Raw genomic sequence first — 461,373 nt, 5'->3', positions numbered from 1 at the left:
CGGCGCTGGAGGCGCCTGTAGGTATCAACAGCAGCAGGCCGATCACTGCCAGGGCAATCCAGAGGAAGTCGATTGCCCGGCGCGACGCGTAGATCGCCACGGCCAGGGGGCCGGTGAACTCCAGCGCCACGGCGATTCCCAGGGGAACCGTACGCACCGACATATAAAACAGAAAATTCATGCCGCCCAGTGCCATCCCGTAGACGATCACCGTGCGCAGGGACTGCACGGTGAGCTTGGCGCGCCAGGGGCGCAGCAATATAAGCATGATGATGCTGGCGAAGATGAGGCGCAGTGTCGTGGTTCCTTGTGCACCCACGATCGGGAACATGCTTTTGGCCAGGGAGGCGCCGGACTGGATGGAGGCCATGGCTACTAATAGAAGGGCAACCGGGAACAAGGTGGTTACCAGGCTGCGAGAAGGGGGAGTCATTACTAACGGTCGTCCAGAGATAAAGGCAGGAAGGCAGATTTGAGCAGTATATTGCGCATTCGAAAGCCTTCCGTCTATATACGGACGTGAATTTAGAAGAACGGCTTGCGTGTTGATAGAAAAGTTAAATTAAGTGTTGACGGCAGATTCCAGACGTCTATAATTCGCCCCACTTCCGGCGCAGTCGAAACGAAAAACTCCTTGATTTTCAATGAGCTAAGCGATTTTAGGCAGTGCAGGGCTTCAGTTCATCGAGGTCCGGAAGTCGTGGATAAGGCGCTGTCGTTTGGCTTTATCAACGGTTCGATCCTCTCGATCGAAAGCGGTGAAAAAGAGGTGTTGACAGCAGCGAACAACGCTGTAGAATTCGCCTCCCGCTAACGAGAGATCGAAAGCGCAAGTGGTTGAAGTTGTTAGTGTTTCCCACGGGAAACTTTGAGAAACTTCTTAAATAACCGCTTGACAGCAACACCAGGCGCTGTAGAATGCGCGCCTCGGTTGAGACGAAAGAATCAACCACCGCTCTTTAACAACTGAATCAAGCAATTCGTGTGGGTGCTTGTGGAGTCAGACTGCTAGTCAACAGATTATCAGCATCACAAGTTACTCCGCGAGAAATCAAAGATGTAACCAACGATTGCTGAGCCAAGTTTAGGGTTTTCTCAAAACCCAAAGATGTTTGAACTGAAGAGTTTGATCATGGCTCAGATTGAACGCTGGCGGCAGGCCTAACACATGCAAGTCGAGCGGTAGAGAGGTGCTTGCACCTCTTGAGAGCGGCGGACGGGTGAGTAATGCCTAGGAATCTGCCTGGTAGTGGGGGATAACGTTCGGAAACGAACGCTAATACCGCATACGTCCTACGGGAGAAAGCAGGGGACCTTCGGGCCTTGCGCTATCAGATGAGCCTAGGTCGGATTAGCTAGTTGGTGAGGTAATGGCTCACCAAGGCGACGATCCGTAACTGGTCTGAGAGGATGATCAGTCACACTGGAACTGAGACACGGTCCAGACTCCTACGGGAGGCAGCAGTGGGGAATATTGGACAATGGGCGAAAGCCTGATCCAGCCATGCCGCGTGTGTGAAGAAGGTCTTCGGATTGTAAAGCACTTTAAGTTGGGAGGAAGGGTTGTAGATTAATACTCTGCAATTTTGACGTTACCGACAGAATAAGCACCGGCTAACTCTGTGCCAGCAGCCGCGGTAATACAGAGGGTGCAAGCGTTAATCGGAATTACTGGGCGTAAAGCGCGCGTAGGTGGTTCGTTAAGTTGGATGTGAAATCCCCGGGCTCAACCTGGGAACTGCATCCAAAACTGGCGAGCTAGAGTATGGTAGAGGGTGGTGGAATTTCCTGTGTAGCGGTGAAATGCGTAGATATAGGAAGGAACACCAGTGGCGAAGGCGACCACCTGGACTGATACTGACACTGAGGTGCGAAAGCGTGGGGAGCAAACAGGATTAGATACCCTGGTAGTCCACGCCGTAAACGATGTCAACTAGCCGTTGGGAGCCTTGAGCTCTTAGTGGCGCAGCTAACGCATTAAGTTGACCGCCTGGGGAGTACGGCCGCAAGGTTAAAACTCAAATGAATTGACGGGGGCCCGCACAAGCGGTGGAGCATGTGGTTTAATTCGAAGCAACGCGAAGAACCTTACCAGGCCTTGACATCCAATGAACTTTCCAGAGATGGATTGGTGCCTTCGGGAGCATTGAGACAGGTGCTGCATGGCTGTCGTCAGCTCGTGTCGTGAGATGTTGGGTTAAGTCCCGTAACGAGCGCAACCCTTGTCCTTAGTTACCAGCACGTTATGGTGGGCACTCTAAGGAGACTGCCGGTGACAAACCGGAGGAAGGTGGGGATGACGTCAAGTCATCATGGCCCTTACGGCCTGGGCTACACACGTGCTACAATGGTCGGTACAAAGGGTTGCCAAGCCGCGAGGTGGAGCTAATCCCATAAAACCGATCGTAGTCCGGATCGCAGTCTGCAACTCGACTGCGTGAAGTCGGAATCGCTAGTAATCGCGAATCAGAATGTCGCGGTGAATACGTTCCCGGGCCTTGTACACACCGCCCGTCACACCATGGGAGTGGGTTGCACCAGAAGTAGCTAGTCTAACCTTCGGGAGGACGGTTACCACGGTGTGATTCATGACTGGGGTGAAGTCGTAACAAGGTAGCCGTAGGGGAACCTGCGGCTGGATCACCTCCTTAATCGACGACATCAGCTGCTCCATAAGTTCCCACACGAATTGCTTGATTCATTGAAGAAGACGAAAGAAGCAGCCCGAAATTGGGTCTGTAGCTCAGTTGGTTAGAGCGCACCCCTGATAAGGGTGAGGTCGGCAGTTCGAATCTGCCCAGACCCACCAATTTTGTGTGGGAAACGCCTGTAGAAATACGGGGCCATAGCTCAGCTGGGAGAGCGCCTGCCTTGCACGCAGGAGGTCAGCGGTTCGATCCCGCTTGGCTCCACCACTACTGCTTCTGAAGTAAAAGCTTAGAAATGAGCATTCCATCGTTGATGGTGAATGTTGATTTCTAGTCTTTTGACTGGTTCGTTCTTTAAAAATTTGGGTATGTGATAGAAAGATAGACTGAACGTTACTTTCACTGGTAACGGATCAGGCTAAGGTAAAATTTGTGAGTTCTCTTAATTGAGAAATTCGAATTTTCGGCGAATGTCGTCTTCACAGTATAACCAGATTGCTTGGGGTTATATGGTCAAGTGAAGAAGCGCATACGGTGGATGCCTTGGCAGTCAGAGGCGATGAAAGACGTGGTAGCCTGCGAAAAGCTTCGGGGAGTCGGCAAACAGACTTTGATCCGGAGATGTCTGAATGGGGGAACCCAGCCATCATAAGATGGTTATCTTGTACTGAATACATAGGTGCAAGAGGCGAACCAGGGGAACTGAAACATCTAAGTACCCTGAGGAAAAGAAATCAACCGAGATTCCCTTAGTAGTGGCGAGCGAACGGGGACTAGCCCTTAAGTGGCTTTGAGATTAGCGGAACGCTCTGGAAAGTGCGGCCATAGTGGGTGATAGCCCTGTACGCGAAAGTCTCTTAGTCATGAAATCGAGTAGGACGGAGCACGAGAAACTTTGTCTGAATATGGGGGGACCATCCTCCAAGGCTAAATACTACTGACTGACCGATAGTGAACTAGTACCGTGAGGGAAAGGCGAAAAGAACCCCGGAGAGGGGAGTGAAATAGATCCTGAAACCGTATGCGTACAAGCAGTGGGAGCAGACTTTGTTCTGTGACTGCGTACCTTTTGTATAATGGGTCAGCGACTTATTTTCAGTGGCGAGCTTAACCGAATAGGGGAGGCGTAGCGAAAGCGAGTCTTAATAGGGCGTCTAGTCGCTGGGAATAGACCCGAAACCGGGCGATCTATCCATGGGCAGGTTGAAGGTTAGGTAACACTGACTGGAGGACCGAACCGACTACCGTTGAAAAGTTAGCGGATGACCTGTGGATCGGAGTGAAAGGCTAATCAAGCTCGGAGATAGCTGGTTCTCCTCGAAAGCTATTTAGGTAGCGCCTCATGTATCACTGTAGGGGGTAGAGCACTGTTTCGGCTAGGGGGTCATCCCGACTTACCAAACCGATGCAAACTCCGAATACCTACAAGTGCCGAGCATGGGAGACACACGGCGGGTGCTAACGTCCGTCGTGAAAAGGGAAACAACCCAGACCGTCAGCTAAGGTCCCAAAGTTATGGTTAAGTGGGAAACGATGTGGGAAGGCTTAGACAGCTAGGAGGTTGGCTTAGAAGCAGCCACCCTTTAAAGAAAGCGTAATAGCTCACTAGTCGAGTCGGCCTGCGCGGAAGATGTAACGGGGCTCAAACCATACACCGAAGCTACGGGTATCACGCAAGTGATGCGGTAGAGGAGCGTTCTGTAAGCCTGTGAAGGTGAGTTGAGAAGCTTGCTGGAGGTATCAGAAGTGCGAATGCTGACATGAGTAACGACAATGGGTGTGAAAAACACCCACGCCGAAAGACCAAGGTTTCCTGCGCAACGTTAATCGACGCAGGGTTAGTCGGTCCCTAAGGCGAGGCTGAAAAGCGTAGTCGATGGAAAACAGGTTAATATTCCTGTACTTCTGGTTATTGCGATGGAGGGACGGAGAAGGCTAGGCCAGCTTGGCGTTGGTTGTCCAAGTTTAAGGTGGTAGGCTGAAATCTTAGGTAAATCCGGGGTTTCAAGGCCGAGAGCTGATGACGAGTTGCCTTTAGGCGACGAAGTGGTTGATGCCATGCTTCCAAGAAAAGCTTCTAAGCTTCAGATAACCAGGAACCGTACCCCAAACCGACACAGGTGGTTGGGTAGAGAATACCAAGGCGCTTGAGAGAACTCGGGTGAAGGAACTAGGCAAAATGGCACCGTAACTTCGGGAGAAGGTGCGCCGGTGAGGGTGAAGCACTTGCTGCGTAAGCCCACGCCGGTCGAAGATACCAGGCCGCTGCGACTGTTTATTAAAAACACAGCACTCTGCAAACACGAAAGTGGACGTATAGGGTGTGACGCCTGCCCGGTGCCGGAAGGTTAATTGATGGGGTTAGCTAACGCGAAGCTCTTGATCGAAGCCCCGGTAAACGGCGGCCGTAACTATAACGGTCCTAAGGTAGCGAAATTCCTTGTCGGGTAAGTTCCGACCTGCACGAATGGCGTAACGATGGCGGCGCTGTCTCCACCCGAGACTCAGTGAAATTGAAACGCCTCTCAGCGCTTACACACCCTGCCTATCAACGTCGTAGTCTTCGACGGCCCTTCAGGGAGCTCTAGGCTCCAGTGAGATCTCATCTTGAGGCAAGTTTCCCGCTTAGATGCTTTCAGCGGTTATCTTTTCYGAACATACCACCCTGGCAACTTTGAGGTTCTAACTCAGGTCCGTTATCCGGATCGAGGACAGTGTATGGTGGGTAGTTTGACTGGGGCGGTCTCCTCCTAAAGAGTAACGGAGGAGTACGAAGGTGCGCTCAGACCGGTCGGAAATCGGTCGTAGAGTATAAAGGCAAAAGCGCGCTTGACTGCGAGACAGACACGTCGAGCAGGTACGAAAGTAGGTCTTAGTGATCCGGTGGTTCTGTATGGAAGGGCCATCGCTCAACGGATAAAAGGTACTCCGGGGATAACAGGCTGATACCGCCCAAGAGTTCATATCGACGGCGGTGTTTGGCACCTCGATGTCGGCTCATCACATCCTGGGGCTGAAGCCGGTCCCAAGGGTATGGCTGTTCGCCATTTAAAGTGGTACGCGAGCTGGGTTTAGAACGTCGTGAGACAGTTCGGTCCCTATCTGCCGTGGACGTTTGAGATTTGAGAGGGGCTGCTCCTAGTACGAGAGGACCGGAGTGGACGAACCTCTGGTGTTCCGGTTGTCACGCCAGTGGCATTGCCGGGTAGCTATGTTCGGAAAAGATAACCGCTGAAAGCATCTAAGCGGGAAACTTGCCTCAAGATGAGATCTCACTGGAGCCTTGAGCTCCCTGAAGGGCCGTCGAAGACTACGACGTTGATAGGCAGGGTGTGTAAGCGCTGTGAGGCGTTGAGCTAACCTGTACTAATTGCCCGTGAGGCTTGACCATATAACACCCAAGCAATTTGCGCTTAGAAAGCCAGATTGCGGTGTGGTGAAGACGAAACGAACCGAAAGTTTGCGGCTCACACCCGATCACATACCCGATTTGCTGGAACGCTGAAAAGCGCGCTGGCTCAAGAATTTCTTGACGACCATAGAGCATTGGAACCACCTGATCCCATCCCGAACTCAGCAGTGAAACGATGCATCGCCGATGGTAGTGTGGGGTTTCCCCATGTGAGAGTAGGTCATCGTCAAGATTAAATTCCGAAACCCCAATTGCGAAAGCAGTTGGGGTTTTGTTTTGCCCGTAGGAAAGTCATTTTGTGTTTCTATGCAACCGTCTTGCGCATGGCTATCATGCGGGCCTCATTGTCAGGGCGCAGTCCGCATGCTCACGTTGCTAAAACTTCTCAAGGACGGTCGCTTTCATTCGGGTCAGGCGCTGGGTGCTGCGCTGGGTATCAGTCGTAGTGCTGTCTGGAAGCAACTACAGCACTTGGAGGCAGACTTGGGTCTATCGGTTCATAAGGTCCGAGGTAAGGGGTACCAGTTGGCCAAGCCGCTGTTGCTTCTGGATGTGGCGCAAATCTGTGCAAATGGCCTCTGTGAGTGGCCTGTTCATGTATTCGATTCCATCGACTCCACCAACGCCGAGGCGCTGCGTTCCATCGAGCGTGGTGTCCAGGCGCCGTTCCTGGTTCTGGCTGAGAGGCAGATAGCCGGGCGCGGTCGTCGCGGTCGCAAGTGGGTCAGTCCGTTTGCAGACAATCTCTATCACAGCCTGGTGTTGCGCATTGACGGTGGCATGCGCCAGATAGAAGGGCTGAGCCTCGTTGTAGGGCTTGCTGTCATGCATGCGCTGCGCGACATGGGAATTGCGGAAGCGGCATTGAAATGGCCCAACGACGTCCTGGTGGGTGAGAAGAAGATCGCTGGCATCCTGCTTGAGTTGGTGGGAGATCCGGCGGATGTTTGTCATGTGGTTCTGGGTGTAGGAATTAACGTGAATATGCGCTCGACTGACGAGGTCGATCAGCAGTGGACATCCATGAGTCTTGAGTCGGGTCGAGATTTTGATCGCAATGAGCTTGTGGCTCGCTTGGGTGCGAAGCTTCAGCAATATCTGGCGCTTCATCATGAGGCGGGGTTTGCTGCGATCCAATCGGAGTGGGAGAGGTTTCACTTGTGGCAGGGGCGGGCTGTGTCGCTAATCGCTGGAGTCAATCGAATCGACGGCGTTGTCATGGGGATCGATCACCAAGGTGCGCTGCGTTTGAAGGTGGATGGTGTGGAAAAAACATTTAGCGGCGGTGAGCTCAGCTTGAGGTTGCGTGATGATTCTTGAGCTCGATTGCGGCAATAGTTTTATCAAGTGGCGTGTACTTCGCTCAGATGCAGTAACGCCTATTGAAGGAGGTGTTGTCAGCTCTGATGGCGATCTGTTGGTGAGCTTGAAGGATGCCGAAAAATTCCAGTTGAAGAAGTGTCGGCTGGTGAGTGTTCGGACGCCGGAAGAAACTGATTCGCTGGTTGCCATGTTGGTTAACGCATTTGGTGTGTCCGTGGTTCGTGCCATACCTACTCGCGAGATGGCGGGCGTGCGAAACGGCTATGAAGACTTTGAACGGTTGGGTCTGGATCGATGGCTAGCCCTTCTCGGCGGATACCATCTTGCTGCAGGTGCATGCCTGGTGCTTGATTTCGGTACGGCGATCACCGCCGATTTCGTGGCGGCAGATGGTGAGCACCTCGGAGGGTTTATCTGTCCTGGTATGCCGTTGATGCGTAACCAATTGCGCACCCATACTCGGCGAATTCGCTACGACGATACTGCCGCTGAGCGGGCCCACGAGAGCCTCGCTCCTGGTCGCACGACCGTCGAGGCTGTGGAGCGTGGTTGTTTGCTGATGCTCAGGGGCTTCGTCCTGACTCAGCTTGAGCTCGCGCGGCAATATTGGGGGCAGGACTTCGTGGTGTTCCTCACCGGAGGCGATGCCAATCTTGTTTCCGGCGTTGTCCCTGGTGCCAGAGTGGTGCCTGACTTGGTTTTTGTCGGGCTGGCGATGGCCTGTCCTTTATCTTGAGGTTTCTATGCGCTGGCTGTTTCTGTTATTGCTGGTTTTGAATGTCTTTTATTACGTTTGGCACCAGCAAGAGGCGCCCCTCCGAGCCAAGGATGTCACTCCGCTGAGTTTGTATCGTGGCTCCCAGCAAGATATTCATCTCTTGAGCGAAACAGCAGATGCGCTTGCCCGGCGCGACTCTACAAGCGCTGAGGCGCAAAAAACTTCGTGCGTCTACCTGGGTGGTTTGGCGCGTCCGGAAATGGCCAGGCAATTGGAGCAGCGCCTGGCGGCATCGGGTGTCGTAGCTCGTCCCGTGACATTGGGCGTGCAAAACTCATCTGAGAATGCTGGTTTCTGGGTTCAGGTTTCGCCAGACAGCGGTGCGAAGGTGAATGAAACCCTGGTTCAAAACCTTTCTAAAGAATTCAATGAGTTAAAACATAAAATAATGCCTTGTGAGGGGGTTGCACCTGCTGGGTAGTTTGCATAGAATGGCGCCCGCTTCGCAGTGAAGACCTTTACCGGTTGGCACGTCGAAGCGTAGTCAACGCAGCTAACCTCAGGTTTTTAATGAGAAAATGCTTGACAGAAGGCTGGCATGATATAGAATGCCGGCTCGCTTAGGAGGGGTTCCCGAGCGGCCAAAGGGATCAGACTGTAAATCTGACGTCTACGACTTCGAAGGTTCGAATCCTTCCCCCTCCACCAGTTTCTAGCGTGAGCTGCAGGCTCCGCGGGTATAGTTTAGTGGTAGAACCTCAGCCTTCCAAGCTGATGATGCGGGTTCGATTCCCGCTACCCGCTCCAAACTTGCAGGTCGTGCAAAGTGTTTCGCTCTTGTAGCTCAGTTGGTAGAGCACACCCTTGGTAAGGGTGAGGTCAGCGGTTCAAATCCGCTCAAGAGCTCCATATAACAAGGCAGATATGAAAATATCTGCCTTTGTTTTAATGGCTTGTGTGACTCGCTAAATTTCTTCTCCTAAGGGTGATTTCGATGGCTAAGGAAAAGTTCGAACGTAATAAGCCGCACGTCAACGTGGGTACCATTGGTCACGTCGACCACGGTAAAACCACTCTGACCGCTGCTCTGACCCGTGTCTGCTCCGAAGTTTTCGGTTCGGCCAAGGTTGACTTCGACAAGATCGACAGCGCCCCGGAAGAGAAAGCTCGCGGTATCACCATCAACACCGCTCACGTTGAATACGATTCGTCCGTGCGTCACTACGCACACGTTGACTGCCCAGGTCACGCCGACTACGTAAAAAACATGATCACCGGTGCTGCCCAGATGGACGGCGCGATCCTGGTTTGCTCGGCCGCCGATGGTCCGATGCCACAAACCCGTGAGCACATCCTGCTGTCCCGTCAGGTAGGCGTTCCGTACATCGTTGTCTTCCTGAACAAGGCTGACATGGTTGACGACGCTGAGCTGCTGGAACTGGTTGAGATGGAAGTGCGCGACCTGCTGAGCACTTACGACTTCCCAGGTGATGACACTCCAATCATCATCGGTTCGGCTCTGATGGCCCTGAACGGTCAAGACGACAACGAAATGGGCACCAGCGCTGTGAAGAAGCTGGTTGAAACTCTGGACAGCTACATCCCAGAGCCAGAGCGTGCTATCGACAAGCCGTTCCTGATGCCAATCGAAGACGTCTTCTCGATCTCCGGTCGCGGTACTGTTGTGACTGGTCGTGTTGAGCGTGGCATCGTCCGCATCCAGGAAGAGGTTGAGATCGTCGGTCTGCGCGACACTCAGAAAACTACCTGCACCGGCGTTGAAATGTTCCGCAAGCTGCTCGACGAAGGTCGTGCTGGCGAGAACTGCGGCGTGCTGCTGCGCGGCACCAAGCGTGACGACGTTGAGCGTGGCCAGGTTCTGGTCAAGCCAGGCACCGTCAAGCCGCACACCAAGTTCACCGCAGAAGTTTACGTTCTGAGCAAGGAAGAAGGCGGTCGTCATACTCCGTTCTTCAAAGGCTACCGTCCACAGTTCTACTTCCGTACCACTGACGTGACTGGTAACTGCGAGCTGCCAGAAGGCGTTGAAATGGTAATGCCAGGTGACAACATCCAGATGACTGTCACTCTGATCAAGACCATCGCGATGGAAGACGGTCTGCGTTTCGCTATCCGTGAAGGCGGTCGTACCGTCGGCGCTGGCGTCGTAGCCAAAGTCATCGAATAAGTCTCTTTTATAGAGTCGACTCGATGAGTGAAAAAGCCCCCGCTTAGCGGGGGCTTTTTTATTGGGTTGACACCTATCAGGGGCGTCTATAGAATTGCGCCTCCTTTTAACGGGCGTATTGCGCCCGGTGGGAATAGCAGCCGGAGTCTGAAATCCAATGCAAAATCAGCAAATCCGTATCAGGTTGAAGGCTTTTGACCATCGCCTGATCGACCAATCCACCCAGGAAATCGTGGAAACCGCGAAACGTACTGGTGCTCAAGTGCGTGGTCCAATTCCACTGCCTACCCGTAAAGAGCGGTTCACCGTTCTGGTCTCCCCGCACGTCAACAAAGACGCGCGTGACCAGTACGAGATCCGTACTCATAAGCGCGTACTGGACATCGTCCAGCCAACGGATAAAACCGTTGATGCACTTATGAAGCTTGATCTTGCGGCCGGTGTGGAAGTGCAGATCAGCCTCGGCTAAGACTCGGTCTTGGTCGTGTAACGCTCTGAAATGGGCGGCCATAGCGGGTGAAAGCCCCGTACACTCATGAGGTTTACAACATGACTATTGGTGTAGTCGGTCGTAAATGCGGTATGACCCGTATTTTCACCGAAGAAGGTGTCTCCATTCCGGTCACGGTCATTGAGATCGAGCCGAATCGCGTCACCCAGTTCAAAACTGAAGAGACCGATGGCTATCGTGCAGTGCAAGTCACTGTCGGCGAGCGTCGTGCTTCGCGTGTAACAGCTGCTCAAGCTGGCCACTTCGCCAAGGCGAACGTTGCCGCTGGTCGTACCGTAATGGAATTCCGCCTTGAAGAAGGCGAGTACCAGGCCGGCGATCTGATCAACGCTGAAATCTTCGCTGCTGGTCAACTGGTTGATGTAACCGGTCAGTCCAAAGGTAAAGGCTTCCAGGGTACGATCAAGCGTTGGAACTTCCGCGGGCAAGATAACACCCACGGTAACTCCGTATCCCACCGCGTTCCAGGCTCTATCGGCCAGTGCCAGACTCCTGGTCGTGTATTCAAGGGCAAGAAAATGTCCGGTCATATGGGCGCCGAGCGCGTGACCGTGCAGTCCCTCGAAGTAGTGCGCGTGGACGCTGAACGCAATCTGTTGTTGGTCAAGGGCGCTGTTCCTGGCGCTACTGGCGGCAACTTGGTTGTACGTCCAGCAGCCAAGGCTCGCGGTTAAGGGGAAGCTGACATGCAATTAAATGTAAATGACGCTCAAGCGATCGAAGTTTCCGAACTGACATTTGGCGGCGAATTCAACGAGACGCTGGTTCACCAAGCAGTCGTGGCCTACATGGCTGGCGGCCGTCAAGGTAGCAAGCAGCAAAAGACCCGTTCCGACGTTTCCGGTGGCGGCAAGCGCCCATGGCGTCAGAAAGGCACTGGCCGTGCTCGTGCCGGTACTATCCGTAGCCCAATCTGGCGTGGCGGCGGTACCACTTTCGCAGCTCGTCCTCAGGATCACTCCCAGAAGCTGAACAAGAAGATGTATCGCGCAGCAATGCGTTCCATCCTTGCTGAGCTGGTGCGTACTGATCGTCTGGTCGTGGTTCAGGACTTCGCTGTTGAAGCACCGAAAACCAAAGATCTGCTGAACAAGCTGAACGGCATGGGCCTGACTGACGTCCTGATCGTGTCTGACGCTGTTGATCAGAACCTGTACCTGGCTGCTCGCAACCTGCCGCACGTCGATGTTCGTGACGTCCAAGGTTCCGATCCGGTCAGTCTGATCGCATACGACAAGGTGTTGATCACCGTGTCGGCCGTGAAGAAATTCGAGGAGCTGCTGGGATGAACCAGGAACGCGTATTTAAAGTTCTGCTTGGCCCGCACGTTTCCGAGAAGGCTACGGTTCTGGCAGACAAGAAAGGCCAGTTCGTTTTCAAGGTTGCTACCGACGCAACCAAGCTGGAAATCAAGAAGGCCGTCGAAAGCCTGTTCAGCGTGAAAGTAGAGCGCGTGACTACCCTGAATGTTCTGGGTAAGAGCAAGCGCACTGCTCGCGGTCTGGGCAAGCGTAATGACTGGAAGAAGGCAGTTATCTCCCTTCAGCCAGGCCAAGATCTCGATTTCAGCAGCAGTGCTGAGTAAGGAAGGGGTGCATCATGGCAATCGTTAAATGCAAACCGACTTCCCCTGGCCGCCGTTTTGTGGTCAAGGTGGTCAACCAGGAGCTGCATAAAGGCGCTCCTCACGCACCGCTGCTCGAGAAAAAATCGAAGTCTGGTGGTCGTAACAACAATGGCCGCATCACTACACGTCACGTGGGTGGTGGTCATAAGCAGCATTATCGTCTGGTCGACTTCCGTCGCAACGACAAGGATGGCATCGCTGCCACCGTCGAGCGCATCGAATACGATCCAAACCGTACTGCTCACATCGCTCTGCTGCTGTACGCAGATGGCGAGCGTCGCTACATCATCGCCCCTAAAGGCGTGAGCGCTGGCGACCAGCTGATCGCAGGTGCCCTGGCGCCGATCAAGCCGGGCAACGCTCTGCAACTGCGCAACATTCCAGTTGGTAGCACCGTACACGGCATCGAATTGAAGCCAGGTAAAGGCGCGCAAATCGCTCGTTCCGCTGGTGCTTCGGCTCAGCTGATCGCTCGTGAAGGTGTCTACGTGACCCTGCGTCTGCGTTCTGGTGAGATGCGTAAAGTCCTGGCTGAATGCCGTGCGACCCTGGGCGAAGTCTCGAACTCCGAGCACAGCCTGCGTTCGCTGGGTAAAGCTGGTGCCAAGCGCTGGCGTGGCGTTCGCCCAACCGTTCGTGGTGTTGCCATGAACCCGGTTGACCACCCACATGGTGGTGGTGAAGGTCGTACCTCTGGTGGTCGTCATCCGGTATCGCCATGGGGCTTCCCGACTAAGGGCGCGAAGACTCGTGGTAATAAGCGTACCGACAAAATGATCGTCCGTCGTCGCAAGTAAATAGAGGGATACGACAGTGCCACGTTCTCTGAAAAAAGGTCCTTTTATTGATCTTCACCTACTGAAGAAGATCGAAGTGGCGGCGGAAAAGAACGATCGCAAACCAGTTAAGACCTGGTCGCGTCGCTCGATGATCCTGCCACAAATGGTCGGTCTGACCATCGCTGTACACAACGGTCGCCAGCACGTCCCAGTTCTCGTGAACGAAGACATGGTCGGCCACAAACTGGGCGAGTTTGCCGGTACCCGCACATACCGTGGGCACGTGGCTGACAAGAAAGCCAAGCGTTAAGGGGTAAGGAAATGGAAGTAGCCGCTAAGTTGTCGGGCGCTCGAATCTCCGCCCAGAAAGCCCGCTTGGTCGCCGACCAGATCCGCGGGAAGAAGGTGGGCGAAGCGCTCAACCTGTTGGCTTTCAGCAGTAAGAAAGCCGCCGAGATCATGAAAAAAGTGCTGGAGTCGGCCGTAGCCAACGCCGAGCATAACGAAGGCGCAGACGTTGATGACCTGAAGGTCAGCACCGTTTTCGTCAACGAAGGGCGTTCGCTGAAGCGCATCATGCCACGTGCCAAAGGCCGTGCTGATCGCATCGTCAAGCGGTCTTGCCATATCACTGTCAAGGTTGCTGACAAGTAACGGAGTCGAAGAGATGGGTCAGAAAGTACATCCCATTGGCATTCGCCTGGGAATCGTCAAGGAGCACACCTCCGTCTGGTACGCAGACGGTCGGACTTATGCGGACTACTTGTTCGCTGATCTGAAGGTGCGTGAGTATCTCCAAGACAAACTAAAAAGCGCGTCCGTAAGCCGTATCGATATCCATCGTCCGGCTCAGACTGCACGTATCACCATCCACACCGCTCGCCCAGGTATCGTTATCGGGAAGAAAGGTGAAGATGTTGAGAAACTGCGTCAGGACCTGACCAAGCAAATGGGTGTGCCTGTGCACATCAATATCGAAGAGATCCGCAAGCCGGAGCTCGACGGTATGCTGGTTGCGCAGAGCGTAGCTCAGCAGCTGGAGCGTCGCGTCATGTTCCGTCGCGCTATGAAGCGCGCTGTACAGAACGCCATGCGCATTGGTGCCAAAGGCATCAAAATCCAAGTGAGCGGTCGTCTCGGCGGTGCTGAAATCGCACGTACTGAATGGTATCGCGAAGGTCGTGTGCCACTGCACACCCTGCGTGCCGACATCGACTATGCCAACTACGAAGCTCACACCACCTACGGTGTGATCGGTGTAAAGGTTTGGATCTTCAAAGGCGAAGTAATCGGTGGTCGCCAAGAAGAACTGAAGCCACAAGCACCAGCGCCTCGTAAAAAAGCTGCTAAGTAAGGGGTACGCCAAATGTTGCAACCAAAGCGTACGAAGTTCCGCAAGCAAATGACCGGTCACAACCGTGGCCTGGCATTGCGCGGTAGCAAAGTCAGCTTCGGCGAGTTCGCGCTGAAGTCTGTTGCTCGTGGTCGTCTCACCGCTCGTCAGATCGAGTCAGCGCGTCGTGCTCTGACCCGTCACGTAAAACGTGGCGGCAAGATCTGGATCCGTGTGTTCCCGGACAAGCCTGTCACCAAGAAGCCACTCGAAGTTCGGATGGGTAAAGGTAAGGGTAACGTGGAATACTGGGTTGCCCAGATTCAGCCAGGCAAAGTCCTGTATGAAATCGAGGGTGTTTCTGAAGAGCTGGCGCGTGAGGCTTTCGCCCTGGCTGCTGCAAAGCTGCCGCTCGCCACCTCCTTTGTTAAACGGACGGTGATGTGATGAAAGCGAATGAACTTCGTGAAAAATCCGCACAGCAGCTGAACGAGCAACTGCTCGGCCTGCTGCGCGACCAGTTCAATCTGCGCATGCAGAAGGCAACTGGCCAGTTGGGGCAGTCTCATCTGCTCTCGCAAGTTAAGCGTGACATCGCTCGCGTGAAAACTGTGCTCAACCAGCAGGCAGGTAAGTGATCATGGCTGAAGCCGAAAAAACTGTCCGTACGCTGACTGGCCGTGTTGTCAGCGACAAGATGGACAAAACCATCACCGTTCTGATCGAGCGTCGCGTGAAGCACCCGATCTACGGTAAATACGTTAAGCGTTCGACTAAGCTGCACGCGCACGACGAAACCAATCAGTGCCACATCGGCGACAAGGTCACTATTCGTGAAACTCGTCCGATGGCCAAGACCAAGTCTTGGGCGCTGGTTGATGTTCTCGAACGCGCTGTGGAAGTCTAAGGGCTAGGGGTCGGAGAAATTATATGATTCAGACTCAATCCATGCTCGATGTGGCCGATAACAGCGGCGCTCGCCGTGTTATGTGCATCAAGGTGCTGGGTGGCTCCCATCGTCGTTACGCTGGTATCGGTGACATCATCAAAGTTACCGTCAAGGAAGCAATTCCTCGCGGTAAGGTGAAGAAAGGCCAAGTGATGACTGCTGTCGTAGTCCGCACTCGCCATGGCGTTCGTCGTGCTGACGGCTCCATCATCCGCTTTGATGGCAACGCTGCTGTTCTGTTGAACACCAAGCAAGAGCCGATCGGCACCCGTATCTTTGGGCCAGTGACCCGTGAACTTCGTACCGAGAAGTTCATGAAGATCGTCTCGCTCGCCCCAGAAGTGCTGTAAGGAGATCCGACATGCAAAAGATTCGTCGTGACGACGAGATCATCGTGATCGCCGGCAAAGACAAAGGTAAGCGCGGTAAGGTGCTGAAGGTTCTTGCTGACAACCGTCTGGTTGTAGGTGGTCTGAACCTGGTCAAGCGTCATACCAAGCCTAACCCGATGTCGGGCGTACAGGGCGGTATCGTCGAGAAAGAAGCGCCACTGCACGCTTCCAACGTCGCCATCTTCAACGGCGAAACCAACAAGGCTGACCGCGTTGGTTTCAAAGTAGAAGACGGTAAGAAAATTCGTGTCTTCAAGTCGACCCAAAAAGCGGTTGATGCTTGAACACTGCTAGGTAGAAGACCATGGCACGACTAAAAGAGATTTACCGGAAGGAAATCGCACCGAAACTTAAGGAAGAACTTAAGCTTTCGAACGTGATGGAAGTTCCGCGCGTTACCAAAATCACCCTGAACATGGGTCTGGGCGAAGCGATCGGCGACAAAAAAGTCATCGAGCACGCTGTTGCCGACCTGGAAAAGATCACCGGTCAGAAAGTCGTTGTGACTTACGCTCGGAAATCCATCGCTGGCTTCAAAGTCCGTGAAGGTTGGCCGATCGGCGTCAAAGTGACCCTGCGCCGTGAGCGTATGTACGAGTTCCTGGATCGCCTGCTGTCGATCTCCCTGCCTCGGGTTCGCGACTTCCGCGGCCTGAATGCCAAGTCCTTCGATGGTCGTGGCAATTACAGCATGGGCGTAAAAGAGCAGATCATTTTTCCGGAAATCGATTACGACAAGATCGACGCTCTCCGCGGTCTGGACATTACCCTGACCACCACTGCTCGGACGGATGACGAAGGTCGCGCACTGCTGCGCGCTTTCAAATTCCCGTTCCGCAACTGATTGGAGTAGGAAAATGGCCAAGAAGAGCATGAAGAACCGTGAGCTGAAGCGTCAGCTCACCGTTGCCAAGTACGCCACCAAGCGTGCAGCGCTGAAAGCGATCATCGTTGATCTGAACGCAAGTCCAGAAGCACGTTGGGAAGCTACCGTAGCCCTGCAGAAGCAGCCACGTGACGCCAGCGCCTCGCGCATGCGTAACCGCTGCCGCCTGACTGGTCGTCCGCACGGCGTGTACCGCAAGTTCGGCCTTGGCCGTAACATGCTGCGTCAAGCTGCAATGCGTGGTGACGTTCCAGGTCTGGTTAAAGCCAGCTGGTAAGCACTGTCAAAGTCTCGGTGTTCGGGGTCTCAGGATCCTGACCACCGGTGGCCTTGAATCTGAATCAAGCCCCTTTTGGGGCTTGATTCATTTCTGGGGTGTGTCTAGAATACCCGGCTCGCCTGAGCCCGTGTTTTTCATGCCCGGAGTTTCTCGGCGACAAGTAGTAGCCGCAAGGCTAATTTTTTTGCATTAGGAGCGTCTAGCCCATGAGTATGCAGGACCCGTTAGCGGACATGCTAACTCGAATCCGTAATGCCCAGATGGCTGAAAAGTCCGTCGTCAGCATGCCGTCTTCCACGTTGAAGGTGGCTGTAGCAAAAGTCCTGAAGGACGAAGGTTACATCGCGGGTTATCAGATCAGCAGCGAAATCAAGCCTCTGCTGTCCATCGAGCTGAAATACTTCGAAGGCCGTCCGGTCATCGAGGAAGTGAAGCGCGTTAGCCGTCCAGGCCTGCGTCAGTACAAGTCCGTTGAGGATCTGCCGAAAGTTCGCGGCGGCCTGGGCGTGTCTATCGTCTCCACCAACAAGGGTGTGATGACTGATCGTGCTGCGCGCGCTGCCGGTGTCGGCGGCGAAGTTCTTTGCACTGTGTTCTAAGGGGGGATAAGCATGTCTCGCGTCGCTAAGAACCCCGTTAAGCTGCCAGCCGGTGTCGAAGTCAAATTCGCAGGCCAACAGCTTTCGGTGAAGGGTGCCAAGGGCACTCTTGAACTGAACATCCATTCGTCCGTTGAGATCGTTGAAGAAGCCGGTGAGCTGCGTTTCGCTGCTCGCAATGGCGATCAACAGACTCGCGCAATGGCTGGTACCACTCGTGCGTTGGTAAACAACATGGTCCAAGGCGTAAGCCAAGGCTTCGAGCGCAAGCTCCAGCTGGTCGGTGTTGGTTACAAAGCGCAAGCAAAAGGCTCGGTTCTGAACCTGGCTCTTGGCTTCTCGCACCCAGTGGATTACGAACTGCCGGAAGGCATCACCGCTGAGACTCCTAGCCAGACCGATATCCTGATCAAGGGCATCGACAAGCAGCTGGTAGGTCAAGTGGCCGCCGAGATCCGCGACTTCCGTCCACCAGAGCCGTACAAAGGCAAAGGTGTGCGCTACGCGGACGAAGTCGTCCGTCGTAAAGAAGCCAAGAAGAAGTAGGGCATAGCAAATGACCGACAAAAAAGTTACTCGACTGCGTCGCGCTCGCAAAGCACGCCTGAAAATGCACGAACTCGAAGTCGTGCGTCTCTGCGTGTTCCGCTCTTCGCAGCACATCTACGCCCAGGTCATTTCGGCCGACGGCAACAAGGTCCTGGCAAGTGCCTCGACTTTGGATAAAGAACTGCGTGATGGCGCCACTGGCAACATCGACGCGGCCACTAAGGTTGGCCAGCTGGTCGCTACGCGTGCTAAAGCCGCTGGCGTCTCGCAGGTGGCTTTCGACCGCTCTGGCTTCAAGTACCACGGCCGCGTCAAGGCGCTGGCTGATGCTGCTCGTGAAGCTGGGCTGGAGTTCTAAGTTATGTCAAATAACGACCAAAAGCGCGACGAAGGCTACATCGAGAAGCTGGTTCAAGTTAACCGCGTAGCCAAAACCGTTAAAGGCGGCCGTATCTTCACCTTCACCGCGTTGACCGTGGTAGGTGATGGTAAGGGCCGTGTTGGCTTCGGCCGTGGCAAGTCGCGTGAAGTGCCTGCTGCGATCCAGAAGGCAATGGAAGCTGCTCGCCGCAACATGATCCAGGTTGATCTGAACGGCACCACCCTGCAGTACGCAATGAAGTCTGCCCATGGCGCTTCGAAGGTGTACATGCAGCCTGCTTCTGAAGGTACCGGTATCATCGCTGGCGGCGCTATGCGTGCTGTCCTCGAAGTTGCTGGCGTTCAGAACGTTCTGGCCAAGTGCTACGGCTCGACAAACCCAGTAAACGTGGTTCACGCCACTTTCAAGGGTCTGAAGGCTATGCAGTCTCCTGAATCCATTGCCGCCAAGCGTGGCAAAAGCGTCAAGGAGATCTTCTGATCATGGCTACCGTAAAAGTTACGCTGATCAAAAGCATGACCGGCCGCATCCCTAACCACAAACTGTGCGTTAAGGGTCTGGGTCTGCGTCGCATCGGTCACACTGTAGAAGTCCTGGATACTCCCGAGAATCGCGGGATGATCAACAAGGCCTACTACATGCTGCGTGTCGAGGGTTAATCGATGAAACTCAATGATCTGAGTCCAGCGCCGGGTTCCCGTCGCGAAAAGCATCGTCCGGGCCGTGGTATCGGTAGTGGTTTGGGCAAGACCGGTGGCCGTGGCCACAAAGGTCAGACCTCCCGCTCCGGTGGCACCATTGCTCCAGGCTTTGAAGGCGGTCAACAGCCGCTGCATCGTCGCCTGCCGAAGTTCGGTTTCGTTTCCCTGAAAGCCATGGACCGCGCTGAAGTGCGTCTGTCCGAGCTGGCCAAAGTGGACGGCGACGTCGTCACCGTGCAGTCCCTGAAGGATGCCAACGTGATCAACCAGAACGTTCAGCGTGTGAAAATCATGCTGTCGGGCGAAGTTGCTCGTGCTGTCACCATCGGAAAGGGAATCGGCGCCACCAAAGGTGCGCGTGCGGCTATCGAAGCAGCTGGCGGCAAGTTCGAGGAATAAATGGCTAAGCAAGGTGCTCTCTCTGCGCTCGGCAAAGGCGGTATGTCTGAACTCTGGGCTCGTCTGCGTTTTCTGTTCCTGGCGATTATCGTCTACCGAATAGGCGCACACATCCCGGTTCCAGGTATCAACCCGGACCGACTCGCGGACCTGTTTCGACAGAATGAGGGGACCATTCTTAGCTTGTTCAACATGTTTTCCGGCGGCGCGCTGGAGCGGATGAGCATCTTTGCACTGGGGATCATGCCGTACATTTCGGCATCGATCATCATGCAGTTGATGAGCGCCGTCAGCCCGCAGTTGGAGCAGTTGAAGAAGGAAGGTGAAGCTGGCCGTCGCAAGATCAGCCAGTACACCCGCTACGGCACTGTCGTCCTCGCTCTCGTTCAAGCCATTGGCATGTCCATCGGCCTGGCGGGGCAGGGCGTTTCGTTCACTGCTGACTTCAGCTTTCATTTCGTTGCGGTAACCACTTTCGTGGCTGGCGCGATGTTCATGATGTGGCTGGGTGAGCAGATTACTGAGCGTGGTGTTGGCAACGGTATCTCGATGTTGATCTTCGCAGGTATCGTCGCCGGTCTTCCGAGAGCGATCGGGCAGTCTTTCGAGTCTGCGCGTCAGGGTGATATCAACATTTTTGCCCTGGTTGCCATCGGTCTGCTGGCAGTAGCGATTATCGGTTTCGTGGTGTTCATTGAGCGTGGTCAGCGTCGCATTGCTGTTCACTACGCCAAGCGTCAGCAAGGCCGCAAGGTGTTTGCTGCGCAGACCAGCCACTTGCCGTTGAAGGTGAACATGGCCGGCGTAATTCCGGCTATTTTCGCGAGCAGCATCCTGCTGTTCCCTGCTTCGTTGGGTGCCTGGTTCGGTCAGTCTGAAGGTATGGGCTGGTTGCAGGACATCTCGCAGTCGATCGCTCCTGGTCAGCCGTTGAATATTCTGCTGTTTAGTGCAGGGATTATTTTCTTCTGCTTCTTCTATACGGCGTTGATGTTCAATCCGAAAGACGTAGCGGAAAACCTGAAGAAGTCCGGTGCCTTTATTCCGGGCATCCGTCCAGGTGAGCAGTCTGCGCGCTACATTGATGGCGTTCTGACTCGCTTGACCATGTTCGGTGCTCTTTACATGACGGCCGTCTGCCTCCTGCCCCAGTTCCTGGTGGTGGCGGCAAACGTACCGTTCTACCTTGGCGGGACCTCGTTGCTGATCGTGGTCGTGGTTGTGATGGACTTCATGTCCCAAGTACAATCGCACCTCGTTTCGCACCAGTACGAATCCCTGATGAAGAAAGCCAACCTGAAGGGCTACGGCAGCGGCATGTTGCGCTGAGTAGCGTCCATAAGGTTCGAGGAGTTGGTGATGAAAGTTCGTGCATCGGTGAAAAAGCTGTGCCGTAACTGCAAGATTATTCGCCGCGAAGGTGTTGTTCGGGTAATTTGCAGCGCGGAACCGCGTCACAAACAGCGCCAAGGCTGAGTGTGATTGTGCTTTAAGCCCGGCAGCTAGTGCGCTGCCGGGTTGATTATTTGTTATTACAGCGATATTATCTCGCGCCCTATTTCTTGGCTTCCGGGGCGTAGGTAGCTGTCAATTGGAGTCCCACTGAATGGCCCGTATTGCAGGCGTCAACATTCCAGATAACAAGCATACTGTTATCTCGCTGACCTACATCTATGGTGTTGGTCGCACTACTGCACAGAAAATTTGTGCAGACGCTGGGGTCAACCCAGCTGCAAAGATCAAGGATCTGAGCGACGAGCAAATTGAACAGCTGCGTGGCGAAGTGGCGAAGTTCACCACTGAAGGTGACCTGCGTCGCGAAATCAACATGAAAATCAAGCGCTTGATGGACCTCGGTTGCTATCGCGGTCTGCGTCATCGTCGTGGTCTGCCAGTACGCGGTCAGCGTACCAAGACCAACGCGCGTACCCGTAAAGGTCCGCGTAAGCCGATCCGCAAGTAATCGCCCCAGCGAATCGACAGGAATTTAATCATGGCAAAACCTGCTGCTCGTCCTCGTAAAAAAGTTAAAAAGACAGTGGTTGATGGCATCGCCCACATCCATGCTTCTTTTAACAACACCATCGTGACCATTACCGACCGTCAAGGTAACGCTCTTTCCTGGGCTACCTCCGGTGGTTCGGGTTTCCGCGGTTCCCGCAAGTCCACCCCGTTCGCTGCTCAAGTAGCTGCTGAGCGTGCTGGTCAAGCTGCGCTGGAATACGGCCTGAAAAACCTCGACGTCAACGTCAAGGGTCCAGGTCCAGGTCGTGAATCCGCAGTCCGCGCTTTGAACGGCTGTGGCTACAAGATCGCCAGCATCACCGACGTGACGCCAATCCCGCACAACGGGTGCCGTCCGCCGAAGAAGCGCCGCGTGTAATCCAGGAGATTGTAAAGAATGGCTCGTTACATTGGTCCAAAATGCAAACTCGCTCGTCGCGAAGGCACCGATCTTTTTCTGAAGAGCGGCGTGCGCGCGATCGAATCGAAGTGCAACATTGAAGCAGCACCTGGTATCCACGGCCAACGCCGCGGTCGCCAGTCCGACTACGGCACCCAACTGCGTGAAAAGCAGAAGGTCCGTCGTATCTACGGCGTTCTCGAGCGTCAATTCAGCGGCTACTACAAAGAAGCTGCTGGCAAGAAAGGCGCAACCGGCGAAAACCTGTTGCAACTGCTCGAATGCCGTCTGGACAACGTCGTATACCGTATGGGCTTCGGTTCTACTCGTGCCGAATCCCGTCAGCTGGTATCGCACAAGTCGATCAGCGTTAACGGCAACACCGTAAACGTTCCGTCCTACCAGGTTCGTGCTGGTGACGTGGTTGCTGTTCGCGAGAAAGCAAAGAACCAACTTCGCATTGTCCAAGCTCTCGATCTGTGTGCCCAACGTGGCCGCGTAGAATGGGTAGAAGTAGACACTGAGAAGAAGTCGGGCGTTTTCAAGAACGTTCCTGCTCGCAGTGATCTGTCCGCCGACATCAACGAAAGCCTGATTGTCGAGCTCTACTCCAAGTAAGGGCTAGAAAATAGGTGCATCCATGCAGATTTCGGTAAATGAGTTCCTGACACCCCGCCATATTGATGTGCAGGTTGTCAGTCCAACCCGCGCCAAGATCACGCTCGAGCCTCTCGAGCGTGGTTTCGGCCACACCCTGGGCAACGCGCTGCGCCGCATCCTGTTGTCCTCAATGCCCGGCTGTGCAGTAGTCGAGGCCGAGATTGACGGTGTGCTCCACGAGTACAGCGCCATCGAAGGTGTACAGGAAGACGTAATTGAAATCCTGTTGAACCTTAAAGGTCTGGCTATCAAGCTGCACGGTCGTGACGAAGTTACGCTGACCTTGTCGAAGAAGGGTTCGGGGGTGGTTACCGCTGCCGATATTCAGCTGGATCATGATGTCGAGATCGTTAACCCCGATCACGTAATCGCTAACCTGGCGTCTAACGGCGCCCTGAACATGAAGCTCACTGTAGCTCGTGGTCGTGGTTATGAACCGGCCGACTCGCGTCAGAGCGATGAAGACGAAAGCCGCAGCATTGGTCGCTTGCAGCTTGACTCTTCGTTCAGCCCGGTTCGCCGTATCGCCTACGTGGTGGAAAACGCCCGTGTCGAGCAGCGTACCAACCTGGACAAGCTGGTTATTGATCTGGAAACCAACGGTACCCTGGATCCTGAAGAGGCCATTCGCCGCGCTGCAACCATCCTGCAACAGCAGTTGGCTGCGTTCGTCGACCTCAAAGGTGACAGTGAGCCAGTGGTTGTCGAGCAGGAAGACGAGATCGATCCGATCCTGCTTCGCCCGGTTGACGATCTGGAACTGACTGTACGTTCGGCTAACTGCCTTAAGGCGGAAAACATCTACTACATCGGCGACCTGATTCAGCGTACCGAAGTAGAGCTGTTGAAGACTCCGAACCTGGGCAAGAAATCCTTGACTGAAATCAAGGACGTTCTGGCCTCCCGCGGTCTGTCCCTCGGCATGCGCCTCGACAACTGGCCGCCTGCAAGTCTTAAGAAGGACGACAAGGCGACTGCCTGATCGTCGTAATCACCGAACGTTGTGTTTGGTAAGGAATGAACCATGCGTCATCGTAAAAGTGGTCGTCACCTGAGCCGCACCAGCTCGCACCGCAAGGCCATGTTCCAAAACATGGCGGTGTCGCTGTTCGAGCACGAGCTGATCAAAACTACACTGCCGAAAGCCAAAGAACTGCGCCGCGTTGCTGAGCCGCTGATCACTCTGGCCAAGACAGATAGCCTGGCTAACCGCCGCCTGGCTTTCGACCGTACTCGTTCGAAAGCCATCGTTGGTAAGCTCTTCAACGACCTGGGCAAGCGTTACGCTACCCGTGAGGGTGGCTACCTGCGCATCCTCAAGTGCGGTTTCCGCGCTGGCGACAACGCGCCTATGGCGTACGTCGAGTTGGTTGATCGTGCTACCAGCGGTGAAGCTGTATCCGCTGAGTAAGACGGCAACATACAAAAAACCGGGCCTTGTGCCCGGTTTTTTGTTGCCTGATGAAAAGGTGAAGCACCGCTTCGACTGGCTTCGCTATGGGCAACGTGGTGGCGTTAGATAATAACTATCGATGCCCATGATTTAATGAATTTGGATACTGTCACTAACATGATCAATACTCCTCTCCAGCCGATTAGCCGGCAGTTCGAAGACCGACCTAGGAAGATTGAGCATGAGCCAGATCAAAACGCTTACGACCGCCAGCGGCGCTCCTGTCGCCGATAACCAGAACTCCCGTTCCGCCGGCCCCCGGGGCCCGCTGCTGCTCGACGACTTTCACCTGATCGAGAAGCTCGCTCACTTCAACCGCGAAAACATTCCTGAGCGCCGCGTGCATGCCAAAGGGTCGGGCGCCTACGGCACCTTCACCGTGACCCGCGACATTACTCAGTACACCAGCGCCAAGCTGTTTGAGTCGGTAGGCAAGCAAACCCCCACCTTCCTGCGCTTTTCTACCGTAGGCGGTGAGCGGGGTTCGGCTGACACCGAGCGCGACCCACGCGGCTTCGCCCTGAAGTTCTATACCGAAGAAGGTAACTGGGACATCGTGGGTAACAATACGCCGGTGTTCTTCATTCGTGATCCGCTGAAATTTCCGGATTTCATCCACACCCAGAAACGTCTGCCGCAAAGCAACCTGAAAAGCGCGCAGGCGATGTGGGATTTCTGGTCGCACTCGCCTGAGGCGCTGCACCAGGTCACCATTCTGTTTTCGGACCGTGGCATTCCGGATGGCTATCGGCACATGCACGGCTTCGGTAGTCATACCTACAGCCTGATCAATGCCCAAGGCGAGCGCCACTGGGTCAAGTGGCACTACAAGACTAAACAGGGGATCAAGAACCTCGCGCCGGCCGAAGCGGCACGCCTGGCGGGCACCGACCCGGATTACGCTCAGCGTGACCTGTTCGAGGCTATTGAGCGCGGCGACTTCCCGAAATGGAGTGTCTGCATCCAGATCATGACCGAGGCCCAGGCTGCGGCCCATTACGAGAATCCGTTCGACGTGACCAAGACCTGGTCGCAAAAAGAGTTCCCATTGCTCGAAGTGGGGGAGCTTGAGCTCAATCGCAACCCGCTGAACTACTTTGCTGAAGTCGAGCAAGCGGCGTTCGGGCCAAGCAATATGGTCCCAGGCGTAGGCCTTTCGCCGGATCGCATGCTGCAAGGGCGTGTGTTTGCCTATGCTGATGCGCACCGCTACCGCGTAGGGACCAATCACCAGCAACTGCCGGTGAATGCGCCGCGCAGCCCGGTCAATACTTACCAGCGCGATGGCGCCATGGCGTTTGGCAGCAATGGTGGCGCGGCACCGAACTACGAGCCCAACAGCTACGTGGAAGCGCCGAAGCAGGCTCCGCGTTATGCGGAACCGGCGCTGGCCCTCAGTGGCGCGGCCGATCGTTACGATCATCGCGAAGATACCGATTACTACAGCCACGCCGGGGCGTTGTTCCGCCTGATGAACGATGAGCAGAAAGCCCTGCTGATCAGCAATATCGCCGGTGCCATGGCGGGTGTGTCGGCAGATGTGGTCGATCGCCAGCTGCAGCATTTCTTCAAGGCGGATGCCGCTTATGGAGAAGGTATCGCAAAAGCGTTGGGTGTACAGCTTAACGAAGTCTAAACGAGAAGCAGAACCGCCCGCATTAGGGCGGTTTTTGCGTTATTTAGCCCGGTTTTCTCGGATTTTCTTCACTTTTATTGCGATAGAACCGTGACCTTGGAGTCAGCTTGGTTCAAACTACAGCCTTTAAAAGCTTGTGGAGATGTAGGGCGATGCAAGGTCACCCGGACGTAATCGATTACCTCAACACGCTGCTGACAGGTGAACTGGCAGCCCGTGATCAATATTTCATCCATTCGCGGATGTACGAGGATTGGGGTTTTACCGAGCTCTACGAACGTATCAACCATGAAATGGAAGAAGAAGCCCAGCACGCCGATGCGTTGATGCGTCGGATCCTGATGCTCGAAGGCACGCCGCGCATGCGTCCGGACGATCTGGACGTCGGCACCACGGTGCCCGACATGCTCGCAGCCGACCTGCGGCTCGAATACAAGGTTCGTGCGGCGCTGTGCAAGGGCATTGAGCTGTGCGAGCAGCACAACGACTACGTGACCCGCGAGATCCTGCGTGTCCAGCTCAACGACACCGAGGAAGACCATACCTACTGGCTTGAGAAGCAGTTGGGTTTGATCAAGTTGATCGGTTTGGAGAATTACCTGCAGTCGCAGTTCTGATTGCCGGGTACCGGAGGCAGAGCGTCACTGGATACATTCCCATGCGGAGCATGAAAAAGCCCCTGTCATCGGTGAGATGACAGGGGCTTTTTCATGCCCGGGCCTTGATCACTCCCGATCACGTTCCAGCAGAGGCTTGAGGTAGTAGCCGGTGTGGGACTGCTTCATCTCGGCCACTTGCTCAGGCGTACCCACCGCGATGATCTGGCCGCCCTTGGAGCCGCCCTCCGGCCCGAGGTCCACCAGCCAGTCCGCCGTCTTGATCACGTCCAGGTTGTGCTCGATCACCACCACGGTGTTGCCGTGGTCGCGGAGTCGATGCAGCACGTCGAGCAGTTGCTGGATATCGGCGAAGTGCAGCCCCGTGGTCGGCTCGTCAAGGATGTACAGGGTCTTGCCGGTGTCGCGCTTGGACAGCTCGCGAGACAGCTTGACCCGTTGGGCTTCACCGCCGGACAAGGTCGTCGCCGACTGCCCGAGCTTGATGTATGACAGACCGACGTCCATCAGCGTCTGGAGCTTGCGCGCCAGTGCCGGCACCGCGTCGAAGAACGCCCGGGCTTCCTCGATGGTCATTTCGAGGGTTTCGTGGATGTTCTTGCCCTTGTACTTGATCTCCAGGGTTTCGCGGTTGTAGCGCTTGCTCTTGCACACGTCGCAAGGCACGTAGATGTCCGGCAGGAAGTGCATCTCCACCTTGATCAGGCCATCGCCCTGGCAGGCTTCGCAGCGCCCACCCTTGACGTTGAACGAGAACCGCCCCGGGCCATAACCCCGCGAACGGGATTCCGGCACGCCGGCGAACAGTTCGCGAATGGGTGTGAACAAGCCGGTGTAGGTCGCCGGGTTGGAACGTGGCGTACGACCGATGGGGCTCTGGTCGATGTCGACGACCTTGTCCAGGTGCTCCAGCCCCTTGATGCTGTCGTGGGCCGCGGCTTCGAGGGTGGTGGCCCCGTTCAGCGCCGTGGCACTGAGGGGGAACAGGGTGTTGTTGATCAACGTCGATTTGCCGGAGCCAGACACCCCAGTGACGCAGGTCAGCAGGCCAATCGGGATTTCCAGGTCGACGTTGCGCAAGTTGTTGCCGCGCGCGCCCTTGAGGGTCAGCGACAGCTTCTTGTTACGTGGCGTGCGCTTGGCCGGGACCTTGATCTTCACCCGGCCGGAAAGGTACTTGCCGGTCAGGGAGTCGGGATGCGCCATGACTTCGGCAGCCGTGCCCTGGGCAACGATATGCCCGCCGTGCACGCCCGCGCCGGGGCCAATGTCCACGACGTAGTCGGCCAGGCGAATGGCATCTTCGTCGTGTTCGACCACGATCACCGTGTTACCGATGTCCCGCAGGTGTTTGAGGGTGCCGAGCAGTCGGTCGTTGTCCCGCTGGTGCAGGCCGATGGACGGCTCGTCGAGAATGTACATGACCCCCACCAGACCGGCGCCGATCTGGCTCGCCAGGCGGATACGCTGGGCTTCACCGCCGGACAGGGTGTCCGCGCTGCGATCGAGGGTCAGGTAGTCCAGCCCCACGTTCACCAGGAACTGCAGGCGTTCACTGATTTCCTTGAGGATCTTGTCGGCGATTTCGCCACGGCGGCCGGTGAGCTTCAAGCCTGCGAAGTAATCGGTGGCATCGCCGATCGGCAGGTTGGTGACCGCCGGCAAGGTTTTCTCACCGACCCACACGTGCCGCGCCTCGCGCCGCAAGCGGGTACCACGGCAGTCGGGGCAAGGCTGGGTGCTGAGGAACTTGGCCAGTTCCTCGCGCACGCTGGCCGACTCGGTTTCGCGGTAGCGCCGCTCCAGGTTAGGTACGATGCCTTCGAACGGGTGGGAGCGCTTGACGATATCGCCACGGTCGTTGAGGTACTTGAAGTCCACGCTTTGCGAGCCGCTGCCGTGCAGGATGTACTTCTGCTGGTCGGCGGGCAGTTCGTTGAACGGCTTGTCCAGACTGAACTTGTAGTGGGCCGCCAGCGAGCCGAGCATCTGGAAGTAATAGACGTTGCGCCTGTCCCAGCCGCGAATCGCCCCTTCGGCCAGGGTCAGCTCGCCATTGACCAGCCGCTTGGTGTCGAAGAACTGCTTGACCCCCAGGCCATCGCAGGTCGGGCAAGCGCCGGCCGGGTTGTTGAAGGAGAACAGCTTGGGTTCCAGCTCGCTGATGGCGTGGCCGCAGATCGGGCAGGCGAAGCGCGCGGAGAAGATGATTTCTTCACCGGGCTCGTCGTCCATCGGCGCCACCAGGGCGATCCCGTCGGCCAGCTTCAACGCGGTTTCGAAGGACTCGGCCAGGCGCTGTTGCAGGTCGGCTCGGACCTTGAAGCGGTCGACCACCACGTCGATCGAATGCTTCTTCTGTTTGTCCAGCTTGGGCAACTCGTCCAGTTCGCACAGCTTGCCGTTGACCCGGGCCCGCACGAAACCCTGGGCGCGCAGTTCTTCGAACACCAGCAGGTGTTCGCCCTTGCGCTCGCGCACCACCGGGGCCAGCAGCATCAGCTTGCTGCCTTCGGGCTGGGCCAGCACCAGGTCGACCATCTGGCTGACGGTCTGGGCCTCCAGGGGAATGTCGTGGTCCGGGCACCGGGGGATACCGACCCGCGCATACAGCAGGCGCAGGTAGTCGTAGATCTCGGTGATGGTACCGACCGTGGACCGCGGGTTATGGGAGGTGGATTTCTGCTCGATGGAAATCGCCGGCGACAGCCCTTCGATGGTGTCGACGTCGGGTTTTTCCATCATCGACAGGAACTGCCGGGCGTAGGCCGACAGGGATTCGACATAGCGTCGCTGGCCTTCGGCGTACAGGGTGTCGAAGGCTAGGGATGATTTGCCGGATCCGGACAGGCCGGTGATGACGATCAGCTTGTCCCGTGGCAGGGTCAGGTCGATGTTCTTCAGGTTGTGGGTACGGGCCCCACGAATCAGGATCTTGTCCAAAGTGGCCTCGCTCGGCGGGCGTCGAAAACGTAGGAGTATACGGGCAAATACTGGATGGATGCACACTATCGGAAGTGAGTTTTACGCCATACATGAAGACTGCGCGGCAAACCGTCGCCATATACCCCCTCAATCGATGGGACTGGTAGAATCGCCGCCGGTTCACATGAGGTTTTTCCATGCACGATCCCCACAGCGAACGCATGAGTGGCGGCGAGACCCGCGCAGCAAGCGGCCTTGCCCTGGTGTTCGCCTTTCGCATGCTGGGCATGTTCATGGTGTTGCCGGTGCTGGCGACCTATGGCATGGACCTGGCGGGCGCGACCCCGGCCCTCATCGGGCTGGCGATTGGCGCCTATGGCCTGACCCAGGCGATTTTCCAGATCCCGTTCGGGATCATTTCCGACCGCATTGGCCGGCGTCCGGTGATTTACCTGGGGTTGATCGTCTTCGCCCTCGGCAGTGTGCTGGCGGCCGGCGCCGATTCGATCTGGGGCGTGATCGCCGGACGGATCCTGCAAGGCGCCGGGGCGATTTCGGCGGCCGTCATGGCATTGCTATCGGACCTGACCCGCGAACAGCATCGGACCAAGGCCATGGCCATGATCGGCATGACGATCGGCCTGTCGTTCGCCGTCGCGATGGTCGTGGGGCCGTTGCTGACCCGGGCGTTTGGCCTGTCGGGCCTGTTCCTGGCCACCGGCGGCATGGCGTTGGTGGGCATCCTGATCGTCGCCTTCATGGTGCCGCGAGCCACCGGGCCGTTGCAGCACCGTGAATCCGGGGTGGCGCGCCAGGCGCTGATCCCGACGCTCAAGCACCCGGACCTGCTGCGCCTGGACCTGGGTATTTTCGTGCTCCACGCCATGCTGATGTCCAGCTTCGTGGCCTTGCCGCTGGCGCTGGTCGAGAAGGCCGGCTTGCCCAAGGAACAGCATTGGTGGGTCTATCTCACGGCGCTGCTGATTTCGTTTTTCGCGATGATCCCGTTCATCATCTACGGCGAGAAGCGACGCAAAATGAAACGAGTTTTACTCGGTGCCGTCCTGACGCTGATGCTCACTGAGCTATTCTTCTGGCAGTTCGGCGACAGCCTGCGGGCGCTGGTGATCGGTACGGTGGTGTTCTTCACCGCGTTCAATCTGTTGGAAGCGTCGCTGCCGTCGCTGATCAGCAAGGTTTCACCGGCCGGTGGCAAGGGCACGGCCATGGGGGTCTATTCCACCAGCCAGTTCCTCGGTTCGGCGTTGGGCGGGATTCTCGGCGGTTGGCTGTTCCAGCACGGCGGTTTGTCGGTTGTCTTCCTGGGATGTGCCGCGCTGGCTGCACTTTGGCTGGTCTTTGCTGTTACCATGCGCGAACCTCCGTATGTGACGAGCCTGCGCTTGCCGTTGTCGCCCGAAGCCATCCGCGAAGCAGGCCTGACCGAGCGCCTCAAGGCCGTCGTTGGAGTAACCGATGCAGTGGTGGTCGCCGACGAAGCGGCCGTTTACATCAAACTGGACACCGAATTATTGGATCGTGCGACGCTCGAGCGCCTGGTGAACAACCCGGCCCCGACCACGTGCGAAGCCTAGGAGAACGTTATGGCCCGTGGGGTTAACAAAGTCATATTGGTCGGTACTTGCGGCCAGGATCCCGAAGTTCGCTACCTGCCGAACGGCAACGCCGTGACCAACCTGAGTCTGGCGACCAGCGAACAGTGGACCGACAAGCAGACCGGCCAGAAGGTCGAGAAGACCGAATGGCACCGCGTGTCGATGTTCGGCAAAGTGGCGGAGATCGCCGGCGAATACCTGCGCAAGGGTTCGCAGGTGTATATCGAAGGCAAGCTGCAGACCCGCGAGTGGGAAAAAGACGGCATCAAGCGCTACACCACCGAAATCGTGGTGGACATGCAAGGCACCATGCAACTGCTGGGCGGCCGTCCACAGGGTGACCAGCAAGGTGGCAACAACTACCAGCAGTCGGCCCCGCGTCAGCAGGCACCTCGCCCACAGGCGGCGCCACAGCCACAACGCGAGCGTCCAGCCCCGCAACAGGCCGCGCCGCAACCGGCCCCGGATTTCGACAGCTTCGACGACGATATTCCGTTCTAAGCGGCTGTCCGCTAAAAACAAGACCGCGCTTCGGTTTCCCGAAGCGCGGTTTTTTATGACCGCAGGTTTTCAGGAGTGGCTACCCGTCAGGAATTGCTCCGTGCTCACCACGTTCGCATAGGCAAAGCCCAGCGCTGCCATGAACGCTGCGTGCACCTGGGCGGCGGGCACGACGACGCCGTTGAATTCCAGGTCCAGGGTCGCGCAGGCGTCGTGGATCACCGTAACGCCGTAGCCCAGGTCTGCCGCAGCCCGGGCGGCACCATCGATGCACATATGGCTCATGCTGCCGACGATGACCAGTTGTTCGATGCCGTCGCGTTCGAGGATGGCCTTCAGTTCGGTGTCGCGAAACGCGTTGACGAAATGCTTGAGCACCACCGGTTCATCGTCGCGATTGCGTACCTTGGGGTGCAGTTGAGCACCTTCGGAGCCCGGGGTGAAGAACGGCGCCTCCTCGGAGGTGAACTCGTGGCGGATGTGCACCACGCGGTCCCCGGTCTGGCGAAAGGCTTCGATCAGCCGTGCGGCTTTGTCGGCGGCGCTGTCGGCACCGACCAATGGCCATTTCCCCTGGGGGAAGTAGTCGTTCTGGATATCGACTACGATGAGCGCTTGCTTGGACATGAGGACTTCCTTGGATCAATGAGGGGTGAAGCCAGTATTGGCGTTTGCCGTCGGTTCGAGGATTGGCCGCAACGACAATAAGCGAGGGAAAACTGACAATGACGCAGGAAAGGGTGGTCGCCGAGCTTGGGGTGCTGATTTACCCCGGCGCCCAACTGGCGGCGGTGCACGGTTTGACCGATCTGTTCGGCGTCGCGCAGCGGATTGCGGCCGAGCAGGGCGGCGCGCAGTTGCCACGGTTGCTGGTGAGCCATTGGCGGGCGGAGAGCGGCCAGGCACCGCTGCGGGTATTCGCCAGCGAAAGCGGCACGGCGCATAGGCTGGCCGCATTGCTGATTCCGCCCTCCATTGCCGGTTTCAGCGAAGGGCTCGTGTCCCCGGCGCTGATGGATTGGCTACGAACGCAGCACGCCGGTGGCACGGTGTTGGGCGGTGTGTGTGTCGGCTCGATCCTGCTCGCCGAAAGCGGCTTGCTCGATGGACGCAGCGCCACCACCCATTGGACATCGGCCAAGTCCTTCGCCGAGCGTTACCCGAAGATCAGGCTCGAGGCCGATAAACCGATTGTCGACGACGGCGACCTGATCACCACTGCCGGGCTGATGGCCTGGTCGGAGTTGGGCTTGCGCCTGGTGAACCGCTTGCTGGGCCCGAGTATCGCCACACGTACGGCGCAATTTCTGGTGATCGAACACAGCGACAGCGCCAGCGAGTGCGGCAGTAACTTTGCCCCCATCCTCGGGCATGGCGATGGAGCGATCCTCAAGGTCCAGCACTGGTTACAAGGCAGCGGCGCGGTGGATGTCACCCTGGCGGCGATGGCGGAACAGGCCGGGCTGGAAGAACGCACGTTCCTGCGCCGGTTTCGCAGCGCTACCGGGCTCAAGCCTACGCAATACTGTCAGCACCTGAGGGTTGGCAAGGCCCGGGAGATGCTCGAGTTCACCAATGGCACCATTGAGCACATTGCCTGGACCGTCGGCTACCAGGACCCGGGGGCTTTCCGGGCGACGTTCAAGAAGATCACCGGGTTGGCGCCGAGTGATTATCGGGCGCGGTTCGGAGTGGGGCCGGCCGTTTCGAAGTAACGGCCGTGGCGAGGGAGCTTGCTCCCGCTGGACTGCGCAGCAGACCCGGGTACCTTGCCTGTCATGTCCGGAGTCAGTTTGTCTGGGGGCGCTTCGCACCCCAGCGGGAGCAAGCTCCCTCGCCACAGGGAATGCCTTGTATCGTGCAATTCGCCGGATCGTGGTGCCATGTCGTGCAGAATGAAACAGGCCAGGTGCCACCAGCGTTGCCGTAACCCCCCTGTTTTTCTTGCCGCCAGTCCCGCGCCAAGCGGTTGGCCTGATCTCTGCACCCCTGTTACCCACAGCCATCGAGCGCAGGTAAAAGGGCAACGCATGACGTCGGTCAATCGCAACAAAACGGTAGTGGCCCTGTCGGTCAATCCTCATGCACCGCTTCACGAGGTGCAAACCAATCGCGCGCTGGCCCGCTGGCTGGCGCAGATCCTCGGCGTCGAATACGGTGGCAGCTACGACGAGCAGCAGCCCGGCCAGCGAGGTTTGTACCTGCTGCCCACGCAAACCCTGATCGGCCGCGACGCCGCGCAGCGCCTGGGGGTCAATGGCCCGGATGACCTGTGGGGCGGCTTCGTCGAGCATGATTTCATTTGCACCAAGGCGATCGCCCATGGTCTGTTGAACAAGGAGGCGGTGGCGCCCCAAGGCTGGTCGCCGTTGTTCGCCAAGCTGACCCGAGGCGCCGTGTTGGATGGCGTGAGCGTGTTTTCCCTGCGGGATGCGCGTCCGGCGGCCGAGCAACTGCTGTACACCGGGCCGATCCGCCTCAAGCCGATCCATGCCTGTGCCGGACGTGATCAACGGGTCATCAAGAGCCTGGCGCAGTTCGATGAGGTGGTCGCCAGTCCCGAGGCCCAGGCGTTGTTTCGCGACGGCGTGGTACTGGAGCAGAACCTTAGCCAGGTCAAGACCCAGAGCGTCGGCCAGAGCTTCATCAACGGCAAGGTCATGAGTTATTGCGGTGTGCAACACCTGACCGAGGACAGTCAGGGGTTGGAGGTGTATGGCGGTTCGGACCTGCTGGTGGTGCAGGGCGGCTACATCGAGTTGCTCAAGCTGGAGTTGCCCGACGATGTGCGCGAGGCGGTGCGCCTGGCGCAGGTGTTTGACGATGCGGCCAACCAGGCCTATCCGAACTTCTTCGCTTCGCGCAGAAACTACGACATCGCCCAGGGCCTCGATGCCGCCGGCCAGCCGCGCGGCGGTGTGCTGGAGCAGTCCTGGCGCATGGGCGGGGCCAGCAGCGCCGAGTTGGCGGCGCTGGAGGTGTTCGTCAACGACCCCACGACCACCGTCGTGAACGTGTCTTCGGTGGAAACCTACATCGACCAGCCGCTGCCACAGGGCGCCCGGGAGGTGTACCGCGGCGCGGCACACAATGGCGACTTCCTTCTCAAATACGTGACGGTTCAATCCTATGACGGCTAGAAGCGAAACCATTCAGATCGAAATCGACGATGAGCGGATGAACGGGACGTTCCTGAGCCCCAAATCGAAAGTCCCCGGCGTGCTGTTCGTGCACGGCTGGGGCGGGAACCAGGAGCGCGACCTGGAGCGGGCCAAGGGCATCGCTGGCCTTGGCTGCGTGTGCCTGACCTTCGATTTGCGTGGCCATACCGGCGGGGCGGGAATCCCGCTGTCGCGGGTCACCCGGGAAGATAACCTGCGGGACTTGCTCGCGGCCTATGACCGACTGCTGGCGCACCCGGCCCTTGATACCTCGGCGATTGCCGTGGTGGGCACCAGCTACGGCGGTTACCTGGCTTCGATCCTGACCTCGCTGCGACCGGTGCGCTGGCTGGCCCTGCGGGTGCCGGCGCTGTACCGCGACGAGCAATGGCACACGCCCAAGCGCGACCTGGACAAAAGCGACCTGCTGGATTATCGCAGCACCCTGGTGCACGCCAGCACCAACCGCGCCTTGCATGCGTGCTCGCAGTTCACCGGTGATGTGTTGCTGGTGGAGTCGGAGACCGATGACCACGTCCCCCACGCCACCATCATGAGTTACCGTGCGGCGTGCCAGCAGACCCATTCACTGACGCACCGCATCATCGACGGCGCCGACCATGCCTTGAGCGACCCTGTGTCACAACAGGCCTACACCTCGATCCTGGTGGACTGGATCACGGAAATGGTGGTGGGAGAGCGGTTGAGCATTATCCAGGCGCGGTAGTGGTGTGGTGTCTGTGCGGGCCCCTTCGCGAGCAAGCCCGCTCCCACACGGAGTCTTCACTGGCCCACAAATCAGCACTCACCACGAACCTCATGTGGGAGCGGGCTTGCTCGCGAAGGGGCCAGGCCAGACAACCTCCCAATCAAGGCTTCACTTCACCCCAGGCTTGACCCGCAATGCCTTGGCCTTCGCCTCGATCACCAGGTACATCACCACGGTGATTAACAACGGCAGGATGAAGTAGATCGCCCGGTAGGCGATCAGGCCCGCCAGCAGGCTGCCCCGCGACACTTCATGTTGCAGCAGTGCGATGAACACCGCCTCCAGCACCCCGAGCCCCGCCGGAATGTGGGTGATGACACCGGCGATGCTGCTGATCAACAGCACGCCGAGGACCACCGGGTACTCCAGCTTGCTCGGCAACAGGGTGAAAATCACCGCCGCCATCAACGACCAGTTCAACGCGCCCAGCGCCAGTTGCAGCACGGCCATGCGCAGCGACGGCAGGTTGATCTCCATGCCGCGAATCGTCCAGGCCCGGCGCTTGGAGAACTGGCAGGCCAGCAGGTAACCGGCGCTCACCAGCAGCAACAGCACGCCGACGCCCTGCAAGGCCGTGCTGCTCAGCTTCCAGCCGGGCGGCATGGTCACTAGGCCACTGCTGAACACCACGCCGGCCAGGGTCATGTAGCCAAACCAGTTCGTCGCCAGGCTCAGCCCGAGGATCTTGGCGATGTTGCCCGTGCTGACGCCCAGGCGCGAGTAAAGCCGATAGCGCATGGCGATGCCGCCGACCCAGGCGCTGAGGTTGAGGTTGAAAGCGTAGCTGATCACCCCCACCGGCAGAATCTGCCGCCAGCCGAGCTTCTGGCGGATGTAGGTGCGTCCGATCAGGTCGAAGCAGGCGTAGGTGATGAAACTGGTGATCGTCAACGCGGCAGCGATGACCAGCGTCCGTACCTTGAAATCGGCCAGGGTGTCGAACACTTCGGACCAGTCGATGCGCCGGGCCAGGGCTGTGAACAGCACGATCAACAGCAGGAAGAACGCCAGGGTCAGCGGCCGTTTCCAGCGGCTCCAGCGCGACGCGGGCTTGTGCTCGTCCCGGACCTGGGCATCAGCTGGCGCGGTGTGCGCTTCAGAGTGGTTCATGGGGTTCGCTCCGAACCGCCGTCGGCGGCGAGAAAGGTTTCAGACGCGGTTTATGGGCCGGCAGCCAGCCGGCCCAGGACGGGAAGTGGCGCAGGAAATGGAACACCATGAAACCGATGGTCATGCGCCACAGCAGGCCACGTGGGGCGTGGTCCTTGGGCATGACCGTGCAGTGGTTGCGGATCAGGTAGTCGAGGCGCTCGAACAGCTCGCGGTTGAACGCCCGGTCGCGGATCAACACATTGGCTTCCAGGTTCAGCGACAGGCTCAAGGGGTCGAGGTTGCTCGAGCCCACGGTGCTCCAGTCCTCGTCCACCAGCGCGACCTTGCCGTGCAGCGGTCGCTCGCAATATTCGCAGATCACCACGCCGGCCTTGAGCAGGTAGCTGTAGAGCATCCGCGCCGCGAGCTTGGCGATCATCATGTCCGGCTGGCCCTGCAGGATCAGCCGCACCTCCACCCCGCGCCGCGCCGCGTTGCGGATCTCGCGCAGCAACCGGTAGCCGGGGAAGAAGTAGGCGTTGGCGATCACCACGCGCCGCTTGGCGCTGCGCAGCACTTGCAGGTAGACCTCTTCGATGTCGGTCTGGTGCTCATGGTTATCGCGATAGACCAGTCGCACCTGGCCGTCATGATCGCTGAAGGCCAACTCGTTGCGCCGGCTGCGGCGCCGTTGCCACCAGTATTTGGCCCGGGCCGGACGACCGCTCTGCATCAAGGCGAAGTGATGGATGTCGACCACCGCCGGGCCTTTGATTTCCACCGAATAGTCTTGCTTGGCCTCGGGGCCGAAATCGCCCAGGTGGTCGGCGGAAAAGTTGATCCCGCCGATGAACGCGATCACCCCGTCGATCACCACCACCTTGCGGTGCAGGCGGCGGAACCAGTTGGTGCGGATGCCCAAGTGAAGAGGCGCGGGGTCGAACATTTGCAGGCGCACGCCGGCATCGCTCAACGAGGCGAGGAAGTTGGGCGTCAGCTCGCCGCAGCCGAAGCCGTCCAGGCTGAGGGTGACACGCACACCACGCTGGGCCGCATCCACCAGTAGGTCGCGCAACTCGTTGCCGACCTTGTCCTCGAACAGGATGAAGGTCTCGATGAGCACTTCCTTCTCGGCCCGGCGGATGGCCTCGAACACCCGGGGGAAATACGCCTCGCCGTTCTCCAGCAAGGTGACGCGGTTGTTGCCGTGCCAGCCGTATTCGACGTCCACCAGTGCCGGGTTGCGCTCGGTGGGCGGAGCCTCGACCTGCTCCACCGTCGCCTTGTTCATCGTCGCGCTCATAGTTCGATCTCCACCGACAACGGTGCGTGGTCTGAAAGGTGCGACCAGGGCCTGACATTCAGCACTTGGGCGTGACGGGCCTTGAGGTTGCGCACGTAGATGCGGTCCAGGCGCAACAGCGGCATGCGCGCCGGGAAGCTGCGGGCCGGCTTGCCCCATTGTTCGGTGAACACTTCACGCAGGCCGGCGGGTTCGAGCAAGTCACTGGCCTTGCCACGCCAGTCGTTGAAGTCGCCGGCGACGATCACCGGGGCCTCGGGCGGCAGTTCGCTCAAGCGCTGGCAAAGCAGCTTCAACTGCGCGACCCGATGGCTTTCGCGCAGCCCCAGGTGAACGCAGATGGCATGGATCTGCGGCCCATCGCCGCTGGGCAGGCGCAACATGCTGTGGAGCATGCCGCGGTTTTCATGGCCGCTGATGGACACGTCGAGGTTTTCATGGTGCACGATCTGGAATTTCGACAGCAGCGCGTTGCCGTGGTCGCCCGCCGGGTACACCGCATTGCGCCCATAGGCGAACTGCGGCCAGAGGCTGTCGGCCAGGAATTCGTACTGGGGCATGCTCGGCCAGTTGGCGAAACGCTGGGGATGGTGTTCGTGGGTGCCGTGGACCTCCTGCAGGAACACCACGTCGGCGGAGACGCTGCGCACCGCTTCGCGCAGTTCCGGCAGGATGAAGCGGCGGTTCAGGGCCGTGAAGCCTTTGTGGGTGTTGACCGTCAGCACGGTGAAACGCTGGGTCGGGACCAGGTCCCGGCGGGTGTCCTGGTCGGGCTCGCGGGTCGCTTCGGTGGACTGGGTAATGTTCATGCCAGGACTCCCTCGGCCGGGCGCACGCCGGGTGCGGTGGCGAGGTCCTTGTCCAGGTCGAAGCGCTCCAGCAAGTGGCGCGCGTCATAGGGCGCGCGGACCTTGATGTCGTTGTCGAAGTAGCAGAACACCTCGCGGCTCTTGCGGGCTCGAGGTTGCTTCTGCGGGTCGATCAGGTGCGCGTCGTCCGGCTGCGTGCCGTGGCTCCAGGCTTGGATCCGGTCGCCCCAGCGCTTCAACGCTGCGTCGGTATAGCCGCTGGCGTACAGCTCTTCCGCGCCGTGCAGGCGCAGGTAGACGAAGTCGCTGGTGACGTCCTCGCGATAGGGCCATTTGCCGGCGGTGTCGGCGATCACCAGGGCGATGTCGTAACGCCGGAGCAGGGTGATGAAGTGCGGGTCGATGAAGCTGTCGTGGCGGATCTCGACAGCGTGGCGCAACCGGCGTTTTTTATCCGCCGTCGTGCTGGCGTGGCCGTCCAGGCGCGGTTCGTGCTCGCGGGCGAGGGTCGCGGCGCCTTCGGTGTCGTGGGGCAGCTGCTTGAGGAAGTCCTCGAACAGTTCGGGGTCGAATTTGAAGCTCGGTGGAAACTGCCAGAGGATCGGGCCGAGTTTCTCCTTGAGCTCCAGCACGCCGGAGGCGAGGAAGTTGGCCAGCGGTTTGTGCACCTCGCGCAAGCGCTTGATGTGGGTGATGAAGCGGGGCGCCTTGACGCTGAACACGAAGCCGGGCGGCGTCTCGGCATACCACTGGGCATAGCGTTCGGGGCGTTGCAGGGCGTAGAACGATCCATTGATTTCGATGCTGTTGACCGCTCGCGAGGCGAATTGCAATTCGCGTTTTTGAGTCAGCCCCTTCGGGTAGAAGTCCCCCCGCCAAGGCGTGTAGCGCCAACCGGAAATACCAATGTGGATCGCCGTCATGTGTCCCTCCCGTGCCATTGACCTCGTACCGCTGGTGTCTTGTTGATGACTGTCGGGCGAGGCAGAAAGTTTCGGGCAGGTGCCCGGTGGACGCGGCAAGGCTTTCTGTGGCCACAAGGTTGTGTATTGACCCGTGGAGCGAACTTGCTCGCCCGATAGGGATCAGTTCCTTACCGATTCCCATCAAGGAGCCTCGCGTGTTGTCTCGATTGAGCCGTGTATTGCTGTTGGTATTGCTGGCGCTGACCGGCAGCATCGCCTACGGCGCAGCCGCCATTCCCGGCACTGCCGCGCCCAGTGAAGCCCCAGCAGAGCCCGAACCCCTGGTCCAGGGCGGCCTGCTCGGCGCCATCAGTTCGAGCATCGATGACGTCCAGGACAAGCTCGACCTCAACCAGAGCCTGGTGGATGCCTGGCGCCTGCGGGCGGATCGTGCGGCGGATGAGGTGGACCGGCTGGTGGACCAGACGGCCCGTTCGTCCTGGCGAGTGACGGGGGATTTCCTGTTGCTGTCGGGTGTCTGGATCGGCGCGTTTGCCGTGCTCTGGTCGGGCGCGCGGCTACTGGTGCGGCGCCTTGGCGGGGGTCGCTGGCTGCGCACGCGCCAGCGGGTCCGGGATGTGCTCGGCTACGTGTTGCCCTACACCGTCCCGGCACTGCTTTGCCTGCCGTTGACCCTGTACGTCAGTCACTTCCTGCAGGTCTCGGTCGGCCGGGCCCTGGCCCTGTGCTTTGCCTACGCCACCAGCAGCGGCATTTTCTCCACCTCGGTGTTGCTGTGCGTCATCGTGATGTTCAACGCCGGGCACAAGCGCCGGGCGGTGGCGATCATCCGGCACCTGAGCCCCCGGCCGCTGTTCATGATCGGCTTTCTCGCCGCCCTCAGCGATGCCTTGACCAGCCCGCAGATCGCCCGGCAACTGGGCGGCAACATCACCAGCAGCGTCGCGGTGTTCACCGGCCTGCTGGCGTCGATGATCTTTGGCTGGCTGGTGATTCGCCTGCGGCGCCCGGTGGCCCACCTGATTCGCAACCGATCCCTGGCCCAGCGCTTGAAGCAACCGGCCTTGCAGGAGTCGCTGCGGATTTTTTCCGGGCTCTGGTACTGGCCGATCCTGCTGATGGTGCTGGTGTCGGCGGTGAGCCTGATCGGCGTCGGCGAGGACAACCAGAAAGCCCTGCGTTGTGCCTTGTTCACGACCATCCTGCTGATTGCGACGGTGTTTCTCAGCACGGTGTTCCAGCACGTCTTCAAGTCGCCCAAGGCCGAGGCCATCCAGCGCAGCAGCGCCTACAAGGGGCGGCTGCTGAGCCTGTTGCACGCGTTGCTGCGAATTGTCCTGGCCGTGGTGTTCATTGAAGTCCTCGGGCGGATCTGGGGGATCTCGCTGTTCGAGTTCGCCTCGCGCAACGCCGTGGGGCGGGCGATCAGCGATTCCCTGAGCCGCATCGGCCTGATCTTCCTGGTGACCTGGCTGATGTGGGTGGTGCTCGATACGGCGATCCAGGAAGCCTTGAAGCCGCCGCTGAACAAGCGTGGCGCCCGCCAGCCCAGCACGCGGATCAAGACCATCCTGCCGCTGTTGCGCAACGCGGCGAAAATCATCCTGGTGGTGATCTGCGCGATCACCACCATGGCCAACCTGGGGATCAACGTCGCGCCGTTGCTGGCCGGTGCCGGGGTCGTGGGGCTGGCGATCGGCTTCGGTTCACAGCAATTGGTACAGGACGTCATCACCGGGTTGTTCATCATCATCGAGGACACGCTGTCCATCGGCGACTGGGTGGTGCTCGACTCCGGTCACGCCGGCACCGTCGAGGGCCTGACCATTCGCACCCTGCGCCTGCGCGACGGCAAGGGCTTCGTGCATTCGGTGCCGTTCGGCCAGATCAAGGCCGTGACCAATCAATCGCGGCAATTCGCCTTTGCATTTTTCTCCGTGCAGTTCACCTACGACACCGATGTCGAGGAGGCCATCGAGCTGATTCGCGAAGCCGGGCGTTCGATCTCCGAGGACCCGTTCCTCAAGTTCAACCTGCAAGGGCCGCTGGATGTGTTCGGCGTCGACCGGATGGACCTCAACGGCGTGGTCCTCACCGCCCAGTTCCGTACGGTGTCCGGTGGGCAGTACGCGGTGAGCCGGGCGTTCAACCAACGCTTGAAGAAGCTTGTGGATAACCATCCGGCGGTGCACTTCGCGCAGACTTATCCACAGCAGGTGATGTTGCCGAAGCGCTTGGTGCAAGAGCCCGGGGAAGAGGAAGCGTTGCCCGAGCGACCTCGATAGTGGCATCGGCGTGGGGTGATGCTGATGGCCCCTTCGCGGGCAAGCCCGCTCCCACAGGGAAATGCATCTTCACAGGGAAATGCATTCTGACAGGGGAATACATTTCAACTGTGGGAGCGGGCTTGCCCGCGAAGAGGCCCGCCCAGACACCCTCAACCTTTCTGATCGTTCCCACGCTGCGCGTTCGATCCTCAACCTTTGTGAATGAGTTTGCTCCGGATATCAGCCATCGCCTGCGCCTCCAGTTCAACCCAGAACAGCACCTTCCCGGCCACCTGCGCCGCGACCGGCACGCCATCGCGATACACCAGCCGATTGCTCGCCAGCGCCGGCACCTTCGCCCCCGGCAGTAGGGTGCCGGCGAGGTTCAGCGGGTCCACGCCACACACGGCAACCACGCTGCTGTCGGCCGGGCGGCGGCGCACTTCGCGTAGCAGGGGGATCGCCTCGGGCAGGGCGAATTGTTCGCCGGCCAGGCCACTGACAAAACGTCCTCCGCGGATTTCCCCCCGCGCCTCCAGGCGATGGAAGGTGCGCAGCAACTCACGCCAGCTCGGCAGCCAGTCGGCCTCGCGCTCCAGCAACCGCCAGAACACCACGCCGTAGCGGCGCAGCAGGGTCATGGCGATGTGTTCCAGGGTTTCGGGCGGCGTGGGCGCGGGGCGGTTGCCTTCTGCGGGCGCCGGCGGTGTGCGGCGCAGCAGGGCCCAGCGCCCGGCGTCGTCCATGCCGCCGACAAACGCCCCGCGCCCGCGCCGGCTGCTGCGGGCCTGACGCTTGCTGGCGGGGGTGATCAACGCGCGCAAGCCGGCGAAGCTGTCGGCATTCACCAATCCGGCGCCCACCAGTTCCTGCAAGGCCATTTCCAGTTCGGTGCGCAACAGGTGGGCTTCGTGCAGCAGCTCGTCGAAAAACAAAGCACCGTGGTCGCTGAGGGCCTGATGGACTTTTTGCGTCTTGGGCGACAGCTCGCTGACGGGCGTCTGTTCGGCCAGGCTGCTCCACAGCGCCACCTGGTTGCGCGGCAACAGCACCACCGGCGTGCTACGCAGGGCGCTGGCGGCGAGCTTCTGCCGCGCGCTCAAGCGTGTCCAGACCACCTTGCCGCTGCGGCACAGCTCATCGAGCCAGTTGGCTGAGTAGTCCTTGATGCGCGCGGGCAGCAGGTCGCTGTCCCAGGCCACAGCGGCCGCCGGATAACCTTCGAACTGGCTGACGATGGACGGCAGTACGGCGCTGCCACGGCCTTGGGTCGAGGGCGACAGGTGCTGCCAGTCGAACAGAAAACGCATGAAGTCCTGCAAGCTCACCGGTTCGATTTCCCGGCGCAGGCGTTTGACGGTGTAGCGGTGGATACGCGCCAGCAAATGCCGTTCGCACCATTCTTCCTGACCGGTCCCCGGCGTGAACCGCCCACGCAGCACATAGCCTTGCTGTTCCAGGTGCGCCAGGGCCAGGGTGACCTGTGGCGTCGACAGCCCCAGCGGGTAGGCGATGGCCGTCAGCGGCAGCGGGCCGAAGGCGCTGAGCCGGGCGCGGAGCATCTCCACCACGGCATCGTCGTGTTCCCAAGGCTCATCGAAACCGGTCAGGGGCGCCAGCGGTGGTTGCCAGCGGGCCTGTGGATAAACCGCCTGCGCGCACGTCAGCCGCTCCAGGGCCACCCAAAGGCCGCGTTCGGCGCTGATCTGCACGTGGCTGGCGCGTCCCTGTTCAGCCAGCGTCTGCAACCAGCCATGCCAGGCCGGGTGGGCGCTGGCTTCGCTGTCGGTAATGCCGGCCAGGCTCATCAGCGCTTCGTGCATTTCATCGAGATTGGCCGGGGTCGGCCAGGCTTCTTCGCGCACCGACTCGATGGCTTCGGCGTCCAGGGCACCGAGGTCATCGGTGGCGTGCGGATCGCTCCAGCGCCGGTTGATCACCGCCTGGGTGCGCCGTTCTTCCAGCGGCGCGTCGTCGAGAAAGGTGTAGGGCCGGGCGCTGAGGATTTCTGCCGCCAGGGGCGAAGGCGCGGGCAGGTCACGACTGATCAGCCGCACTTCACCGGCCTCCATGCGCCGCAGCAGCGCCAGCCAGCCTTCGCTGTCCATGGCTTCGTGCAGGCAGTCGTCGAGGGTCTGTTCCACCAGCGGGTGATGGGGGATTTCCCGCTCACCGGCCAGGTTTTCCAGGCACGCGATCTGGTCGGGGAAGACGCTGGCGATCAGGTCTTCGCTTTTCATTCGCTGGATCTGCGGCGCGACTTTGCGCCCGCCGGTGTAGCGCGGCAAGGCCAGGGCCACGCCGGCGTTCCAGCGCCAGCGCACGCCGAACAACGGCGCGTCGAGGACCGCCTGGACAAGGATCTGCTCGGCGCTGTGGCTGTTGAGGTAGCGCCAGACCTCGTCCAGCTCGAAGCTGTGGCTGGTGGACAGCGACAGCACGATGGCGTCTTCGCTGGCGGCGGCCTGCAGCTCGAAATTGAAGGTGCGGCAGAAGCGCTTGCGCAGGGCCAGCCCCCAGGCGCGGTTGATGCGGCTGCCGAACGGCGTGTGGATGATCAACTGCGTGCCGCCGGACTCGTCGAAGAAACGCTCCATCAACAGAGTGTCCTGGGACGGCAGCGCGCCGAAGGCCAGGCGCGCCGGAGCCAGGTAGTCCAGCAGTTGTTCGGCGCTGGCCAGGTTCAGGCCCAAGGTGTCGGTGAGCCAGTCGAGGGCCGGTTGCAGGTTGCCCGGCGTGGCGCTGAGCCGTTGATCCAGCTGTGCTTGCAGGCGAGCCACGGCCAGGGACAGTTCAGCGCTGCGCCCCGGCGCTTCGCCGAGCCAGAACGGGATGGTCGGCGGCTGGCCCTGGGCGTCCTCGACGCGCACGCGGCCGGCCTCGACACGAATGATGCGGTACGAGGTATTGCCCAACTGGAACACGTCGCCGGCGATGCTCTCCACCGCGAAGTCTTCGTTGACGCTGCCGATGTTCAGCCCCTGGGGTTCGAGCAGCACGCTGTAGTCGGCGTTGTCCGGGATGGTGCCGCCGCTGGTCACGGCGGTCAGCTTGCTGCCCCGGCGCCCGCGCAGGGTCCGGGTCACGGCGTCGCGGTGCAGGTAGGCGCTGCGCACGCCTTGGCGGCCATTGAGGCCTTCGGCGAGCATGTGCAGCAGCGCCTGGTAGTGTTCGTCGTCCAGCTGGGCGTAGGGCGAGGCGCGGCGGAATGTGTCAAGGAGCGCCTGTTCCGGCCATTCCTGGCAGCTGACCTCGGCGACGATCTGTTGGGCCAGCACGTCCAGCGGCGCCTCGGGAATGTGCAGGATGTCCAGTTCACCCCGGCGCACGCAGTCGAGCAGGGCGACGCATTCGATGAGGTCGTCGCGGGTGGTGGCAAACAGGCGGCCCTTGGGCGTGCCGCCGACGTGGTGCCCGGAGCGGCCGACCCGTTGCAGGAACGCCGAGATCGAGCGGGGCGAGGCGATCTGGCACACCAGGTCGACGTCGCCAATGTCGATGCCCAGTTCCAGGGACGCGGTGGCGATCAGCACCTGCAATTCGCCACGCTTGAGGCGTTGTTCGGCGTCGAGGCGAAACTCCTTCGCCAGGCTGCCGTGATGGGCGGCCACGGCGTCCTTGCCCAGGCGCTCGCTCAAGTGCCGGCTCAGGCGCTCGGCCAGGCGGCGGGTATTGACGAACACCAGGGTGGTGCGGTGCGCCCGCGCCAGTTCGGCGAGGCGGTTATAGACCAGTTCCCAGACGTCGTTGGCCATCACCGCCGACAGCGGCACGGGCGGTACTTCGATGTCCAGGTCCCGAGGGCGGGCGTGGCCGATGTCGACGATTTCACACGAACGGCCTTCACCCACCAGAAAGCGCGACACCGCTTCGATGGGTTTTTGCGTGGCGGACAGGCCGATGCGCACCAGCGGTTCGGCGCACAGGGCTTGCAGGCGTTCCAGGCTCAAGGCCAGGTGGCTGCCGCGTTTGCTGGCGGCGATGGCGTGGATTTCATCGACGATGACCGTGCGCGTGCTGCCGAGCATCTGCCGGCCGGAGTCGGAGCCGAGCAGGACGTAGAGCGATTCCGGGGTGGTCACCAGGATATGCGGCGCAGTCTTGCGCATCGCCGTGCGATCTTTCTGCGGCGTGTCGCCGGTGCGCACGGCGGTGGTGATGGGCAGGGGCGGCAAGCCCATCTGGCGCAGTTGTTCGGTGATGCCGGCCAGGGGATTTTGCAGGTTGATCTGGATGTCGTTGCTCAAGGCCTTGAGCGGCGAGACGTAGACCACCAGGGTCTGGTCCGGCAAGCCACCCTGTTCGAGGCCGCGGTGCACCAGGTCGTCGAGCACCGCGAGAAACGCCGTCAGGGTCTTGCCCGAACCGGTGGGCGCGGCCACCAGGGTCGAGCGACGCTGGCTGATCAACGGCCACGCCTGGGCCTGGGCGGCCGTGACCGCCGGGAATGTCTGGCTGAACCAGGCGCGGACGGCGGGGTGAAAGCCCGCCATGGCGTGGTCGGCTGCAAGGGGCAGATTCATAGGAGCAGTTATGCGGGTGGGGTGGGGAAGATGCAAGTACCGGCTGAGATCTCTGTCGACAGAGAGGGCCCTTTCGCGGGCAAGCCCGCTCCCACAATTAATCGGGTTTCGTCAGACCAAATGCGGTCGACTGTAGGAGCGGGCTTGCCCAGGCGGCGATCCGACGAAGAGGGCCTGAAGGACAGCCCACCTCCAGGATCTGCACATTACGGATGACGGTTGCGCACTAAACCCGCAAAATGCAACGATTCCGGCAACGCCTGCGGGCGTTGTCGACCAAATTCTTGTGCCAACAGACTGGGCCTGCTGACTTTATGCGAATGCGCCTTATGTTACTGGGCGGCGGAAATGCCCTTGGGCAGGCGCTGATTCGCCTCGGTGCAGAAGAAGACATCGGTTTTCTTGCCCCCCGCCCACCTGAAGACGGTTGGGATGCCGCGAGCCTGACGCAGTTGCTCGACGACACCCGGCCGGACGCCTTGATCAACCTGGCGTACTACTTCGACTGGTTCCAGGCCGAGGCTGTCAGCGAGCAGCGCCTGACCAGCCAGGAGCGCGCCGTCGAGCGCCTGGCCGAACTGTGCCAGCACCACAACATCATCTTGCTGCAACCGTCGAGCTATCGGGTGTTCGACGGTTCCCGCGCAACGGCCTACAGCGAAAAGGACGAGCCGGTGCCCCTGGGCCTGCGCGGTCAGGCGTTGTGGCGGATCGAACAAAGCGTGCGCGCCACCTGCCCGCAACACGTGCTGCTGCGATTCGGCTGGTTGCTGGACGACAGCGCCGACGGCATCCTCGGACGCTTTCTGGCCCGGGCCGAACAGCCGGAAGAACTGTTGCTGGCCGACGACCGTCGGGGCAATCCGACGCCGGTGGACGATGCGGCGCGGGTGATCATTTCGGTGCTCAAGCAACTCGATTGCGCAGCGCCGCTGTGGGGCACCTATCATTACGCCGGGCATGAGGCGACCACGCCGCTGGCGCTGGGCCAGGCGATCCTGACCGAAGCCCGGGCCCTGCATCCGCTGGCGATCGAGTCGCCCACGGCCCAGGCCCACGCTGCACGCCCGGACGCCGCGCAAGAACCGCAACACGCGGTGCTGGCCTGCAAGAAAATTCTGCACACCTTCGGGATCAAGCCCCGCGCCTGGCGCGCGGCGCTCCCAGGCTTACTGGATAGGTTCTATCGCCATGGCTGACGGCCCTGTTTTAATCACCGGCGGTGCGGGTTTCATTGGTTCGCACCTGACCGACGCCTTGCTCGCCAAGGGACATTCGGTGCGCATCCTCGATGACCTGTCCACTGGCAAGCGCAGCAACCTGCCGCTGGATAACCCGGCCGTCGAGCTGATCGAAGGCGACGTCGCCGATGCCGCCCTGGTCGCGCGGGCCATGGTCGGTTGCAGCGCCGTGGCGCACCTGGCCGCGGTGGCCTCGGTGCAAGCCTCGGTGGACGACCCGGTGCGTACGCACCAGAGCAATTTCATCGGCACGCTCAATGTCTGTGAGGCCATGCGCCAGGCCGGCGTGAAGCGGGTGCTGTTCGCCTCCAGCGCGGCGGTCTATGGCAACAACGGCGAAGGCCAGTCCATCGACGAGGACACGCCCAAGGCGCCGCTGACGCCGTATGCCTCGGACAAACTGGCCAGCGAGTTCTACTTCGATTTCTATCGCCGCCAGCACGCGCTGGAGCCGGTGGTGTTCCGCTTCTTCAACATCTATGGCCCGCGCCAGGATCCGTCCTCGCCGTATTCCGGGGTCATCAGCATCTTCAGCGAACGGGCGCAGAAAGGCCTGCCGATCACCGTGTTCGGCGACGGCGAGCAGACCCGGGATTTTGTCTACGTCGAAGACCTGGTGGACTTGCTGGTGCAAGCCATCGAGAAACCGGACGTGGAAGTGGGCGCGGTGAACGTCGGCTGGAACCAGGCGACGACCCTCAAGCAGTTGCTCGAGGCGCTGGCGGCGGTGATCGGCAACTTGCCGCCGGTCAGCTACGGCCCGGTGCGTTCCGGTGACATTCGCCACTCGCGGGCCGACAACCAGCGGTTGTTGCAGCGCTTCAGCTTCCCACCGCAGACGCCGATGAGCGTAGGCCTGGCGCGGCTGTTGGGCCGCTGAGATCACCGCCCCAAACAACTGTGGGAGCGAGCTTGCTCGCGATGACGGTGGATCAGCCAGCAATCATATTGACTGGCCCACCGATATCGCGAGCAAGCTCGCTCCCACAGGGATTTTTGTATCTTCAGGTCCGGCTTAGAACTTGTAGCCCAACCCCACCATGTAGATCCATGGATCCACGTCGACATTCACCTTGGCCCGGGTGCCTCCGGCCACGGCGTTGTTGTCGACATACGCCGTGGTGTCGATGTCGATGTAGCGCACCTGGCCGTTGATCATGATGTTGTCGGTCAGCATGTAGTCGGCGCCCACTTGCCACGCCATGCCCCAGCTGTTGCTCGCGCGAAAGTTGCTGAAGCCGTTGGCGCTGGCTTCGCTGCCGACGTGTTCGTCATAGATCCAGGTGTAGTTGATGCCGGCGCCGACATAAGGTTGGAAAGCCGACTTGGCGTCAAGCGGGTAGTAGACCAGGCTCAAGGTCGGCGGCAGGTGCTTGAGCGTGCCGAGCTTGTTGTTGGCAGCGCCCAGGGCGGTGCCCTTGATCTTCACGTCGTGCTCGAACGGCGAGGCCGCCAGCAATTCGATACCCAGGTTGTCGGTGATCATGTAGGCGAAGTTCAGGCCCAGTTGCGTGTCGCTGCTCATGGTCGCCTTGCCGCCCAGGTCGGCACCGGCCAGCGGACCGCGGTCGACCTTGACGCTGCCGCTGTCGGCCTCTGGATTGACGGTAATGGCACCGGCGCGAACGATGATATCGCCGGCGGTATGGGCCTGGGCGAGTGGGGCTGCGAGCGCGAGGGCAAAGAGGGAAGCGCTGAGCAAGGACTTGTGCATGGGGGCTCCAGAGGACATTTCAAAAGGGATGTCCCATGGTACGGAGCCGCCTGGCCCGGTCTTTTGACACAGCTCAATGAGTCTTGGTCGATTAATTGACTCAGCTCAATGAAATGATGATGAGCAAGCCTTGACGGCCCCATCGCGAGCAAGCTCGCTCCCACACAGGTCGCATAGGCACTGAGCTCTCCTGTGGGAGCGAGCTTGCTCGCGATAGCTATCTGACGGACTGCCCATCAACACCCGATTCACTCTGGCAGTTCATACACATAGATCTTTTCGGCCTCCATCTGATACCCGGCATCGGCCAGTTCGCTGGTAGACGGCTTGACCTGCATCGGCCCTTCAACCCAGTAGGGCTGGTACAACTCGTCGAGTTTGACCCCGACTTCGCTCTTCACATGCACGATCTGGTTGGAGGGCGGTGGCGGTACATGGATGCAGGCGCCGAAGTACGGCACCAGCAGGAAGTCCGTGGTGCGACCTTCCTCGCTGACTTCCAGCGGCACGATGTAGCCCGGCAAGCGAATCCGCTGGCCGTCGAGTTCCTTGACCACCGGTGCGTTGGGCAAGTCCTGCCTGGCCGCGGGGGCGGACTCGGCGGCCAGGGCGTTGCCCATCTGCGACAGGTCGTGCAGCGGGGTCATGTTCGGCACTTCCGGCGGTGCGCCCGCCGGGATCATTTCGGTCCAGGCCAGGTCCCTCGGCTCGGCCGCCCACAGGGGCAGGGCGACCATCATCAACAGCGCAAACAGGGCGCGGGGCATCTTCACGGTCCTCATAAACGGATCGACAAACCATCGGCCAGCGATTGGCGATAGGCGCGCCAGGCCGGCACGCTGCCCATCAGCAGGGCGGCGATCAGGATGCCAGCCATGAGCGTCCATTCATATTCGCTCGGCCAACCCAGCGGCAGATACAGGCCATAGGCCGACTGTACATAACCCTGGGCGGCACCGATGCCGATGTACAGCAGGGCCAGCCCGGCGACCACCCCGGCCAGCGCCAGGACGAAGGCTTCGAGCACCAGCAGGCTAGCGATGTGCCAGGGCCGCGCGCCCACCGAACGCAGGATGGCCATTTCCCGACGCCGCTCGTTGAGGCTGGTGAGAATCGCCGTGAGCATGCCGATCAAACCGGTCAGGACCACGAACAGCGAGATCACGAACAAGGCTTTTTCCGCCGTGCCCATCAGGCTCCACAATTCCTGAAGGGCCACGCCGGGCAGGATCGCCAAGAGCGGTTCGCCACGGAACTCATTGATCTCGCGCTGCAAGGCAAAGGTGGAAATCTTGCTGTTGAGGCCGAGCATGAACGCGGTGATGGCTTGCGGCGTGAGGTCCATGTTGCGCGCCTGGTCGGCGCTGATGCGACCATTGCCCTGGGCCGGCACGCCGTTTTTCCAATCGATGTGGATCGCTTCCATGCCGCCGAGGCTGATGTGCAGCGTGCGGTCCACCGGGGTGCCGGTGCGCTTGAGAATGCCCACCACGGTGAAGGGCTTGTCGTCGTGTTTGACCAGGCTGATCGCCGCGACCCCATGGGCCAGCACCAGTTTGTCACCGAGCTTGTAGTGCAGCGCCTCGGCCACTTCGGCGCCGAGCACCACTTCGAAAGGGTCGGTGGCGAAGGCCCGGCCATCGGCCAGTTCCAGGTGTTGCTGGCGGCCGTACTGGTAATGCTCGAAGTAGGCCTCGGTGGTGCCCATCACCCGGTAGCCGCGGTGGGAGTCGCCGAGGGACATAGGGATGGCCCACTTCACTTTCGGGTTGCTGGCGAAGTGTTCGAAGCTGTCCCAGCGGATATTGTTGGTGGCGTTGCCGATGCGAAACACCGAATACAGCAACAGGTTCACCGAGCCGGAACGGGCGCCGACAATCAGGTCGGTGCCGCTGATGGTGCTGGCAAAACTGGCCCGCGCCTCGGTGCGCACCCGCTCCACCGCCAGCAGCAGGCAGACGGACAGGGCGATGGCGAACGCGGTGAGGATCGCGGTGAAACGGCGGTTCGCCAGGCTGGCCATGGCAAGACGGAACAAATACATCTCAGACCTCGACAGGCGTGGCGGCGCGATTGAGATCGGCCAGCGAGAGGTTGCGGTCGAACAGCGGCGCCAGGCTCTGGTCGTGGCTGACGAACAAGAGGCTGGCGCCGGCCTCGCGGCATTCGGCGAACAGCAGCCGCAGGAAGTTTTCCCGGGCGTCATAATCCAGGGCCGAGGTTGGCTCGTCGGCGATCACCAGCTCCGGCTGGCCGATCAACGCCCGGGCGGCGGCGACCCGTTGCTGCTGGCCGATGGACAGCGAATCGGCCCGGCGTTCCAACAAACTGGGGTCGGTCAGCCCCAGGTGGGCCAGCAGCGTGACCGCGGCCTGGTCGACACTGCCGTGACGGTGCCTGGCCCGTTGCGCCCGCAGCCTGGAAAAGTGGCAGGGCAGCTCGACGTTCTCGCGTACCGAGAGAAACGGCAGCAGGTTGAATTGCTGGAAGATGTAGCCGGTGTGGTCCACGCGAAACCGGTCCCGGCTGCCCGCGCCCAGTTTACTGAGGTTCTGGCCAAGCAGGCGGATGCTGCCCCGGTCCGGTGTCTGCACGCCGCCGAGCAATCCCAGCAGGGTGGTCTTGCCGCTGCCGCTCGGGCCTTTGAGAAACACCGTCTCGCCGCTTTCCAGGCGAAACGCCGGGATGTCCAGCAGCAGCGGATGCCCGGGCCAACTGAAGCCCAGGTCGGACAGTTCGATGAGTGCTTGGGTCATGGTGGCCAACGTCAGGATTGTGGAGTAGCCCCTGTGGGAGCGGGCTTGCTCGCGAAAGCGGTGTGTCAGGCTGCATCTGTATTGGATGTGCCGGCCTCTTCGCGGGCAAGCCCGCTCCCACAGGGGGGATGCGCAATTCTTAAAATTTAAGGGCCGGTGCTTCGGGCGTCAGTTCCGCGCCTTGCTGGCCGTTCGGGCCGATCATCTGCACGAGGATCTTCCGGGTGGCCGGGAAGACCTTAAACAGCGACGCCAGGTCCAGGTGCGTCAAGGCGCTGGGTGCGACGCAACGGAACTGGTAGCGGGCGTGGATTTCGCTGTGCTCGTGGTGATGCTCGTCGCCATCGGCCTCTTCGTCATGGTCCTCGTGGTCCGGCTCATCGCCGAACAGCGGGCTTTCCAGTTCCTGCTGCTCCAGGGTGCATTTGGCATCGGCCAGGTTGACCAGCGTTGCCGGTTTCTCCAGCTTCGCCCGCACAGCGGCAACCTTGGCTTTGTCGGCGTCGCTGGTGGCGGGGTGTTCGAAACCCACCAGGTTCATCGCCGGGCTGTCCAGCTCCAGTTCCAGGGTCTGGCCGTCGAGCGAGGCGTTGAGCCGGCCGACGCCGTGTTCGTGGGCACCCAGGCTGCCGTGTTCATGCTCGTGGTCATGGTCGTGCTCGACCGCCGCGTGAGCGACGGCCAGGGGCAGCAGGGCGAACGGCAGGGCGAGAAGCAAACGGCGCATGACGGGTCTCCGAGAGGTCGATGATCTGTTATGTAATCTTATAACGTGAACAGAGTTTGACCGCCTGCTTGGCGTCGCGCAAGGCCCATGGGAGCATGCGTACATGAAATATTCAGGAGCACGGTGATGTTGCGGATACGCGGAACGGTCGGCGATTGGCCGGTGGACCTGTCGATCGACATGGACGAGGGCGACTGGGCGCAGTTGGGCGCGCAGTTGCAGGCGATCAAGCCCGCCGAGGCGGTGGCACCTGCGGCCAGGCCGGCCAGCCAGGATGACGCGCCGTGGCAGCTTGCCAGGGAATTGTTGCGCAAGGCTGGCCAACTGAGCGGCCCGGACCTGCTGGAGCAACTCGAAGGACTGACGGGCAGCGCCTCGGCGGGCAAACGCTTGCTGGTGCGGTTGCGACACAGTGCCGAGGTCAAGGTCGTGAGCGGCGGAGATACGCCGCTCTATCGCTGGGACGGCCCCGAAGCTTAGTACAACGCGGCGAACAGCTTGCGGCGGTAGGTCGTCACCAGTGGATGGTCGTTGCCCAGCAGCTCGAACACTTGCAGCAGCGTCTTGTGCGGCAGGCCTTCGCTGTAGCTGCGGTTGCGCATGAACAACTTGAGCAGGGCTTCGAGGGCCGGTTCGTACTGCTGGCGCGCCAGTTGCTGGATCGCCAGCTGGTACACCGCTTCGTCATCCTGCGGGTCTTTGGCCAGGCGGGCCTTGAGGTCGGCGGCGTCCGGCAGGTTTTTCGCCAGGCCAAGGAACTGGATCTGCGCCTTGGCACCGGCCAGGGCGGCCTTGTGTTCGTCGCTTTTCACCGCGTCGAGCACCGTCTGGGCTTCACTCAGTTCACCCCGTTCAGTCAGGCAACGGGCATACAGGATCAGCGCCTTGGCGTTGGTGTTGTCTTCGCCCAGCAACACCGTGAGCAGGGCTTCGGCGTCGGCGAAACGACCATCGTCGAACAGCGCCTGGGCCTGCTCGAACGGGTCGGCGGCGGCTGGCGGCGGCATCTGCACGTGCGGATCGAGCATTGCCCGCACGGCCGATTCCGGCTGGGCCCCGGCGAAGCCATCGACGGGCTGGCCGTCCTTGAACAGCACCACGGTTGGCAGGCTGCGAATCCCGAAGCGGGCGACGATGTCCTGTTCGATGTCGCAGTTGACCTTGGCCAGCAGCAGTTCACCCTGATAACTCTCGGCGATGCTTTGCAGCATCGGCATCAGGGCCTTGCACGGCGCGCACCACTCGGCCCAGAAATCCACCAGCACCGGTTTGTGGAAGGAGTTCGCGATCACCGACTGGTCGAAGTCGGCGGTGGTGGCGTCGAAGATGTAAGGCGTGTCCTGGCTCATGGGAATCTCGTAGAACGCTTGAATGGGGCAACTATACGGCTTGGTGGGGGTGGCTGAAAGCGGGGAGGTCTTTCGTCCCGTGGTATCGGGTAGGCCGCCTTCGCGAGCGAGCCCGCTCCCACAGGGCGCGCGCGAACACTTGAGATCCCTTGCGGGCGCGGGCTTGCTCGCGAAGCTTTTAACTCTCGCGCCGCGCGTGATACAGGCTCACGTGCCGAAACTCCTCAGGCTCAGCCAGGTCCGGCAAGGTCATCGCTTGCAGCCTTTCGATGCGCCGGTACAGCGGATGCTGGAAATCCCGCACCCTTGAATCGGCCACCAAGGCCTCGCGGCCACGGCTGAGGAATTGATCGAGCAACGGCAGGTTGGTCCGGTCGTAGAGCACGTCGGCCACCAGGACCAGGTCGAAGCGGTCGGCCTCTGCGAAAAAATCCGCCGAAAAACCCAGCTCCACGCCGTTGAGCGCGGCATTGGCGCGGCACGCGGCGATCGCCAGCGGATCGAGGTCGCAGGCCACCACTTCCAGCGCCCCGGCCTTGAGCGCGGCGATACCGGCCACGCCGGAGCCGGCGCCGAAGTCCAGCACGCGCTTGCCCTCGACCCACTGCGGTTGTTCGACCAGGTAGCGGGCCATGGCCAGGCCGCTGGCCCAGCAGAAACTCCAGTAGGGCGGTTCGTGAAGGATGCGCCGGGTTTCTTCCGGGCTGAAAGCGCGGTCCATGTTGTCGCCGTCGATCAGCCACAGCTTCAGGTCGGTGTCGGGCAGCGGGCAGGCCACCAGGCGCGCGTCTCCCAGCAATTGGCCCAAGGCCTCTTGCAGGCCGTGCGGTGCGCTCATGGGGCCTTGACGAATTGCAGGGCGCCCAGGGCCTGGGTGGTCGGTTGGGTGATGCGCTGTTCCGGCAGGTGCAGGATCAACTGGCCCGACTGGCTGGCCCGTCCACGCAGTTCCACGCGGGCGCCGACCGGAAACGCTTCCGGGTTGAACCGCAGGTGGAAGGGCAGGGCCTGGTTGGTGCCGATCAGGCTGGAACTGGCAAGCAGTTGTTGTGGACGGTCCTTGTCATCGATCACCAGCAGCGCCAGTTCGACTTCGGCCCCGGCCGGTACGCCTTGCAAGGTGCCGCTCAATTCGCGCTGGTAGGCGGGCAGCGGGCCCAGCTCGGCGGCCTGGCGGGCTTTTTCCTGGGCCTGTTTCGGTGCGGGTGCCGGTGCGGGTGCAGCGGGCTTGGGCGCATCGCTGCTGCACGCCATCAGCAGGCTGAAAAGACTGAGCAAAACGAGCGATCGTAGCGGCATGTGTGGCTCCAGCAAGGTAATTTCCATGAATCAGACGGTAAGCCCGTCTGTATACCGTAAACCCTATGGCTTGTCTTGCCAGTGGGATGCGCTACCATGGCCCTCCCTTTTTTTGTTGCCTGCCACCATGCACTGTCCCTTCTGCGGTGCCAACGACACCAAGGTCATCGACTCGCGACTGGTCGCCGAGGGCGAACAGGTCCGCCGCCGGCGTGAATGCCTGGCCTGCGGCGAACGCTTCACCACGTTCGAGACCGCTGAACTGGTGTTGCCGCGCCTGATCAAAACCGACGGCAGCCGCCAGCCGTTCGACGAAGAAAAACTGCGCGCCGGTATGCAGCGCGCCCTGGAAAAGCGTCCGGTGAGCGTCGAGCGCCTGGAAGCGGCGCTGGTGCACATCAAGCACAAGCTGCGGGCTACCGGCGAGCGCGAGGTCAAGTCCCTGGTGGTCGGTGAGCTGGTGATGGCCGAGCTGCAGAAGCTCGACGAAGTCGCCTACATCCGTTTCGCCTCGGTGTACCGACGCTTCCAGGACCTGAACGAGTTCCGCGAGGAAATCGACCGCCTGGCCCGCGAACCGGTGAAAGAATGACCGGCGCGGCGCAGCAGGCAGTCCTTGACGCCCACTACATGGCCCGTGCGCTGGAGCTGGCGCGGCGCGGTCACTACACCACCCATCCCAATCCCCGGGTCGGTTGCGTGATCGTGCGTGACGGGCAGGTGGTCGGCGAGGGCTGGCACGTGCGCGCCGGCGAACCCCATGCCGAAGTCCATGCCTTGCGCGCCGCCGGTGAGCTGGCCCGGGGCGCCACCGCCTATGTGACCCTCGAACCGTGCAGCCACCACGGGCGCACGCCCCCGTGCGCCGATGCGTTGGTGAACGCCGGCGTGGCCCGGGTGGTCGCGGCGATGCAGGATCCGAACCCGGAAGTCGCCGGTCGCGGCCTGCAACGGCTGGCCCAGGCCGGCATCGCTTGCGAGAGCGGTGTGCTCGAAGGCGAGGCGCGGGCCCTCAACCCGGGCTTCCTCAAGCGCATGGAGCACGGTTTGCCGTTCGTGCGGGTCAAGTTGGCGATGAGCCTCGATGGCCGCACGGCCATGGAAAGCGGCGAGAGCCAGTGGATCACCGGCCCGGCCGCACGTTCGGCGGTGCAACGCCTGCGGGCCCAGGCCAGCGTGGTGCTGACCGGCGCCGATACGGTGCTGGCGGACAATGCCCGGCTGACCGTGCGCGCCGATGAACTCGGGCTCGACGCGCAGCAGACCGCCCTGGCCATGAGCCGTCCGCCACTGCGGGTACTGGTGGACGGTCGCCTGCGGGTCCCGCTGGACGCGGCGTTCTTCAAGGCCGGCCCGGCGCTGGTCGCGACCTGCATGGCGGTGGAGGAACAATACGCCAATGGCCCCGAATGCCTGCGGGTGCCGGGGGATGACGGGCAGGTCGATCTGCATCAATTGCTGGTGGCGCTGGCCGCCCGCGGCGTCAACGAGGTGCTGGTGGAAGCCGGTCCGCGCCTGGCGGGGGCGTTCGCCCGGCAAGGGTTGGTGGACGAATTCCAGTTGTTCATCGCCGGCAAGTTCCTCGGCTCCTCGGCGCGTCCGTTGCTGGACTGGCCGCTGGCGCGGATGAAAGACGCCCCGGAACTGAAAATCACCGAAATCCGCGCCGTGGGCGATGACTGGCGAGTCATCGCCGTTCCCGTGTCCCCGGCCAGCGTATAATTCCCGGCTTTCGCGCAAGCGGCGGCCTGTTCTCGAGGAGGACTCCATGTTTACCGGCATCATCGAATCCATCGGCAGCATCCGTGCACTCACTCCCAAGGGCGGGGACGTGCGGGTCTACGTCGAAACCGGCAAGCTCGACCTGAGCGACGTCAAGCTGGGCGACAGCATTGCGGTCAATGGCGTGTGCCTGACGGCCGTCGAGCTGCCGGGCAATGGCTTTTTGGCAGACGTCAGCCGCGAAACCCTCGACTGCACCGCGATGAACGACCTCAAGAGCGGCAGCCCGGTCAACCTGGAAAAAGCCCTGACTCCCACTACCCGCCTGGGCGGCCACCTGGTCAGCGGCCACGTGGACGGCGTCGGCGAGGTGGTTTCGCGTACCGATAATGCACGGGCCGTGGAGTTTCGTATCCGCGCGCCGAAGGAGCTGGCCAAGTACATCGCCCATAAAGGCTCGATCACCGTCGATGGCACCAGCCTGACGGTCAATGCCGTGGACGGTGCCGAGTTCCTGCTGACGATCATTCCGCACACCTTGAGCGAAACCATCATGGCCTCGTATCGGCCGGGTCGCCGGGTCAACCTGGAGGTCGACCTGCTGGCCCGTTACCTGGAGCGCCTGCTGCTCGGTGACAAGGCCGCGGAGCCTGCATCCGGCGGCAATATCACCGAAAGTTTCCTGGCCGCCAACGGCTACCTCAAATCCTGACCCAAGGGGGTGCCGCGTGGCGCTCAATAGCATCGAAGAACTGGTCGAAGACATCCGCCAAGGCAAGATGGTCATCCTCATGGATGACGAAGACCGCGAGAACGAAGGCGACCTGATCATGGCCGCCGAGTGCTGCAAGGCCGAGCACATCAACTTCATGGCCAAGCACGCCCGCGGCCTGATCTGCATGCCGATGACCCGCGAGCGCTGCGAACTGCTGAAGCTGCCGCTGATGGCGCCGCGCAACGGTTCCGGCTTCGGCACCAAGTTCACCGTGTCCATCGAGGCCGCCGAGGGCGTGACCACCGGTATCTCCGCCGCGGACCGGGCGCGCACCGTGCAGGCGGCCGCCGCGAGAGACGCCAAGGCCGAAGACATCGTCAGCCCTGGCCACATCTTCCCGCTGATGGCCCAGGCTGGTGGCACCCTGGCCCGCGCCGGTCACACCGAGGCGGCTTGCGACCTGGCGCGCATGGCCGGTTTCGAGCCCAGCGGTGTGATCTGCGAAGTGATGAACGATGACGGCACCATGTCCCGTCGCGCGGAGCTGGAAGCGTTCGCCGCCGAGCACGGCATCAAGATCGGCACCATCGCCGACCTGATCCACTACCGGATGATCCACGAACGTACCGTTCAGCGGATTGCCGAGCAGCCCCTGGACAGCGAGTTGGGCCAGTTCAACCTGGTGACCTACCGTGATTCGGTGGAAGGCGACGTGCACATGGCGCTGACCCTGGGCACCGTGTGCGCCGACGAACCGACCCTGGTGCGGGTGCATAACATGGACCCGCTGCGCGACCTGCTGATGGTCAAGCAGCCCGGCCGCTGGAGCCTGCGGGCCGCCATGGCGGCGGTGGCCGAGGCCGGCAGTGGCGTGGTCCTGCTGCTCGGGCATCCGCTCGATGGCGATGTGCTGCTGGCGCACATCCGCGAGACCGGCGACCAGGCGGCGGTGAAAAAGCCGACCACCTACAGCATCGTCGGCGCCGGTTCGCAGATCCTTCGCGACCTGGGCGTGCGTAAAATGCGCCTGATGAGCGCACCGATGAAATTTAATGCGATATCCGGTTTCGATCTGGAAGTTGTAGAATACGTGCCCTCCGAATAATGGCCCTTGTTCAGTGAAGGGGGCCCTTGTGGGAGCGGGCTTGCCCGCGAAGGCGATGTGTCAGTCGACATCAATGTTGAAGGTTCCATCGCTTTCGCGGGCAAGCCCGCTCCCACAAAGGTTTACACTTCGCTGCGTTGAGGCTTTGTATTCGTGGCTAATATCACTGAAAGAGCGCGTAAAGAACGCGCTCTGGCTCTTTAAGAGATCTGACGAATGACCCTGAAGACCATCGAAGGTACCTTCATCGCCCCTAAAGGCCGCTATGCTCTGGTAGTCGGCCGTTTCAACAGTTTCGTGGTCGAGAGCCTGGTTGGCGGTGCGGTCGATGCCCTGGTTCGCCATGGCGTGAGCGAAAGCGACATCACCATCATCCGTGCGCCTGGCGCCTTCGAAATTCCGCTGGTTGCGCAGAAAGTCGCGCAAAAAGGCGAATACGCGGCGATCATCGCCCTGGGCGCGGTCATTCGTGGCGGTACCCCGCACTTCGAATACGTGGCCGGCGAGTGCACCAAGGGCCTGGCCCAGGTGTCCATGGAGTTCGGCGTACCCGTCGCCTTCGGCGTGCTGACCGTTGATTCCATCGAGCAAGCCATCGAGCGTTCCGGCACCAAGGCCGGTAACAAAGGTGCCGAAGCGGCCCTGTCCGCCCTGGAAATGGTCAGCCTGCTGGCGCAGTTGGAGGCCAAGTGATTAGCGACGAAAGCGATCGTTTCAACCCGCGCGATCCCAAGCCCGCCGATGCCGGCAAACCGTCGAAAAGCGCCAAGCGCCGCGAAGCCCGTCAGCTCGCGACCCAGGCACTTTATCAATGGCACATGGCCAAGCAATCGTTGAACGAGATCGAAGCGCAGTTCCGGGTCGATAACGATTTCAGTGATGTCGACGGCGCCTACTTCCGCGAAATCCTTCACGGGGTTCCGCAGTTCAAGACCGAAATCGACACCGCGCTTGCGCCGTGCCTGGACCTGACCATCGAAGAGCTGGACCCGGTTGAACTGGCGGTCTTGCGCCTGTCCACCTGGGAACTGCTCAAGCGCGTCGACGTTCCGTACCGCGTGGTGATCAACGAGGGTATCGAGCTGGCGAAGGTCTTCGGTTCCACCGACGGCCACAAGTTCGTCAACGGTGTCCTCGACAAGCTGGCCCCTCGCCTGCGTGAAGCTGAAGTGAAGGCGTTCAAGCGCTGAACGGCGCTTGCGGCGGCTATGGGCGAATTTGAGCTGATCCGTAATTACTTCGCCGCCGCGCCTTGTGCGCAGGGCGGCGAGGGCGTTGCGCTGGGGATCGGCGACGACTGCGCCTTGCTGGCTGTGCCTGTTGGGGAGCAACTGGCGGTGTCCACCGACACCCTCGTGGCCGGTGTGCACTTCCCTGATCCCTGCGATCCGTTCCTGCTCGGCCAGCGCTCGCTGGCCGTTGCGGTCAGCGACCTGGCCGCCATGGGCGCCACTCCGGTTGCCTTTACCCTTGCCCTGACCCTGCCGACGGTGACCGCCGATTGGCTGCTGGCCTATGCCCGCGGCTTGAACCAGATGGCCCAGGCTTGTGGCGTGACGCTGGTGGGCGGTGACACCACGCGAGGGCCGTTGAGCCTGACCCTGACGGTGTTTGGCCGAGTGCCTGCCGGCCAGGCCCTGACCCGTGGCGGCGCGCAACCTGGCGATCTGCTCTGCGTCGGCGGCGAGTTGGGCAATGCTGCTGGCGCCTTGCCGCTGGTGCTTGGCCAGCGCATCGCCGAAACCGCTGTCGCCGACTCCCTGCTGGCACACTACTGGTCGCCCCGGCCGCAGATCGACCTGGGCCTGGCGCTGCGGGGCAAGGCCCGCGCGGCAATGGATATTTCCGATGGCCTGCTGGCCGATTGCGGGCATATTGCCCAGGCATCCGCCGTGGCCATTGAGGTTGAACGGGACCGCCTGCCGTTGTCCAAGGCTTTAGTGGCGTTCCTTGGCATGCCGGGCGCGACGGATGCGGCCCTGAGTGGTGGCGACGATTACGTGTTGCTGTTTACCTTGCCGCCGGCCGGGTTGCCGGCGCTGCAAGCCGAAGGCAGGCCGATCCATGTGATCGGTCGCGTAGCGGCAGGCGAGGGCGTGACGCTGGTCGATCGCCATGGACAGGACATCACCCCGCACATCCGGGGCTACCAACATTTTCGGGAGACACCGTGACAGATCATCCCAACCAGGTCCCGGCGGAGTTCGTTCCGCCCTCGGTCTGGCGCAATCCCTGGCATTTCATGGCCTTCGGCTTCGGTTCGGGAACCTTGCCTAAAGCGCCGGGCACCTGGGGCTCGCTGGTTGCGCTACCCTTCATACCGTTGTGGCAGATGTTGCCGGACTGGGGCTACTGGCTGATGCTGGGCCTCACCATGCTGTTTGGCTTCTGGCTCTGTGGCAAAGTGGCGGATGACCTGCGGGTGCACGATCATGAAGGCATCGTCTGGGACGAAATGGTCGGCATGTGGATCACCCTCTGGCTGGTGCCGGAAGGCTGGTACTGGCTGGTAATGGGTTTCCTGGTGTTTCGCTTCTTCGATATCCTCAAGCCATGGCCGATCCGCTGGATCGACCGGCATGTTCACGGAGGCGTCGGTATCATGCTCGACGATGTCCTGGCCGGGGTCTTTGCCTGGCTGGCAATGCAAGGATTGGTGTGGTGTTTCACCTGAGGGAGCCAGGAATGGGCGTCAGCCGCGCACTACTGCTGTTGCTGTGTCTGGGGGCCTGCCTCGGCGTGCGGGCGGCCGACCCGGCGCCGCTGCCGGGCAAGATCCGCGCGGCCAGCGAGGAGTGGGCCAATTACACCCAGGCCGATGGCCAGGGCATGGCCTGGGACATCCTGCGCGAGGTGTTCGAGCCTGAAGGCGTCAAGCTGGAGATCCGCAGCGTGCCGTACACCCGCTCCATCGGGTTGGTGCAGCGCGGCGAAGTCGACGCACAGGTGGGCGCCTACCGCGATGAAACCGAAGGCCTGCTCTACCCTCACTGGCACTACGACGTCGATCACATCTATGCCCTGGGGCTGGCTTCCAAGCCGTCCCCGACGCTGACCACCGTCGGTAACTACCGGCTGGTGTGGATGCGTGGCTACGAATACAACAGCTACCTGCCCAACATCCGGCGTTACAACGAAATTCACCGGGCGGTGGGGATCTTGCCGATGCTTGCCCATGATCGTGCCGATTTCTATATCGATGCGCTGATGGAGATCCAGCAGGTGCTCGCCAAGGCCGACAATCCCCAGCAGTACAAGCTCTCGCCGTTGATCAACCTGCCGCTCTACCTGGGGTTTGCCAACAACGAGAACGGCCGGGCCTTGCGCGCGCTGTTCGACCGGCGCATGGAGGTATTGGTCAAGAGCGGCAAGTTGAAACCGATCTTCGAGCGTTGGAAACAACCCTATCCGTTCGACGAGAATGGCAATCCACCGAAGCCGTAATCAAACTTTTCGATGGTTATGGCCGACAATTCAGCCTAAGCGTCTGTCTTGACGTGCTGTTACAATGCCCGCCTCTGCGAAACTCCAGTACTAGATCAGGAGCACACCGGTGCCTGTCGTTTTTGTTGCCGCCTCCAAGCTGCCAACGCCCTTTGCGCAATTCACCATGCATGGTTTTCTCGATGAAGCCACCGGCCGCGAGCACGTCGTGCTGAGCCTGGGTGATTTCGCCGACGGCGCACCGGTGCTTGGCCGTCTGCATTCCGAATGCCTGACGGGCGATGCCTTGTTCAGCCAGCGCTGCGATTGCGGTTCGCAACTCGAAGCGGCCTTGCAGGCGATTGCCCGCGAAGGCCGGGGCGTATTGCTGTACCTGCGCCAGGAAGGCCGGGGCATTGGCCTGCTGAACAAGATTCGCGCCTATGAGTTGCAAGATGGCGGCGCGGACACCGTCGAGGCCAACGAGCGCCTCGGCTTTGCCGCCGACATGCGCGACTACAGCATCTGCCAGCCGATGCTCGAGCACCTGGGGGTCACGTCCTTGCGGTTGATGACCAACAACCCGCGCAAGGTCAAGGCGTTGACCGACATGGGCATCGTAGTGGCCGAGCGCGTGCCGCTGCACACCGGTCATAATCCCCACAACAAGCTCTACCTGGCGACCAAGGCCAGCAAGCTCGACCACATGATGGGCAACGAGCACCAGGGCGAGGTCGACCGGGCGTGACGCGTGGTCAGGTCCGGCGGCGGCTGTCCGTCACGTGGTGGCAGTACCTGGCGCTGGCCTTGCTGCCGCTGTTCGTGATCAACGCGGTGTTCGGCCAGGGCGAGGCGATCCTGCCGGTGCTGGCGATGCCGTTGTTCATCGCGGGCGTGGCGTCGATGTTTGTCAGCCTGCGTTTCTTCGGGCCCTACAAGAACGCCTTGATCGCCACCCAGAAAGCCCTCGACACGGCGGATGAGCCCCAAGCCTGGATTACCCTGGCCGCCCGTCGGCGTGCGGCGCTCCTGGTCGCCGCGCTGCCGGCCTGGGTCGGTGCGCTGGCGGTGTTCGTCGGCCTCGAAGCGGTGCCGTTGATGCTGCTGGCGTTGTCCACGGCCGTGTTGTTCTACCTGTACCGCATCCCGCGTCAACTCGGCTGATGCACCGCTGGCTGGCGGTTGTGCTGCTGGCCGTCAGTGCCTCGGCGGTTGCGGCCCCACGGGTGGTCAGCCTGGCGCCTTCGTTATCGGAAATCGTTGTCGAGCTCGATTGCGCCGACCTGCTGGTGGGCGTGCTGGACGGCGGTGAGCGTCCCGCCGTGCTGGAAAACCTGCCTTCGGTAGGGCGTTACGGGCAACTGGACATGGAGCGCTTGCTCAGCCTCAAGCCCGACCTGCTCCTGCTCTGGCCGGGCAGCGTCGGACCGGCCCAGCGCGAGCAGCTCAAGGGCCTGGGCATCGCCATCCATGTGGTCGACCCCCACGACCTCGACCAGTTGATCACGCAAATCGAAGCCATCGCCGCGCAGCTTGGCCGGCCGGAACGGGGCATGCAACGCGCGGCGCAGTTGCGCGAGCGCCTGGAGGGCCTGCGCCAACGCTACCGGCGCGAGCCACCGCTGCCGGTGTTCTATCAGGTGTGGGACCGGCCGCTCTATACCGTGGGCGGTGGCCAGATCATCAGCGATGCCCTGGCGGTGTGCGGCGCGCGCAATGTGTTCGCCGACCTGAGCCTGCCGGCGCCGCAAGTGAGCGTGGAGTCGGTGTTGCAGCGCAAGCCGCAGGCGATCCTGGCCACGGAACAGGCCCAGCTCGATGCCTGGAAAGCCTGGCCGGTGGCGCAAGGGCGATTGCTGCGGGTGACCGACAAGGGGCTGGAGCGGCCCAGTGGGCAGATGATCGAGGCGACGGCCCGGCTGTGTGAATTGATTGCGCCGGACAAATAGACCGCGGCGCTTGCAATCGCGAGCCAGCTCGCTCCACAGCTGACCGCGTCTTGAGCGACAACATCGATCAACTGTGGGAGCGGGCTTGCCCGCGAAGAGGCCAGTCCAGGCACCACAAGCTCTGGATCAGAGTGACGGTGTCCAGGTCACCCCAAACAACCACGTCCGACCTTCCTCCCGATACCCATACTGGGCCCCATCATGGCTATACAGCGCCCGGCTGTAACCCTTGTCCAGCAGGTTATCCACCTTCATCTCCAGTTTCACTTCCCGGCTCAGCGCCCAACCGCTGCGCAAGCCCAGGAGGGCATAACCACCCAGCGCATGGCGGTTGTTCTCATCGTCATAGCTGCTGCTCACCGCTTGCCAGGTCGCGCCGAGGCTCAGTCGGTCGAATGAACGGTCCAGATCCAGGCTCAGGGTCCGGCGGGCGCGGCGGGCCAGGGTGTGGCCGCTGTCCCTGTCCCGTGGATCGATCACGGCCACGGCCAGGTTGCCCTGCCAGCCGAACAGATCCTGCATCAAAGCCATTTCGACGCCGTTGATCCGCGCCGAGGCGACGTTCTGCGGGCGTGACTGGCTGCCGAAAATGATCGCGTCCTTGAGGTCAGTGCGATACAGCGAGGTCTCCAGGCGGGTGTCCTCGCCCAATTGGCTGCGCCATTGCAGTTCGTAGCTCTTGGCGGTCTCGGGGGTGAGGTTCGGGTTGCTGTAGTCCGGGTAGTACAGGTCGTTGAAGGTCGGCGCGCGAAAACTTTCGCTGTAGGTCAGCAACAGGTCGTTGCCCGGCGAAACCGGCAGGGTGAGGGTGCCGCTCCAACTGTTCTGGCCGCCGAATTGCTGGTTCTGGTCGCGTCGCAGGCCCAATTCGGTGGAAAACGCCTCGGCCTGATAGCGGTGCTGGATAAACGCGGCGCGGTTCCAGCGACTGTCCTCGTCGAACGATGTACTGCTGTTGACCCGATCCTCGTACCAATCGCCGCCCACGATCAGGCTGTTGTGCTCATCCAGCGTCACGTCGTTCTGCCAGGTCACGGAGTCGCGGTAGGTGTTGAACACTTCGCGGACATCGCTGAGCTTGTCGAAGGTCTTCTCTCGATTTTCGCTGTGGCCCACTTCGAGGCGGGATTTCCAGGTGTCGTTGATGCGTCCATCCACGTAGCTGCTGAAGCTGCTCACGGCAAACTCGCTGTACGGCTGCTGGGGCAGTGATTCGAACGTCGCCGGGTCAAAGCGGCCGAACGGGTTGTCGTATTCGCTCTTGCCGCGGTTATCCAGCAGATTCAGCCCGACTTCCAGGTTGTCTGCCAGCGCATGGCTCAGGCTCAGGCTCAGCGACTGGTTGCGGTTGGCGTCGTCGTCGCGGTCGCTGGCGTAGGAGGTGTGGGTCCGATTGGTGCCGGCGGATTCGTCCAGGCTGGCGCCGAGGTTGAAGCGCGTCTGTTCATCGCCGCCGGACAGCCCCAGGCTGCGCTCCCAGGTCTGGTGACTGCCGACGCCCAGGTGCAGGCGCGGTTGCAGGCCCTGTTCATGGCCTCGACGGGTAAAGATCTGGATGACCCCGCCCACTGCATCGGCGCCATAGAGGACCGAGCGCGAGCCCCGCAGTACTTCCACTCGCTCGATCTGGTTGATATTCAGCCGTTGCAGGTTGCTGTCACCGGAGGTGGCGTTGCCGATGCGCTGGCCGTCCACCAATACCAGGCTCTGGGCCGACTTGGTGCCGCGAATGTAGATCCCCGGCAGGCTGCCGCGTCCACCCAGCGGCGCGACCTGCACCCCCGGCACGTGACTGAGCAGGTCGCTGACGCTGGCCGGCTGCAAGTGTTCGATGTCGTCGCGGGTGAAGACCGTGTTGGCGGCACTGCTGTCATTTCGCGCCTCGACCTGGCGGTTGGCGCTGATCACGATGTCGGGCAGCTTCAGTGCCTGCTCGCGCTCGAACGTGTCGGCCAGCAGGTCGGGGGTTGGCAGTAGGGACAGGGTGAGGGCCAGGCGCAGTTTCATGGGTGTTCCGATCATGTGTGCTTCACGCAACCAATGTGGGAGCGGGCTTGCTCGCGAAGGCGGTGTGTCAGTCGAATTCGATATTGACTGATACACCGCCTTCGCGAGCAAGCCCGCTCCCACAGGGTTCGGTGGTGGTCTGAGTTACAACCCCAGCAACTGCAATCGCTGGCGCACCGAGGCTTCGATGCCGGCCTCGTCCAGGCCACACTCGGCCAGCATCTGGGCAGGCTTGGCGTGTTCGACGTAGATGTCCGGCAGGCCCAGGTGCAACACCGGCTTGAGCAGGTTTTCCCGGGCCAGGAACTCGCTGACCGCTGCCCCGGCGCCGCCCATGATGGCGTTTTCCTCGACGGTCACCAGCAGTTCATGGCCCGCAGCGATCTCGCGGACCAGTGCTTCGTCCAGGGGTTTGACGAAGCGCATGTCCACCACCGTGGCGTCCAGGGTCTGCGCGACCTTGAGGGCTTCGGCCAGTTGCACGCCGAACACCAGCAGCGCGGTTTGCCGGCCCTGGCGACGGATCACGCCCTTGCCGATCTCGATGGGGTCGAGGTTGGCTTCGATGGGCGCATTCGGGCCGGTTCCACGGGGGTAGCGCACCGCCGCCGGGCCATTGAACAGGTGGCCGGTGGTGAGCATTTTGCGCAGCTCGTTTTCATCACTCGGGGTCATCACCAGCATGCCGGGGATGCAGCGCAGGAATGACAGGTCGAAACTGCCGGCGTGGGTCGGACCGTCTTCGCCCACCAGGCCGGCACGGTCGATGGCGAACAACACGTCGAGGTTCTGCACCGCCACGTCATGCACCAATTGGTCATAGCCGCGTTGCAGGAAGGTCGAATAGATCGCCACCACCGGTTTCGCGCCTTCGCAGGCCATGCCGGCGGCGAGGGTCACGGCGTGCTGCTCGGCAATCGCCACGTCGAAGTAGCGCTGCGGGTAGCGTTCGCTGAACGCCACCAGGTCCGAGCCTTCCTTCATGGCCGGAGTGATGCCCACCAGGCGCGGATCGGCGGCGGCCATGTCGCACAACCACTGGCCGAACACGCCGGAATACTTCGGTCCGCCGGCTTTTTTCGGGGCGGCGGCCGGTGCGTCCAGGGGTTCGAGCTTGGTGATGGCGTGATAGCCGATCGGGTCGACTTCCGCCGGGGCGAAGCCTTTGCCCTTCTTGGTGACCACGTGCAGGAACTGCGGGCCCTTGAGGTCGCGCATGTTGCGTAGGGTGGCGATCAATGTGGGCAGGTCGTGGCCGTCGATGGGGCCGATGTAGTTCCAGCCCAGTTCTTCGAACAGCGTGCCGGGAACCAGCATGCCCTTGGCGTATTCCTCGGTGCGCCGGGCGATTTCCCAGGCACCGGGCAGGCGCGACAGGACCTTCTTGCTGCCTTCGCGCATGCTGGCATAGGTACGGCTGGAGAGAATCTTCGCCAGGTAGTTGGACAAACCACCGACGTTGCGCGAGATCGACATGTCGTTGTCGTTGAGGATCACCAGCATGTTGGCGTTGACTTCCGGCGCGTGGTTCAGCGCCTCGAACGCCATGCCGGCGGTCAGTGCGCCGTCGCCGATCACGGCAATGGCCTTGCGGTCGCTGTTCTGCAGGCGGGCGGCAATCGCCATGCCCAGGGCGGCGCTGATGGACGTGCTGGAGTGGCCGACGCCAAAGGTGTCGTATTCGCTCTCGGAGCGGCGCGGGAATGCCGCCACGCCGTCCTTCTGGCGCAACGTGCCCATGCGCTCGCGACGGCCGGTAAGGATCTTGTGCGGGTAGGCCTGGTGCCCCACGTCCCACACCAGCCGGTCGTCCGGGGTGTCGAACACGTAGTGCAAGGCGATCGTCAGCTCGATGACGCCCAGGCCGGCCCCGAAGTGCCCACCGGTCTGGCCGACCGTGTAGAGCAGTTCCAGGCGCAACTCATCGGCCAGGGTTTCCAGCTCGGCTTCACCCAACCGGCGCAGGCCGTCCGGCGTGTTGGCACGGTCCAGCAGGGGCGTGGTCGGGCGCTTGCGGGGAATCTCTTGAAACGTCGTGGGCATCAGGCGAATCGTTATAGGTATAGAAAGAGGCGGCAGTTTACCTTATGCATCGCAAGCTGCCCACGCGTTGGCCGGAACTTGGCCGATACGCAGTCTGAAGGGTTGACCCCGTATCAGCTGCGTCGTTCGACGATATAGCGGGCCAGCTCACGCAACGGCTCGGCCGCCGCGTCAAAGGGTCGCAGCGCGGCCAGGGCCTGGTCGCGCAGCTCCAGGGCGTAGGCCTTGGCGGCATCGAGGCCGAGCAGGGCCGGGTAAGTCGGCTTGTCGCGGGCGATGTCGGCACCCTGGCGTTTGCCGAGGGTCTGGGTATCGCTTTCGACGTCGAGGATGTCGTCCTGCACCTGGAACGCCAGGCCGATGGCTCGGGCGTAGGCTTGCAAGGCGTGCAACTGCTCCGGCGTGGCCCGACCGCTGGCGAGGGCGCCCAGCTTGACGCTGGCCTCGATCAGCGCACCGGTCTTGTGCCGATGCATGTATTCCAGCGCGTCCTGGTCCAGTTTCAGGCCCACCGAACCGAGGTCGATGGCCTGGCCGCCGACCATGCCGGCAGGGCCCGCCGCCAGCGCCAGGGCACTGACCATGTCCAGGCGGATCTGCGCCGGGCAATCGCTCAGGGCGGGGTCGAGCAGGGCGCTGAAGGCCAGGCTCTGCAACCCGTCGCCGGCGAGAATCGCGCAGGCTTCGTCGAATTGCTTGTGCGTGGTGGGCTGGCCGCGACGCAGGTCGTCGTCGTCCATGGCCGGCAGATCATCGTGGACCAGCGAGTAGGCGTGGATCAGCTCCACCGCGCACGCCGCGCCGTTGGCCTGCCGAGCCTCGCCGCCCAGCGCTTCGCAGGCGGCATAGGCCAGCAGCGGGCGGACACGCTTGCCGCCGTTCATCACGCTGTAGCGCATGGCTTCGTACAACCGCGCCAGCTCCGGGCTCGGAGCGCTGAACAAGGTGTCCAATGCAGCATTGACCCGGGCCTGGCTGCTGGCCTGATAGGCGGCGATCATTCAGGTTGTTCCGCGTCGAAAGGCTCTTCGGTCAACTCGCCGTCGCGTTCGAGCAGCAATTGCACTTTCTGCTCGGCCTGGGCCAGCGCCGCCTGGCAGTCGCGAGTCAAGCCGATACCCTGCTCGAAGGCGGTCAGCGAGTCTTCCAGCGACAATTCGCCGTTCTCCAGCCGCTCGACCAGCGTTTGCAGGTCGGCCAGAGATTGTTCGAAATCCAGTGCTGCTTTTTTACGGGCCATGGCGGCGCTTCCGGTTGACTGTTAAACCGGCGCGACACTAGCAGACATGGGGGGTTGGGGCAAATCAGGGGGGTGCGTGCTTCGCGCTCCGGCGGGGATGGATTCCCTTGCCGCGAAGGCGATCTCACGGCTCTGGGTAATTGATGTTGTATCGAGTGCTGCGCCCACCTCCTGGCAGGCGCTGCAGGCAACCTTTCTCCAGTAACTCCGCCAGGTGTCGGGTTGCCGTCGCCTTCGATACCTTGGCCACGGCCTGGTACTGAGCGGCGCTGATTCCCTGCTCGAAACCCCTTTCGCCCCCATCGAGTAATCGGTTCAGTACCTTGGTCTGTTCTGGGGTGATTGCTGACGAGCGATGAGCTTGCCAGAACCGTGCCTTGCCCAGCACTCGCTCGATCTGCGACATGGCTTTTTGCAGGCTGCGCAACAGGGTCTGCAGGAACCAGATGAGCCAATCGGTAATGTCCAACGTGGCTTTCTGGCAGTGTTCGAGGACACGGTAATAGCCCGCGCGGTTGTCCAGGATGCTCACGGACATGGCGTGGAAACGAATCGCCTGGGGTTCGCCTTGGGCCAGTGCAAGGTCAGTCAGGGCACGGGTAAGGCGACCATTGCCATCATCGAACGGGTGCAGGGTGACAAACCAGAAGTGGGCGATTCCGGCACGCAGCAGAGGGTCGAGCCCAGCCTGGTGACGACTGGCCTCGAACCAGTTGATGAACGTTTGCAGTTGCTGTTCCAGGCCTTGTCGAGGCGGCGCTTCGAAATGAACGGTGGGACGGTCCAGCCTGCCCGAAACCACTTGCATCGGTTCCTCGCCGCGCAACGCGCCGACGCGGATCTGCCGGTGAGTAAAAGCGGCCTGCTCAGGAAACAACCACTCATGCCACTCCAGTAATCGCTCGACCGTCAGGGGGTGATTGAAATGTCGGGTTGCGTCCAGCAGCAGTTGTGCCAGGCCTTCGCTGCGCGGGCTGACCGGATTGTCGTCAGCCCATTCGAGCCCCAGGCGCCGGGCCAGGGACGAGCGTACCGACCCTACGTTCAGTTGTTCGCCTTCGATGGCCGACGAGGTCACGATGTTTTGCAGCAGCGCATCCAGCTCGTTCTGCGCGTTGAGCGAGGTCGTGACGGCACCGGTCATGCCCAGCAGTTGGCCTTGGGCTTGCACGCATTCACGTAGCAAGGGCGCCAATGCTTCGGGCTGCCAGCGAAAGTCGGGCCAATCGGGCTGTTGCCAGATCCAGTGAGGTGTCATGAGTCTGTCCAGACAGTGATGAGCCGAATAGTAACGCTATTCGGCTCATTTTGTGAGCCGAATAGGACGGCTAATCGGCTCACGCATTGCTCAGTCCGTGATTTCCCACACAGAATCGCGCGTTCCCCGATTGTGAATCATTGGCCGAATCGCTAACCTTCGCGCCATCTACAGCCCCCGTATGGCGGGCTTTCGGACGAAACCTGATAAATGATAAAAAATGCGCCGGGGAAGGGCGCCAGGTTGCGTTGTGCATGGCAGGAGGCATACATGCGTTTTCCTACACTGTTGATCGCGTTGGTGGTCGCACCCTTGGCGTGGGCGCAGCCTTCGGCGCAGATGTCCGAGCCGGTGGGCGGCTGGCGCTACAGTGGCCTGCTCGATCGCACGGAAAATCCCCAGGTTGCCTACCCCACGCCCCCCATCGACCGGGGCGTGCAGCGCAATCGCACGATGATCGAAGGCCAGATCAAGGCCATGGGCACGATGCGCCAACCCCACAGCCTGGCGGTCAACGGCAATCCACTGAACCTCTATACCGACGACGAAGGGCGTTTCGCCCGGCCGTATGCGTTTGGCGCCGGTTCCAACAGCGTCGAAGTGCGCAGTTCCGAGGGCCGGTCGCTCAAGCGGGTGCAGTTCTATGAAGCCAACAACCTGCGCACCCCGGCACAGATCCGGGTGGTGCTGGGTTGGGACGATCCCAAGGCCGAGCTGGATCTGCATATCGTCACACCGGACGGCCAACATGCATTCTTCGGCCAGCCTGCGCTGAGCAACGGCGGCGGCCTGGACCCGGATGGCGTCGATGGCCCCGGCCCGGAAATGTTCACCATGACCGCGCCGATGCACGGCACCTACCTGGTCTACGTGAACTATTGGGGCAACTACGGCAGCGGTGGCTACAACTTCGATGAAGGCAGCAACCAGAACGAGGTAATCACCTCGCAGATCAACCTGGTGCTCAACGAAAACACCGTCGACGAAAAACGCGAGACCTTTGTCGTGCCCCTGCGCGCCATTGGCGATCTGCTGCTGGTCAAGACTTTCAACTACTAATTCCGCTCCACGGATGAACAGGCCCTTGTGAATATGAGCGACAACACTGCTTCCCCGACCACTGCGACAGCTGTCGCTAAACCTGCGCGTCGCTGGCCGGCGTTGCTGATCGGGCTGTGCCTGGTGGCCGGTGTAGCCGCCGGGTTGGGCTGGTTCATGCACAAGCCCAAGGCACCGCCCACGGCGCTGGCCCTGGAGAAACTCGGCCTGAGCCGCCCCGACGGCTTGCTCGAGGCCCATTCCCTGAGCCAGTTGCCCAAGGACCTGCTGGCGGTGCCGTTCCTCAAGGCCACGCTCACCGAAGACTTCGTCTTCTACTACGAAGCCCACGCCGACCGCCTCGGCCTGATCGGCAGCCTGCGCCGGATCATCTACGAGCATGACCTGAAGTTGCAGGACAGCCTGATCGAGGAACTGTTCGACCAGCCGGCCGATGTCGCGCTGTGGCGTGGGGCCGATGGTCGCCTCAAGGATTTCCTGCTGGTGATGGACCGCGGTGGCTTGGCCAAGGTGCTGGAGCCGCTGGCCAAGGTTGCCCTGGACGATACGCAACTGAGCAAACTCAGCGACCTGCGGGTCGGCGGCGACGATGTCGCGCTCTATCAACTGACCTACAACGCCAGCAAATCCCTGGTCTTCGCCTCCCATGGCGACAAGCTGGTGGTGCTGTCCAACCCGACCAAGCTCTACGACCCGGCCAACGGCCCATTGGAGGAGCGCGGCAGTGTGTCGACCACCGCCCTGGCGGCGCTGCTCAACGGCGACAAACTCTTCCCCGAAGCCTTCGGTCTGCCGGCCAAGGCACCGGAGGTCAAGCAACGCATTTCGGTCAACGCCAGCGTACTCGCCATGGGTTACCAGCGGTTCATCCCGAATTTCGCCGGGCTGCGTTTCGACATGGACGACAAGGGCTGGCACAGCTTCCTGGCCATGGACGAACTGGAAAACCAGCCAGACTTCGACTTCAAGCCGATCTGGCAAGCCATGCCCATGGGCGCCAGCGCCTGCGTGACCTTGCCCCTGGCGGCTGCGCCCCAGAAGCCGCTGCTGGTAAAACTTGGCGCCGATGAAAAGGCCGCCCAGGCCATGATCGACCACGTGACCGGCGCGGCCGGCCTGTGCTGGTACGCCGATTCGCGTCTTTACACGCCGTTGCTGGTGGCGAGCCTGAACGAAGACGACGGCAAGCTCGACGCCGATCTGGGCCAGTTGTTCGGTTCGATGGTGGGCGCCTACGAAAACAATGTCGCTGAGCACGCCTTCCCTGTGGTCGAGAAGCAGGAAGGCGCGATGCACCAGTGGCAACGGCAGGTGAGTTCCAACTTCGGTCCTTACCTGGCCAAGGATTCGCTGCAACCGGACGCCATCACCGGCAAGGCGTTCATGCGGGTCAGCCTGGCGCGCCACGGGTCGACGCTGTTGTTTTCCCTGGACGACAAGCTGGTGGACAAGGCCCTCGGCACCCTCGACAAGCGCTTCCCGCCGATGGCTGACGTAGTGCCCAAGGACCTGCTGATGCCGATCTATTTCGGCCCGGACTCCATCGCGCAGTTGATGCAGCACGAAACCCTCGACAGCCTGCCCCAGGACATGGAGCCGGTGTTCTACAACGCCGCGCAAACCTATCTGATTCCGAAGCTGCGCACCCTCGGTGGCTACGGCAAGTACGCCCTGACGTTGCCGGCCGGCAGTGAGCCGGACGGTCACTGGCAATGGCTGCCGCTGGAATGGAAAGCGCTGTGACCGCACGGATGCGCAATCCCCGGTCGTGGGTGTTGCTGCTGGCGCTGTTGCTGGCGGGGCAGGCGTTCGCGCTCGAGACGCCGGCGCTGGATGTGGAGCAGTCCAAGGTCTTTCGGGCCTGGTTCGTGCGCATCGCCCAGGAGCAACTGACCCGGGGCCCGAGCCCGCGCTGGTACCAGCAGGATTGTGCCGGGCTGGTGCGTTTTGCCGCCAACGAGGCGCTGAAGGTCCACGACGACAAATGGCTGCGCAGCAATGGCCTGTCCAACCGCTACCTGCCACCTGAGCTGCCGTTGAGCGATGCGCAGCGCCGCCTCGCCCAGCAATGGCAGCAGGGCGGCGGCAAGGTCGGCCCTTACGTCAACGCCATCAAGCTGATCCAGTTCAACAGTCGCCTGGTGGGGCGCGATGTCGCCCAGGCCCGCCCCGGCGACCTGATGTTCTTCGACCAGGGCGACGACCAGCACCTGATGATCTGGATGGGCCGCTACATCGCCTATCACACCGGCACCACCACCCCTACCGACAACGGCATGCGCTCCGCAAGCCTGCAACAACTCATGAACTGGAAGGACACCCGATGGATACCCGACGCAGCCAACCCCAACTTCATCGGCGTCTATCGACTCAACTTTCTCTCCCAATGACCGGTGCCCGCATGCTGCGCTTGTGTTCGAAACTACCCCTGTTGTTTGCCTTGTTGCTGGCACCTGTCGTCAACGCCGAAGACACGGTGGAGCCCAGCGGCTACACGCCCGTGTCCGGCGAGAGCTTCTTCCTGCTGGCCGACAGCAGTTTCGCCAGCGACGAACAGGCCATGGTTCGCCTCGAAGCGCCGGGCCGCGACTACCGCCGGTTCCGCATGGAGCCCTATGGCGGTGCCGACATCCGCGTCTATCGCATCGACAAGCCGCTGGATTTCCTCAAGCGCCAGAAAAACCTGCACCGCGTGGTCAGTGATGGTCAGTTCAAGGGCGAAGGCTTGTCGAACACCCTCGCGTACCTGTGGGACAACTGGTATCGCAAGTCTCGCCGGGTGATGCAGCGGGCGTTCTCCTACGAGTCTCGCCAGCAAGTGACCGAAGAAGTGCCGGAGCTGAAGATCGGCGACGCCCTGGTCGCGCCGACGCCGTACGACGCACCGGCCCAGTTTGCCTTGATCCCGGGACTGCCGGTGGTCAGCCAGTTCCGTTACCCGCTGTGGCAAGCCAAGCCGATCCAGCCGCCTGCCGGGGTCAACCTGGCAGGCTCGTCCAGTGAGTTCGTCAGCGTCGCCCCGGGCAACGTCTACGTGCCGCTGGGCCAATTGAAACCAGGCCTGTACCTGGTGGAAGCGCTGATCGGCAAGTACCGGGCCACCACCATGGTCTTCGTTTCCAACACCGTGGCGGTGAGCAAGATCGCCGGCGACGAACTGCTGGTCTGGGCCGCGCGCAAGCATGAAGGGCGCTCGGTGCCCAAGGTCAACGTGCTGTGGACCGACGGCCTGGGCGTGATGAGCAGCGGTGCCACCGACGAGGATGGCTTGCTGCGCCTCAAGCACGTGAGCCCGGAGCGTTCGTTCGTCATTGGCGAGGACGAGGAGGGCGGGGTCTTCGTTTCGGAAAACTTCTACTACGACAGCGAAATCTACGACACCAAGCTCTACGCCTTCACGGACCGGCCGCTGTACCGCCCGGGGGATTGGGTGTCGCTGAAGATCGTCGGTCGTGAGTTCAAGAACGCCCGTGATTCGGTGCAGCCGACGGCCGCCGACGTCAACGTCAGCGTGCTGGATGCCACCGGCACCGCCTTGCAGACCCTGGCCCTGAAGCTCGATTCCAAGGCCGGGACCCAAGGCCGCTTCCAACTGCCGGAAAACGCCGTCGCCGGTGGTTATGAGCTGCGCTTCAGCTACAAGGACCAGCTCTACAGCAGCGCCTTCCGTGTGGCCGAATACATCAAGCCGCACTTCGAGATCGCCCTGAACCTGGCCAAGCAGGACTACCGCACGGGCGAACCGGTCAAGGGCAACCTCGTGTTGCTGTACCCGGATGGCAAGCCGGTGGTCAATGCCAAGGTCAGTCTGAGCCTGCGCGCCCAGCAACTGTCGATGGTGGACAACGAGCTGCAATACCTGGGGCAATTCCCGGTAGAACTGACCAGCAGCGAAGTGACCACCGATGACAAGGGCAACGCGACCCTCGACCTGCCGGCCGCCGACAAGCCGAGCCGCTACACCCTCACCGTATTCGCCAGCGATGGCGCGGCGTATCGGGTCAAGACCACCAAGGAAATCCTGATCGACCGCGGCGCGGCGAACTTCAGCCTGGGCGCCCGCCAGCGTTTCAGTGCGGTCGGCGAGAAGGTCGCGTTCAGCTACGCCAACGTAGGTGGCAGCGAGCAAAGCAAAGCCGTGACACCGGGCAGCTACGCCTGGGTGCGCCTGGAAGACCAGAGCACCGGCGACGGCAAGCTGACGGCCAAGGACAAAGGCTTCAGCCTGACCTTCGACCGGCCCGGTACCTACAACCTGACCCTCAAGGACGAACACGGCCGGGTCATCGGCGCCACCGCCCATGCGGTGACGGGCGACGGCATCAAGGCCGTGCCGGGCACTGTCGAGATCGTCCTCGATAAAGCCGAGTACAAGACCGGCGACGAAGCCCTGGCATTGATCACGTTCCCTGAGCCGGTCAGCGATGCGCTGCTGTCCCTGGAACGTGACAAGGTCGAGGCCACGGCGCTGCTGTCCAAGGGCGGCGACTGGCTGAAGATGGAAAAGCTCAGCGAGACCCAGTATCGCGCGCGCATCCCGGTCAAGGACGCCTTTGCGCCGAACATGACGTTCTCGGTGCTCTACACCAAGGGTGGCCAGTACAGCTTCCAGAACGCCGGTCTGAAGGTGGTCACGCCGCAGATCGACGTCGCCGTCGTCACCGACAAGGCCAGCTACCGGCCGGGCGATACGGTCACCGTTGACCTGAGCACCCAGTTCGCCGGCAAGGCGATCCCGGCGCACCTGACGGTCAGCGTGGTGGACGAAATGGTCTACGCCCTGCAGCCGGAAGTGGCGCCGACCATCGACCAGTTCTTCTACCACCCGCGGCGCAACAACGTGCGCACCAGCGCCAGCCTGTCGTTCATCAGCTACGACGTGGCATTGCCGGGCAGCCCAGGCGCACCGGGCAAGGCCAACCGCAGCGAGCGTGGCGTCAAGGTGCTGGAGCGCCCGCGTCGTGAAGACGTCGACACCGCTGCCTGGCAGCCGGAGCTGGTCACCGATGCCAGCGGCAAGGCCCGTTTCACCTTCAAGATGCCGGACTCCCTGACCCGCTGGCGCATCACTGCCCGGGCCATCGCCGACGATGGCCAGGTGGGCCAGAAGAAACAATTCATCGCTTCGGAAAAACCTCTGTACCTGAAGTGGAGCGGCCCGACCCGCTTCCGCGCGGGCGACAAGCCGCAATTGGGCCTGTTCGCCTTCAGTCAGTCGGAGAAACCGTTGAAGGCCGAGTTGTTGATCCGTTACGCCGGCGCTGAACAACGGCTGGTGGCGGAACTGAAGAAAGGCATCAACTACGTGGCGCTGCCGGCCATGGAACTGAGCAACGGCGACCTGAGTGTCCAATTGCAATTGAACGGCGAGACGCAGGACGCCCTGGCCGTGAACCTGAACGCCAGTGGCAGCGGTTGGCAAGTGACCCAGGGCCAGCGCGTCGATGTGGCGGGCGGCGATACCCCGCTGAACCTGCCGGCCGACGCCAGCGATATCCGCCTGCGCCTGGACGACAGTCCGCAAGCGCTGTTCCGGTCGGCCCTGGACGATCTGCTGGGCTACCCCTATGGCGGCGTCGAACAGACGGCCAGCCAATTGCTGCCGTTGAGCATCGCGTACCCGAGCCTGGCGTCGAGCCCCCAGACCCGTGACCGCTTGCGCCTGATCATGCAAAACAGTCGCCTGCGCCTGGTGCAGATGGCCGGGCCGTCGGCGAGCTTCACCTGGTGGGGCCAGGACGGTGAGCCGGATGCATTCCTGACCGCTTATGCCTATTACGCCGACTGGTACGCCAGCAAGGCCCTGGACATCAGCCTGCCGCCGGAACACTGGCAGCGCGTGCTGGAGGTCTACGCCAAGCAGGCCGGTGATACGCCGCTGTTGCAGCGGGCGCTGATCCTGTCGTTCGCCAAGCAGATGCAACTGCCGGTGAACACCTTGCTCAGCGGCCTGATGGACGACCTGGCCAAGGCCCGTGGCGCGGGTGCCGACAGCGTGATGGACGGCGGTGAAGACAGCCTGGTCATGAACGCGCCGGATTCGGCCCTGGGCCTGGCGAGCGCCCGCGTCTTGGCCGCGTCCCTGGCCAGGCAGCTGAAAATGCCGTTGCCAGAGGCGTTCAATCGCCAGGTGGACGCTGCGCAGCAGCAACTGGCGGTCAGTTCCGCACCGTTTGCCGAGGCACTGGTGCTGTCGCTGCAAGCCTTTGACCCTGCTCGCGCCAAGGCTTTGCTGGAGCGAGTGCTGCCACAACAGTCGACCCTGGAGCGGGCCCTGGTTTTGAGCTGGCTGCAACGCAGCATCGAACAAGCTGCGCCGGCGGTCACGCTGACGCCGGGTGACGGTTGGAAAGCCCGACAAGGCGCCACCGGTGAAACCTACTGGCAATGGCAGGGCGCGCAGGTTCCGACCTCGCTGGCCCTCAACGGTGCCCAGGAACGTCCGCTGCAAGCAGCCCTGAGCTTCCAGAGCCAGCAACCGCCCGTGGCATCGATGGCCGTCTCGATCACCCGTCGCCTGTCACGCCTGGTGCCGGGCGACGAAGCGTTCACCTTCAAGCTCGAACCGGTGGGCAACAAACCGTTGTCCAGCGACAGCCTGTACCTGGACGAAGTGATCATCAACAGCAAGGCGCCGACGCCGCTGCGCTACGGCATGCTCGAAGTGCCGCTGCCGCCGGGCGCCGATGTGGAGCGCACCACGTGGGGCATCCAATTGGTGGGCAAGGCCGACAGCGAACCGACGGCCCTGGAAAAGGCGCGCTTCGAGCCGGGCCAGATGGCCTACGCGGTGCCGGTGGATGCCCTCAGTGGCGAGTTGCGCTTGCGTCATCTGGTGCGCTTCTCCCAGAAGGGCCAGTTCAACCTGCCGCCGGTGCGCTTCACCCAGGTCTACGCGCCGCAGAATCAGGCGCGGGAACAGAAACCGGCGCTCGGTCAGGTCACGGTCAACTGACATGCGCAGGCGGCTGGCCTGGTGTCTGTTGTGCCTGATTCCTGCGCTGGCAACGGCGCAGGACGAGCCGCTGCGCCTGGCCTTCGACGGCCAACTGCTGCGGGTGAGCCCGGCGCAGGTGCTGGATCGCCAGCCGCTGCCCGACACCTTGCAGGCACCGTTGGGCAGCCTGTGGAAACTATTCGTCTACGCCTGGCTGGTGGACACCGATGCTCGCGAGCCGGCCTATGCCTGTCGCGGTGAATCGAAGGAAGAAGTCTATTGCTGCAATGCCGGGCAGAGCATCGGCCGCGACCAGGCCCTGGTGAAGTCTTGCGGCTTGTACTTCGAGCCGCAGCGGCTCGGGCTCTCGGCGGCCAGCTGGCGTGACTACTGGCAAACCCGCCAGGCACCGGCCTGGCTGCTGGACCTGCCGACCCTGCAACCCCAGACCCAAGTGCCGGTCGCCGAGCTGCTCAAGGCCCTGGCTTCCTTGCCGGCCCAGGATCAGGCGCGCCGGGTGCTGCTGGACGTGGTGCTCAATGCGGCGGACGGCCGGTTGGTGGGCGAGTTGGGCAGTCGCTTGCGGGTCAAGACCTGGAGCTGGCTGGGCGACCAAGGCCCTGCATCGCGCCAGGGCGGTTTCGCCGGTTGGCTGGTGGACGGCACGCCCGTCTGGGCCGGTGGGCGTGGCACCAGCCAGCAGGTCCTGAAGGTCTATGGCGGGGGTTTGGCGGCGGCGCTGCCGTCCCGCTGGCCGGCGGAAACCGGGCGCTGCGTGGAGGTGGGCTTGTTTGCCCGCTATCCATTGCAGCGGGTGCTGTCCGGCGACCGTCCGGCCACACCGGGGCAACTGCGAGGTGATTACCGGGTCGAGTTCGTCAACGGCAACCAACTGGATATCCACAGCGATGGCGAACTGTTCCTGACGCCCGGCAAGCTGGTCGCGCGACTGGATCGGGAGGAGTACGTCGCCCGGGTCCTGCAACGCGAAGCCAAGGCCGAACCCGCCGAGGCCGCCAAGGCGCTGGCCGTGGCGATCCGCACCTACCTGCTGCAGAACGCCCAGCGCCATGGCGACTGCCTGAGCATTGACGACAGCAGCCACCGCCAGCGTGTCGCGCCTCGCCCGGCCGCCCCCGAAACCCGGGCCATCGCAGCCTGGACTAGCGACCTGGTGCTGGCCGGCACCGACGTGACCTATCACTCCGACCAGGCCGGCCCGGACAAATTGTCCTGGCTGCAAGCGGTGGAGCAAGCCAACGCCGGCCAGCGCTACGACGCCATCCTGTTGCACGCCTACCCCCGCGCCAGCCTCAGCCGCTGGGACAATCCGGTGGCGTCCTGCGAGGCGCTGCCCGCGGCCCAGGACTGGCTGCTGAAGCAGCGGCGGGGCTGGCGTTCGCGCCTGGAAAGCGAAGTCGGCTACAACGAGATCAGCACCTTCGCCGTCTGCCGCGTTGCCTTCGGCCGGCCTTATGTCGACCGCGAGCGCCAGCGCATCTACGTGCGCGGCGTGCTGTCGCTGCAAGACCGCCTCGACCTGACACATGAATACCTGCACCTGGCCTTTGAAGCACATCCCAACGGCCAGGACGAAGACTATATCGAAGGGCTCGCCCGTCACCTCTTGCTGGAATAGACCATGACACTCCGTTATCCACAGGTCTTGCTGTTGCTCTGCGCCCTGACCGCGTTGCCATCGACCTACGCCGCCGACCCCGTCAAGCTCGATACCCCGATCGGCGGCTGGCGCAGCGGCGCGCCGGGCGGTGATGGCGAAAACTACAGCCAGGTCGTCAACTACCCGGCCTCGTCGGTCAATACGCCCCAGGGGCAGGCCGCCACCGCGCGCATCACCGGCCAGATCGCCGCAGCGCCCAAGGGCGAGCGCGAGCCGGGCAAGCTCATCGTCAACGGCGTGAGCATGCCGCTCAAGCTCGACCCTGAAGGCCGTTTCGACCGGCCGTTCTCCTTCCCCAATGGCAGCAACAGCGTCGAAGTGCGCAGCCCCGATGGCCAACATCGCCATCGCACGCAGTTTCTCCACACCAGCGGCGGCGCCAGCCCGGCCAAGTTGCGGGTGCTGTTGACCTGGGACAGCGACGGCACCGACCTGGACCTGCACCTCGTCACGCCCGACGGAGCGCACATCTGGTACGGCGACCGCGTGGCCCCCAATGGCGCGGCCCTCGACGTCGACGTCACCACCGGCTATGGCCCGGAAATCTTCTCGATGCCTGCACCGATCAAGGGCCAGTACCTGGTGTACGTGAACTACTACGGCGGCGGTTACCGTGATATCGCCGACGAGAACGAAGGTGAAGAGGGCGGGGAAAGCGGCGGCACCGAAGCGGTGCAAGCCCTGACCACCGCGCAGGTGACGGTGATCACCGAGGAAGGCACGCCGAGCGAAAAAATCGAGACCTTCGTGGTGCCGATGAGGGCGGTGGGCGAGCTGACGTTGGTCAAGAGTTTCAGTTATCCGTAGGGCCTCCTTGTGGGAGCGGGCTTGCTCGCGAAAGCGGTGCAACAGCTGCCAAGGCGTTGGTTGGCCTGACGCCTTCGCGAGCAAACTCGCTCCCACAGGGTGTTTCAATGGCTGTGCGCAGGTGTGAAAAATCTCACGCGTGAGCTATTGAGGGTTGTGAACGTTACCTGTAGTGTTTCTCACGCGTGAGTTTTTCACAGTGGGGTCAGCACCATGCCAAACAGCTCTCCAGCAGATTCGGCGAGCCGCGACGCAGAGCGCTCCAAGCCTGCCGCGAAAAAACCGTCGAGCTTCTACATGAAGCAGATGCGCGCGGGCCTGAGTGCCGCCGGGTATGTGAAACATGAAACTTGGGTGCTTCCGGAAAACCGGAGCCTGCTCAAGCAGATGGAGAAACAGCTACGCCAGCCGATTCTGGCGGGCTCAATCATGACGGAGGATTACATGAGCGCAGGTAACAACTGGAACATCGATCGCCTCTACAGCGCCTTGCAGGCACTGGATGAAGTGGTTGCCAATGAAATCACCCTCTCCCTCGTCCAAGGCTCCGAGTCCAGCATCAAGCTGGAGATGAACGACTTCGGGGGCCTGCCCATCTACATTGCGGTGGTGGGCGACCAGATCATCGTCGATACCGTCCTGGTGGACATCGAGTCGATCAACGACGTAACGGCCTTCAACGACGCCGTCCTGCGCAGTCGGGAAATGTTCCCGCTGTCCTCGATCGGCATCGAGACCATGCCCAACGGGCAAGTCGTCTACAACATGTTTGGTGCGCTGAGCGCAGGGTCCAACCTGACCAACGTCGTCACCGAGGTCAAGACCCTGGTCGACAACGTCCAGCGTGCCAGCGAAGCCTTCGAACGCTTCTTCATCTAATTCGCCGACAGGAACCTATCCAATGACTCAGTCCATCTGGAGCAAATTGTTCACCGCGCTGCGTGGCGGTGCCAGCGAAGTCGGCGAAGCGATCGTCGATCAACAGGCCCTGCGCATCCTCGATCAGGAAATCCGCGACGCCGACACCGCGCTGGCCAACGCCCGGCGCGAGCTGGTCACCATCATGGCCAAGCACAAGCTGGCGACCGACCGTGTCGGCGAATACAACGCCAAGATCAAGGACCTGGAGTCCAAGGCCCTGGCCGCGATCCAGGCCAACCGTGAAGACCTGGCGCTGGAAGTGGCCGAGGCCATTTCGACCCTGACCAACGAACTGGACGTCGAGCAGAAGCAGGCGGCCGAATTCGGTGGCTATGCCGAGAACATGCGCAAGGACATCACAAAGGCCGAAAGCCGGATCAAGAGCCTGCGCCAGCAAGTGGACATGGCCAAGGCCCGGGAAAGCGTGCAGAAGGCCCAGGTCAGCGCCTCCATCGCCAGCGGCGGTGCCAACGGCAAGCTGGAAACCGCCGTCGGCACGTTGAATCGCCTGCAAGCCAAGCAGCAGCAGCGTGCGGCTGAGCTGCAAGCCCAGGACGAACTGGCCGATGCCTCCACTGGCACCGACCTGGAGCGCAAGCTGCGCGAGGCCGGCATCACGCCGAACGAAGGCAGCGCCAATGCGATCCTGGAACGCCTGAAGAAAAAATCGGCGGAGTAATCTGTTCGGGCTGAACAACCAAGGCAGGCCGAGCACAAAACCTGTGGCGAGGGAGCTTGCTCCCGCTGGACTGCGCAGCAGTCCCATTCTTTGGGGCCGCTTCGCGCCCCAGCGGGAGCCAGCTCCCTCGCCACAATCTTGTCCGGCGCTCCTGGATGTAATTGTGACGCAGGTACTTTTATCCACGCTTCGCAACAGGTTTAATGCTGTCCGGTCACTACGCTCAGGCATTCACCCGCCAGCGCGATGACGTCGCCAGGAATCAGCCCCACGGAGTCAGGGACACGATGTCGATTTTCCTTTTATTGCGTGCCTACGCATCGTCGTTCTTCCAGCGCTTCGGCTGGGCCGGCCTGGTCATGGCCGTGGGCGTGCACCTGGCCACGGCCTGGATCGGCCTGGTGTTGCTGGGCGAGCAGCACCTGATCGCCGCCGCCACGTTTATCTATTTCTATCTCACCACCACGCTCACCGTCGGCTACGGCGACCTGTCGCCACAGACCGCGGCGGGGCGGATTTTCGTTGCGACCTGGGTCATGCTCGGCGGCATCGCGCTGCTGACGGCGGCCATCGGCAAGACCACCAGCAGCGTCATCGATGTATGGAGAAAAGGCATGAAGGGCAAGGGCGATTTCACCGGTACCGTCGGACACACCGTTCTCATCGGCTGGGAAGGGGCCTCCAGCGAGCGGGTCATTGAGTTGCTGCTGCAGGACGAAACGTCCAACGACAACCTGATCGTCATTTGCGACTGCGACCTCGAAGAAAACCCCATGCCCGGCCAGGCGTCCTTCATCAAGGGCGATAGCCTGTCCTCCGTCGCACTGTTGCGGCGCGCCGGCGTGCCCGGTGCCGAGCGCGTCCTGGTCCGCACCCACTCCGACGACCTGACCCTCGCCACGGTGCTGGCGGTCAACCAGCTCGGCCCGGCCGGGCATGTGGTCGCCCACTTCAACGACAGCGAAATCGCCGCCCTCGCCAGCGCCTACGCGCCCAGCCTGGAATGCACGTCGAGCATGGCGATTGAAATGCTGGTGCGCGCCTCCCAGGACCCGGGCTCGTCCGTGATCATCAACGAGTTGCTGTGCGTGGGCCAGGGCGCCACCCAGTACCTGATGAAACTGCCCGAACGTTTCGAAACCACGTTCGGCGAGCTGTACACGCGGATGAAAGAGCAACATAACGCTACGCTGATCGGTTACCGCGCCATCGGTGCCCAGCACCCGTCGATCAACCCGCCCGGCGCCACGCGCGTCGAGGGTGGCGAACTCTTCTACATTGCTTCCACACGTCTCAAGGACATCTCCAATGGGATGGTTTAAACAGTTGATGGGGCTCGAAGCCCCGAACGCGAACAGCAACACCACAAGCGCGGCCCTGCCTGCCAACGGGCCGCTGGGGTTGGCCTGCGGCAAGGGCGTGATGTTCGACAGCACGCTGAAGTTGCTGCTCGACGGCAACAGCGCCGTGATCATCCCAGGCGCCCAGGAAATCTGGAGCATGAGCGTCGTCGACCTGGGTCAGTCGAACTGGCTGGCGCGTTTCTATATGAACGACGAAGACTACTGGCTGCAAGTGCACACCAGTGGCGCGGTGGATGGGCAGGTCGAATCGGTGATCCTGTTCAACTACGTAAGCTACGTCACGGTTAACAGCGAAGCCGAGCTGCGTCGGTTGGCCGGCCCCCAGAGTTTGATCGGCCTGCCGACTTACACCCATGACGGCGTCGAATACACCCGCGAATGGGGCACCGAGGACGGCCAGACCGAGCTGGTGGCGTTGAGCGAACGCGTGAGCAACCCGGATGAGTCCTACACCGTCGAGCACCGTTCGATGCTGTACGCCCGCGACACCGGTCTGACGGATCGTCGCGAGTTCCTGTTGTTCTCCGTCGAGGAAGACGCCGAAGGGACGATCAGCCTGAGTACTTCGCTGGGCATTTCGCTGTACACCACAGACCTGCACACCATTTGAATAAGGAAGACGTCCATGTTTGAAGCACTCTCCATTTCCCTGAACAAAGCCGCCGTGTTCGGCTTCGTTCTGTACATCCTCGGCGCCGCCGTGTTGTTCGCGCTGTTCCAGTTCATCTACATCCACGTCACGCCGCACAAGGAATTCGAACTGATCCGCTCGGGTAACGTGGCCGCCGCCATTGCCCTGGGTGGCGCGCTCATCGGCTTCGCCATCCCGGCCAGCAACGTGATTGCCTACTCGGTCAGCTTGCTCGATTTCATCGTCTGGGCAGTGATAGCCGCGTTCGTCCAGTTGCTGGCCTTCCTGGTGACCAGCCTGGTGCTCAAGGGCGCTTCAGCGCGCATCAAGCAGGGCGAAATCGCCGCTGGTATTTACATCGCCGCGGTGGCCATCAGCGTCGGCCTGTTGAACGCCGCGTGCATGACGCCTTCCACGAACTGATTGCGCCAGGAGCCTGCGATGAAACGAAGCAAGTACGTTCAGCTTTCGCTGGCCGCATCGGTCGCCATGGCGATATCCGGTTGCGGGCCGACGGAAAAAACCTACCAGTTGCAGAAAAAATACAACTTCCAGTCCGTGCAACAGTGTGTCGATGAAAAGCTGCCGGTGGATGTCTGTTCCGACGCCTTCATGAACGCCATGGCCGAGCATCGCCGCATTGCGCCGGTGTACGACAACCGCGCCGATTGCGATGCCGACTTCGTCGCCGACTGGTGCCAGCTGGACTCGAACGGCAAGTTCATCCCCAAGCTGGGCGGTTTCGAGCTGAGCGCCGATGGCGAGGTCACCCAATCCCAGGTGGACGCGGCCAGGGCCCAACTGCCGGCCTCGGAAGCGAACACGGGCGGCTCGGGCTTCAGCAACCTGCTGACCGGGCTGTTGATCGGCAACATGCTGAGCAGCAACCGCAACAGCTATTACTCCGAGCCGGTTTACCGCTATCGCGATGATCGCGGTGACTACGGGTCCTCGACCCTGTCCCAGCGGGTTTCCAGGGGCTCGACCTTCACCAAGTCCAACCAGGCGCGCTACGGCGGCTACACCGATTCGATTCGCACCAGCAAGCCGATTTCCGTGGCGTCCTCCACCTCCCGTGGCGGCTTCGGCAGCAAGGCCAGCGCCCGCAGCGGGTGGGGCGGTTCGAGCTCCGGCGGCTGAGGAGCGAAGGCCATGAAGAAGATCCATTGCGCCGAGCGGCATGACTGGAAGCAGACGGCCGAGCGTCTCGGCTTTCTGTTCCACACCATCGACGGCGAACCCTACTGGGACGAAAGCGCGTACTACCAGTTCACGCTCAAACAGATCGAGGACGACCTCGAAGACCCCACCACCGAGCTCCATGACATGTGCATGGACCTTGTCGCCCGCGTGGTGCAGAGCGAGCAAATGCTGGAGCGCCTGAGCATTCCTCCGGCGTTTTTCGACATGGTCCGCACGTCATGGCTCGAAGGCCATCCGCACCTGTATGGGCGCATGGATTTCTCCTACAACGGCAATGGCCCCGCCAAGCTGCTGGAGCTCAACTACGACACGCCGACCAGCCTCTACGAGGCGGCGGCGTTCCAGTGGGGCTGGCTGGAGCAATGCATCGAGCGCGGCCTGCTGCCCCAGCATGTCGACCAGTTCAACAGCATCGACACCAAGCTGCACCAGGCGTTTGCCCAATTGCAGCTCACCCAGCCGTTCTACTTTGCCTCGATGAAGGATTCGGTCGAGGACAAGGGCACCACCGATTACTTGCGCCTCATTGCGGAGGCCGTCGGCATCGAGTCGCGGCAGATCGACATCGAAGACATCGGCCTGAACAGTGAAGGCCGTTTCGTCGACTTGCAGGAGCGTTGGATTCCCCATCTGTTCAAGCTGCACGCCTGGGAATTCATCTTCCACGAGCCTTTTGGCGCGGCGATCGCCCAGAGTGACACGCAGTTTTTCGAACCGGCCTGGAAATCGATCATTTCCAACAAGGGCATCCTGCCGCTGTTGTGGGAGTTCAACAAAGGTCACCCGAACCTGCTCGAGTCCCACCTGGACCCCAACCCCGGCACCCCTGTGCCCAAGGGCTGGGTGCGCAAGCCATTCTTTTCCCGGGAAGGCGCCAACATTGAACTGCAGACGGCCGATGGCCTGGTGGTCAAGGAAGACGGCCCCTACACCGACGCACCGTTCATCCTCCAGCAGCTCGCGCCCCTGCCGCGCTTCGGCGACAGCTACACGCTGATTGGCTCCTGGGTCATCGGCGACCAGGCGGCCGGCATTGGCGTGCGCGAAGACAACAGCCTGATCACCAAGGATTCCAGCCGGTTCTTGCCGCACCTGATTCTGGATTGATTGCCGCAGCGTGAAGTGCAACGGAGCTTTTGTGGGAGCGGGCTCGCTCGCGAAGACGATGTGACAAGCAACATCAATGTTGACTGTACCGCCGCCTTCGCGAGCAAGCCCGCTCTCACAGATTGCTCAAGTCCACCAGTACCGCACCAGGTGAAAGAAGATCGGCGCGGCAAAACACACCGAGTCCAACCGGTCGAGCATGCCGCCGTGGCCTTCGATCATGTGGCCCCAGTCCTTGACGCCGCGGTCGCGCTTGATCGCCGACATGACGATGCCGCCGGCAAAACCCAGCAGGTTGATCAGCAACGCGATCAGGAACGACTGCCAGGGATTGAACGGGGTGATCCACCACAGCGCGCCACCGATCAGCGAAGCCAGGAAGATCCCGCCGGCAAAGCCCTCGACGGTTTTCGACGGGGACAGGTTGGGGGCGATCTTGTGCTTGCCGAACAGCTTGCCGCACACGTACTGCAGCACGTCCGACAGTTGCACCACGATCACCAGGTACGCGATCAGTAACAGGTTGCGGCCTTCGAAACCGGCGATGTCCAGGGTCAGCAGCGCCGGCACGAACGAGATGCAGAACACCGCGATCATCAACCCCCACTGCACCTTGGAAGCGCGCTCCAGAAAGTGCGTGCTGTCGCCACCCAGGGACGCCAGGATCGGCAGTAGCAGGAACACGTAGACCGGGATGAAGATCGAAAACAGCCCGTACCAGTCGTAGTAGATCAACAGGTATTGCAGCGGCAGCGCCAGGTAGAACGCGGCCACCAGCGCTGGGTAGTCACTGCGCCGGGTCGGCGTCAGGGTGAGGAATTCGCGCAGGGCGTAGAACGACACGGCATAGAACAACAGGATCACCGCCGCATTGCCGAGCCAGAACGCGACGCCGATCACCAGCACCATGATCCACCAGGCGTTGATCCGCGCGTTGAGGTTGTCGATGACCGAGTTCGGCGTGCCGCGGGTCTTGAGCTTGAGAATGAAACCGATCAGCGAAGCCAGCACCAGGATGGCGCCAATCCCGCTGAACAACATCACGGTATATCGATCCATGTCAGACGTGCTCCGGGGCCAGTGCCAGCAGGGCGGCACGGCTGCGTTCAAGAAATTGCTCTTTGCTTTCACCCTCTTCGATGCTCAGTGGCGCACCGAAACTGGTGGTGCACAACAGCGGCAGCGGCAGCATTCGGCCCTTGGGCATGACGCGGTTGAGGTTGGCGATCCACACCGGGATCACCTCGACCTCGGGGTGGCTTTTCATCAGGTGGTAGATCCCGCTCTTGAAGGGCAGCAAGCCTTCTTCCGGGTTGCGCGTGCCCTCGGGGAAGATGATCAGCGAGTCGCCGTTTTCCAAGGCTTCGAGCATCGGTTGCAAGGGGTTGTAGGAAGGGTCCTTGCGTTCGCGGTCCACCAGCACACCGTTGAACACCCGGTTGATGATGTAGCGACGCAAGGGGCTCTTCTGCCAGTAGTCGGAGCCCGCCACGGGCCGGGTCAGCTTGCGCAGCGCCGGCGGCAGCGAGGCCCAGAGCAGCACGAAGTCGCCGTGGCTGCTGTGGTTGGCGAAGTAGATCCGCTGTACCGGTCGCGGCGAACTGCCGAGCCACAGGCTGCGGGCGCCGGTGACCATGCGGGCGGCGGAGGTGATGAGATTGGCAACCACGGGTTCGAACATGAGGATTCCTTATCCTGAAAAAGCTAACCAAGGGCTGGCCAGGATGAAGCCCAGCGTCCAGACAACTTGTGCCGCCAGCAGCAGCGACTGCCTGCGCAGCAGCCGCAGGGCGCCGAGGCTGCGTTCGGTCCAGGGGCGGCCGGCGCGTTCGGCCGGTTGCAGGCCGAGCGTATTGAGGGCCTGGTCCAGCGCCTGGGTGCGTTCGGCCAACGGTTGCTGATCGTCGGCCATGCGCTGGAACAGATCGGCATCGAACGCCACCCGCAGCGCCCAGTATTTTTGCAGCACGCCGAGGCTGAACAGCACGCCGCTGAACAGCAGCAGCCACGGATTGACGTTGCCCAGCAGCCATTGCCCCAGCCCCAGCAGCGCGGCCAACAGGGTCAGGCCGGTGGAGAACTGATCCAGGCAATGGCCCCGGCGCAGCAGGCTCGCCACGGTGTGCAGCTGCAGGTCACTCATGGGGCGCGCCTTGGCGTAGCGGTTCCAGTGCCTGGCGGTGAGCCTGATGCAGGACGATGCGTGGGCGAACGCGCTGGATCTGCACGATCGCGGCGTCCACGTTCGCCGCCCGGCCGCTGTGCAGCAACCAGGCGATCACGGCCGTGGCGCTGCGCGAATAGCCCAAGGCGCAGCAGACCAGCACCGGCCCGTGTTGACGCAGACTGTCGATGGCCTGCGCGGCTTCCAGGCATTGTTCGGTGGTGGGCGCCGTGAGGTCGAGCACCGGCAGCGAGCGATAGGCGATGGCGTGGCTGTCCATGGACAATTCGGCGCTGAGATCGAGCACCCCGGCAAACGCGCTGTCCTGCAGTTCCAGTGGCGTCGGGACGCGCCCCAGCCAAACGTTATCGGTCACGTGGTCCGGTTGCGGATGCTGGCGTGTCCACCAACGGGAATTGACCCAGGCCGCCGCCAGGTAGGGCGCCAGCAACCAGCGCACCGCCGGGCTCAACCGGCCATCGGCGCGCTTCTGAAAACCATCGGCGCCCAACAACAGATAATTCAGCGCCACCAGCAGCACCGCCACCGCCGGCCAGATCAACCACAGCCACGCGCCGCCCCAGGCGAACGCCGGGACGCACAACGCCGCCGCGCCCACGCCGTAACGCAGGGCCAGTTGCAAGCGGCTGCGGTCGGTGGTCAGGCGAGCGCTTTGCAGCGGGCTCGGCCGGTCCAGTGGCCACAGCCAGACACACAGCCAACCGGCCAGCGCGCCTGTCGGCACATCGACGAAGTGATGTTGGTAAGTGGTCAGCACCGACACCCCGATCAGCGCGAACCAGCCGTGCATCAGCCAGCGCCAGGCACCCTGCAAGTGCCGCTGGTAGCAGACCCAGAGAATCACCAGCAAGGCGATGTGCAGCGACGGCGCCTGGTTGAACGGCTTGTCGAAGCCGGCCAGCACGTCGAACAGCCAGCCGAATACGCCGTCCATTTCCGGCCGAGGGAAGGTGAAGCGCAACGGCCAGATCAGGAAGCAACTGACGGCGATTGCCTGCGCCGTGAGCAGGCGCAACGCGTGGCGCTTGAGTTCCGCGCGGCTGGTGGGCAGCAACAGCGACAGGCCGTAAAGCAGGTCGATCGACCAGTAAGGCACGATGGTCCAGGCCCAAAATGGCATGTGGCTTTCCCAGCCGAACACTAGGCTGCCGACGTCGTCACGCTGGGAGGTGACCCAGGTGGCGAAGCCGTAGGTGCTGAAGAACAGCGGGGCGAGCAGCAGTAGCCAGCACACCGCCGGTTTCAGCAGGCCGGGCTCGCGAGGCGGGGCGATGACAGCGCTCATCACTGCACGCGCTGCGCCAGCGAAACGCTGAAGATGCCCCACTCATCGACCCGCAGGGTGATCTTGCGGAAACCCGCCGCTTCCACCAGTTGGTCCATCTCGGCCTGGCTGCGTCGACGCATCACCCAGGCCTGGCCAGCGCGGTGGCTGGTGAGGGCGCGGGCGATCAGCTCCAGTTGCGGGTGCCACGGCTGGCCGGTGTAGACCAGGAAACCGCCGGGCTCCACGGCTTCGGCCAGGCCGGCGAGAGAACCGCCGACCATCTGGTTGTCGGCAAACAACTCGTACAGGCCGGACACCACGGCGAGGGTCGGCTTGGGGTCCAGGGCCGCGAGGTCCTGGCGGTCGAAGGCGTCGCCCTTGACGAAGCGCGCGATCTCGCCCAGGCCTTTTTCGACGATCAGCGCGCTGCCGTCGCGCACGTTGATGTCGCTGTAGTCACGCAGCAGGATCGACTCCGGCAGCGGGCTGACGCCTTGCAATGCCTCGAGAATGTAGCGGCCATGACCGGCCGCGATGTCGACGATGCGCACCTCGCGATTCGCTTCGCGCAACTTGCCCATCGCCAGGCGCAGCAACTCCTCGACGTTCAGCTTGCGCTGGCGAATGCCGCGCCAGCCGATGGAGTTCAGGTAGTTCTGGTCGATCATCCTGCCGATCGGCGAGGTGCCGGTGGGGCGGTTGCGGTAGACGTAGTCCAGCGTGCTGCCGGAATCGAACCCGGTGTCGAACCCCAGCTTCACCCCGGCCGACAGTTTGCTGCCAAAGCGCATGCTGGCGCGGGTCATGCGCCAGTACAGGTCGCGCGGCGAATTGTGGGGCAGGGGTGTTGCCAGGGCTTCGGACTCGGCGCAGGTCGCGCCGATGCGGTCCGCATCCAGCAAGGAGGGGCGGTCCAGCGGGCGGGCAAAATTCTGCAGGATGAAGCGGCGGGCGCTGGCGACGGCCGGCGCGCGGTGCTTCTCGCCCAGGGTGTCGTGGAAGAACCCCGGCAGGATGTGTTTTTCCTTGTGCACGCTGCCCAGCCGTTCGAAGAACTGCTCCTGGGGTTTGCGATGCACGACGAAGTCGGAGCCGGAGATCAGCAACTGCGTCGGCACCTGGATCGCCTGGGCGTCGGCCACCACGCGATCGGCGGCTTCGTACAGGCCCAGCAGCACGTTCACCGAAATCGCCTTGGTGATCAGTGGGTCGTTGTCGTAGGACGCCACCCGCTCTGGATCATGGCTGAGGAACTTGGCCTTGACGTAACTGTTGACGAAGAAATTGCCGCGAAACTTGCGCATCAGCGCCAGCCCCGGACGGGCGAACGGCACGTAGAGCTTGACCTTGAATGCCGGCGAGGCCAGCACCAGCGAGCGAATGCGCGGCGCGTAGTCGTGAACCCAGGTGGAGGCGATCACCGCACCGACGCTTTGCGCCACCACGGCGATGTTCTGTTCGTCGATCTGGTGCGTTGCGCCGATGTGGTCGCAGAAGGTCTGAACATCCCGCGCGCTGGTGGCAAAACTCGGGCTATCGCCTCGTGCGCCGGGCGACTGGCCGTGGCCCCGTGCGTCCCAGGCGAAAAACTCGAAGCCGGGCAGATCCAGTTCATCCACCAGGTGCGCGATGCGCCCGGAGTGCTCATGGCCCCGGTGAAACAACAGCACGGCCTTGCGGGGTTCACCCGGGTCCGCGGCCACGGCCGGCCAGTGCCGGTAGAACAACTCCACGCCGTCATGGGTGGTGAATGTCCGGTCTTGAGCTTCGCGCATTGCAAGTTCCTTTATGCTGAGGGAGCGTTTTCCTTCACTTGGCCCAGGCCACGACGGACCCGGTTGACCAAGGTATAAACCAGCAGGGCGGCAACCACCGCCATCACACCGTTGACCCACGCGGCGCCGAGCCAGCCCAACGCTATGCCGGTCGCCAGCACGCCAAGCACAAAGGCCCGGTCACTTTTGCCCATGGGCCCGTCATAGCGCCGCGAAGCCCCGACCATCGCCCCCAGCACACCGGCGTATTCACTGAACAACGCCAGCAGCGTGACCCCCAACACCAACAGCAGGCTGGCATCGGGAAGCAGGGCGAAAGGCAGGATCAGGGCAGCGTCGGCGATGATATCGCATAGCTCATTGAGGTAGGCGCCCAGATGTGATTGCTGGCCAAACTCCCGCGCCAGCATGCCGTCCACGGCGTTCAGGGCCATGCGCAGGAACATCCACGCGGGGACCAGCGCAAACACCCACGGATGGCTGGCAAACCAGGCGACCACCACCCCCACCAGCACGGAAACCACACCGGCCAGCAACGTGACCTGATTCGCCGTGACGCCCTTGTCGTAGAGCCGTTGGACGGCAGGGCGCAGCAGGTTCTGGAAGGCGGGCTTGAGCTGGTAAATGGAAGGCATCGGGGCGGGATCTCGGGCCGGTGGCGGGCGTGAAGGATTCAGGTGCGAGATTACGATAGGTTGAGGGGTTGCTGGTGGGTATTTCTCGAGAATGCGTGCGGGTAGGCATCTAGGACGCAATGAGTCGCCAGATTTTAGTGGTGCATGAGAAGTCATCCAGTCGAGGTGGTTTGTTTGAATGCGTTGGCTCACCTAAGCTGAATTTTCCTGGACATGCGCCAAGTGCCTTAACGCACCATGCGGCCATCCGGCTTGCGGCACCGCTCAGCAGCCAGGGGGGAGGAAAGGATGCCAAACGTGCTAGTGGTGATCTGGGACTTCGATACGCGCAGATTACGAATCCCGGTCAGGGATAGCCTTGTCCACATACACAACAGGATTAGAGCCCTGGAGCACATGGCGACAACAATATTCGCCGCTAATGTCGTTCAGCATCAATTGGATTACTGTCTGGCTGTCGCCCCCGAATACTTCTTTTCCAAGGAAAAACCTGTTTCGTTTCTTTCGGAAGAAGAAAAGGAAATCATCCGGGCTGCATGGGTTGATGTCTCAAATAGAAACCCGACGCTGATACTGGTCCCAGGTACGACACTGTGGTCCAAATCAATGGTGCGACCCGATTCCAGGATGTTGAAAAGGGAGACGGGGGAGTTGAAATCCTTGGGGCAGGCCAGGGACATCAACAAGGCTAAATATGGTGCGGAAATGGACGCGGTGGTGGACGAAATACCGCAGAGGGATCGCCTGAACAAGGGGGTTTATGGCGATTACGCAAGGTCTACGAAAGCAGTCATCACCGATATGGGATCAAAAGGCGCGAGAACCGCACATGGAATCGTCAGGAATACCGGTTTCATCATCTGGCAAGGAAACGTTTTTTATCAGCATAAACGCTACCCCAACATAGGAAATGAAGGACTGGAAGAGTTGTATGGGGCGGAGTTATGGTTCGACAAGATATTCATGCCAGGCGGTTATCGAGAAACCCCTGCTGTTCATGGGCTGCAAATCGCTTTGGAAATATGTGCAGAACACTTTGTGGGCGCAACGATCCTGCATAAGAACAACGTACTGGATTTTCATGTCCTGGTCTCGGCCAGCATCGCGCTCGACAAAAAGCGCGTGGGTGTAAAACCCGGAGGGTATGTCGTTCACGCTGATTCAGAGGGCAGCTCAGTGTACCGACGTGAAGGCATGGAATTGGTTCGACTCCAAGCCATCGATCAACGACCGGTAAACTTGATGGGCGTTGCAGCCGGGGGTGCCAGGAGTTTTGTTTGCGCGATTGCATAGACACAGCCTGGCTTCATCCGGCGAAAGCGCTGCGATGGTTTTGACATCCAGAGCCCAGTTGACCTGTTGCCGCGAAGCTTGCTTACCTTTCGCGTCGCTGAATCCAATTCGATGACGCGTTGTTCTCTTGCGTGGGTGTTCTCTAACTTTCCTCTCGGGTCATTGATAACAGAGAGTCTCCAGAGCTTGGCGGATGGCGCGCCATCCTGGCTTTCAATCGGACATTAAAAAGCCGGCTTATGGCCGGCTTCTCGTTGACTGATTCAGCTCGTTTTTGACAAACCTTACCAGCCTTCAAAACGTACATCCGGCTCTTGCGGCCGGCTGTGGGACTTGGTCAGAAAGTGATCTGCCTTGTCGGTGCGAGGCGTGGGCTCGCAAAGGTGGGGCGGAGGATACGCGGGTTTTGGTTGGAAGCCTAGGGGTAAGTGGTGTGGAATCATTGGGTTAGGGTGATTCAGAGGGAAAGCAGGGGCTGCTTTGCAGCCCAGCGGGAGCAAGCTCCCTCGCCACAAAAGCGCCTGTCACAGCCTTATGTCCACGGGCTCATTCGTACACCTGCGGTCGCTGCTTATTGAGGGTCGACCACCAGAATACCCAGCCCAGTACCCTGATGTTTTGCGCTTCGATCTGTTCGGCGCTGAAGACTTCGTCGGGGTAGGCGGCGCTGTTGTGGCTGCGTAGGCGCAGGCGGTTGCCGGGGACTCGGTGCAGGTATTTGATGCGCAGCATGCCGTCGTGCTCGAGGGCGTAGATCTGGCCGTCGACGACCTGGGTGAGGCCGCGGTCAATGGCGAGGGTGGAGCCGTCTTCGATGCGTTCGGCCATGCTGTCGCCGACCATGGTCGTGCAGATGGCGTCGCCGGGGTTTATTTCCAGGGATTCGAGGTGGCTGCGGGGCAGGCGGATGGTTTGGTCGGGGACTTCGATGATGTGGGTCTTGCTGCTGCCCGGGCTGACCGGGGCTTCGGTGTAGAAGGGCAGGTCGATGTCCTGGGTTTCCAGCACGCTGTAGACGCCTTGGATTTCGGCGGCTTCATAGGTGGTGCCGGGGCCCAGGCCCAGTGGGGTTTGCGGGCCTTCTCCGGTGGCGAGCCATTGCGGGCTGACGGTCAGCAGGCCCGCGATGGCGTGGATGCGACCGGGCGGAATGCCACGATTGAACCAGTTGTTCACGTGCTGGGATTTCACACCGTACAACTTCGCGAAGTCGGCGGAACGGATGTTGGCTTCTTTGAGAAGGGCTCTGAAGCGGTCGCCACTGGAGATAATTTTCATAAACGGAAAGTTTAGAGGCGACCGTGTTTTGAGCAATAAACATGTCGTGCAGATTTATAAGACAATCTTTCCGTTTGCAGGATTTGAAATAGATGGGCTAAACGCAGTTAAACGTTGTTAATACGTAGTTGTATTTTATTTAAATTCAAGCATAAAAAAACCCCGGTGCAAACCGGGGTTCTTCCACACATTCAGTATCAGCCCTTGTAGGCGGCAACCGACTTGGTGATGGCTTCGCGGGCGGCGTCTGCGCCGGCCCAGCCTTCGATCTTGACCCACTTGCCTTTTTCGAGATCTTTGTAGTTCGCGAAGAAGTGTTCGATCTGCTGGATCAGCAGCGGTGGCAGATCGGTGTATTCCTTCACGTCGACGTACAGTTGCGACAGTTTGTCGTGTGGCACTGCGATGACTTTGGCATCGCCGCCGCCGTCGTCGGTCATGTTCAGGATGCCGACTGGACGGGCGCGGATGACCGAGCCTGGAGCAACCGGGTAGGGGGTCACGACCAGCACGTCGAGGGGGTCACCGTCGTCGGCCAGGGTGTTGGGGATATAACCGTAGTTGGCCGGGTAGAACATGGGGGTGGCCATGAAACGGTCAACGAACAGGCAATCGCTGTCTTTGTCGATTTCGTATTTGATCGGGGCGTGGTTGGCCGGGATTTCGATCGCGACGTAGATGTCGTTCGGCAGGTCTTTGCCAGCCGGAATCTTGCTGTAGCTCATTGGGCGGTGCCCCCGTTAGTTGACCAAATGACTGGTCGGATTGACCAAAAAGTGGCGGCGATTATAGGCATATTCAGCCGCTGTTGCCACGTTACCGGGGTCGTAGAGACCTTAGTATGACGCCTGATAGACCGGATCTTCGGCCTGAAGTTGCCGCAACCGGGCCAACGGGTCCTGGCGGTAGAACGCCTTGAGCTGTTCGTAGACACGTGGATAGGCCTGGTGCAGCAGGTCCGGGGCGCTGAAGAAGTATTCGCTGGTGACGGCGAAGAACTCCGCCGGGTTTTCGGCGGCATAGGGGTCGATGACGGTTTCGGCGTCGGGGTTGTGGTCCAGTTGGCGGTCGAGGTCATCGTAGGCCTGTTGCATGGCCTCGGCCCAGTCGCTGACCCGCATGTCGGCGTGCAGGGGCGGCAGGCCGTTGGCGTCGCCGTTGAGCATGTCGAGTTTGTGCGCCAGCTCGTGGATCACCAGGTTGTAGCCCTCCCAGCCGCCGCTGGCGAGCACGCCGTCCCAGGCGAGGATGATCGGCCCTTGTGGCCAGGCTTCGCCGCTGTGTTCGCCGTCCCATTCATGTTCGATGCCGCTGGCGTCGCGGTAGCGCTGGGGGCTGAGGAAATCGTCGGGGTAGAGCACGATTTCGTGGAAACCCTGGTACCAGTTCAGCTCGCCCAGGTGCATCAACGGCAACTGGGCCTGGGCGGCGAGCAGCAGGCGCTGTTCCTGGTGCAGTTCGACGCCGGGCAGGGCGGTCAGGTGTTTGTCATGCAGGAACAACACGCAGGCTTCACGCAGCCACTGGTCCTCGGCGGCGCTGATACCGTCGAGGAAACTCAACTGATGGCGCACGCGTTGCCAGGTGTCTTCGGCCACGGGATGCTTGGCCAGGGTGCGTTGGCGGCGCCAGTTGCTGAGGGACCACATGGGCGATCAGGCTTTCGAAGCGCGCTGGCCCATTTTGCTGCGGACCAGGCTGATGACCATCGGCAACAGCGACACCAGGATGATGCCCACCACCAGCAACGACAGGTTCTGCTTGATGAAGGGCACGTTGCCGAAGAAGAAACCGAGGGTGACCAGGCCGCCGACCCACAGGACGGTGCCCAGGACGCTGAAGCCGAAGAAACGTGCATACGGCATTTTCCCCACGCCGGCGACGAAGGGGGCGAAGGTGCGGATGATCGGCAGGAAGCGCGCCAGGGTCACGGTTTTGCCGCCGTGCTTGTCGTAGAAGTCATGGGTTTGTTGCAGGTAGTCGCGGCGGAAGATTTTCGAGTTCGGGTTGCTGAACAGTTTTTCGCCCGCGGTGCGTCCGATGAGGTAGTTGGTGCTGTCGCCGAGGATCGCCGCCAGCATCAGCAGGCCACCCAGCAGGAGCGGGTCCATGGCCCCCCCGGCGGCCACCGCGCCGGCGATGAACAGCAGCGAATCCCCCGGCAGGAAGGGCATCACCACCAGGCCGGTTTCACAGAAGATCACCAGGAACAGGATGGCGTAGACCCAAGTGCCGTAGTTGGTCACCAGCATGTCGAGGTACACGTCGAGATGCAGAATGAGGTCGAGGGGATTGAAATCCATGCAATACACCTGTGGTGACGGCCTGAGGGGCAGGCGTTTGGGTCTGGCTTTGAGTACGGCTACAGAGTATGTAGCTTTTGCTTACAAGCCGGGAAGACCGGGATTATACGGGCTGGAGGTCGGGGAGCGTGGTGAGTTTGTAGCTAGGGATTTCGGTGGTGTGCAATTGAGTGAAGGCTCTTGTGGCGAGGGAGCTTGCTCCCGCTGGGGCACGAAGCGGCCCTGAAGCAGGCGACTCGGTCAGTCTGATACACAGCATGCACAGGTTTTGGGGCTGCTTCGCAGTCCAGCGGGGATAAATCCCCTCGCCACAGAAGGTTTGGTGTTGTGGCAGGGGGACTCAGCTACAGGGGTCAGATGTCGTCGCTGATCGGCAACACGTAGTTCTTGAACTCGGTGTCTTCCTTGAAACCGATGGATTCGTAGGTCTTCTGCGCCACTTCGTTGTTGCTGCTGGTGGAGACGCGCATGCGCACGGCATGGGTTTCCTTGGCCATTTTTTTCGCCGTGCGGATCAGGTGGTCGGCCACCAGTTGGCGGCGGGCGTCTTCGGCGACGTAGATGTCGTTGAGGATCCACACGCGCTTGAGGGACAGCGACGAGTAGCTCGGGTAGAGCTGGCAGAAGCCCAGCAGCTTGCTGTCATCGTCATCGGGCAGGGCCAGGTAGATCACCGACTCCTTGCGACGCAGGCGCTTTTCGAGAAAGGCCCGGGACGAGTCCGGGTATGGCAGCGAGCCATAGAATTCCCGGTATTTGACGAACAATGGGGTCAGCAGGTCCAGGTGTTCCAGGGTCGCTTGAATAATCCGCATGGCAGGTCTCGTTTACAAAGGTCGACATGGAGTCTGACAACAACGGCGTTCTGCCGTGCTTTTGATGCTGCCTGAAATTGGATCAAAAACGCAATTGGCAGTACGGATCAGCTTCGGGGCGGCATCAGTAGGAAATTACCTTTCATATCGGCACCATTTTCCGATTCAAGCGTTTGGAGCTGGGCTTCGTCCTTCAGATTGACCCCTGAAAGCTGCCTGCGACAGGCCTCGCGCATCAGGTAGATCAGGCGATGGGCCGCCATGCCGTAGCTCAGGCCTTCGAGCCTGACGTTGGAAATGCAGTTGCGGTACGCGTCGGTCAGCCCCACCTTGGGGGCGTAGGTGAAATACAGCCCCAGGCTGTCCGGCGAGCTGAGGCCGGGGCGTTCGCCGATGAGAATCACCGACATTTTGGCGCCGAGCCGTTCGGCCACTTCATCGGCCACTGCGACCCGGCCCTGTTCCACCAGGACGATCGGCGACACCGACCAGCCGTCGTCGGCGAGCTGTTCCTCCAGGCGCGCCAGGAAGGGCAGGGTATGGCGATGCACCGCCAGCGCCGACAGGCCGTCGGCCACGACAATGGCCAGGTCCACGCCACCGGGATGGGCGGCCGCGTAGTCGTCCAGTGTCTGCGCCGAGGCCTCGTCCAGGCGGCGGCCCAGGTCCGGCCGTTGCAGGTAGCTGTTGCGGTCGCTGGCGGCGCTGTGGAGCAACAGGCTCTCGCGGCCGCGCTCGGCCAGTTGTGCGCGAAGGCCCTGGTGATCGAAGGCCAGGTGCACCGCGTCCCGTGCCTGGGCATGGGCGTACTGGAAGTCCAATTGTGCCTGGGTCGGCAGGCTGGTACCGGTGCGGCCCAGGGCGATGCGCGCCGGGGTCAGGCGGCGCAGTTCCAGCCAGGGGTTTTGCGAATCGACTGGTTTTTTGTCCATCGGCAGGTCACTCATCCCAGGTGAGCCAGGGCGTGACGAAACGCCGGTGGCAGGTTGTCGCCAAACCGCACCCGGCCGTCGGCCTGGGTGAAGATGCCCATGTTCGCCAACCATTGCTCGAACTCCGGCGCCGGCTTCAGGCCCAGGGTCTGGCGGGCGTAGAGGGCGTCGTGGAACGAGGTGGTCTGGTAGTTGAGCATGATGTCGTCGGAGCCGGGGATGCCCATGATGAAGTTGATCCCGGCCACGCCCAGCAGGGTCAGCAGGGTGTCCATGTCATCCTGGTCGGCTTCGGCGTGGTTGGTGTAGCAGATGTCGCAGCCCATCGGCACGCCCAGCAACTTGCCGCAGAAGTGGTCTTCGAGGCCGGCGCGGATGATCTGCTTGCCGTTGTACAGGTACTCGGGACCGATGAAGCCTACAACGGTATTGACCAGGAACGGGTTGAAATGCCGTGCCACGGCGTAGGCCCGTGTTTCGCAGGTCTGTTGATCCACGCCGTGGTGGGCGTTGGCCGACAGCGCGCTGCCCTGGCCGGTTTCGAAATACATCAGGTTGTTGCCGAGGGTGCCGCGGTTCAGGCTGAGGCCAGCGTCGTAGCCTTCTTTCAGCACGTTCAGGTTGATGCCGAAACTGGCGTTGGCCGCTTCGGTGCCGGCGATGGACTGGAACACCAGGTCCAGGGGCACGCCCCGGTTGGCCGCCTCGATGGAGGTGGTGACGTGGGTCAGCACACAGCCTTGGGTTGGGATGTCGTAGCGCTGGATGATGGCGTCGAGCATTTCCAGCATGGCGCAGATCGAGGCCGTGCTGTCGGTGGCCGGGTTGATGCCGATCATGGCGTCGCCGTTGCCGTAGAGCAGGCCGTCGAGGATGCTTGCGGCGATGCCGGCCGGTTCGTCGGTGGGGTGGTTGGGTTGCAGGCGTGTGGACAGGCGCCCGCGCAGGCCGAGGGTGCCGCGGAATTTCGTCACCACGCGGATTTTCTGCGCCACCAGCACCAGGTCTTGCACGCGCATGATTTTCGACACGGCGGCGACCATTTCCGGCGTCAGGCCGGGGGCCAGGGCGCGCAGGCTGTGCTCGTCGGCGGCGTCGCTGAGCAGCCAGTCGCGAAAACCGCCGACCGTGAGGTGGCTGACGGTGGCGAAGGCGTGTTTGTCGTGGGTGTCGACGATCAGCCGGGTGACTTCGTCGCTCTCGTAAGGAATCAGCATTTCTTGCAGGAAATGGCTGAGGGGCAGGTCAGCCAGGGCCATTTGCGCGGCCACCCGCTCGCCATCGTTGAGCGCCGCGACGCCAGCGAGCAAATCCCCGGAACGCGCCGGGCTGGCCTTGGCCATCAGGTCCTTGAGGCTGTCGAAGCGATAGGTCTGGGCGCCGACGGAATGGGCGAATCCGGCCATGGGCGGTGTCCTCCTGGTTCTCTAAATAACTCAAATACAACCCGTAACCCTGTGGGAGCGAGCTTGCTCGCGATAGCAGGGTGTCAGCAAAATACTTGTCGACTGATACACAGCTATCGCGAGCAAGCTCGCTCCCACAGGGGCAGTGTCCACTTTCAGATAGCAGGCACCTGGCCCTCGGCCCGGCGCCGATGCAACCTCATATACCTGTGAGCATAGCGTCCGCCGGGGCGCTGGAGCGTTGTTTGGCGGTCAGTTGGAAGTACAGGTAGCCGACCACCATGAAAGCCAGGAACACCAGGCCGATCACGGTGTTGAACCAGGCCATCGCCACCAGGCAGACCACGGCCAGGAACAGCGCAATGCCCGGCACGATCGGGTAGCCCGGTGCGCGGAAGGTGCGTTCCAGGTCCGGTTCGACCTTACGCAGCCGGAACAGGCTAAGCATGCTGATGATGTACATCACGATGGCGCCGAACACCGACATGGTGATCATCGCGGCCGTCAGGCTCATGCCCTGCAGGTTCACCAGGCCGTCGCTGTAGATCGCCGCGATGCCGATCACGCCGCCGGCCAGGATTGCCCGGTGCGGGGTCTGGAAGCGCGACAGTTTCGCCAGGCCCCGCGGCAGGTAGCCGGCCCGGGCCAGGGCGAAGAACTGCCGCGAGTAACCCAGGATGATCCCGTGGAAACTCGCCACCAGGCCGAACAGGCCGATCCACACCAGCATGTGCATCCAGGTCGAATTGTTGCCGACCACGGCTTTCATTGCCTGGGGCAGCGGGTCGTTGATGTTCGACAGTTGCCGCCAGTCGCCCACGCCGCCGGCCATGATCATCACGCCGATCGCCAGGAAGACCAGGGTCAGGATGCCGCTGACATAGGCGCGAGGAATCGTGCGTTTCGGGTCCTTGGCTTCTTCGGCGGCCATGGCCGCGCCTTCGATGGCGAGGAAGAACCAGATCGCGAACGGAATCGCCGCAAAAATGCCCGGTATTGAGGCAAGGCTGAACTCATTTGCACCGGACCAGCCGTTGAGCACGAAATTGCTGAAGCTGAAGCCAGGCGCAACCACGCCCATGAACACCAGCAATTCGGCCACCGCCAGCACGGTGACCACCAGCTCGAACGCCGCGGCGATGCTGACGCCGAGGATGTTCAGGGTCATGAACACCGCGTACGCGCCGACCGCCGCGACCTTGGGGTCCAGTTCCGGAAACTGCACATTGAGGTAGGCGCCAATGGCCATGGCAATGGCCGGTGGCGCAAAGACGAATTCGATCAACGTGGCGATCCCGGCGATCAGTCCGCCTTTTTCGCCAAACGCCCGCCGGCTGTAGGCGAACGGCCCGCCCGCATGGGGGATGGCGGTGGTCAGTTCGGTGAAGCTGAAGATGAAGCAGGTGTACATCAGCGCGACCATCAGCGCGGTGACGAGGAACCCCAGGGTCCCGGCGGTGCCCCAGCCATAGCTCCAGCCGAAGTACTCGCCGGAAATCACCAGGCCGACGGCAATGCCCCATAAATGCAGGGTGCCGAGTGTGGGTTTGAGTTGGGTGGTAGAAGTCATAAGTCCTCTCTGTCTTTTTTATTGTTTGATCTGTTGGACTTTCGGGATTGCTGTGGAGCGGGCACGCAAGGCTCGTGCCAGAGCGTTGGGGCGGTAAATTGATGTTGTCAGTGAGGGCGCCATCGCGAGCAAGCTCGCTCCCACAGTGGAACTGTTGCCAACCCTGGAAAAAGAGTTATCCACAGATCCCTGTGGGAGCGAGCTTGCTCGCGATAGCTGTCGAAGGGGCAAAGCAGGAGAACCTGCCTTGCCCCAAGGGCTTAGAAGAACCCCAGCGGATTGATGTCGTAGCTCACCAGCAGGTTCTTGGTCTGCTGGTAGTGGTCGAGCATCATCTTGTGGGTTTCACGCCCGACGCCCGACTTCTTGTAGCCACCGAACGCGGCATGCGCCGGGTACAGGTGGTAGCAGTTGGTCCAGACGCGACCGGCCTTGATGGCCCGGCCCATGCGGTAGGCGCGGTTGATGTCGCGGGTCCACAGGCCGGCGCCGAGGCCGAACTCGGTGTCGTTGGCGATCGCCAGGGCTTCGGCTTCGTCCTTGAAGGTGGTGATACTTACCACCGGGCCGAAGATTTCTTCCTGGAACACGCGCATCTTGTTGGTGCCCTTGAGCAGGGTCGGCTGGATGTAGTAGCCGCTGGCGAGGTTGCCTTCGAGTTTTTCCACCTGGCCACCGGTCAGCAGTTGGGCGCCTTCGCCCTTGGCGATTTCCAGGTACGAGAGGATTTTGTCGAACTGCTGCTCGGACGCCTGGGCGCCGACCATGGTGTCGGTGTCCAGCGGGTCGCCACGCTTGATCTGTTCGATCTTCTTCATCACCACTTGCATGAATTCGTCGTAGATCGACTCCTGCACCAGGGCGCGGGACGGGCAGGTGCAGACTTCACCCTGGTTGAAGAACGCCAGCACCAGGCCTTCGGCGGCTTTTTCGATGAAGCTCGGCTCGGCCTGCATGATGTCTTCGAAGAAGATGTTCGGCGACTTGCCGCCCAGTTCCACGGTGGACGGAATGATGTTCTCGGCGGCGCATTTCATGATGTGCGAGCCCACCGGGGTGGAACCGGTGAAGGCGATCTTGGCGATGCGCTTGCTGGTGGCCAGGGCCTCGCCGGCCTCCTTGCCGAAGCCTTGCACCACGTTCAGCACGCCCGGCGGCAGCAGGTCGCCGATCAGTTCCATCAGCACGCAGATGCCCAGCGGGGTCTGCTCGGCGGGCTTGAGCACCACGCAGTTGCCGGCCGCCAGGGCCGGGGCGAGTTTCCAGGCGGCCATCAGCAGTGGGAAGTTCCACGGGATGATCTGCCCGACCACGCCCAGCGGCTCATGGATGTGGTAGGCCACGGTGTTGCCGTCGATCTCGGCGGCGGCGCCTTCCTGGGCCCGCAGGCAACCGGCGAAGTAACGGAAGTGGTCGGCGGCCAGGGGGATGTCGGCGTTGAGGGTTTCGCGCACAGCCTTGCCGTTGTCCCAGGATTCGGTGATCGCCAGGGTTTCGAGGTTCTGTTCGATGCGGTCGGCGATTTTCAGCAGGATCAGCGAACGGGCCTGGACCGAGGTGGCGCCCCAGGCATCCGCGGCGGCGTGGGCGGCGTCCAGGGCTTTTTCGATGTCTTCGGCCGTGGAGCGCGGGAATTCGGCAATGGGCTGGCCATTGACCGGGGAAGTATTGGTGAAGTACTGACCTTTGGCAGGCGCGACGAACTCGCCGCCGATGTAGTTACCGTATTTGCTCTTGAACGAAACGATAGCGCCTTCAGTACCGGGGTGAGCGTAACGCATGATGAGTTCTCCTTGGCTTTTGTGCTTATACGGGAGGCCGCGCAAAATTGAGCGCCGGTAATCAAGCGTAGAGCAAAGGGCGGGCCATTGCCTTGCAGGGCCCGGAAATCAAGACTTTAGGAGGAGTTGCTCGGATAAACGGATGGGTTGTGTGACGATAGCGGTACGCAGGGTGTGACACTTTGTGCCGTATCTGGCACAACCTGTGACCGATGGGTCGCGCCAGCATTGCAAAGGCGGTTGGGCTGGAGGATGCTGGGCTTCGATCGGAATCTCTGGCAAATGTATTTGGGTGATAAGACAGCTTTTGTGGCGAGGGAGCTTGCTCCCGCTGGGCTGCGCAGCAGACCCAAGCTTTTTTGTCGCATCAACACCGATTGCGCCTGCTGCGCAGTCGAGCGGGAGCAAGCTCCCTCGCCACGGGGTTCGGTGTTCACGGTTGGATATTCGCCAGTTGCTCCAGTGAGGCAGGTCCTTCGGGGAGAATAATAAGAAATGCACAGCAACCATCTGAGTCGCCATGCCCAGCAGGTCCTGACGGTCACCCAGGGCAAGGCCCATTTGCAGGGGCCTGGCAGCGATCCGTCGATTGCCCGTTCCTGGCTGCGCTGCCTTGAGGATTATCACCTCGACCCGGCCCAGAACCTTGCGCCGACGGTGCTTGAGCATGGCCGGGTGCTGGAAAGCCGCGAGCGCCTGCAACAGGTGCTGCACATCGCCGGCAACGAAATGACCAGCCTGCATCAGCAGCTCTCCGGCGCCGGCCATGCGGTGTTGCTGACCGACGCCCGCGGGGTGATCCTCAACTGCGTCACCGCCCCCAGCGAGCGCAAGATCTTCGAACGGGCCGGCCTCTGGCTCGGTGCCGACTGGAGCGAGGCTTGCGAGGGCACCAACGGCATCGGCACCTGCCTGGTGGAGCGCCAGGCCCTGACCATCCACCAGGAAGAACATTTTCGCGGTCGCCACACCGGCCTGACCTGCTCAGCCAGCCCCGTCTTCGACCCGCATGGCGAACTGCTGGCTGTGCTCGACGTGTCCTCGGCCCGGCCGGACGTGTCGCGCCAGAGCCAGTTCCACACCATGGCGCTGGTCAACCTCTCGGCCAAGATGATCGAGAGTTGCTATTTCCTGCGCTGCTTCGACAACCAATGGCTGCTGCGCTTTCATTTGCAGGCCGAGTCCGTGGGGCTGTTCAGCGAAGGGTTGCTGGCCTTCGACGGTGAAGGGCGGATTTGCGCCGTGAACCAGAGTGCGCTGAATTTGCTCGGGCACATTCGTGGCGGCTTGCTGGGCCAGCCGGTGGAAGCCTTTTTCGATTGTTCGCTGGATGAGTTGCTTGGACGGGCCAGCGCCCACGCCAGTGCCAGCTGGCCGTTGCGCACCCGTGACGGTCGGCACCTGTTTGCCGTGTTGCGAGGCCAGCCGCGTAGCGTGCCGGTTCCGCTGGCCCCGGCGCTCAAGCCCAGCGAGCCGGCGCGCCTGCCAGGGATCTGCCTGGGGGATGCGTCGTTGCAGGCGCATTTTCGCAAGGCGCTGCGGGTCTTCGAACGGGACGTTCCCTTGCTGATCAACGGTGAAACCGGGTCCGGCAAGGAAGCCTTCGCCAAGGCCGTGCACCACGCCAGCCAGCGTGCCGGGAAACACTTCGTCGCGCTCAACTGCGCGGCCATCCCGGAAAGCCTGATCGAGAGCGAGCTGTTCGGCTATCGCGGCGGCAGCTTTACCGGCGCCCGCAAGGAAGGCATGCGCGGCAAGCTGCAACAGGCGGACGGCGGCACTTTGTTCCTGGACGAGATCGGCGACATGCCCCTGGCCTTGCAGACCCGGTTGCTACGGGTGCTGGAGGATCGGCAGGTGGTGCCGATCGGTGGTGAGCCGGAGGCGGTGAACGTGCGCATCATCAGCGCCACTCACCGGCAGTTGTTCGAACGGGTGCAGGATGGCAGTTTCCGCGAAGACCTGTATTACCGGCTCAACGGCTTGGAAATCCCCCTGCCGGCGCTGCGTGAGCGCGGTGACAAAGCGCAGTTGCTGGATTTTCTGCTGGCCGAAGAGCGCGGCGCCGAGACGGTCACCCTCGACGAGCCGGCGCGCCAGGCGCTGCTGGCGTTCGACTGGCCGGGCAATGTGCGCCAGTTGCGCAACGTGCTGCGCACCCTCGTCGCGCTGTGCGAGGACGGGCGGATTGGCGTGGAGGACTTGCCGGCGATGATCCGTCAGGCGCGGCCGCCAGTCGAGCCGGCACCTGCCACTGAACACCCGCTGGAAGATGCCGAACGGTTGGCGTTGCTCAATGCGCTGGAGCAGACGCGCTGGCACATGACCAACACGGCGGAGCAGTTGGGCATCAGCCGTAACACCCTTTACCGCAAGCTGCGCAAACACGCCATCGCCCGCTGACCCCCGATCCCACGGCCACTGAAAATCCTTTTGTGGGAGCGGGCTTGCTCGCGAAAGCAGCGTGTCAGCCGATGCATCTATTGAATGACCCACCGCATTCGCGAGCAAGCCCGCTCCCACAGGGTTCAGTGGTGTTCATCGGCCTGAGCATCAGGCAATTCCAAAGACAAGGTGCGATTTCCCCCTCCCTAGGCTAACCTGCGGCCATGTTTTACGAGGTCGACTATGCACATCCATATTCTCGGTATTTGCGGCACTTTCATGGGTTCGATGGCGGTCCTGGCCAAGGAGCTGGGCCATCACGTGACCGGTTCCGACGCCAACGTCTACCCGCCGATGAGCACCCAACTGCAAGCCCAGGGCATTGAATTGACCCAAGGCTACGACCCGGCACAACTGGAGCCGGCGCCGGACCTGGTGGTGATCGGCAACGCCATGTCCCGGGGCAATCCCGCGGTGGAGTACGTGCTCAATAAAGGCCTGCCGTACGTGTCCGGGCCGCAGTGGCTGGCCGATCACGTGTTGCAGGGCCGCTGGGTACTGGCCGTGGCCGGCACCCATGGCAAGACCACCACCAGCAGCATGCTCGCCTGGGTGCTGGAGCACGCGGGCATGAGCCCGGGCTTCCTGATCGGCGGCGTGCCGCAGAATTTCTCGGTGTCGGCGCGCCTGGGCGGTACGCCGTTCTTCGTGATCGAGGCCGACGAGTACGACAGCGCGTTCTTCGATAAACGCTCGAAGTTCGTCCACTACCGTCCACGCACTGCGATCCTCAATAACCTTGAGTTCGATCATGCGGACATCTTCCCCGATCTTCCAGCCATCGAACGGCAGTTCCATCACCTGGTACGGACCATTCCAAGCGAAGGCCTGGTCATTCACCCGACCACCGAGCCGGCCTTGCAGCGGGTGATCGAAATGGGCTGCTGGACCCCGGTGCAAACCACCGGTGCGGGTGGGCAGTGGCAAGTGAAGTTGCTCAAGGACGACGGTTCGCAGTTCGAGGTGATGTTCGAAGGCCAGTCCCAAGGCGTCGTGGAGTGGGACCTGACTGGCCAGCACAACGTTGCCAACGCCCTGGCGACCCTGGCCGCGGCCCGGCATGTCGGCGTGGTGCCGGCCATGGGCGTGGCCGCGCTGAGCGCATTCAAGAGCGTCAAGCGGCGCATGGAGAAGGTCGCCGAGGTGCGTGGCATTACGATCTATGACGACTTCGCCCACCACCCGACCGCCATTGCCACGACCCTCGACGGCTTGCGCAAGCGCATTGGCGACGCGCCTTTGATTGCGATCATCGAACCGCGCTCCAACTCCATGAAACTGGGCGCGCACCGCGATGGCCTGCCGGAAAGCGTGGTCGATGCCGACCAGGTGATCTGGTATGCGCCGGCCAACCTCGGCTGGGACTTGGGCGCCACCGCCGCACTGTGCAGCGTGCCTTCGATTGTCAGCGATTCGTTGGAAGGCATCATCGAACGTGTGAAAAGCCAGGCCCAACCCGGTACCCACGTGGTGATCATGAGCAATGGTGGCTTCGGCGGCCTGCACGGCAAGCTGGCCGAGGCGCTGCGATGAACAACGGTCCGGAGCGCATCACCCTGGCGATGACCGGTGCTTCCGGTGCCCAGTACGGCTTGCGCCTGCTCGATTGCCTGGTGCGGGAAGACCGCGAGGTGCACTTTCTCATCTCGAAGGCGGCGCAACTGGTGATGGCCACCGAGACCGACGTGACCTTGCCGCCCAAGCCCCAGATGATGCAGGCCTTCCTCACCGAATACACCGGTGCGGCGGACGGACAGATTCGCGTGTACGGCAAGGAAGACTGGATGTCGCCGGTGGCGTCCGGTTCCGGTGCGCCGGCCGCCATGGTGGTGGTGCCGTGTTCCACCGGGACGTTGTCGGCGATTGCCACCGGGGCGTGCAACAACCTGATCGAACGGGCCGCGGACGTGACCCTCAAGGAGCGCCGCCAACTGATCCTGGTGCCGCGGGAAGCGCCGTATTCGAGCATTCACCTGGAGCACATGCTCAAGTTGTCGAACATGGGCGTGACCATCCTGCCGGCCTCGCCAGGCTTCTATCACCAGCCCCAGACCATCGACGACCTGATCGATTTCGTGGTGGCGCGGATCCTCAACCTGCTGAACATCCCTCAGGACATGCTGCCGCGCTGGGGCGAGCATCATTTGAGCAGCGATGAATAAGATCCTGATGGTACTGCTGGCGCTGCAACTGACCGGTTGCGCCACCGCTCGCACGCTGGACGCGGCCAAGCCCGGGGCGCCGGTGGTGTATGCGGGCACACGGCTGGACCTCTACGCCCTCAATGGCGGCTGCTGCGCCAAGGACCGTTTCGGCGCCGAGGCCCCGAGCTATCCCGGCGTCGATCTGCCGGCCAGTGCGTTGCTCGATACCGTGTTGTTGCCGTTGTCGCTGTTCACGGCGATGGGGGTGGGGTTCCGGGCGACTGGCGGGATGTGAGGCCGCTGGACCCTGGGGCGATGGGGTTTATCTGGGGTGATGGGCTCTGTGTGGCGAGGGGATTTATCCCCGCCGGGGCGCGAAGCGGCCCCAAACCTGAGCATGCAGTGTGTCAGTCAGGTTGAGGGGGCCGCTTCGCAGCCCAGCGGGGATAAATCCCCTCGCCACAAAAAGCATCGGCGATTCAGGTTCACTTACCCAACTTACGCAACTCATCCGACTCTACCACCCGCACTCCGTCCTGTTCCTCCAGCGCCAGGCGCCACATGGCGCGGGCCAGTTGGCAGGCTTCGATGCCGTGGTATTTGCCTGGGATCAGCTTCGACAACGGCCCGGCCAGTTGCTCGGCCAGGCGAGGTTCGACGCGGTCGCCCAGCAGCAGGGAAGGCCGGCAGAGTGTGAGTTGCGGCCAGTCCTGGGCCCTGAGGGCCGCTTCCATTTCGCCCTTGACCCGGTTGTAGAAAATCGATGACTTGGGGTCGGCCCCCAGCGCGCTGATCGCAACCAGGTGCCGGGCGCCCAGCTCCCGGGCGCGCTTGGCGAAGGCCACGACCAGCTCCAGGTCCACCGCGCGAAAGGCCTGTTCCGAACCGGCTTTCTTGATGGTGGTGCCAAGGCAGCAAAAGGCGATGTCGACCCGGCCGCTGAGACGGGGCAGCACCTCGGCCGGCTCCCCAACCGGGTTTTCCAGGTGCGGATGCCCGGCCAGTGGTCGGCGGGAAGGTGCCAGGACCCGGCTGATGGTCGGCTCGTTGAGCAGCCGGTCCAGCAGGTGTTCCCCGGTCAACCCGGTGGCACCGGCGAGCAAAACATGCTGAGGCGTCAAGTACATAGTGTTTCCCCCTTGATACGGTTCAGCTTAGTTGCTCTTTGTGGCCTCGTCGTTCAATGCAGCACTTTGCAATGCTTTTCGCGCCTGTTGCTTGCGCAGCAGTTGCCAGTGGGAGAGGACCGTCCTGGGTGCCCAGATCTGCGGCTCGGAAGCTTCGAAATTGTCCGCCTGCTCGCGCTCGGCAACGGTGGCCTTGGCTTTCTTGAAGGCCTGCTCCAGGTCGTCGGTCTGGTTCAGCGCCTGGGCAAACAGTGCATCGCCGAAATAGGTGAAGTTGGCCTCCTCGGAGCAGCCGAAGGACACCCGGTCGGCCCGCGAGGCGGTCATGATCAGGGTACGTTCATCCTTGAGCGCCGGGATGAAACCGCCGGAGTAGCAGGCTGAGATCACCACGATCTTGTCGCGGTTCTTCAGCGGCGCCAGGACCGCGGCCAGCTCGTCGGCGGGTAGGTCGGCCAGCTCCATGCGGGGCTGGTCGAGCACCAGCTCATGCTCGCTGGTGCCGTGGCTGGTCAGGTAGATGAAAATCAGGTCTTCCGGGCCGCTGCGTTCGGCCAGGGTGGCGGCGGCGCGGCGCAGGCTTTCGCGGCTGGCCATGGGCCGGTCGCCGAGGTGATCGCGGTGGTTCACCAGGCGGATCTGCCCAAAGGCGCCGAAACGGCTGGCGAGCATGTTGGCGACGTAGTCGGATTCGCGCAGGAACACGCTTTGCTTGCCATCGCCACCCAGGGTCAGGCTGTACAGCTCCACCGCCGGGGTGGAGGCGGGGATATTGGCGAGGGCGTCGTCCAGCAGGCGGCCCTGGGCCAGCAGGCCAAGTTCCAGCACGTCCGGCAGTAGCCGGCCATCGGCGTCGCGTACCCGTTGGCCCTTGGCCCAAGTGCCGCTTTGCACGGTGCCGTCAGTCAATGCCAGGGTGCCGCGCCCGTGGTAGCTGTCGTTCTCGAACTGGCCGACGTAGAAGTTGCCGTCGGGCAGGTTCAGGCGCCCCTGGCCGGTGAATCGCCACTCGTTGAATTGCCCGAGGTAATGGCTGCCATCGGCCCCGATCAATTCACCCTTGCCGGTCAGCGCGCCGTCCTTGAACTGGCCGATCCAGACGTCGCCGTCAGCGTTTTCGTAACGGCCGCGACCGTTGAGTTGGTTGTTCCTGAAACCGCCGACATAGACGTCGCCGTCGGCGCTGTTGAAGGTCCCCTTGCCTTGCAGTTGGCCGTCGACGAAGTGCCCGGTGAACTGGTTGCCGCTGGCATCGAAGCGCTGGCCTTCGCCGTTGGGCTTGCCATTGACGAAGGGGCCCTGGTACTGGCTGCCGTCGTCGAGCTCCAGGCGCCCGAGGCCTGAGTACCGGTCGGCCTTGAACTCGCCGCGGTAGGTCATGCCGTTTTCCTTGAGCGTGCCTTCGCCGTCGCGCCGACCCTGCTTGAAGCCACCGGTGTAGCTGCTGGTGGGCGTGGTCAGGCTGCCCTGGCCGTGGAACAGGCCGTGCTGGAACTGGCCGCGGTAGACCTCGCCGTTGCTGCCATGCCATTCCCCGGTGCCGTGCCACTGGCCCTTGTCGAACTGCCCGGCGTACCAGCTGCCGTTGGGGTAGTCGATACGCCCCTGGCCTTGCAGCAGGCCGTCCACCAGGTCGCCGCGATAGCGTCCGCCGTCGGGCAGGCGCGCGTCGGGAGGCAGCAGCGATTCGCCGTCGCCGCAGGCGGTGAGCAATAGGGTCAGGGTCAGCGGAACGAGTAAGCGCATAACGGGATCCAGGTCATCAGGCCACGAGTATGCCGCAGCTGCACCCTCTGGATACAGAGAAGCGATGCGAAACAGCCCTGGGCGGTTTCGCAACCGCGAAGGTCTACACGAAGCAGAGCGACAGTGGCTCGGCGATGTAGGCGGGTTTTTCCGAACCTTCGATTTCCAGCGTGGCGGTGGCCTTGAGCAGCCATTGACCGGGCTTCTTCTCGGTGACGTCCACCAGTTCGACCTTGAGCCGGACCTTGGAATCGACTTTCACCGGCTGGATGAAACGCACGCTGTCGAGCCCATAGTTAACGACCATCTTCACGCCCTCGGGCAGGATCAGGATGTCTTCCATCAGCTTGGGCATCAGCGACAACGACAGGAAACCGTGGGCGATGGTGCTGCCAAACGGGGTTTGCGCGGCCTTGACCGGGTCGACATGGATGAACTGAAAGTCGCCAGTGGCTTCGGCGAACAGGTTGATGCGGTCCTGGTCGATGGTAAGCCAATCGGAACGTCCAAGTTCCTTGCCGACATAATCTTTGAGCGCTGCAACGGGGACGTAGGGCATTGAGACTCTCCTTGGGTTCATCGGTATTGTCTTTTTCTGGAGCGGGGACTTGCGCCCCCGGAGAACCACTGTAGATCAACATGGCACGCACGTAAGGTCACCGACCATGCTTTTTACGAATGCCGACCCATAGCGCGGGCATGCTTATAATGCGGGCGCATTCTTTGCGATTCCGTTCACTTGACGTGCGCGTTCGATTCCGTGGCGAGGGGGGCTTGCTCCCGCTTGAGTGCGCAGCGCTCATAAAATGGGGCCGCTGCGCCGCCCAGCGGGAGCAAGCTCCCTCGCCACACCGTCACGTCGTGAACCGAGTTGGCGCGTTCATTGGATCTGTTGCAGGGGAGAGAGCGGATGTTGCTACGGGGCCTGACCTGGCTGGTGCTGTTCCAATTGCTGGGCACTGCGATCAATCATTTGTTCCTGCCGGTGTTGCCCGGGCCCATCGTGGGCCTGTTGCTGTTGCTGGGCTACCTGATCATGCGCGGCGAAGTCAGTGAGCCGCTGAGCCTGGCCGCCGGCAGCCTGTTGCGCTACTTGCCGTTGTTGCTGGTCCCGCCGGCGGTGGGGGTGATGGTCTATGCGCGGGCCATCGCGGCCGATTTCTGGGCCATCGTCGGTGCATTGACCTTGTCGTTGATCCTGTCCGTGGCCCTGACCGGGGTGCTGATGCAGCGCCTGGCACGGCGTCACGTCGCCGCGGCGGAGGAGAGCGAATGATCCTCGACTGGCAAGGCGCCTGGACCTCGGTGATCCATCATCCGCTGTTCGGCATCGGCATCACCCTGGGCGCCTATCAACTGGTATTGGCGGCGTTTGAAAAGACCCGCTGGGTGTTCCTGCAGCCGGTGCTGATGTCGATGGTGCTGCTGATCGGCGTGCTGGTCGGTTGCGGCATTGGTTACGCCGAATACCGCAAGAGCACTGAAATCCTCAGCATCCTGCTGGGGCCGGCCACGGTCGCCCTGGCGGTGCCGTTGTATTTGAACCTGCGGCGGATCCGCCAATTGTTCTGGCCGATTTTTACTACGCTGGTGATAGCCGGGGTGGTCGCCACCGGCTCTGCGGTGCTGCTGGGCTGGGTGTTCGGCGCCGAGCACATGATTCTGATGACCATGGCGCCCAAGTCCGTGACCTCGCCGATCGCCATGCTGGTGGCCGAGCAGATTGGCGGCGTGGCGGCCATGGCGGCGGTGTTCGTCTTGATCACGGGCGTGCTTGGGGCGATTCTGGGCCCGAGCATCCTCAACGGGTTGAAGGTGCACAGCCCCGAGGCCCGCGGTATGGCCCTGGGATTGGCGGCCCATGCGGTGGGCACGTCCGTGGCCTTGCAGGAAAGCGAAGAGTCCGGCGCTTTTGCGGCGCTGGCGATGAGTCTGATGGGCGTAGCCACGGCGGTGTTGCTGCCGTTGGTGGTGTCGATGACAGTCTAAGGAACTGGTTATGAGCTTGCCGCTTTTCCCGTTGAACACTGTGTTGTTCCCCGGTTGCATCCTCGATTTGCAGATTTTCGAGGCGCGCTACCTCGACATGATCGGCCGCTGCATGAAAAAAGGCGAAGGGTTCGGAGTGGTGTGCATCCTCGATGGCGAGGAAGTGGGCATTGCCCCGGAAGGTTATGCGCGGGTGGGCTGCGAGGCGCTGATCACCGACTTTTCCCAGCAGGACAACGGCCTGTTGGGCATCCGCGTGAAGGGCGGGCGGCGTTTTATCGTGCATGGCAGCAGCGTCCAGCCGGATCAGTTGACGGTCGCCGATGTCGAGTGGCTGGAGGACGAGCCGGAGCAACCGCTGCAGGACGAGGACGCTGACCTGGTGGCGTTGCTCAAGGCGCTGGCCGAGCACCCGATGGTCGAAGCCTTGAACATGGGCACCGAAGCGACCGGCCAGCAATCGCTGGCCAACCAGCTGGCCTATCTGTTGCCGTTCAACGAACTGGACAAGATCGACCTGCTGCAACTCGATGACCCACAGCAGCGCCTGGATGCGATCCAGGCCTTGCTCGATGAGTTGCAGGGCGAACTCTTCGCCTGACCCCACACGGATCTCCAGTGCTCATTGGTCCGCCGCTCAGTAGGCATACCGTAGCAGGCCATGGGGCAGGTGCCGGAAGCTGAAGAAGCTGAACGCGGCCACCATCGCCGGCAGGATCAGCCACCAGATTTTCGGCGGCATGGCCGGTAGCGGTGCCTGGCGCTGGCTCAGCCACAGGACGGCGGCGCAGACACAGGCGGCGAGCATGGCGCCGGCGATGATGTCGCTCGGCCAATGAGCACCGAGATAAACCCGCGACAAGGCAATCGCCAGCGCCGGCAGGCAGCCCAGCAGCAGCCAGGTCAGGCGCAGGCGGGGCGGTTGGCCGCGACCGGCCAGGACGGCCAGCGCTAGGAACAGCGCGAACGCACCGGAGGCATGGCCGCTGGGCATGCTGTAGCTGGTCAGTGGGTCGGTGAGAATTTCTGGGCGCACACGGGCGAAGAAGTGCTTGCTGCCGGTATTGGCCAGGGAGGTGAGCAGCATCGTGCCGCCGGCGAAGATTGCCTGCCGCCATTGGCGCGCCAATAACAGCAGGCCGGTCAGCAGGGAGCTGAAGATCAGCATGAAGTGGAATTCGCCGATCAGCGTGAAGGTCACGGCGATTTCGTCCAGCGTCGGGCTGCGGTGCTCCTGGACCAGCGTCATCAACCCCTGGTCGAAGGCTGTGAGGTAGCGAAAGCCGATGAACAGGCCGATCAGGATCACCAGGCCCAGGCCGGCAATCAGCGCGGTGGCATGCCGGTGACGGCGCATGCTGCTGTTGACGCTCAGGCCGATCATCACCGCGATGCTGCCGACCACCACCCCGGCCTGTGGCCAGAAACCTTCGGGCAGTGGCAGGCGGAACGCCGCGCCGGTGGCCCAGCCGGGCAGCAGGTACGCCACGGTCCAGCCGGAGGCGGCCAGCAGGCTGACGGCGGCGAAGCGCGGGAACGGCATGTCACACATCCCGGCCACCATCGGCAGCATCGGCCTGAGTGGGCCGATGAAGCGCCCCACCAGCAGGCTGGCGATGCCGTAGCGCTGGAAGTAGCTCTCGGCCGCGTTCATCCATTCCGGGTGGTGCCGCAGCCCTGGCAGACGCCGGATGTTCTGGTGGAAGTGGCGGCCGAGGAAATACGACACCAGGTCCCCCAGCAAGCCGCCGAGCAACCCCAGCAGCAGCGTCTCGCCCAGCGACAGCGCACCGCTGCCGGCCAGCACCGCGATCGCGAACAACAACACCGTGCCCGGCACGATCAACCCGGCAATCGCCAGGCATTCCACGCAGGCGACGATGAACACCGCCACCGCCAGCCATTGCGGATTGACACTCAGCCAGCCGGTGATGCTATCGAGCCATTGGCTCATAAGAACAACTCCATCGAAGATTGATCGGCATGCACCGAACCCCCTGTGGGATTCTGTTGTGAACACAAAACCTGCGGTCACTGAAGATCAACTGTGGGAGCGAGCTTGCTCGCGATTACGGTGTGTCAGTCAACATCCATTCAGTTGACTCGACGCTATCGCGAGCAAGCTCGCTCCCACAGGGTTGTGCGGTGTGTTTATGAAAGCAAAAAATAATCGCGACCTTCGACCTGTCCGCGTCGCAGCGGGTTCCGGGTGCACCAGGGGGCATAGGCCGCATCGACGAAACGGTAGGGCAGGTGCTCGTCGCGCCCTTGCGGGATTCCCAGGCGGGTGGTCTGGATGACATTGACCGTCGGCACATCGACATCTTCCACCAGCAGGCGCTCGGGGTCGAAACGTTTGGCGTCCCATTCCGGCACTTTCAGCCCGAGAGCCTTGCACAGCAGGGTCTGGCCGGCGCAGAGCTTCTGCGGCGTGCGCGGCTGGCCCTGGGCGTCGGGGTTGTTCAGCAGCATCTGCGCCAGGCTCGCCGGGCCGGAGACGGCATCGACCCACGGATAGGCCGACTTGATCAGCACGGCATTGCCTGGGCCCTGGGCGCTGAAGTTCAGCGAATCACCGCCCCGGGCGTAATACATATAGATGTGGCCGCCATCCAGAAACAAAGCCTTACGTTTTTCCGTGTAGCCGAGCGAGGCGTGGCTGCCTTTTTCGGCGAAGTAATACGCTTCGGTCTCGATGATCCGCGCGCTGAGCCACAGGTCCCCGACCTTGTGGCGGATGACCTTGCCCAGCAGGTCCCGGGCAAGCACTTGGGCGTCGCGATCGAAAAAGCCGTGGGGCAGGGCCTTGGGCTGGGGCGAAGGGGTTGGATCGGTCATGGCGATAGACGCAGTGAGGCCAAAGGAAGGGCGATGATAGCAATGCGAAGCTTAATCACCACTGAACACGCACGTGAACCGTGGCTGTCGGCGTCTTTTTGTTCCTCCGCCGGTCACCGCTGTGAGTCCATGCTGTTAGTCGAGGGTTACGACAGCTATAATCTGCCGCTTTCCTCACCGCCAAGACCACACAGACCATGACTGAGTCCGTTCTTGACTACATGACCCGCCTGGGTCGCGCCGCCCGCGCGGCGTCGCGCATCATCGGCCGTGCCAGCACCGCGCAGAAAAACCGCGCCCTGCAAGCCGCCGCCAATGCGCTGGACGCCGCTCGCGCCGAGTTGTCCGCCGCCAACGAACTGGACCTGGCCGCCGGCCGGGCCAATGGCCTGGAGCCGGCGATGCTCGAACGCCTGGCGCTGACCCCGGCCCGCATCGACGGCATGATCGTCGGCTTGCGTCAGGTCGCGGCATTGCCGGACCCGGTCGGCGCGATCCGCGACATGAGCTACCGGCCGTCGGGCATCCAGGTGGGCAAGATGCGCGTGCCGCTGGGTGTGGTCGGGATCATCTACGAGTCGCGGCCGAACGTGACCATCGATGCCGCGAGCCTGTGCCTGAAGTCGGGTAACGCGACCATCCTGCGCGGCGGTTCCGAGGCGATTCATTCCAACCGTGCCATCGCCGCCTGCATCCAGCGCGGTCTGGCCGAGGCCGATCTGCCGGCCGCCGTGGTGCAAGTGGTGGAGACCACCGACCGCGCCGCCGTCGGCGCGTTGATCAGCATGCCCGAGTTCGTCGACGTCATTGTCCCGCGCGGTGGCAAGGGCCTGATCGAGCGGATCAGCCGTGACGCCCGCGTGCCGGTGATCAAGCATCTGGACGGCATCTGCCACGTCTACGTCAGTGCCCACGCCGAGTTGCCGAAGGCCCAGCGCATTGCCTTCAATGCCAAGACCTACCGTTATGGCATCTGTGGCGCGATGGAAACCCTGCTGGTGGACCAGGCCGTGGCCCAGGCCTTCCTGCCGGCGATGGCGGCCCAGTTCCGCGAAAAAGGCGTCGAACTGCGTGGGTGCGAGCGCACCCGGGCGATCATCGAGGCGGTGGCCGCCACCGAGCAGGACTGGGACACCGAATACCTGGCGCCGATCCTGTCGATCCGCGTGGTCGACGGGCTGGACCAGGCCATCGAGCACATCAATCGCCACGGCTCCCATCACACCGACGCCATCGTCAGCGAGCACCAGGGCGAAGCCCGGCGCTTCGTCGCCGAGGTGGACTCGGCCTCGGTGATGATCAACACCCCGACCTGCTTCGCCGACGGTTTCGAATACGGATTGGGTGCCGAGATCGGCATTTCTACTGATAAGCTGCACGCCCGCGGCCCGGTGGGCCTCGAAGGCCTGACCTGCGAGAAGTACATCGTGGTGGGCGACGGCCAGTTGCGCGGGCAGGAGCCGGCCTGACTTGGGCGACCTTGACGCACTGGCCCCTATGACTAAGACCGCTGTGACGGCGACCACCGCGCCAAAGCGCATCGGCATCCTGGGCGGCACGTTCGACCCGGTGCACATCGGCCATTTGCGCGGTGCGCTGGAAGTGGCCGATGCCCTGGGCCTCGATGAGCTACGCCTGACGCCCAGCGCCAGGCCGCCTCATCGGGAGATGCCGAGGGTTTCGGCGCAAGACCGTTTGGCGATGGTCGAGTGCGCGGTGGCCGGTGTGGCGCCGTTGGTCGTGGACGCCCGTGAATTGCTGCGGGACAAGCCGTCCTACTCCATTGACACCCTGGAGCTGATGCGCGCCGAACTGGCCGCCGATGCCCAGGTTTTTCTGCTTCTGGGCTGGGACGCATTTTGCGGCCTGCCCACTTGGCACCGCTGGGAAGAGTTGCTCCAGCATTGCCACATCCTGGTGCTGCAACGCCCGGATGCCGACAGCGAGCCGCCGGATGCCTTGCGCAACCTGCTGGCGGCACGCTCGGTGAGCGACCCGCTGGCCCTGAAAGGGCCGAGCGGACAGATTGCATTCGTCTGGCAGACGCCGCTCGCGGTATCCGCCACCCAGATCCGTCAACTGCTGGCCAGCGGTAAGTCGGTACGTTTCCTGGTGCCCGACGCGGTCCTGGCCTACATCGATGCGCACGGGCTGTACCGTGCGTCGAACTGAAAGAGGCGCGCTTCAAGGCACGTGAATGCGTGTAGCGAAGCGCCCGAACACATGAGCAAAACGAGTTTTATATGACTGACAAAGACGTAAGCAAAGTTAAGCGCAAGGGCACGTTCAAGAGCGCCCCGCTGCCGGTAGAGGCCCACGTGGGCGCCGCATTGGCCGGCGAAGAGCTGGTCAAGGTGTCCGTTGCCGCCCTGGAAGACGTCAAGGCCCAGGACATCCAGGTGATCGACGTTCGCGACAAGCAGAGCATCACCGACTTCATGATCATCGCCACCGGTACCTCCAACCGCCAGATCGGCGCGATGCTGGACAAGGTCCGCGAAGCGGTCAAGGCCCAGGGCGTCAAGCCGCTGGGTGAAGAAGGCAAGGGCGACAGCGACTGGGTCCTGCTGGACATGGATGACGTCATCGTGCACATGATGACCGCCTCGGCCCGCCAGTTCTATGACCTGGAGCGCCTGTGGGCCGGTGCCGAGCAGAGCCGTGCGGCGGATGCCCGTCACCACAGCCCGGAAAACACCCATGAGCATTTCACCAAGCTCAACAAAGACCAGCAGTAAGGGTTCGCTGTGCGACTGCGCCTGATCGCCGTCGGTTCCCGCATGCCCAAGTGGGTGGAAGAAGGCTGGCATGAGTATGCCAAGCGTCTTCCGTCCGAACTGGCGCTGGAACTGGTGGAAATTCCGCTCAATACCCGTGGCAAGAACGCCGACGTGGCGCGCTTCATCCGCCAGGAAGGCGAAGCCATGCTGGCCAAGGTCGGGCCGAACGAGCGGATCGTCACCCTCGAAGTCCATGGCAAGCCCTGGAGCACCGAGCAACTGGCGGTGGAGCTCGATCGCTGGCGGCTGGATTCGCGCACGGTCAATTTCATGGTCGGCGGCCCCGAAGGGCTGGCGCCGGAAGTCTGTGCCCGGGCCGACCAACGCTGGTCGTTGTCGCCGTTGACGTTGCCGCATCCGCTGGTGCGGATCCTGATCGGCGAACAGTTGTACCGTGTCTGGACAGTCCTGTCCGGACACCCTTACCACAAGTAATCCTGCCCCATGCCTCAGCCGATCCGCATCAAGGACCACGAAAAAGACGCCCGCCTGGTACGGGGCCGCGTCGTGTTCGGCGCCATCACGGTGGTGACGCTGATCGGGGTGCTGATCGCGCGGTTGTACTTCCTCCAGGTGATCCAGTACGAGTACCACTCGACCCTGTCGGAAAACAACCGGGTGCACGTGCAGCCGATTCCGCCGACCCGTGGGCTGATCTTCGACCGCAATGGCGTGGTGGTGGCGGACAACCGTCCCAGCTTCAGCCTGAGCATGACCCGCGAGCGCTCCGGCGACTGGCAGCAGGTGCTCGACGTGATCGTCGAAGTGCTGCAACTGACCCCCGAGGACCGGGCGATCTTCGAGAAGCGCATGCGCCAGGGGCGGCGGCCGTTCGAGCCGGTGCCGATCCTGTTCGAGCTGACCGAGGAGCAGATCGCCCTGATCGCCGTGAACCAGTTCCGCCTGCCCGGCGTCGAGGTGGTGGCGCAACTGGTGCGGCATTATCCCCAGGGGCCGCACTTTGCCCACTCGGTCGGCTACATGGGGCGGATCAACGAGAAAGAGCTCAAGACCCTCGACCCGGTCAACTACAGCGGCACCCACCACATCGGCAAGACCGGTATCGAGCGTTTCTACGAGCCCGAGCTGCACGGCCAGGTGGGTTACGAAGAAGTCGAGACCAATGCCCGTGGCCGGGTATTGCGGGTGCTCAAGCGCACCGACCCGATCCCCGGCAAGGACATCGTCCTGAGCCTGGACATCAAGCTGCAGGAGGCCGCCGAAGCGGCGCTGGGCGGGCGCCGGGGCGCCGTGGTGGCGCTGGATCCGAATACCGGCGAGGTCCTGGCGATGGTCAGCCAGCCGAGTTTCGACCCGAACCTGTTCGTGACCGGCATCAGCTTCAAGGCCTACGCCGAGCTGCGCGACTCCATCGACCGGCCGCTGTTCAACCGGGTGCTGCGCGGCCTCTATCCGCCAGGCTCGACCATCAAGCCGGCCGTGGCGATTGCCGGGCTGGATTCCGGTGTGGTGACGGCGTCGAGCCGCGTCTACGACCCGGGCTACTACATGCTGCCCAACTACGACCACAAGTACCGCAACTGGAACCGTACCGGCGACGGTTACGTGGACCTGGAAACGGCGATCATGCGGTCCAACGACACCTATTTCTATGACCTGGCCCACAAGCTGGGGATCGATCGGCTGTCGTCCTACATGAACAAGTTCGGCATCGGCCAGAAAGTCTCCCTGGATATGTTCGAAGAATCCCCCGGCCTGATGCCGTCCCGGGAATGGAAGCGCGCCACCCGGCGCCAGGCCTGGTTCCCCGGCGAAACCCTGATCCTGGGGATCGGCCAGGGCTACATGCAGGCTACGCCTTTGCAACTGGCCCAGGCCACCGCGCTGGTGGCGAGCAAGGGCAAGTGGTATCGCCCGCACCTGGCCAAGACCATCGAAGGCCAGAAGCCGGTGGACCCGAACCCGATGCCGGACATCATCCTGCACAATCCGTCGGACTGGCAGAAGGTCAACAACGGCATGCAGCAGGTGATGCACGGGGCTCGCGGCACGGCGCGCAAGGCGGCCATCGGTTCGCCGTACCGCATCGCCGGCAAGAGTGGTACGGCCCAGGTGGTCGCGATCAAGCAGGGTGAGAAGTACGACCGCTCCAAGGTCCAGGAGCGCCACCGCGACCACGCCCTGTTCGTCGGCTTCGCCCCGGCCGACAACCCGAAAATCGTCGTGGCGGTGATGGTCGAGAACGGTGAGTCGGGCTCCGGTGTCGCCGCGCCCGTGGTGCGCCAGGTGATGGACGCCTGGTTGCTGGACGAGCACGGCCAGCTCAAGCCCGAGTACGCAAGCCCCATCACCGCGGAGGCTACGGCCCGTGAAGAATAATTTCGACCGCATCCTCTCCAGCGAAGATGTGATGCGCCGTCGTGCCACCCTGTTGCAGCGCATGCACATCGATGGCCCCCTGCTGATCCTGCTGCTGACCCTGGCCGCCGGCAGCCTGTTCGTGCTGTATTCGGCCAGCGGCAAAAGCTGGGACTTGCTGGCCAAGCAGGCCACCTCGTTCGGCATCGGCCTGGTGTCGATGATCGTCATTGCCCAGTTGGAGCCGCGTTTCATGGCGCGCTGGGTGCCGTTGGCCTACGTGATCGGCGTCAGCCTGCTGGTGGTGGTGGACGTGATGGGCCACAACGCCATGGGCGCGACCCGCTGGATCAACATCCCCGGGGTGATTCGCTTCCAGCCCTCGGAATTCCTGAAGATCATCATGCCGGCGACCATCGCCTGGTACCTGTCCAAGCGCACCTTGCCGCCCCAGCTCAAGCACGTGTGCATCAGCCTGTTGCTGATCGGGATCCCGTTCATCCTGATCGTGCGCCAGCCAGACCTCGGCACCTCGCTGCTGATCCTGGCCGGCGGCGCCTTCGTGCTGTTCATGGGCGGCCTGCGCTGGCGCTGGATCCTCAGCGTGGTCGCTGCGGCGGTGCCGGTGTCGGTGGCGATGTGGTACTTCGTCATGCACGACTACCAGAAGCAACGCGTCTTGACGTTCCTCGACCCCGAGAGCGATCCGCTGGGCACTGGCTGGAACATCATCCAGTCCAAGGCCGCCATCGGCTCCGGCGGGGTATTCGGCAAAGGCTGGCTGATGGGCACCCAGTCGCACCTGGACTTTTTGCCGGAAAGCCACACCGACTTCATCATCGCGGTGATGGGCGAGGAGTTCGGCCTGGTGGGCATTTGCGTGCTGCTGCTGATCTACCTGCTGCTGATCGGCCGAGGGCTGGTGATCACCGCCCAGGCCCAGACGCTGTTCGGCAAGTTGCTGGCGGGCAGCCTGACCATGACGTTTTTTGTGTATGTTTTCGTCAACATCGGTATGGTCAGTGGCCTGTTGCCGGTGGTAGGGGTGCCGTTGCCCTTCATTAGCTACGGAGGAACTTCGCTGGTGACACTACTGTCAGCGTTTGGGGTTTTGATGTCGATCCATACCCATCGCAAGTGGATCGCACAGGTTTGAATAAGGTGAAGAGTTCAATGCAAGCAATGCGTGGCTGGTCGACGCGATATGCGCCGTGGATCGGCCTGGTGGGCTTTCTCGGTGGCACGCCGCCGGTCCTGGCGGGCGAGTACGAAGGCTCGCCCCAGGTGGCCGAGTTCGTCGGCGAGATGACCCGCGACTACGGTTTCGCCGGGGAACAGCTGATGGGCGTGTTCCGCGAGGCCGAGCGCAAGCAGTCGATCCTGGATGCCATTTCCCGGCCTGCCGAACGGGTCAAGCAATGGAGCGAATACCGGCCGATGTTCATCACCGAGGCCCGTATCGCCCGGGGCGTGGACTTCTGGCGCCAGCACGAAGCCGCGCTGGCCCGTGCCGAGCAGGAGTACGGCGTGCCGGCCCAGATCATCGTCTCCATCATTGGTGTCGAGACCTTTTTTGGCCGCAATACCGGCAATTTCCGGGTGATCGACGCGCTGTCGACCCTGGGCTTCGATTACCCGCCACGCGCCGAGTTCTTCCGCAAGGAGCTGCGTGAGTTCCTGCTGCTGGCCCGCGAGGAACAGGTCGACCCGTTGACCCTCAAGGGCTCCTACGCCGGGGCGATGGGCCTGCCGCAATTCATGCCCAGCAGTTTCCGCGCCTACGCGGTGGACTTCGACGGCGACGGCCACATCAATATCTGGACCAACCCCACCGATGCCATCGGCAGTGTTGCCAGCTATTTCAAGCGTCACGGCTGGGAAGCCGGCCAGCCGGTGGTCAGTCGCGCCGACGTGCGTGGCGACCAGGTGGACGAAGGCCTGACCGAAGGCATCGAGCCGACGAAAACCGTCGGGGAGTTGCGGGCGTTGGGCTGGTCGAGTCATGATGCGCTGCGTGACGACATGCCGGTCACCGCGATGCGCCTGGAAGGCGAGCAGGGCCCCGAATACTGGATGGGCCTGAAGAATTTCTACGCGATTACGCGTTATAACCGCAGCGTGATGTACGCCATGGCCGTATATCAGCTGTCTGAAGAGCTGGTCAAAGCACGGGGCGTCAAATAATGCGGGCATTGCCTACCTATCAACCCCTGAAAGCCAAGCCCCTCAAGCTCGTGGCGTTGGCTGCGCTGTCGCTGCTGGTCGTCAGTTGTTCGACCAGCCGCGCGCCGGCCCAGAAAAACTCCACCGCCGTGCGCTCGGCGCCGGGGCTGGACATCAACCGTGCCCACAAGGACGGTGCGCCATGGTGGGACGTCGATGTCTCGCGCATCCCCGACGCCACCCCGACCCTGCACACCGGCCCCTACAAGGCCAACCCCTACACCGTGCTGGGCAAGACCTATTTCCCGATGGCCGACTCCAAGCGCTACGTCGCCTCGGGCACGGCATCCTGGTATGGCACCAAGTTCCACGGCCAGAACACTGCCAATGGCGAGGTGTATGACCTGTACGGTATGAGCGCGGCCCACAAGACGCTGCCGCTGCCCAGCTACGTGCGGGTGACCAACCTGGACAACAACAAGAGCGTGATCCTGCGGGTCAATGACCGCGGGCCGTTCTATTCCGACCGCATCATCGACCTGTCGTATGCGGCGGCGAAAAAGCTCGGTTACGCTGAAATCGGCACCGCACGGGTCAAGGTCGAGGGCATCGACCCGCAGGAATGGTGGGCCCAACGTGGCCGTCCGGCGCCTTTGATGCTCAACGAGCCAAAAGTGGCGCAAAATGCCGCGCCGACCGTAACCGCTTCCACCGGTACGGTCGAACAATGGACGCCACCGCCGCAGCAGCACGCGGCGGCCGTAGTGCCGGTGCAGTTGGAAGCAAAAAAAAACGCTTCTGCAACAGCGTCTGGCCAGTATCTGCAGGTGGGCGCGTTCGCCAACCCGGACGCTGCCGAACTGCTCCGGTCCAAGCTCAGCTCGATGGTGAGCGCCCCGGTGTTCATCAGCTCGATCGTGCGCAACCAGCAGACCCTGCATCGGGTGCGCCTGGGGCCGATCGGTTCTCCGGGTGAGGTCCAGCAGGTGCAGAACAGTGTGCGCCTGGCCAATCTCGGTTCGCCGAGCCTGGTCACCGCCGAGTGATTGATTGACGGCCCGCTTGCGGTTCGAGCGGGTCGGGTTGTTGGCTCCATGAATAACAAAAGCCCGGCAAGGGCTGTGAGTGAGCAACTTAAATACGCGGCAGCCCGTCAAGAAGGCTGCTTGTAAGTATTGCCTCCGGGCAGTTTCCATTAGCGATTTCGAGAGACGGATGAACATCACCACCTTTGCCAAACGCCTTTGCCTGCTAGTCCCGCTGCTGCTTTCACCTGCCGCGTTCGCGGTCGAGATGATGCCATCGCCGCCACAATTGGCCGCCAAGTCCTATGTGCTCATGGATGCCAGCAGCGGCAACGTGCTGGTGGAGAACAATGGTGACCAGCGCCTGCCACCGGCCAGCCTGACCAAGCTGATGACCGCCTACATCGCCACCCTGGAAATCCGTCGCGGCCAGATCGGTGAAAACGATCCGGTGACCGTCAGCGAGAACGCCTGGCGTACCGGCGGTTCGCGGATGTTCATCAAGGTGGGCTCGCAAGTGACCGTCAGCGACCTGCTGCACGGCATCATCATTCAGTCCGGCAACGACGCCAGCGTCGCCCTGGCCGAGCACATCGCCGGCAGCGAAGACGCGTTCGCCGACATGATGAACAAGACCGTGGCCGACCTGGGCATGACCAACAGCCACTTCATGAACCCGACCGGCCTGCCGAACCCCGAGCACTACTCGTCGGCTCACGACATGGCCATCCTGGCACGGGCGATCATCCACGAAGACCCGGCGCACTACGCCATCTACTCCCAGAAGGAGTTCTTCTGGAACGGTATCAAGCAGCCTAACCGCAACCTGCTGCTGTGGCGCGACAAGACCGTCGATGGCCTGAAGACCGGTCACACCGACGAAGCCGGCTACTGCATGGTGTCCTCGGCCGTGCGTGACGGCATGCGCCTGATCGCGGTGGTCTTCGGCACCAGCAGCGAAGTGGCCCGTGCCGCCGAAACCCAGAAGCTTCTGACCTACGGTTTCCGCTTCTTCGAAACCCAGACCTTCTACCAGAAGGGCACCGAGCTGGCCCAGGCCCAGGTCTGGAAAGGCACCAGCAGCCAGGTGAAGGCCGGTCTGGCCCAGGACCTGACCATGACTCTGCCTAAAGGCCAGCTCAAGAAGCTCGCTGCCAGCATGACCATGAACCCGCAACTGACCGCACCTATCGCCAAGGGCGACGTGATCGGTAAAGTCGAAGTCAAACTGGACGACAAGGTGGTGCACAGCGCCGACCTGATCGCGCTGGACGCGGTCGAGGAAGGTGGTATCTTCCGCCGCATGTGGGATAGCATCCGTCTATTCTTCTACGGCTTGTTCAACTGATTCCAGCTGTTGACCTGCATGGCCCCGTTCCGATCCGGTGCGGGGCCATGTTCGTTACCCGGGCTTACGAGGCCGTTACGCCATGACAGACCCAGAAGTAAAGGCTCCAAAAATCGAATTCCCCTGCGCGGATTACCCGATCAAGGTGATCGGCGACACCGGCGTGGGCTTCAAGGACAAGATCATCGCGATCCTTGAGAAACATGCGACCGTTGACCTCAAGACCCTGGCCGAGCGCCAGAGCACCAACGGCAAGTACACGACGATCCAGTTGCACATCCTGGCCACCGGCCAGGAACAGCTCTACGACATCAACAGCGAACTGCGGGCGACCGGTTTCGTACACATGGTGTTGTGATGCCGGGCACGCTGGGTTTTCGCGAGCTGGGCCAGATGGCCTATGAGCCGGTCTGGCACGCGATGCAACGCTTTACCAACGAACGGGGCAACACCGCCGACGATGAAGTCTGGCTGGTGGAGCATCCGCCGGTGTTCACCCAGGGCCAGGCCGGCAAGGCCGAGCACCTGTTGCTGCCGGGCGATATCCCGGTGGTGAAGGTCGACCGCGGCGGCCAGGTGACCTACCATGGTCCCGGCCAACTGGTCGCCTACCTGTTGCTGGATGTGCGCAAGCTGGGGTTCGGCGTGCGCGAGCTGGTCACCCGCATGGAAACCTGCCTCATCGAGCTGCTGGCCAGCTACGGCGTGATGGCCGCGGCCAAGCCGGATGCGCCGGGGGTCTACGTCGACGGGGCCAAGATCGCCTCCCTGGGGCTGCGGATCCGCCACGGTTGCTCGTTTCATGGCCTGGCCTTGAACGTGGACATGGACCTTGAACCGTTTCGACGGATTAATCCCTGTGGCTATGCGGGGCTGGCGATGACCCAGTTGCGCGATCACGCAGGATCGATTGAATTTGCCGAGGTAAGTGCCCGGCTGCGCGCGCAGCTCGTCAAACACCTCGACTACGCTGAGCAGACGACCCTCACGGGCGGAATCGACTGATATGACTACTGATGCAGTGCAAACCATAATCCCGACGCAGGATGTTACCGAGCGTCCGGCCCCGCGTGCCAAGGTCGAGGCCGGCGTCAAGCTGCGCGGCGCCGAGAAGGTTGCACGCATCCCGGTCAAGATTATCCCCACCACCGAACTGCCGAAGAAACCCGACTGGATTCGCGTGCGCATCCCGGTTTCCCCGGAGGTCGACCGTATCAAGGCGCTGCTGCGCAAGCACAAGCTGCACAGTGTCTGTGAAGAGGCGTCCTGCCCGAACCTGGGCGAGTGCTTCTCCGGTGGCACCGCCACGTTCATGATCATGGGTGACATCTGCACCCGTCGCTGCCCCTTCTGCGACGTCGGCCATGGCCGGCCGAAGCCACTGGACGCGAGCGAGCCGGAAAACCTGGCCGTGGCCATTGCCGATCTGAAACTCAAGTACGTGGTCATCACTTCGGTGGACCGCGACGACCTGCGTGACGGCGGCGCCCAGCACTTCGCCGACTGCATCCGTGAGATCCGCAAGCTGTCGCCGAACGTGCAGCTCGAAACCCTGGTGCCCGACTACCGTGGCCGCATGGACATCGCCCTGGAGATCACCGCCGCCGAGCCGCCGGATGTGTTCAACCACAACCTGGAAACCGTACCGCGCCTGTACAAGGCTGCGCGTCCGGGCTCGGACTACCAGTGGTCGCTGACCTTGCTGCAACGCTTCAAGCAGATGATGCCGCACATTCCGACCAAGTCCGGGCTGATGCTGGGCCTGGGGGAGACCGACGATGAGGTCATTGAGGTCATGAAGCGCATGCGTGAGCATGACATCGACATGCTGACCCTGGGGCAGTACCTGCAGCCTTCGCGTAGTCACCTGCCGGTGCAGCGTTTTGTGCATCCGGATACCTTTGCCTGGTTTGCCGAGGAGGGGTACAAGATGGGGTTCAAGAATGTGGCTTCGGGGCCGTTGGTGCGGTCTTCGTATCATGCGGATGAGCAGGCGAAGTTGGTCAAGGCGGAGCTGTTGGGGAGCTGATTTAGCCGGTTTTGGTGGGGCTGTGTGTATATCCGTTTTTTGTGTAACGGCTACTTAGGGTTCCGCCCTTACGGCGGGTTACTTTTGGCAAACGCCCCAAAAGTAACCAAAAGGTCTTCGCCCCACCACTCGGTGCCTCGCCTAGGCTCGGCATGCCTGAACGAAGGCATTGCTCCGCGGGCCCGCCGCGAAGGGCCATCCATGGCCCAGCGCGGCTACCTCGGCATCCATGCCGAGGTGCCCACTGCGCAATACCTTCGTTCAGCCATCGTGGTTAATGGGGCGCAAGAGCAAAATCAAAAGCGAAGCAGTCTGGTGGCTGGTCTGTTTTGGGCGGTTCTGCATCCTTACAACGTTGTAGGTCTGGGCCGTGGAGCAAAGCTTGCTCGCGATGGCGGTGGATCAGCTACACACATGTTGAGCGTGCCCTCGCTTTGCTCTGCTTTTGACTTTGATCTAAACGCCCCATTAACCACGCTGGCCGAACGCAGGCATTGCGTAGTGGGCATCCCGGCATGGATGCCGGGATAGCCGCGCTGGGCCATGGATGGCCCTTCGCGGCGGGCCCACGGAGCAATGCCGGAGTGAGGGAACACCTCGCCTAGGCGAGGTGCCGAGTGGTGGGGCACAGCGTTTTTGGTTACTTTTTTGGCGTTTGAAAAAAGTGACCCGCCGTAAGGGCGGAACCATAAGTGGCCGTTACAAAAAAAACGGATATACACACTAAGCAAGCCGACAAACCGGAAGCCCATGGACACCCTAACCCCTCATCACCCCGTCCCAGCCCTCCCCCCCAAAGGCCTGATCGCCCTGATCGCCCCCGCCGGCCCCGCCCCCCTGGACACGGAAAAAGCCATCCAATGGATGCGCGCAAGGGGGCACGAACTGCGAATATTCCCAGGCGTCTACGAAAAGCAAAACTACCTGGCCGGCAGTGACGAGGTACGGCTCAACGATCTGCATGCGGCCTTCGCCGACCCTGAAGTCAGCGCCATCATCTGCCTGCGCGGCGGCTACGGCACCCCACGCTTGCTCGATCGCATCGATTACGACCTGTTGCGGCGCAACCCCAAGCCTTTCGTTGGCTACAGCGACATCACCGCGCTGCACCTGGCCATCAACCGTTATGCCGGATTCGTGACCTTTCACGGACCGTTGCTCAATGCCGATCTGTTGGGCGACAAACAACCCCCGACCGTCACCTCGTTTTTCAGCCTGTTGCATGGGCAGTTGAAGGCGGGCAGTGTGCTGAGTCATCCCGAGGCCTATCCATTGACCACCGTCCAGCCCGGCATCGCCCATGGGCGTTTGCTGGGGGGCAACCTTTCGATCATTGCCGCGACCATGGGCACGCCTTACCAGATCGACGCAGACGGTGTGATCCTGCTCATTGAGGACGTCAACGAGCCGCTGTATCGCATTGATCGGTTGCTGACCCAGTTGCGCCTGGCTGGCACGTTGGCCAAGTTGCGCGGCGTGCTGGTGGGGGATGTGGCCGGGGTGGAGGTCGAAGCGTTGAATCGCCTGCTCAAGCAGACCTTCGAGCCGTTGCGCATTCCGGTGCTGTCCGGTTGGCGCAGTGGGCATTGCGATCCGAACCTGACCTTGCCGATGGGCGCATTGGTGAGGCTGGATGCGGGGGAGAAGCGGTTGGTGCTGGAGCAGGATGTGGTGGTTACACGCTAATCCTGCGTCGTCTGCGACTCAGTCTTCGCGAGCAAGCCCGCTCCCACAGGTTGATCGTGTGTCCATGAAAGAACGCGGTCCCTGTGGGAGCGGGCTTGCTCGCGAAAGCGGCAGTGGCCATCAAGACAGTCTTCAGCGGTTACGCAACGCGTCCAGCAATTGATGCGTCGGATACCCATCCGCCGGCCAGCCGAGTGACTGCTGGGCGCTGCGGATTGCCTTGCGGGTGTTGGCGCCGATGATGCCGTCGGGGGTGCCGGCGTCGTATTGATGCGTGCTCAGCAAGGTCTGCAGTTCGATGCGTTCGCTGCGACTCAGCGGCAGGTCATCCTTGGGCCACTGGCCGTACACCAGCCCCGCACCGGTGAAACGCCCTGACAACAAGCCCACCGCCAGCGCGTACGACGAGGAGTTGTTGTACTTGAGGATGGCGCGGAAGTTGTCGAACACCAGGAACGCCGGGCCGCGATGGCCGGCGGGCAGCAGCAGGGCCGCCGGCAATTGCCGTTCACCCGGGGGAATCGGCATGCCGTCGTAGGTGGAAACCCCCAGGCGTACCCATTCGGAGAAGGGTTTGCGGGTCGTGCCGTCGGCCAGGGCGTAGTCGAACCCCTTTTCCAACTCTACCTCGTACCCCCACGGCTGGCCGCGTTGCCAACCGGAGCTTTGCAGGTAGTGGGCGGTGGAGGCCAGGGCGTCGGTGGAACTGCCCCAGATGTCCCGGCGTCCGTCGCCGTCGAAATCCACCGCGTGGGTGTTGTACGTGGTGGGAATGAACTGGGTCTGGCCCATGGCGCCGGCCCAGGAGCCGAGCATTTTTTCCGGTGCGATATCGCCCTGTTGCAGGATTTGCAGGGCGGCGATCAGTTGCGCATGGGCAAAGCCCGGGCGTCGGCCTTCGTAGGCCAGGGTCGCCAGGGAGTTGATCACGGACTTGGTGCCCTGGAACTGGCCGAAGTTGCTTTCCATGCCCCACACCGCCACCAGCGCCTCGCGATCGACGCCGTAGCGTTGCTCGATACTTTGCAGCACTTGGGCGTTCTGCTGGATCAGTGCCTTGCCTTTGTTGACCCGCAGCGGCGACAGGGCGCCATCGAGGTATTCCCACACGGGGCGGGTGAATTCCGGCTGGCTGCGATCGGCCTTGATCACGCTCATGTCGGGGCTGACGCCAATGAACGCGCGATCGAACAGGTCGGGACGGATCCCGGCGGCCAAGGCGTCCTTGCGAAACCCGGCCTGCCATTCAGCGAAGGTCTGGGTGGGGACGATGTCCAGGTTTTCACCAGTGGGCACGACAGGCGGCACCACGGCCGGGGCGGTCACGGCGGGGATGGTCTGGAGCGGTTGGGCGTCGGCGGCGGTGGGTTTTTCAGCGCAGGCGACCAGCAGGGCGATGCTGGTGGCGGCAATCAGCTGGCGCAGGGGCAAGCGACGGGAAAGACAAAAGGGCATGCACGGGTCCAGAAATACAAATCAGGTGCTGACCTTAACATGCGAAAGGGCTGTAGGGCTTGTCCAGGTGTTCAAGCGGCCAGAAAGCAAGAAGCCTCCCAGTTGTCAGACTGGAAGGCTTCGCGGCGGTAGCTGCCCTTGCCCTTGGCGGGTCGTTCCTGGCGGCTGCGAAACAGCGGCTGGGCGACGATGGACTTGGCCTTGTTGGGGCCATGCCTGGATGGCTTTTTGCTCATGGTGGGATCTCTCATGGGGGAGGGTTGTGCGGGGCGAATCATGGGCCAGAGTTGGAGGGCTGTCCAGTCCCGGCAGGCCGGCGGAATGTGTGCAGCGTTTGCGACCAGCGCGCTTGTGTGGCGAGGGAGCTTGCTCCCGCTTGAGTGCGTAGCGCTCATCGCTTTTTTGGGATCGCTTCGCGATCCAGCGGGAGCAAGCTACCTCGCCACAAAAGCATCTGGCAAGGCGGTGTTTATTCAGCTGGAAGCGTCAGTCGCTGCCCGGCCATCAACAGCGACAACCGACTCAGGCTCATCCACGGCGAGCCAGCGGCCTGGCCCTTGATCTGCGCGTCGATGCGCTGCGCTTCGAGCAGCAGTTGTGCCCAGCGCGGCGCCGAGTAACGTTGCAGGGCCTTGCTCATCAGCGGCTTGCGTTTGTCCCATACGGGCGGGCGGGCCTGGCTGAAGGCCTTGTCCAGCGGTACACCCTGGCTGTACTGCAACGACAGGTTGGCCAGCAGGCGCAATTCCCGGGACAGCGCCCAGAGGATCACCGGTGGCTCGACGCCTTCGCCTCGCAAGCCTTCAAGCATGCGCAGGGCGTGGGCAGCCTCGCCGTTGAGGATCGCATCGGTCAGCCCGAAGACATCGAAGCGAGCGCTGTCGGCCACGGCGGCCTGCACCGTTTCCACGGTGATTTGTCCGCCTTCGGCCATCAGCTTGAGCTTTTCGATTTCCTGGGCCGCGGCCAGCAGGTTGCCTTCGACGCGGGCGGCAATCAGCTCCACCGCGTCCTGGCTGGCCGAGAGGCCGGCCTGGGACAGGCGTTGGCGGATCCAGCTCGGCAGTTGGCTGACATCCACCGGCCAGATCTGCACGAACTGGGTTTGCTGACCCTCCACCAGGGCCTTGCCCCATTTGGTCTTCTGCGCACTGCCATCGAGTTTCGGCAGGTTGATGAGCAGGACCGTGTCCTCGGCAGGCCGCGAGCAATACTCGATCAGCGCGGCGGCGCCTTTGTCGCCAGGTTTACCGGACGGCAGGCGCAGCTCCAGCAGGCGCTTTTCTGCGAACAGGGACATGCTCGCCCCGGCCAGCAGCAGGCTGCCCCAATCGAAATTGGCGTCGGCGGCGAACACCTGGCGTTCGTCGAACCCTTGCTGGCGAGCGGCACTGCGGATGGCGTCGGCAGCTTCCTGGCACAGCAATGGGTCATCGCCACTGATGATGTAGACCGGCGCGAGGGCGCCTTGCAGGTGCTTGCCGAGTTGGGCGGGGGCCAGTTTCATGGAATGCAGCTCATGAGCGCAGATGGGCGGGGCGCCGGAGCACCCCGCACGGCTTATTCAGCCGGGACTTCCAGAGGCGACTGCTGCGGTGTTTCCGCCTCCGCCTTGCGTGCCGCTTCCAGCGCGTCGGCTTCGGCCTTGGCGCGGGCGTCGGCGGTCTGTTGCAATTGCTCCAACTGGGCCGGGCTCAGGCGTTGCAGGCGCAGCATCATGCGCTGTACCAGCTCGCGACGCATTTCGCCACGCACCTGGGTCGATTCCTGGTCGGAGCCGGTGATGTTGTTGCCGTCGTGCAGGTAGACCTTCTGCACCTGGAGCTTGTCGTCCAGCAGCGACAGGTTGTTCTGGCCACGGATTTCATAGCTCAGCACGTTGGTCAGCTCGTATTCGGCCGAACGCCCGGCGCCGGCGTAGCTCAGGCTGCGCTGACTTTGCTGTTCATTGGTCAGCACCAGCTTGTAGGGCGCGCCGTTGTAGACCTTCACGCCACTGTTCTGGAGCGTGTCGCGCAGCATTTTCACGGTTTCGCCGTAGGCGTCCCGCGCACTGAGGTCCAGCTCCTTGATAGCCAGCTCGGTGGTGCCGGTGCCACGCAGCTGGAAGCCGCAGGCGCTCAACAGGACCGCCAGGCCCACGACCAGCAGATTACGTTTGATCATCTTGTTGCTCCCCTTGAAACCCTATGGGCCGACAACGCGGCCTCCCAGGTCATATTCGGCGCCCGGCCCGCGGCCAGGCGCCCGATCCAATTAGCTTGCGACGATGTTGACCAGTTTGCCGGGCACGACGATCACTTTGCGAATCGTCAGGCCATCGACGAAGCGCAGCACGTTCTCGTTGGCCCGTGCGGCGGCTTCGACTTCTTCGCGCGTTGCGCTGGCCGGCATGTCGATCTGGCCGCGCAGCTTGCCGTTGACCTGGATGACCAGGGTCAGGCTGTCCTGCACCAGCGCGGTTTCGTCCACCACCGGCCAGCGGGCGTCGATCACCGGGTCGGCGTGACCCAGTCGATTCCACAGCTCGTGGCTGATGTGCGGGGTGATCGGCGCCAGCAGCAGCGTCACCGCTTCCAGGCCTTCGTGGAGCAAGGCGCGATCCTGTTCGGTGGCTTGCGCGGCTTTTTCCAGGACATTCATCAACGTCATCACCTGGGCGATGGCGGTGTTGAATTTGTGGTTCTGGCCGACGTCATGGCTGGCCTGCTTGATGGCCAGGTGGATCGAGCGGCGAACGGCTTTCTGTTCGTCGTTCAGGCCGTTGACGTCCAGCTTGCCCGGCAGGCCCTGGGCCACGTGGGCCTGGGCCAGGCGCCAGACGCGCTTGAGGAAACGGTGCGAGCCCTCGACGCCGGAGTCGGACCATTCGGCGCTCATGTCGGGCGGCGAGGCGAACATCATGAACAGGCGGCAGGTGTCCGCGCCGAACTGGTCGATCATCGACTGTGGGTCGACGCCGTTGTTCTTCGACTTGGCCATCTTCTCGGTGCCGCCGATTTCCACGGGCAGGCCGTCTGCGATCAGCTTGGCGCTGATGACCTTGGCCTTGCTGTCGCGTTCGAGCTCGACATCGGCGGGGTTGAACCAGGTGTAGGCGCCGTTGGCTTCGCGACGATAATACGTCTCGGCGACCACCATGCCCTGGGTCAGCAGGTTCTTGAAGGGCTCGTTGGAGCTCACCAGGCCTTCGTCGCGCATCAGCTTGTGGAAGAAGCGCGCATACAGCAGGTGGAGAATGGCGTGTTCGATACCGCCGATGTACTGATCCACCGGCAGCCAGTGGTCGGCGGCGGATTTTTCCACCAGGCCGCCTTCATGGTGCGGCGAGGCGTAGCGGGCGTAGTACCACGAGGACTCGACGAAGGTGTCCATGGTGTCGGTTTCGCGCTTGGCCGGTGCGCCGCATTTCGGGCAGCTGCATTCGTAGAACTCGGGCATGCGGGCCAGTGGTGAGCCGGCGCCGTCGGGTACGACGTCTTCCGGCAGAACCACGGGCAGTTGGTCTTCCGGCACCGGTACGTCGCCGCAGGTGCCGCAATGCACGATCGGGATCGGGCAGCCCCAGTAGCGCTGACGGCTGATGCCCCAGTCGCGCAGGCGGAACTGGGTGCGGGAGGCACCGAGGTTCTTCTTGATCAGGGCCACTTCGATGGCGTCGAACGCACCTGCGAAATCCAGGCCGTTGAACTCACCGGAGTTGATCAGCTCGCCGTGTTCGCCGTAGGCGTCCTGCCACGGGGCCGGGGTCTGGTTACCGGCGCTGGTGCGGACCACGGGCTTGACCGGCAGGTTGTACTTGTGGGCGAACTCGAAATCGCGTTCGTCGTGGGCCGGCACCGCCATGACGGCGCCATCGCCGTAATGCATCAGCACGTAGTTGGCGACCCACACCGGGAGTTTCTCGCCGGTCAGCGGGTGCTCGACGAACAGCGAGGTCGGCAGGCCTTTCTTCTCCTGGGTGGCGACGTCGGCTTCGGCGACGCTGCCGCCCTTGCATTCGGCAATGAACGCCTGCAGTGCGGGATCGTTCTGGGCCGCCAGGGTCGCCAGCGGGTGCTCGGCGGCCACGGCCACGTAGGTGGCGCCCATCAGGGTGTCCGGACGGGTGGTGAAGACCTTCAGGGTGCCGGCTTCGCCAATCGAGGCGACGTCGTAGGGGAACTGCACTTCCATGCCCCGGGACTTGCCGATCCAGTTGCGCTGCATGGTCTTGACCTGTTCGGGCCAGCCGGTCAGCTCGTCGAGACTCTCCAGCAGTTCATCCGCGTAGGCGGTGATCTTGAAGTAGTACATCGGGATCTCGCGCTTTTCGATCAGCGCGCCGGAGCGCCAGCCGCGACCGTCGATCACTTGCTCGTTGGCCAGTACGGTCTGGTCCACCGGGTCCCAGTTCACGGTGCCATTCTTGCGATAGATCACGCCTTTTTCGAACAGGCGGGTGAACAGCCACTGCTCCCAACGGTAGTAGTCGGGCTTGCAGGTGGTGACTTCGCGGGACCAGTCCACCGCCAGGCCCAGGCTGCGCAGTTGGGACTTCATGTAGGCGATGTTTTCGTAGGTCCACTTGGCGGGGGCCACGTTGTTCTTCATCGCGGCGTTTTCCGCCGGCATGCCGAAGGCGTCCCAACCCATGGGTTGCAGGACGTTCTTGCCTTGCATGCGCTGGTAGCGGGAGATCACGTCGCCAATGGTGTAGTTGCGCACGTGCCCCATGTGCAGCTTGCCGCTGGGGTAAGGGAACATCGACAGGCAGTAGTAGGTCTCCTTGCCTGGCTGTTCACTGACTTCAAAGGACTTTTGCTCGTCCCAGAACGACTGGGCGGCGGCTTCGATTTCACGGGGCTGGTAGTGTTCGTGCATGGCTACTTTTGTACTGAATGGGGTGGCCCAATCCTCTTCGTTGCCATGCTGGACGCAGACGACGCCGTATGCGGCGTTCTCGATGCCCAGCCAAGCTGGAAGTGGAGTTACAGGAAGCGCCGTAGCATACATGACCGCGCTCTGCCGAGGGAAACCCTGATTGCATGCCGGCCATTGCCGACCACCGCCTGTGTCGGGCGTTCAGGGCCGTTGGTCGCGGCGTCCTGCCGGTTTGCCAAGCGAAGCTAAGCTTCTCAATGGGGAGTGAGTCTTATCTTCAATGAGGTGAGGGATGGTTGAATCACAGCGAAAAGTAACGACACCTGAGTTGTACGAAAAACTGATCGATCGTCTCGGGGTGGCCCTGGACGCTGCAAGAACCGCCGGTCGTTTGCGCGACGAGCGTCCGACAGAGCTGGAACTGCGCGGCCTCAGCCCCGCAGAGTTCGAACTGGTCAAGGCTTACCTCGAACAGGTCGGACACCCGACCCGCCCGAGCGCAGCCCAGGTACCCCAGCGTCACGAGGCGCCCCGTTCGGCCAAGGTGGTATGGCTCAAGGACCGGACGCCGGACAAGGAAGCCGTCAGGCTCCGGTCAATGTAGTTGAACTAGAACCGGACCCACCCAGGTCGCTCTTTTGATTCAAGGTCCTTTCGAATCTGTTGTCGCTTTGCGTCAACCCACTTAGGCTTCGGGCATCTATGGAGATGCCCGATGCCGTTTCGCTATTTCATCAAACAACTTCTCTTGCCGCCGGGCATTCTCTTGCTGCTGCTGGCGCTTGCCTGGTGGTGGCGCAACTCCCGGCCGCGCCTGGCTCGCCTGTGCTTTATCGTGGGCCTGGGCGGCTTTTGGCTGATGAGCCTGCCCGTGGTGGTGCAGTGGAGCGCCAAGGCCCTGGAGCAGGAGCCGCCGCTGGCGCGCAGTGAATGGGCGAGCCTGGCCCAGCGCGCCGACGCCATCGTCGTGCTCGGCTCCGGCCGTGAGCGCGGCGACCTGGCCTGGGGCGCCGACCAGCCCACCGGTGTGGGGCTTGAGCGTCAGCGTTATGCCGCCCGACTGGCCAAGGCGTCAGGGCTGCCGGTGCTGACGACCGGCGGCCTGCACTACGGTACTCCACCCAGCGAGGCGAAGCTGATGGCCGATTCGCTGCTGGATGATTTCGGGGTCACCGTACGCTGGCAGGAAGGGCGCAGCCGCACCACCTGGGAAAATGCCCGGATGAGCGCCGAGATCCTCCTGCCCGAGGGTGTCCGTCGCGTCGTGGTGGTGACCCAGTCCTGGCACATGCCGCGGGCGGTCATGAGTTTCGAACGCTCGGGTTTTGAAGTGGTGCCCGCGCCGGTGGGGTTCCTGGGGGCGGACAACGCCCGGCCGTTGGGCGGCTGGATGCCGGAGTTCAAGTCGATCTGGCAGTCCGGGCAGTTGATGAATGAGGCGGTGGGGTTGGTGGGGTACTGGTTGTTCTATCCCTGAATCGTCAAGGTGAACGCTTATTGTGGCGAGGGGGCTTGCTCCCGCTGGGGCGCGAAGCGGCCCCTAAAAACAGGGGCCTGCTGCCGCAGTCCAGCGGGAGCAAGCTCCCTCGCCACGGGGTTTTTCATTCAGATGGGGAACGGGTTATACCGTCCTGGCCATCCGGCCCGTCATCAGGGCCCAGCCCAGCAGTAGCACGCACAGGCTGATCAACGGCCACGAGCGCCATTGCAGGTAGGGCGTCAGGTCGTGCATCGGCACCACTTCGCCATACAGGATGCCGCGCTCGAACTGCGGGATCTGCGCGGTGATCTGGCCGAAGGGGTTGATCAGGCCGGTGACGCCGTTGTTGGTGGCGCGGATCATCCAGCGTCCGGCTTCGAGGGCGCGCATCTGGGCCATTTGCAGGTGCTGCAACGGGCCGATCGAGGTGCCGAACCAGGTGTCGTTGCTGATGGTCAGCAGCAGGTCGCTGCGCGCCGAGAGGCCGGCGGCGAACTCCGGGTAGACCACTTCATAGCAGATGAACGGCGCGATCTGGTAACCCTTGGCCTGCAGCAACGGCTGGTCGGCCGGGCCCCGGGCGAAGTCCGACATGGGCAGGTCGAAGAACGCGATCAGACCGCGCAGGAGGTCCTGCAGGGGCACGTATTCGCCGAACGGCACGAGTTTTTGCTTGAGGTAGGTGCCGTCGCCTTCGCCGGTCACGGTGATGCCGTTGAAGTAGCGCTTTTCGTGGCGCACCAGTTGGCGAATCGGCACGCCGGTGATCAGCGCCGAATGCCGCTCGGCGGCGAAGCTGCCCATCATGTCCAGGTAGCCCTGGGCCGACTCCTTGAGCACCGGGACCGCCGTCTCCGGCCAGACCAGCAGGTCAACGCGCTTGGAGGTAAAGCTCATGTCGCGGTACAGCGCCAATTGGGCGTTGAGCTGTTCCGGGTCCCATTTCAGGCTTTGTTCGATGTTGCCCTGGATCGCCGCGACGCTCAGCGGGTCGCCCGAAGGGCTGGTCCATGCATGCCCCTTGAGCGCCATGCCGGCCACCCACGGACCGACCAGCAACACCACGCCGGCGGCGATGAAGCCCTTGCGCCCGGTGCCGATCAACCGGCGCGCGTTGTACAGCAGCGCCGCCGTCAGTGCCAGGGTGAAGGAGATCAGCCACATCCCACCCACTGGCGCGAGGCCGGCCAGGGGACCATCGAGCTGGCTGTAGCCGGAATAGAGCCACGGGAACCCGGTGAGGAACCAGCCACGGAAGGCTTCCTGGCCCAACCACAGCGCGGCGAACGCCAGGGCATCGGCCAGCGGCGCTTCGTTGCGCCGCAGCCAGCGCGCCCACAGCCAGGCAGGCAGGGCAAAGAACCAGGCAATGGCGGCGATGAACAGCAGCATCAGCAACCCGGCCAGCAGCACCGAGGCACCACCGAAGTTGTGGATGCTGACGTAGATCCAGCTGGTGCCGGCGCCGAACAGACCAAAACCGAAGCACCAGCCTCGGCCGAGGGCCTGGCGTGGCGATAGCTCGCGCAAGCCGGCATAGAACAGCCCGACCGCCAGCAGTGCCAGCGGCCAGATGTCGAACGGTGCCAGGGCCAGGGTGGTGATCGCGCCGGCCGCCACGGCCAGCAGGTTACCGGGCCAGCCGGGGCGGTTTATCCAGCGCATGTGTGTCCTTAGCGGGTCTCGCAGGGTTTATCGGGCAATGGGCGACAGGCGCAGCAGGTGAATCCGACGGCTGTCGGCGTTCAGGATGCGGAAGCGCCAGGAGCCGATTTCCGTGGTTTCGTTGCGCTTGGGCAGGTGCCCGAAAGCGCTCATCACCAGGCCGCCGACCGTGTCGAACTCATCGTCGGAGAATTGGCTGTCGAAGAATTCGTTGAAGTTCTCGATCGGCGTCAGGGCCTTGATCAGGAAGTCGCCGCTGGGCAGGGGCTTGATGTAGCTGTCTTCCTCGACATCGTGCTCGTCCTCGATGTCGCCGACGATCTGCTCGAGCACGTCCTCGATGGTGACCAGCCCGGCCACGCCGCCGTATTCGTCGATGACGATGGCCATGTGGTTGTGGTTGGCGCGGAATTCACGCAGCAGCACGTTCAGGCGCTTGGACTCGGGCACGAAGGTGGCCGGGCGCAGCAGGTCCTTGATGTTGAAGCTGTCGCCGTTTTCCTGAAGGATCAGCGGTAGCAGGTCCTTGGCCAGCAGCACACCCATGACGTCGTCATGGCTTTCGCCGACGACCGGGTAGCGCGAGTGAGCGGAGTCGACCACGGCGGGCAGGAACTCGCGGGGTGTCTGGGTCGCCTTGATGCTGACCATCTGCGAGCGCGGGACCATGATGTCGCGTACTTGCAGGTCAGCGACCTGGATGGCGCCTTCGACGATGGCCAGCGCTTCGCTGTCCAGCAGTTTGTTCTGGTGTGCATCGCGCAGCAGCTCCAGCAGCTCCTGGCGGTTTTTCGGCTCATGGGCAAAAGCCTGGGTGAGCTTGCCCAGCCAAGACTTCTGCCCGTTGCTCGATCGATCTTCGCTCATAGCGATTACTCTGAATCCTTTGTCGTTACAGGTTGATGTATCAGTGTTCGTCGCCGGCATAAGGGTCGGGATGACCCAGCTCTGCAAGCAACGTTCGTTCCAGTGCTTCCATTTCCTCGGCTTCGTCATCTTCTATATGGTCGTAACCGAGCAGATGCAAGCAGCCGTGAATCACCAGATGGGCCCAGTGGGCCTCGCCAGTCTTGCCTTGTTCGCGCGCTTCGCGCTCCACCACCGGGACGCAGATCACCAGGTCGCCCAGCAGCGGGATGTCGAGCAGTTCGTCGGGCACGTCGGCGGGAAATGACAACACGTTGGTGGCGTAGTCTTTCTGCCGCCAGGTGTGGTTCAGTTCGCGGCCTTCGGGCTCATCCACCAGGCGGATCGTCAGCTCCGAATCGGCGCTGCGCTGGCGCAAGGCCAGTTCACACCATTGGCGGAACTGGGTTTCGCTGGGGGCCGGGCATTCGCTGGCCAGTTGCAGGTCGAGTTCAAGCATTGTGGCGGCTGCCCTTGCCTTCGGCCGTGTCTTCGTCGGCGCGGCTCTCGAAGCGCTCGTAGGCTTCGACGATGCGCTGCACCAGCGGATGACGGACCACGTCCTTGGGCAAAAAGTGCGTGAAGCTGATGCCTGGCACGTCCTTGAGCACCTGGATGACATGGTTCAGCCCGGACTTGGTCCCGCGAGGCAGGTCGACCTGGGTGATGTCGCCGGTGATGACCGCGGTGGAGCCGAAGCCGATCCGGGTCAGGAACATTTTCATCTGCTCGACCGTGGTGTTCTGGCTTTCGTCGAGGATGATGAAGCTGTTGTTCAGGGTGCGACCACGCATGTAGGCCAGCGGGGCGACCTCGATGACCTGGCGCTCGATCAGCTTGGCGACGTATTCGAAGCCCAGCATTTCATACAGCGCGTCGTAGAGCGGGCGCAGGTAGGGGTCGATCTTCTGGGTCAGGTCGCCGGGCAGGAAGCCGAGTTTTTCCCCGGCTTCGACCGCCGGGCGCACCAGCAGGATGCGCCGTACCTGTTCGCGCTCCAGCGCGTCGACGGCGCAGGCCACGGCCAGGTAGGTCTTGCCGGTACCGGCCGGGCCGATGCCGAAATTGATGTCGTTACCCAGGATTTCCTTCACGTAGCGCTGCTGGTTCAGGCCGCGCGGGCGGATCATGCCCTTCTTCGTGCGCAGGGCGACGGCCGGTTCCGAAGGCGCGGGGTTGTCCAGCTCTTCGACCGCCGACTCCTGGAGGAACAGGTGCACGGTGTCTGGCGACAACTCGCTCCCCTTGGTTTCCCGGTAGAGGCGGCGCAGCAGGTTTTCCGCGGAGGTGGTGTGCTTGGGTTCGCCGATCAGCTCGAATTGGTTTCCGCGGTTGCGGATCTCGATGGCCAGGCGCTGTTCGATCAAGCGCAGGTGCTCGTCGAATTGCCCGCACAGATTGGCGAAGCGGCGAGCCTCAAATGGCTCGAGAATGAAACGATGAGGTTCGATGGGTGCGTTCAAGGTCGTTTTTAGCCGCCCAGGGGCAATTGAGATGAAACCAAGGATAGCGCCAGTAGGCTGGGTGCGAAAGCTCTTAAACAGGGCAATTCCATTCCTGCGACCGACGTGAACCTGTGGGGAGCAATCTGTGGGAGCGGGCTTGCTCGCGAAGGCGGTGGTTCAGGCCACTCAGTGTTGAGCGCGAAACCGCTTTCGCGAGCAAGCCCGCTCCCACAAGGCAATGATGTAGTTATTGGACCAGCGAGCCGCGCAGGGAATGCGGTTGCGCGGCGTCGATGTGCACGTCGGCGAACTGGCCGATCAGGGCTGGGGTGTCGCAACGGAAGTTGACGATGCGGTTGTTTTCCGTGCGTCCCTGCAATTCGCCGGGGTCTTTCTTCGAGTAATCGGTCACCAGGATCCGCTGGATGGAGCCGACCATTTGTCGGCTGATCTCGAAACCTTGCTGGTTCAGGCGGTGTTGCAGGGCGTTGAGCCGTTCTTTTTTCAACTCTTCGGGGGTGTCGTCCGCCAGGTCGGCCGCCGGCGTGCCGGGGCGCTGGCTGTAGACGAAGGAATAGGAGAAGTCGAAGCCGACGTCTTCGATCAGCTTCATGGTCTGCTGGAAGTCCTTCTCGGTTTCGCCAGGGAAGCCGACGATGAAGTCCGAGCTGATGCAGATGCCCGGCACGGCGGCCCGCAACTTGCGTAGCTTGGATTTGTACTCCAGGGCCGTGTGGTTGCGTTTCATGGCGGCGAGGATCCGGTCGGAACCCGATTGCACCGGCAGGTGTAGGTGCTTGACCAGCTCCGGGACCTCGGCGTGGGCCTGGATCAGGCTGTCCGAGAACTCCAGCGGGTGCGAGGTGGTGTAGCGGATGCGGTCGATGCCGTCCACCGCGGCCACGACGCGGATCAGCTCGGCGAGATCCGCCAGGCGGCCATCGTGGGTCAGGCCGCGATAGCCGTTGACGTTCTGGCCCAGCAGCGTCACTTCGCGCACGCCGTTTTCCGCCAGGTGGATGATCTCGGCGATCACGTCGTCGAACGGCCGGCTGACCTCTTCGCCGCGGGTGTAGGGCACGACGCAGAAGGTGCAGTATTTGCTGCAACCTTCCATCACCGAGACATAGGCGCTCGGGCCGTCGATGCGTGGTTCGGGCAGGTGGTCGAACTTTTCGATCTCCGGGAACGAAATGTCCACCTGGGGCAGCCTGGTCACACGCGCGGCGTCGATCATCTCGGGCAGGCGGTGCAAGGTCTGCGGGCCGAAGACCACGTCCACGTACGGCGCGCGGTCGCGGATGGCGGCGCCTTCCTGGCTGGCCACGCAGCCGCCCACGGCGATGACCATGTCCGGGTTGGCCAGCTTCAGCTCGCGCCAGCGGCCGAGCTGGGAGTACACCCGGTCTTGGGCACGTTCGCGGATCGAGCAGGTGTTGAGCAGGATCACGTCCGCGTCTTCGGCGCGGGCAGTGACTTCCAAGGCCTGGTGGTCGCCCAGCAGATCGACCATGCGCGAGCTGTCGTACTCGTTCATCTGGCAACCGTGGGTTTCGATGTAAAGCTTCTTGGCCATGGACGGGTCATCACGTGATTCAAAGAACCGCGCATTATAGGGAACAAGTCAGCGGGTTCCTACCGCTGCCGGAGCAGTGGCTATGCTATAGTTTGCGCCCTCATTTTTACCCGCCGATGTGTTTCGCCAGCCATGACCAAACGTGAAGCTCCAATCTACAAGGTGATTTTCCTCAACCAGGGCCAGGTGTTCGAAATGTACGCCAAGCAGATCTACCAGAGCGATCTGTGGGGCTTCCTGGAAGTGGAAGAATTCGTCTTTGGGGAGCGCACGCAAGTGGTCGTCGACCCGAGCGAGGAAAAGCTCAAGGCTCAGTTCGAGGGCGTGGTACGCAGTTTCGTGCCCATGCACTCGATCGTGCGCATCGACGAAGTCGAACGCCTGGGCACGCCGAAAATCAGCGAAGCCCGCGCTGGGGTGGGCAATGTGATGCCGTTTCCGATGCCGATGCCTGAGAAGTAAGGCGTAAAGCCTCTTGGTTGCTGCAAGCGGACTTTGTGGCGAGGGAGCTTGCTCCCGTTGGAGTGCGAAGCGCTCCCAGGATCTTTGGGGTTGCTTCGCAACCCAGCGGGAGCAAGCTCCCTCGCCACAATAAGATACTCCCAGCCACTGGGGGGCTGCGGTTTCAGGGCAGCGGCGAAAAAGGCGTACGCCCATCGGCGTTCTGCAATTCCATCAGGTACTTGCGAAAGATCTGCCCGAGCACCTGGGTGGCCACTTCCAGCTCGTCGCGGGGCATTTGCTCGGCGACTTCGTCGGCGGTGTCCAGGGCGTCTTCGGCGCCGTTGACCGCCGCCATCTTCAGGACGATGTAGGCCTGGACATTGTTGGCGGGTACGCCTTCACCATGAAAGAACATGCCGCCCAGCTTGAATTGCGCCTGGGCATGGCCTTGCAGCGAGGCTTTTTCGAAATAGTCGAGGGCTTGCTTGAGGTCGCGCGGCGCAGCCTTGCCTTCGTAGTAGAACTCGCCCAACTCGTACTGTGCCTGCGCATCGCCTGCATCCGCCGCTTTTTGACAGGCGTCGAGGGCCGGTGCGAGATCTTGTGGCTGGGTGTTGAGCGTGCAACGGCCCAGCGCCGGGATCAACAACGAGTTGCCGCCTGCCTGTGCATTCGCCAGCAGGGGCTGAAGGAGCAACAGGCAGCCCAAGGCAAGGGTGCGGCCGGTGCGGTTCATGGGAATCGACTTACCTCTGAGGGGCGCGCGGACCCTCCGGGGGATCCAATAAGCGCGCATTATGAAATAAGCGGGGCCATCCTTACAAAGTCTTTACTCGTTTTTCTGCTGCGAGGGAATGCCAACGGCTGCTTCGCGGCGAAATCCGTAGGAAAAGGATAGGAGGTTGTCGGCAATCACTGACGCCGGCATCAGCCAGCGTCAGTTATCCACAGGCTTATTTCAAGGCTGCGAACGCTCGCTCGGCTGCGTCGAGGGTGATTTTCAGCTCCGCCTCGCCATGGGCGATGGAGGTGAAGCCGGCTTCGAACGCGCTCGGCGCCAGGTATACGCCGCCTTCAAGCATCAGGTGGAAGAAACGCTTGAAGCGATCGGCGTCGCTGGCCATGACGTCTTCGAAGGTGACGATGTCATCGGCACCGCTGAAGTACAGGCCGAACATGCCGCCGGCCTGGGTGGTGACGAACGGGATGCCGGCCGCGTCGGCGCGAACCTGCAAGCCGTCGAGCAGGCGCGTGGTGTAGTCGGTCAGTTCGGCATGGAAACCCGGGCGACTGATCAGGCGCAAGGTGGTCAGGCCAGCGGCCATGGCCAGTGGGTTGCCCGACAGCGTACCGGCCTGGTAGACCGGGCCCAGTGGGGCGATGCATTCCATGATGGCGCGCTTGCCGCCGAAGCAGCCCACCGGCATGCCGCCGCCGATGATCTTGCCGAAGGTGCTCAGGTCCGGCGTCACGCCATAGTGGGCCTGGGCGCCGCCGAGGGCCACGCGAAAACCGGTCATCACTTCGTCGAAGATCAGCACCACGCCATGCTGGTCGCAGAGGCGACGCAGGCCTTCGAGGAAGCCCGGTGCCGGTGGTACGCAGTTCATGTTGCCGGCCACCGGCTCGACGATGATGCAGGCCACTTCCTGGCCGACGTCGGCGAGCATCTTCTCGACTTCTTCGAGGTCGTTGAACGGCAGGGTCAGGGTGTGCTTGGCAAACGCCGCTGGCACGCCGGCCGAGCTCGGGACGCCTTGGGTCAGGGCACCGGAACCGGCCTTGACCAGCAAACTGTCGGAGTGGCCGTGGTAGCAGCCTTCGAACTTGATGATGCTGTCGCGACCGGTGAACCCGCGTGCCAGGCGGATCGCGCTCATGGTCGCCTCGGTGCCGGAACTGACCATGCGCACCATCTCCATCGACGGCACGATCGAGCAGACCAAGTCGGCCATTTCGGTTTCCATCGCGGTGGGTGCGCCATAGGACAGGCCGTGGACCAGTTGCTGGCGTACGGCGTCGAGCACCTCTGGATGGCTGTGGCCCAGGATCATCGGTCCCCACGAGCCGACGTAGTCGACATAGCGCTTGTCGTCTTCGTCGGTCACGTACGCGCCTTCGGCGTGCTTGAAGAACAGCGGGGTGCCGCCGACGCTCTTGAACGCCCGGACGGGAGAGTTCACGCCACCGGGAATGTGTTTCTGGGCATTGGCAAACAGGGTTTCGGAACGGGACATGGTTGGGCTCTCGAAATCGAAAAAAAAGATTATTGGGGCTGCAGCAGGGCGTTGAAGGCGCGGGCGTGGCGCGTCACCTCTGCGCTGCTGTCAGCGCCGAACAGGCCATGGACCACGGCCAGCAGGTCGACACCGTGGGCCACCAGCGGGGCGGCGTTGTCCAGGGTGATGCCGCCGATGGCGCAGACCGGAACGTGCAGCCTGGCATGGGCTTGTGCGAGTAACTCAAGCGGTGCGCCGGGGGCGCCGGGCTTGGTGGTGGAGCTGAAGAAGCGCCCGAATGCCACATAGCTGGCGCCTTCGGCGGCGGCCTGCTCGGCCAGCTCCAGGCTGGCGTGGCAGGTGGAGCCGATGATCGCCTTGCTTCCCAGCAGCGCCCGCACCGGGGCCAGCGGGCCGTCGGTCTGCCCCAGGTGCACGCCGACGCCCAGGCGTGCGGCCAGTTCGGCGTCGTCGTTGATGATCAACTGGGTGTTGTAGCGCTCGCACAGGTTGCGCAGGGCTTCGGCTTCGCGCAGGCGACGGGCCTCGTCGCTGCTCTTGTCGCGGTATTGCAGCAGGGCGACGCCACCTTCCAGCGCGGCCTCGACATACGCGAGGAATTTGCCGGCCAGCAGTTGGCCGTCGGTGATGGCGTAAAGGCCACGTAATTTCATTCCACAGGCCTCCGGAGCTAGGAGCAGAAATCCAGCGGCAGGCGACGCGGCACGAACTGGCCTTGGCCCAGCCGTTCGGCATCGCGCAGGGTGCGCCAGGTGTAATCCAGTGCGGTCTTGACGGCGCTGGCGAGCTGTTCGCCCTGGGCCAGGCGGCCGGCCAGGGCGCTGGCGAGGGTGCAGCCGGAACCGTGATAGCTGCCGGGCAGGCGCTGGCAGGTAAAGGTTTCGCGGTGGCCATCGCGGCTGTACAGGCGATTATGGACTTCATGTTCATCGCCGTGGCCACCGGTGATCAACAGGTGCTTGACGAAAGGCAGCAGTTTTTCGGCGCATTCATCGGCGCTGCCCTCGGGCAGTTCGGCGAGGATGCGTGCTTCCGGCAGGTTGGGCGTGGCGATGATTGCCAAGGGCAAGAGGCGTTCGCGCATGGCGTAGCCGACCTCGTCCTTGCCCAGCCGCCCGCCACCGCCGGCGCGCAGCACCGGGTCGCAGACCATGGGCAGGTGCGGGTGCGCCTGGAGCAGTTCGACCACGGTGTCGACCATTTCCAGTGAACCAAGCATGCCCAACTTGACCGCCGCCACCGTCGAATCGTTGAGCACGGCATTGGCTTGCGCCAACACCCAGGCCCGATCGAGCACGCGGAAATCACTGACGTTGACCGTGTCTTGCACGGTCAACGCGGTCACCGCCGGAGCGGCATGACAGCCCTGGGCGAGCAGGGCTTCGATATCTGCCTGCAAGCCGGCGCCACCACTGGGGTCGTGGCCGGAGAGACAGAGGACAACGGGGCGAGAGCTGTAGATATTCATGGTGCGCGAGCTTACCACCAAACCCTTCGATCGGCGCGCACCTGTGACGAGGCCCCGAGGCTTATCCGGTAATCTGACCGAAGCAACAGCTCTATCTCAATGCTTTCCCCTGGAACGCCCGTTCTAGAGCCTTCTGTGGGAAAAATTTCAATGGTGCAAATTGGCCATCAACGGCTATGCTAGTGATGGATCCAACTCATAACAGGTAATGCCGGTTTTACGTCTACTCAGGGAATGGGGGACTTCCTGACTCAACCGGACAGGCCATGCTGGGGCTTAAATGCGCTATTTGTTGATGTTGTTACTGTGCTTGTCCCCCTTGGCAAGTGCCCTCGAATTCGATGAGTTCACCCAAAACCTGCCCCTGGGCCAAGCCCTGCAAGTGTTCGAGGACGCGAGCGGCAATGCCAGCCTCGATGACGTCCTGGCCCAGGCCGCGGCCGGCGGCTTCAAGCCCCATGACAAAGCTACGCTAAACGCCGGTTATTCGCGTTCGGCGTTCTGGTTGAAAGTCGACCTGCAGTACCGCCCCGCGAACCCGGACGCCCAGCGCACCTGGCTGCTGGAGTTGGCGTATCCGCCGCTGGACCATCTCGACCTGTACCTGCCCGATGCTGCCGGGGTGTATCAGTTGGTGCGCCGCACCGGCGACGCGCTGCCTTTCGCGAGTCGTGAAATCCGCCAGAACAACTACCTGTTCAGCATCGATTTCAAGCCCGAACAGCAGCGCACCGTCTACCTGCGCCTGCAAAGCCAGGGGTCGATCCAAGCACCGCTGACGTTGTGGTCGAGCACCGCCTACCTGGAGCAGCAGCCGGTGCGCCTGTACGTGCTGGGGATCATTTATGGCGTGCTGTTGGGGATGCTGGTCTACAACCTGTTCATCTACTTGAGCGTGCGGGACACCAGCTACCTCTATTACATCGTTTACATCGCTTCGTTCGGCCTCTACCAGTTGTCGGTCAACGGCGCGGCCGTGGAGTATTTCTGGCCGGACAACCCCTGGTGGGCCAACGCTGCGACGCCCTTCTTCATCGGCTGCGCAGGCCTGTTTGGCAGCCAGTTCGCCCGCAGCTTCCTGCAAACCGCCCAACATAGCCGCTGGCTCGATCGGCTGCTGTTGGCCCTGATCGCCTACAGCGCCGTGGTGGTCGGCCTGTCGTTGATGACCAGCTATGCCCTGGCGTTGCGCCTGGCAACGGCACTGGCGCTGGTCTTCACCGTGGTGATCTTCGCCGCCGGGCTGTTTGCCTGGTGGCGTGGCTTGCGGGTGGCGCGGTATTTCATCATTGCCTGGTCGGCGTTTCTGCTGGGCGGCGTCGTCAATACGCTGATGGTGCTCGGCTACCTGCCAAACGTGTTCCTGACCATGTACGCCAGCCAGATCGGTTCGGCCATCGAAGTGGCGCTGCTGTCCCTGGCCCTGGCCGACCGTATCAATGCCATGCGCGAGCAGCAGGCTCAGATCCTGCTCGACGCCGGGCAAAAACTGGAAGTGCTCAACCAGCAACTGGCCCAGGGCAACAAGCTCAAGGATGAATTCCTCGCGACCCTGACCCATGAACTGCGCACGCCAATGAATGGGGTGATCGGTTCGTTGGAGTTGATGGAAACCGTCGAGATGGACGAGGAGATGACCCAGTATCAGCAGACCGCCGCCGGTTCGGCGCGGGACATGATGCGCATGGTCAACGGCATCCTCACACTCACCGAGCTGCAGGCTGGCAAGCTCAAGGCCTGTCCGGTTCCGTTCAGCCTGCGTGAGGTAATCGCGGCATTGGAGGTGCAGTTCGGGGCCAATGCGGCCGCCAAGGGCCTGGATTTCAAGGTGGACGTGGCCCCGAGCCTGCCGGATCGGCTGCTGGGTGACCGTTGCAAGCTGGCCCAGTGCCTGGAGTGTCTTCTGGACAACGCCATCAAGTTCACCCGGGTCGGTGGCCTGGCGTTGCGCGTCAGCGGCCGGTCGACGCAGCTCGATGGGCTGGTGTTGTCGTTCGCGGTGATCGACACCGGTATCGGCTTTACCGACCTGGGTGAAGCGACCCTGTACCAGCGGTTCTTCCAACTGGACGGCTCGATGACCCGCGAATACGGCGGCCTCGGCGTGGGCTTGGCCATCTGCCGGCAACTGGTGGAGTTGCTCGGCGGGCGCCTGACCCACACCTCGGAGCCGGGTCGCGGCAGTCGTTTCCAGCTGGACGTCGAGTTTGATGTCGCCTTGCCCGCGCCTGATCCGTCATCGCTCGCGTTCGGCGAACGCCAGGACGCGCGCTTGCCCCAGGACTGCACGGTGCTGCTGGCGGACGACAACAGCATCGATCAGTTGGTGATGCGCGGCATGCTGCTCAAGCTGGGTTACCGAGTGCGTACGGCCGACAGCGGCCGCGCGGCGCTGGAACTGTTGCAGGGCGAGAGTTTTGATGCCGTGTTGCTTGATTGCCAGTCGCCACCTTTCGACGGCGTGTCGGTCTGCTGCCAGATTCGCACGCTGCCCGGTTGCGAGGAGCTGCCGGTGCTGGTGGTCAGCCCGACCCTGGGGCATGAGCGCTGCCCGTCGGGCGCCCTGGTGGATTACCTGGGCAAACCGGTGAAATTCGAGGCGTTGCAGGCCATGCTCCAGCGGCGGGTGCTGTGTCCGAAGCAGGGTGAACGTGCCGACATTTAGGCGCATATGACACTTTGTTCGGCCGGGAGGCGGTGCTTAACTGAACCTCTGCTGGCTGACCAAGGAGCCCTGTCATGAACCTGCACCAGTTCGCCGAAACCCACGACGTCACCAACCAGCCACCGTCCCTGGATGGTGCCAACCTGTATCGCATCGACCTGCCGCTGCAGCAGTGGGCCCTGCGTTTTGGGGCGGGCTGGGCGCAGGCGCGGATCGATGCGTACGGGGCGCTGGCCGGCGGGCCGCTGATGGAGGCAGGGTTCCTGGCCAACCAGAATAAACCGGTCTTTGCCAGCCATGACCGCTACGGCCACCGGATCGACCTGGTGGAGTTTCATCCGGCCTATCACCAGTTAATGCGCACCGCCGTCGAGCATGGCCTGCCCAGTTTGCCTTGGGCCCATCCGCAGCCTGGCGCCCACGTGGCCCGTGCGGCGATGACCTATTTGCACAGCCAGGCCGAGGCCGGTACCGGCTGCCCCCTGACCATGACGTTCGCCAGTGTCCCGGCGCTGCGCTTGCAGCCTGACCTGGCCGAGCGCTGGCTGCCGAAGGTGCTCGCCACCGAGTACGACCCGCGCAACGTCGGCATGGCCCACAAGGCTGGGGTCACCCTCGGCATGGCAATGACCGAGAAACAGGGCGGCACCGACGTTCGGGCCAACACCACCAAGGCTTTCCCGGTGGGCCCCAGCGGTCCCGGCCAGGCCTATGAGCTGGTGGGTCATAAGTGGTTCTGTTCGGCGCCGATGTGCGACGCCTTCCTGACCCTGGCCCAGACCGACAAGGGCCTGACCTGTTTTTTGCTGCCACGCCATCGCCCGGACGACACCCGTAACCAGTTCTACATCCAGCGCCTGAAGAACAAACTGGGCAACTGCTCCAATGCTTCCAGCGAAGTGGAGTTCCGCGGGGCGTTGGCCTGGATGATCGGGGAGGAAGGGCGCGGTGTGCCGACGATCATCGAGATGGTCGCCATGACCCGTTTCGATTGCATGGTTGGCTCCAGCGCCCTGATGCGCCAGGCGCTGACCCAGGCCAGCCATCACTGCGCGCATCGCAAGGTCGGCGGCAAGCTGTTGAGCGAGCAGCCACTGATGCAGAACGTACTGGCCGACCTGGCGCTGGAAAGCGAGGCCGCGCTGGCCTTGAGCCTGCGCATGGGCCGGGCGCTGGACCACTTGAGCGACGACCACGAGGCCCGGTTCGCCCGGCTGGTGACGGCGGTGGGCAAGTACTGGATCTGCAAGCGCGCTCCGGCGATGATCAACGAGGCCGCCGAGTGCATGGGCGGCGCCGGTTACGTCGAGGACAGCATCCTGCCGCGCCTGTACCGGGAGGCGCCGGTCAACTCGACGTGGGAAGGTTCCGGCAATGTGCAGTGCCTCGACGTGCTGCGAGCGTTGTCGAAGGAGCCAGGCGTGTTGGAGGTGCTGTTCAACGAACTGGGTGACGGACACGGCGATCGGCGCCTGGCGGACCATATCGGTCGGTTGCAGGCGGCGTTTAAGGACACCGACGACATTCAGTACCGCGCCCGGCAATTGACCGAAGACATCGCCGTTGGCCTGCAAGCCAGGCTGTTGCTCGAAGCGGGCAACAGCGACGTCAGCGATGCCTTCATCGCCAGCCGCCTGGGTGCCGCGGGCCGTGCCTACGGCACCTTGCCTCGGGGCTTGAATGTCGAAGCGATCGTGACGCGCTCCACCCCGCATGGCTTTTAGACACAACACATAACCCTGTGGGAGCGGGCTTGCTCGCGAAGGCGTCGGTCCATCCAGCATCTGCGGTGGCTGATATACCGCAATCGCGAGCAAGCTCGCTCCCACAGGGAATCGATCGAGTCCACTACGCCACTGTTCCCGTCGGGCGGCGATGCAGGCAAGATGAGGGCCTGCAAGTCAGAACACAGGAAGCTGATCGTGACCGAAGCGTTTATTGTCGTTCAAACCGCCGAACAAGCCGTGGATCGTCTGGCGGCCCTGCACGAGCGTGCGACCACCGCGCTGAACCAGGCGCTCATGCGTTATCTCAAGGACCGTATCGAGCCGGATGCCGAGCAACGTGCGCTGTTTCGCTACCCCGCCCTGCGCCTGACCTACCACTGCCACGGTGAAGTCCCGCAAACCACTCGCGCCTACGCCAAGGTCCAATTGCCGGGCACCTACTGCGTGACCGTCACCCATCCGGCCGCGTTCCGTAAATACCTGCTGGAGCAGTTGGTCCCGCTGATGCACGACTTCACCGTCACTGTCGAAGTGGGCGTCAGCGAGCAGAACATTCCCTATCCCTACGTGGTGGAACAGGGCGATGAGCTGGCCGGTTCCGGCGTGACCGCCGCGGTGCTGGCGCGGGTGTTCCCCAGCACCGACCTGTCGGCCGCCACCGATGGCATTGCCGACGGCCTCTACGACTGGGAAAACACCGATCCGCTGCCCCTGGCGCTGTTCGACGCCGCCCGGGTGGACTTTTCCCTGCGTCGGCTGGTGCATTACACCGGCAGCGACTGGCGCCATGTACAGCCCTGGATCCTGCTGACCAACTATCACCGCTATGTCGACCAGTTCATCGTCCATGGTCTTGAACAACTGCGCAGCGACCCGCGTTTCGTGCGCATGGTGTTGCCGGGCAACGTGATCATCGACAAGCACATGGACCACAGCGAAGCCTCGGCCATCGCCGCCGGGGTGGTCTGGCACCGCTACCAGATGCCCGCCTATCACCTGCAGGCCAGCGATGGCCACGGCGTCACGCTGGTGAACATCGGCGTCGGCCCGTCCAATGCCAAGAACATCACCGACCACCTGGCGGTGCTGCGCCCGCATTGCTGGCTGATGATCGGCCACTGTGGCGGGTTGCGGCAGTCCCAGACTATCGGCGACTACGTGCTGGCCCACGCCTACATGCGCCGTGATGGCATCCTCGACCGAGTGGTGCCGCCGAATATCCCGATCCCGGCCCTGGCGGAGGTGCAACTGGCGCTCCAGCAGGCCGCGGCGAACATCACCGGGGAAAAGGGCGACGAGCTGAAGAAGCGCCTGCGCACCGGCACCGTGCTGACCTACGACGACCGCAACTGGGAACTGCGCTGGGCCCAGGAACGGCCCTTGATCAACCTGTCTCGCGCCGTGGCGGTGGACATGGAAAGCGGCACCATCGCCGCCCAGGGCTATCGTCTGCGGGTGCCGTACGGCACCTTGCTGTGCGTTTCGGACAAGCCGCTGCACAGTGAGATCAAGCTGCCGGGGTCGGCCAACGCGTTCTACGAGCGAGCGGTCAACCAGCACTTGAAGATCGGCATCGCGGCGCTGGACCTGCTGCGCACCGAACTCAATTCGCTGCATTCGCGCAAGCTGCGCAGCTTCGACGAGCCGCCGTTCCGCTGATTCGACGGTGGTCATTTGACGGTCGGGCCACTAGCATGGGTGGCCCCGACCGTTAGATGTTGTATTCGCCATGCCCCGTCCGCCCCGTCCCGCTTCCCGTCGCCCTGGCGCGAAGCCTCAAGCCAATGCCCCGCGTCGTGTCGCCAAGGCACCGCCGGCCGAGCCGAAGCTGATCCTGTTCAACAAACCCTTCGACGTGCTGACGCAATTCAGCGACGGTGAAGGGCGGGCGACGCTCAAGGACTTTATCGACGTGCCTGGCATCTACCCGGCCGGGCGGCTGGATCGCGACAGCGAAGGGTTGCTGTTGTTGACCAACGATGGGCAACTGCAGGCGCGCATCGCCGACCCCCGGCATAAGCTGGCCAAGACCTATTGGGTGCAAGTAGAGGGTGAGCCGAGCGCCGAGCAATTGCAGCGTTTGCGCGAGGGGGTGGAACTGAACGACGGCATGACCTTGCCGGCCGAGGCTCGCCAGTTGGATGAGCCGGCGTTGTGGCCGCGCAACCCGCCGGTGCGTTTTCGCCTCAGCGTGCCCACGAGCTGGCTGGAGCTGGTGATCCGTGAAGGGCGCAATCGCCAGGTGCGCCGCATGACGGCGGCGGTCGGCTTGCCGACCCTGCGGCTGGTGCGGGTCAGGATCGGTGACTGGACCCTCGAAGGGCTCGACCAGGGCCAGTGGAAGCAAGTGCCGGCGCGCTTATAACGCCCCGGTTTCGATCAGGCCGATCACCACGCTCTTGATGACGAACGCCGCGACGCCCAGGCCCAGCACGAAAAACAGGATGAACGAGCCGAAACGCCCGGCCTTGGATTTTTTCGCCAGGTCCCAGACGATGAAACCCATGAAAATGATCAGGATGCTGACCAGGCCGGTCATCATCCACTCTTCGAAAACAGCAGGATCCATCAGGACACTCCGGCGTAAGCGGGCTTGAAAAGTCGCGGCGAGTATAAGGCATGAGGCGCGGGCGCGGGATTGGCCTGCGGCGGTGTGTCGCAGCTATCCATCGGCTGACGCGTTGTGGCGAGGGAGCAAGCTCCCCCGCCACAAAAGCGGTCAGCTGCGCAGGTGAGTCAACGGCAGCTCGGTGCTGTTGAGTACCTGGTTCAGCACGAAACTTGACCGCACGCTGGTGACGCCATCGATCCGGGTCAGGTGCCCCAGCAGCAGTTTCTGGTAGTGGTCCATGTCCGGCACCACCACCTTGAGCTGGTAGTCCGCGTCCATGCCCGTGACGAGGCTGCATTCGAGCACCTGGGGCAGGTTACGGATCGCCGCCTCGAAGTTTTCGAAACGCTCGGGGGTGTGCCGGTCCATGCCGATCAGCACGTAGGCTGTCAGGCTCAGGCCGAGCATCTTGCGGTCGAGCAGGGCGACCTGGCGGGTGATGTAGCCGTCGTCTTCCAATTGCTTGACCCGCCGCGAGCAGGGCGAGGGCGACAGGCCGATGCGCTCGGCCAGTTCCTGATTGGAGATGCGTGCATCGCGCTGCAATTCCGCCAGAATACTCAGGTCGTATCGGTCGAGTTTGCTCATCGGTCGGGCCTTTATCTGGATAATTGCGGAATATTATCTATCCAGGGCTAAAAATTGCGCAAGCCATGTTTATTTGAGCAATATTCGCAATCATCTGTCGGCGCCCCAGGCCTATCCTTATCACCAAGATCACTGCTCGGACAAACAGTCCAGTGCAGCCCGCCCAATCCGGCCGGCTGCGGTCGCAGCACCCACCGGTGACTGGCAGACCCCCGAGCTGCACACTGTCCAGAAGACGGCGTGAGGTGAGCCGACGTCAAAAGCGTCGAGCACGGACTAGATTCTCAAGGGGAGGCCGACGGGCCTCCCTTTTTTATTGAGCGCAGATTCTGTTTTGGCTAGGGGGCGTCATAGCCGCAGGAGCGCAGGCGCTGGCGGGTCAGGCGTTTGTCCGGGTAATCGGCACCCCAATTGAGGTGCTGGTCATAGCGGGATTTGACGTGGGCGCAGGCGGCTTTGATTTTTTCCTCAGCCTCGGCCAGGGCGGCATCGGACAGGCGATTGATTTTCAGGCTCTGGAAGAATGGCAGGATAAAGGCCTGATCCAGGTCATAGCCCTTGGTGCCTTCGGGCAAGCGTTGGCCGGCGCTGACCGAGAACGGCTGTTTCAGGCCGCTCTGGTTTTCCCAGCACCAGTAGGTGACGTCCTCTTCCCAGGTATCCGTCGGGCTGTGCCATATGTCGTAGAAGCGCAGGCATCGCATGCCTTGCCGGGTGACCCACTCGATCTCTTCGGGGCGTGCCTTGCTTGGGGTGAGGTCCATCAGGGCGAGTTTGTTTTGCAGGAACTGTTCAGGAGCATAGAGCGCTCCTTCGTCCTTGCCATCGAGCAGGCCTTCAACGGTGATCCAGCGCGATGAGGCCAGCACGACGAGGTCGTTGGAGCGATAGCTGCCGCTGGCACTCGCCGACTGAATGTCGCGGACTTTGTCATAATTGAAGCCGCTTTTGACCGTGCCGCACGGCGTGTGCCGCAATGGCCCTGGCAAGTCGTAGGAGAAGCGTGGGCTCAAGGTGACCCTTTGCTCCCCGACTTCACACAGCATCCGGCTTAGCCGCCGATCATCTTCATGCACCAGCGGTGTGCGCCCGCAGCCCCACAAGGCCGTGAGTAACAGCGCCAAAGCAACAAACCTAATCTCCAACACGAAGGCCTGTATGACGGGGGCTCGTTCTCGTGCGGATGAAACTGACATACCTTCACTCCCTTGATAGTTCGCTGCGGCGGACGCCGGCTGGCGCTTTCGGCGAATAGAACCGTTCCTGTCGTCGACGAAATCGGCGGGTATCTTAAACCCCGGGGGCAGAGCGGCAAATGCCTGCTAAATAAAGCCTGTGGCTGATAACCTGTCGCAGAACCGGCCTGGGGTTTCCCAGTCTTATCATCAGGCCCTGAACCGTCGTGAGGAATAACATGAAGTCGCGCATCTGGCGTTTGGCAGGTGTTGGTCTGTTGTGGGCAAGTGTCAGTGCGCAGGGAATGGCCGATGATCAGCAAAACCGCGGAGGCCCGGACGGCGGCCGCGGCTACGATCCGCGCGGCGGCAACGACCAGGGCCACATCGAGCAACCCCGGCCCCGGAACAACGAGATCATCCGAGGCGACAACAGCCGGCAGTTCGAGCCGGGTGCCCAGCGCCAGGGCGGCCCCTCCTATGATCGAGGTCCCCGTGACCCCAATGGCTACGGCCGGCCGCCGTCGCCGCCGCCGGGCAATAACTTGCCGATCCAGGGGCGACCCGACAGCGTGAACCAGACCCGTGAACCGCAACCGGGGTATTACCGCGATATCCCGCGTCGCGGCGATGGCTATCCCAACGGCGGGCCACGTCCAAGCCATGACAACCGCCCTGAACAGCATTGGCCCGGTCGCCCGGACGGGCACGGCAATGGCTGGGGCCCAGGCCCGCAATATCGCCCGGGGTACGTGATCGACCGTTTCCCGGATCGCAACTACCGCGTGCCCTATCGCGGCCAGGATTACTTCTATTCGGGCGGCTATTGGTACCGTCCCCAGGGGCCACGCTACATCGTGGTCGAGCCGCCACGGGGCATCCGTACCCGTTACCTGCCTGACTACGCCAGGGAAGTGTGGATCGGCAGTTCGCTGTTCTTTCTCGCCGCTGGCGCCTATTACGTCTATGAGGCCAACACCCGGGATTACGTCGTGGTCGAGCCGCCGGTGGCCAACCCGCAGCCTCAACCCCAGGGCAACAGCTACGACGTGGTGGCGTATCCGGCCAACGGCCAGTCACCCGAGCAGGTCAACCAGGACGGCTACGACTGTTATCGCTGGGCGGTGCAGCAGAGTGGTTTCGACCCGCGCAACTACACTTATCCACCGGCTCCGGAGGTGGTGCAGACCTACCGACAGGCCCAGGGCAGTTGCCTGAGCAGCCGTGGTTACCAAGTGAATTACTGAAGCGTCAGCGCCCTTTGTGGCGAGGGAGTGTGCTCCCTCGCCACAGGCGGCGCATCAGGCCCTCGCGCCCTTGACCACTTCCGACGGGTCCGCGTGCACCAGCACTTCGGCCTTGGGGTAGGCGCGATGGATGGCGTCGGCGGCCTGGTCGCTGATTTCGTGGGCGATGGACAGGGTCAACTCGCCCGGCAGTTCCAGGTGCAACTGCACGAACCAGTGGTTGCCCGAGATCCGCGTGCGCAGGTCATGGGCGCCCAGCACGCCGGGTACGGCGCAGGCCAGTTCCAGCATGTGCTGGCTGACGTCCGGCGGCAGTTCTTCATCCATCAGCACCGCGAAGCTTTCCCGGCCGATCTGGATGGCGCTCCACAAAATGTAGGCGGCAATGCCCAAACCGAACCAGGCATCGAGTTGATACCAGCCGAACCCGGCGAGCACCAGGGCGATCAGGATGCTGCCATTGAGCAACAGGTCGGAGCGATAGTGCAGCGAGTCGGCGCGCACGGCGTTGGAGCCGGTGGCGCGGATGACTCGATGTTGCAGCACCAGCAGCGCCACGGTCAGGGCCAGGGAAAACACGATCACGCCAACGCTTAGCCAGGGCGCGTCCACCGGGACAGGCTGCTTCAGGCGCTCGATGGCCTGCAATGCGATCAATACGGCACTGCCGCCGATGAACAGCGCCTGGGCCATGCCGGCCAGGGACTCGGCCTTGCCGTGTCCGTAGCGATGGTCATCGTCGGCGGGGCGCAGGGCGTAATGCACCGCCAGCAGATTGAGCAGCGAGGTGACGCCGTCCAGTGCCGAGTCGGTCAGGCCGGCGAGCATGCTCACCGAACCGCTCAGCCACCAGGCCAGCGCCTTGGCGATCACCAGGATCAGCGCCACGGCCACCGAGGCACGGGTGGCCAGGCGCAGCAGGCGCGCGTGTTCAGTCGCCGTGGTCATGGCGCGATCGCTCCTTCAACGGCGCCCTTCATGCGGCGGGCTTGAGACCGAGCGCGGCCAGTTGCTGTGCGCTGCCCTTGTGCTGGATCAGTCGCGGGTCGTCCAGTGGGAAGCTGCGGCCCAGTTCGCGTTCCAGGATCGCCTGCAACACATGGTTATTGACTGTGCCGTCGGGGTTGATGGCCGGCTTGAGTTTTTCTGGCTCGATCTGGACGCTTTTGCCCGGCTCGAAGTAAATGGCGCCGGTGGCGAAGTCCACCGCGAACGCGATCAGGCCGGGAATGATGTAGAACAGCAGGCCGACGGCATCGAGCGCGGCAATCGCCGGGTCGATCTTGCCGTCAATCTGGCCACGGCGGTCGGGGTAGAAGATCGAGCCGCAGGCGCTTAGCTGGGTCAGCAGGGTGGCGACCAGGACGCCGCCGATCACGCGAAAGGGAATACGCATCACAATCTCCTGAGCAGATAAAGGCGTTGCTGGTTGGAGTCCAGACCACGCTAAACAGTTCGCCGTTATACTCGGCCCTCTGTTTTGGAGCCAGCATGATTTCTTTGCCGATCGATGAAGTTTTACCTGCCCTGCGCCAAGCCTTGGCGTCCCGCCATGAAGCCGTGCTCGAAGCGCCGCCCGGTGCCGGTAAAACCACCCGTGTTCCCTTGGCCTTGCTGGACGAGCCCTGGCTGGCCGGGCAGACCATCCTCATGCTCGAGCCGCGGCGCCTGGCCGCCCGGGCAGCGGCCGAGCGCCTGGCCAGCGAGCTGGGGGAAAAGGTCGGCGAAACGGTCGGCTACCGGATCCGCCTGGACAGCAAGGTGGGCCCCAGGACCCGCATCGAAGTGGTCACCGAAGGCATCCTCACCCGGCGCTTGCAGGACGACCCGGCGTTGGAAGGCGTGGGGCTGCTGATTTTCGATGAGTTCCACGAACGCAGCCTCGACGCCGACCTGGCCCTGGCCTTGAGCCTCAATGGCCGGGAGCTGTTTCGCGACGACCAGCCGCTGAAGATCCTGCTGATGTCCGCCACCCTCGAAGGCGAGCGCCTGGCCGGGCTGCTGGGCGATGCGCCGATCCTGCGCAGCGAAGGGCGCATGTTCCCGGTCACGGTGCGTTGGGGGCGTCCGTTCCAGCCGGGCGAGTACATCGAGCCACGCCTGGTGCAGACCGTGCTGGAAGCGCTGCACGATGAAACCGGCAGCGTGCTGGTGTTCCTGCCCGGGCAAGCGGAGATCCGCCGGGTTCACCAGCAGTTGGCCGACGCCCTGGGCGAGGGCGGCAATGTCTTGCTGTGTCCCTTGCACGGTGAACTGGATCTTGCGGCCCAACGCGCTGCCATCGACCCCGCGCCGCCGGGCCAGCGCAAAGTGGTGCTGGCGACCAACATTGCCGAGACCAGCCTGACCATCAATGGCGTGCGGGTGGTGGTCGATGCCGGCCTGGCTCGCGTCCCGCGTTTCGATCCGGGCAGCGGCATGACCCGGCTCGACACCCAGCGCATCTCCCGCGCCAGCGCCACCCAGCGGGCCGGCCGGGCGGGGCGCCTGGAGCCGGGGGCGTGCTATCGGTTGTGGTCCGAAGACCAGCACGAACAATTGGCCGCCTACGCCAGCGCGGAGATTCTCTCGGCTGACCTGGCCGGGTTGGCCCTGCAACTGGGCCGCTGGGGCATGGCGCCGCAGCAACTGGTGTGGCTCGACAGCCCGCCGGCCGCGGCTTATGCCCAGGCCCAGGACCTGCTGCAACGACTGGGCGCGCTGGAGGGCGAACAATTGACCCGCCACGGCCAAGCCATGGCCGAACTGCCTGCCCACCCGCGTATCGCCCATTTGCTGCTGCGCGGCCAGGCGCTGGGGCTGGCGGACATGGCCTGCAACGTCGCGGCGCTGTTGGGCGAGCGCGATATTCTCCGCGGCGCCGGCGCGGACTTGCACAGTCGCCTGGTGTTGCTCTCCGGCGAAGAACGAGCGACTCGCAGTGCCCAGGGCGGCGTGCAGCGGGCGCGGCAACTGGCCCGGCAATATCGCGGTTATTTACGGGGCAAGGCCGAACAAGCCGTCGCCGATCCCGATCACCCACGCTGGCTCGGCGCCTTACTGGCGCTGGCCTATCCGGACCGCGTCGCGCAACAGCGGCGGCCCGGCGGCGCGGAGTATCGCTTGGCCAATGGCCGCGCGGCACAGTTCGCCGAGGCCGACAGCCTGATGAAACACGCGTGGCTGGTGGTCGCCGACCTGGGCAGCCGCCAGGGCCAGCGCGAAGAACGGATCTACCTGGCGACGGATATTGACCCGGCGCTGTTTGACTCGGTGCTGGCCGAGCAGGTGCGCACCGTGGATCAACTGGACTGGGACGAGCGCGAAGGCGTGCTGCGTGCCGAGCGCCAGCGCAAGGTCGGCGAACTGGTGCTCAGTCGCGAGCCGCTGACCGGCCTGGACGAGGCTGCGCGCAGTCAGGCGTTGGTGAACCTGGTGCGGCGCAAGGGCCTGGAACTGTTGCCCTGGACCCCGGAACTGCGCCAGTGGCAGGCGCGGGTGGCGCTGTTGCGCCGGCTCGACCTGGAGGCCAAGGGCGAGAGCGAATGGCCGGACGTCAGCGACGGGGCATTGCTGGACAGCCTCGAAGACTGGCTGATGCCGTACCTGGGACGGGTGTCGCGCCTCAGTCATTTTGCCAACCTGGACCTCTCGAGTATCGTCCACAACCGGTTGCCCTGGCCGCTGCCGCAACGCTTGGATGAACTGGCACCGCACCATCTGAGCGTGCCTTCGGGGTCGTCGATCCGCCTGGACTACAGCGAGCACCCGCCGATCCTGGCGGTGCGCCTGCAGGAGCTGTTCGGCCTGGCGGACACCCCACGCATCGCCGGTGGCCGCCAGGTCGTCAAGCTGCACCTGTTGTCACCGGCGCGCCGGCCGGTGCAAGTCACCCAGGACCTGGCGAACTTCTGGCGCAGCACCTACGCCGAGGTGAAGAAAGACCTCAAGGGCCGTTATCCCAAGCATTACTGGCCTGACGATCCGCTGGTGGCGGAGGCGACGGCGCGGGCCAAGCCGCGCAAGGCCTGACGATGCGGCGGCGCTGGACTCAAGCAGGTTTCGCGGCAGGCGGCTGGCTCAGGTGCCTCGCCACGATGTCTGCAATCAAAAAGCCTATTTTCTCGGAGAAGGTCACCAAGAGTTGGCCGTTGGTGTACTGGAGCCTGGCCGGGGCGAGCGATTCGTCGCTTTCGGTCACCCCTTTTGCCACCGCATAGCCGTTGATCGAGACCGTCAGGCGCACTCTCTTGACGGACAAGCCATCGCCAAAATCCTTTTGCAGGACGTCCGCCGGGACGGCTCCTGAAATCCTGGGGTCCGACAGCGGTGAACCGGCCTGCCTGTCGTAATGGTTGAAGAAGCGCTCGATGAGCACCCCGTCCGCCCGCTCGAAAGTGAATGTCAGGTTTTCGAACAGCCTCTGCGGGTCGAAGGCCTGGGTGCGCAGGCAGAACGTCAGGACCTTCAAGATGATCTGCGAGCCTTTGAAGAGAGGATCGCCGGCGGGCGGGTGAACGGTTTCGCAAAAATGCAGCCGGGTCAGGTACAGGCAATCGTCCTTGACGAGGATGTTCAGGTCGATTCTGGGCGGCATGGTTTTTATCCCGGCCGCTGCGATGCCATACCATTCGTAGAAGCCACCGAACCTGTCATGGATAGGGGTGTTGGGCCTGCGCCCGTTGTTGATGTCGGATTCGTAGTAGAGCATGTCGGAACACACGGACTCCGCCAGTTCTTCAGTCGGCGAAATGTGTGCCCAGTCCCAATGCTGGATGGACGTGAAGCGTTGGTCTTCGGTTTGAATCTTGCTTTTGAGGTGGTGCGTCCCGGAGCCGGCCAGGTAGCAGGTGCCAAAGTGCTCGGTGGTCACCGTGGCTTCGGGGCGGTGGACATAGGCGCGCCGGCCGCCTTGTCCATCCAGCAGCACGCCCAGCATGTGGAAGGCGCTCGCGGTCGCGCCCATGCTCATCAGGACCTGATCGATCATGGCCGCCTCAATCAGCGCGTCGGGTTGATAGCCGAGCTTGATCTCGATGGATTGTGATAACGCCACCCAGAATTCATAGGCCGACCGGCAATCCCCGGCAAAGGCGAGCATGCCGCTGTGGTTCGGCAGGAGGTAGGTTTTACGCCCCATGCGGGCGATATGGAACGGCCCGTCCTGGTCATGCCAGTCAGTCGGTATCAGCCCCAGCGAAGGCACCCAGGCAGACATTGATTGGCGCTTGTCCGGCCCGTCGGCGCTGATCAGGCAATCGGCGATCAAGTGGGGGTCGTGCTCAGGGTTGATCAGCGCGATGACGGTCATGGTGAGTTCTCCAGGTGAGCCCAATCAGTGGGGCGTGCATTCCATGGGCGGCTGTCAGGGCTGGCGGAGTGGCTAGGGGGCAGCCGGCAACAGAAACCGTGCAATCACCGGCAGATGGTCCGAGATCCGCAACGTGTCGTCCTGGCGTACCTGGGCTTGCACCCGCTTGATCCGCGGGCTGTAGAACAGGTAGTCGACGGTGCGGTCGGGGCCGTTGAGGCCCGGGTCGTTCGGGTAGTGGGTCAACCAGTGCTCGCGGTCGATGCCGCTGGCTTCGTTGTTGGTGGGGATCATCGGGTACTTGTCCCACAGCAGGTGCAGGGCGCTGTCGGCGGAGTAGGGCGTGCGCTGTTCTACCGGCAGGCGTCGGTACTGGCCGAGGGGCAGCAGGTTGAAATCGCCGCCGATCAGCCACGGCGTGCCGGATGATTCGAGTTTGTCCAAGGCCCTGGCCACGGCGGCCACTTGCCGGGGCAAGGTCTCGTCCGGTTCGGTGGCCCGTTCCAGATGGGTGTTGAGCACTGCCAGGCGACCACCGTCCTTGAGCGCCAGGTAGCTCACCAGCAGGGCGTTCTTGGGTTGGAACTGGCGACTGATGAAGTTGGCATCGGCCACCGGCAGTTGCACCCGTTCGGCGTGGTCGATGCGATAGCGGCTCAGCGTCGCCAGTTGTCGACCGACACTGCCGAAGATATGCGGGTCGGGGATGAATTCGGCCTTCCAGTCGAAGGCGCTGGTGGCGCAGGGGTAGAGATCGGCCAGGCGTTCCTGCAACAGCTTGAGCTGATCCTGGTAGTCGCTGGCCTTGGCGCCATGGTCCAGTTCCTGGAGCAGGACGATGTCCGGTTGCTCGTCGCGAATGACCCGTGCCACTTCATCGAGGCTGAAGGCCATGTCTTCCAGGGTCGGGCTTTCGTCGTCGCCCTGGGCCAGGTCGTGCCAGAACACGTAGCGCTTGCCGGCCAGGAACTGCACGTTCCAGGTCATCACCTTCAAGGCCTGGCCGGGCATCAGTGGCGCTGCGTTGGCGGCGCAACTGACCGGCAGGGTTTCCCGGGGGTGTGGGCGCCAGGTCGAACCGTAGATCGCCAGGGCGGCCAGGCACAGGATCGACAGCAGGCCCAGCAGGGTATAGCGCAGTAGACGGGTCATGGCTCAGCTTATGGGCGAACGCAAAAGTGAGCCCGAGCATAACCGAGAGCGGTTCCCAAGCCCAAGCCCGGGACTTGCGCCGCGTGGCTCAGCGGTTCTCGGGCCTTGCTTCGAGCAGCATGAAGATGCGGAACAACACCACGCTGGTGAACAGTTGCAGGAAGCTGTGGACGCTGTCGATCAACAGGCTGATAACCGGGTTCAGGGGGCCCGGATACGCCGAGACACTGGCGCCCTTGAGCAACCACAGCGGCGCCATCACACAGAGAATGCAGGTCAGGATCCGCCAGAAATTGCCGCGGCTCATGGCCAGGCTTTCCTTCATGGCGGCCAGCGGCGTCAGGCCCCTGAGTACCAGCAGGTATTCGCTGAAGGCCAGGGTCACCATCAGCCACAGGCCCGGCAGGAAGTACAAGGTAATGCCCACCAGGATCAGCAGCGTGTTGAGGGCGGTCAACAAGGCAAAGCGTGGCCAGAGGGTCAGTGCCGTGGCGAGCAGGTCGCGCGGGCGTGGCGCCTCGCCGCGGCTGCGGGCGTCGAGAAACAGAATCAGCGCGGCGGTGTAGAGCGGGTACACCAGCAGCCCGACGATCACGCTGTAGCCGGGAAAGCCTTCCGGGCCGACGGCGCTGTCCACGCCTTGCTGCAGCAGGGCCTCGAGTATGACCAAGGGCAGGCAAAGCTGGGCGATCCGGCCCAGATGGCGCTTGAAGAAATACAGAGAGTCGCGCAGCACGTCAAACGGATTCATGGGTCGGTATCGCAGGTCTAAAAGCGGTCCGACACTTTAACCGATCAGGTGCCCGCACAAGCAAACGTAAACATCTGGTAAAGACCGTTGAAACCGTCCAGGCCAGCCCCATTACTGATGGGCACCGGTCGTGTGATCGGAATGGTTTTCTACCCGGCAATCTGATGAGGTCGCCATGAACAGCGAAGAACAAACCCTGATCGATGGACTGTTTTCACGGCTGCAACAGGCCGAAAAGGATTCAGCCCCGCGCGACGCCCAGGCCGAGGCGCGGATCAAGGAACACCTGGCGAGCCAGCCCGCCGCGGGCTATTTCATGGCCCAGGCGATTCTGGTGCAGGAGGCCGCGATCAAGCGTCTGGATGAGCAGAACCGGCAGCTCGCCCAGCAAGTCGAGCAATTGCAGGCCGAGCTGCAGCAGGCCCGGAGCCAGGCGTCGGCGCCGGCCGGCGGCGGGGGCTTTCTGTCGAGTATTTTCGGTGGCAGCAACCGCGACGCCCGTCCGGCGAGCCCACCGCCCTCCAGCGGTGGCGGCTGGCGCGAACCGCCCCGGTCGTCTTTCAATGCCCCGGCCCAACAAGGCTTCAGCGCGCCGCCGGGCAATTATGGCGCAGCGCCACAGCAGGCCCCGGCGGCGAGCAGCTTTCTGGGCGGTGCGCTGAAAACCGCTGCGGGCGTAGCCGGTGGCGTCATGCTGGCCCAAGGCATCAGCAGCTTGTTTCACAGCGGCCAACAACCCCAGGAGATCGTCGAGGTCATCAAGGAAGAACCCGCTCAACCGGTCAATGACACCGGTGACAACGGCTGGGGCGATGACCAGCGCGTGGCCGATAACCAGGCCTATGGCAACGATTCGGATGGTTTCAGCGACGCCGACTACAGCGACGACGGATCCTTCTTCGGCGACGACGACTCCTTCGTCTGACCTGCCATTCGTCCGGGGCGCCCTGGCGCCTCGGGCCGATTATTCGCGGAACATTCCCCTTGGCTGGCATACTGGCGACTTTTCGGGCCAGATGGCCTGCGCTTGTGCAGCCAAGAGGAAACGCGGTGAAGAAAATTGCAGTGTTCGCCGATGTCCAGAACCTCTACTACACGGTGCGCCAGGCCTACGGTTGCCACTTCAACTACGCCGCGCTGTGGGCCGATGTCAGCAAACAGGGGCAGATCGTCGAGGCCTATGCCTATGCGATCGACCGTGGCGACAGCAAGCAGCAGCAGTTCCAGCAGATCCTGCGCAATCTGGGCTTCACCGTGAAGCTCAAGCCCTACATCCAGCGCAGCGACGGCTCGGCCAAGGGCGATTGGGACGTGGGCATCACGCTGGACATCATGGACGCCGCCGACCATGTCGATGAAGTGGTGCTGGCCTCCGGCGATGGCGATTTCGACATGCTGCTCGAACGCATCATCAGCAAGCATGGCGTGCAGGCGGTGGCCTATGGCGTGCCGGGGCTGACCGCCAACTCGTTGATCCGCGCCGCCAGCCGCTACGTGCCCATCGAAGGCGCGTTGTTGCTCAAGAATTGATTTTTACGGAGTTCAGCAGGTTTGGAACGCATCGCAGTCATCGACTTTGAAACCACCGGCATCACCCCCAGCAGCAGTTGCCGGGCCACCGAGATTGCCGTGGTGATCCTCGAGCAGGGCCGGATTGTCGACCGTTACCAGAGCCTGATGAATGCCGGTGTGCGCGTTCCGGCCTTCATCGAGCAACTGACCGGCATCAGCAACGCCATGCTGCGCAGCGCCCCGCCGGCCGAGAAGGTGATGAACGAGGTCAATGAGTTTGTCGGCATCACGCCGCTGCTGGCTCATAACGCCGCCTTCGACCAGAAGTTCTGGGACTTCGAACTGGGACGAATCAAGCGCACCCGCCTGCAGAACTTCGCCTGCTCACTGCTGCTGGCCCGGCGCCTGATGCCGGCCGCGCCGAACCACAAGCTCGGTACGCTCAACACCTTCGCCGGCCTACCCCACACCGGCCAGGCTCACCGAGCCATGGCCGATGCCGAAATGGCCGCCAACCTCACCGCGCACCTGGCCTCGGAGCTGCGGCAAAAGCATGGGTTGCAGACGTTGTCCCATGATCTGTTGTGCCGCTTGCAGAAAGTGCCGGCGGCCAAGATCAATGAGCATCTCAAGCGCCATCGCGGATTCTGAACACACCACAGAACCGTTGTGGGAGCGGGCTTGATCCTTATTTCCCGTTGCCTTCCAACTGCCCCAGTGGCACACGCTTTTCAATGGCGCTGGACAGCACGATCGAGGTCTTGCTGAAGCCGAACTTGGCGATGCGGTTGATCAGTGCTTCCAGCTCCGGCATCGAGCCCACTGCTGCCTGCATGATCACGCAGGGGTCGCCGGTTACCCGGTGGCATTCGGTCAGTTGGGGGATCTTGCACAAGTCGTCGTATGCCTTCTGGTTGCCGTGCTGGTTCATCCGCAGTTCGATCACGCACTGCACCGGCAGGCCGATCTTCGCCATGTCGACCTTGGCCTGATAGCCGGTGATCACCCCGCTGGCCTCCAGCTTGCTGACGCGCTCGGCCACGGCCGGCGCCGACAGGTTCACTTTGCGGGCCAGGTCGGCGTAGGAAGCCCGGCCGTTTTCCAACAGGGCGGCGAGCAACATGCGGTCGTATTTATCCACGGGGAGGGCGTCCAACTGAGATGACTTTCGAAAGCACGGTTTATAGCGTCGATCTCCTTGTTTTGAAAAGTGTATGGCTGCGATAAACAGGTTTTGTAGCTTATTTTCCGCTCGTCGCCTTTCTAGAATAGCGGCTCTCCTTGTCCTGACTTCGAGCTGACCATGCCGGGCCTACGCCGTTTTCCTCTGCCACTGATCGCTGCCTTTTTCGCCTTGTATGTCATCTGGGGGTCGACCTACCTGGTGATCCGCCTCGGCGTCGAGCATTGGCCGCCGCTACTCCTGGCAGGTATTCGCTTTGTGTTGGCCGGGTCGTTGATGTACGGCTTTTTGCGCTGGCGCGGGGCACCGGCGCCGACCTGGGCGCAGTGGAAGGCCGGGGCCCTCATCGGCGTGTTGCTGCTCAGCTTTGGCAACGGCGCGGTCAGCGTGGCCGAGCACTCGGGCGTGGCGTCCGGGGTGGCGGCCCTGGCCGTGGCCACGGTGCCGTTGTTCACCTTGCTCTGCGGATATTTCTGGGGCGCGCGTAATACTCGTCTGGAATGGGCCGGCATCGTGCTCGGCTTGATTGGCATCGCCATGCTCAACCTGGGTTCCAACCTGCAATCGAGTCCGTTGGGGGCGACCTTGCTGTTGTTCGCGGCCGCGTCCTGGGCCTTTGGCTCGGTGCTGAGCAAACACGTGCCGCTGCCGGCGGGAGCAATGGCCAGCGCCGTTGAAATGCTGGTGGGCGGCGTGGTGCTGTTGATCGGCAGCTTCGTCAGTGGTGAGCACCTGGAGCGCGTACCGCCGTTCGAAGGCTGGTTCGCGCTGGCCTACCTGACCTTCTTCGGTTCGATCATCGCCTTCAACGCCTACATGTACCTGCTCAAGCATGTCCGTCCGGCGGCGGCCACCAGCTACGCCTACGTCAACCCGGCGGTGGCGGTGTTGCTGGGCATCGTGTTTGCCGGCGAGACCATCGGCATTGAAGAGGCCTTGGCGATGTTGGTGATCATCAGCGCCGTGGTGCTGATCGGGCTGCCCCAGTGGCGCAAGCCCAAGCCTGCGCCGGTCGAATCCTGAATTGAGGTAAACTGCCGCGCATTGCACACCATGCGCTGACTTTTCCTACGGTATTTCCATGACTTTCGCCTCCCTTGGCCTGATCGAACCCTTGCTGCGCGCCCTCGACGCGCTCGGCTACCAGACCCCGACCCCGGTGCAGGCCCAGGCCATGCCGGCGGTGCTGGCCGGTCGTGACCTGATGGCCGCGGCCCAGACCGGCACCGGCAAGACCGCCGGTTTCGCCGTGCCGCTGTTGCAGTTGCTGACCACCGAAGGACCGAAAGTGGCGGCCAACTCGGTGCGGGCGCTGATCCTGGTGCCGACCCGCGAACTGGCCGAGCAGGTCCATGAAAGCGTGCGTGAGTACGCGCAGAACCTGCCGTTGAGCACCTACGCGGTGTACGGCGGCGTCAGCATCAACCCGCAGATGATGAAGCTGCGCAAAGGCGTCGACCTGCTGGTCGCCACGCCGGGGCGCCTGCTCGACCTGTTCCGCCAGAACGCGCTGAAGTTCAACCAGCTGCAAACCCTGGTGCTGGACGAAGCCGACCGCATGCTCGACCTGGGCTTCTCCGAGGAATTGGCGAATATCTACCGGGCGCTGCCGAAGAAGCGCCAGACGTTGCTGTTCTCGGCGACCTTTTCCGACGCGATCCGCTTGCTGGCCGGGCAGATGCTCAACGACCCGCTGAGCATCGAAGTGAGCCCGCGCAACGTGGCTGCCAACACCGTCAAGCAATGGGTGGTGACGGTGGACAAGAAGCGCAAGCCGGAACTGTTCGTGCACCTGATGCGCAAGGACAAGTGGAAGCAGGTGCTGGTGTTCGCCAAGACCCGTAACGGGGTCGATGCATTGGTGGAAAAACTCCAGGGCCTGGGCGTCAACGCCGATGGCATCCACGGCGACAAGCCCCAGGCCACGCGCCAGCGTGCGCTGGACCGTTTCAAAGTGGGTGAGGTGCAGATCCTGGTCGCCACCGACGTCGCCGCCCGTGGCCTGGATATCGAGGATTTGCCGTTGGTAGTGAATTTCGACCTGCCGATCGTGGCCGAGGACTACATCCATCGCATTGGCCGTACCGGTCGGGCGGGCTCGACCGGGCAAGCGATTTCCCTGGTCTGCGCCGACGAAGTGAATCTGCTGTCAGCCATCGAAACCCTGACTCGTCAGACGCTGCCCCGGCAAACGGAGCATGATTTCGAGCCGGAACACCGGGTCCCGGAAACTGACGCCAGCGGCCAGGTCATCAAGAAACCGAAAAAGCCGAAGAAACCGAAAACCGCCGGCGGTGGCGGCAAGCGTAACCTGGGCAAATGGGTGGACAGCGGTGATGCGGCGCCGGTGGAGCCTTCGGTCAAGCCTGTGCGTAAAGTGCCGGTGTTCAACACCGGGCCGCGCAAGAAAAAATAGCTGTGCGGGCGATTTGCGCCCCTCCGTGCAAAAAACGGCCACTCTTTATTGCCGTTCGTCGCCCCGAGAACCTTTGATCCGCCGCCGTTCACCCGCGCATTGAGGGGCGAACCGCGGCGCTGATCGTGTGCGACCAGATCGTAGGAATTTTCCTGACTTTTGCAAAGATCGGGATTTGTCCTATGAGCAGGCGGCCACGCCTTGGTAACATGTCGTACATATGGAGTTCTTCATTTTGTTGGGAGTGGTTGGGTAGATGGGTGTGGTCGAAGCAAGTATTGCTAAATTCAAGAGTAAGGATGCGGTAATCGGGATCGTAGGCCTGGGTTACGTCGGATTGCCGTTGATGCTTCGCTACAACGCTATCGGTTTCCGCGTCCTGGGAATCGATATCGATACCGATAAAGTGGCCAAACTCAATGCGGGCCAGAGCTACATTGAGCACATTGCCAGCAGCCATATCGCCCAAGCACGGGCGACGGGCTTCATGGCGACGAGCGATTTCAGCAAGGTCAGCGAATGTGATGCGCTCATTCTGTGCGTGCCGACGCCGCTGAACAAATATCGCGAGCCGGACATGAGCTTCGTGATCAACACCACCGACGCCATCAAGCCTTATCTGCGCGCCGGTCAGGTGGTTTCGCTGGAAAGCACCACTTACCCGGGCACCACCGAGGAAGAGCTCCTGCCTCGCGTCGAGGAAGGCAACCTGGTCACTGGCGAAGACATCTTCCTGGTCTACTCCCCCGAACGAGAAGACCCGGGCAATCCCGATTTTGAAACCCGTACCATTCCCAAGGTCATCGGTGGCCACACACCTAACTGCCTCCAGGTCGGTATCGCCCTTTACGAGCAGGCCATCGACCAGGTCGTGACGGTCAGTTCCACCAAAGCCGCCGAGATGACCAAGCTGCTGGAGAATATCCATCGCGCGGTGAACATCGGTCTGGTGAACGAGATGAAGGTCGTGGCCGATCGCATGGGCATCGACATCTTCGAAGTGGTTGACGCCGCGGCCACCAAGCCCTTCGGTTTTACCGCGTATTATCCTGGGCCCGGGTTGGGCGGCCATTGCATCCCGATCGACCCGTTCTACCTGACGTGGAAGGCTCGCGAGTATGGCCTGCATACGCGCTTCATCGAGCTTTCCGGCGAAGTCAACCAGGCCATGCCGGAGTATGTGGTCGGCAAGTTGATGGACGGATTGAACAACGAAGGCAAGGCCCTCAAAGGCAGCCGAGTGCTGGTCCTGGGGATTGCCTACAAGAAGAACGTCGATGATATGCGCGAGTCGCCATCGGTCGAAATCATGGAGCTGCTCGAAGCCAAGGGCGCCGTCGTTGCCTACAGCGACCCGCACGTCCCGGTATTCCCCAAGATGCGTGAGCACCATTTCACGCTGTCGAGTGAGCCGCTCACGGCGGATAACCTGGCGTCGTTCGACGCAGTGATTCTCGCCACAGACCATGAGAAGTTCGACTACGAGCTGATCAAGGACGCCGCTCGCCTGATCGTTGACAGCCGTGGCAAGTACCGTACGCCCGCGGCACATATCATCAAGGCCTGACAGCCGGTCTACAGGGTCGGACCAGCAGAAAGCGGGCTTGCGCTTGCCCCGCCTGCCGGTCCCGCTTCGAGGCAATACCCCTTTTTTGAGGTCTTTCCATGAAACGTTTTGCTCTTATCGGTGCTGCCGGCTATATCGCCCCGCGCCATATGCGCGCTATCAAAGACACCGGTCACGAGTTGGTCTGCGCCTACGACATCAATGATTCGGTCGGGATCATCGATAGCCTGTCGCCACAAAGCGAGTTCTTCACAGAATTCGAGCGCTTTTATGACTACGCCTGGCGGCTCAAGCGCGATCCTGCCACGGCGCTGGATTTCGTTTCGATCTGCTCCCCCAACTACCTGCATCATCCGCATATCACCGCGGGGCTGCGCCTGGGCTGCGACGTGATCTGCGAAAAGCCGCTGGTGCCGACCACCGCCATGCTCGACGACCTGAGCCTGACCGAGCGGGAGACGGGCAAGCGCCTGTGGAACATCCTGCAACTGCGTCATCACCAGGCCATCATCGACCTGAAAAATCGGGTCCAGGTCGAAAAGCGCGCCCACAAGCATGAGGTCGACCTGACCTACATCACCAGCCGGGGCCGGTGGTACATGGAAAGCTGGAAAGGCGACCCTCGCAAGTCGTTCGGCGTTGCCACCAACATTGGCGTGCACTTCTACGACATGCTGCATTTCATCTTCGGCAAATTGCAGCGTAACGTCGTTCACTACGCCAACGATTTCAAGGCGGCTGGCTATCTGGAATACGAAAATGCCCGCGTGCGTTGGTTCCTTTCCATCGACGCCGATGACCTGCCGGCGTCCGTGAAGGGCAAGAAACCGACGTACCGCTCCATTACGTGTGATGGCGAGGAAATCGAGTTCTCCGAAGGCTTCACCGACCTGCACACGGTCAGCTACCAGGCGGTCCTGGATGGCAAAGGCTACGGCATCGAAGATGCGCGGCACTGTGTTGAAACGGTGGAGACCATTCGCACCTTGACCCCGACTCGCGCCCAAGAAGGCGAAGGTCACCCGTTCGTAGCAGGGCTGAAGTAAGCCCAGGGAACATGGTGGCAACATGAAACAGCAGGTTGCCAGCATTGCGGTAACCCGCTGTTTTTGTATATGCGTACCATGACGTACATCAGGACTCAAACGTGAACTACTACCAGCATCCCAGTGCGATCATCGATGATGGCGCCCAGATCGGCGAGCAATCCCGTATCTGGCACTTTGTCCACGTCTGCGGTGGCGCGCGCATCGGTCGCGGCGTTTCGCTTGGCCAGAATGTGTTTGTCGGAAACAAGGTGGTGATCGGCGACCACTGCAAGATCCAGAACAATGTTTCCGTCTACGATAACGTCACCCTTGAAGAGGGCGTTTTTTGTGGACCGAGCATGGTGTTCACCAACGTCTACAACCCCCGTTCGCTCATTGAGCGAAAAAACGAATACCGCGACACCCTGATCAAGAAGGGCGCGACGCTGGGAGCCAACTGCACGATTGTCTGCGGTGTGACCATCGGCGATTACGCTTTCGTGGGAGCCGGTGCGGTGATCAATCGTGATGTACCCGCCTATGCCCTGATGGTCGGTGTCCCTGCCCGGCAGATCGGTTGGATGAGCGAGTTCGGCGAGCAGCTGGACTTGCCGTTGAGCGGAGAAGGCTCTGCGCCGTGCGCCCATTCCGGGGCCACGTATGTGCTCAGTGGGAATGTGCTTAAAAAGGAGAACAAGCAGTGATCGAGTTCATTGACCTCAAGGCTCAGCAGGCGCTGATCAAGGTGCAAATCGACGCGGCTGTCCAGCGTGTCATGGCCCATGGGCAATACATCCTTGGCCCTGAAGTGAATGAGCTTGAAGAGCGCCTGGCAGCCTTTACCGGCGCCAAATACTGCATCAGCGTCGCCAATGGGACCGATGCCCTGCAGATCGCGCAGATGGCGCTCGGCATTGGCCCGGGCGATGAGGTCATCACTCCGGGATTTTCCTATATCGCCACGGCCGAGACCGTTGCCTTGCTCGGAGCGAAGCCGGTCTACGTCGATGTCGACGCCAAGACCTACAACCTGGATCCCGCGCTGCTGGAAGCGGCCATTACGCCGAAAACGAAAGCGATTATCCCGGTCTCGCTGTACGGCCAGTGCGCCGACTTCGACGCGATCAATGCCATCGCAGCCCGGCATGGCATCCCGGTGATCGAGGATGGCGCGCAAAGCTTCGGCGGGCTTTATAAAGGCAAGCGCTCCTGCAACCTGAGCACCATTGGCTGCACCAGTTTTTTCCCGAGCAAGCCCTTGGGCTGCTACGGCGATGGCGGTGCGATGTTCACCAACGATGAGAACCTGGCCAAGGTGCTGCGGCAGATTGCCCGGCATGGCCAGGACCGTCGCTACCACCATGTTCGCGTCGGCGTGAACAGCCGGTTGGACACGCTGCAGGCGGCGATCATGCTGCCCAAGCTGGACGTGTTCGAGACCGAGCTGCGTCAGCGCGAGGACGTCGCGCAACGTTATGCCCGATTGCTGGAGCAGGCCGACATCGCCGCTCCGTTCGTGGCGGCGACCAGCCAGAGTGCTTGGGCCCAGTACACGGTGCAAGTGGCTTCGCGCGATGCTGTCCAGAAACACCTGGCGAGTGCCGGCATCCCTACGGCCGTGCATTATCCCATCCCCCTGAATCGCCAACCCGCGGTCCGGGACGAGCAGGCACACCTGCCGGTCGGCGATGCGATCGCCGCCCGCGTCATGAGCCTGCCCATGCACCCCTACCTCGATGAGCCTTCCCAGCGCCTTATTGTCGACACCTTGAAAGAGAGCCTTCGCGTATGACCTGCAAGATCGTAACCATCGTTGGCGCTCGTCCACAATTCATCAAGGCCGCGGCGGTTTCCCGGGAAATCCTCAAGCATCCGGAACGCCTGGTGGAAGTCATGGTGCACACCGGGCAGCATTACGACCCGAACATGTCCCAGGTTTTCTTCGACGAACTGGAGATCCCGGCACCCAAGTACAACCTTGAAGTGTCCGGTGGGACCCATGGCGTGATGACGGGGCGGATGCTTGAAGGGATCGAGCAGATCCTCCTTGAGGAAAAACCGGATTGGGTGTTGATCTACGGTGATACCAACTCGACATTGGCGGGCGCGCTGGCGGCAGCGAAGCTGCACATTCCCGTCGCCCATGTCGAGGCAGGGTTGCGCTCGTTCAATATGCGCATGCCGGAAGAGGTCAACCGTATCCTGTCCGACCGGGTGTCGACGCTGCTGCTGTGCCCCACGGCCCTGGCCGTCGATAACCTGGCCAAGGAAGGGCTCCGCGAAGGGGTGCACAACGTCGGCGACGTCATGTACGACGTGGCGCTGTTCTACCGCGAGCGCGCCAAGGCGCAAAGCCAGGTCATGGCGCAGCTGGGCTTGAAGGAGGGGGCTTTTGCGCTGGCGACATGCCATCGTGCTGAAAACACCGACGATCCTCAGCGCCTGGGTGAAATCATGGCCGCTCTGGCCGACATTGCCGCGCAGATGCCGGTCGTTCTGCCGCTGCACCCACGTACGCGCAACCTGCTCAAGACCCATGCATTGGAACATCACCTGAGCACCATCAAGGTGGTGGACCCGTTGCCGTTCCTGGACATGGTTGCCCTTGAGCAGGCGGCCAACGTGATCCTGACCGACTCGGGCGGCGTGCAGAAAGAGGCCTATTTCTACCGGGTGCCGTGCATCACCCTGCGCGATGAAACGGAATGGGTCGAAACTGTCGAGCTGGGCTTCAACCAGTTGGTCGGTGCCAATCGCAATGCGATTAAAACGGCAATGGCCAACCGGTCTATCCCTGAAGGCCAGGCAGATGTCTACGGCGACGGTACCGCCGCCGCACGCATCGTCGCTATCCTGGAAAGCACCCGGCCATGAATCCGATTTCAATCATCTGGCGTCACATCCACGTGTTGTGGGCGACGACCTTGACCGATATACGCAGCCGCTTCATCGGCACGATCTTTGGTGTCGCGTGGATCTTCCTCTACCCGTTGCTGTTCCTCGGCCTGTATGCCGTGGTCTACACGATGATCTATCGTGTACGGGTCGCGGAGTTCGGCACCTTCGACTACGTGCTGCTGATATTTTGTGGCCTGGTGCCCTTTCTCGGTTTTTCCGAGGCACTGGGCAGCGGGGTGGGATCGGTACTTGGCAACAAGGGGCTGATCAAGAACACGCTGTTCCCGATCGACCTGATTCCCGTCAAGACCGTCCTGGCCAGCAGCGTGACGATGCTGGTGGGGCTGGTGATGTTGCTGATGGTGTTGTGGAGTCGTGGCATCGTCCATTCCACGCAGTTGGCGATCCCCTTGATATTGGTGCTGCAGATCATCTTCACGGTGGGCCTGATCTGGATACTCTCGGCGATCAATGTGTTCGTACCCGACCTGAGTCAGATGGTCGCGGTGCTTATCCTGTTCCTGATGCTGGTATCGCCTATCGCCTATACGCAGGAAATGATCCCCAAGGAACTCATTCCCTTCATGTACCCCAACCCGTTGTACTACCTGATCATGCTGTATCGGGATGCGGCGTTCATCGGGGTCATCAAGCCTGGGCTGCTGGCCATTTTCACCGTCATTTCGTTCTCCACTTTCTTCTTGGGTGGATTTGTCTTTTCGCGATTGAAGCCGTTATTTGCCGATTATGTCTGAGCCGATCATTGAACTAGCCTCCATCGCCAAGATGTACCGGATTTTCCGTTCGCCACGCCATCGTATGGTTGAGGCGCTGGGTTTTCCCGTGGCCCGGTCGACCTACGACGAGTTCTGGGCGGTGCGCAACCTGTCGTTGACGATCAAGCCCGGGGAACGCGTGGGGCTGGTGGGGCGCAACGGTGCCGGCAAGAGTACGATGCTCAAGCTGATCGCCGGGCTCATCCAGCCGACCGAAGGCACGGTCAAGGTACGTGGCAAAGTCCAGGCGTTGATGGAGCTGGGGACGGGGTTCCACCCCGAGTTCACCGGTCGCACCAACGTCATGTCGTCTTTCGCCTACCAGGGTGTGACGGGGGCTCGTGCCAGGAAACTGCTTGACGATGTGCTGGAGTTCGCTGAGCTTGAGGAATTCATCGATAAGCCGGTAAAGACTTATTCATCCGGCATGTACTCGCGACTGGCCTTTGCGGCAGCCACGGCCATACGCCCGGAAATCCTCATCATCGATGAGATTCTTGGCGCCGGTGACTCGTATTTTGCCGGCAAGTCCGCCAAGCGGATGCGTACCTTGACGGCGGAAGGTTCTACCGTCTTGTTCGTTTCCCACGATATGTCCGCCGTGCAGATGATCTGTGATCGCGCCATTTGGGTCGAACGCGGCAGGATTGTCGCCGATGGCGACCCGATCGAGATCGGCCGCTCCTATGCGGCGTCCATCCGCAAGCAGGAAGAGCTGCGCCTGAGGGCGATCAACCTGAAGCTCAGTCGTGGGGATGTCAGTGAATTGCTGACCGACACCGAAGTCGACCGCGTGTCGGTGCTGCGTTTCATCTCCGCTGCCGACGATGCGCCGACAACTCCCCTGGCGGTGTTCGAGATGACGCTCGAGCACAAGGGTGAAGTCATCGACAACGTGCTGGTTGGAGAAGCCCTGGACGATGACCGTAACCAACGGCTGCACCTGTTGACCGCCCATGGCTACATGAACTGGGGGGCGCCAAGCAAGACCTCCGAAGGGATCAGCTACCGGGAGTTCAAGGACTGTGGCGGGCAATACAAGCATGCCCCCGTCAGCATCAAGGTCCCGTTGGGGCTGGGCGAGTTGGGTGAGTTTGCCGTGACCATCCGGCACACCGGCACGGGGGCGGGCGAAACGGTCTACTGCCAGATATTCGATGGCTTGGAATACATCACCATCGGCACGTTGGAGCCGGCTGCCGAGAATGGGCAGATGATCAGCCAGCGTTTTGCTCTCAGCTCCTTCGTGCCTTCGGCGACCGACAATGCTCCGGCCGTGGCCGAGCGGTCCGATTTTGAATACGGCGAAGGCAGTGCCTGGATCGACGGCGTCGACTTTCTGGATCGGCATCAAGAGTCACGGCGCGTGTTCTCTTTCGGCGAGCCACTTTACGTCCACGTGAAATGGGGTGCCAAGGTCGATATCCCCTGTATGTCGTTCATCATTTGCATCTATGGCATGGACGGGCGCTGCGTGGCGCAGGTTGTGTCGCCGTTCATTTCGTCCACGCGGGACCGACGCACGGGGCTGGTCAAGGCGCAGTTCGACCCGCTGATGGTCGGCGTGGGGGACTACGTGATCTCCGTGGGTATTTTCGATGGCATGACCGAGAGCCAGGCGAGCGGCGAACACCCGCTGGACGTCCATGATCGTCAATACCGCATTCGTGTGACGGCGCCTTTGGATGTGCGCATGGAGCGCGGTTTGGTCGTGCACCCGGTGGAATGGGTCAATCTGGAATCCGTTGAATGAGTAAGCGTTCCGAGATCAGTTATTTTGCCCAGGCCGACCTGTGGAGCCGCAACGCGGTTTCCGAGCAGGTCGCCGTTGCCGAGGATCTGATCGAACTGATCCCCGATTCGGTAAACACCATTCTCGACGCCGGTTGTGGCAACGGTACCGTGACCAATCGACTGGTGCCACGCTGGGACGTAGTGGGCTGCGATATCAGTGAGGCTGCGGTCAAGCGCGTGCAAGCGCCCGCCTTGGTGGCCGACTTGTGTGCGATCCCGTTTGGCGACCGCAGTTTTGACCTGACGCTTTCCAGCGATGTGATCGAGCATTTGCCCGACTCCATCTATGCTCAGGCCCTGGCCGAGATTGCCCGGGTATCGGCACGCTATATCCTGGTGGCGGTTCCTTACCGCGAGCTGCTCGAGGCGGCCGAAATCACCTGCCCGGCGTGTGGCACGCGTTATCACGCCCATCTGCATCAGCGCAGCTATACGCTGGAGGACGCGATATCGCTGTTCGCCCCGGTATTCTCGGCGGTGGACGTACGGTTTTCCGGTGAGTCGTGGACGTTTGAAGACCCCAAGATAGTCGAGGCGTCGCGTGCCTTGTCGGGCCTGGATTACCCGTTCGAGGACGGTATCTGCCCTCATTGCTCCACCCGCCGCGGGCCCGTGGAGCGGTCGAGCTCCGCCCTGATGGTGCAGCGCCGTTTCGAGGCGTTGCAGGCGATGCAGTCGGCGCAAGGGCTGCGCAGGATGCCCGACACCAGTGAAATTCTGGTGTTGTTCGAGCGCGGCGCGGCGGCGACAAGCCACTGGGCCACGCCCGATAGTGACGCATCCTTCGATGAATCGGGTTTCGCATTGTCCAGTCTGGCCCTGCGGGACAATCCGTTCAATTATCCGCGCAGCGTCTACCGTATCCAGAGCGACGCCGATTACGGCATAGTCACGGTTCCCCGGCGTCCCGAATCGGTGCAGGTGGAAGTGGGCGAACTGGAATCCCTTGAGGTTTACGATCACGTTCGCGGGCGCTACGTCAGCTGCCCTCGGGACAATGAGACCGGGACCTATCAGCTGGCCCCGGTTCCGTTCGGTCCCCATGGCTGCATCCTGCGCATGCTTCACCCCAGCGCCGACTTGCAATTGCAGATGACGTTCGAGGAGGCCGATCAGCGCAAGATCATTGCCTGTTGCCTGGGCGATGATCCCAGCGTCGCTCAAATGCGTGAAGAGGCAAGCAAGTTCTCGGCCCTGACCGAGCAGTTGGAGATTACGCGCTCGGCCCTTGAGGACAAGCTTCAGGAAAAAGAACGAGCGCTGCTCGAGCAGACCCAGGCGATGGCCAGGGTCAACACACTGGCCAATGAACTCGAGGACAAGCGCGCCGAGTTGGAAGACCGTTACACCCAACTCAGCGAAAGGGCCTCGGCCCAGGAAGTACTGATCAGCAACGGCGAAGTTCGTGTCGAGGCGCTGGCGAGCGAGAACGAACGGCTTTGCTCGCAGATAGCGAACCTGCAGGCCGAGCTCGACGGGACTCGGCACCACGGTGAAGCCTATCGGTTCGAGATTCAGCAACTCACGCTCAAGGTTGAACAACTGAGCCACCTTGCCAATGAACTCGAAGCTCGGCGAGATGCCCTCGAGCGTGAGCTCCAGTCGCGTGATCAGCAGTTGAAGAGCCTGCAGGGCCTGTATGACTCGGCGCTGCTGCAAAAAGAACACTGGATCGAGAAAAACAGCGAACTCGAACTCAGGCAGCACGACCTGACCATGACGATCGAAGCGCTTGAGTCGCAAGTCAATCAGGCACAGATCATCGCGCTTGAATACCAGAACGCCGTTGAGCGGATCGAAGTTCTGGCGCTGGAAAAAACCACGTTGAGCCTGGAGTTGGAAAGTCTGAACATGGAAGTTTCGGCGCGTTCTCACGAATTGGCAGAAAAACACCGTGTTACGCAGCACTTGAATGACTTGTCCGAGCGCCTGGAAAGCCAGCGTGAAATGCTGGAGGCCAAGGTCAAGAGCCTGGGCATGACCATCAACGGCCTGGTGGAGGAGAAAACCGAATACCAGATGTTGGTCGATGCGTTGCATATCCGCCTGGGGGAAGGCCTGCACAGGGAGGTGAACCAGCCACGCAAGGTCCTGGTGCTGTCGCATATGTATCCTCGCGAATACAACATGGTTGGCGGGATTTTTGTCCATGAGCAGGTCAAGGCCCTCAGGGCCCAGGGCATCGACGCCCGCGTGGTCAGCGGCGAGCCGTTCTGGATCAACACCGTCAACCCCAAGGCGATCAGGCGTGCGCTGAATATCTACCGGGCCCAGAAAATCAGTGGCTGGGAGGAGCATGAAGGCGTGCCGCTGATCCGCTTCCCCTATATCGTCAGTTCACTGCTGCCTTTCCAGGCCCATGCCACGACTTACTCCCATGGGTTGCTACGCCAGGCCGAGTGGTTGCGGGCAGACTTCGATTTCGAACTGATCCATGCCCACACCGCCTACACCGACGGCACCGCTGGTCGCCGCCTGGCCAGCAAGCTGAACGTACCGTTGGTCATTACCGAACACACCGGACCTTTCACGACCTTGACCCGTACGCGCTACTTGCGCCGCATGACGCAAAAGGCCCTGAACGCGGCTGACAAGGTGATCGCGGTCAGTTCGGCGTTGCTCTCGGACATGCGTCGGGAGGTCAAGCTCAAGGCGGGTGTCCATACGCAAGTGATCGCCAACCTGGTCGATACCGAGCTGTTTGGCGAACAAGCGGTCACGCGCGACGAATTGATCCATTTGTTGTGGGTCGGTCACTTCGTGCCCGTCAAGCGAGTCCCGGTACTGCTGGAAGCCTTCGCCGTAGCGCTCCAGTCGGAACCGCGCCTGCGCCTGCGCCTGGCGGGCAGCGGGGAAGGACTCGAGGACGCCCAAGCCCTGGTGGACAGCTTTGGCATCGGGCACGCCGTGGAGTTCTCCGGACGCGCCAGCCGCACGCAATTGGTCGATTACTACCGTGAATGCGATTTCCTGGTGATCTCCAGTGAAAGCGAGACGTTTGGCGTGGTGGCGATCGAAGCCATGAGTTGCGGCAGGCCGGTGCTCACCACTCGCTGCGGCGGCCCTGCCGAGATCGTTTCGCATTCACAGCTGGGGCATGTCGTGGGGATGAGCGTTGATGAGTTGACCCAGGGGATGCTGACGATGGCTCGCCAACGGGAAACCTTCAACAGTCGGGTCATCCGGAAAGTGACGGAGCTGAAGTTCTCCAGCGCCAGCATTGCCCAGGAAATCGCGAACGTGTACTCGGCCTCGATGGAAAACCGCAAGCGCTAGGTGCCTATCAGCGTGCTGACTTACAAATAATTCAACAGGGATGCTTTCGTTCAATGAATCAAGTCATAACAGGTTCGCCCGTGCGGGCGCATGATTCGAACCTGGATTTTGTGCGGGTGGTCGCTTGCCTGGCCGTAGTGCTGCTGCACGTTTCCGCGCGGCCGATCTACATGCAGGGCGAATTGAGCATGTGGGCCTGGTTTCTCGGTGACGCCGTCAGCTCGTTAACTCACTGGTGCGTGCCGGTGTTCGTGATGCTGAGCGCTGTGCTGATCCTCGGCAATGCCAAGACAACCTATCGCCATATCCTGACCTCCCGCGTGCCGCGCATGCTGGCTGTGCTGTTCATCTCTTCGGTGATCTATGCCCTGTGGATGAAGTATTTCCAGCAGGCCTTTGTCTGGACCGCGTTCTTGAGAGCCATTGTCCTGGGGCAGCCGTATTACCACTTGCACTTCTTCTACCTGATCATCGGGCTTTACCTGATCGCGCCACCGCTGTCCCAGGCCGTGGTCAACATGCAAGAGAAAGACCTGCGCAACGCGGTCATCGCCACGTGCACCCTGACCATGGTGACCTTTGCCTGGAGCACGTTTTCCCGCACGTACACGCCCAATGGCGGTAGTTTCTCCTGGTCGTATATCAGTTACTTCCTGCTGGGGTATTACCTGTACAAGTTTCGACCCAACCTGCCTTACGCGATGATCGCCTGGTTGGGTTACCTGGTCACGGTGGTCGGGACCTTCGCGCTGGCCTACGGTTTTGGCAGTGCCTACACGTGGAAGCTGTACTTCTTCAGCTATTTCAGCCCGACGGTTTTCGCCATGTCCATCGGTGTCTGGGGGTTGAGCCTGCAAGTCGCGCAAAAAGTCAGGATTCCCGGGCTCAAGCGGCTGGCTCCGCTGACGCTGCTGGTCTACATCCTCCATCCGATTTTCATGGAATTGTTGCGCTCGCAATACGCCAAGGTCTCTCCCTCGTTGATGAGGCCATTGATAGAAGTGCCATTGACCTTCGTGCTGACGACCCTCTGTGCTTTTGCCACAGCCTGGTTGCTGTACAGGATTTCCTTTATTCGTCGTTTATTTTAAGGGTGTGCAAGTGAGTAACTCTAAGAGCCGTGCCGTGATACTTGCTTCGGCTGCCGTCGTGGCAGTAGCCGGTTTGGGGTATGCATGGAAAAACAACTTGCTGTTCGGTGGTGTCTTTAACTGGAGCAGCGAGCCGGTCGTGCGTGTCCAGCCGGGGTCGGAAGACTCCCTGCATGTCGAATACCCTTCGGTCTTCAAGGTCGGCGATGCCAACGCAATGCTGTACTCCGGGTATGGCGACGATCATCGCTGGAGGATCAAGCTGGCCACCGCGCAGAACGACACCGACTACGTCAAGCAGGGCAACATCTTCGATGAAAAGCTGCTTCCATTCAAAGGCGCCTACGCCTTTCCGTTTGTCAGGAAGAACCTGGTAAACGGTGCAACCCGCTATGAGCTGTTCTTTTCCGTGACCGAAGATGGTTCGGCCTCCTACTCGGCGATCTATCGTTCCACCAGCACCAATGGCCTGCGTTGGGAGACCCCCAAGAAACTGTTGGGCGACAGTGCCCTTGACCCGGTTGTGTTCAAGCACAATGGGCGCGACACGATCGTCTACACCTCCACGGTCAACGGGAACAATACGATCAAGGCGGCCGAACTGAAGGCCGATGGCGGCGTGGGACCGAGCACTGTGGTGTTGAACCCGGACAGTGGGATCTACACATTGGGTGTTGTCCACGTCAATGACAAGCCTGTGCTCTTCGTGGAAACCCCGAACAGTTGGGATGCCTATTGCTTCAATGCATCGGACAAGCTCGTTGCGGCAAGCCAGGAGCCGGTGTTCACGTTCAAGGACAATACCGGGAAAGCGTGGGATGGCTTGAAGTACGGCATGTACTTCTTTGAAGAGGCCGACTCGCCAACCATCTATTACAACGGTATTGAAGCGCATGGCGTCGAGCAGGGCGGGCAAATTGGCGTTGCCAGTTACGATGCCGGCAACTTGACCAGCAAGTTGAACTTGACCCAGTGTCAATGAATCGGGATTGCAACGGCGCATGAATATTTTGATGACAACAGCCGATCATTTGATGATCGATCGGCGGATTCTGCAGGAAGCCCAGACATTAGTTGAGCAGGGCCACCAAGTGACGTTGTTGGCGGGTTTCGAATGTCCGCAGCGCGAGTCTTACTCGCACAATGGCATAAAGATCGAGCGGTTCATGTTCGATTGGGGCGATTCGCGGTTTTCAGCCCTGGCACGTCGCTATAACCTGCAACCAGGCTCGAGCACTTATAACCGGGCCTGGCGCTTGTTCCGGGCCTGGGCCAACCGTGTGGCGAGCTTGAACAGCTTCGAGCAGTTCATTCTCGATCGAATGACGGAATACCAGGTCGATGTGCTGCACGTGCATGACTTTCCCATGCTGGCGCCGGCCGTCGAATTGGCGAAGATGCGCAAGGTTCCGCTGATCTACGATGCCCACGAACTGTACTACGCCCAGGTGCAACTGCCCGAGGCCACCCAGAGAAAGTACAAGAAAAAGGAATCGCGGCTGATCAAACAGGTCGATGCAGCGATTACCGTCAACCCGTACATTGCCAAGCTGATGGCCGAGCGCTACGCCGTCACGGCCCCGCACGTCATCATGAACGCGGCGCCCAAGGTGCCGGTGGCGTCGACGTCCTTGCTGCGCGAGCGCTTCGGTCTTGCGCCCGATGACAACATTCTGCTGTACCAGGGCTGGATCTCCGACAATCGGGGCATTGAGCGCATCGTCGAGGCGGCGGCCAACTTTGCCGCCAACACTTATCTCGTGCTTGTGGGATACGGTGCATTCGAGGACACCTTGAAAAAACTGGTCATGGAGCGAAACCTCGGAGATCGGGTGTTCTTTTATGGCGGGGTGCCGTCGGATGATCTGCACGAACTGACCTGCGACGCCGACCTGGGCATCATTCCCTACCATGGCGTCGACGAGAATAATTACTTCTGCAGCCCCAACAAGTTGTTCGAGTTTGCGGTCGCCGAGTTGCCTTTCATCAGTAACGACTTGCCATTCCTTCACGATATCGTCGCTACTTATGGCAACGGTTTGCTGGCGGACTTGAATTCTGCCGAGGCCATTGCAAGTGCGGTCAACCAATTGTTCGGCGACTCAGCGAAAATGGCGGCGCTGAAAGACGGGGCGAAGAAAGCCCGGGAAGCGATCAATTGGGACGTGGAAGGTGAAAAGTTGCTGAATATCTATCAACGGGTTACGGGCTGACTTCTTAGAAAGTTTGAACGACGCGTCAGTTATTGTTTGTTTAGGGCAGGATGGTTTTTTATGTGTGGGATTGCAGGGATCGTAGCGGTTTCAGGAACGCCAGAGTCGATGCGTGGCTCCGTCATGAAGATGATGGACGCCATTCGTCACCGTGGCCCCGATGGCGAGGGCACCTGGCTTGATCCTGCTCGGCCTGTGGCGCTGGGACATCGGCGCCTGGCAATTATCGACCCGGAACACGGCAAGCAGCCGATGACCACCGAGGACGGTCGTTACACGATCGTTTTCAACGGCGCCATCTACAACTACCTGGAGTTGCGCCGCGAGCTCATCGGTCGAGGTCACCCGTTGCACAACTACTCGGACACGGAAGTGTTGCTGTACGCCTTCCGCGAGTGGGGCGAGCGTTGTGTCGATCGCCTGATCGGCATGTTTGCCTTTGCCATCTGGGACCGCCTCGAACAACGTCTTTTCTGCGCTCGGGATCGGATTGGCATCAAGCCGTTCTACTACCATTTCGATGGCCAGAAACTCGGGTTCGCCTCCGAGATCAAGGCACTCTTTGCCGATGGCTCCCTGAAGGCGGAGTCCAATTCGGACGGTTTGCAGGATTACCTGACGTTCCAGTTTTGCCTGAACGAGAAGACGCTGTTCAAAGGTGTCCAGAAGCTTGAGCCGGGTTATCACCTCAGCGCCTGGTATGAGGGCAGCCAGCTCAAGATCAAGACTTCCCAGTACTGGGATCTGCAATACAACATCGACGAGCGCCATGACGAGCGTTACTTCGTCGATAACCTCGCGGCCCTGATCGAAGACTCGGTGCGCATGCACTTGCGCTCCGATGTGCCGTTGGGCGCGCACTTGTCCGGCGGCCTGGATTCCAGCGCAGTCGTGTGCCTGGCGTCGAGGATGTTGGGTGGCGAGCAGCTCAAGACATTCACCGGGGCTTTCCATGAAGGCCCGCAGTTCGATGAGACGGGGCACGCCAAGGCTGTATCCGCGTTCGCCGGTACCGACTACAACGAGGTGTACATCCCGGGCAGCGAGCTGGCCGACCTGCTTCCCAAGCTGATGCACTTCATGGATGAGCCGCTTGCCGGCCCAGGCCTGATTCCACAGTATTACGTTTCGCGCCTGGCTGGCGAACAGGTCAAGGTCGTACTGGGCGGGCAGGGCGGTGACGAGCTGTTCGTAGGGTATGCCCGCTACATGGCGGCCTACCTGGAGAAGTGCTTGTCCGGTGCGATCAATGAAACGGCGAACCAGCATCGCTATGCCGTTTCGCTGGAATCGATCATCCCCAACCTGTCGTTGCTCAAGACGTACCAGCCAATGTTGCAGGGGCTATGGCGCGAAGGGCTGTTCGCCTCGACCGACCAGCGCTACTTCCGCCTGATCGATCGCAGTGAAGGCATGTCGCACCTGTTCAACCCGGATGCCTTCGACAAGGGCTACTCGCCGTTCGAGTCCTATCAGAAGATCTTCAATCGCGAAGGCCTGCATTCCCTGGTCAACCAGATGACCTACTTCGACCTCAAGGGCTCCCTGCCGGCGTTGCTTCACGTTGAGGATCGCACCAGCATGGCCGCCTCCATCGAGTCGCGCGTGCCGCTGCTGGATCACCGCATTGTGGAGTTCATGGCGACCATTCCACCGAACATCAAGTTCGCTGGCGGGCGGATGAAGCATCTGTTCAAGGAATCCGTACGCAACGCGGTGCCGCAGAGCATTTTCGAGCGCAAGGACAAGATGGGCTTCCCGACGCCATTGACGCAATGGACCAAGGGCGTAGCCCGCGATTTCGTTCGCGACACGCTGCTGTCCGAGCGAGCCCGCTCGCGCGGGTTGTACAACGCGCAATCCGTCGAGAAGGCATTGAACAGCGAAAGCGAGTTCGGACGGGTCGTCTGGGGGTTGCTGTGCATGGAGCTCTGGCATCGCAACTTTATCGATGGAGACCTGCAACCGGGTGGTATCTGAAATCATGCCGAATGCCCCGCGGGTCTTGATGCTCTGTAACGACAGGCAGATTGACCGAAGAATCCTTCTCCAGGCCGACAGCCTGGAAGAGGACGGTTGGGACGTCACGATCCTGGCCATGCCGGCGGATGAACTCATGGGGACGGATGACCGCCGCGTACGGCGCATCGGTGCGCAGACCGAGTCGACTGCACGCAAGGAAAATCGGGTGCTTGAGGCCTATGGCCTGATGCGCCGGCATCTACCGATGAACGGTCGCCTGATGCGTGCCATGAAATCCCTTGCCTGGCGCTTCCTGGTCGATCATGAGCGTTTCTACCTGAACCTGTTCCTGGCCGATGGGCTTCAACACAAGGCTCAGGTGGTGGTGGCTCACGATCTGCCGATGCTGGCGGTGGGGCGCACGTTGTCCGAAGCGTTCGAGGCGCGCCTGGTCTACGACAGCCATGAGCTCTACAGCGAGCAGGAGTTCTCTCGGGGACAGCGCGCCAGTTGGGCCCAGGTCGAGCGTCGGCATATACAGGCCTGTGATCGCGTGATTACCGTCAACCCCTCCATCGCCCGCGAGCTGGAGGCGCGTTATGGGGTGGCTGAAGTGGCCGTTATCCACAATGCCGAGCGTATCCAGCCGCAAACCGAGCGTTCCTGGTACTTGCACGAGCGCTTTGGCATTCCCCGCGAGCATCGCGTGTTGTTGTTCCAGGGCGGTTTTTCCGCCGGGCGCAATCTGCCTGAACTGGTCGAGGCCATGGCATTGTTGCCCCGCGACGCAATCCATCTGGTCCTGCTGGGAGACGGTCAGCTTGCCACGGGCCTGCAGCGCCTGGTCGAGCGCAAAGGACTGGCGGCACGGGTGCACCTGCATCCGGCGGTGGCCCAAGCGGATCTGCTTGCAATAACGGCCTCGGCCGATGCGGGTGTCATCCCCTACCAGCCGATCTGCTTGAACAACTATTACTGCACGCCGAACAAACTGTTCGAATTCATGGCGGCGGGGCTGCCGATCCTGGCCAGCGACCTGCCCGAACTTCGCCGCCTGGTGGAGGGAAACCGGATCGGCTGCGTGGGCGATCTTTCGACGCCCCGGGCGATCGCCGGCATGATCGAGACTTTTTTTGCCAATGGACAAAGGCTGCAGCACTGGCGTGAGCAACTCTCCGTGGTTCGCCAGGCGCTGAGCTGGCAGCAGGAAGGCGAGCGGCTCAAGCAACTGTACAAGGCGTTCAAATGAAAGTCGCAGTGGTTTATCAGTACTATCAGGGACACTCGTCTCCTGGACATTCGCTGGTGTACGAACTGACCCAGCATCTGGCGGCTGAGGGCCATAGCGTGACGGTGGTGTCCGGGCAAACCGGTTACATGCAGCGCGACACACCCGTACTCCCTTGGTACCGGCGGCTGATCCTCAAGGAAAAAGAAGGCCTGGTTAAGATCATCCGTACCTACACCTACAGTGAATTGCATCGCAGTTATCTGGGGCGGTTGATCAGTTTCCTTTCATTCTCCGTGACAGCGCCCTTTGGTCTTCTGAGGGCCGAAAGACCGGATGTCGTGCTGGCCTCCTCACCCCCTATCTTCCCCATGCTTCCCGTGTGGGTGGTGTGCAAGCTGCGAGGTATACCGCTGGTATTCGAGGTCCGGGACCTGTGGCCGGAGTCTGCCGTGCAGATGGGGATCCTGCGCAATCGGTTGCTGATTTCCATCATGTCCTGGATGGAGCGGTTGCTCTATGACAAGGCGCAACGCATCGTCACCCTGACCCAGGGGATTCGCAATGACATCCATGCGCGCGGCTGGCCTGCGAGCAAGCTGGAAGTCATTACCTGTGGTGTAGATACCCAGATGCTCTATCCGGACGCCGAAGCTGGAAGCGTGGTGCGTCGCAACTTCGGTTGGGAGGGGCGCAATATCGTCCTGTACTTCGGCGCCATGGGCGAAGCCAATAACCTGGATGTGGTCATTGATGCCGCCGTGCAGTGCCAGGATGAAAACACGCTGTTCCTGTTGATCGGTGACGGCATGAAGCGGCCCTACCTTGAGCAGCGGATTGCCGAGCTGAACATCGACAACGTATTGATCCTGCCTCCGGTGTCCAAGCACGAAGGGCGGGGTTTCATCAACGCCGCCGATGTATGCCTCGTCACCTTGAAGGACATTCCGTTGTTCAGGGGCGCCATCCCTACGAAGCTGCTCGATTACATGGCCTGCGGTCGCCCCGTGTTGTGCGGTGTCGAAGGAGAGGCTGCCGAGATCGTCAAGGATGCGAAAGCCGGGATGGTGTTTGAGCCGAACAATGGCCATCAACTTTCAGTCATCATTGCCGACCTGATGCGCAATGAGCCTCTGCGCAACAAGATGGGGCAGAGTGGGGCGCAGTATGTAAAGAGCAACTTCGATGCGGTGCAAAGCCGAACGGCAATGACCGCGCTGCTCAAGGCTGTTTCAGTCGGCTAGGCTGCCAGGCCTGGCCTGCCTGGCGTGAACGAGTGGCTCAGGATGCCGTGCCCTTCCTGAGCCAATCCAGCACGCCCAGCCCCGCACGGTAGCCTGTCGCAAAGCATGCCGTGAGCAGGTAGCCGCCGGTCGGCGCTTCCCAATCGAGCATTTCCCCTGCAACGAAGACCCCTGGAACGGACCTCAGCATCAGGTTCTCGTCCAGACCGCTGAACACCACGCCGCCGGCACTGCTGATGGCTTCATCCAGCGGACGAGGCTTGACCAGGGTGATGGGCAGGGCCTTGATTGCCTGGGCGAGCCGTGCTGGGTCGGCGAAGGCGTCGGCGGGGGTGAGTTCGCGCAGCAGCGCGGCCTTGACCCCATCCAGGCCCAACTGGCTGTGCAGATGCTTGGCCATCGAGCGTGAGCCGCGTGGCTTGCCGAGGGCCTGGAGGACTTTGTCCACAGGCCGGCCGGGCAGCAGGTCCAGATGGAGCGTAGCGCTGCCGTGTTGGTTGATGGCCTCGCGAATCGATGCCGACAAGGCATAGACCAGGCTGCCCTCGATGCCGGTGGCGGTGATCACGCATTCGCCGAGGCGCGGCACCTCGTCGTCCAGGCCCAAGGCGACGTTCTTCAGCGGCGCACCGGCGAACTTGCTGACCAGCAGTTCGCTCCAGGCCTGGACGTCGAAGCCGCAGTTGCTCGGTTGCAGCGGCGCCAGGGTGACGCCCCGTTGTTCCAGGGGCAGCATCCACGCGCCGTCGGAGCCCAGGCGCGACCAACTGCCGCCACCCAGCGCCAGCAGCGTCGCGGCGTGGCGCACGGCGTGTTCGCCTGCCGGCGAGGCGATCTTCAGGCTGCCGTCGGCGTTCCAGCCGAGCCAGCGATGGCGTGTGTGGATCGCCACGCCGCCGTCGCGCAGGCGCTTGAGCCAGGCCCGCAGCAGCGGGGCGGCTTTCATGTCGGTGGGAAAGACCCGGCCGGAGCTGCCGACAAAGGTGTCGATGCCCAGCTCATGGATCCAGCGGCACAACTCATCGGCACCGAAGCTGCGCAGCAACGGTGCGAGGTTCGCCGCGCGCTCGCCGTAGCGGGCCAGGAACGCCGGAAAGGCTTCGGAGTGGGTGATGTTCATGCCGCCGACACCGGCCAGCAGAAATTTGCGACCCACGGAGGGCATGGCGTCGTACACATCGACCTGGATCCCGGCCTGGCTCAATACCTCGGCGGCCATCAGGCCGGCGGGGCCGCCGCCGATGATGGTGACGTTTGGAGGGGTGGATGGGCCGGTCGAGGTCATGATGGGCGCTGACAGAGAAGTGAGTAAGCGCGGCATTCTATCAGCACGCAAATCCTGTGGGAGCGGGAGATGCCGGTGCAGGTGCTCAAAAAACAGTCAGGGCTCTGCAGGCCATGTCCGGCATGGCCTGCAAGTCGTTTCGCTCAGGTTATCCACAGGCCGCTCCACAGGCATTGTGGGTAACGCGCCCTGGTTTCAATGACAACCTGATGACGTCCAGACCTTTTGTGCGCTGTGGTGCAGGATCCCGTGGCGGCGGGCCAGGGCCTGGCGATCCTTGCTGTAGCCGCCGCCGATCACGCCGACCACCGGGATGTCGCGCCCCAGGCAATGGCGCATGACCCGTTCGTCGCGGTCGGCGAGGCCTTCGTCTGTCAGCTTCAGGTAACCGAGGGCGTCGTCCTTGTGCACATCGACGCCAGCGTCGTACAGCACCAGGTCCGGCTGGTACAGCGGCAACAGGTAGTTGAGGGCGTCGTCCACCACCTCCAGGTAGGCGGCGTCGCCCATGCCCATGGGCAGTGGAATGTCCCAGTCGCTTTGTGCCTTGCGTGCCGGAAAATTCTTTTCGCAGTGCAGGGAAACTGTCACTGCGTCGGGAGTGTCATGAAGTATTCGCGCGGTGCCGTCGCCCTGGTGCACATCGCAGTCGAAGATCAGCACCCGCGAGACCCGACCGCTGGCCAGGAAATAGCGGCTGATCACGGCCAGGTCGTTGAAAATGCAGAAGCCGGCCGGGTGGTCGTAGTGGGCATGGTGGGTGCCGCCGGCCAGGTGACAGGCCAGGCCGTGCTCAAGGGCCTGTTCGGCGGCCAGCAGCGAGCCGCCCACGGCGCGAACCGTTCGGCGGGCCAGGGCGTCACTCCAGGGCAGGCCAAGGCGCCGTTGGTCCTCGCGGGACAACTCGCCCCCCATGTAGCGTTCGATATAGGCACGGTCATGGGCCAGGGCGAGGATGTCCGGCGGACACAGTGAAGGGCGCAGCAGGTCGGCGTCGCGGGTCAGCCCGCTGTCGACGAGGTGATCGCGCAACAGGCGAAACTTGTCCATGGGGAAACGGTGTTCCGCCGGGAATTCGGGGCTGTAGTCTTCGTGGTAGATCAGCGGCAACGGCATGGTGTTTTTCAAAGGTGATTTAAGTGACGGATCCTACCAGCGATGTAGACTCAGGGCATGGAGAGGGAGTGAAGATGGAGCCGATACTCGAATTGGAAAGCGCGCGGCTGGTCTTGCGCCAGTGGCGTGACGACGACTTGCCGGAATTTGCCGCCATGTGTGCGGACCCGCAGGTGATGCGTTATTTCCCCGCGCCGCTGAGCCGCCTGGAAAGCGCCGCGCTGATCGGGCGCGTGCGCGGGCATTTTGCCGAGCACGGTTTCGGTTTGTGGGCGTTGGAGCGCAAGGACACCGGCGCCTTCGTCGGCTTCACCGGCCTTGGCGTGGTCGGCTTCGACGCACCGTTCACCCCGGCGATCGAGATCGGCTGGCGCCTGGCCCGCGAGCACTGGGGCCTGGGGTATGCCAGCGAAGCCGCGTGGACCGCGCTGCGGTGTGCCTTCGATGCCTTGGGGCTGGAGGAAGTGGTGGCGTTCACCGCCGTCGACAACCTGCCGTCGCAGAAGGTCATGCAGGCCATCGGCATGCAGCATGACCCGGCGGACGACTTCGAACACCCAACACTCGCAGTCGGCCATCCGTTGCGTCACCATGTGCTCTATCGCATCAATCGTGAGCAGTGGTTGCAGACCCTTCACGGTTAGCCAACACGGACGTTTACAATGCCCGCCCAATGGCCCGGGCCAACAATCGATCCACCGCCGCAGCACAGACTGCGCGGTATTGCGCTGTGTGAGGAAAGTCTGAATGAGCCACGTGTTGGAAGATCTGGTCGACCTGCTGACCCTGGAACCGATCGAAGAAAACCTGTTTCGCGGTCGCAGCCAGGACCTGGGGTTTCGCCAGTTGTTCGGCGGCCAGGTGCTGGGCCAATCATTGTCGGCGGCCAGCCAGACCGTGGAAGAGGCCCGTCACGTCCATTCGATGCACGGCTATTTCCTGCGCCCCGGTGATGCGGCTTTGCCGGTGGTCTACCAGGTGGACCGGGTGCGTGACGGCGGCAGCTTCAGCACCCGTCGGGTCACGGCGATCCAGAAGGGCCATCCGATCTTCACCTGCAGCGCCTCGTTCCAGTACGACGAGCTGGGCTTCGAGCACCAGAGCAGCATGCCGCAGGTGGTCGGGCCGGAAAACCTGCCGTCCGAGCTGGAACTGACCCAGCAGCGCGCGCACCTGTTGCCTGAGCACATGCGCGAAAAGCTGTTGTGCCCCAAGCCGATCGAAGTGCGACCGGTCACGGAAAAGGATCCTTACAACCCGCAGCCGGCCGACCCGATCAAGTACGTGTGGTTTCGCGCCGATGGCGCCCTGGCGGATTCGCCAGCCTTGCACAAGTACCTGCTGGCCTATGCCTCGGACTTCGGCCTGTTGACTACCTCGATGCTGCCCCATGGCAAGTCGGTCTGGCAGAAGGACATGCAGGTCGCCAGCCTCGACCATGCCTTGTGGTTCCACGCCGACCTGCGGGCCGACGATTGGTTGCTCTACGCCATGGACAGCCCGTGGGCCGGCAACTCCCGCGGGTTTTCCCGGGGCAGCGTGTTCAACCGCGCCGGGCAACTGGTGGCGTCGGTCACCCAGGAAGGGCTGATTCGCCATCGCAAGGACTGGGCATGAGCCTGGCCGATGTCCGTCACTGGGTCTTCGACATGGACGGCACGCTGACCATCGCCGTGCATGATTTCGCGGCGATCCGGGTGGCCCTGGCGATCCCGCCCGAAGACGACATCCTCACCCACCTGGCGGCCCTGCCGGCCGATGAGGCAGCGGCCAAGCACGCCTGGCTGCTGGAGCACGAGCGCGACCTGGCGCTGGGCTCCAGGCCGGCGCCGGGGGCGGTCGAGCTGGTGCGCGAGTTGGCAGGACGCGGTGACCGCCTGGGAATCCTGACCCGCAACGCCCGCGAGCTGGCCCATGTCACTTTGGAGGCCATCGGCCTGGCCGACTGTTTCGACGTGGCCGATGTACTGGGCCGCGACGAGGCGCCGCCCAAGCCGCATCCCGGTGGTCTGTTGAAGCTGGCGCAGGCCTGGGACGTGGCCCCCGAGACAATGGTGATGGTCGGTGATTACCGCTTCGACCTGGACTGTGGTCGTGCGGCAGGGGCGCGGACGGTGCTGGTGAACCTACCGGACAACCCGTGGCCGGAACTGACCGACTGGCATGCGCGCGATTGTGACGAGCTGCGGCGGATGCTGTTGGCTTGAAGTGTTGATCGAGTGTTCGCGATGAGGCCAAGTCAGGCAGGACGAGGCTTACTGCCCGAACAAGGCCTTCAGCCCCTCGGGCGAATTGAACATCCCACTGCCATCGTGCCCGATCCCGGGCACTTCGATCAGCCGTTGGGGCATCTCCCCTGGGTGCCTTCTGGTCAGGTAGTCGAAAAAGAAATGACCGCGCAATAACCGATACGGTCCCTGGGTTTGCGCTTCGCAGCTTTTGTCCAGGGCTGGATGCTCCGGGTCGACATCCTGTTGGCCGAGCAGGTAGACGATGTCGCGCTTGATGTAGTTGTCTTCCAGTTGAGCCGGTGTTTGCCCGGCGGCGTAGGCCGGCAAGTTTTTCAGCCCGTACTTCCAGTGATTGAAACCCGGACAACTGGCGGCATCGAAGGCCATCGGCCGTTGTTCATCGAAATAGGCGTAGGACGACGGGTTGGCGACGACGAAGCGCGGGTTGATCCTGAAGGGGCCGTGGGCGAGCAGGGCGTAGCGCTGCACGACCTGGGCACCACCGGAATGGCCGGCGATGACGATCTGTTGCACTTCGGGGAACTGTTGCCGGTCACTGACCCGCGCGACGATGTCGTCCAGAACCTGGAACGAGCTGACCGGATGCGGCCCCGTGGACAGGCCTCCGGCCATCCAGTCGTTGCCCTGCCAGCGGAGCAGGTCATTGGGCAACAGGTGGCGAGCAACGTCCTGCTCGTTGAGAAACTGCGGGGCGATGATCAGGGTGGTGCCCAGTTGCCCGGCCTGCCCGGCCGCTTTCTCGGCGCTGTGCAGGTAGGTGTCGGCATTGCGCAGCCGACCGTGGAGGATGATCAGCACGCGCTGGATGGACGCCGGGGCCGGGCTGACGTCCACGGCCATGGCGCCACCCTTGAGTTGCAGGCGCCCTTGCGCGACCACGTTGACGCCATGCTCATTGGCCTGGGCCAAGGTGCTGCCCAGCACCAGCGCGAACCATGCGGCCCACTTCATCATCTACAGGGTTTTCGCCGCAAAAGTGTCGCACTGGCTGACCTGGCCCTGGGCGAACCCGGTCTTGAACCAGCGTACCCGCTGCGCCGAGGTGCCGTGGGTGAAGGAGTCGGGTACCACGCGGCCCTGGCCCTGCTGTTGCAAGCGGTCATCGCCGATGGCATTGGCGGCGTTCAGGGCTTCTTCGATGTCGCCCGGTTCCAGCCAGTTCAGGCGTTTCTGGGCATGGTTGGCCCAGACGCCGGCGAGGCAGTCGGCCTGCAACTCCTGACGCACCAACAGGCCGCCGTCGCCTTCCATCTGCCGGCCTTGCTGGCGGGCCTCCTGGATTTTCGCCGACACGCCTAGCAGCGTCTGCACGTGGTGCCCAACCTCGTGGGCAATGACGTAGGCCTGGGCGAAGTCCCCGGCCGCGGAGAAACGTTGGGCCATTTCCTTGAAGAAACTCATGTCGAGGTAGACCTGCCGGTCTGCCGGGCAATAGAACGGCCCGGTGGCCGATGACGCGAGGCCGCAGGCCGAGTTGACCCGACCGCTGAACAGCACCAGCTTCGGTTGCTGGTACTGGCGCCCGGCCTGCTGGAACACCTGGCCCCAGGTGTCTTCGGTATCGCCAAGGATCGAGCGCACGAACTCGGCCTGCTCATCGTTGGCCGGCGGCGCCTGGCGGGTTTGCGACGAGGCGGGGGCGGACGTGTCCATCTGCCCGGCCAACTGCCCAAGGATCTGCATCGGGTCCTGGCCGGTGATCCAGCCGATGCCGACGATCAGGAGAATGGCCGTCAGGCTCAAGCCCTTGCCGCCGCCGAAGCGCAATCCGCCACCCCCGCCGCCATCGCCTCGGGCGTCCACCACGTTGTCACTGCGGCGACCTTTTTTCCATAGCATGTGGGCAGTCCTCTGATTGACCGGTGTGAACAGTGTTGCCGCTGAGTGGGATTGCCGCCAGTTCACTAACAGATTTTTGACTGTGGGAACGGATCGGCGCGCGAGTGCGTTGTATCCGTTGACCTTCTGCGTGGCGCGAAGTGCCGCTTCTCGCGCCGGCTCGCTGACACCGATATGGATTAAAATCCCATGTCGTTCCAGAATTTGCATTACACTTCGCTTATTCTGGAATCAGCGTATTCATCTGGATCGTCCATGGCCGGCAGTCAAATCGAACGTGTCTTCAATGTGTTGGAAAATCTCGCCAGCGATCCCCGAGGCTGGCCGCTGCTAGGGCTGGCCGAGCAGTTGCAGATCCCCAAGAGCGCCACCCATCGCTTGCTCGCCGAGCTGATGCGCCTGGGCTATGTGCGCCAGAACCCCGATAACCTGCGGTATCACCTGTCCACCCGGTTGGTGGCCATGGGTTTTCGCTACCTGTCACGAAGCGGCGCTGACATCGTGCAGCCCGTGCTGGATCGCCTGGCCCGGGAAACCGGCGAGCTGGTGCGCCTGGGCGTCATCGAAGGCGATTGCCAGACCTGGATCGCCAAATCCCAGGGCGCGCGGTCCGGGCTGCGCTACGACCCGGACATGGGCCGAGAGGCGCCGCTGTTCTATACCGCTTCGGGCCATGCCTGGCTGGCGTGCATGAGCGACGCCGAGGCGCTGTCGCGGGTGGAACGCCAGGCTGCCCAACTGCCGGCAGAGGCGGGGCCCAACGCGCCGCGCAACTCGGCCGAACTGCTGGAGTACCTGCGCCAGGCGCGCGAGCAAGGCTACGCCTGTGTCGAGGAAAGTTCGGCGATCGGTACGTCGGCCATTGCCGCCGTGGTGCGTCATCCGGTGGATGGGCGGGTCGTCGGTGTGCTCAGCGTGGCCGGTCCCAGCGCGCGGATGACACGGCCGCGCCTGCATGAGCTGGCACCGACCTTGCTGGCGTTTGCCGAAGAGCTGTCCCAGGCCAGCCAGGCTTCGGAGTTGTTCAACTGAACCGGTCGTCGCAGCGATTGAATGGGCGTGGGCGCGGTCTTATCCGTCACACGCCAGCCCTGGCCTCTTACTTCATGCATCGCGGGATTCCTACATGACCGTCAGCACTCCGCTTTCCGGCGTCAATCAGGCCTTCAAGGGCATCCTGCTGATTCTTTGCGCAACATTCCTGTTCTCCAGCCATGACGCCTTGTCGAAATACCTTTCGGGGTTCTACCCGATCATCATGGTGGTGTGGGCGCGCTACGTGGTGCACACCCTGTTGATGGCGGGCATCTTCCTGCCCCGTTCGGGATTGCGGGTGCTACGCACCAAGCGTCCCTTGTGGCAAGTGGCCCGGGCGTTGTGCCTGCTGGGCACCAGCTTGTTCTTCACCACGGCCTTGTTGTACATCCCGTTGGCGGAGGCGACGGCGGTCAACTTCCTGGCCCCCGTGCTGGTCACGGCGTTGTCGGTGCCGTTGCTGGGTGAGCGGGTGACGCGTGGCCAGTGGATCGCGGTGATCTTCGGTTTCATCGGGGTGTTGATCATCGTCCATCCCGGCGGGGATCTGTTTACGCCGGCGGTGTTGCTGCCGTTTTGTTCGGCGCTGTTCTTCTGTTTCTACCAACTGCTGACCCGCAAGCTCAGCGAGATCGACAGCCCGACCACCAGCAACTTCTTCGCCGGCCTGTGCAATACGTTGGGGATGAGTGCGTTGGTGCCGTTCTTCTGGCAGGTGCCGAGCCTGGTGCATGGCTTGATGATGCTGGCGCTGGGGGCCTGCGGGATGACGGCGCACCTGATGCTGACCCAGGCGTTCCGCTTTGCCGCCCCGGCGCTGCTCGCGCCGTTCGGGTATTGTCAGATCGTGTTCGCCGGCCTGCTGGGGTGGTTGTTGTTCAACCATACGCCGACGTTGACCACGGTGTTCGGTATCGTGCTGATCTGCCTGAGTGGCCTGGCGGCGGCGTGGCAGCAGCGACGCAAGTGACTGGCTGCCGCAACCCCTGTGGTGAGGGAAGAAGGTCTCTCGCCACAGGGGCTGCGGTCGTATCAGCTCTCCAGATTTGGAATCTTGCGCGGCGCCATGAAGTACAGCCAGGTCAGGGCGATGAAGTACATCGCCGGGATCAAGGTGAACAACACGGTGTAGTTGTTGTTTGTGACGGTCAGGATGTGGCCCACCAACTGGGTCATGAACATCCCGCCGATGGCCGCGCACATGCCGCCGAAGCCGAACACCGTGCTCATCATGTATTTGGGCGTGTAGTCCATGACCAGGCTCCAGATGTTGGCGGTCCAGGCCTGGTGCGCGCCGATGGCCAGGGAAATGGCGAACACCGCCATCCATAGGTTGCTTGCGCCGGCGGCCATGATCACACCGATGATGCAGCAGGCGAACAGCAGCATGGAAAGCAGGCGCGCCTTGATCGGGTTGAGGCCGCGGCCAATCAGGAACGAAGACAGGATACCGCCGCCCACGCTGCCGAAGTCGGCGGTCAGGTAGATGATGATCAGCGGGATGCCCATCTGGGTGACGTTGATGCCCAGGTTGTATTGCTGGTTCAGGAACGGCGGCAGCCAGTAAAGGTAGAACCAGAACACCGGCGCGGTGATCGAGTAGGCGAGGGCGAACGCCCAGGTGCCGCGCATGCGCAGGATACGGGAGAAGGGCACGCGGGCCTGCTCCGGTTCGTCCTGGGCCTGGATGTAGGCCAGTTCCGACGCCTTGACGTTGGGGTGGTCTTCCGGGTTGAAGTATTTCAGGCCCCAGAACAGCAACCAGACCCCGCCCAGCGCGGCCATGCACAGGAACGCCGCCTGCCAGCCCCACACGTGCAGGATCAATGGCAGCAGCATCGGCGTGAACATTGCGCCGACGTTGGTCCCGGCGTTGAAGATACCGGTGGCCACCGCCCGTTCGCCGGCCGGAAACCACAGCCGCGTGGTCTTCACGCAGGCCGGGTAGTTGGCCGCTTCGGTCAGGCCCAGGATGAAGCGGCAGACCATGAAGCCGACCGCCGAAGTGGCCAGGCCATGGGCACCGGTCGCCAGGCTCCAGAGCAGCACGGCGCAGAAGAACACGCGCTTGACGCCGATCCGGTCGATCAGCCGGCCCTGCAGGACAAAGCCCACGGCATAACCGACCTGGAACCAGAAGTTGATGTTGGCGTAATCCATCGCCGTCCAGCTCATTTCCTTGGCCAGGATGGGCTGCATCACGCCGAGAGCGGCGCGGTCGATGTAGTTCAGGGTGGTGGCGAAAAACACCAGCGCGAGCATGCCCCAACGGGTCTTGCCCACGGCCAGGGCGCCGCGGATTTTGTCGCCGATGCCGCCGGTCGTGACGCCCATGCCTGGGCTCAGGGGAGAACTTTGGGAAGGATTCATAGCGTGTACCCGTTTTTGAAATTCTTATGGGGTGATCGGGGTATTCCACGACGCCGGCCAATCCGGCTGCGTCAATGTGGGGCTGATGGTGCGCAGTGGACGAAAAATCGTCAATTCGCCCCAAGGCATTTTGTTCGATAATCGCCCAAAAAACTAACTGGGTGGTACATATTAAATTGCTGAAAGCCATCAGCGCCTCAATAATCGGTCCATTCCTTCAAAAGCGCTGCCAACAGCGCCGCAACTCTGTAGCCGATGCCTCCCGGGAGCCGAAGTCATGCAGCGTTCCATTGCCACCGTTTCCTTGAGCGGTACCCTGCCGGAAAAACTCGAAGCCATTGCCGCCGCCGGTTTCGACGGTGTGGAAATCTTCGAGAACGACCTTCTCTATTACGATGGCAGCCCGCGGGAAATCAGGCAGATGTGCGCCGACCTAGGCATCGCCATCACCTTGTTCCAGCCGTTTCGTGACTTCGAAGGCTGCCGTCGTGATCGCCTGGCGCGTAACCTGGAGCGGGCCGAGCGCAAATTCGACCTGATGCAGGAGCTGGGCACCGATCTGGTGCTGGTGTGCAGCAATGCCTCGGCCGACAGCCTGGGCGATGAGCAATTGTTGGTCGATGACCTGCGGCTGCTGGCCGAACGGGCTGGCGCGCGCGGCCTGCGCATCGGCTATGAAGCGTTGGCCTGGGGCCGGCACGTCAATACTTATCAACAGGTCTGGAACATCGTGCGCCAGGCCGATCATCCAAGCCTTGGCGTGCTGCTCGACAGCTTCCACACCTTGTCCCTCAAGGGCGATCCGAGGGCGATTGCCGAGATCCCCGGCGAGAAGATTTTTTTCGTGCAGATGGCCGACGCGCCGATCCTGGCAATGGATGTTTTGGAGTGGAGCCGCCATTTTCGCTGCTTCCCCGGCCAGGGCGAGTTCGACTTGCCGGGTTTCCTGGCGCCGATCATCAAGAGTGGCTACCGCGGTCCGCTGTCGCTGGAGATCTTCAACGACGGCTTCCGCGCCGCGCCACCAAGGGCCAACGCCGCCGATGGCTTGCGCTCGCTGCTGTACCTGGAAGAGAAGACCCGCCAACGCCTGGCCGAAGAGGCCATGCCGGTCAGTAACGCCGATTGCCTGTTCGCGACGCCGTCGGCCAGCGAATACAACGGTATCGAGTTCCTCGAGTTTGCCGTGGACGACAACCTCGGCGCCAAGCTCTCCCACTGGCTGGAGCGGCTGGGCTTCGTCAAGGCTGGCCAGCATCGTTCCAAGAACGTCAGCCTGCTGCGCCAGGGCGATATCAACCTGATCCTCAACAGTGAACCGTACTCCTTCGCCCACAGCTTTTTCGAAGCTCACGGGCCGTCGTTGTGCGCCACCGCATTGCGGGTCAAGGACAGTGCCAGCGCTCTGGCGCGGGCGGTGGCCTACAAGGGCCAGCCCTACCGCGGCTTGGTCGGGCCCAATGAGCTGGAGCTGGCGGCGGTGCGCGCACCGGACGGCAGCTTGATCTACCTGGTCGACCAGGACGCCGACGTCTATGGCACCGATTTCAATTTGCAACCGGGCGCGGTCATCGGGGCTGGGCTCAAGCGCATCGACCACATGGCCATGGCGTTGCCGGCCGACAGCCTCGACAGCTGGGTGTTGTTCTACAAGAGCCTGCTGGATTTCGAGGCCGACGACGAAGTGGTGCTGCCCGACCCCTATGGCCTGGTGAAAAGCCGCGCGCTGCGCAGCCGCTGCAGTTCGATCCGGTTGCCCCTGAACATTTCCGAAAACCGCAACACGGCAATCTCACACGCGCTGTCGAGTTATCGTGGCTCTGGCGTGCACCACATCGCCTTCGATTGCGATGACATCTTCGCCCAGGTCAGCCGCGCCAAGGAGGCCGGGGTGCCGTTGCTGGACATTCCGCTCAATTACTATGACGACCTGGCCGCGCGTTTCGATTTCGACGATGAGTTTCTCAGCGAGCTGGCCTATTTCAACGTGCTGTATGACCGCGACGCCCAGGGCGGCGAGTTGTTTCATGTCTACACCGAACCGTTCGAGGGGCGGTTTTTCTTCGAGATCATCCAGCGCAAGAACGGTTACGCCGGCTACGGCGCGGCCAACGTGGCGGTGCGGCTGGCGGCCATGGCGAAATCCCGCAGCGGTGGCTTGCGGCATGCCAAGTTGTAGGGAAATCGTAAAAGTGGCGGCAAAGGGCGGCCCCGTGACTTCCTTCACTGCACGGTGCGGCCCATAATCGCAAGCCTTGCAGTGATGGCCGTGAGCCCACAATGACTATGAATCCAGAGCTTCCCGCAGACCTCGACGAGCCCCTCGTCGCGCCACGCAAGAGTCGCAAGAACAACCCGGAGAAAACCCGGGAAAACATTCTTCAGGAAGCCATCGTCGAATTCGTCCAGCAGGGCCTGGCCGGCGCCCGGGTCGATGCCATCGCCGAACGCATCCATACCTCCAAGCGCATGATCTATTACTACTTCGGCAGCAAGGAGCAGCTGTACATCGAGGTGCTGGAGAAGCTCTACGGCGATATCCGCAGCACCGAGGGCCGGCTGCACCTGGCCGAGCTGGCGCCGGTCCACGCGATACGGCGCCTGGTGGAGTTCACGTTCGACCACCATGATCGCAATGTGGATTTCGTGCGGATCGTCGCCATCGAGAACATCCATAACGCCGAGTACGTCAAGCAGTCGCGGGTGATCAAGGCGATGAACAGCACCATCCTCGACTCCCTCGACCTGATCCTGCGGCGGGGCGCTGAAGAAGGCGTGTTCCGGGCGGGCCTGGCACCGCTGGATGTGCACTTGCTGATCAGTTCGTTCTGTTTTCACCGGGTGTCGAACCGCCACACCTTCGGCGAGATTTTTCAGATCGACCTATCGGACGAAGCGATCAAGCAGCGTCATCGCCAGATGATCTGCGAGTCGGTGCTGCGCTATTTGCAGGCCTGAACGCAACCCCTGTGGGAGCGGGCTTGCTTGCGAAAGGGCCCGCACAGTCGCCATGGAGGTTGACTGTCGGATCGCATTCGCGAGCTAGCCCGCTCCCACGGGTCCTCAGTGATTCATGCGCTGGAAATGTTCCAGCATCCGCTGCGCATCCGGCACCACGCCGCTGAACAATTCAAAGGCCTTCACCGCCTGGAACACGGCCATGGTGCCGCCATCGAGTGTGCGGCAGCCCAAGGCGCGGGCGTTGCGCAGCAGTTCGGTTTCCAGGGGGAAGTAGACGATTTCCGCCACCCACAACGCGCCCCGCAACAGCTCGACCGGCACCGGCATGCCCGGCAACTTCGTCATGCCCATCGGGGTGGTGTTGACCAGGCCGTCGGCCTCGGCCATGGCGGCGGGCAAGTCATGCCCGGCCCGGGCGCGACCGGCGCCGAAGTGTTGGTTCAGGTTGTGGGCCAAGGCCTCGGCGCGGCTGACTTCCACATCGAAAATACTCAGCGTCTGTACGCCTTCAGCCAATAGCGCGTGGGCAACGGCCGCACCGGCGCCGCCGGCGCCCATCTGGACCACGTGCCCGCGGGAAACATCCCCCAGGCCACGGCGAAACCCTTCGGCGAACCCCAGGCAATCGGTGTTGTGGCCGACGCGTTTGCCGTCCTTGAGCACCACGGTATTCACCGCGCCGATGCCGCGGGCTTCGGGCGACAGTTCGTCCAGCAGCGGGATGATCGCCTGCTTGCACGGAAAGGTGATGTTCAGGCCGGTAAAGCTCATGCGTTCGGCGGCGGCCAGCAGGTCGGGCAGGGCGCTGCTGTCGAGTGTCAGCGCATCGAGGTCGATCAACCGGTAGAGGTAGCGCATGCCTTGGGCGTCGCCTTCGTGCTCGTGCAGGGCAGGGGTGCGCGAGGCCTGGATACCGGCGCCGATCAGCCCGGCGAGCACAGTGATGTTCGACATGTGGATCAACCCTTCAACCGCTGACTGAAATGCTCCAGGGCCAGGCGATAGCCGTGGCTGCCAAACCCGCACATCACGCCGATGGCGATGGAGGAGACGAAGGAGTGGTGGCGGAAGGTTTCCCGCGCATGGACGTTGGACAAATGCACTTCGATCACCGGGATTTCGCTGGCCACCAGGGCGTCACGGATCGCCACGGAGGTGTGGGTCCAGGCGGCCGGGTTGATGACGATACCGGCACAGCGGCCACGGGCGCCGTGAATCCAGTCGAGCAGTTCACCTTCCTGGTTGGTCTGGCGAAACTCCACCGCCAGGCCGAACTCTTCAGCGGCGCGTGCGCACAACGCGGAAATGTCCGCCAGGGTTTCATGGCCATAGGTGGCCGGCTCGCGAGTGCCGAGCAGGTTCAGGTTCGGGCCGTTCAGCACCAGGACGATCGGAGGCATCGCAATTCTCTCCACACTTTTTATTGTTGGTGTTGGCCGGGTTCCAGCCGTTGGAGATAAATTGTACTAGATGGTTAGTTTGGTCAAACGAAGCCGCTGTCGGCGCTCAATAAGTGTTCGATGATCGAACAGCGGCTATGCCCGATATCAAATCTGTGGCGAGGGAGCTCGCTCCCGCTGGGCTGCGAAGCAGACCCGAGTTATGCACCGGTTATCTGGGGTGTATGAAGTAGGGTTTGGGACTGCTGCGCAGTCCAGCGGGAGCAAGCTCCCTCGCCACTGTGGGGTAGGTGGCGAGGGAATCGCCTCAACGCCGGGTCAGCAACACCCCGGATTCCATGTGATGGGTCCAGGGGAATTGGTCGAACAACGCGCAGCGCGTGATGCGGTGGGTGTCGTTCAGTTGCGCGATGTTGGCGGCGAGGGTTTCCGGGTTGCAGGAGATGTACAGGATGTTGTCGAAGCGCCGGGTCAGTTCGCAGGTGTCCGGGTCCATGCCTGCGCGCGGCGGATCGACGAAGACGCTGCCGAACGCGTAGCTTTTCAGGTCGATGCCCTGCAAGCGGCGGAACGGCCGGACTTCGTTCAACGCTTCGGTCAATTCTTCCGCCGACAAGCGCACCAGCTTCACGTTAGCCACGGCGTTTTCGTCCAGGTTGCTCAGCGCCGCGTTCACCGAAGTCTTGCTGATTTCGGTGGCCAGCACGTTGCGTACGCGGGTTGCCAGGGGCAGGGTAAAGTTGCCGTTGCCGCAGTACAGTTCCAACAAGTCGTCGTTGCGATCGCCCAAGGCGTCGTAGGCCCAATTGAGCATCTTCTGGTTCACCGTGCCGTTGGGCTGGGTGAAGGCGCCTTCGGGCTGGCGATAGCTGAAGGTGCGGCCGCCCACTTCAAGGCGCTCCACCACGTAGTCGTGGCCGATCACTTCTCGCTTGCCCTTGGAGCGGCCAATGATGCTGACGCCCAAGTCGTTGGCCAGTTGCGTGGCGGCGGCATGCCAATGCTCGTCCAGCGGACGGTGATAACACAGGGTGATCATCGCGTCGCCGGCCAGGGTGGTCAGGAACTCCACCTGGAACAGCTTGTGGCTCAGGGGCGCGCTGGCCTGCCAGGCGGCTTTGAGTTGCGGCATCAACTGGTTGATGCGCAGGCTGGCGATAGGGAACGTCTCGATGAGGATCGGCGTGCGTTTGTCTTCCTGGGAGAACATCGCGTAGTGCCGCTCGCCGGCCTCGCGCCACAGGCGGAATTCGGCCCGCAGGCGGAAGTTCTGCAGTGGCGAGTCGAACACCTCGGGTTGCGGCGCATCGAAGGGGGCCAGCAGCTCACGCAAGCGGGTGACCTTGTCCTGGAGCTGCGTGGCGTACGCCTGGGAATCGAAAGTCATGCGTTGAACCAACCCAACTTGATCACGAACAGGATGGACAGGATGACCAGCGCCGGGTTCAGCTCACGGCCACGGCCCGACACCAGCTTGATGGCGGTCCAGGCGATGAAACCGAAGGCGATGCCGTTGGCGATGGAGTAGGTGAACGGCATGGCCAGCGCGGTCACCACCACCGGGGCGGCGACGGTGATGTCGTCCCAGTCGATTTCCGCCAGGCCCGAAGTCATCAGTACGGCGACGAACAGCAAGGCCGGCGCGGTGGCGAACGCCGGGACGCTGCCTGCCAGTGGCGAGAAGAACAACGCCAGCAGGAACAGGACCGCCACCACGATGGCGGTCAGGCCGGTGCGGCCGCCGGCACTGACGCCCGCCGCCGACTCGATGTAGCTGGTGGTGGTGGAGGTGCCCAGCAGCGAACCGGCCATGGCGGCGGTGCTGTCGGCGATCAGCGCACGGCCCATCTTCGGCATGTGGCCGTCCTTGCCCATCAGCCCGGCGCGCTTGGCGACGCCGATCAGGGTGCCGGAGTTGTCGAACAGGTCGACGAACAGGAAAGCGAAGATCACGCTGACCAGGCCGATGTCCAGGGCGCCCTTGATGTCCAGTTGCAGGAAGGTCGGGGCCAGGGAGGGCGGCATCGATATCACGCCGCCGAACGGGGTGAAGCCCATCAGGATCGAGACGATGGTCACCGCGAGGATGCCGATCAGCACGGCCCCGCGCACTTTCAGTGCTTCGAGCGCGACGATCAGGACAAAACCGAGCGTGGCGAGGATTGGCGCCGGTTGCTTCAGGTCGCCGAGGCCGACCATGGTCGCCGGGTTTTTCACCACGATGCCGGCGTTGTTCAGGGCGATCAGCGCCAGGAACAGGCCGATGCCGGCGGCGATGGCCGAGCGCAATGGCAGCGGGATGCTGTTGATGATCCACTCGCGGATGCGAAAGATCGACAGCAGGAAGAACAGCACCGCAGAGACGAACACCGCGCCCAGCGCCACTTGCCAGGTATGGCCCATGTGCAGGACCACGGTGTAGGTGAAGAAGGCGTTCAAGCCCATGCCCGGGGCCAGGGCGATCGGGTAGTTGGCGATCAGCCCCATGACCGTGGAGCCGATGGCTGCCGCCAGGCACGTGGCGACGAATACGGCGCCCTTGTCCATGCCGGTTTCGCCGAGGATGCTCGGGTTGACGAACAGGATGTAGGCCATGGCCAGGAAGGTCGTGACGCCCGCCAGGATCTCGGTCCGCACGTTGGTGTTGTGTGCCTTGAGTTGAAACAGCCTTTCCAGCATGTCTGCTCCCCGTGGCGCGCAGGGCGCCGTGAATGTATCGACCTCAACAGCAAAGCACAGACCGCCAGGGGCGCCTGAATTTTCTGCGGGTCGGAAAAAGCCGCGCATCATACCAGCAGCGTGGCCATGTGGCTGCGATCGTCGTCGATGTTTTACCGAAGCAAAAAGAGCGCCATACTGCGCGCGGTTCAGAAGCTCGATAGGTCTCACATGAACAGAAATCTGCTGGCCTTGGCTTGCGCGTTGGGCCTGTGGTTGCCCGGCCTGCCCGTCAATGCCGCCTCGGCACCGCCGTTGAGCGAGGTCAAGGTGCTCAAGGTCGAGTCGCCGGCCTGTGGCTTCGAGGACATCACCCCCGGGCAGGCACAGACCCGTTGTGACCACAGTGGTGCGAACATCAAGGTCTATGTGCTGGAAGTCGGCTATGGCCGCCAGCCCCATGTCACGCTGGACGGCTTCGAAGTCGACGGCACCCGCTCGCCGGTGTGCGCGTTCAGCAATGGCAATCTCAACGATTGTTCGAGCCGCACCAAGGTCGTCGGCTATCTGTACATCTTCGACCTGAAGGGCAAGCAGGAGGGCACCTTCAGCTACAGCAACGTCTCGATCAATGCGCCGGGCAATCGGATGTCGACCCAGTTGTATATCAAGTGACGGGCAGTTGGCAGGACGCAGTCCGGCAAACCTGACTAGGCTATGTACGAAATAGCTTGAAACTTGGTTATGCGGCGTTAAAAACCGGCTCGGAATGCTCATTGACAACCAGTCAAGTCGAGCGCGACCCCGGTCGTTCCTCGCCGGTTTTTGCCTTGCCTAACCTGCGTTTCAAACTATTTCGTACACAGCCTAGTCTTCAGGAACACCCCTGCGGAGAACACCCATGATTGCTGGAACCGCGATTCCCCGAGCCCTGATCGCCGTTGCCGAAGGTGTCGACGACTTGCAGACCGTCACCCTGATCGACGTCCTGCGCCGGGCGCAGCTCGAAGTGGTGCTGGCGAGCATCGAAGGCCGGCGGATGCTGACCTGCGCCCGTGGCACCCGCCTGACCGCCGACGGCATGTTGGTGGACGTGCTGGTGCAGGACTTCGACCTGATCGTCCTGCCCGGCGGCCTCATCGGCGCCCAGCACCTGGCCGCCCATCAACCCCTGCAACAACTGCTCAAGGGCCAGGCCGCCGCCGGCCGCTTCTTCGCCGCCATCGCCGAAGCGCCCGCCCTGGCATTGCAACCTTGCGGCGTGCTGCGCCAACGGCGCATGACCTGCCTGCCCGCCGTCAGCCAGCAATTGTCCGGATGTACCTTTGTCGACCAACCCGTGGTCGTGGATGGCAACTGCATCACCGCCCAGGGCTCGGCCGCCGCCCTGGCGTTTGCCCTGGCGTTGGTGGAACAACTCAGCGGCAAGGGCGTGCGCAATGTGGTGGCGGCGGAACTGCTGGCCTGACTGGCGTCAGGCGTGTTGTGGGAAAGCTGGAAGGCTTTAATCATGGCGCCGAGTGTAAGGCGATGTATTGCACAGGGTGCGGTATATAGAGACCGCACTTGAGCGACATAAAGGTGCGCTTTGCCGCGCCTGTTCGCCTTCACGAACGCCTTTGAACGCTCACCGCCCCCCGAAGTCGTACCCCTTATGACGGCGGTTTCCCAAAACGCCGCGAGTGTACGACCAACCGTGAGGTGTTTATGAGCGCGACCCTGTCCGAAGCGACGCAGGCGTCCTTCGTCCGTCATCCGATCCGCCTGACACTCAATGGCCAGGTGCGCGAGCTGCAGGTATTGCCCTGGACCACGCTGCTGGACCTGCTGCGTGAGCAACTGGACCTGGTAGGCAGCAAGAAAGGCTGTGACCACGGCCAGTGCGGCGCGTGCACGGTGTTGCGCGATGGCAAACGCATCAATGCCTGCCTGACCCTGGCGGTGATGTGCGACGGCGTCGAATTGACCACCATCGAAGGCTTGGCCGGCGATGACGCGTTGCACCCCATGCAGCAAGCTTTCATCACTCATGATGCCTTCCAGTGCGGCTACTGCACGCCGGGGCAGATCTGTTCGGCCGTCGGCCTGGCCAACGAGGGCCGGGCGCAGACCGGCGCGCAGATCAGTGAACTGATGAGCGGTAACCTCTGCCGCTGCGGTGCCTATAACAACATCCGCGACGCCATCGAAGAAGCCTTGCCGCTTTGCCCACAACCCCAGGCACCGGAGGGCGAGCAATGAACCCCTTTCAATACAGCAAGCCTGAGACCGTGCAGGCTGCCATCGACCTGTCGAGCCCGGTGTCGCGCTTCATCGCCGGTGGCACCAACCTGCTGGACCTGATGAAGGAGAACCTCACCCGCCCGGCGCACCTGATCGACATCACCGGGCTGCCCCTGGCGGACCTCAGCGAAACCCCATCGGGTGGGGTGATGATCGGCGCCTTGGTGAGCAATGCCGACCTGGCCTGGCATCCGTGGATCGAGCGCCGCTACCCGCTGCTGTCCCAGGCGATCCTGGCGGGCGCCTCGCCGCAACTGCGCAACATGGCCAGCACCGGTGGCAACCTGTTGCAACGCACCCGCTGCTACTACTTCTACGACGCCAACGTGCCGTGCAACAAACGCCAGCCTGGCAGCGGCTGCCCGGCGCGCAGCGGGCTGAACCGGATCCACGCGATTTTCGGTGCCAGCGACCAGTGCGTCGCGACGCATCCGTCCGACATGTGCGTGGCCTTGGCGGCCCTGGAAGCGGTGGTCCATGTGCTGGGCCGGGGCGGGGCGCGGACCATCGAGTTCGCCGACTTCCACCGCCTGCCCGGCGATGCCCCGGAGCGGGATAACCAACTGGCCGACGATGAACTGATCACCGCCATCGAACTGCCGGCCGCTGGTTTTGCCGAGCACAGTCACTACCTGAAGGTCCGTGACCGAGCCTCCTACGCCTTTGCGCTGGTGTCGGTGGCGGCGGCGCTGGAACTCGACGGACCGGTGATCCGCCAGGCGCGCCTGGCCCTGGGAGGCGTAGCGCACAAGCCCTGGCGTGACCGGGCGGTGGAAAGCTGGCTGAGCGGCCAGACCGTCAGCCGCGAAACCTTCACCGCCGCTGCCGACGCGCTGCTGCAAAACGCTGAACCGCTGGAACACAACGGCTTCAAGGTCAGGTTGGCGCGCCGGGCGATCGTGCGCGCCTTGAGCGATGCCGCACTGGGAGGGCAAGCCAAATGAATGCTCCGAGCAAATCCATAGGGCAGCCACTGGACCGGGTCGATGGCCTGCTCAAGGTGACGGGTCAGGCCCGCTATGCCGGCGAATACCCCGAAGACGGCTTGCTGTACGGCAGTGTCGTGTCGGGCACCATCGCCCGCGGCCGGGTGCTGCGCATCGACGCCTCCAAAGCCTTGGCGCTGCCTGGGGTCGTCGCCGTCATCGACCATACCAACCGGCCCCGGGTCGCCAGCTACGATGAGCCCTACCAGGACGCCGACGCGGCGGATGGCTCGCCGTTCCGGCCGCTGTACAACGATGAGGTGCTCTACAGCGGCCAGCCGCTGGCCCTGGTGGTTGCGCAGAACCTCGAACTGGCCCGTTATGCCGGCTCGCTGGTCGAGATCGAATACGAGGTCCAGGACCATCAGACCGACCTGGCCCTCCTGCAAGGCGAGGCCTATCCGGCACCGGCCGAACTGCCCAAGCCCCGTGGAAATTTCCAGGGCGAGTACGCCAGTGCGGCGCTGAGTGTGGATGTGTCCTACAGCACACCGATCGAACACCACAACCCGATGGAGCCTCATGCCTGCACCGTGCTGTATCAGCCTGACGGCAGCCTGCACATCCATGACAAGACCCAAGGCACGCAGAACTGCCAGGCCTATGTGCAGAAGGTATTCGGCCTGGAGAAAGACCAGGTCCGCGTGTTTGCCGCGTTCGTCGGCGGCGCCTTTGGCTCAGGGCTGCGGCCGCAGTATCAATTGGCGTTGGGGGTGATGGCGGCGCTAGCCCTCAAGCGTTCGGTGCGGGTCAGCCTGACCCGCCAGCAGATGTTCACCTTCGGCTACCGGCCGCGCACGTTCCAGCGTCTGCAATTGGGAGCCGCGGCCAATGGGCGGTTGCTGGCGGTGGCGCACAGTGCTGTCGGCCAGACCTCGCGTTTCGAGGATTTCACCGAACACGTGGTGGAGTGGAGCGGCATGCTCTATCACTGCGACAACGTCGAGCTGAGCTACAAACTGGTGCCGCTGGACGTCTACACGCCGCTGGACATGCGCGCCCCCGGTGCCGCGCTCGGGTTGATCGGCCTTGAGTGCGCCATGGATGAACTGGCCTGCGCCCTGGCGATCGATCCCGTCCAGTTGCGCTTGAACAACTACGCCGAGCGCAACGAAAACGAAGACAAGCCGTACTCCAGCAAGGAGCTGCGCGAGTGCTACGCCCAGGGGGCTCGTCGCTTTGGTTGGGACAAGCGCAACCCCGAGCCGCGCAGCATGCGCGAAGGCCGGCAACTGGTGGGCTGGGGGATGGCCGGCGGCGTATGGGAAGCCATGCAGCAGAAGGCCAGCGCCCGGGCGTCCCTGGACGCGGACGGTAAACTCACGGTCAGCAGCGCCACCACGGACATCGGCACCGGCACCTACACGGTCATGACCCAGATCGCCGCCGAGGCGTCAGGCGTGCCCGTGGCAGACATCACCTTTGTCCTCGGTGACTCATCACTGCCGACCGCGCCGCTGCAAGGCGGCTCGTTCACCGTGTCATCGGTCGGCACGGCCGTGCAGCAGGCCTGCGAAGCACTGAAGGAGAAACTGCTGGCCGTGGCCTGGCAGACCTGTCCGGACTTCAGCGGTGCGACCCTTGAGCAAGTCACCTTCGCCGATGGGCAACTGCGCTTTGGCGAGGCTCAGGTCGCCCTGGCGGCGCTGGCAAGAAAAAGCGCCGAGATACCCGTGCAAGCCCAAGTCACCGCCGAGCCGGATGAAAAGCGCAAGGCCTACGCCACCGCGACGCACTCGGCGGTGTTTGTCGAAGTCCGGGTGGATGAAGACCTGGGCACGGTGAAGGTCAGCCGGGTGGTCAGCGCCATCGCCGCCGGGCGGGTGGTCAACCCGAAAACCGCGCGCAGCCAGATCCTCGGTGGCGTGGTCTGGGGCATCGGCATGGCGCTGCACGAGGAAACCCTCACCGACCACGCCCTGGGCCGGCACATGAACCACAGCCTGGCCGAGTACCACTTGCCGGTAAACGCGGACATCGGCGACATCGAAGTGATCTTTGTCGACGAGCAGGACGAGATCGTCAACGCGCTCGGTTCCAAGGGCGTGGGAGAAATCGGCATCGTCGGCGTGGCGGCGGCCGTGGCGAATGCGATCTACCACGCCACCGGCAAGCGGGTGCGGGATTTCCCCATCACCCTCGACACGTTGCTCTAGGGTCTGTTTGAAAAGTCTTGAGACGAAGGTCAGGCAAGGCGAAAACCGGCGAGGAACGGCCGGGGTCGCGCTCGACTTTACTGGAGTAAATGAGCATTCCGAGCCGGTTTTCAACGCAGCATGAACGAGTATTAAGGCTTTTCAGACAGAGCCTAGGGTGTCGCCTCGGCGACCGGCTCGTGCATCCGGTCGCGCTGGGCCAGGGTCGGGAACAGCTTGATCCAGACTCCGGTCACCAGCAGCGTGCCGACACCGCCCATGACCACCGCCGGCACCGTGCCGAACCAGTGGGCGGTGAGGCCGGACTCGAACTCGCCCAACTGGTTCGAGGCGCCGATGAACAACCCGTTCACCGCGCTGACGCGGCCGCGCATTTCGTCCGGGGTTTCCAGTTGTACGAAGGAGGCGCGGATCACCATGCTGATCATGTCCGCCGCGCCGAGCACCACCAGCACCGCCAGGGAAAACCAGAACGACGTCGAAAGGCCGAAGGCAATGGTGGCGACGCCGAACACGCCCACGGCGGTGAACATCACCCGGCCGACCTTGCGCTCCACGGCGAACCGCGCCAACCACAACGACATCAGCAACGCCCCGACCGCGGGCGCCGAACGCAACAGGCCAAGGCCCCAGGGACCGGTGAGCAGGATGTCCTTGGCGAATACCGGCAGCAGCGCCGTCGCACCGCCGAGCAACACCGCGAACAGGTCCAGGGAGATCGCCCCGAGGATATCCGGGCGGCTGCGGATGAAGCGAATCCCGGCCAGCAACGAGTCCATCGTCGCCTTGCCTTTGTTCAACGGGGTTTGCCGGGCCGGGAGATTGAGCATCAGGCAGCAGGCGATGACGTAGAGCAGCACGGTCGGCCCATAGACCCAGACACTGCCAAAGGCATAAAGCAGGCCGCCGAGGGCCGGGGCGACGATGGTGGCTGACTGCTGGGCCGATTGGGCGGCGGCCACGGCCCGTGGAAACAGCGCGGCCGGCACGATGCTCGGCAGCAGTGCCTGGGTGGTCGGCATTTCGAACGAGCGGGCAGCGCCGAGCAGGAAGGCGAGGATGAAAATCATCTCCCGCGTGACGTTGTCGGTGGCGCTGCCGATCACCAGCGCCAGGGCGATCATCGCCTGCAACGACTGGCAGAGGGCCGCGACCTTGCGCCGGTCATAACGGTCGGCCACGTGCCCGGTGTGGAGCATGAACAGCACGCGCGGCGCGAATTCCACCAGGCCCACAAGCCCCAGGTCCAGGACATTGCCGGTCAGTTGATAGAGGTTCCAGCCGATGGCCACGGTCAGCATCTGGAAGCCGCTGGCGGTGAAGATCCGGGCCAGCCAGAAGGCAATGAAGGGACGATGGTGACGGAGCAGCAGCGGCGCTTGGCTGGGCATCTGGAAGAGGTCCGGTGATGAAGGCAATGAGATTATCACCGAGCTGTAACCGGAAGTTGCGGTGGTGGGAAAAATAGTTAGCCAAACATCGATTTTGACCAGAGCACCTCCCTCGCCACGGTTGGCTGATGGTGCCCCGGCCGGATGCTATCAATTGTCGCTGAGTCAACCTGTCACGCGACAAAAGACCACGCCGTCCATCGGCCATAATGCGACTACTCTTTGATCATTGCTTGATCCAGATCAATACCCTGCCGGGTGCTGGGCTGGCGGCCATCCGGCCAGAATCCTGCGTTGTGACGGTTTAAAAAGAACGATTTGAAAAGCATCGCACTCCATATCCCTGGAGGCGGTGATGCAAGCCTCGCCCGCAGCCGGTTTTACCTGACAGAGGAAGACTTATGTTCGGTTTGGAGGCGCTCGATCTCGCCCGAATCCAGTTCGCGTTCACCATCTCGTTCCATATCCTGTTTCCGGCGATCACCATCGGCCTGGCGAGTTACCTCGCGGTGCTCGAAGGCCTGTGGCTCAAGACCCGAGACGACACCTACCGTGACCTGTACCACTTCTGGTCGAAGATCTTTGCCGTCAACTTCGGCATGGGCGTGGTGTCCGGGTTGGTCATGGCCTATCAGTTCGGCACCAACTGGAGCCGGTTCTCCGACTTCGCCGGGGCGGTGACCGGGCCGCTGCTGACCTACGAGGTGCTCACGGCGTTCTTCCTCGAAGCCGGCTTCCTCGGTGTGATGCTGTTCGGCTGGAACCGCGTCGGCCGTGGCCTGCACTTCTTTTCCACGGTCATGGTGGCGATCGGCACGCTGATCTCGACGTTCTGGATCCTGTCCTCCAACAGCTGGATGCAGACCCCGCAGGGCTACGAGATCGTCGACGGGCGAGTGATCCCGGTGGACTGGCTGGCGGTGGTGTTCAACCCTTCATTCCCTTATCGCCTGTTGCACATGTCGACCGCGGCGTTCGTCGCTACCGCGTTCTTCGTTGGCTCTTCGGCGGCCTGGCACCTGCTGCGCGGCCGTGACACCCCGGCGATCCGCCGGATGCTGTCGATGGCGATGTGGATGGCCTTGCTGGTGGCGCCGATACAGGCAGTGATCGGCGACTTCCACGGCCTCAACACCCTCAAGCACCAACCGGCGAAGATCGCGGCCATCGAAGGCCACTGGGAAAACGTCGGCAACGAGCCGACTCCGCTGATCCTGTTCGGCCTGCCCGACATGCAGGCGGAGAAAACCCGCTTTGCCGTGGAAATTCCCTACCTGGGCAGCCTGATCCTGACCCACAGCCTGGACAAGCAGGTGCCGGCCCTCAAGGAGTTTCCACCCGAGGATCGTCCGAATTCGACCATCGTGTTCTGGTCGTTCCGGGTCATGGTGGGCCTGGGCCTGCTGATGATCTTCACCGGCCTGTGCAGCTTGTGGCTGCGCCGCAATGACCGGATCTACCAATCCCGGCCTTTCCTGCACATGGTGCTGTGGATGGGGCCGTCCGGGTTGATCGCGATCCTGGCGGGCTGGTTCACCACCGAAATCGGCCGCCAGCCGTGGGTCGTCTACGGCCTGATGCGCACGGCCGATGCTTCGTCCGGCCACAGCGTCGCGCAGATGAGCATCACCCTGGTGCTGTTTGTCGTGGTGTATTTCGCGCTGTTCGGCGCTGGGCTGAGCTACATGATGCGCCTGGTGCGCAAGGGGCCGGAGGCCCACGAAGCCGAGCCGAGCGACGGTGGCCCAGGCCAGAAACGCACCCCGGCCCGACCCTTGTCGGCCGCCGACGAAGGCGACGACGACATGGACCACAACGACCGCGCGAACAAGGAGAATTGAACCATGGGTATTGATCTTCCGCTGATCTGGGCCGTGGTCATCATCTTCGGCATCATGATGTACGTGATCATGGACGGTTTCGACCTGGGGATCGGCATTCTCTTCCCCTTCATCAAGGGCGAGCGCGACCGTGACGTCATGATGAACACCGTCGCGCCGGTCTGGGACGGCAACGAGACCTGGCTGGTGCTGGGCGGCGCAGGGCTGTTCGGGGCGTTTCCGCTGGCTTATTCGGTGGTGTTATCGGCCCTGTACCTGCCATTGATCCTGATGCTCATCGGCCTGATCTTCCGGGGCGTGGCCTTCGAATTCCGCTTCAAGGCCAAGGCGCATAAGCGGCACCTGTGGGACAAGGCCTTCATCGGCGGTTCGCTGACGGCGACCTTCTTCCAGGGCGTGGCGCTGGGGGCGTTCATCGACGGCTTCGAAGTGGTCAATCGCCAGTTCGCCGGCGGGTCCCTGGACTGGTTCACGCCGTTCACGGTGTTCTGCGGCCTGGCCTTGATCGCCGCCTACGCCTTGCTCGGTTGTACCTGGCTGATCATGAAGACCGAAGGCAAGTTGCAGGAGCAGATGCATGATCTGGCCAGGCCGCTGGCGTTCGTGGTGCTGGCGGTGATTGGCATTGTCAGCCTCTGGACACCGCTGGCCCATGCCGACATTGCCGCGCGCTGGTTCACCCTGCCGAACCTGTTCTGGTTCCTGCCGGTGCCGATCCTGGTGCTGGTGACCATGTACGGGCTGTTCCGCGCGGTGGCCCGCAACGCCCACTACACGCCGTTCATCCTGACGCTGGTGCTGATTTTCCTCGGCTACAGCGGGTTGGGCATCAGCTTGTGGCCGAACATCGTGCCACCGTCCATCTCGATCTGGGACGCCGCGTCACCGCCCCAGAGCCAGGGCTTCATGCTGGTCGGCACGTTGTTCATCATTCCGTTGATCCTGGTGTACACCTTCTGGAGCTACTACGTGTTCCGCGGCAAGGTGACCCATGACGACGGCTACCATTGACCGACCTGCGAGGCATGCACATGGCCAAACCTGACTTGAAGGACATCGAGGCGGCCGAGCGAAAGCCCTTGTGGCAGCGGCTGGGTTGGCTGGCGATGATCTGGGCCGGCAGCGTGCTGGCGCTGTTCATCGTGGCCAGCCTGATGCGGATGTTCATGAACGCCGCCGGCCTGACCACCCACTGAGTTCCCGTGGTGGCTACTTGCGGGCCTTGAGGATGACGAACTTCGGCGTCGCGGCCACTTGCTCGACGCCGCGGAACAGCCGGGCCAGCTTGCTGTGATAACCCAAATGTCGGTTGCCGACGATGTACAGGGCACCGCCGACGACCAAGGCTTCGCGCGCCTGCTGGAACATGCGCCAGGCGAGGAAATCCCCCACGACCTGCTGCTGGTGGAACGGCGGATTGCACAGCACCACGTCCAGCGACTGCGCCGGTTGCCCGGCAAGCCCGTCGCCGGCGCGCAGCGTCACCTCGCGCTCGCCCAGGGCGGCGGCCCAGTTTTCGGCCGCCGACTGCACGGCCATGTACGACTCATCCACCAGCGTGTAGCGGGCCTCAGGGTTTTGCAGGGCGCTGGCGATGGCCAGCACGCCGTTGCCGCAGCCCAGGTCCGCGACCTCGGCCGTGCCGAGATTTTTCGGCAGGTGCGGCAGGAAGGCGCGGGTGCCGATGTCCAGGCCTTCGCGGCAGAACACATTGGCGTGGTTGCGCAGCTCGATGTGGGGTTCGTCGAGCCAGTAGCGGGTGGGGTAGGGGGACACGACCGGCGCCTTGGCTTCTGGCGTGGCGATCAACAGGCGGGCCTTTTTCACCGCCAGGGACGCTTGCACCGGGCCGATGTAGCGCTCCAGCAAGTCGCCGGCGGCGCGGGGCAGGTGCTTGATCATGGCCCCGGCAATCACCTGGGCGCCGGGCGCCAGTTGCCCTTGCAGACGGATCAATTGTTCTTCCAGCAGCGCCAGGGTTTTCGGCACCTTGATCAGCACACGGTCGAAGGGGCCGGTCAACGCTTCGCTGGCGGGCACTGTCGGCACCGCATCGAAGGGCCGGCCATTACGCACCAGGTTTTTCTCCAGCGCCTGCAGGGCCAGGAATGAGTCGCCGCTGCTGGTCACGGCCACCTTGCCGGCCAGGCTGGCGGCCAGTGCGCCGAAGCCGTCATTGAGCACCAGGACCCGGGTCTGCGCCGTGGGCTGTTGTTCGGCCAGGTGGGCGAGCAGGTATTCGTCGGCCGCGTCAAAAGCTTGCAGCGGTTCGTTCTGCTGTTCGGGCTGGCGGATCAGGTCGAGCTGGGCGAAGGGGCTGTCGAGCAGGGGCATGGCTGGGACTCTGGAGATCGGTGGATGTCCCGCTGCCTGGGGTAGGAGTCTGGGCGGGACCGCCTGAATGAACTACGTCGCGCAGATGGAGCGGCATCATTCAAGTGGAACCGTAAATGGTACGTTTTTTTGCCTCGTATTGCCCGCGGGTTTTTCCTGGCCGGTCAGGTCACACGGCATGTCAGATCACGTGAATGTGGGCGGCCTTGGCGACGGCGGAAATCTTGTTGCTGACATTCAGTTTGCGCATGCAACTGCACACGTGGAAATTCACGGTGCGTTCGGAAAGGCAAAGGATCCTGCCCACTTCCGATGCTGTCTTGCCTTCGGCGGACCACTTCAACACTTCGATCTCCCTGGGTGACAGGTGAACGCTCGGCTTGCTGGTGACAGTGTCGGATAACTTCTTGCTGGCCAGGGCGTGCAGCCGTTGGCTGGCGAAAATCGCATAACCGAGGTTGCCGTAATGCTCGTCGATATCGATGGGGTAATGAGACCTGGCCAGGCTGAACAGGCTGCAATGGGTGCCCTGTTCATCATGGACGGCCTGGGTCCAGCCGTACTTGAGTCCCTGTCGATTAAGTTCGCGCCATAACTTCGGCGCTTTGGCAAAGACTGTTTCACTCCAGAGAATGGGGATCATTGATTGATTGCAATGTGCTACTAACGGATCCTGCGAGGCATAGCCGTTTTGCTCATAGAACCGGTCCCAGCCATAAGGGTAGTTATTAAGGTTGACCTTGTTGGTGTGCTTATCGGGGCTGCCGTGATAGCTGGCGAACGCACAATATTCAAACCCCTGATTGTTAAAGAAATTCAGGACCAGACGATAGGCCGCCTGCAGGTCTTTTTCACAGGACAGTTTTCTCAGCTGCGAGTCCTTCCAATTGTCCATCGCTTTCTCCTGGGTTGATTCGTCCATGCGGATCCAATCCATGATGCGAAATTTCAGTGTAGGACTATTCCTGATTTGCAGTGGAATTTTTTTAGTTTACTGACAGTGTGAGGTGTTTAAAAAGTAAACTTCCTAGTCGGTTGTTTTTACAGCGTTTGTAACTTTGTACAAGTTTACGAAGTGTTCGCGGCTGGTGCGGCTACATAGCTATTAAATTGCCATTGCGTCGCGACGGTGGTGGCGATTGTCCATTTGCGGGACACTGTGCACTGGTTCCATTGGAGTGACGCATGAGCGACAGTGCAGAGAAGTTCACCCGCCAGACCCTGCTCGATGTCCAGACATTGACCCCTCATTTGTTTACCTTGCGTACGACGCGAGATCGCGGCTTTCGCTTCCGCGCCGGTCAGTTCGCCCGGTTGGGCGTGACCAAGGCGGACGGCAGTACCGTCTGGCGGGCCTACTCCATGGTGTCTTCGCCGTTCGATGAGTTCCTCGAATTCTTTTCCATTGTGGTGCCCAATGGCGAGTTCACCAGCGAGCTCAGCCGGTTGCAGCCGGGCGACACGTTGCTGGTGGATCGCCAGGCGTTTGGCTACCTGACCCTGGACCGATTCGCCGATGGCCGGGACTTGTGGCTGCTGTCCACGGGGACGGGCGTGGCCCCGTTCATTTCGATCCTCCAGGACTTCGAAGCCTGGGAGAAATTCGAACGCATCATCCTGGTGTACAGCGTGCGTGAAGCGCGGGAGCTGGCGTATCAGGACCTGATCGAAGCGTTGCCCCGGCGTGAATACCTGGCCGAGTACGCGCACAAGTTTCGTTTCATCGCCACCGTCACCCGCGAGCAGCATCCGGGCGCGCTCAATGGGCGTATTACCACGTTGATCGAGAATGGCGAGCTGGAGCGGGCGGCGGAGGTGGCACTGACGCCGGAGCATTCGCGCGTGATGCTCTGCGGCAACCCACAGATGATCGACGACACGCGCCAGTTGCTCAAGGCCAGGGGCCTACAGTTGAGCCTGACCCGCCGACCCGGCCAGGTGGCGGTGGAGAATTACTGGTAGAGGCCCGACATGAAACCCGTGGGAGCGGGCTTGCGCGACGACGTCGACACAGTCGACATCACCGCAAACTGACCCACGCTTTCACGCGCAAGCCCGCTCCCATGGGAAAAAGACCGCTCAAGGCCTCTCGTTCTGCGCCTTGAGCAGGTCGCGAATCTCGCTCAGCAGCAGCTCTTCCTTGCTCGGGACAGGAGGCGCGCTCGGGGCCACGGCTTCTTCGCGCTTGAGGCGGTTGATGGCCTTGACGCCCATGAAGATGGCGAACGCGACAATGATGAAGTCGATGACACTCTGGATGAATTTGCCGTAGGCCAATACCACCGCCGGCGCGTCACCTTGGGCGGCCTTGAGGGTAATGGCCAGGTCGCTGAAATCCACCCCGCCGATCAGCATGCCGATGGGCGGCATGATCACATCGCCAACGAATGACGACACGATTTTGCCGAAGGCGGCACCGATGATGATCCCGACGGCCATGTCGACGACATTGCCTTTGACCGCGAAGGCCTTGAACTCGCTTAGCACGCCCATGTGTTATTCCTTGTGGCAGGTGAGGGGTGAGTGGCAGTGTAAATCAGCCTGGCGTGTCTTGCGCAAACGCCTGCTTAGAAGCTTAGTTATCGACCCGGCCTCAGGTCAAAAGTTTACAAAGTGCCACCAATCGCGCGTGATACGTGGTTTGAAACCGATTCCCCACAACGTTTTTTCTATCGAAGCGGTACGGGATTTCTATTTAGGTTTTGGTTTTTCGGGCACTAGCCTCTGACAGGCGCACCTGGATGCGCTCTACAACATCAGAGGAACACGCCTATGAATATCTCACTTGGCCGCGGGGCTTTTTCCCACCGTCGCGCGTTTTTTGCGCTGACCGCCAGCCTGCTGTCCTTGTCCGTCAATGCCGCCACCCTGACCCGTGATAATGGCGCGGCGGTCGGTGACAACCAGAACTCGCAAACCGCTGGCCCCAACGGACCGACCCTGTTGCAAGACGTGCAGTTGATCCAGAAGCTCCAGCGCTTCGACCGCGAACGCATCCCGGAACGCGTGGTGCATGCCCGGGGCACCGGGGCCCATGGCACCTTCACGGTTTCCGATGACCTAAGCGACCTGACCAAGGCCAAGGTCTTTGCCGGCGGCCAGGTCACGCCGGTGTTCGTGCGTTTCTCGGCGGTGGTCCATGGCAATCATTCTCCGGAAACCCTGCGCGACCCCCGTGGTTTCGCCACCAAGTTCTACACGGCGGACGGTAACTGGGACCTGGTGGGCAACAACTTCCCGACCTTTTTCATTCGCGATGCCATCAAGTTTCCCGACATGGTCCACGCGTTCAAGCCCGACCCACGGACCAACCTGGACGATGATTCACGTCGCTTCGATTTCTTCTCCCATGTTCCAGAATCCACCCGCACCCTGACCGAGTTGTATTCCAACTCCGGGACACCGGCCAGTTATCGTGAAATGGACGGTAATGGCGTGCACGCCTACAAACTGATCAATGCCAAAGGCGAAGTTCATTACGTCAAGTTTCATTGGAAAAGTTTGCAGGGGTTGAAAAATCTCGATCCGAAAGAAGTCGTGAAAGTTCAAGGTCAGGATTACAGCCATATGACCAATGACTTGGTCACTCACATCAATAAAGGCGATTTTCCAAAGTGGGACTTGTATGTCCAAGTGCTGAAGCCGGAAGACTTGGCCAAGTTTGACTTCGACCCACTGGACGCCACCAAGATCTGGCCCGGTGTGCCTGAGCGCAAGGTCGGGCAGATGGTCTTGAACCGCAACCCGGCGAACGTCTTCCAGGAAACCGAACAAGTGGCGATGGCGCCGGCCAACCTCGTCCCGGGCATCGAGCCTTCGGAAGACCGCCTGCTCCAGGGGCGGGTGTTCTCCTACGCCGATACACAGATGTACCGCATAGGCGCCAACGCCCTGCAATTGCCGATCAACGCACCCAAGGTGGCGGTGAACAACGGCAACCAGGACGGTGCCATGAACCCTGGCAGCACCAGCACCGGCGTGAACTACCAGCCGAGCCGCCTGACGCCTCGGGACGAACAACCCGCGGCGCGCTACAGCCAGACGGTGCTGACGGGCAGCACCCAGCAGGCGAAGATCCAGCGCGAGCAGAACTTCAAGCAGGCCGGTGACCTGTACCGCTCGTTCAACCAGAAGGAACGCAACGACCTGATCGAGAATTTCGGTGGATCCCTGGCCACCACCGACGACGAGAGCAAGCACATCATCCTGTCGTTCCTCTACAAGGCAGACCCTGAGTACGGCACCGGCGTGGCCCGTGTCGCCAAAGGCGACCTGGCCCGGGTCAAGGCGCTGGCGGAAAAGCTGGCTGACTGATCAGGCACATGACGAGTGGGAGCAAAGCCGCGATGCAGCCACTGGCTCGCGAGCGGGCTTTGTTCCCACGCTCTTGTGTCAGAAGGAGACATGACGATGCGCTATTTCCTGTGTTCACTGCTCGCCACCTGCTCACTCGCCGCACTGGCCGATGAGCCCCTGCCCACCGACCCGGCGGCCGTGCAGGCCGAGTTGCAAACCTATTACTTCGACGCCGCCCGCCGGGGCGACGTGCCCATGCTCGATGCCTTCATCGACGCCGGCTACGCGCTCGATACCCAGGACGAAAAGGGCTACACCGCGCTGATCCTCGCGGCCTACCACGGCCAAGGGCCGGCGGTGGAGCGGCTGCTGGCCGCCGGGGCCGATGCCTGCGCCCAGGACAAGCGCGGCAACACCGCGCTGATGGGCGCCATCTTCAAGGGCGAAGTGCAGATCGCCCGGCGCCTGCTGTCCACCGATTGCAGCCCCGACCAACGCAATGGGGCGGGGCAGACCGCAGCGATGTACGCCGGCCTGTTCAAGCGTGATGAACTGCTGGAGGCCTTGAAGGCCAAGGGCGCCGACCTGCAAGCCCGGGACCCGCTGGGCAATAGCGCGACGGACCTGGCCCGCGGTGAAATCAGAATGCCGGCCCCGCGCTGATGCTCGCCTGAGCTATCATCGCGATTTTTACCCCGGAGTTCAGATGGCCAAGGCAAAGCGCATGTACGGCTGCACCGAGTGCGGTTCGACCTTTCCCAAATGGGCCGGCCAGTGCGGTGAGTGCGGAGCCTGGAACACCCTGACTGAAACCATGGTGGAGAGCGGCGGTGCGGCGGCGCCTGCCGGGCGTACGGGGTGGGCCGGCCAGCAGGCCCAGATCAAGACCCTGGCCGAAGTCAGTGTCGAAGAAATCCCGCGTTTCTCCACGGCCTCCGGGGAATTGGATCGGGTGCTGGGAGGCGGCCTGGTGGACGGCTCGGTGGTGCTGATCGGGGGCGACCCGGGCATCGGCAAGTCCACCATCCTGCTGCAGACCCTGTGCAACATCGCCACGCGCATGCCGGCGCTGTACGTCACCGGCGAAGAATCCCAACAGCAGGTCGCCATGCGTGCCCGGCGCCTGGGCTTGCCCCAGGATCAGTTGCGGGTCATGACCGAGACCTGCATCGAAACCATCATCGCCACGGCGCGCCTGGAAAAACCCAAGGTGATGGTGATCGACTCGATCCAGACGATCTTCACCGAACAACTGCAATCGGCGCCGGGCGGCGTGTCCCAGGTGCGCGAAAGCGCGGCGCTGTTGGTGCGCTACGCGAAACAGAGCGGCACGGCGATTTTCCTGGTGGGCCACGTCACCAAGGAAGGCGCGCTGGCGGGACCGCGAGTGCTGGAGCACATGGTCGATACCGTGCTGTATTTCGAAGGCGAGTCCGATGGCCGCCTGCGTTTGCTGCGGGCGGTGAAGAACCGTTTTGGCGCGGTCAATGAGCTGGGAGTGTTCGGCATGACCGACCGGGGCCTGAAGGAGGTCTCCAACCCGTCGGCCATCTTCCTGACCCGTGCCCAGGAAGAAGTGCCGGGCAGCGTGGTCATGGCGACCTGGGAGGGGACGCGCCCGATGTTGGTCGAAGTGCAGGCGCTGGTGGACGACAGCCACCTGGCCAATCCGCGCCGCGTGACTCTGGGCCTGGATCAGAACCGACTGGCCATGCTGCTGGCCGTGCTGCACCGGCACGGGGGGATCCCGACCCATGACCAGGATGTTTTCCTCAACGTGGTGGGCGGGGTAAAGGTGCTGGAAACCGCCTCCGACCTGGCCTTGATGGCGGCGGTCATGTCGAGCCTGCGCAATCGACCGCTGCCCCACGACCTGCTGGTATTCGGTGAAGTGGGGTTGTCGGGTGAAGTCCGGCCGGTGCCCAGCGGGCAGGAGCGACTCAAGGAGGCGGCCAAGCACGGCTTCAAGCGCGCCATCGTGCCCAAGGGCAATGCCCCGAAGGAAGCCCCGGCAGGGTTGCAGATTATTGCCGTGACACGCCTGGAGCAGGCGTTGGATTCGTTGTTCGAATAAGCCCAGGCTTTTGCAGTGCCCATTTGAGCAAATGAATCTGTGGCGTGGGGTTCAGACCTGGATCAATGCCGCCAACTCCCGCTCCAGTTCGTCATGGTCGGCCAGGTTCAGCTCCACCAGGCGCCGCAGGTGGGCGATCGAATCCAGGTCGATGTGTTCGCAGACAAAACCCAGGTGGCCATGGTCGTCGTGGGCCAATCGAACTTCCATGCGCACCTCCACCTCATTGCTCAGGTGGACATCGGCCACGAAGGGTTCTTCCGGGTTGCCGAGCCAGGGCTCGGGTTTTTTGATCAGCAGGCCCTTGAGGGACAGGTCCAGCAACTCCACTGGCCAGATAAAGGGGCCCTGGCTCAGTTCCGTCCTGGCGTGAAACTCGATTCGTACGAAGCGGCGGCGTTCGCTCATGACCCATCCTCTTTGAAGATTCACTGACTATAGACCCAACCTGCGCGTCTTCATCACCGTTCGGCCGGCGGCAGACGAATGTCGGGTATGGCCTTTGTTCGGGTTAGCGCTAAACTCCGGTAGCTGTCTTCTTGTCCACCCCTGGCTGGAATATAAAAATGACAAACAATAATAGCCTGCTGCGCCATATCCCCTGGCTCCTGCTGGCCGTCGTCGGCGCGTGCGCGCTGGGCGTCGTCGCGTTACGCCGCGGCGAAGCCATCAACGCCCTCTGGATCGTCGTCGCAGCCGTGGCCATCTACCTGGTCGCCTACCGCTACTACAGCCTCTTCATCGCCAACAACGTGATGCAACTCGATGCGCGCCGGGCCACGCCTGCCGTGCTCAACAACGATGGCCTGGACTTCGTCCCGACCAACAAGCACATCCTCTTCGGTCACCACTTCGCCGCCATTGCCGGCGCGGGACCGCTGGTCGGGCCGGTGCTGGCCGCGCAGATGGGCTACCTGCCCGGCACGCTCTGGCTGATCGCCGGCGTGGTGCTGGCCGGGGCCGTGCAGGACTTCATGGTCCTGTTCCTGTCCACCCGCCGCAACGGTCGTTCCCTGGGGGACATGGTCCGCGAGGAAATGGGCCGCATTCCCGGCACCATCGCGCTGTTCGGCTGCTTCCTGATCATGATCATCATCCTCGCGGTGCTGGCGCTGATCGTGGTCAAGGCCCTGGCCGAGAGCCCGTGGGGGATCTTCACGGTGATGGCGACCATCCCGATCGCGATGTTCATGGGCCTGTACATGCGCTACATTCGCCCGGGCCGCATCGGCGAAATCTCGCTGATCGGCGTGCTGTTGCTGCTGGGGTCGATCTGGCTGGGTGGGCAGATCGCCGCCGACCCGGTCTGGGCCAAGGCCTTCACCTTCACCGGGATCCAGATCACCTGGATGCTGATCGGCTACGGCTTTGTCGCCGCCGTGCTGCCGGTGTGGCTGATCCTGGCACCGCGGGACTACCTGTCGACCTTCCTCAAGATCGGCACCATCGTCGCCCTGGCGATCGGCATCCTGGTCACCATGCCCGAGCTGAAAATGCCGGCGCTGACCCAGTTCACCAATGGCCTGGGCCCGGTGTGGAAGGGCGGYCTGTTCCCGTTCCTGTTCATCACCATCGCCTGTGGCGCGGTCTCGGGTTTCCACGCGCTGATTTCCTCGGGCACCACGCCCAAGCTGCTGGATAACGAAACCAACGCCCGATACATCGGCTACGGCGGTATGTTGATGGAGTCCTTCGTGGCCATCATGGCCATGGTCGCCGCCTCGGTGATCGAACCGGGTGTGTACTTCGCCATGAACAGCCCGGCTGCCGTGGTTGGCAGTGATGTGGTGACCGTGGCGCAGACCGTCAGCAGTTGGGGTTTTGCGATTACCCCGGAAGCGCTGCAGGCGGTGGCCAACGATATCGGTGAAACCACTATCCTGGCCCGTGCTGGCGGTGCGCCGACCCTGGCGGTTGGTATCGCGCAGATCCTGCACAGTGTCCTGCCGGGTGAAAACACCATGGCATTCTGGTACCACTTTGCGATCCTGTTCGAGGCGCTGTTCATCCTGACCGCCGTTGACGCCGGTACCCGTGCCGGTCGCTTCATGCTCCAGGATCTGCTCGGCTCCTTCGTCCCGGCGCTCAAGCGTACCGAGTCCTGGACCGCCAACCTGATTGCCACGGCGGGCTGCGTGGCGATGTGGGGCTACTTGCTGTACCAGGGCGTCATCGATCCGCTGGGTGGCATCAATACCTTGTGGCCGCTGTTCGGCATCTCCAACCAGATGCTGGCCGGTATCGCGCTGATGCTCGCCACCGTTGTCCTGATCAAAATGAAGCGCCAGCGCTACATCTGGGTCACCCTGTTGCCGGCTGCGGCACTGTTCCTGTTCGTGGTCTTCAGCATCCTGTTCTACGCGCTCAAGGTCGGCATCGCCGCCTGGGGCACGAAGGAACGCACGGACAAGGAAGCGCCTTTCCAAGCGCTGCCGGACGCCTGAAACGAGGATTGCAACGATGTTCAATGACTTGAGTCGCCTGGGTAAATACCTCGGTCAGGCCGCCCGCCTGATGGTCGGCATGCCCGACTACGACAACTACGTCGAGCACATGCAGACCCAGCACCCGGACAAGCCGCTGATGGACTACGAGACGTTCTTCCGCGAACGCCAGGAAGCCCGTTACGGCGGCAAGGCCGGGCCCAAGTGCTGCTGACCCGGCAGCCCTGAGGTACCCCCTGTGGGAGCGGGCTTGCTCGCGAAGAGGGTGGGTCAGTCGATGAAGAGGTCGGCTGACCCACCGCTTTCGCGGGCAAGCCCGCTCCCACAGAGTTATTTGGTGGGGCACAAGATGTGTGTCCGTCACAGATTCCCTGTGTGGGAGCGGGCTTGCTCGCGAATGCAGTGGGTCAGTCGATGAAGAGGTTGACTGACCCTCTGCTGTCGTAAGCAGGCTCGCTCCCACAAAAATCCGCATCAAGGAGATTCTGTTTGTCCTCTCCCATCCCGGTCACCATCCTCAGTGGCTTCCTCGGCGCTGGCAAGACTACGCTGCTGCGTCATCTGCTCAAGGCCGAGCACGGCCTGAAAATTGCCGTGATCGAGAACGAATTCAGCGATGCCGGCATCGACACCCAACTGCTGGGCGACGAGCCGGTGCAGGTCATGACCCTGGCCAACGGCTGTGTGTGCTGCACCATTCACACCGACCTGACCAAGGCCCTGTACCTGCTGCTCGAACGGCTGGACAGCGGCGCGATCGCCTTCGATCGCCTGGTGATCGAGTGCACCGGCCTGGCCGATCCGGCGCCAGTGGCCCAGGCGTTTTTCATCGACGAAGACCTGCGCGAGCGCTACATCCTCGACGGCATCCTGACCCTGGTAGACGCCGCCCACGCCGACCTGCACCTGACCCAGGCCATCGCCCAGGCCCAGGTCGGGTTCGCCGATCGCTTGCTCCTGAGCAAGACCGACCTGGTGGACGCGGCCCAGGTCGAAGCCCTCGGCGAGCGTCTGGCGCGGATCAATCGGCGAGCGCCCATCCGGGTGGTGGAGCACGGCAAGATCGACCTGGCCGAGCTGCTCGACATCCGCGGCTTCAACCTCAATGCGGACCTGGGCGCCGGGTTCAGCCTGCGCCCGGTCGGCAAGGCGACCCCGGGCGATCGCATCAGCAGCCTGGTGCTGCGTACCGACAAGCCGCTGGATATCGACAAGCTCAGCGCGTTCATGAACCAGTTGCTGGAGGAGCACGGCAAGCAACTGCTGCGCTACAAGGGCGTGCTGAACATCGCCGGTGAACCTCGTCGGCTGGTGTTCCAGGGCGTGCTCAAGCTCTACGGTTTCGATTGGGACACCGAATGGGCCCCCGATGAGCCTCGCGAGAGCGTGATCGTGTTCATCGCCGATGAGCTGCCCGAAGAGAAGATCCGCGCAGGCTTCGACGCCGCGCTAAGTTGACGATCCGGCGCCGGCGGCCATCAGCAACTTCTGTTCGAGATGGTCCAGGTGCTCGTCCATCAGCCGCATGGCTTCATCGACGTCGCCGTTTTCCACGGCGTCCACGATGGCCAGGTGTTCTTGCCAGGCGCAGTGCCGGCGTGACTTGACCTCATGCCGGGCCAGGGCCAACGAGGTCAATGGCACCAGGCTGCCGAGGAACTGCGCCAAGGGTGCGTTGCCAGCCATGGCCGCCAGTTGCAGGTGAAACTCGCCGGACAGGCGTATCGCCGGGCCGCGTTCGCCGCGGTCCAGGCACTGGCGTTCGCGGTCCACCAGTTCGCGCAGGCCTTGCAGGTCCCTGGGGTGTGGCGCCTTGCAGGCCAGGCGCACCAGGGTATGTTCGGCCAGGCGGCGGGCATGGAGGATTTGCCGGGTCTGTTCGAGGTCCGGTGCCGCGACCTGGGGCCGGTGGTTGGGGCGCAGGATCACCACCTGCTGATGGGACAGGCGCGCCAGGACGCGACGAATGATGCTGCGGCTGACGCCGAACACATCCCCCAGGCTTTCCTCGGTGAAACGGCTGGCGGGGGCAATGCGCTGGTCGAGAATGGCGTCGAAGATCCGCGGGTAGATATCGTCCACCGACGGCTTGCCGACCCGGCCGGGCAAGGGCAGGGAGGCAAGTACGCTGCGCTGGTGCTGATGGGAAGCGAGGTTGTTCATGGCGATCTCCGCAGGCCGTGGCTCAAGTGCCGAGGTTGTCGTCCGGGATATTCAGTTCGATGCCCATGCGTTGGCCTTCCCGCAGGATGTGCCGCCGCATCTCGGCGCTGGCCTGGGCACTGTTCTTGGCGCGAATGGCGCGCACCACCGCTTCGTTCTCTTCCAGGCGCTCGGCCAGGTGTTCGGGCGAGTTGCGCAACACATCGGCGCTCTGCTTGAGGGCGTTGCTGGTCTGCTGCACCACGTTCTGGAAAATCGGGTTGGAGGTCAGGGCGAACAGTTCCTCGTGGAAGGCGATGTAGGCGTTGGCGCAGGCGTCGCTGTCATTGGCTTCCAGGGCTTCGCGCATGTCCATCAGGGTCAGGCGCAACTGGCCGACTTCCTTGCTGCTGATGGACTGGGCCACCAGGCCAACGATGAAGGGTTCAAGGGTGTAGCGCAGTTGCAGCAGGTCTTCGAGACTGGCGCCGGCCATGGCGCTGCTGTCACCGCCGGCATCGCTGAAATTGGCCTCCAGCACCACGACGCCCTTGCCGGGCATCGAGCGAACCAGGCCCAGGGTTTCCAGCACAATCACCGCTTCGCGCAGGCTGGGCCGGCTGATGCCCAGTTGCTCGGCCAGTTCGCGCTGGCCCGGGAGCATGTCGCCGGAGCGCCATTGGCCTCGGGCGAGGGCGGCGCGGAGTTTCTCCACGACCGAGTTGACGACGGTTGATGAACTGATCACATGGGGCTCCTTGGAAATCATCAGGCGGTGCCGGTTCGCGGGCCGGCGCCGCAGTCTTTCAGAATTGCTGGTGATGAGCACTGCCCACCGGTTTTCGGGCCTGGAAGGTATAGCCTTGCTGGCCGGACAACACCTTGCGGGCCCTCGGTACGTCGATGTCTTTTTCCCAGCGGGCGATGGCCACGGTGGCCACGCAGTTGCCGATCAGGTTAGTCAGGGCGCGCCCGATGCCCATGAACCAGTCCACCGCCAGCACCAGGACCAGGCCAACCACCGGGATGGCCGGGATCGCCGTCAACGTGGCCGCCAGGATAACCAGCGCCGAACCTGGAATTCCGTGGGCGCCCTTGGAGGTGATCAACGACACCAGCAGGATGGTCAGCAGGTCGCTCATGGCCAGCGGCGTGCCGGTCGCATTGGCGATGAAGACGATGGCCAGGGTCAGGTAGATCGAAAAGCCGTCCAGGTTGAACGAGTAGCCGGTTGGGATGACCAGGCCCACGGTCGAGCTGCCGATGCCGAGGTGTTCGAGCTTGCGCATGATTTGCGGCAGCACGGCGTCGGACGAAGCGGTGCCGAGCACGATCAGCAGTTCTTCACGCAGGTATTTGAGGAACGGCAGCATGGGCAGCCCCGACGCGCGCATCACCAGCCCGAGGATGACCGCGACGAAGGCGATGCAGGTCAGGTAGAACAAGCCGACGAGGCTGCCCAGGTGCTGCAGCGAATCCAGGCCGTATTTGCTGGTGGTGAAGGCGATGGCGCCAAAGACACCGATTGGCGCCAGGCGCACGATCATGCCCATGATGCGAAAAATCACGTGGCTGAGCTCGTTGATCAGGCGCGAAATACCCGAGGCGGCGTCCCCCACCAGGTTCAACGCACTGCCGAACAGCACCGCGAACAGCAGCACTTGCAGGATGTTGTTTTCCGCGAAGGCGCCGATCACCGACGTTGGGATCAGGTTCATCAGAAATTGGGTGGTGGTGACCATGTGCTGGCCGCGCTGGGCGATGTCACCCATGTCAGCGCTGGAGAGCTGCTCCAGGTGGATATTGGCGCCGCTGCCGATGCCGGTGGTGAAAGCGAACACCAGCCCGATCACCAGGGCGATGGTGGTGAGAACTTCGAAATAGATGACCGACTTGAGGCCGATGCGTCCGACCTTCTTGAGGTCGCCGGCACCGGAGATGCCGCTGACCACCACGCAGAACACGATCAGACCGATGAGCATCTTGATCAGCTTGATAAACCCGTCACCGAGGGGCTTGAGCTGTGCAGAGTATTCGGGAAGGGTAAGCCCGCAGACGATGCCAAGCACCAGTCCGAGGACAACTTGAAGGAAGATCGACCGCGAGCACCATTTGAGCATGGGAGGGATTCCTGGTTCGGTGTCCGTGTCCGCTGGGCTTTAGGGCCGTTGGCGTCAGGACTTCATTATTGTGGTCTTACCGGTTTGTCCAGTGCAGGCGCAGTCTAGGCGCGGTTTTGCCACGGCCGCAAGGCGATTTTTTAGGTTTTGGCTTTACCGGTCTTACCAGTTGCAAGGAAACCCTCGTGCTTGAGCCTTTTCCCTCCCATGAAAAAAATGACCGGCGGCCCAGGCCTGGGGCAAAACCAGAAACGTGTGGGAGCGAGCCGGCTTGCGAAAGGAGCAGGTCAGTCAAGGCCGATTGAACGGGCCCTTATCGCGAGCAGGCTTGCGCCCACACAGTCTATTCAAGTCAGGCTGAGTATGAACGTCAGCTTCGAGCGTACATCGGTTTCTGCCAGATAAAGATAAGGCGAACCGTGCATTCTTAATCCGCCCACATATTTGTTGTGCTTCGTCATGAGCGAGAGGGGCGAGTGTTGGGCCGTTATATCGTCCAAGGTGATTACGCGGTTCTTTGGATTAACAAGTCTAAAGGTACTTGCTTGGCCCGAGTCTTTTACGCCAAGGGCGTCGAACCAACTTTTTCCGATGAACTTGTCGTGGTGTTCGCCGGGCGTTTTTATCCACAGGGTGTAGCCATCGGCGCTGTGGCGAAAGTGCAGCATCAGCGGCGCGACGGCGCCGCCGCTGGCTTTGGCGTGCATGCCCAGCAGGCTTGAATGATCGACGGTTTGCGGTTTGCCGCTGAAAAATCCACCGCTGAATGAAGTAATGGTCGCCATGGCCGGTTTTCCGTGCAGCGTTTCAAGCAAGTGGATATGCATGTCTGGCGAGCGAAGTGTTGCGGAAAAAGAGCGTTTACTGTCCATGTAGAGATCGCATCCTTTATTGATGGCCTGGGTGGCCGTGAATAATGAGATTCGATGTTAGGAGGTTCTTGGTAAGTTGTGTCGAAGGCTATGTTTCAAGGCGTGAGGTGTATAAAGGGATGTTGAAGTTATTACTGGCTTTACAGGGAAGAGCAGCCAATAAAAAAGCCCGCCTATTTCGAGGCGGGCTTTTTCAATGACAGCCTAGTGCCGCATCAAGCGCCGTACACCGGCAGCTTCTTGCAGATGGCCTTGACCTTTTCACGCACGGCGTCGATCACCGCTTCGTTGTTCAGGTCCGCCAGGATGTCGCAGATCCAGCCGGCCAGTTCCTTGCACTCGGCTTCCTTGAAGCCACGGGTGGTCACGGCTGGCGTGCCGAAGCGCAGGCCGGAAGTGACGAACGGGGAGCGAGGGTCGTTTGGCACCGAGTTCTTGTTCACAGTGATGAACGCCTTGCCCAGCGCTGCGTCGGCGTCTTTGCCGGAGATGTCCTGTTTGATCAGCGACAGCAGGAACAGGTGGTTCTGGGTGCCGCCGGACACGACGTCAAAGCCGCGCTCGATGAATACGCTGGCCATGGCCTGGGCGTTCTTCACCACTTGTTGCTGGTAGGCCTTGAACTCAGGTTGCAGCGCTTCCTTGAAGCAGATCGCCTTGGCCGCGATCACGTGCTCCAACGGGCCGCCCTGGGCGCCTGGGAACACGGCGGAGTTGAGCTTCTTCTCGATGTCGGCGTTGGCGCGTGCCAGGATCAGACCGCCACGTGGACCGCGCAGGGTCTTGTGGGTGGTGGTGGTCACGACGTCGGCGAACGGCACCGGGTTCGGGTACACACCGGCGGCAACCAGGCCGGCGACGTGAGCCATGTCGACGAACAGGTAGGCACCGACCTTGTCGGCGATTTCACGGAAACGCGGGAAGTCGAGCACTTGCGAGTAGGCGGAGAAACCGGCCACGATCATTTTCGGCTTGTGCTCGAGTGCCAGGCGCTCGACTTCGTCGTAGTCGATCAGGCCGTTGCCGTCGATGCCGTACTGGATGGCGTTGTACAACTTGCCGGAGGACGACACGCTGGCACCGTGGGTCAGGTGGCCGCCGTGGGCCAGGCTCATGCCCAGGATGGTGTCACCGGCCGACAGCAGCGCCAGGTACACGGCGGCGTTGGCCTGGGAGCCGGCGTGCGGCTGGACGTTGGCGTAGTCGGCGCCGAACAGTTGCTTGGCGCGGTCGATGGCCAGTTGCTCGACCACGTCGACGTACTCGCAGCCACCGTAGTAACGCTTGCCCGGGTAGCCTTCGGCGTACTTGTTGGTCAGTACCGAGCCTTGAGCTTCCATCACCGCGGGGCTGGTGTAGTTTTCCGAAGCGATCAGCTCAATGTGCTCTTCCTGGCGCTGGGCTTCTTGCTCCATGGCGGCAAAGAGATCGGCGTCGTACTTGGCAATAGTCAAATCACGGCTGAACATGGCGGTCCTCAAGGATCGGGGCAGAAAAGGGGGGCATTCTAACCCAACCGGTTTTGGAAGGGGTATGAAAGGACGTCATGTCGTGGACGAATGGGATTCACGCACCATTCTGCGTTGCCTTGGCGGGCCCCATCGCGAGCAAGCTCGCTCCCACATTTGGACCCGCGTGCCCATAACCCTGTGGGAGCGAGCTTGCTCGCGATGAGGTCACTACAGGCACCGAAGAGCCTCAGTCGAGCATGAACAACGCATCATTGCTGAACTGCGCTTCGAAGCGATTGGCCGGCATCGGGCGGCCGAACAGGTAGCCCTGGACTTCGTCGCAGCCGTGTTCGCGCAGGAAGTCCAGTTGTTCGTGGGTCTCGACCCCCTCGGCGATCACCGCGAGGTTGAGGCTGTGGGCCATGGCGATGATCGCACGGGCGATCTGCGCGTCCTGTTCGCCGGAGGGCAGGCCATCGACGAAGGTGCGGTCGATCTTCAACACGTCAATGGGGAACTGCTTGAGGTAGTTGAGCGACGAGTAGCCCGTGCCGAAGTCATCCACGGCGATACTCAGGCCGAGGTTTTTCAACCCGGCCAGGATCTGCATCGCTTCGCTGACTTCGCGCATCAGGATGCTCTCGGTCAACTCCAGCTCCAGGCACGCCGGTGGCAGGCCGGTGCTGCGCAGGATATTGGCGATGCGCGTCCCCAGTTGGCCATCGGAGAATTGCCGGGCCGAGATATTGACCGAAACCTTCGGCACCCGGACCTTGGCCTGGTGCCAGGTCCTGAGCTGCCGACAGGCCTCGGCGATGACCCAGTCGCCCACGTCCACCACCAGCCCGAGTTCTTCCAGGACCGGGATGAAATCCCCCGGCGGCACCAGCCCGCGGCGTGGATGGCGCCAGCGCAGCAGGGCCTCGGCGCCGGTCAGGCGCTTGCCGTCGCCGCTGAACTGCGGCTGGTAATACAGCACGAACTCGTTCTGCTCCAGGGCGTGGCGCAGGTCGCTTTCCAGCTCCAGGCGTTCCAGGGCGCTGGCGTTCATGTCGGCCTGGTAGAACTGGAAGTTGTTCTTGCCGCGTTCCTTGGCGTGGTACATGGCCGTGTCGGCGTTTTTCATCAACTGGCTCAGTTCGTTGCCGTCCTGGGGGCTCAGGGCAATACCGATACTGGCGGTGACGAAGAACTCCCGGCCTTCGAGCACGAAGGGCCTGACCAGGCTGGCGAGGATCTGTTCGGCCACGGTAATGGCTCGGTTCAGCGCCATCTCGCGACTGGCGCGCGGTTGCAGCAGCAGGGTGAACTCGTCGCCGCCCATGCGCGCCACGGTGTCGTCGTCGGCGACGCAGCCGAGCAGTCGCGTGGCCATTTCCTTGAGCATCCGGTCGCCGGCGGCATGGCCCAGGGAGTCGTTGATCGGTTTGAAACGGTCGAGGTCGAGGAACATCAGCACGACCCAGCTCTTCTGCCGCTCGGCCGCTTGCAGCGCGGTGTGCAGGCGGTCCTGGAACAACGTGCGGTTCGGCAGGTGGGTCAGGGCGTCGTAGTAGGCCAGGCGATGGATGCGCTGTTCGCTGGCCTTGCGTTCGCTGATGTCGCTGAAGAAGCACACGTAGCTGGCCAGGTCGCCTTCGTCATCCAGCACCGCGGTGATGCCGACCCAGGCCGGGTAGTGCTCGCCATTGCGCCGCTTGAGCCACACTTCGCCTTCCCAGGTGCTGTGCTGTTGCAGCTGCTTGAGCACATAGCGCAGGTGCGCTTCCTGCTGTTCGTCCACGGTCAGCATGTTGGGCAACTGGTCCAGCACCTGCGACACCGCGTAGCCACTGACGCGGCTGAACGCTTCGTTGGCCTGGACGATGTAGCCCGCCGGGTCGGTGATCAGGATGGCCGAGGTCGAATGCTCGAATACCGTGGCGGCCATGCGCAGGTCTTTTTCGGCGCGGCGCTGCTGGCTGATGTCGCGGCCCACGCCCAGCACGCCTTCGAACGCGCCGTGATCGTCCCACACCAGCACCAGCCGCAACTCGATGGGGATCTTGCGCCCATCGGCCCGCAGGCAGTCGAACAGGAACAGCTGGGTCTGCATCTGGTTGCGCAGCTCGGCCAGTTGCTCGGGCTTGTCGAGGGCCTTGCTGACCCGCTCCATCAGGCTGTAGATGCCGGTCAGTTGCTGCGGGTTGGCGATGGTCGATTGCCAGCCGTTCTGGAAAATCCAGTCGACGTTGTAGCCCAGCACCGCCTGAACCGACGGGCTGACATAGTTGAGCGAAAGCTTGCTGTCGGTGGAGAAGATCACGTCGCTGATGCTTTCGGCGAGCATCCGGTAGCGTTGTTCGCTGTCGCGCAGCGATTCGCTGGCTTCGATCTGCTCGGTGATGTCCTTGGCCACGCCGATGATCCGCGTCACCTGGTCATGCCGGTCCCGGGCCAGGGCCTGTTCGCGGATATCGAAGCGCCGCCACTTGCCGTTGCGGTGACGAAAGCGCAGTTGGCATTGCAGCAGTTGCGTGTACCCGCCCCGACGCTGTTCCTGGCGCAGGCCGTGGTAATGGTCGGCATCTTCGCTGTGCAGCAGGATTTCCCAGAAGTACTCGCCCATCTGGTGCAGTTCGGTGCGGTCGTAGCCCAGGGTCTGGCCGAGGTGATGGTTGCTGAAGATCATCCGCTGGCTGATGACGTCCTGCACGTAGAGGTGATCCGGCACGGTGCGCACCACGTCGGACCAGAAGCCTTCGCGTTCGAGCAGCGAGAGTTCCACCAGCTTGCGGCTGGTGATGTCGCTGATGCTCAGGATGACAGCGTTATAGTCGTCCTGTTTTTCCGGCAGGCGCAGCACCAGCCACAGGTGCTGGTCGCGGCCATGGGCGTCCTGCAGGCGGATTTCCAGTTCCAGTTGCTTGTGCTGGTCGAGCAGGGCCTGGAGCAGTTTCGAGCCCACGGGGTTGTGGTCTTGCGGGCCGTTGCCCACCAGCAGTTGCCAGGCCTGTTCGCACGAGTCGACGTTAAGCAGCTTCAACGCCATCTGGTTGACCTCGGTCACCACCACTTCCCGTTGCAGTTGCTCGCGCTGATGGGGTGTTTCCAGCCAGGTGCGCAATTGATCGCCGGTGTGCAGGCCGACCTTCTGGAAGAAGGCCTTGAGCCCCGACAAATCGAGCACGCACAGGGCCACGCCGGTGCCTTCGAAAATATCCTGGTAACGCCGGCGACCTTCATGCAGTTGCCGTTGGCGTCGGCGCATGTTCAACAGCGCGATCACCGGCAGCAGCGAGATCGCCAGGCCCAGCAGGCATTTGCCGATGAAGGCCGGCAACAGTTGCTCGATCACCTGGCGCCGGTCGAACAACCCACGCAACTGCCAATCGCTGCTGCTCAGGGGCACGGTCAGCACGGTGTTTTCCAGATCGTCCGGGGAGAGCCGGGCGGCGCTTTCCGAAGGCAGGCCCTCGTCGCGGCTGATGATCTGCTGGTCGAGACGGTTTTCCACCAGCCACAACGGGCGCAGGCCCACATCGGCCTGCTTGGTCAGCGTGGCGAAGAAGTTCGGGGTCAGGCGCAAGGCCCAGTAGCCGCGGGTGCTGCCGCTGGCCTGGTGCAACAGCAGGTGCACCACGGAGCCGTCCGTGGAGTTGCTGAAATAGTGGGCCTGGGCCCGGCTGCGTCGCACCAGGTCGGCCAGATAGTCGGCGTCTTCGCTGGCGGCGTCGCTGTCGCTGAGGACCTTGCCCGAAGGGCTCAGCAACGCCAGGCTGCGCAGTTCGGGCAACGATTGCTGCAGCTTGCGCAACAGCGCCTGCTGTTCGTCGGCCGTTTGCGGTTGTTCGACGATCGGTAGCAGGTTGAGGGCGATTTGCGCGTTCAGCGCCATGTTCAGGCTGATTTGCGAGGCCAGGTCGGCGGTGTAGTCGATGGTGTACTGGCGCTGTTGCTGCTGGGTTTCACGCAGTTGGTCGAGCAACTGCCAGAAGAGCAGGCCGAGCAACAGCAGCACCAGTGTGGCCAGCGCGCCCTTCAATGTCCCGCGCAGGGGCGAGCCGGGCACCGTAGCGGGCGCGCGTGGGGACGAGGGCGGCGTGACTTTGGACAAGCTGTAATCCTGCGGTTTGCTGGACTGGCGCGACGTGCACTATAAGCCGGACGCCCGAAGGGCGGCTAGCATGCCTTGCCTTGTGGCAAAGTGCCAGTCCCTGGCGGCTGGACCTTGACCGACGGTTGAGGTAGCTTTGCCGGTCAAACAAGAGCGTTCCAGCTCCACATTCCCAGGCGCCATCGGCCCCCTGGCCTTGATCCCCTTCAAGCGCCGGCGCCGTGCATGGCCTGGCTCGTTCTTTTCACCTGTCACTGACGCTAGGTTCACCATGGCTCAATACGTCTTCACCATGCATCGGCTGAGCAAAGTTGTTCCGCCGAAGCGGGAAATCCTTAAAAACATTTCGCTGTCGTTCTTCCCCGGCGCCAAGATCGGTGTGCTGGGCCTCAACGGCTCGGGCAAGTCCACGCTGCTGAAAATCATGGCCGGTGTCGACAATGAATTCGACGGCGAAGCCCGTCCGATGCCGGACCTGAACATCGGCTACCTGCCGCAGGAACCGCAGCTCGATCCGACCAAGACCGTTCGCGAAGTGGTCGAGGAAGCGGTCAGCGTGATCAAGGATGCCCAGGCACGCCTGGACGAGGTCTATGCCGCCTACGCGGATCCCGATGCCGATTTCGACAAGCTGGCCGCCGAACAGGCTAAGCTCGAAGCCATCCTGCAAGCCAGCGACGGCCACAACCTGGAGCGTCAGCTGGAAGTGGCCGCCGATGCGCTGCGCCTGCCAGCCTGGGACGCGAAGGTCGAGCACCTGTCTGGTGGTGAAAAACGCCGCGTGGCCCTGTGCCGCCTGCTGCTGTCCGCCCCGGACATGCTGCTGCTCGACGAACCGACCAACCACCTGGACGCCGATTCCGTCGCCTGGCTCGAACACTTCCTGCACGATTTCCCGGGCACCGTGGTAGCGATCACGCACGACCGTTACTTCCTCGACAACGTCGCCGGCTGGATCCTGGAACTCGACCGTGGCGCCGGCATCCCGTACGAAGGCAACTATTCGGGCTGGCTGGAAGCCAAGTCTGAGCGTCTTGCCCAGGAATCCAAGCAGCAGTCGGCCCATGAAAAGGCCATGAAGGAAGAACTGGAGTGGGTGCGCAAAGGCGCCAAGGCCCGCCAGTCCAAATCCAAGGCTCGCCTGCAACGCTTCGAGGAAATGCAGTCGCAGGAATTCCAGAAGCGCAGCGAAACCAACGAGATCTACATCCCGGCCGGTCCACGCCTGGGCGACAAGGTCATCGAGTTCAAGAACGTCACCAAAGGCTACGGCGACCGTGTGCTGATCGACAACCTGTCGTTCTCCATGCCCAAGGGCGCCATCGTCGGTGTCATCGGTGGTAACGGCGCGGGTAAATCCACGCTGTTCCGCATGCTGATGGGCAAGGAAACACCGGACTCGGGCAGCATCGAGATCGGCGAAACCGTGCAACTGGCCTGCGTCGACCAGAGCCGCGAAGACCTGGACGGCAGCAAGACCGTGTTCCAGCAGATTTCCGACGGCTCCGACCAGATCCGCATCGGCAACTACGAAATCCCGTCGCGCACCTACGTGGGGCGTTTCAACTTCAAGGGCGGCGACCAGCAGAAGTTCGTCAAGGACCTGTCCGGCGGTGAGCGCGGCCGCTTGCACCTGGCGCTGACGCTGAAGGAGGGTGGCAACGTCCTGCTGCTCGACGAACCGTCCAACGACCTCGACGTCGAAACCCTGCGTTCCCTGGAAGAAGCCCTGCTGGACTTCCCGGGCGCCGCCATTGTGATCTCCCACGATCGGTGGTTCCTTGACCGCGTGGCAACTCACATCCTGGCGTACGAAGACGACTCCCAGGCGGTGTTCTTCGAAGGCAACTACACCGAGTACGAAGCCGATCGCAAGAAACGCCTCGGCGAGGCCGCTGCCCAGCCGCACCGTGTGCGGCACAAGAAGCTGGCTTGAGGGGCGTGCGACCGCAAGGTCGCTGAACCCATGGCGAGGGAGCGTGCTCCCTCGCCATGCAGGTCAGGCGCTAGGCCTGTGGCGCAAAATCGAGCGTGAGAATGTTGGGGATCGTCGGGTCCATCTCGTACAGCAAGGCATAGCCCACACCGGTGATGCCCGTCAGCAGGCTGACGTCGGGCACCCTGTCGTTGTCCAGCCAAGGTCCTGCAAAAAATTGCCGGGCGGCCTCGTCTAGGGCTGTCCTGACCCTGTTCATGCCATCGGCGTTGCCTGAATGCCGATACAGGTCATGCAGGCACAACAGATTGCCGAAATCGCCGTGACACAGGTTGTAACCCTCACCCAACCCGTGCTCCCAGAGATTGCGCTCGCATCGCTGTATGTCGTCGAGCACGGTCTGTCGGGTCGCCGCGTCCAGCACATCCCCCATCGATTGCAGCAGCTGTCGCCTGGCAATGAGCACACCGCCGTCGCCATGGCACCACTTGGACGTATGGTCCACTGGTCCGAGGTTCCTCAGGTCCAGCCAGAAACCGTCCCGGCTCAAGCGGTTCTCACCTTCGAGCACCTGGATGGCCAAAGGCACCAGCGTCGCATCCCCGGTCACGTCATAGGCCTTGCACAGGGCATGGATGACGCCCGAGAGACCGTGGGACAAGCCCGTCAGGATGACGGAGCGATCATCGCGCCGTAGAAGCCGACCCTCTTCGATCAGGACCTGCTCCCGTATGTAGTCGACCATCCGCCGGAGGGCCGGCAGTACCTCGTTCTGTGCCGACGACTCGTGGAGATTGGCCAGGAGCGTCACCGCGCCACAACAGCCTGCGAGGAAGTCGAAATCGTAGCGCTCAGGGGGGATTTCGATCAGTTGGGTAAGCAAGCCGGCAATCTTTTCATCATGGCGGGCATCCGCGGTGATCCGGCGGCGATTGATAAGCAAGTAAAGGTAGGCCCCAAGACCGTGATAAGCGCTGACAGTCAGGTCGGTTCGGAAAAAGCCGAAGTGCTGGTCCAGGGCGTCCAGGATCCGATCCAGGCGCGACAGCCAGTGCGACTGGCCACCGACTTTGAACGCGGCCAGGTAAAACAGGCCGATCCCGGCGATACCCGAATACAACCCATGGTCCATCGGCGCCGGGTATTTGCGCAGGCTCGTGGGGTGAGTATGAAAAGACAGCCAGCGGACGTCGGTTGCCGTGCCCCTCACGGCAAGTTCATCGAGGCGGGCGCTGATGGCCAGGACCGCGTCGAGTCGCTCTGCTGGCGGTTCTTTTCCAGGGAGTAGGGGTGTTCGCGTTTCCGGTGAGGATGGCTCTGGGAACAGGCAGATGTCCAGGAGTGTGCGTTGCAGGGCCCAGTCCTCACGGGACAGGTGACTGATTTTTTGCAGGCAACTTTTTAATGGAGGTTCCAGGGTTGCCATCTCGACGGTTTCACCTTGTGCGTTCGTAAAGCAGCGTGCGTTCAGCGCCATGGTGAAACACGGAATACTGGACCTTTGCAGGTCGGCTATTTCATAGCGGGCAATACCTCTTTCCCGATAGGGTTCTTTTAGATCTTTCCACAGGGTTGCAAGCAGCAGTTCTCGGTCGAGCATGTTCTGCATGAAGCGTGGGTGGCGGATCAGTCCGATAAAGTCGGCGTAGCGCTGCGAATTCTTGAGCAATACGCGGGTGGTCAGTTCGCCGGCGGATTGTTCGAGCATCTCCATGATCGCGTGCCGATGAACCATCAGTGCGCCGTAAGCGTATTCGAAGCCTTTGAACAGCGCGGTCTTATAGGCCTGCGGCCCTATTCGCTCGCCTTGCAGCAGGGGCAGGTGTTTTTGCGCCAACTGATGCTCGAATTCGATTTTGCGCAGGTGGTAGAACCCACCCTCGAAAACCAGGGCGCGACGGGTGGAAATGAACAGGGCCTGGCGAGTCAGCCCGCTCTGGTCGTTATTGGTCTTTTGCGAAAAGGGCACGAAGCCGCTGGAACAGATGGATTGCTGGATCGCCTTGAAACTGCTGGACAGTGCGCAGCCCGCGGGCAACTCCGTCAGCAAGTCGCTGGTGGACGCCGTGAACAGGCATTCGAGGTCGATCATGACCGGGCTGCTGCCGCAGGCAATGATGTTCTCGTAATGAAAGTCGATGCCGTTCAAGGCATGAATGACGGCGATCTGGGCGCCCATTCTCTTGTAGAACAACTCGACATCCGTTGCCTGTTCGCAGGGCAGGTTGTCGATTTTTTCTATCCAGCTATGCCGCGGGCGGCTGAGAATCCTTGGCCCGCGCACAGAGAAGCAGTCCGCGCCTGTCCACTCGTGCAGGTGTTCAAGCAAGCGGTTGTAGAAAAGCGCTTCCCGGCTTGCCCGAGGTTTGTAGACCAGTGAAACGCTGCCAACGGTGACCAGACAGACCGTTTCGCCGCGACCGTGGGGGTCACCGAGGCCCAGTTCAATTGCACTGATTTGCCGAGCCGCGTTTGAAAACGCGGCCTCCAATAATGCGAGGTCGGCTGCGAAATGGAGAATGAGCGCATAAAGATAGTTGAGGGTATCTTCCAATTGATCGAACAGCAGCGTTGCCAGTACCGGGTAGCACTCGAAGAGTGGCCGCAGTGGCAACGTGCGCAGTTGTTCATTGAAGGTGCCCAGGTCAATGTTTTCGCCTTGCGCAATTCGCGTGTTCAAATGATGCACAAGACTTTGTTCCGAGGTGCGACTCACCCGGGCCAGAACATACTGTTCGAGGCTTGCGAGCAAGGCCGACTCGTCAATGTGCGGTGAAACTTGGGAGTAACGCTTGTCGGCCTTGAACGTGTCGATGAAATAAAGAAGAAACCGCTGGCCGAAGCCATGAAAGTTATCTTTTTTAGTTGCACTTGTTTTTGTTTCGACAGGAAGGCTGTCGAGGTGGGCCAGCTTTTGTTCCAAACTTTGCAGGCATGATTCGCTGCTGGGGGGCAGGCGGTGTTGGTGGTTGGGGGCGCTGACGTGTTTCAGCAGTTGTTCCCGGCCCAGACCAAAGTGATCCAGCAAAGCCTGGTCATCGGCGTGCAGGCGAGTCAGGTTGTTTTCGAACAGGGCGATGTCGAGTGTGGAAGCGCCTGTGTACTGCCCTCGCTGATCCCACTTCAAAGCGTTAACAAGCATGCCTAGGCTCCTGGCATGGATGGAGCAGGCGGTGCCTGCTCCATGTTTATCGGTGTTGCCTGTTGCGACGGTCAGTGGGCTGGATCAGCACCCGAGTGTCGAGCACTCGAGGTTGGTGCAGGTGCCGAACGTGTTGCATTCCATCGTCGTCGCCAGGATTGCGGCGATGTTGCTGGCCGGCGCTTGATAGGCGTCGAACTCGAGATAGAAGTCGCCGGACATGTTCAGGATCTGTTCGCTCATGATGTGTTCCTCATCAGGTTGATCAATTCAATACAATGACCCACGGGCGATCGGGTGCCAGACAGCGCATCCGAACGGTGGGATGTCATGAAGTTATTAAGGGATAGGGTTAGGGAGTGTCGAAGTGCCCGCGGTGCGGATTGACTTCAAAGAGCAGGATTCAGCACAAGATAGCGGTGCAATGCACAGTGCCGCACTCGACAATGGTCCGCGCCGCCGATTCGATGCCGAGGTGGTTTACCTGTTGGTAGGCATTGAAGTCGCCGTCGAAGTCACCGGACATTGCCAAAATGTGTTCGCCCATCATGCATCTCCTTGTTTTTGTTTGCGCCGGTTTCGACGCGGGAAAAACAGTAGCATGGACTTCGATAAGCGCAAACTTGCGGTTATAACCTCATGTTGCAGTTACCTGTCGCTACAGGTAACTAAGCGAATGGCTGTTAGTTGTGAGTTAATCCAATAGCAAGATGCCGGCGCGCGCCGCTTCAGGGCAGTTCGATTGCAATCACTTCAATGCAAAGATCGCCCACCGGTCGCTGCCAGACCACCTCATCCCCCAACTTCGCTCCCAGCAACGCCCGGCCCAGGGGTGATCCCCAGTTGATCAGGCCGCTGGCCGCGTCGGCCTGGTCCTCGCCCACCAGTTGCACCCGTTGCTGCTGGTCCAGTTCGTCGGCGAAGGTCACCCAGTGTCCAATCCGGACCTGATCGGATGACGTCGGCGCCACGACCTGGGCGCTTTGCAGGCGCAGGTTGAAATAGCGCAGGTCACGTTCGATGTCCGCGATCCGCTGCTTATCGGCCTGATCGCCGCGGGCTGTCTGCTGGCTGTGCAACGCCTGCAACTGTGCGACCCGCGCCTGCAACTCGGCGAGCCCGCTGGGCGTGACGTAGTTCGGTTGTGCGCTGACCTGGCGTTCGACTGGCTGGTCGGCCTGGGCGGCGGCGTTGTCTTCGTTGACGAAAGCGCGACTCATGGTGTTCTCCTCTGTTGGAGTTTGGGCCATGGTCGCAGGCTTTTGGTTTCGACGAATGTCTATGCGCGACTCACTGCGAGCGATAAGCCCGGCCGGCGTCCCGATCCTTTTCCTGTTGCCAGGCGCGTTCGCGCTCGTCCCAATGGCGTTCGCGATAGGCATCGCGCTCTTCGCTTTCGCGCATGGCCTGGCACTGCCGGAACCCGTCGCTCCAGCCTTCGGCGTAGCGGGGATCCTTCAGATAGCGCGGCACATCTTTGCGGAACTGACCGGTAATCACGCCGGCGGCTTGCCGGCCGCTGCTGCAACCGTCGTCGTAGCCGTCGGCGAAGGCCGGTGGGAAACCTCGGGCAATGAGGTCCTCGTGAGTGGTCTCGCAACCGCCAAGCAACATCAGTACCGCCAATACCACCACCGCCCGCCTCATTTTCTGCCTTCCTGCCGGATTCACCTGAAGTCTAGAAGCGGATTCGTCAGGCCGATGTGAAAGCGTTGTGAGCAATCCGTTGGGCAGGTGACGAACGCCCTGGCGGGGGCGCTCGATTGACGGCCGTCGGCGTCAGTAGTGGTACCACTTCACCTCGAGCATCACTTCGTTCTCCGGCGAGGCGAGGTGGCTGAATTCACGTTGGGCACTCAGGCGCAGGCCGAGGTTGCGGGACAATTCCCATTGCTGGTTCAGGCTCAGGCTGCGGCGCACTTCGCCGTTGACGAAGTAGTCGCCCTTGGCTTCCAGGCTCAGGTTGCCCAGCGGGTTTTTCCACAGCACGCCGCTGTTGAAGCCGCCGGCCGGGGCGATGAACTCGGCGAAGTCGTTGTTGTGCTCGACCCGCACCGTGCCCAGGGCGAACCCCAGCACATCTTCGCCCAATGCCCAGGTCCCGCCGGCACCGCCGTTGACGTGGCTGACCAGGGTTTCATCGTCGTGCTTGCCCGGCACTCGCTCCAGGCCGCCGGTAACCTGCCAGGACCATGGCTGCAACAACTCGTTGCGCGGCGTCAGCGAGCGAATCGTCGCCAGGTCGAGTTGTTGCACCTGCCAGTCATTGCCTTCGTGCTGGCGCAGTTTGAGTTGCAGGATTTCAATCTGGGCCCCCAGCGGGAAGCTCTCGGCGTTGTCGTTGAGGTCGTGATAGGCCATGCGCAAGCCATACTCGCCGAACGCCCGGTCGCCCCGGGTGCCGAGGCCGGCCTGCCAGGTGCGGGATTCATGGCCGTCCTCGGGCAGGCCCGGCTGCGGGATATCGAGTTCCGGCGCGGGATTCTGGTTGATCGCCCGCAACAATTCGAAGCTGCGCTGGGAGCGCTGTGGGTCGCGCTCCTGGCCGTTGGCGCGGTAGCGCTCCAGGCGGTAGGCCGCATCGACGATCAGCGCCTGGCGGTCCCGTGGCAGCGCCTTGAAGGCGTCGGCTTGCAGTTGTTGCTGGTCGGCGCTGACCTTCAGCACCCATTGTTGTTCGTCATCGCTGAGCGGTTCGGCACGGCTGAGCAGTTCCCGCTCCCGGGACGGTCGGTACTGGATGCTTTCCACCAGGCCGGCTTCCTTCACCGCCTTGACGGTGTCGGTGGGGATGGCGGTCAGCGGGAACTGTTCGGTCAGGCGCAGGCTGGGGCGCGCCACCTGCAACAGTTCAAGCAGGCGATAGGAGCAGTTTTCGTCGAAGAAAAAGTAGTCGAACTGGATCTGCTTGAGTTCCCAGACGTGTTCGACCATGCGCTCGGTTTCGACCTGGCTCAGGTTGAGGCGATACTCCCACAGGTCGCGGTTCTCCAGGCTTCGGTACTCGGAAAGTTTTTCCTGGTAGGGCACCAGGGCGAACAGGCCGGGATAGCCCCCCATCAAGCCCTTCCAGGCGTAAAGGATGCTGTTGTCCGAGCCTTCGATGTAGGCGCCGAAATTGATCGCGTAGCTGAGCAGGGCGGTCTTGTCGCTTTGCACGTCGGCCTGGTCGATGCGCAGCAGGGTATGGCCGAACATCGAAGATGGGCTGTTGAGGTACGCCGCCGGAAAAATCATCACCGCGCTGTGGGGCGAGACGTCCTTGAACCATTGGTTGAATTCGCTGCAGTCGACGGCGGGCAGGTCCGTCAGCTTGAGCTGCGCCTTGAGCCAGCGCGTGCGTGCCGGGTACACGCATTGGGCGTGCTGCTGGCCGGCACTGGCCGGGCCATACAAGGCTTGCAGCGTGGCGGTCAGTTCACGGTCGGGGTGCTGATTGCCGTCGGGCGCGAGGAAGAATTTCTTGTCGCTGATGTAGCTGCGCCAGCCGCCCAGCTTGGCGGTTTCATAGTGGCCCAGGGAAATCCAGAAGCGGTCATTGGCCAGTTGCTGCAAACGTTGAGGGTCGACATGAGGCGCTGCGGACAGCGGGGCGCACACACAGAGCGCCAGCCAGGCAAGGCGTTTGAGCATAGTCGGCTACTTGGAAAGTCGAAAAAAAAGAGCGCAAGGGGCCCCAGAAAGAAAACCCGCTCCCCGAGAGGAGCGAGTGGTGTCGAGCTTAAGCTTGAGTGGCGTATTTGGCCAGGCGTGGATCGTTCTTCAGGACGGCCAGGGTATTGGTATGCACGTCTTCGGCGGTCACGTCAGCCTTGCTGAAGATTTGCTGGAAGTGCTCGTGGGTGACGGCCGAGAAGTGTGCGCGATCTTCCGGCGCCACGCCCAGCACCACGGCATAGGTGGTCAGCGCTTCGCCCTGACCCTTGGCCATGTCTTCGGACAGCTCGTTCATCATGCCATTCATGGCCAGCCAGGACTTGCCACCATAGGTCAGTGCCGCGTTGGTCGAGCAACCGTTGGTGCCGGAGGTCATGCCGAAGGTGGCGTTACCGGAGGTGCCGTTGGTGGTGGATGCCAGGAAGTGAGCCGGAGTGCCACGCTGACCTTCGAACAGCATGTTGCCCCAACCGCAATCCGGGCCGCCTGGCGCCTGAGCCATGGCGTTGATGGATACAGCGGTGAAGAGAGTACCGAGAAGAATCCGTTTCATAGCTATGTTCTCTTTATGTGCATACCAATGGACAGGGTCTGGCGCCTTTGTGGCTTCAACCACGCGTGCCAGTGGGCCGGTTATTGTTCCAGCCGCGCAATTTGGAGTTTAGGCACGATCCTGGGGTTCCGTGACATTTTGCAAAAACAATCCGTGGGGTCGTGAATGGACCGAGCCCGGGCCGGGGCGCTCGCTCGACTATGCTTTGGCCTGAGGCGCTCCTTGCCAGTCAGGCATGGGCAGCGCCAGAATGCCGCTATCTGCCCCGCCTGATGTAAGGAAGCCCGATGCCTGATCCTGTTGCTGCCAGCTTGCGTCTAGCGCCTGAAGCGCTGACCCGTCCGTTTTCCGCTGAACAGTTCAGCTTCTCTACCACCAATGATCTGGAGCCCTTTCGCGGTGTGCTCGGCCAGGAGCGTGCGGTCGAAGCCTTGCAGTTCGGCGTGGCCATGCCGCGCCCCGGTTACAACGTATTCGTCATGGGCGAGCCCGGTACCGGTCGGTTCTCGTTCGTCAAGCGCTACCTCAAGGCCGAGGGCAAGCGCATGCAGACCCCGGCAGACTGGGTCTACGTCAACAATTTCGATGAGCCTCGCGAACCCCGTGCACTGGAGCTGCCATCGGGCACTGCCGGCGCCTTCATCGCCGACATCAACGGCCTGATCGACAACCTGCTGGCGACCTTTCCCGCGGTGTTCGAGCACCCGTCCTACCAACAGAAGAAGAGCGCCATCGATCGCGCCTTCAACCAGCGCTACGACCGCGCCCTCGATGTGATCGAGCGCCTGGCGCTGGAAAAGGACGTCGCGCTGTACCGCGACAGCAGCAACATCGCCTTCACGCCGATGAGCGAGGGCAAGGCCCTGGACGAGGCGGAATTCGCCCAGTTGCCGGAAGCCGAGCGCGAGCGTTTCCACGAGGATATCTCCAGCCTGGAAGAGCGCCTGAACGAAGAACTCGCCAGCCTGCCGCAGTGGAAGCGCGAGTCCAACAACCAGTTGCGTCAGCTCAACGAAGAAACCATCACCCTGGCCCTGCAACCGCTGTTGGCGCCGTTGTCGGAAAAGTACGCCGAGAACGCCGCCGTCTGCGGTTATCTGCAAGCCATGCAGGTCAACCTGCTGCGCACGGTGGTCGAGCAACTGGTGGACGACAGCAAGACCGACGCCGTTGCCCGCAAGCTGCTGGAGGAACAATATGCCCCGAGCCTGGTGGTGGGGCATCCGTCCAGCGGCGGTGCGCCGGTGGTGTTCGAGCCGCACCCGACCTACGACAACCTCTTCGGCCGTATTGAATACAGCACCGACCAGGGCGCGCTCTACACCACGTACCGGCAGTTGCGTCCAGGGGCCTTGCACCGGGCCAACGGTGGGTTCCTGATCCTCGAAGCGGAAAAAATGCTTGGCGAACCATTCGTGTGGGATGCGCTCAAGCGCGCTCTGCAGTCGCGCAAGCTGAAAATGGAATCGCCGTTGGGTGAGCTGGGGCGACTGGCCACGGTGACCCTGACGCCGCAGCACATCCCGTTGCAGGTCAAGGTCGTGATCATTGGCGCCCGCCAGCTCTACTACGCCTTGCAGGACCTGGACTCGGACTTCCAGGAAATGTTTCGCGTGCTGGTGGACTTCGACGAAGACATCCCGATGGGCGATGAAAGCCTGGAGCAGTTCGCCCAGTTGCTCAAGACCCGCACCTCGGAGGAGGGCATGGCGCCGTTGACCGCTGATGCGGTGGCTCGCCTGGCGACCTACAGCGCTCGCCTGGCCGAGCACCAGGGGCGTCTGTCGGCGCGTATCGGCGACCTGTTCCAACTGGTCAGCGAAGCGGATTTCATTCGCCAGCTGGCCGGTGACGAAATGACCGATGCCGGCCATATCGAACGCGCACTGAAAGCCAAGGCCACCCGCACCGGACGCGTCTCGGCGCGGATCCTCGACGACATGCTGGCGGGGATCATCCTGATCGACACCGACGGCGCCGCCGTGGGCAAGTGCAACGGTCTGACGGTGCTGGAGGTCGGTGATTCGGCGTTTGGCGTGCCAGCGCGGATTTCCGCCACGGTGTACCCGGGTGGCAGCGGCATCGTCGACATCGAGCGCGAGGTCAACCTCGGCCAACCGATCCACTCCAAGGGCGTGATGATCCTCACCGGTTACCTGGGCAGCCGTTATGCCCAGGAATTCCCGCTGGCGATCTCGGCCAGTATCGCCCTGGAGCAGTCCTACGGTTACGTGGACGGCGACAGCGCCTCGCTGGGTGAGGCGTGCACGCTGATTTCGGCCCTGTCGAAGACGCCGTTGAAGCAATGTTTCGCCATCACCGGTTCGATCAACCAGTTTGGCGAAGTGCAGGCGGTGGGCGGGGTCAACGAGAAGATCGAAGGCTTCTTCCGCCTCTGCGAAGCCCGCGGGCTGACGGGCGAGCAGGGGGCGATCATCCCCCAGGCCAACGTCGCGACGCTGATGCTCGATGAGCGGGTGCTGGCCGCCGTGCGCGCCGGGCAATTCCACGTCTATGCGGTCCGCCAGGCCGACGAGGCGTTGAGCCTGCTGGTGGGTGAGCCGGCCGGTGAGCCCGATGAGAACGGCGAGTTTCCGGAGGGCAGCGTCAACGCCCGGGTGGTGGAGCGCCTGCGGGTCATCGCCGAAATGATCAGCGAAGACGACATCAAGGAAGCGGAAAAGGAACTGGCCCAGCAGGCTCTGGCGGAGGCCAAGCCGGTTTGATCTGAGCGGCAATTGCCCTGTGGGAGCGGGCTTGCTCGCGAAACCAGTGTGTCAGCTGACGACTATGCCAACTGACAAACCGCTTTCGCGAGCAAGCCCGCTCCCACAATAGGTTTTGCAGTGATTTCCTGTTAGTAATGCCACCACTTTGGCGTCAATATTCACACTGTGACCGCTCGGCGTATTCTGGTCTCGAAATCCTTTGCGCCCGGAACTTTTCTTCTATCCTCAGCTCAAGGATAACGAGAGCCATCATTGGATCGAAACAGCCCCCTCCTGGGACTGAATACCGGATCTACCGAGGGGCGCCGCCATGTCGCGCAACCTTTGTCTCACTCGTCAATGCCTGGGCCTTGTGACCCGTATCGAATGCGCCATCCGCCCGCTGGCGGGAGATACCGGTATGTGGACCTTGCTCTTTGCCGCCGGAATGGCCGGTGAACAACCTTCCGCCATCAAGGCCCAGGGCCCATTTGCCGGCCCGAACGCCGCCGAAACCATCCTCGATACCATCGTCCAGAGCCTGACGTTGCACGGCTATGAGCTGGCCAACGACCCACAGATCTGGTGCCTGCACATGCAGGCCCAACTGCGTGAGATCAATGGCGGGCGGTGTCGCAACGTGGGCGGCTTCGAGTATCGCCCGCTGCATTGAGCGTTTCCACCACGCAGCTCTTGGCTGTTGCGCCGGGTCCAGGGATGTGGCCTGGCGTTTGTAGGGCCGCTCGTGGCTGATATACTCGCCGCGATTTTTCAGCCCTGGTGTGAGACTCAATGGAACGCTTTATCGAAAATGCAATGTACGCCTCCCGTTGGTTGCTGGCGCCGATCTACTTCGGGCTGTCCCTGGGCTTGCTGGCACTGGCACTGAAATTCTTCCAGGAAGTCTTCCACGTTATCCCCAACGTGTTTTCCATGGCCGAGTCCGACCTGATCCTGGTGTTGCTGTCGCTGATCGACATGGCGCTGGTGGGCGGGCTGCTGGTGATGGTGATGATTTCCGGCTACGAAAACTTCGTCTCGCAACTGGACATCGACTCCGACAAGGAAAAGCTCAACTGGCTCGGCACCATGGACTCTTCCTCGCTGAAGATGAAAGTGGCTGCCTCGATCGTGGCGATTTCCTCCATCCACCTGCTGCGCATCTTCATGGACGCCAAGAACGTCGATCCCGAGCACCTGATGTGGTACGTGATCATCCACATGACCTTCGTGGTCTCGGCGTTTGCCATGGGTTACCTGGATAAACTGACCAAGCACTGAGGCGCGTCCCGCGTGCTGGTGCAACGCCCACCTGTTGAGAAGCCGGTGGGCGTTGTCGTTTCTGGCGGCGTGCTTTGGCGCGGGTGTTGGTCATCCGCCCCGGCATCTGTGCTAGTCTGCTCGCCCTTTTGGTTCCGGGCGCTCCGGGAAGCGCCGTGTCATCCATGGCCATTCCCGGGCCGTCCGCACAGCGGAGCAGCACCATGTCCGAAGTTAACCTGTCCACCGACGAAACCCGCGTCAGCTACGGCATTGGCCGTCAGTTGGGCGACCAACTGCGCGACAACCCGCCACCGGGCGTCAGCCTGGACGCGATCCTGGCTGGCCTGACCGACGCCTTCGCCGGCAAGCCAAGCCGCGTGGGCCAGGAAGAGATGTCCGCCAGCTTCAAGGTCATCCGCGAAATCATGCAAGCCGAAGCGGCTGCCAAGGCTGAAGCCGCGGCGGGCGAAGGACGTGCATTCCTGGCCGAAAATGCCAAGCGCGAAGGCATCACCACCCTGGCTTCGGGCCTGCAGTTTGAAGTGTTGACCCAGGGCGAAGGCGCCAAGCCGACCCGTGAAGACCAGGTGCGTACCCACTACCACGGCACCCTGATCGATGGCACGGTGTTCGACAGCTCCTACGATCGTGGCCAGCCTGCCGAATTCCCGGTCGGCGGCGTGATCCCAGGCTGGACCGAAGCGTTGCAACTGATGAACGCCGGCAGCAAATGGCGCCTGTACGTGCCGAGCGAACTGGCTTACGGCGCTCAAGGCGTTGGCAGCATTCCGCCGCACAGCGTACTGGTGTTCGACGTCGAGTTGCTGGACGTCCTGTAAGACCCTGCCCGGTTTAACAGTGGGCAAAATGTGGGAGCGAGCTTGCTCGCGAAAGCGGACTTTCAGTCGACCTATCAGCTAACTGATGTACCGCCTTCGCGAGCAAGCCCGCTCCCACATTGTCTTCATGCTCATCCGTGAAACCTGCCATTGAAATCGCCAGTCGGGCGCAATGCCCTGGCGTAGCAGAACAGGAACAGGTTGCGCACCAGCTCCTTGAGCACCAGCGGCTCGCTGGAATTGAGGCTGTTGAGGTCCAGATCACCCTGGTCCTGCAGCTCGCTCAAGGCTTCTTCCTCAAGCACTGCGCAGACTTCCCCGGTTTCCCGATGCAGGATCCTGAGGTAGGGGTGCGGGCGATCCAGCCAGGCGTCGATCAAATAAGTCATGGTTCTCACCTCCGTGATGGGTTTCGATGAGAATAATTCTTATTCGCTAAATAGCAAGTCTCTATTGGTATTCCGATTTGTTTTCTGACGACGGGCGGTCGACGTTCAGGACCGCTGGCAATGGGCTGGTACGTGCAAGGCGGGGTGGGATCGGGGGAGGTGGGGGCACCATCCCACGGCAGGCGCGGGATGGCGTACGGCAGATTCAGACTTTTCTGACGAACTCGGATTTGAGTTTCATTGGGCCGATGCCGTCGATCTTGCAGTCGATGTCATGGTCGCCTTCACACAGGCGGATGTTCTTGACCTTGGTGCCGACCTTGACCACCAGCGAGGTGCCCTTGACCTTGAGGTCTTTGATCACGGTGATGGTGTCGCCGTCCTGCAGGACGTTACCGACCGAATCCTTCTTCACCGTGGTGTCGGAGGCCGTCTCGACCTCGCCGCTGGCGGACCATTCGTGGGCACACTCAGGGCAGACCAGTTGAGTACCGTCTTCGTAGGTGTATTCGGAATTGCATTTCGGGCAGGGAGGCAACGTGCTCACTAGGGTTCCTTGGTATCAGGAGGACAAAAGGGCGCACATTGTATAGGGTTTTGCGGCTAGGAGGGCGATGTGAGGGTTTTTGTGGCGAGGGAGCTTGCTCCCGCTGGGCTGCGGAGCAGCCCCATATGGCGCTTGCGGTCGCTGCGCCCGAGGCGTCGGACCGACCGAGCGGGAGCAAGCTCCCTCGCCACAAAAGCTCATTGCGATCTATGTGATCAGTGAGTACGCGCCACCGCAAACTCGCTCAGTTCCACCAGCGCATCGCGGTATTCGCTGGAGGGCAGGGCGTCGAGGCACTTGATCGCGCGGGCGACGTAGTCACGGGCCAGTTTCGCGGTGTAGTCCAGCGAGCCGGAGGCTTCAACCGCTGCCCGAATGCTTTCCAGGTCTTCGATCCCGCCTTTCTGGATCGCCTGGCGCACCAGCGCCGCCTGTTCGGGCGTGCCTTCGCGCATGGTGTAGATCAGTGGCAGGGTCGGCTTGCCCTCGGCGAGATCGTCACCGACGTTCTTGCCCAGGGTTTCGGCGTCGCCCTTGTAGTCCAGCAGGTCGTCCACCAACTGGAATGCCACGCCCAGGTGGTCGCCAAAGGTGCGTAGCGCTTCGCTCTGTTCGGCGCTGGCGCCGGCCAGGGCGGCGGCACTGTGGGTCGAGGCCTCGAAGAGCATCGCGGTCTTGCCGCGGATGACCTCCATGTAGGTTTCTTCCGTGGTGCTGGCGTCGCGTACCTTGGACAGTTGCAGCACTTCGCCTTCGGCGATGATGCGCGTGGCCTGGGACAGGATCTTCATCACCGGCATCGAGCCCAGTTCGACCATCATTTCGAACGAGCGCGAGTACAGGAAGTCGCCTACCAGCACGCTGGGGGCGTTGCCCCACATGGCGTTGGCAGTCGAGCGGCCGCGGCGCATGCCGGACATGTCGACCACGTCGTCATGCAGCAGGGTGGCGGTGTGCAGGAATTCGATGGTGGCGGCCAGCAGGCGCATATCGTCGCCTTCGCGGCCCAGGGCCTTGCCACACAAAAGCACCAATAAAGGACGCAGGCGCTTGCCACCGGCTGAAGTGATGTAATCGCCGATTTTCGATACCAGAGGCACTCGGGAAGTCAGCTGCTTCTTGATGATGCCGTCGACGGCGCTAAAATCGTCCGCCACCGCGCGGTAGAAAGCTTGGGGTTGCATCAGCGACAGGTGCTCCAGAAGGGTTGCGCGGCATGCTAGGACCCACATCCGCAGGTGTCAAGGCGCGATGGACGGCTACTTGCAAGCCTGGAACAGCTTGCGTACAATCGCGCACCCTGAACTTCCTGGGCAGCACCTGCCTTACGCAATTGCATCCGGGCCTTCCAGCCCATGCAGCCATGCCAGCCAATACCTCTTCTTATAAAGCGCTGGGTGAGCAGGATTATCGGAGAAATACCATGTCGTATGCAGTAATCGTTACTGGTGGCAAGCAATACAAGGTCGCCCCAGGTGAATACCTGAAGATCGAAAAACTGGAAATCGCTACCGGCGAATCCGTGACTTTTGATCGCGTTCTGTTGGTCGCCAATGGCGATGACGTGAATATCGGTGCTCCAGTTGTTGCTGGCGCGACCGTTGTGGCTGAAGTGATCTCCCAAGGTCGTCACGATAAAGTCCGCATCATCAAGTTCCGTCGTCGTAAGCACCACATGAAGCGTATGGGCCACCGCCAGTGGTACACCGAGATCAAAATCACCGGTATTCAGGCTTAATTTCAGCCTAATTCCTCACTAGGAGAATTGAACTCATGGCACACAAAAAAGCTGGTGGTAGTACCCGTAACGGTCGCGACTCAGAAGCCAAACGCCTTGGCGTGAAGATGTATGGCGGCCAGGCTATCAAAGCAGGCAACATCATCGTGCGTCAGCGCGGCACCCAATTCCACGCTGGCTACGGCGTGGGCATGGGTAAAGATCACACCCTCTTCGCTAAAGTCGAAGGCGTGATCAAGTTTGAAGTAAAAGGCGCCTTCGGTCGTCGTTACGTAAGCGTTATCGCAGCTTAATTGCGAGACCGCTGGAGAAGCCCTGTCTTGCGACGGGGCTTTTTCGTTTGTGGGGTGAGTCTCTTGCAAAGCTGTTTGTGTGGGCTGGTGGCGCCGCAACCGGGCGCTTGATCGGGTCGCAGCGTGCATTTTTGCAAGAGTCTTATGTCTTGTTTTTTTCGGCTCGTCCGTATGGCGAGAGGCGTGTGTCATGAAGTTTGTTGATGAAGTATCGATTCGAGTAAAGGCCGGCGACGGCGGCAATGGCTGCATGAGTTTCCGTCGGGAAAAATTCATTGAAAACGGCGGCCCGAACGGTGGTGACGGCGGCGACGGCGGCTCGATCTTCATGCTCGCCGACGAAAACCTCAACACCCTGGTGGACTACCGTTACACCCGGCACTTCGATGCCGAGCGTGGCTCCAACGGCGGCAGCACCGACTGCACCGGCAAAAAGGGCGAAGACCTGATCCTGCGCGTGCCGGTCGGCACCACGGTGATCGACTCCGCGACCCAGGAAGTGATCGGCGACCTGACCAAGCCGGGCCAGCGTTTGCTGGTGGCTCATGGCGGCTGGCACGGCCTTGGGAACACGCGTTTCAAATCCAGTACCAACCGCGCGCCGCGCCAGACCACGCCAGGCAAGCCGGGCGAGCAGCGTGACCTGAAGCTGGAAATGAAGGTGTTGGCCGATGTGGGCCTGCTGGGCCTGCCGAACGCTGGCAAAAGTACCTTCATTCGTTCCGTGTCGGCAGCCAAGCCGAAAGTCGCCGACTACCCGTTCACCACCCTGGTGCCGAACCTGGGCGTGGTCAGCGTCGATCGCTGGAAAAGCTTCGTGGTCGCGGACATTCCGGGCCTGATCGAAGGGGCTTCCGATGGCGCTGGCCTGGGCATTCGCTTCCTCAAGCACTTGTCTCGTACCCGTCTGCTGCTGCACCTCGTGGACATGGCGCCGCTGGATGAAACCAGTGCCGCCGATGCGGCCGAAGTCATTGTCAGCGAGCTGACCAAGTTCAGCCCGGCCCTGGCTGAGCGTGATCGTTGGCTGGTGCTGAACAAGTGCGACCAGATCCTCGAAGAAGAGCATGAAGAGCGGGTCAAGGAAATCGTCGAGCGCCTGGAGTGGGAAGGTCCGGTCTACGTGATCTCGGCCATTGCCAAAGAAGGCACCGAGCGCCTGTGCCACGACATCATGCGTTACCTGGAAGATCGCGCCGATCGCCTGGCCAACGACCCAGCCTACAAGGAAGAGCTGGCCGAGCTCGACCAGCGTATCGAAGACGAAGCTCGTGCCCAGTTGCAGGCCCTGGATGACCAGCGTGCCCTGCGTCGCAGTGGTGTCAAGTCGGTCCATGACATCGGTGACGACGATTGGGATGAGGAAGATGTGGATGACGAAGACGGTCCGGAAATCATCTACGTTCGCGACTGATCTTGTGCTGATATCACTCAACTGAAACCAGGGCCTGCAGGAGTCCTGTGGGAGCGAACTTGCTCGCTCCCACAGGTTCAAGTGTTTCAGTGCGGTGTTATCATCGCCGGCAAGCCGGTTTCCTAGGCGCCGCTCATTCGAGCGGCGTTTTGGTATCTGTAGAACGCAAATACGAATAATCCCATGGGCGGCGCTGGGTCGCGCCGTCCGCTGGCAAAGGTTGAAGATGATGCGGAGCAAGGTGACGGGTGCGCAGCGCTGGGTCGTGAAGATCGGCAGCGCACTGCTGACGGCGGATGGCAAGGGGCTGGATCGCCAGGCCATGGCGGTGTGGGTCGAGCAGATGGTGGCCCTGCATGAGGCTGGCGTCGAACTGGTGTTGGTTTCTTCCGGTGCCGTGGCGGCCGGCATGAGCCGTTTGGGCTGGACGTCGCGACCCAGTGCGATGCACGAATTGCAAGCCGCTGCCGCCATCGGCCAGATGGGCCTGGTGCAGGCTTGGGAGTCGAGCTTTGCCGAGCACGGTCGCCACACGGCGCAGATCCTGCTGACCCATGACGACCTGTCGGACCGCAAGCGCTACCTCAATGCCCGCAGCACCTTGCGCGCGCTGGTGGAGTTGAAGGTCATCCCGGTGATCAACGAGAATGACACAGTGGTCACCGACGAGATCCGTTTCGGCGACAACGACACCCTGGCCGCGCTGGTGGCGAACCTGGTGGAGGCGGACCTGCTGGTGATCCTCACCGACCGTGACGGCATGTTCGATGCCGACCCGCGCAACAATCCCGATGCCAAGCTGATCTACGAAGCCCGGGCCGATGATCCGGCGCTGGATGCGGTGGCGGGTGGTACGGGGGGCGCGCTGGGGCGTGGTGGCATGCAGACCAAGCTGCGTGCCGCGCGGCTGGCGGCGCGTTCGGGGGCTCATACCATCATCGTTGGTGGGCGGCTGGAGCGGGTGCTGGATCGCCTGAAAGCCGGCGAGCGTATCGGCACCTTGCTTTCCCCTGAGCGCGGCATGCTGGCGGCGCGCAAGCAGTGGCTGGCCGGGCACCTGCAGACCCGTGGCACCCTGGTGCTGGACGCGGGCGCCGTCGCGGCGCTGTCCCAGGGCAACAAAAGCTTGCTGCCAGTGGGTGTGAAGCTGGTCCAAGGCAGTTTCCGGCGTGGCGAAATGGTCGTGTGCGTGGCGCCGGACGGTCGCGAGATCGCCCGTGGCCTGGCCAACTACAGTGCGCTGGAAGCACAGAAAATCATCGGCCAGTCGTCCGATGCAATCGTTGGTCTGTTGGGGTACATGGCGGAGCCTGAGCTGGTTCACCGTGACAACCTGATCCTCGTCTAAGGAAAAATCATGGGTTTGGCAAAAGGATTGATCGGCTTGCTGCTGGCGGTGCCGCTGTTGGCTTCGGCCGAGGAGATCGGCCAGGTATCCACCGTGTTCAAGTTTGTCGGACCGAACGACCGGATCGTGGTCGAGGCGTTCGACGACCCCAAGGTCGAAGGCGTGACCTGCTACCTGTCGCGGGCCAAGACTGGTGGCGTGAAAGGTGGCCTGGGTCTGGCCGAAGACCGTGCCGAGGCCTCCATTGCTTGTCGCCAGGTGGGGCCGATCAGCTTCAAGGGCGAGCTCAAGGATGGCGATGAGGTGTTCAGGGAGCGCACTTCGCTGGTGTTCAAGACCATGCAGGTGGTGCGTTTCCTCGACAAGAAGCGCAACACGCTGGTGTATCTGGTCTACAGCGATCGCGTGATCGAGGGTAGCCCGCAGAACGCGGTGACGGCGATCCCGATCCTGCCGTGGGCTCGTACTCAATAATCGACACATAGCCCTGTGGGAGCGAGCTTGCTCGCGATGGCGGTGCGTCAGTAACAACGATTTGTCTGATGCTCCGCCATCGCGAGCAAGCTCGCTCCCACAATGTTCTGAATGAAGAGTTGCAGGCAATAAAAAACCGACCCTGAGGTCGGTTTTTTAATGAGCGCGTCGCTTAGGCAGCAGCGGCAACGTTCAGGGCCTTTACGTGGCCATTCAGGCGGCTCTTATGGCGAGCAGCCTTGTTCTTGTGGATGATGCCTTTATCGGCCATGCGGTCGATAACTGGCACAGCCAGAACGTAAGCAGCTTGAGCTTTTTCAGCGTCTTTTGCGTCGATGGCCTTAACTACATTCTTGATGTAGGTACGGACCATGGAACGCAGGCTGGCGTTGTGGCTGCGACGCTTCTCAGCCTGTTTTGCACGTTTTTTGGCGGAAGGTGAGTTGGCCACCGTCGAGCTCCTCGAAAGACTTTTTAGGAAATAGCAAACAAAATAGGCCGCGAATCATGCCGATGAGTTGAGGTCTTGTCAAGGGCGGGTGACACGTTCCGCTGAATGGCAGGTGCTACGCACCGGGTGATTTCTTTCCGGCGTGCGACCTGTAAACTCGCGGGCTTTGGCGCTGTGCTGTTTAGCGGCGCGGAGTATCGCACAAGTGGGCGCGTTGTTCGCCTGCTGTTTATCGACAGGCAAAAACTCTTTTCATGAATCTGCTCAAATCGTTGGCTGCCGTCAGCTCTATCACGATGCTTTCCCGTGTCCTGGGGTTTGTTCGCGATACGCTGATCGCGCGCATTTTCGGGGCCGGAATGGCCACCGACGCCTTTTTCATCGCCTTCAAGCTGCCCAACCTGCTGCGGCGGATCTTCGCCGAGGGCGCGTTCTCCCAGGCCTTCGTGCCGATCCTGGCGGAATACAAGAGCCAGAAAGGCGACGAAGCGACCCGCACATTCATTGCCTATGTCACTGGCCTGCTGACCTTGGTGCTGGCGCTGGTCACCGCCGCCGGCATGCTCGCCGCCCCCTGGGTCATCTGGGCCACGGCGCCGGGGTTTGCCGACACCCCGGAGAAATTCCAGCTCACCTCCGACCTGTTGCGGGTGACCTTCCCTTATATATTGCTGATTTCCCTGTCGTCCCTGGCCGGCGCGATCCTCAATACCTGGAACCGTTTTTCCGTCCCGGCCTTCGTGCCGACCTTGCTCAACGTCAGCATGATCGTGTTCGCGCTGTTCCTGACACCGTATTTCGACCCGCCGGTGATGGCCCTCGGTTGGGCGGTGCTGGTGGGCGGCCTGGCGCAGTTGCTGTACCAACTGCCTCACCTTAAAAAGATCGGCATGTTGGTGCTGCCCCGGCTGAACCTGCGTGACAGCGGCGTGTGGCGGGTGATGAAACAGATGCTGCCGGCAATCCTCGGCGTGTCGGTGAGTCAGATTTCCCTGATTATCAACACGATTTTCGCCTCGTTCCTGGTGGCTGGTTCCGTGTCCTGGATGTACTACGCCGACCGTCTGATGGAGCTGCCGTCCGGTGTGTTGGGCGTGGCCTTGGGCACCATCCTGCTGCCAACCCTCGCCAAGACCTACGCCAACCAGGACCGCCAGGAGTATTCGCGCATCCTCGATTGGGGTCTGCGACTGTGCTTCGTGCTGGTGCTGCCTTGTGCCCTGGCGCTGGGTATCCTCGCCGAGCCGCTGACGGTTTCGTTGTTCCAGTACGGCCAGTTCAATGCCTTCGACGCCGTCATGACCCAGCGGGCGCTGATCGCCTATTCGGTGGGCCTGCTCGGGATCATCGTGATCAAGGTGCTGGCGCCGGGGTTCTACGCTCAGCAGAACATTCGCACGCCGGTAAAGATCGCCGTGTTCACCCTGGTGATGACGCAGTTGTTCAACCTCCTGCTCATCGGTCCACTGGCCCACGCCGGGCTGGCCTTGGCGATCAGTGCCGGTGCCTGTCTCAATGCCGGGCTGCTGTTCTATCAGTTGCGCAAGCAGAAGATGTATCAGCCCCAGCCGGGCTGGGGCCGGTTTGGCCTCAAGTTGCTGGTCGCCGTGGCGGTGATGTCGGCGGTCCTGCTGGGGGCGCTGCACTTCATGCCGGCCTGGAGCGAAGGGCAGATGCTCGAACGTTTCCTGCGCCTGGGCGTGCTGGTTGTCGCGGGCGTGGTGGCGTATTTCGGCATGTTGCTGCTGATGGGATTCCGCCTGCGGGACTTCAATCGCAAGGCCTTGGGCTGAGGGCGGGGCCTCGATCAACCCGGACCGGGCAGTGGTTTTGTCGGTTCGAGCACTTTGGGTTACGGTGTTGCCTGTCGTCGGCCGCCGGGTGTGGTTATAATCGGCCACTTTATGAGCAAGAAGCGCGTTATGCAGCTGGTTCGAGGCCTCCACAACCTGCGCCCCCAGCATCGGGGCTGTGTCGCCACTATTGGCAACTTTGACGGTGTCCACCGTGGCCACCAGGCTATCCTGGCGCGGCTGCGTGAGCGTGCGCTGGAATTGGGCGTGCCCAGCTGCGTGGTCATCTTCGAGCCGCAGCCGCGGGAGTTTTTTGCCCCGGACACCGCGCCGGCCCGTCTGGCCCGGCTGCGGGACAAGTTGCAACTGCTTGCCAGCGAAGGCGTCGACCGGGTCTTGTGCCTGGCCTTCAACCAGCGCCTGAGCAAGCTCAGTGCCGCCGAGTTCGTCGAGACCATCCTGGTGGACGGTCTCGACGTGAAACACCTGGAAGTGGGTGATGATTTCCGCTTCGGCTGCGACCGTTCCGGGGATTTCGAATACCTGCAACAGTCCGGCAGCGTCCATGGTTTTACCGTCGAAGCCGCGCAGACTGTCGAACTGGACGGCTTGCGCGTGAGCAGTACCCAGGTCCGCAATGCCCTGGCCGCTGCCGACTTCGAACTGGCCGAGCGCTTGCTCGGCCGTCCGTACCGGATTGCCGGGCGGATCCTGCATGGGCAGAAACTGGCGCGTCAATTGGGCACGCCGACTGCCAACGTGCAACTCAAGCGCCGTCGCGTGCCGCTGACCGGGGTGTTCCTGGTCAGCGTCGAGATTGACGGCAAGGCCTGGCCCGGTGTCGCCAATATCGGCGTACGGCCCACGGTCCAGGGGGATGGCAAAGCCCACCTCGAAGTACATGTTCTGGATTTTGCCGGCGATCTGTATGACCGGCGTTTGACGGTGGTTTTCCACCAGAAGCTGCGTGAAGAGCAGCGTTTTGCCTCCCTGGAGGCGCTCAAGACGGCGATCCATGCAGATATCGCCGCCGCCCGTGCCCTTGTCGCAACCAGCGCCAATCGCTAATGAAGAGCCTTAAATGACCGACTATAAAGCCACGCTAAACCTTCCGGACACCGCCTTCCCTATGAAGGCCGGCCTGCCTCAGCGCGAACCACAGATTCTGCAGCGTTGGGACAGCATTGGCCTGTACGGAAAGTTGCGCGAAATTGGCAAGGATCGTCCGAAGTTCGTCCTGCACGACGGCCCTCCGTATGCCAACGGCACGATCCATATCGGTCACGCGCTGAACAAGATTCTCAAGGACATGATCGTGCGCTCCAAGACCCTGTCGGGTTTTGACGCACCGTATGTTCCGGGCTGGGATTGCCACGGCCTGCCGATCGAACACAAGGTGGAAGTGACCCACGGCAAGAACCTGGGCGCCGACAAGACCCGCGAGCTGTGCCGTGCCTACGCCACCGAGCAGATCGAAGGGCAGAAGTCGGAATTCATCCGCCTCGGCGTGCTGGGCGACTTCGCCAATCCGTACAAGACCATGGACTTCAAGAACGAAGCCGGTGAAATCCGTGCCTTGGCGAAAATCGTCGATGGCGGTTTCGTGTTCAAGGGCCTCAAGCCGGTGAACTGGTGCTTCGATTGCGGTTCGGCCCTGGCCGAGGCGGAAGTCGAGTACGAGAACAAGAAGTCGTCGACCATCGACGTGGCGTTCCCGATCGCCGATGAAGACAAGCTGGCCGCCGCGTTCGGCCTGGGCCAGTTGGCCAAGCCGGCCGCGATCGTGATCTGGACCACCACCCCGTGGACCATCCCGGCCAACCAGGCGCTGAACGTCCATCCGGAATTCAACTACGCGCTGGTGGACGTCGGCGACAAGCTGCTGGTGCTGGCCGAGGAACTGGTCGAGTCCTGCCTGGGCCGCTACGGCCTCGAAGGCTCGGTGCTGGCCACTGCCCCGGGTTCGGCGCTGGAACTGATCAACTTCCGTCACCCGTTCTATGATCGCCTGTCGCCGGTGTACCTGGCCGACTACGTGGAACTGGGCGCCGGCACCGGTGTGGTTCACTCCGCGCCGGCCTATGGCGTGGATGACTTCGTGACCTGCAAGAAGTACGGCATGGTCAACGACGACATCCTCAATCCGGTCCAGAGCAATGGCGTGTACGCGCCGTCGCTGGCGTTCTTTGGCGGCCAGTTCATCTGGAAAGCCAACCCAGCCATCGTCGACAAGCTGACCGAAGTCGGTGCGCTGCTGCACACCACCGTCATCGAGCACAGCTACATGCACTGCTGGCGCCACAAGACCCCGCTGATCTACCGCGCCACCGCGCAGTGGTTCATCGGCATGGACAAACAGCCGGCCAGCGGCGACACACTGCGCCAGCGCTCGCTCAAGGCCATCGAAGACACTAAGTTCGTCCCGGCCTGGGGCCAGGCGCGCCTGCACTCGATGATCGCCAACCGTCCGGACTGGTGCATCTCCCGCCAGCGCAACTGGGGCGTGCCGATCCCGTTCTTCCTGAACAAGGAAAGCGGTGAGCTGCACCCGCGCACCGTCGAACTGATGGAAGAGGTGGCCAAGCGCGTCGAAGTCGAAGGCATCGAAGCCTGGTTCAAGATGGACGCCGCGGAGCTGCTGGGCGACGAAGCGCCGCTGTACGACAAGATCAGCGACACCCTGGACGTCTGGTTCGACTCCGGCACCACCCACTGGCACGTGCTGCGCGGTTCGCACCCGATGGGCCATGAGAGCGGCCCGCGTGCCGACCTCTACCTGGAAGGCTCGGACCAGCATCGCGGCTGGTTCCACTCGTCCTTGCTGACCGGTTGCGCCATCGACAACCACGCGCCGTATCGCGAGTTGCTGACCCACGGTTTCACCGTCGACGAAGCCGGCCGCAAGATGTCCAAGTCCCTGGGCAACGTGATCGCGCCGCAGAAGGTCAACGACACCCTGGGCGCCGACATCATGCGCCTGTGGGTGGCCTCCACCGACTATTCCGGCGAGATGGCGGTGTCCGACCAGATCCTGCAGCGCAGTGCGGACGCCTACCGGCGCATCCGTAATACCGCGCGCTTCCTGCTGTCGAACCTGACCGGCTTCAACCCGGCCACCGACCTGCTGCCGGCCGAAGACATGCTGGCCCTGGACCGTTGGGCCGTGGACCGTACCCTGCTGCTGCAACGCGAATTGCAGGAGCACTACGGCGAATACCGCTTCTGGAACGTCTACTCGAAGATCCACAACTTCTGCGTGCAGGAGCTGGGCGGTTTCTACCTCGACATCATCAAGGACCGCCAGTACACCACCGGCGCCAACAGCAAGGCGCGTCGCTCGTGCCAGACCGCGCTGTTCCACATCAGCGAGGCGCTGGTGCGCTGGATCGCGCCGATCCTGGCGTTTACCGCCGACGAGCTGTGGCAATATCTGCCGGGCGAGCGTAACGAATCGGTGATGCTCAACACCTGGTACGAAGGCCTGACCGAACTGCCGCAAGGCTTCGAGCTGGACCGTGCCTATTGGGATCGCGTCATGGCGGTCAAGGCGGCGGTCAACAAGGAAATGGAAATCCAGCGTGCGGCCAAGGCCGTCGGTGGCAACCTGCAAGCCGAAGTGACCCTCTATGCCGAGGAATCCCTGGGGACCGACCTGGCCAAGTTGGGCAACGAACTGCGCTTCGTGCTGATCACCTCCACCGCCAGCGTCGCCCCGTTGGTGCAGGCCCCGGCCGATGCCGTGGTCACCGAAGTGGCGGGCCTGAAGCTCAAGGTGGTCAAGTCGAGCTTCGTCAAGTGCGCCCGTTGCTGGCACTGCCGCGAAGACGTCGGCGTGAACCCGGAGCATCCGGAAATCTGCGGTCGTTGTGTCGACAACATCAGCGGCACCGGTGAGGTTCGCCACTATGCCTAACGCAGCGGGCCGTTTCGGACGGCTGGGCTGGCTCTGGTTGAGCGTGCTGGTGCTGGTCATCGACCAGGCCAGCAAGTTCTACTTTGAAAGCTCGTTGACCATGTACCAGCAGATCGTGGTCATTCCCGACTACTTCAGCTGGACGCTGGCCTACAACACGGGGGCGGCGTTCAGCTTCCTGGCCGACAGTTCGGGCTGGCAGCGCTGGCTGTTCGCTTTGATTGCCATCGTGGTCAGCGCGGTGCTGGTGGTCTGGCTCAAGCGCCTGGGCCGCGATGAAACCTGGCTGGCGGTGGCGCTGGCACTGGTTCTCGGCGGCGCCCTGGGCAATCTCTATGACCGCATCGCCTTGGGCCACGTGATCGATTTCATCCTGGTGCATTGGCAGAACCGCTGGTACTTCCCGGCGTTCAACTTTGCCGACAGCGCCATCACCGTGGGCGCGATCATGCTCGCCCTGGACATGTTCAAGAGCAAGAAAACCGGAGAAGCCGTCCATGACTGAGCAGCGTATCGCTCAAAACACCGAAGTGAAGCTGCACTTTGCCCTGCACCTGGAAAACGGCGACACCGTCGACAGCACTTTCGACAAGGCCCCGGCGGTGTTCAAGGTCGGTGATGGCAACCTGTTGCCAGGCTTCGAGGCGGCGATCTTCGGTTTCAAGGCCGGCGACAAGCGCACCGTGATCGTTGCCCCGGAAAACGCCTTTGGTCAGCCCAATCCACAGAACGTGCAGACCATGCCACGCTCCCAGTTCCAGGACATGGAGCTGTCGGAGGGGCTGCTGGTGATCTTCAATGACGCGGCCAACACCGAACTGCCGGGCGTGGTGAAGGCTTTCGACGACGCCCAGGTGACCGTGGATTTCAACCATCCCCTGGCGGGCAAGACCTTGAATTTCGAAGTGGAAATTCTTGAGGTCAAGGCTCTGTAACTGGCCGGATGCGGTCAAGTGTGGGAGCGGGCTTGCTCGCGAATACGGTCTGTCAGCCAACATCAATGTTGGATGTCAGGTCCTCTTCGCGAGCAAGCCCGCTCCCACAAGGTATTTCCATTGTGTTCGAGCCCTTCGTTCGATCAACAGGCCAGACACGAGGCACAGCATGCAAATCAAACTCGCCAACCCCCGTGGCTTCTGCGCCGGTGTGGACCGGGCGATCGAAATCGTCAACCGCGCCCTGGAAGTTTTCGGTCCGCCGATCTATGTGCGCCACGAAGTGGTCCACAACAAATTCGTCGTCGAAGACCTGCGCAGCCGCGGGGCCATCTTCGTCGAGGAACTGGACCAGGTGCCGGACGACGTCATCGTGATCTTCAGTGCCCACGGGGTTTCCCAGGCCGTACGCACCGAAGCCGCCGGCCGTGGCCTGAAGGTGTTCGACGCGACGTGCCCGTTGGTGACCAAGGTGCACATCGAAGTGGCGCGCTACAGCCGTGACGGTCGCGAATGCATCCTGATCGGCCACGAGGGCCACCCGGAAGTCGAGGGCACCATGGGTCAGTACGATGCCAGCAATGGCGGCGCGATCTACCTGGTCGAGGACGAGGACGACGTGGCTGCCCTGCAGGTCCGCAACCCCGAGAGCCTGGCCTTCGTCACCCAGACCACGCTGTCCATGGACGATACCAGCCGCGTGATCGACGCCCTGCGCTCGCGTTTCCCGGCCATCGGCGGGCCGCGCAAGGATGACATCTGCTACGCCACCCAGAATCGCCAGGACGCGGTCAAGCAATTGGCCAACGAGTGCGACGTGGTGTTGGTCGTCGGCAGTCCGAACAGCTCCAACTCCAACCGCTTGCGCGAGCTGGCCGAGCGCATGTCCACGCCGGCCTACCTGATCGACGGTGCCGAGGACCTGCAGCGCAGTTGGTTCGACGGTGTCGAGCGCATCGGTATCACCGCCGGTGCGTCGGCCCCCGAGGTGCTGGTGCGTGGGGTGATCCAGCAATTGCAGGCCTGGGGCGCTACAGGTGCCGATGAACTGGCCGGCCGCGAGGAAAACATCACGTTCTCCATGCCCAAGGAACTACGCGTCCGCTCGCTGCTTTAAGCGCTTTTCGCACGCGGCCTGCTCGGCGACCTCGCTGCGCAGGCTCACGCGCCCTGAGGGCGCGAGCACCACTTGATGGTGGCTGATCGAGTCGTGTTTGCCACAGACGTATAGCGTTCCCGAATGAAAGGCCCCGCTGGGCCATACCGCCTGGCCATGGAAGGCGAACCTGACCGACCCTTTCATCGCCCAGTTACCCATGATGCGAGCCCCGTTGCTGCGCTGTGTCAGCAGCGCCTGGTCATCGCCGTCCAGAATGATTTGCCACCCTTTGCTCCAGTCATTGTCTATCCCTCTGATCGCCACCGTCCGGTTACGGGTGATGGCTTCGCTTCGCGCAGTGCGCAAGCCACTGGCCAGTAACCGGGCGGCGTCCTTGCGTTCGATGGATTCGATGAGCGCTTTGTAGCCGGAACTGGCCCACGGCAGAACAATCGCGGCAATTGCCAGTCCCATGAGCAGCTCGATCAGGCTGAACCCCTGTTGGTGCATGTTGCCTCCTCCCTGGAGTGCGTGAAAACGGTTCTGAGGCTGGTGAGTTGTGGCGAGGGGATTTATCCCCGTTGGGCTGCGTAGCAGCCCCAAACCAAACGCAGCCGTGCATCAGGTCGCAACGGTGATCAGCTTCATTGGGGCTGCTTCGCAGCCCAACGGGGATAAATCCCCTCGCCACAGTTGATCAGCGTTACGCATGCTGCGGCTGTTTGTTCTAGCTTTGTAAAAGCAGGTATAGCCGACGGCGGCAGAGGGCATCGATGGATCTTCGTACAAAAGGTTTCACGCTGATCGAGGTGCTGGTAACCCTTGGCGTCATGCTGATCCTCATCACCCTGGCGGTGCCGGCCTTCACCAGTTCAATGCAGGGCACCCGGGCCGATACCGAGATCGGCGACCTGCGTCGGGCGTTGAACTTCGCCCGGATGGAGGCCATCGACCGGGGCACCACCATCAGGATTCGCCCCACGGTGCTGGGCAGCGCCTGGAACGGCGAACTGACGGTGTATGACAGTACGGGCACGCCGGCCAATGTATTGCGGGTTGTTCCAGCGATGGGCGGTGGCGCGACTCTGACGCTAACCTCAGACGTGACCGCGATTGATTTCAACAACCTGGGCGGATTATCGGCACCGGCCACGCCGGTGGGTTTCAATTATGTGCGGGGAACACAGAGCAGGACGCTGAATGTTTGCCTCAACGGAAGAATCGTATTGGGTGGAAGTTGCGGATGAAGGATTGCAGTAGACGCGCACAGGAGGGCATGACCCTGATCGAGGTGCTGGTGGCGGTGTTGATTCTCGGCGTGGGCTTGTTGGGCGCCGCGATGATTCAGCTCAACGCCCTCAAGTACACCGACAGCTCGCGCATGACCAGCCAGGCCAGTTTCATCGCCTATGACCTGCTGGACCGCATACGCGCCAACTCCGGCGCGGACTACACCGTCACGCCGCCCAGCGCGCCAAACCTCAATGTGGCGCGGGACCAGGACCTCTACGACTTCAAGACCAACATCATCGCCTTTGGCGGCGCCACGGCCACCGGCACCGTCGCCCTGAACCAGCGCGTCTACACCATCACCATTTCCTGGGACGATGCGAGGGCCGCCAACACCACCAACGCGGCCGACGCGCGGCGCAGCTTCGTGCTGACCAGCCGTGTCGCCGTCGACCCGATCGCGACGCCGGCGCCATGAACGGGCGCAGCCGGGGTTTCGGCCTGATCGAGCTGATGATCGCGCTGGTGCTCAGCCTGATCGTCGTGCTGGGGGTCGTGCAGATCTTCATCGCCGCGAAGAACACCTACGTCAGCCAGGGGGCGGCGGCGGTGATGCAGGAGGATGCGCGGTTCGCCTTGAGCAAAATGGTCCAGGAGCTGCGCATGGTGGGGATGTTCGGTTGCCTGGGGAGCATCACCGACGCGTCCGCCGCCGGGGATTTCAATGCCAGCCAGATCACGCCGATCCGTTGGGACAACGCCAACCTGAAGTTGACCCTGGTGACGGCGGACGTGGGCAGTGGCGGCGGGGCGCCCACCTGGACCGTGGTTTCCGACTGTCGCACCTCGGCCACCGCCTACACGGGCGTGCGGGCGCCTGCGGCCGGGCAAATCGCGTTTCCGATCAGGCGATTGATCTACAGCTACAGCAACAACCAACTGCTGATGGGCGTCCAGACAGCCGGCGGTCCTGCCAACCCGCCCATGGCGGTGCTGGTGGATAACGTGCGCACGTTCAGCGTGACCTTCGGCGTGGCCGGCAGTGCCTCGGACATCGCGGCGTCCAGCTACAGCAGCAACCCGGCCGACCCGGCACTGATCCGCAGCGTGCGCCTGAGCCTGACGCTTTTCGATCCGCGAAACGCGGTGCGCGAGCAAACCTTCAACGTGGTTGCCGCCTTGCGCAACCGGCTGTTGTAAAGGGCAAGCCCATGAAATCGATTCCAATCAAACATCGACAACGTGGCATGGCTTTGCTGGTCAGCCTGGTGTTTCTGCTGCTGTTGACCCTGATCGGGCTGTCGTCCATGCAGAGCGCCACGCTCCAGGAAAAAATGACCAGCAGCGTCATGCTGCGCAACCAGTCGTTCCAGATCGCCGAGGCGGCGCTGCGGATGGGCGAGAGCGCGGTGCAGGTCGACACTTATTCGCTGGCAGTGTGTACCACCGCGACCCAATGTGCGCCACCGGCCGAGTCGGCAACCGTGACGGCCGCCGGGCGCAATTCCACCTCGGGGGTGACCTGGGTCGCCGCCGGCGCAGGCTTCTATGGCGTACAGAACATCGGCACCACGCTCACGGCGGTCAACGTACCCAGCAATACTTCGGCGACGCTGTATCGGATCACGGCGGTGGCGGTGGTGGGGAACAACCAGCGCAGCGTGGTGGAGAGCATCTATGCGAAATACTGAGGGGCGTCGCGGCTGGCGGCAGGCCTTGTGGGGCGCGCTGCTCGGCCTTTACCTGGCGGCCCCGGCCTACGCTTTCACGCCGTCGGATTCGCCACTGTTGAGTGCGGGGGCGGTGACGCCGAACGTGATGCTGCTGATCGACGATTCGGGGAGCATGAACAGCATCATCTGGGCGTCGGGGTTCGATCCGGAGGTTTCACGGCCGCTTATCTACAACTGCAACTCGAGCAGCAGTTGCTTCGGCGGCCAGCAACTGGACCCCGATGACGGGAATGTCTTGCTGTCGAGCTTGTTGCGCGGTGGTTGCTCGAGCGGCTGGGTCGGTTTCTACCGCAACATCCTCAGCCGGGTCTGCCTGCGGTTGCCGGACCCGGTGGGTGGGGGCGATACCCGCTACACCACCAAATACCTGTCCTACCTGCTGACCCTCGCCAACGGCTCGAACCGTGATTTCACCACCGGCACCATCCCCAATGACTATCGCATCAACGTGGCCCGGAACGTCTCCACCGACCTGGTGGCCAGCAACCGCGCCCTGCGCATCGGCCTGGCCACCTTCAACCCGCCCAACAGCACCAACTCCGGTCCCGGCGGCTATATCGCCCGTTCGGTCAGCGACCTGTCGCCGGTCAGCGGCAGTGTCACCCAAGCCCAGGCCAATACCAACTACACCGCGCTGACCAGCGCCATCAACGCCCTGGGCGCGGTGGCAAATACGCCGTTGGCCGAGAGCTACTACGAGATCACCCGCTATTTCAGGGGCATGGCGCCTTACCACAACAGCACGCCGACCACCTACACCAGCCCGATCCAGTATCGGTGCCAAAAAAACTTCGGCGTGGTGATCACCGACGGCTTGCCCACCTATGACCGGACGTTCCCCACCAATGACCCGCAGGCGACGGCTACGGGTGGTCCCCGGCTGCCGAACTGGGACGGGATCAGCACCAACGACGGCGACAACCCCAACGGCGATGGCGAAGGCGACACCCTGTACCTGGATGACATTGCCAAGTTCGCCTTCGACATCGACATGCGCTCCACCGGCACCGACGCCACCGGCAAGAGCTGGAATGCCGCCGACTTCCCCCGGCAATACCTCAACACCTACACGGTCGGGTTCACGGCGACCAACCAGATGCTGTCCGATGCCGCCCGCTATGGCGCCGGCAAGTACTACCAGGCGACCGACAGCGAAGGCCTGAGCTCGGCGCTGTCCTCGGCCTTGAGCGACATTACCTCCAAGGCCGGTTCGGGCGGCGGTGGCGCCACCAACGGCGCCTCGTTGTCCAGCACCTCCAGCTTCTACCAGACCACCTACGACCCCAAGGATTGGCGCGGCACCATCCGCGCATTCGGCTTCACGTCGGCGGGCACGGTCGATTCGGCGGCGGTGCAGTGGACCACCGACACCGCCATCGTGCCCGGTGCCACGGCCCCGACCTATCAATCCTGGAACACCGCGACCAATGTGCCCGTGACCCTTTCCTACGCCAACTTTTCACCGGCCCAGCAAACCAGCCTCAACCAGAACCTGCCCACGGGCATCACCGGCAATGACCTGGTGGAGTGGAGCAAGGGCGTCAACAAGACCGGGCTCAAGGTGCGCAGCGTGTTGCTGGGGGACATCATCAACTCGCCGCTGGTGCTGGCCTCGCCCAATGACCAGACCGCCGCGGACCTGCTGAACGACACCAGCTACAGCACTTACCTGGCGACCAAGGCGACCAACATGAGCAGCAGCCTGGTGGTGAACGCCAACGACGGTTTCTTCAGCGTCATCAACAGTGCCAACGGCACGCGGCGCTATGCGTACATGCCGTCGAGCGTGCTGCCGTCGTTGCAGGGCATCGCGGACCCCAACTACATCAATGGTGTCAGCCACGACTTCCTGGTGGACGGGCAGATTGGCGTGTTCGATACGCAGTCGGGAACTGCCTGGAAGACCGTGGCCCTGGGCGGCACCGGGGCGGGGGGCAGGACGTTCTATGCGGTTCAATTGTTCGACGCGGCGGCGGGTAATGTGTATCGGGCCTTGTGGGAAATCAGTGCGCCGGCCGTGGCCAGCACGGCCAACGTCTTCAATGACCTGGGCTACGCCTATGCCCGTCCCGAAGTGGCGCGCCTGGCGGACGGGCGCTGGGCCGCGTTCATTTCCAACGGTTATGGCAGCAACAGCGGCGTGGCGGCGCTGTATGTGGTGGATATCCGCGACGGCTCGCTGATCAGGAAGATCGTCATCAACAGCAGCGAGACCGACAACGGCCTGTCGTCGGTCAAGCTTCGGGTCAACTCCCAGAACGTCGTGCAGGCTGCCTACGGTGGTGACCTGAAGGGGCGGATGTGGAAGTTCGACCTCAGCGCCACCTCCCCGACGGCCTGGGGGCTGGCGTTTGCCGGCCAACCCTTGTTCACCGCACCGGGGGGCGCTACCCAGCCCATCACCGTGCAGCCGTTGCTGGCGGACAACCCCCAAGGCGGGACCCAGGTGTTCTTCGGCACCGGCAAGTTCAATGAGACGGCAGACAAGCTCAACAAGGATCTACAGGGCTTCTACTCGATCTGGGATGCTGTCGGCGGAGGGGGGCAGATCACCGTCTCGAACCTGCAGGCCCAGGCCATCACCGGGGTGTTTTCCGGCAGTACGGGGCAGTTCGTGACCACCAGCCAGAACGATGTGGCCTACCCCTCGAAAAAGGGTTGGTACTTGCCCCTGGTGTACAACAACGTCTTGACCGGGGAGCGGGTGATCAACTCGGCCAACCTGGTGCTCGGGCGCGTGGTCTTCACCACGGCCGCCGTGGACACCACCGACCCCTGCGCGAGCTTCGGGACCGGCAAACTGATCGAGTTGAGTGCGTTCAACGGTAAGATGCTCAACTATGCGGTGCTCGATACCAACAATGACGGCGCCCTCAGCAACCTCGATACGATTTCCGCCGGCGTCGTTTTCACCGGTGGCATCCCGACCTTGAGCGCCGTCGTCAGCGCCAGCGGGGCCACCAACATGGTTGTGAATGACTCCAGCGGTGGTATCACCAACCTGCTGGAAAAGACCGTCGGCGGCAGCCGTCGCATCATGTGGCGGCAAATACAGTGAGAGGCAAGGGCATGCGCAGTTCCAACCGGGGTTTCACCTTGATCGAAATCATGATCGTGATCGCGATCATCGGTATCGTGGTCACCATCGGCTATCCGAGCCTGACCGAGTACATGAAGAAGGGGCGGCGTACCGAAATCGCCGGGTTGTTGTCGGAGCAGGCACAGATTCTCGAGCGCTACTACTCGAAGAACAACGTCTACACCAACGCGACCGGCCTGAGCAGCGGTAACGATTTCTACACCATTACCCAGACGCTGGCGGACCAGAGCTTCACCCTGACGGCCGTGCGCAAAAGCGGCTCCTCCATGGCGACGGACAAGTGCGGCGATTTCACCCTCAACAACACGGGCGTACGGAGTATGCTCAACGCCGCCAGCGGGGTGACCACCAAGGATTGCTGGGGGCGTTAGGTTTTCCTTGTTTCGGGCGCGGTCTTGCGCCCTCTGTCTTATGAGTCGAATCAGAACATGACCATGCAACAGCAAGTGGTGATTGTCGGCGGGGGCGTCATCGGCCTGCTGACGGCGTTCAATCTGGCGTGCGAAGGGCAGCGCGTGGTGCTGCTTGACCGCAGTGGTGTTGGCCAGGAAGCCTCCTGGGCCGGTGGCGGTATCGTTTCGCCGCTATACCCCTGGCGCTATAGCCCGGCGGTCACCGCCCTGGCCCATTGGTCGCAGGATTTCTATCCACAACTGGGGCAGCGTCTGTTCGCGTCCACCGGCGTCGATCCGCAAGTGCATGTCACCGGCTTGTATTGGCTGGACCTGGATGACCAGGACGAAGCGCTGGCCTGGGCGGAGCGGGAAGGGCGCCCATTGCGGGCGGTGGATATCGGTGCCGTGCAGGATGCGGTGCCGGTGCTGGGTGCAGGGTTTTCCCGGGCGATTTACATGGCCGACGTCGCCAACGTGCGCAATCCCCGGTTGGTGAAGTCCCTCAAGGCCGCCTTGCTGGCGATGCCCGGTGTCACGCTGCATGAGCATTGTGAAGTCAGCGGCTTCATTCGCGAGGGTGAGCGTGTCGTGGGGGTGAACAGTTCCGCGGGGCCGATCCATGGCGACCAGGTGGTGCTGGCCGCGGGTGCCTGGAGTGGCGAGTTGCTCGGCACGCTGGGGCTGAAGTTGCCAGTCGAGCCGGTCAAGGGCCAGATGATCCTGTACAAGTGCGCTGCGGATTTCCTGTCGAGCATGGTCCTGGCCAAGGGCCGTTACGCGATACCCCGTCGCGACGGGCACATCTTGGTGGGCAGCACACTGGAGCGCGAAGGCTTCGACAAGACCCCGACCGATGTGGCGCTGGAGAGCCTGAAGGCTTCGGCGCAGCAGCTGATTCCGGCGCTGGCCGATGCCGAGGTGGTCGGACATTGGGCAGGGTTGCGACCGGCGTCGCCGGAGGGGATTCCCTATATCGGTGAAGTGCCGGGGGTTGCGGGGTTGTGGTTGAACTGTGGGCATTATCGCAATGGGTTGGTGTTGGCGCCGGCGTCGTGTCGGTTGTTTGCGGATGTGATGCTGGGGCGCGAGCCGGTGATCGACCCTGCGCCGTACGCGCCGGCGGGGCGGATGTAGGGTTAATTGTGGGAGCGGGACTGCTCGCGATGGCGGTCTTGGGTCGAGCACATATCCGTTGCTGCGGTAACGGCGGCTTAGGGTTCCGCCCTGACGGCGGCTTACTTTTTTTCAGACGCCAAAAAAAGTAAGCAAAAAAGGCTTGGCCCCACCACTCGGTGCCTCGCCTGGGCTCGGCATACCCTCACTCCGGCATTGCTCCGTGGGCCCACCGCGAAGGGCCATCCATGGCCCAGCGCGGCTACCCCGGCATCCATGCCGGGGTGCCCACTACGCAATGCCTGCGTTCGGCCGTCGTGGTTAACGGGGCCCGAAGATCAAAAGCAAAAGCAAAAGTGAGGCGGCCTTACAGCCGGCCCGTTCTTGCGGCTGGCCTCGGTCTCCCTGTGGGAGCGGGCTTGCTCGCGAAGGCGTCGGCACATCCAATATTTATTCACTGTCATGGCTGGCTGTGCGTGGGATACCTTCGGGTATGCCGGGTACCAAGGTCTCGGTGCGCGAACCCGCGTACAGCTGCCACCTCCAATCGCGTCGCGGCGTGTATCAGGTAGATTTGTATTGACTGTCTTGGGGCTGCTACGCAGCCCCGCTGGGGATAAATCCCCTCGCCACAGGAGGGGAGAGCCCAGCCATTGGAGGCGGCTTCCCTCAATCCAGCCCCAGCTTCTTCAACCGATACCGCATCGAACGAAACGACAGTTTCAACCGCTGGGCCGCCGCCGTGCGGTTCCAGCGGGTTTCTTCCAGGGCCTGGAGGATGAGTTTGCGTTCGACGTCTTCCAGGTAGTCTTCCAGGTTGTCGACCTGCACCAGGTCGGCGCTGGTGGCGTCGTTGGCATTATTGCTGTCGGCCAGGCGCAGGTCGTCGGCTTCGATCTGTTGGTGCTCGCAAAGGGTGTAGGCCCGTTCGAGCATGTTCTCCAGCTCCCGCACGTTTCCTGGGAAACGGTAGTTGCGAAGGGCCTCCAGGGCCTGGGGGTGGAGTTTGACGGCAGGGCTGGCGGTGTTGGCCGCCAGGCGTTGGAGCATGTGGTTGGCCAGGGGCTCGATGTCTTCGCGGCGTTCGCGCAGGGGCGGGACGCGCAGTTCGATGACGTTCAGCCGATAGTACAGGTCCTGGCGAAAACGCCCGGCGGCGACTTCGGCGTCCAGGTCCTTGTGGGTGGCGCAAAGGATGCGTACGTCCACCACTTCTTCCTGTTGGCCGCCGACGGCGCGCACGGCTTTTTCCTGGATGGCCCGCAGCAGTTTGACTTGCATGGCCAGGGGCAGGTCAGCCACCTCGTCGAGGAACAGCGTGCCGCCATGGGCGGCCTGGAACAGCCCGGGTTTGTCTTCGATGGCGCCGCTGAAACTGCCTTTGCGGTGGCCGAAAAACTCGCTTTCCATCAGCTCCGTGGGAATTGCTCCACAGTTGACCGGCACAAAGCCGAGATTGGAACGGGGACCTTGTTCGTGGATCAGCCGGGCCACCAACTCCTTGCCACAGCCCGACTCGCCGCTGATGTACACCGGCGCCTGGCTGCGGGCGAGTTTTTCGATCTGTTTGCGCACGTTGCGCATGGGCGGTGATTCGCCCAGCAGGCAGCGCTCGATGGTTGTGCCGGGGGCGGCAACCGGTGGCAGGCGCAGGGCGCTGGCGACCAGTTCACGCAACCGGGTCAGGTCGACCGGCTTGGTCAGGAAGTCGAAGGCCCCGGCCTTGAGGGCATCGATGGCGGTTTCCAGGCTGCCGTAGGCGGTGATCATCGCCACGGGCAGCTGGATGTAGCGTTGCTGGATGTGTTGCACCAGTTCCAGGCCGGTGCCATCGGGCAGGCGCATGTCGGTCAGGCACAGGTCGAAGGCCTCGTCCGCCAACAGGGCTTGGGCCTCGGCAAGGTTCTTGGCGCTGCGGGTGTCGAGTTTCATCCGGCCCAGGGTGATGTCCAGGAGTTCGCGGATGTCCGGTTCGTCGTCGACGATCAGGATTCGTTGCCGTGAGCGTGTATTCAAATCTGTTTCCGTCCGTGAGCAAAGGTGATGCGAAAGCAACCGCCGCCTTGGCGTGGTTTGAAGTCTAGGCGGGCCTGGTTGCTTTCGCACAGCTCACGGGACAGATAGAGGCCAAGGCCGGTGCCCTGGCTGCTGGTGGTGAAAAAGGGTTCGAACAGATGCGCCTGCTGGTCGGGTGTCACGCCGGGCCCGTTGTCGATGATGTCCAGCGTGGATAGCTGGCTCTGTGGGTCGACGGACAGCTTCAACCAGGCTTCGGCCTGCTCATTGATCATCGCGCTGTGGCGCCAGGCGTTGCGCAACAGGTTGTCGAGCACCTGGGTCAACTGGTCGGGGTCCATGAGCGTAATGTAGTCGCCTGGATCGATGCTCAGGTGCAAATGCTGGTGCTCGGTCGCGCTTTCGTGGGCTTGCTGGACGAATTGCTGCAGCCAGGTCCGCAGGTCAAGGCGTTGGGGCGTGGGTGGCTGGCGGCGTGACAGCTGCAGGACGTTTTCGATGACGCGGTTCATTCGTTGCGAGTGGTCTTGAATAATCTGCGTCAGACGCCGATCGGCGCTGTTCAGTTCCTCGGACTCGCGCAGCAATTGCGCGGCATGGCTGATCGCGCCCAAGGGGTTGCGGATTTCATGGGCGATGCCGGCGGTGAGGCGCCCGAGGGAGGCGAGTTTAAGTTGTTGGGCCTGTTGGGACACTTGGGCCAGGTCTTCGAGAAACACCAGGATCTGATGCTGTTCGTGATGCCCCAGGGCGATGAAGCTCGGCTGCAGCGTCAGGCCGGTGCCAGGGACGGTCAGGCTCTGTGGCCGCAGGCTGGGGTTGTTCAGCCAGCGTTGCAGGCGTTCGACCAGGGCGTTGGAGCAGTCGTCGATCGGCTGGCCGACCAGGTCGTGCATGCCCAGCAGGTTCAGCGCGCTTTCGTTGGCCAGTTGCACCCGGCGTTGGCGGTCGAGCACCAGGATGCCGGTGCGCATGCGTTGCAGGATCAGGGCGTTGAGCGCCTCCAGGCCGACCACTTCGCTGGCCCGTTGCTCGGCCAGGGTTTCGCTGGCCTCCAGGCGTCGGGTCAGGCCTTGGACCAATAGCGCGGCGGCAAAGCACAGCGCGCCCAGGGTGCCGGCCTGCAGGTAGTTGCTGGGCCGGCTTGCGTCGCTCAGCCCGAGGAAGAAACTCGAGCCGACGATGCCGAGGGTGGCGACGGCGGCGATCAACAGGCCGATACGGCCTCGCAACAGCGTGTTGCCGATGGCCACGGAGACGATGAGCAGGTTACCGATGGCGCTGGGGGCGCCCCCGGCGACGAAAAACAGCCAGGAGAGCAACAGCACGTCGGCCAGGGCCAGGCCGAACAAGCGGGCCGGGCGGCGGGTGTTTTCCAGGAACACCACCAGCAGGATGTTCAAGACCAGGTATAACCAGCTGCCGCTGCGCAGCAAGTCGTCGTTGGCGGACTCCAGCAAACGGTTGTCCATGTTGCTGGAGATCAACAGCACCAGGGTGATGCCGATACTCAGGCGGTACAGGTGATACAGACGCAGCAGACGCTGCGCCTGCTTGACGCGAGGGCTGGCGGCCTCAGCGTTCACGGCTGCCCGGGCCTTGCTCAAGGTGAGCCTGGCTGCAATACCACTGTTGTTCGAGCACCAGCGCCCGGTCGCGAGGCAGGTGCACGCCGCACTGGGCGCAACGGACCATCGGCGGCGCATCCGGCTCCCGGGGAGCGTTCGGCGTGGCAGAGGCAGCCTTGAGCTTGCGCCAGAACCATACCGCGGCGGCAATCAGGGCGATCCAGAATAGTAGACGAAGCATGATGGGCGGCTTTTTGGCTAGAGATCAGGCAGTTTAGCCGGGCACGGGAGCGGCGCACAGGGCTGTGGATTCCAGGCACAAAAAAGGGAGACCGTCGGGTCTCCCTTTTTGCCTGGCAGCGTGGCCTTAGTCGAACAGGCCGAAGGTCATGTAGCTGAACCAGGAGCGGTCGCTGGATTCGTTTTCGGGGGTTTCTTCCTCGATCACGTCGCCATTCTCGTCCTTAGGCTTGAGCTCGTTCGGAATGGCTTCCTTGGCGTCCTGGAACTGGCGCTGTACGTCCTGGTTGGCGCGGGTTTCTCCCGGCGGCAGCGGTGGACGGGACTCGATCAGGCCCAGGGTGGCCTTGCTCAGCCACGAACGGTTGTCGACTTCGCCGACCCGCGGGGTGAACTGGCCATCCACCAGGGAAGGGTGGTCCGGGTAGTTCAGCTTCAGGGTTTCCAGGCTGGTGGCAGCCAGGTCGTCCAGGTGCAGGCGCTGGTACGCTTCGGTCATCACCGCCAGGCCGTCGCCCACCGAAGGGGTTTCCTGGAAGTTTTCCACCACGTAGCGGCCACGGTTGGCGGCGGCGACGTAGGCCTGACGGGTCAGGTAGTAATCGGCCACGTGGATTTCGTAGGAGGCCAGCAGGTTGCGCAGGTAGATCATGCGCTGCTTGGCGTCCGGCGAATAACGGCTGTTGGGGAAGCGGCTGGTCAGCTGGGCGAACTCATTGTAGGAGTCGCGGGCCGCGCCCGGGTCACGCTTGGTCATGTCCAGCGGCAGGAAGCGCGCCAGCAGGCCGACGTCCTGGTCGAAGGAGGTCAGGCCCTTGAGGTAATAGGCGTAATCGACGTTCGGGTGCTGCGGATGCAGGCGAATGAAGCGCTCGGCGGCGGACTTCGCCGCTTCCGGCTCGGCGTTCTTGTAGTTGGCGTAGATCAGTTCCAGCTGGGCCTGGTCGGCGTAGCGACCGAACGGATACCGCGACTCCAGGGCCTTGAGCTTGGCTGTGGCGCTGGTGTAGCTGTTGTTGTCCAGGTCGTTCTGCGCCTGTTGGTACAGTTCGACTTCGCTCAGGTTTTCGTCTACGACTTCCTTCGACGAGCAAGCAGCAGTCAATGCGAGGATGGCGATCAGCAGCAGGTGTTTCACTTGCATGGCGGCTTGCGTCCCTATGACGGCCGCTGTCTTGGGCGGGGCCGTCCTGTTATGATGAGCGCCCCGTTGAAAAGCCTCGGGGCAAAAGACGCCGTATTTAACCACAAGCGCGCAGCCGAAACCAAAGGCTGTGCCGACGCCCAGTCCGAGCATGTCCGATAAAATAGAACTTCGCGCAGAGGTGCCGTCCGAATTGGGCGGCCAACGCCTCGATCAAGTCGCCGCCCAACTCTTTGCCGAGCACTCTCGCTCGCGCCTTTCCGCCTGGATCAAGGACGGCCGCCTGACCGTGGATGGGGCGGTCGTTCGCCCGCGCGACATCGTCCATGGTGGCGCCGTCCTCGAACTGACTGCCGAGCAGGAGGCCCAGGGAGAATGGGTCGCCCAGGACATTGCCCTGGACATCGTCTATGAAGACGACGAGATCCTGGTCATCAACAAGCCTGCGGGCCTGGTGGTGCACCCGGCGGCCGGGCATGCCGATGGCACCCTGCTCAACGCCTTGTTGCACCACGTGCCGGACATCATCAACGTGCCCCGTGCCGGCATCGTCCATCGCCTGGACAAGGACACCACCGGCCTGATGGTCGTGGCCAAGACCATCCAGGCCCAGACACAGCTGGTCGCACAGTTGCAAAGCCGCAGTGTCAGCCGTATCTATGAGTGCATCGTTATCGGCGTGGTCACCGCCGGTGGCAAGATCAACGCACCGATCGGCCGTCATGGCCAGCAGCGCCAGCGCATGGCGGTGATGGAGGGTGGCAAGCCGGCGGTCAGCCATTACCGCGTGCTGGAGCGTTTCCGTTCCCATACCCACGTGCGGGTCAAGCTCGAAACCGGCCGTACCCACCAGATTCGCGTGCACATGGCCCACATCAACTTCCCGTTGGTGGGCGACCCGGCCTATGGCGGACGTTTCCGCATTCCGCCGGCGGCCAGCGTGACGATGGTCGAGTCGCTGAAGAACTTCCCGCGCCAGGCGCTGCATGCGCGTTTCCTGGAGCTGGACCATCCGACCACCGGCAAGCGCATGAGCTGGGAGTCGCCGCTGCCGGATGACTTCGTCTGGCTGCTGACCTTGCTCAAGCAGGATCGCGAGGCGTTCATCGGATGAGTGACTGGCTGATCCCCGACTGGCCCGCGCCGGACCGGGTCAAGGCCTGTGTCACCACCCGTGCGGGCGGCGTCAGCCTGGCGCCGTTCGACAGCCTCAACCTCGGCGATCATGTGGAGGACGACCCTGCGGCCGTGGCCGAAAACCGTCGCCGTCTCACCGATCGATTCGCCATCCGTCCAGCCTGGCTACGGCAGGTCCATGGGATTGACGTGGTCGAGGCTGACCCCAGCCAAGTGGCCACCGCCGATGCCAGCTGGACGGCGACACCCGGTATCGCGTGTGCGGCGATGACCGCAGACTGCCTGCCCGTGCTGTTCTGCGACCATGCCGGCACCCGCGTCGCGGCCGCCCATGCCGGTTGGCGTGGGTTGGCGAACGGCGTGCTGGAAGCGACCTTGGACAGCCTTCAACTGCCCGCCGACCAGGTCCTTGCCTGGCTCGGCCCGGCCATTGGCCCGCAAGCCTTCGAGGTCGGGCCGGAAGTGCGTGACGCGTTCACCGCGCAACTGCCCAGTACGGCGCAAGCCTTCGTCCCCAGCCACAATGCCGGCAAGTTCCTCGCCGACATTTATGCGTTGGCGCGCCTGCGGCTGGCGGCGCGCGGCGTTACGGCGGTCTATGGTGGCGGCCTGTGTACCGTGACCGATCCTCGCTTTTTCTCCTACCGTCGCAACCCGCGTACCGGCCGCTTCGCCTCCCTGGTCTGGCTCGACCAATAAAAAAGCCCCTTCGGCTGCTTCCTTGTAGCAGATCCCTTTGTGGGGACGAGCCTGCCCGCGACGGCGACGGGTCAGCTAACCTTTAATTGGCTGACAAGCCGCCTTCTTCGCGAGCAGGCTCGCGCCCACAAAGGCTTGGAAGGGGCTGCCATCTGACTGATCTGTGTCAATGAAGCCCGCTTGAATCTTCCAGAATCGTCCACATCTATAGCGGTATCTGGCAGGTTTCTTCATTCAGGATGTTTTTCGGTCCGGCCTGCTCAAAAGGAAGGTGACCCATGCGAATTGATCGTTTAACCAGCAAATTACAATTGGCCCTGTCCGATGCCCAGTCCCTGGCCGTCGGCCTGGACCATCCCGGTATCGAACCGGCGCACTTGATGCAAGCCATGCTCGAACAGCAAGGCGGCTCCATCAAGCCCCTGCTGATGCAGGTGGGCTTTGACGTCAACAGCCTGCGCAAGGAGTTGGCCAAGGAGCTCGACCAACTGCCCAAGATCCAGAATCCGACCGGTGACGTGAACATGTCCCAGGATTTGGCCCGGCTGCTCAACCAGGCCGATCGCCTGGCCCAGCAGAAGGGCGACCAGTTCATTTCCAGCGAACTGGTGCTGCTCGCCGCCATGGACGAGAACAGCAAACTGGGCAAATTGCTGCTCGGCCAGGGCGTGAGCAAGAAAGCCCTGGAAAACGCCATCAACAACCTGCGTGGCGGCGAAGCAGTCAATGACGCCAACCACGAGGAGTCCCGCCAGGCGCTGGACAAATACACCGTCGACCTGACCAAGCGTGCCGAGGAAGGCAAGCTCGACCCGGTGATCGGGCGCGACGATGAAATCCGTCGCACGGTGCAGGTGCTGCAACGCCGTACCAAGAACAACCCGGTGCTGATCGGTGAGCCCGGCGTGGGCAAGACCGCCATCGCCGAGGGCCTGGCCCAGCGCATCATCAATGGCGAAGTGCCCGATGGCCTCAAGGGCAAGCGTCTGCTGTCCCTGGACATGGGGGCGCTGATCGCCGGCGCCAAATACCGTGGCGAGTTCGAAGAGCGGCTCAAGGCGCTGCTCAATGAACTGTCCAAACAGGAAGGCCAGATCATCCTGTTCATCGACGAGTTGCACACCATGGTCGGCGCCGGCAAGGGCGAGGGCTCGATGGATGCGGGCAACATGCTCAAGCCGGCACTGGCCCGTGGCGAGCTGCACTGCGTCGGCGCGACCACGCTCAATGAATACCGCCAATACATAGAGAAGGACGCGGCCCTCGAACGGCGTTTCCAGAAAGTGCTGGTGGAGGAGCCGAGCGAAGAAGACACCATCGCCATCCTGCGTGGCCTCAAGGAGCGGTACGAGGTTCACCACAAGGTGGCGATCACCGATGGCGCGATCATCGCGGCGGCCAAGCTCAGCCACCGCTACATCACCGATCGTCAATTGCCGGACAAGGCCATCGACCTGATCGACGAGGCCGCCAGCCGCATCCGCATGGAAATCGATTCCAAGCCCGAAGTGCTGGATCGCCTGGAGCGGCGCCTGATTCAACTCAAGGTCGAATCCCAGGCCCTGAAGAAAGAAAGCGACGAAGCGGCGAAGAAGCGGCTGGAAAGGTTGCAGGACGAAATCGTTCGCCATGAGCGCGAGTATTCCGATCTCGAGGAAATCTGGAACTCGGAGAAAGCCGAAGTCCAGGGTTCGGCGCAGATCCAGCAAAAGATCGAGCAATCCCGCCAGGAACTGGAGGCGGCCCGTCGCAAGGGCGACCTTAACCGCATGGCCGAGCTGCAGTACGGGGTGATCCCGGACCTGGAGCGCAGCCTGCAGATGGTCGACCAGCACGGCAAGAGCGAAAACCAGTTGCTGCGCAGCAAGGTCACTGAGGAAGAAATCGCCGAAGTGGTCTCCAAGTGGACCGGTATCCCGGTGTCGAAAATGCTCGAAGGCGAGCGCGACAAGCTGCTGAAGATGGAAAGCCTGTTGCACCAGCGTGTGATCGGCCAGGAAGAGGCGGTGGTGGCGGTGGCCAACGCCGTGCGTCGGTCCCGTGCCGGGTTGTCGGACCCGAACCGGCCGAGTGGCTCGTTCATGTTCCTCGGCCCGACCGGTGTTGGTAAGACCGAGCTGTGCAAGGCGCTGGCCGAGTTTCTCTTCGACACCGAAGAGGCGATGGTGCGCATCGATATGTCCGAGTTCATGGAGAAACATTCCGTGGCGCGGCTGATCGGTGCCCCACCGGGATACGTCGGCTATGAGGAAGGCGGTTACCTGACCGAAGCGGTACGGCGCAAGCCTTACTCGGTGATCCTATTGGACGAGGTCGAGAAGGCGCATCCGGATGTGTTCAACATCCTTTTGCAAGTGCTGGAGGACGGGCGCCTGACCGACAGCCACGGGCGCACGGTGGACTTCCGTAACACCGTGATCGTGATGACCTCCAACCTGGGCTCGGCGCAGATCCAGGAATTGGTAGGTGACCGCGAGGCACAACGTGCGGCAGTGATGGATGCGATTTCCACCCACTTCCGACCTGAGTTCATCAACCGGGTCGACGAGGTGGTGATTTTCGAGCCGTTGGCCCGTGACCAGATCGCCGGCATCACCGAGATCCAGCTGGGTCGCCTGCGCAGCCGCCTCACCGAGCGGGAGTTGAAGTTGCAATTGAGCGACGAGGCCTTGGACAAGTTGATTGCGGTGGGTTACGACCCGGTCTATGGCGCACGGCCACTCAAGCGTGCGATCCAGCGCTGGATCGAAAACCCGTTGGCGCAGTTGATCCTGTCCGGCCGCTTCATGCCAGGTGAAACTGTGACCGGTACAGTGCAGAACGACGAAATCGTCTTCAATTGAGGCGATTGTCTGGGCTTTGTGGCGAGGGAGTTTGCTCCCGCTGGAGTGCGAGGCACTCCTCGCTTTTTGAGGGGCCGCTATGCGACCCAGTGGGAGCAAGCTCCCTCGCCACGGCTGGAGTTGTTTTTCCTGATTGATGGGATGGCTCGCTTCCAAGCACCATTTTTTTCATCAGGTCGTTGAACTCAAAGGAAAAGGCTTGTAAAGTGCGCCCCGCAGTACGTCACCCCAAGGGTTACTTCTCCCTGAGAAAGAATCCGAAATAAGTTGCAAATCATTGTCTTGAAAGCAATTTAAGGGGTTGACAGAGGTTTTGAAGATTGTAGAATAGCGCGCCTCAGACACACGAACGCAGCGATGCGAACAGGGTGGAAGAGGTTGAAGCTAGCTTCAACGTTGTAACTTGAAATATCAGTTCCGTGATAGCTCAGTCGGTAGAGCAAATGACTGTTAATCATTGGGTCCCAGGTTCGAGTCCTGGTCACGGAGCCATTTCAATCGGGGTATAGCGCAGTCCGGTAGCGCGCCTGCTTTGGGAGCAGGATGTCAGGAGTTCGAATCCCCTTACCCCGACCATATTTGGGTCGTTAGCTCAGTTGGTAGAGCAGTTGGCTTTTAACCAATTGGTCGTAGGTTCGAATCCCACACGACCCACCATTTTTGAGACCAGTTCGCTGGAATCGAATCTTAAGATCAGAGGCCAAAAGCACTGATCGAGGAAGGCGACTTGTTGAGGTCGCCTTTTTTTTACCGGGGTATAGCGCAGTCCGGTAGCGCGCCTGCTTTGGGAGCAGGATGTCAGGAGTTCGAATCCCCTTACCCCGACCATATTGAAAATCCCCGTATCGAAAGGTACGGGGATTTTTTTTGCCTGCGAAAAAGGCCCGGGGTGTCAAGTTGTCATACAACCTGCCGATAACGCCTGTGGGAGCGAGCCTGCTCGCGAAAGCGTCGGGCCCATTGCCCACCAACCGGGGCTTGGACTGATCGCCCCATTTCAGGCCAATAACAAAAAAGGCACCCCGTTATGTTTCTTCGTCAGCTGAATATTGCCCCCCGCGCCGCCTTGGGGTTTGCCTTGATCGCCGTGCTGGTGGCGTTGCTCGGGGTGTTTGCGCTGGGCCAGATGTCGAGCATCCGTGACAGCGAAGTCGCGGTGGAAACCCAGTGGTTGCCCAGCATTCGCGGTGGTGACGAGATTCGCGAACTGATGCTGCGCATCCGCACGATTTCCCTGCGCATGGCGCTGGACGAAGACCCGAAGAACATTTCGGTGTATCGCGGGCAAATGGACACCCGTGACAAGGAACTGAGCGAAAAAATCGCCACGTATGACAAGCTCGTCGTCACCCCTGAAGGCAAGGCGCTCTATGACCAGTTCAAGCAGACCTTCGCCGCTTACCGCGCCGGTATCGCCCAGTCCTTTACCCTGGCGGAGCAGGGTCGGCGCGAGGACCTGATCAAGTTGTTGCTGGTGGACATGAAGACCGTGGTGGACGGTTCCGGCAAACAGCTCAACGACCTGGCGCAGTTGTTCTCCCAGCAGGTGTCCCTCGAGAGCCAGAAATCCCAGGAGCACTACGCCAACTCCCGCATGATCGTCAGCCTGTTCATCGTGCTCGCGGCCCTGGCCACGGTGATCCTGGCGATGTTGCTCACCCGCAGTATCGTCAAACCCCTGGGCGAGGCGCTGAGCGCGGCGGAGCATGTCGCCCAAGGTGACCTGACCCGGCCCATCGAGACCCACGGCAACGACGAAGTGAGCCGCTTGCTCAAGGCGTTGGCGACCATGCAGTTGAACCTGCGTGAAACGCTGCAGAGCATCAGCGGTTCGGCGACGCAATTGGCCACCGCCGCCGATGAGCTGAACGCGGTGACCCTCGACAGCACCCAGAGCCTGCAACAGCAGAACAACGAAATCGAACAGGCGGCCACCGCGGTCACCGAAATGACCACCGCCGTGGAGGAGGTTGCCCGCAACGCCGTGTCCACCTCCGATGCCACGCGTCAGTCCAGTGAGTCGGCTTCCCTCGGACAGCAGCGGGTCAGTGACACGGTGGACGCCATTGGCGCCCTCGCCAGCGATGTGCAGGTCACGGGTGACCTGGTGCAGTCCTTGGCCAACCAGTCGCAGGATATCGGCAAGGTGCTGGATGTGATCCGGGCCATTGCCGAGCAGACCAACCTGCTGGCCCTCAACGCGGCCATCGAGGCGGCCCGGGCCGGGGAAAGCGGTCGCGGTTTTGCGGTGGTGGCCGACGAAGTCCGGGCGCTGGCATATCGCACGCAGCAATCGACCCAGGAAATCGAGCAGATGGTCCAGGGCATGCGCAGCGGTGCCAGCCAGGCGCTGGGTTCCATGCAGGCCAGCTCCAGTCGCGCCGCCAGCACCCTGGCGATGGCGGAGCGCGCGGGAGAAGCGCTACAGACCATCACGACGTCGGTCAGCGAAATCCACGAACGCAACCTGGTCATCGCCAGCGCCGCCGAGGAGCAGGCGCAAGTGGCCCGTGAGGTTGATCGCAACCTGGTGAATATCCGGGACCTGTCCGTACGTTCGGCCACGGGGGCGGACCAGACCAGTGCGTCCAGCCATGAACTGTCGCAGTTGGCCAATTCGTTGCGCACGATGGTGCAGCGGTTTCAGGTTTGAGTGCAGGGCTGTAGATCTGCATCGATTGCACTGCCGTCTTCGCGAGCAAGCCCGCTCCCACAGTTGACCGCGTACACATCAGGTACTCGATCTCCTGTGGGAGCGGGCTTGCTCGCGAAGGCGGTGTTTCAGGCAACGACTCTCTTCAGTGCAACTTGAGCCGTGGCTCGGTTCCGCGGCCGATCTTGCTGCCCAGCATCAGCATCGCCGTGCGGAACGTGCCATACAGCGCCATCTGGTGCATGCGGTACAGCGACACGTAGAACATCCGCGCCAGCCAACCCTCGAGCATCACGCTGCCGGTGAGGTTGCCCATCAGGTTACCCACCGCCGAGAACCGCGACAGCGAGATCAGCGAGCCGTAGTCGGTGTATTTGTAATGGGGCATCGGCTTGCCTTCGATTTTCAACTTCAGCGATTTTGCCAACAGCGATGCCTGCTGGTGCGCCGCCTGGGCGCGGGGCGGCACGTTGCGGTCGCTGCCCGGTTGAGGGCAGGCGGCGCAGTCGCCGAAGGCAAAGATGTTCTCGTCGCGGGTGGTCTGCAGGGTCGGCAGCACTTGCAGCTGGTTGATCCGGTTGGTCTCCAGGCCATCGATGTCCTTGAGAAAAGCCGGTGCGCGGATCCCGGCGGCCCACACCTTCAGGCTCGCATCGATCACCTTGCCGTCGCCGGTGATCAGACTGTCGGCGGTCACCTGGCTGACGGCGGCATTGGTCATCACATTCACCCCGAGTTTCTCCAGGGTCTTGTGCACCGGGCCGCCGATACGTTCGGGCAGGGCTGGCAAGACCCGTGGCCCGGCTTCGATCAGGGTGATGTGCATGTTTTCCGGCTTGATCCGGTCCAGGCCGTAGGCCGCCAGCTCATGGGCGGCGTTGTGCAGCTCGGCCGCCAGTTCGACACCGGTGGCACCGGCGCCGACGATGGCGACGCTGATACGCTGCGCTGCATCGGCCTGGTCGGCGGCGTGGGCGCGCAGGTAGTGATTGAGCAGTTGTTGGTGGAAGCGCTCGGCCTGCTTGCGGGTGTCGAGGAACAGACAGTGCTGCGCTGCGCCTTCGGTGCCGAAATCGTTGGTGGTGCTGCCGACGGCGATCACCAGGGTGTCGTAGCCCAGCTCCCGGGCCGGCAACAACTCCACGCCCGCCTCGTCGTAGGTGGCTGCCAGTTGGATCTTCTTCTGCTCACGATCCAGTCCGCTCATGCGCCCCAATTGGAACTCGAAGTGGTTCCATTTGGCTTGGGCGACGTAGTTGAGTTCGTCTTCGGAGGAGTTCAGGGAGCCGGCGGCCACTTCGTGCAGCAGGGGTTTCCAGATGTGGGTCAGGTTGGCGTCGACCAGCATCACACTGGCGGTGCCGCGCTTGCCCAGAGTCTTACCCAGACGGGTAGCCAACTCCAGACCGCCGGCGCCGCCGCCAACAATGACAATACGATGAGTCATGGGGATATCTCGCAAGGCTAAAGGAAATCGGTGCCGTTACCCTCGCGAGTGTGCTGTCGTGCCTCACAAACACTGTTCCTTGAAATGAGGCACGACACCTGCTCATAGCGTCAGGTAACTGATCAAGCGGCTCAACAGGCCCAGGCCGATGGTCACGGCCAATACCACCACCAGGAGCATCCACGGCCGGAAAGGCCGGCGCTCGACTCGGTGCTGGGACAGTTGCAGGTACTCTTCGACATGCTTCTGGTCATCTGGGTTCAGGCGGCTGGTCATAAAGGCCTCGTCAGGTAGACGTTGCGAAATGGGCTGGCGTTACAGCGTCCGGCGATCCGGCATTCAATGCAGCGTAGCCGCTCGTCAGATGAGTGTGTACGACGGTCTGCCTGGCGCGGGCTCACAGGCTGATCCCGACGTCGAAGACGATGCTGCGACCCAGGTTGCCCCGCAGGAAATCCGGCGCATCGGGATGGGCGAACAGCACCCGGGCAAACGTGGGCCCCACCAGCGACAGCGAGCGCCACCCCTGGCGCAGGTACTCGGTGGGCGGCGGAAAATGACTGTTGAGGTCCAGCACTTCGCGCTTGAGGCTGGCGAAGGCAATGATGTCCAGCTCGCCCAGGTCCATGCCGCGCTCGGTGTAGTTGTGGGCTTTCTTGCGCAAGGTGGGCGCCAGTCTGAGCAGGAACTCGTTGGCGGGGATACGCCGGGGCTTGGCTTCGCGGCGCACCAATTGGCTCAGGGAAAAGGCGCTGCGGCGCCGTTGCAGCTCGTCGCGCCACTCGTCATTGAGGCGCCGGCCCTCGTCGAGCACGAAGAACACTTCGAAATTGGCATCGCGAAACAGCACGTCCGGCGGCTCGCCAGCGGGGGCGAATTCGTCGGCGCGATAGGGCACGTTCAGGCCTTGCAGCAGGCGTTGGCAAACCCAACGCTCACGCTCCCATTTGCGGGCATTGGAAAGAAAGGCGTTGGCCTGCTCGGCCGCAATGGTCAGCAGGCGTAAATAATCGGAATCATCCATGGGCCCAAGCTTAGCGTTCAATTGCGACAAGCTGAAAGCGTTGCGTTGATTAATGGCGGTCCTTGGGGAGGTGTAGACTGCCGACTGGAAATGACGCTGGCGAGGGGACGGCTGCGCAGCCCGGTGCCGCCAGTGCCCCGGCCACAGGACATGAAAGGTGTAACGCGATGATCGGTGCCGAACTGCTCTCACCGCAGACCCTGGCGGTGGGGTGGCTGATGTATGTCCCGGTGCTGGCTTGCGCCGTTTGGCGTGCGCCGTGGGTGGAACTGTTCACCGACAGTCGGCGCCAGCACCTGTTGTTCGGCACGGTGCTGGCGCTGTTCATGCTGTGGCTGGTGCGCCGGGATTTCGACACGGGCGTGTCGTATCACTTCATCGGCATGACCGCCGTGACGCTGTTGCTGGACTGGCCGCTGGCAATCCTCGGCGGCCTCTTTGCCCAGTCTGCACTGGTGCTGCTGGGGCGTCAGGACATGGCGGCGATGGGCGTCAACGGTGCGCTGCTGATCCTCTTGCCGGTGCTGGTCACCGAGTGTTGCGCGATCCTGGTGGAGCGCGCCCAGCCGCGCAACCTGTTCGTCTACATCTTCTGCTCGGGCTTTCTCGCCGCGGCGCTGTCGGCGTTGCTGTGCCTGCTGCTGGGGCTCGCGCTGCTGTGGTACGACGGCGTATTCGCCATGCCTTACTGGCTGGAAGACTTCATCGGTTACCTCTGGCTGATCATCTTTCCCGAGGCGTTCATCAACGGCATGGTGGTCAGTGCGCTGGTGGTGTTCAGCCCCGAATGGCTGGAGACCTTCAACCGCACGCGCTACCTGTCGGCACCCTGGAAGGATGAAGACAAATCTTGATGCATATCAAGGCCGTGCAGGCAGGCGCCGCTCATGCTCTGGAAAACTTCCAGGAGCACAGCAATGAGTGTTTATGAGTGGGCGAGACAAGAGATCAGGCGTAGCCACGATGCCGCGATGGAGATTGGTTTCGACCCGGGCTTGAGCCTGCGTGCCTTGCTCAGTGCAATCGTGCAACAGAGCAAGACAGTGCGCAGCGCCGAGGACCTGGCCGATGAGTTGAGCTTCCTCGCGGAAAACCTCGACGATCAACAGGACTACGGTTTCATGCGGCCTTAATGATGGGAGCGGGGGTTGAAGTCCTCGCTGAACAGCTCATCCTCGGCCTCCGGGCTGACCGGGATCTTGTGTTCCTCGGACGCCCATGCGCCCAGGTCGATCAGTTTGCAGCGATCGGAGCAGAACGGCCGGAACGTGCTCTGCGGGCTCCATTCGACGGGTGCGCCGCAGGTTGGGCAATCAACGGTTGGGGTTTGGCTCATGACTGGCCTCCACGCAAAGTAAGGTAAAAGTGGTGCAGCCGCTCGACCTCGCTGTGCAACCAGGCGAGGTCGCGGTCGTTGACCACCACGTCGTCGGCATGGCTCAGGCGGTCCTGGCGGCTGGATTGGGCCTTGAGGATCGCCTGGACCTGCTGTTCGCTGGTCTGGTCACGCTGCAGCGTGCGTTCGACCTGCAACTGTTCCGGGGCGTCGATCACCAGGATGCGCCGGGTCATGGCGTATTGTCCCGATTCGATCAACAACGGCGATACCAGAATCGCGTAGGGCGATTGTGCCTGTGCCAGATGATGGGCGATTTCATCGGCGATCAACGGATGCAACAGCGCCTCGAGCCAGCGGCGTTCATCGGCATTTTCGAAGATCAACTTGCGCAGCGCCGCTCGATCCAGGGTGCCGTCGGCCTGCAACACGCCTGGGCCGAAGTGTTCGGCGATTCGGGCCAGCGCCGGGCGGCCGGGTTCGACCACCCAGCGCGCCGCGTGATCGGCGTCGATGACATGCACGCCCAGGTCGATGAAGTGCTGGGCCGCCGCGCTCTTGCCGCTGCCAATGCCACCGGTCAGGCCGAGAATCCAGGGTTTTTCCTTGAGGTTATTCATAGTGAATCGACATTAGAAACCGACAGCCTGCCAATAGAAGTCGGTTATTTGACCACCCCAGAGCAATGCAATCCAGCCGGCAATGGCCAGAAAAGGGCCAAAGGGGATCTGCGTCGACCCCGGGGCGTTGCGCAGGCGCAGCACGATGACCCCGATCACAGCCCCCACCAGCGACGACAGCAACAAGGTCAGTGGCAGGATCTGCCAGCCACCCCAGGCGCCTAGCATCGCCAACAGCTTGAAGTCACCGTAGCCCATGCCTTCCTTGCCCGTGAGCAACTTGAACACCCAATACACCGACCACAAGGCCAGATAGCCCGCCACCGCTCCCCACATGGCCTGGTTCAAAGAGGCGAACAGGCCGAAGCTGTTGACGATCAGGCCCAGCCATAACAGCGGCAGGACCAGGGTATCGGGGAGCAGTTGGTGTTCGGCGTCGATCAGGCTCATGGCCAGGAGACCCCAGGTCAACACCATCACCCCTGCGGCTTGCCAGCCGAAGCCCAAATGCCAGGCGACGAACGCCGACAGCACACCGCAGGCCAGTTCCGTCAACGGGTAACGCCGGCCAATGGGAGCGGAGCAACTCGAACAGCGGCCGCGCAGCATCAGGTAGCTGAGCAGCGGGATGTTTTCCCAGGCCCGGATGCGATGGCCACAGTGGGGGCACTGGGAGTGGGGCAGCATCAGGTTGTAGACCGGGCCGGGGGCTTCGGCCGGCAGGCCCAGCAGGTCGTGGGCCTGCACGCGCCATTCGCGGCTGAGCATCTTCGGCAGACGCCACACCAGTACGTTGAGGAAGCTGCCGACGATCAGCCCGAGCAGCAACGCAGTGAGCACGAAGGCCAGGGGATAAAGCACGAAGAATTCGCTCAGGGGCATGTCAGATCGCAGAGCCGAGTTGAAAGATGGGCAGGTACATGGCAACCACCAGGCCACCGACGACCAACCCCAGGATCACCATGATGAAGGGTTCCATCAGGCTGGTGAGGTTGTCCACCAGATTGTCCACTTCGGCTTCGTAAAAGCTTGCCACCTTGTCGAGCATGTCATCCAGCGCGCCGGACTCTTCGCCGATGGCCGTCATCTGGATCGCCAGGTTCGGGAAGATGCCGGAAGCGCGCATGGAGAAATTCAATTGCATGCCGGTCGAGACGTCCTGCTTGATGCGTTGCACCGCTTGCTTGAACACCACGTTGCCGGTGGCGCCGGAAACCGAATCCAGGGCCTCCACCAACGGGACGCCCGCGGCGAAGGTGGTGGACAGCGTGCGGGCGTAGCGGGCCACGGCGGTCTTGTACATCAGCGTGCCGATCAGCGGCAGCTTCAGCATCCATTTATCGCGCCAGTCACGCAGCGCCGCGGAGCGCTTGAGGGCGTACTTCACACCAAAGAACAGGCCGACCAACAGGGCCAGTATCAGCCACCAATAGCGCTGCATGAACTCCGACAGGCCGATGACCATTAGCGTGAAGGCCGGCAATTGCGCGCCGAAGCCGGAGAACACCGACTCGAACTGGGGCACCACCTTGACCAGCAGGATGCCGGTGACCACGGCCGCGACGAGCACCACGGCCGCCGGGTAGGTCATGGCCTTCTTGATCTTGGCCTTGAGCGCCTCGGTCTTTTCCTTGTAGGTCGCGATCCGGTCCAGCAGCGTGTCCAGGGCGCCGGCCTGTTCGCCGGCATCCACCAGGTTGCAGTACAGCTCGTCAAAATACTGCGGGCATTTGCGCAGTGCCGCGGCGAAGCTGTTGCCGGCCGCGACTTCCTGCTTCACCTCGTCCACCAGCTTGCGCATGTTGGGGTTGTCGAAGCCCTCGCCAATGATGTCGAACGCCTGCAACAGCGGCACGCCGGCCTTGAGCATCGTGGCCATCTGGCGAGTGAAGAGGGCGATGTCCAACGGCTTGATGCGCTTGCCCTTGCTGAAGATCGAAGAGGTCTTCTTGCGCACCTTCTGCGGGTTGATGCCTTGCTTGCGTAACTGGGCCTTGACCAGGGCGGTGCTCTGCCCCGTCAGCTCGCCGGTCATCCTCGTGCCTTTGCGGTCCTTGCCTTCCCAGGTGTAAACATCGGTTTTGACTGCCTTGACCGCCATGTTCAATCCTTGGTGACGCGGTTGATTTCTTCGAGGCTGGTGACGCCCTGCATCACTTTGAGCAGCCCCGAGGTGCGCAGGTCATTGAAACCGTCCTTGCGCATTTGCAGGTCGATTTCCAACGAGTTGCCTTCGGCCATGATCAGGCGTTGCAACTGAGGGGTATTCCTGACCACTTCGTAGACCCCCACGCGCCCTTTGTAGCCACTGTTGCACTGCTGGCAACCGACCGGCTCATAGATCGTGAATGAGCCGATGCGTTCCCGGGGGAAGCCTTCCTTGAGCAGGGTTTCGTCGGGAATCTCGAGGGCTTTCTTGCAGTGGTTGCACAACTTGCGCGCCAGCCGCTGGGCGATGATCAAGTGCACGGCGGTGGCGATGTTGAAGCCGGGGATGCCCATGTTCTGCAAGCGGATCAGGGTTTCCGCCGCGCTGTTGGTGTGCAGCGTGGAGAGCACCAGGTGACCGGTCTGGGCGGCCTTGATGGCGATCTCGGCGGTTTCCAGGTCGCGGATCTCGCCGACCATGATCACGTCCGGGTCCTGGCGCAGGAACGAGCGCAGGGCCTGGGCGAAATCCAGCCCCTGGCGCGGGTTCACGTTGACCTGGTTGATGCCTTCCATGTTGATCTCCACCGGATCCTCGGCGGTGGAAATGTTGATGTCCACGGTGTTGAGAATGTTCAGCCCGGTGTAGAGCGATACGGTCTTGCCCGAGCCGGTGGGCCCGGTGACCAGGATCAGCCCCTGGGGTTGCTTGAGCGCCGCCATGTACAGCGCTTTCTGGTCGGGCTCGTAGCCCAGGGCGTCGATGCCCATTTGCGCGCTGGAAGGGTCGAGGATCCGGATGACCACTTTTTCGCCCCAGAGCGTGGGCAGGGTGTTGACCCGGAAATCGATCGACTTGTTTTTCGACAGGCGCATTTTCAGGCGTCCGTCCTGGGGCTTGCGGCGCTCGGAAATGTCCAGGCTGGCCATGACCTTCAGCCGTGCGGCGATACGGCCGGCCAGTTGGGTGGGCGGCTTGGCCACTTCACGTAGCATGCCGTCGGTGCGCACCCGCACCCGGTAGGATTTTTCATACGGCTCGAAGTGCAGGTCGGAGGAACCGCCCTTGATCGCGTCCAGCAACATCTTGTTGACGAACCGCACCACCGGCGCGTCGTCGGCGTCCTGGCCGGCAAGGGTGTCCTGCTTGCGATCGTCGTCCGACTCGATGTCCAGGCCGTCGAGGTCGACATCACCCATGCCCTCCAGGCCGGTGCTGCTGGACTCGAAGAACTTCTCGATGGCGTCGCTGAGTTTGTCGTCCTCCACCAGGATGGCTTCGGTGGTCAGGCCGGTGCTGAACTGAATGTCATTGATGGCCTGGTGGTTGGTTGGATCGGAGATGCCCACGAACAACTTGTTGCCACGTCGCCAGAGCGGCAGGGCGTGGTGTTGGCGGACCAGTTTTTCGCTGACCAGGCCGGCGGGCTGGTTCTCCTTGTCGAGGCTGTTGAGATCCAGCAGGGCGACGCCGAAATGCTCCGAGGCAATTTCCGCAACCTGACGACTCTGGACCAGTTTGTTCTGTACCAGGTAGCTGACCAGGGGCATGCGATTGCGCTGGGCCTGCTGGTACGCCTGCTGGGCATTCTGCTCGGTGATCAGTTCAGCCAACACCAGTTGCTTGGTCAAGCCGCTGAGTGCGATGTCATTCATGGGCATGGGGATACCAGACGCGGACAGTTCATGACTTATAGCCTAGTCAAGCATCGACGCCAAACCAGCGAGGCGGGGTGACAAAAAGTGTCAGATAGTGCGGTTGTTGGGGTAGGACGCAAGGCTTCTGGCCGGCGAAGTCCTTTGTCAGTGGCGTCTTGAGGGTTGGCATGTGCCGTGCAATAGCCGCCTCAGGACATGAGATTCCGCCTCATGCGATGGAGAAGTCTATGAGCAAGCAAAAAGGTTTTACCCTGATCGAACTGCTGATCGTCGTGGCGATCATCGGCATCCTGGCGACGTTTGCGTTGCCGCAGTATTCCAGGTACCAGGCGCGAGCGAAGGCTACCGCCGGACTGGGGGAAATATCCGCGCTGAAGGTAGCGTACGAGGATCAGATGAATCAGGGGGTTACGCCAACGTTGGCCCTCATGAACGCCCCGTCCACAACCAATAATTGCGCCATCTCGCTAACAGGTACAGCCACGACGGCAGGCTCTATCATTTGTACCCTCCAGAACGCCCCTGCCGCCATAGCAGGTAAAACGATCACGCTTAGCCGTGATGTCAATGGCGCCTGGACATGCGCATCCACCGCACCCAAGGAATACCTGCCGACCGCTTGCCCTGGTACCTGATACTGCGCGGCGATGGGGCACTCCCTCGCCGTTTAAAGCCTTCTTTGATTCATCAGCTTAGCGGCGAGGCAGAATCGGCAAGTTGCATGTTGAAAATGGGAGGCTCATGCAATTTGCATGATTATGAATTTTGCCGCTTCGCTTAACTATTTGATTTATAAGGAATTAATTGATTTATCAAAACTGGCACAGCCTTCGCACTACTCCTGGTAACCCTGCTGGATGCAAATCCGGCAGTTTCTGAGAAAAACAGGAGTTACTCGTATGAAGAAGTTCGCTATCACTGCCGCTGCTGCAACCGCTCTGACCCTGACCATGGCTAGCGCATTCGCCGAGACCACTCAAGCAACTCAGGCTCCAATGATGCTGGCTGCTGGCGAAGTGACCAAGGCGAAGGAAACCACTTCCGACACCTGGATCACCACCAAGGTCAAGGCTGACCTGCTGACCGAAAAAGGTATTCCAGGCTCCGACATCAAAGTTGAAACCAACAAAGGTGTTGTGTCGCTGTCCTCCACCGTGGCCGTGACTGATTCGCAAAAAGACATGGCCGTGGCCATTGCCAAGAAAATCAAAGGCGTCAAAGCCGTCTCAGCTGATGGCCTGAAAGCCGAGTAAGGCTGACGAGTTCTCGCCTGGACCGGGAGAAGGCGCGGCAAGCGGGCTGAGTCATACGCCTGCCGTTGCTTTTGAAGTTCATGCGAAGGCCACACGGACGTGGCCATTACAGGCCCCCGGCATACGTGCCGGGGGCCTGTTCTATTCAGGGGTGGAAAACTGGCGTGAGCGGGGGTGGTGGGTATTCGCGAGCAGGCCCGCTCCCACATGGGGTGGCCTGCACGATCCCTGTGGGAGCGAGCTTGCTCGCGAAGAGGGCGCCCTTTCAGCGCCCGCGCTTGCCGGTGATCTGCACCAACCGGTTTCCCTCAAAACGCAGGTACTGGTACATGCCGCTGTTGGGGCCGTAGGTCCATTCCTCAACCGGGTATTCTTCCCGGCGATTGACGCTGCGCTTGTAGCCCAGGTCGTCCCGCGCCGCAGGCTCGCCACACTTTTGCAGCACTTCGCTGGAGCGGTCGCCGACGCTGATCAACTGGCTGCCGCAACGCAGCGTATCGGCTGCCGATGCCGTGCCGGCGGCCAGCCATGCGCCCAGCCCGAGCAGGTACAAACACTTCATCATTCGGCATCCAGGTGCATGGGGGTAATGACGCGTCCGTCGCTCTCGGCCTGGCCGAGGCTGGCGTCGATGAAGTAGACGCGGTCGTCGGCCAGGCGCCCTTTGTCCACCAAAAAGTCCTTGATGCTACCGGCCCGCTCTTGCCCCAGTTGGCGCAGCAACACATCACTGCCGCTCCAGAACTTGATCACGCTTTCGCGCAGCTTGTCGGTGCGCGCTTTTTTGTCCAGCTGCGCCCATTCGGCCGGCGGCTGGGTCTTGAGGCGGGTGCGATAGATGCCTTCGAGCAACGGTGCCTTTTCATCTTCGGGCACCTGCAACAGCGAGGCCTGGGCCGGCACCTTGTCGCCGCGCCGCTGCAGCATCTTGTAGTAGTTGTACTGGTATTCACGTTCCAGGCGCTGGGCGGCGAGCAGCGGGCCGTCGCTGCTTTCGGCCGCCGTGCCTTCGATCTCCAGGCGCAGTTCCGGGCGCTTGCCCAAGGCTTCGGAAAGTTTGAGCAGCACGCCCTCGCTTTCTTTGCTCAAGTCGCTTGAACCTGGGGCGAATGCCACGCTGCCGAGGTCCTCCGAACCGCCACCGGACACCAGCCCGCCGATGAGCTTGAACGGCGCCTGCGCCGCGCGGACCACCAGGTTGCGCAAGGTCTGCCAGACAATCGGCATGACGCTGAATTGCGGGTCGTTGAGGTTGCCGGTCACCGGCAGTTCGATGGAGATCTTGCCTTCGGAGTCCTTCAGTAGTGCGATGGCCAGCTTCAATGGCAGGCTCACGGCGTCCGGGCTGTCGACTTTTTCCCCCAGTTGCAATTGCTCGACCACCACTTTGTTTTCAGCCTGGAGCTGACCCTTGGTGATCCGGTAATGCAGGTCCAGGTTGAGTCGGCCCTTGCGGATACGGTAGCCGGCGAACTTGCCGGAATAGGGGGTCAGGGTGGTCAGCTCGACCCGTTTGAAACTGGTGGCGATGTCGAGGCTGGCCATCGGGTCGAAGGGGTTGACTGCCCCCTTGATGGTGACCGGCGCATAGCGGTCGACCTTACCCTTGACGTCGACGCTGGCCGGCTTGGCCTCGCGGCTGTCGATGGTGCCGATCTGGCCGTTGAGCTGTTGGATGGCCGTGGCGAAATTCGGCGTCAGGCTGAAGTCGGCGAAGTTGGCCGAGCCGTCGTTGATGGCGATGCCACCGATGTGAATGCCCAGGGGTTTTTCCGCCGAGGCCGGTTTGGCCGCCGCGGTTTTCGGCGCGCCCTCGGCCGGTTGCGGGATCAACAGGTCATCGACGTTGGTGGTGCGGTCGTCGTTGATCATGAAGCGGGCATAAGGCTGGAACAGGTTGACCTTGTCGATGGAGAGGCGGTCACCGTGCTGGTAGTCGAGGCCTTCGAGGACCAGGCTCTGCCACTTGAGGAAGTCCCGGGTCTTGAGGGTGTCGAGGGTGTGCAATTGATCGACCTGGGCACGGCCGGTCACTGCAAAGGCCAGCGGCTCGGTGCTCTTGAGGTCTACCGCCAGGTCGCTGCCGAGCATCCCGGAGCGCAGTTCCAGGCGAATGAACGGGTTGATGTACGACTGGGCGACTCGCAGGTCGATGTCCTGGGTCTTGACCTTGAGCCGGGCGCTGATCGGGTTCAGGTTCACCTCGCCGTCGGCGAGGATCTTGCCCTGTTTGCCCAGCCCGGTGTCCAGCTTGAGGGTAAAGGGCGAACCGTTGAGCATGTCGTAGTTCTGCAGGTCCAGGTTCAGCGGGCCGACTTCCAGTGCCACGGCAGGTTGCGCCTGGCGGTCGGCCAGGTGCACCTGGTAATTGCGCAGTTGCACGTCTTTCAACAACACCTGCCAGGGTTTGCTGGGGGCGGCGGGTTCAGGTTTCGGTGAGTCGGCGGCGGCCGGGGCTGAAGCGGGTTCGGCCTTGGCCTGTGGCTTGGCCGGCTGGCTGGCGAAGAGCTTCTGCCAGTCGAGCTGCCCGTCCGCCTCGCGAGCGGCCCAGGTCTCGAGTTTCTGGCTGCGGATCTTGCCCACCACCACTTGTTGCTTGGCCAGGTCGACCGTGGTTTCGCTGACGTCCAGGCGTTCGAGCCTGGCCAATGGCCGGCCATCGGGCGCCTTGATGGCGAAGGGCGCGACGCTGGCGGCGACATTGTCCAGGCGCAGCTCGGTGCCCTTGGCCAGGTTGAGTGTGTAGTCGGTGCTGACGTTCAGCACGCCGTTCTCCAGCACCAGCGGTACGGCGTCGCGGACGTAGGGCCAGAAGGCTTTCATCTGGCCGTCGGTGATCTTGAGTTTACCTTCGGACGCGATGGGCGTAAGGCTGAAGTTACCGGTCCAGTCGACACGTCCGCCGCCAGGGCCGACGGCCACCAGGGTCATGTCGGCGCTGTCGTCGGGCAGGGTGCTGAGGTTATTCAGCTCGAAATCGAGGGCGTCGTAGAGAAACTCGATCGGCTCGCTGGGGCGCAAGTCCTGGAAGTGCACGTAGCCGCTGGCCAGCTTGATCCGGTCCACACGCAGTGGAAATGGCTTGGCCTCGGGGTCGGCCGGGGTCGGCTCGCTGGCCGGCAGCTTGAACAGGCCCAGCAGGTTCAACTGGCCATCCTTGGCGAACACCACCTCGGTCTTGGGTTTGTCCAGCTCGATGTCGGCCAGGTGCAGGGCGCCTGACCACAGGCTGTCGACCTGCAGGTTGGCGTACAACCGTTCGAAACCAATCTGCTCCTTGCCCGGTTCCCCGATGCTCAGGCCCCAGAGGGTCACTTCGAGGCTGAACGGATTGAGCTCGACCCGCTGGATCCTGGCGGGCACCGTGGCGTGTTCGGCCAACTGCTGATTGGCGATCCGCAAGGCGACACCGGGCAGGATCAGGAAACCCAACAGGCTGTAGAGGGCCAGTGCGGTCAACAGGGCGCCGAGAGCGCGGAGCAATCCTTTGGGCATGTGCGGCTTCATCTGATGTGAATTCGGAGTGCCTTGGAGTATGGCATGCGTTTGCGGTTCCGAAACCACTGTGATTTATGAGACTTGTCCGCTTCTGCAGTAGGATTGCGCCGGATTCAAAGCTGCAGGATCAACGTCTTGAGCGGCGGCTGATGGTCCATCGAAGGGAAATCGCTGCCGGGCGTCAGTACGCTCCACTCCCGAACCGGGCGGCCAGCCTTTTGCGCGCAGCGCAGCACCTGCTCGCGCCAGTCGTCCATGGGCACCTTCGCCAGGTTGTTGCAGCAGATCAGCACGCCGTCGTCGGCGGTGGTCAGCAGCGCCGGTTTGAGCAGGCTCTGGTAGTCGCGCAGCAGGTCGACGGTGCCGAACGCGCTCTTGGCCCAGGCCGGCGGGTCGAGCAGCACCAGATCGTACTGGCGCGGTTCCAGGCGCACATAACTGGGCAGCTTCTGGCCGCGCCGCTGGCTGATGGGCAGGCCGGCCAACTGACGGATCGCCGGGAAGTAGTCCGACTGCACGAACGTCATGGCCGGCAAGGTCGGGTTGAGCAAGCCATTCTCACGGCCGACCGCCAGGTTGCCTTCGGCGAAGTCGAGGTTGCAGACGTCCCGCGCCCCACCGGCGGCCGCGCTCAGGCCGACGCCACAGGTATAGGCGAACAGGTTCAGCACGCTCTTGCCGCGGCTGTGGGCCTTGACCCAGCCCCGAGCGTTGCGCAGGTCGAGGAACAGCAGCGGGTCCTGCCCGGCATGGCGCCCGCGCACGCGGTAGTTCAGGCCCCACTCATGGCCGACCAGGTCTTGCAGGGCGGCTTCGTCAGCCTGGTAGACCGTGTCCTGGCGATCAATGCGCGAGTTGCCCCCCGAGCGGTCGTTGTAGACCAGCAGGGTGTCCAGGCCCAGGTGTTCGTTGACGATGCCGTGCACTTGCAGCAGGGCATCGCGCTCCAGCGACTGGTGGAAGCTCTGCACCAACAGTTGCGGGCCGTAGCGGTCGACGGTCAGGCCGGGTGCGCCTTCCTGGCTGCCGTGGAAGAGGCGATAACAGTCGGTGCCTTGCTGGTGCAACTGGCCGAGCAGGTCCTGACGCTGGTCGAGGGCGGCGCGCAGCGCCTGATTCAAGGAAGACATGCCATGCGCGCCTTAGAGAAATGAGGCGCGGGAGTTTAGCAGCTATGGACAGTGTATGCGGTTCACAGCCGAGCACTGACCGTGGCGAGGGAGCTTGCTCCCGCTGGGGCGCGAAGCGGCCCTGTTTTTTTTGGGGCTGCTACGCAACCCAGCGGGAGCAAGCTCCCTCGCCACAGGGATTGCGGTGATATCAGCGATTCAGGCGCTTGTCGATCAGCCCTTCCACCACGCTCGGGTCGGCCAGGGTCGAGGTGTCGCCCAGGCTGTCCAGCTCGTTGCAGGCGATCTTGCGCAGGATGCGTCGCATGATCTTGCCCGAGCGAGTCTTGGGCAGCGCCGGTGCCCACTGGATCAGTTCCGGCTTGGCGAAGCTGCCGATCTCCTTGCTGACATGGGCCAGCAGCTCCTGCTGCAACGCTTCGTTGGCCTCGACGCCGTTCATCGGGGTGACGAAGGCATAGATGCCCTGGCCCTTGAGGTCATGGGGATAGCCGACCACCGCCGCTTCGGCAATGCTGTCGTGCAGCACCAGGGCGCTTTCCACTTCGGCGGTGCCGATGCGGTGGCCGGAGACGTTGATCACGTCGTCGATGCGCCCGGTGATCCAGTAATCGCCATCTTCATCGCGACGGGCCCCATCCCCGGTGAAGTAATAGCCGGGGTAAGGCTTGAAGTAGGTGTCGACCATGCGCTGATGGTCACCGTAGACGCTGCGGATCTGCCCGGGCCAACTGGATTTGATGGCCAGCACGCCGCTGCCGGCGCCGCTGATCTCCTTGCCCACTTCGTCCAGCAGCACCGGCTGTACGCCGAACATCGGCCGGGTGGCGCAGCCCGGCTTGAGCCGTGGGGCGCTGACCAGCGGGCTGAGCATGATGCCGCCGGTCTCGGTCTGCCACCAGGTATCGACAATCGGGCAGCGCTGTTCGCCGACCGCATTGAAATACCACTCCCACGCTTCGGGGTTGATCGGCTCACCAACGCTGCCGAGCAATCGCAGGCTCTGGCGAGAAGTGTCCTGCAGGGGACCGGGGCCTTCGCGCATCAGCGCTCGCAGGGCCGTCGGCGCGGTGTAGAAAATGTTGACCTGGTGCTTGTCGATCACCTGCCAGAAGCGTGAGCTGCTGGGATGGCTCGGTACGCCCTCGAAGATCAGCGTGGTGGCGCCGTTGGCCAGCGGTCCGTAGACGATGTAGCTGTGGCCGGTGACCCAGCCCACATCGGCGGTGCACCAGAAGACTTCGTTGTCGCGGTAGTCCAGCACGTACTTGAACGTCATCGCCGCTTGCAGCAGGTAGCCGCCGGTGGTGTGCAGGACACCCTTGGGTTTGCCGGTGCTGCCGGAGGTGTAGAGGATGAACAGCGGGTCCTCGGCGTCCATCGGCTCGGCCGGGCAGTCGTCGCTCGCCTCGTGCATGGCCTGGTGGTACCACAGGTCGCGGCCTTCGACCCAGCTCACCTCGCCCTGGGTGCGCTCGACCACCACCACGGTGCTGACATTCGGGCAGCTTTCCAGGGCCTTGTCGACGTTGCGCTTGAGCGGTATGAAGCGCCCGCCGCGCACGCCTTCGTCCGCGGTGATCACGGTGCGGCAATCGGCGTCGAGAATCCGATCGCGCAGCGAGTCCGGCGAGAAGCCGCCGAACACCACCGAGTGCACCGCACCGATGCGGGTGCAGGCGAGCATGGCGTAGGCCGCTTCCGGAATCATCGGCATGTAGATGCAGACCCGATCGCCTTTTTTCACTCCACGACTTTTCAGCACGTTGGCCAGGCGGCAGACATGGTGATGAAGTTTTTTGTAGGTGATTTGCGCCGATTCGGCGGGGTTGTCGCCTTCCCAGATGATCGCGACCTGGTCGCCACGGGTGTCCAGGTGACGGTCGATGCAGTTGGCGCTGACGTTCAACTTGCCGCCGGCGAACCAGGTCGCGTCGCCGTTCTTGAGGTCATAGCGCTGGACGGTTTGCCAGGGTGCCATCCAGTCGAGAAAGCGCGTGGCCTGCCCGGCCCAGAAGGCGCTGGGGTGTTCGATGGATTCCTTGTAGAGCCGCTGGTACTCGTCCTGACTCAATTGCGCAGCCCGGCGGACGGTGTCGGCTTGGGGGTACTGGCTGATCTCGAACATGACGGATCCTTATTCTTGTTTTTGCGACAAGCCTAAAGATGCGCCCAGCGAATATCGAGTTCAAGCTGTACATGAAGTCATTGTGGGAGCGGGCTTGCTCGCGAAGGCGGGGTGTCAGGCACATGAATGGCCACTGACACAACGTCTTCGCGAGCAAGCTCGCTCCCACAGGGGGATGCGAACCTCGGGGGTTAGCCGCGATGGCGTCCGCGGAAGTAGTTGATCAGGCCTTGGGTCGAAGCGTCTTCCGCCGGGCTTTCTTCGCTGCCCACCAGACGGTTGTACACGCCTTTGCCCAATTCCTTGCCCAGCTCCACGCCCCATTGATCGAAGGCGTTGATGCCCCAGACCACGCTTTGCACGAACACCTTGTGTTCATACAACGCCACCAGCGCACCCAGGCGCCGCGGGCTGATGCGTTCGACCACCAGGGTGTTGCTCGGACGGTTGCCCGGGATCACCTTGTGGGAAGCCAGTTTCTGTACCTCTTCTTCGCTCGCGCCCTTGTCCCGCAGCTCGGCTTCGGCTTCGGCGCGGGTCTTGCCCAGCATCAGTGCCTGGCTCTGGGACAGGCAGTTGGCGTACAGCCACTGGTGATGGTCGGCGACCGGGTTGAAGCTGACGATCGGCACGATGAAGTCGGCCGGGATCAGTTGCGTGCCCTGGTGCAACAACTGGTGATAGGCATGCTGGCCGTTGCAGCCGACGCCCCCCCAGATCACCGGCCCGGTGTCGGTGGACACGGGGGTGCCGTCCTGGCGCACGCTCTTGCCGTTGGACTCCATGTCCAGCTGTTGCAAGTGCTTGGTGATGTTACGCAGGTAGTGGTCGTACGGCAGGATCGCGTGGCTCTGCGCGCCCCAGAAGTTGCCATACCACACGCCCAGCAGGGCCAGCAGCACCGGCATGTTCTGTTCGAACGGTGCGCTCTGGAAATGCTGGTCCATGGAATAGGCCCCGGAGAGCAATTCCTTGAAGTTGGACATGCCGATGGCCAGGGCGATCGGCAGGCCGATGGCCGACCACAGCGAGTAGCGCCCGCCGACCCAGTCCCACATCGGGAAGATGTTTTCTTCGCGGATACCAAAGGCCACGGCAGCGGCGTTGTTGCTCGACACCGCGATGAAGTGGCGATACAGCTCGGCCTCGGAACCGCCCTGGGCGAGGTACCAGGAACGAGCGGCCTGGGCGTTCTTCAAGGTTTCGAGGGTGTTGAAGGATTTCGACGAGACGATGAACAGCGTGGTCTCGGCGCGCAGCTTCATGGTCAGTTCGTGGAATTCGCTGCCGTCGATGTTTGCCAGGTAGTGGCAACGTACGCCTTTGTGCGTGTAGGACAACAGGGCTTCGGACACCAGTTGCGGGCCGAGGAACGAGCCACCGATGCCGATGTTCACCACGTCGGTGATCGGCTTCTCGGTGTAGCCACGCCACAGGCCGTCGTGGATGCGGCCTACCAGGTCGGTGATCTGGTTCAGCACCTTGTGGACTTCCGGCATCACGTTGACGCCGTTGACCGACAGCTTGTCGCCCACTGGGCGGCGCAGTGCGGTGTGCAGGGCCGGACGGCCTTCGGACGAGTTGACGATTTCGCCTTCGAACAATGCCTTGATCGCGCCCTGGAGGTCGACTTCGTTGGCCAGGCTGACCAGCAGGTCGCGGGTCTGGGCGTTGATCAGGTTTTTCGAGTAGTCGAGAAACAGGCCGCAGCTCGACAGGGTGAATTGGTTGAAACGCTGCGGGTCGGCATTGAACGCTTCGCGCATGCTGAAATCCTGCATGGCTTTGCGGTGGTCATTCAGCGCTTGCCAGGCGGGCAGAGCGGTCACGTCATGAGGGGTTCGGTAGTACGCCATCGCTGCGGGTTTCCTTTTTACTTGAACGACCTTTTGTACACTAAAAATGCCGGCGCGGCATGGGACGGGCGTCCGGACACTGCATCGGGACGATCGCCGGACGCAGGGCGACTACAGTAAACCTCGCGTTGCGATCTGTCTCGGCTTTGTCAGACCTCAGGGCGGTACTTTTTTATACATCGGGGCTGGGGAGGTGGCGACGAGCGGGTGCGGTGCCACGATCTTGCGTGAGAGCGAGCCTGGCGCGCGAAGGCGGTGGCTCAGTCAGCATTGAAGCCGATGGATCCACCGCTTTCGCGGGTAGGCTCTTTCCACAGCAGGGTAGGTCAGAGAGGCGCGTCGAGGTCCAGGTGCAGGTTGTCGATCAACCGGGTGGTCCCGAGGAAGGCGGCCACCAGAATCACCAGGTCGCGATCTTCCTGGGTGGCCGGGCGCAGGGTTCGGGCGTGGCGGACTTCCAGGTAGTCGGGGCGCAGGCCTGCCGCTTGGAGTTGCTGGATCTGCCCGGCGACCAACGCCGGGTAATCGCGCTGTCCCTTCCGGATGGCCTCGGCAATCTGGCTCAGGCCACGATAAACCACAGGGGCGACGGCGCGTTGCTCGGCGCTGAGGAAGCCATTGCGCGACGACAGCGCCAGGCCGTCGTCGGCACGCACGGTTGGTTCGCCGATGATCTGGATCGGCATGTTCAAGTCATGGACCAGCGCGCGGATCACCGCCAGTTGCTGGAAGTCTTTCTGGCCAAACACCGCGATGTCAGGCTGGACCATGTTGAACAGCTTGCTGACCACCGTTGCCACGCCCTCGAAGTGCCCGGGGCGGCTGGCGCCACACAGGCCTTCGGATAACTGCGGGACGCTGACCCGGGTCTGCCCGGTCATGCCGTCGGGGTACATCTCCTCGACGCTGGGGGCGAACAGCAGGTGGCAGCCGGCCTGGAGCAGTTTCTCCTGGTCGGCCGCCAGGGTACGAGGGTACTTGTCCAGGTCTTCGCCGGCGCCGAATTGCAGCGGGTTGACGAAAATGCTCGTCACGACGAAGTCGGCCCGTTGCCCCGCCTTGGTCACCAGCGCCACGTGGCCGCTGTGCAGGTTGCCCATGGTCGGCACGAAGGCGATGCGTTTGCCTTCGCTGCGGGCGCGAGCCACGGCGGCGCGCAGTTCGCGTACGGTTTTGACGGTGTTCATGCGGAGAATCCGTGTTCGACGCCCGGGAAAGTCGCGGCCTTCACTTCGGCTACGTAGGCGCCCAGGGCGGCCTGGATGCTGGTTTGCCCGGCCATGAAGTTCTTCACGAACTTGGGCGAGCGCCCGGTGAGCGACAAGCCGAGCATGTCGTGCAGCACCAGCACCTGGCCGTCGGTGGCGTTACCGGCACCGATCCCGATCACCGGGATCTTCACTGCCTGGGTGATTTCTTCCGCCAGTTCGCTGGGCACGCACTCGAGCAGCAGCATCGCCGCGCCGGCCTGTTCCAGGGCAATGGCATCGGCGCGCATCTGGCGTGCCTGGTTTTCATTGCGCCCCTGGACCTTGTAGCCGCCCAGGATGTTCACCGCCTGCGGCGTCAGGCCCAAGTGCGCGCAGACCGGAATGCCACGTTCGGCCAGCAGCCGGATCGAGTCGGCCAGCCACAAGGCCCCTTCGACCTTGACCATGTGCGCGCCGGCCTGCATCAGCTGGGCGCTGTTGGTCATGGTTTGTTCGAGGGTGGCGTAGGCCATGAATGGCAGGTCGGCGAGGATCAGTGCATCGGTGTTACCGCGTTTGACGGCGGCCACGTGATAAGCCATGTCGGCGGTGGTCACCGGCAGCGTGCTGTCGTGACCTTGCAGCACCATGCCGAGGGAATCGCCCACCAGCAACACTTCGACACCGGCTTCGTTGCAGGCGTGGGCGAAGGTGGCGTCATAGCAGGTCAGCATGGCGATTTTCTCGCCTTTTTGCTTGAGACCTTGCAGCGTGGTCAGGGTAATAGCTGGCATGAAAAAGTCCTCTTCAGGCGCTCGTGAACTACTGCTAGTAACGCGCATGATTCGTCATTTACACAGGCGCACCCTCTTATGCGTGGTGCTTGTAAGGCCTGGATTGCGCCCTTAAACGCCGCGTTGGCGGCTATGGGACGCCTATAGTCGTGAGGAGGACCCGGGAAGTCAATTGGATGTGTTACCGGCGGGTGTTACCGAGGTTACTGATGCGTTTCAGCGAGGAGGGGCGTTTCTGATGTGACTGTCCGGTCCCCACGCCTGAGGCGTAGCTGGCAGCAATGATCCTGAGTTGTGGGCGCGAGCAAGCTCGCTCCCACAAGGGGGTTACACAGGCTTTAGGCGTTCCAGGCCTTCGAACGGGCAAGCGGCAAGCAGGTCCTGGAGCAAGCGTCCATCGGCCAGGCGCAGCTCGGCGGGCGCCAGTTCCGCCAGTGGATACAGGACAAACGCCCGGGCCTGCATGTGGTAATGCGGGACTTTGAGGCGGGGCTCGTCGATCAGGCGGTCGCCGAACAGCAGGATGTCCAGGTCCAGGGTGCGCGGGCCCCAACGTTCCAGGCGCTCGCGACCTTGGCCGGTTTCGATGGCCTGCAGGGCGTCGAGCAGGTCCAGCGGTGCCAGGTGACTGTCCAGCGCCGCCACCGCATTGGTGTAGCGCGGCTGCCCAGGCAACAGCGAGTCGCTTTGATAGAACGACGAGACACCTGCCAGTTCGGTATCGGGCAGTTGCGCCAGGGCCTGGAGGGCACTGCGCAGTTGCTCGGCAGGTTCGGCCAGGTTGCTGCCCATGCCGATGTAGACGCGTTCCATCGATTACTCGCCCGACTCGCTCGAAGCACCGGCGCGCTTGCGCTTGGCACCACCCCCGCTGCGACGCCGCTTGCGCGGGCCGCTGCCGGCTTCATCCTTGCCGCTGAGGTCGCGGATCATCTCGCGGCGTTCGCTGTCGTTGGCATCCTGGTAATCGGTCCACCATTCGCCGAGGCCATCGGTCTGCTCGCCAGCGCTTTCGCGCAGCAACAAGAAGTCGTAGCCGGCGCGGAACCGCGGGTTGTCCAGCAGCAGGTCGGCGCGTTTGCCGCTGCGCCGTGGCAGGCGCTCCTGCATGTCCCAGATCTCGCGGATCGGCATCGTGAAGCGTTTTGGAATCGCGATGCGTTGGCACTGTTCGGCAATCAGTTCGTGGGCGGCTTCCTGCATCGCCGGAATCGGCGGCATGCCACGGTCTTGCAGGCGCAATACCCGTGCTGGCAAGGCTGGCCAGAGCAGGGCGGCGAACAGGAACGCCGGGGTCACCGGTTTGTTCTGCTTGATGCGCAGGTCGGTGTTGATCAGGGCTTCGCTGATCAAGGTGTGGGTGTAGGTCGGGTTGTGCTCCAGCGCCTCGGCACTGGCCGGGAACAGCGGATCGAACAGTTGCAGGTCCACCAGCATCTCGAAGGTGTCCGCGGCGTTGCCCGACAGGAACAGCTTGAGCACTTCCTCGAACAACCGCGCCGAAGGGATCTCCCGCAGCATCGGCGCCAGGTCGCGAATCGGCGCGGCGCTGTGTTTTTCGATGCCGAAGTTCAGCTTGGCGGCGAAACGCACGGCCCGCAGCATGCGTACCGGGTCTTCCTGGTAACGCTGCCTGGGGTCGCCGATCAACCGGATCAGATGGTTGCGGATGTCGTGCACGCCATTGGCGTAGTCGAGGATGCGCTCGCTGACCGGGTCGTAGTAGAGGGCGTTGATGGTGAAGTCGCGGCGTTGCGCGTCTTCTTCCAGGGTGCCGTAGACGTTGTCGCGCAGGATGCGCCCGCTCTCGTTGCGAGAAGACTGGTTGCTGTCTTCTTCTTCGTCGTTTTGCGGGTGGTTGGCGCGGAACGTCGCCACTTCGATGATTTCGCGCCCGAAATGGATATGGACCAGCTTGAAGCGCCGGCCAATGATCCGTGCGTTGCGGAATTCGGCCCGGACCTGCTCCGGCGTGGCGCTGGTGGCGACGTCGAAATCCTTGGGCGTGATGTTGAGCAGCATGTCGCGCACACAGCCACCGACCAGGTAAGCCTGGTAGCCGGCGTTCTGCAAGCGTTCGACGATGTTCACCGCATAACGGCTGAACTGGGCCTTTTGCAGCGAATGCTGGCCGATGTTGAGCACTTCAGGCGTGCTGCGAATGTGTTGCGTACGACGCAAGGGAGAACGGAATGACTGGAACAGCTTCTTCAGCATGGGATGCACTGTTTGAAGGAATGTTCGGCCAAAATGAAGAATTGACCGCATGATGGGCGGGGATTCTAGCATTTAGTCGAGGGATGGTGTAGGACGCAGCAGATTTGGCTGCAAGCTTTGAACGATAAGCCCTGTAGGCTTGGGGGAGGGCGAAACGTCGGAAACCACAAGGGGAGCCTAAGCTCCCCCAGAATTAGTTTCGTGCTCTATTTTTATTATTGATTTCGGGCTTCTTGTTTTTGTTGAGTGCCCGTGCCACGAGGTTTCCCTTCGTGACGCTCCCAATCGGGAGTCAAGAGCAAACGGATTGCTTTGGTCGCTGTGTTGCAGTGATCAACCGATCCAACCAGTTCAGGCACCTGTCTTGAGACAGTTTTTATTGTTCTCGGCCTGGTTGTGGGGCAAGCCCCAAATACAACGCCTCTCCAAAAGAATCAGTTAGCTGCGCCTCTCGCCGTCTTGTTTTTATTGTGCGTGAGTCGATTCGTCTTATTTTTATTGTCTTTTGCATTGCTTGTTATTGTTCTTGTACCAAAGCTATAGCAGGGTGCGTGCCAACTTTTGCGTGGCCCAGTGAAACCGGGGGTTCTATGGTTATAGCCATTTTTCGTGGGCGAAAAAAAGCCGGGGTTTCGTTACCGTAAACCCCGGCTTCTGTTACGTGAAAAAACTGAGGTAACAGTTTTTTCACATGCACTGGTAGACAGTGATCTCTTGTGGGGGCGAGTTTCAGCTTTCGCTGGCCACGCCGGTCTTGCGCCGGGGGATGCCCAGGCGTTGGCGGCGTTCCCACAGGCATTTGCGGCTGACGCCCAGCTTGCGCGCCAGTTCGGTCTCGGTCATGTGGTCCTGGTGTTCCAGGACGAAATGCTGGAAGTAGTCTTCCAGGGACAGGTCCTCGGTAGGCTCGTGGCTGGTGTTGTTGGCGGCACCGCCGTGCTGCGGGGCCAGGCCGATAAACTCTTCGTCGTCCAGGTCGCCCAGCTCGATGTCGATGCCCAGCAAGTCGGCGGAAATTTCCGGGCTCTCACTCAGGATCACCGCGCGCTCGACGGCGTTTTCCAGCTCTCGGACGTTACCCGGCCAGGCGTAATGACGAATGGCCTGTTCGGCGTCCGGGGCGAACTTGAGGTCGGTGCGATTGATGCGCGCGCTCTGGCGGGCGAGGAAGGCCTGGGCGATTTCGTTGACGTCGGCGCCACGTTCGCGAAGGGGCGGCAGTTTCAGGGCGATCACGTGCAGGCGGTAATACAGGTCTTCACGGAACTGGCCGATCTTCGCCAGGCTCTTGAGGTCTCGGTGGGTCGCCGCGATCAGGCGTACGTCGACTTTCTGTGATTGCACCGAGCCCACCCGGCGAATCTCGCCTTCCTGGAGCACCCGCAGCAAGCGCGCCTGGGCTTCCAGTGGCAGCTCGCCGATTTCATCGAGGAACAATGTGCCGCCGTCCGCCGCCTCCACCAGCCCGGCGCGGCCGGCGCTGGCACCGGTGAACGCGCCTTTCTCGTGGCCGAAGAGTTCGGATTCGATCAGGCTTTCCGGGATCGCCGCGCAGTTCACCGAGATCATCGGTGCCTTGGCCCGACGAGACAGGTTGTGCAGGGCGCGGGCAACCAGTTCCTTGCCGGTGCCGGACTCGCCCTGGATCAGCACATTGGAGTCGGTCGGCGCGACTTTGCGGATTTTGCCGTACAGGTCCTGCATCGGTGGGCAGGAACCGATGATGCCGATTTCGCCATTGCTGTTGCTGGCGCCACCTTTCACGGCGGTGCTGGTCTTGCCGGCAGGTTCCGACGAATGGCTGCTCGCTGCCTGTCGGTCGCGCAGGATGCGGGCCACGGCCTGGAGCATCTCGTCATGGTCGAACGGCTTGGCGATGTAGTCCACCGCGCCCATTTTCATGGAGTCCACCGCCGAGCGCAGGCTGGCGTAGCTGGTCATGATCAGAACCGGCGTGCCCTGGCCGAGCTTGATCAGCTCGGTGCCGGGAGCGCCGGGCAGGCGCAGGTCGCTGACGATCAGGTCAAACGTGGGAATGCTGAAACGTTCTTGTGCTTCCTGCACGGAACCGGCTTCGCTGACCTGGTACTGGTTGCGTTCCAGCAGGCGGCGCAAGGCGGAGCGGATAATTGTTTCGTCTTCGACGATCAAAATGTGCGGCATTGATTCGATTCTCTCGACGGTCTCAGTTCACAGCGGACGTCGCTTCGACATGACGCGGCAAGGTCACCCTGATACGGGTGCCGCGTTGGCTCTGTACATCGGCCGGGCTGTCGATGGTGATTTGTCCATAATGCTCTTCAACGATGGAATAGACCAGTGCGAGGCCCAGACCGGTGCCTTCGCCAGGATCCTTGGTGGTGAAGAAGGGTTCGAACAATCGGTCCATGATGTTCTGTGGGATACCGCTGCCCTCGTCTTCGACGATCAGGTCGATCGTGTGTTCGCTGGCTTCGCTCCTGACCCGCACCGCGCTTCCCGCCGGCGTGGCGTCGCGGGCGTTGGACAGCAGGTTGATCAGTACCTGGGCGAGTCGCTGGGGATCGCCGTCGACCCAGTGGTCCGGATCGCACAGGTTGAAGAATTGCACTTCGAAATTGCGCCGGTTAAGGGCCAACAGACCAATGGCATCCTGGGCCACTTCGGCCAGACAGACGGCCTCGTCGTTGTGCTGGTGGCCGCCGGCATGGGCAAAGCTCATCAGCGACTGGACGATGCGCGACACCCGCTTGGTCTGTTCAAGGATCTGCCCGCTGATTTCCGTCAGCTCGCTGTCGTCCTCGCGCTCTTCGCGCAGGTTCTGCGCCAGGCAGGCGATGCCGGTGATCGGGTTGCCGATCTCATGGGCCACCCCGGCTGCCAGCCGGCCGATGCTGGCCAGGCGTTCGGAGTGGACCAGCTTGTCTTCGAGCATCTGGGTGTCGGTCAGGTCTTCCACCAGCAGCACCAGGCCGCTGTTGCCGGGCGCCAGGGGTTCGTCGATCGCGGCCTTGTGCAGGTTCAGCCAGCGGGTCTGTCCGTCCAAGGCCAGGTGTTGCTTGTGCAAGTGTTCGTCCGGCAGGTCGATGAAGCCTTGCAGCAGACCTTTCCACGGCTCGCCGAGGGTGCTCAGGCGTGAGCCGACCACCCGTTGGGCGGCGATCCCGGTCAGTTCTTCCATGGCCTTGTTCCACATCAGGATCTCTTGGTCCTTGGCCAGGGAGCACACGCCCATCGGCAACTCTTGCAGGGTCTGGCGATGATAGCGGCGCAAGGCGTCCAGTTCGGCGGCCAGGCCGGTGAGGCGCGAGTGGTAGTCCTCAAGGCGGCTTTCGATGAAGTGGATGTCTTCGGTGACATAGTTTTCGCCACCGGCCTTGTAGGGCAGGAACGTCTCGACCATGTCCTGGGCCACGCTCGGGCCCATCAGGCCGGAGAGGTTGGCTTCGATCCGGTCGCGCAGGCGACGCAAGGCATACGGGCGCCGTTCGTCAAAGGGCAGGTAGAGGTCGCGCAGCGCCTGTTCGACTTCTTTTTGCGCGGCCTTGGCGCCCAGGGGCTTGGCCAGTTGCGTGGCGAACTCCTGGGGCGAGGCGGCGTGCAGCTCGCGCCGTTGCGGGCGACGGACGTTGTCCACGGCGCAGGCCTCGGCGGCGCTGGCTTCTTCGCTGCTGGCGTTGGTGAACAGCGAAATCAGCGTGAACATCAGCACGTTCGCCGCCAGGGAGGCGATGGCCGCCATGTGCCAACTGGTGTCGTCGAGCACGTAGATCATGTTCAGTAGCGGGATGTAGAAGCCTTGCAGGTTGCCCATCAGCGGCAACAGCATGGCCACCAGCCACACCAGGATGCCCGCCAGCAGCCCGGCAATGAAACCGCGACGGTTGGCGGTCGGCCAGTACAGCACCGACAGCACCCCGGGCAGGAACTGCAAGGTGGCCACGAACGCGACGATGCCCAGGTTGGCCAGGTCCTGGCCGTCACCCAGCATCAGGTAGAACCCGTAGCCGGCCATGATGATCGCCACGATCAGCGCCCGGCGCGTCCATTTCAGCCAGCGGTAGATGTTACCTTCGGCCGGTGGCTGGTAAAGCGGCAGCACCAGGTGATTGAGGGCCATCCCCGACAGTGCCAGCGTGGTGACGATGATCAGGCCGCTGGCCGCCGACAGGCCACCGACGTAGGCCAGCAGGGCCAGGGCCTTGCTGTTGGCGGCGATGCCGATGCCGAGGGTGAAGTATTCGGGGTTGGTGCTGGCCCCCAGTTTCAGCCCGGCCCACAGGATCAAAGGCACCGCGAGGCTCATCAGCAACAGGAACAGCGGCAGGCCCCAGCTCGCGCTCACCAGCGAGCGTGGGTTGAGGTTTTCGGTAAAGGTCATGTGGTACATGTGCGGCATGACGATCGCCGACGCGAAGAACACCAGCAGCAGCGTACGCCACGGGCCTTCCTGCAAGGGCGTGTGCAGGGCGGCGAGGGCGGTCTGGTTCTGCAGCAGCCAGATTTCCAGTTGCTGCGGGCCGTCGAATACGCCGTACAACGCGTAGAGGCCGACGCCGCCGATGGCGATCAGCTTGATCACCGATTCGAACGCGATCGCGAACACCAGACCTTCGTGTTTCTCACGAGTGGCGATGTGGCGGGAGCCGAAGAAGATCGTGAACAGGATAATCAGCCCGCAGAAGCTCAGGGCCACGCGGTGCTGTACCGGTTCGCCGGTGAGGATGCTGATGGAGTCGGCGACGGCCTGGACTTGCAGGGCCAGCAATGGCAATACCCCGACCAGCATGAAGATCGTGGTCAGCGCGCCCGCCCAGGTGCTGCGAAAGCGGAAGGCGAACAGGTCGGCCAATGATGACAGTTGGTAGGTGCGGGTGATTTTCAGGATCGGGTAAAGCAGCACCGGCGCCAGCAGGAACGCCCCCGACACGCCGAGGTAGCTGGACAGGAAGCCATAGCCGTACTGGTACGCCAGCCCGACCGTGCCGTAGAACGCCCAGGCGCTGGCATAGACGCCCAGCGACAAGGTGTAGGTCAGCGGGTGGCGGATGATCGCCCGGGGGATCATGCCCCGTTCGCTGACCCAGGCCACGCTGAACAGCACGGCCAGGTAGGCGGCGCTGATCAGGATCATCTGGGTCAGGCTAAAGCTCATCGGCATCTTTTTGGCTCTGCAGGATGAAGGTCACGACAATCAGGATCAGCCAGAGCAGATAGGGCCGATACCAGGCACCCGTGGCGTCGATCCACCAATCCATGATGGCCGGGGAAAACAGGTAAATCCCCACTACCAGGAGCAGGACCAAGCGATAGATGTACATCCCGGCCTCTCTATGTTGATGCGCGTGCCCGAAAACGTGCGGCGATGGTAACGGATGGGCGCCAGGCTGCAAGGGCCGTCAACGGATTTGCGCTTCCGGCAGGTTCAGCGTGCGCGGGATCCTCGCGGCATCCCAGTGGCGCATGCCCCAGGCCAGCAACTCCCGCGGGCTGGCGTCGGCCAGTTCGGGCCCCGGTTGCTGGCCCAGTGCGCGCAGTGCCCGCAACAGCAGCGGCGTGGCCTGGTCGGCCGAAAGCGGCGGTGAGCGATAGGACTTGCCCAGTTTGTGCCCGTCAGGCTGGGTGATCAATGGCACGTGCAGGTAACGCGGTTGGGGCAGCCCGAGCAGTTCTTGCAGGTACAACTGGCGCGGTGTCGAGTCCAGCAGGTCGGCGCCGCGCACGATATCGGTCACGCCTTGCCAGGCGTCGTCCAGCACCACGGCCAGTTGATAGGCGTAGAGCCCGTCGCGGCGGCGGATCACGAAGTCGCCCGCCTCGCGGCCCAGGTGTTGGCGGAACGGGCCCTGGACCCGGTCGGTGAAGTGGTATTCGAGCTCCGGGACACGCACGCGGATGGCAGCGTCCTCGGTGTCGTGCCCGGCATTGCGGCAAAGCCCTGGATAAATGCCCTGGTACGCTTCCAGTTGTTTGCGCGAGCAGGTGCAGGCGTACGCCAGCCCTTGGCTGAACAGCCGGTTGATCACGTGCTGGTAGGCCTCGTGGCGCTCGCTCTGGCGCACCATCTCGCCGTCCCATTCAAACCCGTAGCGCTCCAGTGCCCGCAGGATCGCCGTCTGGGCACCGGGCTCTTCACGGGGCGGGTCGAGGTCTTCCATGCGCAGTAACCAGCGCCCGCCCACGGCCCGGGCGTCCAGGTACGAGGCCAGCGCGGCGACCAGCGAACCGAAGTGCAGGTGGCCGCTGGGGGTGGGGGCGAAGCGGCCGATGTAGGGAGAGGTGGCAGTCATGGGAAGAATGTTGCTGGATCCGGTTGGCAGAGGCATATGTCTTTTAATCACGGACCGTCTGTGGGAGCGGGCTTGCTCGCGAAGGCGGTGTGTCAAGCGATATCAGTACTAACTATACAGCCCTCTTCGCGAGCAAGCCCGCTCCCACAGGACTTCGCCAGGTCCGAGAGGGCGTGTCGGTTTCAGAAACAAAAAACGGAGCGTATGAACGCTCCGTTTTTCTGTAACAGCCCGGGCAATTACTTGCCGACCTGTTTTTCCTTGATTTCAGCCAGGGTCTTGCAATCGATGCACAGGTCGGCGGTCGGTCGGGCTTCCAGGCGGCGAATGCCGATCTCGATGCCGCAGGACTCGCACCAACCGTATTCTTCGTCTTCGATCAGTTGCAGGGTCTTGTCGATTTTCTTGATGAGCTTGCGCTCACGGTCACGGGCGCGCAGTTCGAGGCTGAATTCTTCTTCCTGGCTGGCACGGTCGGCCGGGTCGGGGAAGTTGGCCGCTTCGTCTTTCATGTGATCCACGGTGCGATCGACTTCTTGCATCAAGTCCTGTTTCCACTTGTTCAGGATCTTGGTGAAGTGCGCGCGCATGGGGGCGCCCATGTACTCTTCGCCCGCTTGCGGGACGTACGGCTCAAACCCGCTGAGCGACTGGTTTTGATTCTGCTTTGCTTGGGTGGGCATGAATGGACCGCCTCTACTCTTGTAATCCACTACGCAGGATTGCTCCATCACCGACACCTGCCGGCCCTGCGGCTGCAAGCGGGCGAACTTACCAGATCGAATCGGGCCGCGCTACTCCCGGTTGTCGAGCCTGCGGCGGGCGGGCTTCGTAGCCCAGGGTCGGGTTCGGTTCGGTGTGGATGTAATCCTGCTCAATGCTTGATTCTAGGCTATGTACAGCCTAGTCAAGCCTGGGCCAATCGCCGGAGTCATTTCCTGCAATCCACGGCCTCAGACCGCTGCGGGTTCGCGTGCGTTCCGCAGTTGCTTCTGACTTGAGGGGAGAGTTGGGTAGAATCGGTTCTTTTTTACCTTGAAGGAAGGCTAATGCCTCAGCCCTACAGTGCGCGCAGCCGCGCCATCGAACCTTTCCATGTGATGGCGCTGCTGGCCCGCGCCAACGAGCTGCAGGCGGCGGGGCACGACGTCATTCACCTGGAGATCGGCGAGCCGGACTTCACCACCGCCGAGCCGATCATCCAGGCCGGCCAGGCGGCGTTGGCCGCGGGCAAGACCCGCTACACCGCGGCCCGTGGGATCCCCGAGTTGCGCGAGGCCATCGCCGGTTTCTATGGCCAGCGCTATGGCGTGCAGATCGACCCGCGGCGCATCCTGGTGACGCCGGGCGGCTCGGGCGCGTTGTTGCTCGCCAGTGCCCTGCTGGTGGACCCGGGCAAGCATTGGCTGCTGGCCGACCCCGGCTATCCGTGCAACCGTCACTTCCTGCGGCTGGTGGAGGGCGCGGCGCAGCTGGTGCCGGTGGGCCCGGAGGTGCGTTATCAATTGACCCCGGACCTGGTGGATCGCTACTGGGACCAGGACAGCGTCGGCGCGTTGGTGGCATCGCCGGCCAACCCGACCGGGACGATCCTTTCCCGGGATGAACTGGCGGGCTTGTCCAAGGCCATCAAGGCGCACAACGGCCACCTGGTGGTGGACGAGATCTATCACGGCCTGACCTACGGCACCGATGCCGCCAGCGTGCTGGAAGTGGATGACGACGCCTTTGTCCTGAATAGTTTTTCCAAGTATTTCGGCATGACCGGTTGGCGGCTCGGCTGGCTGGTGGCGCCCTCGGCGGCCGTCAGCGAGCTGGAAAAGCTCGCGCAGAACCTTTACATCAGCGCCCCGAGCATGGCCCAGCACGCGGCCCTGGCTTGCTTTGAACCGGCCACCATCGAGATCTTCGAGCAACGTCGGGCCGAGTTTGCGTTACGCCGCGATTTCCTCCTGCCGGCCTTGCGGGCGTTGGGCTTCGGCATTGCCGTGGAGCCGGAAGGGGCGTTCTACCTCTACGCCGATATCAGCGCCTTCGGCGGCGACGCGTTCGCGTTCTGCCAACACTTCCTGGAAACCGAACACGTGGCCTTCACCCCGGGTCTGGATTTTGGCCGCTATCAAGCCGGCCATCACGTGCGCTTCGCCTACACCCAGAGCCTGGGACGACTCCAGGAAGCGGTGGCGCGAATCGAACGTGGACTGCGGAGCTGGCAAGGCTGATGCGTTTCTCTCCTGCGTTAGAAGAAGGTCGCCTGATTCGACGTTACAAGCGTTTTCTCGCTGATATCGAGACCGTTCAGGGCGAACTGCTCACTATTCATTGTCCGAACACCGGCTCGATGCTCAATTGCATGGCGCCTGGTGCACGCGTTTGGTTCAGCCGCTCCAACGACCCCAAGCGCAAGTTGCCGGGCACCTGGGAACTAGGCGAGACCCCTCAGGGACGGCTCGCCTGCATTAATACGGCGCGGGCCAACACCCTGGTCGAGGAAGCCCTGCGCGCCGGGGTCATCAGTGAACTGAACGGGTTCATCGGGCTCAAGCGCGAAGTGGCCTATGGTCAGGAAAACAGCCGTATCGATTTTCGGCTGGACTACGAACAGGGCTCGGCCTGGGTCGAAGTCAAAAGTGTGACGTTGGGGTTCGACGACACCCCGGTGGCGGCGTTTCCCGATGCGGTGACCCAGCGTGGGGCCAAGCATCTGCGCGAGCTGGCCAGCCTGGCCCGGCAAGGTATACGGGCGGTGCAATTGTATTGCGTGAACCTGAGCGGGATCGAAGCGGTGCGTCCGGCGCACGAAATCGATCCGGCGTACGCCGCCGCGCTGCGTGAAGCGATTGCGGCGGGGGTGCAGGTGCTGGCCTACGGCGTCACGCTGACGCCTGAGCAGATGTGGGTGGACCGACCGTTGCCGGTGCTGTCGGCCCCGTTAGAGCTCGACCCAGAGACCTTGCTCGTCCTCCCGGCTGTCTAGCGCCGTCAGGAATTGGCCGGCACACGGACCGGCCACGCATTCGCCGTTCTCGATCAGGAACAAGGCGCCGTGGGTGGCGCAGTGGATCAGGCTGGCGCTGGGGTCGAGGAACTGGTCCGGTTGCCATTCCAGTGGCACGCCGCGGTGCGGGCAGCGATTGACGTAAACGTAGGCCTGGCCTGCGCGGCGCACGGCCATCACCTTGCGTCCATCGAGGTCGAAGCCGCGGCTGCCGTTGTCGGGCAGTTCGGCGCTGTTACATAGAAACTTCATGGGTGTCTCTACACATCGGTGGGAGAGCCTCGAGGCGGGCGCGAGCCTGCGAAGGGTTCAAGCTTGACGGTCAAATGAAAGCAATCATCAAATGGCGCCTTCTCGCGGATGGCTGAGGATACTTGCCCTGGCCAGTTCATGCTCGGTCCCCTGTACAACTTCTTTGAGGAAGCCGCCTGATGCGTCTGAGTAACCGCGTGGCTGCGCTCTTCGCCAGCCCGGGCGCCGCAGTGCTCAAGCCGCGAAGCCTGTTCGTCGGCTTGGGCCTGTTGTGCCTGCTGGCGACCTGGCTGTCCCTGGCCTTGGGGTCGGTGAGCCTGCCACTGCTCGACACGGTGCGGGCGGCGTTGCGGTTATCGGGGCTGCCGGTGTCGGCCGATGGCCTGGAGCAGGCTGAGCTGATCCTCGGCCAGATTCGTTTGCCACGCACCTTGCTGGGCCTGACGGTGGGCGGGGTGTTGGCATTGTCTGGCGTGGCGATGCAGGGGTTGTTCCGCAATCCACTGGCCGATCCGGGGCTGGTGGGGGTCTCCAGTGGCGCTGCACTGGGCGCCGCGTTCGCCATTGTCGGCGGTTCGGCGCTGGGCGGAGTCCCGCAAGCGTTCAGCCCCTATGTACTGTCACTGTGTGCGTTCCTGGGTGGGCTCGGGGTCACGGCGCTGGTGTATCGCCTGGGGCGGCGCAACGGCCAGGCGCATGTGGCGACCATGCTGTTGGCAGGCATTGCCCTGACCGCGCTGTCGGGATCGGCCGTGGGCCTGTTCACCTACCTGGCGGACGATGCGACCCTGCGCACCCTGGCGTTCTGGAACCTGGGCAGTCTCAACGGCGCCAGCTACGCCAGGCTGTGGCCATTGCTCCTGGTCAGCACGGGCGTGGCGCTTTGGTTGCCGCGTCGGGCGCAGGCGCTCAATGCATTGTTGCTGGGAGAGTCCGAGGCCGCTCACCTGGGTGTTGACGTCGAACGGCTCAAGCGCGAACTGGTGTTCTGCACGGCCCTGGGTGTGGGCGCGGCGGTGGCGGCGGCCGGCCTGATCGGGTTCGTTGGATTGGTGGTGCCGCACCTGGTCCGATTGCTGGCGGGGCCCGACCATCGGGTGTTGCTGCCCGCCTCCGTGCTGGCGGGGGCGAGCCTGCTGCTGTTCGCCGACCTGGTGGCACGCCTGGTCCTGGCTCCGGCAGAGCTGCCGATAGGGATCGTCACTGCCTTTATCGGCGCGCCGTTCTTCCTTTATTTATTGCTGCGAGGGCGCGCCTGATGTTGCGAGCGCAGAACCTGCAGGTCCAGCGTGGCAAGCACACCGTGTTGACCGACATCGACCTGCGGCTAAACCCCGGCGAAGTGCTCGGTGTGCTCGGGCCCAACGGTGCCGGTAAAAGTAGCTTGCTGGCCGGCCTGTGTGGCGACTTGCGCCCGACCCAGGGACAGGTCTGGCTGGATGATCGACCGCTGGCCCAATGGGAGGGCCCCGAGCGCGCGCGACGCCTGGCGGTCTTGCCACAGTCCTCGACCCTGGATTTTGCCTTCCGGGTCGAAGAGGTGGTCGGTCTGGGTCGCCTGCCGCATCAAACGGGGCGCGTGCGGGACGGGCAGGTCGTCGCTGCGGCGCTGCAAGCGGCCGACGCCTCGCACCTGCATGGGCGCAGTTACCTGGCGTTGTCCGGCGGCGAGCGCCAGCGTGTGCACCTGGCGCGGGTACTGGCGCAGTTGTGGCCGGGTGAGGCGGGGCAGGTCCTGCTGCTGGACGAGCCAACGTCCATGCTCGATCCATTGCATCAGCACACCCTCCTGCAAGCGGTGCGCGGGTTTGCCGATCGCGGCGCCGCCGTACTGGTGATCCTGCATGACCTGAACCTGGCGGCGCGCTACTGTGATCGCCTGTTGCTGCTTGCGTCGGGGCAGTCGGTTGCCATGGGCACCCCCCAAGAGGTACTGCGCCCGGATTCGCTCAAGGCCGTGTTCGGCCTGGAAGTTCTCGTGCAACCCCATCCGGAGCGCGGGCACCCGTTGATCATTGCCCGTTGAGGGCCTGTCGAGGATATGGACATGCGCCTGATTCTGCTGCTTGCACTGAGCATCCTGGCGGCCTGCCAGAGTGTCGCACCGCCCCCGGTCAGCGGGCGAATCGTGGATTTGCACAGCGGCCAGGCCGTGACGCCCCAGAGGTTGGTCGAGCGCCTGGCAGTGGCGCCGCGGGTGGTGGTGGGCGAGCAGCACGACAACCGCGACCATCACACGCTGCAGCGCTGGTTGCTCCAGGCTTTGGGCGCAGAGCGGGCCCAAGGCAGTCTGTTGCTGGAAATGCTGACCCCGTCGCAGCAGCCACGGGTGGATGCGCTCCGCCAACGATCCACAATGCCCAACGACCTGCCCGCCGTCCTGGCTTGGTCGCCGGGTTGGGATTGGAGCCTGTATGGGCCCGTCGTCGAGTTTGCCCTGGCACAGCGCTACCCGTTGCTGGCCGCCAATCTGGATGCCACCGAAATCCAGCGATTCTATCGGCAGCCGCCGGCCTTGCAGGGCGATCGCAGCAATGCGGTTGCCGTGAAAGACGTGTTATTGGGGCAGATCCGCGAGTCCCATTGCGGCCTGCTGCCGGAATCGCAAATGCCGGCGATGCTGGCGGTGCAGCAACAGCGTGACCGGCGCATGGCCGAACGCCTGCTGCAAGCGCCGACGCCCGCATTGTTGTTGGCGGGTGCCTGGCACGGGCGAAAGGACCTCGGCGTACCGTTGCACATGCTGGACCTGGGCGCCGATGAAGCGCCGATCGTTCTGATGCTGGCCGAGGAGGGCAGCGACGTGACCCCGGCCATGGCCGATTACGTGTGGTACACCCCGGCCACTGCGTCACAGGATTACTGTGCGCAGATGCGTGAACAGTCCGAAAGGTGATTTTTGCGGGCAAAAAAAGACCCGGCAAAAGCCGGGTCAAATAACCGTGATTAGCCTGATGAGGAGATATCTGAGAGTCCGAACCAAGGGCTGTTCAAATATCGACCAGTCTCGCGACCGGATGTGGTAATCATAGCGATTCTCATTACCATGTCAAACATTGTTTCGTGATTCGCTGAAATTACCCTGCAACGAGGTGCGAAGAGGCCGTCAGGACTTGTGCCGTGTCGTCATGGCGTCCAGCTGTTTATTGAGGGCTTCCTTGCGTTCGGCGGGAACGTCATTCCAGTGCACGTCCAGCAACGCGCCCTCGATCGCATACAGCAATACCTTGGAAGCCCGGAAACCGCGGGTGCGCACGGCGCGATAAGCATCCACCGCACCGAGCCGGCGCAGATCCGAGGCACTGTGGATGCCCACGGCGTGCAGCCACTGGGCTGATGTCTTGCCCAGATTCTTCAGGTGTTGCAGTTCATCATTCATCGAGCCTCCTTGCGACGGCCGATCGGTGCGGTGGGCAAGCTTCTGAGCAGTGTAGCGGTCAGTAGGAAAAGCGTGATTCTTTGGTGGGATTAGTTGCGAAAGCTTCTAAGGCATTACGCACGATCGAGGCGGCAACAAGCCTGTTTCAGCGCAGGCGGGGGCGCTGGAAGGGGGGACCAGGGAACGAGCCTGCTCGCGAAGGCGCCAGCAACACTGACACCCCATCGGGAGCAGCCCTGTCGTCAACGGGTGCGGTAGCGCAATCGGGTGCCGAAGTTCATCGACATCAGGATCTCGTCCGCGGACAACTCGGGCGGGAAGTAGGCACCGGATATTTGCGCGTGGGCCAGGCTCGCGCCCTCCAGCGATGCCTTGCGGAAGTCGATCCCGCGCAGATCGGCAGATCGGAAGTAAGCGTCGGTGAAATCCACGTCGTCTGCGTTCAGTTCGCGCAGGTCAAGGCCACGAAAATCGCCGCCACGCATGTCGACCGGACCCTGCGGACGCTCGCTGTTGAAGCCGGCGATATCGTCTTTGCGCAGCAAGGCGTACAGCGGGGTATTGAGAAGCTTGGGAAGGCTCATGTCACATCACCTGTTGGTTTTATGACGCCAGTATAGTGCCACTATTTGGCGGCCGTGAAGCCGAGCGTCGCTTCACGGCCGAAATAGTTTTCTACAGACCTGGCAGGCGTTGGCGGATCTGCGCGACCACGACGTCGAGTGTCCCGCTTTCGTTGGTCTGGACCCGTTTGCTGCAAAGGATTTCCGCTGGAGTAAGGGCTTCCCGGTTGGCTTGCTGGGCAGCGATGACGGCCAGGTTCGCATCGGAAGGGTCGTTCTGGTCGGCCTGGCGCTGCGCCAGCCAGCTTTCGATCACTGCCTGCGGTGCATTGCAGTCAAGGATCAGGAACGGAGCGCCCGTGGCTTCGGCGATTTTCGCGGCGGCATCGCGCTGGTCACGCTTGAGGTAGGTCGCGTCGATCACCACGGGGAAGCCGGCGCGCAGGATGACGTCGGCGATTTCATGCAGGCGGCCGTAAGTGGCGCTGCTGGCGTCGCTGCTATAGATGCCGGCCTGTGGATCGTTGGGCACTTGCTGCTCGCCGAACAGGCGCTTGCGCTCTACGTCCGAGCGCAGGCGAATGGCGCCCAGGGCTTCGACCAGGCGCATGGCGACGTGGCTTTTGCCGACTGCCGAAACACCGTGGGTAATGGCCAGGAAGCGTGAAGGAATGGTGCTGTAGCTTTCGGCCAGGTTGGCGTAGTTGCGGTACTGGCGCAGGGTGGTGGCGCGCTGCACTGGATCGGCTTCGGCCGGCATGCTGAACAGTGCGATCTTGGCGCGCACCAGGGCGCGGTAGGCTTTATAGAAGTTCAGCAGTTCCAGCCCGTGGTAGTCGCCGGTCAGTTCCAGGTACTGGCTGATGAAGCGTCGCGCCAGCGACTTGAGGCCACGGTCCTCCAGGTCCATCGCCAGGAACGCGGTGTCGCCGTAGACGTCGGTGAAGCGGAACGGCTCGTTGAATTCGATGCAGTCGAAAATCACCACCTTGGCGTCGATCACCGTGGCGTTGCCCAGGTGGATGTCGCCATGGCATTCGCGGATGAAGCCTTCGGCCTTGCGCTGGATGAACAGTGGCTTGAGGCGCTCGAAACTGCTGTCGGCCCACGCTTGCAGGGCTTCGAGTTGCAGCAGATCGGCCTTGTCGCTGAGGAACGGGCGAATCTGTTCGAAGTTCTGGCTCACCGGGGCCATCACGCTCTCCGGGGTGCCGGCGGCGTTATCGGCCGGGACTTTGGGTGTAGAGAGATGGAACTGGGCGATCTGCGCGGCCATTTCGTCGATGTGCGCGGTGGTCAGCTCGCCATTGGCTTGCAGCGTGCTGAGCAGTTGGCTCTGCGGGAACTGGCGCATTTTCAGCGCGTACTCGATGACCGGCCCGTCGCCACCCAGTTGAGGGGCTTCGGCGCTGCCGGTCACAGGCAGCACTTCCAGGTACAGGTCTTGGGTCAGGCGTTGGTTCAGCCGCAGTTCTTCGCCGCAAAAATGCTTGCGCGCCTCGAGGCTGGTGAAGTCGAGGAAACCGAAGTTGACCGGTTTCTTGAATTTGTAGGCGTAGGGCCCGGTGAGCAATACCCAGGAAATATGCGTCTCGATGACCTGAAACCCTTCGACGGGATGCGGGTAGAGGGCCGGGTTTTGCAGGGCAGCGATCAGGGACTGGCTCACGGGCGATCCTTCATAGTCTGGGAAAATTCACGGCCGTCATTATGGCGGCAAGTGTCGTGAACGCAAACAGGCTGGCCTGGGTGCCAAGCGGGGCCATCGGGCTCATGTTGAACCGTAGCAAAGTGCGTATAATCCGCCGCCATGACTCGTACTCGATCCCCCCGAACCCCCAAGAAACCACCCGCCAGCCGCCTTCGGCCCTGGCTGGGCTGGGCCCTTAAACTCAGCCTGGTCGGCCTCGTCGTGCTCGCCGGTTTCGCGGTCTACCTCGATGCCGTGGTCCAGGAGAAGTTCTCCGGCAAGCGCTGGACCATCCCGGCCAAGGTCTACGCCAGGCCGCTGGAGCTGTTCGTCGGACAGAAGCTGAGCCGCGACGACTTCCTGACTGAACTCGATGCCCTGGGCTATCGTCGCGAAAGCGTCGCCAATGGCCCGGGCGCGGCCTCGGTCAATGGCAATACCGTCGACCTCAACACCCGTGGCTTCCAGTTCTATGAAGGCATGGAGCAACCGCAGCCGGTGCGGGTGCGTTTTTCCGGTGACTACGTCGCGGCGCTGACCGGCGCCAATAACGCCAGCCTGTCGGTGGTGCGTCTCGAACCGCTGCTGATCGGCGGCCTGTACCCCAAGAACCTGGAAGACCGGATCCTGATCAAGATCGACCAGGTGCCACCGTTCCTGCTCGATACGCTGATCGCCGTCGAAGACCGTGATTTCTACCATCACTTTGGCGTCTCGCCCAAGTCGATTGCCCGCGCCGTCTGGGTCAACACGTCCTCGGGCCATATGCGTCAGGGTGGCAGTACCTTGACCCAGCAGTTGGTCAAGAACTTCTACCTGACCAACGAACGCAGCCTCACCCGCAAGCTCACCGAAGCCATGATGGCGCTGCTGTTGGAGCTGCATTACGACAAGCAGGAGATTCTCGAGGCCTACCTCAACGAGGTCTTCATCGGCCAGGACGGTCAGCGCGCCGTGCACGGTTTTGGTCTCGCCAGCCAGTTCTTCTTCAGCCAGCCGTTGTCCGAGCTCAAGCTGCACCAGGTGGCGTTGCTGGTGGGCATGGTCAAGGGGCCGTCTTCCTACAACCCGCGGCGTTACCCGGAACGCGCCCTCGAGCGGCGCAACCTGGTGCTCGACCTGTTGCAGCAGCAAGGCGTGGCGACGGCCGAGCAAGTGGAGGCCGCGAAGAAGATGCCGCTGGGCGTGACCAAGCGTGGCAGCCTGGCGGACAGCTCGTTCCCCGGCTTCATGGACCTGGTCAAACGCCAGTTGCGTGAAGACTACCGAGACGAGGACTTGACCGAAGAAGGGCTGCGAATTTTCACCAGCTTCGACCCGATCCTGCAGATGAAGGCCGAGGCATCGGTGGATGACACCTTCAAGCGCCTCGGCGCGCGCAAGGGCGCCGACGAAGTCGAAGCCGCCATGGTCGTGACCAACCCGGAAACCGGTGAAGTCCAGGCCATGATCGGCAGTCGCCAGGCCAGTTTCGCCGGTTTCAACCGGGCACTGGATGCGGTCCGCCCGATTGGCTCGCTGATCAAGCCGGCGGTGTACCTCACCGCCCTGGAAAAACCCAGCCAGTACACGCTGACCAGTTGGCTGTCGGACGAGGCGTTTTCGGTCAAGGGCGCCGATGGCCAGGTCTGGAAGCCGCAGAACTACGACCGGCGTTCCCACGGCACGGTCTTCCTCTATCAGGGGCTGGCGCATTCCTACAACCTGTCAACCGCTCGCCTGGGCCTTGAAGTCGGCGTGCCGAACGTGCTCAAGACCGTCGCGCGCCTGGGAGTGAGCCGCGAATTGCCGGCCTTCCCATCGATGCTGCTGGGGGCGGGCGGCCTTACGCCGATTGAAGTGGCGGCGATGTACCAGACGCTGGCCAACGGCGGCTTCAACACGCCGATGCGCGGGATTCGCAGTGTGCTGACTGCCGATGGCGAACCGCTCAAGCGGTATCCGTTCCAGATCCAGCAACGGTTCGATCCGGCGTCCATCTACCTGATCCAGAGCGCGATGCAGCGGGTCATGCGCGAAGGCACCGGCAGCTCGGTCTATAACGTGTTGCCCCGGACCCTGACCCTGGCCGGCAAGACCGGTACCAGTAACGATTCGCGTGACAGTTGGTTCGCCGGTTTCAGCCAGGATCTGCTGGCGGTGGTCTGGCTCGGCCGCGACGACAATGGCAAGACCCCGTTTACCGGTGCCACCGGCGCGCTCCAGGTCTGGACCAGTTTCATGCGCAAGGCCGACCCGTTGCCGCTGGACATGCCGCAACCGGACAATATCGTCCAGGCCTGGGTGGATTCGCGTACGGGCCAAGGCTCCGACGCCAATTGCCCGGGTGCGGTACAGATGCCGTATATTCGCGGCAGCGAGCCTCCACCCGGTGCTGCCTGTGGTAGCCAGAATCCCGCCGAATCGGTGATGGATTGGGTCAAGGACTGGATGAATTAAGCAAAGAGGGTTTCAAGTGAACAAGTGGTTGATTCCAGCGGTAACGGCCGTGGCTTTGCTCAGTGGTTGCTCTACCGTACAGCGCGGTTCGATTCCGGTCGTTGATTCCGGCACGGCGGTGTCCAACAGCGAGCGCGTCTCGGCCAATGGCGGTTTCCGGCAGACGACGGTGAAACGTCCGACCCAGGGCCAGGCCCAGGCGATTCCCCAGGGCGACTCCGGTGTCGTCGTGATGATTCCAGGTGGCGGCGCCACGACCTCGGCTCCGATCAGCAGCACGCCGATCACGCCAGGACCGATCACGCCAGGGCCTATCGAGACGTCGCCGATCAACCAGGGCAGCTACAGCATGCCTTCGACGCCGAGCAGTATCCCGTCGGCCAGCTCGGGTGGCTTGTCCGCCGATGAACAGCTGGACGGTCCGGTGCTGGCGCTGTTGACCACGGCGCAACAGCAACAGGCCGGTGGTGACCTCAACGGTGCGTCGTCGAGCCTTGAGCGTGCCCAGCGTGTTGCGCCGCGTGAGCCACAGGTCCTGTATCGCCTGGCCCAGGTGCGCATGGCCCAAGGCGACGCGCCGCAAGCCGAGCAGCTTGCCCGTCGTGGCCTGACCTTCACCAGCGGTCGTCCGGCACTTCAGGCCAGTCTGTGGGAGTTGATCGCTCAGGCCCGTGAGAAACAAGGCGATCCAGCTGGCGCGGCCCTGGCCCGTCAGAAGGCCAAGGTCTCGCTCTGATGGATACGCGTTTTCCCCAAATCGCCGATCAGCTTCTGCTGATCGAGCGGGAGCTGCGGGTCCAGGGCTGGTGGAGCGAGCAGTCGCCCTCGGCCGAAGCACTGGCCAGTGTCGAGCCATTCGCGGTCGACACCCTGGACTTCGAGCAATGGCTGCAATGGATCTTCCTGCCACGCATGAAAGCCATCCTGGAAAACGACCTGCCGCTGCCCAACGCCTCCGGCATTCTGGCGATGGCGGAGATGGTCTATGCCCAGCGCCCGGGGCAGGGCATCGAGTTGCAGCGGCTGCTGTCGCAGTTCGACCAGTTGATCAGCCGCGCCAGCTGACTTTCTTCACTGGCAGTTTTCCTCTATCTGCTTGCGGGTCTCATCGATCCGCTGGCGCCGCTGCTCGTCGCTGAGGCGGCGCATTTCACCTTCCACGTCCTCCCGTACCCTCGGGTTGTTCTGCAGTTGCGCCAGGTTGGTCCGGGCCTGCTCGCAGAACGCCTTGAGCTGGGCTTCCTGCTCGGCGACCTGTTTCTTGACCTGCTGATCGATGGCCTTCTGGTCGCCAACGACCCCACCGGACGGCGGCGACGCAGCCTTGGCGGGCGCGGGCGGGGTGGATTTGATCATGGTTGCGGCTTGCTCGCCTTCGGGCGGCTGGGCACTGAAATGGGTAACGCCCTGGGCGTCCACCCATTTATAGACCTGGCCGGCCACACAGATTGGGCTCAGGCCAACCAGCAGGCTGGCCGTCAAGAAGAACATTCGCATGCTGTTTCCTTGTCATGGGTTGCGCAATTGAAGCTAACACAGTTGCCGTTTATAGGTTTTTTCTTGCGTTCTCATGCGCTTACTTCGAATAAAGCACATTGACGTCTTGACTTGCAGAGGGCGAAACAGAAGAATCCAAAGTCCGCTGTAGAGGGACTGCCAGAAGCAGGCCCACTCGGCAGATCATGAGGCGCACATCCGCGCCGACCTGTTACACCCGCAACGCGTTACCTCGCGCTGGGTGGGAAAGGCCCGCAACACTTGGGACGATCCCAATACTTGCTCAGTCAGTGCTGACGTAGTCGGCGACCACCGTCGCTCATGCTCTGCCGAGAAGTAAACCTATTAAGACCCGTCCCCTTTCGTGGGCCGGTATTCTGGCGTTTTAGAGGTGAACAACGTGGAGCTTTTATCTGGCGGTGAGATGCTCGTCCGCTTTTTGCGCGACGAAGGCGTCAAATATATCTATGGGTACCCGGGTGGTGCTCTTCTTCATGTCTATGATGCCCTGTTCAAAGAGCCGGAAGTGACCCACATCCTGGTTCGTCACGAGCAAGCGGCGACCCACATGGCCGACGGCTATGCCCGTGCCACCGGCAAGGCCGGCGTGGTGTTGGTGACTTCCGGTCCAGGCGCCACGAACGCCATCACCGGTATCGCCACCGCCTACATGGACTCTATCCCGATGGTGATCATCTCCGGTCAGGTGCCCAGCACCATGGTCGGCACCGATGCGTTCCAGGAAACCGACATGATCGGTATCTCCCGGCCGATCGTGAAGCACAGCTTCATGATCAAGCACGCGTCGGAAATCCCCGAGGTCATGAAGAAGGCCTTCTACCTGGCTGAATCCGGTCGTCCAGGCCCGGTCGTGGTCGACGTGCCGAAAGACATGACCAACCCGGCCGAGAAGTTCGAATACATCTTCCCGAAGAAAGCCAAGCTTCGCTCCTACAGCCCGGCCGTACGCGGTCACTCCGGGCAGATCCGCAAGGCAGCCGAAATGCTCCTGGCGGCCAAGCGTCCCGTTTTGTATTCGGGTGGCGGCGTGATCCTCGGTGGTGGCTCCGCGCCGCTGACCGAACTGGCGAAAATGCTCAACCTGCCGGTGACCAATACGCTGATGGGCCTGGGTGCGTTTCCGGGCACCGATCGCCAGTTCATCGGCATGCTCGGCATGCACGGCAGCTACACCGCCAACCTGGCGATGCACCATGCCGACGTGATCCTGGCTGTTGGGGCGCGCTTCGATGACCGTGTCATCAACGGTGCGTCGAAGTTCTGCCCGAACGCCAAGATCATCCATATCGACATCGACCCGGCTTCCATCTCCAAGACGATCAAGGCAGACGTGCCTATCGTCGGTCCCGTAGAGAGCGTGCTGACCGAAATGGTCGCCATCCTCAAGGAAATCGGCGAGACCCCGAACAAGGAAGCGCTGGCCAGTTGGTGGAAGCAGGTCGATGAATGGCGCGGCGATCGCGGACTGTTCCCTTACGACAAGGGCGACGGTAGCGTGATCAAGCCGCAGACCGTGATCGAAACCCTCTGCGAAGTCACCAAGGGCGATGCCTTCGTGACCTCCGACGTGGGCCAGCACCAGATGTTCGCTGCGCAGTACTACAAGTTCAACAAGCCCAACCGCTGGATCAACTCCGGCGGCCTGGGCACCATGGGCTTCGGTTTCCCGGCGGCCATGGGCATCCAGTTGAGCTTCCCGGATGCCGACGTCGCCTGCGTCACCGGCGAGGGCAGCATCCAGATGAACATCCAGGAACTGTCCACCTGCCTGCAATACGGCTTGCCGGTGAAGATCGTGATCCTGAACAACGGTGTACTGGGTATGGTTCGCCAGTGGCAGGACATGAGCTACGGCAGCCGTCACTCGCATTCCTACATGGAATCGCTGCCTGACTTCGTCAAGCTGGCAGAGGCCTATGGTCACGTCGGCGTACGCATTACCGAGTCGAAAGACTTGAAGACGAAAATGGAGGAAGCGTTCGCCATGAAGGATCGCCTGGTGGTGATCGATATTGCGGTCGACACCAGCGAGCACGTCTACCCGATGCAGATCAAAGACGGCTCCATGCGCGATATGTGGCTGAGCAAGACGGAGCGTACCTAATCATGCGACATATTATTTCCCTGCTTCTGGAAAACGAACCGGGTGCGCTGTCTCGTGTTGTGGGCCTGTTCTCACAGCGCAACTACAACATCGAAAGCCTGACCGTGGCGCCAACCGAGGACCCGACCCTGTCGCGTCTGACGCTGACCACTGTCGGGCACGATGAGATCATCGAGCAGATCACCAAGAACCTGAACAAGCTGATCGAGGTGGTCAAGCTGGTGGACCTGTCGGAAAGTGCTCACATCGAGCGCGAACTGATGCTGGTCAAGGTCAAGGCCACCGGCGCCCAGCGCGCCGAGATCAAACGCACTACCGATATTTATCGTGGGCAGATCGTCGATGTCAGCGCCAGCGTCTATACCGTTCAATTGACCGGTACCAGCGACAAGCTCGACAGCTTCATCCAGTCGATCGGCACTGCCTCGATTCTGGAAACCGTACGCAGTGGTGTCACCGGGATTGCCCGTGGCGACAAAGTACTGAGCATCTAAACCAAATTAGCGAATGGCCTGAACGGCCGGATAGAGAGGAAATTCATGAAAGTTTTCTACGATAAAGACTGCGACCTGTCGATCATCCAGGGCAAGAAAGTCGCGATCATCGGCTACGGTTCCCAGGGCCACGCGCAAGCTTGCAACCTGAAAGACTCCGGCGTTGACGTGACCGTCGGCCTGCGTAAAGGCTCGTCCACCGTTGCCAAGGCAGAAGCCCATGGCCTGAAAGTGGCTGACGTGGCTTCCGCCGTTGCCGCTGCCGACCTGGTAATGATCCTGACCCCGGACGAATTCCAGGGCGCGCTGTACCGCGACGAGATCGAGCCGAACATCAAGAAAGGCGCAACCCTGGCCTTCTCCCACGGCTTCTCGATCCACTACAACCAGGTCGTGCCGCGTGCCGACCTCGACGTGATCATGATCGCGCCGAAGGCACCGGGCCACACCGTGCGTTCCGAGTTCGTGAAGGGCGGCGGTATCCCTGACCTGATCGCGATCTACCAGGACGCTTCGGGCAACGCCAAGAATGTCGCTCTGTCCTACGCGGCAGGTGTGGGTGGCGGTCGTACCGGCATCATCGAAACCACCTTCAAGGACGAGACCGAAACCGACCTGTTCGGCGAACAAGCCGTTCTGTGCGGCGGTACCGTCGAACTGGTGAAAGCCGGTTTCGAAACCCTGGTCGAAGCGGGCTACGCGCCAGAAATGGCTTACTTCGAGTGCCTGCACGAACTGAAGCTGATCGTTGACCTCATGTACGAAGGCGGTATCGCCAACATGAACTACTCGATCTCCAACAACGCCGAATACGGCGAGTATGTGACCGGTCCGGAAGTGATCAACGCCGAATCCCGTCAGGCCATGCGCAACGCCCTGAAACGTATTCAGGACGGCGAATACGCCAAGATGTTCATCAGCGAAGGGGCTACCGGCTATCCTTCGATGACCGCCAAGCGTCGTAACAACGCTGCGCACGGTATCGAAATCATCGGTGAGCAACTGCGCTCGATGATGCCGTGGATCAGCGCCAACAAGATCGTCGACAAAGCCAAGAACTAAGTCGCGAGCTTGATCGAAAAACGCGGCCTCGGCCGCGTTTTTTCGTTTGGGCGATGGCTTCTGGTATAAAGCTGCATCGTTTGCGGCCGAACCGTCGTCCCAGACGCCTGTCGAATTTTTTCACACCGTTGCAAGGTACTGTCCATGAGCGAACGCCCCGACGAGCCAAACCAGGCTCCTGACGCCGAAAGCCTGCTGCCCATCGATGAGCACATCGAAGAAGGCCATGACGCTGAAGGCCGTAAGGTCCGGCATCGTGGCATCTATCTGTTGCCGAATCTGTTTACCACTGCGAACCTCTTCGCCGGCTTCTATTCCATCATCAACTCCATGAGTGCCCAGGCGGCATTGAGTGCCGGCGACAGCGTGGGGGCGAGCCGCTATTTCGCTTTCGCCGCCATCGCCATCTTTGTCGCCATGGTGCTCGATGGCCTGGACGGGCGCGTGGCCCGCATGACCAACACCCAAAGCGCATTCGGCGCCGAATATGACTCCCTGTCCGACATGGTCGCCTTCGGCGTGGCGCCGGCCTTGCTGGCGTTTGGTTGGGCGTTGGGAGACATGGGCAAGGTCGGCTGGATGGTCGCCTTCATCTATGTGGCGGGGGCGGCGTTGCGCCTGGCGCGTTTCAATACCCAGGTAGGCAAGGCGGACAAGCGCTACTTCATCGGGCTCGCCAGCCCGGCCGCTGCGGGCGTGGTAGCGGGCGTCGTCTGGGCGTTCAGCGATTACGGCATACAGGGTTCGAAGATGTCGTTCCTCGTCGCGCTGCTGGTGGCGGCGGCCGGGATGCTGATGGTCAGCAACATCAAGTACAACAGCTTCAAGGAGCTGGACCTGAAGGGGCGCGTGCCATTCGTTGCGATTTTGGCGGTCGTGCTGGTGTTCGCGGTGGTCTTCAGTGATCCGCCACGCATCCTGCTGCTGATCTTCCTCGCCTACGCGGCCTCCGGTCCGGTTCAGTATTTGTTGCGTCTTCGCCGGCGCTAAACGTTGCCTTAATGTAATTTCCCCCATACTCCGCAGTCTATTGGTGCAACTGCCCTCCAATACTGCGGAGTTGTCATGCTGATCAAGATCCCCAAGTCGTCCGACTGCCGTGAATCGGACGTCACGCCCGAATCCTTCTATCTCTCCCGTCGCCAGGTACTCGGTGCATCCATGGCTGGGCTGGCCGTAAGCAGCCTGCCACGCTGGGCGAGTGCTGCCGACGCCGCACGTTATGCCGAGGTCGAGCCCGGCAAGGCGCCATCGTGGTTTACCGAGAAACTGCCGTCTATCCAATGGGGGGCGGTGACCGTCAAGAACGAAACCATCACCCCGTTCAAGGATGCAACCCACTACAACAACTTCTACGAGTTCGGCACCGACAAGGGTGACCCGGCCGCCAATGCCGGTTCCTTGAAAACCGAACCCTGGAGCGTGCTAGTGGATGGCGAGGTCGGCAAGCCGGGGCGCTATGCGTTGGAAGACTTCATGAAGCCCTATCAACTGGAGGAGCGGATCTATCGATTGCGCTGTGTCGAGGCGTGGTCAATGGTCATCCCGTGGATTGGCTTTCCCATCTCGGCGTTGCTCAAGCAGGTCGAGCCTACTTCCAAGGCTAAATACATCCGTTTCGAAACCTTGCAGGACCCTAAGGTGATGCCGGGACAGCGTTCCGGTTTTGCCCTGATCGACTGGCCTTATGTGGAAGGGCTGCGACTGGACGAGGCGATGAATCCTCTGGCCATCCTGGCAGTCGGGATGTATGGCCGCGAACTGCCCAATCAGAATGGTGCGCCTCTGCGGTTGGTGGTGCCGTGGAAGTACGGCTTCAAGAGTGTCAAGTCGATCGTGCGCATCAGCCTGGTGAGTGAGCAGCCGAAGACCACCTGGCAGAGCATTGCGGCCGATGAGTACGGCTTCTATGCCAACGTCAACCCGACGGTCGACCATCCGCGCTGGACCCAGGCCCATGAGCGTCGGTTGCCGAGCGGGCTGTTCAGTCCCAATGTTCGCGATACCTTGATGTTCAATGGTTACCAGGACGAGGTGGCCTCCCTGTATGCAGGGATGGACTTGAGGAAGGACTACTGATGCGTTTTCCAGTGTGGCGGGTGGGTGTCTTCCTTGCGGCGGCGGGCTGGCCGTTGGTTTGGCTTTACCAGGCGTTGACGAATACGTTGGGGCCTGACCCGGGCAAAGTACTGGTGGACAGGCTTGGGCTGGGCACGCTGATCCTCTTGTTGATCACCTTGAGCATGACTCCGCTGCAGAAGCTGACCGGCTGGGCGGGGTGGATGGCGGTCAGGCGCCAGTTGGGGTTGTGGTGTTTCACTTATGTCGTGCTGCACTTGAGCGGGTACGCCGCGTTCATCCTGGGCTTCGATTGGTCGCAGTTGGGTGTTGAGCTGAGCAAACGGCCCTACATTATTGTCGGCGTGCTCGGGTTTCTCGGCCTGCTGGCCTTGGCGGTTACCTCCAACCGCTACAGCCAGCGCCGGCTTGGGGGGCGCTGGAAAAAACTGCATCGTCTGGTTTACCTGATCCTCGGGCTTGGACTGCTGCACATGCTATGGATCGTGCGAGCGGACCTGAAGGAGTGGTCGATCTATGCGTCTATAGGCGCTGTACTCTTGTTGCTCAGGGTGCCGCCGATTACGCGCCGGATCCCGCGTTTACTAGGCAGGAAAGTACCTTCTGCAACAAAAGCTTAATTAAGTGTTGACGGCAGATTCCAGACGTCTATAATTCGCCCCACTTCCGGCGCAGCCGAAAAGAAAAACTCCTTGAGTTTCAATGAGTTAAACGATTTTCGGCAGTGCAGGGCTTCAGTTCATCGAAGTCCGGAAGCCGTGGATAAGGCGCTGTCGTTTGGCTTTATCAACGGTTCGATCCTCTCGGTCGAAAGCGGTGAAAAAGAGGTGTTGACAGCAGCGAACAACGCTGTAGAATTCGCCTCCCGCTAACGAGAGATCGAAAGCGCAAGTGGTTGAAGTTGTTAGTGTTTCCCACGGGAAACTTTGAAAAACTTCTTAAATAACCGCTTGACAGCAACACCAGGCGCTGTAGAATGCGCGCCTCGGTTGAGACGAAAGAATCAACCACCGCTCTTTAACAACTGAATCAAGCAATTCGTGTGGGTGCTTGTGGAGTCAGACTGCTAGTCAACAGATTATCAGCATCACAAGTTACTCCGCGAGAAATCAAAGATGTAACCAACGATTGCTGAGCCAAGTTTAGGGTTTTCTCAAAACCCAAAGATGTTTGAACTGAAGAGTTTGATCATGGCTCAGATTGAACGCTGGCGGCAGGCCTAACACATGCAAGTCGAGCGGTAGAGAGGTGCTTGCACCTCTTGAGAGCGGCGGACGGGTGAGTAATGCCTAGGAATCTGCCTGGTAGTAGGGGATAACGTTCGGAAACGAACGCTAATACCGCATACGTCCTACGGGAGAAAGCAGGGGACCTTCGGGCCTTGCGCTATCAGATGAGCCTAGGTCGGATTAGCTAGTTGGTGGGGTAATGGCTCACCAAGGCGACGATCCGTAACTGGTCTGAGAGGATGATCAGTCACACTGGAACTGAGACACGGTCCAGACTCCTACGGGAGGCAGCAGTGGGGAATATTGGACAATGGGCGAAAGCCTGATCCAGCCATGCCGCGTGTGTGAAGAAGGTCTTCGGATTGTAAAGCACTTTAAGTTGGGAGGAAGGGTTGTAGATTAATACTCTGCAATTTTGACGTTACCGACAGAATAAGCACCGGCTAACTCTGTGCCAGCAGCCGCGGTAATACAGAGGGTGCAAGCGTTAATCGGAATTACTGGGCGTAAAGCGCGCGTAGGTGGTTAGTTAAGTTGGATGTGAAATCCCCGGGCTCAACCTGGGAACTGCATTCAAAACTGACTGACTAGAGTATGGTAGAGGGTGGTGGAATTTCCTGTGTAGCGGTGAAATGCGTAGATATAGGAAGGAACACCAGTGGCGAAGGCGACCACCTGGACTGATACTGACACTGAGGTGCGAAAGCGTGGGGAGCAAACAGGATTAGATACCCTGGTAGTCCACGCCGTAAACGATGTCAACTAGCCGTTGGGAGCCTTGAGCTCTTAGTGGCGCAGCTAACGCATTAAGTTGACCGCCTGGGGAGTACGGCCGCAAGGTTAAAACTCAAATGAATTGACGGGGGCCCGCACAAGCGGTGGAGCATGTGGTTTAATTCGAAGCAACGCGAAGAACCTTACCAGGCCTTGACATCCAATGAACTTTCTAGAGATAGATTGGTGCCTTCGGGAACATTGAGACAGGTGCTGCATGGCTGTCGTCAGCTCGTGTCGTGAGATGTTGGGTTAAGTCCCGTAACGAGCGCAACCCTTGTCCTTAGTTACCAGCACGTAATGGTGGGCACTCTAAGGAGACTGCCGGTGACAAACCGGAGGAAGGTGGGGATGACGTCAAGTCATCATGGCCCTTACGGCCTGGGCTACACACGTGCTACAATGGTCGGTACAGAGGGTTGCCAAGCCGCGAGGTGGAGCTAATCCCATAAAACCGATCGTAGTCCGGATCGCAGTCTGCAACTCGACTGCGTGAAGTCGGAATCGCTAGTAATCGCGAATCAGAATGTCGCGGTGAATACGTTCCCGGGCCTTGTACACACCGCCCGTCACACCATGGGAGTGGGTTGCACCAGAAGTAGCTAGTCTAACCTTCGGGAGGACGGTTACCACGGTGTGATTCATGACTGGGGTGAAGTCGTAACAAGGTAGCCGTAGGGGAACCTGCGGCTGGATCACCTCCTTAATCGACGACATCAGCTGCTCCATAAGTTCCCACACGAATTGCTTGATTCATTGAAGAAGACGAAAAGAAGCAGCCCGAAATTGGGTCTGTAGCTCAGTTGGTTAGAGCGCACCCCTGATAAGGGTGAGGTCGGCAGTTCGAATCTGCCCAGACCCACCAATTTTGTGTGGGAAACGCCTGTAGAAATACGGGGCCATAGCTCAGCTGGGAGAGCGCCTGCCTTGCACGCAGGAGGTCAACGGTTCGATCCCGTTTGGCTCCACCACTACTGCTTCTGTTTGTAGAAAGCTTAGAAATGAGCATTCCATCATTGTGATGGTGAATGTTGATTTCTAGTCTTTGACTAGTTCGTTCTTTAAAAATTTGGGTATGTGATAGAAAGATAGACTGAACGTTACTTTCACTGGTAACGGATCAGGCTAAGGTAAAATTTGTGAGTTCTCTTAATTGAGAAATTCGAATTTTCGGCGAATGTCGTCTTCACAGTATAACCAGATTGCTTGGGGTTATATGGTCAAGTGAAGAAGCGCATACGGTGGATGCCTTGGCAGTCAGAGGCGATGAAAGACGTGGTAGCCTGCGAAAAGCTTCGGGGAGTCGGCAAACAGACTTTGATCCGGAGATGTCTGAATGGGGGAACCCAGCCATCATAAGATGGTTATCTTGTACTGAATACATAGGTGCAAGAGGCGAACCAGGGGAACTGAAACATCTAAGTACCCTGAGGAAAAGAAATCAACCGAGATTCCCTTAGTAGTGGCGAGCGAACGGGGACTAGCCCTTAAGTGGCTTTGAGATTAGCGGAACGCTCTGGAAAGTGCGGCCATAGTGGGTGATAGCCCTGTACGCGAAAATCTCTTAGTCATGAAATCGAGTAGGACGGAGCACGAGAAACTTTGTCTGAATATGGGGGGACCATCCTCCAAGGCTAAATACTACTGACTGACCGATAGTGAACTAGTACCGTGAGGGAAAGGCGAAAAGAACCCCGGAGAGGGGAGTGAAATAGATCCTGAAACCGTATGCGTACAAGCAGTGGGAGCCCACTTTGTTGGGTGACTGCGTACCTTTTGTATAATGGGTCAGCGACTTATTTTCAGTGGCGAGCTTAACCGAATAGGGGAGGCGTAGCGAAAGCGAGTCTTAATAGGGCGTCTAGTCGCTGGGAATAGACCCGAAACCGGGCGATCTATCCATGGGCAGGTTGAAGGTTGGGTAACACTAACTGGAGGACCGAACCGACTACCGTTGAAAAGTTAGCGGATGACCTGTGGATCGGAGTGAAAGGCTAATCAAGCTCGGAGATAGCTGGTTCTCCTCGAAAGCTATTTAGGTAGCGCCTCATGTATCACTGTAGGGGGTAGAGCACTGTTTCGGCTAGGGGGTCATCCCGACTTACCAAACCGATGCAAACTCCGAATACCTACAAGTGCCGAGCATGGGAGACACACGGCGGGTGCTAACGTCCGTCGTGAAAAGGGAAACAACCCAGACCGTCAGCTAAGGTCCCAAAGTTATGGTTAAGTGGGAAACGATGTGGGAAGGCTTAGACAGCTAGGAGGTTGGCTTAGAAGCAGCCACCCTTTAAAGAAAGCGTAATAGCTCACTAGTCGAGTCGGCCTGCGCGGAAGATGTAACGGGGCTCAAACCATACACCGAAGCTACGGGTATCACCCTCGGGTGATGCGGTAGAGGAGCGTTCTGTAAGCCTGTGAAGGTGAGTTGAGAAGCTTGCTGGAGGTATCAGAAGTGCGAATGCTGACATGAGTAACGACAATGGGTGTGAAAAACACCCACGCCGAAAGACCAAGGTTTCCTGCGCAACGTTAATCGACGCAGGGTTAGTCGGTCCCTAAGGCGAGGCTGAAAAGCGTAGTCGATGGAAAACAGGTTAATATTCCTGTACTTCTGGTTATTGCGATGGAGGGACGGAGAAGGCTAGGCCAGCTTGGCGTTGGTTGTCCAAGTTTAAGGTGGTAGGCTGGAATCTTAGGTAAATCCGGGATTCTAAGGCCGAGAGCTGATGACGAGTTACCCTTTGGGTGACGAAGTGGTTGATGCCATGCTTCCAAGAAAAGCTTCTAAGCTTCAGGTAACCAGGAACCGTACCCCAAACCGACACAGGTGGTTGGGTAGAGAATACCAAGGCGCTTGAGAGAACTCGGGTGAAGGAACTAGGCAAAATGGCACCGTAACTTCGGGAGAAGGTGCGCCGGTGAGGGTGAAGCACTTGCTGCGTAAGCCCACGCCGGTCGAAGATACCAGGCCGCTGCGACTGTTTATTAAAAACACAGCACTCTGCAAACACGAAAGTGGACGTATAGGGTGTGACGCCTGCCCGGTGCCGGAAGGTTAATTGATGGGGTTAGCTAACGCGAAGCTCTTGATCGAAGCCCCGGTAAACGGCGGCCGTAACTATAACGGTCCTAAGGTAGCGAAATTCCTTGTCGGGTAAGTTCCGACCTGCACGAATGGCGTAACGATGGCGGCGCTGTCTCCACCCGAGACTCAGTGAAATTGAAATCGCTGTGAAGATGCAGTGTATCCGCGGCTAGACGGAAAGACCCCGTGAACCTTTACTATAGCTTTGCACTGGACTTTGAATTTGCTTGTGTAGGATAGGTGGGAGGCTTTGAAGCGTGGACGCCAGTCTGCGTGGAGCCATCCTTGAAATACCACCCTGGCAACTTTGAGGTTCTAACTCAGGTCCGTTATCCGGATCGAGGACAGTGTATGGTGGGTAGTTTGACTGGGGCGGTCTCCTCCTAAAGAGTAACGGAGGAGTACGAAGGTGCGCTCAGACCGGTCGGAAATCGGTCGTAGAGTATAAAGGCAAAAGCGCGCTTGACTGCGAGACAGACACGTCGAGCAGGTACGAAAGTAGGTCTTAGTGATCCGGTGGTTCTGTATGGAAGGGCCATCGCTCAACGGATAAAAGGTACTCCGGGGATAACAGGCTGATACCGCCCAAGAGTTCATATCGACGGCGGTGTTTGGCACCTCGATGTCGGCTCATCACATCCTGGGGCTGAAGCCGGTCCCAAGGGTATGGCTGTTCGCCATTTAAAGTGGTACGCGAGCTGGGTTTAGAACGTCGTGAGACAGTTCGGTCCCTATCTGCCGTGGACGTTTGAGATTTGAGAGGGGCTGCTCCTAGTACGAGAGGACCGGAGTGGACGAACCTCTGGTGTTCCGGTTGTCACGCCAGTGGCATTGCCGGGTAGCTATGTTCGGAAAAGATAACCGCTGAAAGCATCTAAGCGGGAAACTTGCCTCAAGATGAGATCTCACTGGAGCCTTGAGCTCCCTGAAGGGCCGTCGAAGACTACGACGTTGATAGGCAGGGTGTGTAAGCGCTGTGAGGCGTTGAGCTAACCTGTACTAATTGCCCGTGAGGCTTGACCATATAACACCCAAGCAATTTGCGCTTAGAAAGCCAGATTGCGGTGTGGTGAAGACGAAACGAACCGAAAGTTTGCGGCTCACACCCGATCACATACCCGATTTGCTGGAACGCTGAAAAGCGCGCTGGCTCAAGAATTTCTTGACGACCATAGAGCATTGGAACCACCTGATCCCATCCCGAACTCAGCAGTGAAACGATGCATCGCCGATGGTAGTGTGGGGTTTCCCCATGTGAGAGTAGGTCATCGTCAAGATTAAATTCCGAAACCCCAATTGCGAAAGCAGTTGGGGTTTTGTTTTAGTAGAAGTTATCGATTTTCTCCGGCTCGTTGTTGTTGAACGGGCGGGACACAGAATTTCTTGACGACCATAGAGCATTGGAACCACCTGATCCCATCCCGAACTCAGAAGTGAAACGATGCATCGCCGATGGTAGTGTGGGGTTTCCCCATGTGAGAGTAGGTCATCGTCAAGATTGAATTCCCAAAACCCCTGTCTGCTGACGCAGACAGGGGTTTTGTCGTTTTGGGCCGGTAATCGGATCAAGCGCTGATTGTCCGTGATGCCCCGGCAAACCCCGTTGCCGTTGCTATGCTGTGATAGTCGGGGTACCTCGAACCAAGGGCCCGCGACGTCACTGGTCATGGGGATTCCAATAATGAAAAACCCTTATGCTCCTGGCTTCTGGTGCGCGATTGCGGCGTTGTTGCTGCTCTCGGCCACCTACTTCTATGGCGTCATGCTCACTCACCAGATCGACAAGGCGCTGCTCTTCCTGGACAGCGCGGCGGCGTTGATCGGTGTGATCTCCATCGCAACCGTGGCCTGGGCATCCTTGCAAGGCCAACGCATCAAGAAAAAACACCTTGAGCAAGGCAAGACCCTGGTGCTGATCTGGGACACCAAGGTGGCGCTGCGGCGAGTGGAAACAGTGTTCGACCGATACTTCTGGGGCAGCTACTGGCAGCCGGGCCGCACTTTTCAGGAGGTCATGGGAGAGCTCACCGGCACTCCGCTGGAAAAGAGTCTCGAAGCCCTGAAGGTCCAATGCGCCGCCTTGGACAAGCAAGTCACCCAGGACGGTTGGCATTGGCTCAATAACGCACGTGAGCTGTGTGATGTCGCTAACGCCATGGCCCGGGAGCGCTACCAGCTGGATTTCTGCGACTCGCGGGCTGACTCATCTGGCGCCGCGGTGATCAACCGTGATTTCGAAGTGCTGGTCTACACATGGAGCGCCCGGCTCAAGACCTTCGACCATCAACTCGACGAAATTGAAGTCCAATATTCGTAGACCACCTCTCAAGAACAGGTTTTTACCCCTTTAAACATTGGGCCCGAAGGCCTGCGTGATGGTAATCTCCCCTCCACTTCACGGCGTCGAGCCACACCCCTTTGCGGGTCAGGGAAGACGACGGCTTTCTTCAACCATGGATATCAATCGGGTCACTCATGAATAAATCAGCAAGCGTACTTCTGGGTATCGTCGTGGCGGTCGGTGCGATCAGCGCGGGAGGCGCGTGGTACACCGGCACCAAGCTCGAAGGCGTGCTGCAAAAAGCGATTGTCGACAGCAACAAGCAAATGCAAACGGCCATGGCAGGTTCCAATAGCACCGCCGTCCTGGAGCTGGTTTCCATGGAACGTGGCACGTTCAGCAGCACCGCTCACTATCGTCTCAAGGGTGAGGGCGAGGTGTTTGGTGGTGAGCCGGTCGAGCTGCTGCTCGTCGACAAGATCGAACACGGTCCAATCCCGTTCTCGCGTTTGGTAACGCTCAAGTGGTTGCCAGTCATGGCCACCAGCCATACCGAGCTGGAGCCCAACCCGCTGACTGAAAAGTGGTTCGCTGCCACCCAGGGCAAGTCGCCGCTCAAGGGCGTGACCAACCTGGGTTATGACGAGTCCTTCAACGGCACCTATGAACTGTTGCCGCTGGACACCAAGCTGGATGAGAAAACCCAGCTGATCTTCTCTGGCCTGAAAATCGATATGGCCGCCAGTGCCCAAGGGCAGAAGGTCAAGGCTGACGGCTACATGGACAGCATCAAGCTGACCACGGTCAGCGAAGACCAGACACCGGTGCACGTCGAGGTAAACGGCCTGACGCTGGCCAGCAATCTGAGCAAAAGCACCTATGGCTACTACATGGGTGACAACACCGTATTGCTGAGCAACATCAAGTCCACCTTTGGCGAGCCGAAGTCGGTGCTGGGCCTGAAAAACCTGGAGATGAAGAACAGCAGCTCCGAAAACGGCACCAGTGCCTCCGGGCGCGCCGACTACAAGATCGGTGAGCTGTCGTACAACGACAAGACCATCGGTGCTGCGCAGATGGCTGTGAGCCTGAAGAACCTGGACATTCCGGCCACGATGTCGCTGATGCAGATCTACCAGACCAAGCTGCAACCCTACGAGAAAGCCGCCGCTGAAGCCGCTGCTGCCGGCGAGCCAACGCCTGAGTTGAACCTGACTGAAGCCGAGGAAGCGCAGGTCAAAGCCGATCTGGAGAGGATCCTGGCCGGCGCCCCGCAAATCGCTTTGGAGAACCTGTCGTTCAGTACCGCCAACGGTGAAAGCCGTGCGAGCCTGGTCGTCGACCTGGCCAAGCCGCAATCCATGGACCTGCCGCCTGATGAGCTGGGCCGCCAACTGCTCGCCCTGCTGGAGTTCAACCTCAAGGTGTCCAAGCCGATGCTGGCGGACCTGATCACTGTTCAGGCCCAGATGGAAGGCCAGACGGATGCCAAGATGATCGCCGACCAGGCCACCGCCACCAGCGATATGTTCAGTGCCATGGCCGTTGGCACGCAGCTGGCGACGCTTGATGGCAATGACGTGGTGACCAAGCTGCACTACGCCAACAATCAGGTTGATTTCAACGGTCAGAAGATGACAGTGGAGCAATTCACCGCGTTTGTGATGAATCAGATTGGCGGTGGCGTCGCGGTCCAGTAAACCGCCTCGCGCTGCATCCAGGCCGGCCCGTGCACTGCGCACGGGCCGGTTTTTTTTCGCCCGCGAAACCTTCGTTGAAATCTGTATCGATTCTGAAGAATTGTGGCGTTGCGAAAGATGACCGCTCGGACAGTGCAAAACTAAGCCCATTAGAGCTTGGCTGGATTCCTTTGATCCGGCTTCCTGTTTGATGGGCAAGGGGGCACTGCGACCCGGCTGGCCATGTAAGGATGCTGACGAATGCCGCGTACCGTGGGTCCCTTTATTCAACGTGGTTTACGCCCGCTGTTTCGCATGGCGCTGTGCGGTCAATTGTGCTGGCCGATGCTCGCGTTTGCCGACACGGCTTATGACCAGAAGGTGCTCGATGCCCGAGCGGGTCACTACACGCCCGCCTTGACCGTGTTGCGCCAGGTTCCGGCCGGCCAGGCCAGCGCCGGGCAAATCAGTGATCATCTGCAGATCGCCAGTTGGGCCGGCCTCGATGCCGAGGTGGTCGACGTCTATGAAACCCAAGGTCGTTATCGCGACCTGCCGGTCCAGGCACTGAGCGCAACGGCCCGCGCCTATCGCAATCTCAAACGCTGGGACGCGGCGGCGCAGGTGTATCGCCAGGCGTTGCGGATCGACCCACAGAACCCGGACCTGCAACTGGGCCTGGCCCTGACCCAGGCCGATGGCGGCAAACCCGATGAAGCCGTCAGCCGCGCCCGGGCTCTGGTCCAAGCGAAGCCAGCGGACCCGATGCGCCGAATGGCCCTGGGCTACGCCCTGACCCGGGCCAACAATCCCCACGAGGCGTTGTTCGAATACGATCAGGCCTTCGCGCGCGCCGGCCACAACCCCGAAGTCGCCCGCGAATACATCGTCGCCCTGCAACGGGCGCGTTTGCCCGAGCCGGCGCTGCGCCTGGCCCGCCTGCAACCAGGGTTGATCGACCGGGGCATACAGCGCCGCCTGGAAGGCGATGTGGCGGCCGAACGGGTACGCCTGTCGGACATGACCAGCCGCGGCGAACAGGAACGCTTCGTCATTGCCGACCGCGCCCTGGCCGACTACGACAAGCTGCTCGCCACCTGGACCCCGGTGGCGGAGGCCCATGACGACGTGGTGCGTTGGCGAATCGACCGCATGGGCGCCCTCAATGCCCGTGCCCGCCGTGCTGAAGTCATTACCGAATACCAGAAGCTGCTCGCCGAAGGGGTGGGCATTCCGACTTATGCCCTGCGTTGGGTGGCCTCCTCGTACCTGGAGCAGCGGGAGCCGGAGATCGCCGTCGACCTGTACCGACGGATACTCGCGGCGCCGGATGCCGATCCGGCGGACCGCTTCGAAGACAGCACCGCGCTCTACTACGCGCTGCTGGAAAGTGAGCAGTCCGAAGAAGCCCGCGCCTTGGCCGAAGACATGGCCAAGTCCCAACGCCCGCGCATCGAGCTCAAGGGCTTGCCGATCGGCAACCCCAACGACGAATGGATGGACGCCCAGCAGTTGGCTGCCCAGGCCGGAACTTACGGGGCCGATCTGCCCTCGGCCGAGACTCGCCTGGAAAATCTGGTCAGCCAGGGTCCCGGCAACACCGGCATGCGCCTGGCCCAGGCCGATCTGTACCAGGCCCGTGACTGGCCACGCCGTTCGGAAAGCCTGCTCAAGGAAATCGAGGCGACGATCCCGCGCAACCGTGACCTGGAAATTGCCCAGGCCCGTGCCGCGATGGATTTGCAGGAGTGGCGGCAATTGGATGCACTGACCGACGACGTGGTCGCGCGCTACCCGGAAAATGCCCACGTCAAACGCCTGCAACGCCAGCGTGAAGTGCACGACATGGCCGAGCTGCGTATCGAAGCCTACACCGGCAAGAGTTATGGCGGCGGCAACGGTGACGCGGGGGCCGTCACCGGTAGCCGGGACTTTGGTATCGAAACGCTGCTCTACAGCCCGCCGATCGACGAAGACTGGCGGCTGTTCGGCGGCACCGGCTACGCCACCGGTGATTTCGAGGAAGGCACCGGCCATCACCGCTGGCAACGCCTGGGCGTGGAGCGGCGCGCGCGTGACATGACGCTGGAAGCCGAGGTGTCCAACCACGACTACGGCTCCGGCGACAAACAGGGCGCGCGCCTGGCGATGGCCCTGGACGTCAATGATCATTGGCAATACGGCGGCAGCCTGGATTACCTCTCGGCGAACACCCCCTTGCGAGCGCTCAACAGCGGCGTCCGGGCCAATGGTGGCAGTGGTTTCGTGCGTTGGCGGGCCAATGAAAGCCGCGAGTGGCGACTGACCGTCAGCCCGTCTCATTTCAGCGATGGCAATAACCGCCTCGAGACCCAGTTGACTGGTCGCGAGGGCCTCTACAGCGCGCCGCGCCTGCAAGTGGAACTGGGGCTGGAGGTGGCGGCCAGCCGCAACAGTGGTTCCAACGAAGTGCCCTACTTCAACCCCAAGTCGGACTTGAGCGTCATGCCGACGGTGCTCGCCAACCATGTGCTGTATCGCCGTTACGAAACCACCTGGAGTCAGCAATTTCAGGTCGGCGCGGGGGCCTACAGCCAGCGTGACTACAGCACCGTTGCCACGGGATTGCTCAGCTACGGCCAGCGTTTCATCTGGAACGACGTGGTCGAGGCCGGTGCCGCTCTGAGCTGGCTCAACCGCCCTTACGACGGCGATCGCGAAAGCGACCTGCGCCTGCTTGTCGACCTCACCTACCGCTTCTAGAAGAGTTTGAAGATGCCTGTCATTTCGCGATTCATCCTTCTGCTGGGGGTCTTGCTGATCAGCGCTTGTGCCCAGCAGGCCCCGGCCTTCACGCCGCCCGCGCAACGTCCCGTGGCCGCCAACGATGCGCCGTGGCCGAAGAACCACGTGCTCGGCATCGCTTACCACGACGTCGAGGACCTCGACCCGGACCAGGCCCTGGTGGCGGTGCGCACCGAGCGACTGATCGAGCAACTGGCCTGGCTGCGGGAAAACAACTACCAGCCGGTGACCGTGGACCAGATCATCACCGCTCGCAATGGTGGCCCTGAACTGCCGCCGCGTGCGGTACTGCTGAGTTTCGACGACGGTTACTCGAGTTTCTACACCCGCGTCATGCCCATTTTGCGCGCCTACAACTGGCCGGCGATCCTGGCCCCGGTCGGCAGCTGGGTCGACACACCGCTGGATCAACCGGTGGATTTCGCCGGGGTGCCGCGCAAGCGTTCCGAGTTCCTGACCTGGGAGCAGATTCGCGAAGTGTCGAAGTCGGGCCTGGTGGAAATCGCCGCCCACACCGACGCCAACCACAAGGGCGTACTCGCCAACCCGCAAGGCAACCAGCAACCGGCGGCGACCACCCGCCGCTACGATCCCGCCACCGGTCGCTATGAAACCGAGGCCGATTTCCAGGCGCGCTTGCGCAAGGACGTCGTGGCCATTTCCGAAAAAATCCGCAAGGTCACCGGCTATAGCCCACGGGTCTGGGTCTGGCCTTACGGGGAAGCCGACGGCACTGCGTTGCAGGTGATTGGCAGCGAGGGCTATCAGATGGCCCTGACCCTGGAGGATGGACTCGACAGCCTCGATAACCTGATGAGCGGCCCGCGCTTTTTGGTGGCTTCCGACCCGGATGGCGCCCATTTCGCCGAGAGCGTGGTGTCCGTGCAGACGATGGACCCGATGCGCGTGGTCCATGTCGACCTCGATTACGTCTACGACCCGGACCCGGTGCAGCAGGAAGCCAACGTCGGCAAGTTGATCCAGCGCATTTCCGACTTGGGCGCCAACACGGTGTTCCTGCAGGCCTTCGCCGATCCGAAGGGCGACGGCCTGGTGCATTCGCTGTACTTCCCCAACCGTCACCTGCCGGTGCGGGCCGATCTTTTCGACCGGGTGGCCTGGCAACTGCGCACCCGGGCCAATGCCAAGGTCTACGCCTGGATGCCGGTTCTCAGTTTCGCCCTGGACGCGAAACTGCCGCGGGTGCAGCGTTGGAATCCCGAGACCGGCAAGACCGAGGTCGCTGCGGACCAGTACGTACGGTTGTCGCCGTTCGACCCGGCGGTGCGCAAGGTCATTGGCGAAATCTACGAAGACCTGGCGCGGATGAGCTCGTTGGATGGGGTCCTGTATCACGACGACGCGGTGTTCTCCGACTTCGAGGACGCCGGCCCCGCTGCGCTGAAAGTCTACGCGGCCAACGGCTTGCCGACGTCCATGGCGGCCCTGCGGGACGACCCGGCGACGATGCAGCGCTGGACTCGTTTCAAGAGCCGTTACCTGATCGACTTCACCCATGAACTCACCGCCAAGGTCCGGGCGATTCGAGGCCCGCAGGTTCTGACGGCGCGCAATATCTTTGCCGAGCCGATGCTCAACCCTTCGAGCGAAGCCTGGTTTGCCCAGAACCTCGACGACTTTCTCAATGCCTACGACTGGACGGCGCCGATGGCCATGCCGTTGATGGAAAAACAAACGCGCCAGCAATCCGGCCCCTGGCTGGAGCGCCTGGTCCAGACGGTCAAGTCCCGCCCCGGAGCCCTCAAGCGCACCGTGTTCGAATTGCAGGCGCGTGATTGGGACAGCCAGCCGGTGGCCGACATCGACGGCGAACTGCTCGCCGACTGGATGGGGCGCCTCAAGCGCCAGGGCGTGACCAGTTTCGGCTACTACCCGGACAACTTCATCGAAGACCAGCCCGCTGTGAAAACCGTGCGGCCGGCGCTCTCCAACAAGTGGAATCCTTGACATGCTCGACAGACTGCTCGCCCTGCTGGTGCTGGCGATCGTCCTTGGGGTGCCCCTGGGCCTGATCTTCCTGGTCACCGGGCAATTCCTGATGGACTTCGTGTTCTTCTATCCGTTGTTCATGTCCGGGCTGTGGATCGCCGGCGGCCTGTATTTCTGGCTGCACTGGGAGCGCCACTGGCCCTGGCAGGACGACACCTTGCCGCCGCCCCTGGCCGGCGAGCCGCTGATCAGCATCCTGATCCCGTGCTTCAACGAAGGTGACAACGTCGCCGACACGATTCACGCTGCGCTGGGCCAGCATTATCCGAACATCGAAGTCATCGCCATCAACGACGGCTCGAAGGACAACACCGCCCAGATGCTCGACCAACTGGCCGCCGAGGACCCGCGCCTGCGCGTGCTGCACCTGGCGGAAAACCAGGGCAAGGCCGTGGCACTGCGCATGGGGGCCATCGCGGCGCGCAGTGAGTACCTGGTGTGCATCGACGGTGACGCGTTGCTGGCGCCCAACACCTGCGCCTACCTGGTGGCACCGATGTTGGAGAACGCCCGCCTTGGCGCGGTGACCGGCAACCCGCGTATCCGCACCCGCTCGACCTTGATCGGCCGGGTCCAGGTCGGTGAGTTCTCCTCGATCATCGGCTTGATCAAGCGCACCCAGCGGGTTTTCGGGCGGATCTTCACCGTCTCCGGCGTGATCGTCGCCTTCCGTCGCACGGCCCTGCACCGGGTCGGCTACTGGAGCCCGGACATGATCACCGAAGACATCGACATCAGTTGGAAGCTGCAACTGGACCACTGGAGCATCTTCTACGAACCCCGTGCGCTGTGCTGGATCCTCATGCCCGAAACCCTGCGCGGCCTGTGGCGGCAGCGCCTGCGCTGGGCCCAGGGTGGTGCCGAAGTGCTGTTCAAGAACATCCGTGGCATCTGGCAGTACCGGCACCGTTACCTGTGGCCGTTGCTGTTCGAATACTGCCTGTCCACCGGTTGGGCCTTCACGTTCCTGTTGTCGGTGATCTTCTGGGGCGTTGGCAAGTTCGTGGCGTTGCCGGCGGCCATTGCCGTCGATCACCTCATGCCGCCAGCCTTCACCGGGCTGCTGCTGGCGGTGGTGTGCCTGATGCAATTCGGAGTGAGCATCCTGATCGATCGTCGTTACGAAAAAGGCCTTTGGCACATCATGTTCTGGGTGGTCTGGTACCCGTTGGTGTTCTGGCTGATCAGCCTGTTCACGACCTTGGTGAGCTTTCCGAAAGTGCTGTTCGGCCAGCATCAGAAGCGGGCGCGCTGGGTCAGCCCGGACCGCGGTATCAAGCCGTTCGATGATCAGGAAGAGGAAGTGATCCGATGAAAATTATCAGGACCCGACAGCGACCTTTTCTGGTGCTCATCGATGCGTTCATTACCGTGCTGGCGTGGGTCGGGCTGTTGTACCTGCTGGTCAACGGGCTCTGGCCGCTGTTCGACAGCCACGCCGGCCCCCGCCTGGGCGGCTCGCTGGTCGATACCCTCGCGACCTTGCAGGTGTATGGCTGGATCGCACTGGTCAACGCGGTGCTGCTGATCGCCTGGGCGCGGTATCAGCAGCGCAAGAGCCGCAGTTTTGCCCAGCGGCGGCTGCCGGCGCCGGTGGTGGACGACCAAGGCTTGAGCGACAGCTTCAAGTTGACCGACGAACGCCTGGAAACGCTGCGCCAGCCGGGCTCGAAGATCATCCACAACAATCAGGACGGCGATATCAGCCACGTCGTGCCGCATTTCCACCTGCTCGGCCCTGACCTGCAACCACCGCCCCTGGCCCCGCTGGAACGGCCGCGGGTCATCCACCTGCCGGCCGATCAGTCCGTGCACTGATACACGCTACAAAACGGTGGGCGCGAGCTTGCTCGCGATGGGGACGACTCATCGATATTGACGTCGACCGACCCACCGCTATCGCGAGCAAGCTCGCTCCCACAGGGATTGGGGTGGATGTGGGCAGGCCTACGACGAAAAATCCCGCACCAGTCGCCAGGCCTCGTCCACCGGCAACGGTTGTTTCATGCGTTGTGCCAATGCCGCCATGGCCCGGCCTTCGTCGCACGCCACGGCCGCGGCCACGAGGCCGTTCTTGCCCAACAGGGCGATGAAGGGGGGATGTTCCGGCGTGCCCTTGAATTCCACCTCGTCCCAGTGTTCGGCGTGGCCGAGGTAGTCATAGCGTTTGCCGAAGTGATAGGTCCAGAAGAACGGCACGTCCAAGTAATGCTCGTCGCCACCGAGCATGTTCGCGGCAGCGATGCGCGCGTGCTGCTGGGCCAGCCGCCAGTGTTCGATGCGTTGGGGCTGACCGCTGAGGGGAAAGGTCGCGATATCGCCGACGGCCCACAATCCGTCCGTCACCCGCATGCCCGCGTCAACGCTCAGTGACAGGTCCTGTTGCCGTGGCAGGTCGGCAAACGGTTCGGTAGCGGGGCGTACGCCGACACCGATGATCACCAGGTCGGCGGCCAGGCGCTGGCCGTTATCCAGCACCACGGCTTCGACCTTGTGCGCGCCCTCGATTCCGGCCGCTTCGCCGTCGGTGCGATACACCACGCCATTGGCCTGGTGCAGGGCGAGGATCGCCTTGCCGACGCTTTCGCCCAACTGTGCGGCAAAGGGCACCGGATGCCGGGCCAGGACGGTGACCTCCAATTCGCGTTTGCGCAGGGAGGAGGCGACCTCCATGGCAATGAAACTGTCGCCGATGATCACCGCCCGCTGCCCGGGTCGGACTGTGTCGAGAATCTGCCGGGCGTGGGCGATCGAGCGCAGCACGAACACCTGCGGCAGATCGATGCCGGGCAGCGCGGGCGTCTTCGGCTCCCCGCCCGTGGCAATGAGCGCGGCATCGTAGCCCAGGCGCCGGCCGTCTGCGAGCTGGATCTGTCGGGCATGGGGGTCAAGATGGGTGACCTCGCCATGGAGCCGTTCGATGCGTTGCTGCGTGAAGTAAGTTTCATCGCGCAGCGGCACTGTCTCGTTGACGGCCATGTCGCCGGCCAACACGTACTTGCTCAGTACCGTGCGGTCGTAGCTGGCTTCGGCCTCTCGGTCGATCAACAGGATTCGGCCGCCAAATCCCTTCTCCCGCAACGCCGCCGCGCCTGCCGTGCCGGCTGCACCGGCGCCGATGATGACGAAGGTGCGAGGGTCGTCGGCGGGCGGAATTTTATCGGCCGGCAGCGGTTGGTCGTCGACCCAGACATCGGCGCCGCGCACCTCGACGTGATAACGGGCCAGGCTGTCGAGGGCCGGCGGTTCGCACAGGGCGCCGTCTTCGAGGCGAAACGCCGCCTTGTGCCAAGGGCAGATCAGCCTTCCATGGCACACCGCACCTTTGGCCAGCGGTGCGCCGGCGTGCGGGCATTTGCCCTGGAAAGCCCGCACCTGATCGCCTGAACGCAGCAGCAGGATGGATGTTTCACCGAGTTTGACTTCGAGGCCGCGGTCTTCGCGCACATCGGCGAAGCGGGCGACTTGATGCATAGGCATGGTCGTTCTCCGGCAGGCATTTGCCGTTGGAGTCTCAGGATCTGAACGAGGTTCAGCGTAATTGTCACTGCAACCGGATGGGCGCTGCGGCTATAGTTCGCAGGCCGTCCATGGCCTGATCCGCATAAGGTGCCCGGTATGACCCGATTGAACTCCCTGACTCCCTGGCTGGCGGCCGTCGCCCTGGTGCTGTGCGCACAAGGCGTTGCCCAGGCCGAAGAGCGCTTCACGCTCAACATCCCCGGTGTGTCGGACGACCGCCTCTTCACCGCCGCCGCGGCCAGCGACGCCAACAACTGTGGCGGCAAGAACATTTCCCCGGCCCTGAGCTGGAACGCCGGCCCGCCCGGTACCCTCAGCTATGCCATCGTCATGTTGGACCCGGACGGTCAACGTGGCCAGGGCGTCGACCATTGGGTCCATTACGGCATCAAGGCCTCCACGCGGCAGATTCCGGCCGGCGCCGGCACCAAGGCCACGCTGGAAGGCATGAGCGGCATCAACAGCAAGAACACCCGTGGCTACATCGGTCCGTGCCCACCCATTGGTGACAGCGCGCATCATTACCTGATCCAGCTCTTCGCCCTGGACCTGCCGCCGGATGCCTTGCCCGCGGGCCTGACGCGCGCCCAGTTGATGGAAAAAATCAACGGCCATGTCTTGCGCAACAGCAGCGTCGTGCGGCGCTACCACCGCTGATCAGCCCGCACGAACCCTGTGGCGAGGGAGTTTACCGTGGGGCCAGAGCGGCCCCCCGAACCTCAACATTGGCATCACGGGCCAAAAGCGAGCACTATCGAGGCCCTGTTCATTCATGCCGGAGGATGGCGATGACGCAGAAACCCGACGGCATCGCCCGCCTCAAGAACTGCCCTACCAAGGGCGATGAAATACGCCGGGCCATCGCCCAGAGCCGCAAGGACTTCCTGCCCGCCGATGAGGCCGACGAAGTCGAAGAGGCCGCGCCGGCCCAACCCGTGGACCCTCGCGACAGCTGAGCCGTCGCCCTTTCCCAACTGTTCAAATCTGCCCATGACTGCCAACACTCATTTACCAGGCGAGCGATTCAGCCGATCCGACTACAAGACCCTAGGCCTCGCTGCCCTGGGCGGGGCGCTGGAAATCTACGACTTCATCATTTTCGTGTTCTTCGCCCTGACCCTCAGCCAGTTGTTCTTTCCCCCGGAAATGCCCGATTGGCTGCGCTTGCTGCAAAGCTTCGGGATCTTTGCCACCGGCTACCTGGCCCGGCCCCTGGGCGGCATTCTCATGGCGCACTTCGCTGATCGGCTGGGGCGCAAGCGGGTGTTCAGCCTGAGCATCCTGATGATGGCCTTGCCCTGCCTGCTCATCGGGGTGATGCCGACCTACGCGCAAATCGGTTATTTCGCCCCGTTGCTATTGTTGGCGTTGCGCATCCTGCAGGGCGCGGCGGTGGGCGGAGAAGTTCCCAGCGCCTGGGTGTTCGTGGCCGAGCACGCGCCGCTGCATCATCGCGGTTACGCGCTGGGCTTCCTCCAGGCGGGGCTGACGTTCGGTTACTTGCTGGGCGCCCTGACGGCCACCGCGCTGGCGCGGATCTACACACCGCAGGAGATTCTCGATTACGCCTGGCGCCTGCCGTTCCTGCTGGGCGGCCTCTTTGGCGTGATCGGCGTCTGGCTGCGCCGCTGGCTGAGCGAAACGCCGATCTTCATGGCGTTGCAGGCCAATCGCGAAGGGTCGGCTGAACTGCCGTTGCGCACGGTCCTGCGTGAGCACCGCCAGGCCTTGCTGCCCGCTGTCATCCTGACCTGCGTGCTGACGTCCGCCGTGGTGGTGTTCGTGGTCATCACCCCCACCGTGATGCAGAAAAGCTTCGGCCTTACCCCCGGCCACACCTTCGCCCTGAGCAGCCTGGGCATCGTCTTCCTGAACATCGGCTGCGTCCTGGCCGGGCTCATCGTCGACCGCATCGGTGCCTGGCGCACCGTCATGCTTTACAGCCTGTTGCTGCCTCTGGGCATCGCCGTGCTCTACGCCAGCCTGATCAGCGGCAGCGCCTGGCTGGGCCTGGCGTACGCCATCGCCGGCCTGGGCTGTGGCGTGGTCGGTGCGGTGCCTTCGGTGATGGTCAGCCTGTTCCCGGCGAACATCCGTGTGTCCGGTATTTCGTTCACCTACAACATCGCCTATGCGTTGTGGGCCAGCATGACGCCGTTGCTGCTGATTGCGCTGGTGCCGTGGAGCCCGTGGGTGTGCGTGGGGTATAGCGTGGTGATGGGGGCGGTGGGCGTCGCGGCGGCGATGTATTTCTCGCGCCGTCCCATGACGTCGGCGCAGCCCTCATTGGCCTGTGATGCCTAGTTTGCCCAGGTGCCTGCAGGTTGGGTGGCCGTCCTTCAAAGGCGTTCACGCAAGAAGTCCACGAAGGCCCGGGTGCGTGCCGAGCGGCGTCGATCCTGGCTGAAGACGGCATGGATGGGCAATGCCATTGGCAGATATTGGGTAAGCACGTTGGTCACGGTTCCCTGGCGAACGTCGGCGGCGAACAACCAGTGTGGCGAAAGCGAAAGCCCTAAGCCGGCAAGCACCATTTCCCGGATCGCTTCGCTGCTGTTGCTGGTGACGTTGCCCTTGATCGTCACGTGATGGGGCTCGCCAAGGTGGTCGAACTGCCAGACGTCATAATGCTCCAGCAGGGTAAACCCCAGACAGTTATGGCGGCTCAGGTCGGACGGTTCGAGTGGCGTGCCGTGCCGTTGCAAATAGGTAGGGGAGGCATACACCTGGCGCGTGCTCTCGCCGAGCTTCACGGCCACCAGCCCTTCGTGTTTGACCTGGCCGATACGAATGGCCACGTCGATATTTTCCTTCAGCACGTCCTCCTGTTGATCGCTCAGCCTCAGGTCGATCCGAACCTGTGGATGACGCGCCAGGAAGTCACCGATCAAAGGTGCAATGCATAACCGTCCGAAACTCACCGGCGCCGCCACGCGCAGCGGGCCGGCGATCTGCTCCTGTCCGCTGGCGAAACTGAGCCGGGCAGTGTCCAGGCTGGCGAGGATTTCCTTGCTTTGGGCATAGAAGCGCTGGCCTTGGTCGGTCAGCGCCAGATGGCGGGTGCTGCGAGCAAACAGCGCCCCACCCAGGTGTTTCTCCAATCCGCGGATCTGCTTGCTCACCGCCGGTTGACCCAGGTTCAGTTCTCTGGCGACGGCCGAGAACGAGCCGCGTTCCACCACCCGTACAAACACCCGCATTGCCTCGAACAGATCCATGGGATTTGGCCTTTATGAGGAATAAATCCTATCCATTATTGCTTACTTATCGGAATGTTTCGGCGCTCGCACTATAAACCTACCCACTCATTGGAGGTTTACCCGTCATGAACAACACCATGTCTGCTGCCATTGCCGAAGTTGCCCAGGCGCCGCTGGTCGTGCGCTCCATTCCCCGGCCTGCTCCAGGTAATGGACAGGTCCTGATCAAGGTTCAAGCTGTAGGGATAAATCCGTTGGACACCAAGATCGCGACAGGCGGTGGTGCCCATGCTCGTCAGCCGCTGCCGGCTGTATTGGGAATTGACCTGGCCGGGACGGTGCTGGAGCTGGGCGAGGGCGTGGATGACTTTGTTCCCGGCCAGGAGGTCTTCGGCATGGCGGGCGGTATCGGGGGTGCCCAGGGTGCCCTGGCCGAATACATTGTCGTCGATGCTCGCCTGATCGCCCCCAAACCCGCTTCACTGAGCATGCGGGAAGCAGCGGCACTGCCGCTGGTCTTCATCACGGCTTGGGAAGGGCTGGTGGATCGGGCCAACGTCCGGGCCGGCCAGCAAGTACTGATTCATGGTGGCGCGGGAGGTGTCGGTCAAATGGCTGTGCAGATTGCCAGGGCGCGAGGTGCGCAGGTGTATGCCACCGGTTCGATCGGCAGCCTGGATTTCATTCGCGAGCTGGGTGCGACGGCCATTGACTACCGATCCGAGAACACCGACAGCTACGTACGCCTGCACACCAATGGCGAAGGCTTCGACATCGTGTATGACACGGTCGGCGGCTCGACCCTGGACGCGTCGTTCAACGCGGTGAAGACCTACACCGGCCATGTCCTCAGTTGCCTGGGCTGGGGACAACATAGCCTGGCGCCATTGTCGTTTCGTGGCGCGAGCTATTCCGGCGTCTTCACCTTGATGCCCTTGCTGGCCGGCAAAGGCCGCGAGCACCATGGCCAGATTTTGCGGGAGGCGGCAAAGCTGGTTGAGGCCGGGAAGCTGCGGATCAAGGTCGATCCACGGCGGTTTGGCCTGGGCCAAGTCAATGACGCGTTTGCGCAAGTGGCCGAAGGGCGCGGGCAAGGGAAAACGGTGGTGGAAATCGACGCCGAATGATTGGCTCTCCCGTTACGGGTCATGTGCCAGGAAAAGCTCGATCCCTGACGACCGGGGCCCTGGCCTCTGGGGAGGAGCGTCTTGGCAACACAGTCCGGTAAACAGCTTGAGAAGCCCTCCAGACTCCGTAGAATCCGCCGCGTTTACAATCCACTCTTCAAGGACGAGTCCTGATATGCGTTTTCTCGCCACATTCCTGGCCCTCTGCTTCCTGGCGGGCTGTGCCTCCACGCCTGATTACTACATTTCTCCCGCGCCGGTCGCGATCCCCAAGACAGCCACCTACTGGATCGACACCTTCAACGTTGAAGTCGTCGGCAAGAATGAACGCTTCCTGCCTGACGAAACCGTTCGCGAGCAATTGAACAGCGATCTGGTCCTGCGCCTGCTCGATGCCAATCGCTATGCCTCCAGCCGGGAAACAGCGGACTATCTGCTGGACGTGAACACCGTTTACGCGCGCCGCATCCAGGACACCCAGGGCGGCTTCATGAACAAGATCGTTGCCGACGGTACGTACCTTGCCAGCGTTGATTTCAGCTATCAGGTCAAGGTGAAGAAGGACGGCGCCGAGGTGTTGCACTTTGCCCAGGCTCGTGAAGGACTGATGCCGGCCGGGGCGATGGGGCAAATGCAAAACATGAAGAGCATGCTGGGCGCGCTGACCAACAAGGGGAACTCCGATGTAGAGGGGTACTATACCGGCGTGTTGAGCCGCTTTATCGTCGATGATCTGCAAGCCATTCCGTCTCGCTAGCCGCGTCTTGCGCCTGGACATCCTGGGTGACCAGGCGCTGCTGTTTCACCCCACAAAAAATTTTGCCGTCCTTAACCCGAACCGAAAATCCTCCTCGTCTGAGCTTGTGAACGGATTATCCACTCACGAGGTTCTGCCCATGTCCCGTCCATTCCCCTTCCTGCGTCCTGCTGCCCAGGGCTTCGCCGTGACCTTATTGGTTTCGCTGGCCGGTTGTGGGTTGTCGTCACGGGAGAGCGCCGGCCCCATCTCGGCGGCCGACAAGCCCGAGCTGCAACGCGAGGCCGCCGCCGTGCAGCCCTCCGTGGCCAAGTACAGGATCGCGCCAGCCCCGATGCCTTCGCCGATGGTGGCGAGTGATGCCATGTCCCCGGACTACCGCAGCGAGCCGCGCGAACAGTATGAAAAACTGCCGGACAACCCGGTCCACAGCGTCGCCGAAACGCCGGTCTCGACCTTCAGCGTGGATGTCGACACCGGCAGCTACGCCAATGTGCGCCGTTTCCTCAACCAGGGCAGCCTGCCGCCGGAAGGGGCGGTGCGGCTGGAGGAAATGGTCAACTACTTTCCCTACACCTACGCGCTGCCCACCGATGGTTCGCCTTTTGGCGTGACCACCGAAGTGGCTCCGTCGCCGTGGAACCCGCACACCCGGCTGCTGCGCATTGGCATCAAGGCATCCGACCGCGCCGTGGCTGACCTGGCGCCGGCCAACCTGGTGTTCCTGGTGGACGTTTCCGGCTCCATGGACCGCCGCGAAGGCTTGCCGCTGGTCAAGAGCACGCTGAAGCTGCTGGTGGATCAACTGCGCGACCAGGACCGGGTGTCCCTGGTGGTGTATGCCGGCGAATCCCGAGTGGTGCTCAAGCCCACGTCGGGTCGTGAAAAGGCCACCCTCCGCAACGCCATCGACCAATTGAACGCCGGTGGTTCGACCGCCGGGGCGTCGGGCATCGAGCTGGCCTACCAGATGGCGCGGGAGAGCTTCATCGACAACGGCATCAATCGCATCCTGCTGGCCACTGACGGTGACTTCAACGTTGGCATCAGCGACTTCGACAGCCTCAAGCAAATGGCCGTGGACCAGCGCAAGAGCGGTATTTCCCTCACCACGCTGGGTTTCGGCGTGGACAACTACAACGAGCACCTGATGGAGCAACTGGCGGATGCGGGGGATGGTAACTACGCCTACATCGATAACCTGCTCGAAGCGCGCAAAGTGTTGGTGGACCAGCTCAGCTCGACCCTGACCGTGGTGGCCCGGGACGTGAAGTTGCAGGTGGAGTTCAACCCCGCCCAAGTCAGCGAGTACCGCTTGCTGGGCTATGAGAACCGGGCGCTCAAGCGTGAGGATTTCAACAACGACAAGGTCGATGCCGGCGAGATCGGTGCCGGGCATACGGTCACGGCGCTCTACGAAATCGTGCCCAAGGGCGAGAAGGGCTGGTTGGAACCGCTGCGCTATGCCAACCCGCAGGCAAAGAAGGAAGGCACGTCCGGGGAAATGGCGATGCTGCGTGTGCGCTACAAGCCCGCTGAAGGCGGCAGCAGCCGGCTGATCGAGCACCCGATCGCCAGCGCGCAGGCCGAAGACAAGGCCAGCGATGACCTGCGGTTCGCGGCGGCCGTGGCGGCGTTTGCGCAGCAGCTCAAGGGAGATGGGCGCTACACTGGGTCGATGAGTTTGAAGGACACCGCGCAACTGGCCCGTGCTGCCCGCGGTGACGACCCGTTCGGGTTGCGCGCCGAGTTCGTGCAACTGGTCGAGCTCGCCCAGAGCCTCAAGCCCGAGGTCAAGCGCGGCTCCTGAAGAGTCATGGTATCAACCTGTAGAAGCCGGGCTTGTCCGGCTTCTACAAAGGATCGGTGTTGTTTGCAGGATCGCATTTCAATTGGAAGGAGTCCGCCGCCCAAATGCCCACCCCGATCGACTCAGTCAGCGACGAATCGTTGCTGACCCGCTACCGCAACGGTGATGGCGCCAGTTTTGAGATCCTGTATGCGCGGCATCGGCAGGGGCTGTACCGTTTCCTCGTATCCTTGAGCAACAAGGCCGAACTGGCCGAGGAAGTGTTCCAGGACACCTGGCTCAGCCTGATTCGCAGCGCGACCCAGCCACAGGGCCGGGCGAGTTTTCGTACCTGGTTGTTCCAGATTGCCCGTAATCGGCTGATCGACCACTGGCGCAAGCATGGCGTTCATAATCCACTGCATGACAGCTACGACGAACAGCTTCACGTCCAACCCGACGACACCGCCAGCCCCGAGCGACAGTTGAGCCTGAGTCGCGACCAGGCGCGCCTGGAGGCCGCTTTGCAAGCCTTGCCCGAGGACCAGCGCGAGGTCTTCCTGCTGCGCCTGCATGGCGACCTTGAGTTGCCGCAGATCGCCGTTCTGACCGGCGTCCCGTTGGAAACGGTAAAGAGCCGTTTGCGTTACGCCCAGCAGAAGTTGCAGCGCCTGCTGGCCGAGGAGGTACCCGCATGATCGATTCCCGACAGACCCCGGATCCCGCCGACGAAGCGCTGATCGAGCATTTCCGCCAACACACCCGCGGCGAGCCGCCCGCGTCCCTGGACGCCTTCATCCTGGCCACCGCCCAGCGCGAAGCCCCCGCGCCCCGGCCTGGTTTGTGGAAGCGCTGGTGGCTGGCCTGCCAACGACCGCGCTGGCAGATGGCGTTCGCCACGGTGGCAGGTGTCGCGCTGATGATCGGCCTGGTGCTGCGCTCGCCGGTACCCCAGCAAGAACTGGCCGCGCCGGCCTCGCTGGATGAGTCCGCAAGCCAGGCACCCGTCGTGGCCGCAGCGCCCGCGAAGCCGGCCCCCGCGCCGATGGCCCGCATCGCCCCCCAGGCCGAAATGGCCCTGGCACCAGCGCCGGCGAGCCCTGTGCAATCGCTGGCGGACGAGCCCAAGGCTCGGATGAGCAAGTCCGCGGCCGTTGCCCTACCGTCCCTGGAGCAAGGCTTGCAGGAAATACTGCGCCTGCGTCAGGCAGGGGACACCAAGGCGGCGGATGAGAAGCTGCTGGCACTGCACAAGCGCTTCCCCAAGGAAGACTTGCCGGCCCGGCTGGAGGCGTTGCAAAAGCGTTGAGGGACAGGTCTCCCGAGAACGGGATCGCTTCACAGTCGGCAGAAAATGTGCACCGGCCATTATCGCCTGGTTGCCGGGCATGGGGTTACAAATGCAGACATAGCAGGATCAAATGAGCGGAACTATACTCACGATCATGAAAAAGCTGATGCTCGAACTCGACGGAACCGACCCAAGCAAGCTCTCGATGGCTCGCTTGACGGATTATCTGCGTGAGCTCGTTGAGCTCTTCGGCTCTCAAGATGATGTTCATTTTGACTCTATAACTGAAGGCTGTGTCTGTCTGAACACTTGGGTAAAGGATGAGAAATACCCTCACGTTTTGAACAGAGTACGTGAAGCTGCTCAGGGAATTGGGCCTAAGCGTGCAAGGAAGGCATACGCGCAGCTCTCCGCATTGATGGAGCAGGACCGAGTCGACGGGGTCTTGCAAGCAGCGGATGTGAGTATTCTCCAGTTCCCGAAAGCCAAGACATCCCCTCCTCCCATGGTCGTCATCAAGCAGGGTAGCGTTCAGGGACGTCTGTATATCGTAGGCGGGAAAGACGAGACGATTCCTGTCCGGCTTGAGGGCGCTGGTGGTGAAACTCTTCTTTGTGAAGCCGACACGGCGTTGGCTGAACAATTGGGCAAGTTGTTGTTCAAGCAAGTCCGAGTTCATGGAAAGGGCGAGTGGGAAAGTCGACCCCATGGTGGTTGGCGACTGCGGAAAATGTTTATTCAATCTTACGAAAAGCTTGAAAAAAGCTCTTTGCGTAGCGCGGTTACTCAGCTCAAGGATCTTGGTGGCATCACTTGGAGTGAGATGGACGACCCTCATGGGACGATCCAGAACTTAAGGGGATGAGGTGCGCATAGTTCTCGACACCAACGTTCTCGTCCAGGTCCTGGGGAATGCCAAGGATGGTATCGTCTTGGTTGACCCTCTCACCCGTCACCCTGTTGAAAGGGCGGAGGCGAGAGCTGATGCATTGATCGAACAAGTTGATGCCGAGGGCGGGACGGTACTGATACCAACACCTGCTTTGGCCGAGTATTTGGTCGGTATTGATAGGCTCTTCCATCAGAGTCATCTTGATGTCATCAACGGTTTCTCATGTTTTGAGATCGTGTCATTCGATCAGATTGCTGCGGTTGAATGTGCCCGTATGGTTGATGACAACGAGCTGAAAGTGCTTGATCCCGCAGCGACAAAAGCCAAGCTACGGTTTGACCGTCAAATCATTGCCATTGCTCTGGCAACCAACGCTGATGAAATCTGGACCCACGATGCAGGTCTTTATTCCAAGGCTCGACAGTGCGGTCTTCTTGCGAAGTCCTTAGGGGATATTGACCCTTCCCCTGAACAGCTTGAGGTTGATCTCGACCACTGGACCCATCGGATAAGCATGCACCACTGCGCTCCTTTGAATTGTTATGCCCACAAAAAAGCCCCACGTCTTGCGACGTGGGGCTTTTGATCATCTGTATGGTGCACCAGGCGGGATTCGAACCCACGACCCCTGCCTTCGGAGGGCAGTACTCTATCCAGCTGAGCTACTGGTGCAGCGCGGGCGCCATGATACTCATATGCTGGGCGGGCGTCCATGCTGCTGATTTGCCGTTGTTTTCCCAAGGCTGTTCGGGCGTCGGCTACGCTGATCAGAAAAAACGGGCAAATGGGGGTTTTTCGTTCTTTTTTTCGAACAGCCTATTGTCCTCTCCCCCTATCGGCCCTAGGATTCGTTTGAGATTTCAAACGCTCTTGTCTGGGTGCTGAACCGCACGTCTATGCTTATGTGCGTTATTTCTGTGCTTCAGCCCGGTGGATGATTTCCCTGACGGCAGCCCATAAGGCGCCTTTCTACAACTCTAATTCGCTCCGCGTGCGCGCGGTGCTGTTAAGGAAAGCCGACATGCAGCTTAAAGACACCCAGTTGTTCCGCCAGCAAGCCTTTATCGATGGCGCTTGGGTCGATGCGGACAATGGTCAGACGATCAAGGTCACCAACCCGGCAACGGGCGAAGTGCTGGGCACGGTGCCGAAAATGGGCGCTGCCGAAACCCGCCGCGCGATTGAAGCCGCCGACAAGGCGCTGCCGGCCTGGCGTGCGCTGACCGCCAAGGAGCGCGCCAACAAGCTGCGCCGCTGGTACGAATTGCTGATCGAAAACCAGGACGACCTGGGTCGCCTGATGACCCTGGAGCAGGGCAAGCCCCTGGCCGAAGCCAAGGGTGAGATCGTCTATGCCGCGTCCTTCATCGAGTGGTTCGCCGAAGAGGCCAAGCGCATCTACGGTGACGTGATTCCTGGCCACCAGCCCGACAAGCGCCTGATCGTGATCAAGCAGCCGATCGGCGTGACCGCGGCCATTACCCCGTGGAACTTCCCGGCGGCGATGATCACCCGCAAGGCCGGCCCAGCCCTGGCCGCCGGCTGCACCATGGTCATCAAACCGGCTTCGCAAACCCCGTTCTCGGCCCTGGCCCTGGTGGAGCTGGCGCACCGTGCCGGCATTCCGCAAGGCGTGCTGAGCGTGGTCACCGGCAGTGCCGGCGACATCGGCGGCGAGCTGACCAGCAACCCGATCGTGCGCAAACTGTCCTTTACCGGTTCGACCGAGATCGGTCGCCAGCTGATGGCCGAATGCGCCCAGGACATCAAGAAAGTGTCCCTGGAGCTGGGCGGCAACGCACCGTTCATCGTGTTCGACGACGCGGACCTGGATAAGGCCGTCGAGGGCGCGATCATTTCCAAGTACCGCAACAACGGCCAGACCTGCGTCTGCGCCAACCGCCTGTACATCCAGGATTCGGTGTACGACGCGTTCGCCGAGAAACTCAAGGCCGCGGTGGCCAAGCTCAAGATCGGCAACGGTCTGGAAGACGGCACCACCACCGGTCCGTTGATCGACGAGAAAGCCGTCGCCAAGGTCCAGGAGCACATCGCCGATGCTGTCGGCAAAGGCGCGACCGTACTGGCCGGTGGCAAGGCGATGGAAGGCAACTTCTTCGAGCCGACCATCCTGACCAACGTCCCGAAAACCGCTGCCGTGGCCAAGGAAGAGACCTTCGGCCCGCTGGCGCCGCTGTTCCGCTTCAAAGACGAAGCCGAAGTGATCGCGATGTCCAACGACACCGAGTTCGGCCTGGCCTCGTACTTCTATGCCCGTGACCTGGGCCGTGTGTTCCGCGTGGCCGAGGCCCTGGAATACGGCATGGTCGGCGTCAACACCGGGTTGATTTCCAACGAAGTCGCGCCGTTCGGCGGCATCAAGGCTTCGGGCCTGGGCCGTGAAGGCTCCAAGTACGGCATCGAGGATTACCTGGAAATCAAATACCTCTGCCTGGGTATCTGATCCTGCTGCAAGCGCAAAGGGCACGAGAGCGCTGTCCTTTGCGTGCTCCACCTGTTCTGTTTCTTGTGGCCGGAACGCTGCGGCAGTCGATCATCGCATGCTGTCGCAGTTGCCTCCCCGCCATGTATTCCTTGGACTACGCCGACCGATGAGCGGCGAATGAGGACTGTAATGAGCAAGACTAACGCTGACCTGATGGCCCGTCGTACCGCTGCCGTTCCACGTGGCGTCGGCCAGATCCACCCGATCTTCGCTGAATCGGCGAAGAACGCCACGGTAACCGACGTTGAAGGCCGTGAATTCATCGACTTCGCCGGCGGTATCGCCGTGCTCAACACCGGCCACGTGCACCCGAAAATCATCGCCGCCGTGACCGACCAGCTGAACAAGCTGACCCACACTTGCTTCCAGGTCCTGGCCTACGAGCCGTACGTGGAACTGTGCGAAAAAATCAACGCCAAGGTGCCCGGCGATTTCGCCAAGAAAACCCTGTTGGTGACCACCGGTTCCGAAGCGGTGGAGAACGCCGTGAAGATCGCCCGCGCCGCCACCGGCCGTGCCGGCGTGATCGCCTTCACCGGCGCTTACCACGGCCGCACCATGATGACCCTGGGCCTGACCGGCAAGGTTGTACCGTATTCGGCCGGCATGGGCCTGATGCCTGGCGGCATTTTCCGCGCGTTGTACCCGAACGAACTGCACGGCGTGAGCATCGACGACTCCATCGCCAGCATCGAGCGCATCTTCAAGAACGACGCCGAGCCGCGTGACATCGCTGCGATCATCATCGAGCCGGTGCAGGGCGAGGGTGGTTTCTATGTCGCGCCGAAGGAATTCATGAAGCGCCTGCGCGCCCTGTGCGACCAGCACGGCATCCTGCTGATCGCTGACGAAGTGCAGACCGGCGCCGGCCGTACCGGCACCTTCTTCGCCATGGAGCAGATGGGCGTTGCGGCTGACCTGACCACGTTCGCCAAGTCCATTGCCGGCGGCTTCCCACTGGCCGGCGTTTGCGGCAAGGCCGAGTACATGGACGCCATCGCCCCGGGCGGCCTGGGCGGTACCTATGCCGGTAGCCCGATCGCCTGTGCGGCGGCGCTGGCGGTGATGCAAGTGTTCGAAGAAGAACACCTGCTGGACCGCTGCAAGGCCGTGGGCGAGCGCCTGGTGACTAGCCTCAAGGCAATGCAGAAGAAATACCCGGTCATCGGTGAAGTGCGTGCACTGGGGGCCATGATCGCTGTGGAGCTGTTCGAGGACGGCGATTCCCACAAGCCGAACGCCGCCGCTGTGGCCCAGGTCGTGGCCAAGGCCCGGGACAAGGGCTTGATCCTGTTGTCCTGCGGCACCTACGGCAACGTCCTGCGGGTGCTGGTGCCGCTGACCTCGCCGGATGAGCAACTGGACAAAGGCCTGGCAATCATCGAAGAGTGCTTGCGCGAACTCTGATTGTGGCTTGATTCACAAAAAACCCGCTTCGGCGGGTTTTTTCATGCCCGCTAAACGGTGTGGCCGCTTTTGAGCTGTCTGGAACGGCCGTCATTGGCTAAGGTGAAAGTATGGCAAGGGAGATGCGCAATGACTGCTGTGGTGTTACCCGCTGTACCGCGAGTGTTGATTGCCGAGGCTGATCCAGCCTCCCGGGAGTTGTTGGAGGAGGTGTTGTCACACGTGCGCTGTGACGCCCAGGTGGACAGCTGTAGCGATGGCCGTGAGGCGTTGGAGCTGCTGGGGCGCAATCCTTACGACTTGGTGGTAGCCGACTGGGAGTTGCCGGGCGTCGATGGCCTGAGCCTCTTGCGCGGCCTTCGTCAGCAACCCCGTACGCCCGTGCTGCCGTTCATCCTGATGAGTCGGCGCAATGACAGCGCCAGTGTGCGTGAGGTCTTGCCGCTGGCACCGACGGCCTACCTGAGCAAACCCCTGAACCGGGAAAACCTGATCCAGCGTTTGCAGGGATTGCTGCTGGGCGGCCCTGAAGCGGCGGACGCCGCGCCCACCCTGGAACCGGGCCTGACCCTGGCTGCCTTTCTCGAGCGTCGCCGGGACCAGTCCCAAGGCGCGCCATTGATGACCGACGTGCAAGTGGCGGTCAAGCGCAGCCTCAACCCCAAGGGGTTGGACCTGAAACTGCTGGAAGAAGAGATCCGCACGGATCCGCAGATCACCGCCGCGCTGATCGCGGCGGCCAACAGCGCGGCCCAGCATCAGAGTGGCGGCCCGGTGCAGACCGTGGCCCAGGCGCTGCACCAGCTGGGCAGCGGCCCGAGCATGAACCTGATCCTCGGCTTGACCCTCAAGCGTTGCGCCCGGCTTAGCGTTCCCGGCCTGGCGCATTACGCCGAGCGCTACTGGCAATTGTCGCTGTACACGGCCGAATACGCCCGGACGATCGCGCGATTGCTGGATTTGGAGCAGGAGCGCTGCTATTGCGCCGGGCTCTTGCATCGCTTGGGTGACCTGGCGGTGCTGCGTTGCCTGGAGGAATGGAAGCAGGCTGGCGGCGAGTTGGACGAGCCGGAGGAAGTGGGGGATTGCCTGGAACGGTTCGGTGCCGGCTTTGGCTCGGCGCTGCGGACCCGTTGGCGCCTGCCGCTGGAATTGCGCGAGTTGATCGCAGCGGTCTACGGATTGGGAGGCGGGGTGTATTCGCGCGAGGCGCTGGTGATGAACATGGCCGCGCAAATGGCCCGCCTGCCCGCGCACGAAGGGCTTGAGGAACTGGCACGGGGGCGCACGGCGCGTTTGCTGAAGGTCGGTTTGCCGGAGCTGACGCGCTTGCGCAAAAAGTAGCCCGCCGGCTCGCTCCCACAGGGTCAGGCGGCGATGATGCGGTTCTTGCCCTGGTGCTTGGCTTCGTACATGGCGGCGTCGGCGCGGGCGAACAGGCTGTCGAGGCTCTGGTCTTCGGCCGTGATGCTGGTCAGGCCCTGGCTGACGGTGATGCCGAAGCTCTGCTCGCCGCTGCGGAACGTCAGGCGCTGGATTTCCCGTTGCAACCGCTCGGCCACCTGCAACGCCATGTCCGGGGCGCAGCCGGGAAACACAGCGGCGAACTCTTCTCCGCCGATCCGGCCGAACAGATCGCCACGGCGCAGCACGGAACGACCGCTCTCGGCGATTCGCTGCAGCACCGTGTCGCCTTCCTGGTGGCCGTAGGTATCGTTGATCACCTTGAAGTCATCGATATCCAGTAGCAGGAACGCCATGGGGATTCCCTGGAGCCGGGCCTGCTCGAACTCGCGGTGGGCACATTCGAAGAAGTGCCGGCGATTGCTGCTCTGGGTCAGCACATCGGTGGTCGCCAGGCGCTGCAGCTCACTTTCCAGCAACTTCTTTTCAGTGATGTCTTCGGCGATGCCGACCACGATCACCGGTTGCCCCGGTTCGGCCTGGCGACTGATGAAGCATTTGTCGCTCAACCAGCGAATTTGGCCATCGCCGGCGATGATCCGGTATTCGCGGTCCTCGACGGCGCCCTTGACCAGCACTTCGGCCAGGCTTCGCTCGGCGTATTCCAGGTCGTCGGGATAGATCGCGTCGCGCCATTCGTTGAAATCGGCCAGGACCAGGCCGGCTGGGCGGCCGAAGATCCGTTCGTAGGCGGGGCTGACGTACAGCACTTGCCGGGTTTCCCAATTGAACGCCCAAAGCACGGCATTGACGCTGACCAACAGCGAACTGAACAACTGCTCACGTTCGCTCAAGCGCGCCACTTCACCCTGGGCGTGCATCAGCGCCATGAGCGTCTGGGCCGCCTCGGGCCAGTGAGGTAGGGATGAATCCTGTAGGTTCTTGTCGACCATCGGCACAAATCTCAAAGAGCGTGCACTGCTGAAGGTTCGCACGCGCTTTCTCCAAAGCCCGCCTGGATGGCGAAGTGCTCTTTGAGATAGGGGATTGTGGTCGAAGTTCCTTTTCAGGCGACGAAGGGCGGGGTGTCGGGGCCAAATCTGTGGCGAGGGGATTTATCCCCGCTGGGCTGCGGAGCAGCCCCGAATCTCGACTGCGGTGCATCTGGCTCACCGAGTTGATTTCGTGGGGTCGCTTCGCAACCCAGCGGGGATAAATCCCCTCGCCACAACAAGCTCCTTGCTACTTCAGCAAGCGCTTGCGGTTTGAATGTCAGGCCGTGGCAGGCCGCAGCGAATAGGTCTTGAGCTGGTCGGCAAAGTCGCGCAGGGACTGGATGCCGCTGGCCTCGGCTTCGTGGACCCAATCCTTGATGGCGGCGAGCATGTCGTGCCCGTTGCTGCTGGTCTTGATCCAGATCTGTTGCAGGGCCAAGCGTTTCTCGTAGATCACCTTCAACGCCTGGCTGTGTTCGAGCATGTTCTGGATGCGCAGGTGATGGCGGTCGTCCAGCAGGCTGGTTTCCCGCGACAGCAGGCGCTTGGCCCGGTGGAACTGGTGGCGCACGGAATAATCGACCTTTTCCAGCTCCTGCTTGACCAGCGGCGCGATGACCAGGCGACGGTACTGCGCCATGATCTGGAAGCGGTTATTGAGGATCGCCATGGCCGTGTCCATGTCCAGGTGGCCCTTGCCCTCGACCCGGTGGGCGATCGGCGCGACACGCTGGACCTTGGCCAGGCGCAGGAAACTGAAGACCTGGATCCAGGCCCAGCCCAGGTCGAACTCCCATTTGCGAACCGACAGCTTGGCCGAGTTGGGGTAGGTGTGGTGGTTGTTGTGCAGCTCTTCGCCGCCGATCAGGATGCCCCAGGGCACCAGGTTGGTCGCCGCGTCGCGGCATTCGAAGTTGCGGTAGCCCACGGCGTGGCCCAGGCCATTGACCACGCCGGCGGCCCAGACCGGAATCCACATCATCTGGATGGCCCAGATGGTGATGCCGATAGTGCCGAACAGCAGCAGGTCGATGACGCCCATGATCGCCACACCCAGCAGCGGGAAGCGGCTGTAGAGATTGCGCTCGATCCAGTCGTCCGGGCAGTTCTTGCCGTAGATGCGCAGGGTTTCCGGGTTCTCGGCTTCGGCGCGGTACAGCTCGGCGCCCTTGCGCAGCACGGTGGACAAGCCCTTGATGACCGGACTGTGGGGGTCATCGACGGTTTCGCACTTGGCGTGGTGCTTGCGGTGGATGGCGGTCCACTCGCGGGTGTTCTGGGCCGTGGTCAGCCACAGCCAGAAACGGAAGAAATGCTTGAGGCCGGCGTTCAGCTCCAGGGAGCGATGCGCCGAATAACGGTGCAGGTAGACCGTGACGGCAATGATCGTGACATGGGTCATCAGCAGGGTGACTGCCACCAGCGACCAGGCTGACAAGCCAAGAAAACCTTCGTACCACATAGGCTGTAGGGCCCTCGATAAAGATAGAAGCAGCCGTTGCATTATCACCGGCCCCACGGATAAAACCAGTCGGCCTTTCAGATAAGAGTGGCAGGATGTTTCTTCCTCTATAATTCCCGCCTCTCTGTAGGGACATGGACGACCGAATGACTGCCCATCAACGCGGTGCCTTGCGTACGGCGCTGCTTTATCTCCTGTTTTCAGTCATCTGGTTGCAGCTCGTTGGTTATTTATTGAGCAGTTTCTTCGATAAATTCGTCGACAAGCAGCACTGGCTCCTGATCAACGGTTACGCCTGGGTACTGGTCAGCGCCGGGCTGATCTTCCTGGCGCGGGTGCGCATTGCGCGCTGTTTTGCAAAGACCGGGCAAAGCGCCGACCGCGAGCGCCTGCGCCAGGCCGCGGCGGTCTTCGACTGCACTCGCGAAGGGGTGCTGGTGACGGACCGTAACGGCCTGATCGTGCACGTGAACCGCGCCTTCATGGCGATCACCGGTTACGAGGAGGACGAGGTCCTGGGCCAGCGTCCCAATCTGTTCAAGTCCGGCCGCCATGGTGCGGATTTCTACCGCGCCATGTTCACCGCCCTGGCAGAGGTGGGCGAATGGAGTGGCGAGATCTGGAATCGGCGCAAAAGCGGCGAGATCTACCCGCAATGGCAGACGATCCGCGTGATTCGCGACGATGACGCCAAGGTCAGCCATTACGTCGCGGTGTTTTCGGACATCAGTGCGATCAAGGATTCCGAACACGAACTGGCGCACCTGGCCCATCACGACCCGCTGACCGGCTTGCCCAACCGCCTGCTGTTTTCCGATCGCACGGAACAGGCCCTGGCCTCGGCGCAACTTCACAAGCGCGGCTGCGCCCTGTTGCTGGTGGACCTGGATCATTTCAAGAACATCAACGACAGCCTGGGCCACAACGTCGGCGATGAGTTGCTCAAGCGCGTGGCCGAACGGTTTCGCGGGCTGTTCGCGCCGGGCGTGACCCTGGCTCGGTTGGGCGGTGACGAGTTCGCGGTCCTGGTGGAAAACTGCTCGCAACCCGGCCAGGCGGCGGTATTGGCGCGCCGGATCCTCGACGCCTTGAAAGAGCCGCTGCGGTTCGACGACCACGCCTTGTTCATCAATGCGAGCGTGGGCATCAGCCTGTTTCCCGGCGACGCCCGCAGCGCCGGGCAATTGCTGCGCAACGCTGATTCGGCGCTGTTCAAGGCCAAGAGCGCCGGGCGTGATGGCTACGCCCTGTACACCGAAGAGCTCACGGCCCACGCCCAGCAGCGGGTCGAAATCGCTTTCGAACTGCGCCGCGCCCTTGAGCAGCAAGAGTTGCGCGTCTATTACCAGCCGGTACACGACCTGGCGAGCAGCCGTCTGGTCGGGGTCGAGGCACTGGTGCGTTGGCAGCACCCCTCCCGTGGGCTGGTCTCGCCTGCCGAGTTCATTCCCATCGCCGAGCGTACCGGGTTGATCGCCCGGATCGATGCCTGGGTCATGGACCAGGCCTGTCGGCAGATGTGCCGCTGGCAACAGGCCGGCGTGGCGCTGGAGTTTGTCGCGGTCAACGTTTCGAGCCGGCTGTTCGCTCATCGCGAGCTGTACGACGAAGTCGCCCGGGTGTTGCATGACACGGGGCTGGACCCGGCTTGCCTGGAGCTTGAGGTGACCGAAAGTGCGGTGATGGAAGACCCGGAGGTGGCACTGGAGCAGATGTATCGCCTGCGGGAATTGGGTGTGCGGCTGGCCATCGATGATTTCGGCACCGGCTATTCGTCGCTGCTGCGCCTCAAGCGCCTGCCGGTGCAGAAGCTCAAGATCGACCAGGGTTTTGTCGCCGGGCTGCCGTGGGACGAGGACGACGTGGCGATCGTCCGCGTCATCGTGGCCCTGGCCCGCAGCATGGGCATGCAGGTGCACGCCGAGGGCATCGAGCAGCGCGAGCAGGCGGCTTTCCTGCTCGAACAGGCCTGCGAGCTGGGGCAGGGCTACTGGTTTGGACGGCCGGTGCCGGCGCCGCAACTGGACTGGGCGCACGCCCCTGCAATCACCTGATGGTAAACCGTCGTGGAAATGAGCCTGCTCGCGATGGGGCTACCCTGATGAAAAGCCGGCTGCGCGGCGGTTTTCGCGAGCAGGCTCGCCTCGACGAAGACCAGCACCGGTCGAATGTTATTTTGGTTATATAAAAATTCTTAAATAGTCTTTTTAAGAATATCTGGCTTTATCTAGTATTGCTCCCACGCCGCAAGCAGTGCCGCCCACTGCCAGGCATTCATTCAAGGAGCAGCAGCATGAGCGCATCCCTACGTAGCGTTGACGGCCAGGACGAAGCAACCATCTTGCGTGAAATCCAGAGCGCCTTGCGCGATCTGCGTTTCGGCGCGGTGGAAATCACCGTGCACAACGCCCAGGTGGTCCAGATCGAGCGAAAGGAAAAATTCCGCTTGCAGCAGCCGAGCCATAAACCGGGCTGAAGAACCGTTGGGGCTGTGGGAGCAAGCCTTGCTCCCACAGGGCGGGGATTTTTCAGGGCCGTTTGATTCTTGAAGCCATAAGAAACCAGAATTCCAGGAGCTTTCACCATGTCGTCGATTCGCCGTTATGCCTTGGCCGCCCTGGCCAGTGCTGTTTTTGCAGGTTCCGCGGTTGCCAAGGATTACGAACTGCTCAACGTGTCCTACGACCCGACCCGCGAGCTGTATCAGGACTACAACGCCGAATTCACGAATTTCTGGAAGCAGTCGCACCCAGGCGACAGTGTGAAGATCCAGCAGTCCCATGGCGGCTCGGGCAAGCAGGGCCGGGCGGTGATCGACGGCCTGCGTGCCGACGTGGTGACCCTGGCGTTGGCCGGTGACATCGATGAAATCGCCAAATTGGGTAAAACCTTGCCGGTGGATTGGCAGAAGCGCCTGCCGGACGCCAGCACCCCCTACACCTCGACCATCGTGTTCCTGGTGCGCAAGGGCAACCCCAAGGGCATCAAGGATTGGGGCGATTTGATCAAGGACGACGTGTCGGTCATCACGCCGAACCCGAAGACGTCCGGCGGTGCTCGCTGGAACTTCCTGGCCGCCTGGGCCTATGGCCTGAAAGCCAACGGCGGTGACGAAGCCAAGGCCAAGGCGTATGTGCAAACGCTGTTCAAGCACGTGCCGATCCTCGACACCGGTGCCCGTGGCTCGACCATTACGTTCGTCAACAACGGTCAGGGCGACGTGTTGCTGGCCTGGGAAAACGAGGCGTTCCTGGCGCTGAAGGAAGACGGTGGCGCCGACAAGTTCGACATCGTCGTGCCGTCGCTGTCGATCCTGGCCGAACCGCCGGTGGCGGTGGTGGACAAGAATGCCGAGAAGAAGGGCAACGCCGAGATCGCCGAAGCCTACCTCAAGCACCTGTACAGCCCGGCTGGACAGGAAATTGCCGCGAAGAACTTCTACCGTCCGCGTGACAAGGACGTGGCCGCCAAGTACGCCCAGCAGTTCCCGAAACTGGAGCTGGTGACCATCGACAAGGACTTCGGCGGCTGGAAAAGCGCCCAGCCGAAATTCTTCAACGATGGCGGCGTGTTCGACCAGATCTATCAGGCGCAGTAAGCTGCTCCGATTCAAGTCGTAATTTTGATTCATCGTGGCAAGGGTGCTTGCTGTGGCGAGGGAGCTTGCTCCCGCTGGACCGGGCTGGCGCACCAGTGCGAAGCGCTCCCAGGATTCTGGGGCTACTTCGTAGCCCAGCGGGAGCAAGCTCCCTCGCCACAGTTGCTCCCTTGCCACAATCAGCCAAGGACTTCTATGTCGCGTCGCATCTCACCCGTCATACCCGGCTTCGGGCTGACGCTGGGCTACACCCTGGTGTACCTCAGTCTGATTGTGCTTATACCCCTGGCGGCCATGTTCGTGCATGCCGCCCAGCTCACCTGGGAACAGTTCTGGGCGATCATTTCGGCGCCGCGAGTGCTGGCGGCCCTGAAGCTCAGCTTTGGCACCGCGCTGTACGCCGCGATCATCAACGGGGTGATCGGGACGTTGCTGGCCTGGGTGCTGGTGCGGTACACCTTCCCCGGTCGCAAGATCATCGACGCGATGATCGACCTGCCCTTCGCCCTGCCCACCGCCGTGGCCGGTATCGCCTTGACGGCGTTGTACGCGCCGACCGGCCTGGTCGGCCAGTTCGCCACCGACCTGGGTTTCAAGATCGCCTACACCCCTTTGGGCATCACCCTGGCGCTGACCTTCGTGACGTTGCCGTTCGTGGTGCGCACGGTGCAGCCGGTGCTCGCTGATATCCCCCGTGAAGTCGAAGAAGCCGCCGCGTGCCTGGGGGCCAAGCCGTGGCAGGTGTTCCGCCACATCCTCGTCCCGGCGTTGCTGCCGGCCTGGTTGACCGGCTTCGCGCTGGCGTTTGCCCGTGGCGTCGGCGAGTACGGCTCGGTGATTTTCATCGCCGGCAACATGCCCATGAAAACCGAGATCCTGCCGCTGTTGATCATGGTCAAGCTCGACCAGTATGACTACACCGGCGCCACGTCCATCGGTGTGCTGATGCTGGTGGTGTCCTTCGTCCTGTTGCTGCTGATCAATTTGCTGCAGCGGCGCATTGAAACCCCATAAGGAGGCGCGAACATGTCCCAATCGTCCATTGCCGCCGCTTCCACCAATGCGGCCCGTCGCGGCAGCGCGACCTCGCGGCGAATCCTGATTGGCCTTGGCTGGCTGATTTTTGCACTGTTCCTGCTGCTGCCCCTGTTCATCGTCGTGTCCCAGGGCCTGAAGCTCGGCCTGGGGGCCTTTTTCAGCGCGATCTTCGAACCCGACGCGCTGTCGGCGCTCAAGCTCACGGTGATCGCCGTGCTGATCTCGGTGCCGCTGAACCTTGTGTTCGGCGTCAGCGCCGCGTGGTGCGTAAGCAAGTATTCGTTCCGTGGCAAAAGCATGCTGGTGACGCTGATCGACCTGCCGTTCTCGGTGTCGCCGGTGATCGCCGGCCTGGTCTATGTGTTGATGTTCGGCGCCCAGGGCCTGTTCGGACCGTGGCTGTCGGATCACGACATCCAGATCGTGTTCGCGCTGCCGGGCATTGTCCTGGCGACCATCTTCGTGACGGTGCCGTTCGTGGCCCGGGAATTGATCCCACTGATGCAGGAGCAGGGCACCCAGGAAGAGGAGGCCGCGCGCCTGCTGGGCGCCAATGGCTGGCAGATGTTCTGGCATGTCACCGTGCCGAACATCAAGTGGGGGCTGATCTATGGCGTGGTGCTGTGTACCGCCCGGGCCATGGGCGAGTTCGGCGCGGTGTCGGTGGTGTCCGGGCACATTCGCGGGGTGACCAACACCCTGCCGTTGCACGTCGAGATCCTCTACAACGAATACAACCACGTGGCCGCGTTCGCCGTGGCGAGCCTGTTGCTGATCCTGGCGCTCTTCATCCTGCTGCTCAAGCAGTGGAGCGAAAACCGAATCAACCGCCTGCGCGCCAGCGCCGCGGAGGAATAAGTCATGTCGATCGAAGTTCGTAACGTCAGCAAGAATTTCAACGCGTTCAGGGCACTGGATGACATCAGCCTGGACATCCAGAGCGGTGAGCTGGTGGCGCTGTTGGGCCCGTCGGGTTGTGGCAAGACCACGCTGCTGCGGATCATCGCCGGCCTCGAGACTCCGGACCAGGGCAACATCGTGTTTCACGGCGAGGACGTTTCCGGCCACGACGTGCGTGATCGCAATGTCGGTTTCGTGTTCCAGCACTACGCCTTGTTCCGCCACATGACGGTGTTCGACAACGTCGCCTTCGGCCTGCGCATGAAAGCCAAGGGCCAGCGCCCGACCGAAAGCCAGATCGCGACCAAGGTCCATGAGTTGCTGAACATGGTGCAACTGGATTGGCTCGCCGACCGCTACCCCGAGCAACTGTCGGGCGGCCAGCGCCAGCGTATCGCCCTGGCCCGCGCCCTGGCCGTGGAGCCCAAGGTGTTGTTGCTCGACGAGCCCTTTGGCGCGCTCGACGCCAAGGTTCGCAAGGAGCTGCGCCGCTGGCTGGCGCGGCTGCACGAGGACATCAACCTGACGTCGGTGTTCGTGACCCACGACCAGGAAGAAGCCATGGAAGTCGCCGATCGGATCGTGGTGATGAACAAGGGCGTGATCGAGCAGATCGGTTCGCCAGGCGACGTCTACGAGAACCCGGCCAGCGATTTCGTCTATCACTTCCTCGGTGATTCGAACCGCCTGCACTTGGGTGAGGACCAGCACGTGCTGTTCCGCCCCCATGAGGTTTCGCTGTCGCGTTCGGAACTGGAAGACCATCACGCCGCCGAGGTGCGCGATATCCGGCCACTGGGCGCCACCACGCGGGTGACCTTGAAGGTGGAAGGCCAGAGCGAGCTGATCGAAGCCGAAGTGGTCAAGGACCACGACAGCCTGGTGGGCCTGGCGAAGGGCGAGACGTTGTTCTTCAAGCCGAAGGTCTGGCAGAAAGTCGCCAGCCTTTAAGCGCTTGGCGAGCAAGCTCGCTCCCACGATGGACCTGAGGTGGCCGCTCATCGCGCCGTCACCACAGTTCCTTCTGTGAGCGCGAGCTTGCTCGCGAAGACGACTTCACCTTCACCCCATTCAAATCTGAATAACCGCGCGCAGTCTTGCGCCGATCGGTTCTACCCCCAAGCGTCTCCCTACCTAGACTCTGATGGGCCAGGAGGCGTTGTAAAGGTCCAATGACGGGCCGGTGTTATCTCCTGGTGTCTTGATGCCAAGGAGAGAAAGCATGAACAGTGACCTGGATAACTTCATCGGCCTGTCATCGGCCCTGACCGGTATTCCCTGCGAGCGATTGGCGCCGGCGATCGATCCGATGGGCCTGCCGCGTATCTTCCTCGAGTTCATCACCCCCCGCGTCACGCCCGAAGTGCTCGACACCCTGTTGACGCAGTACGCCCGGATGGCGGCCGAACGCCGGCCGGCGGGTCAGATTGCCCAGGCCGTGTTGATGAACGGATCGCGCCCGGCCGTCACCCGGCCCGCACAGGCCGCGCGTTCGATCATGAAGTTGTGGCTGCTGGGCGTCTGGTACCAGCCTTATGCTGCCGGGCTCCACCAGCCGACCGATTCGACGGTGGTGTCCGACCAGGCGTACATCCAGAGCTGGGCCTGGAAAATTGCCCAGGCCCGTCCCAGGGATTACAGCGAAGTCACGCTCGGCCGCTGGGACCTGCCGTCGGCCCATCGGCCCTCGCGCGCAGGCCTTGTACCTCGCGACCCCGAGCCTGGCCTCGGCCAGCGCTAGGGGTTGGGCCTCAGGCGGCCGAACGTTGCTGACGCACGGCCACCGGTCCGGCACGTTTCTCGATGGCGTGTTTCAGGTCATGCCTCAACCCCAGCAGGAACCCTGCCTCCGCGACCACGAACAACGGTCCGACGATCAACCCGGTGAGGTCATCGACGAACGCCGGTTTGCGGCCCTCGTAGTAATGGCCGACGAACTGGATCACCCAGCCCACCACGAACATTCCCAGGCCACTGGCCAACCACACCGAGGTGCTCTGGGCGGCCAGGAATTGGCCGAACCATACCGCCAGGCCCAGCAGCACGGTCATCAGCACCCCCAGGCGCAGTTCCAGGCGCAGGTAGAACCAGGCACTGGCGATGGCCACCAGCAGCGCCGGCGAGACCAGGACCGCACCCACTGGCCAGCCTGGCCGCGACAGCAGCACGGCCACGGCGACGAAGATCAGCGGAATGCCAATGAAATGGCTGGCGATGTTGCGCGGGTCGCGGTGGTAGGCGGCGTATTGACTGAGATGATCGACGAGGCTTTTCATTGTTGTTCCTCCTGAGGTGATGCCTGCATGATGCCCAGGTTCGACGCGGCGTTCTGTCAGCTAGCCGACACTTGTCCCGGAGTCTCCATGAATTCGCATCCCTGGCACTCGCACCTGATGGCCGGCCACTGGTACAGCCATCTGCCCGTCGAGTTGCAGCATAGCCTGCTGGACATGTCGCGGGTGCGCCGCGTGCCGGCGGGGCATGCGTTGTTCCGGCGCGGCGACCCGCCCTGCGGGTTGTACGCCGTGCTGGAAGGCGCGGTGCGGGTCGGCTCGGTGAGCGAGCAGGGCAAGGAAGCGCTGCTGAGCGTTATAGAGGCGCCCCACTGGTTCGGCGAGATCTGCCTGTTCGACGGTCAGCCACGCACCCACGACGCGGTCGGTGTCGGGCACTGTACGCTGCTGCATTTGCCTCAGGCACCATTGCTGGCGTTCCTGCAGGCACAACCGATGTATTGGCGGCACCTGGCACTGCTGATGAGCCACAAGTTGCGCCTGACTTTCATCAACCTCGAACACCTGAGCCTGATGCCCGCCCCGGCCCGCGTGGCCCATCGCCTGCTGCTGATCGCCGAAGGCTACGGCGAAATCGAACCGGCCCGCCGGGTCCTGCAACTGCCCCAGGAACAACTGGCGCTGATGCTCTCGCTGTCGCGCCAGACCACCAACCAGATCCTCAAGGACCTGCAGGTCCAGGGCATTCTTCACCTCGGTTATGGCGAGATCGAAATCCTCGACATCGAACGGTTGCGGGCGCTGACGGCGCCTTGAACGCCGCTCTGTCTGTTGACGGGCCTGGCCCCTTCGCGAGCAAGCCCGCTTCCACAGGGGGATCTGTGCCTGGCAAAAATCTCATGTGGGAGCGGGCTTGCCCGCGAAGGGGCCAGATCAATCGCCGCAAACGCTAGCGCAACCCCTCTCGAAACTGCCCGGGCGTCATCCCGGTCCAGCGTTTGAATGCGCGGCTGAAGCTGCTGGTGTCGGCAAAGCCGAGCAGGTAGCTGACTTCGCTCAGCGAGCAATGCGGGTCGCGCAGGTGCAGCAGCGCCAGGTTTTCGCGACATTCGTTGAGCAGCGCGTCGAAGCGGCAGCCTTCGTCGGCCAGGTGCCGTTGCAGGCTGCGCAGGCTCAGGTGCATGGCTTGGGCGATGCGTTCGGCGCTGGGTTCGCCTTCGGGCAACTGGGCCTCGATGGCCGCACGCACCTTGCGCTCCCACGTCAGTGGCTTGAGCTGGGCAAGGGTGCGTTCCAGCACCGCTTCGTTGTGTTCGGCCAGCTCCGGATTGGCGTCGTCCAGGTGGCTGTCGAAATCATTGAGGTCGAACTCCAGGCAATCCTGGGCGGCGGCGAAGTGCACGGGGCAACGCAAGACCTTGTGCCAGGGGCCAGGATCTGCCGGTTCCGGGCGCCGCAGGTACACCGCCAGCGGTGCGTAGTCGCGGCCCAGTCGGTTGCGGCAGGTGCGCACATAGATCGCGACGAACGCGTCGATGGCTTCGTAGGCCGGCGCCGGATTGCACGCTGGCACATCGAGGCTGAAGCGGTAGCGGTCTTCGCCGCGGCTCAATTGCAGGGTCAGGGCGTCGCTGACCACCGGGTGATAGCGCACGATCCGCTCGAACACTTCCCGCAGGCTGCCGCTGGCGACCAGGGCATAACCCAGGGCGTGAAACGTGGTGGGGCTGACAAAGCGCGACACGCGCAGGCCGATCGCCGGGTCGCCACTGGCCTGTACCGCCAACGCCCACAGACGCGTCGTCGCCGAGAGCGGGTAACGGGCGTTCGGGTCGTCCATCCATTGCGGGTCGAGGCCGGCCTCCAGGCACAAGGCATGGCTGTCCAGGCCCAACGCATCGAGCTGTTTGCGCAGGGCGCGGGTCCAGCTGGCGAGTGAGGTCGGTTCAGGCATGACGATTGGCGCTTGCGGTCAACAGGTTGGCGTATACGGCTACCACCCCATGGGACAACGCCCGGCAGGATGAGCACATCGATAACTAGAGGATGTAAGCCATGCACGGCCGTTGCGCAAGTCCCGAGCGATTGAATGCACAAGAACGATCCGCCCATATTCGCCAGGTGGTGTTGGCCCATGGCGAGCACTTGCGCCAGCGTTACCCGATCCTGCGGCACCAGGATGCGATCGGCGCGGGCATCCTGGCGTTCGCCCTGGCGGGAATGATCGGTTCGGCGCTGCTCTATCTCAACGGCGCGCTGCCCGGATGGGCGTGCCTGCTACTCAACGCGTTCTTCGCTTCGCTGACCCACGAGCTGGAGCATGACCTGATCCACAGCATGTACTTTCGCAAGCAACGCCTGCCTCACAACCTGATGATGGGCCTGGTGTGGCTGGCGCGTCCGAGCACCATCAATCCGTGGATCCGTCGCCACCTGCACCTGAACCATCACAAGGTGTCCGGCAGCGAGGCCGACCTCGAGGAGCGCGCGATCACCAACGGCGAGCCCTGGGGCTTGGCGCGGTTGCTGATGGTCGGCGACAACGTGATGTCGGCCTTCATCCGGCTGTTGCGGGCCAAGAGCTGGGCTCACAAGCGCGGCATCCTCAAGCGCACGCTGAAGGTCTATTTTCCGTTGGCGCTGCTGCATTGGGGCGCCTGGTACGTGTTCCTCGGCTTTCACGGGGCCAATGCCGTTGCGGGCCTGCTCGGCGCCTCGATCGACTGGTCGGCGGACACGCTGGCGGTGATGCGGGTGATCGACATCGCGGCAGTGGTGATCATCGGCCCCAATGTGCTGCGCACCTTCTGCCTGCACTTCATCAGTTCGAACATGCATTACTACGGCGACGTCGAGCCAGGCAACGTGATCCAGCAGACCCAGGTGCTCAATCCCTGGTGGCTTTGGCCTTTGCAGGCGTTCTGCTTCAATTTTGGCAGCAGCCACGGGATCCATCATTTCGTGGTGAAAGAGCCGTTCTACATTCGCCAGCTCACGGTGCCGGTGGCCCACAAGGTGATGCGCGAGATGGGTGTGCGGTTCAATGATTTCGGCACCTTTGGCCGGGCGAACCGGTTTGTGCGGGAAGAGGGTGTGGCGCGGGAGGAGGTGAGTGCGGCCCAGGTTTGAGACGCACTACTTCAGGGACAAACACAGAACCTGTGGCGAGGGGATTTATCCCCGCTGGGCTGCGCAGCAGCCCCTTTGACCTGCCGTCTCGTAATGTCAGGCTTGATTGCGTTCAACCTCTTTGGGGCCGCTGCGCGACCCAGCGGGGATAAATCCCCTCGCCACAGGTGCATGTAGGGCCTGAAGAATGAGTTAGAACCGATAACTCACCGTCGCCGCCACATTGCGCTCCTCACCCAGGTAGCAATAGCTCAGGCTGGCGCACGAGGCGACGTAGTTTTCGTTCGTCAGGTTGTTCGCATTCAGGCGCACATCGACCCCTTTGAGCCCGACCTTGCCCAGGTCATACCCCACCGAGGCATCGAACAGCGTATAGGACGGCACCTTCGTGGTGTTCTCCGCGTCGGCCCAGCTGTAGCCGACATAGCGCACGCCACCGCCCAGGCGCAGACCGTCGAGCGCGCCGCTGTCGAACCGGTAGTCGGCCCAGAGCGAGGCCATGTGCCGCGGCGCCTGGGTCGGTGAGTTGCCTTTGTTTTCGATGATGTCGGTGGCGCTGCTGAGGGTGCTGATCATCGACTTCGAGTATTCGATATCGGTAAAGGTGTAGCTGCCCAGCACCTTGAGCTGCTCGGTCAGTTGCAGGTGCGCTTCCAGCTCCAGGCCCTGGGAGCGCACGGCCCCGACGGCGCGGTAGAAGTTTTCCTGGGGCAGCTTGGTCGCCAGGTTCTCCTGGTCGATGCGAAACAGCGAGGCCGTGTACAGGTCATCGGTGCCCGGCGGCTGGTATTTCAAGCCCAGCTCCCATTGCTTGCCGTCAGTGGGTGGCAGTGGGTTGCCGGCGCTGTCGGCGTAGGAGTTGGGGTTGAACGACTCCGAATAGCTGATGTACGGGGCCAGGCCGTTGTCGAACAGGTACAGCGCACCGGCGCGACCGGTGAGCTTGGTGCGCTTGTCGTTGATCTCGGTGCCTTGCGGGCGACCGGATTCGGCGATGCGGTTTTCATCGGAGGTTTCGACCCAGTCCTGGCGCAGGCCCAGGGAAAAGCGCCACTGGTCCATTTCGATCAGGTCTTGCAGGTAGACGCCGGTCTGCTCCAGGCGCCGCAGGTAGCTGGTGGGACTGAAATAGGTAATGGCGGCGTTGCCGTAGGTCGGATCGAAGGCGTTGATCGGGGCCAGGCTGCCGCTGGTCCAGTCGACCACGGTCTTGCGGCGTTGGTAGTCGGCACCCATCAGCACGGTGTGTTTCGTCGCGCCGGTAAAGAACTCGGCTTGCAGCATGTTATCGACGATGAAGGCGTGGAGTTTTTCCTCGGCGCCGCTGTAGTAGCGGTTCAGCTCGTTGCTGGTGGGGGTGGTCCAGCCGTAGGCGTAGACCTGGTCGTTCTTGACCTCCGAATCCAGGTATCGGAAGTTCTGCCGCGCCGTGAAGACGTCGTTGAAGCGATGTTCGAACTGGTAGCCGAACGACTGCTGGTCCCGTTCATACCCATCGATGCCCGGCTCGCCCTCGAAAAAGTGTTCGGAAATCCGCCGGCCGTTGCGCGAGTGCAATGTGCCGTCGGCCGGCATGCCGCCGTGGTAGCCGCCCTCCGGGTCATGCTGCAGGTAGGCCTGGAGTGTCAGCGAGGTGTCTTCGCTGAAGTCGATGTTCACCGTGGGGGCGAGGGCGAAGCGCTTTTCCTTGTTGTGGTCGAACTGGGTGTCGGAGGTGTCCGCCAAGCCGACCAGGCGATAAGTGATGCGTTTGTCGTCATCCACCGGGCCGGTGAAGTCAAAGCCCATGCCGCGCTGGCCCTGGGTGCCGACCGTGGCCTGGACCTGGCGATAGGCTTCGTACAAGGGTTTCTTGCTGGTGAGGGCCACCAGGCCACCGGGGGAGCTGCGGCCATAGAGCACCGAGGACGGTCCCTTGAGGATATCGACCCGCTCCAGGAAATACGGGTCGATCTGTATGGAACTGTAGGTCCCGCTGTCGCCCATGGATTTGAGGCCGTCGAGGTAGATGTTGTCTACCGAGCCGTCGTTGAAACCGCGCATGGCCACGTAGTCGTAGCGATGAGTCGCACCGTAGGGGTTGGTCAGTACGCCGGGGCTATAACGCATGGCCTGGGACACGGTTTGCGCGCCCTGGTCGTCCATTTGTTCGCGGGTAACCACGGACACGCTTTGCGAGGTTTCCCGCAGGGCGGCGCTGGTTTTGGTGGCAACCTGGCTGTGGGTGGCGTTGTAGCCTTCCATGCTGCCCAAGGCGTTGCCCAGCGCGAAACCCTTGATGTCCGTGGTGGGCAGTTCCAGGGCGTTGTCGGCGGGCGCGGCTTGCAGCACGTAGCTGCTGCCGTCCTGGCTGACCGCAACCAGGCCCGTTCCGCTGAGCAGGTGGCTCAGGGCCTGGTCGGGCGAATAGTCGCCCTTGAGTCCGGGCGATTGGACGCCGCTGGTGTGGGTCGGCGTGCTGGCCAGGGTGATGCCGGCCTGGCGGGCGAATTGATTCAAGACCTCGCTCAGCGGGCCAGCCGCGATGTTGTAGCGCTGATGGCTGGCCGTCACGCCATGGTCGGCGGCGACCGCCAGCAGCGGCAGGGCGCCGACGCCCAGCACGGTGCAGAACAGCGCGGCGTGGACCGCCTGGCACAACAGGCCCGGTTGCGCGCGCAGGCCTAAGGAATTGCGGTGAAGTAAGCGCTCAGTCATTGTGGGTTCCATTGAAGTCGCTGAAGGCAGATAAGCGTTGCTTACTGTCCTAGCCGGACACCGGCTCGAAACCCGCCAAAAAAAATCAAGCCAGCCGTTCCACCGTGACCCACCACCGGGTTCGGTAGCGTATCTGCACCGGCAGCGTACGGGGCAGGACCGCCAGCAATGTGTCGGTGTCCTCCAGGCGAAACACCCCTGACAGGCGCAGGTCGGCGATGGACGGCGCGCACTTCAGCAAGCCCGGGCGGTAGCGGCCCACCTCACTGAGAAAGTCCTCCAGGCGCATGTCGCGCGTGACGATCAAGCCGTCCGCCCAGGCACTGGTGTCCATGTCCAGCGAGGCCGCCAGCGTCGTGGTCGACGGGGTGAGCACATAGCTTTGCCCGGCAGTCACCTGGAGGGGCGCACCACTGCCGCTGGAGTGGGAACGGATCGCCACCGTGCCGCGGGTGACGCTCAAGCGCGTGCAGTCGCTGTCCTGGCGTACGACGAAGCGCCCCTCGACGGTCTCGAACAGACCGTGTCGGCTTTGTACCCGCAAGGGCCGCGCGGTGTCGCGGTTGCAGGTGAGCATGATTTCCCCGCGCACCAGGGTCACCCAGCGATGGTCGGCGTTGAAATCCAGGTTGGCGGCGCTGTGGGTATTGAGTTCGAGGCGGGAGCCGTCCGGCAGTTGGAAGCCGCGGCGTTCGCCCGTGGCGGTGGCGAAGTCGGCGCTCCAGGGTTGCCATGGCGACGTTTTGCCCAGCCAGGCGACACCACCCACCAGCACGAGGCCCGACAGCAGCTTCAGGGCCTGGCGGCGAGCGAGGCGCTGGGCGCTGTTTTCCAGGGTGTCGAGGGCCGTGTGGACGCCGGGCACTGCTCGCAGGTTCGTGGTCAGTTCGCTGTGCAGCGATTGCACCCGTTGCCAGGCCCGTTCGTGCGCCGGGTCGGTCGCGCGCCAGGCGTCGCATTGTCGGCTCAGGACAGGATCGGGGGCGTGGTTGCGCAGGCGCAGCAACCAGTTGATCGCTTGCCTGACGACCTGTTGCGACGGATCACTGGGGCGGGGGGTGTCCAGTGGTTCAACTTTCATAGCGCAACACATAGCAGTGGTACAGCGCATCGGCGACATAACGCTCCACCGATCGCAACGAGATCCCCATCTGTTCGGCGATCTGTTTGTAGGTCAGGCCCTCGCACTGGGCCAGCAAAAAGGCCTTGCGCACTTTTGGCTTGAGGCCTTCGAGCATCCGTGCGATGGCTTCCAGCAGTTCCAGAATCAAGGCCTGGGCTTCGGCCCCCGGGGTTTCGGCGGGCGGCAGGTGGGCAATGGTTTCAAGGTAGGCGCGCTCGATTTCTTCCCGGCGCCAATGATCGATTACCAGGCCATGGGCGATGGTGCGCAGGAACGCCCGCGGGGCCTTGAGCTCCAGGCGTTCGCTGCGTTGCAGTAGGCGCACGAACGTGTCCTGGGCCAGGTCCGCCGCATCGGCGGCATTGCCCAACCGGGTGCGCAACCAGGTGTTGAGCCAGCCGTGATGATTGCTGTAGAGCGCCTGAACTGCAAACTCGGGAGACGACATGAACGCGACGGGCCTGGTATCACAAATGATAATAGGTCGCATTGTCATCATGGTCCGATGAATTTGCAACCACCGTTCGCCCCGCCATGGCCTTCCGTCGCCCATTTCTGTTAAGCGCTCATTTTTTTCAGGCGTTGGCCGACAGCCTGATATGTGTGCACCAAAGTGGAGCGGACCACCTGTCCTGCCCGCGCTGTTACATGGATTGTTGCAACCGGAATGCACCCCCACTCCCTGCATAAGAAGCCTCGTCGATGAATCTGAAGTTCAGCCACAAAATCCTTCTAGCCGCCTCCGGTGTGGTGGTGCTGGCGTTTGCCCTGTTCACGTTCTACAACGACTATCTGCAGCGCAACACCATCGGCCGTAGCCTTGAATCCTCCATCGCACAATCCGGCGACCTCACGGCCAGCAGCGTCCAGAACTGGATGAGCGGGCGCGTGCTGGTGCTGGAGAACCTGGGGCAGAACATCGCGCACCAGGGGGCTGCCGCCGACCTGGCGGGGCTGGTTGACCAACCGGCGCTGACTTCCAATTTCCAGTTCACCTATGTGGGCCAGGCCAACGGGGTCTTCACCCAGCGGCCCGACGCCAAAATGCCTGACGGCTACGACCCGCGCCAGCGCCCTTGGTACAAGCAGGCGGTGACCAGCGATAAAACCATGCTGACCCCGCCGTACTCGGCCGCCGTCGGTGGCCTGGTGGTGACCATTGCCCTGCCGGTGAAGAAAAACGGTGAACTGCTGGGCGTGGTGGGCGGCGACCTGAGCCTCGATACCCTGGTGAAGATCATCAATTCGGTGGATTTCGGCGGTATCGGCCATGCGTTCCTGGTCAGCGGCGACGGTCAAGTGATCGTCAGCCCGGACAAGGACCAGGTGATGAAGAACCTCAAGGACATCTACCCAGGCACCCCGGTGCGCATCGGCAAGGGCATCCAGGAAGTCGAGCTGAACGGGCAGGACCGGATTCTCTCGTTCACCCCAGTCACCGGCCTGCCGGGCGCCGAGTGGTACATTGGCCTGTCGATCGACAAGGCCAAGGCCTACGCGCCGCTGAGCCAGTTCCGTACCTCCGCATTGATCGCGATGTTTGTCGCGGTGGCGGCCATCGCCTTGCTGCTGAGCCTGCTGATCCAGGTGCTGATGCGTCCATTGACCACCATGGGCCGCGCCATGCAGGACATCGCCCAGGGTGAAGGCGACCTGACTCGCCGGCTGGTCGTGCAGGGCAAGGATGAGTTCGCGGTACTGGGGGGCTCGTTCAACCAGTTCGTCGAGCGTATCCATGCCTCGATTAGCGAAGTGTCTTCCGCTACCCGCCAGGTGCACGACCTGTCGCAGCGAGTGATGAGCTCGTCCAACGCTTCACTCGTGGATTCGGATGAGCAGAGTGCTCGCACCAACAGCGTGGCGGCGGCCATCAACCAGTTGGGCGCCGCCACCCAGGAAATCGCCCGCAACGCCGCCGATGCCTCGCAGCAGGCCAGTGGTGCCAGCGAACAGGCCGACGATGGTCGCCAGGTGGTGGAAAAAACCATCCAGGCCATGACCGAGCTGTCGCAGAAGATCAGCCTGTCGTGCACCCAGATCGAAACCCTGAACGCCAGCACCGACAACATCGGCCACATCCTGGACGTGATCAAGGGCATTTCCCAGCAAACCAACCTGCTGGCCCTGAACGCGGCCATCGAAGCGGCCCGTGCCGGTGAAGCCGGGCGTGGTTTTGCGGTGGTGGCCGACGAGGTGCGCAACCTGGCGCACCGCACCCAGGAGTCGGCGGAAGAGATCCACAAGATGATCACCTCGCTGCAAGTGGGCTCCCGCGAAGCGGTGACCACCATGAACGCCAGCCAGGCCTCCAGTGAAGAAAGCGTCGAAGTTGCCAACCAGGCCGGCCTGCGGCTGGTCAGCGTGACGCAGCGCATCGGCGAGATCGACGGCATGAATCAATCGGTCGCCGCCGCGACCGAGGAACAGACCGCCGTGGTGGAAACCCTCAACATGGACGTCAGCCACATCAACCTGCTGAACCAGCAAAGCGTGGCCAACCTCAATGAAACCCTGAGGGACTGCGACGCCCTGTCCCAACAGGCCAATCGCCTGAAACAGCTGGTAGACAGCTTCAAGATCTGATCCACCGCATCGTCGGATCGCCGCTCGGAGCTGGCTCGCTCCCGCAGGGGATTGGGGGTGGACCCGGATCTCGGATCTACCCCGGAACCAGTTGTGGGAGCGAGCTTGCTCGCGATAGCGTCAGTCCAGCCAGCATCACCACCACTGATCCATTGCCATCGCGAGCAAGCTCGCTCCCACAGGAGATGGTGGCCTGGGGTTATTTGAACATCGCCTGTACGTTCCCCATCGCTTCATCGGCGAAGCCTTGCAGGAAGTCCCTGAAGCCCAACGGGGTGTGGGCGTCGGTGTGGTCGGCGATGATGGTCCAGGTGGCGCGGCAGCGGTTGTCCGTCAGGGGGTCGACGCGCATCGCCGCCCACAGGTTGTCGATGCCCAGGGTGTTGTAGATCAGTGTCCAGGTCATGTGCATGGCCTGGTCGTCGCGGCTGTTGAGCTGCTCCACCACCAGGTTCTGCCCATCGGCGAAGAACTTCTTGCGCAGCGACCTCTCGCCCTCGCCCGTCATTTCGATGCGCGCCAGCGCCGGGATGAAACGGTTGAAGCCGCCAAAATCACCTACCACGTCCCACACTTGAGCGGCAGGGGCCGCTACGTCCACCGAGGTTTCGACCTGGCAGGCGTGGGGGTTCTTGATCAGGGTGTCGGGTTGTAATGCAGTCATGGTCTTGCTCCTTGCGTGAGTGAGGGTGGTTCAAATGAAATCGATGGCCTTGAGGTACTCGGCGCCGCGCCGTAGCAGGGCCGGGGATTTTTCCGGGTAGCGCGCGCCCATCTGCCGCACACCGGTGCGGGCGTTGTCGTGGCGGATCAGCGAGATATCGCCGATGTCTTCCTCGAACCCGTTGAGGTAGAACCCCAGTACGCCGAACAGCGCGTTGTCGGCATCGACCCGGCCCAGTTGCCGTTGCCAGTCGGTGACGCTCACCAGGGAAAACTCCCGGCCGCTGTCGCGGAACGACGCCACGTAGGCATCCCAGCTCAACGGCTCGGGGTTGTGCAGGTTGAACACCGCTTGCGCCGGCTGGTAGCGGCTGGCGTGGAAAGCGATGAAACGGGCCAGGAAGTCCACCGGCATCAGGTCGAAATTGAGCGATAGGTCGGGCACCTGGCCGAGCTGGATCGAACCCTTGAGCATCAGCATCAGGCGGTTTTTGTGGGGCTGGCAGACCCCGGTCAGGCTGTTGAAGCTGATGTTGCCGGGGCGAAACAGGTTGACCCACACCCCACGATCCCGGGCCCGTTGCAGGATCCGTTCGCCGACCCACTTGGACAGGTTGTAGCCGTTCTTGATGTAGATCGGCGGCGTGGGCGCGGCGGGTTGTTCCAGCACCTGGCCGTTGGCATCCAGGGCGCTGGACGCCGACAGCGTGGAAACGAAGTTGAAGATTTTCTTACTGCGCCCCTCGCACAGGCGCAGGCATTCGAAAATCGGCTCCACGTTGTCCCGCGCCAACGACTCGTAGTCGAGCACGTGGTTGACGTGGGCGGCGTTGTGCACCAGCGCGCCGAACGTGCGGTCGATGCGGGCGTAGACGTCGTCCGCCAGGCCCAGTTGCGGTTGGGTGATGTCGGCGGCGTAGACGCTGACGCGGCTCAGGTCCAGGTGGGTCAGGCGGTTGTCCTGCAAGGCCTGGGAAAAACGTTGCGCCGCACTTTGCCCGGCAGACGCGCGCACAAGGCAGGCGACTTCGGTGGCGCCCCAGGCCAGCAAGGCTTCGACGATGTGCACCCCGAGAAAACTGTTGGCGCCGGTCACCACGACTTTGTGCACGTCACCGCACTGGCTGATGGGCAGCGGGTCGAGGTTGAGCTCGGCTTCGGCGTCAATGAACGCCTGGGGACTGAGGGTCGACGTCTCGTGTTGTTCGGGGCTGTCGAGCAATTTTGCCAAGGTCAGCAAGGTGGGTGCCTCGATGAACCGGTTGATCGACAGGCTGCGCCCGAACGTCTGGCGAATGCTCAGCAACAGTTGCGACAGCAGGATCGAATGCCCGCCCAGGTTGAAGAAACTCTCATCCGTCGCGATGTCCTCGGCCGGCACCTCCAGCAGCTCGGCCCACAGTTGGCGCAACTGCGTTTGCAGCGGGGTCTGAGGTTGTCGTCGCTGGCCGCCGACCTGGACCTGCACCGACATCGCGAGCAAGGCGCGGCGATCCACCTTGCCGTTGCTGGTGTAAGGCAGGCTCGGCAGTTCAACGTAGGCCGCCGGGTGCATGTAGCTGGGCAGCGAGTCTTGCACATGTTCGCGCAGGGCCTGGAGCGCGGCGCCGGGGCGGTCCTCCTCGGGATGAACCAGGAAGGCCAGGATCCGTCGCCGCTCATCCACGCCCACCGCCACCTGGCGAAACAACTGGCGCTCGCGCAGGCAGTGTTCGATTTCCTCTGGCTCGACCCTGAAGCCGCGAATCTTCACCTGGTTGTCCCGGCGGCCGCAGAGCTCGATGCCGGCGGCGGTCCACTGAGCGATATCACCGGTGCGATAGACCCGCACCGTTTGCCCGCCGGGCAGCGCCAGGTCGAGGTAACGGGCGGCGGTCAGCGTCGGATCGTTGAGATAACCCAGGCCGACCCCCGGCCCGGCGATGTAGAGCTCGCCGGGCGTATCCTGGGGTACCGGTTGCAGCTGCTCGTCCAGGATCAGCACCCGAGCGTTGGCGATGGGCACGCCCAGGTTGCGGTTGCTGTCGCCGACCGCGAATGGCCGGGTGGTCACCAGCACCGTGGTTTCGGTCGGGCCATAGATGTTGTGGAACGCACATTGTGGGGCGAGACGTTCGATCACGAACGGCTCACAGACATCGCCGCCGGTGATCAGGTGCGACAGGCCCAGGGGCTCGTCGAGGGGCATCACGCTCAACAGCGCCGGCGGCAGGAAGGCATGGGTGACCTGCCGGGCGTGCATCAGCATGACCAACTGCTGCGGATCGCGGCGTTGGTCTTCGCTGGGCACCACCAGCAGGGCGCCGCGGATGAACGTTGGCAGGATATCCAGCAGCGATGCGTCAAAGTTGATGGTGGAAAACTGCAACGCCCGGCTGTCGCGCTGCAACCCGACGTAATCGCCGTACCAGGCACAGAAATGGCTGAGGTTGCGATGGCTGAGCAAGACGCCCTTGGGCTGGCCGGTGGTGCCGGAGGTGTAGATCGCAACGGCCGGCTCGTCGCCGTCCACCACGCGGCGGATCAGCGAGGTCGGCAAGCCTGGCTTGAGTGCCGGCAAGCGCAGCACATCCAGCGTCGGCAGCGCGAGCTCGCCCAGGTCACTGTCGCCGGCGTGCAACAGCAGGTCTGCCTGGGCGTTCTCCAGGATGAAGCGCCGACGTTGTGCCGGGTGTTGCGGGTCCAGTGGCAAGTACACCGCGCCGCAACCCAGCACCGCCAGAATCGCTGCATACAGGTGTGCGGATTTGGGCAGACATACCGCAATCACCTTTTGCGAGCTAGGCTGGTGAGAGCAAGGCTTGCCCGCGATAAACGATGACTTGGTCTGGTTGGGTACCGCTGTGTCTGTATCGCGGGCAAGCTTTGCTCCCACAGGGCTGGATTGCCCTGGGTCTGCATGTTCCAACCGCTCCAGCAGCGCCTGCTGCAGCCTCAGCGTCAGGCCGCGCAAGGCCTTGTAGTCGATGCATTGCCCATCGACCCACAGGGCCGGTTGCGTCACGTCGTCGAGCATGCGCTGTTCGATGTCGTGCATCACCGGCACGTCGGCGGCGGCCAGCAGCCAGGGCACCGGCGGCCGATTGAAAGGGTGCTCGAAAGCCAGCGGCTCCAACGCATCGAGCCCGTGCAGCGGCTCGGCAACTGCATTGTCCTGCACCAGGGGCCAATGCTCGAAGCAGGTTTCATCCCGCGAGAACTGACTGACCAGCTGCGCCAACTGCTCGACCACCACCGCCTGCGTGCGCAGCCGCAATGACTGGCCATTGCCGCAGCGTTGCGGGGCGATTGTCTCCTGGCATAACACCCGCTGGTCGCCGTCGCGAATAATCACGGTCGGTTGCGGCAAGGGGTCACCGGGCAGCGTGCGCAGTGCCACGCGCACCTCAAGACGCATACGGGTTTGAACGGCGCACGGCTGCGTACCGTCGTCAATCAACAGGTCGAGCGCGGCAGGGACGGCCGATGTGTGCAGATCCACCACACCATGGCCGTGCAGTTCCAGTTCCTTGGCCAGTTCGGCCATGGCCTGGCTGCTGCCAGGCACTGCAATGTCGAGGCGTCTCATGGAAAGGTCCTCATGGGGTCAGGTAATCGGCGAGGGCATCGCGCACGCAGGGGGACGCGAGCATCGAGCTGCCGCGAAAGAACCGCGTGATGTTGCCCACCAGTGGATGGAAGCGATTGATGGGGTAGGCCAGTGCACTGGCGTCCTCACGCAGTGCCTGGCGTACCGACTCGTCGACGGGCAGGTGGGCGATCAGCTCGAAATCGAACGCCTGCTGCAGGTCGCTCGCCAGGTACTCGGCGATGAAGCCGGGCATCAAATGCGCGATCGCTTCACGGTCTTCCTCGGGCGCGGTGCGCCAGTACATCTGCACCAGCCGTGTCCAGAACCCCGAATGCCGGCCCTCATCGAGCAAGTGGTCGGCCATCAGCCCCTTGATCGAAGCCTTCACCGAATCGTCCCGGGCGAAGGCCGCGACTTCGTTGGTCACCGTGTTTTCGGCAATGGCGATGCAGATCAGCTCCACGGCGCTGAGCAAATGTTCCGGCGCCCGGGCCAGGGTCGCCGGTATCGCCCGGCTCAGCTCGATCTGCCCCGGCAACGGGATCGGCGCGATGCCGGTCATGTCGATGGTCTGTTGCATGAAGTCCATCGCCACCAGCGCGTGATAATCCTCGTCCACCACCACGGTCATCGCGTCGTAGCGGCACGGGAACGGGAACTCGATGCCGAAGCGATTCTTGGCGATGCGCCGGGCGGTGTGGTCCACAAGCTCGGTCTCGAAAATCACCACGTCGTTGATGAACTTGTACAGGCTCTGCACCAGCACGAAATCGCGCAGGGGCGCACAGTGGCTGAGAAAGGTCTGGCTGTGCACCAGCGGTTGGCGGCTCATGGGGAAGATCAGCTTGTCGTCGTCCTCGACCCGCCGGCGTGGCCGCGTGCGGATCGTGGCGCGGCTTTCCCAGGCGTCGGCGAACGATTGGTAGGCGAGGGCGTTCATAGGGTCACCTGCGCGGCCGGTTGGCTCATGCTTTCGCGCAGGCCGTCCCACAGGGCCGCGCGGCTGTGCACGGCGGCGAGTGCGGCGGCCAGCACTTCGGTTTCGCGCTGCGGATCGCCGTCGATCAGCCGCGCCAGCAGCTTCTCCGCGGCCGGGCCGTGGTCTTCGGAGTCGACCTCGATGTGGCGTTGCAGGTAGTAGCGAAAGGTGGGTGCCTGGTCCAGGCCAATGCCCCAGGCGTCCAGCATGCGTTGGAACATCTGCGGGATGACGCTCTCGCGGCCATGCACGAATGCGGCGGCCACACTGTGGGCCGGCGCATGCAGGGCGGTGTGCAGGGTCTGGCGAACGAACCGTGCCGCCGCCGGTTCCACTTCGACGCTTTCCAGCGCGGTTTCGGGGCTGACGCCTTCCTGTTGCAGGGTGATGAATCGCTCGATCGCCCGGGTGTCCGCGCCCACTTCGCGCATGGCGTCCAGGTACAGTTCGAAATGGCTGCAATAGCCCGCTCCAGGCCGATCATCCGACTCTTCGCCCAAGACGATTTCGTTGATCAGGCGAGCCGAATGTGGGTCGGCCGGCGGCAGCCAGGGCAGATGCACGCAGGTCAGTTCCCGTTGCAGGCGCTTGGTCAGGGACATGAAGTCCCACACGGCAAATACGTGGCTTTCCATAAACCGGCGCAGCAGATCAATTGATGTTATTTCGGAAAAAACCGGGTGTTGGCCAAGTTCGTGTTTTTTCAGAGATAGTTGTTCTTTGGTTGGCTGCATTGGAACGTCCTCATCAATGATATTTGTCCGGCAGGTGGCTCGAGTTTTTATATAGGCGAGCGGGTGCCTGAACCGGAATCCATGAATTACCCAAGTGGCTCAAGCATTCGCTTAATGTGCGTGTTTCGAGTCTGCGGTGCCTGTATTCAGGCGTTGTTGCGCTCTTTAAACAGCCGGTAACAATCCGGCGAATAAAAAACTAATACACGTATCAAGCGGGCGGCAAGTTATTTTTTAATTATTTAAAGTTGGGTATTTATTGGGCGCGAAGGAAGTTATTAAAACTTCTGGAGTAAGTTTTATTGAGGCGAAGAAGCTCCTTCCGATGGATAAGGATCAGAATCGAATCAGTCGAGTGAATGCCTCACTCGGAGCACTTCAGGGATCGGGAAGTTAAGAAGTCTTATGTTTAGGGGAGAGACGTCGGTCGGACATCCGATCATCCCGCCGGTTGGACGACGCTCCTTGCGTGTGGGCTTCGATTCGCCTGGTTTCAGCCAGGCACTGACTGCGACAGGTCTGTTTTTTCAATCGACAAGCGCAAGAGTGGGCCCAAATCGATGGCAGTGCCATTGGGCTTATGGGGCGGGGCGTCGCGGCCACGGCCGCGCCGCCGGGCAGGTAATTCGCTGGGTAGGCAGGATATGTAAGAAATTGATACGCCGGCCCGGACGCCGGCGCGAGGTCAGCGTTTCGACGTTTGTTCCAGGTATCGGCGTATGGTGACCGAGGCTTTTTCCAGGTGGTGTTCCAGCAGGGCAACGGCCTTATCGATGTCTCTGGTCGTCGCGGCTTCCAGCAGGGCGCGATGGTCGTCCTGGGTCAGCTTGCCCAGGCCCATGGACGATAGATGAAAACGCAGGAAGCGCTCTTCTTCGTTGAGTTCGCGTTCGATCAGGTCCAGCAGCTTGGCGTTGGGCGCCTTGTGGTAAAGCGACATGTGAAACAGCCGGTTGAGCTTGCCGATCTGGGCATGGTCGGTTTGCGCTTCCAACTGCTCGATATACTGGGCGGCGTGCGCCAGGTCGTCGTCGTCCAGCAACGGAATGGACAGGCGCAAGGCGAAGGACTCCAGGACCGAGCGCAGGGCGTAGGTCTCGACCGCGTTGTTGGTGATCAGTGGCGCCACCACCGCGCCCTTGTGCTGGACCACGTTGAGCAGTGATTGCGCTTCGAGCTGGCGCAGCGCCTCGCGCACCGGCATGCGGCTCACGCCGAACAGATCGGCCAATTCCTGTTGGCGCAGGGCCGTGCCACTGGGCAGGCGCCCGTCGAGAATGGCTTCGCGCAGGGATTCTTCGATGATCGAACGTGCCCGGTCAGCGGGAATGGGTCCGTTGACCTGGATGGTGCTGAGCGGTCTGGGCTTCTGGGTCACGACAACGCATCCTGACGAGTAGTAGAAAATGGATCCAGGCGAACATTAGTAACAGCTTTACGGGCCGTCAAAGACTTGTGGTGTCGGATCCTGAACTACAGTTTAGTCTGCTTGGAGTGATTGCATCCTGCCATTGTCTTTTGCCGGGCCAGGCTTCACCATCCAACGATTTCCAACGGCCCTTTTCGGACGTATTTCCCTTGGCTGCACCTTTCCCTGTTCCCAGGCCCTTGCGTTGGTTGTGTTCGGCAGTGTTGCTGGCCGGCCTCATGCTGGGCGGCCTGCAGGCCGACTGGGACTTCGCGCAGATCAGCCGACGGGCCCAGGCGCTCTACGGGCCCCTGGGGCAGGGGCAGCAGCGAATCGATGCCTGGCAGCAATTGCTGGCGACCCAGAAACAGATTCCCGAGCTGGAACAACTCAAGGTGGTGAACCTGTTCTTCAACAAACAGGTGCGCTACGTGGAAGACATCGACCTGTGGCACGAGGTGGACTACTGGGAAACCCCGATCCAGGCCCTGTGGAAAGGAGCCGGCGATTGCGAGGACTATGCCATCGCCAAGTACTTCAGCCTGCGCCATCTCGGGGTCTCCAGTGACAAGTTGCGCATCACCTACGTCAAGGCGTTGCGGCAGAACCGTGCGCACATGGTGCTGACCTACTACGCCACGCCCGAGGCGATGCCGTTGGTGCTCGACAGCCTGGTCGACGGCATCCTGCCGGCCAGCCAGCGAACCGACCTGTTGCCGGTCTACTCTTTCAATGCCGAAGGGTTGTGGCTGCCGGGCGCCAAGGGCAACAAGAAAGTGGGTGATACCAAGCGCCTGTCACGGTGGCAGGATGTGTTGAAAAAAATGCAGGCCGAAGGTTTTCCGGTCGAGACGACTAACTAGGAGCGCGCGCTCAGATGTCCTTGTTCAAACAGCTGTTGATCGCTATCTGTCTGTTCCTGGTGGTTGCCTTCAGCGGCAGCTTCATGGTCAGCCTCGAGAGCTCGCGGACCCAGTACGTCAACCAGTTGCGCTCCCATGCCCAGGACGCGGCCACGGCGTTGGCGCTGTCGCTGACACCGAACATCGACGATCCGGCGATGGTGGAGTTGATGGTCAGCTCGATCTTCGACAGTGGCTACTACGCCAGCATCCGGGTAGTCGATGTGGCCACCGACAAGACCCTGGTCGAGCGCACCGGCACGCCGGACGCCGGCAGCGTGCCGCAGTGGTTCGTCAAACTCATCGGCCTGGAGCCGGCCGGTGGCGATGCGATCGTCAATCGCGGCTGGGAGCAGGCGGCGCGGGTCGAAGTGGTCAGCCACCCGATGTTCGCCCTCGCCAAGCTGTGGCAGAGCGCGTTGGGCAGCCTGGGTTGGTTGCTGTTGTGCGGCGCTGTCAGCGCGGTGCTGGGGGCCTTGCTGCTGCGGCGTCAGCTCAAACCGCTGGATTACATGGTGCACCAGTCCCACGCCATCGCCCGGCGCGAGTTCCTCAGCTTGCCGGAGCTGCCGCGCACCCCTGAGCTGCGTCGCGTGGTCCAGGCGATGAACCAGATGGTCGAGAAGCTCAAGGCGCTGTTCCAGGAGCAGGCCGAGCGCAGCGAGAAACTGCGCGTGGAGTCTTATCAGGACAACCTCACGGGGCTGGCTAACCGGCGCTATTTCGAAATGCAGCTCAACGCCCGGGTGAGCAACCCGGAGCAGGCCAGCTCCGGTTACCTGTTGCTGTTGCGGGTCAAGGACCTGGCCGGTTTGAACCAGCGCTTGGGCGGCCAGCGCACGGACCAATTGCTTAAGGCGGTGGGCGAGCAGTTGCTGCGTGAAAGCGCGCGCTACCCGGAAACCCAGAACCTGGTGACGCGTATTCGGGGTGGCGAATTTGCTGTGTTGGCGCCGGGCCTGGTGCGTGAGGAAGCGCTGCAACTGGCACAGAACCTTGAAAACGCGCTGGCCAGCCTGCATGCCACCGGCGCGACCGACGTGGCGTCGGTGGCTTCCATCGGCCTGGCGCCCTTCGTCCATGGCGACTCACCGCAAGCAGTGCTCCAGCTCGGCGACCAGGCCCTGGCCCAGGCCGAAAGCCAAGGCGAACCGAGCTGGGCCTGCCTTGACCACAGTGCGGTCAAGCGTGTGGCCGACGATCACCATGCCTGGCATACGTTGCTCGACCAGGCCCTGAACCAGCAGCGTTTCGAGTTGTACTTCCAACCGGTGGTAGCAGCCCAGGACACCGCCATGGTGCTGCATTACAAGGTCTTGTCGCGGTTGCTCGACGAGCAAGGCCAGACCATTCCCGCCGGGCGTTTCCTGCCCTGGCTGGAGCGTTTCGGCTGGACGGCGCGGCTGGACCGCCTGATGCTCGAACAGGTGCTCAGGCAAATGGCCGGGCACGATCAATCCCTGGCGCTGAACCTCTCTTCCGCCACCCTGGGTGACCCACAGGCGTTGAACAAGGTCTTCGAGATCCTGCGGGCCCACTCCAACTTCGGGCCGCGCCTGACCCTGGAGATCGGCGAGGAACAGTTGCCTGAGCAAGCGGTGCTGGAGCAACTGACCCGGCAACTGCGCGAGCTGGGGTTCTCGTTGAGCCTGCAGCGCTTTGGTGGGCGGTTCAGCATGATCGGTAACCTGTCGCGGTTGGGGTTGGCTTATCTGAAAATCGATGGCGGCTACATTCGCGCCATCGACCAGGAGAGTGACAAGCGCCTGTTCATCGAGGCGATCCAGCGTGCTGCCCACAGTATCGACTTGCCGTTGATTGCCGAGCGGGTGGAGACCGAGGGGGAGTTGGCGGTGATTCGGGAGATGGGGTTGTTTGGGGTGCAGGGGCGGTTGGTTGGGGAGCCTGGGCGTTGGGGGAATTGAATTGAGAGTATATCCGTTGCTGCGGTAACGGCGGCTTATGGTTCCGCCCTTACGGCGGCTCACTTTTTTCAGGCGCCAAAAAAAGTAAGCAAAAAAGGCTTGCCCCACCACTCGGCACCTCGCTTAGGCGAGGTGTTCCCTCACTCCGGCATTGCTCCGTGGGCCCGCCGCGAAGGGCCATCCATGGCCCAGCGCGGCTACCTCGGCATCCATGCCGAGGTGCCCACTGCGCAATGCCTGCGTTCGGCCAGCGTGGTTAACGGGGCGCTCCAGATCAAAAGCCAAAGCCAAAGCCAAAGCCAAAGCCAAAGCGAGGCGGTTTTACGGCCGACTTGTCTCTCTCGGGTGTACGCCGATCCATTGTGGGAGCGGGCTTGCCCGCGAAGGCGGCGGCCCAGGCAATCCAGCTCTTGAAGATGCATAAAGCCAGCAAGTCCTAGGCGATGGATCGGCTGGAAGCGCAAGCGCCGAGCTGACAGGTCTGTGGTGGATTGAGAACCGCCTTCGTCGGATCAGACACACCCCAAAGACCGTGGCGAGGGAGCTTGCTCCCGCTCGGCTGCGCAGCAGTCGCAAGATCGGACAGTGCGGTCTGCCTGGAGAAATGCCGGGGCCTGCTTCGCAGGCCAGCGGGAGCAAGCTCCCTCGCCACAGAGGCTGTGTATTGCCTGGAATGGCGTCAGCCTGAGAGTCAGGGCTAGATCAACCCCTTCTCATCATCATCGATCAACCGGCTCAACCCTCCCAATGCGACCCGTGCCTGGTTGCGGTCCATCAGTTTGGCCTGGGCCGCCGGTGGCAGGTCGGTGACGCGGATGACGCCTTTGCTGGTCAGCACCTGGATCAAGTCGTCGAGTACCCGGATCATCTCCAGGTCGCTCTGCTTGAGCTGCTTGAGACTGTTTTCCACCGCCTGGTTGGCAAACCAGTCCTGGATCTCGTGGTTGTCGGCCGGCAGGGTTTCGGTGGCTTCGGCATAGGCGATGGCTTCTACGCGCACCAGCAAGCCTTGTGCATCGCGTTGCACATAAAACATCGGGCATCCCTCATGTATGAAGCGGCGTCATGCTGGGCAGCATAGGCCAACTCTGCGGGAGTATGAACACTTATTGTGGCGAGGGAGCTTGCTCCCTCGCCACCGGTTTGTGTCAGGTTCAGCTGTTGTTGTGATCGATCTTGATGGTCGGGTCGCTGCCGGCGATCAACGAGTTCAGGTTGACGCTCGACCAGTTGTTGCCTTCCAGCTTGATCGTCACGTCCGGCGTCGCCGCGGCGTTGCCGGTGTTGAACTGGCCGGAGCTGCTCACTTGCAGCGACGACACGCCATCGACCGTGCTGATTTTCAGGAAGTGGTCGATGGTGCTGCCGCTTTCGCCCTGCAATAGATCCCGCAGGTCGATCCGGTCACCTTCAGCGGCCTTGAAGTCCTTGATCACGTCAGTGCCGGTGTCACCGGACTTCCAGACAAAGGTATCGCCGCCCAAGCCACCGATCAGGGTGTCATTGCCCTGGCCGCCAATCAGCGTGTCGTTGCCGGTGCCACCGAGCAGGATGTCGTTGCCCTTGCCACCGTCGAGCAGGTCGTTGCCGCCCTGGCCAAAGATGATGTCGTTGCCGGCGCCGCCGAGCAGGGTGTCATTGCCATCGTGGGCACCCGACACATCGAACGCGGTGTAGTGTTCGGTGATGTACTGGTGCACGTTGCTGGTGGTGACTTTGCTCACGTCCACGCCGTTCTGCTGGGCAACGAACGCCTGGATGGCCTGGTAACCCTCGCCGGCAATGCCGTTGAAGCTCACCAGGTCGCCGAACAGGATGTCGTGGCCATCGCCGCCATTGACGGTGTCGGCCCCCGGCAGGGTCGCTTCGGTGTGGCCGATGATCGAGTTGGCCAGGTTTTTCGGGTCGATGTTGGTCTGCGGCGTCTGGTCCGAGTCGTAGGGCTTGAGGTCGGCCAGGGTCACGCCCTGGTTCAGGCCGATGGCTTCCACGCCGGACACCGAGCTGAGCAGCGCAAAGGCACTCAGGGAGTTGCTGCTGGTGGCCGAGTCGGTGCTGTTGCCGGTGCCGCTGAGGTAGGACAGTTCATAGGTGCCGTCCCCTTGGGCGTGCAGGGTGCCCAGTTCCTCGCTGCTCCAGTAGCCGCCCCACGACTTCTGCCAGGTCTGCAGCGTGACGTTGCCGCTGCTATCGACCTGCACGCGGTGCTTGCTGTCCAGATCGGCGCTGAAGGTTTGCCCAAGCTTGTAGTTGTTGGTGGTGATGAGGCTGTCCAGCTTCACATCGCCATACAGGGTCGGGTTCGTCTGCTCGCCGGCCTGGTAGAACGTCGGCTGGCCGTCGGTGATGAAGTACGTCAGGTTCTTCGCGCCGGTGTTGGCCATGGCCTCGGTGCTCTTGAACCAGTTGGCCGTGGTCTTGAACACGTCCTCGTAGTTGGTGCCGCCGCCGGAAACCATGGAGTTCAGCACGCCCTTGAGCAGTGTCAGGGCATTCGGGTCGTTGAGGTTCACCGAAACGGTCTTGTTCACCTGGGCGTCGAAGTCGGCCAGGAAGATGTTCACCGTGCCGGAGTTGCTGCCCAGGCTTTGCTTGAGGGTGTTGAACACCGACGTCAGCGAATCCTTGGCCGCGGTGATGGACGAGGAACTCATGCTGCCGGAGCTGTCGACCATGAAGGCGATGTTGTAGTTGACGCCCGGTACCACGGTCAGGCCGCCGATGTCGGCGACAATGATGTCGTTGGCGTCGGTGCCGACGACGTTGTCACTGGCGGAGGTCGCGGTGGTGGCGTTGTAGACGGCCGGGTACACGGTAACCGGGATCTGGGCCGTGGTGACCGCCGAGCCTCCCAGGGCCTCGGTGGCCGTCGACGTCACGGTCACGTTGAACTTGCCGTTGTAGTACGCCGGTGGCGTCAAGGTCAGGCTGCCCAGGTTCCAGCCGGTGATCGAGGCTTCGCCGCTGCTGCCCACGGTCGCGGTGTGGCCCGCGCCATCGGTCAGCACGCTGCCTTCAGGGATACCGCCGACTTTCACGCTCAGGCTTTCGGAGCCGTCGGTGTCGGTCAGGGCGGTGGTGATCTTCGACAGGTGCACGCTGGAGCCTTCGGCGCCTTCGTTGAGCTTGTAGCCGTCGTAGTAACCCTCGCCATTGCTGCCGTGCAGGTCGGAGACCGTCACGCCGGCATTCGCCAGGTCAGCCACGCCGGTGTACAGCGGTACGCCAGCACTGCTCAGGTCGACCGCCGTGCCGCCGTTGACCGACAGGTTCACGTCATAGCTGCCCGGGCCGGTCTGGTTGTGGTGGTAGATGTCCAGGGTGTAGTAGCCGCTGGTGGTCGGCGTGAACGAGCCGTTCAGCTTGCCGCCCGCGCCCCAGGTAATCGCCGCCACGTCCTTGCCGCCGACGGTCACCAACAGGCTGTCGTCGCCGGTGCCGCTGAAGGTGTAGGTCTTGCCGGCTTCGAGGTAAATCAGACCGGAAGTTTTCGACGCCGTGCCAGGGTTCACGTTGCTGTCGGACTGCACGTTGGTCACGGTGCTGCTGCTGTTCGGCGTACCGGCAGCATCGATCACCGACTTGAGGGTGCCGGACGGCGCGCCGCTGCCATCGGTGCCCAGGCCAGACAGGCCGGTCCAGACTTCCTTGATCAGGCCGGTGGAGGTCACGCTGTTGCCGGCCACGTTGAGGGTCGGGGCGTCGGCAACGGGTGTGATGTCGATCTTCACGGTGCCGGTAGTGCCCAGCGCCTGGCCGTCGGTGGGCTGGAAGCTGATCTGTGCGTAATCGGCCTTTTGATCGCCCACGCCGGCCGGGTTGCCGTTGGCACCGGATTCGTTGGCGTCCGGCGTGAAGCGCAGCTTGCCGGCATCGATGTCAGCCTTGGTGAAGGTCTGGTTGTTGGCCACGTCCTTCCAGGTTGCGCCATCAAGGTACTGCAACTTGCCGTCGCTGGGCAGGCCGGTGATTTTCACACCCAGGCTTGCTGCCGGGCTGTCCAGGTCGCTGACGCCGAAGGTCGACCAGCCGAGGACCAGCGAAGTGTCCTCGGTACCGGTCACCGCACCGCCGGTGGCCACCGGTGCATCGTTGACCCCGACCACGTTCACGGTGGTGGTGGCGGTGTTGGAGTAACTGGTGCCGTCGGTCACGGTCACGGTGATGATGCGCGGGACGGTGCTTGGGTCATCGCTGCTGTTGGTGAAGCTGATGTTCTTGATCTGCTGCATGTAGTCGGCGAGCGTCGCGTTGCCGGACAGGGTCAGCGTGACCGTACCGTTGGTGCTGTTGGCGTTGATGCTGATGCCATTGACGCTGTTGCCCAGGTTCAGCGCATCGCCGGGCTGACGGTTGGTCAGCACGATGGTGGCGCCGGTCAGCATGGTGCTGTCCGGGTCGGTGATTTTCAGGTCAGTGTCGCCAATCGACACGCCCTGGCCAGGGGTGCCTTCGGTGAAGGTCACCTGATAGTCAGCGCCGGTCTTGCCGCTGGAGTTGTTGGCATCCAGGTCGAGTACCGGTGGCGCATCGTTGTCGATGATCGAGGTGCTGACGCTGCCATTGGTGCCGCTGATTGCCAGGTTCTCGAAGTTGCCGCCGGTGGCCGAGTCGATCTTGACCACGAAGTTTTCCGTGCCTTCGGTGATCTTGTCGTCCAGCGTGGCCACGTTGAAGGTGGCGCTGGTGCCGTTGGCCGGGATCTTCACGGTGTAGACGCCGGTGAAGTCCGAGCCGTCGGCGGCGGTGCCGCTGTAGACGATCTTGAGCGTCACCTCGGTTTGCGCCGGGTTCGTCAGGCTGACGGTGTACGTAGCGGTCTGGCCTTCAGTGACCGACGTGCTGCCGCTGATGCTGACAGTACTGGTGTCGATGGTGTCGGTGACATTGGTCACGGCTGGAGTGGTACTTGGCACCAGGTGCTCGAAGTTACCGCCTGTTGCTTTATCGATACTGACTTCGACCTTGCCGGCGTCTTTGTAGACGTCGTCTTTAGGCGCGTCGACAGTGACGGTGCCGGTGGTTTTGCCGGCGTCGATGTGAATGACGGCGCCATTGCTCAGGGTAACGTCGACAGGTGTACCGGCTGCGTTGGTCAGGGTCGCGGTGTAGGTGATCTGACCACCCTCGGCCACGGTACCGGTAGCGCTCAGGCTCAGGCCGGTGGTGTCCTGGGTATCGGTAACGGTGGTGTCAGCGGTTTTGCCGTCGATGGCGAGTTTTTCGTAGTTGCCGCCCTGTGCGTCATCGATCTTGACGCTCAGGTGGTTGCCGCCGGCGAGGGTGTCGTTTGGCGCAACGAAGTTCACCGACGCGGAGCTTGCGCCCACGGGAATGGTGATGGTCTGGCCGTTGCTCAGCGTGACGACCAGCGGCGCGTTGGTGACCGGGGCGTTGACCGAGGCGGTGTAGACCACGGTGCCGCCTTCGGCGACGGTCGAAGTGGCGGACAGGCTGACGGTCGATGTGTCGATGGTGTCGGTGACATTGGTCACGGCTGGAGTAGTGCTCGGAACGAGGTTCTCGAAGTTACCGCCAACCGCCTTATCGATGCTGACTTCAACTTTGCCAGCATCTTTATAGACGTCATCCTTCGGCGCGTCGACGGTCACAGTGCCGGTGGTTGCACCGGCGGCGATGTTGATGACCGCACCATTGCTCAGTGTCACAGTCACTGGCGTGCCAGCGGCGTTGGTCAGGGTCGCGGTGTAAACAATCGAGCCACCTTCAGCAACCGAATCAGTCGCACTCAAGGTCAGGCCTGTAGTGTCTTGGGTATCGGTAACGGTGGTGTCAGCGGTTTTGCCATCGATGGCGAGTTTTTCGTAGTTGCCGCCCTGTGCGTCATCGATCTTGACGCTCAGGTTATCGCCGCCAGCGAGGGCGTCGTTTGGCGCAACGAAGTTCACCGAAGCAGAACTTGCGCCGACCGGGATGGTGATGGTCTGGCCATTCGACAAAGTGACGACCAATGGCGCGTCAGTGACTGGCGCGTTGACCGACGCGGTGTAGACCACGGTGCCGCCTTCGGCGACGGTCGAAGTGGCGGACAGGCTGACGGTCGATGTGTCGATGGTGTCGGTGACGTCAGTCACTGCTGGGGCAGTGCTCGGAACCAGGTTTTCGAAGTTACCGCCAGTGGCTTTATCGATGCTGACTTCAACCTTGCCGGCATCCTTGTAGACGTCGTCTTTAGGCGCGTCGACAGTGACGGTGCCAGTGGTTGCACCAGCCGCGATGTTGATCACCGCGCCATTGCTCAGCGTCACAGTCACTGGTGTGCCGGCCGCATTAGTCAGAGTAGCGGTGTAAACAATCGAGCCACCTTCAGCAACCGAGTCAGTCGCACTCAAGGTCAGGCCTGTAGTGTCCTGGGTGTCGGTAAGGGTGGTGTCAGCAGTTTTACCGTCGATGGCAAGTTTTTCGTAGTTACCGCCCTGGGCGTCATCAATCTTGACGCTCAGGTTATCGCCGCCAGCGAGGGCGTCGTTTGGCGCAACGAAGTTCACCGAAGCAGAACTTGCGCCCACGGGAATGGTGATGGTCTGGCCATTCGACAAGGTGACGACCAATGGCGCGTCAGTGACTGGCGCGTTGACCGAAGCGGTGTAAACGACGGTGCCACCTTCGGCCACAGTCGAAGTCGCAGTAAGCGAAACGGTGCTGGTGTCGATGGTATCGGTAACGTCAGTCACCGCTGGCGTGGTGCTAGGCACCAAGTTTTCGAAGTTGCCACCCGTGGCCTTGTCGATGCTGACTTCGACCTTGCCGGCGTCTTTGTAGACGTCGTCTTTTGGCGCGTCGACAGTGACGGTACCGGTAGTTGCACCAGCGGCGATGTTGATGACTGCGCCGTTGCTCAGCGTGACGGTCACTGGTGTGCCGGCTGCATTGGTCAGAGTAGCGGTGTAAACGATCGAACCGCCCTCGGCCACAGTGTCAGTTGCGGAAAGCGTCAGACCGGTAGTGTCTTGGGTGTCTGTAACCGTAGTTTCGGCTGGAGTTTTATCTGCAACCAGATTTTCGTAGTTGCCGCCCTTGGCATCGTCGATCTTGACGCTCAAGTTGTCGCCGCCGGCGAGCGCATCGTTCGGTGCAACGAAGTTCACCGAAGCAGAGCTTGCGCCTACTGGGATGGTGATGGTCTGGCCATTCGACAAAGTGACGACCAGCGGAGCGTCAGTGACTGGCGCGTTGACCGAGGCGGTGTAGACCACGGTACCGCCTTCGGCGACGGTCGAAGTGGCCGACAGACTGACGGTCGATGTGTCGATGGTGTCGGTAACGTCAGTGACCGCTGGAGTAGTGCTCGGAACGAGGTTCTCGAAGTTGCCACCCGTGGCCTTGTCGATGCTGACTTCAACCTTGCCGGCGTCTTTGTAGACGTCGTCTTTTGGCGCGTCGACAGTGACAGTGCCAGTGGTCGCACCGGCCGCGATGTTGATCACTGCGCCGTTGCTCAGCGTGACGGTCACTGGTGTGCCGGCGGCGTTGGTCAGAGTAGCGGTGTAAACGATCGAGCCGCCCTCAGCCACAGTGTCGGTTGCGGAAAGCGTCAGACCGGTAGTGTCTTGGGTGTCTGTAACCGTAGTTTCGGCTGGAGTTTTATCTGCAACCAGATTTTCGTAGTTGCCGCCCTTGGCATCGTCGATCTTGACGCTCAAGTTGTCGCCGCCGGCGAGCGCATCGTTCGGTGCAACGAAGTTCACCGAAGCAGAGCTTGCGCCTACTGGGATGGTGATGGTCTGGCCATTCGACAAAGTGACGACCAGCGGAGCGTCAGTGACTGGCGCGTTGACCGAGGCGGTGTAGACCACGGTACCGCCTTCGGCGACGGTCGAAGTGGCCGACAGACTGACGGTCGATGTGTCGATGGTGTCGGTAACGTCAGTGACCGCTGGAGTAGTGCTCGGAACGAGGTTCTCGAAGTTGCCACCCGTGGCCTTGTCGATGCTGACTTCAACCTTGCCGGCGTCTTTGTAGACGTCGTCTTTTGGCGCGTCGACAGTGACAGTGCCAGTGGTCGCACCGGCCGCGATGTTAATCACGGCGCCGTTGCTCAGCGTGACGGTCACTGGTGTGCCAGCCGCATTGGTCAGGGTCGCGGTGTAAACAATCGAACCGCCTTCAGCAACAGTGTCGGTTGCGGAAAGCGTCAGACCGGTAGTGTCTTGGGTGTCTGTAACCGTAGTTTCGGCTGGAGTTTTATCTGCAACCAGATTTTCGTAGTTGCCGCCCTTGGCATCGTCGATCTTGATGCTCAAGTTGTCGCCGCCGGCGAGGGCGTCGTTTGGTGCAACGAAGTTCACCGAAGCAGAACTTGCGCCGACCGGGATGGTGATGGTCTGGCCATTCGACAAAGTGACGACCAACGGAGCGTCAGTCACTGGGGCATTAACCGAAGCGGTGTAAACGACAGTGCCACCTTCGGCCACCGTCGAAGTCGCGGTGAGCGAAACGGTACTGGTGTCGATGGTGTCAGTGACATCTGTTACCGCTGGAGTGGTGCTCGGCACCAAATTCTCGAAGTTGCCGCCTGTGGCTTTATCGATGCTGACTTCAACTTTGCCCGCGTCTTTGTAGACGTCGTCTTTAGGCGCATCAACGGTGACGGTGCCAGTGGTTGCACCAGCCGCGATGTTGATCACCGCGCCATTGCTCAGTGTCACAGTCACTGGCGTGCCGGCGGCGTTGGTCAGGGTTGCGGTGTAAACGATCGAGCCGCCTTCAGCGACAGTGTCGGTTGCGGAAAGCGTCAGACCGGTAGTGTCTTGGGTATCCGTAACGGTGGTGTCAGCGGTTTTGCCATCGATGGCAAGTTTTTCGTAGTTGCCGCCCTGGGCATCGTCGATCTTGACGCTCAAGTTGTCGCCGCCGGCGAGGGCGTCGTTTGGTGCAACGAAGTTCACCGAAGCAGAACTTGCGCCGACCGGGATGGTGATGGTCTGGCCATTCGACAAAGTGACGACCAACGGAGCGTCAGTCACTGGGGCATTAACCGAAGCGGTGTAAACGACAGTGCCACCTTCGGCCACCGTCGAAGTCGCAGTAAGTGAAACGGTGCTGGTGTCGATGGTATCGGTAACGTCAGTGACAGCCGGAGTGGTGCTCGGAACCAGGTTTTCGAAGTTACCGCCTGAGGCCTTGTCGATGCTGACTTCGACCTTGCCAGCATCTTTGTAGACGTCATCCTTCGGCGCGTCGACAGTTACGGTACCGGTGGTCGCACCAGCGGCGATGTTGATCACGGCGCCGTTGCTCAACGTGACGGTCACTGGGGTGCCGGCGGCGTTGGTCAGGGTTGCGGTGTAAACGATCGAGCCACCTTCAGCAACCGAATCAGTCGCACTCAAGGTCAGGCCTGTAGTGTCTTGGGTATCGGTAACGGTGGTGTCAGCGGTTTTGCCATCGATGGCGAGTTTTTCGTAGTTACCGCCTTGGGCGTCATCAATCTTGACGCTCAGATTATCGCCGCCGGCGAGGGCGTCGTTTGGCGCAACGAAGTTCACCGAAGCGGAGCTTGCGCCAACCGGGATGGTGATGATTTGGCCATTGCTCAGCGTGACAACCAACGGAGTGTCAGTCACGGGGGCATTAACCGAGGCGGTATAAACCACGGTGCCACCTTCAGCCACGGTCGAGGTGGCCGACAGGCTGACGGTCGATGTATCGATGGTGTCGGTAACGTCAGTCACAGCAGGGGTAGTGCTCGGAACCAGGTTCTCGAAGTTACCGCCTGTGGCCTTGTCGATGCTGACTTCAACCTTGCCGGCGTCCTTATAGACGTCATCCTTCGGTGCATCGACGGTGACGGTGCCGGTGGTCGCACCAGCCGCGATGTTGATCACCGCGCCATTGCTCAGCGTCACAGTCACTGGTGTGCCGGCCGCATTAGTCAGAGTAGCGGTGTAAACAATCGAGCCACCTTCAGCAACCGAGTCAGTCGCACTCAAGGTCAGGCCTGTAGTGTCCTGGGTGTCGGTAACGGTGGTGTCAGCAGTTTTACCGTCGATGGCAAGTTTTTCGTAGTTGCCGCCCTGGGCGTCATCGATCTTGACGCTCAGGTTATCGCCGCCGGCGAGCGCGTCGTTCGGTGCAACGAAGTTCACCGACGCGGAGCTTGCGCCCACTGGGATGGTGATGGTTTGGCCGTTGCTCAGCGTGACGACCAGCGGCTCTTCAGTGACCGGGGCGTTTACCGATGCGGTGTAAACGACAGTGCCACCTTCGGCCACGGTCGAAGTCGCAGTAAGCGAAACGGTACTGGTGTCGATGGTATCGGTAACGTCAGTCACAGCAGGGGTAGTGCTCGGAACCAGGTTCTCGAAGTTGCCACCCGTGGCCTTGTCGATACTGACTTCAACCTTGCCAGCATCTTTGTAGACATCGTCCTTCGGTGCATCGACAGTGACGGTGCCAGTGGTCGCACCAGCCGCGATGTTGATGACCGCACCATTGCTCAGCGTCACAGTCACTGGGGTGCCGGCGGCGTTGGTCAGAGTAGCGGTGTAAACGATCGAGCCGCCTTCAGCAACCGAATCAGTCGCACTCAAGGTCAGACCGGTAGTGTCCTGGGTGTCGGTAACGGTGGTGTCAGCAGTTTTGCCATCGATGGCAAGTTTTTCGTAGTTACCGCCCTGGGCGTCATCGATCTTGACGCTCAGGTTATCGCCGCCGGCGAGGGCGTCGTTTGGTGCAACGAAGTTCACCGAAGCAGAGCTTGCGCCCACGGGGATGGTGATGGTCTGGCCATTCGACAAAGTGACGACCAACGGAGCGTCAGTCACCGGGGCATTAACCGAGGCGGTGTAAACGACGGTGCCACCTTCGGCCACCGTCGAAGTCGCAGTGAGCGAAACAGTGCTGGTGTCGATGGTGTCGGTAACGTCAGTGACCGCTGGAGTAGTGCTCGGAACGAGGTTCTCGAAGTTACCGCCCGTGGCCTTGTCGATGCTGACTTCAACTTTGCCGGCGTCTTTGTAGACGTCGTCTTTTGGCGCGTCGACAGTGACGGTACCGGTGGTTGCACCAGCGGCGATGTTGATCACCGCGCCATTGCTCAGCGTCACAGTCACTGGCGTGCCGGCGGCGTTGGTCAGGGTAGCGGTGTAAACGATCGAGCCGCCCTCAGCCACAGTGTCGGTTGCGGAAAGCGTCAGGCCGGTGGTGTCTTGGGTATCGGTAACCGTGGTCTCAGCGGTTTTGCCATCAATGGCGAGTTTTTCGTAGTTGCCGCCCTGGGCGTCATCGATCTTGACGCTCAGGCTATCGCCGCCGGCGAGGGCGTCGTTCGGTGCAACGAAGTTCACCGAAGCAGAGCTTGCGCCCACTGGGATGGTGATGGTTTGGCCGTTGCTCAGCGTGACGACCAGCGGCGCTTCAGTGACCGGGGCGTTTACCGATGCGGTGTAGACCACGGTACCGCCTTCAGCGACGGTCGAAGTCGCAGTGAGCGAAACAGTGCTGGTGTCGATGGTGTCGGTGACATCAGTCACCGCTGGCGTGGTGCTCGGCACCAAGTTTTCGAAGTTACCGCCAACGGCTTTATCGATGCTGACTTCAACTTTGCCGGCGTCTTTGTAGACGTCGTCCTTCGGTGCGTCGACGGTCACAGTGCCGGTGGTCGCACCGGCCGCGATGTTGATCACCGCGCCATTGCTCAGTGTCACAGTCACTGGGGTGCCGGCGGCGTTGGTCAGGGTTGCGGTGTAAACAATCGAGCCACCTTCAGCAACCGAATCAGTCGCACTCAAGGTCAGGCCTGTAGTGTCCTGCGTGTCGGTAACGGTGGTGTCAGCAGTTTTACCGTCGATGGCGAGTTTTTCGTAGTTGCCGCCCTGGGCGTCATCAATTTTGACGCTCAGGTTATCGCCGCCAGCGAGTGCATCATTCGGTGCAACGAAGTTCACCGAAGCAGAGCTTGCGCCCACTGGGATGGTGATGGTCTGGCCATTCGACAAAGTGACGACCAGTGGCGCCTCAGTCACTGGGGCATTAACCGAGGCGGTATAAACCACGGTGCCACCTTCGGCCACCGTCGACGTCGCAGTGAGCGAAACAGTGCTGGTGTCGATGGTGTCGGTGACATCAGTCACCGCTGGCGTGGTGCTAGGCACCAAGTTTTCGAAGTTACCGCCAACGGCTTTATCGATGCTGACTTCAACTTTGCCGGCGTCTTTGTAGACGTCATCCTTCGGTGCGTCGACGGTCACAGTGCCGGTGGTCGCACCGGCCGCGATGTTGATCACCGCGCCATTGCTCAGCGTCACAGTCACTGGCGTGCCGGCGGCGTTGGTCAGGGTTGCGGTGTAAACAATCGAACCGCCTTCAGCAACCGAATCAGTCGCACTCAAGGTCAGACCGGTAGTGTCCTGAGTATCCGTAACGGTGGTGTCAGCGGTTTTGCCATCGATGGTGAGTTTTTCGTAGTTGCCGCCCTGTGCGTCATCGATCTTGACGCTCAAGTTATCGCCGCCGGCGAGGGCGTCGTTCGGTGCAACGAAGTTCACCGAAGCGGAGCTTGCGCCGACCGGAATGGTGATGGTTTGACCGTTGCTCAGCGTGACGACCAACGGAGCGTCAGTGACTGGGGCGTTGACCGATGCGGTGTAGACCACGGTACCGCCTTCAGCGACGGTCGAAGTCGCCGTGAGCGAGACAGTGCTGGTGTCGATGGTGTCAGTGACATCTGTTACCGCTGGCGTGGTGCTCGGCACCAAATTCTCGAAGTTGCCGCCAGTGGCTTTATCGATGCTGACTTCGACCTTGCCGGCGTCTTTGTAGACGTCGTCCTTCGGTGCGTCGACGGTCACAGTGCCAGTGGTCGCACCAGCCGCGATGTTGATGACCGCACCATTGCTCAGCGTCACAGTCACTGGTGTGCCGGCGGCGTTGGTCAGAGTAGCGGTGTAAACGATCGAGCCACCTTCAGCCACTGTGTCAGTTGCGGAAAGCGTCAGGCCGGTAGTGTCTTGGGTGTCTGTAACCGTAGTTTCAGCTGGAGTTTTATCTGCAACCAGATTTTCGTAGTTGCCGCCCTGGGCGTCATCGATCTTGACGCTCAAGTTGTCGCCGCCAGCGAGGGCGTCGTTTGGCGCAACGAAGTTCACCGAAGCAGAGCTTGCGCCCACTGGGATGGTGATGGTCTGGCCATTCGACAAAGTGACGACCAACGGAGCGTCAGTCACTGGGGCATTAACCGAAGCGGTGTAGACAACGGTTCCGCCTTCAGCCACGGTCGAGGTGGCCGTCAGGCTGACGGTTGACGTATCGATAGTATCGGTAACGTCAGTGACCGCTGGAGTAGTGCTCGGAACGAGGTTCTCGAAGTTGCCACCCGTGGCTTTGTCGATGCTGACTTCAACCTTGCCGGCGTCTTTGTAGACGTCGTCTTTCGGCGCGTCGACGGTCACAGTGCCGGTTGTTGCACCTGCCGCGATGTTGATCACGGCGCCGTTGCTCAACGTGACGGTCACTGGGGTGCCGGCTGCATTAGTCAGGGTCGCGGTGTAAACGATCGAGCCACCTTCGGCGACGGTGCCGGTAGCGCTCAGGCTAAGACCGGTGGTGTCCTGTACGTCAGTCACCGAGGTTTCAGCTGGGGTTTTATCTGCAACCAGATTTTCGTAGTTGCCGCCCTGAGCGTCGTCAATTTTGACGCTCAAGTTGTCGCCGCCGGCGAGGGCATCGTTTGGCGCAACGAAGTTTACCGACGCGGAGCTTGCGCCCACGGGGATAGTGATGGTCTGGCCGTTGCTCAGTGTTACAACCAGCGGAGCATCAGTCACCGGGGCATTAACCGAAGCGGTGTAAACGACGGTGCCACCTTCGGCCACCGTCGACGTCGCAGTGAGCGAAACAGTGCTGGTGTCGATGGTGTCGGTGACATCAGTCACTGCTGGGGCAGTGCTCGGAACCAGGTTTTCGAAGTTACCGCCAACGGCTTTATCGATGCTGACTTCGACCTTGCCGGCGTCCTTGTAGACGTCGTCTTTTGGCGCGTCCACAGCCACGGAACCAGTGGTTGCACCGGCCGCGATGTTGATCACGGCGCCGTTGCTCAGCGTCACGGTGACTGGGGTACCGGCAGGGTTGGTCAGTGTCGCGGTGTAGAGGATCTGACCGCCCTCTGCCACTTCGGTGGATGCCGACAGACTCAGATCGGTAGTGTCCGTCGAATCGGTGATCGTAGTGACCGCTGGCGTGGTGCTCGGTACCAGGTTCTCGAAGTTGCCGCCGGTGGCACCGGTAATGGTGGTGCTGACGGTGCTGCCGTTGTTGTAGACGTCGTTAGCCGGGGTGTCGACGGTGACGGTGCCGGCAGTCTGACCTGCCGCGATGGTGATGACCGAGCCATTGCTCAAGGTCACGGTCACCGGGGTTTGAGCGGCGTTGGTCAAGGTGGCGGTGTAGGTGATCTGGCCGCCTTCGGTGATGGTGTTGCTGGCGGACAGGGTCAGGCCAGTGGTATCAGCCGAATCGGTAATCGTAGTGACTGCTGGCGTGGTGCTTGGCACCAGGTTTTCAAAGTTGCCGCCAGTAGCCCCGGTAATGGTGGTGCTGACGGTGCTGCCATTGTTGTAGACGTCGTTGGCCGGGGTATCGACGGTGACGGTGCCGGCGGTCTGGCCCGCAGCGATGGTGATGACCGAGCCATTGCTCAAGGTCACGGTCACCGGGGTTTGAGCGGCGTTGGTCAAGGTGGCGGTGTAGGTGATCTGGCCGCCTTCGGTGATGGTGTTGCTGGCGGACAGGGTCAGGCCAGTGGTATCAGCCGAATCGGTAATCGTAGTGACTGCTGGCGTGGTGCTTGGCACCAGGTTTTCAAAGTTGCCGCCAGTAGCCCCGGTAATGGTGGTGCTGACGGTGCTGCCGTTGTTGTAGACGTCGTTGGCCGGGGTGTCGACGGTGACGGTGCCGGCAGTCTGACCTGCCGCGATGGTGATGACCGAGCCATTGCTCAAGGTCACGGTCACTGGAGTTTGAGCCGGGTTGGTCAGGGTCGCGGTGTAGGTGATCTGGCCGCCTTCAGTCACCGTGTTGCCTGCGGTCAGGGTGACGTTGGTGGTGTCGATGGTGTCGGTGATCTGGGTCACGGCTGGCGCGGTAGGCAGGGTCACGGCGATGCCGGTACCGCCCGTGGTGCCAGTAACGGTCACGCTGATTTGGGTGGGGTCGTTGTAGACCGTGTCGTTCGGCGCCAGCGGAACGTTGACGGTGCCGGTTGTCTGGCCCGCTGGAATCACGATCACGGAGCCGTTGGACAGTGTCACGGTCAGGGCGGTCTGTGGCGCCTGGGTCACGGTTGCGGTGTAGACCAACACACCACCAGCCTCTGTCAGGGTCGGCGTGGCGCTCAGGGTCATCGTCGCGTTGACCACCGCGTTGGCGGTGGTATTGGCATTGGCGTTGGTATCCAGGCCAGTGAGGTCGGTGGTGGTGGCGGCGGCCGTGCTCAGGCCTTCCGTTGGAAAACCGACGGTAGGGTCGACGCTGCCAGCGGTGGCGTCCAGCGCCACGAAGGTGTGACCGCCACCGGCGGCACCGCCCGTCCCCGCGGCGGTGGCGCCGGCAGCGGTGGCTTCCAGGGCTGTCGTCGGGTCGGCACCGGCGGCGATGGCCTGCTGCAGTTCTTCTACCGACGGCGCGGCCTGGGCAGTGGCGGCGGCGAGATCGGTGGAAGAGTCGGGTGCATTGGCGCTCCACTGGGTGTCGCGGCCCAGGTCGAGCGTGCGGCCGTCGGCCAATTCCAACGTGACGGCGCCCGCAGGGCCGGTGTCCAACTGGTCGCCCGTGTACAGGCGATCACCTTCAATGAGTACACGCCGAATGCCCTCGGGGGATACGACGAAAACCTGACCAACAATGCTTTTGACAACGGCAATAACACTGCTCATTGAAGACTTCTCCGGGTGCCACGCTCAGTAGACTTCCATGGACCCGACAGCCTGTAAGGCAGCAGCGGTCTGGACGTTCTTGTTTCGCAAATAGGGGTTGTTTTGACGCTCTACTATGTCAATATTTTGGCTGGTTTTTTCGAGCTTTTTGTTTATGCCAAACTATTGACCTTATGCCGGCCATCCTAAACAATCGCTTCGGTAATGTCACATTGATATTTAAGCGGCGACCTGTTAATTCGGTGCACGATTCGTTTCCTGTTTCGAACTTTCCGACATACGGTCATTCCGGTTGCCATCATCCGATGCAGCGCCACGTTTCGCTGTGATCCACGACAAGAGTTTCAGGAAAAATCCCACCATGCGTTCGCCTCTGTTCAAGGCTTTACCCTTCGCCCTCGCCGCCAGTTTCGTACAAGCACAAACCTTGCCGCAGGCCATGCAACAGGCGCTGGATGTTCATCCTGAAATTCAGGCTGGCGTTAACAGTCGCCTTGCGGCGGACTATCAACTCAAGGCGGCCAAGGGCGGCTACCTGCCTAGAGTGGACCTTGCAGCCGGGTACGGTCGCGAAGGCACCGACAGCGTCACCACCCGCTCGGGCAGCAACAATCATTGGGAAACCCTGAACCGTAGCGAGTCGAGCCTGCGCCTGACGCAAATGGTTTTTGACGGTTTTGCGACGTCCAGCGAAGTGGGGCGTCAACAAGCCACCGTCAACGCCCGCGCGTATTCGCTGCTGGACACCTCCGAGCGCACCGGCCTGACCGTCGCCCAGGTGTACCTGGACGTGCTGACCCGCCGCGAATTCGTGCGCCTGGCCGAGGAAAACCTCAAGAGCCATGAGCGCATCTTCGACCAGATCAAGCTGCGCACCAGCCGTGGCGTAGGCAGTGGCGCCGACCTCGACCAGGCGGAAGCGCGCATGGCCCAGGCCCGCAACAACCTGATCACCGAGCAGACCAACCTGGCCGACGCCGAGACCAACTACCTCAGCGCCGTGGGCCAACTGCCCGACCAACTGGAACGCCCCGCCGATTTTATGGCGCTGCTGCCGGCCAACCTCAACGAAGCCCGCAATCAGATGTTGGAAAACAGCCCGGTGCTGCGTTCGGCCGAGGCGGACATCGTTGCCACCGAGAAGCAGTACGAAGCCGCCAAGTCGAGCTTCTACCCTCGCTTCGACGCTGAGCTGGGCCGCACCGCCGACAACGACCTGGACGGCCAGAACGGCCACAACAATGAATGGCAGGCCATGCTGCGCATGCGCTTCAACCTGTATGCCGGCGGCAGCAACAAGGCTGACCTGGAATCCAAGTCGTACCTGTCCAACCAGGCCCTGGACATCCGCAACAACGCCCTGCGCCAGCTCAACGAAGAGTTGGGCCTGGCCTGGAACGCCATGAACAATGCCAATGCCCAGGTGCCGATCGCCCAGCAGTACGTGGACCGCAGCACCAGCGTGCGCACCGCCTATCAGAAGCAGTTCAGCCTTGGCGAGCGGACCCTGCTCGACTTGCTCGACAGCGAAAACGAGCTGTTCACCGCCTCCAGGCGCCTGGTGGAAATCAAGAACGTGCAGCTGTTCACCCAGTACCGGATCAAGGCGACCATGGGCCAGTTGCTCAAAAGTCAGGGGGTCGTCGCGCCGTTGGCATCGGTTGTGCAGAACGACGTGAAACCCAAGGTCCAGTTGCCTGGGATGAATTAAGCTCCCCATCCGTTTTAACCAGCAAGAGTGCCGAGCGTGGAATCAGAAGTCAGTCGAGTCAAACTCAGCCATGATCCGCGCACGCTGCACGATGACCCGTTGCTGGACGGTCTGCTGGCGCTTTGCATGCTGCACCAGAAGCCGGCCAGCGCGGCGATGCTCACCACCGGCTTGCCGTTGCCCAAGCAGCGCTTGAGCGTCGAATTATTGTCGCGCGCGGCGGCCCGTGCCGGTCTGCAAGGGCGGGTGCTGCAACGCAAGCTCGAACAGATTCCGACCATTGCCATGCCGGCCCTGTTGTTGCTCAAGGACGGTCGAAGTGCCGTGCTGCTGGGCTGGGTCGGTGATGACCAGGCGCGCTTGCTGCTCAGCGAAAGCGATGGCGGCGAAGTGACCATCAACCGCGAACTGCTGGCGGACGACTACAGCGGCAAGGTCTTCTTCGCGCAGCCGCAACATAAATTTGACGTGAACCACGGCACGCTGATCCCTCGGGCACGCTCCTGGTTTCGCGACACCCTCAAGCGATCCCGCTGGCTGTACGCCGATGCTATCGCCGCCAGCCTGCTGATCAACATCATTGCCATGGCCGCGCCGCTGTTCGTGATGAACGTCTACGACCGCGTCGTGCCGAACCAGGCCGAATCGACCCTGTGGGTACTGGCCGTGGGTATCACCGGCGCCTATCTGTTCGACCTGATCCTCAAGATGCTGCGCAGTTTGTGCCTGGACCTGGCCGGCAAGAAAACCGACCTGATCATCTCGGCCACGCTGTTCGAGCGCATCGTCGGCATGGCCATGAAATACCGCCCGGCGCGCGTCGGCAGCTTTGCCCAGAACATCCATGAGTTCCAGAGCCTGCGGGACTTCTTGGCCTCGCTGACGCTGACCAGCCTGATCGATTTGCCGTTCACCCTGCTGATCTTCCTGGTCATTGCGATTCTCGGCGGGCACCTGGTGTGGATCCCGGTGCTGGCGTTCCCGATTGCCCTGTTGATCGGCTATGCGTTGCAGAAGCCGCTGGTGGCGACCATGGAGCGGACCATGGCCCTGGGCGCCGAGCGTCAGTCCAGCCTGATCGAAACCCTGGCCGGCCTGGACGCCGTGAAGGTCAACAACGCCGAGAGCGAGCGCCAGTACCAGTGGGAACAGACCATCGGAACCCTGAGCCGCCTCGAACTGCGGGTGAAGATGCTGTCCGGCCTGGCGATGAACATCACCTTGCTGATCCAGCAACTGGCCGGTGTGATCATGATCATCTTCGGCGTCTACCAGATCATCGCCGGCAACCTGAGCATGGGCGGCCTGATCGCCTGCTACATGCTCAGCGGCCGCGCCCTCAGCCCGCTGGCGTCGTTGTCGGGCCTGCTGACCCGCTACCAGCAGGCGCGGGTCACCATGACCTCGGTCGACCAGATGATGGAGCTGCCCCAGGAGCGCAATTTCGAAGAGCGGCCGCTGAGCCGCAAGGTCCTGCAGGGCGCCATCGAATGCCGCCAACTGGACTTCACCTACCCGAACCAGCAGAACCCGGCGCTGAAGAACATTAACCTGGTGATCAAGCCCGGCGAGAAGATCGGCATCATCGGCCGCAGCGGCTCGGGCAAGAGTTCCCTGGCGAAGTTGCTGGTGGGCCTGTACCAGCCCGATGCCGGTGCGTTGCTGGTGGACGGCGTGGACATCCGCCAGATCGACGTCAGTGAGCTGCGCTACAACGTCGGCTACGTGCCCCAGGACATCCAGTTATTGGCCGGCACCCTGCGTGACAACCTGACCTCCGGCGCCCGCTACGTGGAAGACGAGCTGGTGCTGCAGGCCGCCGAGCTGGCGGGCGTGCACGAGTTCGCGCGCCTGCATCCGCAGGGCTACGAGCTGCAAGTGGGGGAGCGCGGGCAGAACCTGTCCGGCGGCCAGCGCCAGAACGTCGCCCTGGCTCGGGCGTTGCTGCTCAACCCGCCCATCCTGCTGTTGGACGAACCCACCAGTGCCATGGACAACACCGGTGAAGAACGCCTCAAGCAGCGCCTGGCCGCCGTGGTGGAAAACAAGACGGTGCTGCTGGTCACGCACCGGGCATCGCTGCTGTCGCTGGTGGATCGCCTGTTGGTGATCGACCGCGGGCAGATCCTGGCCGACGGCCCGAAAGCGGTCGTGATGGAAGCGTTGAAGAAGGGGCAGATCAGTGTTGCTTAAATCGGGTTTCAAGGAGTCTGTCGGCCGTTACTTCAAAGGCTCGGCGTCGTTGCAGGGCCAGCCTCTGCCGGAGGTCAACAAGGCCCTGATCGAAGACGCCCCGCGGGTGGTGCGCCTGACGATCTGGGGGATCATCGGCTTCTTCGTGTTCCTGATGGTGTGGGCCAACTTCGCCGTGCTCGACGAGGTGACCAAGGGCGACGGCAAGGCGATTCCGTCGTCCAAGATCCAGAAAATCCAGAACCTGGAGGGCGGTATCGTCGCCGAGCTGTTCGTCAAGGAAGGGCAGATCGTCGAGGCCGGCGCGCCGTTGATTCGCCTGGATGACACACGGTTTGTCTCCAACGTCGGGGAAACCGAGGCCGATCGCTTGTCCATGCTGCTGCGGGTCGAGCGCTTGAGCGCCGAAGTCGACGACCGACCGCTGAATTTCCCGGCCGATGTGCTCAAGGCCGTGCCCGGCCAGGCCGCCAGCGAGGAGTCGCTGTACATCAGCCGGCGCCAACAGTTGCACGACGAGATCGGCGGCTTGCAGGAACAGCTGGTCCAGCGCCAACAGGAGCTGCGCGAGTTCGTGTCCAAGCAGGCCCAGTACCGCTCCGGCCTGGCGCTGCAACGCCAGGAAATCAACATGTCCGAGCCGCTGGTGGCCCAGGGCGCGGTCTCCCCGGTGGAAGTGCTGCGGCTCAAGCGTGCGGAAGTCGAAACCCGTGGGCAACTGGACGCGACGACGCTGGCGATCCCCCGTGCCGAATCGGCGATCAAGGAAGTGCAGCGCAAGATCGACGAGACCCGCGGCAAATTCCGCAGTGAGGCCCTGACCCAGCTCAACGAGGCGCGCACCGACCTGAACAAGGCCCAGGCCACCGGCAAGGCACTGGAGGACCGGGTCAGCCGGACCCTGGTCACCTCGCCTGTGCGGGGCATCGTCAACAAGATGCTGGTGAACACCATCGGTGGGGTGATCCAGCCCGGCAGCGACCTGGTGGAAATCGTGCCGCTGGACGACACCATCCTGGTGGAAGCGAAAATCCGTCCCCAGGACATCGCCTTCCTGCACCCCGGCCAGGACGCCACGGTGAAATTCACCGCCTACGACTACACCATCTACGGCGGCCTGAAAGCCAAGCTGGAACAGATCGGTGCCGACACCATCACCGATGAAGACAAGAAAACCACCTACTACATCATCAAGCTGCGCACCGAACGCAGCCACCTGGGCACCGATGAAAAGCCCCTGCTGATCATCCCCGGCATGGTGGCCTCGGTGGACATCATCACCGGCAAGAAAACCGTGCTCAGCTACCTGCTCAAGCCCATCATCAAGGCCCGGGCCGAGGCGTTGCACGAGCGATAGACGCCCTGACCCTAGCGACTTGAGGCTTGAGGCTTGAGGCTTGAGGCTTGAGGCTTGAGGCTTGAGGCTTGAGGCTTGAGGCTTGAGGCTTGAGGCTTGAGGCTCTTGTGGCGAGGGAGCTTGCTCCCGCTTGAGTGCGAAGCGCTCATCGCTGTTCAGGGCCGCTGCGCCCCCCAGCGGGAGCAAGCTCCCTCGCCACGGCTTGCACACTGACGTCCTGTGGAAAGGGAGCCTCCCGCCCCACCAGACCCCTGCCAAAACTCCATATCGTTATTCGTTAACGGTATTTAAATTTCAGTTCTTATAGCTATAAAGTCACTCCCCTGCGTACCTGCCGACCAATCGGCGCGCCGCACGACACGAACCGACACGGCAACGCCGTGAGTTTTGATCGACGCGCGCCATTGAAGCGCGCTGTGCGTGGGAGTGATGTATGCCAGCCGTTTCCTATTCTCCGGATCACCTTGCTTCAAGTGCCGCCGACATCGCGCCGCAGGCCTTCGATATCCGCCCGTTCGGCGACAGCGTCGGGGCCGAAATCGTCGGCCTGGACCTGTCCCGGCCGCTCAACGACCGCGACTTTGCCCGCATCCATCGCGCCCACCTGGATCACCACGTGGTGGTGTTTCGCGACCAGCACATCACCCCCGAACAACACATCGCCTTCAGCCGTCGCTTTGGCGTGCTGCAGATCCATGTGCTCAAGCAGTTTTTACTGGCCGGGCACCCGGAAATCCTGATCGTCTCCAACATCATCGAAAACGGCCAATCCATCGGCCTCGGCGATGCCGGCAAGTTCTGGCATTCCGACCTCTCTTATAAAGAACTGCCCAGCCTGGGCTCGATGCTGCATGCCCAGGAATTGCCGAGCGAGGGCGGCGACACGTTGTTCGCCGACATGCACAAAGCCTGGGAGGGCTTGCCCGAGGCCTTGCGCAAGGCCGTGGAAGGCCGTTCGGCGGCGCACTCCTACACGGCGCGCTACAGCGAGAGCAAGTTCGAAGGCAACTGGCGCCCGACGCTCACCCCGGAACAACTGGCCCAGGTCGCCGAAGTGGTGCACCCCATCGTGCGCACCCACCCGGAAACCGGGCGCAAGGCGTTGTTCGTCAGCGAGGGCTTCACCACCCGTATCGTCGGCCTGCCGGAGGATGAAAGCGCCGCGCTGCTGGCCGAACTGTATGCCCACAGCGTGCGGCCCCAGAACATCTATCGCCACCAATGGCAGCCCCATGACCTGGTGTTCTGGGACAACCGTTCGCTGATTCATCTGGCCGCCGGTTGCCCGAGCCATCTGCGTCGCAAGTTGTACCGCACCACCATCCAGGGCGATGCCCCTTTCTGATCGGCCGCGCCTCGCGCAAACAGCCCGGAGAATCACCATGTCCAAACGCATTGCCTTTGCACCGCTGGCCGCCGCCATCGGCCTGGGTTTCAGCCTGCTGGCCGGCAGCCTGGTGGCGCCCGCCAGCGCCCAGGCCGAGGGCGAGATTCGCATCGCCGAGCAGTTCGGCATCGTTTACCTGCTGCTGAACGTGGTCCGCGATCAGCAGTTGATCGAGAAGTACGGCAAGCAGGAAGGCCTCGACATCAAGGTCGATTGGACCCAGTTGTCCGGCGGCGCGGCGGTCAACGACGCGTTGCTGTCGGGCTCCATCGACATCGCCGGGGCTGGCGTCGGGCCGCTGCTGACGATCTGGGACCGCACGCGCGGCAAGCAGAACGTCAAGGCCGTGGCTTCGCTGGGCAACTTTCCCTATTACCTGTTGAGCAACAACCCCAAGGTCAAGACCATCGCCGACTTCACCGAGCACGACCGCATCGCGGTGCCGGCGGTGGGGGTGTCGGTGCAGTCGCGCTTCCTGCAATACGCCGCCGCCAAGCAATGGGGCGACAAGGAGTTCAATCGCCTCGACAAGTACACCCTGGCCGTGCCGCACCCGGACGCCACGGCGGCGCTGATTGCCGGCGGGACGGAATTGACCGGGCACTTCTCCAACCCGCCGTTCCAGGACCAGGCCCTGCAGAACCCCAATGTTCACGTGGTGCTCAATTCCTATGATGTGCTCGGGCCGAACTCGCCCACCGTGCTGTTCGCCACGGAAAAATTCCGCGATGAAAACCCCAAGACCTACAAGGCGTTTATCCAGGCCCTGACGGAAGCGGCGGCGTTCGCCCAGAAGGATAAAGAGGGGGCGGCGGATACGTATCTGCGCGTCACCCAGGCCAAGATCGACCGGGCCACGTTGCTGAAGATCATCGAGAATCCGCAGATCGAGTTCACTGTCACGCCGAAGAACACCTACCCGCTGGCGGAGTTCCTCTACCGTGTCGGCGCGATCAAGCACAAACCGGCGTCGTGGGAAGACTACTTCTTCCAGGACGCCCAGCCGTTGCAAGGGAGTTGATGGTCATGAACGCCCCCCTGCAAGGCCACGCGGCCAGCAACCTCAGTCGCACCGACGCGGCATTGCTCTCGGTGGACAGCGTCAGCCTCGAATACCGCACGCCGCAACGGGTGGTGCGGGCGACGCACCAGGTGAGTTTCGAGGTCGATCCGGCGGACCGGTTTGTCCTGCTCGGCCCGTCCGGTTGCGGCAAGTCCACGCTGCTCAAGGCCGTTGGCGGCTTCATCGCGCCTTGCGAGGGCGAGATTCGCTTGCAGGGCCAGCGCGTCAGCGCTCCGGGGCCGGATCGAATCGTGGTGTTCCAGGAGTTCGACCAGTTGCCGCCGTGGAGAACCGTCAAGCAGAACGTGATGTTCGCGTTGCTGGCGTCCCACACCCTCAAGCGCCGCGAGGCCGAGGAGCGAGCGTTGCACTATCTGGACAAGGTCGGGCTGGCGGCATTCGCTGATGCCTACCCACATACGTTGTCCGGGGGCATGAAAGCCCGGGTCGCCATTGCCCGGGCATTGGCGATGCAACCGAAAATCCTGCTGATGGACGAGCCCTTCGCCGCCCTCGATGCCCTGACCCGACGCAAGATGCAGGAAGAATTGCTGCTGCTCTGGGAGGAGGTGCGTTTCACCCTGCTGTTCGTTACGCATTCGATCGAGGAAGCGCTGGTGGTGGGCAACCGGATCCTGTTGTTGTCGCCCCATCCGGGCCGCGTACGGGCAGAAATCCACAGCCATCAGTACGACCTGCACAGCCTCGGGGGTGGGGCGTTCCAGCACACGGCGCGGCGGATCCACTCGCTGTTGTTCGAACCGGGCCAGTCGCCGCAGACCGAGCGTGAGCTGGATTTCGCCGACATTCGCATCGCGTACTGAGGGAAGCGTCCATGAACCATCTATCGCCTGTGCGCGAAGAATACGAAGTCGACCTGCAACCCTTGACCCACATCCCGCTGGAGCGGGCCTTGCCGTTGAGGCAGCGCCTCTGGCAGCAGGGGTGGTTGCGCAAAAGCCTGATTTTGCTGTTGCTGGCGGTGCTCTGGGAAAGCGTGGCCCGCTACCAGAACAACGACCTGCTGCTGCCGGGGTTCCTGCAAACCGCCAGCGCGCTGTACGGGGGCCTGGTCAGCGGCGAGCTGCTGGGCAAGGTCTGGATTTCCCTGGTGGTACTGCTCAAGGGCTATCTGCTGGGCATTGTCTTGGCGTTCGGCCTGACCACCCTGGCGGTGTCGACTCAACTGGGCCGCGACCTGCTCAGTACGTTGACGTCGATGTTCAACCCGCTGCCGGCCATTGCCCTGTTGCCGTTGGCGTTGCTGTGGTTTGGCCTGGGGCAGAACAGCCTGATTTTCGTCCTGGTGCACTCGGTGCTGTGGGCGTTGGCGGTGAACATGTACGCAGGCTTTCTCGGGGTGTCCGACACCTTGCGCATGGCCGGGCGCAACTATGGGCTCAAGGGTCTGCGCTTCGTGCTGTTCATCCTGATTCCGGCGGCGCTGCCGTCGATCCTCGCCGGGTTGAAGATCGGCTGGGCCTTCGCCTGGCGCACGCTGATCGCCGCCGAACTGGTGTTCGGCGCCACCAGCGGCAAGGGCGGCCTGGGCTGGTACATCTTCCAGAACCGCAACGAGCTGTACACCGACAAGGTCTTCGCCGGGCTGGCGGTGGTGATCCTGATCGGCTTGCTGGTGGAAAACCTGGTCTTCGACAGCTTGGAACGGGTGACGGTCAAGCGTTGGGGGATGCAGCGTTGAGCGGTGCTGGCGAGCTGTTCGGGTAAGCATTCCGGGCTTGGGCGACCGCCTTCGCACAGGTTTATTTATCGGCCGCCCCCGTCGGCCGGGTAAAGCCCCGGCCTTTTCCTTTAGACTTGCAGCCCTCAAGCACGCCTTCGGGACACGGAATGCCAAGCCCTCGCCACACTCTTCGCAAAGCCCTGATCGCCTGGCTGTATGCCTTGGCGCTGTTGCATCTGCTCGCCGGTTTCATGCTGAGTTGGGCCGGGCATTCGGGCGTGTTCGATGACTATCTGCTCACTCTCGAACAAGCGTTCTGGGCCTCCGACGCGGCGCCTGCGGCGGCCAGGGCGCAGCAGGTCTGGTGGCTGGCGTTGTTCGGCGCGACGTTGCAGAGCTATGCCCTGTACATGCTCGCCCTGGTGCACATCGGCCATCGCATGAAACGCGCCGCGCCCTGGGGCTGGATCATCGCCGGCATCCTGCTCTGGGCACCCCAGGACATGTTGATCTCCGCCCAGGCGCGGATGTGGTCGCACCTGTGGCTCGATGGCGTGGCATTGCTCCTGCTGCTGCCGCCGTTGCTCTGGCTCTATCGCCACGACGGCAACGGCTGTGCAGCCCGGGAGGCCCGCCATGGTTGATCTGGCATCCGCAGGCAAACCGTTGATGTACCTGCTGGCGGGTAACGGTAGCGCCGCCGATTGGTGGGATGACGTGCTCCCGCATTTTGCGCACTACCAGGTGGTGCCGCTGGAGTTGCCCGGTTTCGGTGACAACCCACAGGCGCCCTGCGAAGACCTGGCCGCCTACGCCGAGGCTTTGTTGGCGATGACGGCCAGGGGCAGCGCGATCACCGCGGTCGGGGTGAATGCGTTGTTGGTGCTGCACGCCTTGCAACGTCAGCCCGGGCACTTCCAGCGCAGCGTATTGCTGGCGCCGGTGGGGGCGTTCCTGTGGCAACGGCGCCTGCCGGCACTGATGTCGCCATTGCCGGTGCGCAAAACCATCCATTGGTTGCTGGCGAACAAACCGACGCTGTTTGCACGCAAATTCTCCAACCGGCCCTGGACGCCTGCGCAATACCTACGCATGGGCGCTGGCTACGCCCGCTGCCGTGCCTTCGTGCCGCACTGGGACCTGGTGCGGGCGGACACCGCGTTGCCGCTGCTGGAATGGATCACCGACCCGGTCGAGTTGGTCTGGGGCGACCAGGACAACATGCTGGGTGTCGAGCAGGCGGCGGCCTGGTCGGCGATTCTCGCCCGCGCCGACCTGACCATCAGCCTGAAGCCAGGCTGGGGCCATTACCCCTGGATCGACGCGCCGGCCGAGTTCGCCGCGTGGCTGGAGTCGGGCGCGCGTGGGTTTGTCGCGCACACCAAGGGCGGGCGTTTGCGCCTGGCTGCGTTGGCCGGGCAAGCGGTGCCGCCGGCGCTGACCCTCAATGAGTGCCACGACCCGCGCCTGCCGGCGTTTCTGGCCAGCCAAGCGCACGCCACGTGGGCGGTCCGCTCGTCCAGTTATGGCGAGGATCAAGCCGATGCGGCGAACGCCGGCCTGAGCAGTACGTTCCTGCGCGAGCCGGCGAGCCAGGTGCCGGGGCGCATCGCTGAGTTGACGGCGATGGGCGTCGAGGAAGTGGTGGTGCAACGCTTCATCACGCCGCAGCTGTCCGGAATCGCTTTCGTGCGTCACCTGGCGGTCGAGCTGGAGTGGGTCGAGGGGCACCTCGAGTCGTTGGCCGATGGTCAGGTGAGCCCCCGGCGCGCAGTCATTTCTCGCCTGGGAGCGGCCTGGAACTGCGGTGCGTTCGAGCCCACCCACGGTCTTGACGCCGACCTGTTGTGGCGCTTCCTGCAAGGTGTGCTGCGGGTTTTCCACTACGTGCCCGGTGACATCGAATGGGCCTGGGACGGCCAGCAACTCTGGCTGTTGCAGTACCGCCCGATCAGTGATTACGGCTGGCGTCGACACCTGACCGCGGCCAACATCGCCGAAATTCTGCCGCCCCAACCCAGCGTGTTGGTGGAGTATGCCCAGCGTCGTGCGGCGGCGAGCATCCCGGCGATCATGGCGCGTTGGGATGCACGGGTGTTGCAAGACAACGAGCCTTTCACGGCCGTGTTTGGCGGCGCGTCGTACATCAACAACGACTTGTTTCTCGCCCGGCTCGCCGACTGGGGCATCCGTTCCAGCAGCTACGCGGGGGAGGTCGGCGGGGCGACCCCGCGGTTGTCCTGGCGACCGGTGCGCCTGGTCCGATCACTGCCGTTGTTCCTGCGCATGCAGCACGTGGCCCGTGGGCACCTGTTGACGCTCGAAGCCGGTTTGCGCCGTTTCGATCATGAGCTTGCGCAACTGGCCGGGCAGGGCGCCGGAGGTCAGTCACTGGCCGATTGGTTCACCCGCTTCTATGTGTTCGTGGTGCAGGGCAACCTGTGCATCGCCACGGCATTGGCTAGCAGCGGTGGCGCCTGGCTCGGCCGGCCACCCACCGCCTATGACAACCTCGAGTCCGCCCCGCATCGGTTGCCCTGGGAAACCGACCCGGCCACGCCGCGTCCGGCCCCGACCGAGCTGCCCTTGCAAGCCTTTCCCCATTGGTCCCTGCCCGTACGCCTGGCGCATTCGGCGGGGCTGCCGGGGTTGCGTGGCTACTATCTGCAAGTGCGCGAATGGTACCGCGACAACCTGATGCGAATGTTCTTTCGCCTGCACCACGCCATGCCGCTGGCTGACCGCGCCCATTGGTTCGCGCCGCACCCGGACATTCGCAGTCGTGACGGCAGTTTTTGGCAGGACGGTCGCGAGGGCACCGAGCAGGCAGCGGGCTTCTTGATCTACCCGGGCCAGGCACAAGGCATCCTGGGCGCGGACATCCTGCTGGAAGACACCCTGGACCCCGGTCGCCACGCGCACTATCAGCGTGCCCGGGCCGTGATCGCGCGCATGGGCGGTCGCCTGTCCCACGGTTCGACCTTGTTGCGCGAACTGCGCAAGCCTTCGGCGGTACTGCCTCAGGTGGATGCCACGTGGCTCGGGCGGGAGGTGGTGTACCGCGACGGTGAGTTGACCTTGTTGGACAAGTCGCCAGCGGCCGGGGGGTGATCTGCTAGCATTGCGTCTGGATCAATGTTGATCTGTCACGAGTGCTCAGCATGCAACTCCCGGACATGAACCTGCTGGTCGCCCTCGATGCCCTGCTCGACGAGGGCAGCGTGGTCGGTGCGGCGCGACGGATGAACCTGAGCCCTGCCGCCATGAGCCGTACCTTGACGCGAATCCGCGAGGCCGTGGGTGACCCGATCCTGGTGCGCGCCGGCCGTGGGCTGGTGCCGACACCCAAGGCCCAGGCCCTGCGCGAGCAGGTGCGTGACGTGGTGGAGCAGGCGGCGCTGGTCTTCCGTTCGGCCGATGCGGTGGACCTGAGCACCTTGCGGCGGCGTTTCAATGTCCGGGCCAACGACTTCTTCGTCGGCGTCTATGGCGGCAAGTTGTTCGACACCCTCGAACGCAAGGCCCCGCATTGCGAGCTGCGCTATGTCCCGGAAGGCGACGGCGATGATGAGGCGCTGCGTGAGGGGCGGATCGACCTGAGCATCAGCAACACCCGGCCAGTGATGCCGGAAGTGAAGGTGCAGAACCTGTTTTCCACCCACTTCGTGGGCCTGGTGCGCGAAGACCATCCCTTGCTCGATGGCGAGATCACCGCTGAGCGGTTCGCCGGGTTTTCCCACATCAGCACCTCCCGCCGCGGCATTGCCCGCGGCCCCATCGACACCGCGCTCAACGCGTTGGGGCTGGAGCGGCGGGTGGCGGTCATCGCGCCGAGCTTTCATGCGGCCATGTTCGCCTTGCCCGATTCGGACCTGATCCTGCCGGTGCCCAAGGAAGCGTTGCTGAGCGTCAGGCGCCTGGGGCTGCACCTGCGCTCCTTCACGCTGCCGGTCCCGTTGCCCACGCTCATGCTGACCCAGGCCTGGCACCCGCGCTACGATAACGACCCGGCCCACCGCTGGCTGCGCGAAACCCTCAAGGCCTGTTGCGACGAGACCTGGCTGGAAGCGCAGACGGGTTGATCGCCAGGCTTTGACTTTGGTGGCAGAGGGTTTCAATTGCTGCGTTAAACGCACTTATAAACTGCCAATAAGTCACTTTTTGTCAGCACTGCGGCTTTTTAAACTGCTCCGGTATTTCTCACTGGAGTGTTAACCCCCAATGACATCCCTCACAACCACGGCGCTACCGACGGCAGCGGCCGCGCCGCCGGCGTTCGGCCCGAGGATCGTCATCGGCCTGGTGGGCGTGTTGCTGGCGGTGCTGGTGTCGGGGCTGAACGAGATGGTCACCAAGGTGGCCCTGGCCGATATCCGCGGAGCCATGGCCATCGGGTATGACGAAGGCACCTGGGTGGTGGCGTGCTACGCCGCGACGTCAGTGGCCGCCATGGCCTTCGCGCCCTGGTGCTCGGTGACCTTCTCGCTGCGCCGTTTCACGCTGTGGGCCATCAGCCTGTTCACCCTGCTGGGTGCGCTGTGCCCGTTTGCGCCGGACTACGAAAGCCTGCTGGTGATGCGCACCCTGCAAGGGCTGGCCGGCGGTGCATTGCCACCCATGCTGATGACCGTCGCCCTGCGCTTTCTGCCGCCGGGCGTGAAGCTCTACGGCCTGGCCGGCTACGCCCTGACCGCCACGTTCGGCCCTGGCCTGGGCACGCCCCTGGCCGGCCTGTGGACCGAGTACCTTGGCTGGCAATGGACCTTCTGGCAGATCATCGTGCCTTGCCTGATTGCCATGGCCGCGGTGGCCTATGGTTTGCCCCAGGACCCGCCGCGCCTGGAACGCCTCAAGCAGTTCAACTGGCGAGGCCTGCTACTGGGTTTTCCGGCGATCTGCATGCTGGTGATCGGCATCCTGCAGGGCAACCGGCTCGACTGGTTCGAGTCGAGCCTGATCTGCACTTTGCTCGGTGGCGGGCTGGTGTTGCTGGTGCTGTTCCTGGTCAACGAGTGGTCGCAGCCGGTGCCGTTCTTCAAGTTGCAGATGCTCGGCATCCGCAACCTGGCCTTCGCCCTGATGACCCTGGCGGGTGTGTTGGTGGTGCTGCTGGCGGTGATCATCATTCCGTCCAGCTACCTGGCCCAGGTCCAGGGCTATCGTCCGGTCCAGACCGCTCCGGTGATGTTGTTGATGGCGCTGCCGCAGTTGCTCGCACTGCCGTTGGTGGCGGCGCTGTGCAATCTTCGCTGGGTCGATTGCCGCTGGGTGTTGGGGCTGGGCCTGGGCCTGTTGGCACTGTCCTGCCTGGGGGGGGCGCAGTTGACGTCGGCCTGGATCCGTGACGATTTCTACGTCTTGCAACTGTTGCAGATCTTCGGCCAGCCCATGGCGGTGCTGCCGCTGCTGATGCTGTCCACCGGGAGTATTTCTCCCCTCGAAGGCCCGTTCGCTTCGGCGTGGTTCAACACGGTCAAGGGCCTGGCGGCGGTGATCGCCACGGGCGTGTTGGACGCGTTGACCACCGCACGCCTGCATTTTCATTCGACGATGCTGGTGGACAGCCTCGGCAACGCCCCGCTGGTGGACAACGACAGCGCCGGGCTTGCCCATCGCCTGCACCAGCAGGCGGTGGTGCTGACCTCTTCCGATCTTTACCTGTCCATGGCGGGCGTCGCGCTCGCCTTGATCCTGCTTATTTTCTGGTTGCCGACGCGGATCTATCCGCCTCGTGCGCCGCGCTGAATCCTGAAGGTTTCCATCATGACTCAACTGAAAAAGCCCATAGCCCTGACCCTCGCGGCAACCCTCGTGCTCGGCGGGCTGACTTATCTGCTGGCACCGGGGCTGTTCGGTAAACGCGTGCAGCAGAGCACCAACGATGCCTTTGTTTCGGCGGACTACACCCTGGTGGTGCCGCGCGTTGCCGGTTTCATCAAAGAAGTGCTGGTGCAAGACAATCAGCAGGTCAAGGCCGGGCAACTGTTGGCCCTGATCGACGACCGCGACTTGCACGCCGCTGCCCAGGCCGCCGACGCGCAGACCCTGGTTGCCCGCGCCCAGCTGGAAAACGCGCGGGCGACACTGGAGCGCCAGGCGTCGGTGATTGCCCAGGCCCAAGCCAATGTGGTCGCGGCCAAGGCGCAGATGGCCTTTGCCGAACAGGAGCGCAATCGTTATCAACACCTGGCCGGCGTAGGGGCCGGTACCGTGCAGAACGCCCAACAGGCCCAGACCCGGATCGACCAGGCCACCGCGCAGTTGGCGAGTGCCACGGCGGTGTTGGCGGCCGAGCGCAAGCAGGTGGAGATTCTCACGGCCCAGCGTGACGCCGCCGAAGGTGGGTTGAAACGCGCCCAGGCGGCGTTGGAAATCGCCAGTTTTGAACTGTCGTACACCCGCATCGTGGCGCCCCAGGACGGCATGGTCGGCGAACGCGCGGTGCGGGTCGGTGCCTACGTGACGCCGGGCAGCAAGCTGTTGGCGGTGGTGCCGCTGGCCCAGGCCTATGTGGTGGGCAACTTCCAGGAAACCCAGCTCACCGATGTGCAGCCGGGCCAGCGGGTGAGCGTGCGGGTCGACAGCTTCGGCGGGCAAGCGTTGCTGGGCCGTGTGCAGAGCATTGCCCCGGCGACCGGCGTGACGTTCGCGGCGGTCAAGCCGGACAACGCCACCGGCAACTTCACCAAGGTGGTCCAGCGCATCCCGGTAAAGATTGTCCTGGACCCGGACCAGCCGCTGGCGCAGCGGTTGCGGGTGGGCATGTCGGTGGAAGCGAGTATCGATACCGCCCGTTCGGAGGGTGATGGGCGGGAGGTGGCGCAGCGATGAAATCGAGCCCCTTAGTCGCCCTGTGGCGAGGGAGCAAGCTCCCTCGCCACACAGGCCTGCTGGTCTGTGTGGCATCGGCGCTATGCGCCTGCACTGTCGGCCCGGACTTCCAGCGCCCCGTGGCACCCTCGCCGTCTCAATGGGCAACGCCGGCCAACGCCGCTGCCAGCCAGGTGGTCACCACGGACATGAGCGAGCGTTGGTGGGAGGTCTTCGATGACCCGGTGCTGTCGGCGCTAACCCGTCGTGCCGTGGCCGATAACCTCGACCTGAAACTTGCCGGCAGTCGCTTGCAGCAGAGTCGCGCGGCCCGCCAGGTCATCACCTCGGCGCAGTACCCCAACACCGCCGCCACCGGCAGTTATGGCCGTAAACGCAACAGCGGTGAAGGGCTCAATGACCCGTCGGGCCACAACGGCGATTCGGCTTTCAACCTGTGGGACGCGGGCTTTTCCGCGGCGTGGGAGCTGGATGTGTGGGGCCGGGTACGGCGTGAGGCCGAAGCGGCGGATGCCAACCTGGAGGTCGCGCGGGACGACCGTCGCGGTGTGCTGTTGGCGGTACTCGCCGAAACGGCTCACGACTACCTGCAACTGCGGGGTGTGCAGAGCACCCGGGCGGTCACCGAGCAGAACCTCGACGTGGCCCGCCACAGCCTGAAGCTCACCCAATTACGCCTGGCCGATGGGGTCGCCACGGATCTGGACGTGGCCGAAGCGGCGGCCCAGGTCGCGGCCATCGAAGCGCGGCTGCCGACGTTGCAGCAGCGCCAAGCTCAACTGATCAATGCCCTCAGCCTGTTGATGGGCCAGCCTCCGCAAGCGTTGCAGGCCGAACTCGCCGCCGACGCACCGGTGCCCCAGGCGCCTCGCCAGGTCGCCATCGGCCTGCCCTCCCAGTTGGCTGAGCGGCGCCCGGACATCCGCCAGGCCGAGGCCCGGCTGTATGCCGCCACCGCAAGCATTGGCGTGGCCAAGGGCGATTTCTACCCGCGCATCACCTTGTCGGGCAACCTGGGCTCCCAAGCCATGCAACTCAGTGATTTCGGTTCCTGGGGCTCCCGTGCGTTCGGCATCGGCCCGCAGTTCAACCTGCCGTTGTTCGACGGTGGACGCCTGCGCGGCATGCTGCAGTTGCGCGAGGCCCAGCAACAGGAAGCGGCGGTCGCCTACCAGCAGACCGTGCTCAAGGCCTGGCATGAAATCGATGACCAGCTGAGCGCCTACAACGCCAGTCAACTGCGTCGCGACAGCCTCGCCGAGGCCGTGCGCCAGAACCAGATCGCCTTGCGCACCGCGCAACAGCAATACGTGGAAGGCGTGGTGGACTTCGTCACCGTGCTCACGGTCCAGGGCGCGCTGTTGGCCACCCAGGAGCAACTGGTGGAAAGCGCCACGGGCGTGTCGTTGGCGATGGTCGGGTTGTACAAGGCGCTGGGTGGGGGATGGGAGTCGGTGTATCCGGCGGGCGCTACCAATAATCCGGCTTGATGGCCGGCGCCTTGCGCGTGGGGACCCGGTCGGGGAACTGGTGGGATTGAAGCTCATCGCAAGTGACGACGCGGCGCATCCAGTGGGCGTGTTCTCTCAAGGAGCCTGGCGCAAGGCGCTTGGAGCCGGTTCGGTAGGGAAGCACGACGCCGACTCTCAAATGGGGAAAGTCTTCTCGAATAGCTCGCAGTGCGGGCGCCATATCAGTGTCGCCCGATACCAGCACAAGCTGTTCGAATACATGCTGATTGCGATGTGGACATCGGTTTCCTTTTCTTCAAGCTTCCAGATAGCAACGGTGTCTTGGCATGAAGCACTGATCTTTTTGCTGACGAAGCGGGGGGCGTTGGCACGTTCGAGCTGGTGACGTCCATAGTGGACAGTAACCTGATTGGCCTTTAATGCGCGGACATAAGCGTCCTGAGCCTCTTTGGATACGATTCCACGCGTTGCCAGTTCCGGTTTGACGGAGGACGTGAAGTAGTCGAGTGAAGAAAATGAACTGTGTGGATTCTCGACGCGGGCTATGTGTATCAGTAGCTGCGTAAGGTTCAGCCATTTATAGGGCGTACCGGCGAGCAGCCCATAAAAAACGTTATAGCCGTCAACAAAAAAAGCGGTACGCACAAGCTCAATCCCCAGAAACGAAAAAACCGGCCGAAGCCGGTGTTTTCACCCCAACGGCCAGCGAATTTAATCGCTGCGTACGAGGTTGAGCAGTGGACGAATCCTAATCCCAGGGTGTTCGTGCGTCAACCGTGGATAGGAAAGCTGCGGCACCGGCGGTTTGAGAGTTGTGTGCTTTTATGGCTTGAGGGCAAGGCGTTTTTGAACCGATTTGGCTAAGTGTATTTCAGGGCTTTTCCGTGTAAGTGACAGTGGCTGATGATTTGAGTAGTCCATTCTGCCTGGCTGATTTTGAGGAGTGTATCTGCCTAAATCGTTGTGGGGTTTGATACCTGCTGGTGTCGGTAAAAAAGCCGGCACCTTTTATCCCCAACTCCAGCCTTTTTGAAACCAGAGATTTCTTCTAGACTCCGCCCATCCGTCAGGGAGTAAAACGGTCATGCGGCGTTTGAGTAGTTGGGTTGTGGGATTGACCTTTGTAGCGTGCGGCGTTCAGGCGCAAACGCCTGATGCAGGCGATCCGTTGCTCGAGAGCAACGCGGCGGCCAGTGCACCGGCTGGCAATGAGGCGCGTGGGGTGCTTCGGGCGCGGGATCAGGCGGTACTGGCGAGTGAATTGGCCGGGCGTATTGTCGAGTTGCCATTCAGTGAGGGCGAGTCGTTCAAGAAGGGCGATACCCTGGCGCGGTTCGATTGCTCGGCCTATCAGGCCCAGCTCAATGCGGCCCAGGCGGCCAGCCGTGGGGCCAACGAAGAGTTGGCGCATAACCGGCAACTGGAGGCATTGAAGTCGGTCGGGCGTTTCGAAGTGTCGCGGGCCGAGGCCCGGGTCAGCGAGGCGCAGGCGCAGTCCCAGGTGTACCAGGTACAGGTCAAGCGTTGCAGTGTCATCGCGCCGTTCGACGGCCAGGTGGTGACGCGCAAGGTCCAGCGTTATGAAAGCGTGGCGGCCGGCGCGCCGTTGCTGGATGTGGTCGACAACCGCACCCTGGAAATCCATCTGCTGGTGCCGTCGCGCTGGATGGACCGGCTCAAGCCCGGCCAGCCGTTCACCTTCATCCCCGATGAAACCGGCAAGCCGTTGCAGGCCACGGTCAAGCGCCTGGGCGCGCGCATCGACGAGGGCAGCCAGACCTTGCTGTTGGTGGCGAGCGTGCCGGATGCCAGCGGATTATTGTCCGGCATGAGCGGTACGGCGCGTTTTGCGGAGCCCAAGTGAACGCGCCGATAACGGGCAGCACCGAGCAGGTGTTCGCCCGCTTTCTCGACCTTGAGCGCCAGACGCGGGCAGCCCGCACCCCGGCGCAGTTGAGCTACAGCCTGGTCAACGACGGCCAGGCGTTGTTCGGGTTTCGCCATGCCGCGCTCTTGATTGCCGGCAAGGTGCACGCGGTGACGGGCGTCAGTGCCGTGGAGCCCAACGCGCCGTTCGTGGCGTTCGTCGAGCAGGCGGTGGCCCAGTTGTTCAAGCAGGGGCTACTGAACCAGGCCCGGGTGATCGCCGCCGACGGTGTCAGTGAATCCATCCGCGCGGATTGGCGCAGCCTGTCGGCCGGGCAGGTGTTCTGGCTGCCGTTGGTCGATCATCAGGGCCAGGTGTTCGGCGGCTTGTGGCTGGCCCGCGACTTGCCGTGGACCCCGTCTGAACAAGTGCTCTTGTCGCAACTGGGCGACACCTACAGCCATGCCTGGCTGGCTTTGCAACCGCGCAAGCCGTGGCGCCTGCGCTGGACGCGCAAGCGCCAGGTGGCGCTGGTCGCGGTGCTGTTGCTGGGCCTGCTGATCCCGGTGCGCCAATCGGTCCTGGCCCCGGCCGAAGTAGTGCCGCTGGGCGGACAAGTGGTGGCGGCACCGTTGGACGGCGTGATCGCCGAGTTCATGGTCAAGCCCAACCAGGCCGTGAAGAATGGCGACCTGTTGTTGCGTTTCGAAAGCACCAGCCTCAAGGCCCAGGCCGATGTTGCCGAGCGGGCATTGGGGGTGGCCGAAGCGGAGCTCAAGGCCAATTCCCAGCGCTCGTTTGCCGATGCAGAGTCCAGTTCCAAGGTGGACCTGCTGGCCGCCCGTGTCGAACAGAAGCGGGCCGAACGCAACTATGCGATGGAGCTGCTCAAGCGCAGCGAGGTACGTGCCGAGCGCGACGGTATTGCCGTGTTTGCCGATGCCGAGCGCTGGCTCGGCAAGCCGGTGCAGACCGGCGAGCGGCTGATGGAAATTGCCGATCCGAACCAGGCCGAGTTGCGCATCGAGCTGGCGGTGGGCGATGCGATTGCCTTGGAGCCCGGCGCACAAGTGGCGCTGTTTCTCGACAGCGATCCGTTGCAGCGGCACCTGGCCTGGCTCGAACGTTCGGCCTATGAAGCGCAGCCCACGGCGGGCGGCCAACTGGCCTACCGACTGGATGCGCGCTTCGACGCCACGGCGCCGCGCATCGGCCTGCGGGGTACGGCCAAGGTCTTTGGCGAACGCGCCCCGTTGGCTTTGTACCTGTTGCGTCGACCACTGGCCGGGCTGCGCCAGAGCGTAGGCCTGTAGCATGGACCTGCCGAGCCTGCGGCCAGACTTGCAATTGTCCCCGGCGGCTCCAGACCCCGACGGTTCTCCGCAATGGACCCTGGCCGACCCGGTGCGTGGGCGTTATTTCAAGCTGGGTGCGGCGGCGATGCGCATGTTGCGGCATTGGTCCCTGGGCGACCCGGAGCGGGTGCTGCAAGCGGCGAATCGCGAGCCGGGCCTGCCCCTCAACGGTGAGTCGCTGGAACAGTTGCTGGGTTTTCTGCGGGGCCATGATCTGATCAGCGCGATGGACCCGCAACAGCGCGACAGCTACCTGTTCAAGACGGCGGCCCGGCGCCAGAGCCTGTGGCAGATGCTGCTGCACCAATATCTGTTTTTCCGGATTCCGCTGTGGCGCCCGGACGCCTTCCTCAATCGTGCCTGGCCCTGGCTGGCACGCTTTGGGCCCAAGCTCTTGCGTTATGGACTGCCGCTGACCCTGGGGCTGGGTATTTTCCTGGTGTCGCGCGATTGGCAGCGGTTCCTGGCGACGTTTCCGCACCTGTTCAGCCTGGGCGGCGCATTGGCGTTCGGCGCGGCGTTGTTTTTTGCCAAGCTGTGCCATGAGTTCGGCCATGCGTTCATGGCCAAGCGCGCCGGTTGTCGGGTGCAGAGCATGGGCGTGGCGTTCATGGTGCTGTTGCCGATGTTCTATACCGATGTCAGCGACGCCTGGCGGATCAATGACCGGCGGGCGCGGTTGTTGATCGGTGCCGGTGGCGTATTGGCCGAATTGCTGTTGGCGTGCATCGCCCTGCTGGCCTGGTCGCTGTTGCCCGACGGGCCGGCACGCACCGCCGCGTTCATGTTGGCCAGCGCCACCTGGATCACCACGCTGGTGATCAACTTGAATCCCTTCATGCGCTTCGACGGGTATTTCCTGCTCAGTGATTTCTGGGCGGTGGATAACCTCCAGGGGCGTGCATTCGCCCTGTGTCGCTGGCGCTTGCGCGAAGCCTTGTTCGGCTATGGCGTGGCGGCCCCGGAACCCTGGTCGCCGAAGATGCGCCGTCGCTTGCTGGTCTGGGGATATGGCTCGTGGTTATGGCGGGCGGCGTTGTTTTTCGGCATTGCCCTGGCGGTCTATCACCTGTTTTTCAAGGTGCTGGGCATTTTCCTGATGATGGTGGAATTGGTCTGGTTCATTTTTATGCCCATCGTGAATGAATGGCGGCAATGGTGGAGTCGCCGTGAACAGGCCCACGGGCCGCGGGTGCTATTGAGCGGCCTGGTCTTGCTCGCGCTGGTGCTGGCGTTGCTGCTGCCCTGGCGCAGCGCCGTGGAGGTGCCGGCGATGCTCGAAGCGGGGCGCGCCAGTGCGTTGTATGCGCCGGTGGCGGCGCGGGTCAAACAGGTGAATGTGCGCGACGGCCAGACCGTGGCCCAAGGCGACGTGCTGATTGAACTGGAGTCGCCGGACATGGCTTCGCGCCTGGTCATCGTGCGTCGGGAAATCGAGATCCAGCAGTTGCAGATGCGTCGTCAGGCCGGACGCAGCGAGACCGCCGCCGATGCCGGCATCGTCGAGCAGCAGTTGGCCGAGGCGGTGGCGGAGTACCGGGGCCTGGTCGCCCAGCGCGAGCGCCTGTTGCTGCGTGCGCCTCATGCCGGCCAGGTGCGCGACCTGCTGCCGCAACTTTCGGTGGGGCGCTGGCTGTCGCCCACGCAGCCGCTGGCGCGGGTGGTGCAGACCGATTCTCGCCTGCGTGGGTACCTGACCGAGGCCGAGCTGTGGCGAGTCAGTGCCGGTGCCACGGGGCGGTTCATTGCCGACGATCCGATGCACCCGTCGATTGCCGTGCAACTGGATGAGATCGACACCAATGGCGTGGCCTGGGTCGAGCAGCAGGCGCTGACCTCCGATCATCACGGACCGATTGCGGTGCGCCGTGATTCGCAGCAGCGGGCCGAGCCAGTGCAGGCCCAGTACGGCGTGCGCTTGAGCGCGGTCGAGGACGGGGTTGCGCCGCTGCAACCGCTGCGTGGCGTGGTGGTGTTGCAGGGGCATGGCGAGTCGGTGCTGGGAGCGGCTTGGCGCCGGTTGGCGGCGCTGGGCGTGAGGGAAAGCGGATTTTAAGGAGCGAACATGAATTCAGTGGCGGCAGACGGATTGGTGGTGCGGCCATCGCGGGTCAGCGATGGTCCGTTCATGCAGCGTCTTTACCAGGCGGCGCGTCCGGATTTGCAATGGATCGACGGCGAGCACGAGCAAGTGCAGCAGGTGATCGCCCAGCAGTTCCAGGTGCAGGAACAGGGCCTGGGGGAGAACTTTCCCAATGCCATGCATTACGTGGTGGAGAAGCTCGGCACCGCCATCGGCGCCCTGAGCACGGATTTCGGCCCGAATGAAATCCGCGTGCTGTACCTGGCCTTCATCCCCCAGGCGCGGGGGCAGGGTTACGGCAGGACGGTGCTGCAAGGGGTGCAGAAAGCCGCGCAACACATCCGCTGCCCGGTGGCCACCGTGGTCTGGACCAGCAACCCCCATGCCCGGCGGCACTACCTGGCGCTGGGCTTCGAGGTGCAAGAGCGCAGCCCGGCGGCTGAGCGGCTGGTGTGGTATCCGAAAGGCGACTGACAAAAACACCGACTTCTGTGGGATCGGGCTTGCTCGCGAAAGCGGAGTGTCAGTCACCAGATTTTTATCTGAACCACCGCATTCGCGAGCAAGCCCGTTCCCACAAAAAGCACAGCTTTGCGGCGGCCTCAGTTACGCGAAGGGAAGAGCCCGTTCAAGGCGATGCTGAAGTTGATGGCCAGGAACGGGTTCATGATCGCCATCGGCAGGCCATTGCCCGTCGGGGCCACCGTTCCGCTGACCGTGGTGGTCACGCCTTTGAGCGGCACCGGTGTGGCGCCGACCTGGTCGGAATAGATATTCGCCGCACCCGGCCCGGTGCCCGAGGTGCCAATGAACGAATTGGTGGGCGTGGGCGCGTTCGCCGGGTTGCTGGCCGGGTTCGCCAACTGCACGGTGGTGGCAGCGGTGATGCCCGTGAGGGTGTGGGTGTGGGTGGGCAGGTTGTTCAGGGTCGCGGTGACGTTTTCGGTGCCGGAGACCTCGCCGATGACCCGCGGGGTCAGGCCCAGCCCGTTGCCCTGGCCCATCGGCAGGCGACCTTGCAGGTTGGGGAGCATGAAGTTGGTCTGGCCGTTGCCGCCGTAATAGGTGCCCAGCAGCGAGAACAGCGCCTGGTACTGCGAAATGGCGAGCGTCTGTCCATTGCACAACGCCCAGCCACTGGGTGCGAAGTTAAAGGCAAAAGACTGGATAGTGCCCATGAATACTTCCATAAATTCCTCATCCCTCAGGTTATTGGTCTGGTGTGGCCAGAGAAGAAGATTGCGTTCAGCCCGATTCCCTGTTCCCTGGCCTGATCACGCACGGCTGAGCGTAGACGCGGTTGTGGCACTCTGCCGGCGGCCTTGGCGGATCGCTGCAAGACCTGTGTACACCACAGATCCCACAGGGTTGCCCCCAACGCTAGTGCCTGTGTGGCTAATTCGTTTACTCAACTTCGGCGCCAGGACTTGAGTACTCGAATTAACCGTACAGGCCACTAGTTGAACGCGATGTAGTAATAGCCCAGCGTGGAGTCACGGCCCATGGGGGGCACCCGTGACACGAACACCCCTTCGAGCCGGCCCAGTTCGGGCACGTCCAGCGCACACAGGCCATCGACGAACTCGGTGGTTTCCAGGCTGTTGAACGCCACGCTGAACGGCATGCGCTCGGTGTTCGGCATCTTGGCCCTGGGGGTTTGATCGAGGGTCTCGAACTGTATGGGCAGGCAACTGCCGTCGGGCAGGGTCAGGCGGCTGGTCTGGCCCAGCAAGGGTTGGAAATGGTGGCTATGAACCGCTTGCAGCATGTCGATACTCCAACGGACCGCCGGGCCATGGCCCGGCGGTAGGTCATCAATTGCGGGACGGGAAGTAACCTTGGAGGGCGATGCTGAAGTTGATCGCCAGGAACGGGTTCATGATCGCCATCGGCAGGCCATTGCCCGTCGGGGCCACCGTTCCGCTGACCGTGGTGGTCACGCCTTTGAGCGGTACCGGTGAGGCGCCGACCTGGTCGGAATAGATATTCGCCGCGCCGGGCCCGGTGCCCGAGGTGCCAATGAACGAATTGGTGGCCGTCGGCGTGTTCGCCGGGTTGCTGGCCGGGTTCGCCAGTTGCACGGTGGTGGCGGCGGTGATGGCCGTGAGGGCGTGGGTGTGGTTGGGCAGGTTGTTCAGAGTCGCCGTGACATTCTCGGTGCCGGCGATGGTGCCGATGACCCGTGGCGTCAGGCCCAGGCCATTGCCCTGGCCCATGGGCAGGCGGCCTTGCAGGTTGGGCAACTGGAAGGTGGTCTGGCCATTCCCCCCGTACGTCACGCCGATCAGGGCAAACAGTGTCTGGTACTGGGCCAGACTGAGCGTCTGCCCGTTGCACAGGGCCCAGTCCCTGGGGGCGAAGTTAAAAGCGAAGGGTTGGATAGTCCCGATGAATACTTCCATAAATGCCTCATTCCTCAGGTGATTGGTCTGGCGTGCGTCCGGCAGGCTGGGGAAGGGAGCGATCAGCCCGACGCCTTCATTCCCTGGCCTGTCACGCACGGCTGAGCGTAGACGGGGATGTCTGATTTTGCCGGGGGAGGCACGAGGAAAATTCTCCTGGATCGGCTAAAACGATTCAGTGGCGCCCGTGCTTCTACCGCCCATCTTTTTTGTAGGACAAAGTTAATTTGATATCAAAGTACTACTAGGCGGCGTTTGTTTCCTAGGCTACGCTTCGGACACAAAAGGACTACACACGGTGAAGGGATTGTCGCAGTTTCACTTTATTTCCGGCCTGCCGCGCTCAGGCTCGACCCTGCTGTCGGCGATTCTGCTGCAGAACCCGCGCTTTCACGCCGGCATGACCAGCCCCGTCGGTTCGCTGTTCAGCAGTGTGCTGCAACAATGCAGCGCCGGCAGCGAGTTTGGTTCGGTGATCGACACGGACCTGCGCCGCCGTCTGTTGCGCGGGCTGTTCGACTCCTACTACGCCGACAAGGCCGACAAACCTGTCATCTTCGACACCAATCGCCAGTGGTGCGCGCGCCTGCCGGCCCTGCAAGACCTGTTTCCCCAAGCCAAGACCATCGCCTGCGTGCGCAACGTCGCCTGGGTGCTCGACAGCCTGGAGCGGCTGTATCGCGCCAATCCCTTCGAGAATACCAAGCTGTTCAACGACGATGACGAACGCAACACCGTCTACAGCCGGTGCGAAACCCTGGCCCAGCGCAACCGCCTGGTGGGGTTTGCCTGGACAGCGCTCAAGGAAGCCTATTACGGCGAGCACGCCGAGTCGCTGTTGATCGTCGATTACGACCTGCTGAGCCAGGCGCCCGAGCGGGTGATGCGGCTGGTCTACGAGTTCATCGGCGAGCCTTGGTTCGAGCACGACTTCAATCACTTGACCTACGACGCACCGGCCTTCGACCAGGCCTTGGGCGTTGCCGGCCTGCACAAGGTCAAGCCCCAGGTCGCGCCGCAAGTGCGGCGAACCCTGCTGCCGCCGGACCTGTTCGAAAGATTTTCCGAGTTGTCGTTCTGGCGCGATGGGTCTGCCAGCGCGGCCAATGTCATCCGTATGAAAACCGACGCCGCGCTCAGCTGATCGCGGTTTTTTTCATTTGCGTGTTCAAGCAGTTCGAGTCCAGGTGAACGTCATGTGGTGGAGCAAAGGTAAATCGCGGGTAATCGAGGGCACCCAGGCCCTGGCATCGCCAATGATCATGTCGCTGGAGCCGCGCATGCTGTTCGACGGCGCGGTGGCCGCGACCGTGGCCGAAGCCGCGCAGCCGGAGGCCCATCCCACGGCTGACGCCGCCAAGGCGCCGACGGCCGACCAGCCTGCCGATACCCACGCGCCCCAGGGCCAGGTGGATGCCACCGAGGCGGCCGTTCCGGGCAAGTCCGTGGTGTTCATCGATTCGCGGGTCAAGGACGCGGCCAGCCTGCTCGATGGCGTCGCGGCCGGTACCCAGGTGGTGCAGCTCGATGCGACCAAGGACGGCCTGCAACAGATTGCCGATTACCTGGACAGCCACCAGGGCGTGAGCTCGGTGCAAATCATCGCCCACGGCAACGCCGGCGATTTGTGGTTGGGCAACGCCTACCTGTCGGCGGACAACGTCCAAGCCCGCAGCGAAGTGCTGGCGCAGATCGGCCAGGACATGAACGTCGGTGGCGACATCCTGATCTACGGCTGCTACACCGCCGAGGGCGACCGGGGCCTGGCGCTGGTCGATTCGCTGGCGCAGTTGACCGGCCGCGACGTGGCGGCCTCCAATGATCGCACAGGCCTGGGCGGCGACTGGGACCTGGAAATCGCCACCGGCACTATCGAAAGCACCAACGTGCTGTCCGCCAGCGCGATGAGCCAATACCAGTGGGGCCTCGCCACCTGGACCGCCACCAATAACGCCAACACCGGCGTGGGTTCGTTGCGTGCGGCCCTGGCTTCGGCGCAGAACGGTGACATCGTGACCTTCAGCAGCGGCATGACCGTTGCGCTGACCCAGGTGCTGGTGGTCAACAAGAACGTGACCATCGACGGCGACCTCAATAACGACAACGTGGCCGATGTCACCCTCGATGGGCAGTTCCGCACCCAGGTCCTCAACGTGACGTCCGGTACGACGGCGACCCTCGATGGCCTGGTGATTACCCGCGGCATGGTGGCGGGCGACGGGGGCAATGGCGGCGTCGATGCGGCGGTCGCCAAGGCCGGCGGGATCTACAACGCCGGGACCCTGACCATGCGCAACGTCACGGTCACCGCGAACGCTGCGTCGGGCGGTGGCGGCGGTGGCGGCGTGACGCCGCAATATGCCGGTGGTGGCGGCGGTGGTGGCGGGGCGGTCGGCAGCGGAACGGGTGGCCGGGGCGGCGATACGATCAATGCCACAGGCTCCGTTGGGTCGACCGGACAGGGCGGCGCCGGCGGTGGCTTCTTCAATATGGGCGGGCGGGGCGGCAATTCCACCGGTGGCGCCGGTGGTGCGGCGTATCCGGGCTACAGCACCGGATCGGCCGGCGGCACGGCGGCCAGCGCAGGCCTGTCCATTGGCGGCGGCGGTGGCGGTGACGGCTACAACGCCGTGGGCGGTGCGGGTGGCGGCGCGGTCGGTGGTATCTACAACGACACCGGCGCGACCCTGCGCATCATCGGCAACTCGGTGATCTCCAACAACATCGGCGCCGGTGGCGGCGGCGGTGGCGGTGGCGCCGGCGGTGGCTACACCCACACCGGTGGTGCGGGCGGCGTCGGCGTTGGCGCCATCTGGAACAAAGGCTCGATCCTGATCACCGCCGCCAACTTCGCGGCGCTGTCGGGTAACGTCGGCGGCAGCGGTACCGGCGGTGGCAGTGCCGGCTCTGCGGGTACTTCGCCGGCCTCGGTGGCGAACGTCTATGGCGATGGCGGGACCATCAACACCAACTATGTGCCGGACGTCACGCCACCGACCGCGACTGTCGTGGTGGCCAACCCCAACCTGAACTCCGGTGGCACGTCGCTGGTGACCATCACCTTCTCCGAAGCCGTGACGGGCCTCACCGCGTCCGACCTGACGGTGCAGAACGGCACCGTAGGCACCTTGAGCAGCAGCGACGGCGGCATCACCTGGACCGGCACGTTGACGGCGGCCAGCAACATTGCCGACACCACCAACGTGATCACCCTGGACAACACCGGCGTCGCCGACCTGGCCGGCAACGCCGGCGTGGGGACCACCACCTCGAACAACTACGTGGTCAACGACACCGTAGCGCCGACCGCGACCATCGTGGTGGCCGATACCACGCTCACCAGCGGCGAAACCTCGGCCGTGACCATCACCTTCAGCGAAGCGGTGACCGGCTTCACCGCTGCCGACCTGACGGTGGCGAACGGCACGATCACCGGCCTGAACAGCGCCGACGGCGGCATCACCTGGACCGCGACGCTGACGCCGACCGCCGATATCACCGATACCACTAACCTGGTGGTGCTGGACAAGACCGGTGTCGCCGACCTGTCCGGCAACGCCGGCGTGGGCACCACCAACTCCAACAACTACGCCATCGATACCCTGCGCCCGACCGCCACCATCGTGGTGGCCGATCCGTCGCTGAGCATCGGTGAAACGTCCCTGGTGACCATTACGTTCAATGAAGCGGTGACCAGTTTCACCACCGCCGACCTGACCGTCGCCAACGGCACGGTGACCGGGTTGAGCAGCAGCGACGGTGGCATCACCTGGACCGCGACCTTGACGCCGACCGCCAGCGTCAGTGACACCACCAACGTGATCACGCTCAACAGTGGCGCCGTTGTCGACCTGTCCGGCAACGCCAATCTGGGCACTGTCGACTCCAATAACTATGCGATCGACACGGCGCGTCCGACCGCCACCATCGTGGTGGCCGACCCTACACTGTCGGCCGGCGAAACTTCACTGGTGACCATTACCTTCAGCGAGGCCGTGAGCGGCTTTACCCTGGCCGACCTGACGGTCGCCAACGGCTCTCTGAGTGGCCTGAACAGCAGTGACGGCGGCATTACCTGGACCGCGACGCTCACACCGACCGCCAGCATCACCGACGCCACCAACCTGATCGTGCTGGCGAACACAGGCGTGTCCGACGCCGCCGGTAATGCCGGCAGCGGTACCACCAGTTCCAACAACTACGCCATCGACACCCAGCGCCCAACCGCCAGCATCGTCGTGGCCGATTCGGCGCTTAGCATTGGCGAAACGTCGTTGGTGACCATCACCTTCAACGAGGCGGTGACCGGCCTCACCACGGCCGACCTGACCGTGGCCAATGGCACCGTGTCCGCGCTGAGCAGCAGTGACGGCGGCATCACCTGGACCGGCACGCTGACCCCGACCGCCAGCATCAGTGACGCCAGCAACGTCATCACCCTGGACAACACCGGCGTGAGCGATGCCGCGGGCAACGCTGGCACCGGTACCACCAGCTCCAACAACTACGCCATCGACAACGTGCGGCCTACCGCGACGATCGTGGTCGCCGACAGCACCTTGAGCATCGGCGAGACGTCCCTGGTGACCATCACCTTCAGCGAAGCGGTGACGGGCTTCTCCCTGGCCGACCTGACGGCGGCGAACGGTGTCTTGAGCGGCCTGAGCACCAGCGACAACATCACCTACATCGCGACCTTCACCCCAAGCGCGAGCATCAGTGACACCACTAACCTGATCACCCTGGATAACACCGGTGTCGTGGACGGGGCGGGCAACGCCGGCACCGGCACCACCGATTCGAACAACTACGCCGTCGATACCCTGCGCCCGACCGCCACGATTGTGGTGGCGGACAACGCGCTGAGCGTTGGCGAAACGTCCCTGGTGACCATCACCTTCTCCGAAGCGGTCACAGGTTTCGACAACTCGGACCTGATCGTGGCCAACGGCACGCTCAGCGCGGTCAGCAGCAGCGACGGCGGCTTCACCTGGACCGCCACCCTGACCCCGAACCTGGGCGTCAGCGACGCCAGCAACCTGATCACCCTGAACAACACCGGTATCAGCGATGCGGCGGGCAATACCGGCAGCGGCACCACCAACTCCAACAACTACCAGGTCGACACCAACGTGCCCACGGCGACCATCGTGGTGGCCGATACGTCGCTGAGCATTGGTGAAACGTCCCTGGTGACCATCACCTTCAACGACGCCGTGAATGGCTTCGACAACAGCGACCTGACCATCAGCAACGGCACCCTGAGCAGTGTGAGCAGCTCTGACGGCGGCGTGACCTGGACCGCGACGTTCACCCCGAGCGTCGGCATTTCCGACACCAGCAATCTGATCACCCTGGACAACACCGGCGTGCGCAATGGCGCGAACAACGCCGGGGTCGGCACCACCGATTCGAACAACTACGCCATCGACACCGTGCGCCCAACGGCGACCATCGTCGTGGCCGACACGGCCATTGCCGCTGGCCAGACCTCACAGGTAACCATCACCTTCAACGAGGCGGTGACCGCGTTCACCAGCGCCGACCTGACGGTTGCCAACGGTGTGATCTCCGGCCTGAGCAGCAGTGACGGCGGCGTCACCTGGACCGCGACCTTCACCCCGACCGCGGGCGTCACGGACACCAGCAACGTCATTTCGCTCAACAGCGGCGCCATCGCTGACTTGGCCGGCAACGTCAACGTCGGCACCACCGACTCGAACAACTACGGCGTCGATACGCTGCGCCCGACCGCCACCATTGTGGTGGCGGACAACGCGCTGAGCGTTGGCGAAACGTCCCTGGTGACCATCACCTTCTCCGAAGCGGTCACCGGTTTCGACAACTCGGACCTGAGCGTGGCCAACGGTACCCTGAGCGCGGTCAGCAGCAGCGATGGCGGTATCACTTGGACCGCGGTGTTCACCCCGGCCCTAGGCATCCGGGACACGACCAACCTCATCGTGCTGGACAACACCGGCGTGAGCGATGGGGCGGGCAATGCCGGCACCGGCGCGACCAGCTCCAATAACTACACCATCGACACCCAGGTACCGACCGCCACCATCGTGGTGGCCGATCCGTCGCTGAGCATCGGTGAAACCAGCCAGGTGACCATCACCTTCAACGAAGCGGTGAGCGGTTTCGACAACAGCGACCTGACCATCAGCAATGGCACGCTGAGCAACGTGTCGTCTTCCGACGGTGGCGTTACCTGGACGGCTACGTTCACACCGAGCGCGAGTGTTTCCGATACCAGCAACCTGATCACCCTGGACAACACCGGTGTCGTCAACGTCTCGGGTAACGCTGGTGTAGGCACCACCGATTCCAACAACTACGCCATCGACACCGTGCGTCCGAGCGCCACCATCGTTGTCGCCGACACGACCCTCGCCGCGGGCGAGACGTCGCTGGTGACCATCACATTCAGCGAAGCCGTGAGCGGCTTTACCATTGCCGACCTGAGTGTGGCCAACGGTACGGTCAGCGGCCTGACCAGCAGCGATGGCGGCATCACCTGGACGGCGACCTTTACCCCGAGCGCCGGCATTTCCGACACCAGCAACCTGATCACCCTGGACAACACCGGCGTGGCCGACCTGGCGGGCAACGCGGGCAGCGGCACCACCGATTCCAACAACTACGCCGTCGACACCCAGTTGCCGACCGCCACCATCGTGCTCAGCGATACAACGCTCCGGCCGGGTGAAACCGCGCAGGTGACCATCACCTTCAGCGAGGCGGTGACCGGTTTCACCAACGCCGACCTGACGGTGGCCAACGGCACCTTGAGCGCCGTCAGCAGCAGCGACGGCGGCCTGACCTGGACCGCCACGTTCACCCCGACCCAGGGCGTGAGCGACGCCACCAACCTGATCACCCTGGACAACACCGGGGTGAGCGACGCGGCGGGCAACGCGGGCGCGGGCACCACCGATTCGGCCAACTACGCGGTCGAGACCCGCGTGCCCACCGCCACGATCGTGGTGGCCGACAACGCCCTCAGGGTCGGTGAGACCTCGCTGGTGACCATCACCTTCTCGGAAGCGGTCAGCGGCTTCGACAACAGCGACCTGAACGTGAGCAACGGCACCCTGAGCAACGTTTCGTCCAGCGATGGCGGCGTGACCTGGACCGCGACGTTCACGCCGGCGAGCAACATCACCGACACCAGCAACCTGATCAGCCTGGATACCGCCGGCGTGGTCAGCGTCTCGGGCAACAGTGGCGTCGGGGTGGTGAACTCCAACAACTATGCGATCGACACGGTGCGCCCAGGCGCCACCATTACCCTGGCCGATACCCGCCTGGGCATCGGCCAGACCACCACCGTGACCATCAGCTTCACTGAAGCGGTGACCGGTTTCGACCTGTCGGACCTCAGCGTCGCCAATGGCGTGCTGTCCAACCTTGCCAGCAGCGACGGCGGCTTGACCTGGACCGCGACGCTGACGCCTACCGCGGGCGTCAACGATGCCACCAACCTGATCCTGCTGGACGCCAGCACGGTGCAGGACATTGCCGGCAACGCCGGTGTGGGCGTCGCGATCTCCAGCAACTACGCCCTCGACGCGACCCGGCCGACCGCGACCATCGTCGTGGCCGACTCGAACCTGACCGTGGGCGAGACGACCCAGGTGACGTTCACCTTCAGCGAAGCGGTGACCAATTTCGACCTGTCGGACCTCAGCGTCACCAACGGTGAACTGACCAACCTGACCACCAGCGATGGCGGCAGGACCTGGACGGCGACGTTCACGCCGACGGTGAACCTCACCGACCCGAGCAACTTCATCGCCCTGGACACCAGCAACGTCAGTGACCAGTCCGGCAACGCCGGGGCCAGCGTGGCGGTGTCCAACAACTACGCGATCGACACCGTGGTGCCCAACGATGTGAAGCCGCCACCGGAGTTCCTGGTGTCGGACCCGGTCACCGTGGTGCCTCCGACCGAGGTGCCGTTGCAACCGGTGGTCTTCACGCCGCCCACCGGCAACCTGGGCTCGCCGCTGGGCTTCCCGCCGCTGTTCGAACAGCGGGATGTGGGCGGTGGGCTGGATCCGATAGGCGATATTTTCATCAATCGTGGTGAACTGGCGCCGAGCTACATCGCCCAGGTCTTCAGCAGCGACGCTGCCGGCGATGGCTCGGGCCATGGGTTCCTGGGCTTTGGCGGTGGCGATGGCGGAGTGTTCGGCAGCAGCACGCTGGCGACGCTGTTCAACCACGACTCCGTGTCTGACAGCGAGTCGATGAACGCCTTCGGCAGCTCATCGATGCAGGGTGGCGATGTGTCCCAGGGGCTGCGTGGAATGTTTGGCGCACCGACCTTGGGCCAGCAACTGCAACACCTCAAGGACACAGAACAACGTCAGGTGGATAGCCTGGCAGTGGCTTTGCAACAGGTCGGCATCAGCCAGGTGCAGGCCTGATAAAACTAAAAAATTGGGGCAGCCAGGGGCAATCCAGGGAATGAATAGAAGTCAGAAGTTATTCGCAGTCAGTGCGCTGGCGTTGGTGGTCAGCGGATGTGCCGTCACCAGTGAGCCGATCGATCGAAGCGTCAGCGAACAGCGCGCCCGAACCGATCTGCAGAACATGTACAAGGACCAGGAGCCCCTCAGTGGCCCGCTGACCCTGCACCAGGCCATGGCCCGTGCGGTGAAGTACAACCTTGAAGGCCGCTTGAAGATCATGGAGGAGGCCCTGGCCAAGCGGCAGCTGGACCTCGCCAGTTTCGACATGCTGCCGCGCATGGCACTGGATGCCGGCTATGTGGGCCGCAACAATGTCAGCGCCTCCAGTAGCCAGAGCGTCGAAACCGGCACCCAGTCCCTGGAACCGTCGACCTCCCAGGACCGCGACCGTGAGGTGGCGGACCTGACCATGGTCTGGAACGTGCTCGACTTCGGCGTGAGCTACATCAGCGCCAAGCAGGCCGGCGACCAGCGCCTGATCGTCCAGGAACGCCGGCGCAAGGTGATCAACACCATCGTTCAGGACGTGCGCTCGGCCTACTGGCGCGCCATGGCTGCCGAACGGCTGCTCAAACAGATCGACAGCCTGATGGCGCGGGTCGAGTCGGCGCGCGGCAACAGCCAGAGCATGAGCGAGCAACGCATCGGTGACCCGGTGCAGGCCCTGGGTTACCAGCGCTCGCTGATCCAGGCGACCCGCCAGCTCGAAGAGCAGCGCCGGGCGCTGTCGTTGGCCAAGACCGAACTGGCAACCTTGATCAACTTGCCCCTGGGCACCGAGCTGACCCTGGCGACCCAGGATGAGTACGAGATTCCGGAGCTCAAGGTCGACCTGTCCCGTCTCGAACAGGAAGCTCTGGCCAGCCGCCCGGAACTGCGCGAGCAGGACTACCAAACGCGCATCACCGCCGCTGAAACCCGCAAGGCCATGTTGCGCCTGTTGCCGGGGCTGGAGTTCTCCGCCGGCGGGCACTACGACAGCAACTCGTTCCTGGTGGAGCAGGGCTGGGCCGACTATGGCGTGAAGGTCACCTGGAACCTGTTCAACGTGATCTCCGCCCCGGCGGCCATCGACGTCGCCAAGGCGGGCGAGGAAGTCGCTTCGGCGCGGCGCCAGGCAATGTCGATCGCGGTGCTGGCGCAGTTGTACGTCGCCAACGCCAACTATCGCGAGGCACTGCGCCAATTCAAGACCAGCCAGCAGCTGTCGGACATCGACGGGCAGATCGTCGGCCAATTGCGCAGCCGTCACCAGGCCGCGGGCATTGGCGAGCTGGACCTGATCCAAGGCGAGTTGAACACCTTGCAGGCTGATCTGCGCCGGGACCTGGCCTATGCCGACCTGCGCAACGCCTACGGCCAGATATTCGCCAGCGCCGGCCTCGACCCACTGCCCAACGAAGTGCAATCGACCGAGGTCCAGTCGATTGCCACGGCGTTGGCCAGCCGTGAAGCGGCGTGGGCCCAGGGCAATATCGCCGTACCGACGGCCGCGGTGCCCAAGTAACGGCGCGCGCCTAGGATGCGCCCGGCGTTTTCCCGGCTGCCGCTGACGGTTGACCTGCCATTGCTGTTGCAAGCCTTGGCAGGTGTTGTCGAGACGCGCTGGCAGGGCCATTTCAACAGCGCTTACTACAGCGGTGACTGGAGTGGCGTGGCGCTGATTACGCCGGCGGATGCCTTGACCGAATTGTCGCCGGGGCGCGGCCAGCCTGTGATCCGCGAGCCGTGGTCCAGGGATGAGCGATGGCAGGCGGCGCTGGGCGATTGGCCCCTTCAGATCGTATCGGCCCGGTTGTTGCGACTGGGGCCCGGTGGCTGCATCCACGAACATCGCGATTATGACCTGGGCGGGCCGGACGCCGACCTGCGCCTGCATGTGCCGTTGCTCAGCGCGCCGGGCGTGGACTTCTGGCTGGAGGGGCAAATCATTCCGATGGCGGCGGGCGAGTGCTGGTTTCTCGACCTGGCGCGTCCTCATCGGGTGGTCAATCGCAGCGCTTGGCCGCGGGTTCACCTGGTGCTCGATTGTCGCCCCGGCCCCTGGCTGGAGCAGCAGATTGCCGATGGGCTGCCCACCACGCCCGTGCCGGGCAACGGGCCAAGCGACCTGGCCCGGTTCCAGCAATGCGTGGCGGGCGACCCGAACCTCGCTCAGGCCCTGCAAGGCGTGCAGGACGTCGAGGCGTTCATCGAATGCGCCCTCGCCCTGGGTGCCCGGCAAGGGTTGCACTTTTCCCGGGAAGAATTGCGCACGGCCATGCGCCACGGTCGACGGCAGTGGAGCGATCAATGGAAGGCCTGAACCTGCAAGGCTGGCTGCCGATTCGCGTGTGGCAAGAGGCCGGGCAGTGGTGGGTCGACTGGTGCTGGTTCGGCGACAAGCCCTTGTCGCAACCTTTCTTTGGCGATGCCGTGGAAGACGTCTTGCGCCTGCCCTTCAACCAGGCGTTCCGGCGCCAGACTCCCTTGCACGCACTCGCCCAGTGGCAGCACCAGAGCCCGGGCCTCGCCCCCAGTGCGTTCATCTTCCATGCCTCGCGCTGCGGCTCGACGCTGATCAGCCAGATGCTGGCGCAGTTGGACGATCACATCGTCATCTCCGAACCGCCACCGCTGGATCGGTTGCTGCGCAGTGACCTGCCTGCCGCCGAACGTTGCGCGGCGCTCAAGGGCTTGCTGTCGGCCTACGGGCAGCCTCGTCGCGGTGTGGAGCGACGATTGGTGATCAAGCTCGACGCCTGGAACATTGGTGAGCTGTCGCGGCTGCGGGAGTGTTTTCCCGACACGCCCTGGCTGTTCGTGTACCGCGATCCGCTGGAAATCGCCGTGTCTCACCTGCGCCGCCCCGGCATGCACATGGTGCCGGGAATGATCGGCCCGAGCGTGCTGGACGACGGAGTGCCGTACACCGGCCCGGAAGATTTCATTGCGCGCAGGGTCGGGAAATTGCTGCAGGTTGGGCTTGAGCAGTGCCAGGCATTGGCCGCAGTGGCCGTGAACTACACCGAGCTGCCCGAGGCCATGGCGGGGAGGCTGGCGGATTTTTTCCAGCTTGATGAGGCGCAGCGCAGGCAAGCGTTCGCCACCGTGGGGCGACACGCCAAGCAGCCGGCGCAGGGGTTTACCGGGGATAGCGAAGAGAAGCGCCGGGAGGCGTCGGCGCTGTTGCGCGAGCTGGTCATGCGCTGGGCGCAGGGGCCCTATGAAGCGTTGAAGTCACTGCCCCCGTAGCGGGGAATCAAACCCGCTTTTGTGGCGAGGGGATTTATCCCCGTTGGGCTGCGAAGCAGCCCTAAAGCAGCGAACTCAATCTTCCTGGCACACCGAGCTGGCCGATTCGGGGCCGCTTCGCAGCCCAGCGGGGATAAATCCCCTCGCCACAGGGGGATGCTTGCTCTGTGGGTCAAGGCTTGTTCGGTGACAACTCAGCCATGCCCTTGAGCAACTCGATCGGCAGGGGGAAGACGATGGTGGAGGATTTGTCCCCGGCGATCGACCCCAGCGTCTGCATGTAGCGCAGTTGCATGGCACCCGGTTGGCGCCCGAGCATTTCAGCGGCCTGCATGAGTTTTTCCGAGGCTTGCAGCTCACCTTCGGCATGGATCACCTTGGCCCGGCGTTCCCGTTCGGCCTCGGCCTGGCGGGCGATGGCGCGGATCATCGACTCGTTGAGGTCCACGTGCTTGATCTCGACGTTCGCCACCTTGATGCCCCAGGCGTCGGTCTGGGCATCGAGCACTTGCTGGATGTCGCTGTTCAACTGCTCGCGCTCGGCCAGCAACTGGTCCAGGTCGTGTTTGCCGAGGACCGCGCGCAACGTGGTCTGGGCCAGTTGGCTGGTGGCCATGAGGAAATTCTCGACCTGGATGATTGCCTTCTGTGGGTCGAGCACGCGGAAGTACAGCACCGCGTTGACCTTCACCGACACGTTGTCCCGGGTGATCACATCCTGGGGCGGCACGTCGAGCACAATCGTGCGCAGGTCGACGCGGATCATCTGCTGCACCACCGGAATCAGCAGGATCAGCCCCGGCCCCTTGACCTGCCAGAACCGGCCCAGTTGGAACACCACTGCGCGTTCGTATTCGCGCAGGATCCGGAAGGTCGAGGCCGCCAGTGCGATGACCAGCAACAGCAGCAGCGTAAAACCGATCTGCATACCCATCTCATGCTCCTTGTGAATCAGCCGGGGCCACTTCCAGCAGCAGGCCTTTGCGGGCCATGACCCGCACCGCCTGCCCGGTTCGCAGCGGCGTGACGCAGTTCACCTGCCAGCGTTCGCCTTCCAGTTGGACCCAGCCATGATGGTGGTTGCCGGCCTGCAACGCGGTCACCGTCGTGACGTTGCCCAGCAGCGCAGCATCGCCGGTGACCGCTTGGCGTGGTCGGGTTTTCAGCGCCCGGATCACCAGCGCCACCAAGAGCAGGGCGCTGATCACGCCCAGGCCCATCATCAAGGGCACCGGGACCTCGGCGTTGGTCAGGATCACCGCGCCGATCACGCACAAGACAATCCCGCCCAGTCCGGCAATGCCGTAGTTGGGCAGCGCCGCCTCGGCGGCCAGCAAGGCCACGCCCACTGCGATCAGCCAGAAGCCCAGTGGATCGATCCCCGACGGCACCAGGCCATCGGCACCGAACGCGGGCCCGCTGATCGCCAGCAGCGCAACCGTCAACCAGTGAATGTTCACGGGATCCTCCGCAACGTGTCGTTGTCGGGATGTTTACTCAAAGTCTAGTCGAGTCGGGGCTGATTGAATTTTGATCAGTCTGGCGGTCGGCGAGGGGCTAGACTGCGAAGAAACACCCCGCCATCCCCATGATGTTCAGGAGGCCCGATGCACACCCCAATTCACCCTCTTTCCTCATTATTCAAGCAACTGGGCTTGCCCGATGACGCTCAGGGTATTGATCAATTTATAACCAGCCATTCACCCCTCAAGCCTGAGCTGCACTTGGCCGATGCGTTTTTCTGGAGCGAGGGTCAGCGGCAGATGCTGCGCGACGAGCTCCTCGAGGATGCGGACTGGGCGGAAGTGATAGACCAGTTGGATGTGTTGTTGCGCAAGGGGCGCAGCGAGTGATGCAGAAAACCTGTGGGAAATGACAATTATTCTTTATGGTTATTAATAAATAGCTTCTTATTCCTTAAATAATATAACTCTCCTCCCTATACTCGTCCGGGAACAGACACGCAGGAGAGCATCCCCATGCGCAACGAATCGATTCGCTACCTGATTGTGCCGGGCTGGCAAGGATCGCCGGAAAACCATTGGCAAACCCACTGGCAGAACAGCCTGCCCAACAGCGCCAGGGTCGAGCAGGCCGATTGGTTGACGCCTCGGCGCGAGGACTGGGTCGCGGCGCTGGCCGAGGCCATCGCCAGCGACAGCACGCCGGTCATCCAGATTGCCCACAGCCTGGGCTGCATCACGGTCGCCCATTGGGCCGCCACCGCGCCAGCGCAGTACCTGCGGCAAGTGCGCGGGGCGTTGCTGGTGGCCCCGGCGGATGTCGAGCGGCCGGCCTGCACCCCGGCGTTGCGCAATTTCGCGCCGATCCCTATGGACCTGCTGCCGTTTCCCAGCCAGGTGGTGGGCTCTGACAACGACCCTGCCGTGAGTGCCTCGCGGGCCCTGGAACTGGCGCGCCACTGGGGCGCCGAAGCCGGGATCCTGGGCGGGGCCGGGCACATCAATGTGAAGTCCGGCCACCAGCGCTGGGAGCAGGGTTTCGCCTATCTCTATCGCCTGCAGAACCGCATGGAGCATCACGCCCTGCGTCGCGCCTGACGCTGCGTTGTATCTGCCCTGAATTCAAGAGTGCCCCTCCGTCTGCCGGCGGTATGGCGCGGAGACTGCCATGAGTTTGCATGAAACCTTCGGTCAGCCATTGCTGACCTTTCCCGAGGCGGAAAAAAGCCCCCTGAGCATCCGTGCCAAGGCGCTGGTGTTCGTCGATCCACGTTCGCGCCAGTTGCGCCAGGCCCTGGAGCAACTGGCGCCGCGGGCGATCTCGGTGCTGATACGCGGTGAAACCGGCACCGGCAAGGAGTTGCTGGCCCGGCACATCCATCGCGAAAGCGAGCGCGGCGGGTTGTTCGTGTCCGTCAACTGCGGCGCCATCAGCCCGACCTACGCCGATGCCGAACTGTTCGGCTATGCCGCCGGCAGCTACAGCGGTTCGGCCAGCAGCCGGGCCGGTTGGTTCGGTTCGGCCAACGGCGGCACCCTGTACCTGGATGAGATCGGCGATTTGCCGCTGCCGATCCAGGTCAAGTTGCTCGCCGCCCTGGAAAACCATGAAGTCACTCGCGTCGGTGCGCACCAACCCAGCCCGGTGGACGTACGCCTGGTCGCGGCCACCAGCATCGACCTGGCGCAGGCGGTGGAGGCCGGGAAATTTCATCAGCGGCTCTACCATTACCTCAGCGAAGGGCACCTGGAACTGCCGGCCCTGCGCGAACGGGTGGGCGATATCCTGTCCCTGGCCGAGTACTTCCTGGGCATCTACAGCCAGCGCCTTGGCCTGGCGGTGCCGCTGATCAGCGAGGCAGCCCAGCGTGCGTTGGAGCGACACAGTTGGCCGGGGAACACCCGCGAGCTGGAGAACGTCATTCATTTTGCGTTGCTGGTCAGCACCGGGGAGGAGATCCTGCCGGAACATTTGAACCTGCCGGCGCAGCCATCGGTGCTGGCGCTGATCGAGCAGCAGGTGGCGCAGGTCATTGCTCGTGGTACCGACACTGAACGCATGGCGCTCAAAGCGCTGCTCGCCCGGCTGGACCAAGCGGTATAAAACCTGTGGCGAGGGCGCTGGCACCCGCTCGGTTGCGCAGCCGCCGTAATATTTTCAGGGCCGCTTCGCCCGAGACGTCGGACCGTCCCAGCGGGAGCAAGCTCCCTCGCCACGGTCGGTTACTTATATGAGCAAAATGAATATGAATTTGAATAAAAGATATTGTTAAGGCATAAAAAATATCGGTATTGTCCGTCTCACGCCAGCGATAGCACTTCGCTGGCACTCTCACTTTCTGGCTGTCGCCGCGGGCGACGGTGATTCTCGATAAGGACACTGCATGAAAAAGGTTCTGTTGTTTACCGCATTGGCGGCAGCCCTGACTTCGGGCCTGGCCCAGGCGGCGGAAAAACTGGTCGTGGCCGCCACCCCGGTGCCCCACGCCGAGATCCTCGAACTGATCAAGCCGGCCCTGGCCAAGGAAGGCGTGGACCTGCAAATCAAGGTCTTCACCGACTACGTGCAACCCAACGTACAGGTCGACCAGAAGCGCCTGGACGCCAACTACTTCCAGACCCTGCCGTACCTCAAGAGCTTCAACGAAGGCAAAGGCACCAACCTGGTGACCGTTATCGGCGTGCACGTCGAACCCTTCGGCGGCTACTCGAAGAAAGTCAAAAGCCTGGCCGAGCTCAAAGACGGCGCCACCATTGCCATCCCCAACGAAGGCAGCAACAGCGGTCGCGCCCTGATCCTGCTGCAGAAGGCGGGCCTGATCGAGCTCAAGGATCCGAAGAACGCCCTGGCCACGCCGAAAGACATCGCCAAGAACCCGCACAACTTCAAGTTCAAGGAGCTGGAATCGGCCATGCTGCCGCGTGTGCTGGACCAGGTCGACCTGGACATGATCAACACCAACTACGCGCTGGAAGCGGGTCTGAACCCGGCCAAGGATGCTTTGGTGATCGAAGGTTCGGATTCGCCTTACGTGAACTTCCTGGTGGCGCGTCCTGACAACAAGGACAGCCCGGCCATCCAGAAACTGGCCAAGGCCCTGACCAGCCCTGAAGTGAAGGCGTTCATCGAGCAGAAATACAGCGGCGCGGTATTGCCGGCGTTCTGATCGAGCCAAGCTGACGCGTTTGTGGCGAGGGGATTGATCCGCTCGCCACAATGGCACATCGATTCTGCTGTGCTACGCAGCTCTGTTCTTCAGCGCTCGGCGCAGGGCCACGAGCAGTTTGACCACGTCTTGCGGGGCGAGTGGTTGGGGGGCTTTCACGTTGGCCATTCAATTCTCCTTGTGTGTGTCGCCAGAGAGGCTGGCGGTTGGCTGCGTTTCCTTGGCGGGCGATCAAACCCGTCCTGCAGCGCAAGGAAAATAGTCCCCCTGCAACGCTTGTGCAAATCCTGCCGGTCAATCCGGCCAGTTCCAGGCCGGCATATCCAGCATTCCCTGGCCCACCACTGCGGTCTGTCCCAGGTCTTTTTCCAGCACGATGCAATTGCAGTCCTCGTCTTGTTGCAGGGCGGCGATCAGGCGCGTGGCATGGGACACGACCCAGATCTGGCAATTGGCCGAGGCGCGGATGATCAAGCGTGCCAGGGCCGGTAGCAGATCGGGGTGCAGGCTGGTTTCAGGTTCGTTGAGCACCATCAGCGACGGCGGTCGCGGTGTGAGCAGGGCGGCGACCAGCAACAGGTAGCGCAGGGTGCCGTCCGACAGTTCGGCGGCGGACAGCGGACGCAGCAGGCCGTGCTGCTGGAACGCGATCGCGAAACGCCCACCTTGGAGTTTTTCGATGTGCAGCCGGGCGCCAGGGAACGCATCGCCAATGGTGGCGTGCAACGCCTCGACGTCGCCGATCTCAAGGATGGTCTGCAGGGCGGCGGCCAGGTCGCGGCCGTCGTGGTGCAGCACCGGCGTGCGAGTGCCCAGTTGTGGCTGGCGTACCGGGGCGTCGGCGTCGCTGCGAAAGTGGTCGTAGAAGCGCCAGCGTCGGATGAATTCGCGCATCTGGAACACCTCCGGCGAGGAGCGCAAGCTGCCGACCTGATCGAACAGGCTGTCGAAGGTGGGCGTGTGCTGGGCCAGTACATCCCAGGCGCGGCCTTCGCGGGCACGGATCATTGGCCCGTTGCGGTCCACCAGCAGACTGGCGGGACGAAAGACCGGGCCGGCCCAGATGCATTCGCGCTTGATTTCAGGGTCCAGTGAAAACGCCGAGAGGCTGGGCTCCGGCAGGCCCAGGGCGATCGAATAGCTGAAGTCTTCCCCGGCAAAGCCCAGGCGCAGGCGCTTGGTGCCCTGACGCACGATGCCCTGCACAGGCACATCGCCGCTGCGCATGCGTCGGCTGATTTCCTCCGGCCCGGCCCAGAAGGTCGAGTCCAGGCCACCTTCGCGGGCCAGGGCGTTGACCACGCCACCCTGCGCGGTTTCAGCCAGCAGGCGCAGGGCGCGGTACAGATTGGACTTGCCGCTGCCATTGGGGCCGGTGATCAGGTTCAGCCGCCCCAAGGGGATCACCAGCTTGTTGATGGAGCGGTAGTTGGCCACCGCGAGTGTTCTGAGCATGGGCGATTTCCTGCTGTCGGGTTAGCGTCTGTGCATCCGTGGAACCCTGTTCTAAGCTCACAGTCGTATCGTCACTGGCACGTTCGTGCAATGCAAGGAGTCTGCATGGCTGGTCCTCGAATCAAACGGGTTGTTGGCTTGGCCTTGTGTGCGTTGTTGGCGGGATGCGGTGATGAAAAACCTGTTGAAAAAGCCTTGCCACGGGTCTTCGTGCAGCAGGTCGTGCCCAGCGAATATGCGGCCTCGGTGACGCTGACCGGTGATGTCCAGGCGCGGGTGCAGACCGACCTTTCGTTTCGCGTGGGCGGCAAGATCATCGAGCGCAAGGTGGATGTCGGCGACAGGGTTTCGGCACGACAAGTGCTCGCCCGCCTCGATCCGCGGGACTTGCAGACCAACGTCGACTCCGCCGAGGCCCAGGTGGCCGCCGAGCAGGCGCGGGTCAAGCAGAGTGCGGCAGCGTTCGTGCGCCAGCAGAAACTCTTGCCCAAGGGCTACACCAGCCAGAGCGAATACGACGCGGCCCAGGCGCAGTTGCGCAGCAGCCAGAGTGCCTTGACCGCGGCCCAGGCCCAGTTGGCCAATGCCCGCGAACAGTTGAGCTACACCGCGCTGGTCGCCGAGGCGCCGGGCATCATCACGGCGCGCCAGGCCGAGGTGGGGCAGGTGGTGCAGGCCACCGAGCCGATTTTCAGCCTGGCCCAGGACGGCGCGCGCGACGCGGTGTTCAACATCTACGAATCGCTGTTGCGTGAACCACCCTCGGATCCGGCGATTGTCATCAGCCTGCTGGACAACCCGGCCGTCCAGACCACGGGCAAGGTGCGTGAAATCACTCCGGCAGTGTCCGCCCAGACCGGCACGGTGCAGGTCAAGGTCACCCTCGATGACCTGCCCGAAGGCATGCGCCTGGGGTCGGTGGTCAGCGCCACGGCCAAATCCGCGGGCCAGACCGCCGTCGAGCTGCCCTGGTCGGCGTTGACCAAGAACCTCAGCGAGCCGGCCGTGTGGCTGGTGGACGGCGAGGGCAAGGCGCAACTGCATTCGGTCACCGTCGGTCGCTACCTGACCGGCAAGGTCATCATCAGCGACGGGCTCAAGGGCGGCGAGAACGTCGTCACTGCCGGCGGGCAGTTGCTGCACCCCGGCGTACGCGTCGAGATCGCTGAAAACACCGCCGCGAAACCCCCGACAGGAGCCCAGCCATGAAAGGTCCATGGACGTTCCTGATGGCGTTGCTGCTGGTCGCCTGTTCGAAGGAAGAAGCCCCGCCCGAGCCGGTACGCCCGGTGCTGTCCGTTGAAGTGCAGGCCCTGGACCAACAGGCTCTCGGACGCTTTGCCGGGAACATCCAGGCGCGCTACGAGACCAACGTGGGTTTCCGCGTGCCCGGGCGAATCGCCAGGCGCAATGTCGATGTCGGCGCCGAAGTGAAGAAGGGCGACCTGCTCGCCACCCTCGACCCCACCGACCAGCAGAACCAGTTGCTTGCCGCCCAGGGCGACTTGGCGCGGATCGAGGCGCAGTACATCAATGCCCAGGCCAATGCCCGCCGCCAGCAGCAATTGTTCGACCGTGGCGTCGGTGCCCAGGCGCAACTGGACATCGCCCAGACCGACCTGAAGACCACCGGGGCCTCGCTAGAACAGGCCAAGGCAGCGGTGCAACAGGCCCGTGATCAACTCAACTACAGCGAGCTGCACACCGATCACGATGCGGTGGTCACGGCCTGGAATGCCGAAGCCGGGCAGGTGGTCACCGCCGGCCAGCAAGTGGTGACCCTGGCTCGCCCGGACATCAAGGAAGCGGTGATCGACCTGCCGGCCGACTTGGTCGACCGGCTGCCCGCCGGCGTCGTATTCGAAGTTGCCGCGCAGCTGGATCCGGCCACCCGCACCACCGCCACCGTCCGCGAGATCGAACCCCAGGCCCAGAGTGCAACGCGCACGCGTCGCGCGCGACTGACGCTGGCCGAGACGCCGCCGGGCTTTCGCCTGGGCACGGCCATCAGCGTCACCCTGAGTTCGGCCATTGAACCGCGGATCGAGCTGCCCCTCAGTGCGCTGCAAGAGGTCGATGGCAAGGCCCGGATCTGGCTGATCGACCCGCAGAACCAAACGGTCTCGCCTCGCGACGTGCGGATCATCGAGCGTTCGGCGGACTCGGTGCTGGTCGCCAATGGCATCAAGCCGGGCGACCGCGTGGTCAGCGCCGGCGTGAACAGCCTCAAGCCGGGGCAGAAAGTGAAACTCGACGAGGACGCACGATGAAAGGGCCTTTCAACTTATCCGAATGGGCCCTGCGGCATCAGTCGTTCGTCTGGTACCTGATGTTCGTTGCGTTGCTGATGGGGGTGTTTTCCTACCTTAACCTGGGGCGCGAAGAAGACCCTTCGTTCACCATCAAGACCATGGTCATCCAGACCCGTTGGCCCGGTGCGACCCAGGAAGAAACCCTCAAGCAGGTCACCGACCGCATCGAGAAGAAACTCGAAGAGCTCGACTCCCTCGACTACGTCAAGAGCTACACCCGTCCGGGGGAGTCGACGGTGTTCGTGTACCTGCGCGATACCACCAGTGCCAAGGACATTCCCGAGATCTGGTACCAGGTGCGCAAGAAGATCAACGACATTCGTGGCGACTTCCCCGAAGGCCTGCAAGGCCCGGGGTTCAACGACGAGTTCGGTGACGTGTACGGTTCGGTGTATGCCTTCACCGGCGACGGCTTGTCGATGCGCCAGTTGCGCGACTACGTGGAGCAGGTCCGTGCCGAAATCCGCGACGTGCCAGGCCTGGGCAAGGTGGAGATGATCGGCGAACAGGACGAAGTGCTGTACCTGAACTTCTCCACGCGCAAACTCGCCGCACTGGGCATCGACCAGCGCCAGGTGGTGCAGAGCCTGCAATCGCAGAACGCGGTGACGCCCGCCGGGGTGATCGACGCCGGTCCCGAGCGGATTTCCGTGCGCACGTCGGGGCAGTTTCAGTCGGAAAAAGACCTGGCCAACGTCAATCTGCGGCTCAACGACCGGTTCTACCGCCTGACTGACATCGCCGACATCAGTCGCGGCTACGTCGACCCGGCCACGCCGATGTTCCGCTTCAACGGCACGCCAGCCATCGGCCTGGCCATCGCCATGAAGAAGGGCGGCAATATCCAGGCATTCGGCAAGGCCCTGCATGCGCGCATGAACGAACTGACGGCCGACCTGCCGGTCGGCGTCGGCGTGCACACCGTGTCGGACCAGGCCGAAGTGGTGGAGGAGGCCGTCGGCGGCTTCACCAGCGCGTTGTTCGAGGCGGTGATCATCGTGCTGGTGGTCAGTTTCATCAGCCTGGGCATACGCGCCGGGCTGGTGGTGGCCTGCTCGATCCCGCTGGTGCTGGCGATGGTCTTCCTCTTCATGGAGTACAGCGGCATTACCATGCAGCGGATCTCCCTCGGGGCGTTGATCATCGCCCTGGGGCTGCTGGTGGACGACGCCATGATCACCGTGGAGATGATGGTCACGCGTCTGGAGAAAGGCGACAGCAAGGACCAGGCCGCCACCTTCGCCTATACCTCCACTGCGTTCCCGATGCTCACCGGGACCCTGGTGACCGTGGCCGGTTTCGTGCCCATCGGCCTGAACGCCAGCTCCGCCGGCGAGTACACCTTCACCCTGTTCGCGGTCATCGCCGTGGCGATGCTGGTGTCCTGGATCGTCGCGGTACTGTTCGCCCCGGTGATCGGCGTGCACATCCTCAGCACCAACGTGAAGCCCCATAGCGCCGAACCGGGCCGGATCGGCCGGGCGTTCAACGGCGGCCTGTTGTGGGCGATGCGCAATCGCTGGTGGGCCATCGGCATTACGGTGCTGCTGTTCGTGCTGGCGGTGTTTTGCATGCGCTTCGTGCAGAACCAGTTCTTCCCGTCCTCGGACCGGCCGGAAATCCTGGTGGACCTGAACCTGCCGCAAAATGCCTCGATGGACGAGACGCGCCGGGCGGTCGATCGCCTGGAAGCGAGCCTCAAGGGCGACCCGGATATCGAGCGCTGGAGCACCTACATCGGCGAAGGCGCGATTCGCTTCTACCTGCCCCTGGACCAGCAGTTGCAGAACCCGTACTACGCGCAGCTGGTGATCGTCAGCAAGGGCCTGGAGTCGCGCACGGCCCTCACCGAGCGCCTGCAAAAGCGCTTGCGCGAGGACTTCGTCGGCATCGGCAGCTACGTGCAAGCCCTGGAAATGGGCCCGCCGGTGGGCCGGCCGATCCAGTACCGGGTCAGCGGCAAGGACATCGACCAGGTGCGCAAGCATGCCATCGAACTGGCCACCGAACTGGACAAGAACTCGCACATCGGAGAGATCATTTACGACTGGAACGAGCCGGGCAAGGTGCTGCGCATTGACATTGCCCAGGACAAGGCGCGGCAACTCGGCTTGTCCTCCGATGACGTCGCCCGGCTGATGAACAGCATCGTCAGTGGCTCGCCCGTGACCCAGGTCGACGACGATATCTACCTGATCGATGTGGTGGGGCGTGCCGTCGACGCCGAACGCGGTTCGCCGGAAACCTTGCAGAACCTGCAGATTGTCACCCCCGGCGGCGCCTCGATCCCGCTGTTGGCGTTCGCCACCGTGCGCTATGAGCTGGAGCAGCCACTGGTGTGGCGGCGCGACCGCAAGCCGACCATCACCATCAAGGCCGCGGTGCGCGACGAAATCCAGCCCACTGACCTGGTCAAGCAACTGCAACCGGACATCGACAAGTTCGCCGCCGGCTTGCCGGCGGGCTACAAGGTCGCCACGGGCGGTACGGTGGAGGAAAGTAGCAAGGCCCAGGGGCCGATTGCCAGTGTCGTGCCGCTGATGCTGTTCCTGATGGCGACTTTCCTGATGATCCAGCTGCACAGCGTGCAGAAGCTGTTCCTGGTGGCGAGCGTGGCGCCCCTGGGCCTGATCGGCGTGGTCCTGGCGCTGGTGCCGACGGGTACGCCCATGGGCTTCGTGGCGATCCTGGGGATCCTGGCGCTGATCGGCATCATCATCCGCAACTCGGTGATCCTGGTGACCCAGATCGATGAGTATGAGCGCGACGGCTACGAGCCCTGGGATGCGGTGGTGGAGGCCACCGAGCACCGGCGCCGGCCGATCCTGCTCACGGCCGCTGCCGCCAGCCTGGGGATGATCCCGATTGCCCGCGAAGTGTTCTGGGGGCCGATGGCTTACGCGATGATCGGCGGGATCATCATCGCCACGCTGCTAACGCTGTTGTTCCTGCCGGCGCTGTATGTGGCCTGGTACAAGATCCGCGAGCCCAAGCGCGATTGAAGGGGCTGTTCTCGGCCCCTGTGGCGAGGGAGGGCGGGTCTGATAAATGGGTACTGACTGTACCGACGCCTTCGCGGGTAAACCCGCTCCCACAAAGGCGGTGGTGTGAATACAGATTCTGCATCCGCCCGCGTCCCCTGTGGGAGCGGGTTTACCCGCGAAGGCGTCCACCCAGCCAACCGTGACCTTTACTTACGCAACAACCGCAACCCATTGAACACCACCAGCAAGCTCACCCCCATGTCGGCGAAAACCGCCATCCACATGGTGGCGAGGCCGGCGAAGGTCACGCCGAGGAAAATCGCCTTGATGACCAGCGCCAAGGCGATGTTCTGTTTCAGGATGCTGGAGGTTTGCCGCGACAGGCGGATGAAGGCCGGGATCTTGCGCAGGTCGTCGTCCATCAGGGCGACGTCGGCGGTTTCGATGGCCGTGTCGGTCCCGGCCGCTGCCATGGCGAAGCCGATTTCCGCGCGAGCCAGGGCCGGCGCGTCGTTGATGCCGTCACCCACCATGCCCACCCGGTGCCCCTTGGCGTACAGCGCTTCGATGGCTTGCAGCTTGTCGTTCGGCAACAGGTCGCCCCGGGCCTGGTCCATGCCCACCTGGGTCGCAATCGCTTCTGCGGTGTGAACGTTGTCGCCGGTGAGCATCAGGGTCTTGATGCCCAGCTCATGCAATTGCCGGATGGCTTCGCGGCTGGACTCCTTCACGGTGTCGGCCACGGCGAACAGCGCCAGGGGGCCCTTGGCATCGAGCAACAGCACCACCGACTTGCCTTGTTTTTCCAGGGCGAAGAGTTGCTCCTCCAGCGCCGGTGAGCACAGGCCCAGGTCTTCCACCAGGCGATGATTGCCCAGGTGGTAGGTCTGGCCGTTGATGTCGCCACGCACCCCTCGTCCCGCCAGGGCTTGGAAGTTATCCACAGGCTGCGCCGCCCGTTGCTTGTCCGTCGCCGCCTCGGCGATGGCGCGCGACACCGGGTGGTCGGAACGGGCGGCCAGGCTCGCGGCCAAGGCCGGGGCGGTGGTTTCCACGGTGGGGTCCAGCACCACGCAGTCGGTCTGCACCGGTTTGCCGTGGGTAATCGTGCCGGTCTTGTCCAAGGCCAGGTAGTCGAGTTTGTAGCCACCCTCCAGGTACACACCGCCCTTGACCAGGATACCTCGGCGCGCCGCTGCCGCCAGGCCGCTGACGATGGTCACCGGCGTGGAGATCACCAGCGCACAAGGGCAAGCTACCACCAGCAGCACCAGCGCCCGGTAGATCCAGTCGAACCACGCCGCGTCCATGAACAGCGGCGGGATGACGGCCACGGCGAGGGCCAGGGCGAATACCACCGGGGTGTAATAGGTTGAAAATTGATCGACGAAACGCTGAGTGGGTGCCCGCGAACCCTGGGCCTGTTCCACGGCGTGGATAATGCGCGCCAGGGTGGACTGGTCCGCCGCGGCGGTGACGGTGTACTCCAGCTCGCCGGCCTGGTTGATGGTGCCGGCAAACACCTTGTCGCCGACGGTTTTCTCCACCGGCAGGCTTTCGCCGGTGATCGGTGCCTGGTCGATGGTCGAGCGCCCGGCTACCACGTCTCCGTCCAGGGCGACGCGCTCGCCGGGGCGAACCCGGACCCGCGCGCCCAGGGCGATGGCCTTGACCTCCTGCACCTGCCAGCTACCGTCGGGCTGTTGCACGGTGGCCTGTTCCGGGGCCATCTGCATCAGGCCGCTGATGGCGTTGCGCGCCCGGTCCAGGGATTTGGCCTCGATCAGTTCGGCCACGGTGAACAGGAACATCACCATTGCCGCTTCCGGCCATTGGCCGATCAGCACGGCGCCGGTCACGGCGATGCTCATCAGCGCGTTGATGTTCAGGTTGCGGTTCTTCAGGGCGATCCAGCCTTTTTTGTAGGTGCCAAGGCCGCCGCTGAGGATCGACACCAGCGCCACCACGGCCACCACCCAGGTGGGTGCGGCATTGGTGAAATGGATCACCTCGGCGCCCAGGGCCGTGACGCCGGACAACGCCAGCGGCCACCAGGGCTTGGCGGGGGCGGGTTGTGGGTTGGCAGGTTTCTCCTGACCCGGTGTCAGCGGCTCGGCCTGCATGCCCAGGGACTGGATCGCGCGGATGATCGGTGCGTCGTCGGGCAAGTCATGGGTGACGCCCAGCACGCGGTTAATCAGGTTGAATTCCAGCTGCTGCACGCCTTCAAGCTTGCCGAGCTTGTTCTGGATCAGCGTCTGTTCGGTGGGGCAGTCCATCGCCTCGATGCGAAAGCTGCTCAGCCGTGCGCCGTCTGTCGGTGCGTGGCCGAGGTTGACCACCGACGGTGCCGCTTTCGAGGCGCAGCAGGAATGCCCGTGGTCATGGCCATGGTTGGGCTTGTGGATGTGAAGGGAATCGCTCATCGGGTGACGTCCATGAAAAGTGCCTGTTGCACAGTAAAGACCCTGTAGCCACTATAGGGTCAAGCACCTATTTGGGAGACACCGCCATGAAGATTGGCGAACTGGCGAAAATCACCGACTGCCAGGTCGAAACCATCCGCTACTACGAACGCGAAGGCCTGTTGCCGGAGCCGGCCCGCAGCGACGGCAACTACCGCGTCTATACCCAGGCCCATGCCGAGCGGCTGACGTTCATCCGCAACTGCCGCACCCTGGACATGACCCTGGAGGAAATCCGTAGCCTGCTGACCCTGCGCGACAGCCCCCAGGACCAATGCGAAAGCGTCAATGCCCTGATCGATGAGCACATCCACCACGTCAAGGCGCGCATCGATGGCCTGCTGGCCTTGCAGGCGCAACTGATCGACCTGCGCCATCGCTGTGGCGAAGGGCCGGACCTGGAGCAATGTGGGATTTTGCAGCGGCTGGAGGTCAGCGGAGCGGTGGTGCCGGAGACGGAGCCTTCGCATGTGGGGCGCAGTCATGGGCATTGAAGCCTGTCACCCGTCTCGAATACACAGAAAACATCTTGTGGGAGCGAGCTTGCTCGCGATAGCGGCCAATCAGTCAACATCGATGTTGAATGTAATGGCCTCATCGCGAGCAAGCTCGCTCCCACAGGGAGATGCGTGGGGAGTCAGACCGCCATCGGCGCGGTCATCGGCGCATGGTGCTGGTAGCCTTCGAGGCTGAAGTCGCCCGGCTCCACGAGCTCCAGCCACTCCGGCTGGTACACGCCGGTCTTGGCGAACTCCGGCACGCGCTCGGAAATCACCAGCCTCGGCATCGGGAACGGCTCGCGGGTGAGCTGTTCGTTGAGCATGTCCAG

Annotated in this window: 390 protein-coding genes, 12 tRNA genes, 7 rRNA genes, 3 pseudogenes and 1 other annotated feature (2 of these 413 only partly in view); of the genes and pseudogenes, 261 read left to right on the top strand and 151 right to left on the bottom strand. The window is 62.3% G+C overall.

Annotated elements, in window-relative coordinates; all coding sequences use genetic code 11:
* Positions 1-433, bottom strand: partial view of a transporter gene (locus VM99_08985; protein AKJ98185.1) — the 5' portion only. 455 nt of this gene lie to the left of the window's left edge; the window shows 433 of its 888 coding nt (coding positions 1-433); the start codon lies at positions 431-433; its stop codon lies off the left edge, out of view.
* 681 nt (positions 434-1,114) lie between these two features.
* Here VM99_08985 and VM99_08980 point away from each other — a divergent pair.
* The 41 genes from VM99_08980 to VM99_08780 all read left to right on the top strand — a co-directional run bounded on the left by VM99_08980 (position 1,115) and on the right by VM99_08780 (position 26,446).
* Positions 1,115-2,661: ribosomal RNA gene (locus tag VM99_08980) — 16S ribosomal RNA — on the top strand.
* Positions 2,662-2,732: 71 nt separating this feature from the next.
* A tRNA-Ile gene (locus tag VM99_08975) sits at positions 2,733-2,809 on the top strand.
* A gap of 30 nt (positions 2,810-2,839) precedes the next feature.
* Positions 2,840-2,915 (top strand) — tRNA-Ala (locus tag VM99_08970).
* 237 nt (positions 2,916-3,152) lie between these two features.
* Positions 3,153-6,056: ribosomal RNA gene (locus tag VM99_08965) — 23S ribosomal RNA — on the top strand.
* Positions 5,165-5,320 (bottom strand) — a sequence feature (possible 23S ribosomal RNA but 16S or 23S rRNA prediction is too short). (Overlaps the previous rRNA gene by 156 nt.)
* 120 nt (positions 6,057-6,176) lie before the next feature.
* Positions 6,177-6,292, top strand: a 5S ribosomal RNA gene (locus tag VM99_08960).
* Together the 16S, 23S and 5S rRNA genes with 2 tRNA genes alongside form the textbook arrangement of a ribosomal RNA operon.
* Before the next feature lie 131 nt (positions 6,293-6,423).
* Positions 6,424-7,380, top strand: coding sequence for a biotin--protein ligase (locus VM99_08955; protein AKJ98184.1), 957 nt, complete (start codon positions 6,424-6,426; stop codon positions 7,378-7,380).
* Complete coding sequence (locus VM99_08950; GenBank protein AKJ98183.1) at positions 7,370-8,119, top strand: pantothenate kinase; 750 nt, start codon at positions 7,370-7,372, stop codon at positions 8,117-8,119. The genes VM99_08955 and VM99_08950 overlap by 11 nt, the downstream gene beginning before the upstream one ends.
* Positions 8,120-8,126: 7 nt before the next feature.
* Positions 8,127-8,582 (top strand): hypothetical protein, encoded by a 456-nt coding sequence (locus VM99_08945; protein AKJ98182.1) that lies wholly within the window; start codon positions 8,127-8,129, stop codon positions 8,580-8,582.
* A 142-nt stretch (positions 8,583-8,724) separates the two neighbouring features.
* Positions 8,725-8,809: transfer RNA gene (locus VM99_08940), tRNA-Tyr, on the top strand.
* Between the two features lie 25 nt (positions 8,810-8,834).
* A tRNA-Gly gene (locus VM99_08935) sits at positions 8,835-8,908 on the top strand.
* A 26-nt stretch (positions 8,909-8,934) separates the two neighbouring features.
* A tRNA-Thr gene (locus tag VM99_08930) sits at positions 8,935-9,010 on the top strand.
* Between the two features lie 85 nt (positions 9,011-9,095).
* Entirely contained in the window at positions 9,096-10,289 is a 1,194-nt protein-coding gene (tuf, locus tag VM99_08925; GenBank protein AKJ98181.1) for an elongation factor Tu, read from the top strand.
* Between the two features lie 157 nt (positions 10,290-10,446).
* Positions 10,447-10,758, top strand: a complete 312-nt coding sequence (gene rpsJ, locus VM99_08920) for a 30S ribosomal protein S10 (GenBank protein AKJ98180.1) — start codon at positions 10,447-10,449, stop codon at positions 10,756-10,758.
* 80 nt (positions 10,759-10,838) lie between these two features.
* Positions 10,839-11,474 (top strand): 50S ribosomal protein L3, encoded by a 636-nt coding sequence (locus tag VM99_08915; protein AKJ98179.1) that lies wholly within the window; start codon positions 10,839-10,841, stop codon positions 11,472-11,474.
* Between the two features lie 12 nt (positions 11,475-11,486).
* Complete coding sequence (rplD, locus tag VM99_08910) at positions 11,487-12,089, top strand: 50S ribosomal protein L4 (GenBank protein ID AKJ98178.1); 603 nt, start codon at positions 11,487-11,489, stop codon at positions 12,087-12,089.
* Positions 12,086-12,385, top strand: coding sequence for a 50S ribosomal protein L23 (gene rplW, locus VM99_08905; protein ID AKJ98177.1), 300 nt, complete (start codon positions 12,086-12,088; stop codon positions 12,383-12,385). The genes rplD and rplW overlap by 4 nt, the downstream gene beginning before the upstream one ends.
* Positions 12,386-12,399: 14 nt before the next feature.
* Positions 12,400-13,224, top strand: coding sequence for a 50S ribosomal protein L2 (locus tag VM99_08900; GenBank protein ID AKJ98176.1), 825 nt, complete (start codon positions 12,400-12,402; stop codon positions 13,222-13,224).
* Positions 13,225-13,240: 16 nt separating this feature from the next.
* Positions 13,241-13,516: a 30S ribosomal protein S19 gene (locus VM99_08895; GenBank protein AKJ98175.1), complete on the top strand. Its 276-nt coding sequence runs from the start codon at positions 13,241-13,243 to the stop codon at positions 13,514-13,516.
* A gap of 11 nt (positions 13,517-13,527) precedes the next feature.
* Positions 13,528-13,860: a 50S ribosomal protein L22 gene (locus VM99_08890; GenBank protein ID AKJ98174.1), complete on the top strand. Its 333-nt coding sequence runs from the start codon at positions 13,528-13,530 to the stop codon at positions 13,858-13,860.
* A 13-nt stretch (positions 13,861-13,873) separates the two neighbouring features.
* The gene (locus VM99_08885) at positions 13,874-14,560 is read left to right on the top strand and encodes a 30S ribosomal protein S3 (GenBank protein AKJ98173.1); all 687 of its coding nucleotides are present in this window, start codon (positions 13,874-13,876) and stop codon (positions 14,558-14,560) included.
* A 12-nt stretch (positions 14,561-14,572) separates the two neighbouring features.
* On the top strand, positions 14,573-14,986 hold the full coding sequence (locus VM99_08880) for a 50S ribosomal protein L16 (protein AKJ98172.1): 414 nt from the start codon (positions 14,573-14,575) through the stop codon (positions 14,984-14,986).
* Positions 14,986-15,177: a 50S ribosomal protein L29 gene (locus tag VM99_08875; protein ID AKJ98171.1), complete on the top strand. Its 192-nt coding sequence runs from the start codon at positions 14,986-14,988 to the stop codon at positions 15,175-15,177. Before VM99_08880 ends, VM99_08875 begins: the two co-directional genes overlap by 1 nt.
* Before the next feature lie 2 nt (positions 15,178-15,179).
* Positions 15,180-15,446 (top strand): 30S ribosomal protein S17, encoded by a 267-nt coding sequence (locus tag VM99_08870; protein ID AKJ98170.1) that lies wholly within the window; start codon positions 15,180-15,182, stop codon positions 15,444-15,446.
* A gap of 23 nt (positions 15,447-15,469) precedes the next feature.
* Entirely contained in the window at positions 15,470-15,838 is a 369-nt protein-coding gene (locus tag VM99_08865; GenBank protein ID AKJ98169.1) for a 50S ribosomal protein L14, read from the top strand.
* A gap of 11 nt (positions 15,839-15,849) precedes the next feature.
* Positions 15,850-16,164, top strand: coding sequence for a 50S ribosomal protein L24 (rplX, locus tag VM99_08860; GenBank protein AKJ98168.1), 315 nt, complete (start codon positions 15,850-15,852; stop codon positions 16,162-16,164).
* A gap of 20 nt (positions 16,165-16,184) precedes the next feature.
* Positions 16,185-16,724: a 50S ribosomal protein L5 gene (locus VM99_08855; GenBank protein AKJ98167.1), complete on the top strand. Its 540-nt coding sequence runs from the start codon at positions 16,185-16,187 to the stop codon at positions 16,722-16,724.
* 13 nt (positions 16,725-16,737) lie between these two features.
* A complete protein-coding gene (locus tag VM99_08850) occupies positions 16,738-17,043 on the top strand; it encodes a 30S ribosomal protein S14 (GenBank protein ID AKJ98166.1) in 306 nt (101 codons plus the stop codon).
* 209 nt (positions 17,044-17,252) lie between these two features.
* Positions 17,253-17,645, top strand: coding sequence for a 30S ribosomal protein S8 (locus VM99_08845; GenBank protein AKJ98165.1), 393 nt, complete (start codon positions 17,253-17,255; stop codon positions 17,643-17,645).
* Positions 17,646-17,657: 12 nt separating this feature from the next.
* On the top strand, positions 17,658-18,191 hold the full coding sequence (locus VM99_08840) for a 50S ribosomal protein L6 (protein ID AKJ98164.1): 534 nt from the start codon (positions 17,658-17,660) through the stop codon (positions 18,189-18,191).
* Between the two features lie 10 nt (positions 18,192-18,201).
* Entirely contained in the window at positions 18,202-18,552 is a 351-nt protein-coding gene (locus VM99_08835; GenBank protein ID AKJ98163.1) for a 50S ribosomal protein L18, read from the top strand.
* 3 nt (positions 18,553-18,555) lie between these two features.
* Positions 18,556-19,056, top strand: a complete 501-nt coding sequence (locus VM99_08830) for a 30S ribosomal protein S5 (GenBank protein ID AKJ98162.1) — start codon at positions 18,556-18,558, stop codon at positions 19,054-19,056.
* Positions 19,057-19,058: 2 nt separating this feature from the next.
* Positions 19,059-19,235: a 50S ribosomal protein L30 gene (locus VM99_08825; GenBank protein ID AKJ98161.1), complete on the top strand. Its 177-nt coding sequence runs from the start codon at positions 19,059-19,061 to the stop codon at positions 19,233-19,235.
* A 3-nt stretch (positions 19,236-19,238) separates the two neighbouring features.
* Positions 19,239-19,676, top strand: coding sequence for a 50S ribosomal protein L15 (locus VM99_08820; protein ID AKJ98160.1), 438 nt, complete (start codon positions 19,239-19,241; stop codon positions 19,674-19,676).
* Entirely contained in the window at positions 19,677-21,005 is a 1,329-nt protein-coding gene (gene secY, locus VM99_08815) for a preprotein translocase subunit SecY (GenBank protein AKJ98159.1), read from the top strand.
* Between the two features lie 277 nt (positions 21,006-21,282).
* On the top strand, positions 21,283-21,639 hold the full coding sequence (locus VM99_08810) for a 30S ribosomal protein S13 (protein ID AKJ98158.1): 357 nt from the start codon (positions 21,283-21,285) through the stop codon (positions 21,637-21,639).
* Positions 21,640-21,669: 30 nt separating this feature from the next.
* Positions 21,670-22,059, top strand: coding sequence for a 30S ribosomal protein S11 (locus tag VM99_08805; protein ID AKJ98157.1), 390 nt, complete (start codon positions 21,670-21,672; stop codon positions 22,057-22,059).
* 18 nt (positions 22,060-22,077) lie between these two features.
* On the top strand, positions 22,078-22,698 hold the full coding sequence (locus VM99_08800; protein ID AKJ98156.1) for a 30S ribosomal protein S4: 621 nt from the start codon (positions 22,078-22,080) through the stop codon (positions 22,696-22,698).
* Between the two features lie 22 nt (positions 22,699-22,720).
* Positions 22,721-23,722, top strand: a complete 1,002-nt coding sequence (locus tag VM99_08795) for a DNA-directed RNA polymerase subunit alpha (protein AKJ98155.1) — start codon at positions 22,721-22,723, stop codon at positions 23,720-23,722.
* 42 nt (positions 23,723-23,764) lie between these two features.
* Positions 23,765-24,151: a 50S ribosomal protein L17 gene (gene rplQ / locus VM99_08790; GenBank protein ID AKJ98154.1), complete on the top strand. Its 387-nt coding sequence runs from the start codon at positions 23,765-23,767 to the stop codon at positions 24,149-24,151.
* A gap of 223 nt (positions 24,152-24,374) precedes the next feature.
* The gene (locus tag VM99_08785; GenBank protein ID AKJ98153.1) at positions 24,375-25,829 is read left to right on the top strand and encodes a catalase; all 1,455 of its coding nucleotides are present in this window, start codon (positions 24,375-24,377) and stop codon (positions 25,827-25,829) included.
* 152 nt (positions 25,830-25,981) lie between these two features.
* Complete coding sequence (locus VM99_08780; protein AKJ98152.1) at positions 25,982-26,446, top strand: bacterioferritin; 465 nt, start codon at positions 25,982-25,984, stop codon at positions 26,444-26,446.
* Between the two features lie 108 nt (positions 26,447-26,554).
* Here the strand turns inward: VM99_08780 and VM99_08775 are convergent, their stop codons facing one another.
* On the bottom strand, positions 26,555-29,389 hold the full coding sequence (locus VM99_08775) for an excinuclease ABC subunit A (protein AKJ98151.1): 2,835 nt from the start codon (positions 29,387-29,389) through the stop codon (positions 26,555-26,557).
* A 179-nt stretch (positions 29,390-29,568) separates the two neighbouring features.
* Here VM99_08775 and VM99_08770 point away from each other — a divergent pair, with 179 nt between their 5' ends.
* Complete coding sequence (locus tag VM99_08770) at positions 29,569-30,966, top strand: MFS transporter (protein AKJ98150.1); 1,398 nt, start codon at positions 29,569-29,571, stop codon at positions 30,964-30,966.
* A gap of 9 nt (positions 30,967-30,975) precedes the next feature.
* Positions 30,976-31,488 (top strand): single-stranded DNA-binding protein, encoded by a 513-nt coding sequence (locus VM99_08765; GenBank protein ID AKJ98149.1) that lies wholly within the window; start codon positions 30,976-30,978, stop codon positions 31,486-31,488.
* Positions 31,489-31,557: 69 nt separating this feature from the next.
* Here VM99_08765 and VM99_08760 read toward each other — a convergent pair whose 3' ends face one another.
* Positions 31,558-32,115, bottom strand: a complete 558-nt coding sequence (locus tag VM99_08760) for an Isochorismatase (GenBank protein ID AKJ98148.1) — start codon at positions 32,113-32,115, stop codon at positions 31,558-31,560.
* A gap of 98 nt (positions 32,116-32,213) precedes the next feature.
* Between VM99_08760 and VM99_08755 the strand changes: the two genes are divergently transcribed.
* The 3 genes from VM99_08755 to VM99_08745 all read left to right on the top strand — a co-directional run bounded on the left by VM99_08755 (position 32,214) and on the right by VM99_08745 (position 35,376).
* A complete protein-coding gene (locus VM99_08755) occupies positions 32,214-33,203 on the top strand; it encodes an AraC family transcriptional regulator (GenBank protein AKJ98147.1) in 990 nt (329 codons plus the stop codon).
* Positions 33,204-33,518: 315 nt separating this feature from the next.
* Positions 33,519-34,628, top strand: a complete 1,110-nt coding sequence (locus tag VM99_08750; protein ID AKJ98146.1) for a biotin carboxylase — start codon at positions 33,519-33,521, stop codon at positions 34,626-34,628.
* Positions 34,618-35,376, top strand: coding sequence for a permease (locus tag VM99_08745; protein AKJ98145.1), 759 nt, complete (start codon positions 34,618-34,620; stop codon positions 35,374-35,376). The genes VM99_08750 and VM99_08745 overlap by 11 nt, the downstream gene beginning before the upstream one ends.
* A gap of 150 nt (positions 35,377-35,526) precedes the next feature.
* Here the strand turns inward: VM99_08745 and VM99_08740 are convergent, their stop codons facing one another.
* Genes VM99_08740 through VM99_08725 form a run of 4 tightly spaced genes read right to left on the bottom strand, consistent with a single transcriptional unit; the run spans position 35,527 to position 39,545 of the window.
* Complete coding sequence (locus VM99_08740; protein AKJ98144.1) at positions 35,527-36,528, bottom strand: membrane protein; 1,002 nt, start codon at positions 36,526-36,528, stop codon at positions 35,527-35,529.
* Positions 36,515-37,813, bottom strand: a complete 1,299-nt coding sequence (locus tag VM99_08735; protein AKJ98143.1) for a cardiolipin synthase 2 — start codon at positions 37,811-37,813, stop codon at positions 36,515-36,517. Before VM99_08735 ends, VM99_08740 begins: the two co-directional genes overlap by 14 nt.
* Complete coding sequence (locus VM99_08730; protein ID AKJ98142.1) at positions 37,810-38,622, bottom strand: hypothetical protein; 813 nt, start codon at positions 38,620-38,622, stop codon at positions 37,810-37,812. The genes VM99_08735 and VM99_08730 overlap by 4 nt, the downstream gene beginning before the upstream one ends.
* Complete coding sequence (locus VM99_08725) at positions 38,619-39,545, bottom strand: hypothetical protein (protein AKJ98141.1); 927 nt, start codon at positions 39,543-39,545, stop codon at positions 38,619-38,621. Before VM99_08725 ends, VM99_08730 begins: the two co-directional genes overlap by 4 nt.
* Before the next feature lie 200 nt (positions 39,546-39,745).
* Between VM99_08725 and VM99_08720 the strand changes: the two genes are divergently transcribed.
* Positions 39,746-41,833 (top strand): mechanosensitive ion channel protein, encoded by a 2,088-nt coding sequence (locus tag VM99_08720; protein AKK01719.1) that lies wholly within the window; start codon positions 39,746-39,748, stop codon positions 41,831-41,833.
* 191 nt (positions 41,834-42,024) lie between these two features.
* Here VM99_08720 and VM99_08715 read toward each other — a convergent pair whose 3' ends face one another.
* Positions 42,025-46,338 carry an ATP-dependent DNA helicase gene (locus VM99_08715; protein ID AKJ98140.1) on the bottom strand — a complete coding sequence of 1,438 codons (4,314 nt, stop codon included), beginning with the start codon at positions 46,336-46,338 and terminating at the stop codon, positions 42,025-42,027.
* A gap of 314 nt (positions 46,339-46,652) precedes the next feature.
* Between VM99_08715 and VM99_08710 the strand changes: the two genes are divergently transcribed.
* Together VM99_08710 and VM99_08705 are read left to right on the top strand one after the other, a co-directional pair.
* Complete coding sequence (locus VM99_08710; protein ID AKK01718.1) at positions 46,653-47,537, top strand: dTDP-4-dehydrorhamnose reductase; 885 nt, start codon at positions 46,653-46,655, stop codon at positions 47,535-47,537.
* Positions 47,530-48,459, top strand: coding sequence for an NAD-dependent dehydratase (locus VM99_08705; GenBank protein ID AKJ98139.1), 930 nt, complete (start codon positions 47,530-47,532; stop codon positions 48,457-48,459). Before VM99_08710 ends, VM99_08705 begins: the two co-directional genes overlap by 8 nt.
* A 135-nt stretch (positions 48,460-48,594) precedes the next feature.
* Here the strand turns inward: VM99_08705 and VM99_08700 are convergent, their stop codons facing one another.
* The 5 genes from VM99_08700 to VM99_08680 all read right to left on the bottom strand — a co-directional run bounded on the left by VM99_08700 (position 48,595) and on the right by VM99_08680 (position 52,776).
* Entirely contained in the window at positions 48,595-49,293 is a 699-nt protein-coding gene (locus VM99_08700; GenBank protein AKJ98138.1) for a membrane protein, read from the bottom strand.
* A 248-nt stretch (positions 49,294-49,541) separates the two neighbouring features.
* Positions 49,542-50,060, bottom strand: a complete 519-nt coding sequence (locus VM99_08695; protein AKJ98137.1) for a lipoprotein — start codon at positions 50,058-50,060, stop codon at positions 49,542-49,544.
* A gap of 11 nt (positions 50,061-50,071) precedes the next feature.
* On the bottom strand, positions 50,072-51,337 hold the full coding sequence (locus tag VM99_08690; protein ID AKJ98136.1) for a peptide ABC transporter permease: 1,266 nt from the start codon (positions 51,335-51,337) through the stop codon (positions 50,072-50,074).
* A 1-nt stretch (position 51,338) separates the two neighbouring features.
* Entirely contained in the window at positions 51,339-52,049 is a 711-nt protein-coding gene (locus tag VM99_08685; protein ID AKJ98135.1) for a methionine ABC transporter ATP-binding protein, read from the bottom strand.
* Positions 52,050-52,188: 139 nt separating this feature from the next.
* Positions 52,189-52,776: a zinc-binding protein gene (locus VM99_08680; protein AKJ98134.1), complete on the bottom strand. Its 588-nt coding sequence runs from the start codon at positions 52,774-52,776 to the stop codon at positions 52,189-52,191.
* Between the two features lie 126 nt (positions 52,777-52,902).
* Between VM99_08680 and VM99_08675 the strand changes: the two genes are divergently transcribed.
* Positions 52,903-53,256, top strand: coding sequence for a hypothetical protein (locus tag VM99_08675; GenBank protein AKJ98133.1), 354 nt, complete (start codon positions 52,903-52,905; stop codon positions 53,254-53,256).
* Here VM99_08675 and VM99_08670 read toward each other — a convergent pair.
* The 3 genes from VM99_08670 to VM99_08660 form a co-directional block, all read right to left on the bottom strand.
* Positions 53,253-54,125, bottom strand: a complete 873-nt coding sequence (locus tag VM99_08670; protein ID AKJ98132.1) for a thioredoxin — start codon at positions 54,123-54,125, stop codon at positions 53,253-53,255. The genes VM99_08675 and VM99_08670 overlap by 4 nt on opposite strands.
* 178 nt (positions 54,126-54,303) lie before the next feature.
* Positions 54,304-54,963, bottom strand: a complete 660-nt coding sequence (locus VM99_08665) for a methyltransferase (protein ID AKJ98131.1) — start codon at positions 54,961-54,963, stop codon at positions 54,304-54,306.
* Positions 54,960-55,424: a lipoprotein gene (locus VM99_08660; protein ID AKJ98130.1), complete on the bottom strand. Its 465-nt coding sequence runs from the start codon at positions 55,422-55,424 to the stop codon at positions 54,960-54,962. Before VM99_08660 ends, VM99_08665 begins: the two co-directional genes overlap by 4 nt.
* Positions 55,425-55,551: 127 nt before the next feature.
* Between VM99_08660 and VM99_08655 the strand changes: the two genes are divergently transcribed.
* From VM99_08655 to VM99_08600, 12 genes are all read left to right on the top strand, one after another.
* Positions 55,552-56,016, top strand: a complete 465-nt coding sequence (locus tag VM99_08655) for an NrdR family transcriptional regulator (protein ID AKJ98129.1) — start codon at positions 55,552-55,554, stop codon at positions 56,014-56,016.
* A complete protein-coding gene (locus VM99_08650) occupies positions 56,013-57,146 on the top strand; it encodes a diaminohydroxyphosphoribosylaminopyrimidine deaminase (protein AKJ98128.1) in 1,134 nt (377 codons plus the stop codon). Before VM99_08655 ends, VM99_08650 begins: the two co-directional genes overlap by 4 nt.
* Positions 57,147-57,192: 46 nt before the next feature.
* Entirely contained in the window at positions 57,193-57,858 is a 666-nt protein-coding gene (locus VM99_08645; protein AKJ98127.1) for a riboflavin synthase subunit alpha, read from the top strand.
* A 16-nt stretch (positions 57,859-57,874) separates the two neighbouring features.
* The gene (locus VM99_08640) at positions 57,875-58,966 is read left to right on the top strand and encodes a 3,4-dihydroxy-2-butanone 4-phosphate synthase (protein AKJ98126.1); all 1,092 of its coding nucleotides are present in this window, start codon (positions 57,875-57,877) and stop codon (positions 58,964-58,966) included.
* Positions 58,967-59,182: 216 nt separating this feature from the next.
* Positions 59,183-59,659, top strand: coding sequence for a 6,7-dimethyl-8-ribityllumazine synthase (ribH, locus tag VM99_08635; protein AKJ98125.1), 477 nt, complete (start codon positions 59,183-59,185; stop codon positions 59,657-59,659).
* The gene (locus tag VM99_08630) at positions 59,656-60,156 is read left to right on the top strand and encodes an antitermination protein NusB (GenBank protein ID AKJ98124.1); all 501 of its coding nucleotides are present in this window, start codon (positions 59,656-59,658) and stop codon (positions 60,154-60,156) included. The genes ribH and VM99_08630 overlap by 4 nt, the downstream gene beginning before the upstream one ends.
* An 18-nt stretch (positions 60,157-60,174) precedes the next feature.
* Complete coding sequence (locus VM99_08625) at positions 60,175-61,140, top strand: thiamine monophosphate kinase (protein ID AKJ98123.1); 966 nt, start codon at positions 60,175-60,177, stop codon at positions 61,138-61,140.
* Positions 61,137-61,640 (top strand): phosphatidylglycerophosphatase, encoded by a 504-nt coding sequence (locus VM99_08620; protein ID AKJ98122.1) that lies wholly within the window; start codon positions 61,137-61,139, stop codon positions 61,638-61,640. Before VM99_08625 ends, VM99_08620 begins: the two co-directional genes overlap by 4 nt.
* Positions 61,641-61,651: 11 nt before the next feature.
* A complete protein-coding gene (locus tag VM99_08615) occupies positions 61,652-62,410 on the top strand; it encodes an ABC transporter substrate-binding protein (protein ID AKJ98121.1) in 759 nt (252 codons plus the stop codon).
* Between the two features lie 109 nt (positions 62,411-62,519).
* Complete coding sequence (locus tag VM99_08610) at positions 62,520-63,137, top strand: GTP cyclohydrolase (protein ID AKJ98120.1); 618 nt, start codon at positions 62,520-62,522, stop codon at positions 63,135-63,137.
* The gene (locus VM99_08605; GenBank protein AKJ98119.1) at positions 63,134-63,553 is read left to right on the top strand and encodes an MFS transporter; all 420 of its coding nucleotides are present in this window, start codon (positions 63,134-63,136) and stop codon (positions 63,551-63,553) included. Before VM99_08610 ends, VM99_08605 begins: the two co-directional genes overlap by 4 nt.
* Positions 63,553-64,338 (top strand): iron-hydroxamate ABC transporter substrate-binding protein, encoded by a 786-nt coding sequence (locus VM99_08600; protein AKJ98118.1) that lies wholly within the window; start codon positions 63,553-63,555, stop codon positions 64,336-64,338. The genes VM99_08605 and VM99_08600 overlap by 1 nt, the downstream gene beginning before the upstream one ends.
* 126 nt (positions 64,339-64,464) lie before the next feature.
* Here VM99_08600 and VM99_08595 read toward each other — a convergent pair whose 3' ends face one another.
* The 5 genes from VM99_08595 to VM99_08575 all read right to left on the bottom strand — a co-directional run bounded on the left by VM99_08595 (position 64,465) and on the right by VM99_08575 (position 70,886).
* A complete protein-coding gene (locus tag VM99_08595; protein ID AKJ98117.1) occupies positions 64,465-66,345 on the bottom strand; it encodes a TonB-dependent receptor in 1,881 nt (626 codons plus the stop codon).
* Between the two features lie 144 nt (positions 66,346-66,489).
* A complete protein-coding gene (locus tag VM99_08590) occupies positions 66,490-68,388 on the bottom strand; it encodes a 1-deoxy-D-xylulose-5-phosphate synthase (protein AKJ98116.1) in 1,899 nt (632 codons plus the stop codon).
* A gap of 113 nt (positions 68,389-68,501) precedes the next feature.
* The gene (locus VM99_08585; protein AKJ98115.1) at positions 68,502-69,389 is read right to left on the bottom strand and encodes a geranyl transferase; all 888 of its coding nucleotides are present in this window, start codon (positions 69,387-69,389) and stop codon (positions 68,502-68,504) included.
* Positions 69,386-69,628: an exodeoxyribonuclease VII small subunit gene (locus VM99_08580; protein AKJ98114.1), complete on the bottom strand. Its 243-nt coding sequence runs from the start codon at positions 69,626-69,628 to the stop codon at positions 69,386-69,388. The genes VM99_08585 and VM99_08580 overlap by 4 nt, the downstream gene beginning before the upstream one ends.
* Positions 69,629-69,752: 124 nt before the next feature.
* Positions 69,753-70,886, bottom strand: a complete 1,134-nt coding sequence (locus tag VM99_08575) for a cell division protein Fic (GenBank protein AKJ98113.1) — start codon at positions 70,884-70,886, stop codon at positions 69,753-69,755.
* Positions 70,887-71,156: 270 nt separating this feature from the next.
* Here VM99_08575 and VM99_08570 point away from each other — a divergent pair, with 270 nt between their 5' ends.
* The 13 genes from VM99_08570 (at position 71,157) to VM99_08510 (ending at position 87,275) form a co-directional block, all read left to right on the top strand.
* Positions 71,157-71,945: a signal peptide protein gene (locus VM99_08570; protein ID AKJ98112.1), complete on the top strand. Its 789-nt coding sequence runs from the start codon at positions 71,157-71,159 to the stop codon at positions 71,943-71,945.
* Positions 71,946-71,978: 33 nt separating this feature from the next.
* A complete protein-coding gene (locus tag VM99_08565) occupies positions 71,979-73,688 on the top strand; it encodes a hypothetical protein (protein AKJ98111.1) in 1,710 nt (569 codons plus the stop codon).
* Positions 73,673-74,335, top strand: a complete 663-nt coding sequence (locus tag VM99_08560; GenBank protein AKJ98110.1) for a hypothetical protein — start codon at positions 73,673-73,675, stop codon at positions 74,333-74,335. The genes VM99_08565 and VM99_08560 overlap by 16 nt, the downstream gene beginning before the upstream one ends.
* 11 nt (positions 74,336-74,346) lie before the next feature.
* Positions 74,347-78,900: a hypothetical protein gene (locus tag VM99_08555; GenBank protein AKJ98109.1), complete on the top strand. Its 4,554-nt coding sequence runs from the start codon at positions 74,347-74,349 to the stop codon at positions 78,898-78,900.
* A 1-nt stretch (position 78,901) separates the two neighbouring features.
* Positions 78,902-80,521, top strand: coding sequence for a hypothetical protein (locus tag VM99_08550; protein AKJ98108.1), 1,620 nt, complete (start codon positions 78,902-78,904; stop codon positions 80,519-80,521).
* Between the two features lie 3 nt (positions 80,522-80,524).
* Positions 80,525-81,370: a signal peptide protein gene (locus tag VM99_08545; protein ID AKJ98107.1), complete on the top strand. Its 846-nt coding sequence runs from the start codon at positions 80,525-80,527 to the stop codon at positions 81,368-81,370.
* A gap of 213 nt (positions 81,371-81,583) precedes the next feature.
* A complete protein-coding gene (locus VM99_08540) occupies positions 81,584-82,249 on the top strand; it encodes a hypothetical protein (protein ID AKJ98106.1) in 666 nt (221 codons plus the stop codon).
* A 22-nt stretch (positions 82,250-82,271) separates the two neighbouring features.
* On the top strand, positions 82,272-82,970 hold the full coding sequence (locus VM99_08535; protein ID AKJ98105.1) for a phage shock protein A (IM30), suppresses sigma54-dependent transcription: 699 nt from the start codon (positions 82,272-82,274) through the stop codon (positions 82,968-82,970).
* Between the two features lie 287 nt (positions 82,971-83,257).
* On the top strand, positions 83,258-84,292 hold the full coding sequence (locus VM99_08530) for a potassium channel protein (GenBank protein ID AKJ98104.1): 1,035 nt from the start codon (positions 83,258-83,260) through the stop codon (positions 84,290-84,292).
* Complete coding sequence (locus VM99_08525; GenBank protein ID AKJ98103.1) at positions 84,279-84,944, top strand: hypothetical protein; 666 nt, start codon at positions 84,279-84,281, stop codon at positions 84,942-84,944. The genes VM99_08530 and VM99_08525 overlap by 14 nt, the downstream gene beginning before the upstream one ends.
* Before the next feature lie 15 nt (positions 84,945-84,959).
* A complete protein-coding gene (locus VM99_08520) occupies positions 84,960-85,388 on the top strand; it encodes a membrane protein (protein AKJ98102.1) in 429 nt (142 codons plus the stop codon).
* 18 nt (positions 85,389-85,406) lie between these two features.
* Positions 85,407-86,105 (top strand): integral membrane protein, encoded by a 699-nt coding sequence (locus VM99_08515; GenBank protein ID AKJ98101.1) that lies wholly within the window; start codon positions 85,407-85,409, stop codon positions 86,103-86,105.
* 12 nt (positions 86,106-86,117) lie between these two features.
* A complete protein-coding gene (locus VM99_08510) occupies positions 86,118-87,275 on the top strand; it encodes a hypothetical protein (protein ID AKJ98100.1) in 1,158 nt (385 codons plus the stop codon).
* A gap of 126 nt (positions 87,276-87,401) precedes the next feature.
* Here VM99_08510 and VM99_08505 read toward each other — a convergent pair whose 3' ends face one another.
* From VM99_08505 to VM99_08480, 6 genes are read right to left on the bottom strand one after another with little or no spacing between them, the layout of a single operon-like run.
* Entirely contained in the window at positions 87,402-88,334 is a 933-nt protein-coding gene (locus tag VM99_08505; GenBank protein ID AKJ98099.1) for a phosphatidate cytidylyltransferase, read from the bottom strand.
* Between the two features lies 1 nt (position 88,335).
* A complete protein-coding gene (locus VM99_08500; protein AKJ98098.1) occupies positions 88,336-88,956 on the bottom strand; it encodes an acyl-phosphate glycerol 3-phosphate acyltransferase in 621 nt (206 codons plus the stop codon).
* A 9-nt stretch (positions 88,957-88,965) separates the two neighbouring features.
* The gene (locus VM99_08495; GenBank protein ID AKJ98097.1) at positions 88,966-89,418 is read right to left on the bottom strand and encodes a hypothetical protein; all 453 of its coding nucleotides are present in this window, start codon (positions 89,416-89,418) and stop codon (positions 88,966-88,968) included.
* On the bottom strand, positions 89,411-90,745 hold the full coding sequence (locus VM99_08490) for a serine/threonine protein phosphatase (protein AKJ98096.1): 1,335 nt from the start codon (positions 90,743-90,745) through the stop codon (positions 89,411-89,413). Before VM99_08490 ends, VM99_08495 begins: the two co-directional genes overlap by 8 nt.
* Positions 90,745-92,502: a hypothetical protein gene (locus VM99_08485; protein ID AKJ98095.1), complete on the bottom strand. Its 1,758-nt coding sequence runs from the start codon at positions 92,500-92,502 to the stop codon at positions 90,745-90,747. The genes VM99_08490 and VM99_08485 overlap by 1 nt, the downstream gene beginning before the upstream one ends.
* An 11-nt stretch (positions 92,503-92,513) precedes the next feature.
* Positions 92,514-93,137, bottom strand: a complete 624-nt coding sequence (locus VM99_08480; protein AKJ98094.1) for a CDP-alcohol phosphatidyltransferase — start codon at positions 93,135-93,137, stop codon at positions 92,514-92,516.
* A gap of 288 nt (positions 93,138-93,425) precedes the next feature.
* Between VM99_08480 and VM99_08475 the strand changes: the two genes are divergently transcribed.
* Entirely contained in the window at positions 93,426-94,430 is a 1,005-nt protein-coding gene (locus tag VM99_08475; protein AKJ98093.1) for a hypothetical protein, read from the top strand.
* 546 nt (positions 94,431-94,976) lie between these two features.
* Here the strand turns inward: VM99_08475 and VM99_08470 are convergent.
* The 9 genes from VM99_08470 to VM99_08430 all read right to left on the bottom strand — a co-directional run bounded on the left by VM99_08470 (position 94,977) and on the right by VM99_08430 (position 104,515).
* Positions 94,977-95,708 (bottom strand): transcriptional regulator, encoded by a 732-nt coding sequence (locus tag VM99_08470; protein ID AKJ98092.1) that lies wholly within the window; start codon positions 95,706-95,708, stop codon positions 94,977-94,979.
* A gap of 197 nt (positions 95,709-95,905) precedes the next feature.
* On the bottom strand, positions 95,906-96,433 hold the full coding sequence (locus VM99_08465) for an inorganic pyrophosphatase (protein AKJ98091.1): 528 nt from the start codon (positions 96,431-96,433) through the stop codon (positions 95,906-95,908).
* 111 nt (positions 96,434-96,544) lie between these two features.
* Positions 96,545-97,357 carry a zinc-dependent peptidase gene (locus tag VM99_08460; protein AKJ98090.1) on the bottom strand — a complete coding sequence of 271 codons (813 nt, stop codon included), beginning with the start codon at positions 97,355-97,357 and terminating at the stop codon, positions 96,545-96,547.
* Positions 97,358-97,363: 6 nt separating this feature from the next.
* Positions 97,364-98,011 (bottom strand): hypothetical protein, encoded by a 648-nt coding sequence (locus VM99_08455; GenBank protein AKJ98089.1) that lies wholly within the window; start codon positions 98,009-98,011, stop codon positions 97,364-97,366.
* A 353-nt stretch (positions 98,012-98,364) separates the two neighbouring features.
* Positions 98,365-98,826, bottom strand: coding sequence for a GNAT family acetyltransferase (locus VM99_08450; protein ID AKJ98088.1), 462 nt, complete (start codon positions 98,824-98,826; stop codon positions 98,365-98,367).
* Positions 98,827-98,933: 107 nt separating this feature from the next.
* The gene (locus VM99_08445; protein AKK01717.1) at positions 98,934-99,758 is read right to left on the bottom strand and encodes an ethanolamine ammonia-lyase; all 825 of its coding nucleotides are present in this window, start codon (positions 99,756-99,758) and stop codon (positions 98,934-98,936) included.
* 11 nt (positions 99,759-99,769) lie between these two features.
* Positions 99,770-101,164: an ethanolamine ammonia-lyase gene (locus VM99_08440; GenBank protein ID AKJ98087.1), complete on the bottom strand. Its 1,395-nt coding sequence runs from the start codon at positions 101,162-101,164 to the stop codon at positions 99,770-99,772.
* Between the two features lie 199 nt (positions 101,165-101,363).
* A complete protein-coding gene (locus VM99_08435) occupies positions 101,364-102,734 on the bottom strand; it encodes an ethanolamin permease (GenBank protein AKJ98086.1) in 1,371 nt (456 codons plus the stop codon).
* Positions 102,735-102,994: 260 nt separating this feature from the next.
* On the bottom strand, positions 102,995-104,515 hold the full coding sequence (locus VM99_08430; protein AKJ98085.1) for an aldehyde dehydrogenase: 1,521 nt from the start codon (positions 104,513-104,515) through the stop codon (positions 102,995-102,997).
* A 495-nt stretch (positions 104,516-105,010) separates the two neighbouring features.
* Here VM99_08430 and VM99_08425 point away from each other — a divergent pair, with 495 nt between their 5' ends.
* The 4 genes from VM99_08425 (at position 105,011) to VM99_08410 (ending at position 109,399) form a co-directional block, all read left to right on the top strand.
* Positions 105,011-106,918: a Fis family transcriptional regulator gene (locus VM99_08425; protein AKJ98084.1), complete on the top strand. Its 1,908-nt coding sequence runs from the start codon at positions 105,011-105,013 to the stop codon at positions 106,916-106,918.
* Between the two features lie 225 nt (positions 106,919-107,143).
* Entirely contained in the window at positions 107,144-108,493 is a 1,350-nt protein-coding gene (locus VM99_08420) for a UDP-N-acetylmuramate:L-alanyl-gamma-D-glutamyl-meso-diaminopimelate ligase (protein ID AKJ98083.1), read from the top strand.
* A complete protein-coding gene (locus VM99_08415) occupies positions 108,490-109,122 on the top strand; it encodes an aromatic acid decarboxylase (protein AKJ98082.1) in 633 nt (210 codons plus the stop codon). The genes VM99_08420 and VM99_08415 overlap by 4 nt, the downstream gene beginning before the upstream one ends.
* On the top strand, positions 109,115-109,399 hold the full coding sequence (locus VM99_08410; protein ID AKJ98081.1) for a lipoprotein: 285 nt from the start codon (positions 109,115-109,117) through the stop codon (positions 109,397-109,399). Before VM99_08415 ends, VM99_08410 begins: the two co-directional genes overlap by 8 nt.
* Positions 109,400-109,589: 190 nt before the next feature.
* On the opposite strand, the gene VM99_08405 is transcribed toward VM99_08410, so the two are convergent.
* The 3 genes from VM99_08405 to VM99_08395 form a co-directional block, all read right to left on the bottom strand.
* A complete protein-coding gene (locus VM99_08405) occupies positions 109,590-110,231 on the bottom strand; it encodes a nucleoside-diphosphate sugar epimerase (GenBank protein ID AKJ98080.1) in 642 nt (213 codons plus the stop codon).
* A 27-nt stretch (positions 110,232-110,258) separates the two neighbouring features.
* Positions 110,259-111,977 (bottom strand): peptidase C13, encoded by a 1,719-nt coding sequence (locus tag VM99_08400; GenBank protein AKJ98079.1) that lies wholly within the window; start codon positions 111,975-111,977, stop codon positions 110,259-110,261.
* Between the two features lie 103 nt (positions 111,978-112,080).
* Positions 112,081-112,536 carry a dehydratase gene (locus VM99_08395; protein AKJ98078.1) on the bottom strand — a complete coding sequence of 152 codons (456 nt, stop codon included), beginning with the start codon at positions 112,534-112,536 and terminating at the stop codon, positions 112,081-112,083.
* Between the two features lie 351 nt (positions 112,537-112,887).
* Between VM99_08395 and VM99_08390 the strand changes: the two genes are divergently transcribed.
* Genes VM99_08390 through VM99_08380 form a run of 3 tightly spaced genes read left to right on the top strand, consistent with a single transcriptional unit; the run spans position 112,888 to position 114,567 of the window.
* Positions 112,888-113,253, top strand: coding sequence for a murein hydrolase transporter LrgA (locus VM99_08390; protein AKJ98077.1), 366 nt, complete (start codon positions 112,888-112,890; stop codon positions 113,251-113,253).
* The gene (locus tag VM99_08385) at positions 113,250-113,966 is read left to right on the top strand and encodes a membrane protein (GenBank protein ID AKJ98076.1); all 717 of its coding nucleotides are present in this window, start codon (positions 113,250-113,252) and stop codon (positions 113,964-113,966) included. Before VM99_08390 ends, VM99_08385 begins: the two co-directional genes overlap by 4 nt.
* A gap of 10 nt (positions 113,967-113,976) precedes the next feature.
* Positions 113,977-114,567: an ATP-dependent protease gene (locus tag VM99_08380; GenBank protein AKJ98075.1), complete on the top strand. Its 591-nt coding sequence runs from the start codon at positions 113,977-113,979 to the stop codon at positions 114,565-114,567.
* Positions 114,568-114,603: 36 nt separating this feature from the next.
* Here VM99_08380 and VM99_08375 read toward each other — a convergent pair whose 3' ends face one another.
* Both VM99_08375 and VM99_08370 read right to left on the bottom strand, forming a co-directional pair.
* A complete protein-coding gene (locus tag VM99_08375; GenBank protein ID AKJ98074.1) occupies positions 114,604-115,920 on the bottom strand; it encodes a phosphoesterase in 1,317 nt (438 codons plus the stop codon).
* A 197-nt stretch (positions 115,921-116,117) separates the two neighbouring features.
* The gene (locus VM99_08370; protein ID AKJ98073.1) at positions 116,118-116,804 is read right to left on the bottom strand and encodes a 3-methyladenine DNA glycosylase; all 687 of its coding nucleotides are present in this window, start codon (positions 116,802-116,804) and stop codon (positions 116,118-116,120) included.
* A 197-nt stretch (positions 116,805-117,001) separates the two neighbouring features.
* On the opposite strand from VM99_08370, the gene VM99_08365 reads away from it, so the two are divergent.
* From VM99_08365 to VM99_08305, 13 genes are all read left to right on the top strand, one after another.
* Positions 117,002-118,273, top strand: a complete 1,272-nt coding sequence (locus tag VM99_08365; GenBank protein AKJ98072.1) for a gamma-glutamyl phosphate reductase — start codon at positions 117,002-117,004, stop codon at positions 118,271-118,273.
* A 28-nt stretch (positions 118,274-118,301) separates the two neighbouring features.
* Positions 118,302-118,976 (top strand): nicotinate-nucleotide adenylyltransferase, encoded by a 675-nt coding sequence (locus VM99_08360; protein AKK01716.1) that lies wholly within the window; start codon positions 118,302-118,304, stop codon positions 118,974-118,976.
* Positions 118,977-119,047: 71 nt separating this feature from the next.
* A complete protein-coding gene (locus tag VM99_08355; GenBank protein ID AKJ98071.1) occupies positions 119,048-119,542 on the top strand; it encodes a ribosome-associated protein IOJAP in 495 nt (164 codons plus the stop codon).
* A gap of 9 nt (positions 119,543-119,551) precedes the next feature.
* On the top strand, positions 119,552-120,019 hold the full coding sequence (locus VM99_08350) for a 50S rRNA methyltransferase (GenBank protein AKJ98070.1): 468 nt from the start codon (positions 119,552-119,554) through the stop codon (positions 120,017-120,019).
* A 9-nt stretch (positions 120,020-120,028) separates the two neighbouring features.
* Positions 120,029-121,924 carry a penicillin-binding protein 2 gene (locus VM99_08345; GenBank protein ID AKJ98069.1) on the top strand — a complete coding sequence of 632 codons (1,896 nt, stop codon included), beginning with the start codon at positions 120,029-120,031 and terminating at the stop codon, positions 121,922-121,924.
* Positions 121,925-121,955: 31 nt separating this feature from the next.
* Complete coding sequence (locus tag VM99_08340; GenBank protein ID AKK01715.1) at positions 121,956-123,059, top strand: rod shape-determining protein RodA; 1,104 nt, start codon at positions 121,956-121,958, stop codon at positions 123,057-123,059.
* A gap of 17 nt (positions 123,060-123,076) precedes the next feature.
* Positions 123,077-124,087, top strand: a complete 1,011-nt coding sequence (locus VM99_08335; protein AKJ98068.1) for a lytic transglycosylase — start codon at positions 123,077-123,079, stop codon at positions 124,085-124,087.
* Positions 124,087-125,112, top strand: coding sequence for a lipoprotein (locus VM99_08330; protein AKJ98067.1), 1,026 nt, complete (start codon positions 124,087-124,089; stop codon positions 125,110-125,112). The genes VM99_08335 and VM99_08330 overlap by 1 nt, the downstream gene beginning before the upstream one ends.
* A gap of 169 nt (positions 125,113-125,281) precedes the next feature.
* Positions 125,282-126,439 (top strand): D-alanyl-D-alanine carboxypeptidase, encoded by a 1,158-nt coding sequence (locus VM99_08325; GenBank protein AKJ98066.1) that lies wholly within the window; start codon positions 125,282-125,284, stop codon positions 126,437-126,439.
* Positions 126,440-126,521: 82 nt separating this feature from the next.
* A complete protein-coding gene (locus VM99_08320) occupies positions 126,522-126,797 on the top strand; it encodes a hypothetical protein (GenBank protein AKJ98065.1) in 276 nt (91 codons plus the stop codon).
* Complete coding sequence (locus tag VM99_08315) at positions 126,797-127,444, top strand: lipoate--protein ligase (protein AKJ98064.1); 648 nt, start codon at positions 126,797-126,799, stop codon at positions 127,442-127,444. The genes VM99_08320 and VM99_08315 overlap by 1 nt, the downstream gene beginning before the upstream one ends.
* A 1-nt stretch (position 127,445) precedes the next feature.
* Positions 127,446-128,468 carry a lipoyl synthase gene (locus VM99_08310; protein AKJ98063.1) on the top strand — a complete coding sequence of 341 codons (1,023 nt, stop codon included), beginning with the start codon at positions 127,446-127,448 and terminating at the stop codon, positions 128,466-128,468.
* 750 nt (positions 128,469-129,218) lie between these two features.
* Entirely contained in the window at positions 129,219-130,154 is a 936-nt protein-coding gene (locus tag VM99_08305) for a peptidase S66 (GenBank protein AKJ98062.1), read from the top strand.
* Positions 130,155-130,286: 132 nt separating this feature from the next.
* Here the strand turns inward: VM99_08305 and VM99_08300 are convergent, their stop codons facing one another.
* The 5 genes from VM99_08300 to leuS all read right to left on the bottom strand — a co-directional run bounded on the left by VM99_08300 (position 130,287) and on the right by leuS (position 136,472).
* Complete coding sequence (locus tag VM99_08300) at positions 130,287-131,609, bottom strand: murein transglycosylase (protein ID AKJ98061.1); 1,323 nt, start codon at positions 131,607-131,609, stop codon at positions 130,287-130,289.
* Between the two features lie 71 nt (positions 131,610-131,680).
* Positions 131,681-131,845: a lipoyl synthase gene (locus VM99_08295; protein AKJ98060.1), complete on the bottom strand. Its 165-nt coding sequence runs from the start codon at positions 131,843-131,845 to the stop codon at positions 131,681-131,683.
* 233 nt (positions 131,846-132,078) lie between these two features.
* Complete coding sequence (locus tag VM99_08290; GenBank protein AKJ98059.1) at positions 132,079-133,116, bottom strand: DNA polymerase III subunit delta; 1,038 nt, start codon at positions 133,114-133,116, stop codon at positions 132,079-132,081.
* 53 nt (positions 133,117-133,169) lie between these two features.
* Entirely contained in the window at positions 133,170-133,775 is a 606-nt protein-coding gene (locus VM99_08285; protein ID AKJ98058.1) for a lipoprotein, read from the bottom strand.
* A gap of 90 nt (positions 133,776-133,865) precedes the next feature.
* Entirely contained in the window at positions 133,866-136,472 is a 2,607-nt protein-coding gene (gene leuS / locus VM99_08280; GenBank protein AKJ98057.1) for a leucine--tRNA ligase, read from the bottom strand.
* A gap of 292 nt (positions 136,473-136,764) precedes the next feature.
* Between leuS and VM99_08275 the strand changes: the two genes are divergently transcribed.
* Positions 136,765-137,076 carry a hypothetical protein gene (locus tag VM99_08275; protein AKJ98056.1) on the top strand — a complete coding sequence of 104 codons (312 nt, stop codon included), beginning with the start codon at positions 136,765-136,767 and terminating at the stop codon, positions 137,074-137,076.
* A gap of 111 nt (positions 137,077-137,187) precedes the next feature.
* Entirely contained in the window at positions 137,188-137,949 is a 762-nt protein-coding gene (locus VM99_08270) for a membrane protein (protein AKJ98055.1), read from the top strand.
* A gap of 144 nt (positions 137,950-138,093) precedes the next feature.
* Here VM99_08270 and VM99_08265 read toward each other — a convergent pair whose 3' ends face one another.
* The 5 genes from VM99_08265 to VM99_08245 form a co-directional block, all read right to left on the bottom strand.
* On the bottom strand, positions 138,094-139,617 hold the full coding sequence (locus VM99_08265; GenBank protein ID AKJ98054.1) for an acyltransferase: 1,524 nt from the start codon (positions 139,615-139,617) through the stop codon (positions 138,094-138,096).
* Positions 139,618-139,644: 27 nt separating this feature from the next.
* Positions 139,645-140,484 (bottom strand): magnesium transporter, encoded by an 840-nt coding sequence (locus VM99_08260; protein ID AKJ98053.1) that lies wholly within the window; start codon positions 140,482-140,484, stop codon positions 139,645-139,647.
* A 40-nt stretch (positions 140,485-140,524) separates the two neighbouring features.
* Positions 140,525-140,983: an rRNA maturation factor gene (locus VM99_08255; protein ID AKJ98052.1), complete on the bottom strand. Its 459-nt coding sequence runs from the start codon at positions 140,981-140,983 to the stop codon at positions 140,525-140,527.
* Positions 140,976-141,986, bottom strand: coding sequence for an ATP-binding protein (locus VM99_08250; protein ID AKJ98051.1), 1,011 nt, complete (start codon positions 141,984-141,986; stop codon positions 140,976-140,978). Before VM99_08250 ends, VM99_08255 begins: the two co-directional genes overlap by 8 nt.
* A 229-nt stretch (positions 141,987-142,215) precedes the next feature.
* Complete coding sequence (locus tag VM99_08245) at positions 142,216-143,544, bottom strand: (dimethylallyl)adenosine tRNA methylthiotransferase (protein AKJ98050.1); 1,329 nt, start codon at positions 143,542-143,544, stop codon at positions 142,216-142,218.
* 132 nt (positions 143,545-143,676) lie between these two features.
* Here VM99_08245 and VM99_08240 point away from each other — a divergent pair, with 132 nt between their 5' ends.
* Complete coding sequence (locus VM99_08240) at positions 143,677-144,006, top strand: hypothetical protein (GenBank protein AKJ98049.1); 330 nt, start codon at positions 143,677-143,679, stop codon at positions 144,004-144,006.
* 163 nt (positions 144,007-144,169) lie between these two features.
* Here VM99_08240 and VM99_08235 read toward each other — a convergent pair whose 3' ends face one another.
* From VM99_08235 to VM99_08220, 4 genes are all read right to left on the bottom strand, one after another.
* A complete protein-coding gene (locus tag VM99_08235; GenBank protein ID AKJ98048.1) occupies positions 144,170-144,724 on the bottom strand; it encodes a Sel1 repeat-containing protein in 555 nt (184 codons plus the stop codon).
* Positions 144,725-144,941: 217 nt separating this feature from the next.
* Positions 144,942-146,225: a glutamate-1-semialdehyde 2,1-aminomutase gene (locus VM99_08230; protein ID AKJ98047.1), complete on the bottom strand. Its 1,284-nt coding sequence runs from the start codon at positions 146,223-146,225 to the stop codon at positions 144,942-144,944.
* Positions 146,226-146,254: 29 nt separating this feature from the next.
* Positions 146,255-146,881, bottom strand: coding sequence for a thiamine-phosphate pyrophosphorylase (locus VM99_08225; GenBank protein AKJ98046.1), 627 nt, complete (start codon positions 146,879-146,881; stop codon positions 146,255-146,257).
* A 17-nt stretch (positions 146,882-146,898) separates the two neighbouring features.
* The gene (locus tag VM99_08220) at positions 146,899-147,696 is read right to left on the bottom strand and encodes a hydrogenase (GenBank protein AKJ98045.1); all 798 of its coding nucleotides are present in this window, start codon (positions 147,694-147,696) and stop codon (positions 146,899-146,901) included.
* Between the two features lie 280 nt (positions 147,697-147,976).
* Here VM99_08220 and VM99_08215 point away from each other — a divergent pair, with 280 nt between their 5' ends.
* The 4 genes from VM99_08215 to VM99_08200 all read left to right on the top strand — a co-directional run bounded on the left by VM99_08215 (position 147,977) and on the right by VM99_08200 (position 154,453).
* The gene (locus tag VM99_08215) at positions 147,977-150,361 is read left to right on the top strand and encodes a histidine kinase (protein AKJ98044.1); all 2,385 of its coding nucleotides are present in this window, start codon (positions 147,977-147,979) and stop codon (positions 150,359-150,361) included.
* 74 nt (positions 150,362-150,435) lie between these two features.
* Complete coding sequence (locus tag VM99_08210) at positions 150,436-152,085, top strand: acyl-CoA dehydrogenase (GenBank protein ID AKJ98043.1); 1,650 nt, start codon at positions 150,436-150,438, stop codon at positions 152,083-152,085.
* Between the two features lie 198 nt (positions 152,086-152,283).
* The gene (locus VM99_08205) at positions 152,284-153,747 is read left to right on the top strand and encodes an AMP nucleosidase (GenBank protein ID AKJ98042.1); all 1,464 of its coding nucleotides are present in this window, start codon (positions 152,284-152,286) and stop codon (positions 153,745-153,747) included.
* 70 nt (positions 153,748-153,817) lie between these two features.
* Positions 153,818-154,453 carry a pseudouridine synthase gene (locus tag VM99_08200; protein AKJ98041.1) on the top strand — a complete coding sequence of 212 codons (636 nt, stop codon included), beginning with the start codon at positions 153,818-153,820 and terminating at the stop codon, positions 154,451-154,453.
* Here VM99_08200 and VM99_08195 read toward each other — a convergent pair.
* From VM99_08195 to VM99_08185, 3 genes are all read right to left on the bottom strand, one after another.
* Entirely contained in the window at positions 154,448-154,657 is a 210-nt protein-coding gene (locus tag VM99_08195; protein AKJ98040.1) for a hypothetical protein, read from the bottom strand. The two genes, VM99_08200 and VM99_08195, sit on opposite strands and share 6 nt — an antisense overlap.
* Positions 154,658-154,807: 150 nt before the next feature.
* Entirely contained in the window at positions 154,808-155,287 is a 480-nt protein-coding gene (locus VM99_08190; protein AKJ98039.1) for an AsnC family transcriptional regulator, read from the bottom strand.
* A gap of 338 nt (positions 155,288-155,625) precedes the next feature.
* Positions 155,626-156,426, bottom strand: coding sequence for a hypothetical protein (locus VM99_08185; GenBank protein ID AKK01714.1), 801 nt, complete (start codon positions 156,424-156,426; stop codon positions 155,626-155,628).
* A gap of 275 nt (positions 156,427-156,701) precedes the next feature.
* Between VM99_08185 and VM99_08180 the strand changes: the two genes are divergently transcribed.
* Complete coding sequence (locus VM99_08180; protein ID AKJ98038.1) at positions 156,702-157,709, top strand: hypothetical protein; 1,008 nt, start codon at positions 156,702-156,704, stop codon at positions 157,707-157,709.
* 54 nt (positions 157,710-157,763) lie between these two features.
* On the opposite strand, the gene fieF is transcribed toward VM99_08180, so the two are convergent.
* Both fieF and VM99_08170 read right to left on the bottom strand, forming a co-directional pair.
* Complete coding sequence (gene fieF, locus VM99_08175; protein ID AKJ98037.1) at positions 157,764-158,657, bottom strand: ferrous iron transporter; 894 nt, start codon at positions 158,655-158,657, stop codon at positions 157,764-157,766.
* Between the two features lie 28 nt (positions 158,658-158,685).
* Positions 158,686-159,105 carry a polyribonucleotide nucleotidyltransferase gene (locus VM99_08170; GenBank protein ID AKJ98036.1) on the bottom strand — a complete coding sequence of 140 codons (420 nt, stop codon included), beginning with the start codon at positions 159,103-159,105 and terminating at the stop codon, positions 158,686-158,688.
* A 95-nt stretch (positions 159,106-159,200) separates the two neighbouring features.
* Between VM99_08170 and VM99_08165 the strand changes: the two genes are divergently transcribed.
* Positions 159,201-161,720 (top strand): ATP-dependent helicase, encoded by a 2,520-nt coding sequence (locus VM99_08165; protein ID AKJ98035.1) that lies wholly within the window; start codon positions 159,201-159,203, stop codon positions 161,718-161,720.
* A 19-nt stretch (positions 161,721-161,739) separates the two neighbouring features.
* Here the strand turns inward: VM99_08165 and VM99_08160 are convergent, their stop codons facing one another.
* From VM99_08160 to VM99_08150, 3 genes are all read right to left on the bottom strand, one after another.
* Entirely contained in the window at positions 161,740-162,999 is a 1,260-nt protein-coding gene (locus VM99_08160; GenBank protein AKJ98034.1) for a hypothetical protein, read from the bottom strand.
* Between the two features lie 72 nt (positions 163,000-163,071).
* Positions 163,072-164,151, bottom strand: a complete 1,080-nt coding sequence (locus tag VM99_08155) for an endonuclease (GenBank protein AKJ98033.1) — start codon at positions 164,149-164,151, stop codon at positions 163,072-163,074.
* Positions 164,152-164,239: 88 nt separating this feature from the next.
* Positions 164,240-164,902 carry a membrane protein gene (locus VM99_08150; protein ID AKJ98032.1) on the bottom strand — a complete coding sequence of 221 codons (663 nt, stop codon included), beginning with the start codon at positions 164,900-164,902 and terminating at the stop codon, positions 164,240-164,242.
* Positions 164,903-165,077: 175 nt separating this feature from the next.
* Between VM99_08150 and VM99_08145 the strand changes: the two genes are divergently transcribed.
* The 3 genes from VM99_08145 to VM99_08135 all read left to right on the top strand — a co-directional run bounded on the left by VM99_08145 (position 165,078) and on the right by VM99_08135 (position 167,065).
* Positions 165,078-165,827: an ABC transporter substrate-binding protein gene (locus VM99_08145; protein ID AKJ98031.1), complete on the top strand. Its 750-nt coding sequence runs from the start codon at positions 165,078-165,080 to the stop codon at positions 165,825-165,827.
* Between the two features lie 125 nt (positions 165,828-165,952).
* The gene (locus VM99_08140; protein ID AKJ98030.1) at positions 165,953-166,432 is read left to right on the top strand and encodes a nuclease; all 480 of its coding nucleotides are present in this window, start codon (positions 165,953-165,955) and stop codon (positions 166,430-166,432) included.
* A gap of 21 nt (positions 166,433-166,453) precedes the next feature.
* Entirely contained in the window at positions 166,454-167,065 is a 612-nt protein-coding gene (locus tag VM99_08135; GenBank protein AKJ98029.1) for a DNA polymerase III subunit epsilon, read from the top strand.
* A 37-nt stretch (positions 167,066-167,102) separates the two neighbouring features.
* Here the strand turns inward: VM99_08135 and VM99_08130 are convergent, their stop codons facing one another.
* Positions 167,103-167,555, bottom strand: a complete 453-nt coding sequence (locus VM99_08130) for an AsnC family transcriptional regulator (GenBank protein AKJ98028.1) — start codon at positions 167,553-167,555, stop codon at positions 167,103-167,105.
* A gap of 162 nt (positions 167,556-167,717) precedes the next feature.
* On the opposite strand from VM99_08130, the gene VM99_08125 reads away from it, so the two are divergent.
* From VM99_08125 to VM99_08050, 16 genes and pseudogenes are all read left to right on the top strand, one after another.
* Entirely contained in the window at positions 167,718-168,620 is a 903-nt protein-coding gene (locus tag VM99_08125; GenBank protein ID AKJ98027.1) for a membrane protein, read from the top strand.
* Positions 168,621-168,678: 58 nt separating this feature from the next.
* On the top strand, positions 168,679-170,013 hold the full coding sequence (locus VM99_08120) for a DEAD/DEAH box helicase (GenBank protein AKJ98026.1): 1,335 nt from the start codon (positions 168,679-168,681) through the stop codon (positions 170,011-170,013).
* Positions 170,014-170,269: 256 nt separating this feature from the next.
* Positions 170,270-171,580 (top strand): UDP-N-acetyl-D-glucosamine dehydrogenase, encoded by a 1,311-nt coding sequence (locus VM99_08115; protein ID AKJ98025.1) that lies wholly within the window; start codon positions 170,270-170,272, stop codon positions 171,578-171,580.
* A 98-nt stretch (positions 171,581-171,678) separates the two neighbouring features.
* A complete protein-coding gene (locus VM99_08110) occupies positions 171,679-172,626 on the top strand; it encodes an oxidoreductase (protein ID AKJ98024.1) in 948 nt (315 codons plus the stop codon).
* A 101-nt stretch (positions 172,627-172,727) separates the two neighbouring features.
* Positions 172,728-173,312 (top strand): serine acetyltransferase, encoded by a 585-nt coding sequence (locus tag VM99_08105; protein ID AKJ98023.1) that lies wholly within the window; start codon positions 172,728-172,730, stop codon positions 173,310-173,312.
* A complete protein-coding gene (locus VM99_08100; GenBank protein AKJ98022.1) occupies positions 173,309-174,400 on the top strand; it encodes an aminotransferase DegT in 1,092 nt (363 codons plus the stop codon). The genes VM99_08105 and VM99_08100 overlap by 4 nt, the downstream gene beginning before the upstream one ends.
* A complete protein-coding gene (locus VM99_08095; GenBank protein ID AKJ98021.1) occupies positions 174,397-175,482 on the top strand; it encodes a UDP-N-acetylglucosamine 2-epimerase in 1,086 nt (361 codons plus the stop codon). The genes VM99_08100 and VM99_08095 overlap by 4 nt, the downstream gene beginning before the upstream one ends.
* A complete protein-coding gene (locus VM99_08090; protein ID AKJ98020.1) occupies positions 175,479-176,261 on the top strand; it encodes an ABC transporter in 783 nt (260 codons plus the stop codon). Before VM99_08095 ends, VM99_08090 begins: the two co-directional genes overlap by 4 nt.
* Positions 176,254-176,994: pseudogene (locus VM99_08085) on the top strand (hypothetical protein). The gene VM99_08090 and the pseudogene VM99_08085 overlap by 8 nt, the downstream one beginning before the upstream one ends.
* Before the next feature lie 1,037 nt (positions 176,995-178,031).
* Complete coding sequence (locus VM99_08080) at positions 178,032-181,352, top strand: hypothetical protein (protein AKJ98019.1); 3,321 nt, start codon at positions 178,032-178,034, stop codon at positions 181,350-181,352.
* 80 nt (positions 181,353-181,432) lie between these two features.
* The gene (locus VM99_08075) at positions 181,433-182,443 is read left to right on the top strand and encodes a hypothetical protein (protein ID AKJ98018.1); all 1,011 of its coding nucleotides are present in this window, start codon (positions 181,433-181,435) and stop codon (positions 182,441-182,443) included.
* A gap of 97 nt (positions 182,444-182,540) precedes the next feature.
* Positions 182,541-183,425 carry a hypothetical protein gene (locus tag VM99_08070; GenBank protein AKJ98017.1) on the top strand — a complete coding sequence of 295 codons (885 nt, stop codon included), beginning with the start codon at positions 182,541-182,543 and terminating at the stop codon, positions 183,423-183,425.
* Between the two features lie 19 nt (positions 183,426-183,444).
* Positions 183,445-184,656: a hypothetical protein gene (locus VM99_08065; GenBank protein AKJ98016.1), complete on the top strand. Its 1,212-nt coding sequence runs from the start codon at positions 183,445-183,447 to the stop codon at positions 184,654-184,656.
* A gap of 60 nt (positions 184,657-184,716) precedes the next feature.
* Positions 184,717-186,636: an asparagine synthase gene (locus tag VM99_08060; protein AKJ98015.1), complete on the top strand. Its 1,920-nt coding sequence runs from the start codon at positions 184,717-184,719 to the stop codon at positions 186,634-186,636.
* On the top strand, positions 186,608-187,867 hold the full coding sequence (locus VM99_08055; protein ID AKJ98014.1) for a hypothetical protein: 1,260 nt from the start codon (positions 186,608-186,610) through the stop codon (positions 187,865-187,867). The genes VM99_08060 and VM99_08055 overlap by 29 nt, the downstream gene beginning before the upstream one ends.
* A gap of 56 nt (positions 187,868-187,923) precedes the next feature.
* The gene (locus tag VM99_08050) at positions 187,924-189,090 is read left to right on the top strand and encodes a hypothetical protein (GenBank protein AKJ98013.1); all 1,167 of its coding nucleotides are present in this window, start codon (positions 187,924-187,926) and stop codon (positions 189,088-189,090) included.
* A 37-nt stretch (positions 189,091-189,127) separates the two neighbouring features.
* On the opposite strand, the gene VM99_08045 is transcribed toward VM99_08050, so the two are convergent.
* Positions 189,128-190,411 carry an NAD(FAD)-utilizing dehydrogenase gene (locus tag VM99_08045; protein AKJ98012.1) on the bottom strand — a complete coding sequence of 428 codons (1,284 nt, stop codon included), beginning with the start codon at positions 190,409-190,411 and terminating at the stop codon, positions 189,128-189,130.
* Positions 190,412-190,570: 159 nt separating this feature from the next.
* Positions 190,571-191,491 carry a histone deacetylase superfamily protein gene (locus tag VM99_08040; protein AKJ98011.1) on the bottom strand — a complete coding sequence of 307 codons (921 nt, stop codon included), beginning with the start codon at positions 191,489-191,491 and terminating at the stop codon, positions 190,571-190,573.
* Between the two features lie 74 nt (positions 191,492-191,565).
* Here VM99_08040 and VM99_08035 point away from each other — a divergent pair, with 74 nt between their 5' ends.
* From VM99_08035 to VM99_08025, 3 genes are all read left to right on the top strand, one after another.
* A complete protein-coding gene (locus VM99_08035; GenBank protein ID AKJ98010.1) occupies positions 191,566-192,135 on the top strand; it encodes a GNAT family acetyltransferase in 570 nt (189 codons plus the stop codon).
* Between the two features lie 103 nt (positions 192,136-192,238).
* Positions 192,239-193,108: a palmitoyl-CoA hydrolase gene (locus tag VM99_08030; protein ID AKJ98009.1), complete on the top strand. Its 870-nt coding sequence runs from the start codon at positions 192,239-192,241 to the stop codon at positions 193,106-193,108.
* Positions 193,105-193,698 (top strand): HAD family hydrolase, encoded by a 594-nt coding sequence (locus VM99_08025; GenBank protein AKJ98008.1) that lies wholly within the window; start codon positions 193,105-193,107, stop codon positions 193,696-193,698. The genes VM99_08030 and VM99_08025 overlap by 4 nt, the downstream gene beginning before the upstream one ends.
* A 48-nt stretch (positions 193,699-193,746) precedes the next feature.
* On the opposite strand, the gene VM99_08020 is transcribed toward VM99_08025, so the two are convergent.
* Both VM99_08020 and VM99_08015 read right to left on the bottom strand, forming a co-directional pair.
* The gene (locus tag VM99_08020; GenBank protein AKJ98007.1) at positions 193,747-194,697 is read right to left on the bottom strand and encodes a lipoprotein; all 951 of its coding nucleotides are present in this window, start codon (positions 194,695-194,697) and stop codon (positions 193,747-193,749) included.
* Positions 194,698-195,582, bottom strand: a complete 885-nt coding sequence (locus VM99_08015; protein ID AKJ98006.1) for a metallopeptidase — start codon at positions 195,580-195,582, stop codon at positions 194,698-194,700. It abuts the gene before it with no gap.
* A gap of 255 nt (positions 195,583-195,837) precedes the next feature.
* Here VM99_08015 and VM99_08010 point away from each other — a divergent pair, with 255 nt between their 5' ends.
* Positions 195,838-196,614 carry an IclR family transcriptional regulator gene (locus VM99_08010; GenBank protein ID AKJ98005.1) on the top strand — a complete coding sequence of 259 codons (777 nt, stop codon included), beginning with the start codon at positions 195,838-195,840 and terminating at the stop codon, positions 196,612-196,614.
* A 94-nt stretch (positions 196,615-196,708) separates the two neighbouring features.
* A complete protein-coding gene (locus VM99_08005) occupies positions 196,709-197,587 on the top strand; it encodes a membrane protein (protein AKJ98004.1) in 879 nt (292 codons plus the stop codon).
* A 62-nt stretch (positions 197,588-197,649) separates the two neighbouring features.
* Here VM99_08005 and VM99_08000 read toward each other — a convergent pair whose 3' ends face one another.
* The gene (locus tag VM99_08000) at positions 197,650-198,987 is read right to left on the bottom strand and encodes a membrane protein (GenBank protein AKJ98003.1); all 1,338 of its coding nucleotides are present in this window, start codon (positions 198,985-198,987) and stop codon (positions 197,650-197,652) included.
* 277 nt (positions 198,988-199,264) lie between these two features.
* On the opposite strand from VM99_08000, the gene VM99_07995 reads away from it, so the two are divergent.
* Together VM99_07995 and VM99_07990 are read left to right on the top strand one after the other, a co-directional pair.
* Positions 199,265-201,166: a 4-hydroxyphenylpyruvate dioxygenase gene (locus tag VM99_07995; GenBank protein AKJ98002.1), complete on the top strand. Its 1,902-nt coding sequence runs from the start codon at positions 199,265-199,267 to the stop codon at positions 201,164-201,166.
* 101 nt (positions 201,167-201,267) lie between these two features.
* On the top strand, positions 201,268-201,945 hold the full coding sequence (locus VM99_07990; protein ID AKJ98001.1) for a TetR family transcriptional regulator: 678 nt from the start codon (positions 201,268-201,270) through the stop codon (positions 201,943-201,945).
* A 105-nt stretch (positions 201,946-202,050) separates the two neighbouring features.
* On the opposite strand, the gene VM99_07985 is transcribed toward VM99_07990, so the two are convergent.
* From VM99_07985 to VM99_07970, 4 genes are all read right to left on the bottom strand, one after another.
* The gene (locus tag VM99_07985) at positions 202,051-202,902 is read right to left on the bottom strand and encodes a shikimate dehydrogenase (protein ID AKJ98000.1); all 852 of its coding nucleotides are present in this window, start codon (positions 202,900-202,902) and stop codon (positions 202,051-202,053) included.
* A 5-nt stretch (positions 202,903-202,907) separates the two neighbouring features.
* Complete coding sequence (locus tag VM99_07980; protein ID AKJ97999.1) at positions 202,908-203,348, bottom strand: 3-dehydroquinate dehydratase; 441 nt, start codon at positions 203,346-203,348, stop codon at positions 202,908-202,910.
* A gap of 307 nt (positions 203,349-203,655) precedes the next feature.
* Positions 203,656-204,735 carry a tRNA (uracil-5-)-methyltransferase gene (locus tag VM99_07975; GenBank protein ID AKJ97998.1) on the bottom strand — a complete coding sequence of 360 codons (1,080 nt, stop codon included), beginning with the start codon at positions 204,733-204,735 and terminating at the stop codon, positions 203,656-203,658.
* A complete protein-coding gene (locus VM99_07970) occupies positions 204,732-206,027 on the bottom strand; it encodes a guanine permease (protein ID AKJ97997.1) in 1,296 nt (431 codons plus the stop codon). The genes VM99_07975 and VM99_07970 overlap by 4 nt, the downstream gene beginning before the upstream one ends.
* Positions 206,028-206,237: 210 nt before the next feature.
* On the opposite strand from VM99_07970, the gene VM99_07965 reads away from it, so the two are divergent.
* The 5 genes from VM99_07965 (at position 206,238) to VM99_07945 (ending at position 211,431) form a co-directional block, all read left to right on the top strand.
* On the top strand, positions 206,238-206,681 hold the full coding sequence (locus VM99_07965; GenBank protein ID AKJ97996.1) for a lipoprotein: 444 nt from the start codon (positions 206,238-206,240) through the stop codon (positions 206,679-206,681).
* Between the two features lie 226 nt (positions 206,682-206,907).
* Positions 206,908-207,474: a dihydroxyacetone kinase gene (locus VM99_07960; protein AKJ97995.1), complete on the top strand. Its 567-nt coding sequence runs from the start codon at positions 206,908-206,910 to the stop codon at positions 207,472-207,474.
* Between the two features lie 239 nt (positions 207,475-207,713).
* Positions 207,714-208,247 carry a (2Fe-2S)-binding protein gene (locus VM99_07955; protein AKJ97994.1) on the top strand — a complete coding sequence of 178 codons (534 nt, stop codon included), beginning with the start codon at positions 207,714-207,716 and terminating at the stop codon, positions 208,245-208,247.
* Positions 208,244-209,233, top strand: coding sequence for an FAD-binding molybdopterin dehydrogenase (locus VM99_07950; protein AKJ97993.1), 990 nt, complete (start codon positions 208,244-208,246; stop codon positions 209,231-209,233). Before VM99_07955 ends, VM99_07950 begins: the two co-directional genes overlap by 4 nt.
* Positions 209,230-211,431: an aldehyde oxidase gene (locus VM99_07945; GenBank protein ID AKJ97992.1), complete on the top strand. Its 2,202-nt coding sequence runs from the start codon at positions 209,230-209,232 to the stop codon at positions 211,429-211,431. Before VM99_07950 ends, VM99_07945 begins: the two co-directional genes overlap by 4 nt.
* Before the next feature lie 152 nt (positions 211,432-211,583).
* Here the strand turns inward: VM99_07945 and VM99_07940 are convergent, their stop codons facing one another.
* Positions 211,584-212,822 (bottom strand): MFS transporter, encoded by a 1,239-nt coding sequence (locus VM99_07940; GenBank protein ID AKJ97991.1) that lies wholly within the window; start codon positions 212,820-212,822, stop codon positions 211,584-211,586.
* Positions 212,823-213,223: 401 nt separating this feature from the next.
* Here VM99_07940 and VM99_07935 point away from each other — a divergent pair, with 401 nt between their 5' ends.
* From VM99_07935 to VM99_07925, 3 genes are read left to right on the top strand one after another with little or no spacing between them, the layout of a single operon-like run.
* Positions 213,224-214,663: a cytochrome D ubiquinol oxidase subunit I gene (locus VM99_07935; GenBank protein ID AKJ97990.1), complete on the top strand. Its 1,440-nt coding sequence runs from the start codon at positions 213,224-213,226 to the stop codon at positions 214,661-214,663.
* Between the two features lie 3 nt (positions 214,664-214,666).
* Positions 214,667-215,674 carry a ubiquinol oxidase subunit II gene (locus VM99_07930; protein AKJ97989.1) on the top strand — a complete coding sequence of 336 codons (1,008 nt, stop codon included), beginning with the start codon at positions 214,667-214,669 and terminating at the stop codon, positions 215,672-215,674.
* Entirely contained in the window at positions 215,671-215,859 is a 189-nt protein-coding gene (locus VM99_07925) for a hypothetical protein (protein AKJ97988.1), read from the top strand. Before VM99_07930 ends, VM99_07925 begins: the two co-directional genes overlap by 4 nt.
* 13 nt (positions 215,860-215,872) lie before the next feature.
* Here the strand turns inward: VM99_07925 and VM99_07920 are convergent, their stop codons facing one another.
* Both VM99_07920 and VM99_07915 read right to left on the bottom strand, forming a co-directional pair.
* Positions 215,873-216,997 carry a 50S rRNA methyltransferase gene (locus tag VM99_07920; protein AKJ97987.1) on the bottom strand — a complete coding sequence of 375 codons (1,125 nt, stop codon included), beginning with the start codon at positions 216,995-216,997 and terminating at the stop codon, positions 215,873-215,875.
* Positions 216,998-217,178: 181 nt separating this feature from the next.
* Positions 217,179-217,892, bottom strand: a complete 714-nt coding sequence (locus VM99_07915) for a zinc protease (GenBank protein ID AKK01713.1) — start codon at positions 217,890-217,892, stop codon at positions 217,179-217,181.
* A gap of 290 nt (positions 217,893-218,182) precedes the next feature.
* Between VM99_07915 and VM99_07910 the strand changes: the two genes are divergently transcribed.
* Complete coding sequence (locus VM99_07910; protein ID AKJ97986.1) at positions 218,183-218,959, top strand: ferredoxin-NADP reductase; 777 nt, start codon at positions 218,183-218,185, stop codon at positions 218,957-218,959.
* A 117-nt stretch (positions 218,960-219,076) separates the two neighbouring features.
* Here VM99_07910 and mscL read toward each other — a convergent pair whose 3' ends face one another.
* Positions 219,077-219,490 carry a large-conductance mechanosensitive channel gene (mscL, locus tag VM99_07905; protein ID AKJ97985.1) on the bottom strand — a complete coding sequence of 138 codons (414 nt, stop codon included), beginning with the start codon at positions 219,488-219,490 and terminating at the stop codon, positions 219,077-219,079.
* Positions 219,491-219,769: 279 nt separating this feature from the next.
* Here mscL and VM99_07900 point away from each other — a divergent pair, with 279 nt between their 5' ends.
* The 3 genes from VM99_07900 to VM99_07890 all read left to right on the top strand — a co-directional run bounded on the left by VM99_07900 (position 219,770) and on the right by VM99_07890 (position 223,367).
* Entirely contained in the window at positions 219,770-221,311 is a 1,542-nt protein-coding gene (locus tag VM99_07900) for a catalase (GenBank protein ID AKJ97984.1), read from the top strand.
* A gap of 96 nt (positions 221,312-221,407) precedes the next feature.
* Positions 221,408-221,956, top strand: a complete 549-nt coding sequence (locus VM99_07895) for an ankyrin (protein AKJ97983.1) — start codon at positions 221,408-221,410, stop codon at positions 221,954-221,956.
* A 43-nt stretch (positions 221,957-221,999) separates the two neighbouring features.
* Entirely contained in the window at positions 222,000-223,367 is a 1,368-nt protein-coding gene (locus VM99_07890) for a DNA repair protein RadA (GenBank protein ID AKJ97982.1), read from the top strand.
* A 51-nt stretch (positions 223,368-223,418) separates the two neighbouring features.
* On the opposite strand, the gene VM99_07885 is transcribed toward VM99_07890, so the two are convergent.
* Positions 223,419-223,775 (bottom strand): pilus assembly protein, encoded by a 357-nt coding sequence (locus tag VM99_07885; protein AKJ97981.1) that lies wholly within the window; start codon positions 223,773-223,775, stop codon positions 223,419-223,421.
* A gap of 158 nt (positions 223,776-223,933) precedes the next feature.
* On the opposite strand from VM99_07885, the gene VM99_07880 reads away from it, so the two are divergent.
* From VM99_07880 to VM99_07870, 3 genes are all read left to right on the top strand, one after another.
* Positions 223,934-225,811 carry a carbon starvation protein A gene (locus tag VM99_07880; protein ID AKJ97980.1) on the top strand — a complete coding sequence of 626 codons (1,878 nt, stop codon included), beginning with the start codon at positions 223,934-223,936 and terminating at the stop codon, positions 225,809-225,811.
* A 16-nt stretch (positions 225,812-225,827) separates the two neighbouring features.
* Positions 225,828-226,025, top strand: a complete 198-nt coding sequence (locus VM99_07875; GenBank protein AKJ97979.1) for a hypothetical protein — start codon at positions 225,828-225,830, stop codon at positions 226,023-226,025.
* 275 nt (positions 226,026-226,300) lie between these two features.
* A complete protein-coding gene (locus VM99_07870; GenBank protein ID AKJ97978.1) occupies positions 226,301-227,269 on the top strand; it encodes a GTP-binding protein in 969 nt (322 codons plus the stop codon).
* On the opposite strand, the gene VM99_07865 is transcribed toward VM99_07870, so the two are convergent.
* The 6 genes from VM99_07865 to VM99_07840 all read right to left on the bottom strand — a co-directional run bounded on the left by VM99_07865 (position 227,261) and on the right by VM99_07840 (position 236,492).
* The gene (locus VM99_07865; GenBank protein ID AKJ97977.1) at positions 227,261-227,974 is read right to left on the bottom strand and encodes a GntR family transcriptional regulator; all 714 of its coding nucleotides are present in this window, start codon (positions 227,972-227,974) and stop codon (positions 227,261-227,263) included. The two genes, VM99_07870 and VM99_07865, sit on opposite strands and share 9 nt — an antisense overlap.
* A 22-nt stretch (positions 227,975-227,996) precedes the next feature.
* Positions 227,997-228,701 (bottom strand): GntR family transcriptional regulator, encoded by a 705-nt coding sequence (locus tag VM99_07860; GenBank protein ID AKJ97976.1) that lies wholly within the window; start codon positions 228,699-228,701, stop codon positions 227,997-227,999.
* A 58-nt stretch (positions 228,702-228,759) separates the two neighbouring features.
* The gene (locus tag VM99_07855) at positions 228,760-230,073 is read right to left on the bottom strand and encodes a C4-dicarboxylate ABC transporter (protein AKJ97975.1); all 1,314 of its coding nucleotides are present in this window, start codon (positions 230,071-230,073) and stop codon (positions 228,760-228,762) included.
* Positions 230,074-230,420: 347 nt separating this feature from the next.
* A complete protein-coding gene (locus VM99_07850; GenBank protein AKJ97974.1) occupies positions 230,421-230,945 on the bottom strand; it encodes a hypothetical protein in 525 nt (174 codons plus the stop codon).
* A gap of 215 nt (positions 230,946-231,160) precedes the next feature.
* Positions 231,161-232,414 (bottom strand): serine hydroxymethyltransferase, encoded by a 1,254-nt coding sequence (gene glyA, locus VM99_07845; protein ID AKJ97973.1) that lies wholly within the window; start codon positions 232,412-232,414, stop codon positions 231,161-231,163.
* Positions 232,415-232,643: 229 nt separating this feature from the next.
* Positions 232,644-236,492 (bottom strand): diguanylate phosphodiesterase, encoded by a 3,849-nt coding sequence (locus VM99_07840; GenBank protein ID AKJ97972.1) that lies wholly within the window; start codon positions 236,490-236,492, stop codon positions 232,644-232,646.
* A gap of 271 nt (positions 236,493-236,763) precedes the next feature.
* Between VM99_07840 and VM99_07835 the strand changes: the two genes are divergently transcribed.
* A complete protein-coding gene (locus VM99_07835; GenBank protein AKJ97971.1) occupies positions 236,764-238,428 on the top strand; it encodes an ABC transporter ATP-binding protein in 1,665 nt (554 codons plus the stop codon).
* Positions 238,429-238,498: 70 nt separating this feature from the next.
* On the opposite strand, the gene VM99_07830 is transcribed toward VM99_07835, so the two are convergent.
* The 5 genes from VM99_07830 to VM99_07810 form a co-directional block, all read right to left on the bottom strand.
* Positions 238,499-241,570, bottom strand: a complete 3,072-nt coding sequence (locus VM99_07830; protein AKJ97970.1) for a lantibiotic-modifying protein — start codon at positions 241,568-241,570, stop codon at positions 238,499-238,501.
* Between the two features lie 728 nt (positions 241,571-242,298).
* Positions 242,299-242,790 (bottom strand): elongation factor GreAB, encoded by a 492-nt coding sequence (locus VM99_07825; GenBank protein ID AKJ97969.1) that lies wholly within the window; start codon positions 242,788-242,790, stop codon positions 242,299-242,301.
* A 70-nt stretch (positions 242,791-242,860) separates the two neighbouring features.
* The gene (locus VM99_07820) at positions 242,861-243,217 is read right to left on the bottom strand and encodes a lipoprotein (protein ID AKJ97968.1); all 357 of its coding nucleotides are present in this window, start codon (positions 243,215-243,217) and stop codon (positions 242,861-242,863) included.
* Positions 243,218-243,349: 132 nt separating this feature from the next.
* Complete coding sequence (locus VM99_07815) at positions 243,350-245,203, bottom strand: membrane protein (protein AKJ97967.1); 1,854 nt, start codon at positions 245,201-245,203, stop codon at positions 243,350-243,352.
* An 88-nt stretch (positions 245,204-245,291) separates the two neighbouring features.
* Positions 245,292-245,780 carry a hypothetical protein gene (locus VM99_07810; GenBank protein ID AKJ97966.1) on the bottom strand — a complete coding sequence of 163 codons (489 nt, stop codon included), beginning with the start codon at positions 245,778-245,780 and terminating at the stop codon, positions 245,292-245,294.
* 287 nt (positions 245,781-246,067) lie between these two features.
* Between VM99_07810 and VM99_07805 the strand changes: the two genes are divergently transcribed.
* The 4 genes from VM99_07805 to VM99_07790 all read left to right on the top strand — a co-directional run bounded on the left by VM99_07805 (position 246,068) and on the right by VM99_07790 (position 250,590).
* Complete coding sequence (locus VM99_07805; GenBank protein AKJ97965.1) at positions 246,068-248,506, top strand: ATP-dependent protease; 2,439 nt, start codon at positions 246,068-246,070, stop codon at positions 248,504-248,506.
* 313 nt (positions 248,507-248,819) lie between these two features.
* Entirely contained in the window at positions 248,820-249,161 is a 342-nt protein-coding gene (locus VM99_07800) for a hypothetical protein (GenBank protein ID AKJ97964.1), read from the top strand.
* Between the two features lie 119 nt (positions 249,162-249,280).
* A complete protein-coding gene (locus VM99_07795; GenBank protein AKJ97963.1) occupies positions 249,281-249,769 on the top strand; it encodes a hypothetical protein in 489 nt (162 codons plus the stop codon).
* Between the two features lie 203 nt (positions 249,770-249,972).
* Positions 249,973-250,590, top strand: coding sequence for a peptidylprolyl isomerase (locus VM99_07790; GenBank protein AKJ97962.1), 618 nt, complete (start codon positions 249,973-249,975; stop codon positions 250,588-250,590).
* Between the two features lie 131 nt (positions 250,591-250,721).
* Here the strand turns inward: VM99_07790 and VM99_07785 are convergent, their stop codons facing one another.
* From VM99_07785 to VM99_07775, 3 genes are all read right to left on the bottom strand, one after another.
* On the bottom strand, positions 250,722-250,979 hold the full coding sequence (locus VM99_07785) for a hypothetical protein (protein ID AKJ97961.1): 258 nt from the start codon (positions 250,977-250,979) through the stop codon (positions 250,722-250,724).
* A gap of 205 nt (positions 250,980-251,184) precedes the next feature.
* On the bottom strand, positions 251,185-251,526 hold the full coding sequence (locus VM99_07780) for an alkylphosphonate utilization protein (protein AKJ97960.1): 342 nt from the start codon (positions 251,524-251,526) through the stop codon (positions 251,185-251,187).
* Positions 251,527-251,741: 215 nt separating this feature from the next.
* Positions 251,742-252,710 carry an octaprenyl-diphosphate synthase gene (locus tag VM99_07775; protein ID AKJ97959.1) on the bottom strand — a complete coding sequence of 323 codons (969 nt, stop codon included), beginning with the start codon at positions 252,708-252,710 and terminating at the stop codon, positions 251,742-251,744.
* Positions 252,711-252,949: 239 nt separating this feature from the next.
* Between VM99_07775 and rplU the strand changes: the two genes are divergently transcribed.
* From rplU to VM99_07750, 5 genes are all read left to right on the top strand, one after another.
* A complete protein-coding gene (rplU, locus tag VM99_07770; GenBank protein AKJ97958.1) occupies positions 252,950-253,264 on the top strand; it encodes a 50S ribosomal protein L21 in 315 nt (104 codons plus the stop codon).
* A gap of 35 nt (positions 253,265-253,299) precedes the next feature.
* Entirely contained in the window at positions 253,300-253,557 is a 258-nt protein-coding gene (rpmA, locus tag VM99_07765; protein ID AKJ97957.1) for a 50S ribosomal protein L27, read from the top strand.
* A 190-nt stretch (positions 253,558-253,747) separates the two neighbouring features.
* Positions 253,748-254,971, top strand: coding sequence for a GTPase CgtA (gene obgE / locus VM99_07760; GenBank protein ID AKJ97956.1), 1,224 nt, complete (start codon positions 253,748-253,750; stop codon positions 254,969-254,971).
* Between the two features lie 229 nt (positions 254,972-255,200).
* Entirely contained in the window at positions 255,201-256,319 is a 1,119-nt protein-coding gene (locus VM99_07755) for a gamma-glutamyl kinase (GenBank protein ID AKK01712.1), read from the top strand.
* A 9-nt stretch (positions 256,320-256,328) separates the two neighbouring features.
* Positions 256,329-256,793 (top strand): CreA, encoded by a 465-nt coding sequence (locus VM99_07750; GenBank protein AKJ97955.1) that lies wholly within the window; start codon positions 256,329-256,331, stop codon positions 256,791-256,793.
* Positions 256,794-256,965: 172 nt separating this feature from the next.
* Here VM99_07750 and VM99_07745 read toward each other — a convergent pair whose 3' ends face one another.
* On the bottom strand, positions 256,966-257,244 hold the full coding sequence (locus tag VM99_07745; GenBank protein ID AKJ97954.1) for a 30S ribosomal protein S20: 279 nt from the start codon (positions 257,242-257,244) through the stop codon (positions 256,966-256,968).
* 254 nt (positions 257,245-257,498) lie between these two features.
* Here VM99_07745 and VM99_07740 point away from each other — a divergent pair, with 254 nt between their 5' ends.
* The 6 genes from VM99_07740 (at position 257,499) to ispH (ending at position 265,002) form a co-directional block, all read left to right on the top strand.
* Positions 257,499-259,037 (top strand): membrane protein, encoded by a 1,539-nt coding sequence (locus VM99_07740; GenBank protein AKJ97953.1) that lies wholly within the window; start codon positions 257,499-257,501, stop codon positions 259,035-259,037.
* 129 nt (positions 259,038-259,166) lie between these two features.
* Complete coding sequence (locus VM99_07735) at positions 259,167-260,105, top strand: FMN adenylyltransferase (protein AKJ97952.1); 939 nt, start codon at positions 259,167-259,169, stop codon at positions 260,103-260,105.
* 13 nt (positions 260,106-260,118) lie between these two features.
* Positions 260,119-262,950, top strand: a complete 2,832-nt coding sequence (locus VM99_07730) for an isoleucine--tRNA ligase (GenBank protein AKJ97951.1) — start codon at positions 260,119-260,121, stop codon at positions 262,948-262,950.
* Positions 262,943-263,455, top strand: coding sequence for a peptidase A8 (locus VM99_07725; GenBank protein ID AKJ97950.1), 513 nt, complete (start codon positions 262,943-262,945; stop codon positions 263,453-263,455). Before VM99_07730 ends, VM99_07725 begins: the two co-directional genes overlap by 8 nt.
* The gene (locus VM99_07720; GenBank protein ID AKJ97949.1) at positions 263,448-263,885 is read left to right on the top strand and encodes a peptidylprolyl isomerase; all 438 of its coding nucleotides are present in this window, start codon (positions 263,448-263,450) and stop codon (positions 263,883-263,885) included. Before VM99_07725 ends, VM99_07720 begins: the two co-directional genes overlap by 8 nt.
* Positions 263,886-264,054: 169 nt before the next feature.
* Positions 264,055-265,002, top strand: a complete 948-nt coding sequence (gene ispH / locus VM99_07715) for a 4-hydroxy-3-methylbut-2-enyl diphosphate reductase (protein ID AKJ97948.1) — start codon at positions 264,055-264,057, stop codon at positions 265,000-265,002.
* Here the strand turns inward: ispH and VM99_07710 are convergent.
* The gene (locus VM99_07710; protein ID AKJ97947.1) at positions 264,979-265,494 is read right to left on the bottom strand and encodes a general secretion pathway protein GspH; all 516 of its coding nucleotides are present in this window, start codon (positions 265,492-265,494) and stop codon (positions 264,979-264,981) included. The genes ispH and VM99_07710 overlap by 24 nt on opposite strands.
* A gap of 263 nt (positions 265,495-265,757) precedes the next feature.
* Between VM99_07710 and VM99_07705 the strand changes: the two genes are divergently transcribed.
* The 7 genes from VM99_07705 to VM99_07675 are packed head-to-tail and all read left to right on the top strand — an operon-like array spanning position 265,758 to position 272,576.
* Complete coding sequence (locus VM99_07705; protein ID AKJ97946.1) at positions 265,758-266,231, top strand: general secretion pathway protein GspH; 474 nt, start codon at positions 265,758-265,760, stop codon at positions 266,229-266,231.
* The gene (locus VM99_07700) at positions 266,228-266,692 is read left to right on the top strand and encodes a pilus assembly protein PilV (protein ID AKJ97945.1); all 465 of its coding nucleotides are present in this window, start codon (positions 266,228-266,230) and stop codon (positions 266,690-266,692) included. Before VM99_07705 ends, VM99_07700 begins: the two co-directional genes overlap by 4 nt.
* A complete protein-coding gene (locus tag VM99_07695) occupies positions 266,689-267,414 on the top strand; it encodes a pilus assembly protein PilW (GenBank protein ID AKJ97944.1) in 726 nt (241 codons plus the stop codon). Before VM99_07700 ends, VM99_07695 begins: the two co-directional genes overlap by 4 nt.
* 11 nt (positions 267,415-267,425) lie before the next feature.
* Positions 267,426-267,905 (top strand): pilus assembly protein PilX, encoded by a 480-nt coding sequence (locus VM99_07690; GenBank protein ID AKJ97943.1) that lies wholly within the window; start codon positions 267,426-267,428, stop codon positions 267,903-267,905.
* Positions 267,892-271,005, top strand: coding sequence for a pilus assembly protein (locus VM99_07685; protein ID AKJ97942.1), 3,114 nt, complete (start codon positions 267,892-267,894; stop codon positions 271,003-271,005). The genes VM99_07690 and VM99_07685 overlap by 14 nt, the downstream gene beginning before the upstream one ends.
* 11 nt (positions 271,006-271,016) lie before the next feature.
* On the top strand, positions 271,017-271,418 hold the full coding sequence (locus VM99_07680) for a pilus assembly protein (GenBank protein AKJ97941.1): 402 nt from the start codon (positions 271,017-271,019) through the stop codon (positions 271,416-271,418).
* Between the two features lie 57 nt (positions 271,419-271,475).
* The gene (locus tag VM99_07675; protein AKJ97940.1) at positions 271,476-272,576 is read left to right on the top strand and encodes a D-amino acid oxidase; all 1,101 of its coding nucleotides are present in this window, start codon (positions 271,476-271,478) and stop codon (positions 272,574-272,576) included.
* 648 nt (positions 272,577-273,224) lie between these two features.
* On the opposite strand, the gene VM99_07670 is transcribed toward VM99_07675, so the two are convergent.
* From VM99_07670 to VM99_07655, 4 genes are all read right to left on the bottom strand, one after another.
* Positions 273,225-274,571, bottom strand: coding sequence for a type 4 fimbriae expression regulatory protein PilR (locus VM99_07670; GenBank protein AKJ97939.1), 1,347 nt, complete (start codon positions 274,569-274,571; stop codon positions 273,225-273,227).
* Positions 274,568-276,157 carry a histidine kinase gene (locus VM99_07665; GenBank protein ID AKJ97938.1) on the bottom strand — a complete coding sequence of 530 codons (1,590 nt, stop codon included), beginning with the start codon at positions 276,155-276,157 and terminating at the stop codon, positions 274,568-274,570. Before VM99_07665 ends, VM99_07670 begins: the two co-directional genes overlap by 4 nt.
* A complete protein-coding gene (locus tag VM99_07660) occupies positions 276,147-276,380 on the bottom strand; it encodes an MYND finger (protein AKJ97937.1) in 234 nt (77 codons plus the stop codon). Before VM99_07660 ends, VM99_07665 begins: the two co-directional genes overlap by 11 nt.
* Positions 276,381-276,506: 126 nt before the next feature.
* On the bottom strand, positions 276,507-277,523 hold the full coding sequence (locus VM99_07655) for a DNA transporter (protein AKJ97936.1): 1,017 nt from the start codon (positions 277,521-277,523) through the stop codon (positions 276,507-276,509).
* Positions 277,524-277,674: 151 nt separating this feature from the next.
* Between VM99_07655 and VM99_07650 the strand changes: the two genes are divergently transcribed.
* The 8 genes from VM99_07650 to VM99_07615 all read left to right on the top strand — a co-directional run bounded on the left by VM99_07650 (position 277,675) and on the right by VM99_07615 (position 284,855).
* Positions 277,675-278,637, top strand: a complete 963-nt coding sequence (locus tag VM99_07650; GenBank protein AKJ97935.1) for a ribosomal large subunit pseudouridine synthase D — start codon at positions 277,675-277,677, stop codon at positions 278,635-278,637.
* Complete coding sequence (locus VM99_07645; protein AKJ97934.1) at positions 278,634-279,359, top strand: laccase; 726 nt, start codon at positions 278,634-278,636, stop codon at positions 279,357-279,359. The genes VM99_07650 and VM99_07645 overlap by 4 nt, the downstream gene beginning before the upstream one ends.
* Before the next feature lie 278 nt (positions 279,360-279,637).
* Positions 279,638-282,202 (top strand): protein disaggregation chaperone, encoded by a 2,565-nt coding sequence (locus VM99_07640; GenBank protein ID AKJ97933.1) that lies wholly within the window; start codon positions 279,638-279,640, stop codon positions 282,200-282,202.
* Between the two features lie 416 nt (positions 282,203-282,618).
* Positions 282,619-282,694, top strand: a tRNA-Asn gene (locus tag VM99_07635).
* Positions 282,695-282,701: 7 nt separating this feature from the next.
* A tRNA-Pro gene (locus VM99_07630) sits at positions 282,702-282,778 on the top strand.
* Between the two features lie 5 nt (positions 282,779-282,783).
* Positions 282,784-282,859: transfer RNA gene (locus VM99_07625), tRNA-Lys, on the top strand.
* Between the two features lie 94 nt (positions 282,860-282,953).
* Positions 282,954-283,030, top strand: a tRNA-Pro gene (locus VM99_07620).
* A 199-nt stretch (positions 283,031-283,229) separates the two neighbouring features.
* On the top strand, positions 283,230-284,855 hold the full coding sequence (locus VM99_07615) for a chemotaxis protein (GenBank protein ID AKJ97932.1): 1,626 nt from the start codon (positions 283,230-283,232) through the stop codon (positions 284,853-284,855).
* A 145-nt stretch (positions 284,856-285,000) separates the two neighbouring features.
* Here the strand turns inward: VM99_07615 and VM99_07610 are convergent, their stop codons facing one another.
* The 3 genes from VM99_07610 to VM99_07600 all read right to left on the bottom strand — a co-directional run bounded on the left by VM99_07610 (position 285,001) and on the right by VM99_07600 (position 287,326).
* Complete coding sequence (locus VM99_07610) at positions 285,001-286,302, bottom strand: NADH dehydrogenase (protein AKJ97931.1); 1,302 nt, start codon at positions 286,300-286,302, stop codon at positions 285,001-285,003.
* 102 nt (positions 286,303-286,404) lie between these two features.
* Entirely contained in the window at positions 286,405-286,578 is a 174-nt protein-coding gene (locus VM99_07605) for a 50s ribosomal protein l13 (protein ID AKJ97930.1), read from the bottom strand.
* Between the two features lie 121 nt (positions 286,579-286,699).
* Complete coding sequence (locus tag VM99_07600) at positions 286,700-287,326, bottom strand: hypothetical protein (GenBank protein ID AKJ97929.1); 627 nt, start codon at positions 287,324-287,326, stop codon at positions 286,700-286,702.
* A gap of 167 nt (positions 287,327-287,493) precedes the next feature.
* Between VM99_07600 and VM99_07595 the strand changes: the two genes are divergently transcribed.
* Complete coding sequence (locus VM99_07595; protein ID AKJ97928.1) at positions 287,494-288,180, top strand: membrane protein; 687 nt, start codon at positions 287,494-287,496, stop codon at positions 288,178-288,180.
* Positions 288,181-288,243: 63 nt separating this feature from the next.
* The gene (locus VM99_07590) at positions 288,244-288,459 is read left to right on the top strand and encodes a 4-hydroxy-3-methylbut-2-enyl diphosphate reductase (GenBank protein AKJ97927.1); all 216 of its coding nucleotides are present in this window, start codon (positions 288,244-288,246) and stop codon (positions 288,457-288,459) included.
* Here the strand turns inward: VM99_07590 and VM99_07585 are convergent.
* Genes VM99_07585 through VM99_07565 form a run of 5 tightly spaced genes read right to left on the bottom strand, consistent with a single transcriptional unit; the run spans position 288,456 to position 293,086 of the window.
* Positions 288,456-288,662, bottom strand: a complete 207-nt coding sequence (locus VM99_07585) for a DNA gyrase inhibitor (protein ID AKJ97926.1) — start codon at positions 288,660-288,662, stop codon at positions 288,456-288,458. The genes VM99_07590 and VM99_07585 overlap by 4 nt on opposite strands.
* Positions 288,659-289,282 carry a dephospho-CoA kinase gene (locus VM99_07580; protein AKJ97925.1) on the bottom strand — a complete coding sequence of 208 codons (624 nt, stop codon included), beginning with the start codon at positions 289,280-289,282 and terminating at the stop codon, positions 288,659-288,661. The genes VM99_07585 and VM99_07580 overlap by 4 nt, the downstream gene beginning before the upstream one ends.
* A gap of 12 nt (positions 289,283-289,294) precedes the next feature.
* Positions 289,295-290,164 (bottom strand): methyltransferase, encoded by an 870-nt coding sequence (locus tag VM99_07575; protein AKJ97924.1) that lies wholly within the window; start codon positions 290,162-290,164, stop codon positions 289,295-289,297.
* 1 nt (position 290,165) lies between these two features.
* Complete coding sequence (locus VM99_07570) at positions 290,166-291,383, bottom strand: type II secretion system protein F (GenBank protein ID AKJ97923.1); 1,218 nt, start codon at positions 291,381-291,383, stop codon at positions 290,166-290,168.
* 2 nt (positions 291,384-291,385) lie between these two features.
* Positions 291,386-293,086: a general secretion pathway protein GspE gene (locus tag VM99_07565; protein AKJ97922.1), complete on the bottom strand. Its 1,701-nt coding sequence runs from the start codon at positions 293,084-293,086 to the stop codon at positions 291,386-291,388.
* Positions 293,087-293,316: 230 nt separating this feature from the next.
* Here VM99_07565 and VM99_07560 point away from each other — a divergent pair, with 230 nt between their 5' ends.
* Entirely contained in the window at positions 293,317-293,724 is a 408-nt protein-coding gene (locus tag VM99_07560) for a fimbrial protein (protein ID AKJ97921.1), read from the top strand.
* A gap of 264 nt (positions 293,725-293,988) precedes the next feature.
* Positions 293,989-294,342: a phospholipid-binding protein gene (locus VM99_07555; protein ID AKJ97920.1), complete on the top strand. Its 354-nt coding sequence runs from the start codon at positions 293,989-293,991 to the stop codon at positions 294,340-294,342.
* A 265-nt stretch (positions 294,343-294,607) separates the two neighbouring features.
* Here the strand turns inward: VM99_07555 and VM99_07550 are convergent, their stop codons facing one another.
* The 14 genes from VM99_07550 to VM99_07485 all read right to left on the bottom strand — a co-directional run bounded on the left by VM99_07550 (position 294,608) and on the right by VM99_07485 (position 314,107).
* Positions 294,608-294,904 (bottom strand): hypothetical protein, encoded by a 297-nt coding sequence (locus VM99_07550; protein ID AKJ97919.1) that lies wholly within the window; start codon positions 294,902-294,904, stop codon positions 294,608-294,610.
* Positions 294,904-297,837 (bottom strand): hypothetical protein, encoded by a 2,934-nt coding sequence (locus VM99_07545; GenBank protein AKJ97918.1) that lies wholly within the window; start codon positions 297,835-297,837, stop codon positions 294,904-294,906. The genes VM99_07550 and VM99_07545 overlap by 1 nt, the downstream gene beginning before the upstream one ends.
* A gap of 116 nt (positions 297,838-297,953) precedes the next feature.
* Complete coding sequence (locus VM99_07540; GenBank protein ID AKJ97917.1) at positions 297,954-298,970, bottom strand: SAM-dependent methyltransferase; 1,017 nt, start codon at positions 298,968-298,970, stop codon at positions 297,954-297,956.
* A 190-nt stretch (positions 298,971-299,160) separates the two neighbouring features.
* On the bottom strand, positions 299,161-301,098 hold the full coding sequence (locus VM99_07535; protein AKJ97916.1) for an acetyl-CoA synthetase: 1,938 nt from the start codon (positions 301,096-301,098) through the stop codon (positions 299,161-299,163).
* A gap of 191 nt (positions 301,099-301,289) precedes the next feature.
* On the bottom strand, positions 301,290-302,954 hold the full coding sequence (locus VM99_07530) for a glucose-6-phosphate isomerase (GenBank protein ID AKJ97915.1): 1,665 nt from the start codon (positions 302,952-302,954) through the stop codon (positions 301,290-301,292).
* Positions 302,955-303,280: 326 nt separating this feature from the next.
* Positions 303,281-304,141, bottom strand: coding sequence for a pantoate--beta-alanine ligase (locus tag VM99_07525; GenBank protein AKJ97914.1), 861 nt, complete (start codon positions 304,139-304,141; stop codon positions 303,281-303,283).
* Positions 304,138-304,938 carry a 3-methyl-2-oxobutanoate hydroxymethyltransferase gene (gene panB / locus VM99_07520; GenBank protein ID AKJ97913.1) on the bottom strand — a complete coding sequence of 267 codons (801 nt, stop codon included), beginning with the start codon at positions 304,936-304,938 and terminating at the stop codon, positions 304,138-304,140. The genes VM99_07525 and panB overlap by 4 nt, the downstream gene beginning before the upstream one ends.
* Positions 304,939-305,265: 327 nt before the next feature.
* The gene (locus VM99_07515; GenBank protein ID AKJ97912.1) at positions 305,266-305,751 is read right to left on the bottom strand and encodes a 2-amino-4-hydroxy-6-hydroxymethyldihydropteridine pyrophosphokinase; all 486 of its coding nucleotides are present in this window, start codon (positions 305,749-305,751) and stop codon (positions 305,266-305,268) included.
* A gap of 3 nt (positions 305,752-305,754) precedes the next feature.
* Complete coding sequence (locus VM99_07510) at positions 305,755-307,155, bottom strand: poly(A) polymerase (GenBank protein ID AKJ97911.1); 1,401 nt, start codon at positions 307,153-307,155, stop codon at positions 305,755-305,757.
* Between the two features lie 729 nt (positions 307,156-307,884).
* The gene (locus VM99_07505; protein ID AKJ97910.1) at positions 307,885-309,318 is read right to left on the bottom strand and encodes a Fis family transcriptional regulator; all 1,434 of its coding nucleotides are present in this window, start codon (positions 309,316-309,318) and stop codon (positions 307,885-307,887) included.
* A 22-nt stretch (positions 309,319-309,340) separates the two neighbouring features.
* Complete coding sequence (locus VM99_07500; GenBank protein AKJ97909.1) at positions 309,341-312,289, bottom strand: ATPase; 2,949 nt, start codon at positions 312,287-312,289, stop codon at positions 309,341-309,343.
* Positions 312,279-312,455 (bottom strand): MFS transporter, encoded by a 177-nt coding sequence (locus tag VM99_07495; protein AKJ97908.1) that lies wholly within the window; start codon positions 312,453-312,455, stop codon positions 312,279-312,281. Before VM99_07495 ends, VM99_07500 begins: the two co-directional genes overlap by 11 nt.
* A 78-nt stretch (positions 312,456-312,533) precedes the next feature.
* Entirely contained in the window at positions 312,534-313,424 is an 891-nt protein-coding gene (locus VM99_07490) for a glutamyl-Q tRNA(Asp) ligase (GenBank protein ID AKJ97907.1), read from the bottom strand.
* 239 nt (positions 313,425-313,663) lie between these two features.
* Positions 313,664-314,107 (bottom strand): molecular chaperone DnaK, encoded by a 444-nt coding sequence (locus tag VM99_07485; GenBank protein AKJ97906.1) that lies wholly within the window; start codon positions 314,105-314,107, stop codon positions 313,664-313,666.
* A 366-nt stretch (positions 314,108-314,473) separates the two neighbouring features.
* On the opposite strand from VM99_07485, the gene VM99_07480 reads away from it, so the two are divergent.
* Together VM99_07480 and VM99_07475 are read left to right on the top strand one after the other, a co-directional pair.
* Positions 314,474-315,646, top strand: coding sequence for an aminotransferase (locus tag VM99_07480; protein AKJ97905.1), 1,173 nt, complete (start codon positions 314,474-314,476; stop codon positions 315,644-315,646).
* Positions 315,646-316,401, top strand: coding sequence for an XRE family transcriptional regulator (locus VM99_07475; GenBank protein AKJ97904.1), 756 nt, complete (start codon positions 315,646-315,648; stop codon positions 316,399-316,401). Before VM99_07480 ends, VM99_07475 begins: the two co-directional genes overlap by 1 nt.
* Here the strand turns inward: VM99_07475 and VM99_07470 are convergent.
* Positions 316,357-316,674 (bottom strand): Rieske (2Fe-2S) protein, encoded by a 318-nt coding sequence (locus VM99_07470; protein ID AKJ97903.1) that lies wholly within the window; start codon positions 316,672-316,674, stop codon positions 316,357-316,359. The genes VM99_07475 and VM99_07470 overlap by 45 nt on opposite strands.
* Before the next feature lie 179 nt (positions 316,675-316,853).
* On the opposite strand from VM99_07470, the gene VM99_07465 reads away from it, so the two are divergent.
* From VM99_07465 to VM99_07455, 3 genes are read left to right on the top strand one after another with little or no spacing between them, the layout of a single operon-like run.
* Positions 316,854-317,933, top strand: a complete 1,080-nt coding sequence (locus tag VM99_07465) for an ABC transporter permease (protein ID AKJ97902.1) — start codon at positions 316,854-316,856, stop codon at positions 317,931-317,933.
* A complete protein-coding gene (locus VM99_07460) occupies positions 317,933-318,700 on the top strand; it encodes a hemin ABC transporter ATP-binding protein (protein ID AKJ97901.1) in 768 nt (255 codons plus the stop codon). Before VM99_07465 ends, VM99_07460 begins: the two co-directional genes overlap by 1 nt.
* Before the next feature lie 15 nt (positions 318,701-318,715).
* Complete coding sequence (locus tag VM99_07455) at positions 318,716-319,570, top strand: iron(III) ABC transporter (GenBank protein ID AKJ97900.1); 855 nt, start codon at positions 318,716-318,718, stop codon at positions 319,568-319,570.
* 210 nt (positions 319,571-319,780) lie between these two features.
* Here the strand turns inward: VM99_07455 and VM99_07450 are convergent, their stop codons facing one another.
* The 3 genes from VM99_07450 to VM99_07440 form a co-directional block, all read right to left on the bottom strand.
* Positions 319,781-320,053 (bottom strand): competence protein TfoX, encoded by a 273-nt coding sequence (locus VM99_07450; GenBank protein AKJ97899.1) that lies wholly within the window; start codon positions 320,051-320,053, stop codon positions 319,781-319,783.
* 242 nt (positions 320,054-320,295) lie between these two features.
* Positions 320,296-320,637 carry a pentapeptide repeat-containing protein gene (locus VM99_07445; protein ID AKJ97898.1) on the bottom strand — a complete coding sequence of 114 codons (342 nt, stop codon included), beginning with the start codon at positions 320,635-320,637 and terminating at the stop codon, positions 320,296-320,298.
* A gap of 91 nt (positions 320,638-320,728) precedes the next feature.
* Positions 320,729-322,285: a hypothetical protein gene (locus VM99_07440; GenBank protein ID AKJ97897.1), complete on the bottom strand. Its 1,557-nt coding sequence runs from the start codon at positions 322,283-322,285 to the stop codon at positions 320,729-320,731.
* Positions 322,286-322,426: 141 nt separating this feature from the next.
* Here VM99_07440 and VM99_07435 point away from each other — a divergent pair, with 141 nt between their 5' ends.
* The 3 genes from VM99_07435 to VM99_07425 are packed head-to-tail and all read left to right on the top strand — an operon-like array spanning position 322,427 to position 325,810.
* Complete coding sequence (locus VM99_07435) at positions 322,427-324,745, top strand: penicillin-binding protein (protein ID AKJ97896.1); 2,319 nt, start codon at positions 322,427-322,429, stop codon at positions 324,743-324,745.
* A gap of 16 nt (positions 324,746-324,761) precedes the next feature.
* On the top strand, positions 324,762-325,481 hold the full coding sequence (locus VM99_07430) for a lipoprotein (protein ID AKJ97895.1): 720 nt from the start codon (positions 324,762-324,764) through the stop codon (positions 325,479-325,481).
* Positions 325,481-325,810, top strand: coding sequence for a pseudouridine synthase (locus VM99_07425; GenBank protein AKJ97894.1), 330 nt, complete (start codon positions 325,481-325,483; stop codon positions 325,808-325,810). Before VM99_07430 ends, VM99_07425 begins: the two co-directional genes overlap by 1 nt.
* Before the next feature lie 6 nt (positions 325,811-325,816).
* Here the strand turns inward: VM99_07425 and VM99_07420 are convergent, their stop codons facing one another.
* Positions 325,817-326,242, bottom strand: a complete 426-nt coding sequence (locus tag VM99_07420; GenBank protein ID AKJ97893.1) for a glycosyltransferase — start codon at positions 326,240-326,242, stop codon at positions 325,817-325,819.
* A 400-nt stretch (positions 326,243-326,642) separates the two neighbouring features.
* On the opposite strand from VM99_07420, the gene VM99_07415 reads away from it, so the two are divergent.
* The 18 genes from VM99_07415 to VM99_07330 all read left to right on the top strand — a co-directional run bounded on the left by VM99_07415 (position 326,643) and on the right by VM99_07330 (position 347,665).
* Positions 326,643-328,367: an acetolactate synthase 3 catalytic subunit gene (locus tag VM99_07415; GenBank protein ID AKK01711.1), complete on the top strand. Its 1,725-nt coding sequence runs from the start codon at positions 326,643-326,645 to the stop codon at positions 328,365-328,367.
* Between the two features lie 2 nt (positions 328,368-328,369).
* On the top strand, positions 328,370-328,861 hold the full coding sequence (gene ilvH / locus VM99_07410) for an acetolactate synthase 3 regulatory subunit (GenBank protein ID AKJ97892.1): 492 nt from the start codon (positions 328,370-328,372) through the stop codon (positions 328,859-328,861).
* A gap of 45 nt (positions 328,862-328,906) precedes the next feature.
* Positions 328,907-329,923, top strand: coding sequence for a ketol-acid reductoisomerase (locus VM99_07405; protein ID AKJ97891.1), 1,017 nt, complete (start codon positions 328,907-328,909; stop codon positions 329,921-329,923).
* Positions 329,924-330,067: 144 nt separating this feature from the next.
* Entirely contained in the window at positions 330,068-330,913 is an 846-nt protein-coding gene (locus VM99_07400) for a CDP-diacylglycerol--serine O-phosphatidyltransferase (protein AKJ97890.1), read from the top strand.
* A gap of 75 nt (positions 330,914-330,988) precedes the next feature.
* Positions 330,989-332,002, top strand: a complete 1,014-nt coding sequence (locus VM99_07395) for a sulfoxide reductase catalytic subunit YedY (protein ID AKJ97889.1) — start codon at positions 330,989-330,991, stop codon at positions 332,000-332,002.
* Positions 332,002-332,622, top strand: a complete 621-nt coding sequence (locus VM99_07390; GenBank protein AKJ97888.1) for a sulfite oxidase — start codon at positions 332,002-332,004, stop codon at positions 332,620-332,622. Before VM99_07395 ends, VM99_07390 begins: the two co-directional genes overlap by 1 nt.
* Before the next feature lie 552 nt (positions 332,623-333,174).
* Positions 333,175-334,721, top strand: a 16S ribosomal RNA gene (locus tag VM99_07385).
* Positions 334,722-334,793: 72 nt separating this feature from the next.
* Positions 334,794-334,870: transfer RNA gene (locus VM99_07380), tRNA-Ile, on the top strand.
* 30 nt (positions 334,871-334,900) lie between these two features.
* Positions 334,901-334,976, top strand: a tRNA-Ala gene (locus tag VM99_07375).
* Positions 334,977-335,216: 240 nt separating this feature from the next.
* Positions 335,217-338,134 (top strand): 23S ribosomal RNA (locus tag VM99_07370).
* Positions 338,135-338,254: 120 nt separating this feature from the next.
* A 5S ribosomal RNA gene (locus VM99_07365) occupies positions 338,255-338,370 on the top strand.
* A gap of 105 nt (positions 338,371-338,475) precedes the next feature.
* Positions 338,476-338,591 (top strand): 5S ribosomal RNA (locus VM99_07360).
* 183 nt (positions 338,592-338,774) lie between these two features.
* Positions 338,775-339,410: an NADH:ubiquinone oxidoreductase subunit N gene (locus VM99_07355; protein ID AKJ97887.1), complete on the top strand. Its 636-nt coding sequence runs from the start codon at positions 338,775-338,777 to the stop codon at positions 339,408-339,410.
* A gap of 158 nt (positions 339,411-339,568) precedes the next feature.
* Positions 339,569-341,074, top strand: coding sequence for a hypothetical protein (locus VM99_07350; GenBank protein ID AKJ97886.1), 1,506 nt, complete (start codon positions 339,569-339,571; stop codon positions 341,072-341,074).
* 240 nt (positions 341,075-341,314) lie between these two features.
* Positions 341,315-343,795 carry a membrane protein gene (locus tag VM99_07345; GenBank protein AKJ97885.1) on the top strand — a complete coding sequence of 827 codons (2,481 nt, stop codon included), beginning with the start codon at positions 341,315-341,317 and terminating at the stop codon, positions 343,793-343,795.
* Positions 343,796-343,807: 12 nt separating this feature from the next.
* Positions 343,808-345,805, top strand: coding sequence for an outer membrane N-deacetylase (gene pgaB, locus VM99_07340; protein ID AKJ97884.1), 1,998 nt, complete (start codon positions 343,808-343,810; stop codon positions 345,803-345,805).
* Position 345,806: 1 nt separating this feature from the next.
* Positions 345,807-347,162 carry an N-glycosyltransferase gene (locus tag VM99_07335; GenBank protein ID AKJ97883.1) on the top strand — a complete coding sequence of 452 codons (1,356 nt, stop codon included), beginning with the start codon at positions 345,807-345,809 and terminating at the stop codon, positions 347,160-347,162.
* Entirely contained in the window at positions 347,159-347,665 is a 507-nt protein-coding gene (locus tag VM99_07330; protein AKJ97882.1) for a biofilm PGA synthesis protein PgaD, read from the top strand. The genes VM99_07335 and VM99_07330 overlap by 4 nt, the downstream gene beginning before the upstream one ends.
* A gap of 129 nt (positions 347,666-347,794) precedes the next feature.
* On the opposite strand, the gene VM99_07325 is transcribed toward VM99_07330, so the two are convergent.
* On the bottom strand, positions 347,795-349,327 hold the full coding sequence (locus VM99_07325; GenBank protein ID AKJ97881.1) for a pyridine nucleotide-disulfide oxidoreductase: 1,533 nt from the start codon (positions 349,325-349,327) through the stop codon (positions 347,795-347,797).
* Positions 349,328-349,465: 138 nt separating this feature from the next.
* Here VM99_07325 and VM99_07320 point away from each other — a divergent pair, with 138 nt between their 5' ends.
* Together VM99_07320 and VM99_07315 are read left to right on the top strand one after the other, a co-directional pair.
* Entirely contained in the window at positions 349,466-350,026 is a 561-nt protein-coding gene (locus VM99_07320) for a PEBP family protein (protein AKJ97880.1), read from the top strand.
* Positions 350,027-350,359: 333 nt separating this feature from the next.
* Complete coding sequence (locus VM99_07315) at positions 350,360-351,673, top strand: MFS transporter (protein AKJ97879.1); 1,314 nt, start codon at positions 350,360-350,362, stop codon at positions 351,671-351,673.
* 35 nt (positions 351,674-351,708) lie between these two features.
* Here the strand turns inward: VM99_07315 and VM99_07310 are convergent, their stop codons facing one another.
* Positions 351,709-352,587, bottom strand: coding sequence for a LysR family transcriptional regulator (locus VM99_07310; protein AKJ97878.1), 879 nt, complete (start codon positions 352,585-352,587; stop codon positions 351,709-351,711).
* Positions 352,588-352,694: 107 nt separating this feature from the next.
* On the opposite strand from VM99_07310, the gene VM99_07305 reads away from it, so the two are divergent.
* The 7 genes and pseudogenes from VM99_07305 (at position 352,695) to VM99_07275 (ending at position 358,915) form a co-directional block, all read left to right on the top strand.
* Positions 352,695-353,696: a quinone oxidoreductase gene (locus tag VM99_07305; protein AKJ97877.1), complete on the top strand. Its 1,002-nt coding sequence runs from the start codon at positions 352,695-352,697 to the stop codon at positions 353,694-353,696.
* A 175-nt stretch (positions 353,697-353,871) separates the two neighbouring features.
* A complete protein-coding gene (locus VM99_07300) occupies positions 353,872-354,453 on the top strand; it encodes a hypothetical protein (GenBank protein ID AKJ97876.1) in 582 nt (193 codons plus the stop codon).
* Between the two features lie 139 nt (positions 354,454-354,592).
* The gene (locus VM99_07295; protein ID AKJ97875.1) at positions 354,593-356,263 is read left to right on the top strand and encodes a hypothetical protein; all 1,671 of its coding nucleotides are present in this window, start codon (positions 354,593-354,595) and stop codon (positions 356,261-356,263) included.
* Between the two features lie 104 nt (positions 356,264-356,367).
* Positions 356,368-356,940: an RNA polymerase sigma factor gene (locus VM99_07290; protein ID AKJ97874.1), complete on the top strand. Its 573-nt coding sequence runs from the start codon at positions 356,368-356,370 to the stop codon at positions 356,938-356,940.
* Positions 356,937-357,551, top strand: coding sequence for a hypothetical protein (locus tag VM99_07285; GenBank protein AKJ97873.1), 615 nt, complete (start codon positions 356,937-356,939; stop codon positions 357,549-357,551). The genes VM99_07290 and VM99_07285 overlap by 4 nt, the downstream gene beginning before the upstream one ends.
* Before the next feature lie 136 nt (positions 357,552-357,687).
* The gene (locus tag VM99_07280; protein ID AKK01710.1) at positions 357,688-358,398 is read left to right on the top strand and encodes a hypothetical protein; all 711 of its coding nucleotides are present in this window, start codon (positions 357,688-357,690) and stop codon (positions 358,396-358,398) included.
* Between the two features lies 1 nt (position 358,399).
* Positions 358,400-358,915, top strand: a pseudogene (locus VM99_07275) (twitching motility protein PilT).
* A 105-nt stretch (positions 358,916-359,020) separates the two neighbouring features.
* On the opposite strand, the gene VM99_07270 reads toward VM99_07275, so the two are convergent.
* Positions 359,021-359,097, bottom strand: a tRNA-Arg gene (locus VM99_07270).
* Between the two features lie 349 nt (positions 359,098-359,446).
* Between VM99_07270 and gabD the strand changes: the two genes are divergently transcribed.
* From gabD to VM99_07255, 3 genes are all read left to right on the top strand, one after another.
* Positions 359,447-360,889 carry a succinate-semialdehyde dehydrogenase gene (gabD, locus tag VM99_07265; GenBank protein ID AKJ97872.1) on the top strand — a complete coding sequence of 481 codons (1,443 nt, stop codon included), beginning with the start codon at positions 359,447-359,449 and terminating at the stop codon, positions 360,887-360,889.
* Positions 360,890-361,060: 171 nt separating this feature from the next.
* Complete coding sequence (locus VM99_07260) at positions 361,061-362,338, top strand: 4-aminobutyrate aminotransferase (protein AKJ97871.1); 1,278 nt, start codon at positions 361,061-361,063, stop codon at positions 362,336-362,338.
* Between the two features lie 129 nt (positions 362,339-362,467).
* Positions 362,468-363,682, top strand: coding sequence for a histidine kinase (locus VM99_07255; GenBank protein AKJ97870.1), 1,215 nt, complete (start codon positions 362,468-362,470; stop codon positions 363,680-363,682).
* 23 nt (positions 363,683-363,705) lie between these two features.
* On the opposite strand, the gene VM99_07250 is transcribed toward VM99_07255, so the two are convergent.
* Both VM99_07250 and VM99_07245 read right to left on the bottom strand, forming a co-directional pair.
* Complete coding sequence (locus VM99_07250) at positions 363,706-364,695, bottom strand: diguanylate cyclase (GenBank protein ID AKJ97869.1); 990 nt, start codon at positions 364,693-364,695, stop codon at positions 363,706-363,708.
* Between the two features lie 319 nt (positions 364,696-365,014).
* Entirely contained in the window at positions 365,015-366,199 is a 1,185-nt protein-coding gene (locus tag VM99_07245; protein ID AKJ97868.1) for an aminotransferase, read from the bottom strand.
* 146 nt (positions 366,200-366,345) lie between these two features.
* On the opposite strand from VM99_07245, the gene VM99_07240 reads away from it, so the two are divergent.
* The 7 genes from VM99_07240 to VM99_07210 all read left to right on the top strand — a co-directional run bounded on the left by VM99_07240 (position 366,346) and on the right by VM99_07210 (position 373,476).
* Positions 366,346-368,253, top strand: a complete 1,908-nt coding sequence (locus VM99_07240) for a diguanylate cyclase (GenBank protein AKJ97867.1) — start codon at positions 366,346-366,348, stop codon at positions 368,251-368,253.
* A 239-nt stretch (positions 368,254-368,492) separates the two neighbouring features.
* A complete protein-coding gene (locus VM99_07235) occupies positions 368,493-368,675 on the top strand; it encodes a hypothetical protein (GenBank protein ID AKJ97866.1) in 183 nt (60 codons plus the stop codon).
* Between the two features lie 108 nt (positions 368,676-368,783).
* Entirely contained in the window at positions 368,784-369,797 is a 1,014-nt protein-coding gene (locus tag VM99_07230; protein ID AKJ97865.1) for an ABC transporter permease, read from the top strand.
* 195 nt (positions 369,798-369,992) lie between these two features.
* Positions 369,993-370,811 carry a sulfate ABC transporter permease gene (locus VM99_07225; GenBank protein ID AKJ97864.1) on the top strand — a complete coding sequence of 273 codons (819 nt, stop codon included), beginning with the start codon at positions 369,993-369,995 and terminating at the stop codon, positions 370,809-370,811.
* A gap of 12 nt (positions 370,812-370,823) precedes the next feature.
* Positions 370,824-371,693 carry a sulfate ABC transporter permease gene (locus VM99_07220; GenBank protein ID AKJ97863.1) on the top strand — a complete coding sequence of 290 codons (870 nt, stop codon included), beginning with the start codon at positions 370,824-370,826 and terminating at the stop codon, positions 371,691-371,693.
* Positions 371,694-371,696: 3 nt separating this feature from the next.
* Entirely contained in the window at positions 371,697-372,686 is a 990-nt protein-coding gene (locus VM99_07215; protein ID AKJ97862.1) for a sulfate ABC transporter ATP-binding protein, read from the top strand.
* Positions 372,687-372,957: 271 nt separating this feature from the next.
* Positions 372,958-373,476: a sorbitol dehydrogenase gene (locus tag VM99_07210; protein ID AKJ97861.1), complete on the top strand. Its 519-nt coding sequence runs from the start codon at positions 372,958-372,960 to the stop codon at positions 373,474-373,476.
* Positions 373,477-373,486: 10 nt separating this feature from the next.
* Here the strand turns inward: VM99_07210 and VM99_07205 are convergent, their stop codons facing one another.
* Positions 373,487-374,011 (bottom strand): membrane protein, encoded by a 525-nt coding sequence (locus VM99_07205; GenBank protein ID AKJ97860.1) that lies wholly within the window; start codon positions 374,009-374,011, stop codon positions 373,487-373,489.
* A gap of 87 nt (positions 374,012-374,098) precedes the next feature.
* On the opposite strand from VM99_07205, the gene VM99_07200 reads away from it, so the two are divergent.
* Positions 374,099-374,785, top strand: coding sequence for a Crp/Fnr family transcriptional regulator (locus VM99_07200; protein AKJ97859.1), 687 nt, complete (start codon positions 374,099-374,101; stop codon positions 374,783-374,785).
* A 133-nt stretch (positions 374,786-374,918) separates the two neighbouring features.
* On the opposite strand, the gene VM99_07195 is transcribed toward VM99_07200, so the two are convergent.
* On the bottom strand, positions 374,919-375,923 hold the full coding sequence (locus tag VM99_07195) for an AraC family transcriptional regulator (protein AKJ97858.1): 1,005 nt from the start codon (positions 375,921-375,923) through the stop codon (positions 374,919-374,921).
* A 101-nt stretch (positions 375,924-376,024) separates the two neighbouring features.
* Here VM99_07195 and VM99_07190 point away from each other — a divergent pair, with 101 nt between their 5' ends.
* Entirely contained in the window at positions 376,025-377,098 is a 1,074-nt protein-coding gene (locus VM99_07190) for a fatty acid desaturase (GenBank protein ID AKJ97857.1), read from the top strand.
* A gap of 192 nt (positions 377,099-377,290) precedes the next feature.
* Here the strand turns inward: VM99_07190 and VM99_07185 are convergent, their stop codons facing one another.
* The 3 genes from VM99_07185 to VM99_07175 all read right to left on the bottom strand — a co-directional run bounded on the left by VM99_07185 (position 377,291) and on the right by VM99_07175 (position 381,366).
* Positions 377,291-379,795: a ferrioxamine B receptor gene (locus VM99_07185; protein AKJ97856.1), complete on the bottom strand. Its 2,505-nt coding sequence runs from the start codon at positions 379,793-379,795 to the stop codon at positions 377,291-377,293.
* An 85-nt stretch (positions 379,796-379,880) separates the two neighbouring features.
* The gene (locus VM99_07180; GenBank protein AKJ97855.1) at positions 379,881-380,876 is read right to left on the bottom strand and encodes a peptide ABC transporter substrate-binding protein; all 996 of its coding nucleotides are present in this window, start codon (positions 380,874-380,876) and stop codon (positions 379,881-379,883) included.
* Complete coding sequence (locus VM99_07175; protein ID AKJ97854.1) at positions 380,866-381,366, bottom strand: RNA polymerase sigma factor; 501 nt, start codon at positions 381,364-381,366, stop codon at positions 380,866-380,868. The genes VM99_07180 and VM99_07175 overlap by 11 nt, the downstream gene beginning before the upstream one ends.
* A 254-nt stretch (positions 381,367-381,620) precedes the next feature.
* Between VM99_07175 and VM99_07170 the strand changes: the two genes are divergently transcribed.
* Positions 381,621-383,501: a chemotaxis protein gene (locus VM99_07170; protein AKJ97853.1), complete on the top strand. Its 1,881-nt coding sequence runs from the start codon at positions 381,621-381,623 to the stop codon at positions 383,499-383,501.
* Positions 383,502-383,700: 199 nt separating this feature from the next.
* Here VM99_07170 and VM99_07165 read toward each other — a convergent pair whose 3' ends face one another.
* The 5 genes from VM99_07165 to VM99_07145 form a co-directional block, all read right to left on the bottom strand.
* Positions 383,701-384,165: a polyketide cyclase gene (locus VM99_07165; protein AKJ97852.1), complete on the bottom strand. Its 465-nt coding sequence runs from the start codon at positions 384,163-384,165 to the stop codon at positions 383,701-383,703.
* Positions 384,166-384,195: 30 nt separating this feature from the next.
* The gene (locus VM99_07160) at positions 384,196-387,732 is read right to left on the bottom strand and encodes a peptide transporter (protein AKJ97851.1); all 3,537 of its coding nucleotides are present in this window, start codon (positions 387,730-387,732) and stop codon (positions 384,196-384,198) included.
* Positions 387,733-387,742: 10 nt separating this feature from the next.
* Positions 387,743-388,675, bottom strand: coding sequence for an aminobenzoate oxygenase (locus VM99_07155; protein ID AKJ97850.1), 933 nt, complete (start codon positions 388,673-388,675; stop codon positions 387,743-387,745).
* Entirely contained in the window at positions 388,672-389,448 is a 777-nt protein-coding gene (locus VM99_07150; protein ID AKJ97849.1) for a mangotoxin biosynthesis-involved protein MgoB, read from the bottom strand. Before VM99_07150 ends, VM99_07155 begins: the two co-directional genes overlap by 4 nt.
* Positions 389,449-390,133: 685 nt before the next feature.
* Positions 390,134-390,826, bottom strand: coding sequence for a GntR family transcriptional regulator (locus VM99_07145; GenBank protein AKJ97848.1), 693 nt, complete (start codon positions 390,824-390,826; stop codon positions 390,134-390,136).
* A gap of 200 nt (positions 390,827-391,026) precedes the next feature.
* Between VM99_07145 and VM99_07140 the strand changes: the two genes are divergently transcribed.
* Positions 391,027-391,719, top strand: coding sequence for a periplasmic protein (locus VM99_07140; protein ID AKJ97847.1), 693 nt, complete (start codon positions 391,027-391,029; stop codon positions 391,717-391,719).
* A gap of 14 nt (positions 391,720-391,733) precedes the next feature.
* On the top strand, positions 391,734-393,683 hold the full coding sequence (locus tag VM99_07135) for a DeoR faimly transcriptional regulator (GenBank protein ID AKJ97846.1): 1,950 nt from the start codon (positions 391,734-391,736) through the stop codon (positions 393,681-393,683).
* 697 nt (positions 393,684-394,380) lie between these two features.
* Here the strand turns inward: VM99_07135 and VM99_07130 are convergent.
* Both VM99_07130 and VM99_07125 read right to left on the bottom strand, forming a co-directional pair.
* Positions 394,381-394,719 (bottom strand): tryptophan synthase subunit beta, encoded by a 339-nt coding sequence (locus VM99_07130; protein ID AKJ97845.1) that lies wholly within the window; start codon positions 394,717-394,719, stop codon positions 394,381-394,383.
* 118 nt (positions 394,720-394,837) lie between these two features.
* Complete coding sequence (locus VM99_07125) at positions 394,838-409,579, bottom strand: large adhesive protein (protein AKJ97844.1); 14,742 nt, start codon at positions 409,577-409,579, stop codon at positions 394,838-394,840.
* Positions 409,580-409,940: 361 nt separating this feature from the next.
* Between VM99_07125 and VM99_07120 the strand changes: the two genes are divergently transcribed.
* The 13 genes from VM99_07120 (at position 409,941) to VM99_07060 (ending at position 427,295) form a co-directional block, all read left to right on the top strand.
* The gene (locus VM99_07120; GenBank protein AKJ97843.1) at positions 409,941-411,290 is read left to right on the top strand and encodes a channel protein TolC; all 1,350 of its coding nucleotides are present in this window, start codon (positions 409,941-409,943) and stop codon (positions 411,288-411,290) included.
* Positions 411,291-411,326: 36 nt separating this feature from the next.
* Positions 411,327-413,483 (top strand): ABC transporter, encoded by a 2,157-nt coding sequence (locus tag VM99_07115; protein ID AKJ97842.1) that lies wholly within the window; start codon positions 411,327-411,329, stop codon positions 413,481-413,483.
* A complete protein-coding gene (locus VM99_07110) occupies positions 413,473-414,840 on the top strand; it encodes a hemolysin secretion protein D (protein AKJ97841.1) in 1,368 nt (455 codons plus the stop codon). Before VM99_07115 ends, VM99_07110 begins: the two co-directional genes overlap by 11 nt.
* 433 nt (positions 414,841-415,273) lie before the next feature.
* Positions 415,274-416,185 (top strand): taurine dioxygenase, encoded by a 912-nt coding sequence (locus tag VM99_07105; GenBank protein ID AKJ97840.1) that lies wholly within the window; start codon positions 415,274-415,276, stop codon positions 416,183-416,185.
* A gap of 37 nt (positions 416,186-416,222) precedes the next feature.
* Positions 416,223-417,248 (top strand): nitrate ABC transporter substrate-binding protein, encoded by a 1,026-nt coding sequence (locus VM99_07100; GenBank protein AKJ97839.1) that lies wholly within the window; start codon positions 416,223-416,225, stop codon positions 417,246-417,248.
* Between the two features lie 5 nt (positions 417,249-417,253).
* Positions 417,254-418,114 carry a sulfonate ABC transporter ATP-binding protein gene (locus VM99_07095; protein AKK01709.1) on the top strand — a complete coding sequence of 287 codons (861 nt, stop codon included), beginning with the start codon at positions 417,254-417,256 and terminating at the stop codon, positions 418,112-418,114.
* An 11-nt stretch (positions 418,115-418,125) separates the two neighbouring features.
* The gene (locus VM99_07090; protein ID AKJ97838.1) at positions 418,126-418,992 is read left to right on the top strand and encodes an ABC transporter permease; all 867 of its coding nucleotides are present in this window, start codon (positions 418,126-418,128) and stop codon (positions 418,990-418,992) included.
* Positions 418,993-419,141: 149 nt separating this feature from the next.
* Complete coding sequence (locus VM99_07085; protein ID AKJ97837.1) at positions 419,142-419,618, top strand: cell division protein; 477 nt, start codon at positions 419,142-419,144, stop codon at positions 419,616-419,618.
* The gene (locus VM99_07080) at positions 419,611-422,085 is read left to right on the top strand and encodes an alpha/beta hydrolase (protein ID AKJ97836.1); all 2,475 of its coding nucleotides are present in this window, start codon (positions 419,611-419,613) and stop codon (positions 422,083-422,085) included. Before VM99_07085 ends, VM99_07080 begins: the two co-directional genes overlap by 8 nt.
* Positions 422,086-422,135: 50 nt before the next feature.
* Positions 422,136-423,056 carry a LysR family transcriptional regulator gene (locus VM99_07075; protein AKJ97835.1) on the top strand — a complete coding sequence of 307 codons (921 nt, stop codon included), beginning with the start codon at positions 422,136-422,138 and terminating at the stop codon, positions 423,054-423,056.
* Between the two features lie 139 nt (positions 423,057-423,195).
* Positions 423,196-424,719 carry a DSBA oxidoreductase gene (locus VM99_07070; protein ID AKJ97834.1) on the top strand — a complete coding sequence of 508 codons (1,524 nt, stop codon included), beginning with the start codon at positions 423,196-423,198 and terminating at the stop codon, positions 424,717-424,719.
* Positions 424,720-424,734: 15 nt separating this feature from the next.
* On the top strand, positions 424,735-425,805 hold the full coding sequence (locus VM99_07065) for a DSBA oxidoreductase (GenBank protein ID AKJ97833.1): 1,071 nt from the start codon (positions 424,735-424,737) through the stop codon (positions 425,803-425,805).
* Complete coding sequence (locus VM99_07060) at positions 425,802-427,295, top strand: RND transporter (GenBank protein ID AKJ97832.1); 1,494 nt, start codon at positions 425,802-425,804, stop codon at positions 427,293-427,295. Before VM99_07065 ends, VM99_07060 begins: the two co-directional genes overlap by 4 nt.
* Here the strand turns inward: VM99_07060 and VM99_07055 are convergent.
* Positions 427,276-427,922 (bottom strand): annotated as a pseudogene (locus tag VM99_07055) (hypothetical protein). The gene VM99_07060 and the pseudogene VM99_07055 sit on opposite strands and share 20 nt — an antisense overlap.
* 439 nt (positions 427,923-428,361) lie before the next feature.
* Between VM99_07055 and VM99_07050 the strand changes: the two are divergent.
* Genes VM99_07050 through VM99_07035 form a run of 4 tightly spaced genes read left to right on the top strand, consistent with a single transcriptional unit; the run spans position 428,362 to position 433,056 of the window.
* Positions 428,362-429,141, top strand: a complete 780-nt coding sequence (locus tag VM99_07050) for an RND transporter (protein AKJ97831.1) — start codon at positions 428,362-428,364, stop codon at positions 429,139-429,141.
* Positions 429,138-430,457 carry a multidrug transporter gene (locus VM99_07045; protein AKJ97830.1) on the top strand — a complete coding sequence of 440 codons (1,320 nt, stop codon included), beginning with the start codon at positions 429,138-429,140 and terminating at the stop codon, positions 430,455-430,457. Before VM99_07050 ends, VM99_07045 begins: the two co-directional genes overlap by 4 nt.
* A gap of 1 nt (position 430,458) precedes the next feature.
* Positions 430,459-432,555, top strand: coding sequence for a peptidase M50 (locus VM99_07040; protein ID AKJ97829.1), 2,097 nt, complete (start codon positions 430,459-430,461; stop codon positions 432,553-432,555).
* 9 nt (positions 432,556-432,564) lie between these two features.
* On the top strand, positions 432,565-433,056 hold the full coding sequence (locus tag VM99_07035; protein ID AKJ97828.1) for an acetyltransferase: 492 nt from the start codon (positions 432,565-432,567) through the stop codon (positions 433,054-433,056).
* A gap of 128 nt (positions 433,057-433,184) precedes the next feature.
* Here VM99_07035 and VM99_07030 read toward each other — a convergent pair whose 3' ends face one another.
* From VM99_07030 to VM99_07020, 3 genes are all read right to left on the bottom strand, one after another.
* Positions 433,185-433,772, bottom strand: a complete 588-nt coding sequence (locus VM99_07030; GenBank protein AKJ97827.1) for a tail protein — start codon at positions 433,770-433,772, stop codon at positions 433,185-433,187.
* A gap of 266 nt (positions 433,773-434,038) precedes the next feature.
* Positions 434,039-434,350: a hypothetical protein gene (locus VM99_07025; GenBank protein AKJ97826.1), complete on the bottom strand. Its 312-nt coding sequence runs from the start codon at positions 434,348-434,350 to the stop codon at positions 434,039-434,041.
* A 46-nt stretch (positions 434,351-434,396) separates the two neighbouring features.
* Positions 434,397-434,984 (bottom strand): tail protein, encoded by a 588-nt coding sequence (locus tag VM99_07020; GenBank protein ID AKJ97825.1) that lies wholly within the window; start codon positions 434,982-434,984, stop codon positions 434,397-434,399.
* Positions 434,985-435,282: 298 nt separating this feature from the next.
* On the opposite strand from VM99_07020, the gene VM99_07015 reads away from it, so the two are divergent.
* From VM99_07015 to VM99_06995, 5 genes are read left to right on the top strand one after another with little or no spacing between them, the layout of a single operon-like run.
* Positions 435,283-436,128, top strand: a complete 846-nt coding sequence (locus VM99_07015; GenBank protein ID AKJ97824.1) for a sulfotransferase — start codon at positions 435,283-435,285, stop codon at positions 436,126-436,128.
* Positions 436,129-436,180: 52 nt separating this feature from the next.
* Positions 436,181-443,419 (top strand): glycosyl hydrolase, encoded by a 7,239-nt coding sequence (locus VM99_07010; GenBank protein AKJ97823.1) that lies wholly within the window; start codon positions 436,181-436,183, stop codon positions 443,417-443,419.
* A gap of 40 nt (positions 443,420-443,459) precedes the next feature.
* The gene (locus tag VM99_07005; GenBank protein ID AKJ97822.1) at positions 443,460-444,971 is read left to right on the top strand and encodes a transporter; all 1,512 of its coding nucleotides are present in this window, start codon (positions 443,460-443,462) and stop codon (positions 444,969-444,971) included.
* Between the two features lie 15 nt (positions 444,972-444,986).
* The gene (locus tag VM99_07000; GenBank protein ID AKJ97821.1) at positions 444,987-445,769 is read left to right on the top strand and encodes an aspartyl beta-hydroxylase; all 783 of its coding nucleotides are present in this window, start codon (positions 444,987-444,989) and stop codon (positions 445,767-445,769) included.
* Positions 445,757-446,698 carry an aspartyl beta-hydroxylase gene (locus VM99_06995; protein ID AKJ97820.1) on the top strand — a complete coding sequence of 314 codons (942 nt, stop codon included), beginning with the start codon at positions 445,757-445,759 and terminating at the stop codon, positions 446,696-446,698. Before VM99_07000 ends, VM99_06995 begins: the two co-directional genes overlap by 13 nt.
* 172 nt (positions 446,699-446,870) lie before the next feature.
* Here VM99_06995 and VM99_06990 read toward each other — a convergent pair whose 3' ends face one another.
* Both VM99_06990 and VM99_06985 read right to left on the bottom strand, forming a co-directional pair.
* The gene (locus VM99_06990) at positions 446,871-447,632 is read right to left on the bottom strand and encodes a membrane protein (protein ID AKJ97819.1); all 762 of its coding nucleotides are present in this window, start codon (positions 447,630-447,632) and stop codon (positions 446,871-446,873) included.
* A 1-nt stretch (position 447,633) separates the two neighbouring features.
* On the bottom strand, positions 447,634-448,158 hold the full coding sequence (locus VM99_06985) for a serine protease (protein ID AKJ97818.1): 525 nt from the start codon (positions 448,156-448,158) through the stop codon (positions 447,634-447,636).
* A gap of 147 nt (positions 448,159-448,305) precedes the next feature.
* Between VM99_06985 and VM99_06980 the strand changes: the two genes are divergently transcribed.
* From VM99_06980 to VM99_06965, 4 genes are all read left to right on the top strand, one after another.
* Entirely contained in the window at positions 448,306-448,551 is a 246-nt protein-coding gene (locus tag VM99_06980; protein AKJ97817.1) for a hypothetical protein, read from the top strand.
* Between the two features lie 126 nt (positions 448,552-448,677).
* The gene (locus tag VM99_06975; protein AKJ97816.1) at positions 448,678-449,259 is read left to right on the top strand and encodes an alpha/beta hydrolase; all 582 of its coding nucleotides are present in this window, start codon (positions 448,678-448,680) and stop codon (positions 449,257-449,259) included.
* A gap of 70 nt (positions 449,260-449,329) precedes the next feature.
* Positions 449,330-450,265 carry a Fis family transcriptional regulator gene (locus tag VM99_06970; GenBank protein ID AKJ97815.1) on the top strand — a complete coding sequence of 312 codons (936 nt, stop codon included), beginning with the start codon at positions 449,330-449,332 and terminating at the stop codon, positions 450,263-450,265.
* Positions 450,266-450,545: 280 nt separating this feature from the next.
* Positions 450,546-451,328, top strand: coding sequence for a methionine ABC transporter substrate-binding protein (locus VM99_06965; GenBank protein ID AKJ97814.1), 783 nt, complete (start codon positions 450,546-450,548; stop codon positions 451,326-451,328).
* A gap of 294 nt (positions 451,329-451,622) precedes the next feature.
* Here the strand turns inward: VM99_06965 and VM99_06960 are convergent, their stop codons facing one another.
* The gene (locus tag VM99_06960; protein ID AKJ97813.1) at positions 451,623-452,783 is read right to left on the bottom strand and encodes an ATP-binding protein; all 1,161 of its coding nucleotides are present in this window, start codon (positions 452,781-452,783) and stop codon (positions 451,623-451,625) included.
* 105 nt (positions 452,784-452,888) lie between these two features.
* On the opposite strand from VM99_06960, the gene VM99_06955 reads away from it, so the two are divergent.
* Genes VM99_06955 through VM99_06945 form a run of 3 tightly spaced genes read left to right on the top strand, consistent with a single transcriptional unit; the run spans position 452,889 to position 458,097 of the window.
* Entirely contained in the window at positions 452,889-453,992 is a 1,104-nt protein-coding gene (locus VM99_06955) for an RND transporter (protein ID AKJ97812.1), read from the top strand.
* Entirely contained in the window at positions 453,989-455,053 is a 1,065-nt protein-coding gene (locus VM99_06950; GenBank protein AKJ97811.1) for an RND transporter, read from the top strand. Before VM99_06955 ends, VM99_06950 begins: the two co-directional genes overlap by 4 nt.
* Positions 455,050-458,097 carry an ACR family transporter gene (locus VM99_06945; GenBank protein ID AKJ97810.1) on the top strand — a complete coding sequence of 1,016 codons (3,048 nt, stop codon included), beginning with the start codon at positions 455,050-455,052 and terminating at the stop codon, positions 458,095-458,097. The genes VM99_06950 and VM99_06945 overlap by 4 nt, the downstream gene beginning before the upstream one ends.
* A gap of 188 nt (positions 458,098-458,285) precedes the next feature.
* Here VM99_06945 and VM99_06940 read toward each other — a convergent pair whose 3' ends face one another.
* Entirely contained in the window at positions 458,286-460,505 is a 2,220-nt protein-coding gene (locus VM99_06940; protein AKJ97809.1) for an ATPase P, read from the bottom strand.
* An 86-nt stretch (positions 460,506-460,591) separates the two neighbouring features.
* On the opposite strand from VM99_06940, the gene VM99_06935 reads away from it, so the two are divergent.
* Complete coding sequence (locus tag VM99_06935) at positions 460,592-461,038, top strand: Cd(II)/Pb(II)-responsive transcriptional regulator (protein ID AKJ97808.1); 447 nt, start codon at positions 460,592-460,594, stop codon at positions 461,036-461,038.
* 143 nt (positions 461,039-461,181) lie between these two features.
* On the opposite strand, the gene thyA is transcribed toward VM99_06935, so the two are convergent.
* Positions 461,182-461,373, bottom strand: the final stretch of a protein-coding gene (gene thyA, locus VM99_06930; GenBank protein AKJ97807.1) for a thymidylate synthase. It continues 780 nt past the right edge of the window; the window shows 192 of its 972 coding nt (coding positions 781-972); the start codon falls outside the window, past its right edge — the gene reads right to left on this strand; its stop codon occupies positions 461,182-461,184.

The organism is Pseudomonas chlororaphis (assembly GCA_001023535.1).
In the GTDB taxonomy this organism is placed as follows: Bacteria; Pseudomonadota; Gammaproteobacteria; order Pseudomonadales; family Pseudomonadaceae; genus Aquipseudomonas; species Aquipseudomonas chlororaphis_E.
Note: the sequence above shows the minus strand (reverse complement) of the source record. Positions and strands in the feature narration are given on the sequence as shown.

What these genes read in the sequence shown, in the direction of transcription:
- VM99_07570 (AKJ97923.1), bottom strand. Translation starts at nt 291,383, where the DNA reads ATGGCGGTCAAGGCAGTCAAAACCGATGTTTACACCTGGGAAGGCAAG.
- VM99_07790 (AKJ97962.1), top strand. Translation starts at nt 249,973, where the DNA reads ATGTCCGAAGTTAACCTGTCCACCGACGAAACCCGCGTCAGCTACGGC.
- VM99_08835 (AKJ98163.1), top strand. Translation starts at nt 18,202, where the DNA reads ATGACCGACAAAAAAGTTACTCGACTGCGTCGCGCTCGCAAAGCACGC.
- VM99_07785 (AKJ97961.1), bottom strand. Translation starts at nt 250,979, where the DNA reads ATGACTTATTTGATCGACGCCTGGCTGGATCGCCCGCACCCCTACCTC.
- VM99_07080 (AKJ97836.1), top strand. Translation starts at nt 419,611, where the DNA reads ATGGTTGATCTGGCATCCGCAGGCAAACCGTTGATGTACCTGCTGGCG.
- VM99_08450 (AKJ98088.1), bottom strand. Translation starts at nt 98,826, where the DNA reads ATGCGGATTATTCAAGCGACCCTGGAACACCTGGACCTGCTGACCCCA.
- VM99_08320 (AKJ98065.1), top strand. Translation starts at nt 126,522, where the DNA reads ATGACAGACCCAGAAGTAAAGGCTCCAAAAATCGAATTCCCCTGCGCG.
- VM99_07285 (AKJ97873.1), top strand. Translation starts at nt 356,937, where the DNA reads ATGATCGATTCCCGACAGACCCCGGATCCCGCCGACGAAGCGCTGATC.
- rplX (AKJ98168.1), top strand. Translation starts at nt 15,850, where the DNA reads ATGCAAAAGATTCGTCGTGACGACGAGATCATCGTGATCGCCGGCAAA.
- VM99_07865 (AKJ97977.1), bottom strand. Translation starts at nt 227,974, where the DNA reads ATGAACAACCTCGCTTCCCATCAGCACCAGCGCAGCGTACTTGCCTCC.
- VM99_08520 (AKJ98102.1), top strand. Translation starts at nt 84,960, where the DNA reads ATGTTTGAAGCACTCTCCATTTCCCTGAACAAAGCCGCCGTGTTCGGC.
- VM99_07935 (AKJ97990.1), top strand. Translation starts at nt 213,224, where the DNA reads ATGTTCGGTTTGGAGGCGCTCGATCTCGCCCGAATCCAGTTCGCGTTC.
- VM99_08180 (AKJ98038.1), top strand. Translation starts at nt 156,702, where the DNA reads ATGAAGTCGCGCATCTGGCGTTTGGCAGGTGTTGGTCTGTTGTGGGCA.
- VM99_07475 (AKJ97904.1), top strand. Translation starts at nt 315,646, where the DNA reads ATGCGTTTCTCTCCTGCGTTAGAAGAAGGTCGCCTGATTCGACGTTAC.
- rpmA (AKJ97957.1), top strand. Translation starts at nt 253,300, where the DNA reads ATGGCACACAAAAAAGCTGGTGGTAGTACCCGTAACGGTCGCGACTCA.
- VM99_08390 (AKJ98077.1), top strand. Translation starts at nt 112,888, where the DNA reads ATGTTGCTACGGGGCCTGACCTGGCTGGTGCTGTTCCAATTGCTGGGC.
- VM99_07300 (AKJ97876.1), top strand. Translation starts at nt 353,872, where the DNA reads ATGCGTTTTCTCGCCACATTCCTGGCCCTCTGCTTCCTGGCGGGCTGT.
- VM99_08200 (AKJ98041.1), top strand. Translation starts at nt 153,818, where the DNA reads ATGCCCCGTCCGCCCCGTCCCGCTTCCCGTCGCCCTGGCGCGAAGCCT.
- VM99_07830 (AKJ97970.1), bottom strand. Translation starts at nt 241,570, where the DNA reads ATGCTTGTTAACGCTTTGAAGTGGGATCAGCGAGGGCAGTACACAGGC.
- VM99_08125 (AKJ98027.1), top strand. Translation starts at nt 167,718, where the DNA reads ATGCCGGGCCTACGCCGTTTTCCTCTGCCACTGATCGCTGCCTTTTTC.
- VM99_08060 (AKJ98015.1), top strand. Translation starts at nt 184,717, where the DNA reads ATGTGTGGGATTGCAGGGATCGTAGCGGTTTCAGGAACGCCAGAGTCG.
- VM99_07075 (AKJ97835.1), top strand. Translation starts at nt 422,136, where the DNA reads ATGCAACTCCCGGACATGAACCTGCTGGTCGCCCTCGATGCCCTGCTC.
- VM99_08885 (AKJ98173.1), top strand. Translation starts at nt 13,874, where the DNA reads ATGGGTCAGAAAGTACATCCCATTGGCATTCGCCTGGGAATCGTCAAG.
- VM99_08675 (AKJ98133.1), top strand. Translation starts at nt 52,903, where the DNA reads ATGTTGCGGATACGCGGAACGGTCGGCGATTGGCCGGTGGACCTGTCG.
- VM99_07545 (AKJ97918.1), bottom strand. Translation starts at nt 297,837, where the DNA reads ATGCCCAAAGGATTGCTCCGCGCTCTCGGCGCCCTGTTGACCGCACTG.
- VM99_07510 (AKJ97911.1), bottom strand. Translation starts at nt 307,155, where the DNA reads ATGCTGAAGAAGCTGTTCCAGTCATTCCGTTCTCCCTTGCGTCGTACG.
- rplU (AKJ97958.1), top strand. Translation starts at nt 252,950, where the DNA reads ATGTCGTATGCAGTAATCGTTACTGGTGGCAAGCAATACAAGGTCGCC.
- VM99_08455 (AKJ98089.1), bottom strand. Translation starts at nt 98,011, where the DNA reads ATGGATTTCAATCCCCTCGACCTCATTCTGCATCTCGACGTGTACCTC.
- VM99_07480 (AKJ97905.1), top strand. Translation starts at nt 314,474, where the DNA reads ATGCCTCAGCCCTACAGTGCGCGCAGCCGCGCCATCGAACCTTTCCAT.
- VM99_07025 (AKJ97826.1), bottom strand. Translation starts at nt 434,350, where the DNA reads ATGCTGCAAGCGGTTCATAGCCACCATTTCCAACCCTTGCTGGGCCAG.
- VM99_07180 (AKJ97855.1), bottom strand. Translation starts at nt 380,876, where the DNA reads ATGAAAGTTGAACCACTGGACACCCCCCGCCCCAGTGATCCGTCGCAA.
- VM99_06980 (AKJ97817.1), top strand. Translation starts at nt 448,306, where the DNA reads ATGCACACCCCAATTCACCCTCTTTCCTCATTATTCAAGCAACTGGGC.
- VM99_07900 (AKJ97984.1), top strand. Translation starts at nt 219,770, where the DNA reads ATGAATATCTCACTTGGCCGCGGGGCTTTTTCCCACCGTCGCGCGTTT.
- VM99_08615 (AKJ98121.1), top strand. Translation starts at nt 61,652, where the DNA reads ATGGGCGTCAGCCGCGCACTACTGCTGTTGCTGTGTCTGGGGGCCTGC.
- VM99_07255 (AKJ97870.1), top strand. Translation starts at nt 362,468, where the DNA reads ATGACTGCTGTGGTGTTACCCGCTGTACCGCGAGTGTTGATTGCCGAG.
- VM99_08030 (AKJ98009.1), top strand. Translation starts at nt 192,239, where the DNA reads ATGAGCCACGTGTTGGAAGATCTGGTCGACCTGCTGACCCTGGAACCG.
- VM99_07355 (AKJ97887.1), top strand. Translation starts at nt 338,775, where the DNA reads ATGAAAAACCCTTATGCTCCTGGCTTCTGGTGCGCGATTGCGGCGTTG.
- VM99_07595 (AKJ97928.1), top strand. Translation starts at nt 287,494, where the DNA reads ATGATCGGTGCCGAACTGCTCTCACCGCAGACCCTGGCGGTGGGGTGG.
- VM99_07945 (AKJ97992.1), top strand. Translation starts at nt 209,230, where the DNA reads ATGAATGCTCCGAGCAAATCCATAGGGCAGCCACTGGACCGGGTCGAT.
- VM99_07175 (AKJ97854.1), bottom strand. Translation starts at nt 381,366, where the DNA reads ATGTCGTCTCCCGAGTTTGCAGTTCAGGCGCTCTACAGCAATCATCAC.
- VM99_08365 (AKJ98072.1), top strand. Translation starts at nt 117,002, where the DNA reads ATGACTGAGTCCGTTCTTGACTACATGACCCGCCTGGGTCGCGCCGCC.
- VM99_08020 (AKJ98007.1), bottom strand. Translation starts at nt 194,697, where the DNA reads ATGATGAAGTGGGCCGCATGGTTCGCGCTGGTGCTGGGCAGCACCTTG.
- VM99_08385 (AKJ98076.1), top strand. Translation starts at nt 113,250, where the DNA reads ATGATCCTCGACTGGCAAGGCGCCTGGACCTCGGTGATCCATCATCCG.
- VM99_07550 (AKJ97919.1), bottom strand. Translation starts at nt 294,904, where the DNA reads ATGAAGTGTTTGTACCTGCTCGGGCTGGGCGCATGGCTGGCCGCCGGC.
- VM99_08955 (AKJ98184.1), top strand. Translation starts at nt 6,424, where the DNA reads ATGCTCACGTTGCTAAAACTTCTCAAGGACGGTCGCTTTCATTCGGGT.
- VM99_07980 (AKJ97999.1), bottom strand. Translation starts at nt 203,348, where the DNA reads ATGCCTCCGATCGTCCTGGTGCTGAACGGCCCGAACCTGAACCTGCTC.
- VM99_08010 (AKJ98005.1), top strand. Translation starts at nt 195,838, where the DNA reads ATGGCCGGCAGTCAAATCGAACGTGTCTTCAATGTGTTGGAAAATCTC.
- VM99_08000 (AKJ98003.1), bottom strand. Translation starts at nt 198,987, where the DNA reads ATGAATCCTTCCCAAAGTTCTCCCCTGAGCCCAGGCATGGGCGTCACG.
- VM99_08690 (AKJ98136.1), bottom strand. Translation starts at nt 51,337, where the DNA reads ATGTATTTGTTCCGTCTTGCCATGGCCAGCCTGGCGAACCGCCGTTTC.
- VM99_08040 (AKJ98011.1), bottom strand. Translation starts at nt 191,491, where the DNA reads ATGCCGTTGCCGCTGATCTACCACGAAGACTACAGCCCCGAATTCCCG.
- VM99_07810 (AKJ97966.1), bottom strand. Translation starts at nt 245,780, where the DNA reads ATGAAACGGATTCTTCTCGGTACTCTCTTCACCGCTGTATCCATCAAC.
- ispH (AKJ97948.1), top strand. Translation starts at nt 264,055, where the DNA reads ATGCAAATCAAACTCGCCAACCCCCGTGGCTTCTGCGCCGGTGTGGAC.
- VM99_08585 (AKJ98115.1), bottom strand. Translation starts at nt 69,389, where the DNA reads ATGATCGCCGCCTATCAGGCCAGCAGCCAGGCCCGGGTCAATGCTGCA.
- VM99_08845 (AKJ98165.1), top strand. Translation starts at nt 17,253, where the DNA reads ATGAGTATGCAGGACCCGTTAGCGGACATGCTAACTCGAATCCGTAAT.
- VM99_08045 (AKJ98012.1), bottom strand. Translation starts at nt 190,411, where the DNA reads ATGCCGCGCTTACTCACTTCTCTGTCAGCGCCCATCATGACCTCGACC.
- VM99_08590 (AKJ98116.1), bottom strand. Translation starts at nt 68,388, where the DNA reads ATGCCCACGACGTTTCAAGAGATTCCCCGCAAGCGCCCGACCACGCCC.
- VM99_07565 (AKJ97922.1), bottom strand. Translation starts at nt 293,086, where the DNA reads ATGAATGACATCGCACTCAGCGGCTTGACCAAGCAACTGGTGTTGGCT.
- VM99_07695 (AKJ97944.1), top strand. Translation starts at nt 266,689, where the DNA reads ATGAACGGGCGCAGCCGGGGTTTCGGCCTGATCGAGCTGATGATCGCG.
- fieF (AKJ98037.1), bottom strand. Translation starts at nt 158,657, where the DNA reads ATGACCACGGCGACTGAACACGCGCGCCTGCTGCGCCTGGCCACCCGT.
- VM99_08735 (AKJ98143.1), bottom strand. Translation starts at nt 37,813, where the DNA reads ATGAGCGCGACGATGAACAAGGCGACGGTGGAGCAGGTCGAGGCTCCG.
- rpsJ (AKJ98180.1), top strand. Translation starts at nt 10,447, where the DNA reads ATGCAAAATCAGCAAATCCGTATCAGGTTGAAGGCTTTTGACCATCGC.
- VM99_07125 (AKJ97844.1), bottom strand. Translation starts at nt 409,579, where the DNA reads ATGAGCAGTGTTATTGCCGTTGTCAAAAGCATTGTTGGTCAGGTTTTC.
- VM99_08460 (AKJ98090.1), bottom strand. Translation starts at nt 97,357, where the DNA reads ATGTGGTCCCTCAGCAACTGGCGCCGCCAACGCACCCTGGCCAAGCAT.
- VM99_08425 (AKJ98084.1), top strand. Translation starts at nt 105,011, where the DNA reads ATGCACAGCAACCATCTGAGTCGCCATGCCCAGCAGGTCCTGACGGTC.
- VM99_07245 (AKJ97868.1), bottom strand. Translation starts at nt 366,199, where the DNA reads ATGTGGTACGAAGGTTTTCTTGGCTTGTCAGCCTGGTCGCTGGTGGCA.
- VM99_08950 (AKJ98183.1), top strand. Translation starts at nt 7,370, where the DNA reads ATGATTCTTGAGCTCGATTGCGGCAATAGTTTTATCAAGTGGCGTGTA.
- VM99_08230 (AKJ98047.1), bottom strand. Translation starts at nt 146,225, where the DNA reads ATGTCCCGTTCCGAAACCCTGTTTGCCAATGCCCAGAAACACATTCCC.
- VM99_08780 (AKJ98152.1), top strand. Translation starts at nt 25,982, where the DNA reads ATGCAAGGTCACCCGGACGTAATCGATTACCTCAACACGCTGCTGACA.
- VM99_07705 (AKJ97946.1), top strand. Translation starts at nt 265,758, where the DNA reads ATGGATCTTCGTACAAAAGGTTTCACGCTGATCGAGGTGCTGGTAACC.
- VM99_08805 (AKJ98157.1), top strand. Translation starts at nt 21,670, where the DNA reads ATGGCAAAACCTGCTGCTCGTCCTCGTAAAAAAGTTAAAAAGACAGTG.
- VM99_07205 (AKJ97860.1), bottom strand. Translation starts at nt 374,011, where the DNA reads ATGAAAAGCCTCGTCGATCATCTCAGTCAATACGCCGCCTACCACCGC.
- VM99_07010 (AKJ97823.1), top strand. Translation starts at nt 436,181, where the DNA reads ATGTGGTGGAGCAAAGGTAAATCGCGGGTAATCGAGGGCACCCAGGCC.
- VM99_08510 (AKJ98100.1), top strand. Translation starts at nt 86,118, where the DNA reads ATGAAGAAGATCCATTGCGCCGAGCGGCATGACTGGAAGCAGACGGCC.
- VM99_07495 (AKJ97908.1), bottom strand. Translation starts at nt 312,455, where the DNA reads ATGTACATCTATCGCTTGGTCCTGCTCCTGGTAGTGGGGATTTACCTG.
- VM99_06995 (AKJ97820.1), top strand. Translation starts at nt 445,757, where the DNA reads ATGGAAGGCCTGAACCTGCAAGGCTGGCTGCCGATTCGCGTGTGGCAA.
- VM99_07060 (AKJ97832.1), top strand. Translation starts at nt 425,802, where the DNA reads ATGAAATCGAGCCCCTTAGTCGCCCTGTGGCGAGGGAGCAAGCTCCCT.
- VM99_07120 (AKJ97843.1), top strand. Translation starts at nt 409,941, where the DNA reads ATGCGTTCGCCTCTGTTCAAGGCTTTACCCTTCGCCCTCGCCGCCAGT.
- VM99_07345 (AKJ97885.1), top strand. Translation starts at nt 341,315, where the DNA reads ATGCCGCGTACCGTGGGTCCCTTTATTCAACGTGGTTTACGCCCGCTG.
- VM99_08440 (AKJ98087.1), bottom strand. Translation starts at nt 101,164, where the DNA reads ATGGCCGGATTCGCCCATTCCGTCGGCGCCCAGACCTATCGCTTCGAC.
- VM99_07335 (AKJ97883.1), top strand. Translation starts at nt 345,807, where the DNA reads ATGCTCGACAGACTGCTCGCCCTGCTGGTGCTGGCGATCGTCCTTGGG.
- VM99_07675 (AKJ97940.1), top strand. Translation starts at nt 271,476, where the DNA reads ATGACCATGCAACAGCAAGTGGTGATTGTCGGCGGGGGCGTCATCGGC.
- VM99_08715 (AKJ98140.1), bottom strand. Translation starts at nt 46,338, where the DNA reads ATGAATCTGCCCCTTGCAGCCGACCACGCCATGGCGGGCTTTCACCCC.
- VM99_07585 (AKJ97926.1), bottom strand. Translation starts at nt 288,662, where the DNA reads ATGAGCCAAACCCCAACCGTTGATTGCCCAACCTGCGGCGCACCCGTC.
- ilvH (AKJ97892.1), top strand. Translation starts at nt 328,370, where the DNA reads ATGCGACATATTATTTCCCTGCTTCTGGAAAACGAACCGGGTGCGCTG.
- VM99_08120 (AKJ98026.1), top strand. Translation starts at nt 168,679, where the DNA reads ATGACTTTCGCCTCCCTTGGCCTGATCGAACCCTTGCTGCGCGCCCTC.
- pgaB (AKJ97884.1), top strand. Translation starts at nt 343,808, where the DNA reads ATGCCTGTCATTTCGCGATTCATCCTTCTGCTGGGGGTCTTGCTGATC.
- VM99_07690 (AKJ97943.1), top strand. Translation starts at nt 267,426, where the DNA reads ATGAAATCGATTCCAATCAAACATCGACAACGTGGCATGGCTTTGCTG.
- VM99_07165 (AKJ97852.1), bottom strand. Translation starts at nt 384,165, where the DNA reads ATGACTGCATTACAACCCGACACCCTGATCAAGAACCCCCACGCCTGC.
- VM99_08665 (AKJ98131.1), bottom strand. Translation starts at nt 54,963, where the DNA reads ATGAGCGCACCGCACGGCCTGCAAGAGGCCTTGGGCCAATTGCTGGGA.
- VM99_08645 (AKJ98127.1), top strand. Translation starts at nt 57,193, where the DNA reads ATGTTTACCGGCATCATCGAATCCATCGGCAGCATCCGTGCACTCACT.
- VM99_07530 (AKJ97915.1), bottom strand. Translation starts at nt 302,954, where the DNA reads ATGGCGTACTACCGAACCCCTCATGACGTGACCGCTCTGCCCGCCTGG.
- VM99_07070 (AKJ97834.1), top strand. Translation starts at nt 423,196, where the DNA reads ATGACATCCCTCACAACCACGGCGCTACCGACGGCAGCGGCCGCGCCG.
- VM99_07040 (AKJ97829.1), top strand. Translation starts at nt 430,459, where the DNA reads ATGGACCTGCCGAGCCTGCGGCCAGACTTGCAATTGTCCCCGGCGGCT.
- VM99_06940 (AKJ97809.1), bottom strand. Translation starts at nt 460,505, where the DNA reads ATGAGCGATTCCCTTCACATCCACAAGCCCAACCATGGCCATGACCAC.
- VM99_08290 (AKJ98059.1), bottom strand. Translation starts at nt 133,116, where the DNA reads ATGAAACTGGCCCCCGCCCAACTCGGCAAGCACCTGCAAGGCGCCCTC.
- VM99_08375 (AKJ98074.1), bottom strand. Translation starts at nt 115,920, where the DNA reads ATGAGCCAATGGCTCGATAGCATCACCGGCTGGCTGAGTGTCAATCCG.
- VM99_07775 (AKJ97959.1), bottom strand. Translation starts at nt 252,710, where the DNA reads ATGCAACCCCAAGCTTTCTACCGCGCGGTGGCGGACGATTTTAGCGCC.
- VM99_07470 (AKJ97903.1), bottom strand. Translation starts at nt 316,674, where the DNA reads ATGAAGTTTCTATGTAACAGCGCCGAACTGCCCGACAACGGCAGCCGC.
- VM99_08810 (AKJ98158.1), top strand. Translation starts at nt 21,283, where the DNA reads ATGGCCCGTATTGCAGGCGTCAACATTCCAGATAACAAGCATACTGTT.
- VM99_08485 (AKJ98095.1), bottom strand. Translation starts at nt 92,502, where the DNA reads ATGCGCGAAGCTCAAGACCGGACATTCACCACCCATGACGGCGTGGAG.
- VM99_08710 (AKK01718.1), top strand. Translation starts at nt 46,653, where the DNA reads ATGCGAATGCGCCTTATGTTACTGGGCGGCGGAAATGCCCTTGGGCAG.
- VM99_08015 (AKJ98006.1), bottom strand. Translation starts at nt 195,582, where the DNA reads ATGCTATGGAAAAAAGGTCGCCGCAGTGACAACGTGGTGGACGCCCGA.
- VM99_06965 (AKJ97814.1), top strand. Translation starts at nt 450,546, where the DNA reads ATGAAAAAGGTTCTGTTGTTTACCGCATTGGCGGCAGCCCTGACTTCG.
- VM99_07755 (AKK01712.1), top strand. Translation starts at nt 255,201, where the DNA reads ATGCGGAGCAAGGTGACGGGTGCGCAGCGCTGGGTCGTGAAGATCGGC.
- rplD (AKJ98178.1), top strand. Translation starts at nt 11,487, where the DNA reads ATGCAATTAAATGTAAATGACGCTCAAGCGATCGAAGTTTCCGAACTG.
- VM99_07135 (AKJ97846.1), top strand. Translation starts at nt 391,734, where the DNA reads ATGTCCTTGTTCAAACAGCTGTTGATCGCTATCTGTCTGTTCCTGGTG.
- VM99_07160 (AKJ97851.1), bottom strand. Translation starts at nt 387,732, where the DNA reads ATGAGACGCCTCGACATTGCAGTGCCTGGCAGCAGCCAGGCCATGGCC.
- VM99_07445 (AKJ97898.1), bottom strand. Translation starts at nt 320,637, where the DNA reads ATGAGCCTTCCCAAGCTTCTCAATACCCCGCTGTACGCCTTGCTGCGC.
- VM99_06950 (AKJ97811.1), top strand. Translation starts at nt 453,989, where the DNA reads ATGAAAGGTCCATGGACGTTCCTGATGGCGTTGCTGCTGGTCGCCTGT.
- VM99_07600 (AKJ97929.1), bottom strand. Translation starts at nt 287,326, where the DNA reads ATGGATGATTCCGATTATTTACGCCTGCTGACCATTGCGGCCGAGCAG.
- mscL (AKJ97985.1), bottom strand. Translation starts at nt 219,490, where the DNA reads ATGGGCGTGCTAAGCGAGTTCAAGGCCTTCGCGGTCAAAGGCAATGTC.
- VM99_08190 (AKJ98039.1), bottom strand. Translation starts at nt 155,287, where the DNA reads ATGAGCAAACTCGACCGATACGACCTGAGTATTCTGGCGGAATTGCAG.
- VM99_08305 (AKJ98062.1), top strand. Translation starts at nt 129,219, where the DNA reads ATGGACACCCTAACCCCTCATCACCCCGTCCCAGCCCTCCCCCCCAAA.
- VM99_07990 (AKJ98001.1), top strand. Translation starts at nt 201,268, where the DNA reads ATGACTATGAATCCAGAGCTTCCCGCAGACCTCGACGAGCCCCTCGTC.
- VM99_07400 (AKJ97890.1), top strand. Translation starts at nt 330,068, where the DNA reads ATGAGCGAACGCCCCGACGAGCCAAACCAGGCTCCTGACGCCGAAAGC.
- VM99_07940 (AKJ97991.1), bottom strand. Translation starts at nt 212,822, where the DNA reads ATGCCCAGCCAAGCGCCGCTGCTGCTCCGTCACCATCGTCCCTTCATT.
- VM99_07455 (AKJ97900.1), top strand. Translation starts at nt 318,716, where the DNA reads ATGGACATGCGCCTGATTCTGCTGCTTGCACTGAGCATCCTGGCGGCC.
- VM99_06955 (AKJ97812.1), top strand. Translation starts at nt 452,889, where the DNA reads ATGGCTGGTCCTCGAATCAAACGGGTTGTTGGCTTGGCCTTGTGTGCG.
- VM99_08065 (AKJ98016.1), top strand. Translation starts at nt 183,445, where the DNA reads ATGAATATTTTGATGACAACAGCCGATCATTTGATGATCGATCGGCGG.
- VM99_07575 (AKJ97924.1), bottom strand. Translation starts at nt 290,164, where the DNA reads ATGCCCCTGAGCGAATTCTTCGTGCTTTATCCCCTGGCCTTCGTGCTC.
- VM99_07295 (AKJ97875.1), top strand. Translation starts at nt 354,593, where the DNA reads ATGTCCCGTCCATTCCCCTTCCTGCGTCCTGCTGCCCAGGGCTTCGCC.
- VM99_07485 (AKJ97906.1), bottom strand. Translation starts at nt 314,107, where the DNA reads ATGCCCACCCAAGCAAAGCAGAATCAAAACCAGTCGCTCAGCGGGTTT.
- VM99_08750 (AKJ98146.1), top strand. Translation starts at nt 33,519, where the DNA reads ATGACGTCGGTCAATCGCAACAAAACGGTAGTGGCCCTGTCGGTCAAT.
- VM99_07835 (AKJ97971.1), top strand. Translation starts at nt 236,764, where the DNA reads ATGGCTCAATACGTCTTCACCATGCATCGGCTGAGCAAAGTTGTTCCG.
- VM99_07465 (AKJ97902.1), top strand. Translation starts at nt 316,854, where the DNA reads ATGCGTCTGAGTAACCGCGTGGCTGCGCTCTTCGCCAGCCCGGGCGCC.
- VM99_08875 (AKJ98171.1), top strand. Translation starts at nt 14,986, where the DNA reads ATGAAAGCGAATGAACTTCGTGAAAAATCCGCACAGCAGCTGAACGAG.
- VM99_08570 (AKJ98112.1), top strand. Translation starts at nt 71,157, where the DNA reads ATGCGTTTTCCTACACTGTTGATCGCGTTGGTGGTCGCACCCTTGGCG.
- VM99_08155 (AKJ98033.1), bottom strand. Translation starts at nt 164,151, where the DNA reads ATGACCCGTCTACTGCGCTATACCCTGCTGGGCCTGCTGTCGATCCTG.
- VM99_08235 (AKJ98048.1), bottom strand. Translation starts at nt 144,724, where the DNA reads ATGAACCGCACCGGCCGCACCCTTGCCTTGGGCTGCCTGTTGCTCCTT.
- VM99_07325 (AKJ97881.1), bottom strand. Translation starts at nt 349,327, where the DNA reads ATGCCTATGCATCAAGTCGCCCGCTTCGCCGATGTGCGCGAAGACCGC.
- VM99_07805 (AKJ97965.1), top strand. Translation starts at nt 246,068, where the DNA reads ATGCCTGATCCTGTTGCTGCCAGCTTGCGTCTAGCGCCTGAAGCGCTG.
- VM99_07220 (AKJ97863.1), top strand. Translation starts at nt 370,824, where the DNA reads ATGTCCCAATCGTCCATTGCCGCCGCTTCCACCAATGCGGCCCGTCGC.
- VM99_07590 (AKJ97927.1), top strand. Translation starts at nt 288,244, where the DNA reads ATGAGTGTTTATGAGTGGGCGAGACAAGAGATCAGGCGTAGCCACGAT.
- VM99_07050 (AKJ97831.1), top strand. Translation starts at nt 428,362, where the DNA reads ATGCGGCGTTTGAGTAGTTGGGTTGTGGGATTGACCTTTGTAGCGTGC.
- VM99_08490 (AKJ98096.1), bottom strand. Translation starts at nt 90,745, where the DNA reads ATGAGCGCTGTCATCGCCCCGCCTCGCGAGCCCGGCCTGCTGAAACCG.
- VM99_08345 (AKJ98069.1), top strand. Translation starts at nt 120,029, where the DNA reads ATGCCTCAGCCGATCCGCATCAAGGACCACGAAAAAGACGCCCGCCTG.
- VM99_07395 (AKJ97889.1), top strand. Translation starts at nt 330,989, where the DNA reads ATGCTGATCAAGATCCCCAAGTCGTCCGACTGCCGTGAATCGGACGTC.
- VM99_07490 (AKJ97907.1), bottom strand. Translation starts at nt 313,424, where the DNA reads ATGACTGCCACCTCTCCCTACATCGGCCGCTTCGCCCCCACCCCCAGC.
- VM99_07660 (AKJ97937.1), bottom strand. Translation starts at nt 276,380, where the DNA reads ATGCTTCGTCTACTATTCTGGATCGCCCTGATTGCCGCCGCGGTATGG.
- VM99_08595 (AKJ98117.1), bottom strand. Translation starts at nt 66,345, where the DNA reads ATGAAACTGCGCCTGGCCCTCACCCTGTCCCTACTGCCAACCCCCGAC.
- VM99_07825 (AKJ97969.1), bottom strand. Translation starts at nt 242,790, where the DNA reads ATGAGTCGCGCTTTCGTCAACGAAGACAACGCCGCCGCCCAGGCCGAC.
- VM99_07310 (AKJ97878.1), bottom strand. Translation starts at nt 352,587, where the DNA reads ATGGATCTGTTCGAGGCAATGCGGGTGTTTGTACGGGTGGTGGAACGC.
- VM99_07890 (AKJ97982.1), top strand. Translation starts at nt 222,000, where the DNA reads ATGGCCAAGGCAAAGCGCATGTACGGCTGCACCGAGTGCGGTTCGACC.
- VM99_07405 (AKJ97891.1), top strand. Translation starts at nt 328,907, where the DNA reads ATGAAAGTTTTCTACGATAAAGACTGCGACCTGTCGATCATCCAGGGC.
- VM99_08870 (AKJ98170.1), top strand. Translation starts at nt 15,180, where the DNA reads ATGGCTGAAGCCGAAAAAACTGTCCGTACGCTGACTGGCCGTGTTGTC.
- VM99_07885 (AKJ97981.1), bottom strand. Translation starts at nt 223,775, where the DNA reads ATGAGCGAACGCCGCCGCTTCGTACGAATCGAGTTTCACGCCAGGACG.
- VM99_08540 (AKJ98106.1), top strand. Translation starts at nt 81,584, where the DNA reads ATGCCAAACAGCTCTCCAGCAGATTCGGCGAGCCGCGACGCAGAGCGC.
- VM99_07995 (AKJ98002.1), top strand. Translation starts at nt 199,265, where the DNA reads ATGCAGCGTTCCATTGCCACCGTTTCCTTGAGCGGTACCCTGCCGGAA.
- VM99_07975 (AKJ97998.1), bottom strand. Translation starts at nt 204,735, where the DNA reads ATGACTTTCGATTCCCAGGCGTACGCCACGCAGCTCCAGGACAAGGTC.
- VM99_06970 (AKJ97815.1), top strand. Translation starts at nt 449,330, where the DNA reads ATGAGTTTGCATGAAACCTTCGGTCAGCCATTGCTGACCTTTCCCGAG.
- VM99_08530 (AKJ98104.1), top strand. Translation starts at nt 83,258, where the DNA reads ATGTCGATTTTCCTTTTATTGCGTGCCTACGCATCGTCGTTCTTCCAG.
- VM99_08470 (AKJ98092.1), bottom strand. Translation starts at nt 95,708, where the DNA reads ATGAAAATTATCTCCAGTGGCGACCGCTTCAGAGCCCTTCTCAAAGAA.
- VM99_08090 (AKJ98020.1), top strand. Translation starts at nt 175,479, where the DNA reads ATGAATCCGATTTCAATCATCTGGCGTCACATCCACGTGTTGTGGGCG.
- VM99_07645 (AKJ97934.1), top strand. Translation starts at nt 278,634, where the DNA reads ATGAGTGACTGGCTGATCCCCGACTGGCCCGCGCCGGACCGGGTCAAG.
- VM99_07820 (AKJ97968.1), bottom strand. Translation starts at nt 243,217, where the DNA reads ATGAGGCGGGCGGTGGTGGTATTGGCGGTACTGATGTTGCTTGGCGGT.
- VM99_08495 (AKJ98097.1), bottom strand. Translation starts at nt 89,418, where the DNA reads ATGAGTGACCTGCAGCTGCACACCGTGGCGAGCCTGCTGCGCCGGGGC.
- VM99_07960 (AKJ97995.1), top strand. Translation starts at nt 206,908, where the DNA reads ATGATTGCTGGAACCGCGATTCCCCGAGCCCTGATCGCCGTTGCCGAA.
- VM99_07450 (AKJ97899.1), bottom strand. Translation starts at nt 320,053, where the DNA reads ATGAATGATGAACTGCAACACCTGAAGAATCTGGGCAAGACATCAGCC.
- VM99_08260 (AKJ98053.1), bottom strand. Translation starts at nt 140,484, where the DNA reads ATGAGCGAAGATCGATCGAGCAACGGGCAGAAGTCTTGGCTGGGCAAG.
- VM99_08770 (AKJ98150.1), top strand. Translation starts at nt 29,569, where the DNA reads ATGCACGATCCCCACAGCGAACGCATGAGTGGCGGCGAGACCCGCGCA.
- obgE (AKJ97956.1), top strand. Translation starts at nt 253,748, where the DNA reads ATGAAGTTTGTTGATGAAGTATCGATTCGAGTAAAGGCCGGCGACGGC.
- VM99_08420 (AKJ98083.1), top strand. Translation starts at nt 107,144, where the DNA reads ATGCACATCCATATTCTCGGTATTTGCGGCACTTTCATGGGTTCGATG.
- VM99_08295 (AKJ98060.1), bottom strand. Translation starts at nt 131,845, where the DNA reads ATGAGCAAAAAGCCATCCAGGCATGGCCCCAACAAGGCCAAGTCCATC.
- VM99_08700 (AKJ98138.1), bottom strand. Translation starts at nt 49,293, where the DNA reads ATGCACAAGTCCTTGCTCAGCGCTTCCCTCTTTGCCCTCGCGCTCGCA.
- VM99_08765 (AKJ98149.1), top strand. Translation starts at nt 30,976, where the DNA reads ATGGCCCGTGGGGTTAACAAAGTCATATTGGTCGGTACTTGCGGCCAG.
- VM99_08740 (AKJ98144.1), bottom strand. Translation starts at nt 36,528, where the DNA reads ATGAACCACTCTGAAGCGCACACCGCGCCAGCTGATGCCCAGGTCCGG.
- VM99_08475 (AKJ98093.1), top strand. Translation starts at nt 93,426, where the DNA reads ATGCCAAACGTGCTAGTGGTGATCTGGGACTTCGATACGCGCAGATTA.
- VM99_07090 (AKJ97838.1), top strand. Translation starts at nt 418,126, where the DNA reads ATGAACCATCTATCGCCTGTGCGCGAAGAATACGAAGTCGACCTGCAA.
- rplQ (AKJ98154.1), top strand. Translation starts at nt 23,765, where the DNA reads ATGCGTCATCGTAAAAGTGGTCGTCACCTGAGCCGCACCAGCTCGCAC.
- VM99_07005 (AKJ97822.1), top strand. Translation starts at nt 443,460, where the DNA reads ATGAATAGAAGTCAGAAGTTATTCGCAGTCAGTGCGCTGGCGTTGGTG.
- VM99_08480 (AKJ98094.1), bottom strand. Translation starts at nt 93,137, where the DNA reads ATGCCTTCCATTTACCAGCTCAAGCCCGCCTTCCAGAACCTGCTGCGC.
- VM99_07515 (AKJ97912.1), bottom strand. Translation starts at nt 305,751, where the DNA reads ATGGAACGCGTCTACATCGGCATGGGCAGCAACCTGGCCGAACCTGCC.
- VM99_07740 (AKJ97953.1), top strand. Translation starts at nt 257,499, where the DNA reads ATGAATCTGCTCAAATCGTTGGCTGCCGTCAGCTCTATCACGATGCTT.
- VM99_07930 (AKJ97989.1), top strand. Translation starts at nt 214,667, where the DNA reads ATGGGTATTGATCTTCCGCTGATCTGGGCCGTGGTCATCATCTTCGGC.
- VM99_07425 (AKJ97894.1), top strand. Translation starts at nt 325,481, where the DNA reads ATGGATACGCGTTTTCCCCAAATCGCCGATCAGCTTCTGCTGATCGAG.
- VM99_08355 (AKJ98071.1), top strand. Translation starts at nt 119,048, where the DNA reads ATGACTGACAAAGACGTAAGCAAAGTTAAGCGCAAGGGCACGTTCAAG.
- VM99_07170 (AKJ97853.1), top strand. Translation starts at nt 381,621, where the DNA reads ATGAATCTGAAGTTCAGCCACAAAATCCTTCTAGCCGCCTCCGGTGTG.
- VM99_07315 (AKJ97879.1), top strand. Translation starts at nt 350,360, where the DNA reads ATGACTGCCAACACTCATTTACCAGGCGAGCGATTCAGCCGATCCGAC.
- VM99_08270 (AKJ98055.1), top strand. Translation starts at nt 137,188, where the DNA reads ATGCCGTTTCGCTATTTCATCAAACAACTTCTCTTGCCGCCGGGCATT.
- VM99_07970 (AKJ97997.1), bottom strand. Translation starts at nt 206,027, where the DNA reads ATGCTGGAAAGGCTGTTTCAACTCAAGGCACACAACACCAACGTGCGG.
- VM99_07505 (AKJ97910.1), bottom strand. Translation starts at nt 309,318, where the DNA reads ATGCCGCACATTTTGATCGTCGAAGACGAAACAATTATCCGCTCCGCC.
- VM99_08560 (AKJ98110.1), top strand. Translation starts at nt 73,673, where the DNA reads ATGGAAAGCGCTGTGACCGCACGGATGCGCAATCCCCGGTCGTGGGTG.
- VM99_08840 (AKJ98164.1), top strand. Translation starts at nt 17,658, where the DNA reads ATGTCTCGCGTCGCTAAGAACCCCGTTAAGCTGCCAGCCGGTGTCGAA.
- VM99_08300 (AKJ98061.1), bottom strand. Translation starts at nt 131,609, where the DNA reads ATGCCCTTTTGTCTTTCCCGTCGCTTGCCCCTGCGCCAGCTGATTGCC.
- VM99_07500 (AKJ97909.1), bottom strand. Translation starts at nt 312,289, where the DNA reads ATGAGCTTTAGCCTGACCCAGATGATCCTGATCAGCGCCGCCTACCTG.
- VM99_08265 (AKJ98054.1), bottom strand. Translation starts at nt 139,617, where the DNA reads ATGCGCTGGATAAACCGCCCCGGCTGGCCCGGTAACCTGCTGGCCGTG.
- VM99_06960 (AKJ97813.1), bottom strand. Translation starts at nt 452,783, where the DNA reads ATGCTCAGAACACTCGCGGTGGCCAACTACCGCTCCATCAACAAGCTG.
- VM99_08680 (AKJ98134.1), bottom strand. Translation starts at nt 52,776, where the DNA reads ATGCGCCGTTTGCTTCTCGCCCTGCCGTTCGCCCTGCTGCCCCTGGCC.
- VM99_07640 (AKJ97933.1), top strand. Translation starts at nt 279,638, where the DNA reads ATGCGAATTGATCGTTTAACCAGCAAATTACAATTGGCCCTGTCCGAT.
- VM99_08110 (AKJ98024.1), top strand. Translation starts at nt 171,679, where the DNA reads ATGAAACGTTTTGCTCTTATCGGTGCTGCCGGCTATATCGCCCCGCGC.
- VM99_08855 (AKJ98167.1), top strand. Translation starts at nt 16,185, where the DNA reads ATGGCACGACTAAAAGAGATTTACCGGAAGGAAATCGCACCGAAACTT.
- VM99_08275 (AKJ98056.1), top strand. Translation starts at nt 136,765, where the DNA reads ATGGTTGAATCACAGCGAAAAGTAACGACACCTGAGTTGTACGAAAAA.
- VM99_08525 (AKJ98103.1), top strand. Translation starts at nt 84,279, where the DNA reads ATGGGATGGTTTAAACAGTTGATGGGGCTCGAAGCCCCGAACGCGAAC.
- VM99_07305 (AKJ97877.1), top strand. Translation starts at nt 352,695, where the DNA reads ATGAACAACACCATGTCTGCTGCCATTGCCGAAGTTGCCCAGGCGCCG.
- VM99_07085 (AKJ97837.1), top strand. Translation starts at nt 419,142, where the DNA reads ATGCCAAGCCCTCGCCACACTCTTCGCAAAGCCCTGATCGCCTGGCTG.
- VM99_07030 (AKJ97827.1), bottom strand. Translation starts at nt 433,772, where the DNA reads ATGGAAGTATTCATGGGCACTATCCAGTCTTTTGCCTTTAACTTCGCA.
- VM99_08535 (AKJ98105.1), top strand. Translation starts at nt 82,272, where the DNA reads ATGACTCAGTCCATCTGGAGCAAATTGTTCACCGCGCTGCGTGGCGGT.
- VM99_07290 (AKJ97874.1), top strand. Translation starts at nt 356,368, where the DNA reads ATGCCCACCCCGATCGACTCAGTCAGCGACGAATCGTTGCTGACCCGC.
- VM99_08325 (AKJ98066.1), top strand. Translation starts at nt 125,282, where the DNA reads ATGAACATCACCACCTTTGCCAAACGCCTTTGCCTGCTAGTCCCGCTG.
- VM99_08555 (AKJ98109.1), top strand. Translation starts at nt 74,347, where the DNA reads ATGCTGCGCTTGTGTTCGAAACTACCCCTGTTGTTTGCCTTGTTGCTG.
- VM99_08115 (AKJ98025.1), top strand. Translation starts at nt 170,270, where the DNA reads ATGGGTGTGGTCGAAGCAAGTATTGCTAAATTCAAGAGTAAGGATGCG.
- VM99_08755 (AKJ98147.1), top strand. Translation starts at nt 32,214, where the DNA reads ATGACGCAGGAAAGGGTGGTCGCCGAGCTTGGGGTGCTGATTTACCCC.
- VM99_08880 (AKJ98172.1), top strand. Translation starts at nt 14,573, where the DNA reads ATGTTGCAACCAAAGCGTACGAAGTTCCGCAAGCAAATGACCGGTCAC.
- VM99_07650 (AKJ97935.1), top strand. Translation starts at nt 277,675, where the DNA reads ATGTCCGATAAAATAGAACTTCGCGCAGAGGTGCCGTCCGAATTGGGC.
- VM99_07730 (AKJ97951.1), top strand. Translation starts at nt 260,119, where the DNA reads ATGACCGACTATAAAGCCACGCTAAACCTTCCGGACACCGCCTTCCCT.
- VM99_08655 (AKJ98129.1), top strand. Translation starts at nt 55,552, where the DNA reads ATGCACTGTCCCTTCTGCGGTGCCAACGACACCAAGGTCATCGACTCG.
- VM99_08575 (AKJ98113.1), bottom strand. Translation starts at nt 70,886, where the DNA reads ATGACACCTCACTGGATCTGGCAACAGCCCGATTGGCCCGACTTTCGC.
- VM99_07250 (AKJ97869.1), bottom strand. Translation starts at nt 364,695, where the DNA reads ATGGTCGACAAGAACCTACAGGATTCATCCCTACCTCACTGGCCCGAG.
- VM99_07460 (AKJ97901.1), top strand. Translation starts at nt 317,933, where the DNA reads ATGTTGCGAGCGCAGAACCTGCAGGTCCAGCGTGGCAAGCACACCGTG.
- VM99_08225 (AKJ98046.1), bottom strand. Translation starts at nt 146,881, where the DNA reads ATGAAATTACGTGGCCTTTACGCCATCACCGACGGCCAACTGCTGGCC.
- VM99_08055 (AKJ98014.1), top strand. Translation starts at nt 186,608, where the DNA reads ATGGAGACCTGCAACCGGGTGGTATCTGAAATCATGCCGAATGCCCCG.
- leuS (AKJ98057.1), bottom strand. Translation starts at nt 136,472, where the DNA reads ATGCACGAACACTACCAGCCCCGTGAAATCGAAGCCGCCGCCCAGTCG.
- VM99_07735 (AKJ97952.1), top strand. Translation starts at nt 259,167, where the DNA reads ATGCAGCTGGTTCGAGGCCTCCACAACCTGCGCCCCCAGCATCGGGGC.
- VM99_07965 (AKJ97996.1), top strand. Translation starts at nt 206,238, where the DNA reads ATGAACAGAAATCTGCTGGCCTTGGCTTGCGCGTTGGGCCTGTGGTTG.
- VM99_08430 (AKJ98085.1), bottom strand. Translation starts at nt 104,515, where the DNA reads ATGCGTTACGCTCACCCCGGTACTGAAGGCGCTATCGTTTCGTTCAAG.
- VM99_08820 (AKJ98160.1), top strand. Translation starts at nt 19,239, where the DNA reads ATGAAACTCAATGATCTGAGTCCAGCGCCGGGTTCCCGTCGCGAAAAG.
- VM99_07850 (AKJ97974.1), bottom strand. Translation starts at nt 230,945, where the DNA reads ATGGACAGTAAACGCTCTTTTTCCGCAACACTTCGCTCGCCAGACATG.
- VM99_08395 (AKJ98078.1), bottom strand. Translation starts at nt 112,536, where the DNA reads ATGCCCTACGTCCCCGTTGCAGCGCTCAAAGATTATGTCGGCAAGGAA.
- VM99_06945 (AKJ97810.1), top strand. Translation starts at nt 455,050, where the DNA reads ATGAAAGGGCCTTTCAACTTATCCGAATGGGCCCTGCGGCATCAGTCG.
- VM99_08890 (AKJ98174.1), top strand. Translation starts at nt 13,528, where the DNA reads ATGGAAGTAGCCGCTAAGTTGTCGGGCGCTCGAATCTCCGCCCAGAAA.
- VM99_07910 (AKJ97986.1), top strand. Translation starts at nt 218,183, where the DNA reads ATGAGCGACAGTGCAGAGAAGTTCACCCGCCAGACCCTGCTCGATGTC.
- VM99_08730 (AKJ98142.1), bottom strand. Translation starts at nt 38,622, where the DNA reads ATGAACATTACCCAGTCCACCGAAGCGACCCGCGAGCCCGACCAGGAC.
- VM99_08800 (AKJ98156.1), top strand. Translation starts at nt 22,078, where the DNA reads ATGGCTCGTTACATTGGTCCAAAATGCAAACTCGCTCGTCGCGAAGGC.
- VM99_08465 (AKJ98091.1), bottom strand. Translation starts at nt 96,433, where the DNA reads ATGAGCTACAGCAAGATTCCGGCTGGCAAAGACCTGCCGAACGACATC.
- VM99_07815 (AKJ97967.1), bottom strand. Translation starts at nt 245,203, where the DNA reads ATGCTCAAACGCCTTGCCTGGCTGGCGCTCTGTGTGTGCGCCCCGCTG.
- VM99_08035 (AKJ98010.1), top strand. Translation starts at nt 191,566, where the DNA reads ATGGAGCCGATACTCGAATTGGAAAGCGCGCGGCTGGTCTTGCGCCAG.
- VM99_08380 (AKJ98075.1), top strand. Translation starts at nt 113,977, where the DNA reads ATGAGCTTGCCGCTTTTCCCGTTGAACACTGTGTTGTTCCCCGGTTGC.
- VM99_08240 (AKJ98049.1), top strand. Translation starts at nt 143,677, where the DNA reads ATGACCAAACGTGAAGCTCCAATCTACAAGGTGATTTTCCTCAACCAG.
- VM99_07540 (AKJ97917.1), bottom strand. Translation starts at nt 298,970, where the DNA reads ATGTCTTCCTTGAATCAGGCGCTGCGCGCCGCCCTCGACCAGCGTCAG.
- VM99_08945 (AKJ98182.1), top strand. Translation starts at nt 8,127, where the DNA reads ATGCGCTGGCTGTTTCTGTTATTGCTGGTTTTGAATGTCTTTTATTAC.
- VM99_08505 (AKJ98099.1), bottom strand. Translation starts at nt 88,334, where the DNA reads ATGGATCGATATACCGTGATGTTGTTCAGCGGGATTGGCGCCATCCTG.
- VM99_08695 (AKJ98137.1), bottom strand. Translation starts at nt 50,060, where the DNA reads ATGCCCCGCGCCCTGTTTGCGCTGTTGATGATGGTCGCCCTGCCCCTG.
- VM99_07685 (AKJ97942.1), top strand. Translation starts at nt 267,892, where the DNA reads ATGCGAAATACTGAGGGGCGTCGCGGCTGGCGGCAGGCCTTGTGGGGC.
- VM99_08210 (AKJ98043.1), top strand. Translation starts at nt 150,436, where the DNA reads ATGAACCTGCACCAGTTCGCCGAAACCCACGACGTCACCAACCAGCCA.
- VM99_08160 (AKJ98034.1), bottom strand. Translation starts at nt 162,999, where the DNA reads ATGACCGTCATCGCGCTGATCAACCCTGAGCACGACCCCCACTTGATC.
- VM99_07350 (AKJ97886.1), top strand. Translation starts at nt 339,569, where the DNA reads ATGAATAAATCAGCAAGCGTACTTCTGGGTATCGTCGTGGCGGTCGGT.
- VM99_07605 (AKJ97930.1), bottom strand. Translation starts at nt 286,578, where the DNA reads ATGACCAGCCGCCTGAACCCAGATGACCAGAAGCATGTCGAAGAGTAC.
- VM99_08360 (AKK01716.1), top strand. Translation starts at nt 118,302, where the DNA reads ATGACTAAGACCGCTGTGACGGCGACCACCGCGCCAAAGCGCATCGGC.
- VM99_08025 (AKJ98008.1), top strand. Translation starts at nt 193,105, where the DNA reads ATGAGCCTGGCCGATGTCCGTCACTGGGTCTTCGACATGGACGGCACG.
- VM99_07725 (AKJ97950.1), top strand. Translation starts at nt 262,943, where the DNA reads ATGCCTAACGCAGCGGGCCGTTTCGGACGGCTGGGCTGGCTCTGGTTG.
- VM99_07680 (AKJ97941.1), top strand. Translation starts at nt 271,017, where the DNA reads ATGCGCAGTTCCAACCGGGGTTTCACCTTGATCGAAATCATGATCGTG.
- VM99_08220 (AKJ98045.1), bottom strand. Translation starts at nt 147,696, where the DNA reads ATGAATATCTACAGCTCTCGCCCCGTTGTCCTCTGTCTCTCCGGCCAC.
- VM99_08310 (AKJ98063.1), top strand. Translation starts at nt 127,446, where the DNA reads ATGACTACTGATGCAGTGCAAACCATAATCCCGACGCAGGATGTTACC.
- panB (AKJ97913.1), bottom strand. Translation starts at nt 304,938, where the DNA reads ATGCCAGCTATTACCCTGACCACGCTGCAAGGTCTCAAGCAAAAAGGC.
- VM99_07330 (AKJ97882.1), top strand. Translation starts at nt 347,159, where the DNA reads ATGAAAATTATCAGGACCCGACAGCGACCTTTTCTGGTGCTCATCGAT.
- VM99_07955 (AKJ97994.1), top strand. Translation starts at nt 207,714, where the DNA reads ATGAGCGCGACCCTGTCCGAAGCGACGCAGGCGTCCTTCGTCCGTCAT.
- VM99_07240 (AKJ97867.1), top strand. Translation starts at nt 366,346, where the DNA reads ATGACTGCCCATCAACGCGGTGCCTTGCGTACGGCGCTGCTTTATCTC.
- VM99_07710 (AKJ97947.1), bottom strand. Translation starts at nt 265,494, where the DNA reads ATGCACCAACAGGGGTTCAGCCTGATCGAGCTGCTCATGGGACTGGCA.
- VM99_07225 (AKJ97864.1), top strand. Translation starts at nt 369,993, where the DNA reads ATGTCGCGTCGCATCTCACCCGTCATACCCGGCTTCGGGCTGACGCTG.
- VM99_06975 (AKJ97816.1), top strand. Translation starts at nt 448,678, where the DNA reads ATGCGCAACGAATCGATTCGCTACCTGATTGTGCCGGGCTGGCAAGGA.
- VM99_08900 (AKJ98176.1), top strand. Translation starts at nt 12,400, where the DNA reads ATGGCAATCGTTAAATGCAAACCGACTTCCCCTGGCCGCCGTTTTGTG.
- VM99_08415 (AKJ98082.1), top strand. Translation starts at nt 108,490, where the DNA reads ATGAACAACGGTCCGGAGCGCATCACCCTGGCGATGACCGGTGCTTCC.
- VM99_07655 (AKJ97936.1), bottom strand. Translation starts at nt 277,523, where the DNA reads ATGCAAGTGAAACACCTGCTGCTGATCGCCATCCTCGCATTGACTGCT.
- secY (AKJ98159.1), top strand. Translation starts at nt 19,677, where the DNA reads ATGGCTAAGCAAGGTGCTCTCTCTGCGCTCGGCAAAGGCGGTATGTCT.
- VM99_08145 (AKJ98031.1), top strand. Translation starts at nt 165,078, where the DNA reads ATGAACAGCGAAGAACAAACCCTGATCGATGGACTGTTTTCACGGCTG.
- VM99_07185 (AKJ97856.1), bottom strand. Translation starts at nt 379,795, where the DNA reads ATGACTGAGCGCTTACTTCACCGCAATTCCTTAGGCCTGCGCGCGCAA.
- VM99_08850 (AKJ98166.1), top strand. Translation starts at nt 16,738, where the DNA reads ATGGCCAAGAAGAGCATGAAGAACCGTGAGCTGAAGCGTCAGCTCACC.
- glyA (AKJ97973.1), bottom strand. Translation starts at nt 232,414, where the DNA reads ATGTTCAGCCGTGATTTGACTATTGCCAAGTACGACGCCGATCTCTTT.
- VM99_08370 (AKJ98073.1), bottom strand. Translation starts at nt 116,804, where the DNA reads ATGACCGATCCAACCCCTTCGCCCCAGCCCAAGGCCCTGCCCCACGGC.
- VM99_08400 (AKJ98079.1), bottom strand. Translation starts at nt 111,977, where the DNA reads ATGCGCTTACTCGTTCCGCTGACCCTGACCCTATTGCTCACCGCCTGC.
- VM99_07720 (AKJ97949.1), top strand. Translation starts at nt 263,448, where the DNA reads ATGACTGAGCAGCGTATCGCTCAAAACACCGAAGTGAAGCTGCACTTT.
- VM99_08760 (AKJ98148.1), bottom strand. Translation starts at nt 32,115, where the DNA reads ATGTCCAAGCAAGCGCTCATCGTAGTCGATATCCAGAACGACTACTTC.
- VM99_07035 (AKJ97828.1), top strand. Translation starts at nt 432,565, where the DNA reads ATGAATTCAGTGGCGGCAGACGGATTGGTGGTGCGGCCATCGCGGGTC.
- VM99_08600 (AKJ98118.1), top strand. Translation starts at nt 63,553, where the DNA reads ATGCACCGCTGGCTGGCGGTTGTGCTGCTGGCCGTCAGTGCCTCGGCG.
- VM99_08580 (AKJ98114.1), bottom strand. Translation starts at nt 69,628, where the DNA reads ATGGCCCGTAAAAAAGCAGCACTGGATTTCGAACAATCTCTGGCCGAC.
- VM99_07535 (AKJ97916.1), bottom strand. Translation starts at nt 301,098, where the DNA reads ATGTTCGAGATCAGCCAGTACCCCCAAGCCGACACCGTCCGCCGGGCT.
- VM99_07560 (AKJ97921.1), top strand. Translation starts at nt 293,317, where the DNA reads ATGAGCAAGCAAAAAGGTTTTACCCTGATCGAACTGCTGATCGTCGTG.
- VM99_07210 (AKJ97861.1), top strand. Translation starts at nt 372,958, where the DNA reads ATGAACAGTGACCTGGATAACTTCATCGGCCTGTCATCGGCCCTGACC.
- VM99_07800 (AKJ97964.1), top strand. Translation starts at nt 248,820, where the DNA reads ATGTCGCGCAACCTTTGTCTCACTCGTCAATGCCTGGGCCTTGTGACC.
- VM99_07615 (AKJ97932.1), top strand. Translation starts at nt 283,230, where the DNA reads ATGTTTCTTCGTCAGCTGAATATTGCCCCCCGCGCCGCCTTGGGGTTT.
- VM99_08340 (AKK01715.1), top strand. Translation starts at nt 121,956, where the DNA reads ATGCGCCGTCGTGCCACCCTGTTGCAGCGCATGCACATCGATGGCCCC.
- VM99_07750 (AKJ97955.1), top strand. Translation starts at nt 256,329, where the DNA reads ATGGGTTTGGCAAAAGGATTGATCGGCTTGCTGCTGGCGGTGCCGCTG.
- VM99_07100 (AKJ97839.1), top strand. Translation starts at nt 416,223, where the DNA reads ATGTCCAAACGCATTGCCTTTGCACCGCTGGCCGCCGCCATCGGCCTG.
- VM99_08255 (AKJ98052.1), bottom strand. Translation starts at nt 140,983, where the DNA reads ATGCTTGAACTCGACCTGCAACTGGCCAGCGAATGCCCGGCCCCCAGC.
- VM99_07525 (AKJ97914.1), bottom strand. Translation starts at nt 304,141, where the DNA reads ATGAACACCGTCAAAACCGTACGCGAACTGCGCGCCGCCGTGGCTCGC.
- VM99_08005 (AKJ98004.1), top strand. Translation starts at nt 196,709, where the DNA reads ATGACCGTCAGCACTCCGCTTTCCGGCGTCAATCAGGCCTTCAAGGGC.
- VM99_07215 (AKJ97862.1), top strand. Translation starts at nt 371,697, where the DNA reads ATGTCGATCGAAGTTCGTAACGTCAGCAAGAATTTCAACGCGTTCAGG.
- VM99_07280 (AKK01710.1), top strand. Translation starts at nt 357,688, where the DNA reads ATGAAAAAGCTGATGCTCGAACTCGACGGAACCGACCCAAGCAAGCTC.
- VM99_08650 (AKJ98128.1), top strand. Translation starts at nt 56,013, where the DNA reads ATGACCGGCGCGGCGCAGCAGGCAGTCCTTGACGCCCACTACATGGCC.
- VM99_07230 (AKJ97865.1), top strand. Translation starts at nt 368,784, where the DNA reads ATGTCGTCGATTCGCCGTTATGCCTTGGCCGCCCTGGCCAGTGCTGTT.
- VM99_07155 (AKJ97850.1), bottom strand. Translation starts at nt 388,675, where the DNA reads ATGAACGCCCTCGCCTACCAATCGTTCGCCGACGCCTGGGAAAGCCGC.
- VM99_08795 (AKJ98155.1), top strand. Translation starts at nt 22,721, where the DNA reads ATGCAGATTTCGGTAAATGAGTTCCTGACACCCCGCCATATTGATGTG.
- VM99_06935 (AKJ97808.1), top strand. Translation starts at nt 460,592, where the DNA reads ATGAAGATTGGCGAACTGGCGAAAATCACCGACTGCCAGGTCGAAACC.
- VM99_08865 (AKJ98169.1), top strand. Translation starts at nt 15,470, where the DNA reads ATGATTCAGACTCAATCCATGCTCGATGTGGCCGATAACAGCGGCGCT.
- VM99_08330 (AKJ98067.1), top strand. Translation starts at nt 124,087, where the DNA reads ATGCGGGCATTGCCTACCTATCAACCCCTGAAAGCCAAGCCCCTCAAG.
- VM99_07950 (AKJ97993.1), top strand. Translation starts at nt 208,244, where the DNA reads ATGAACCCCTTTCAATACAGCAAGCCTGAGACCGTGCAGGCTGCCATC.
- VM99_07190 (AKJ97857.1), top strand. Translation starts at nt 376,025, where the DNA reads ATGCACGGCCGTTGCGCAAGTCCCGAGCGATTGAATGCACAAGAACGA.
- VM99_06990 (AKJ97819.1), bottom strand. Translation starts at nt 447,632, where the DNA reads ATGGGTATGCAGATCGGTTTTACGCTGCTGCTGTTGCTGGTCATCGCA.
- VM99_07610 (AKJ97931.1), bottom strand. Translation starts at nt 286,302, where the DNA reads ATGACTCATCGTATTGTCATTGTTGGCGGCGGCGCCGGCGGTCTGGAG.
- VM99_08725 (AKJ98141.1), bottom strand. Translation starts at nt 39,545, where the DNA reads ATGACGGCGATCCACATTGGTATTTCCGGTTGGCGCTACACGCCTTGG.
- VM99_07150 (AKJ97849.1), bottom strand. Translation starts at nt 389,448, where the DNA reads ATGCAGCCAACCAAAGAACAACTATCTCTGAAAAAACACGAACTTGGC.
- VM99_08830 (AKJ98162.1), top strand. Translation starts at nt 18,556, where the DNA reads ATGTCAAATAACGACCAAAAGCGCGACGAAGGCTACATCGAGAAGCTG.
- VM99_07200 (AKJ97859.1), top strand. Translation starts at nt 374,099, where the DNA reads ATGAATTCGCATCCCTGGCACTCGCACCTGATGGCCGGCCACTGGTAC.
- VM99_08080 (AKJ98019.1), top strand. Translation starts at nt 178,032, where the DNA reads ATGAGTAAGCGTTCCGAGATCAGTTATTTTGCCCAGGCCGACCTGTGG.
- VM99_08165 (AKJ98035.1), top strand. Translation starts at nt 159,201, where the DNA reads ATGATTTCTTTGCCGATCGATGAAGTTTTACCTGCCCTGCGCCAAGCC.
- VM99_08500 (AKJ98098.1), bottom strand. Translation starts at nt 88,956, where the DNA reads ATGTTCGAACCCGTGGTTGCCAATCTCATCACCTCCGCCGCCCGCATG.
- VM99_07000 (AKJ97821.1), top strand. Translation starts at nt 444,987, where the DNA reads ATGCGCCCGGCGTTTTCCCGGCTGCCGCTGACGGTTGACCTGCCATTG.
- VM99_07420 (AKJ97893.1), bottom strand. Translation starts at nt 326,242, where the DNA reads ATGCGAATGTTCTTCTTGACGGCCAGCCTGCTGGTTGGCCTGAGCCCA.
- VM99_08515 (AKJ98101.1), top strand. Translation starts at nt 85,407, where the DNA reads ATGAAACGAAGCAAGTACGTTCAGCTTTCGCTGGCCGCATCGGTCGCC.
- VM99_08195 (AKJ98040.1), bottom strand. Translation starts at nt 154,657, where the DNA reads ATGGATCCTGCTGTTTTCGAAGAGTGGATGATGACCGGCCTGGTCAGC.
- VM99_08150 (AKJ98032.1), bottom strand. Translation starts at nt 164,902, where the DNA reads ATGAATCCGTTTGACGTGCTGCGCGACTCTCTGTATTTCTTCAAGCGC.
- VM99_08915 (AKJ98179.1), top strand. Translation starts at nt 10,839, where the DNA reads ATGACTATTGGTGTAGTCGGTCGTAAATGCGGTATGACCCGTATTTTC.
- VM99_07985 (AKJ98000.1), bottom strand. Translation starts at nt 202,902, where the DNA reads ATGTCGAACATCACTGTGCTCGCCGGGCTGATCGGCGCCGGTATCCAG.
- VM99_07320 (AKJ97880.1), top strand. Translation starts at nt 349,466, where the DNA reads ATGACCCGATTGAACTCCCTGACTCCCTGGCTGGCGGCCGTCGCCCTG.
- VM99_07235 (AKJ97866.1), top strand. Translation starts at nt 368,493, where the DNA reads ATGAGCGCATCCCTACGTAGCGTTGACGGCCAGGACGAAGCAACCATC.
- VM99_07895 (AKJ97983.1), top strand. Translation starts at nt 221,408, where the DNA reads ATGCGCTATTTCCTGTGTTCACTGCTCGCCACCTGCTCACTCGCCGCA.
- VM99_08405 (AKJ98080.1), bottom strand. Translation starts at nt 110,231, where the DNA reads ATGTACTTGACGCCTCAGCATGTTTTGCTCGCCGGTGCCACCGGGTTG.
- ribH (AKJ98125.1), top strand. Translation starts at nt 59,183, where the DNA reads ATGACCCTGAAGACCATCGAAGGTACCTTCATCGCCCCTAAAGGCCGC.
- VM99_08625 (AKJ98123.1), top strand. Translation starts at nt 60,175, where the DNA reads ATGGGCGAATTTGAGCTGATCCGTAATTACTTCGCCGCCGCGCCTTGT.
- VM99_07920 (AKJ97987.1), bottom strand. Translation starts at nt 216,997, where the DNA reads ATGCCCCTGCTCGACAGCCCCTTCGCCCAGCTCGACCTGATCCGCCAG.
- tuf (AKJ98181.1), top strand. Translation starts at nt 9,096, where the DNA reads ATGGCTAAGGAAAAGTTCGAACGTAATAAGCCGCACGTCAACGTGGGT.
- VM99_07855 (AKJ97975.1), bottom strand. Translation starts at nt 230,073, where the DNA reads ATGCTCAAATGGTGCTCGCGGTCGATCTTCCTTCAAGTTGTCCTCGGA.
- VM99_08565 (AKJ98111.1), top strand. Translation starts at nt 71,979, where the DNA reads ATGAGCGACAACACTGCTTCCCCGACCACTGCGACAGCTGTCGCTAAA.
- VM99_07700 (AKJ97945.1), top strand. Translation starts at nt 266,228, where the DNA reads ATGAAGGATTGCAGTAGACGCGCACAGGAGGGCATGACCCTGATCGAG.
- VM99_07130 (AKJ97845.1), bottom strand. Translation starts at nt 394,719, where the DNA reads ATGTTTTATGTGCAACGCGATGCACAAGGCTTGCTGGTGCGCGTAGAA.
- gabD (AKJ97872.1), top strand. Translation starts at nt 359,447, where the DNA reads ATGCAGCTTAAAGACACCCAGTTGTTCCGCCAGCAAGCCTTTATCGAT.
- VM99_08545 (AKJ98107.1), top strand. Translation starts at nt 80,525, where the DNA reads ATGACACTCCGTTATCCACAGGTCTTGCTGTTGCTCTGCGCCCTGACC.
- VM99_08435 (AKJ98086.1), bottom strand. Translation starts at nt 102,734, where the DNA reads ATGACTTCTACCACCCAACTCAAACCCACACTCGGCACCCTGCATTTA.
- VM99_08245 (AKJ98050.1), bottom strand. Translation starts at nt 143,544, where the DNA reads ATGGCCAAGAAGCTTTACATCGAAACCCACGGTTGCCAGATGAACGAG.
- rplW (AKJ98177.1), top strand. Translation starts at nt 12,086, where the DNA reads ATGAACCAGGAACGCGTATTTAAAGTTCTGCTTGGCCCGCACGTTTCC.
- VM99_07915 (AKK01713.1), bottom strand. Translation starts at nt 217,892, where the DNA reads ATGGACAATTGGAAGGACTCGCAGCTGAGAAAACTGTCCTGTGAAAAA.
- VM99_07195 (AKJ97858.1), bottom strand. Translation starts at nt 375,923, where the DNA reads ATGCCTGAACCGACCTCACTCGCCAGCTGGACCCGCGCCCTGCGCAAA.
- VM99_08825 (AKJ98161.1), top strand. Translation starts at nt 19,059, where the DNA reads ATGGCTACCGTAAAAGTTACGCTGATCAAAAGCATGACCGGCCGCATC.
- VM99_08705 (AKJ98139.1), top strand. Translation starts at nt 47,530, where the DNA reads ATGGCTGACGGCCCTGTTTTAATCACCGGCGGTGCGGGTTTCATTGGT.
- VM99_07020 (AKJ97825.1), bottom strand. Translation starts at nt 434,984, where the DNA reads ATGGAAGTATTCATCGGGACTATCCAACCCTTCGCTTTTAACTTCGCC.
- VM99_07260 (AKJ97871.1), top strand. Translation starts at nt 361,061, where the DNA reads ATGAGCAAGACTAACGCTGACCTGATGGCCCGTCGTACCGCTGCCGTT.
- VM99_08550 (AKJ98108.1), top strand. Translation starts at nt 78,902, where the DNA reads ATGCGCAGGCGGCTGGCCTGGTGTCTGTTGTGCCTGATTCCTGCGCTG.
- VM99_08685 (AKJ98135.1), bottom strand. Translation starts at nt 52,049, where the DNA reads ATGACCCAAGCACTCATCGAACTGTCCGACCTGGGCTTCAGTTGGCCC.
- VM99_08670 (AKJ98132.1), bottom strand. Translation starts at nt 54,125, where the DNA reads ATGAGCCAGGACACGCCTTACATCTTCGACGCCACCACCGCCGACTTC.
- VM99_07390 (AKJ97888.1), top strand. Translation starts at nt 332,002, where the DNA reads ATGCGTTTTCCAGTGTGGCGGGTGGGTGTCTTCCTTGCGGCGGCGGGC.
- VM99_08170 (AKJ98036.1), bottom strand. Translation starts at nt 159,105, where the DNA reads ATGCGTATTCCCTTTCGCGTGATCGGCGGCGTCCTGGTCGCCACCCTG.
- VM99_07105 (AKJ97840.1), top strand. Translation starts at nt 415,274, where the DNA reads ATGCCAGCCGTTTCCTATTCTCCGGATCACCTTGCTTCAAGTGCCGCC.
- VM99_07580 (AKJ97925.1), bottom strand. Translation starts at nt 289,282, where the DNA reads ATGAATAACCTCAAGGAAAAACCCTGGATTCTCGGCCTGACCGGTGGC.
- VM99_07095 (AKK01709.1), top strand. Translation starts at nt 417,254, where the DNA reads ATGAACGCCCCCCTGCAAGGCCACGCGGCCAGCAACCTCAGTCGCACC.
- VM99_08315 (AKJ98064.1), top strand. Translation starts at nt 126,797, where the DNA reads ATGCCGGGCACGCTGGGTTTTCGCGAGCTGGGCCAGATGGCCTATGAG.
- VM99_08215 (AKJ98044.1), top strand. Translation starts at nt 147,977, where the DNA reads ATGCGCTATTTGTTGATGTTGTTACTGTGCTTGTCCCCCTTGGCAAGT.
- VM99_07875 (AKJ97979.1), top strand. Translation starts at nt 225,828, where the DNA reads ATGTTCAATGACTTGAGTCGCCTGGGTAAATACCTCGGTCAGGCCGCC.
- VM99_08095 (AKJ98021.1), top strand. Translation starts at nt 174,397, where the DNA reads ATGACCTGCAAGATCGTAACCATCGTTGGCGCTCGTCCACAATTCATC.
- VM99_08335 (AKJ98068.1), top strand. Translation starts at nt 123,077, where the DNA reads ATGCAAGCAATGCGTGGCTGGTCGACGCGATATGCGCCGTGGATCGGC.
- VM99_08410 (AKJ98081.1), top strand. Translation starts at nt 109,115, where the DNA reads ATGAATAAGATCCTGATGGTACTGCTGGCGCTGCAACTGACCGGTTGC.
- VM99_08660 (AKJ98130.1), bottom strand. Translation starts at nt 55,424, where the DNA reads ATGCCGCTACGATCGCTCGTTTTGCTCAGTCTTTTCAGCCTGCTGATG.
- VM99_08745 (AKJ98145.1), top strand. Translation starts at nt 34,618, where the DNA reads ATGACGGCTAGAAGCGAAACCATTCAGATCGAAATCGACGATGAGCGG.
- VM99_07795 (AKJ97963.1), top strand. Translation starts at nt 249,281, where the DNA reads ATGGAACGCTTTATCGAAAATGCAATGTACGCCTCCCGTTGGTTGCTG.
- VM99_07555 (AKJ97920.1), top strand. Translation starts at nt 293,989, where the DNA reads ATGAAGAAGTTCGCTATCACTGCCGCTGCTGCAACCGCTCTGACCCTG.
- VM99_08785 (AKJ98153.1), top strand. Translation starts at nt 24,375, where the DNA reads ATGAGCCAGATCAAAACGCTTACGACCGCCAGCGGCGCTCCTGTCGCC.
- VM99_08445 (AKK01717.1), bottom strand. Translation starts at nt 99,758, where the DNA reads ATGGACAAAAAACCAGTCGATTCGCAAAACCCCTGGCTGGAACTGCGC.
- VM99_08285 (AKJ98058.1), bottom strand. Translation starts at nt 133,775, where the DNA reads ATGATCAAACGTAATCTGCTGGTCGTGGGCCTGGCGGTCCTGTTGAGC.
- VM99_07435 (AKJ97896.1), top strand. Translation starts at nt 322,427, where the DNA reads ATGACTCGTACTCGATCCCCCCGAACCCCCAAGAAACCACCCGCCAGC.